457 protein-coding genes, 1 tRNA gene, 6 pseudogenes, 4 riboswitches and 1 other annotated feature (2 of these 469 only partly in view) are annotated in these 461,373 nt (G+C 50.7%); of the genes and pseudogenes, 68 read left to right on the forward strand and 396 right to left on the reverse strand.

Annotated features, from left to right (window positions below):
• From IJ22_RS10305 to IJ22_RS10380, 16 genes are all read right to left on the reverse strand, one after another.
• On the reverse strand, nucleotides 1–62 hold the beginning of the coding sequence (locus IJ22_RS10305) for an alpha/beta hydrolase (protein ID WP_082660765.1). Its footprint begins 664 nt before the window's first position; the window shows 62 of its 726 coding nt (coding positions 1–62); its start codon is at nucleotides 60–62; its stop codon lies off the left edge, out of view.
• Between the two features lie 142 nt (nucleotides 63–204).
• A complete protein-coding gene (locus IJ22_RS10310; RefSeq protein WP_054818206.1) occupies nucleotides 205–903 on the reverse strand; it encodes a peptidylprolyl isomerase in 699 nt (232 codons plus the stop codon).
• Nucleotides 904–1,032: 129 nt separating this feature from the next.
• Nucleotides 1,033–3,693 (reverse strand): PBP1A family penicillin-binding protein, encoded by a 2,661-nt coding sequence (locus IJ22_RS10315; protein WP_082660766.1) that lies wholly within the window; start codon nucleotides 3,691–3,693, stop codon nucleotides 1,033–1,035.
• Between the two features lie 183 nt (nucleotides 3,694–3,876).
• Complete coding sequence (hfq, locus tag IJ22_RS10320) at nucleotides 3,877–4,116, reverse strand: RNA chaperone Hfq (RefSeq protein WP_054818203.1); 240 nt, start codon at nucleotides 4,114–4,116, stop codon at nucleotides 3,877–3,879.
• A 22-nt stretch (nucleotides 4,117–4,138) separates the two neighbouring features.
• The gene (gene miaA / locus IJ22_RS10325) at nucleotides 4,139–5,104 is read right to left on the reverse strand and encodes a tRNA (adenosine(37)-N6)-dimethylallyltransferase MiaA (RefSeq protein ID WP_062408746.1); all 966 of its coding nucleotides are present in this window, start codon (nucleotides 5,102–5,104) and stop codon (nucleotides 4,139–4,141) included.
• On the reverse strand, nucleotides 5,098–5,871 hold the full coding sequence (locus IJ22_RS10330; RefSeq protein ID WP_062408747.1) for a class I SAM-dependent methyltransferase: 774 nt from the start codon (nucleotides 5,869–5,871) through the stop codon (nucleotides 5,098–5,100). Before IJ22_RS10330 ends, miaA begins: the two co-directional genes overlap by 7 nt.
• Nucleotides 5,872–5,956: 85 nt before the next feature.
• On the reverse strand, nucleotides 5,957–7,879 hold the full coding sequence (mutL, locus tag IJ22_RS10335; RefSeq protein ID WP_062408748.1) for a DNA mismatch repair endonuclease MutL: 1,923 nt from the start codon (nucleotides 7,877–7,879) through the stop codon (nucleotides 5,957–5,959).
• A 14-nt stretch (nucleotides 7,880–7,893) separates the two neighbouring features.
• Nucleotides 7,894–9,351, reverse strand: a complete 1,458-nt coding sequence (locus IJ22_RS10340) for a S41 family peptidase (RefSeq protein WP_062408749.1) — start codon at nucleotides 9,349–9,351, stop codon at nucleotides 7,894–7,896.
• A 46-nt stretch (nucleotides 9,352–9,397) separates the two neighbouring features.
• Nucleotides 9,398–12,091: a DNA mismatch repair protein MutS gene (gene mutS, locus IJ22_RS10345; RefSeq protein WP_062408750.1), complete on the reverse strand. Its 2,694-nt coding sequence runs from the start codon at nucleotides 12,089–12,091 to the stop codon at nucleotides 9,398–9,400.
• Between the two features lie 204 nt (nucleotides 12,092–12,295).
• Entirely contained in the window at nucleotides 12,296–13,786 is a 1,491-nt protein-coding gene (locus IJ22_RS10350) for a putative amidoligase domain-containing protein (RefSeq protein WP_062408751.1), read from the reverse strand.
• Nucleotides 13,787–13,988: 202 nt separating this feature from the next.
• A complete protein-coding gene (locus tag IJ22_RS10355) occupies nucleotides 13,989–14,555 on the reverse strand; it encodes an outer spore coat protein CotE (protein WP_062408752.1) in 567 nt (188 codons plus the stop codon).
• 22 nt (nucleotides 14,556–14,577) lie between these two features.
• The gene (locus IJ22_RS10360) at nucleotides 14,578–15,171 is read right to left on the reverse strand and encodes a hypothetical protein (protein WP_062408753.1); all 594 of its coding nucleotides are present in this window, start codon (nucleotides 15,169–15,171) and stop codon (nucleotides 14,578–14,580) included.
• Nucleotides 15,172–15,264: 93 nt separating this feature from the next.
• On the reverse strand, nucleotides 15,265–16,068 hold the full coding sequence (locus IJ22_RS10365) for an ABC transporter permease (protein ID WP_062410942.1): 804 nt from the start codon (nucleotides 16,066–16,068) through the stop codon (nucleotides 15,265–15,267).
• Nucleotides 16,069–16,102: 34 nt separating this feature from the next.
• Entirely contained in the window at nucleotides 16,103–16,900 is a 798-nt protein-coding gene (locus IJ22_RS10370; RefSeq protein WP_062408754.1) for an ABC transporter ATP-binding protein, read from the reverse strand.
• A 100-nt stretch (nucleotides 16,901–17,000) separates the two neighbouring features.
• Nucleotides 17,001–18,020 carry an ABC transporter substrate-binding protein gene (locus IJ22_RS10375; protein WP_082660992.1) on the reverse strand — a complete coding sequence of 340 codons (1,020 nt, stop codon included), beginning with the start codon at nucleotides 18,018–18,020 and terminating at the stop codon, nucleotides 17,001–17,003.
• Between the two features lie 163 nt (nucleotides 18,021–18,183).
• The gene (locus IJ22_RS10380; RefSeq protein WP_062408756.1) at nucleotides 18,184–19,701 is read right to left on the reverse strand and encodes a carboxypeptidase M32; all 1,518 of its coding nucleotides are present in this window, start codon (nucleotides 19,699–19,701) and stop codon (nucleotides 18,184–18,186) included.
• Between the two features lie 110 nt (nucleotides 19,702–19,811).
• Here IJ22_RS10380 and IJ22_RS10385 point away from each other — a divergent pair, with 110 nt between their 5' ends.
• On the forward strand, nucleotides 19,812–20,138 hold the full coding sequence (locus IJ22_RS10385) for an iron-sulfur cluster biosynthesis family protein (RefSeq protein WP_062408757.1): 327 nt from the start codon (nucleotides 19,812–19,814) through the stop codon (nucleotides 20,136–20,138).
• A 55-nt stretch (nucleotides 20,139–20,193) separates the two neighbouring features.
• Nucleotides 20,194–20,763 (forward strand): beta-class carbonic anhydrase, encoded by a 570-nt coding sequence (locus IJ22_RS10390; RefSeq protein WP_054819917.1) that lies wholly within the window; start codon nucleotides 20,194–20,196, stop codon nucleotides 20,761–20,763.
• A 57-nt stretch (nucleotides 20,764–20,820) separates the two neighbouring features.
• On the opposite strand, the gene IJ22_RS10395 is transcribed toward IJ22_RS10390, so the two are convergent.
• Entirely contained in the window at nucleotides 20,821–21,399 is a 579-nt protein-coding gene (locus IJ22_RS10395; RefSeq protein ID WP_062408758.1) for a DUF309 domain-containing protein, read from the reverse strand.
• A gap of 127 nt (nucleotides 21,400–21,526) precedes the next feature.
• On the opposite strand from IJ22_RS10395, the gene IJ22_RS10400 reads away from it, so the two are divergent.
• From IJ22_RS10400 to IJ22_RS10410, 3 genes are all read left to right on the forward strand, one after another.
• Nucleotides 21,527–21,979 (forward strand): hypothetical protein, encoded by a 453-nt coding sequence (locus tag IJ22_RS10400; protein WP_307722558.1) that lies wholly within the window; start codon nucleotides 21,527–21,529, stop codon nucleotides 21,977–21,979.
• A 36-nt stretch (nucleotides 21,980–22,015) separates the two neighbouring features.
• A complete protein-coding gene (locus tag IJ22_RS10405; RefSeq protein ID WP_054819911.1) occupies nucleotides 22,016–22,294 on the forward strand; it encodes a YxcD family protein in 279 nt (92 codons plus the stop codon).
• Nucleotides 22,295–22,454: 160 nt separating this feature from the next.
• The gene (locus tag IJ22_RS10410; RefSeq protein WP_235594302.1) at nucleotides 22,455–24,389 is read left to right on the forward strand and encodes a glycosyl hydrolase family 18 protein; all 1,935 of its coding nucleotides are present in this window, start codon (nucleotides 22,455–22,457) and stop codon (nucleotides 24,387–24,389) included.
• Nucleotides 24,390–24,473: 84 nt separating this feature from the next.
• Here IJ22_RS10410 and IJ22_RS10415 read toward each other — a convergent pair whose 3' ends face one another.
• The 7 genes and pseudogenes from IJ22_RS10415 to IJ22_RS10445 form a co-directional block, all read right to left on the reverse strand.
• Nucleotides 24,474–24,698 carry a phosphatase PAP2 family protein gene (locus IJ22_RS10415; protein ID WP_062408760.1) on the reverse strand — a complete coding sequence of 75 codons (225 nt, stop codon included), beginning with the start codon at nucleotides 24,696–24,698 and terminating at the stop codon, nucleotides 24,474–24,476.
• A 283-nt stretch (nucleotides 24,699–24,981) separates the two neighbouring features.
• Nucleotides 24,982–27,057 (reverse strand): thioredoxin domain-containing protein, encoded by a 2,076-nt coding sequence (locus tag IJ22_RS10420; protein WP_062408761.1) that lies wholly within the window; start codon nucleotides 27,055–27,057, stop codon nucleotides 24,982–24,984.
• A gap of 81 nt (nucleotides 27,058–27,138) precedes the next feature.
• A pseudogene (locus IJ22_RS27185) lies at nucleotides 27,139–27,467 on the reverse strand (spore germination protein).
• The gene (locus tag IJ22_RS27190) at nucleotides 27,463–27,996 is read right to left on the reverse strand and encodes a spore germination protein (RefSeq protein WP_160327374.1); all 534 of its coding nucleotides are present in this window, start codon (nucleotides 27,994–27,996) and stop codon (nucleotides 27,463–27,465) included. The pseudogene IJ22_RS27185 and the gene IJ22_RS27190 overlap by 5 nt, the downstream one beginning before the upstream one ends.
• Nucleotides 27,997–28,122: 126 nt before the next feature.
• Nucleotides 28,123–29,643 (reverse strand): tripartite tricarboxylate transporter permease, encoded by a 1,521-nt coding sequence (locus IJ22_RS10435; protein WP_062408764.1) that lies wholly within the window; start codon nucleotides 29,641–29,643, stop codon nucleotides 28,123–28,125.
• Nucleotides 29,644–29,655: 12 nt separating this feature from the next.
• Nucleotides 29,656–30,108 (reverse strand): tripartite tricarboxylate transporter TctB family protein, encoded by a 453-nt coding sequence (locus tag IJ22_RS10440; protein WP_062408765.1) that lies wholly within the window; start codon nucleotides 30,106–30,108, stop codon nucleotides 29,656–29,658.
• A 422-nt stretch (nucleotides 30,109–30,530) separates the two neighbouring features.
• Nucleotides 30,531–31,337 (reverse strand): (Fe-S)-binding protein, encoded by an 807-nt coding sequence (locus tag IJ22_RS10445; RefSeq protein ID WP_062408766.1) that lies wholly within the window; start codon nucleotides 31,335–31,337, stop codon nucleotides 30,531–30,533.
• 496 nt (nucleotides 31,338–31,833) lie between these two features.
• On the opposite strand from IJ22_RS10445, the gene IJ22_RS10450 reads away from it, so the two are divergent.
• From IJ22_RS10450 to IJ22_RS10465, 4 genes are all read left to right on the forward strand, one after another.
• Entirely contained in the window at nucleotides 31,834–32,256 is a 423-nt protein-coding gene (locus tag IJ22_RS10450; RefSeq protein ID WP_062408767.1) for a MarR family winged helix-turn-helix transcriptional regulator, read from the forward strand.
• 109 nt (nucleotides 32,257–32,365) lie between these two features.
• The gene (locus IJ22_RS10455) at nucleotides 32,366–32,929 is read left to right on the forward strand and encodes an FAD-dependent oxidoreductase (protein WP_062408768.1); all 564 of its coding nucleotides are present in this window, start codon (nucleotides 32,366–32,368) and stop codon (nucleotides 32,927–32,929) included.
• Between the two features lie 26 nt (nucleotides 32,930–32,955).
• Nucleotides 32,956–34,434: an aldehyde dehydrogenase family protein gene (locus tag IJ22_RS10460; protein WP_062408769.1), complete on the forward strand. Its 1,479-nt coding sequence runs from the start codon at nucleotides 32,956–32,958 to the stop codon at nucleotides 34,432–34,434.
• 271 nt (nucleotides 34,435–34,705) lie between these two features.
• A complete protein-coding gene (locus tag IJ22_RS10465) occupies nucleotides 34,706–35,152 on the forward strand; it encodes a GreA/GreB family elongation factor (RefSeq protein ID WP_062408770.1) in 447 nt (148 codons plus the stop codon).
• 100 nt (nucleotides 35,153–35,252) lie between these two features.
• On the opposite strand, the gene IJ22_RS10470 is transcribed toward IJ22_RS10465, so the two are convergent.
• From IJ22_RS10470 to IJ22_RS10520, 11 genes are all read right to left on the reverse strand, one after another.
• Nucleotides 35,253–36,293 carry a FecCD family ABC transporter permease gene (locus IJ22_RS10470; protein ID WP_062408771.1) on the reverse strand — a complete coding sequence of 347 codons (1,041 nt, stop codon included), beginning with the start codon at nucleotides 36,291–36,293 and terminating at the stop codon, nucleotides 35,253–35,255.
• The gene (locus IJ22_RS10475) at nucleotides 36,290–37,315 is read right to left on the reverse strand and encodes a FecCD family ABC transporter permease (RefSeq protein ID WP_062408772.1); all 1,026 of its coding nucleotides are present in this window, start codon (nucleotides 37,313–37,315) and stop codon (nucleotides 36,290–36,292) included. Before IJ22_RS10475 ends, IJ22_RS10470 begins: the two co-directional genes overlap by 4 nt.
• 125 nt (nucleotides 37,316–37,440) lie before the next feature.
• Nucleotides 37,441–38,415: an ABC transporter substrate-binding protein gene (locus IJ22_RS10480; protein WP_062408773.1), complete on the reverse strand. Its 975-nt coding sequence runs from the start codon at nucleotides 38,413–38,415 to the stop codon at nucleotides 37,441–37,443.
• Between the two features lie 99 nt (nucleotides 38,416–38,514).
• On the reverse strand, nucleotides 38,515–40,158 hold the full coding sequence (locus IJ22_RS10485; RefSeq protein WP_235594303.1) for a helix-turn-helix domain-containing protein: 1,644 nt from the start codon (nucleotides 40,156–40,158) through the stop codon (nucleotides 38,515–38,517).
• Between the two features lie 93 nt (nucleotides 40,159–40,251).
• Nucleotides 40,252–40,563 carry an MFS transporter gene (locus tag IJ22_RS10490; RefSeq protein WP_062408774.1) on the reverse strand — a complete coding sequence of 104 codons (312 nt, stop codon included), beginning with the start codon at nucleotides 40,561–40,563 and terminating at the stop codon, nucleotides 40,252–40,254.
• Between the two features lie 138 nt (nucleotides 40,564–40,701).
• Nucleotides 40,702–41,478: an IucA/IucC family C-terminal-domain containing protein gene (locus IJ22_RS10495; protein ID WP_062408775.1), complete on the reverse strand. Its 777-nt coding sequence runs from the start codon at nucleotides 41,476–41,478 to the stop codon at nucleotides 40,702–40,704.
• Between the two features lie 273 nt (nucleotides 41,479–41,751).
• Nucleotides 41,752–42,600 (reverse strand): sugar phosphate isomerase/epimerase family protein, encoded by an 849-nt coding sequence (locus IJ22_RS10500; RefSeq protein WP_054817851.1) that lies wholly within the window; start codon nucleotides 42,598–42,600, stop codon nucleotides 41,752–41,754.
• Nucleotides 42,601–42,662: 62 nt separating this feature from the next.
• Nucleotides 42,663–43,268 (reverse strand): NAD(P)H oxidoreductase, encoded by a 606-nt coding sequence (locus IJ22_RS10505; protein ID WP_062408776.1) that lies wholly within the window; start codon nucleotides 43,266–43,268, stop codon nucleotides 42,663–42,665.
• Nucleotides 43,269–43,339: 71 nt separating this feature from the next.
• Nucleotides 43,340–44,305, reverse strand: a complete 966-nt coding sequence (locus IJ22_RS10510) for an LLM class oxidoreductase (RefSeq protein ID WP_054817850.1) — start codon at nucleotides 44,303–44,305, stop codon at nucleotides 43,340–43,342.
• A gap of 109 nt (nucleotides 44,306–44,414) precedes the next feature.
• Nucleotides 44,415–44,717: an ArsR/SmtB family transcription factor gene (locus IJ22_RS10515; RefSeq protein ID WP_062410945.1), complete on the reverse strand. Its 303-nt coding sequence runs from the start codon at nucleotides 44,715–44,717 to the stop codon at nucleotides 44,415–44,417.
• A gap of 284 nt (nucleotides 44,718–45,001) precedes the next feature.
• Nucleotides 45,002–46,141 (reverse strand): zinc-dependent alcohol dehydrogenase, encoded by a 1,140-nt coding sequence (locus IJ22_RS10520; protein WP_062408777.1) that lies wholly within the window; start codon nucleotides 46,139–46,141, stop codon nucleotides 45,002–45,004.
• Between the two features lie 275 nt (nucleotides 46,142–46,416).
• Between IJ22_RS10520 and IJ22_RS10525 the strand changes: the two genes are divergently transcribed.
• A complete protein-coding gene (locus IJ22_RS10525; RefSeq protein WP_082660769.1) occupies nucleotides 46,417–47,208 on the forward strand; it encodes an IclR family transcriptional regulator in 792 nt (263 codons plus the stop codon).
• Here the strand turns inward: IJ22_RS10525 and IJ22_RS10530 are convergent.
• The 22 genes from IJ22_RS10530 to IJ22_RS10635 form a co-directional block, all read right to left on the reverse strand.
• Nucleotides 47,205–48,440 carry a Zn-dependent hydrolase gene (locus IJ22_RS10530; protein ID WP_062408779.1) on the reverse strand — a complete coding sequence of 412 codons (1,236 nt, stop codon included), beginning with the start codon at nucleotides 48,438–48,440 and terminating at the stop codon, nucleotides 47,205–47,207. The two genes, IJ22_RS10525 and IJ22_RS10530, sit on opposite strands and share 4 nt — an antisense overlap.
• A 6-nt stretch (nucleotides 48,441–48,446) precedes the next feature.
• On the reverse strand, nucleotides 48,447–48,992 hold the full coding sequence (locus IJ22_RS10535) for an L-2-amino-thiazoline-4-carboxylic acid hydrolase (protein WP_054817849.1): 546 nt from the start codon (nucleotides 48,990–48,992) through the stop codon (nucleotides 48,447–48,449).
• A gap of 76 nt (nucleotides 48,993–49,068) precedes the next feature.
• Nucleotides 49,069–49,800: an ABC transporter ATP-binding protein gene (locus IJ22_RS10540; protein WP_373864957.1), complete on the reverse strand. Its 732-nt coding sequence runs from the start codon at nucleotides 49,798–49,800 to the stop codon at nucleotides 49,069–49,071.
• Nucleotides 49,787–50,572, reverse strand: coding sequence for an ABC transporter ATP-binding protein (locus IJ22_RS10545; protein WP_062408780.1), 786 nt, complete (start codon nucleotides 50,570–50,572; stop codon nucleotides 49,787–49,789). Before IJ22_RS10545 ends, IJ22_RS10540 begins: the two co-directional genes overlap by 14 nt.
• Nucleotides 50,535–51,530, reverse strand: coding sequence for a branched-chain amino acid ABC transporter permease (locus tag IJ22_RS10550; RefSeq protein ID WP_062408781.1), 996 nt, complete (start codon nucleotides 51,528–51,530; stop codon nucleotides 50,535–50,537). Before IJ22_RS10550 ends, IJ22_RS10545 begins: the two co-directional genes overlap by 38 nt.
• A gap of 9 nt (nucleotides 51,531–51,539) precedes the next feature.
• Nucleotides 51,540–52,412, reverse strand: coding sequence for a branched-chain amino acid ABC transporter permease (locus tag IJ22_RS10555; protein ID WP_062408782.1), 873 nt, complete (start codon nucleotides 52,410–52,412; stop codon nucleotides 51,540–51,542).
• A gap of 68 nt (nucleotides 52,413–52,480) precedes the next feature.
• Nucleotides 52,481–53,608: an ABC transporter substrate-binding protein gene (locus IJ22_RS10560; RefSeq protein ID WP_062408783.1), complete on the reverse strand. Its 1,128-nt coding sequence runs from the start codon at nucleotides 53,606–53,608 to the stop codon at nucleotides 52,481–52,483.
• Between the two features lie 454 nt (nucleotides 53,609–54,062).
• Nucleotides 54,063–54,368 (reverse strand): hypothetical protein, encoded by a 306-nt coding sequence (locus IJ22_RS10565; protein ID WP_062408784.1) that lies wholly within the window; start codon nucleotides 54,366–54,368, stop codon nucleotides 54,063–54,065.
• 237 nt (nucleotides 54,369–54,605) lie between these two features.
• Nucleotides 54,606–55,526: a fumarylacetoacetate hydrolase family protein gene (locus IJ22_RS10570; RefSeq protein WP_235594304.1), complete on the reverse strand. Its 921-nt coding sequence runs from the start codon at nucleotides 55,524–55,526 to the stop codon at nucleotides 54,606–54,608.
• Nucleotides 55,469–56,299: a creatininase family protein gene (locus IJ22_RS10575; RefSeq protein WP_062408786.1), complete on the reverse strand. Its 831-nt coding sequence runs from the start codon at nucleotides 56,297–56,299 to the stop codon at nucleotides 55,469–55,471. The genes IJ22_RS10570 and IJ22_RS10575 overlap by 58 nt, the downstream gene beginning before the upstream one ends.
• A gap of 29 nt (nucleotides 56,300–56,328) precedes the next feature.
• Entirely contained in the window at nucleotides 56,329–57,528 is a 1,200-nt protein-coding gene (locus IJ22_RS10580) for an amidase (RefSeq protein WP_062408787.1), read from the reverse strand.
• Nucleotides 57,529–57,624: 96 nt separating this feature from the next.
• Nucleotides 57,625–58,662 carry an ABC transporter substrate-binding protein gene (locus IJ22_RS10585; RefSeq protein WP_235594305.1) on the reverse strand — a complete coding sequence of 346 codons (1,038 nt, stop codon included), beginning with the start codon at nucleotides 58,660–58,662 and terminating at the stop codon, nucleotides 57,625–57,627.
• Nucleotides 58,663–58,706: 44 nt separating this feature from the next.
• Nucleotides 58,707–59,135 carry a cupin domain-containing protein gene (locus IJ22_RS10590; protein WP_054817841.1) on the reverse strand — a complete coding sequence of 143 codons (429 nt, stop codon included), beginning with the start codon at nucleotides 59,133–59,135 and terminating at the stop codon, nucleotides 58,707–58,709.
• 77 nt (nucleotides 59,136–59,212) lie between these two features.
• Nucleotides 59,213–59,971, reverse strand: a complete 759-nt coding sequence (locus IJ22_RS10595; protein ID WP_062410946.1) for a cysteine hydrolase family protein — start codon at nucleotides 59,969–59,971, stop codon at nucleotides 59,213–59,215.
• Nucleotides 59,972–59,988: 17 nt separating this feature from the next.
• Nucleotides 59,989–62,151 carry a CocE/NonD family hydrolase gene (locus tag IJ22_RS10600; RefSeq protein ID WP_235594306.1) on the reverse strand — a complete coding sequence of 721 codons (2,163 nt, stop codon included), beginning with the start codon at nucleotides 62,149–62,151 and terminating at the stop codon, nucleotides 59,989–59,991.
• A 133-nt stretch (nucleotides 62,152–62,284) separates the two neighbouring features.
• Nucleotides 62,285–63,061 carry an ABC transporter permease gene (locus tag IJ22_RS10605; RefSeq protein WP_062410948.1) on the reverse strand — a complete coding sequence of 259 codons (777 nt, stop codon included), beginning with the start codon at nucleotides 63,059–63,061 and terminating at the stop codon, nucleotides 62,285–62,287.
• 152 nt (nucleotides 63,062–63,213) lie between these two features.
• Nucleotides 63,214–64,023 carry an ABC transporter ATP-binding protein gene (locus IJ22_RS10610; RefSeq protein ID WP_062408789.1) on the reverse strand — a complete coding sequence of 270 codons (810 nt, stop codon included), beginning with the start codon at nucleotides 64,021–64,023 and terminating at the stop codon, nucleotides 63,214–63,216.
• Between the two features lie 361 nt (nucleotides 64,024–64,384).
• Nucleotides 64,385–65,989, reverse strand: coding sequence for an alkaline phosphatase family protein (locus IJ22_RS10615; protein ID WP_062408790.1), 1,605 nt, complete (start codon nucleotides 65,987–65,989; stop codon nucleotides 64,385–64,387).
• A 228-nt stretch (nucleotides 65,990–66,217) separates the two neighbouring features.
• The gene (locus IJ22_RS10620) at nucleotides 66,218–67,690 is read right to left on the reverse strand and encodes a sodium:solute symporter family protein (protein WP_082660771.1); all 1,473 of its coding nucleotides are present in this window, start codon (nucleotides 67,688–67,690) and stop codon (nucleotides 66,218–66,220) included.
• An 8-nt stretch (nucleotides 67,691–67,698) separates the two neighbouring features.
• Complete coding sequence (locus tag IJ22_RS10625; protein ID WP_062408792.1) at nucleotides 67,699–67,959, reverse strand: hypothetical protein; 261 nt, start codon at nucleotides 67,957–67,959, stop codon at nucleotides 67,699–67,701.
• Nucleotides 67,960–67,997: 38 nt separating this feature from the next.
• Complete coding sequence (locus IJ22_RS10630) at nucleotides 67,998–69,656, reverse strand: HAMP domain-containing sensor histidine kinase (RefSeq protein WP_062408793.1); 1,659 nt, start codon at nucleotides 69,654–69,656, stop codon at nucleotides 67,998–68,000.
• Nucleotides 69,643–70,344 (reverse strand): response regulator transcription factor, encoded by a 702-nt coding sequence (locus tag IJ22_RS10635; RefSeq protein ID WP_054817833.1) that lies wholly within the window; start codon nucleotides 70,342–70,344, stop codon nucleotides 69,643–69,645. Before IJ22_RS10635 ends, IJ22_RS10630 begins: the two co-directional genes overlap by 14 nt.
• Nucleotides 70,345–70,650: 306 nt before the next feature.
• On the opposite strand from IJ22_RS10635, the gene IJ22_RS10640 reads away from it, so the two are divergent.
• Both IJ22_RS10640 and IJ22_RS10645 read left to right on the forward strand, forming a co-directional pair.
• Nucleotides 70,651–71,010: a N,N-dimethylformamidase alpha subunit family protein gene (locus tag IJ22_RS10640; RefSeq protein WP_062408794.1), complete on the forward strand. Its 360-nt coding sequence runs from the start codon at nucleotides 70,651–70,653 to the stop codon at nucleotides 71,008–71,010.
• Between the two features lie 25 nt (nucleotides 71,011–71,035).
• A complete protein-coding gene (locus tag IJ22_RS10645; RefSeq protein ID WP_062408795.1) occupies nucleotides 71,036–73,312 on the forward strand; it encodes a N,N-dimethylformamidase beta subunit family domain-containing protein in 2,277 nt (758 codons plus the stop codon).
• Nucleotides 73,313–73,335: 23 nt separating this feature from the next.
• Here IJ22_RS10645 and IJ22_RS10650 read toward each other — a convergent pair whose 3' ends face one another.
• The 4 genes from IJ22_RS10650 to IJ22_RS10665 all read right to left on the reverse strand — a co-directional run bounded on the left by IJ22_RS10650 (nucleotide 73,336) and on the right by IJ22_RS10665 (nucleotide 77,674).
• On the reverse strand, nucleotides 73,336–74,109 hold the full coding sequence (locus tag IJ22_RS10650; protein ID WP_062408796.1) for a cysteine hydrolase family protein: 774 nt from the start codon (nucleotides 74,107–74,109) through the stop codon (nucleotides 73,336–73,338).
• Nucleotides 74,110–74,211: 102 nt separating this feature from the next.
• The gene (locus IJ22_RS10655; RefSeq protein WP_054817829.1) at nucleotides 74,212–75,078 is read right to left on the reverse strand and encodes an alpha/beta fold hydrolase; all 867 of its coding nucleotides are present in this window, start codon (nucleotides 75,076–75,078) and stop codon (nucleotides 74,212–74,214) included.
• Between the two features lie 34 nt (nucleotides 75,079–75,112).
• Nucleotides 75,113–75,502 carry a hypothetical protein gene (locus IJ22_RS10660; RefSeq protein WP_062408797.1) on the reverse strand — a complete coding sequence of 130 codons (390 nt, stop codon included), beginning with the start codon at nucleotides 75,500–75,502 and terminating at the stop codon, nucleotides 75,113–75,115.
• Nucleotides 75,503–75,769: 267 nt separating this feature from the next.
• Nucleotides 75,770–77,674, reverse strand: a complete 1,905-nt coding sequence (locus IJ22_RS10665) for a sigma-54-dependent Fis family transcriptional regulator (RefSeq protein WP_062408798.1) — start codon at nucleotides 77,672–77,674, stop codon at nucleotides 75,770–75,772.
• A 218-nt stretch (nucleotides 77,675–77,892) separates the two neighbouring features.
• Here IJ22_RS10665 and IJ22_RS10670 point away from each other — a divergent pair, with 218 nt between their 5' ends.
• Nucleotides 77,893–78,705 carry a sensor histidine kinase gene (locus IJ22_RS10670; RefSeq protein ID WP_062408799.1) on the forward strand — a complete coding sequence of 271 codons (813 nt, stop codon included), beginning with the start codon at nucleotides 77,893–77,895 and terminating at the stop codon, nucleotides 78,703–78,705.
• 338 nt (nucleotides 78,706–79,043) lie between these two features.
• Here IJ22_RS10670 and IJ22_RS10680 read toward each other — a convergent pair whose 3' ends face one another.
• The 4 genes from IJ22_RS10680 to IJ22_RS10695 form a co-directional block, all read right to left on the reverse strand.
• On the reverse strand, nucleotides 79,044–80,348 hold the full coding sequence (locus tag IJ22_RS10680; RefSeq protein WP_062408801.1) for a TolC family protein: 1,305 nt from the start codon (nucleotides 80,346–80,348) through the stop codon (nucleotides 79,044–79,046).
• Between the two features lie 24 nt (nucleotides 80,349–80,372).
• Nucleotides 80,373–81,596, reverse strand: coding sequence for an ABC transporter permease (locus IJ22_RS10685; RefSeq protein WP_062408802.1), 1,224 nt, complete (start codon nucleotides 81,594–81,596; stop codon nucleotides 80,373–80,375).
• 7 nt (nucleotides 81,597–81,603) lie between these two features.
• Entirely contained in the window at nucleotides 81,604–82,878 is a 1,275-nt protein-coding gene (locus IJ22_RS10690) for an HlyD family secretion protein (RefSeq protein ID WP_062408803.1), read from the reverse strand.
• A 155-nt stretch (nucleotides 82,879–83,033) separates the two neighbouring features.
• Nucleotides 83,034–83,618, reverse strand: coding sequence for a TetR/AcrR family transcriptional regulator (locus IJ22_RS10695; RefSeq protein ID WP_054817863.1), 585 nt, complete (start codon nucleotides 83,616–83,618; stop codon nucleotides 83,034–83,036).
• A gap of 215 nt (nucleotides 83,619–83,833) precedes the next feature.
• On the opposite strand from IJ22_RS10695, the gene IJ22_RS10700 reads away from it, so the two are divergent.
• Nucleotides 83,834–84,949, forward strand: coding sequence for a hypothetical protein (locus IJ22_RS10700; RefSeq protein WP_062408804.1), 1,116 nt, complete (start codon nucleotides 83,834–83,836; stop codon nucleotides 84,947–84,949).
• 79 nt (nucleotides 84,950–85,028) lie between these two features.
• Here IJ22_RS10700 and IJ22_RS10705 read toward each other — a convergent pair whose 3' ends face one another.
• The 17 genes from IJ22_RS10705 to IJ22_RS10785 form a co-directional block, all read right to left on the reverse strand.
• Complete coding sequence (locus tag IJ22_RS10705; RefSeq protein WP_235594307.1) at nucleotides 85,029–85,649, reverse strand: NUDIX hydrolase; 621 nt, start codon at nucleotides 85,647–85,649, stop codon at nucleotides 85,029–85,031.
• 176 nt (nucleotides 85,650–85,825) lie between these two features.
• Nucleotides 85,826–87,094 (reverse strand): nickel pincer cofactor-dependent isomerase, group 22, encoded by a 1,269-nt coding sequence (locus IJ22_RS10710; protein ID WP_062408806.1) that lies wholly within the window; start codon nucleotides 87,092–87,094, stop codon nucleotides 85,826–85,828.
• A 131-nt stretch (nucleotides 87,095–87,225) separates the two neighbouring features.
• Nucleotides 87,226–88,227, reverse strand: coding sequence for an MBL fold metallo-hydrolase (locus IJ22_RS10715; protein WP_160327375.1), 1,002 nt, complete (start codon nucleotides 88,225–88,227; stop codon nucleotides 87,226–87,228).
• A gap of 188 nt (nucleotides 88,228–88,415) precedes the next feature.
• Complete coding sequence (locus IJ22_RS10720) at nucleotides 88,416–89,285, reverse strand: 3-hydroxyacyl-CoA dehydrogenase family protein (protein WP_062408808.1); 870 nt, start codon at nucleotides 89,283–89,285, stop codon at nucleotides 88,416–88,418.
• Between the two features lie 43 nt (nucleotides 89,286–89,328).
• Entirely contained in the window at nucleotides 89,329–90,771 is a 1,443-nt protein-coding gene (locus IJ22_RS10725) for an NAD-dependent succinate-semialdehyde dehydrogenase (RefSeq protein WP_062410949.1), read from the reverse strand.
• Nucleotides 90,772–90,809: 38 nt separating this feature from the next.
• On the reverse strand, nucleotides 90,810–91,961 hold the full coding sequence (locus tag IJ22_RS10730) for an iron-containing alcohol dehydrogenase (protein WP_062408809.1): 1,152 nt from the start codon (nucleotides 91,959–91,961) through the stop codon (nucleotides 90,810–90,812).
• Nucleotides 91,962–91,981: 20 nt separating this feature from the next.
• Complete coding sequence (locus tag IJ22_RS10735; RefSeq protein ID WP_137669744.1) at nucleotides 91,982–93,577, reverse strand: acyl CoA:acetate/3-ketoacid CoA transferase; 1,596 nt, start codon at nucleotides 93,575–93,577, stop codon at nucleotides 91,982–91,984.
• Nucleotides 93,574–94,041 carry a MaoC/PaaZ C-terminal domain-containing protein gene (locus IJ22_RS10740; RefSeq protein WP_054817808.1) on the reverse strand — a complete coding sequence of 156 codons (468 nt, stop codon included), beginning with the start codon at nucleotides 94,039–94,041 and terminating at the stop codon, nucleotides 93,574–93,576. The genes IJ22_RS10735 and IJ22_RS10740 overlap by 4 nt, the downstream gene beginning before the upstream one ends.
• Nucleotides 94,042–94,065: 24 nt before the next feature.
• Nucleotides 94,066–94,776, reverse strand: a complete 711-nt coding sequence (locus IJ22_RS10745; protein ID WP_054817807.1) for an ABC transporter ATP-binding protein — start codon at nucleotides 94,774–94,776, stop codon at nucleotides 94,066–94,068.
• Nucleotides 94,769–95,503 carry an ABC transporter ATP-binding protein gene (locus tag IJ22_RS10750; RefSeq protein ID WP_062408810.1) on the reverse strand — a complete coding sequence of 245 codons (735 nt, stop codon included), beginning with the start codon at nucleotides 95,501–95,503 and terminating at the stop codon, nucleotides 94,769–94,771. The genes IJ22_RS10745 and IJ22_RS10750 overlap by 8 nt, the downstream gene beginning before the upstream one ends.
• The gene (locus IJ22_RS10755) at nucleotides 95,500–96,603 is read right to left on the reverse strand and encodes a branched-chain amino acid ABC transporter permease (RefSeq protein ID WP_062408811.1); all 1,104 of its coding nucleotides are present in this window, start codon (nucleotides 96,601–96,603) and stop codon (nucleotides 95,500–95,502) included. The genes IJ22_RS10750 and IJ22_RS10755 overlap by 4 nt, the downstream gene beginning before the upstream one ends.
• 1 nt (nucleotide 96,604) lies before the next feature.
• Nucleotides 96,605–97,474, reverse strand: a complete 870-nt coding sequence (locus IJ22_RS10760; protein ID WP_062408812.1) for a branched-chain amino acid ABC transporter permease — start codon at nucleotides 97,472–97,474, stop codon at nucleotides 96,605–96,607.
• A gap of 94 nt (nucleotides 97,475–97,568) precedes the next feature.
• Nucleotides 97,569–98,828 carry an ABC transporter substrate-binding protein gene (locus tag IJ22_RS10765; protein ID WP_062408813.1) on the reverse strand — a complete coding sequence of 420 codons (1,260 nt, stop codon included), beginning with the start codon at nucleotides 98,826–98,828 and terminating at the stop codon, nucleotides 97,569–97,571.
• Nucleotides 98,812–100,452 carry an acyl CoA:acetate/3-ketoacid CoA transferase gene (locus tag IJ22_RS10770; protein ID WP_082660774.1) on the reverse strand — a complete coding sequence of 547 codons (1,641 nt, stop codon included), beginning with the start codon at nucleotides 100,450–100,452 and terminating at the stop codon, nucleotides 98,812–98,814. Before IJ22_RS10770 ends, IJ22_RS10765 begins: the two co-directional genes overlap by 17 nt.
• Nucleotides 100,449–101,189, reverse strand: coding sequence for a 3-oxoacyl-ACP reductase FabG (gene fabG, locus IJ22_RS10775; RefSeq protein ID WP_062408814.1), 741 nt, complete (start codon nucleotides 101,187–101,189; stop codon nucleotides 100,449–100,451). Before fabG ends, IJ22_RS10770 begins: the two co-directional genes overlap by 4 nt.
• 65 nt (nucleotides 101,190–101,254) lie before the next feature.
• The gene (locus IJ22_RS10780) at nucleotides 101,255–102,433 is read right to left on the reverse strand and encodes a thiolase family protein (protein WP_062408815.1); all 1,179 of its coding nucleotides are present in this window, start codon (nucleotides 102,431–102,433) and stop codon (nucleotides 101,255–101,257) included.
• Nucleotides 102,434–102,475: 42 nt separating this feature from the next.
• Nucleotides 102,476–103,480, reverse strand: coding sequence for a LacI family DNA-binding transcriptional regulator (locus tag IJ22_RS10785; protein WP_054817801.1), 1,005 nt, complete (start codon nucleotides 103,478–103,480; stop codon nucleotides 102,476–102,478).
• A gap of 591 nt (nucleotides 103,481–104,071) precedes the next feature.
• Between IJ22_RS10785 and IJ22_RS10795 the strand changes: the two genes are divergently transcribed.
• On the forward strand, nucleotides 104,072–104,290 hold the full coding sequence (locus IJ22_RS10795; protein WP_054817799.1) for a hypothetical protein: 219 nt from the start codon (nucleotides 104,072–104,074) through the stop codon (nucleotides 104,288–104,290).
• A 135-nt stretch (nucleotides 104,291–104,425) separates the two neighbouring features.
• Here the strand turns inward: IJ22_RS10795 and IJ22_RS10800 are convergent, their stop codons facing one another.
• The 6 genes from IJ22_RS10800 to glgB all read right to left on the reverse strand — a co-directional run bounded on the left by IJ22_RS10800 (nucleotide 104,426) and on the right by glgB (nucleotide 111,557).
• Nucleotides 104,426–104,836, reverse strand: a complete 411-nt coding sequence (locus IJ22_RS10800; protein WP_054817798.1) for a DUF2203 domain-containing protein — start codon at nucleotides 104,834–104,836, stop codon at nucleotides 104,426–104,428.
• Between the two features lie 21 nt (nucleotides 104,837–104,857).
• Nucleotides 104,858–105,619 carry an NRDE family protein gene (locus tag IJ22_RS10805; protein ID WP_335338485.1) on the reverse strand — a complete coding sequence of 254 codons (762 nt, stop codon included), beginning with the start codon at nucleotides 105,617–105,619 and terminating at the stop codon, nucleotides 104,858–104,860.
• A 151-nt stretch (nucleotides 105,620–105,770) separates the two neighbouring features.
• Complete coding sequence (gene glgA / locus IJ22_RS10810) at nucleotides 105,771–107,198, reverse strand: glycogen synthase GlgA (RefSeq protein ID WP_062408817.1); 1,428 nt, start codon at nucleotides 107,196–107,198, stop codon at nucleotides 105,771–105,773.
• A 144-nt stretch (nucleotides 107,199–107,342) separates the two neighbouring features.
• The gene (gene glgD / locus IJ22_RS10815; RefSeq protein ID WP_074726826.1) at nucleotides 107,343–108,452 is read right to left on the reverse strand and encodes a glucose-1-phosphate adenylyltransferase subunit GlgD; all 1,110 of its coding nucleotides are present in this window, start codon (nucleotides 108,450–108,452) and stop codon (nucleotides 107,343–107,345) included.
• On the reverse strand, nucleotides 108,449–109,624 hold the full coding sequence (locus tag IJ22_RS10820; protein ID WP_062408818.1) for a glucose-1-phosphate adenylyltransferase: 1,176 nt from the start codon (nucleotides 109,622–109,624) through the stop codon (nucleotides 108,449–108,451). The genes glgD and IJ22_RS10820 overlap by 4 nt, the downstream gene beginning before the upstream one ends.
• Entirely contained in the window at nucleotides 109,617–111,557 is a 1,941-nt protein-coding gene (glgB, locus tag IJ22_RS10825; protein WP_201023630.1) for a 1,4-alpha-glucan branching protein GlgB, read from the reverse strand. The genes IJ22_RS10820 and glgB overlap by 8 nt, the downstream gene beginning before the upstream one ends.
• 425 nt (nucleotides 111,558–111,982) lie before the next feature.
• Between glgB and IJ22_RS10830 the strand changes: the two genes are divergently transcribed.
• Together IJ22_RS10830 and IJ22_RS10835 are read left to right on the forward strand one after the other, a co-directional pair.
• On the forward strand, nucleotides 111,983–112,846 hold the full coding sequence (locus tag IJ22_RS10830) for a class I SAM-dependent methyltransferase (RefSeq protein WP_054817796.1): 864 nt from the start codon (nucleotides 111,983–111,985) through the stop codon (nucleotides 112,844–112,846).
• Between the two features lie 3 nt (nucleotides 112,847–112,849).
• On the forward strand, nucleotides 112,850–113,539 hold the full coding sequence (locus IJ22_RS10835) for an RluA family pseudouridine synthase (protein ID WP_062408820.1): 690 nt from the start codon (nucleotides 112,850–112,852) through the stop codon (nucleotides 113,537–113,539).
• 258 nt (nucleotides 113,540–113,797) lie between these two features.
• Here the strand turns inward: IJ22_RS10835 and IJ22_RS27010 are convergent, their stop codons facing one another.
• On the reverse strand, nucleotides 113,798–113,881 hold the full coding sequence (locus IJ22_RS27010; RefSeq protein ID WP_256380597.1) for a putative holin-like toxin: 84 nt from the start codon (nucleotides 113,879–113,881) through the stop codon (nucleotides 113,798–113,800).
• A 151-nt stretch (nucleotides 113,882–114,032) separates the two neighbouring features.
• Nucleotides 114,033–114,446, reverse strand: coding sequence for a MarR family winged helix-turn-helix transcriptional regulator (locus IJ22_RS10840; RefSeq protein ID WP_054817795.1), 414 nt, complete (start codon nucleotides 114,444–114,446; stop codon nucleotides 114,033–114,035).
• Between the two features lie 200 nt (nucleotides 114,447–114,646).
• Here IJ22_RS10840 and IJ22_RS26545 point away from each other — a divergent pair, with 200 nt between their 5' ends.
• Complete coding sequence (locus tag IJ22_RS26545; RefSeq protein WP_171005809.1) at nucleotides 114,647–114,814, forward strand: hypothetical protein; 168 nt, start codon at nucleotides 114,647–114,649, stop codon at nucleotides 114,812–114,814.
• Here IJ22_RS26545 and gyrA read toward each other — a convergent pair.
• The 16 genes from gyrA to IJ22_RS10920 form a co-directional block, all read right to left on the reverse strand.
• A complete protein-coding gene (gene gyrA / locus IJ22_RS10845) occupies nucleotides 114,811–117,246 on the reverse strand; it encodes a DNA gyrase subunit A (protein WP_062408821.1) in 2,436 nt (811 codons plus the stop codon). The genes IJ22_RS26545 and gyrA overlap by 4 nt on opposite strands.
• 76 nt (nucleotides 117,247–117,322) lie before the next feature.
• Nucleotides 117,323–119,290, reverse strand: coding sequence for a DNA topoisomerase IV subunit B (gene parE / locus IJ22_RS10850; protein ID WP_062408822.1), 1,968 nt, complete (start codon nucleotides 119,288–119,290; stop codon nucleotides 117,323–117,325).
• Nucleotides 119,291–119,352: 62 nt separating this feature from the next.
• Nucleotides 119,353–120,345: an ABC transporter permease gene (locus IJ22_RS10855; protein WP_062408823.1), complete on the reverse strand. Its 993-nt coding sequence runs from the start codon at nucleotides 120,343–120,345 to the stop codon at nucleotides 119,353–119,355.
• Entirely contained in the window at nucleotides 120,338–121,342 is a 1,005-nt protein-coding gene (locus IJ22_RS10860; RefSeq protein WP_062408824.1) for an ABC transporter ATP-binding protein, read from the reverse strand. Before IJ22_RS10860 ends, IJ22_RS10855 begins: the two co-directional genes overlap by 8 nt.
• A 20-nt stretch (nucleotides 121,343–121,362) precedes the next feature.
• Nucleotides 121,363–122,280 (reverse strand): GDSL-type esterase/lipase family protein, encoded by a 918-nt coding sequence (locus IJ22_RS10865; RefSeq protein WP_062408825.1) that lies wholly within the window; start codon nucleotides 122,278–122,280, stop codon nucleotides 121,363–121,365.
• Nucleotides 122,281–122,587: 307 nt separating this feature from the next.
• Complete coding sequence (locus IJ22_RS10870) at nucleotides 122,588–124,003, reverse strand: M23 family metallopeptidase (RefSeq protein ID WP_062408826.1); 1,416 nt, start codon at nucleotides 124,001–124,003, stop codon at nucleotides 122,588–122,590.
• A 315-nt stretch (nucleotides 124,004–124,318) separates the two neighbouring features.
• Nucleotides 124,319–128,020, reverse strand: coding sequence for a dynamin family protein (locus tag IJ22_RS10875; RefSeq protein ID WP_145862528.1), 3,702 nt, complete (start codon nucleotides 128,018–128,020; stop codon nucleotides 124,319–124,321).
• Nucleotides 128,021–128,078: 58 nt separating this feature from the next.
• The gene (locus IJ22_RS10880) at nucleotides 128,079–128,351 is read right to left on the reverse strand and encodes a hypothetical protein (RefSeq protein ID WP_054818310.1); all 273 of its coding nucleotides are present in this window, start codon (nucleotides 128,349–128,351) and stop codon (nucleotides 128,079–128,081) included.
• 21 nt (nucleotides 128,352–128,372) lie between these two features.
• On the reverse strand, nucleotides 128,373–129,065 hold the full coding sequence (nth, locus tag IJ22_RS10885; protein ID WP_062408827.1) for an endonuclease III: 693 nt from the start codon (nucleotides 129,063–129,065) through the stop codon (nucleotides 128,373–128,375).
• Between the two features lie 174 nt (nucleotides 129,066–129,239).
• On the reverse strand, nucleotides 129,240–132,002 hold the full coding sequence (locus tag IJ22_RS10890; protein WP_062408828.1) for an S-layer homology domain-containing protein: 2,763 nt from the start codon (nucleotides 132,000–132,002) through the stop codon (nucleotides 129,240–129,242).
• Nucleotides 132,003–132,048: 46 nt separating this feature from the next.
• The gene (locus IJ22_RS10895; RefSeq protein WP_054818309.1) at nucleotides 132,049–132,633 is read right to left on the reverse strand and encodes a GerMN domain-containing protein; all 585 of its coding nucleotides are present in this window, start codon (nucleotides 132,631–132,633) and stop codon (nucleotides 132,049–132,051) included.
• Between the two features lie 13 nt (nucleotides 132,634–132,646).
• Complete coding sequence (locus IJ22_RS10900) at nucleotides 132,647–134,302, reverse strand: N-acetylmuramoyl-L-alanine amidase family protein (RefSeq protein ID WP_235594308.1); 1,656 nt, start codon at nucleotides 134,300–134,302, stop codon at nucleotides 132,647–132,649.
• Nucleotides 134,303–134,515: 213 nt separating this feature from the next.
• A complete protein-coding gene (locus tag IJ22_RS10905) occupies nucleotides 134,516–136,015 on the reverse strand; it encodes an AAA family ATPase (protein ID WP_062408830.1) in 1,500 nt (499 codons plus the stop codon).
• Entirely contained in the window at nucleotides 136,008–136,541 is a 534-nt protein-coding gene (locus IJ22_RS10910) for a hypothetical protein (protein ID WP_062408831.1), read from the reverse strand. The genes IJ22_RS10905 and IJ22_RS10910 overlap by 8 nt, the downstream gene beginning before the upstream one ends.
• Before the next feature lie 192 nt (nucleotides 136,542–136,733).
• Nucleotides 136,734–137,231, reverse strand: coding sequence for a cell wall elongation regulator TseB-like domain-containing protein (locus IJ22_RS10915; protein ID WP_062408832.1), 498 nt, complete (start codon nucleotides 137,229–137,231; stop codon nucleotides 136,734–136,736).
• Nucleotides 137,232–137,263: 32 nt separating this feature from the next.
• Nucleotides 137,264–138,562, reverse strand: coding sequence for an amidohydrolase (locus IJ22_RS10920; RefSeq protein WP_062408833.1), 1,299 nt, complete (start codon nucleotides 138,560–138,562; stop codon nucleotides 137,264–137,266).
• Nucleotides 138,563–138,835: 273 nt separating this feature from the next.
• Between IJ22_RS10920 and IJ22_RS10925 the strand changes: the two genes are divergently transcribed.
• Nucleotides 138,836–139,456 (forward strand): DUF47 domain-containing protein, encoded by a 621-nt coding sequence (locus tag IJ22_RS10925; protein WP_054818307.1) that lies wholly within the window; start codon nucleotides 138,836–138,838, stop codon nucleotides 139,454–139,456.
• A gap of 51 nt (nucleotides 139,457–139,507) precedes the next feature.
• Complete coding sequence (locus IJ22_RS10930; RefSeq protein ID WP_054818306.1) at nucleotides 139,508–140,509, forward strand: inorganic phosphate transporter; 1,002 nt, start codon at nucleotides 139,508–139,510, stop codon at nucleotides 140,507–140,509.
• A 46-nt stretch (nucleotides 140,510–140,555) separates the two neighbouring features.
• Here IJ22_RS10930 and IJ22_RS10935 read toward each other — a convergent pair whose 3' ends face one another.
• The 14 genes from IJ22_RS10935 to IJ22_RS11000 form a co-directional block, all read right to left on the reverse strand.
• Nucleotides 140,556–141,179, reverse strand: coding sequence for a redox-sensing transcriptional repressor Rex (locus IJ22_RS10935; RefSeq protein WP_062408834.1), 624 nt, complete (start codon nucleotides 141,177–141,179; stop codon nucleotides 140,556–140,558).
• A complete protein-coding gene (gene dinG / locus IJ22_RS10940) occupies nucleotides 141,176–144,028 on the reverse strand; it encodes an ATP-dependent DNA helicase DinG (RefSeq protein ID WP_062408835.1) in 2,853 nt (950 codons plus the stop codon). The genes IJ22_RS10935 and dinG overlap by 4 nt, the downstream gene beginning before the upstream one ends.
• 87 nt (nucleotides 144,029–144,115) lie before the next feature.
• Nucleotides 144,116–144,757: a tetratricopeptide repeat protein gene (locus IJ22_RS10945; RefSeq protein ID WP_054818305.1), complete on the reverse strand. Its 642-nt coding sequence runs from the start codon at nucleotides 144,755–144,757 to the stop codon at nucleotides 144,116–144,118.
• Between the two features lie 119 nt (nucleotides 144,758–144,876).
• Nucleotides 144,877–145,260 carry an aspartate 1-decarboxylase gene (panD, locus tag IJ22_RS10950; RefSeq protein ID WP_054818304.1) on the reverse strand — a complete coding sequence of 128 codons (384 nt, stop codon included), beginning with the start codon at nucleotides 145,258–145,260 and terminating at the stop codon, nucleotides 144,877–144,879.
• Between the two features lie 28 nt (nucleotides 145,261–145,288).
• A complete protein-coding gene (panC, locus tag IJ22_RS10955) occupies nucleotides 145,289–146,158 on the reverse strand; it encodes a pantoate--beta-alanine ligase (protein WP_062408836.1) in 870 nt (289 codons plus the stop codon).
• Between the two features lie 21 nt (nucleotides 146,159–146,179).
• On the reverse strand, nucleotides 146,180–147,046 hold the full coding sequence (gene panB / locus IJ22_RS10960) for a 3-methyl-2-oxobutanoate hydroxymethyltransferase (protein ID WP_062408837.1): 867 nt from the start codon (nucleotides 147,044–147,046) through the stop codon (nucleotides 146,180–146,182).
• 272 nt (nucleotides 147,047–147,318) lie between these two features.
• Entirely contained in the window at nucleotides 147,319–148,290 is a 972-nt protein-coding gene (locus IJ22_RS10965) for a biotin--[acetyl-CoA-carboxylase] ligase (RefSeq protein ID WP_062408838.1), read from the reverse strand.
• A complete protein-coding gene (locus tag IJ22_RS10970) occupies nucleotides 148,287–149,597 on the reverse strand; it encodes a CCA tRNA nucleotidyltransferase (protein ID WP_235594309.1) in 1,311 nt (436 codons plus the stop codon). The genes IJ22_RS10965 and IJ22_RS10970 overlap by 4 nt, the downstream gene beginning before the upstream one ends.
• Before the next feature lie 14 nt (nucleotides 149,598–149,611).
• On the reverse strand, nucleotides 149,612–150,778 hold the full coding sequence (bshA, locus tag IJ22_RS10975; RefSeq protein ID WP_062408839.1) for an N-acetyl-alpha-D-glucosaminyl L-malate synthase BshA: 1,167 nt from the start codon (nucleotides 150,776–150,778) through the stop codon (nucleotides 149,612–149,614).
• Between the two features lie 36 nt (nucleotides 150,779–150,814).
• On the reverse strand, nucleotides 150,815–151,513 hold the full coding sequence (bshB1, locus tag IJ22_RS10980; RefSeq protein ID WP_054818303.1) for a bacillithiol biosynthesis deacetylase BshB1: 699 nt from the start codon (nucleotides 151,511–151,513) through the stop codon (nucleotides 150,815–150,817).
• Nucleotides 151,510–151,929: a methylglyoxal synthase gene (locus IJ22_RS10985; protein WP_171005824.1), complete on the reverse strand. Its 420-nt coding sequence runs from the start codon at nucleotides 151,927–151,929 to the stop codon at nucleotides 151,510–151,512. Before IJ22_RS10985 ends, bshB1 begins: the two co-directional genes overlap by 4 nt.
• A gap of 99 nt (nucleotides 151,930–152,028) precedes the next feature.
• A complete protein-coding gene (dapB, locus tag IJ22_RS10990; protein ID WP_054818302.1) occupies nucleotides 152,029–152,829 on the reverse strand; it encodes a 4-hydroxy-tetrahydrodipicolinate reductase in 801 nt (266 codons plus the stop codon).
• Between the two features lie 37 nt (nucleotides 152,830–152,866).
• On the reverse strand, nucleotides 152,867–153,385 hold the full coding sequence (locus tag IJ22_RS10995) for a tetratricopeptide repeat protein (protein WP_062408841.1): 519 nt from the start codon (nucleotides 153,383–153,385) through the stop codon (nucleotides 152,867–152,869).
• A gap of 97 nt (nucleotides 153,386–153,482) precedes the next feature.
• The gene (locus IJ22_RS11000; RefSeq protein WP_054818300.1) at nucleotides 153,483–153,812 is read right to left on the reverse strand and encodes a nucleotide pyrophosphohydrolase; all 330 of its coding nucleotides are present in this window, start codon (nucleotides 153,810–153,812) and stop codon (nucleotides 153,483–153,485) included.
• Nucleotides 153,813–153,978: 166 nt separating this feature from the next.
• On the opposite strand from IJ22_RS11000, the gene IJ22_RS11005 reads away from it, so the two are divergent.
• The gene (locus IJ22_RS11005) at nucleotides 153,979–154,848 is read left to right on the forward strand and encodes a YitT family protein (protein ID WP_062408842.1); all 870 of its coding nucleotides are present in this window, start codon (nucleotides 153,979–153,981) and stop codon (nucleotides 154,846–154,848) included.
• A 12-nt stretch (nucleotides 154,849–154,860) separates the two neighbouring features.
• Here IJ22_RS11005 and IJ22_RS11010 read toward each other — a convergent pair whose 3' ends face one another.
• The 33 genes from IJ22_RS11010 to mtrB all read right to left on the reverse strand — a co-directional run bounded on the left by IJ22_RS11010 (nucleotide 154,861) and on the right by mtrB (nucleotide 182,546).
• The gene (locus tag IJ22_RS11010) at nucleotides 154,861–155,736 is read right to left on the reverse strand and encodes a sporulation protein YpjB (RefSeq protein ID WP_074726817.1); all 876 of its coding nucleotides are present in this window, start codon (nucleotides 155,734–155,736) and stop codon (nucleotides 154,861–154,863) included.
• 45 nt (nucleotides 155,737–155,781) lie between these two features.
• Nucleotides 155,782–156,465: a DUF1405 domain-containing protein gene (locus IJ22_RS11015; RefSeq protein WP_062408843.1), complete on the reverse strand. Its 684-nt coding sequence runs from the start codon at nucleotides 156,463–156,465 to the stop codon at nucleotides 155,782–155,784.
• A 62-nt stretch (nucleotides 156,466–156,527) separates the two neighbouring features.
• The gene (locus tag IJ22_RS11020) at nucleotides 156,528–157,421 is read right to left on the reverse strand and encodes a c-type cytochrome (protein ID WP_062408844.1); all 894 of its coding nucleotides are present in this window, start codon (nucleotides 157,419–157,421) and stop codon (nucleotides 156,528–156,530) included.
• Between the two features lie 62 nt (nucleotides 157,422–157,483).
• Entirely contained in the window at nucleotides 157,484–158,155 is a 672-nt protein-coding gene (gene qcrB / locus IJ22_RS11025; RefSeq protein ID WP_054818297.1) for a menaquinol-cytochrome c reductase cytochrome b subunit, read from the reverse strand.
• 19 nt (nucleotides 158,156–158,174) lie between these two features.
• A complete protein-coding gene (locus tag IJ22_RS11030; protein WP_054818296.1) occupies nucleotides 158,175–158,720 on the reverse strand; it encodes a Rieske (2Fe-2S) protein in 546 nt (181 codons plus the stop codon).
• 244 nt (nucleotides 158,721–158,964) lie between these two features.
• Nucleotides 158,965–159,429, reverse strand: coding sequence for a DUF2487 family protein (locus tag IJ22_RS11035; RefSeq protein WP_373864958.1), 465 nt, complete (start codon nucleotides 159,427–159,429; stop codon nucleotides 158,965–158,967).
• A 106-nt stretch (nucleotides 159,430–159,535) separates the two neighbouring features.
• Nucleotides 159,536–159,727 (reverse strand): IDEAL domain-containing protein, encoded by a 192-nt coding sequence (locus IJ22_RS11040; RefSeq protein ID WP_054818294.1) that lies wholly within the window; start codon nucleotides 159,725–159,727, stop codon nucleotides 159,536–159,538.
• Between the two features lie 45 nt (nucleotides 159,728–159,772).
• The gene (locus IJ22_RS11045) at nucleotides 159,773–160,291 is read right to left on the reverse strand and encodes a gamma carbonic anhydrase family protein (RefSeq protein WP_054818293.1); all 519 of its coding nucleotides are present in this window, start codon (nucleotides 160,289–160,291) and stop codon (nucleotides 159,773–159,775) included.
• A 111-nt stretch (nucleotides 160,292–160,402) separates the two neighbouring features.
• Nucleotides 160,403–161,521: a hypothetical protein gene (locus IJ22_RS11050; protein WP_062408845.1), complete on the reverse strand. Its 1,119-nt coding sequence runs from the start codon at nucleotides 161,519–161,521 to the stop codon at nucleotides 160,403–160,405.
• A 132-nt stretch (nucleotides 161,522–161,653) separates the two neighbouring features.
• On the reverse strand, nucleotides 161,654–162,256 hold the full coding sequence (locus tag IJ22_RS11055) for a histidine phosphatase family protein (protein ID WP_062408846.1): 603 nt from the start codon (nucleotides 162,254–162,256) through the stop codon (nucleotides 161,654–161,656).
• Nucleotides 162,257–162,337: 81 nt separating this feature from the next.
• On the reverse strand, nucleotides 162,338–162,973 hold the full coding sequence (locus IJ22_RS11060) for a zf-HC2 domain-containing protein (RefSeq protein WP_062408847.1): 636 nt from the start codon (nucleotides 162,971–162,973) through the stop codon (nucleotides 162,338–162,340).
• Nucleotides 162,970–163,563 carry an RNA polymerase sigma factor gene (locus tag IJ22_RS11065; RefSeq protein ID WP_062408848.1) on the reverse strand — a complete coding sequence of 198 codons (594 nt, stop codon included), beginning with the start codon at nucleotides 163,561–163,563 and terminating at the stop codon, nucleotides 162,970–162,972. The genes IJ22_RS11060 and IJ22_RS11065 overlap by 4 nt, the downstream gene beginning before the upstream one ends.
• Before the next feature lie 445 nt (nucleotides 163,564–164,008).
• Nucleotides 164,009–165,097 carry a prephenate dehydrogenase gene (locus tag IJ22_RS11070; protein WP_062408849.1) on the reverse strand — a complete coding sequence of 363 codons (1,089 nt, stop codon included), beginning with the start codon at nucleotides 165,095–165,097 and terminating at the stop codon, nucleotides 164,009–164,011.
• A complete protein-coding gene (hisC, locus tag IJ22_RS11075) occupies nucleotides 165,094–166,194 on the reverse strand; it encodes a histidinol-phosphate transaminase (RefSeq protein ID WP_054818291.1) in 1,101 nt (366 codons plus the stop codon). The genes IJ22_RS11070 and hisC overlap by 4 nt, the downstream gene beginning before the upstream one ends.
• A 45-nt stretch (nucleotides 166,195–166,239) precedes the next feature.
• Complete coding sequence (gene trpA / locus IJ22_RS11080) at nucleotides 166,240–167,052, reverse strand: tryptophan synthase subunit alpha (RefSeq protein ID WP_062408850.1); 813 nt, start codon at nucleotides 167,050–167,052, stop codon at nucleotides 166,240–166,242.
• Entirely contained in the window at nucleotides 167,039–168,244 is a 1,206-nt protein-coding gene (gene trpB, locus IJ22_RS11085; RefSeq protein WP_062408851.1) for a tryptophan synthase subunit beta, read from the reverse strand. Before trpB ends, trpA begins: the two co-directional genes overlap by 14 nt.
• The gene (locus IJ22_RS11090; protein WP_062408852.1) at nucleotides 168,237–168,914 is read right to left on the reverse strand and encodes a phosphoribosylanthranilate isomerase; all 678 of its coding nucleotides are present in this window, start codon (nucleotides 168,912–168,914) and stop codon (nucleotides 168,237–168,239) included. Before IJ22_RS11090 ends, trpB begins: the two co-directional genes overlap by 8 nt.
• 8 nt (nucleotides 168,915–168,922) lie before the next feature.
• Nucleotides 168,923–169,732, reverse strand: a complete 810-nt coding sequence (trpC, locus tag IJ22_RS11095; RefSeq protein WP_054818290.1) for an indole-3-glycerol phosphate synthase TrpC — start codon at nucleotides 169,730–169,732, stop codon at nucleotides 168,923–168,925.
• The gene (trpD, locus tag IJ22_RS11100; RefSeq protein ID WP_418007106.1) at nucleotides 169,722–170,792 is read right to left on the reverse strand and encodes an anthranilate phosphoribosyltransferase; all 1,071 of its coding nucleotides are present in this window, start codon (nucleotides 170,790–170,792) and stop codon (nucleotides 169,722–169,724) included. The genes trpC and trpD overlap by 11 nt, the downstream gene beginning before the upstream one ends.
• Nucleotides 170,793–170,803: 11 nt before the next feature.
• On the reverse strand, nucleotides 170,804–172,345 hold the full coding sequence (gene trpE, locus IJ22_RS11105; protein WP_054818288.1) for an anthranilate synthase component I: 1,542 nt from the start codon (nucleotides 172,343–172,345) through the stop codon (nucleotides 170,804–170,806).
• Nucleotides 172,346–172,648: 303 nt separating this feature from the next.
• Nucleotides 172,649–173,026 (reverse strand): chorismate mutase, encoded by a 378-nt coding sequence (gene aroH, locus IJ22_RS11110; protein ID WP_062408854.1) that lies wholly within the window; start codon nucleotides 173,024–173,026, stop codon nucleotides 172,649–172,651.
• A gap of 3 nt (nucleotides 173,027–173,029) precedes the next feature.
• The gene (aroB, locus tag IJ22_RS11115; protein ID WP_054818287.1) at nucleotides 173,030–174,127 is read right to left on the reverse strand and encodes a 3-dehydroquinate synthase; all 1,098 of its coding nucleotides are present in this window, start codon (nucleotides 174,125–174,127) and stop codon (nucleotides 173,030–173,032) included.
• A 15-nt stretch (nucleotides 174,128–174,142) separates the two neighbouring features.
• Entirely contained in the window at nucleotides 174,143–175,306 is a 1,164-nt protein-coding gene (gene aroC / locus IJ22_RS11120; protein WP_062408855.1) for a chorismate synthase, read from the reverse strand.
• A 200-nt stretch (nucleotides 175,307–175,506) separates the two neighbouring features.
• The gene (locus IJ22_RS26550) at nucleotides 175,507–175,677 is read right to left on the reverse strand and encodes a hypothetical protein (protein WP_171005810.1); all 171 of its coding nucleotides are present in this window, start codon (nucleotides 175,675–175,677) and stop codon (nucleotides 175,507–175,509) included.
• A gap of 88 nt (nucleotides 175,678–175,765) precedes the next feature.
• Nucleotides 175,766–176,545 (reverse strand): CheR family methyltransferase, encoded by a 780-nt coding sequence (locus IJ22_RS11125; protein ID WP_062408856.1) that lies wholly within the window; start codon nucleotides 176,543–176,545, stop codon nucleotides 175,766–175,768.
• A 150-nt stretch (nucleotides 176,546–176,695) separates the two neighbouring features.
• A complete protein-coding gene (hepT, locus tag IJ22_RS11130; protein WP_062408857.1) occupies nucleotides 176,696–177,670 on the reverse strand; it encodes a heptaprenyl diphosphate synthase component II in 975 nt (324 codons plus the stop codon).
• A complete protein-coding gene (locus IJ22_RS11135) occupies nucleotides 177,667–178,530 on the reverse strand; it encodes a menaquinone biosynthesis protein (protein WP_062408858.1) in 864 nt (287 codons plus the stop codon). Before IJ22_RS11135 ends, hepT begins: the two co-directional genes overlap by 4 nt.
• On the reverse strand, nucleotides 178,527–179,123 hold the full coding sequence (locus IJ22_RS11140; RefSeq protein WP_054818284.1) for a UbiX family flavin prenyltransferase: 597 nt from the start codon (nucleotides 179,121–179,123) through the stop codon (nucleotides 178,527–178,529). Before IJ22_RS11140 ends, IJ22_RS11135 begins: the two co-directional genes overlap by 4 nt.
• Entirely contained in the window at nucleotides 179,120–179,992 is an 873-nt protein-coding gene (locus IJ22_RS11145) for a UbiA-like polyprenyltransferase (RefSeq protein WP_062410955.1), read from the reverse strand. The genes IJ22_RS11140 and IJ22_RS11145 overlap by 4 nt, the downstream gene beginning before the upstream one ends.
• Before the next feature lie 7 nt (nucleotides 179,993–179,999).
• Nucleotides 180,000–180,734 (reverse strand): demethylmenaquinone methyltransferase, encoded by a 735-nt coding sequence (locus IJ22_RS11150; protein WP_062408859.1) that lies wholly within the window; start codon nucleotides 180,732–180,734, stop codon nucleotides 180,000–180,002.
• A gap of 13 nt (nucleotides 180,735–180,747) precedes the next feature.
• On the reverse strand, nucleotides 180,748–181,611 hold the full coding sequence (locus IJ22_RS11155; protein ID WP_062408860.1) for a heptaprenyl diphosphate synthase component 1: 864 nt from the start codon (nucleotides 181,609–181,611) through the stop codon (nucleotides 180,748–180,750).
• A 90-nt stretch (nucleotides 181,612–181,701) separates the two neighbouring features.
• Nucleotides 181,702–182,223 carry a hypothetical protein gene (locus IJ22_RS11160; protein WP_062408861.1) on the reverse strand — a complete coding sequence of 174 codons (522 nt, stop codon included), beginning with the start codon at nucleotides 182,221–182,223 and terminating at the stop codon, nucleotides 181,702–181,704.
• Between the two features lie 101 nt (nucleotides 182,224–182,324).
• Nucleotides 182,325–182,546, reverse strand: coding sequence for a trp RNA-binding attenuation protein MtrB (gene mtrB, locus IJ22_RS11165; RefSeq protein ID WP_054818282.1), 222 nt, complete (start codon nucleotides 182,544–182,546; stop codon nucleotides 182,325–182,327).
• A 240-nt stretch (nucleotides 182,547–182,786) separates the two neighbouring features.
• Here mtrB and IJ22_RS26730 point away from each other — a divergent pair, with 240 nt between their 5' ends.
• Entirely contained in the window at nucleotides 182,787–183,005 is a 219-nt protein-coding gene (locus IJ22_RS26730) for an antibiotic biosynthesis monooxygenase family protein (protein ID WP_375162515.1), read from the forward strand.
• Nucleotides 183,006–183,029: 24 nt separating this feature from the next.
• Here the strand turns inward: IJ22_RS26730 and IJ22_RS11175 are convergent, their stop codons facing one another.
• Together IJ22_RS11175 and IJ22_RS11180 are read right to left on the reverse strand one after the other, a co-directional pair.
• Complete coding sequence (locus IJ22_RS11175) at nucleotides 183,030–183,950, reverse strand: phosphatase PAP2 family protein (protein ID WP_074726809.1); 921 nt, start codon at nucleotides 183,948–183,950, stop codon at nucleotides 183,030–183,032.
• 212 nt (nucleotides 183,951–184,162) lie between these two features.
• A tRNA-Pro gene (locus IJ22_RS11180) sits at nucleotides 184,163–184,236 on the reverse strand.
• A 262-nt stretch (nucleotides 184,237–184,498) separates the two neighbouring features.
• Here IJ22_RS11180 and IJ22_RS11185 point away from each other — a divergent pair.
• On the forward strand, nucleotides 184,499–184,942 hold the full coding sequence (locus IJ22_RS11185; protein ID WP_054818278.1) for an aminoacyl-tRNA deacylase: 444 nt from the start codon (nucleotides 184,499–184,501) through the stop codon (nucleotides 184,940–184,942).
• 283 nt (nucleotides 184,943–185,225) lie between these two features.
• On the opposite strand, the gene IJ22_RS11190 is transcribed toward IJ22_RS11185, so the two are convergent.
• From IJ22_RS11190 to IJ22_RS11335, 29 genes and pseudogenes are all read right to left on the reverse strand, one after another.
• Complete coding sequence (locus tag IJ22_RS11190; RefSeq protein ID WP_062408863.1) at nucleotides 185,226–187,088, reverse strand: sigma-54-dependent Fis family transcriptional regulator; 1,863 nt, start codon at nucleotides 187,086–187,088, stop codon at nucleotides 185,226–185,228.
• Nucleotides 187,089–187,596: 508 nt separating this feature from the next.
• Nucleotides 187,597–188,364, reverse strand: coding sequence for an alpha/beta hydrolase (locus tag IJ22_RS11195; RefSeq protein WP_062408864.1), 768 nt, complete (start codon nucleotides 188,362–188,364; stop codon nucleotides 187,597–187,599).
• 228 nt (nucleotides 188,365–188,592) lie between these two features.
• Nucleotides 188,593–189,069, reverse strand: a complete 477-nt coding sequence (locus IJ22_RS11200) for a flavin reductase family protein (protein WP_062408865.1) — start codon at nucleotides 189,067–189,069, stop codon at nucleotides 188,593–188,595.
• Nucleotides 189,070–189,193: 124 nt separating this feature from the next.
• Entirely contained in the window at nucleotides 189,194–190,264 is a 1,071-nt protein-coding gene (locus IJ22_RS11205) for an LLM class flavin-dependent oxidoreductase (RefSeq protein ID WP_062408866.1), read from the reverse strand.
• Nucleotides 190,265–190,621: 357 nt separating this feature from the next.
• Nucleotides 190,622–190,897, reverse strand: a complete 276-nt coding sequence (locus IJ22_RS11215) for an HU family DNA-binding protein (protein ID WP_062408868.1) — start codon at nucleotides 190,895–190,897, stop codon at nucleotides 190,622–190,624.
• A 196-nt stretch (nucleotides 190,898–191,093) separates the two neighbouring features.
• Nucleotides 191,094–192,572 (reverse strand): stage IV sporulation protein A, encoded by a 1,479-nt coding sequence (spoIVA, locus tag IJ22_RS11220; RefSeq protein ID WP_062408869.1) that lies wholly within the window; start codon nucleotides 192,570–192,572, stop codon nucleotides 191,094–191,096.
• A gap of 256 nt (nucleotides 192,573–192,828) precedes the next feature.
• Nucleotides 192,829–193,557, reverse strand: coding sequence for a hypothetical protein (locus IJ22_RS11225; protein WP_062408870.1), 729 nt, complete (start codon nucleotides 193,555–193,557; stop codon nucleotides 192,829–192,831).
• Nucleotides 193,557–193,907 carry a 2Fe-2S iron-sulfur cluster-binding protein gene (locus IJ22_RS11230; protein ID WP_054818273.1) on the reverse strand — a complete coding sequence of 117 codons (351 nt, stop codon included), beginning with the start codon at nucleotides 193,905–193,907 and terminating at the stop codon, nucleotides 193,557–193,559. The genes IJ22_RS11225 and IJ22_RS11230 overlap by 1 nt, the downstream gene beginning before the upstream one ends.
• Nucleotides 193,908–193,952: 45 nt before the next feature.
• Nucleotides 193,953–194,567 (reverse strand): nucleotidyltransferase domain-containing protein, encoded by a 615-nt coding sequence (locus IJ22_RS11235; RefSeq protein WP_062408871.1) that lies wholly within the window; start codon nucleotides 194,565–194,567, stop codon nucleotides 193,953–193,955.
• Nucleotides 194,568–194,583: 16 nt separating this feature from the next.
• Nucleotides 194,584–194,763 (reverse strand): DUF2768 family protein, encoded by a 180-nt coding sequence (locus IJ22_RS11240; RefSeq protein ID WP_062408872.1) that lies wholly within the window; start codon nucleotides 194,761–194,763, stop codon nucleotides 194,584–194,586.
• A gap of 98 nt (nucleotides 194,764–194,861) precedes the next feature.
• Nucleotides 194,862–195,185, reverse strand: a complete 324-nt coding sequence (locus tag IJ22_RS11245; RefSeq protein ID WP_171005811.1) for a stage VI sporulation protein F — start codon at nucleotides 195,183–195,185, stop codon at nucleotides 194,862–194,864.
• A gap of 67 nt (nucleotides 195,186–195,252) precedes the next feature.
• Nucleotides 195,253–196,302 (reverse strand): NAD(P)H-dependent glycerol-3-phosphate dehydrogenase, encoded by a 1,050-nt coding sequence (locus tag IJ22_RS11250; protein ID WP_062408873.1) that lies wholly within the window; start codon nucleotides 196,300–196,302, stop codon nucleotides 195,253–195,255.
• A 25-nt stretch (nucleotides 196,303–196,327) separates the two neighbouring features.
• A complete protein-coding gene (plsY, locus tag IJ22_RS11255; protein WP_201023612.1) occupies nucleotides 196,328–196,924 on the reverse strand; it encodes a glycerol-3-phosphate 1-O-acyltransferase PlsY in 597 nt (198 codons plus the stop codon).
• A 14-nt stretch (nucleotides 196,925–196,938) separates the two neighbouring features.
• Nucleotides 196,939–198,261 carry a ribosome biogenesis GTPase Der gene (gene der / locus IJ22_RS11260; protein WP_062410956.1) on the reverse strand — a complete coding sequence of 441 codons (1,323 nt, stop codon included), beginning with the start codon at nucleotides 198,259–198,261 and terminating at the stop codon, nucleotides 196,939–196,941.
• A gap of 253 nt (nucleotides 198,262–198,514) precedes the next feature.
• Complete coding sequence (locus IJ22_RS27195) at nucleotides 198,515–198,679, reverse strand: capping complex subunit for YIEGIA (RefSeq protein ID WP_373864961.1); 165 nt, start codon at nucleotides 198,677–198,679, stop codon at nucleotides 198,515–198,517.
• Nucleotides 198,668–199,158, reverse strand: a pseudogene (locus tag IJ22_RS26740) (YIEGIA domain-containing protein); the annotation flags it as partial. The pseudogene IJ22_RS26740 and the gene IJ22_RS27195, both read right to left, overlap by 12 nt.
• 73 nt (nucleotides 199,159–199,231) lie before the next feature.
• Complete coding sequence (locus IJ22_RS11275) at nucleotides 199,232–199,858, reverse strand: YphA family membrane protein (protein WP_062408875.1); 627 nt, start codon at nucleotides 199,856–199,858, stop codon at nucleotides 199,232–199,234.
• Nucleotides 199,859–199,924: 66 nt separating this feature from the next.
• Entirely contained in the window at nucleotides 199,925–200,980 is a 1,056-nt protein-coding gene (gene fni / locus IJ22_RS11280; protein ID WP_201023631.1) for a type 2 isopentenyl-diphosphate Delta-isomerase, read from the reverse strand.
• A 48-nt stretch (nucleotides 200,981–201,028) separates the two neighbouring features.
• Nucleotides 201,029–202,231 carry a 30S ribosomal protein S1 gene (rpsA, locus tag IJ22_RS11285; RefSeq protein ID WP_062408877.1) on the reverse strand — a complete coding sequence of 401 codons (1,203 nt, stop codon included), beginning with the start codon at nucleotides 202,229–202,231 and terminating at the stop codon, nucleotides 201,029–201,031.
• An 84-nt stretch (nucleotides 202,232–202,315) separates the two neighbouring features.
• On the reverse strand, nucleotides 202,316–202,897 hold the full coding sequence (locus IJ22_RS11290) for a lysophospholipid acyltransferase family protein (RefSeq protein WP_062408878.1): 582 nt from the start codon (nucleotides 202,895–202,897) through the stop codon (nucleotides 202,316–202,318).
• Nucleotides 202,898–202,899: 2 nt separating this feature from the next.
• Nucleotides 202,900–203,580: a (d)CMP kinase gene (gene cmk / locus IJ22_RS11295; protein WP_054818268.1), complete on the reverse strand. Its 681-nt coding sequence runs from the start codon at nucleotides 203,578–203,580 to the stop codon at nucleotides 202,900–202,902.
• Nucleotides 203,581–203,688: 108 nt separating this feature from the next.
• Nucleotides 203,689–203,928, reverse strand: a complete 240-nt coding sequence (locus IJ22_RS11300; RefSeq protein WP_054818267.1) for a hypothetical protein — start codon at nucleotides 203,926–203,928, stop codon at nucleotides 203,689–203,691.
• A gap of 60 nt (nucleotides 203,929–203,988) precedes the next feature.
• The gene (locus tag IJ22_RS11305; protein WP_062408879.1) at nucleotides 203,989–204,642 is read right to left on the reverse strand and encodes a flagellar brake protein; all 654 of its coding nucleotides are present in this window, start codon (nucleotides 204,640–204,642) and stop codon (nucleotides 203,989–203,991) included.
• 144 nt (nucleotides 204,643–204,786) lie between these two features.
• Nucleotides 204,787–206,142 carry a germination protein YpeB gene (gene ypeB, locus IJ22_RS11310; RefSeq protein WP_062408880.1) on the reverse strand — a complete coding sequence of 452 codons (1,356 nt, stop codon included), beginning with the start codon at nucleotides 206,140–206,142 and terminating at the stop codon, nucleotides 204,787–204,789.
• 330 nt (nucleotides 206,143–206,472) lie between these two features.
• A complete protein-coding gene (gene prsW / locus IJ22_RS11315) occupies nucleotides 206,473–207,165 on the reverse strand; it encodes a glutamic-type intramembrane protease PrsW (RefSeq protein WP_062408881.1) in 693 nt (230 codons plus the stop codon).
• Nucleotides 207,166–207,181: 16 nt separating this feature from the next.
• A pseudogene (locus IJ22_RS11320) lies at nucleotides 207,182–207,427 on the reverse strand (glutamate dehydrogenase); the annotation flags it as partial.
• Between the two features lie 143 nt (nucleotides 207,428–207,570).
• Nucleotides 207,571–209,082, reverse strand: a complete 1,512-nt coding sequence (locus IJ22_RS11325; RefSeq protein WP_062408883.1) for a DnaB-like helicase C-terminal domain-containing protein — start codon at nucleotides 209,080–209,082, stop codon at nucleotides 207,571–207,573.
• Between the two features lie 90 nt (nucleotides 209,083–209,172).
• Nucleotides 209,173–209,772 (reverse strand): genetic competence negative regulator, encoded by a 600-nt coding sequence (locus tag IJ22_RS11330; RefSeq protein WP_062408884.1) that lies wholly within the window; start codon nucleotides 209,770–209,772, stop codon nucleotides 209,173–209,175.
• A 232-nt stretch (nucleotides 209,773–210,004) separates the two neighbouring features.
• Entirely contained in the window at nucleotides 210,005–210,373 is a 369-nt protein-coding gene (locus tag IJ22_RS11335) for a hypothetical protein (protein ID WP_062408885.1), read from the reverse strand.
• Nucleotides 210,374–210,497: 124 nt separating this feature from the next.
• Here IJ22_RS11335 and IJ22_RS11340 point away from each other — a divergent pair, with 124 nt between their 5' ends.
• Together IJ22_RS11340 and IJ22_RS27050 are read left to right on the forward strand one after the other, a co-directional pair.
• Nucleotides 210,498–210,686, forward strand: a complete 189-nt coding sequence (locus IJ22_RS11340) for a hypothetical protein (RefSeq protein ID WP_062408886.1) — start codon at nucleotides 210,498–210,500, stop codon at nucleotides 210,684–210,686.
• Between the two features lie 168 nt (nucleotides 210,687–210,854).
• Complete coding sequence (locus IJ22_RS27050) at nucleotides 210,855–211,019, forward strand: polysaccharide deacetylase family protein (protein ID WP_335338486.1); 165 nt, start codon at nucleotides 210,855–210,857, stop codon at nucleotides 211,017–211,019.
• Nucleotides 211,020–211,061: 42 nt separating this feature from the next.
• Here IJ22_RS27050 and IJ22_RS11350 read toward each other — a convergent pair whose 3' ends face one another.
• Both IJ22_RS11350 and IJ22_RS11355 read right to left on the reverse strand, forming a co-directional pair.
• A complete protein-coding gene (locus IJ22_RS11350) occupies nucleotides 211,062–211,280 on the reverse strand; it encodes a hypothetical protein (protein WP_062408888.1) in 219 nt (72 codons plus the stop codon).
• Nucleotides 211,277–211,870, reverse strand: coding sequence for a type II CAAX endopeptidase family protein (locus tag IJ22_RS11355; protein WP_062410957.1), 594 nt, complete (start codon nucleotides 211,868–211,870; stop codon nucleotides 211,277–211,279). Before IJ22_RS11355 ends, IJ22_RS11350 begins: the two co-directional genes overlap by 4 nt.
• A 68-nt stretch (nucleotides 211,871–211,938) precedes the next feature.
• Between IJ22_RS11355 and IJ22_RS11360 the strand changes: the two genes are divergently transcribed.
• Nucleotides 211,939–212,847 (forward strand): hypothetical protein, encoded by a 909-nt coding sequence (locus tag IJ22_RS11360; protein WP_062408889.1) that lies wholly within the window; start codon nucleotides 211,939–211,941, stop codon nucleotides 212,845–212,847.
• 76 nt (nucleotides 212,848–212,923) lie between these two features.
• On the opposite strand, the gene IJ22_RS11365 is transcribed toward IJ22_RS11360, so the two are convergent.
• Nucleotides 212,924–213,253 (reverse strand): rhodanese-like domain-containing protein, encoded by a 330-nt coding sequence (locus tag IJ22_RS11365; protein WP_054819906.1) that lies wholly within the window; start codon nucleotides 213,251–213,253, stop codon nucleotides 212,924–212,926.
• Between the two features lie 186 nt (nucleotides 213,254–213,439).
• Nucleotides 213,440–213,682: a binding site (T-box leader), on the forward strand.
• A gap of 76 nt (nucleotides 213,683–213,758) precedes the next feature.
• On the opposite strand from IJ22_RS11365, the gene serA reads away from it, so the two are divergent.
• A complete protein-coding gene (gene serA, locus IJ22_RS11370; RefSeq protein WP_062408890.1) occupies nucleotides 213,759–215,342 on the forward strand; it encodes a phosphoglycerate dehydrogenase in 1,584 nt (527 codons plus the stop codon).
• Nucleotides 215,343–215,433: 91 nt separating this feature from the next.
• Here the strand turns inward: serA and IJ22_RS11375 are convergent, their stop codons facing one another.
• The 26 genes from IJ22_RS11375 to IJ22_RS11505 all read right to left on the reverse strand — a co-directional run bounded on the left by IJ22_RS11375 (nucleotide 215,434) and on the right by IJ22_RS11505 (nucleotide 239,236).
• Complete coding sequence (locus tag IJ22_RS11375) at nucleotides 215,434–217,281, reverse strand: HAMP domain-containing sensor histidine kinase (protein ID WP_062408891.1); 1,848 nt, start codon at nucleotides 217,279–217,281, stop codon at nucleotides 215,434–215,436.
• A 1-nt stretch (nucleotide 217,282) separates the two neighbouring features.
• Nucleotides 217,283–217,999 (reverse strand): response regulator transcription factor, encoded by a 717-nt coding sequence (locus tag IJ22_RS11380; protein WP_054819904.1) that lies wholly within the window; start codon nucleotides 217,997–217,999, stop codon nucleotides 217,283–217,285.
• Nucleotides 218,000–218,040: 41 nt separating this feature from the next.
• Nucleotides 218,041–219,288 (reverse strand): cytochrome c biogenesis protein CcsA, encoded by a 1,248-nt coding sequence (gene ccsA / locus IJ22_RS11385; RefSeq protein ID WP_062408892.1) that lies wholly within the window; start codon nucleotides 219,286–219,288, stop codon nucleotides 218,041–218,043.
• Nucleotides 219,285–220,961 carry a cytochrome c biogenesis protein ResB gene (gene resB / locus IJ22_RS11390; protein ID WP_062408893.1) on the reverse strand — a complete coding sequence of 559 codons (1,677 nt, stop codon included), beginning with the start codon at nucleotides 220,959–220,961 and terminating at the stop codon, nucleotides 219,285–219,287. The genes ccsA and resB overlap by 4 nt, the downstream gene beginning before the upstream one ends.
• 34 nt (nucleotides 220,962–220,995) lie before the next feature.
• Nucleotides 220,996–221,514, reverse strand: a complete 519-nt coding sequence (locus tag IJ22_RS11395; protein ID WP_062408894.1) for a redoxin domain-containing protein — start codon at nucleotides 221,512–221,514, stop codon at nucleotides 220,996–220,998.
• Between the two features lie 67 nt (nucleotides 221,515–221,581).
• Nucleotides 221,582–222,343, reverse strand: a complete 762-nt coding sequence (locus IJ22_RS11400) for a pseudouridine synthase (protein ID WP_062408895.1) — start codon at nucleotides 222,341–222,343, stop codon at nucleotides 221,582–221,584.
• Between the two features lie 19 nt (nucleotides 222,344–222,362).
• Entirely contained in the window at nucleotides 222,363–222,704 is a 342-nt protein-coding gene (locus IJ22_RS11405) for an N-acetylmuramoyl-L-alanine amidase (protein WP_062408896.1), read from the reverse strand.
• 75 nt (nucleotides 222,705–222,779) lie between these two features.
• Nucleotides 222,780–223,313, reverse strand: a complete 534-nt coding sequence (locus IJ22_RS11410) for a spore maturation protein (protein WP_062408897.1) — start codon at nucleotides 223,311–223,313, stop codon at nucleotides 222,780–222,782.
• Between the two features lie 6 nt (nucleotides 223,314–223,319).
• Nucleotides 223,320–223,919, reverse strand: coding sequence for a nucleoside recognition domain-containing protein (locus IJ22_RS11415; protein ID WP_054819902.1), 600 nt, complete (start codon nucleotides 223,917–223,919; stop codon nucleotides 223,320–223,322).
• Nucleotides 223,920–223,941: 22 nt separating this feature from the next.
• Nucleotides 223,942–225,114 (reverse strand): D-alanyl-D-alanine carboxypeptidase family protein, encoded by a 1,173-nt coding sequence (locus IJ22_RS11420; RefSeq protein ID WP_062408898.1) that lies wholly within the window; start codon nucleotides 225,112–225,114, stop codon nucleotides 223,942–223,944.
• Nucleotides 225,115–225,320: 206 nt separating this feature from the next.
• Nucleotides 225,321–225,617, reverse strand: a complete 297-nt coding sequence (locus tag IJ22_RS11425) for a DUF6509 family protein (RefSeq protein ID WP_062408899.1) — start codon at nucleotides 225,615–225,617, stop codon at nucleotides 225,321–225,323.
• 111 nt (nucleotides 225,618–225,728) lie between these two features.
• Entirely contained in the window at nucleotides 225,729–226,661 is a 933-nt protein-coding gene (locus IJ22_RS11430; RefSeq protein WP_062408900.1) for a manganese-dependent inorganic pyrophosphatase, read from the reverse strand.
• 164 nt (nucleotides 226,662–226,825) lie between these two features.
• Nucleotides 226,826–227,278 (reverse strand): DUF441 domain-containing protein, encoded by a 453-nt coding sequence (locus IJ22_RS11435; RefSeq protein WP_054819901.1) that lies wholly within the window; start codon nucleotides 227,276–227,278, stop codon nucleotides 226,826–226,828.
• Between the two features lie 185 nt (nucleotides 227,279–227,463).
• Nucleotides 227,464–227,931, reverse strand: a complete 468-nt coding sequence (gene ytfJ, locus IJ22_RS11440; RefSeq protein WP_054819900.1) for a GerW family sporulation protein — start codon at nucleotides 227,929–227,931, stop codon at nucleotides 227,464–227,466.
• Nucleotides 227,932–227,997: 66 nt separating this feature from the next.
• The gene (locus tag IJ22_RS11445) at nucleotides 227,998–228,690 is read right to left on the reverse strand and encodes a DUF2953 domain-containing protein (RefSeq protein ID WP_054819899.1); all 693 of its coding nucleotides are present in this window, start codon (nucleotides 228,688–228,690) and stop codon (nucleotides 227,998–228,000) included.
• 129 nt (nucleotides 228,691–228,819) lie between these two features.
• Nucleotides 228,820–229,434 (reverse strand): SMC-Scp complex subunit ScpB, encoded by a 615-nt coding sequence (scpB, locus tag IJ22_RS11450; RefSeq protein ID WP_054819898.1) that lies wholly within the window; start codon nucleotides 229,432–229,434, stop codon nucleotides 228,820–228,822.
• Complete coding sequence (locus IJ22_RS11455; RefSeq protein WP_062408901.1) at nucleotides 229,403–230,188, reverse strand: segregation and condensation protein A; 786 nt, start codon at nucleotides 230,186–230,188, stop codon at nucleotides 229,403–229,405. The genes scpB and IJ22_RS11455 overlap by 32 nt, the downstream gene beginning before the upstream one ends.
• Nucleotides 230,189–230,225: 37 nt before the next feature.
• Complete coding sequence (gene ribH / locus IJ22_RS11460) at nucleotides 230,226–230,696, reverse strand: 6,7-dimethyl-8-ribityllumazine synthase (protein WP_062408902.1); 471 nt, start codon at nucleotides 230,694–230,696, stop codon at nucleotides 230,226–230,228.
• A gap of 29 nt (nucleotides 230,697–230,725) precedes the next feature.
• Nucleotides 230,726–231,946 (reverse strand): bifunctional 3,4-dihydroxy-2-butanone-4-phosphate synthase/GTP cyclohydrolase II, encoded by a 1,221-nt coding sequence (locus IJ22_RS11465; RefSeq protein WP_062408903.1) that lies wholly within the window; start codon nucleotides 231,944–231,946, stop codon nucleotides 230,726–230,728.
• A 40-nt stretch (nucleotides 231,947–231,986) separates the two neighbouring features.
• The gene (gene ribE, locus IJ22_RS11470; protein WP_054819897.1) at nucleotides 231,987–232,652 is read right to left on the reverse strand and encodes a riboflavin synthase; all 666 of its coding nucleotides are present in this window, start codon (nucleotides 232,650–232,652) and stop codon (nucleotides 231,987–231,989) included.
• A 3-nt stretch (nucleotides 232,653–232,655) separates the two neighbouring features.
• Entirely contained in the window at nucleotides 232,656–233,798 is a 1,143-nt protein-coding gene (ribD, locus tag IJ22_RS11475) for a bifunctional diaminohydroxyphosphoribosylaminopyrimidine deaminase/5-amino-6-(5-phosphoribosylamino)uracil reductase RibD (RefSeq protein WP_137669833.1), read from the reverse strand.
• A gap of 268 nt (nucleotides 233,799–234,066) precedes the next feature.
• Nucleotides 234,067–234,246: riboswitch (FMN riboswitch) on the reverse strand.
• Between the two features lie 66 nt (nucleotides 234,247–234,312).
• Nucleotides 234,313–234,744, reverse strand: coding sequence for a peptidylprolyl isomerase (locus tag IJ22_RS11485; RefSeq protein WP_062408906.1), 432 nt, complete (start codon nucleotides 234,742–234,744; stop codon nucleotides 234,313–234,315).
• A 177-nt stretch (nucleotides 234,745–234,921) separates the two neighbouring features.
• Nucleotides 234,922–236,253 carry a diaminopimelate decarboxylase gene (gene lysA, locus IJ22_RS11490; RefSeq protein WP_062408907.1) on the reverse strand — a complete coding sequence of 444 codons (1,332 nt, stop codon included), beginning with the start codon at nucleotides 236,251–236,253 and terminating at the stop codon, nucleotides 234,922–234,924.
• A 124-nt stretch (nucleotides 236,254–236,377) separates the two neighbouring features.
• A complete protein-coding gene (locus IJ22_RS11495; RefSeq protein WP_082660776.1) occupies nucleotides 236,378–238,138 on the reverse strand; it encodes a spore germination protein in 1,761 nt (586 codons plus the stop codon).
• Between the two features lie 29 nt (nucleotides 238,139–238,167).
• Nucleotides 238,168–238,563, reverse strand: coding sequence for a stage V sporulation protein AB (locus IJ22_RS11500; protein WP_062408908.1), 396 nt, complete (start codon nucleotides 238,561–238,563; stop codon nucleotides 238,168–238,170).
• A 13-nt stretch (nucleotides 238,564–238,576) separates the two neighbouring features.
• Nucleotides 238,577–239,236 (reverse strand): stage V sporulation protein AA, encoded by a 660-nt coding sequence (locus IJ22_RS11505; protein ID WP_062408909.1) that lies wholly within the window; start codon nucleotides 239,234–239,236, stop codon nucleotides 238,577–238,579.
• A 189-nt stretch (nucleotides 239,237–239,425) separates the two neighbouring features.
• Here IJ22_RS11505 and IJ22_RS11510 point away from each other — a divergent pair, with 189 nt between their 5' ends.
• Nucleotides 239,426–239,635 carry a DUF378 domain-containing protein gene (locus tag IJ22_RS11510; RefSeq protein ID WP_054817778.1) on the forward strand — a complete coding sequence of 70 codons (210 nt, stop codon included), beginning with the start codon at nucleotides 239,426–239,428 and terminating at the stop codon, nucleotides 239,633–239,635.
• Nucleotides 239,636–239,688: 53 nt separating this feature from the next.
• Here the strand turns inward: IJ22_RS11510 and sigF are convergent, their stop codons facing one another.
• The 17 genes from sigF to IJ22_RS11595 all read right to left on the reverse strand — a co-directional run bounded on the left by sigF (nucleotide 239,689) and on the right by IJ22_RS11595 (nucleotide 254,688).
• On the reverse strand, nucleotides 239,689–240,444 hold the full coding sequence (gene sigF, locus IJ22_RS11515) for an RNA polymerase sporulation sigma factor SigF (RefSeq protein ID WP_054817777.1): 756 nt from the start codon (nucleotides 240,442–240,444) through the stop codon (nucleotides 239,689–239,691).
• A 12-nt stretch (nucleotides 240,445–240,456) separates the two neighbouring features.
• On the reverse strand, nucleotides 240,457–240,903 hold the full coding sequence (gene spoIIAB, locus IJ22_RS11520; protein ID WP_054817776.1) for an anti-sigma F factor: 447 nt from the start codon (nucleotides 240,901–240,903) through the stop codon (nucleotides 240,457–240,459).
• Nucleotides 240,900–241,253, reverse strand: a complete 354-nt coding sequence (gene spoIIAA / locus IJ22_RS11525; protein ID WP_054817775.1) for an anti-sigma F factor antagonist — start codon at nucleotides 241,251–241,253, stop codon at nucleotides 240,900–240,902. Before spoIIAA ends, spoIIAB begins: the two co-directional genes overlap by 4 nt.
• A 207-nt stretch (nucleotides 241,254–241,460) precedes the next feature.
• The gene (locus tag IJ22_RS11530; RefSeq protein ID WP_062408910.1) at nucleotides 241,461–242,639 is read right to left on the reverse strand and encodes a D-alanyl-D-alanine carboxypeptidase family protein; all 1,179 of its coding nucleotides are present in this window, start codon (nucleotides 242,637–242,639) and stop codon (nucleotides 241,461–241,463) included.
• A 223-nt stretch (nucleotides 242,640–242,862) separates the two neighbouring features.
• Complete coding sequence (locus IJ22_RS11535; protein WP_054817774.1) at nucleotides 242,863–243,363, reverse strand: YhcN/YlaJ family sporulation lipoprotein; 501 nt, start codon at nucleotides 243,361–243,363, stop codon at nucleotides 242,863–242,865.
• Nucleotides 243,364–243,503: 140 nt separating this feature from the next.
• Nucleotides 243,504–244,835: a pyrimidine-nucleoside phosphorylase gene (locus IJ22_RS11540; protein ID WP_062408911.1), complete on the reverse strand. Its 1,332-nt coding sequence runs from the start codon at nucleotides 244,833–244,835 to the stop codon at nucleotides 243,504–243,506.
• 113 nt (nucleotides 244,836–244,948) lie between these two features.
• Nucleotides 244,949–245,326, reverse strand: a complete 378-nt coding sequence (locus tag IJ22_RS11545) for a cupredoxin domain-containing protein (RefSeq protein WP_062408912.1) — start codon at nucleotides 245,324–245,326, stop codon at nucleotides 244,949–244,951.
• Nucleotides 245,327–245,935: 609 nt separating this feature from the next.
• A complete protein-coding gene (locus tag IJ22_RS11550; protein WP_062408913.1) occupies nucleotides 245,936–246,787 on the reverse strand; it encodes a purine-nucleoside phosphorylase in 852 nt (283 codons plus the stop codon).
• Nucleotides 246,788–246,829: 42 nt separating this feature from the next.
• On the reverse strand, nucleotides 246,830–247,657 hold the full coding sequence (locus tag IJ22_RS11555) for a purine-nucleoside phosphorylase (protein WP_054817789.1): 828 nt from the start codon (nucleotides 247,655–247,657) through the stop codon (nucleotides 246,830–246,832).
• Between the two features lie 30 nt (nucleotides 247,658–247,687).
• Entirely contained in the window at nucleotides 247,688–248,863 is a 1,176-nt protein-coding gene (gene deoB / locus IJ22_RS11560) for a phosphopentomutase (protein WP_074726790.1), read from the reverse strand.
• Nucleotides 248,864–248,993: 130 nt separating this feature from the next.
• On the reverse strand, nucleotides 248,994–249,890 hold the full coding sequence (gene xerD, locus IJ22_RS11565; RefSeq protein ID WP_062410960.1) for a site-specific tyrosine recombinase XerD: 897 nt from the start codon (nucleotides 249,888–249,890) through the stop codon (nucleotides 248,994–248,996).
• A gap of 90 nt (nucleotides 249,891–249,980) precedes the next feature.
• On the reverse strand, nucleotides 249,981–250,223 hold the full coding sequence (locus IJ22_RS11570; protein WP_062408914.1) for a DUF4227 family protein: 243 nt from the start codon (nucleotides 250,221–250,223) through the stop codon (nucleotides 249,981–249,983).
• A gap of 73 nt (nucleotides 250,224–250,296) precedes the next feature.
• Entirely contained in the window at nucleotides 250,297–251,421 is a 1,125-nt protein-coding gene (gene ald / locus IJ22_RS11575; protein WP_062408915.1) for an alanine dehydrogenase, read from the reverse strand.
• Between the two features lie 121 nt (nucleotides 251,422–251,542).
• A complete protein-coding gene (fur, locus tag IJ22_RS11580) occupies nucleotides 251,543–251,992 on the reverse strand; it encodes a ferric iron uptake transcriptional regulator (RefSeq protein ID WP_054817769.1) in 450 nt (149 codons plus the stop codon).
• Nucleotides 251,993–252,232: 240 nt separating this feature from the next.
• Nucleotides 252,233–252,880: a stage II sporulation protein M gene (spoIIM, locus tag IJ22_RS11585; RefSeq protein WP_062408916.1), complete on the reverse strand. Its 648-nt coding sequence runs from the start codon at nucleotides 252,878–252,880 to the stop codon at nucleotides 252,233–252,235.
• Between the two features lie 61 nt (nucleotides 252,881–252,941).
• Entirely contained in the window at nucleotides 252,942–254,123 is a 1,182-nt protein-coding gene (locus tag IJ22_RS11590; RefSeq protein WP_062408917.1) for an endonuclease Q family protein, read from the reverse strand.
• A gap of 1 nt (nucleotide 254,124) precedes the next feature.
• On the reverse strand, nucleotides 254,125–254,688 hold the full coding sequence (locus tag IJ22_RS11595) for an NUDIX hydrolase (protein WP_062408918.1): 564 nt from the start codon (nucleotides 254,686–254,688) through the stop codon (nucleotides 254,125–254,127).
• 137 nt (nucleotides 254,689–254,825) lie between these two features.
• Between IJ22_RS11595 and mciZ the strand changes: the two genes are divergently transcribed.
• Nucleotides 254,826–255,095, forward strand: a complete 270-nt coding sequence (gene mciZ, locus IJ22_RS27200; RefSeq protein WP_074726787.1) for a Z-ring formation inhibitor MciZ — start codon at nucleotides 254,826–254,828, stop codon at nucleotides 255,093–255,095.
• Here mciZ and IJ22_RS11600 read toward each other — a convergent pair.
• On the reverse strand, nucleotides 254,980–256,131 hold the full coding sequence (locus IJ22_RS11600; protein ID WP_062408919.1) for a DUF3866 family protein: 1,152 nt from the start codon (nucleotides 256,129–256,131) through the stop codon (nucleotides 254,980–254,982). The genes mciZ and IJ22_RS11600 overlap by 116 nt on opposite strands.
• 94 nt (nucleotides 256,132–256,225) lie before the next feature.
• A complete protein-coding gene (locus IJ22_RS11605; protein WP_062408920.1) occupies nucleotides 256,226–257,365 on the reverse strand; it encodes a M20/M25/M40 family metallo-hydrolase in 1,140 nt (379 codons plus the stop codon).
• 70 nt (nucleotides 257,366–257,435) lie between these two features.
• On the opposite strand from IJ22_RS11605, the gene prli42 reads away from it, so the two are divergent.
• Nucleotides 257,436–257,531: a stressosome-associated protein Prli42 gene (prli42, locus tag IJ22_RS26195; RefSeq protein ID WP_149917076.1), complete on the forward strand. Its 96-nt coding sequence runs from the start codon at nucleotides 257,436–257,438 to the stop codon at nucleotides 257,529–257,531.
• A gap of 21 nt (nucleotides 257,532–257,552) precedes the next feature.
• Here prli42 and IJ22_RS11610 read toward each other — a convergent pair whose 3' ends face one another.
• From IJ22_RS11610 to lpdA, 4 genes are all read right to left on the reverse strand, one after another.
• Entirely contained in the window at nucleotides 257,553–258,917 is a 1,365-nt protein-coding gene (locus IJ22_RS11610) for a dihydrolipoamide acetyltransferase family protein (protein WP_062408921.1), read from the reverse strand.
• 76 nt (nucleotides 258,918–258,993) lie between these two features.
• Nucleotides 258,994–259,974 (reverse strand): alpha-ketoacid dehydrogenase subunit beta, encoded by a 981-nt coding sequence (locus tag IJ22_RS11615; protein WP_062408922.1) that lies wholly within the window; start codon nucleotides 259,972–259,974, stop codon nucleotides 258,994–258,996.
• A 5-nt stretch (nucleotides 259,975–259,979) separates the two neighbouring features.
• Nucleotides 259,980–260,990 (reverse strand): thiamine pyrophosphate-dependent dehydrogenase E1 component subunit alpha, encoded by a 1,011-nt coding sequence (locus tag IJ22_RS11620; protein ID WP_054817765.1) that lies wholly within the window; start codon nucleotides 260,988–260,990, stop codon nucleotides 259,980–259,982.
• Nucleotides 260,991–261,107: 117 nt separating this feature from the next.
• Nucleotides 261,108–262,532, reverse strand: coding sequence for a dihydrolipoyl dehydrogenase (lpdA, locus tag IJ22_RS11625; RefSeq protein ID WP_062408923.1), 1,425 nt, complete (start codon nucleotides 262,530–262,532; stop codon nucleotides 261,108–261,110).
• 149 nt (nucleotides 262,533–262,681) lie between these two features.
• Between lpdA and IJ22_RS11630 the strand changes: the two genes are divergently transcribed.
• A complete protein-coding gene (locus IJ22_RS11630; protein WP_062408924.1) occupies nucleotides 262,682–262,951 on the forward strand; it encodes a DUF2627 domain-containing protein in 270 nt (89 codons plus the stop codon).
• Nucleotides 262,952–262,976: 25 nt separating this feature from the next.
• Here the strand turns inward: IJ22_RS11630 and IJ22_RS11635 are convergent, their stop codons facing one another.
• The 29 genes from IJ22_RS11635 to IJ22_RS11775 all read right to left on the reverse strand — a co-directional run bounded on the left by IJ22_RS11635 (nucleotide 262,977) and on the right by IJ22_RS11775 (nucleotide 287,782).
• A complete protein-coding gene (locus tag IJ22_RS11635) occupies nucleotides 262,977–263,837 on the reverse strand; it encodes a hypothetical protein (RefSeq protein WP_062408925.1) in 861 nt (286 codons plus the stop codon).
• Nucleotides 263,831–264,541, reverse strand: a complete 711-nt coding sequence (locus tag IJ22_RS11640; RefSeq protein WP_062408926.1) for a glycosyltransferase family 2 protein — start codon at nucleotides 264,539–264,541, stop codon at nucleotides 263,831–263,833. Before IJ22_RS11640 ends, IJ22_RS11635 begins: the two co-directional genes overlap by 7 nt.
• Before the next feature lie 20 nt (nucleotides 264,542–264,561).
• Nucleotides 264,562–265,731: a putative cytokinetic ring protein SteA gene (gene steA, locus IJ22_RS11645; protein WP_235594310.1), complete on the reverse strand. Its 1,170-nt coding sequence runs from the start codon at nucleotides 265,729–265,731 to the stop codon at nucleotides 264,562–264,564.
• Between the two features lie 243 nt (nucleotides 265,732–265,974).
• Entirely contained in the window at nucleotides 265,975–266,778 is an 804-nt protein-coding gene (gene spo0A / locus IJ22_RS11650) for a sporulation transcription factor Spo0A (protein WP_054817761.1), read from the reverse strand.
• Nucleotides 266,779–267,019: 241 nt separating this feature from the next.
• The gene (spoIVB, locus tag IJ22_RS11655) at nucleotides 267,020–268,363 is read right to left on the reverse strand and encodes a SpoIVB peptidase (RefSeq protein ID WP_201023633.1); all 1,344 of its coding nucleotides are present in this window, start codon (nucleotides 268,361–268,363) and stop codon (nucleotides 267,020–267,022) included.
• Between the two features lie 137 nt (nucleotides 268,364–268,500).
• A complete protein-coding gene (gene recN / locus IJ22_RS11660) occupies nucleotides 268,501–270,201 on the reverse strand; it encodes a DNA repair protein RecN (RefSeq protein ID WP_062408928.1) in 1,701 nt (566 codons plus the stop codon).
• A 20-nt stretch (nucleotides 270,202–270,221) separates the two neighbouring features.
• Nucleotides 270,222–270,671, reverse strand: a complete 450-nt coding sequence (gene ahrC / locus IJ22_RS11665) for a transcriptional regulator AhrC/ArgR (protein ID WP_054817786.1) — start codon at nucleotides 270,669–270,671, stop codon at nucleotides 270,222–270,224.
• A gap of 29 nt (nucleotides 270,672–270,700) precedes the next feature.
• Nucleotides 270,701–271,168: a hypothetical protein gene (locus IJ22_RS11670; protein WP_062408929.1), complete on the reverse strand. Its 468-nt coding sequence runs from the start codon at nucleotides 271,166–271,168 to the stop codon at nucleotides 270,701–270,703.
• Nucleotides 271,169–271,238: 70 nt separating this feature from the next.
• Nucleotides 271,239–272,081 (reverse strand): TlyA family RNA methyltransferase, encoded by an 843-nt coding sequence (locus IJ22_RS11675; RefSeq protein WP_062408930.1) that lies wholly within the window; start codon nucleotides 272,079–272,081, stop codon nucleotides 271,239–271,241.
• A 17-nt stretch (nucleotides 272,082–272,098) separates the two neighbouring features.
• Nucleotides 272,099–273,985: a 1-deoxy-D-xylulose-5-phosphate synthase gene (gene dxs / locus IJ22_RS11680; protein ID WP_062408931.1), complete on the reverse strand. Its 1,887-nt coding sequence runs from the start codon at nucleotides 273,983–273,985 to the stop codon at nucleotides 272,099–272,101.
• Nucleotides 273,986–274,096: 111 nt separating this feature from the next.
• On the reverse strand, nucleotides 274,097–275,002 hold the full coding sequence (locus IJ22_RS11685; protein ID WP_418007118.1) for a polyprenyl synthetase family protein: 906 nt from the start codon (nucleotides 275,000–275,002) through the stop codon (nucleotides 274,097–274,099).
• A complete protein-coding gene (gene xseB / locus IJ22_RS11690) occupies nucleotides 275,002–275,259 on the reverse strand; it encodes an exodeoxyribonuclease VII small subunit (RefSeq protein WP_054817759.1) in 258 nt (85 codons plus the stop codon). Before xseB ends, IJ22_RS11685 begins: the two co-directional genes overlap by 1 nt.
• Entirely contained in the window at nucleotides 275,234–276,610 is a 1,377-nt protein-coding gene (xseA, locus tag IJ22_RS11695) for an exodeoxyribonuclease VII large subunit (protein WP_062408933.1), read from the reverse strand. The genes xseB and xseA overlap by 26 nt, the downstream gene beginning before the upstream one ends.
• Nucleotides 276,611–276,616: 6 nt before the next feature.
• A complete protein-coding gene (gene folD / locus IJ22_RS11700; RefSeq protein WP_062410961.1) occupies nucleotides 276,617–277,483 on the reverse strand; it encodes a bifunctional methylenetetrahydrofolate dehydrogenase/methenyltetrahydrofolate cyclohydrolase FolD in 867 nt (288 codons plus the stop codon).
• A 24-nt stretch (nucleotides 277,484–277,507) separates the two neighbouring features.
• Nucleotides 277,508–277,966 (reverse strand): transcription antitermination factor NusB, encoded by a 459-nt coding sequence (nusB, locus tag IJ22_RS11705; protein ID WP_054817758.1) that lies wholly within the window; start codon nucleotides 277,964–277,966, stop codon nucleotides 277,508–277,510.
• A gap of 69 nt (nucleotides 277,967–278,035) precedes the next feature.
• Nucleotides 278,036–278,275: a DUF2273 domain-containing protein gene (locus IJ22_RS11710; protein ID WP_062408934.1), complete on the reverse strand. Its 240-nt coding sequence runs from the start codon at nucleotides 278,273–278,275 to the stop codon at nucleotides 278,036–278,038.
• A gap of 15 nt (nucleotides 278,276–278,290) precedes the next feature.
• Entirely contained in the window at nucleotides 278,291–278,851 is a 561-nt protein-coding gene (gene amaP, locus IJ22_RS11715; protein ID WP_054817756.1) for an alkaline shock response membrane anchor protein AmaP, read from the reverse strand.
• A gap of 74 nt (nucleotides 278,852–278,925) precedes the next feature.
• Nucleotides 278,926–279,336 carry an Asp23/Gls24 family envelope stress response protein gene (locus IJ22_RS11720; RefSeq protein WP_054817755.1) on the reverse strand — a complete coding sequence of 137 codons (411 nt, stop codon included), beginning with the start codon at nucleotides 279,334–279,336 and terminating at the stop codon, nucleotides 278,926–278,928.
• 159 nt (nucleotides 279,337–279,495) lie between these two features.
• Complete coding sequence (gene accC, locus IJ22_RS11725) at nucleotides 279,496–280,854, reverse strand: acetyl-CoA carboxylase biotin carboxylase subunit (RefSeq protein WP_062408935.1); 1,359 nt, start codon at nucleotides 280,852–280,854, stop codon at nucleotides 279,496–279,498.
• Nucleotides 280,855–280,871: 17 nt separating this feature from the next.
• Nucleotides 280,872–281,348 (reverse strand): acetyl-CoA carboxylase biotin carboxyl carrier protein, encoded by a 477-nt coding sequence (gene accB / locus IJ22_RS11730; RefSeq protein WP_054817754.1) that lies wholly within the window; start codon nucleotides 281,346–281,348, stop codon nucleotides 280,872–280,874.
• 279 nt (nucleotides 281,349–281,627) lie between these two features.
• Nucleotides 281,628–282,386 carry a SpoIIIAH-like family protein gene (locus IJ22_RS11735; RefSeq protein ID WP_062408936.1) on the reverse strand — a complete coding sequence of 253 codons (759 nt, stop codon included), beginning with the start codon at nucleotides 282,384–282,386 and terminating at the stop codon, nucleotides 281,628–281,630.
• 56 nt (nucleotides 282,387–282,442) lie between these two features.
• Nucleotides 282,443–283,084, reverse strand: coding sequence for a stage III sporulation protein AG (gene spoIIIAG / locus IJ22_RS11740; RefSeq protein ID WP_062408937.1), 642 nt, complete (start codon nucleotides 283,082–283,084; stop codon nucleotides 282,443–282,445).
• 4 nt (nucleotides 283,085–283,088) lie between these two features.
• Nucleotides 283,089–283,838 carry a stage III sporulation protein AF gene (gene spoIIIAF, locus IJ22_RS11745; protein ID WP_062408938.1) on the reverse strand — a complete coding sequence of 250 codons (750 nt, stop codon included), beginning with the start codon at nucleotides 283,836–283,838 and terminating at the stop codon, nucleotides 283,089–283,091.
• Between the two features lie 28 nt (nucleotides 283,839–283,866).
• Nucleotides 283,867–285,147 carry a stage III sporulation protein AE gene (gene spoIIIAE / locus IJ22_RS11750; RefSeq protein WP_062408939.1) on the reverse strand — a complete coding sequence of 427 codons (1,281 nt, stop codon included), beginning with the start codon at nucleotides 285,145–285,147 and terminating at the stop codon, nucleotides 283,867–283,869.
• 47 nt (nucleotides 285,148–285,194) lie between these two features.
• Nucleotides 285,195–285,584 (reverse strand): stage III sporulation protein AD, encoded by a 390-nt coding sequence (spoIIIAD, locus tag IJ22_RS11755; protein ID WP_062410962.1) that lies wholly within the window; start codon nucleotides 285,582–285,584, stop codon nucleotides 285,195–285,197.
• A 15-nt stretch (nucleotides 285,585–285,599) separates the two neighbouring features.
• Nucleotides 285,600–285,803 (reverse strand): stage III sporulation protein AC, encoded by a 204-nt coding sequence (spoIIIAC, locus tag IJ22_RS11760; protein WP_054817751.1) that lies wholly within the window; start codon nucleotides 285,801–285,803, stop codon nucleotides 285,600–285,602.
• A 14-nt stretch (nucleotides 285,804–285,817) separates the two neighbouring features.
• Nucleotides 285,818–286,336: a stage III sporulation protein SpoIIIAB gene (gene spoIIIAB / locus IJ22_RS11765; protein ID WP_062408940.1), complete on the reverse strand. Its 519-nt coding sequence runs from the start codon at nucleotides 286,334–286,336 to the stop codon at nucleotides 285,818–285,820.
• Between the two features lie 25 nt (nucleotides 286,337–286,361).
• Nucleotides 286,362–287,372 (reverse strand): stage III sporulation protein AA, encoded by a 1,011-nt coding sequence (gene spoIIIAA / locus IJ22_RS11770; RefSeq protein ID WP_062408941.1) that lies wholly within the window; start codon nucleotides 287,370–287,372, stop codon nucleotides 286,362–286,364.
• Between the two features lie 143 nt (nucleotides 287,373–287,515).
• Nucleotides 287,516–287,782, reverse strand: coding sequence for a YqhV family protein (locus IJ22_RS11775; RefSeq protein ID WP_062408942.1), 267 nt, complete (start codon nucleotides 287,780–287,782; stop codon nucleotides 287,516–287,518).
• 142 nt (nucleotides 287,783–287,924) lie between these two features.
• On the opposite strand from IJ22_RS11775, the gene comA reads away from it, so the two are divergent.
• The 3 genes from comA to IJ22_RS11790 all read left to right on the forward strand — a co-directional run bounded on the left by comA (nucleotide 287,925) and on the right by IJ22_RS11790 (nucleotide 290,183).
• Nucleotides 287,925–288,764, forward strand: a complete 840-nt coding sequence (gene comA, locus IJ22_RS11780; RefSeq protein ID WP_062408943.1) for a phosphosulfolactate synthase — start codon at nucleotides 287,925–287,927, stop codon at nucleotides 288,762–288,764.
• 20 nt (nucleotides 288,765–288,784) lie between these two features.
• Nucleotides 288,785–289,492 carry a 2-phosphosulfolactate phosphatase gene (locus tag IJ22_RS11785; protein WP_054817749.1) on the forward strand — a complete coding sequence of 236 codons (708 nt, stop codon included), beginning with the start codon at nucleotides 288,785–288,787 and terminating at the stop codon, nucleotides 289,490–289,492.
• A 226-nt stretch (nucleotides 289,493–289,718) separates the two neighbouring features.
• A complete protein-coding gene (locus tag IJ22_RS11790; RefSeq protein WP_054817748.1) occupies nucleotides 289,719–290,183 on the forward strand; it encodes a DUF441 domain-containing protein in 465 nt (154 codons plus the stop codon).
• 1 nt (nucleotide 290,184) lies between these two features.
• Here IJ22_RS11790 and IJ22_RS11795 read toward each other — a convergent pair whose 3' ends face one another.
• The 3 genes from IJ22_RS11795 to IJ22_RS11805 form a co-directional block, all read right to left on the reverse strand.
• Nucleotides 290,185–291,441: an aspartate kinase gene (locus tag IJ22_RS11795; protein ID WP_062408944.1), complete on the reverse strand. Its 1,257-nt coding sequence runs from the start codon at nucleotides 291,439–291,441 to the stop codon at nucleotides 290,185–290,187.
• Between the two features lie 107 nt (nucleotides 291,442–291,548).
• Nucleotides 291,549–291,833, reverse strand: coding sequence for a hypothetical protein (locus tag IJ22_RS11800; protein WP_062408945.1), 285 nt, complete (start codon nucleotides 291,831–291,833; stop codon nucleotides 291,549–291,551).
• A 39-nt stretch (nucleotides 291,834–291,872) separates the two neighbouring features.
• On the reverse strand, nucleotides 291,873–292,229 hold the full coding sequence (locus IJ22_RS11805; RefSeq protein ID WP_335338487.1) for a DUF2164 domain-containing protein: 357 nt from the start codon (nucleotides 292,227–292,229) through the stop codon (nucleotides 291,873–291,875).
• 131 nt (nucleotides 292,230–292,360) lie between these two features.
• On the opposite strand from IJ22_RS11805, the gene IJ22_RS25730 reads away from it, so the two are divergent.
• The gene (locus IJ22_RS25730) at nucleotides 292,361–292,450 is read left to right on the forward strand and encodes a sporulation protein YjcZ (protein WP_074726773.1); all 90 of its coding nucleotides are present in this window, start codon (nucleotides 292,361–292,363) and stop codon (nucleotides 292,448–292,450) included.
• Nucleotides 292,451–292,506: 56 nt separating this feature from the next.
• On the opposite strand, the gene IJ22_RS11810 is transcribed toward IJ22_RS25730, so the two are convergent.
• Complete coding sequence (locus IJ22_RS11810; RefSeq protein ID WP_062408946.1) at nucleotides 292,507–293,712, reverse strand: MFS transporter; 1,206 nt, start codon at nucleotides 293,710–293,712, stop codon at nucleotides 292,507–292,509.
• 201 nt (nucleotides 293,713–293,913) lie between these two features.
• Nucleotides 293,914–294,026, forward strand: a riboswitch (TPP riboswitch).
• A gap of 92 nt (nucleotides 294,027–294,118) precedes the next feature.
• On the opposite strand from IJ22_RS11810, the gene thiC reads away from it, so the two are divergent.
• A complete protein-coding gene (thiC, locus tag IJ22_RS11815; protein WP_062408947.1) occupies nucleotides 294,119–295,900 on the forward strand; it encodes a phosphomethylpyrimidine synthase ThiC in 1,782 nt (593 codons plus the stop codon).
• Nucleotides 295,901–295,987: 87 nt separating this feature from the next.
• Here thiC and IJ22_RS11820 read toward each other — a convergent pair whose 3' ends face one another.
• The 4 genes from IJ22_RS11820 to IJ22_RS11835 all read right to left on the reverse strand — a co-directional run bounded on the left by IJ22_RS11820 (nucleotide 295,988) and on the right by IJ22_RS11835 (nucleotide 299,573).
• Complete coding sequence (locus IJ22_RS11820; RefSeq protein WP_062408948.1) at nucleotides 295,988–297,661, reverse strand: thiamine pyrophosphate-dependent enzyme; 1,674 nt, start codon at nucleotides 297,659–297,661, stop codon at nucleotides 295,988–295,990.
• Nucleotides 297,662–297,665: 4 nt separating this feature from the next.
• Entirely contained in the window at nucleotides 297,666–298,328 is a 663-nt protein-coding gene (locus IJ22_RS11825; RefSeq protein ID WP_062408949.1) for a GntR family transcriptional regulator, read from the reverse strand.
• Between the two features lie 170 nt (nucleotides 298,329–298,498).
• Nucleotides 298,499–298,828, reverse strand: coding sequence for a hypothetical protein (locus IJ22_RS11830; RefSeq protein ID WP_062408950.1), 330 nt, complete (start codon nucleotides 298,826–298,828; stop codon nucleotides 298,499–298,501).
• Between the two features lie 85 nt (nucleotides 298,829–298,913).
• Nucleotides 298,914–299,573, reverse strand: coding sequence for an HAD family hydrolase (locus IJ22_RS11835; RefSeq protein ID WP_062408951.1), 660 nt, complete (start codon nucleotides 299,571–299,573; stop codon nucleotides 298,914–298,916).
• Nucleotides 299,574–299,876: 303 nt separating this feature from the next.
• On the opposite strand from IJ22_RS11835, the gene IJ22_RS11840 reads away from it, so the two are divergent.
• Nucleotides 299,877–300,341 (forward strand): hypothetical protein, encoded by a 465-nt coding sequence (locus tag IJ22_RS11840; RefSeq protein ID WP_062408952.1) that lies wholly within the window; start codon nucleotides 299,877–299,879, stop codon nucleotides 300,339–300,341.
• 201 nt (nucleotides 300,342–300,542) lie between these two features.
• Entirely contained in the window at nucleotides 300,543–301,295 is a 753-nt protein-coding gene (locus tag IJ22_RS11845) for an MBL fold metallo-hydrolase (protein ID WP_062408953.1), read from the forward strand.
• A 53-nt stretch (nucleotides 301,296–301,348) separates the two neighbouring features.
• On the opposite strand, the gene IJ22_RS11850 is transcribed toward IJ22_RS11845, so the two are convergent.
• The 11 genes from IJ22_RS11850 to IJ22_RS26340 form a co-directional block, all read right to left on the reverse strand.
• Nucleotides 301,349–301,984, reverse strand: coding sequence for an RraA family protein (locus IJ22_RS11850; protein ID WP_062408954.1), 636 nt, complete (start codon nucleotides 301,982–301,984; stop codon nucleotides 301,349–301,351).
• Between the two features lie 42 nt (nucleotides 301,985–302,026).
• Nucleotides 302,027–304,024 (reverse strand): IucA/IucC family protein, encoded by a 1,998-nt coding sequence (locus IJ22_RS11855; protein ID WP_062408955.1) that lies wholly within the window; start codon nucleotides 304,022–304,024, stop codon nucleotides 302,027–302,029.
• Entirely contained in the window at nucleotides 304,021–305,868 is a 1,848-nt protein-coding gene (locus tag IJ22_RS11860; protein WP_160327376.1) for an IucA/IucC family protein, read from the reverse strand. The genes IJ22_RS11855 and IJ22_RS11860 overlap by 4 nt, the downstream gene beginning before the upstream one ends.
• A 90-nt stretch (nucleotides 305,869–305,958) precedes the next feature.
• Nucleotides 305,959–307,206: an MFS transporter gene (locus IJ22_RS11865; protein ID WP_235594311.1), complete on the reverse strand. Its 1,248-nt coding sequence runs from the start codon at nucleotides 307,204–307,206 to the stop codon at nucleotides 305,959–305,961.
• Nucleotides 307,207–307,372: 166 nt separating this feature from the next.
• Nucleotides 307,373–309,136, reverse strand: a complete 1,764-nt coding sequence (locus tag IJ22_RS11870; RefSeq protein ID WP_062408958.1) for an IucA/IucC family protein — start codon at nucleotides 309,134–309,136, stop codon at nucleotides 307,373–307,375.
• Nucleotides 309,137–309,213: 77 nt separating this feature from the next.
• Nucleotides 309,214–310,590, reverse strand: coding sequence for an aspartate aminotransferase family protein (locus tag IJ22_RS11875; RefSeq protein ID WP_375256442.1), 1,377 nt, complete (start codon nucleotides 310,588–310,590; stop codon nucleotides 309,214–309,216).
• Between the two features lie 126 nt (nucleotides 310,591–310,716).
• The gene (locus IJ22_RS11880) at nucleotides 310,717–311,169 is read right to left on the reverse strand and encodes a response regulator transcription factor (RefSeq protein ID WP_062408959.1); all 453 of its coding nucleotides are present in this window, start codon (nucleotides 311,167–311,169) and stop codon (nucleotides 310,717–310,719) included.
• Nucleotides 311,170–311,350: 181 nt separating this feature from the next.
• On the reverse strand, nucleotides 311,351–313,330 hold the full coding sequence (locus tag IJ22_RS11885; RefSeq protein WP_062408960.1) for an AraC family transcriptional regulator: 1,980 nt from the start codon (nucleotides 313,328–313,330) through the stop codon (nucleotides 311,351–311,353).
• Nucleotides 313,331–313,540: 210 nt separating this feature from the next.
• On the reverse strand, nucleotides 313,541–314,329 hold the full coding sequence (locus IJ22_RS11890; RefSeq protein WP_062408961.1) for a hypothetical protein: 789 nt from the start codon (nucleotides 314,327–314,329) through the stop codon (nucleotides 313,541–313,543).
• Between the two features lie 69 nt (nucleotides 314,330–314,398).
• Nucleotides 314,399–315,298 (reverse strand): TIGR01777 family oxidoreductase, encoded by a 900-nt coding sequence (locus tag IJ22_RS11895; protein WP_062408962.1) that lies wholly within the window; start codon nucleotides 315,296–315,298, stop codon nucleotides 314,399–314,401.
• Nucleotides 315,299–315,638: 340 nt separating this feature from the next.
• Entirely contained in the window at nucleotides 315,639–315,809 is a 171-nt protein-coding gene (locus tag IJ22_RS26340; protein WP_160327377.1) for a hypothetical protein, read from the reverse strand.
• A gap of 285 nt (nucleotides 315,810–316,094) precedes the next feature.
• On the opposite strand from IJ22_RS26340, the gene IJ22_RS11900 reads away from it, so the two are divergent.
• Together IJ22_RS11900 and IJ22_RS11905 are read left to right on the forward strand one after the other, a co-directional pair.
• A complete protein-coding gene (locus tag IJ22_RS11900; RefSeq protein WP_139170768.1) occupies nucleotides 316,095–317,117 on the forward strand; it encodes a transposase in 1,023 nt (340 codons plus the stop codon).
• A 46-nt stretch (nucleotides 317,118–317,163) separates the two neighbouring features.
• On the forward strand, nucleotides 317,164–317,670 hold the full coding sequence (locus tag IJ22_RS11905) for a hypothetical protein (RefSeq protein ID WP_054820364.1): 507 nt from the start codon (nucleotides 317,164–317,166) through the stop codon (nucleotides 317,668–317,670).
• Here IJ22_RS11905 and IJ22_RS11910 read toward each other — a convergent pair.
• Nucleotides 317,663–317,914, reverse strand: coding sequence for a helix-turn-helix domain-containing protein (locus IJ22_RS11910; RefSeq protein WP_062408963.1), 252 nt, complete (start codon nucleotides 317,912–317,914; stop codon nucleotides 317,663–317,665). The genes IJ22_RS11905 and IJ22_RS11910 overlap by 8 nt on opposite strands.
• A gap of 235 nt (nucleotides 317,915–318,149) precedes the next feature.
• Between IJ22_RS11910 and IJ22_RS11915 the strand changes: the two genes are divergently transcribed.
• The gene (locus IJ22_RS11915) at nucleotides 318,150–318,827 is read left to right on the forward strand and encodes a ferrochelatase (RefSeq protein ID WP_250635742.1); all 678 of its coding nucleotides are present in this window, start codon (nucleotides 318,150–318,152) and stop codon (nucleotides 318,825–318,827) included.
• Nucleotides 318,782–319,078 (forward strand): ferrochelatase, encoded by a 297-nt coding sequence (locus IJ22_RS26935; protein ID WP_250635743.1) that lies wholly within the window; start codon nucleotides 318,782–318,784, stop codon nucleotides 319,076–319,078. The genes IJ22_RS11915 and IJ22_RS26935 overlap by 46 nt, the downstream gene beginning before the upstream one ends.
• Nucleotides 319,079–319,081: 3 nt before the next feature.
• On the opposite strand, the gene IJ22_RS11920 is transcribed toward IJ22_RS26935, so the two are convergent.
• The 15 genes from IJ22_RS11920 to IJ22_RS11990 all read right to left on the reverse strand — a co-directional run bounded on the left by IJ22_RS11920 (nucleotide 319,082) and on the right by IJ22_RS11990 (nucleotide 334,635).
• Nucleotides 319,082–320,239 (reverse strand): acyl-CoA dehydrogenase family protein, encoded by a 1,158-nt coding sequence (locus tag IJ22_RS11920; RefSeq protein ID WP_418007119.1) that lies wholly within the window; start codon nucleotides 320,237–320,239, stop codon nucleotides 319,082–319,084.
• A 75-nt stretch (nucleotides 320,240–320,314) separates the two neighbouring features.
• Nucleotides 320,315–321,391, reverse strand: coding sequence for a dimethylsulfone monooxygenase SfnG (gene sfnG, locus IJ22_RS11925; protein WP_062408965.1), 1,077 nt, complete (start codon nucleotides 321,389–321,391; stop codon nucleotides 320,315–320,317).
• A gap of 258 nt (nucleotides 321,392–321,649) precedes the next feature.
• The gene (locus tag IJ22_RS11930) at nucleotides 321,650–322,024 is read right to left on the reverse strand and encodes a hypothetical protein (RefSeq protein WP_062408966.1); all 375 of its coding nucleotides are present in this window, start codon (nucleotides 322,022–322,024) and stop codon (nucleotides 321,650–321,652) included.
• Nucleotides 322,025–322,189: 165 nt separating this feature from the next.
• A complete protein-coding gene (locus IJ22_RS11935) occupies nucleotides 322,190–322,963 on the reverse strand; it encodes an ATP-binding cassette domain-containing protein (RefSeq protein WP_054817784.1) in 774 nt (257 codons plus the stop codon).
• Between the two features lie 29 nt (nucleotides 322,964–322,992).
• Nucleotides 322,993–323,790 (reverse strand): aliphatic sulfonate ABC transporter permease SsuC, encoded by a 798-nt coding sequence (gene ssuC / locus IJ22_RS11940; protein ID WP_054817722.1) that lies wholly within the window; start codon nucleotides 323,788–323,790, stop codon nucleotides 322,993–322,995.
• Entirely contained in the window at nucleotides 323,744–324,955 is a 1,212-nt protein-coding gene (ssuD, locus tag IJ22_RS11945) for an FMNH2-dependent alkanesulfonate monooxygenase (protein ID WP_062408967.1), read from the reverse strand. The genes ssuC and ssuD overlap by 47 nt, the downstream gene beginning before the upstream one ends.
• Nucleotides 324,956–324,978: 23 nt before the next feature.
• Nucleotides 324,979–325,965, reverse strand: coding sequence for a sulfonate ABC transporter substrate-binding protein (locus tag IJ22_RS11950; protein ID WP_062408968.1), 987 nt, complete (start codon nucleotides 325,963–325,965; stop codon nucleotides 324,979–324,981).
• A 36-nt stretch (nucleotides 325,966–326,001) separates the two neighbouring features.
• Nucleotides 326,002–326,589, reverse strand: coding sequence for an NADPH-dependent FMN reductase (gene ssuE / locus IJ22_RS11955; RefSeq protein ID WP_054817721.1), 588 nt, complete (start codon nucleotides 326,587–326,589; stop codon nucleotides 326,002–326,004).
• A 355-nt stretch (nucleotides 326,590–326,944) separates the two neighbouring features.
• Entirely contained in the window at nucleotides 326,945–328,093 is a 1,149-nt protein-coding gene (locus IJ22_RS11960; protein ID WP_062408969.1) for a Ger(x)C family spore germination protein, read from the reverse strand.
• Nucleotides 328,090–329,667 carry a spore germination protein gene (locus IJ22_RS11965; protein ID WP_335338488.1) on the reverse strand — a complete coding sequence of 526 codons (1,578 nt, stop codon included), beginning with the start codon at nucleotides 329,665–329,667 and terminating at the stop codon, nucleotides 328,090–328,092. The genes IJ22_RS11960 and IJ22_RS11965 overlap by 4 nt, the downstream gene beginning before the upstream one ends.
• A 1-nt stretch (nucleotide 329,668) precedes the next feature.
• Complete coding sequence (locus IJ22_RS11970; protein ID WP_062408970.1) at nucleotides 329,669–330,757, reverse strand: endospore germination permease; 1,089 nt, start codon at nucleotides 330,755–330,757, stop codon at nucleotides 329,669–329,671.
• A 223-nt stretch (nucleotides 330,758–330,980) separates the two neighbouring features.
• Nucleotides 330,981–332,657, reverse strand: a complete 1,677-nt coding sequence (gene ubiB, locus IJ22_RS11975; RefSeq protein ID WP_062408971.1) for a 2-polyprenylphenol 6-hydroxylase — start codon at nucleotides 332,655–332,657, stop codon at nucleotides 330,981–330,983.
• A 47-nt stretch (nucleotides 332,658–332,704) separates the two neighbouring features.
• Nucleotides 332,705–332,995, reverse strand: coding sequence for a phasin family protein (locus tag IJ22_RS11980; protein WP_062410965.1), 291 nt, complete (start codon nucleotides 332,993–332,995; stop codon nucleotides 332,705–332,707).
• 25 nt (nucleotides 332,996–333,020) lie between these two features.
• Nucleotides 333,021–333,794: a patatin-like phospholipase family protein gene (locus IJ22_RS11985; RefSeq protein ID WP_062410966.1), complete on the reverse strand. Its 774-nt coding sequence runs from the start codon at nucleotides 333,792–333,794 to the stop codon at nucleotides 333,021–333,023.
• Nucleotides 333,795–333,957: 163 nt separating this feature from the next.
• Nucleotides 333,958–334,635, reverse strand: a complete 678-nt coding sequence (locus IJ22_RS11990) for a LexA family transcriptional regulator (RefSeq protein WP_054817718.1) — start codon at nucleotides 334,633–334,635, stop codon at nucleotides 333,958–333,960.
• A gap of 261 nt (nucleotides 334,636–334,896) precedes the next feature.
• Here IJ22_RS11990 and IJ22_RS11995 point away from each other — a divergent pair, with 261 nt between their 5' ends.
• From IJ22_RS11995 to IJ22_RS12005, 3 genes are all read left to right on the forward strand, one after another.
• Nucleotides 334,897–335,847, forward strand: a complete 951-nt coding sequence (locus IJ22_RS11995) for a beta-ketoacyl-ACP synthase III (protein ID WP_062408972.1) — start codon at nucleotides 334,897–334,899, stop codon at nucleotides 335,845–335,847.
• 150 nt (nucleotides 335,848–335,997) lie between these two features.
• A complete protein-coding gene (locus IJ22_RS12000) occupies nucleotides 335,998–337,269 on the forward strand; it encodes a copper amine oxidase N-terminal domain-containing protein (protein WP_062408973.1) in 1,272 nt (423 codons plus the stop codon).
• A gap of 236 nt (nucleotides 337,270–337,505) precedes the next feature.
• On the forward strand, nucleotides 337,506–338,372 hold the full coding sequence (locus IJ22_RS12005) for a LysR family transcriptional regulator (RefSeq protein ID WP_062408974.1): 867 nt from the start codon (nucleotides 337,506–337,508) through the stop codon (nucleotides 338,370–338,372).
• A gap of 84 nt (nucleotides 338,373–338,456) precedes the next feature.
• On the opposite strand, the gene prpB is transcribed toward IJ22_RS12005, so the two are convergent.
• From prpB to IJ22_RS12045, 9 genes and pseudogenes are all read right to left on the reverse strand, one after another.
• Complete coding sequence (gene prpB, locus IJ22_RS12010; protein WP_062408975.1) at nucleotides 338,457–339,368, reverse strand: methylisocitrate lyase; 912 nt, start codon at nucleotides 339,366–339,368, stop codon at nucleotides 338,457–338,459.
• 37 nt (nucleotides 339,369–339,405) lie between these two features.
• Nucleotides 339,406–340,854 carry a bifunctional 2-methylcitrate dehydratase/aconitate hydratase gene (locus IJ22_RS12015; RefSeq protein WP_062408976.1) on the reverse strand — a complete coding sequence of 483 codons (1,449 nt, stop codon included), beginning with the start codon at nucleotides 340,852–340,854 and terminating at the stop codon, nucleotides 339,406–339,408.
• Nucleotides 340,855–340,892: 38 nt separating this feature from the next.
• On the reverse strand, nucleotides 340,893–342,008 hold the full coding sequence (gene mmgD, locus IJ22_RS12020; RefSeq protein ID WP_062408977.1) for a citrate synthase: 1,116 nt from the start codon (nucleotides 342,006–342,008) through the stop codon (nucleotides 340,893–340,895).
• 230 nt (nucleotides 342,009–342,238) lie between these two features.
• Complete coding sequence (locus IJ22_RS12025; protein WP_256846810.1) at nucleotides 342,239–342,772, reverse strand: RDD family protein; 534 nt, start codon at nucleotides 342,770–342,772, stop codon at nucleotides 342,239–342,241.
• A gap of 1 nt (nucleotide 342,773) precedes the next feature.
• Nucleotides 342,774–342,944, reverse strand: coding sequence for a sigma factor (locus IJ22_RS27205; protein WP_137669802.1), 171 nt, complete (start codon nucleotides 342,942–342,944; stop codon nucleotides 342,774–342,776).
• A 4-nt stretch (nucleotides 342,945–342,948) separates the two neighbouring features.
• Nucleotides 342,949–343,317, reverse strand: a complete 369-nt coding sequence (locus tag IJ22_RS12030) for a hypothetical protein (RefSeq protein ID WP_062408978.1) — start codon at nucleotides 343,315–343,317, stop codon at nucleotides 342,949–342,951.
• Nucleotides 343,318–343,741: 424 nt separating this feature from the next.
• Nucleotides 343,742–343,876, reverse strand: a pseudogene (locus IJ22_RS25745) (VOC family protein); the annotation flags it as partial.
• 22 nt (nucleotides 343,877–343,898) lie between these two features.
• Nucleotides 343,899–346,034, reverse strand: a complete 2,136-nt coding sequence (locus IJ22_RS12040) for a heavy metal translocating P-type ATPase (RefSeq protein WP_062408980.1) — start codon at nucleotides 346,032–346,034, stop codon at nucleotides 343,899–343,901.
• Nucleotides 346,024–346,395, reverse strand: coding sequence for an ArsR/SmtB family transcription factor (locus IJ22_RS12045; RefSeq protein ID WP_054817715.1), 372 nt, complete (start codon nucleotides 346,393–346,395; stop codon nucleotides 346,024–346,026). The genes IJ22_RS12040 and IJ22_RS12045 overlap by 11 nt, the downstream gene beginning before the upstream one ends.
• Nucleotides 346,396–346,663: 268 nt before the next feature.
• On the opposite strand from IJ22_RS12045, the gene IJ22_RS12050 reads away from it, so the two are divergent.
• Nucleotides 346,664–347,347: a YHYH domain-containing protein gene (locus IJ22_RS12050; protein WP_062408981.1), complete on the forward strand. Its 684-nt coding sequence runs from the start codon at nucleotides 346,664–346,666 to the stop codon at nucleotides 347,345–347,347.
• A gap of 32 nt (nucleotides 347,348–347,379) precedes the next feature.
• Here the strand turns inward: IJ22_RS12050 and IJ22_RS12055 are convergent, their stop codons facing one another.
• Nucleotides 347,380–348,279: an SDR family oxidoreductase gene (locus tag IJ22_RS12055; protein ID WP_139170748.1), complete on the reverse strand. Its 900-nt coding sequence runs from the start codon at nucleotides 348,277–348,279 to the stop codon at nucleotides 347,380–347,382.
• 778 nt (nucleotides 348,280–349,057) lie between these two features.
• On the opposite strand from IJ22_RS12055, the gene IJ22_RS26940 reads away from it, so the two are divergent.
• The gene (locus IJ22_RS26940; RefSeq protein ID WP_250635744.1) at nucleotides 349,058–349,684 is read left to right on the forward strand and encodes a tyrosine-type recombinase/integrase; all 627 of its coding nucleotides are present in this window, start codon (nucleotides 349,058–349,060) and stop codon (nucleotides 349,682–349,684) included.
• Entirely contained in the window at nucleotides 349,662–349,940 is a 279-nt protein-coding gene (locus IJ22_RS26945; RefSeq protein ID WP_250635745.1) for a tyrosine-type recombinase/integrase, read from the forward strand. Before IJ22_RS26940 ends, IJ22_RS26945 begins: the two co-directional genes overlap by 23 nt.
• A 319-nt stretch (nucleotides 349,941–350,259) precedes the next feature.
• Nucleotides 350,260–350,346, reverse strand: a riboswitch (cyclic di-GMP riboswitch).
• 685 nt (nucleotides 350,347–351,031) lie between these two features.
• Here IJ22_RS26945 and cntE read toward each other — a convergent pair.
• The 6 genes from cntE to cntA all read right to left on the reverse strand — a co-directional run bounded on the left by cntE (nucleotide 351,032) and on the right by cntA (nucleotide 357,418).
• Nucleotides 351,032–352,276 carry a staphylopine family metallophore export MFS transporter CntE gene (gene cntE, locus IJ22_RS12070; protein ID WP_062408984.1) on the reverse strand — a complete coding sequence of 415 codons (1,245 nt, stop codon included), beginning with the start codon at nucleotides 352,274–352,276 and terminating at the stop codon, nucleotides 351,032–351,034.
• A gap of 112 nt (nucleotides 352,277–352,388) precedes the next feature.
• On the reverse strand, nucleotides 352,389–353,126 hold the full coding sequence (locus IJ22_RS12075) for an ABC transporter ATP-binding protein (RefSeq protein ID WP_062410967.1): 738 nt from the start codon (nucleotides 353,124–353,126) through the stop codon (nucleotides 352,389–352,391).
• Nucleotides 353,113–353,952 carry a staphylopine uptake ABC transporter ATP-binding protein CntD gene (gene cntD, locus IJ22_RS12080; RefSeq protein WP_201023613.1) on the reverse strand — a complete coding sequence of 280 codons (840 nt, stop codon included), beginning with the start codon at nucleotides 353,950–353,952 and terminating at the stop codon, nucleotides 353,113–353,115. The genes IJ22_RS12075 and cntD overlap by 14 nt, the downstream gene beginning before the upstream one ends.
• A gap of 5 nt (nucleotides 353,953–353,957) precedes the next feature.
• Nucleotides 353,958–354,851 carry a staphylopine uptake ABC transporter permease subunit CntC gene (cntC, locus tag IJ22_RS12085; RefSeq protein ID WP_062408985.1) on the reverse strand — a complete coding sequence of 298 codons (894 nt, stop codon included), beginning with the start codon at nucleotides 354,849–354,851 and terminating at the stop codon, nucleotides 353,958–353,960.
• Nucleotides 354,852–354,853: 2 nt separating this feature from the next.
• Nucleotides 354,854–355,786 (reverse strand): nickel/cobalt ABC transporter permease, encoded by a 933-nt coding sequence (opp1B, locus tag IJ22_RS12090; RefSeq protein WP_054818836.1) that lies wholly within the window; start codon nucleotides 355,784–355,786, stop codon nucleotides 354,854–354,856.
• 24 nt (nucleotides 355,787–355,810) lie between these two features.
• Entirely contained in the window at nucleotides 355,811–357,418 is a 1,608-nt protein-coding gene (gene cntA / locus IJ22_RS12095; RefSeq protein ID WP_062408986.1) for a staphylopine-dependent metal ABC transporter substrate-binding lipoprotein, read from the reverse strand.
• Between the two features lie 238 nt (nucleotides 357,419–357,656).
• Here cntA and IJ22_RS12100 point away from each other — a divergent pair, with 238 nt between their 5' ends.
• Genes IJ22_RS12100 through IJ22_RS12110 form a run of 3 tightly spaced genes read left to right on the forward strand, consistent with a single transcriptional unit; the run spans nucleotide 357,657 to nucleotide 360,647 of the window.
• Nucleotides 357,657–358,520, forward strand: coding sequence for a histidine racemase CntK family protein (locus tag IJ22_RS12100; protein WP_054818834.1), 864 nt, complete (start codon nucleotides 357,657–357,659; stop codon nucleotides 358,518–358,520).
• A 1-nt stretch (nucleotide 358,521) separates the two neighbouring features.
• A complete protein-coding gene (locus IJ22_RS12105; protein WP_054818833.1) occupies nucleotides 358,522–359,340 on the forward strand; it encodes a class I SAM-dependent methyltransferase in 819 nt (272 codons plus the stop codon).
• The gene (locus IJ22_RS12110; RefSeq protein WP_062408987.1) at nucleotides 359,337–360,647 is read left to right on the forward strand and encodes an opine metallophore biosynthesis dehydrogenase; all 1,311 of its coding nucleotides are present in this window, start codon (nucleotides 359,337–359,339) and stop codon (nucleotides 360,645–360,647) included. Before IJ22_RS12105 ends, IJ22_RS12110 begins: the two co-directional genes overlap by 4 nt.
• A gap of 121 nt (nucleotides 360,648–360,768) precedes the next feature.
• On the opposite strand, the pseudogene IJ22_RS12115 reads toward IJ22_RS12110, so the two are convergent.
• The 9 genes and pseudogenes from IJ22_RS12115 to IJ22_RS12155 form a co-directional block, all read right to left on the reverse strand.
• A pseudogene (locus IJ22_RS12115) lies at nucleotides 360,769–361,011 on the reverse strand (CobW C-terminal domain-containing protein); the annotation flags it as partial.
• Nucleotides 361,012–361,459: 448 nt separating this feature from the next.
• The gene (locus IJ22_RS12120; protein WP_062408989.1) at nucleotides 361,460–361,981 is read right to left on the reverse strand and encodes a TetR/AcrR family transcriptional regulator; all 522 of its coding nucleotides are present in this window, start codon (nucleotides 361,979–361,981) and stop codon (nucleotides 361,460–361,462) included.
• A 174-nt stretch (nucleotides 361,982–362,155) separates the two neighbouring features.
• Nucleotides 362,156–363,016: a hypothetical protein gene (locus IJ22_RS12125; protein ID WP_062408990.1), complete on the reverse strand. Its 861-nt coding sequence runs from the start codon at nucleotides 363,014–363,016 to the stop codon at nucleotides 362,156–362,158.
• An 81-nt stretch (nucleotides 363,017–363,097) separates the two neighbouring features.
• Nucleotides 363,098–364,495, reverse strand: coding sequence for a sensor histidine kinase (locus IJ22_RS12130; protein ID WP_062408991.1), 1,398 nt, complete (start codon nucleotides 364,493–364,495; stop codon nucleotides 363,098–363,100).
• The gene (locus tag IJ22_RS12135) at nucleotides 364,492–365,145 is read right to left on the reverse strand and encodes a response regulator transcription factor (RefSeq protein ID WP_054818831.1); all 654 of its coding nucleotides are present in this window, start codon (nucleotides 365,143–365,145) and stop codon (nucleotides 364,492–364,494) included. Before IJ22_RS12135 ends, IJ22_RS12130 begins: the two co-directional genes overlap by 4 nt.
• 407 nt (nucleotides 365,146–365,552) lie before the next feature.
• The gene (gene efp / locus IJ22_RS12140) at nucleotides 365,553–366,110 is read right to left on the reverse strand and encodes an elongation factor P (RefSeq protein ID WP_054818830.1); all 558 of its coding nucleotides are present in this window, start codon (nucleotides 366,108–366,110) and stop codon (nucleotides 365,553–365,555) included.
• 99 nt (nucleotides 366,111–366,209) lie between these two features.
• A complete protein-coding gene (locus tag IJ22_RS12145) occupies nucleotides 366,210–367,283 on the reverse strand; it encodes a M24 family metallopeptidase (protein WP_062408992.1) in 1,074 nt (357 codons plus the stop codon).
• Between the two features lie 3 nt (nucleotides 367,284–367,286).
• Entirely contained in the window at nucleotides 367,287–367,733 is a 447-nt protein-coding gene (aroQ, locus tag IJ22_RS12150; RefSeq protein ID WP_054818829.1) for a type II 3-dehydroquinate dehydratase, read from the reverse strand.
• A gap of 107 nt (nucleotides 367,734–367,840) precedes the next feature.
• On the reverse strand, nucleotides 367,841–368,353 hold the full coding sequence (locus IJ22_RS12155; RefSeq protein ID WP_062408993.1) for a YqhR family membrane protein: 513 nt from the start codon (nucleotides 368,351–368,353) through the stop codon (nucleotides 367,841–367,843).
• A gap of 164 nt (nucleotides 368,354–368,517) precedes the next feature.
• Here IJ22_RS12155 and IJ22_RS12160 point away from each other — a divergent pair, with 164 nt between their 5' ends.
• Both IJ22_RS12160 and IJ22_RS12165 read left to right on the forward strand, forming a co-directional pair.
• Nucleotides 368,518–369,447, forward strand: coding sequence for a DUF1385 domain-containing protein (locus IJ22_RS12160; protein ID WP_062408994.1), 930 nt, complete (start codon nucleotides 368,518–368,520; stop codon nucleotides 369,445–369,447).
• A gap of 38 nt (nucleotides 369,448–369,485) precedes the next feature.
• Entirely contained in the window at nucleotides 369,486–369,767 is a 282-nt protein-coding gene (locus IJ22_RS12165) for a hypothetical protein (protein WP_062408995.1), read from the forward strand.
• A 47-nt stretch (nucleotides 369,768–369,814) separates the two neighbouring features.
• Here IJ22_RS12165 and IJ22_RS12170 read toward each other — a convergent pair whose 3' ends face one another.
• Both IJ22_RS12170 and mntR read right to left on the reverse strand, forming a co-directional pair.
• Nucleotides 369,815–370,822, reverse strand: a complete 1,008-nt coding sequence (locus tag IJ22_RS12170; RefSeq protein WP_062408996.1) for a patatin-like phospholipase family protein — start codon at nucleotides 370,820–370,822, stop codon at nucleotides 369,815–369,817.
• A gap of 110 nt (nucleotides 370,823–370,932) precedes the next feature.
• The gene (gene mntR, locus IJ22_RS12175) at nucleotides 370,933–371,355 is read right to left on the reverse strand and encodes a transcriptional regulator MntR (protein ID WP_054818827.1); all 423 of its coding nucleotides are present in this window, start codon (nucleotides 371,353–371,355) and stop codon (nucleotides 370,933–370,935) included.
• Between the two features lie 216 nt (nucleotides 371,356–371,571).
• On the opposite strand from mntR, the gene splB reads away from it, so the two are divergent.
• A complete protein-coding gene (splB, locus tag IJ22_RS12180) occupies nucleotides 371,572–372,630 on the forward strand; it encodes a spore photoproduct lyase (RefSeq protein WP_062408997.1) in 1,059 nt (352 codons plus the stop codon).
• Between the two features lie 6 nt (nucleotides 372,631–372,636).
• Here splB and IJ22_RS12185 read toward each other — a convergent pair whose 3' ends face one another.
• From IJ22_RS12185 to IJ22_RS12230, 10 genes are all read right to left on the reverse strand, one after another.
• Entirely contained in the window at nucleotides 372,637–373,344 is a 708-nt protein-coding gene (locus IJ22_RS12185) for a cytochrome c biogenesis CcdA family protein (protein WP_062408998.1), read from the reverse strand.
• Between the two features lie 25 nt (nucleotides 373,345–373,369).
• A complete protein-coding gene (locus tag IJ22_RS12190; protein WP_062408999.1) occupies nucleotides 373,370–374,173 on the reverse strand; it encodes a metal ABC transporter permease in 804 nt (267 codons plus the stop codon).
• A gap of 50 nt (nucleotides 374,174–374,223) precedes the next feature.
• Nucleotides 374,224–375,006 carry a metal ABC transporter ATP-binding protein gene (locus IJ22_RS12195; RefSeq protein WP_054818825.1) on the reverse strand — a complete coding sequence of 261 codons (783 nt, stop codon included), beginning with the start codon at nucleotides 375,004–375,006 and terminating at the stop codon, nucleotides 374,224–374,226.
• A 30-nt stretch (nucleotides 375,007–375,036) separates the two neighbouring features.
• The gene (locus tag IJ22_RS12200) at nucleotides 375,037–376,083 is read right to left on the reverse strand and encodes a metal ABC transporter solute-binding protein, Zn/Mn family (protein ID WP_054818840.1); all 1,047 of its coding nucleotides are present in this window, start codon (nucleotides 376,081–376,083) and stop codon (nucleotides 375,037–375,039) included.
• A 277-nt stretch (nucleotides 376,084–376,360) separates the two neighbouring features.
• Nucleotides 376,361–378,340 (reverse strand): methionine--tRNA ligase, encoded by a 1,980-nt coding sequence (gene metG / locus IJ22_RS12205; RefSeq protein WP_062409000.1) that lies wholly within the window; start codon nucleotides 378,338–378,340, stop codon nucleotides 376,361–376,363.
• Between the two features lie 444 nt (nucleotides 378,341–378,784).
• Nucleotides 378,785–378,997, reverse strand: a complete 213-nt coding sequence (yidD, locus tag IJ22_RS12210) for a membrane protein insertion efficiency factor YidD (RefSeq protein WP_082660780.1) — start codon at nucleotides 378,995–378,997, stop codon at nucleotides 378,785–378,787.
• 75 nt (nucleotides 378,998–379,072) lie between these two features.
• A complete protein-coding gene (locus IJ22_RS12215) occupies nucleotides 379,073–379,282 on the reverse strand; it encodes a hypothetical protein (RefSeq protein WP_054818824.1) in 210 nt (69 codons plus the stop codon).
• 67 nt (nucleotides 379,283–379,349) lie between these two features.
• Nucleotides 379,350–380,426, reverse strand: a complete 1,077-nt coding sequence (gene mreB / locus IJ22_RS12220; protein ID WP_062409001.1) for a rod shape-determining protein — start codon at nucleotides 380,424–380,426, stop codon at nucleotides 379,350–379,352.
• Nucleotides 380,420–381,877, reverse strand: coding sequence for a sensor histidine kinase (locus IJ22_RS12225; protein ID WP_217437283.1), 1,458 nt, complete (start codon nucleotides 381,875–381,877; stop codon nucleotides 380,420–380,422). The genes mreB and IJ22_RS12225 overlap by 7 nt, the downstream gene beginning before the upstream one ends.
• Nucleotides 381,874–382,566: a response regulator transcription factor gene (locus tag IJ22_RS12230; RefSeq protein ID WP_062409002.1), complete on the reverse strand. Its 693-nt coding sequence runs from the start codon at nucleotides 382,564–382,566 to the stop codon at nucleotides 381,874–381,876. Before IJ22_RS12230 ends, IJ22_RS12225 begins: the two co-directional genes overlap by 4 nt.
• Before the next feature lie 694 nt (nucleotides 382,567–383,260).
• Here IJ22_RS12230 and IJ22_RS12235 point away from each other — a divergent pair.
• From IJ22_RS12235 to IJ22_RS26755, 3 genes and pseudogenes are all read left to right on the forward strand, one after another.
• Nucleotides 383,261–383,602 carry a hypothetical protein gene (locus IJ22_RS12235; protein ID WP_054818823.1) on the forward strand — a complete coding sequence of 114 codons (342 nt, stop codon included), beginning with the start codon at nucleotides 383,261–383,263 and terminating at the stop codon, nucleotides 383,600–383,602.
• On the forward strand, nucleotides 383,589–384,056 hold the full coding sequence (locus IJ22_RS12240) for a type II toxin-antitoxin system VapC family toxin (RefSeq protein WP_054818822.1): 468 nt from the start codon (nucleotides 383,589–383,591) through the stop codon (nucleotides 384,054–384,056). The genes IJ22_RS12235 and IJ22_RS12240 overlap by 14 nt, the downstream gene beginning before the upstream one ends.
• 232 nt (nucleotides 384,057–384,288) lie before the next feature.
• Nucleotides 384,289–384,912 (forward strand): annotated as a pseudogene (locus IJ22_RS26755) (DUF5050 domain-containing protein).
• A gap of 230 nt (nucleotides 384,913–385,142) precedes the next feature.
• Here the strand turns inward: IJ22_RS26755 and IJ22_RS12250 are convergent.
• From IJ22_RS12250 to IJ22_RS12285, 7 genes are all read right to left on the reverse strand, one after another.
• Nucleotides 385,143–385,937 carry an ABC transporter ATP-binding protein gene (locus IJ22_RS12250; RefSeq protein ID WP_062409004.1) on the reverse strand — a complete coding sequence of 265 codons (795 nt, stop codon included), beginning with the start codon at nucleotides 385,935–385,937 and terminating at the stop codon, nucleotides 385,143–385,145.
• Complete coding sequence (locus tag IJ22_RS12255; protein WP_062409005.1) at nucleotides 385,937–386,851, reverse strand: ABC transporter permease; 915 nt, start codon at nucleotides 386,849–386,851, stop codon at nucleotides 385,937–385,939. The genes IJ22_RS12250 and IJ22_RS12255 overlap by 1 nt, the downstream gene beginning before the upstream one ends.
• Nucleotides 386,852–386,919: 68 nt before the next feature.
• Nucleotides 386,920–387,969, reverse strand: a complete 1,050-nt coding sequence (locus tag IJ22_RS12260; RefSeq protein ID WP_062409006.1) for an ABC transporter substrate-binding protein — start codon at nucleotides 387,967–387,969, stop codon at nucleotides 386,920–386,922.
• A gap of 353 nt (nucleotides 387,970–388,322) precedes the next feature.
• Nucleotides 388,323–389,546, reverse strand: coding sequence for a chromate efflux transporter (chrA, locus tag IJ22_RS12265; RefSeq protein ID WP_062409007.1), 1,224 nt, complete (start codon nucleotides 389,544–389,546; stop codon nucleotides 388,323–388,325).
• A 540-nt stretch (nucleotides 389,547–390,086) separates the two neighbouring features.
• A complete protein-coding gene (locus IJ22_RS12275; protein WP_062409009.1) occupies nucleotides 390,087–390,905 on the reverse strand; it encodes a YihY/virulence factor BrkB family protein in 819 nt (272 codons plus the stop codon).
• Nucleotides 390,906–390,997: 92 nt separating this feature from the next.
• On the reverse strand, nucleotides 390,998–391,792 hold the full coding sequence (locus IJ22_RS12280) for a C39 family peptidase (protein WP_062409010.1): 795 nt from the start codon (nucleotides 391,790–391,792) through the stop codon (nucleotides 390,998–391,000).
• A gap of 158 nt (nucleotides 391,793–391,950) precedes the next feature.
• Nucleotides 391,951–393,453, reverse strand: a complete 1,503-nt coding sequence (locus tag IJ22_RS12285; protein ID WP_062409011.1) for a tagaturonate epimerase family protein — start codon at nucleotides 393,451–393,453, stop codon at nucleotides 391,951–391,953.
• A 264-nt stretch (nucleotides 393,454–393,717) separates the two neighbouring features.
• Between IJ22_RS12285 and IJ22_RS12290 the strand changes: the two genes are divergently transcribed.
• The gene (locus IJ22_RS12290; protein ID WP_054818820.1) at nucleotides 393,718–394,653 is read left to right on the forward strand and encodes an MraY family glycosyltransferase; all 936 of its coding nucleotides are present in this window, start codon (nucleotides 393,718–393,720) and stop codon (nucleotides 394,651–394,653) included.
• A gap of 102 nt (nucleotides 394,654–394,755) precedes the next feature.
• On the opposite strand, the gene IJ22_RS12295 is transcribed toward IJ22_RS12290, so the two are convergent.
• Nucleotides 394,756–395,820, reverse strand: coding sequence for an AbrB family transcriptional regulator (locus IJ22_RS12295; RefSeq protein ID WP_054818819.1), 1,065 nt, complete (start codon nucleotides 395,818–395,820; stop codon nucleotides 394,756–394,758).
• A 338-nt stretch (nucleotides 395,821–396,158) separates the two neighbouring features.
• Between IJ22_RS12295 and IJ22_RS12300 the strand changes: the two genes are divergently transcribed.
• The 3 genes from IJ22_RS12300 to IJ22_RS26060 all read left to right on the forward strand — a co-directional run bounded on the left by IJ22_RS12300 (nucleotide 396,159) and on the right by IJ22_RS26060 (nucleotide 397,736).
• The gene (locus tag IJ22_RS12300) at nucleotides 396,159–397,274 is read left to right on the forward strand and encodes an aminopeptidase (RefSeq protein WP_062409012.1); all 1,116 of its coding nucleotides are present in this window, start codon (nucleotides 396,159–396,161) and stop codon (nucleotides 397,272–397,274) included.
• A 193-nt stretch (nucleotides 397,275–397,467) separates the two neighbouring features.
• Nucleotides 397,468–397,575, forward strand: coding sequence for a sporulation protein YjcZ (locus IJ22_RS25760; protein ID WP_082660782.1), 108 nt, complete (start codon nucleotides 397,468–397,470; stop codon nucleotides 397,573–397,575).
• Between the two features lie 59 nt (nucleotides 397,576–397,634).
• Complete coding sequence (locus IJ22_RS26060) at nucleotides 397,635–397,736, forward strand: sporulation protein YjcZ (RefSeq protein ID WP_137670296.1); 102 nt, start codon at nucleotides 397,635–397,637, stop codon at nucleotides 397,734–397,736.
• A gap of 252 nt (nucleotides 397,737–397,988) precedes the next feature.
• Here IJ22_RS26060 and ndk read toward each other — a convergent pair whose 3' ends face one another.
• From ndk to IJ22_RS12325, 5 genes are all read right to left on the reverse strand, one after another.
• Nucleotides 397,989–398,432: a nucleoside-diphosphate kinase gene (gene ndk, locus IJ22_RS12305; RefSeq protein WP_062409013.1), complete on the reverse strand. Its 444-nt coding sequence runs from the start codon at nucleotides 398,430–398,432 to the stop codon at nucleotides 397,989–397,991.
• A gap of 79 nt (nucleotides 398,433–398,511) precedes the next feature.
• Nucleotides 398,512–401,205 (reverse strand): pyruvate, phosphate dikinase, encoded by a 2,694-nt coding sequence (ppdK, locus tag IJ22_RS12310; protein ID WP_062409014.1) that lies wholly within the window; start codon nucleotides 401,203–401,205, stop codon nucleotides 398,512–398,514.
• 217 nt (nucleotides 401,206–401,422) lie between these two features.
• Nucleotides 401,423–402,718: a UDP-N-acetylglucosamine 1-carboxyvinyltransferase gene (gene murA, locus IJ22_RS12315; protein ID WP_062409015.1), complete on the reverse strand. Its 1,296-nt coding sequence runs from the start codon at nucleotides 402,716–402,718 to the stop codon at nucleotides 401,423–401,425.
• 34 nt (nucleotides 402,719–402,752) lie between these two features.
• A complete protein-coding gene (locus IJ22_RS12320) occupies nucleotides 402,753–403,520 on the reverse strand; it encodes an FHA domain-containing protein (RefSeq protein WP_235594314.1) in 768 nt (255 codons plus the stop codon).
• Between the two features lie 125 nt (nucleotides 403,521–403,645).
• Nucleotides 403,646–404,338 carry a DUF2087 domain-containing protein gene (locus tag IJ22_RS12325; protein WP_082660783.1) on the reverse strand — a complete coding sequence of 231 codons (693 nt, stop codon included), beginning with the start codon at nucleotides 404,336–404,338 and terminating at the stop codon, nucleotides 403,646–403,648.
• Between the two features lie 168 nt (nucleotides 404,339–404,506).
• Between IJ22_RS12325 and IJ22_RS12330 the strand changes: the two genes are divergently transcribed.
• Nucleotides 404,507–406,021: an LTA synthase family protein gene (locus IJ22_RS12330; protein WP_062409017.1), complete on the forward strand. Its 1,515-nt coding sequence runs from the start codon at nucleotides 404,507–404,509 to the stop codon at nucleotides 406,019–406,021.
• A gap of 218 nt (nucleotides 406,022–406,239) precedes the next feature.
• Here IJ22_RS12330 and IJ22_RS12335 read toward each other — a convergent pair whose 3' ends face one another.
• The 6 genes from IJ22_RS12335 to IJ22_RS12360 all read right to left on the reverse strand — a co-directional run bounded on the left by IJ22_RS12335 (nucleotide 406,240) and on the right by IJ22_RS12360 (nucleotide 413,163).
• Nucleotides 406,240–407,997, reverse strand: coding sequence for an ABC transporter ATP-binding protein (locus tag IJ22_RS12335; RefSeq protein ID WP_062409018.1), 1,758 nt, complete (start codon nucleotides 407,995–407,997; stop codon nucleotides 406,240–406,242).
• Nucleotides 407,994–409,754, reverse strand: coding sequence for an ABC transporter ATP-binding protein (locus IJ22_RS12340; protein WP_054817938.1), 1,761 nt, complete (start codon nucleotides 409,752–409,754; stop codon nucleotides 407,994–407,996). Before IJ22_RS12340 ends, IJ22_RS12335 begins: the two co-directional genes overlap by 4 nt.
• A 169-nt stretch (nucleotides 409,755–409,923) precedes the next feature.
• A complete protein-coding gene (locus tag IJ22_RS12345) occupies nucleotides 409,924–410,373 on the reverse strand; it encodes a GNAT family N-acetyltransferase (RefSeq protein WP_054817937.1) in 450 nt (149 codons plus the stop codon).
• A gap of 17 nt (nucleotides 410,374–410,390) precedes the next feature.
• Nucleotides 410,391–411,083 (reverse strand): metal-dependent hydrolase, encoded by a 693-nt coding sequence (locus IJ22_RS12350; protein ID WP_062409019.1) that lies wholly within the window; start codon nucleotides 411,081–411,083, stop codon nucleotides 410,391–410,393.
• Between the two features lie 223 nt (nucleotides 411,084–411,306).
• Nucleotides 411,307–411,669, reverse strand: a complete 363-nt coding sequence (locus tag IJ22_RS12355; RefSeq protein WP_074727549.1) for a response regulator — start codon at nucleotides 411,667–411,669, stop codon at nucleotides 411,307–411,309.
• A 188-nt stretch (nucleotides 411,670–411,857) separates the two neighbouring features.
• Nucleotides 411,858–411,940: riboswitch (cyclic di-GMP riboswitch) on the reverse strand.
• Nucleotides 411,941–412,182: 242 nt separating this feature from the next.
• The gene (locus IJ22_RS12360; protein WP_062409020.1) at nucleotides 412,183–413,163 is read right to left on the reverse strand and encodes an aldo/keto reductase; all 981 of its coding nucleotides are present in this window, start codon (nucleotides 413,161–413,163) and stop codon (nucleotides 412,183–412,185) included.
• A 310-nt stretch (nucleotides 413,164–413,473) separates the two neighbouring features.
• Between IJ22_RS12360 and IJ22_RS12365 the strand changes: the two genes are divergently transcribed.
• Nucleotides 413,474–414,667 carry a polysaccharide deacetylase family protein gene (locus tag IJ22_RS12365; protein WP_062409021.1) on the forward strand — a complete coding sequence of 398 codons (1,194 nt, stop codon included), beginning with the start codon at nucleotides 413,474–413,476 and terminating at the stop codon, nucleotides 414,665–414,667.
• Between the two features lie 12 nt (nucleotides 414,668–414,679).
• On the opposite strand, the gene IJ22_RS12370 is transcribed toward IJ22_RS12365, so the two are convergent.
• The 3 genes from IJ22_RS12370 to IJ22_RS12380 form a co-directional block, all read right to left on the reverse strand.
• The gene (locus tag IJ22_RS12370) at nucleotides 414,680–415,861 is read right to left on the reverse strand and encodes a cation:proton antiporter (RefSeq protein ID WP_145862584.1); all 1,182 of its coding nucleotides are present in this window, start codon (nucleotides 415,859–415,861) and stop codon (nucleotides 414,680–414,682) included.
• Between the two features lie 232 nt (nucleotides 415,862–416,093).
• Nucleotides 416,094–416,567 carry a zinc ribbon domain-containing protein gene (locus IJ22_RS12375; protein ID WP_062409023.1) on the reverse strand — a complete coding sequence of 158 codons (474 nt, stop codon included), beginning with the start codon at nucleotides 416,565–416,567 and terminating at the stop codon, nucleotides 416,094–416,096.
• Nucleotides 416,568–416,762: 195 nt separating this feature from the next.
• Complete coding sequence (locus IJ22_RS12380) at nucleotides 416,763–417,941, reverse strand: hypothetical protein (protein ID WP_062409024.1); 1,179 nt, start codon at nucleotides 417,939–417,941, stop codon at nucleotides 416,763–416,765.
• 126 nt (nucleotides 417,942–418,067) lie between these two features.
• On the opposite strand from IJ22_RS12380, the gene IJ22_RS12385 reads away from it, so the two are divergent.
• Entirely contained in the window at nucleotides 418,068–418,325 is a 258-nt protein-coding gene (locus IJ22_RS12385) for a hypothetical protein (RefSeq protein ID WP_062409025.1), read from the forward strand.
• Nucleotides 418,326–418,343: 18 nt separating this feature from the next.
• On the opposite strand, the gene IJ22_RS12390 is transcribed toward IJ22_RS12385, so the two are convergent.
• The 25 genes from IJ22_RS12390 to IJ22_RS12510 all read right to left on the reverse strand — a co-directional run bounded on the left by IJ22_RS12390 (nucleotide 418,344) and on the right by IJ22_RS12510 (nucleotide 444,865).
• Nucleotides 418,344–419,096, reverse strand: a complete 753-nt coding sequence (locus tag IJ22_RS12390) for a 3'-5' exonuclease (RefSeq protein ID WP_062409026.1) — start codon at nucleotides 419,094–419,096, stop codon at nucleotides 418,344–418,346.
• Nucleotides 419,097–419,355: 259 nt separating this feature from the next.
• Entirely contained in the window at nucleotides 419,356–420,270 is a 915-nt protein-coding gene (locus IJ22_RS12395) for an NAD(P)-dependent oxidoreductase (RefSeq protein ID WP_160327378.1), read from the reverse strand.
• A gap of 300 nt (nucleotides 420,271–420,570) precedes the next feature.
• Nucleotides 420,571–420,903: a hypothetical protein gene (locus tag IJ22_RS12400; protein ID WP_062409028.1), complete on the reverse strand. Its 333-nt coding sequence runs from the start codon at nucleotides 420,901–420,903 to the stop codon at nucleotides 420,571–420,573.
• Between the two features lie 14 nt (nucleotides 420,904–420,917).
• A complete protein-coding gene (locus tag IJ22_RS12405; protein WP_062409029.1) occupies nucleotides 420,918–421,616 on the reverse strand; it encodes a pirin family protein in 699 nt (232 codons plus the stop codon).
• Between the two features lie 133 nt (nucleotides 421,617–421,749).
• The gene (locus IJ22_RS12410) at nucleotides 421,750–423,867 is read right to left on the reverse strand and encodes a (Fe-S)-binding protein (protein ID WP_062409030.1); all 2,118 of its coding nucleotides are present in this window, start codon (nucleotides 423,865–423,867) and stop codon (nucleotides 421,750–421,752) included.
• A gap of 61 nt (nucleotides 423,868–423,928) precedes the next feature.
• A complete protein-coding gene (locus IJ22_RS12415; protein ID WP_062409031.1) occupies nucleotides 423,929–424,591 on the reverse strand; it encodes a GntR family transcriptional regulator in 663 nt (220 codons plus the stop codon).
• A gap of 138 nt (nucleotides 424,592–424,729) precedes the next feature.
• Nucleotides 424,730–425,698, reverse strand: coding sequence for an electron transfer flavoprotein subunit alpha/FixB family protein (locus tag IJ22_RS12420; RefSeq protein ID WP_062409032.1), 969 nt, complete (start codon nucleotides 425,696–425,698; stop codon nucleotides 424,730–424,732).
• A gap of 15 nt (nucleotides 425,699–425,713) precedes the next feature.
• Entirely contained in the window at nucleotides 425,714–426,472 is a 759-nt protein-coding gene (locus IJ22_RS12425) for an electron transfer flavoprotein subunit beta/FixA family protein (RefSeq protein ID WP_062409033.1), read from the reverse strand.
• Nucleotides 426,473–426,501: 29 nt separating this feature from the next.
• Complete coding sequence (locus IJ22_RS12430) at nucleotides 426,502–427,272, reverse strand: enoyl-CoA hydratase/isomerase family protein (protein ID WP_062409034.1); 771 nt, start codon at nucleotides 427,270–427,272, stop codon at nucleotides 426,502–426,504.
• 7 nt (nucleotides 427,273–427,279) lie between these two features.
• Nucleotides 427,280–429,019, reverse strand: a complete 1,740-nt coding sequence (locus IJ22_RS12435; RefSeq protein WP_062409035.1) for an FAD-binding protein — start codon at nucleotides 429,017–429,019, stop codon at nucleotides 427,280–427,282.
• Between the two features lie 12 nt (nucleotides 429,020–429,031).
• Nucleotides 429,032–430,594: an acyl CoA:acetate/3-ketoacid CoA transferase gene (locus tag IJ22_RS12440; RefSeq protein WP_062409036.1), complete on the reverse strand. Its 1,563-nt coding sequence runs from the start codon at nucleotides 430,592–430,594 to the stop codon at nucleotides 429,032–429,034.
• A gap of 23 nt (nucleotides 430,595–430,617) precedes the next feature.
• Nucleotides 430,618–431,253, reverse strand: coding sequence for an RraA family protein (locus tag IJ22_RS12445; RefSeq protein WP_062409037.1), 636 nt, complete (start codon nucleotides 431,251–431,253; stop codon nucleotides 430,618–430,620).
• A gap of 31 nt (nucleotides 431,254–431,284) precedes the next feature.
• On the reverse strand, nucleotides 431,285–432,430 hold the full coding sequence (locus tag IJ22_RS12450) for an acyl-CoA dehydrogenase family protein (RefSeq protein ID WP_062409038.1): 1,146 nt from the start codon (nucleotides 432,428–432,430) through the stop codon (nucleotides 431,285–431,287).
• A 52-nt stretch (nucleotides 432,431–432,482) separates the two neighbouring features.
• Nucleotides 432,483–433,946: an aldehyde dehydrogenase family protein gene (locus IJ22_RS12455; RefSeq protein WP_062409039.1), complete on the reverse strand. Its 1,464-nt coding sequence runs from the start codon at nucleotides 433,944–433,946 to the stop codon at nucleotides 432,483–432,485.
• A 12-nt stretch (nucleotides 433,947–433,958) separates the two neighbouring features.
• The gene (locus IJ22_RS12460) at nucleotides 433,959–435,128 is read right to left on the reverse strand and encodes an iron-containing alcohol dehydrogenase (RefSeq protein WP_062409040.1); all 1,170 of its coding nucleotides are present in this window, start codon (nucleotides 435,126–435,128) and stop codon (nucleotides 433,959–433,961) included.
• A 109-nt stretch (nucleotides 435,129–435,237) separates the two neighbouring features.
• Nucleotides 435,238–435,942, reverse strand: a complete 705-nt coding sequence (locus tag IJ22_RS12465) for an ABC transporter ATP-binding protein (RefSeq protein WP_082660787.1) — start codon at nucleotides 435,940–435,942, stop codon at nucleotides 435,238–435,240.
• Nucleotides 435,929–437,827 carry a branched-chain amino acid ABC transporter ATP-binding protein/permease gene (locus IJ22_RS12470; protein WP_201023614.1) on the reverse strand — a complete coding sequence of 633 codons (1,899 nt, stop codon included), beginning with the start codon at nucleotides 437,825–437,827 and terminating at the stop codon, nucleotides 435,929–435,931. Before IJ22_RS12470 ends, IJ22_RS12465 begins: the two co-directional genes overlap by 14 nt.
• A gap of 35 nt (nucleotides 437,828–437,862) precedes the next feature.
• Nucleotides 437,863–438,753, reverse strand: coding sequence for a branched-chain amino acid ABC transporter permease (locus IJ22_RS12475; protein WP_062409041.1), 891 nt, complete (start codon nucleotides 438,751–438,753; stop codon nucleotides 437,863–437,865).
• Between the two features lie 74 nt (nucleotides 438,754–438,827).
• Complete coding sequence (locus IJ22_RS12480) at nucleotides 438,828–439,970, reverse strand: ABC transporter substrate-binding protein (RefSeq protein WP_062409042.1); 1,143 nt, start codon at nucleotides 439,968–439,970, stop codon at nucleotides 438,828–438,830.
• 549 nt (nucleotides 439,971–440,519) lie between these two features.
• The gene (locus IJ22_RS12485) at nucleotides 440,520–441,272 is read right to left on the reverse strand and encodes an acyl-[acyl-carrier-protein] thioesterase (RefSeq protein WP_062409043.1); all 753 of its coding nucleotides are present in this window, start codon (nucleotides 441,270–441,272) and stop codon (nucleotides 440,520–440,522) included.
• Entirely contained in the window at nucleotides 441,244–441,930 is a 687-nt protein-coding gene (locus IJ22_RS12490; RefSeq protein WP_054817913.1) for a PIG-L deacetylase family protein, read from the reverse strand. The genes IJ22_RS12485 and IJ22_RS12490 overlap by 29 nt, the downstream gene beginning before the upstream one ends.
• Nucleotides 441,931–442,096: 166 nt before the next feature.
• On the reverse strand, nucleotides 442,097–442,420 hold the full coding sequence (locus IJ22_RS12495; RefSeq protein WP_054817912.1) for an NIPSNAP family protein: 324 nt from the start codon (nucleotides 442,418–442,420) through the stop codon (nucleotides 442,097–442,099).
• Between the two features lie 149 nt (nucleotides 442,421–442,569).
• On the reverse strand, nucleotides 442,570–443,418 hold the full coding sequence (locus IJ22_RS12500) for a pirin family protein (RefSeq protein ID WP_054817911.1): 849 nt from the start codon (nucleotides 443,416–443,418) through the stop codon (nucleotides 442,570–442,572).
• Between the two features lie 215 nt (nucleotides 443,419–443,633).
• Nucleotides 443,634–443,858: a cold-inducible protein YdjO-related protein gene (locus IJ22_RS12505; protein WP_062409044.1), complete on the reverse strand. Its 225-nt coding sequence runs from the start codon at nucleotides 443,856–443,858 to the stop codon at nucleotides 443,634–443,636.
• Nucleotides 443,859–443,941: 83 nt separating this feature from the next.
• Nucleotides 443,942–444,865, reverse strand: a complete 924-nt coding sequence (locus IJ22_RS12510) for an AEC family transporter (protein WP_054817909.1) — start codon at nucleotides 444,863–444,865, stop codon at nucleotides 443,942–443,944.
• A gap of 183 nt (nucleotides 444,866–445,048) precedes the next feature.
• Between IJ22_RS12510 and IJ22_RS12515 the strand changes: the two genes are divergently transcribed.
• On the forward strand, nucleotides 445,049–445,234 hold the full coding sequence (locus tag IJ22_RS12515) for a small acid-soluble spore protein H (RefSeq protein WP_054817908.1): 186 nt from the start codon (nucleotides 445,049–445,051) through the stop codon (nucleotides 445,232–445,234).
• A gap of 117 nt (nucleotides 445,235–445,351) precedes the next feature.
• On the opposite strand, the gene IJ22_RS12520 is transcribed toward IJ22_RS12515, so the two are convergent.
• The 3 genes from IJ22_RS12520 to aroC (IJ22_RS12530) form a co-directional block, all read right to left on the reverse strand.
• A complete protein-coding gene (locus IJ22_RS12520) occupies nucleotides 445,352–446,275 on the reverse strand; it encodes a DMT family transporter (protein WP_062409045.1) in 924 nt (307 codons plus the stop codon).
• A 203-nt stretch (nucleotides 446,276–446,478) separates the two neighbouring features.
• Nucleotides 446,479–446,862 (reverse strand): HAAS domain-containing protein, encoded by a 384-nt coding sequence (locus IJ22_RS12525; protein ID WP_145862532.1) that lies wholly within the window; start codon nucleotides 446,860–446,862, stop codon nucleotides 446,479–446,481.
• Between the two features lie 393 nt (nucleotides 446,863–447,255).
• A complete protein-coding gene (gene aroC, locus IJ22_RS12530; RefSeq protein WP_062409047.1) occupies nucleotides 447,256–448,311 on the reverse strand; it encodes a chorismate synthase in 1,056 nt (351 codons plus the stop codon).
• Between the two features lie 75 nt (nucleotides 448,312–448,386).
• Between aroC (IJ22_RS12530) and IJ22_RS12535 the strand changes: the two genes are divergently transcribed.
• Nucleotides 448,387–449,316 carry a LysR family transcriptional regulator gene (locus IJ22_RS12535; RefSeq protein ID WP_054817906.1) on the forward strand — a complete coding sequence of 310 codons (930 nt, stop codon included), beginning with the start codon at nucleotides 448,387–448,389 and terminating at the stop codon, nucleotides 449,314–449,316.
• Between the two features lie 78 nt (nucleotides 449,317–449,394).
• Here IJ22_RS12535 and IJ22_RS12540 read toward each other — a convergent pair whose 3' ends face one another.
• The 8 genes from IJ22_RS12540 to IJ22_RS12575 form a co-directional block, all read right to left on the reverse strand.
• Nucleotides 449,395–451,578 carry a malate synthase G gene (locus IJ22_RS12540; RefSeq protein WP_062409048.1) on the reverse strand — a complete coding sequence of 728 codons (2,184 nt, stop codon included), beginning with the start codon at nucleotides 451,576–451,578 and terminating at the stop codon, nucleotides 449,395–449,397.
• 321 nt (nucleotides 451,579–451,899) lie between these two features.
• Nucleotides 451,900–452,649 (reverse strand): IclR family transcriptional regulator, encoded by a 750-nt coding sequence (locus IJ22_RS12545; protein WP_054817905.1) that lies wholly within the window; start codon nucleotides 452,647–452,649, stop codon nucleotides 451,900–451,902.
• 416 nt (nucleotides 452,650–453,065) lie between these two features.
• Nucleotides 453,066–453,530 carry a DinB family protein gene (locus IJ22_RS12550; protein WP_062409049.1) on the reverse strand — a complete coding sequence of 155 codons (465 nt, stop codon included), beginning with the start codon at nucleotides 453,528–453,530 and terminating at the stop codon, nucleotides 453,066–453,068.
• Nucleotides 453,531–453,622: 92 nt separating this feature from the next.
• The gene (locus IJ22_RS12555) at nucleotides 453,623–453,808 is read right to left on the reverse strand and encodes a hypothetical protein (RefSeq protein WP_054817903.1); all 186 of its coding nucleotides are present in this window, start codon (nucleotides 453,806–453,808) and stop codon (nucleotides 453,623–453,625) included.
• Nucleotides 453,809–453,908: 100 nt separating this feature from the next.
• Nucleotides 453,909–454,364: a Rieske (2Fe-2S) protein gene (locus IJ22_RS12560; protein WP_062409050.1), complete on the reverse strand. Its 456-nt coding sequence runs from the start codon at nucleotides 454,362–454,364 to the stop codon at nucleotides 453,909–453,911.
• Nucleotides 454,354–455,487: an amidohydrolase family protein gene (locus IJ22_RS12565; RefSeq protein ID WP_074727530.1), complete on the reverse strand. Its 1,134-nt coding sequence runs from the start codon at nucleotides 455,485–455,487 to the stop codon at nucleotides 454,354–454,356. The genes IJ22_RS12560 and IJ22_RS12565 overlap by 11 nt, the downstream gene beginning before the upstream one ends.
• Before the next feature lie 38 nt (nucleotides 455,488–455,525).
• Complete coding sequence (locus tag IJ22_RS12570; protein WP_201023615.1) at nucleotides 455,526–456,614, reverse strand: amidohydrolase family protein; 1,089 nt, start codon at nucleotides 456,612–456,614, stop codon at nucleotides 455,526–455,528.
• A 129-nt stretch (nucleotides 456,615–456,743) separates the two neighbouring features.
• Nucleotides 456,744–458,051, reverse strand: coding sequence for an Nramp family divalent metal transporter (locus IJ22_RS12575; protein ID WP_062409051.1), 1,308 nt, complete (start codon nucleotides 458,049–458,051; stop codon nucleotides 456,744–456,746).
• 406 nt (nucleotides 458,052–458,457) lie between these two features.
• On the opposite strand from IJ22_RS12575, the gene IJ22_RS12580 reads away from it, so the two are divergent.
• Complete coding sequence (locus IJ22_RS12580; protein WP_062409052.1) at nucleotides 458,458–459,153, forward strand: GntR family transcriptional regulator; 696 nt, start codon at nucleotides 458,458–458,460, stop codon at nucleotides 459,151–459,153.
• 281 nt (nucleotides 459,154–459,434) lie between these two features.
• The gene (locus IJ22_RS12585; RefSeq protein WP_145862533.1) at nucleotides 459,435–460,766 is read left to right on the forward strand and encodes a hypothetical protein; all 1,332 of its coding nucleotides are present in this window, start codon (nucleotides 459,435–459,437) and stop codon (nucleotides 460,764–460,766) included.
• Nucleotides 460,767–460,865: 99 nt separating this feature from the next.
• Here the strand turns inward: IJ22_RS12585 and IJ22_RS12590 are convergent, their stop codons facing one another.
• Nucleotides 460,866–461,373: the 3' portion of a sigma-70 family RNA polymerase sigma factor gene (locus tag IJ22_RS12590; protein ID WP_054817895.1), read on the reverse strand. Its footprint extends 95 nt past the window's final position; only the last 508 of its 603 coding nucleotides appear in the window; its start codon lies off the right edge, out of view — the gene reads right to left on this strand; it ends in the stop codon at nucleotides 460,866–460,868.

Genomic DNA, 461,373 nt, shown 5'->3' on the forward strand with positions numbered 1-461,373 from the left:
GGCGTGCCGGGAGCGGATGCCGAAGCATCCGGTTCAGGGCAGCCGCTAATATGAAGCGTCATAAGTACTTCTCCCCTTTAATGACGATGGAAGTTGTCGTTTCGTTCCGTTCTCCATAAAAATATTTAACCACAGCCGGATACATACGACTCTTTCTCCCCGGGTTTGATGTCAAAAAAGCAGCGTGGCGAACCACGCTGCTTTCTATTTTTCAGTTATCTCTATCGATTGGATCGTGACTTTCTCCGTCGGTACGCTCGGCGTCGGCTCATTCCCTTGCTTCACCGGTGTAGCGGCGATGTTCAGCACAACATCCATGCCCTCCACGACTTTGCCGAAAATGGTATATTTCTTGGGCAGGCCTTTGCTGTCCTCGCCCGTACAAATGAAAAACTGGCTGCCGTTCGTGTTTTTGCCCGAGTTCGCCATAGCGACAATGCCCGGCTCATATTGATGAGGCGAATTCAGTTCATCCTCGAACTTATAGCCGGGACCTCCCGTTCCATTGCCGAGCGGGTCGCCGGTTTGGATCATAAACGACTGGATGATCCGGTGGAACGTGATGTCGTTATAGAAGCCTTCTCTCGATAGGAAGACAAAATTGTTAACCGTCTTCGGAGCGTCTTTGGCGAACAGCTCGATCGTGAATGTGCCTTTGGAAGTCGTCACCTTCGCATGATACGTTTTGTTCGGATCAATCTTCATCTCTGGAGGAGATGACCAGGATTTCTTCCCGGCCGGCTCTTGGGACGATGCATTTTGCCCGGCAGGCTGGCCGCCGCTTTGAGGAGCGTTCCCCGTATTCGAAGGCGCAGTTTTCGTGCCGCAGCCCGTCATCATCAGGGCCAGGAGCGCTGCAGTGCAGAACCAGATGGCTATTTTTCGTAATCGCAAAGCTTTCATCCTTAGCAATTCACTCCAATGCTGTTATGTCGAAATGCGGATAGTATCCGGTGTTCATTATACTACGGATGTACGCCAAATTAAAAAACCAAACGAAGTGCCTCATTACTGCCTTTGAGCGTTCGAAGCTCAGCGTACCCATCCTGGTATCGGCTCCTCAGGTATGACGGCCCCAGGCTCGGAGGCCGGCGGGAACTGGATACCGGGTCCGCCGGAGCCGTCTGCCGGAGGAGCCGGCCCTGTGCCGCCGGTACCATTATCGAAGTCTGTGCGGGGTTTATCGGTGCCGGTGCCGCTACCGTTTTGGCCGCTGTCCGGTGTACGTTTGCCGCCATTCTGACGGCCTGGCCCCGTCTGCCCTCCCGGACCATACCCGTTCCCCGGTCGATCGGTTCCCGGCAGGCCTGTTCCCGGTCTCTCTCCCGGCCTTGTTCCAGACTCTCCAGTGTCTGGGTATTCCGTTCCAGGATCATTCGGATCCGCTTGCTCTTCATTCGGATCCGTACCCGGCAGCTCCGGATGCAAAGGATTCGAATCGTCGCCTTGCTCCGGAACCGTGACGGATACTACGTTGGAACGCGGGCCTGCCGTATTGTTTTCCCCATTCAGCGGCACAACAACATATTGATAAGTATCCGGCTGTATGGCGGAAATATCGTTTACTTCCGTTGCTGTCGTGGTGATGAGAGGTTCTGCCGGGAAATCCTGCATTTTGCTGTCCTTGCGGAATAATTGATACGATACCCCGGAGCCCACGCCGCTCCAACGGAGATGGACCGATCGTTTATCCTGTTGATATTCCGCCGTCAAGTCACCGATTGCTTTTGGAGGCGCAGCAGGCTCCTCCACGCCGGCCGGCCTCTTAAATGACCTGACCGGACGATTCATCAGCGATTTCTGCATCACTTCTTTGAAGATCGCCGCGGCGCTGCCGCTGCTCATCGATACATAATGCTTCGAATCGGTCTTGTCGAATCCCATCCAGACCGCAGCTGTCCATTCCGGGGTATAGCCGACAAACCACAAGTCCCGCATGTATCGTTCCAACCCTTTGATATCCAGCTGCGTCGAGCCGGTTTTACCTGCAACCGGACGTTCGAATTTTGCCGCCGTACCGGTTCCCCCGGGTTCAACCACCGTTCGCAGCATCTGGGTCATATACCAAGCCGTTTTGGCGCTCATCACAGGCGACTTCCGCTCTTCTTTAAACGAAGCCACCTCACCCTTGTCATTCGTAATTTTGATAATCGCATGAGGTTTGTTCATATACCCATTGTTGGCAAATGCGCTGTAAGCTCCGGCCATCTGAAGCGTGGTTACACCTTTGTGCAATCCCCCCAGCGCAATGGCCAGGTTGTTATCCTCGGGCGTCAGCTCGATTCCCAATTTGCGGACGAAATCCCTGCCGGTCCTGACCCCGATCTCATTCAACAGATCGACGGCAGGCATGTTGATCGATCTTCTGATCGCTTCCTGCATGGTGACCTCGCCGCGATAAACGCCATCGTAGTTTCTGGGCGAATACCCGTTGTACGATCTCTGTTCGTCTCTAAGCCGCGAGTATGGCGTATACCCTTTTTCTTCAATTGCAGGCGCGAAGACCACAAGCGGTTTAAACGCCGAACCCGGCTGTCTAGGTTGAGACACGGCACGGTTCAACCCGCGCGTCACATAGTCCCTTCCTCCGATCATGGCGACGATGCCGCCATCCTCATTATTCAGAATGACCATGCTGCTTTGCATTTTTTGCTGCGGACCGTCTTTTTGGAAAAATTTATTATTCGCATACGTTTGTTCCATGATTCTCTGAGCTACAGGGTCTAAGGTCGTGTAAATCTTATACCCTCCCCGCAGCAAATCATCTTCCTCAAAGCCGTACATATCCTGCGCTTCCTTGAGCACATAGTCGATATACGTTTGGTAATTGCTTTCCGCCACACCCTTCGGAGGCGTATACTCCACGGCGGCCGCTTCCGCCCGCTGCGCTTCGGTAATATAGCCTTGCTCCTGCATCAGTTTAAGCACAACCGCCCGGCGCTCCATAGATTTTTCAGGATCGTTCAACGGATTATATGCATTCGGCGCCTTGGGCATAGCGGCGAGCGTTGCCATTTGCCATAATTTCAGTTGATTTAAATCCGACACGCCGAAGTATACTTTGGACGCCGCTTTCACACCGTAAGCTCGCTTGCCAAAATAAATACGATTTAAATAATAGCTTAAAATTTCATCTTTCGTATATCTTTGCTCGAGCGCTACCGCAATGGACATCTCCGTCGCTTTGCGGAAAAACGTTTTGTCCGAGCTCAAGAACACGTTTTTGGCCAACTGCTGCGTGATCGTACTGCCGCCCTCCACCATGCTGCGGGCGACGATATCCTTGACCAAAGCGCGGCCGATGCCCAAAAAGTCAACGCCTGCGTGTTCCTCGAACCGTTTGTCCTCCGTGGCAACAAAAGCTTTTTTCAGCAGGTCCGGAATTTCGGACGAATCTACATTCTCCCGGTTTTCCACTTTCAACGAACCCGCTTCCTGCCCATGCACATCGTAAATGTGGGACGCTTCGCTAAACTCTAATTTATCCAAATTTTCGGTCAAGATCCGGTTGCCGTTGACGATAATAAAGATATACACTCCCATGGCACAGATCGCTGCCACTGCTCCTGCAACGAAGGTCCACCAAAACACTTTTCCTATCGAAACTTTCTTTGCCTTCTTTTTGACCTTGCCCGACGCCGGTTTTTTCTCCATGGATGCTTTTCTCGGTGTCTTGCTGTTTCTTTCCGTCATGCCCCGACTCCCTTTCTTTATCTGTCTCTTGCGTTTTACAGGATCTGAACCTGCAGCACTGCCTCTTAAAGAAAGAACAACCCAAGGAATCAGGGTTGCTCAGGGAACTGTATTCTAATAGACGTACCGGATGACCAAAATGTTGCTTCCAAAAATTTGTGCTCTTGGCGCAGTCAAACGTGATTACTCGCCGCTTTCCGGCTGCTGCATCAAAGAAACCGCACGCTGCGGGGTAAAGGTCGAGATGGCATGTTTGTATACCATTTGCTGACGGCCTTCACTATCAATGATAATGGTAAAATTATCGAATGCGCGAATCACGCCGCGAATTTGAAACCCATTGGTCAGATAGACGGTGACTGGAATGTTCTCCTTGCGTAGTTGGTTTAAAAACGTGTCTTGAATGTTGATCGTCTTATTCATCCATGGGCCCCCTCCAAAATAATTAACGGTCAAGCTTAAGCTTTTGTGCTATTATAGCATGAATCTGTTCCAGGTGTGTAGGAAATTCTGCCAATTCACTCACATCAACCCATTCGATATCCTTCATGCGGCGAAACCATGACAACTGCCGCTTGGCAAAATGACGGGTGTCCCGCTTAAGCAGCACAACCGCTTCCTCAAGCGAATAATGGCCCAAGAGATAACCTGCAATCTGTTTGTAGCCAAGCCCCTGCATCGCAACCGACGACGGACTGCAGCCTTGTACCAGCAAGCCTCTTACCTCCTCCACCAAGCCTTGCTGCATCATGGAATCGATTCGCTCTTCAATACGTTTATATAGTAAAGCTCTATCCATTGTCAACCCGACGATACACAATTCGTACGGCGACTGTTTTTTTTGACGTTTCAACTGATCCGACAACCGCTCTCCGGAGACATGAAAAATTTCGAGCGCCCGGATAATCCGCCGCTGATCGTTGGGATGCAAACGCTCCGCGCTTTCCGGGTCTACCTGCTTAAGCCGTTCATGAAGAGCTTCCGCGCCTTGCGCTTGGGCAAAAGCCTTCTGTTCTTCGCGGAAAGCGTCGTCCGAGCCGGCATCGCTGAATTGAAAGTTATAGCACACCGACTCGATATACAATCCAGTGCCACCGACGATAAAAGGCAGCTTGCCGCGTCCATGGATCTCCCGGATCAGTTCTGTGCATCTTTCTTGAAATTCCGCTACGGAAAACGGCTCATCCGGATCACGGATATCGATCATATGGTGCCTGATTCTGGCCCGTTCTTCGGGAGTAGCTTTGGCTGTGCCGATGTCCATCCCGCGATATACCTGCATCGAGTCTCCAGAAATGATTTCCGCGTTGTATTGTTCAGCCAGCGTAAGGCTCAGCTTCGTCTTGCCGACGGCAGTAGGGCCGACCAGCACAAGGAGCCTTGGCCGCTGCCGGTCCGTTTCTGTCAGCATCTGATCACTCCATAAGCAATTTTGTTCCCGGAGAGGTGCACTTCGGCAAAACCGAGGCGGGCGAATTGCTCGCTGTCGCGGTGCTCCTTCATGACGACGGCCCTGCGGGAAGCCCGTATCGCTTCCTGCACGCTCTCTTCCGACAGCGGCCGGTCGTCGGCTAATCCGCGAATCGCCCCTATGGAAGCCGACTCTGTGATCGGCTTGCGGAACATCGGATCGAAATAAACGACATCGACGCTGCTGTCCGGCAGGTCGCGCAAGTAGTCCAAATGGTCCATTTGGATCACCTCAATACGGCGCATGGCGTCATTCAAGCCGGCCACATCGGAATGATAGGTCTTCAGACCTTGCTGCAGTAAAAAACAAGGAATGCCCGCATTCTCAATCGCCGTCACCTTGCCGTCCGCCCCTACAGCAAAGGAGAAAACGAGCGCATCGGAGCCGAGTCCGGCCGTACAATCGACAATCCGGTCACCGGGTCTGACGCCTGCGATCTCCAGGAGGGGATCGCTTTCGCCTTTGAGCAGCCGCTTGATGCGAATAACCGCCATACTGGGATGAAAAAACAAGGGTGCCCGCCGGGCATGATGATACTCGAGCCTTTCCTTGGACACCAGAAGGATCTCCTCGTCCCCGTATCGCCGCCTCAACTGCGACAAAGACATCTGCCGGCGTTCAATATAGCGGCCGTTCAGCAGATGCGCGAGCCGCCGGGCTTCTTCCAGCTGCGCGGGACAGGGATCATAGGAGGTAGTAACGAACAACGCTGATCACCCTTTACGGTTATGCTTCAATATTCACTACCATTATAATGCAATTGCGCGGGAACGCAAATTCCGCGTCCCGCTTTTATTGTACCCGTTTGAACATTTTTTCCAGCTCATAGGTGGAGAAGCTGACGACGATCGGCCTTCCGTGCGGGCACGTGTACGGATTGCGGCAGGCCGCAAGCCGGTCGAGCAGCGTTTCGATCTCCAGCGTTCCGATGCTTTGATTCGCTTTGATCGATGCTTTGCAGGAGCACATGATCGCCGCTTTTTCCCGCAGCTTGCCGATATCCACCTGCTTCTTCTCGCTTAACAGCCATTCGATCATTTCTTCTACAATCGCCTGCTCATCGCCTTTCGGCAGCCAATGCGGATAGGCGCGGACAAGAAAGGACGTTCCTCCGAACGGCTCCAAATACACCCCTGCCTGCTCGAGCTGCGGAAGCTTGTCCGCCAGTCTTTCGGCCTCTACTGCCGTAAACTCCAGGGTAATGGGAACGAGCAGCTCCTGGCTTGCCTCTTCAGGCCTGCCGAACATGTCAAAGAAACGCTCGTAATTGATCCTCTCATGCGCCGCGTGCTGGTCGATCAGGAACAAGCCTTCCTCGTTCTGGGCGACGATATAAGTGCCGTGAAGCTGCCCGATGGGCTGAAGCTTCGGGAAACCCGGCAGCGCCGGCGGAGTCTCCGGCTCCGGTGCCAGCGTGCGCAGCAGCGCGCCGGAAGCGGCGGCCGCTTCGCGCGGCTGCAGCCGCTCGCGCGGGGCCTCCGCCCGCACAGGTGCCGGCGGCTCACCGCGCGGCGCCGGCTCCGCCGCGAATGCGGGGCGCTCCGGACGCGGCGCATCGCCTGCAGGCGGCTGTGCCCACGGTGCCCGGGGCGCCTGGCCGACCGTGCCCGTCAGGCGCTCCGCGGCTGCGGGGGCCTGCGGCCGATACAGCTCGAGCTGCTCCTGCACGAGCGGCTCGCGCAGCCGCTTTCCCGCACCTCCCGGCGATCCGGCCGAGGGGATCAACCGCTGCCGGCCGAGCGTTTCGCGCGTTTCACGCTCGATCAGCTGCATCAGCTCGGGCTCCTTGCTGAAGCGCACCTCCAGCTTGGCCGGGTGGACGTTCACGTCGATCAGTGTCGGATCCATCTGCACGTGCAACACCGCCACCGGGAAGCGGCCGATCGGCAGCAGCGTGTGATAACCCTGCAATAGAGCCTGTACCATCGGATAATTGCGGATATAGCGCCCGTTGATCACGGTCGTCATGCCGCCGCGGTTGGCCCGCGTAACCTCCGGCTTCGCGATAAAGCCTTCCAGCCGGTAATCCAGCGTTTCGCCGTAAACCGGAAGCATGCTCTTGGCCACAGCGGTACCATAGATCGACGCAATGGTCTGAAGCAGATCCCCTCCCCCGGGCGTCTGCGCCAGCACATGCCCGTTATGCTTCAGCGTGATGGCAATGTTCGGATGCGCTAGCGCCAGACGGTAAATATAATCCGTCACGTGCCCGAGCTCCGTTTGGATCGTCTTCATATATTTCAGCCTGGCCGGGGTGTTGTAAAACAGCTCCCGTACCGTAATATCCGTTCCTTGGGGTGCCGTGGCATCGGAACGCTCCAGCACGCTGCCGCCTTCCAGCACAAGGCGCGTCCCGAGACCGCTTGAATCCGGGGAAGTCAGCAGCTCCACCTTCGATACCGCCGCAATACTGGGCAAAGCTTCCCCGCGAAAGCCGAGCGTACGGATTTGGAACAAATCGTGAGAGCTTGCGATTTTGCTTGTGGCATGGCGGTAAAATGCCGTTTCGCAATCCTCGCGATCCATCCCCGACCCGTTGTCGGTCACCCGAATGAGCTGCAGACCGCCTTCTTCAATGGTGACATCGATCCGGGAGCTTCCGGCATCGATGGCATTTTCCACAAGCTCCTTCACGACCGAGGAAGGCCGTTCGACCACTTCGCCCGCGGCGATCTGGTTGGCGATATGTTCATCTAAAATGGTGATTTTTCCCATATGCCCGGACTCCTTTACGCGGTTGGTTTCTTCACTTGCTCAAACCCGATCGTGATATTCCTGCCGTCATCGCTCCATTTCAGGGCACTCCATACGGAAGCCGCCTGACGAAGGCTCACAAAGCCTGTACCGTCTTTCAGCAGAAGCTCTCCGCCGGCAGAACCAAATTCGAATTGGCCGTCTGCGGAACCGATCCGTACCGTCCGGTTCGCCTCGTTCCACTCCACGGTACCGCCGATCAGAGCCGCCAGCACACGAGAGGGAACATAGGTTTGACCTTGTTCACGAATAACCCGGAAGGTGTTGTTCACGGCTAAACCGTTCACGGTCAAGTTCAGCCGCATCAGCGACAGGTCGATGCGGTTCGCACCGGCCAACCGGAGAGCCGTCAGCAGCTGCGGAACGTCTCCGCCCTCTACTTTAATGTCCGGCTCGATCCCCACTCCGTTCACTTTTCTGAACTTGGGAGTCAAATACTCTTGGATGGTAAGCTTCAAGGCACCGCCCGATTTCAGCGGAACCACCTGCTGCACACTGCCCTTTCCGTACGTTTTCGTTCCGATGACCTTAATCGCGCCATAATCCTGCAAAGCCCCTGTCAGCACTTCCGACGCGCTTGCGCTGTTTTCGTTGACCAGGAAATAAACCGGAAAAGGCTGCGTTGTCCCGTTCGTTATTTTCACCGGGTCGTCCACGTTATCGCGGTCCTTGGTATGCATCAGCGTACCCTCTTTCACGAAAAGCCTTGCCATTTGCTGAGCCGTCTCCAGAATGCCGCCGGGATTATCACGCAGATCCACGATCAGGCTTTGGATTCCTTGCTCCTTGAGCGCCGCCAGCTCTTGACTCATCTTCTCATCTGCGTCGCTGGAAAATCCGATCACCTTCAAATACCCGATGCCCGGCTGAAAACGCCCGGCCGTTACACTGGGAACCTGCACTTTTTGACGCTCGATCGTCAGGTCCTTCGGTTCGCCGTCTCGCGTGATTTGGAGGTTCACCTTCGTTCCGGGCAAACCGATAATCCTGGAGGTAACTTCCTCCAACGTCTTCCCGATTGCGGATTCTCCCTCCACCCTGACAATCAGGTCGCCTGCCTTCAGTCCCGCTTGGCTGGCCGGAGAACTGCCAAACACTTCGGTGATGTAGAGCCCGTCCTCTTCCATGGTTACCCTGACGCCGATTCCGACGTATTGATTCTCGACCGAGGCTTCAAAAGACTTCAATTCTTCCGGCGTAAAGTATACCGTATACGGATCGTTCAACGCATCGATCATCGCTTGAATGGCCGCATCGGACAATTTGCTTCCGTTCGGGGAGCTCACATGGTTTTGCTCCAGCAGCTCCAGCACTTCCGTCACGCTCCCCGCGCCCGCAGCCCAAGCCGGGGCTGCGGCCGGAAACAGAAGCGACAGCGATAGTACGGCAGGAATCGCCTTGCGTAAGAGCAAGTTTTTCATTGTTCGTTTCATGATTAGTCCCTTCTCCCCACAGCCTCTTCGCCTTGCGAATCTTGATTTAGGAGGACAGTTGTTTTTTTAATTCATATAAAAAGTTCATGGCCGCCATCGGCGTCATATTCACCAAATCGGCCGAACGCAGCTGTTCAAGCACCTTGTCCGCTTTGGCCTCCTTTCGGGAAGGCTTGTCCGCCTTCTCCTCGGGTATAGGGAAGAGGCTCAGCTGCACGACCTCTTGCTGCCCGGACTGAACCGGCTCGGACTCCTTTACCTGCGGAGGCGGCTTAGGTTCATTGCGTTCTCCGCTTTCGCCGGCAGATGCCTGAAGCTGTCCCTGCAGCAGCTCTCCCCGCGCTTCAAACGCATGAAGCAGCTCGTAAGAGCGGTCGATGATCCTGGACGGCAGACCGGCGATTTGCGCGCAATAAATGCCGTAGCTGGTGCTTGCCGCCCCGCGGATCAGCTTCCGCAGGAACGTGACCTGCTGTCCGCTTTCTTTCACCGCCATGCAGTAATTGCGGAGTTCCCGCAGGCTTTCTTCCAGGTGCGCCAACTCGTGAAAATGAGTCGAAACCAGCGTTTTGCACCCGATCTGGTCGTGCAGATATTCGATCACCGCCTGTGCGATCGCCATGCCCTCGCCCGTGGACGTCCCCCGTCCCAGCTCGTCAATGATGACAAGACTTTTGGCGGTCGCCTTCTCGGTCATCACTTGAATATCCATCATCTCGACCATGAAGGTGCTCTGCCCGCCGATCAGATCGTCGGCCGCGCCGATGCGCGTGAAAATACGGTCAACGATCGGTATCCTTGCGCTCTTCGCCGGAACAAAACAGCCGATTTGCGCCATCAGGACAATCATCGCCACCTGGCGCATATAGGTGCTTTTACCCGCCATATTCGGACCGGTAATCAGCAGGATGCTGCCATCCTCTTTAGACAGCCTGGTTTCGTTGGCAATGAACACGCCGTTTTCCAGCACCGCTTCCACGACGGGATGACGCCCTTGCTCAATGAGCAGCTCATATTCGTCACTGATTTCAGGCTTTGTAAAGCGATTCGCGCTGCTCACGTGTGCCAGCGACTGGTACACATCCACCGTCGCAATCAGCTCGGCCAGCTGCTGCAGCCTTGGGATGTGTGCAGCGAGCTTGTCCCTCAGCTGGATAAACAGCTCGTATTCGAGATCGACCATGCCTTCCTGGGCTTCAAGAATGAGGGCTTCCTTTTCTTTTAGCTCGGGCGTAACGAACCGCTCGGCGCCGGCCAGCGTCTGCTTCCGTTCATAACGGCCTTCCTCCAGAGAGGCCAGATTCGACTTCGTCACTTCGATGTAGTAGCCGAACACTTTGTTAAATCCGATTTTGAGCGATTTGATCCCTGTTCTCTCCCGCTCATGCTTCTCCAGCTCGGCGATCCACTGCTTGCCGTTCGTGCTCGCCTCGCGAAGCTGATCCAGGCGGGCGTTCAGCCCCGCCCGGATCATCCCCCCGTCCCGAATGGAGACGGGAGGGTCGTCCACGATGGCCTCTTCGATGGAGGCCATCAGATCCTGGCACGGATCGATCCGTGCCGCAAGCGCCGCCAGCGTGGCGGAGCCGCTGGTTTCACAAAGCTGCCGGAGCTTGGGCACCTGCGCGAGCGATGCCTTGAGCGCGACCAGATCGCGCGCGTTGGCGCTGCCGTAGGCAATGCGGGCCGTCAGCCGCTCCAGATCGTAAACCTCCTTCAGCGACTGCTTGAGCTCGTCGCGGACGATCAGTTGGCGGTACAGAAGATCCACCGCTTCCAGCCTTTCCTCGATATGCGTCCGGTTCATGAGCGGCTTCTCGATCCAACGGCGCAACAGCCGCCCGCCCATCGCCGTCACCGTCTTGTCGAGCAGCCACAAAAGCGTCCCTTTCTTCGACCGGTCGCGCACCGTCTCGACGAGCTCCAGATTACGGCGTGTGAACGGGTCCATCACCATATACTGGCTGGGCTCATAGACCCGGATATGCTTGATGTGCGTCAACGAACGCTTCTGCGTCTCCTGCAGATATTCCATCAAGAGCGCCAGCGTATCGCGGCCGCCCTCCGGAAGCGAGCGAAGCTGCGCCTCCGAGAAATGGCCTTCCGGAGACAAGCCTCCTCCTGCCGACGACCCGTCGCGCTCCCGCGGTGTCATCACCGCCGATTTCATCCAAGCCGCCGCCCCGCTGCGGATTCGCTCCAGCAGCGCGGCACTGCCCAGCACCTCGGACGGGCTGTACACATTCAGCTCGTCAAGCAGCAGCTCAAATGAGCCCTCCAGACGCGTCACGTAAAGCTCTCCGGTAGAAATGTCGCAAGCGGCAAAGCCGTAGCCTTCTCCGGAACGGACGACGGCAACGATATAGTTATTACTCGTCTCGCCGAGCAAACGCGCGTCCATCACCGTGCCCGGCGTCACAATGCGGACGATTTCCCTCCGGACAGGCCCCTTCGCCTCAGCCGGATTCTCCACCTGTTCGCAGATGGCGACCTTATATCCTTTTTCTACCAAGCGGGCAATATAGCTTTCCGCCGAATGATACGGAACGCCGCACATCGGTATGCGCTCTTCCGCGCCGCCGTCCCTGCCGGTCAGCGTGATTTCAAGCTCGCGGGAAGCCAGCACCGCGTCATCAAAAAACATTTCATAGAAATCGCCTAAACGGAAAAACAAAAAAGCGTCCTGCACCTCCGCCTTGATGGCGAGGTACTGTTCGATCATGGGTGTATATTTGGCCATGCTTCATCCTCCAGATGCCTGCTGCGAAATCGCCCGCAAACATGCGTTTAACGATCCGTCGTGTTCTTATGTACAGCCGCGTTCTGCGGGCAGCAAGAGTTTCCGAAAGTCCGCCAAGCTTTGCAAACCTTCGTTACTCTATCTTTTAATTCTATCATGCCAATCATTATATCACGAAAAGATAGAGAACACTCGCGTTCTCTTCTATGCAAAGGGAGAGATTTTCCATTTGGGGCGGATGTCCTCCCGTTCATTCCAGGACCTCATCTGCAGCATCATGCGGCGAAGCGGAAGGAGATAGGATTCATGGCGCGCGTAACCGGGCAGCTTCTCTACATCACGCCAAAGCGCCGAAAGCAGCGGCCGGATGCGTGCTTTGTCACCTTGATAATAGGCTCTCGTCACCTCGGGCTCCGCAAGCGGCCGCTGTTTCAGTTCAAGGTAATGTTCGGCCACCAGCTTCGCGAGGGCCAGCACCCCCTTGGCTACCGTCGGAGAAACCATCCAGCTCGGCAGGACGCGGTATTCGAATCCACCGTGCCTGGCCTTGCGAAAATCGCCCAGAAATCCGTATTGCGGCTTGCGCCAGCCGGTCGTCGTGTCCTCAAGCAGGGTCAGCGGGAGTGCAATATAGTTATCCAGCGCCCGCAGCAGCCTGCCGTCCAGCGGAGTCCCGCTGAAGTGAATATGTCCTCCCAGCGGAAGCCCGCGAACGGGCATTCCGCCCGCCACCCAGAGCAGATCCGAATCCGTGATCCGCTTTGCGGCAAGCTGCATCGTCCTGTGAAGATGAATGAGGAGCTCCCGCACCTCGGTGCTCGGCTTCGGCCGCAGCTCGGCCAGGGGGAATATTTTCCTTCGGCTTCGGAGCACGATGGCATCGCAGCCGAAGGGACCATCCTTATCGACATAACGGGAGGCGAATTTGACTTTCCCCCCCGGGGTAAGCAGCAGAAATTCAGGGTCCGCGCCCAGCATCACTTCTTTGTGCCGGCTGAAAACGCCGGAAGCCAACTGCTCGTCAAAGCGGTTCATCGCTTCGGCGAACAGCTCGGCCAGCCGGGGCGTCAATTGGGGAATCGCCTCCAGGCGAAGCACGGCCATCGTGCCGTCCGGCCTGACACCAACGCGGACAACGCCGTAGTCGAGTCCAAGCGCATAGATCGTTTTCACGGCTTCGCGCATCGCATGCGCGGCGTAATATGTAGGCCGGTCGGTGCCGAGCTCCGTCCATTCGGCCGCCGCCCCATCACGAATCCGCACCCCCGAAGGCGCGCCCGAACTGTAGTATACGCCAAAAGATTGATGAAACAAGGATAGCGCCTGCAGATGAAAAACGGGCACCGCATAGATATGGGTCCAGCGCCTCCCTTTCCCGGGAGCGGCGGCTGCGGCGGTCAGGTTCTTCCGCGCGGCTGACGACGGGTTCCCCTTTGCGGACGGGTTCTCTTCCAAAGCACAGTCTATTCCATGCATTTTCAACAGCTCTGCCACTCTTGCAGGCTGTAAAGAAAGGAGCAGGCTTTTGACCGGTTGAAGCGCCTCGGCATGGCCTCTTTCCGGATGGTAAGCGCCCCAGTGGATGATAAACCATGCTTCTTGTTCAGAAGGCAATCGGCTCCCGTGAGCAATGGTCAGCTTGTCTAACAACAGTTCCAGCGCAGGTTCGTTGGAATGCAGCAAAAATGCGCGCATAAGGAGGTCCTCCTTCTTCAAGTTTGCGGTAATGCCCAGGCGATGGCCAAGCCGGCAGGACTTCTGACAAGCAGTCTTGGCACATACCCGCCCTGCCCAACCAGCCCATTTTTAAGCGGACAACCGCCGGGAACAAAAAAGAGGGCTGACGCCCTCTGCCGAAATGCCTTGTTCCGGCATATGATGTTAAGGAAAGATCGGATCAGTCCAGTTCCTCGTCTAACAGATCGGGATCCAGGTCCTCATAATCGCCGTCCTCGGTGCTGTCGAAATCCACATGCTTGTCGTCGAAATCATCGCAGCCGTTAGGGCATACCACCACGCATACCTTCGTCTCTGCGATCATTTCCACCTTAAATTCCCGTTCCACGCGAATAAGCACAGTATCTCCATGAGAGGAAATGCTTGCTTCCACGCAGTTCGGTTCCTGGGTAGCGATAGCCGACACTTCCGCTGTAGACGGCTTATGCTTTTTATCAAGATAGTGAAGCGACACCAACTCCGAATAAGATACGGTTTCTTTCGCAACATCGGTTTTGGTATTCCGGTCGTAGGAATACCATATGTTGACGTCGTAAGTACCTACCACTTCCACATGTTCACCCGACTTTACCGCATCGTATTGGTTGTTGATGATCCAAGCACCCAAAATACTTGTCGGAGCATGAGGCGGAGTGATCGAGTTGGTTACTTGTGAGAATTTGCGTCCTTTGCCACAGACAGCCTTCGTATAGATCTCTCTGCACTGCAAATCTTTATCTATTGACATCCTTCTAACCTCCTCCATACAATCATTCATTACATTTGTATGCAGGACATTCGTCTAGTGTGCCATTTTCTTTGTCATTTTTAATGAATTTCAAAAGTTTCTCAGAAACGTGCCGTTGATAAGCGTCCTGCCCCACAGGACGTTTTTCCCGTTTGGCTACGCTAAAATAGACCTTCCTCTCTTCCGTGATCTGCAGCAGCTCGGCGCGAATCTCGAACTCTTCTCGCGTTGACGGCAGCGGCATGGATTTGAACTGCTTTTCCAGCTCCGCCAGCCGGTTCTCCGCTCTTCCCGTACAGCGCGGCATCTTCACGTCCTCTGCGAGTTCCTCAAACACGCCGGCCGGCAGTTCTCCGTGCGGCAGCATTTGATAGACCCTGGCGACAAGCTGTACCCTCCGCCGAATCGCTTCCAATTGCCGCTCGCGCATATAGAAATAGGCGGGCCGCGGCGCCCGGATCGCCTGCTCCAGCATATCTTCAGCCTCCAGCAGTCCACCGCCTCCGCTCCAAATATGCTCTGTATCTCTCAAATGGCGCGCTAGCTCGTTAAAAATCTGCGAGAACAGCAGCACCACCCTCACTTTGTATTCGAGCAGATTCAAGCTCGACACCATGTACCCCGCATATTGCCTTTTTCAGATGTTATCCTCAATGAGCCTTGAGCACAAAAAAAGGAACCGCCCGCTGAGCCGATTCCCGTATACTCTTTACCGCCTTCTCCCTACCAGCTTGCCTTCGAGGTAAGCTACGCCTTGATACATCACCGTCGCCGCGATAGCAATGATAAACAAGCTGCCGATCACCAGCGTGAAGTTGAAGACCTGAAAGCCATAGATGATCAAGTAACCCAGCCCTTGTTTGGATACGAGGTATTCGCCCACGATAACCCCGACCCAAGACAATCCAACATTCACCTTAAGCGTAGAAACGATGGTGGGATAGGAGGCGGGTAAAATGACTTTACGGAAAACCGTACGCCGGCTCCCGCCGAAGATCTGCACGACCTTGATCAAATTCGGGTCCACCTCACGGAAGCTGTTATAGATGACCAATATCGTGATAATCACGGTGATGGAAAGCGTGGTGGCGATGATCGACATCATTCCGGGCCCGAGCGCCACGATAAAAAGCGGCCCGAGCGCTACTTTGGGCAAACTGTTCAAGACGACAATGTACGGATCCAGCACCCGTGAAAGAAACGGGGAGAACCAGATGAGTGCTGCAATGGAGGCGCCCATGACCGTGCCCAGCAGGAAGCCGACCACCGTCTCCCATACCGTTACCCAAGTGTGAACCAGCATAGTTCCGTCAGCCGTCTTCTCCAGCAGCAGCCCTGCGACCCGGCTGGGCGAGCTGAACAGCAGCCCGTCAATCCATTGAAGCCGGCTGGCCGCTTCCCATAACCCGATAAACAAAATCAGCATGGTCCACTGTGTCAAACGAACATAGAAGGCAAGCTTTCGCTCCCTGCTGCGATACTGCTCGAAGACTCGCTCGGCCAACGGATCCATGGAGACTCCGGTCTCATTCCGAAGTCCGATTCGTTCACTCCGCTCCACTTTTGTTCCCTCCCCTCTTGTCCATCTGCTCAAAAAGCCCCCACAAATAATGAAACAATTCATGAAATCCGTGCTCCTCCCGTGCTTTGAGCGGCAGCGCCCTGCGGATCGCTTCGGGCACTTCCACCTCCGCCAGCACGCGCCCCGGATTCGGACGCAGCACGATAATACGGTCGCTCATGGCAATCGCTTCAGAAATATCATGCGTCACGAGCACCGCGGTTTTTTTCCGCGCCTTCAGCGTTTGGGCTACCAGGTCCTCAAGCTGCAGCTTGGTTTGGTAATCGAGTGCGGAGAACGGCTCATCCAGCAGTAAAATATCCGGTTCGGGAGCAAGTGTCCGCACAAGCGCCACCCTTTGCCGCATTCCTCCGGAAAGCTGGTGGGGATAACGGTCAACTTGATCGCTCAGGCCCATTTCATCCAGCAGCGCCAGTACGGACGAACGGGTATGCTCATTCAGCCGGCCGAGCAGTTCCAAACCGATCGACGCGTTCTCATCAATGGTGCGCCACGGGAATAAGTAGTCCTGCTGCAGCATATACCCCACCTTGGCCGTCGGCTTCCGAATCTCCTCCCCCAGAATGCGAATGGTCCCGGAAGTCGGGGGTAGCAGTCCGCTGATCAGTGAAAGCAAGGTCGTCTTGCCGCAGCCGCTTGGACCGATCAGGGTCACGAATTCACCCGGACGGATGGTAAGATCAATATCTTTAAGCGCTGTGAAAGTGCCTTTCCTATTGACATACACCTGCGACACGCCGTTCAATTCCACGGCGGATATCATGCTCATCCCTCCCTTGCCTTGTCTTGATGAAGATAGCGAAGAGGCGCCCGGCTTTGATTTCCATGACCGCCCCTATCGCTGCTTGATCCTCCGTCTTTCCTCATTCTTTTACGGTTTGCTTAGCCTGTTCGGCAAAGCGGGTATCGACAAGCGTTTGGTGATCCACCCGCTGCTTCAGCTCTCCGGCTGCCTGCATGATGTCCTGAAGATGGTTCCACTCCTGCTCATCGACAATCCCGTCGGTTGCGAAGGAGCCCTGACTTTTATAGCGCTCTACGACGCTTTTTATAATTTCCTTATCCGTATCCTGGAAAAACGGCGCTATCGCCTCCGTTATTTCGTCGGAACCGTTTTTCTGCACCCAATTCTGGGCCTGCTGCACCGCATTCGCAAACTTTTGAATCGTTTCATGATTTTGGTCGATGTAGCTTTTTTTGGCCATAAAGACCGTGTAAGGCAGCTTCCCGCTTTCTGCCCCGAACGAGGCGATCACATACCCTTTTCCTTCCTTCTCGAACATCGTCGCCTGCGGTTCGAACAGCTGCACATAATCACCTGTTCCGGAGGCGAACGCCGTAGGAATGTTGGCAAAATCGACGTTCTGGAGAAGGTTCAAATCCTTATGCGGATCGATACCGTGTTTTTTCAGCGTATACTCTCCGGCCATCTGCGGCATTCCGCCTTTTCTTTGACCAAGGAAGGTGCTCCCCTTCAGTGTATTCCAATCGAAGTCGCCCGCCGGTTTGCTGCGGGAAACCAGAAACGTACCGTCTGTTTGCGTCAATTGAGCGAAGTTAATCACCGGATCGGCACTGCCCTGCTGATGCACATAAATGGAAGTTTCCGATCCGACCAGCGCGACATCGATGCCTCCTGACAGCAGTGTCGTCATCGTTTTATCGCCTCCGAACGTTGTCGTCAGCTCGATATCCAATCCCTGATCCTTAAAAAATCCCTTGCTGATCGCCACATACTCCGGGGCATAGAAGATCGAGCGCGTGACCTCGCCCACCCGCACCTTCTGAATGTCTCCCGCCTTTTCCGGGCTGCAGCCTGCAAGCACCGCACCCACAGTCAGTATGAGCGCAAGCACAAAAGCATACCCTTTTACCCGCCGCATCGTTTTCATAGGCCAGTCCCTCCCTGTCTGCTTCTACAATTCTTGATGCCATCATATGCACCCGCCCAAGGAAAGGTTCAGGATGGACCGCCGGAAAAAGTCGTCAACATGGAATAAGGCATTCCCCGGATGCCCAAGGAATGCCTTGTTAATGAATGAATGTTTAGAGCCTGTAAATATCCGAATATTTCTCGCGCAAGTAATCCACCAAATAGTCGGGATTCAACTCCTCTCCGGTGACCTGCGTAATGATTTCCGTTGGCGTCAGGCTTTTGCCGTGACGGTAAATTTTGTCCGTTAGCCAGTCCTTGATCGGATGCAGATTTCCTTCCCGAATCAGGGCGTCCAGGTCCAAATCCTGCCGAAGCGTACGCATGATCTGCGCCGCGTACATATTGCCGAGCGCATAAGAAGGGAAATAACCGAAAGCGCCTCCGGACCAGTGCACGTCCTGAAGCACCCCTTCCCCATTGTGGGCCGGTACGACTCCAAGGTAGTCGCGGTATTTTTCGTTCCAGATCTCCGGCAGGTCAGCCACCTTCACGCTGCCGCTGAACAATGCCTTTTCAATTTCATAGCGGACCATAATATGCAGATTATATGTAAGCTCATCGGCCTCGATGCGGATCAGCGAAGGCTTCACTTCATTGGTAGCCCGGTAAAAGTCCTCCATAGCGACATGATCGAACTGTCCGGGGTAATTGTTCTGCAGCTTCCCGTAGTATTGGGTCCAGAAAGGACGGCTCCGGCCGATCATATTTTCCCAGAAGCGGGACTGCGACTCATGTATGCCCATCGATGTGCCGGTGCACAGAGGCGTGCCGATCAGATCCGGCGAAATGTTCTGTTCGTACAGTGCATGCCCGCCCTCATGGATCGTACCGAACAATGCACTGTTCACATCGTCGGGCAAATACCGGGTCGTAATCCGCACATCGCCCGGATTCAGACCGGTAGCAAACGGATGGACGGTTTCGTCCAGTCTTCCGGCCTCAAAATCATAGCCCATTTGCTCAAGGATATACAGGCTGAACCGCTTTTGCTTTTCCTTATCAAACTCCTGTTTTAAAAAGGACGTATCCGGTTTATGCGGCGAAGACTGAATGGCGGTAAGCAGCGGCACAACCTTCTCACGGAGCGCGCCGAATACCTGATCGAGCTTCTCCACCGTCATGCCCGGCTCATACATATCCAGCAGCGTGTTATACTTATGTCCCTTGTAACCCCATAAATCGATAAACTCCAGATTCATATCCACAATTTTTTCCAGATAAGGCTGGAAGCCCGCAAAGTCCGCCTGTTCTTTAGCTGCTTCCCATGCCGCTTCCGACTGGGAAGTGAGCACAACGTATTCCTGATAGCGTTTGGGAGGAATTTTTTTACTGCGGTCGTACTCCTTCCGGCATTCGCTGACGATCTTCCTATATAAGGGATCCAGCCGGTCGTTCACCTCAGGGGAAGCAAAATAGTCCAGAAACGCTCCCATTTCATCCGACACCGACATTTTGAACAGCTCGCCGGAAAGCTCGCCTACCACCTCGGAGCGCGTCGCAATCCCTTTTCTCGGCGCTCCCGTGCGCATATCCCAATAGATGAGTCCTACGGCTTCCTCGTAGCTTTTCATCTTTTTTAAATAGTGCTTGAAGTCGTTCAACTTTGTTTCAAAGCTTGATGTCGTCACTCGGCATGCCCCTTTCCTTTATCGGTATATCTTGATCATACTTCCTCTTGAAAACAGAAGCAAATTTCTCCAAAATGGGGTATGATAGATAGAGGAGGAGAGTGAACACCATGCATATTACTTTTACCGAAGAGGCCGCTAGGGAGATTGATTCAAAGTTGAGCGCCGCTGCCGGCGGCAAGCTGAAGCTGGTCTATGACGCGGAAGGCTGCGGCTGCGCGGTCAGCGGCGTGCCGACGTTATGGATTACGGACAAGCCCGACAGCAACGATTTCACGGTTCAGGACGAGCCTTACCCTCTGCTGATGGATCGCAAGCATGAAGTCTTTTTCGAGGAGCGCATGACCATAGATTACAAAAAGAGCGGTCATTGCTTCGTATTGACAAGCGGCGGCCAAATTTACAATGCCCACATGCGGCTTTTGGACAAAAGATAATATAAAGAGCAAAGAAAACTGGATCATAGATTTGACCTATTGGGGAGGACTAGAGATGTCTATATTATCCGATATTATCGAACACAATCAGGCATTCGTGGAGGCCAAAGCGTACGAGCAGTTTAAAACCACCAAATTTCCCGATAAAAAAATGGTCATCCTGACCTGTATGGATACACGTCTTACCGAGCTGCTGCCCAAAGCGATGAACCTGCGCAACGGAGATGCCAAAATTATCAAGAATGCCGGGGCGATCGTCTCCCATCCGTTCGGAAGTATTATGCGGAGCATCATTGTGGCGGTTTATGAGCTCAATGCCAAGGAGGTCTTTGTTGTCGGCCACTACGAGTGCGGCATGACCGGACTGAATGCGAAAGATGTACTGAACAAAGCCCGCAGCCGCGGCGTAACGAGCGAGCTGATCGATACGCTGCAGAATGCGGGTATCAATCTTGACGGTTTTCTGACCGGCTTCGATTACGTGCACGACGGTGTCGTCAACAGCGTAAAGCTGATCAGAAACCATCCGCTGCTGCCCAAAGATTTGCCCGTGCACGGCTTAATCATCCATCCGGAAACGGGCCGCCTGGACATCATCTCCAACGGATATGAGGCCATCGGCTGAACGTATCCATGGACTAAACGAAATCATCGCGGAGCTGCCGATATGCGTTATCGGCCTTCACTGCGATGATTTTTTTATTTCAGCTTCTCCATCATCCGTCTCCCGCTTCAACCGCTGCTTCCGCTTGAGCTGTTTCTGAAGCTCCCGCTCCGCCACGACCGTGCTGCGGTCACGCAAGGTATGCTTATGAATCAGAAACGCATCGTTCATATCCGTTGGCTGTCCCCATACTTTGCCGGTGCGGGCGCAAGCCTGACCGCATAAGGTTATCAGTGTCTCGTCCTTCAAGGGGATGTCCGGATCCGAGTAGATGAAGCTCTCCGGATCCATGCATTCCTGCAAACGAGCCTGAAGGCGCTCCCTGAACTTCTCTCCATCGATGCCAAGTCGTTCCAGCCGTTCCTTGTCTAGCCGCTGGATGGCGCTGGTTAGCATTTTGACCGCTCCGGACAGATTGCCCCGTCTTTGATGGTAAAGCGAAACAGCCACCTGAATCAGGCCGACATACGCTTCGCTGTTCGGGTCTTCCGGATGCTCCTTCCAATATTCTTCCAGCACTTCGTGACATTCGAAAAAATCCCGCTCGGCATGAAAATGAAACAAATAGTCGATATAAGCTTTCGGGTATAAGTTCATCGGCATTCATCCTTTGGACGTTCATCAGATTTTAATTTTATTTTAACCTTTTCGTTTAAAATGTGAAACCATCGTCAACATTGATCGTAGTACATCTTGAAAATACTATATATACTGGAGGATGCTCATGATGTGGAAGAAAAAATTGTCTATGATTCTGTTGGCTAGCGTGGTCGCTTTATCGTTTACAACGGTCACCCTGCCTGATCAGGCGGACGCCAAAAGATCATACAGCTCTTCGAAGAAAAGCTTCAGCCCAAGCTCGGGATCGACAACTCAAACGCCAAACAATAATATCAATCGAAACCAATCGACGACGTCCAACCAACAGGCTGGTACTGCGGCAACGCAAAAACCCGGATTTTTCGGCGGCGGTTTGATGAAAGGCTTGATGATCGGCGGTCTGGCAGGCATGCTGTTCGGCGGCTTGTTCGGCGGTATGGGCTTCCTTGGCGAAATGCTCGGCATGATGGTCAACCTGCTTGCGATCGCGGCACTGGTTCTCATCGTGTTCCGTCTTATCGCATTCTTTAAGGACCGCAAAAAAGAAAAACTCAACGAAGAACCGAAGCGTTTGTAATGTACAAAACTCTGTTCAAAAGAGGTTAGCGCGCTAATGAGACTTTCGGAACAAGATATCATCAATGCCATTTGCCTGAATATTGCTGAACGCAAGCAAATTCAGCCCACGCAGGTTGAAGTGGAGCTCATGTGGGATGAGGATTTGGGCTTCTCGGCGGAAGTGCATGCGGAAGGACGCAGCCAAATTCTGATTGCCGCCAATATGCTGGAAGCGATCGAACGGTATCTGCTGAAGGAGTACAACATGCGGGTGTTCCGCGATCAAATCCAGCTTAACCTGGAAGACGAAATCGTTGCAGACATCGTACAATAACGGCAGCAGCCCCAGCCCCCTGTCAAGAAAATCTTGGCAGGGGGCTTTCGTTTATTTCACAATCTATTTTATCTATGAAAATACCCTATTCATTTCCAACGCAACTTATCACCCTCTTTTTACGTTTAATAGAGTAGACTTACTAGAAAGAGGTTGATCTATGTTGAAGCGCAAGGCATTGTTGTCCTTGTCGGTCTTGACCCTGTTCTTTTCTTCCACTGGCTCCGTAATGGCCGCAGACAAAACGACCAAGTATCGTGTCTATCAGGATAACCGCATCATACTGGAGACATCGGATTATAAATCTGCTGAAAATTACGCCAAAAACTATCATCGGAGCCATGTCGAGGACATCGCCACACGTCAATGGCTTTGGGATAGTTATCCCCGCTACAAGGTTTACCAGCACGGCTACAGCTCAACCGCCTGGGAATTTGCCACGCGGGATGCGGCGATAAGGGAAGCCGCCAAATGGGGATTCTCCAGTGTGCGCGATTTGCAATCTGGCGGTTGGATTTGGAATAACTATCCGAAGTACCGTGTGTACCAAGGCGAAATCACGCTGGACCATTGGAAGTTTCAAACCTTGGCCGAAGCCATGGCCGAAGCCAAGAAATGGGCCAATTCCTACATCGTCGATTTGGATACAAACCGCTGGGTATGGGATAACGTAACGGAAAGCAGAAAATCGGAGCTTCGCCGTTCCGGAAAGAAGATATATCAGGTCTACCAAGGTACATACACCACAGATAGCTGGAAGTTTGCATACCTTGGCGATGCGGTGAACGAATCGCTGAAATGGTCTAATTCTATCATTCGCAATACGGAAAACGGTAAAGTCGTCTATTCCAACGTGAAACCTTACAAAGTATATCAGTATGATAACTTTCTTCAATCGTTTCTCAGCTTGAATGATGCGATCAATTATGCCAAGCTTTACGATCACACCAAAATCATGAACGACAATGCGCCGGCCGTGGGCGGCAAATCCGGTCCTATTTGGAATAATTATCCTTATTATCAAGTGTACCAAAACGATAAATGGATTGCCGATTTCTCTACGATACCTGCCGCTTTACGGTATGCCAAAGGCTATGCCAATGCTTCGATCCGCACTTACAGCGACGGAATAAGCATTTGGGATAACCTGCGCAAGCTGCAGTTCTGGGGTTGGAACGGCACCTCCAGCGATGCGACGATTCGTGCTCATGTCAACAACACTTCAGGGCTTGATGTCGTTTCGCCGACCTATTTCCAACTCGCGGACCCTACGGGGAACATCACGGATTCCTCGAACAAAGAAACCGTAGCTTGGCTCAAACGGCAGGGATATACCGTATATCCCCTTGTCGCAAACCAGTTCGATTCGGCGCTGACGACTCAGTTTTTGGCTAAGCCGGAGGCCCGCACCAAATTTATCAACGACCTGGTCAGCAAAGCGGTTGCTCTTGGCGCAGACGGGCTTAATATCGACTTTGAGAATCTGGCTGGTTCCGACAGAGACCGCTTCACCGCGTTTATGCAGGAGCTGACGCAAAAAGCACGTGCACAGAAGCTCATCATCTCGGTCGACCTGCCGCGCGGCAGCCTCAGCTGGAATGATAAAACGGCTTTCGATCACGAGAAGCTCGCAGGCATCGTTGATTACATCATTACGATGACCTACGATCATCATTGGAAGGGCAGCACCGAGCCAGGTTCGGTCGCAGGTCTTTCTTGGGTGGAGGAAGGCGTGAAGGAGTTTTTGTCCTACGGAATTCCAAGGGACAAGCTGATTATGGGGATTCCCTTCTACGTTCGGGAATGGCAGGTGGATTCCTCGGGCAAGCTGGTCAGCAACCGGGCCTTGTTCATGAAGGACCTGCCCAAGCTGATTGCCGAGAAGAAGGCGTCGATGACTTGGGACAGCCGGTTTAACCAATACAAGGTGGAGTACAAGCAGGACGGCTTCACCAACGTATTTTGGCTTGAAAATGAAGAATCGGTCAAAGCCCGTCTTGCCATTGCCAAGAAGTATGATCTGGGCGGTGTAGCTGCATGGCGATTAGGCTACGAGCCTCGTGAACTCTGGAATGCCATGATACAAGAAAAATAAAATGATAAAAACGGACAACGTTTCCTCGTAAGGAACGGTTGTCCGTTTTTTCGATGTGCCGAAATCCGGTGACCGCCTGCTCAACTAATTCCGGTAGGAGCTTATGTAACGATAGCCGGAGATTGCGGTGCGCTTATCTCTGATGATCAGAAAAGCCGTCGAGATACAGAAAAGCCCCGCCAAATATCCCGCGGCAATATCGGTTATGTAATGAACGCCAAAATAGACCCGGCTGTATCCGACTCCGAGAATCATCAGTGCTCCGGCACTAAGCCATATCGAAGGCCCGGACGAAGCATCGGCCGCCATATTCGCTTGGCCCCAAGCGTTCCAATCGGTTTACATCGTCTCGTAGTACCGACATCATGATCAAGGCAAATCCCATTGCGCTAACCAATGCAACCGCCACTGCCCATCTTTTTTTCTAATCAAGCCTATGACCTCTCCTTTGGTTTAGATTGCCATTTCTCTTAGAAATCGTACCGGAATCTATCAGGTTCGGTCAACCCCTGGTTACAGGATTTCCCGCATTCAGGGGCCTGAACATAAATAAGGCCGAGGAAATTTGATCCCTCGGCCTTGCAAGAACTCTTTATAAATTTAGCAGCTCCCGCAGCTCTTCAAGATCGCTTACCGGAGACTGGCATGCGTAATTTTCACACACATAGACCGTTGCCCGTCCACCTAGCGGCAGTTTATCCTGCACGAGCGGGATCAAACGTCCGGTCTCTTCAGCAACGGCCGGATCGGACGTTCGAAGAATTGTCAGCGCGTTCGGGAGGAATGACTGCCGCACCTCCCGGATCATCGCTTGGGTATCGTCCTTTACCGGATCTCCGGCGATCACGATTTCCGTCGGCGCTCCATACGCAAAGTCTACTGCCATCAGAAACAACGCATGACCTGAAGGATAGCGCTCCACCGATCCGGCGAAGGCTTTCAACTGCTGCTCTGCTTTTTGCGCCAATGCCGCATTGTAGGTGTAGCGCGACAGCTTCTGCAGGTTTAGCGCGGCAGCCGAATTTCCCGACGGCATAGCGCCGTCGTAGATTTCCTTCGGTCGCGTGAAGAGCTGTTCCCCGTCTTCTCCGTAAAAGAACAAGCCGCCCTTGGCTTCATCCCAGAACAACCGCAGCATCTCGTCATTCAGCTCTACCGCCTGACGGAGATAGTCTGGCTCAAACGTAGCCTCATAAAGCTCAATCAATCCCCATACCAGGAAGGCATAATCGTCGGCATAGCCGAGATAAGCCGATTCTCCGTCACGGTAACGAGCTAAGAGCCTTCCATCCTCCCTGCGCAGCTTCGTCAATATGAAAGCGGCCGCTTTCTTTGCCGCATCGGCATACTCCGGGTTATCCAGCGCCTTGGCCGCTTTGGCCAAAGCCATGATCATCAGACCGTTCCAGGAGGTCAGAATCTTGTCGTCTTTATGCGGATGGATGCGCTGCTCACGGTGGGCAAAAAGCTTTTGACGGGAAGCCTCCAGCCGCTCTTTCAGCTCTGATTCGTCCAATTGCTTCAGGCGGGCCATGGTTTCTACCGTAGCGTGAATCAGGTTCGGGATGCTGTGCCCCTCGAAATTGCCGTCTTCCGTAATATCATAGACTTCGCAGTACAGCTCTCCCTCTTCCTCCCCGAGCACCTGCTTCACTTCTTGAGGAGACCAGACATAAAATTTCCCTTCCTCCCCTTCCGAATCCGCATCCTCCGCCGAGTAGAACCCGCCTTGGGGATCGGTCATATCCCTTAGCACATAAGCAATAATCTGCTCCGCCACGTCAGCGTACCACTGCTTTCCCGTCGCCTGATACGCTTCCACATACGTCATCGTCAGCAAAGCGTTATCGTACAGCATCTTTTCAAAATGCGGCACCAGCCACTTCTCGTCCGTAGAATACCGTGCAAAGCCATATCCGATATGATCGTACATGCCTCCGCGGAACATCGCATCAAGCGATTTCTCCACCATATGCAGCGCTTTCTCATTGCCCGTCCGTTTCCAATATCTCAGCAAAAATGATAAATTATGGCTCGTAGGGAACTTCGGCGCATCCCCAAACCCGCCGTAGCTTGCATCAAACATACGTTCATACATCTCGAACGCGCGATCCAGCAGCTTCTCCGATAAATCCCCCTCCAGATTGGCGATCAGCCGCTTCTGCGTCTCCTCCACAACCTGCTCGCCGATCTCGATCACCTTGTCCTGATTCTCCTTCCACTTCCCGGCGATTTGCGGTAAAATATCCATCAACCCATGACGCCCATATCTGCGGGCCTTGGGGAAATACGTTCCGGCAAAAAACGGCTTCTTCTCCGGAGTCATGATGATCGTCAGCGGCCATCCCCCCTGTCCGGTCATCGCTTGACAAACGGACATGTACAGATGATCAACATCCGGACGCTCTTCCCGGTCCACCTTGATCGAAACATAGTCGCGGTTCAGCAGCTCCGCCACTTCTTCATCCTCGAACGATTCTCTTTCCATAACGTGACACCAATGACAGGTGGAATAGCCGATGCTCAGAAACACCGGCTTGTTTTCTTTTTTCGCCCGGTCGAAAGCTTCTTTTCCCCACGGATACCAGTCTACGGGGTTGTAAGCGTGCTGCAGCAAATAGGGAGATTTTTCGTTGGCCAGTCGGTTGGGTTTATGCTTTGTTGTCAAGAAGCATCGCCTCCTTGTTCCATTGGTTATTTTTGTTATTTGAAGCTTAGCATATTCTGCAGTAAAAAGAAAAACCCATGTTTAAAAAGCAAACAATCGCAGAAAACGGAGCATTGTCGCATAATAAGGACGTGAATAATAGTCTTCTGCCGACTGGAATGATTCCAGCATGAGATGAGGCACAATGAAAACCGTTGTGCTTCCACCAATGAAAATAGCCGCTCTTCCTTCGAGCAAACGTGCGGCAACCACATCAGCCTTTCGGTATTGGAGATTGTCGGGAAAATGGAGAACGGAGCATCCTCAATAAATTCTTCGATATATCCGGTTTCCAATATGCCATCGGTATGAATGCGCTGCAATCGTTGCTTGACTTCCCGTACAAGTCCCGGCGAGGCAATCCCGTCAATATAAGTAAGCGATAGCTACTTCCGTTTGCGACATTTCTCCCAAGGTCATTTGCTGAATGTGCAGCTTGGGGTGATGGATTTTACGACGCAGCATCGACGTATTTGTACGGAGTGTTTCCACAAATCCTTCTCTGGGGCCTCGCACGGTGGTTTCGGTAACCGGTTCATCAATGCTCCGCATTTCCCATGCCCGGGCACCCGGAACATAAACGTAGTCTAAACCGTCAACAAACAAAATAGGATCCCCCTGCATCAGCAAGGCGATACCTTTTTTCATCGATCTCTCTTTTTTTATACTGCTCATGCTAAGGACGTTTTTTTCAACATAAGTCAGCAGTTCTGTTCCTTTGATTTCTTGAAAATCAAGATTCATCAAGGGTTTAAGAACATTTTCGTTTACCGTGGTTTTTTCGTATAAGCCGTCAATAGCGACTAAAATAGCTTGGATCTTCTTGCTTCTTGCCGATCGAAAAAGAACGAAACACGATGTCCGAGCTTTCTTGAAATAATTCTTGCATCTAGGAAACAAGTGAAAATGATTGCTCGGGGAATGAAGCCCAATGAATAGGATACACAAAGGGGGCAGGCGGATTGTTCATCCGCCTCTTTCATCAAAATAGACTTAAAACGTCCATTAAGGCCATTATTCCGAATTTTACCCTTCGTGCTTTGTTATTCTCCTATTCGTTACCGTTAATTTATATATTTTACTGATCACAGGCAAGCAAAGAATAAGAATGGTCAAGAGCATAAAAGTTAAAGATAGCGGTCTTGTAAAGAAAATCGTCATATCGTTTTTGGAGATTAAAAGAGATTGCCTTAAGTTTGTTTCGATCATCTTGCCAAGGACAACAGCCAGAACGAAAGGCGTTAGCGGAAAGTCAAACTTTTTCATGAAATAGCCCAAGAGCCCGAATATCATCATTAAACCTATATCAAAAAAGCTGTTTGACAACGTATAAACACCGATAAAGCAAAGAGCGGCGATCAAAGGAATCAGGTACGGCTGCGCTTTCTTTATAAGAATAGCAAAAGCAGGTACGAAAGCTGTGTTTAAAATGAATAACAATACGTTCGCAAACACTAAACCCGCAATGACTGCCCAAACAAGATCTCCTGATTTTTGAAGCATTAACGGTCCCGGTTGTAAACCGAACATGACCAATGCGCCTAACAAAACAGCGGTTGTACCCGAACCCGGAATTCCCAAGCTGAACAGCGGGATTAGCGCCCCCCCAACGGAAGCATTATTTGCGGATTCCGGAGCACTGACGCCTTGTTCAGCACCTTTTCCAAATTCTTCAGGAGTTTTGGACAATTTCTTTTCTAAATTATAGCTTAAAAACGTCGCAATCGTAGCGCCGGCGCCAGGTAAAATCCCAACCAAAAAACCGATGATAGAGCCTCTCGCGATACTCCATTTGTTCCTTAATATTTGCTTCACGGTCGGAAACAGTTCTCTAAAAGGAATCTTCCCTTTGTATTCTTCCGATTTTTTCGCCTTCTCCTCGATTAAAATCAACACCTCTGAGAGACCAAAAATACCGATCGCCACAACAACAAAGTCGATACCGTCCATAAGCTCGAAAAATCCGAATGTCAAACGGTTAATACCTTGAATGGAATCGGAGCCGATCATGGAAATTAATAATCCTAATCCCATGGCGATCAGACCTTTGATTAATTTTTTGTCGCCCAGACCGCTTGTGGCAATTAATGCAAATAACATGAGCGCGAAATATTCAGGGGAGCCAAAAACATATGCCCATTTGGCCACATACGGCGTTAAAAATATCAATCCGATAAAACCGATCATCCCGCCGATAAATGATCCAATCGCACTTAATGCCAGCGCAATGCCGGGCTTGCCTTTTTTGGTCAATTGGTAACCGTCCAAAGTCGTTACTGCCGACGAGGCATCGCCCGGTACATTAATTAAAATGGAAGTAAGGCTTCCTCCATACATCGATCCCTGGTAAATGCTCATGAGGAGCGTTAGTGCGTTGAGCTCGCCGATGGTGAAGCTTAGAGGCAGAAGCAGGGCTACTCCAGCCGTTGGACCAAGCCCGGGGAGCGCGCCAACCAATGTTCCGATAATTACCCCGAGAACGCACCAAAAAATAACCTGTGGGTCCAATATATTCATAAAACCTTGCAGTAATAGTTGTAATTCCATTCACTTCACCTTCTACCCCAATATCCCTTTCGGCAGATTTAGTCCGAGCCAAACATCAAAAATGAAATAAATACATACCGTAGCTGCCGCACTGAAAATGGCCGCTCTTACCCATGACAGTTTTTCGACCATAACCAAAGTCACAAGCAGAAATAAACCTATGGTTAACTCCATTCCTAAATAATCACCGGCCCACAAAGAGACGGCCATCATTACCATTAAAAAACACTGCTGCCAAACGGTCGATTTTAAGACCGGCTCCTTTTGGGGATATCGTCTTCTTTTCAAAATCAACTTTACTAAATAATAAATAATCAAAGCGATCAAAATGATGATCAGGATTCTCGGAAAAAAACCGGCACCCATTAATCCGTTTTTTATTAAGAACGGGAGTTTCATAGATTGCACAAAAAAAACCAACATAAGTATTAACAGCGAAGCGCCAAATATAATTTCAACTAACATTTGTCCTCCCTTTTTCTTTTACGTCATGATGAATCAAGTGTAAACCCTATTACGCAGGTGTTAAATTCATGCAGAAATACAAAAAACGAAGTCACCCTCCTTCAGGATCACATCTCCGGTTGTCCGGTTGAATTATTTCAGATTATTCACATGTATTTAGTATGGATTAATGTTTGTTATGATAGCATCGCCAAAATCTTCTGTCAATACCGATGTTACCCTTTTCATCGACCTCCGGCGATTCCGCTCCTCACTTTATTACCTCTATTATAACAGGTGTCGTAATTAACATTATTAACATAAAGAAAGCTTTCGAGACTTTCTCGACAGCCTGACCTGTTCCGAAGAACAGGCCGGATTTGTTCATCAAATCCCTTTTTGGAGGATTCGATCTGTTGCAATTTTTCTTTTCCATCACGAACTTATTTGGGCATTCGTTCATATAAAAAGTCAACGATGTGCACGGCTTGTATTTTGTCCGTAAGATCGGCCCTTTCAATGCCAAGTTTCAATTGCAGCAAACAGCCGGGATTGCTGGTAAGCAGATATTGGGCGTCTGTTTTCCTCACATTTTCCATTTTATGGTCGAGAATTTGCGCTGCCATATCCGGATGAACCAGGTTGTATATTCCTGCTGAACCGCAGCATTGGTCAGACTGGGGCAACTCTACGAACTGAACGTTTTTGATGCGTTTCATGAGTTGGCGCGGCGCAGCGGATGACCGCATCACGTTGCGCAAATGGCAGGAATCCTGGTAAGTAATTTTTTCCCCAGGCCATGCCGCAAATTCAGGTACTCGTCCTTTTTCCAGCAAAATCAGGCTGACGTCCTTGACACGGGAGGCAAACCATTCGGATACTTCTGCCCATTGCGGATCGTCGTGCAGCAGGTGATCATATTCGCTCAATAGCGCGCCGCAGCCTCCGGCATTGGAAACGATGTAATCAACATTGGCTTCACGAAATGCGGCAATGTTGTTCACTGCCAGAATTCTGGCCTGATCCATTTCGCCGCTGTGGGCATGCAGCGCGCCGCAGCAATTTTGTCCGGGCGGGATGACGACCTCGAATCCGGCTTCGGATAGCAGCCGGACAGTGTTCAGGTTCGTCTTGGTAAACAAAACGTCCATGACGCACCCTCGAAACATGCCGACGCGGGCAACCTTTTCCCCCTTTGCCGGAATAACGGTAGTGCCCAATTGTTCTATCACGCCTTTATTAGGAAGCATCCGGTATAATCCGCTCCATCTGGCTCAAATTTTTGCCGAATAGCCGGGTGACCCGAAGTTTTTGCGCGAGCCGCCTGAACCCCGACTTTTGATAGATTTGCAAAGCCAAGCCGAGCATGCGCATCTTGTTCTGGCGGGGGAATAGATAATGGAACATCCACGTGTTATGACCAATTTGAATACTTGATTATTACTAAGGGTAAGGACTTTAAAGAAGTTGAAGATTCGTTGGTAATTGCTTATTCATTTCTGATATTTGGATTTATATATCGTTTATAAAGTAATTCGCAAGCGATAAATTCACAGAGCCAAAGAAAAAGAAAAGGCCGCACAAAGTGCAGCCTTTAGTCGTATAATGGTCTCCTTCTGGAAAATCCGTTTTGCAGCATTTCACACGGACCATAGAGAAAAATGTGAAAAAAAATTGACATCAAAAATTTTGCATAATATAATGTATCTGTAACAACTGTTGTTATAGCAACAAGGAGGTGGTTGTTTGAAGTTGTTAGATGAATATATCAGCATTTTTATTCACCAGACCGACTTAACCTTGACCAGTTACATTAAAAAGCAATTGGCTCCATACAACCTGGCGCCTGAACAAAATCTGGTTATGATGCTTCTTTGGGAGAAGGATGGCCTTACCCAAAATGAAATTGCGGAACTGCTGGTTAAGGATAAAACCAATGTTGCACGGATGTTGTTTAATCTTGAACAAAAAGGATTTATCCGAAGAGCATGTCCGAAAAACGACCGTCGATCATTGATCGTTTATTTGACGGAAGAAGGAAAACAACTGGGCAATCACATTATTCCTCTCACTGAGAAATTTAATGAGTTGGTAAAAAATGGGATTACAAATGAAGAATTAAAGGAACTAAAAAGAATCCTTACAAAGATAAGCCATAATGTCACATAAAATCCTGCATATCGCTGCCATCATGCAGCTCTTGTATATTCATATAGAGACTTTGCGAGCACTAAAGTTGCTATAACAACCATATACTCATTAGAGGGAGTGTCGAACGATGTACGATATTGCTGTTATCGGTGCAGGCCCTGCCGGAGCAACCGCTGCGCTCTTTGCCGCTAAAGCCGGAAAAAAAACGTTATTGATTGATAATGACAAAACCATGACGAAAAGAGCTTGGGTTGAAAACCATTATGGCGTACTCGAAATCTCAGGACCCGAGCTTGTAGAAACAGGAAAAAAACAGGCAAGCAAATTGGGGGCGGAACTGGTTACAGCTACAGTGGATAATATTACGGAAACAGAAACAGGTTTTAAAATTCATTTGGACAATCAAACCGTTGAATCGAATCAAGTGATTTTGGCTACGGGCGTCCTAACTGATCTGGCCGAAAAAATTGGCTTGGCCACAAAAGAAGGCACAGAACCGCGCATAAAGAAAGTGATCTCTGTCGACAGCCATGGTAAAACAAACAAAAAAGGCATTTGGGCGGCAGGAACTGCAGCAGGGGTAAGCGTTCATACCATTATCACAGCCGGCGATGGCGCGAAAGTGGCGATTAATGTCATAAGTGAGTTAAATGGCGAACGTTATGTTGACCATGATGTACTTAAGTCTTAATTTAATTTAGAAAGAGGGTTATTTTTATGGTGAATCAACCGGTTGCTGTTCATGCGATCATCAATGGCGAAAAAGTCGAAACAGATAAACAGTATTCCCGCGAGAATCCGACGAACCCCAACGAAATTGTCGGCTACGGCCCTGTGAACACACGCGAGGAGGCCATTGAAGCCATTGAATCTGCGGCAGCGGCTTTCCCCGATTGGAGCAAGACACCCATCGAGGAACGTATTGCACGGATGCAGCGCGCCATTGCAAAGCTAAAAGATGCTAGCCCGGAAATTTCGAAGCTTCTGTCCCGTGAGCATGGCAAACCTCTGTACGATGCAGAAGGTGAGCTTGCGATTTCCCTGATGTGGATGGAATATGCCTGCAACACGGCTAAGGAAGTGCTTAAAGATCAGGTACAGGAGCATGAGAACGGAAAAACCATTATTTCCAAAGATGCGATAGGTGTCGTTTCCGCCATAACACCATGGAATTATCCGCTCTCCCTTTCGACCATTAAAATCGCTCCGGCGCTGTTGGCGGGCAATACCATGGTGCTCAAGCCGAGCCCCCTTGCCCCGTTGGCTGTAAGCAAAGTCATTGAGATGATTGCAGCCGAGTTTCCGGCAGGCGTGCTTAACATGGTCCACGGCGAATCGGATGTGGGAGTGGAACTGACCTCTCATCCCAAGGTTTCCAAAATCGCATTCACCGGCGGAACCAAGACGGCAAAAGCCATCATGAAAGCCGCGGCAGATACTATTAAGGATATGACATTGGAATTAGGCGGAAATGATGCGGCGATTATTCTTTCTGATTTCGACGTGAACGATGAACGTGCGATGCGCCGCCTCGTGATCTCAAACTTCCTTACTGCCGGACAAATTTGTATGATTGCGAAAAGAATCTATGTCCATCGCTCAATTTATGACAAATTCGTGGAGAAATATATTGAGGCGGCGAACAAGTGGATTCGGGTGGGCGATCCCTTTAACCCGGACGTTACCGTTGGCCCGGTGAATAACGCCGGTCAGGTTAAGTTTGTACGGAGCTTAATCGACGATGCACAAAACCGGGGTGCCCAAGTGATCAAGTTGGGACGTATTCTTGATCCGGAACTGTTTGAAAAAGGTTACTTCCTGCAACCGACTGTCGTATTGGGAGCCGGATACCATGACCCTATCGTCGTGGAAGAACAGTTTGGTCCCACCGTCCCGATCCTGCCCTTCGATGATGATGACCAAGCCATCTCCTTAGTCAATGACAGTATTTATGGTCTGACGAGCTCCGTATGGGGCGAGGAAGAGCATGCCCTTAGGGTAGCACGGCGAATCGAAGCAGGTACAACCATGATTAACACCGCTGCCGTACAGGGGCTTGACGTTCGTTTTCCATTCGGCGGGGTTAAGCAGTCCGGCATAGGGCGTGAATATGGTCCGGAAGGCATTCTCTCCTATGTCGAAACTCACGTCATTAACATACCAAAGGTCGGCGAATTGCCTTATATTCCCGAATAACTATTTCCTTTTTATAAGCATGTCGTGGCTTCCTGCCTCGACATGCTTTTCTGTTTATGTTTCTCTCGGAAATGAAGGAATCGTGATTGCTTTCCGGATCGGCTGCCAGGTTTAGCCGGATTTAAAATGATTGGATTTACCAGCAAGATTTGGTACAATAATCTGAAGGTCTCCCTTATGGAGACCTATATTTACATGGGAGGGATTTCGATGGTAAGTGGCTTTAACTTCAGAGTATATGGTTTGCTTCGTAAAGGAGGGGAAATCTACTATGAACCATAGTCTTATGTATCAAGGTTCCCGGCTGCAACTGGTGAATCAGCTGGTTTATTTTGACGATGAAAAGCTGAATTTCCTCAACCAGTATTTCCCTGAGCCTAACCAAAAACGCCGCAATGTGGAGAAGACAATATCAGTATATTGTTCGACGCTTGAAAGGATTATCAAGGATCTAACCGAAGAAAATCTGAATTCCATGGCGCTCATAGGAAGCCAAGTAGATTTGCGATATCTGGACGATGGATCAACGGAATCTCTTACGATTGTATTCCCGCATCGGACGGATCCCAATAAAAACCTGATATCTTTCTTATCTCCTATAGGCTTTCAACTGCTGATGGCACAAACCAATGAAAACTATCAGCTTGTGATACCTTCCGGCGAAACCTTGGTAAGAGTGGAAAATATTAAGTTTGTTAATCACGGCGATGTACATTAACGGTTATGAGATTTAGAAGAGCAGACCTGGCAATTGGGCACGCTGCTTTTCATAAAAAAAGTCAGCTAGTGCAAAAACTGGCTGACTTTTTGTGCATATTTTATTTATTGCGATTTCTATAAAGCAGATAGATAAAGAAGGGTGCACCCACACCCGCAGTAAACACGCCCGCGGGAATATCGAGTGGGAGAAAAGCCGTTCTGCCAAACGTGTCGGCAATCAGAAGCATCAGGCTGCCAATAAGAGCCGCTACCGGAATTAAGCCGCCAAACGAAGCGCCTACGAGCTTTCTGGCGATATGCGGAGCAATTAAGCCGATAAATCCAATCGCTCCGGCTACGGCCACGGCTGAACCCGCTAACGCCACGCTGATGAACAGCAGCATTAATCGGTGATGCTGAACAGGAGCCCCTAAAACCATCGCAATATCGTCCCCCAGCTCTTGAACATTGATGTGTCTGGAATAAATCAGGGCCAGCGGAATAAAAATAATCAACCAAGGCAGCAAAGCATACACATTATCCCACGATGCACCGTAAATACTTCCGGTTAACCAAATATAGGCCTGACCGGCTGCTTTAATAGGGCTGAGAACGATCATTAGCATGGTTAAAGAGCTTGTCGCCGCTGAAATCCCAATCCCAATCAGCACCAGCCTTGTTGGAGTAACTCCTTTATTCCATGCCAGCAAATAAATAACGATCGAGACCAAGCCGGCCCCCAAAAAAGCTGCTACCGGGAGCCACTGGATGCTTACCGTCCCCGCAAAATAGGTAATAAACGCCACTGCCGCAAATGTGGCCCCTCCTGTAATCCCGACAATATCCGGCGAGGCCAGCGGATTGCGGATAATGCCCTGAAGGATCGATCCGGAAACCCCCAGAGCCGCTCCGACCAATACAGCCAGAATAATACGGGGAAGCCTTAACGTCCCAATAATCAGCAAATTCACGGCCGTCCCTTGCCCAAGGATCGTTTTGTACACGTCCGCCAGAGAAGTACCCTTGTTGCCCAGCCCGATACTCATCATCAATACAAATAATAACAATAACGTTAACACGGAGAGCACAATCATCGTTTTCTTCTGTACAAGAAAAGAAAAGTGCCCCGTTTTGCTTCGAAAAACAACCAGCCGCTTCATTGCGAAACCCCTTTCGAGCGAAACCCCTTCCTGGCAATGTAGATAAAAAATGGCACTCCGATTAATGCCGTCATTACTCCGATCGGCAGCTCTCCAGGCATAATCACAAAACGAGCGACGATATCTGCAAGCAGCAACAAGATAGCCCCCAGTACTGCGCTGTAAGGAATAATCCAGCGATAATCAACACCCACCAGAAAGCGGGCAATGTGCGGAATAACGAGACCTACAAAGCCGATGGAACCGGCAACCGCAACAGAGCTGCCCGCCAATAAAATGACCGTAACAGCAATCGATATTTTTACAAGGCCTGTTCTTTGCCCCAATCCTTTGGCAATATCCTCTCCCGAAGAAAGAATGTTGACAGGCTGTGCCAGTACCAACGCGGCGATCCCGGCGAATATCATGTACGGCAAGACCGGAATTAACCCCTCGGCCGATTTGCCTGCGACAGAACCGGCTAACCAAAACAACACATTTTGCAAGCCCGTTTCATTGACGACCAGCATCCCTTGAGTAAAAGAAGTAAACAAGGCTGTCATCGCCGCGCCGGCTAGTACGATTTTAATCGGAGTCATGCCGTCCCGACCCAGAGAACCGAGGTAATAAACGGTCAGAGCGGCAATACCCGCTCCAAAAAAGGCGACCCATACCAATTGATCCAGGGAAGAGACCGGGAGAAAGGCTAACGCCATTACCACAAAAAAAACGGCACCCGAATTAATGCCGAAAATACTTGGAGAAGCCAAAGGATTCCGGGTCAACGCCTGCATCAGAGCGCCCGCAACGGCTAAATTCCCCCCTATCATAGCGGCAAATAAAGCGCGGGGTAACCGTGTCGTTTGGATAATCACATGTTCGTCCGATGACATATCATAATGGATAAACGACTCGATAGCCGTGAGAAAGCTGATTTTCGTTGTTCCCAGCACGATACTCAGTATAAAAGAAATCACAAGGATTAAAATACCAAACACCAAACCCGAAGCTTTTAAAGATGTCTGGTGTAATAATGGACTCACAAAGACCCTCCTCTTTGAGGTTTCATTCTCTCCACAGCCTTCATGAAACGAAGCGGAATGAAGGAAGAAACTTCTTAGAGGCTGTTGATCCCGTCGTTGTTCAACAGCCTCCTCATCAAAATATGCTATTTTAAACCATAGAATTCATAGAGATCATTTACCATCTCCATAGCCGCTAACGGGCCGGAGCCGTTATTCCATACCGCCGTATCCACCTCGAATACTCTGTTGTTTTGAACGGCTTTTAATTTTTTCCACAGCGGATGCTCGCTCCATGCTTTTCTCAAATCCAGTCGGCCGTCATCTCTTGTCGTACTCGTCTGATCAAATATAATGTCTGCATCCATTTGCGGAATACTTTCCTTTGATGTGAGCTGGACTCCCCATTCCGTTCCCCTCTGGCTGGCTGGCCGGGCGATTCCCAACTCGTCCAAAACTAGAGCTGAAAATCCGGTATAAACAATTCGGGCATGATCTACCCGGAAGTCAACGATGCCGGCTTCCAATTTTAATTTATCGCCCATTTTCTCCTTAAAATCGGCTACCTTCCGATTCCACTCTTCCAGAAATTTTTTCTCTTCATCCTTTTTGTTTAAAGCTTCTGATGTCAGAGTCAACGTATCCTTCCACAAATGAACCTCTTCTGTCATGACTGTTGGCGCGATGGCCGATAATTGCTTATAAATCTTCTCATGGCGTGTCTTGGAAGCGATAATCAAGTCCGGCTGAATTGAAGCCAATTTTTCCAAGTCCGGCTGGTTTTCCGAACCCAGGTTAGTTACCCCTTCCATCTGGGCTCTGATGTAATTGTACCAGGGTTGTTCGATCCAGGATTCAACGGCTCCCACAGGCTTAACTTTCAGCGCCAAGGCAGCGTCCGTAGCCCCTTGAAACAGGGTGACCACGTTTTTAGGCGTGCCTTTAATTTCAGTCGTGCCCATGGCATGTTGAACGACTCTGGCGTCCTGATTTTCGGTTTCTGGTACTTGTGGCGGCTGAGAAGCCTCTCCCCCCTGCTGATTCCCTCCGCAGCCGGCGATCACGAGCATCAATACGAACATCGCCGCCAGCATCAATACTAATTTTTGGCGTCTAACCATTTGTGTACCTCTCCTTTTTCTCTTGGTGTACCTATTAATGATATTGATTCTTATTCTCATTATAAGGATGTACCACATAATGAACATGGAGATTTTTGATCACTTTTTGGACAATACAGATCTTTCTGCAGCGGCATCTGCCATCAGCAGCTGGTGCATTTTGTCCAGAAATAAATCATGTGACAGAGGATTATAGCTTGTATAAAGATGCTGGCTGTCATACATAAAATAAACTTTTTTGTTCCTGACCGCTTTTAGCGCATGCCATTGTTTGTTGGCATATAACGCGCATACTTCATTCCGGATGGCCTGATCCATATGTGCAGTACCATCGTGCCTGTAGCTGGTTAACAGGATACGATCCGCTTCAAACTCCAACAAATCCTCCAGCAATATCTCCTTATAGTGAGCAATCCCCGATACACCTTTGGGAGCGGCCAACCCTAAATCGCCATAAAGAACCGACCCCATGTTTCGCAGACCATACACGCACATTTTCCCTTCGCCAATGCCAACAATTAAGAAGGTTTCATCTCCTATTTTGCTTTTGATTTGTTTTCGGATCGTGTCCGCTTTCCAATCGTAACGCTCCAGCCAATCGTTTGCTTCCTTTTCTTTGCCGACGATCTTTGCTATCGTCTGAAAATGAACTCTCCAGTCTTTGGAAAAATGAAGCGTTATCGTCGGTGCGATTTGATTAAATATTCTCTCCTTCGGTGATTTTTCCACTTGGCGGGAACCGCTCGCCACAATTAAGTCCGGCTTGGCGGTCATCAGTCTTTCCAAATCGGGATTGAAGTGGCCGACGGCTATGGTATTGCGCAACCGGGTAGTGATGGGGTAAGCGTTATTGATGATAGCGGCATAAGGCTCGATGTCCAGCGCAATCAAATGACCTGTAGTTTGATGATTAAGCGAAGCAATTTTACCGGAATATTTGATTTTTTTCACATAATTCATCGGCGAGCAGCCTGTTTCTGCCTTAAACTTGCGGCTGAAATAAAATTCATCGCTAAAGCCAACGCTTTGGGCAATCGAACGAAACGATTCGCCGGACTGGACCAGCAATTGCTTGGCTTGATTAATCCGGATTTCAGTCAAAACTTTCATCGGACTTTTTTTAACCTGTTTTTTGAAGGCCCGCGAGAAATAATCCGCACTCAAACCTGTCATTTCAGCAAGCTTTTCCCGGGTTATGTTTAAAGGATAGTACTGTTCCATATAATCTAATGTAAGACGAATCGCTTGCTGCAAATCCGACTTCTCTTCCTGAATGGTATCCTTGAATAGCGTGATGATCATTTCTTGAAACATAATATTCGCTTTCATGGCATCCCAGCTATTGTCACCACGATGTTTTGTCTCCATCTTTTGAACCATGTCGATCAGAAACTGAAAATGCGAAGCAAACAGTTCATCCGGACATTTCAATTCCGCAAGAACGAAATGCCCCCGGCCCGCAGGCCGCAGCGCATAAAACCGTATGTAATAATAATCCGCCTGCTCATTTTGAATGAACAGTTTGACATAGGTGCCGGGAGATACGATAAAAATCTTCTGCCGCTGCAAGGAATAGCTCCGTCCGTCGATGACAATGCTTCCTTCGGCTTCCTTAAAAAGCAGCATGCCGTACAACGAATGATCATGTTGAAATATGGACTCATTCGAGTTTACGTGTTGAATATCTTCCAGTCTAAACTGGCAAGCAGCGAGCTGCATTGAAAGATGTGAGCCGTTGTCCATTTGTACTCGTCCTTTTTCGTGAATAATAATCATTCTCATTATATATGATTTCGACAAATCTTTCCCGATTTCCTTGTTCGGATCCGTTTTTTATTATTCCTTCAGAACGGCTGCATCGGCAACGATTTTTCTTGCAACCGTCTGGTTGATCAGCAAGAAAACGGCGGAAAAAATAAAAATCATCGGCAAACCAAAATAAGACGCGACCACTCCCATCCCCATGGACCCTACCATACCTCCCAGAAACAAGGCACAATGGGAATAGCTGAATGTACAGCTTTCCATGCCATTCGGCGCATAGCGACGAATCAGGACATGGATGGAAGGGGTCATGCCGCCAAGGAACACACCCGTACAGAATCGCAGCACAATGAGCTGCCATAATTCCTGAACGATGCTTGGCACGGATGAGCATTAATTTACGTCCATACCAGTCTCCAAGCTTTCCCCATACCAATGAAAAAATAAAGTGGTCAGCAGGTTTGCCCCGAAAATAAGGCCCGACCATATACGGACTTCTTCAGTGTCAGTGAGTCCTAATTGCTACAAATGCTTCACCTTTGGACAGTTTGAACAGTAGCCTTCGTCAGGAGAAACTTTATAGTAGAAACAGCATGTCTTTCGCATACGAACCGGTTGAACTGCAGAAGAAATCGTACATGCAGGATAGTAATACCTTGCCATTGGATTATCCGTTTCCCCGAATAAGATCCCGGGCGCTGTACTAATCAGATATTTGAAATCCTCCTGTATGCGCTTGTTTTCCTGTAAGTCGGACCCTTCCCCCATTCGTTTCTCATAGAGCGAATATAAACGAACAGCCGTATTTTCCCATAAAATAGCCATTGGAATATCGGCGGCTTCCGAAATGGAACGCCACAGTTTTGCCAAATGCCCCGCGAACAGATTTCTTATCATTTCATCGCGCCATTCATCCCGCTTCCCTGCCGCGGGTTCGTTCACCTGCAAATCTGGCGCGCATAGACGGGCAGACCACGATTTTTTGAACGTTGCGGACGATTCAAGAAGGCTGCTTTCAATAGATAAATCCAATCCTTTATTATACATCGTCATAGCGTATAACCCGGGAGCAAGGGTTAAAAAAGCATACCTCTTGGCGAATTGCGAGGCGGTAATCATTCTTGACGGAGACTGGAGAACCATAGTTAATTCATCCAAGTAGGACGCACATTTTTCACCGTCAAGCAAATCGACGATTCGGATCGAACTCGTGGAATGGGGCGACTGCTCTATGGAAAAATAAAAATTTTTTATTACGTATTCCAATTCCCCCACTTCAAGCCGGGACTGCGTTTTCACCTGATTTCCTCCCTATGTCACGCTGCTTCGCATGGAGCGGATTCACAGCCGTGCCGTTGGTCATGATACTGATTATTATTATTAATGCAAAAAAAATGATTGAACATGGACATTTGCGCCCGATTTTTGGAATAATAGGACATTAGTACCCCGGCAGTTTCTTGATGGTTTCAGTTAAAGCATGCAAAAGCACCGGACGCGCCCTATAAAGGGCCGTCCGGTGCTTCAGTTCCCGGGTATTGAATGGGTGAATACTATGCAAAGCCCGCAAGGTTACGGAAGCAATTTCAGCTCCGCCCAGTGCGGATGTGCTTCAAGACGCCGTTCCATGTCACGGAATGCCTGGAGCGAGCGGCTCAGCTTCAAGTAGGCGTCGCCCCCTTCGCTCCAGCCCTGAAAGCCGATCATCCCATCATAACCAATCCTTTTCAGCTGTCCAAGCAGTGCGAAATTGTCCAGCTCGCCTTCATCCAACGGCTCGATCGTCGCAACGTTGCCAAAACCGTGCGGATTCCGGCGGCTGCCGGACAGGTTCACTTGCTTCAGATACGGCGCCACCTCATCCAGTATGCCCGCCAGGTTGCTCCCGTCGACGGCGTACCAGTGGTAGCCGCAGAACACGATACCCAAACGGGGATGGCTCAACCGTTTGCACAGCCGCACCGCATCTTCGTGGCGTTCGACCCAGAAGGAAAGGTGCGTATACAGCAGGATATCGATGTTTCTCCGCTCGCAAATCTCGAGCGCTTTTTCCAGCCACTTCACCACGGCGTCGTCACCCGCCGGATCCGAAGGGCGCAGATGGCTTCCTGCGGACTGGATCGCCAGCTCGACCGTCGAACATCCTTCAAGCGTCTCCAGCATCTTCAGAATGCCTTCGTTTCTCGGATGGCTCTCGCCTAAAGAGAGATCCAAGACGACGTACACACCGGCCACGTCCAGCCCGTATTTCCCTTTGACGCTGCCGAGCTTCGCCGCATCCCGCCACCGCTCTCCGTGCCAGATGGACAAATGCATCGCATCGTACCCGATCTCTTTGAGCATCTCGCATCGGGTTTCAAAGCTGTAAATTCCCATGGAGTTGTAAAAAGAAAAATCCATTGCATAAACACGGTAAGCCATTCGTTGCCTGCTCCTCCTTTTCGGTAAATCAATCCTGGGGATTGAATACGTCAGCCTTTTTGCTATTGCGTGACCGAATCGCTGTAGGTTTGCCCTAACTCATACGCGCGTTGTAACAAACTCTCGTAATGCTTGTTGATTTCATCCTCGCTTTCCATCTCTTCAGCCAGCGTGTTATAGAAAAACGCCACTTCCGACTGAGAGATGCCCGTATATCCTGCCAGACCGACATTCAAATATTGGGATATCATCGTATCGAAGCTTCGTTTTTTTAAGCTTGCTTCGGTCTCCCCGACAAGCGGAATCCACAATACTTTTTTGTGTGGCAGGCGTGCTCCTCCATAAGCAAAACCATAGTTCCATGTACGGTCTATATAGCCTTTCGTAATCGCCGGCAAGGAATACCACCAAACCGGAAAGATGAACGCGAGTCCTTCGTTTCTTTTCAGCCTTTCCATTTCAGCTTGTACACGAGCGGAATAGCTCTTTCGTGGGTTATCCCAATCAGGTTCATCTTTTTCAAAGACGAGCGGATGAAATTCTTCCCCGTACAGATCCGCCATCTCCACTTCATGTCCGGCATCGGTGAGTCCTTGAACAAAACGTTCGGCAACGGAAAATGTAAGAGATTCCCTTCTGGGATGCGAAACGATCGTCAGCACTTTCATATCAGTCACTCCCCGACAGATTTTGGTGAAACGGACCGGTCGCGCGGCTAACGGGACCGGGGCTTTCCTGTTCACGAATTTTCCTGCTGCTTACCGGTTATTGCGGGAAAATGCGGAAGGACTTCTTCTCCCAATTCTTCAATGACTTCTTCAACCGGCCGGTGCCCATATTTCAAGTTGATAATCACATGATTGACACCGACGCTTTTAAGAAACTGAATAAATTCAATCAGCGGATTGCGTCCGATACGGAATCCTAGATGGATGGGGACCGGTCTATGATTCGGATCCTCCATCAAATCGATATATAAGGACTGGCTGAACGGTTTAAACTGATCGGTGTAGGAACGCCAATTTTTGATCAGTTCCGCTTGGAACTGCACGTTTCGCGGATAATACATCCAGCCGTCGCCATTTTGGGCAATCCATTCGACGGACTGTGAGCTGTGGCCGGTTACCAGCACCGGGATATCCGAAAGACGCGGTTTGGGCAAAAGGTCTCCGAGCGACATTTCGACGCGCTGCGTCCGGATCGCCGGGAAGTTCTCCCCCCACACTTTTCTCATGACGGAAAGGGCTTCTTGAAACAACGGGCCCCGCTCTTCGAAATCAACGGAGAAGGCCGGGAATTCTATAGGACGATCCCCGGTCGCCACCCCGAGAACCAGGCGTTCGCCGGATATGTGATCAACGGAAGCGGCTGCTTTAGCCACATGCAAGGGGTGACGCAAGGTGAGAATAACGCTTGCGGTGCCCAAAGCGATGTTTTGGGTATGGGCGGCGATATACCCTAAATAAACCCAGGGATCATACATTTGGCCCACATCCCCAAAATGAGGGTCATACATCGGAACATCCCTGACGAACAGCGCGGCAAAATTGAGCTCCTCCGCTCTTTTGGCCAGTTTCATTTGCTTTTCTATGTTCATCTCCGGAATACTGCCTGCGTATGATTCCAAAGGAAAGAACAATCCGAGAGTCAAATGGTTTTCTTTAAACATGCGTGAAAATCCTTTATGATTTTCAAACTTGTTCATATCCGTACCTCCTAATCATTAATTATAGATATCTATAAATATCGATATAATAATAAAATAAAAATCCATATCCTGCAACCATAAAGAAAGTGGAAAACAAAAAATTTGATTACAATTCTTTGTTTATCCCTTCCAACACTTTTTTGATATTTTCCTCATCCCTTTTATAATAAGTAAATTGCCCAATACGCTTTGCTTTTATCAATCCGGCGTTCTGCAGCATGGACAAGTAAAGGGACACCGTGGATTGCGACAATCCCACTTTTTTGTGGATGTCGCTCACGCAAACCCCGTCTTCATGAATATCCCCGCTTTGCGGTTTGGGAAAATGAATCTCCGGATCTTTTAACCACTGCAAGATCAGCATTCTCGTTTCATTAGACAAGGCTTTAAATACTTCCAAAAGTTCCATGGCTTCCTCCAGATACATAAAATTTAAACGTATTATTCATATGACTCCAGTTTTCCACTGCATTTAAAGCGAAATCCTGCTGCGTTGTCTGAGTTTTTGAATGCTGAAAAACCGGATGGACTCCGATGGATTGGAGAAATCCCGTTATACTCATTCTAACACTACATCCTGACCGAGTGGAATACCATGATTGAAGATTCTATCTTTAAAAAAACAAAAAACCCTTGATATTTCAAGGATATTTTGTTTTATTTATGAAGTTGCTGAAGGATACGTAATATGATTCAAGGCTTCAAGACGAATTTAATGCTTTCGTCCATATGGTTGTAAAACGTGTTGTACGCGTTGTGCGCTTGATCCAGCGGCACTTTATGCGTGACGATCTCCGACGGATCGAACTCGCCGGCTGTAATTTTTTGAAACAGCATCGGCATGTAATGAATCACGGGGGCCTGTCCCATGGTGAGCTTCACGTTTCGTTCCCAAAGGTTTCCGAACATGAACTGGTTATATTTAGAACCGTATACTCCCGTAATCTGAATCGTGCCGAATTTTCTCACCGCGTTCATTGCGATGTTGAGCGGGCTGAGCGTTCCGCCGACCAGCTTGGCCTTCTGCTCTTCCTCCTCCAATGGCGTCTTCTTGCCGTCCATGCCTACGCAATCGATGACGACATCCGCCCCACCGCTCGTGATTTCTTTGATATGCAGCCCCGTGTCATTGAACTGTTCGAAGTTAAAAATCTCGACGTTGTTTATTTTTTTGGCATAGTTCAGCCGGTATGGGAGATTGTCGACCGCGATGACCCGTTTGGCCCCTTTCATCCAGGCAAATTTTTGCGCCATCAAGCCGACGGGGCCGCAGCCGAGCACTACGACCGTATCCCCCTGCTTCACGCCGCCGTTGTCCACGCTCCAATAGGCTGTCGGCAGCACGTCGGATAGGAACAGCAGCTTCTCATCCTCCAATTCGCATGATTCCGGAATGACGAACGGCATGAAATTGCCATAGGGCACGTAAAGCAATTCGGCTTGTCCGCCCCAATAATTCCCGTAACGTTCGGTGAATCCGAAATAGGCTCCCGTATCCACTTGAGGATTGGGGTTGGAATTGTCGCATTGGCTCTCCATTTCATGCTGGCAGTAAAAACAGCTGCCGCACGAGATATTGAACGGCAGCACGACCCGATCGCCTTTCTTGACCCTTGTCACATCAGGGCCTACTTCTTCGACGACGCCCATCGGTTCATGTCCGACCACGTATCCGGGTTGGGCCTGAATCGCCCCCTGGTAAATATGGAGATCGGAACCGCATATGGCAGTCGAGGTGATCCGGACGATGATCCCGTCTTTTTTCTGAATTGTCGGATCGGCAACCTGTTTCACCTGCATATTCTTTACGCCTTCATAAGTTACAGCCTTCATCGTCGCCCTCCTGTTTATGACATCCTTTGTTTTGCACACTGTTGCACACTGCACATATCTTGCACCCGGAGAAGACGGATTATACGCTGCAGGGTAACGGAACGCAATGACAACAAAGGATAACTGTCGACACGGTATTTGCATTTGATATAATAAAATATAAGTAATGGTGAGATGGTCAGAACATACAATCCGGGATCATTCTCTGTTTATACCGGGAGACCGGCCAGTGCTCCCACTCATTCTTATTATTTAACGGCTAACGTTATGGAGGTATGGACTTGAATGAAAAAAATCCGCGCTTGATCCAATCGGTTAAGCGAGCCCTTGATATTATTAATTGTTTCGATTCTTTAAACGTTCAATTATCCCTGAGCGAAATCAGTGAAAAGCTTCATTTGAATATCAGCACGGTTTATGGCATCATTAACACCCTTTGCGCCTATTCCTACATTGATAAAAATCCCAACAACGGCAAATATAAATTGGGGCTGGAATTTCTGCTCAAGGCGAATCTGGTTTCGGAAAGCCTTGATCTTAAAGAAATCGGATATCCCTACTTGACCGAATTGACCAAAAAATATCATGAAACGACCCACCTGTATGTTTATCAGAATAAGCAAATTTTCTGTGTGGGCAAGGTAGAATCGCCAAGCAATTACTTTATTATCAGCTCAAGAGCCGGCAGCAAGCTTCCGATGCATGCTTCGGCGTCGGGCAAAGTCTTTCTCGCGAACATGTCCAGTGAAGAACTGGAGGAGTTTTTGGATAAATACAAGTTCACCAAGCTGACTGACAATACCATTACGAATAAGAAGCAGCTAATGAAATGCTTGCAGGAAATCAGGAATCAAGGGTACAGTATTGAAAACGAGGAAATTGAGGAAGGCGCATACAGTATAGCCGCCCCCATCAAAAATTCGACGGGACAGGTTGTCGGCACGATCAGTATTGTCGGTTCCTTAACCCGTATGAAGGAGAACGAAAAAAATATCCGAACTGATCTGCTGAAGGCGGCTTGCTCCATCTCCAGCCAGTTCGGATACCATCAGAAACTTGAATCTTAATTATTCTGCTCTACAGCCAGTTGAAGAAGCGTGTGGTACAGCACCTCGGCACCCGCACGGCAGTCCTCGGGGGAGCTCCATTCCTGCGGGGAATGGCTGATGCCGTCCCGGGAACGTACGAATATCATGCCGATGGGACATAATCCGCCGAATTGCATGCCGTCGTGACCGGCTCCGCTGACAAGTGTCAGCACAGGCAGCCCGGCCCGCTTGCACCCCTCTTCAATGATGGCCCTGATACCGGGAGAGCACGGCGAAGGCGCAACCCTTTGCAGCGTGCTGATCCGAAGCTCGATCCCGGACGCCTGGCAGACCTCATGGGCAAAGGTATGGATAGCTTGTTCGAGCCGGTCCCGCACGGCAAGATCGATATCTCTCAAATCCAGCGTAAACTCCACCTGCTGGGGAATGACATTAATGCCGCCGGGAATAACGCGCGCTTTTCCGACCGTAGCTACGGCATTTGTGTATTTCTTTGTTTCCTGATAAATATATCCCATTATTTCGGCGGCCGCCTGCATCGGGTCCCTTCTTGCATTCATTGGCGTTGCCCCGGCATGGCCGGCTTCGCCGGTCAAAGTAAACTGCTGCCACAGCGGCCCGGCAATCCCCGATACGACGCCGACGGGTAAGCCTCTGCTTTCCAGAATCTTACCCTGTTCAATATGAAGCTCAACATAAGCCTTGACCTGCTCGGGGCTCCTCGCAGCTTCGGCAATTCGGGCGGGGTCCAGGCCCGCCTCCTGCATCGCTTGTCGAATGGTAATCTGCCGCTCATCGGCATGCTCTAAATGCTCTGCCTGAAGCGTTCCGGCCAAGGCCCGGCTCCCGATCATGCCAAAGCCGAATCTGGCGCCCTCTTCATCGGTAAAGGCAATGACCTCTATCGGATGGGTGGTCGTGATTCCCCGCTCGTTCATTTGCTGCAAGACTTCAATCGACGCCAGGACGCCAAGCGCTCCGTCAAACTTTCCTCCATCGGGAACCGTATCGATATGCGAACCGGTCAAAACAACGGGAGCCAGCGGATCGCGTCCTTCCTTGCGCCCGATGACATTGCCGGCGGCATCCTCACGTACATCCAGGCCGGCTTCCTTCATATAAGCGATCACCTGATTTTTGGCCTGTCTTTCCGCCTCGGTAAACGAAAACCTTGTCACCCCTCCGCTGTGAGTCTGTCCGCCAATCGCGCTTAGTTCCATCAGCCTTGCCCACAATCGATCGCGAGTCATCCCATGTCATCCTTTCTTCGTATGGTTATGCTCCTCTTCTTTCTGCTTGCCGTCAACCTGATTGTCTTTCATTTGAAAACGGAAATGACAATGCCCTTCCTTTAGAAGATATTTATCGTGTTCCACTTCAAAGTTCGGGTTATACCCTTTGGCTATGGCCGGATCAATCATTTGACAATAAAGGATGCCGTATTCCTCCATGCCGTCCGCCTTCCATTGGTCGCCAAAAGCGCATCTCGTAAAGTTCTGTTCAATCTCCAACGGATGATAGTGTGTCTCATACTCGAATAAATCGCTGCGTCCCATGTCATAATGAGGCAGATAATTATGAATGTCATTCGGCTTTCCGTTCGCAGCCGCCCGGCGGGCGATATCCCGGCCGCGCTCTTCTCCGAAAGCGCGCACCCCTTCACGAACAGCCTCCTTGCCTTCTTCGCCAAAACGGTCGACCACCGCCTTCGAGACATGGGCGAACAGCTTGGCCATTATTGTATATGGGGATACAGGTTCAAGACTTTCATCCTGTTTGCGTTGATCCTTTTCTTTACTCATCGTTGCAGCACCTCATTTAAATTATTATAGAAATTGGGTATAAAAGATAGGGATCAGAGAACGAGATTTGTTCAAATTATCGCTCATTCATTCCTAGATAAACGGATTTAATCATATGATGATCCTTCAATTGATCCGAACTGCCTTCCAAGACGATGTTTCCCGTTTCCATTACATATCCTCTGTCGGCCAGCGCCAGCGCCATTTTGGTATTCTGCTCAACGAGCAGCACCGACACGCCGTTCCGGTTAATCCTACGGATGGCCCGGAATATTTCCCGAACCAGCAAGGGAGCCAGGCCCATGGAAGGCTCGTCAAGCAGCAGCAGCCGCGGTCTGGCCATCAGCGCACGGGCAATCGAAAGCATCTGCTGTTCTCCGCCGCTCATCGTGCCGGCAAGCTGCTTCTTTCGTTCCGCAAGCCGTGGAAACAGCTGAAAAACCTCCGCCATATCCGCTTTAATTTCTTTGCTTCCTCTTCTGATATATGCCCCGATGCTCAAATTTTCCATTACCGTAAGATCGGCAAAAATCCCTCTTCCCTCAGGAACATGAGATATTCCCGCCTTCACGATAAGGTGCGGCTCCAGACGGGTAATGTCGGTGCCTGCAAACAAAATCCGTCCGCTTCCCGCTCGGACGATGCCCGAGATGCAGCGCAGAACGGATGTTTTCCCCGCTCCGTTAGCCCCGATCAGAGCGACAATTTCCCCTTCACGGACTTCCAGATCCAATTGTTTTACAGCTTGAACATGACCGTGGTTGACCGTTAGCTGCTGAATTTTCAATAATGCGTTATTCCCCGTCAAAGTCATCATCCTCCCCGCCCAAATAGGCGCTGATTACCTTGGGATTTTGTTGTATTTCCTCCGGGGGGCCCTCGGCGATTTTATGCCCGTGATCGAGCACGACGATTTTATCCGCAATATTCATAATAAGACCCATATCATGCTCGATCAGCACCATATCCAGGTTGAAATTTCGGGAGAGGTAGCCTATCTTGTCCGCCAGCTGCTTTTTCTCCGGCCCATTCATACCGGCGGCCGGCTCGTCAAGCAGCAGCACCTTGCAGCCTGTAGCCATGGCGCGCGCAATTTCCAATAGTCTCTGCTCCCCGTAGGGCAAATTGCCGGCCCATTCGTCCAGCTTGCGATGAAGCCCCACCACCTCAAGCAGATCGATACACTCCCGGGCTATGGCGTCGCGCCGGCGTCTTCCCTTGCCGAACAGAAACAGGGAGCCCAGAATGCTTTCCGAATTGCAATCCGGATGAGCCACCAGCACATTTTCCAGCACGGTCATGTTTTTGATCAGCCGGGTGTTCTGAAAGGTGCGTGCGATTCCCAATCGAGCCCGGTCAAACGGCTCCAGCTTCGTAATATTTTGACCCATGTAATGTATCGTACCTGACGTAGGCTTATAAACTCCCGTCAGCAGATTGAAAAGTGTCGTTTTCCCCGCCCCGTTCGGACCGATCAGCGCAACAATCTCACCGCTGTTCACACTAAGGTCGATTTCGTTGAGTGCTACCAAACCGCCGAACTTAACGGATACTTTTTCGAGACTTAGCAATTTGGCCATGTGGCTGATCACCTTTCTGCGAACTGTAGAAATTGATTGTACGGTGCTTCTCGCCCCAGAAACCCGAAGGCTTGAAAATCATCATGAGAACAATGGCCAGGCCAAGCAGCATCATCCTGTAGTCATCGACATAACGAAGCAGCTCCGGCGCCAGCACCAGAATGACCGCGCCCAGAATCGATCCGGGAATGCTTGCAGCGCCGCCCAGAATAACCATAGCCAAAATATTCACCGAATCCAGGTAACGGAATGTATCCGGACTGATAAAGGTAATATACGAGGCCCAGAACGCGCCGGCCGCGCCGGCACAAAATCCGCCCAGCGTAAAGGCAAGCAGCTTGTATTTCACGGGTCTGATCCCGATGGATTTCGCCAAAGTCTCATCTTCGCGAATCGTCAGCAGATTGAGTCCGATTCCCGAATGAACCACTCGATGAATCACATAGATTGTGATCATGAGCATGACTAAAATAAGATAATAATAATCGGTTTTATCGGTGAACGAGTAACCGAACAAACGGGGGGCGGGAATTCCTGGAATCCCCATCGGTCCCCTGGTCACTTCGACCCAGTTTACAAATATCAGACGGACAATTTCGCCGAATCCAAGGGTTACTATCGCGAGATAGTCTCCTCTGAGACGGATGACCGGCAATCCGAGCAGAAAGCCGAACAGTCCGGCTATGATCGCTGCGGCAGGAAGCGCCAACCAGAACGAAAGCTGAAAGTGAATCATTAACAGCGCCGCTGAATAAGCGCCGATCCCATAGAATGCGGCATGTCCAAGCGCGAATTGCCCGGCATAACCGATAATCACGTTGAGACTGAGTGAAAGTATGCTAAAAATACCGATCGCGATCGCAATATGAACGAAATAACTGTTTATCTGTTCCAGCAATAAAGGCAGAATAATAAGAAGCGCGGTGACGATGATTTTCCGGTAATTTAATTTGCTCAAGCCATTCACCTACACCTTATTAATTTCTTTCTTTCCAAGGATTCCCGTAGGTCTGATCAGAAGTACAATGATCAGGATGGAAAATGAAATGACGCTCTGGTACGGGGTCGAAATATAAGCGCCGCCCAAATTTTCAATCACCCCAAACAGAATGCCCCCCAGCATCGCCCCGGGAATGCTGCCGATTCCTCCAAGCACCGCAGCGGTGAATGCATTGATTCCTGCCATATATCCCATCGTTGGATAGACCGCATTATAATAAATGCCCACCATGATTCCCGCACATGCAGCAAGCGCGGAACCGATGGCAAAGGCCAGTGTAATCATCCGATTCGTATTGATTCCCATCAGAGAAGCATGGGGAATGCTCATGGACGTGGCCCGCATGGCCGTTCCGGTCTTCGTCTTGGTGACGAACAGGTGCAGGCCTATCATCAAAATCAAAGATAATACAAGAATTAAAATCTGAATTTGAGAAAAGATAATATGGCCTACCGTATACGTTTTGCTGCCGAATGTCGTGGGAAAAGGATGGGTTCCCGTACCCCAGAGCTTCTGCGCCAGACTGATCAGGAAGGTGGAAACCCCGAGTGCGCTGATCAGCGGCACAATGCGATCCGACAAGCGGAGCGGACGATAGGCAACCCGCTCGATGATCATGCCTATTACCGCCGTCGACGCCGCGGAAATCACAAAAGTAGGAAGTAACGGCATGTTCAGCTGATCTATCAAAAAAAGCCCCAAAAAGCTGCCGAACATGTAGATATCGCCATGAGCGAAATTCACGATTTTCAGTATGCCATAAACCATCGTATATCCAAGCGCAATCAGCGCATAAATCATTCCAATCGTCAGCCCGTTTACCAGTTGCTGAAGGAGCATGCTAACATCCCTTCCATGCGTTGGAGCAGGAAATATGTCTCAATTCCTGCTCCAAACGTGTTTATATCTTATTGATAAAGCACGAAATGTCCATTTTTAATCGTCAATTTCTCAGGTATGGTCTGGACATCGCCGTTTTCGTCAAACGTCAGTACTCCCGTCGTACCCGGGAAGTCTTTCAGCGTATCCAGATACGTTTTAATGCTCTCCCTGTCAGGGCCGCCTTGCTTAATGGCTTCAATGACTACGGAAGTGGCGTCAAAGGCATATGCGGCATACGTATCCGGCCGGTTGCCGTAAGCGTCCTGATAAGCTTTGTCGAACTTCGTTGCCTGTTCATTATTGCCGCCCGGATAGAAAAATCCGATGAGCTTGAAATTCTCTACTGCCGCCCCACCCAAGTCGAGCAGCGCCTCGGAGTACAAGCTGTCTACACCGATATAGTCTACGGACAGGTTGAGTTTTTGCGCCTGCGAGGCAATCAGGGCCGCTTCGTTATAAAAACCGCCGATAAAAATCGCGTCCGGCTTTTTCTCCTTGATTTTGGTAAGAATCGTGCTGAACTCTTTGGCCCCCGGAAGATAGGACTCGGCCGCAACGATTTCAATACCGTTCTCCCGCGCCGATTTCTGATAAACATCCAGCAGCCCCAAGCCAAAGTCGGACTGCTCATAGATGAGCGCTACCTTTTGGTATCCCAGTTCCTTCGACCATTTTGCCAAAAAGGATGCCTGGAAAGCGTCAGTCGTGATCACACGGAATGTGTAATCTCCCGCATTCGTTACGCCGGGAGCGCTCGAAGACGGCGAAATTTCCACGATTTTGTTCTGGTTGTAAACCGGCGCTGCAGCTAGCGTCGCCGAACTGTTAAAATGCCCTACGACTGCCAAAATGTCTTTATTTGATGAAAATTTGTTGGCCACGTTTACTGCTTCACTAGGATCGCCCTTGTCATCTTCGATCACAATCTTCACTTGCTTTCCGTCGATTCCGCCGGCCTCGTTAATTTGCTTGGCAGCCAGCTCGGCCCCGTTCTTAAACGCCTCCCCGTACTGCGCTTGCGTGCCGGAAATCGGAGCCGAGAGGCCGATTTGAATCGTTCCGCCCGCATTGGCACCCCCATCCTTGGCTGCGCAGCCCGCCGTAAAAACCATCATTGTTGCTAAAGCAGCGGTAATGAAAAAACGTCTCTTCATCCCAATGTCCTCCCAAACATGAATTATTCCTATAAGGTTAGTAGTATTTTCATTATAATTCGTTTTGCTGAAAAATCAACACATTTTTTAATATTATCAAAATCATTTTGATATTGTCAAAGTCAGTTCAAAAATACGCAAAACATAAGAAGCGCCGGTGATGGTTATTCATCTCCTGACTTCCGCTTGTCTTGTGGAAGCGGCAGTATACGAACGGAACAGTTTCCTTCGTTGGCACCTGCCAGGAGATCTCCGTTTTCCGGGGTTCCGTCTTTAAAGCAAGTACGCGAGGCCCTCTTGATTCCGGTCGGTACCATACAAAAAAACTCAGAGCTGGTTTTACTCAGCTCTGAGTATATTGTCAGGCAAAATAGCTTTGTTCATGCGTGTTCCGCCCGCTGCCGGATGGACTTCCGTTTTTTTTCAAAAGACGATAAGCGCTTGCACACATCCTTTATCTCCACATGTTCGTACATCGGCCGCACTCCACACAGGCATACAAGTCAAGCAACTGATCCTTGGTAAAGTGTTCAATCTTGCCCGCCCCGAATTCCTCTGCGGTTTCATCGGAAAAATCCAGCTTACACGGCCTGCCGGGAGGGCCCGTGCCCGATAATACGATATCGAAGGGCACGAACAGCAAATGGGCGCGCTTCGACTGCGGCACATAGAGCAGAAAAGCAAGCAGAATCAGGAGATGCAGCCACCAGCAAACGTAAACCAGCCAATAGGCCGCTTGCCGGCCTGTCCCCGCCGACAAAAGCGACAGCAGCGAGGAAATCGGACTGAACCCCCGATGGCGGCTTTCCCAGCCATACCTTGTCGAACGCCAGTGTAAACAAAATGCTTGCCATTAAAAGAAAAATAAACCAATACAAAACCGTAGTCTTTGTTCCCCTGCTTCAACCGGGGCAGCTTTTCGCCAAACCGTCTGTACGCCGCATACCCAACCGATAGTATGATCATCTACCGCCTGCATCCTGCGCCGCATAACGCATCAGGCCTCCCGGATTACGGGATTTCTCAACGCTTCAAAGCCGTCGATCCGGCATTCCGCCACATCCCCTTCCCGGATCGCGACCGAGCCGGGAGTGCCGGTCATGATGACATCGCCCGGCAGCAGCGTCATCATCTTGGAGAAATAAGATACGATAAACCATGGAGAATAGATCATATTCGCAATGGTATTGCGGTGCAAGACCTGTCCATTAAGCCCGGTTTCCACCGCCAGCTTCTCCAGCCCGGGCAGCTCATCGGGCGTGATCAGGAAAGGTCCGAAGCTGAAAAACGTATCGAAGTATTTTGACCTGCCGAGAAAACGGGGATTCCGGGCATGAATATCCTGGGCTGTCATATCGAGTGTTGTCGTAAACCCTGCCGTAACGAAAGGCGCTTCGGCCTCCCCGATGTTTTTGCACGTTTTCCCGATGACGATGCCAAGCTCCGCTTCAGCGGTGACCCGCTCCGACTGGCCGGGAAGCACGATCGCTTCGCCGGCTCCGATCAAGCTCGTATCCGGCTTGATAAAGCAAATCGGCTCTTGCTCCGGAGGCGTGGCGTTCAATTCCTCCGCTTTCGCGATATAATTCATTCCGATACCGCAGATTTTACGCGGAAACCGGTAAAGCGGAGCATACTCGTCATACCTGCAGGACCGGGGCTCCCACCGGCTTAACAACTCGCGGCCCTCCCGATCGTACCAGCGCTTCAGATCGCTAAACTGACCGCGCCGCAGCAATTCATGCAATTCCGTACTCCATTCCGTGGACAGCGCGCGATTGATTGTGCGAAGCAGGACCGGTCCGGAATCGGCTACGATTGCCGCTTCTTCGACGGCACCTGTTTTTAACGAAACGAGCTTCACCGCTTCACCGCTTCCTCTGAGCTTTTCTTGACCTCGGATATTTCGAACGCGCATAATTCCGCCAGCGCCTGGGCTAATATATCGGTGATCCTCTCCTGAATGATCCGGCCTTTCTCCGCCGTTGCCTTCGTAGCGTCGCCGCAAATGCCGCTTGCGGAAATATCGGCCATTTTCCAGGCAAATCGAATTTTCCCTTCCAGCGTCAGGAACTCCAGGCAGGACAAATCGGGAAATTCCCTGACAGCAAACTGGTCCTGAACCCAGTTCGGTTTGATCGCCTTCACGATGGATGTTTCGTAATCGCCGCCATGAATGCCGTATTCCAGCTCTTCGGGTGAAATCAAACCCTCCGCGCCTCCCAGACTCCCGGGCGACAAATAAAATACGGTCATGCCGAACTTAATCCTGATTTCCCGGATGGCGACATTCAGCAAATCCACATTTCCGCCGTGCGTATTGAACAAAAGCAGCTTGCGGAACCCGCTGGCATTCAGGCTTTCGGCAATATCCATAATAACGCCCTGAAGCGTTGAGGCCGACAAGGAAATCGTGCCGGGAAGGCCGAAATGTTCGTTGCTTTTCCCGTAGGATACCGGGGGAAGCAGCCAAACCGCCGTTTCCTCGTTCAATTTCTCCAACGCCCGGGTCAATGTCGCTTCCCCGATCAGCGTATCCGTCATGACCGGCAAATGGGGTCCGTGCTGCTCCACAGCCCCGACCGGCAAAATGACCAGCGCCTGCTCTTTCGGCAGCTCCTTCACCTGCTTGCTCGTCAACCGCGGCAAAAACCGTTCTTCCCACGCCGCACCTTCATATCTCGTAAACATAAGGCATTCTTCCTTCATAATGGATTTTGTCAAAGGATCGCAGCCGTTTCCGGAAAAGCCTTCAATAACTTCTCATGAATCCATCTCAGCAGTTTCCGGTCCTGCCGGTACCCGGCAATGACAGACAATCCTATCGGCAAACCTTCAGCTCCTGCAATCGGAATCGTCACCTGAGGCATGCCGGTCAATCCCGCCACACAGGACAGCTGCATGACGCGCGAACGCGTTCGCTCGATTTCTGTTCCTGCCAATCCCCGTTTGGGAGCTGGGCCGGGAGCTGTCGGTATGACCAGCAGCCCGTCGCTGCCCAGCAGCGTATCCATATATTCGCAAATTCGCTGCCGCACCGTCTTTTTGTTTTCAAATTCGGCTTTTCCGAGCGAGCTTGCCCAAGCAAAACGCTCGGCAATGTCCGGGCCAAACACCGGCTTTTCCCTCTGAATCCATTCGCCATGTGCGCGCCAGATTTCGTAGCCTTGAATGGTCCGGAACGTGTTCACCCACTCGTCAAGCCCCTGCGGCGCAATATCGATCCATGCGCTTTTGCCGGTCAACTGCTGAAAATAAGGCAACCATTTCATTAGAATCATCCGGCAATCTTCCTGAACAATATCCCATGCGTCCGTGCCGAAATGAACCTGCCGAAATTCACCCGATTCCGCTTCTGCGCTTTCGATTAACGCGCTTCCGACATCCCATAGCGTTTTGGAATCTCTGGCCATCCAGCCGACCGTATCAAAGCTTTGGGCCAAAGGAATAACCCCTTCGACCGGAACCAGACCGTGTGTGGGCCGGATTCCATAAATGCCGCAGTAAGCGGAAGGAATGCGGACCGAACCGCCCGTATCGGTTCCCAGCGCAAAATCGGCCAGTCCGGCGGATACGGCTACTGCCGAGCCGCTCGACGAGCCGCCGGGAATCCGATCGGGATCTTTGGGATTCACCGGTGTGCCGTAATGGAAATTTTCCCCATTCAGACTGAACATCAGCTCATCCGTCTGGGTCGTTCCCCTCAGCCTGGCCCCTTGTTTCAACAAAAGCTCGATGGCGGCCGCATGTTTCAAAGCCGGCTTATGCGTCCGAAACCAATCCGGATTACCAGCCGTATTCGTGTTTCCTTTCACTTCAAAGACATCTTTCACAGAAAATGTCAAACCCTGCAATCGTCCTTCCCCAACCGGTTCGATCGTCAAATCTTCCCGAACGTAAGCGTTCCATTCGCGGTGCATCGGCTTTCCTCCATTCGTCCACATTTGACCGTACTTCCGACGATCCGCTTCTTTCTTAAAAAGGCTGATAAATGTTTGTCAACGGCTGCTCACCGCTTACGGTTTTTTCAAAAATTCGGTCGTAAATGCTTTCGAAACATCCTGTTTCTCCTTCAGGCCCTTAATCTCCAGCAGTTGATCCTGCACGGCGTTCCAGCGCTCCATCGTCATATAGCCGATGCCGTTCGCCTTCGTTTCCTCGTTCAAAATAAACTCTTTCTGCTGCTCAGCTTCATAATTCATCGCTTCGACCGTCATATCCTTGTTGTAGGTTTGGATAAACGGGTTTACGCTCTTGTAATTTTCCAAATAGTGGATCCAACCCTTTTGGGTGGCTTGAACGACGGCTTTTACAATATCCGGGTGCCGCTTCAAATAATCCTCCGTCGTAAAGAGAACGTCGCAATAGTTGGCATAGCCGGAATCGGCTATTTTCAGGTATTTTACCTTTACCCCCTGCTGGGACAGCGCGTACGGCTCATTGGTGATGTATCCCTGATTCAGGGAGCCTTTGGTTTGGATAAAATTGACCAATTGCCCGGTGTAGGCCATCTCGTTCACGTTCTTCAAATTGTACTTGCTCTTGATGTATTCCCAGTACAGCACGCCGGGCTGCATAAACACCGTCCGGCCTTCCAGGTCCTCAAAGCCGTTCAGGTTGCCGTCTTCATGATAAATCAGCACCTGGGGAGTATGTTGAAAGGAGGCCAACAATCCGACAACAGGGATTCCCTCTTCCCGCGCCCGCAAAATGTCATCGGCGTACGAAATGCCGAAATCGGCTTTTCCCGAAGCGACCAGCTGCATCCCGGATATTTGCGGACCGTCGGGCTGAATCGTCAGATCGACGCCCAACTCTTTGTAATATCCCTGCTGAAGAGCGGAAAAGTACCCTCCGTCCTCCCCTTTGGCATACCAACCCTCGATCAGCCGCGCCTTTTGAAGAACCGGTTCATTGCCTGCATCCGTCTGTTGGTTCGTCCCGTCCGGGGATGGGACGTTACCAGTGCTTGCCGGCGGACCGGAAGAACAACCGGAAATCAAAACGGTCACGGCTATAAGCGCCAGCAGCACCATCTTCGGCCTTATCATCATAAGCATCCTCCTGCTCCTGATCTATCTGCGATCGGCGCTGTTGATTATATTCCGCTTCCCTCGATGACTCGCAGATCCTCTTCATCCAGACTGGCGGCCGGACCGGATTTGATCAAATTGGAAAATTGTTCGTCCGGAATCATCGTCGTTAATACATACAGCCGGCCTTTTCCCGTATTGTGGACTTCGTGATTGTTTCCGGGAGGAACGATGAAAAAAGACCCCGTCCGGACAGGTATTTTCGTATCGCCGACCACCGCTGTCCCTTCCCCGGCAAGCACGTAAAAATATTCGTGCGCCGCAGCATGTTCATTCGGAGGCGTCTTCCCGCCCTCATCGAATATTTCCAGAACCGACACGAACGGCGCCTGCTCCCCGTCGCACAGAAGCACAAATTTATTGGAATCTTTCTCCGAGATTTTGTGAACCGGGCATTCCGTATAGTTTCCGGCAACCCATCCTTTTAATGACATCGTACAAGTCCCTCCCAGACCGAATCATCTTTTTGCAATCAAACGCATACTTCCCTCCAATGCGTTTTGGCACTTCCCTACCGCTGCAAAGCTTCCAAAACCGCAGCCGAGGTTGTCACAAACCCGTAGCACTGCTTGATGTTGTAAAGGGTCGCTTCGACGCAAAACGCAGGTGAATTGGTGGCGCAGCAATCTTCGAGCAGGATGCTGTCATAACCGGAGTTGACCGCATCCTGCAAGGTCGCCATCACGCATTGATCTAGATTTACACCGGCAAACAACACGGTGCGGATTTGCAGGTTGCGCAAAATGCTGTCCAGCGGCGTATCCCAAAACCCGCTCATTCTGTATTTGTCCACGTAAATATCCGACGGTTCCGTCTGCAGCCCGGAAACGATCGCCGCTCCCCAGCTTTCCTTCTCCAGAACGCGGGATTGATTATTCGGCAGCGGCTCCCCGATGCCGATTCCTTCACCGGTCATGTTATACACGTGCAGAATAGACGGGCTTAGATTGGCTTTGTCCGGCCTGTTTCCCCAATTCAGCCAAATGACGGGCACTCCCGCTTGGCGAAGTGCGGGCAGTGCGCGGTTTAAAGGTCCGATGGGCTGCTGCAGCGCCTTGTAATCCGATCCGATATAGTCCAGCCAACCATTTTCCGAACAAAAATCGTTCTGCATATCGACGACAATGATCGCCGTATGCTGCAAATCAAAGGTAATCCGCTGCGGCTGGGCCGGAATGGAAAGCGCAACCGGCTGCCTTTCTTCTCTTCGCAAATCCGCATGAGCGGTTGAAACCGACCAATGATTTCGTTGATTTCCAATGCAGTACATCAAATCACCCGGCTTTTTCATAAATTCGGAAGCGCGATAAATGAAGCCATTCCCGACTGGCTGCCAACAGCAACCGTAGCGATGCGCAGCGATTCCGCGCCTGCACGGTGCAGATCTGCATCAGCATGATTGGGATGTCTTGCAAATAAGGGAAATCCGCTGCCGGTCAGCTCCAGGCGGATCGAGCTGCCCCGGTCCAGGTGCAGCGCGCACGGCCGCAGCGAAATTTCCGCCTTCCCCCAGCCTTCTACCTGTTCGCGGGATAGTTCGGTGCGGCCTACCGCCAGGAAGCGCGCGGTTCCGTCCGGCAAAACGACGGAAAGCGTGGCGACCAGGTCGGTCGGGCCCCCCAATGTCTGGAAATATATTGTTGCTTTCGGCGATCCCAAAATATGCATCGGGCTTTCCAACGGCTCGCTGGTATATACGAGGATTTCATACCGGTCCTGCGCCGGACTGCGATCCAGGGGCAGGTAGGATTCCAGGCTCATCGGCAGGCGGGCGTCGTAAACGAAAACATCGGGAACGGACGGCGCGCCCCCGGGTTCCTCCGGCGACAAGCTGCCGCCGCCAAGAGCGCCGTTAGCCGGTTTCTCCCCTCCCTGCAGATACCAAAGGGAGCTTTCGGCGGCCGGCTGCATCAGCGAAGTCCGATCCGAATGGCGCCAAACGTTGCTTCCCCGTTCAAAATAGCGAATCGCAGGCTCATGAAACAGCTCGGCATCCCGCTTGTCTTTCAGCCAGTAATCAAACCATCTCACCTGCTCCAGGTGAATGTCCCCATCCGCCTGATCCCCATGGTCCACACCACCGGCTTTTCTTCCCCATGGAATATGCGTCCACGGGCCGACGATCAGACGATGAAAGAGCTCCGGGCTTCCCGGTTCCTGCTGCAGCGCTTCGTAGCTTTGCATCGTGCCCATGAGGAAAACGTCGTACCATCCGCCGATTTGCAGAGAGGGAACGGGACGTTCCTTCACCTTCGGCAGCCAGTCGCGTTCAGCCCAGTACGCGTCGTACCCGGAATGCTCGCACCATTCGAAATAAGCGGGGAAATATTTGCGCAACACCGGATGATGTTCCCCGAGGACGGGAAGCTGCCAGATGAGCGCATCCGGGCTGCGCATCATTTGGGTACAATACCGCTCGGCTTCAGAATCGCCCAGTCTCCTGGCGGTATCCCGCGCAAGCTGGTAGGCCCAGGGAAGGTGCTCCCGAATCGCGAACCGCCCATGCGGATAAAACATCCCGTGGTACAAATCGGCAGCGCACATCGCGGGAGCGATCGCCTTCAGATGCGGAGGATGCGCGGACGCCGCCGCCCACTGCGTAGAGCCCTGATAGGAGAAGCCGTACATGCCTACCCGGCCGGTTGAGCCCGGCAGCTTCGCCGCCCACTCCACCGCATCGTAACCGTCCTGTGCTTCATGGATAAAAGGAATGAATTCTCCTTGCGAATCTCCCCTTCCGCGGACATCCTGAATTACAACGATGTATCCGTGCTGCGCGTACCAGAGCGGGTGCGCGTGGCTGACCGTGGAAGCGATCGCCCTTCCGTACGGCTGGCGCATCAGCAGTACGGGATATTCTTTCTCCGGCTCATCCGGCCGGTAAATATCGGCATATAAAACCGTACCGTCCCGCAACGTGCAAGGCTGCTTTCGTTCAACGACGACCCCGCCAAAACAAACTGAAGATCGGCTCATTCTCAACACCCCTGAAATGAAAATTACAATGCTAGATCGTATGGTATCGTCCTGAAGCAAATAAGAAGCCCTTAAGACGGAACCGCCAGCTTCTTCAGGTTTAACAGGCTTAAAGGATCGTTCGAGATCCCACAACCTATCATGCGAATATGACCTTCCTCCTTCTTGCATGTCCCAGATATGCGGATTGGCTACGCCGATTCCGATTTCCTCGCATCTTGCCATCAGCCGGTTTAACCGCTCTTCGTTCTTAAAAAGGATCACCGGGATGCCAAATACCAGCAAGTCGCCGTTGGCCGCTTCTTCCCAGCTTGGAAACGAAACGATCCATTGCGACCAAGGCACTTTCGGTACGAGGGAGATTTGAATGTCCGACACGATGCTGACGGTGCCGTACGTATGCAGATAAAGATGAATGTCCTCTCCGCTTACCGTAAACGTGCGGGGATTGACTTCCATCGTTTTTACCGTCATCGACTGAACCCGGAGAAAAATGGCGATAGTCCTTGGAGTATTTTTCCAGGGAAGGCGCATCCCACAGCAAAATTTGTTCGTTTACCCGCTGTCTCAAACTTTCCTGCCATCCGTTCATCATCGTTTGTCCCCCTTATCTCATTTCCGATTCGTGCCAGGAGCTCAACAGCCATTTGGAAAAAGCATTGATCAGCAAAAAGAACGCGATGCCCAACACGGAAGCGGATAACCCGCAAGCAAATAAATAAGGTGTCTGCAGCCGCGTTGCCGCTACCGTAATCGCATAGCCCAGCCCTCCTTTCCCTCCTCCGATTCCTGCAATATATTCGCCAACGATGGCTCCTACAACCGACAGCGAGCAGGATATTTTCAAACCCGCCATAATGTAAGGAAGAGCCGCCGGAAAACGCAGCCGCCAGATCGTTTGCATCTTCGTCGCGTTATACAGGTAAAACAAATTTTTCATGTTTTGTTCCGTCGAGTTCAATCCGATCAGCGTATTGGACAGAATGGGGAAGAAACTGATCAGGAACGCAATCACTACGATCGCATTCATGCCCGCTCCGAACCAGATGACGATGATCGGCGCCACGGCCACAATCGGAATCGTCTGAAGAATGATCGCATAAGGATATACGCTTCGTTCCACCATCTTGGATAAGGACAGCAGGACGGCAATAGAGATGCCCAGGATCACGCTGACCACAAATCCGGCCACCGCTTCGGCAAGCGTGGTGCTTACCGACTCCGCCAGATTGAGCCCATTTTCTTTGGCCGCCAAAACAATATCGGTCGGTTTTGGCAAAATATAAGGCGGTATGCCGATCAGTCGGACAATCGCTTCCCAACCTCCCACAAACAAAATAAAGACGGCAAGCGGCGGCAAAACCTTCATGAACCGGCTCATCATCGGGCTTTCCTGAATCACGGTCGTCCGTTTGTCGCCCGGGGGACGGGAACCGGCACGTTTCTTAGCAGCCGGCTGTCCGGATTCTTTCAACATGCCTGCAACCATGTCTTTCATCCTATCGTTCTCCTTTCGTAAGTTGCAACGTCATCTGTTTAATGCTTCAGAACGCCGGAAATCTGGCGCACATAGCTTGCGAATTCCGCCATCGTGCGAAAATCCTCATTGCGCGGGAACGAATAAGGAATATCGATCACATCCGCGATTTTCCCCGGCCGCGGTGTCATCACGATCACCCGTGTGGACAAGAACACCGCTTCAAACACGTTGTGCGTAATAAACAAAACGGTCATTTTTTGATCCTGCCGCCAAATGCTCAGCAGCTCGTCCTGAAGCGTCTGGCGGGTGATTTCGTCGAGCGCGCCGAACGGTTCGTCCATCAACAGCAATTTGGGCCTGGAAATCAGCGCCCGCGCGATCGATACCCGCATTTTCATGCCGCCAGACAACTGGCGAGGCAGCACTTTCATGTAATCCTTCAATCCGACCAGTTCCAAAACCCGCTCGCCTTCTTCCTTGCACTGCTTTTTGGGAATTCCCCGAAGGGTTAGCGGCAGCGTGACATTATCAATCAATTTCGCCCATGGCAAAAGCGTATGTTCCTGAAAGACAAAAGCAATTTCATTCTGCTTGCGGGCTTCCTTGGGTGTGGTCTGAAGAACCGACAGCCTCCCGGAAGTAGGATTGGTCAATCCGGCGATCATGTTGAAAATCGTTGACTTGCCGCAGCCCGAAGGTCCGACGAAGCAAAGAAACTCTCCTTCAACTGCCTTAAGATCGGCATTTTGCACAGCGATCGTGCCGTTCGGATAAACTTTGCCGACATCTTCCAGATGAACTAGGAGCTCACTTTTTCCGGCTTCCCCCTTTGACGGAACGATTGATTTTGTTGTGACCAAAGCCATTCTTCCATCCCCTCCTCCATCAACTCGAATTAGATCATGCCGCCTGTCATGCTTCAAACTTTTTATGTTATATTTTATAACACATTCCAAAGAAGCGAACAATGAAAAACGGGATATGTTGTGTAACTTTACAATAAAACGGACTATATTCGTATTTTTTTACGATCTATTCCGATGTTATGTATTGTTTAATTACATGAAGAAACCGGACGGCAGCAGCTTCTGTCGACGAAAATAGCCGCCCTTCCTTCCAGCAGGGGGGCGGCTATGGCCTTTCTTTCGGTATTGGAGACGAGCGGAATGATGGGAAATGAAATAGCCCGATCCATCCGGTTTTCATGTCGCTATCGGCACTCGTTGTTCAAAGCGGTTGTGGAGGTTGAATGAGCAGGTCCAACACAAATGCTTTTAAATCCACGATGCGCAAGTACTGCGGCTTTTGATCCGTTCCACATATGATCAAGGGAATGAGCGATTCCGTTTGATGAAGAGAGCCATGGCCTCCGCCGCCCTTATGCTTCGGCGAGCTTCTGTCCGCCAATTCATAACCGGGTTTTGCGGTAACCACCAAAAATTCGCCGGGATGTGAGTTCAAAGCTCCGGATAATCGCTGCAATGCATCAGGGTATTGGCCATACGCCAATGTACCCTCCGAAGCATTGATCTTTACGTCCAGCACCTCGGCATCCTGCTCGACGGTCCATTTTTGCCGATATGGATCGGTCAACCGCCCGTTCGCTTTAAATGCCAGCTCCTTGAACGAACCGCCCTGAACCGCACGAATCCATTCGTTTTCTTTCCATGCGATAAAATCAATACGCGGATCGGATTTTAATGCGTTGGCCATGTCTCTTAGTGACCGATCTGCTTTAAGCTTATAAACATAAGCCATGGTTTCATTGACAGCAAGGACGATGTCTGTTTCTTGCGATAGGTTTTCTCCAGGACGCAATACATGATCTCCCCGGAAAAAGGCAGGCAGGTCGATAACGGGATCACTTTGGGCAGGCAGGATTTGAGTGGCTCCACTGTCGCCAGCGATGACAAAAATCGCTTTTCGCAAGGCTTCTTCCGGTGTACCGAATGTTTGCAGCAATGTAAGAAGCTGCCCGTCGATTTCCTGAATTCCATCACGTTCCGATGGACCTTTCTTATGAATTTTTTGATCTAAATCCGGCAAGTAAACATATAAAAAATCGGGCAATTGATTGGCTTTAATCAAATATTTGGCTGTATCAATGGAATATGGATTGTTTAATCCCATTCGCCGGGTTATCCCGTCCGGGAGTTTTTTAATGCCTTCCAGTGGATTGGATAAAGAGCCTAAGGCTAAAAAATCCGGCCCTTTCACTTGAATTTCCTTTGGCAAAGAGGCTGGTACTTGAATCCAGAGGGGAACGGACAACGTATGGTCGGTGGTTCCGCGATAAATTAAACCGTTAACGGAACCGGACTTGAGCCCATGTCTAGCCAAGTCCTCATAAAGGGTGGGCTGTTGCCGGTTTAAATGACTGCCATTCAAGTGAATTAGTGCATCGGCCAATACCGGATCTATGCCATGCTTGAATACCTCCATAGGCCCGGTACCGTAATTGATCACTTTCTTTTGATCAGACGAATACCAGGTAAGTCCCGGCACATGATGATCATCAGGATAAGTTCCGGTAAGAAGAGAACTATCGATCGTTACAGACATCGTGGGAAAAGAGCTCACCAGGTTTTGATAATATTGCCCATGCTCAATCAGGAATTGAAACGTAGGGAGTTCCTGTTGTTCAATCCCTTTATTTATCGCTTGTGACATTAAAGAATCGATCATCAAAAAGATGATTTTCTTCGCATGTTCTCCTCTGGCCGATTTGACTTGCATAAGATCCTTTTCTTTTGGAATGGAATTCTGCCGCTGGCATCCGAGCATCAGGCTAATGATCAGCAGCAGGAAACACCAGCTTATCTTTTTATACATGACTAATCTTCACCAGCCTTGATCGTAGAATGCTCAAGCTGCTTCCTTCCAACCATCCTTGCACCTGCTTTCCAAACCCTATAACCAATATTCACTAAAATAACTTTAACCGTTTCATCCGTTTTTTATCCATCATTTAGAAAGATAAGCATAAAATAACCTCTATCCTAAGCAGCTCCTGCCTGCTTGGATAGAGGCTTTGCGCTATAGGCAATGCCGGCGGCTTCCTCAGCTCTTCGATCTTCTCGCGTTCCTTCGCGCAGTCTCTATATCGGACCACAATTGTTCCACATGCGGGGAAATCGGCTTGAGATAACCCGCGATGATCATAATCCCGAAAGCGAGAATAATGCCGTACATCCCGGCAGTCCAGCCCAGCTCGTCAATAAAATAAGGGTTAAAGATGATTAAATAGACGGATGTCGCCGTACCGATGATCATACAGGCAATGGCACCTTCTTTATTTGCCCTTTTCCAATAAAGGCCTAAAAAAACGACCGGAAAAAACATGATGATGCCTTGATAGGTCAGAATGGCTATAAACACCAGTTTACCAAAATCAACGGCGGCCATCGCCAAGGATAACAGGCATATGATGATCACGGAGATCCGGGTCACTTTCAGAGCCTTTTCGTTCGATATTTGAATATCGATCTGTTTGGCAATATCGTTGGAGATTGCGGTGGCCATGGCTTGAATGATCCCCGAAACGGTAGATATGCTGGTCGCCATAATGAGCACACTCATCAATGCCAGTGGAATAGGGCCCGCCATGCTGGCAATCCACATATAGGCTTCCTCCGGATGATTGCGGGGGTATTCCATGGAATGGATCATGATCCCCAAAAAGACCATAGACGTCCAGAAAATAAAGCCTAACATCGAGGCGATGACCGCCGACTGTTTAATGGCTCTCACATTTTTGGCTGCAAACATTTTATTATAGATCCAGGGCCACATGAATGCACCCAGTCCGCTTACAATGATGATCGAAGTCCAATAGGGCGTGGGAGGAGACCATCCGGGCCCGGGGTAGGTTAACACATCGGGATAGTCCCGTGCAAGCATCTCCATCCCGCTGCGGATGCCGCCGAAAAATTTGTAAATCAACCATAAAGACAGCCCTGTTCCCGCCGCAAACATAAAGAGGCCCTGAACGGCATTGGCTCTAATCACAGATCGCATGCCACCCATGGAAACGTAGATCATCACGGTAAGCACACCGATCAGCATCCCCCAAAAAGGGCTTATTTGCCCCCCGGTAGCGTAGCTGAATATATATCCCTGCGTCACCCATTCCAAAAGCAGCCAAGGCCCGGTAAACAGGACCCCCAAAAACGACATCATGATCCGCAGCATCCCGCTCTGATAACGAAAGCCCATCAGCTCGGCTTGTGTGATTAAATTGTACTTTTTTCCCCAGATATACGTTTTCTCTGACACCAAATACATAATAAATATAGATATCGTTCCGTATATTGCGGTATAAATGCCTATAAATCCGAATCCTACGTTAAATTCGGCCCATGCTGTAAATACGGAGCCGACATACCACGATGAAAATACGGACAATCCAATGGCAAAAGGTCCAAAACTCCTGCTGCCTGTTGTATAGTCGCTGTAATCGTTAATCCCCTGATTTCCCCGATTTATCATAATCATGAGCAATAAAAAGATCAAAATAAAGGCTAGTCCCATCATTCCCTCTTTTATCGTTCCTCGTTATTTTCTTTTGGCATACGCTCAATCTCAACATCCAGATCCCCGCTCCACGCATCGGCGATACACCAAATCAATAATAACAAACACATGCCGGAGATCAACATTAATTGCCAAAACATGGAGAATGGAATGTTAAACACCCAAGGCTGAATACGGTTGGACCAGTCGAACAGAACAGGAAAGCAGCTTAACGAGATAAGAACGAAGAAAGAGAAAGCTATTAAGCCCCTGCTGAATGTATCGGACATCGTTACCTCCCCGTTTCTAAAGTATAACTCTCTTCTATCTATCCGGCGGACATGTCGCTTACGCCACTCATCATGGCACCCGTGTCAACAACGGGAAGCATAATATAGACGGTTGTGCCTTGGTTCACTTCACTCTCTATAAAAATATCCCCATGATGCGCTTCAATCATTTTTTTGGAAATGCTTAACCCGAGCCCGCTTCCCTGGATCTCTTTTTCAACCGACCGCGTTTCTCGATAGTAGGGGACGAACACCTTATCGATATTTTCTTTCTGGATTCCCATTCCGTTGTCTTGCATTTTGATGACGATATCTTTGTTGTTTAAATAAACGGTGATCTTGATATGGATTTTCGGTTGATTGGAGGCATATTTGATCGAGTTATTTAAAATATTGATAAAAACCCGGTAGATCTTCTTGGGATCCACAAACACTAAAGGCAAATGGTCTTCATAGTACGTATTCAGGGTAATATTGGCATGCTCCCCGTCAGAAAACACGGTCTTGAGTGCATGATCCATAATAAATTCAATATTTATCCATTCCTTTTGGAATGTCAGTTCTTCTGCGTCCAATGACGAGAGGTCAAACAACCCTTCAATCAATTGAATGATTTGATTCGTTTGGACGAGAAGTTGATCGATCAGTTCTTTTTTCTGCTCCTGGGGCAAAGCGTATTTGTTCAGAATCTCCAGGAACCCTTTCATCGAAGTCAATGGGGTTTTTAAATCATGGGATACCTGAACGATTAACTCGGAACGTGATTTTTCCGATCTTTTTAGCTTTGAATAGGTTTGCTGAAGCAAGTCGTTGGCTTCCTGCAAATCTCTGGTTCGTTTTTGCACGTTTTCTTCCAATTGATTGGATCGGCTGTGCAGTTCCGTTATCAATTTTTGAATGGTGCTGTCCATATAGTTAAAGGTATGAATGAGCTCTCCTATCTCGTCTGATCTTTTCGTATGCAGAGGATCGATTTCAAATCCTTTGGCTCTTTGGATTAAAGCGGATGTTAATTGTCTGATCGGGGTGGTAAAAAACTCGGAAAAAAAATAGGAAAAAAATAAGATTAACAACATTCCGATAAATAAAAAAAAGCTCATACGTTGGACAAGCTTATATACTTGAGTATCGGCATAATCTTCGGCCTGACCGGCGGCGATGCTCATTAAACGGGATTCAGGGATGAGATAAGCGATAAACCACCCCGCTTTGTCCAGGCTCATATACAGCAGGTGAACCTTCTCGCCAGGCGCATTGACCGTAACATGTCCGCTTTTATGATCGAGTATGGTTGAATGATGTGCCTCAAGAAGGTCAATGTGCACCTCCGGCTCCAAGTCGTTGCGGGCCTTGGCGATCACCGCCCCGTTCGTATCCAGGATATATGCCATGGGCTTATATCCGTAAACCGCAATATCCAAAAGCTCTCCGGCCAGAAGTTCACGCGATGCCTTATCCGTCTTCCCGCCCCATTGTTCATTCAAACGCCGCGTTCTTTCTTCCAGGGAAACGGACGCTTGAAGAATATTATTGGATGAGGTTTCATGAATCATCTTTTTTGTAAGCGCTTTAACCTCAATCAAGAAATAGATGCTGAACAGCACATACGGGATTAAGGATAACAGAGCCGTATACATGAGAATTTTGACAAAAAGGGATCTTCTGATCCATCTTTTGATCCAATTAGTAACGAACAAATTTATACCCCGCTCCTCTTACGGTAACGATATACCTTGGATTCAGGGGATCTTCCTCCACTTTTTTTCGCAAACTGGAAATATGAACGACCACCGTTCTGTGATCACTCAGCGTATCGTTTCCCCAGATTTTATTTAAAAGCTCCTCCATCGTAAACACGCGATTACGGTTTCTGTACAGAAACGTCAGCAAATCGAATTCCTTCATGGTCATATGTATTTTTTTCCCGTCCCGATAAACTTCCCTGGCTTGCGTATCAATCAGTAGATTATCGATGTGAATCCGGAAGTCCTGTTCGAGCGCTTGCTGTCTTTCTTTTTGCAAGATCCGGTTTCTGCGCAAATGCGCCCTCAGCCTGGCTAATAGAACATTGATGTTAAACGGCTTTTCGATATAATCATCCGCTCCCATACTGAGACCCAGGATTTTGTCATTGTCCTCACTCTTGCAGCTCATAAACAAGATGGGACTGGTTGTCAGCATGCGAATTTGTTTGCACACCTCGATGCCGTCCATATCCGGGAGCATGATATCCAGAAGAATAAGAGAGGGATTATTGCTCTTTACTTTTTCAATCGTTTCTATGCCTGAAGAGGTCATGGAATATGAAAGTCCTTCATGATCCAAGCAAATCGAAAGAAGCTTTTGTATCTTCACATCGTCTTCCACGATCAGGATTTCTTCCATTCCCCCACCTCAATTTCCCTTATTTTATTATTTGTAATGATAATACAAAATTTAGAATATTTCAATTTTTCCGTTTTTCTGATGGACGCTTCGGAAGCCTGAATTCCTAAAATAAACTTTACCTTCATTTGATCCGGGTATGATGCGGATTTGATTGCCGGTTTATCTTTGGCTTATATAATGGACTTGCACCGGAGTATGAGCTGGATATCCGCAATGAAATGTGACGGAGGTGACGGTACATTTTTGTTCTATTCTTTATTCGCTGACAACGATCTTAAAACAAATGATGGAGGGATCGGCCATATGTCCAAGAAAGCCAGAGATAAAGAGGTCTATTTGGATATCGATTTGAGGAATTTTGAAACGAGAATCAAACCGCTGATTACCAAGGAACTGATAGAGGAGCACCGGTTGAATCCGATCGGAAAGCATAGCGAGCAATTGGATGTGGTATTGAATTTTTTCAGAAGACATCATGAACAATTGGAAGGCAAATATGTCATCGTGTGCACTAAGCCCCATGAAGAATGGTGTATCGGCGAGCATCCCGCCGTCCGCGGGGAACGCCCGCAACTGTTCGAGGATGAAAAGTTTGATTCCAGGGAAGCTGCGGAACATGGGCTTTTTCTGAAAAGACTCCGGCACTTTGGTGTAGTCATTTAAATCTGAAACCAAGGGGAGATGACTAGTGGCGATCAATGGATATACAGATAAGCTCAGCGTAGAACCGGGAAGCACCATTCAATTTATGGTGAACTGTGAAGGGCATGAAACCTACCAGGCCTCCATCGTTCAATTAATTCATGGGGACACGAATCCTCAAGGACCCGGACTGAAGACGAAACCCGTCAACACCGGCATAAATCAGGAATATAAAGGAAGGGAACAGAAAATTTACAGCGGATCCTATATTATGGTTCCGGATCAACCCTTATTCAGAAAACTTCAGAGCTTCTCCCTGCAAGCTATGATTTGGCCGACTACACCGGATAAAGGTGTTCAAGGACTGCTCACGAAATGGTCGGAAGCCGGAAAAGCCGGTTATGGTTTGTTTATTGACGAGAATGGCTGTCTGGCTTTATGGATAGGCGACGGGAAAGGCAAGGTCTACAAGATCAGCACAGAGAAAAAGCTGGAAGAAAAAATCTGGTTTTTTGCAGGCGCTTCTTATGACGCATCGAGCGGGGCGGTTGAAGTATTCCAAAAGCCTCTCATCGGCAAAACCAACGGAAGATATGCTCTTCCTTACTCCTTGGAAAGAATGGCCGCACATGTAAAGACGACCGTAAACGCAAAGCCTGATACGGATCATGATACTCCTTTCCTTATGGCCGGTTATTTACAGCACGCGAGCGCAGGCAAGCACATCGCGGGCGGTTTATATAACGGTAAAATCGACAGGCCTCGCATGGCAGACCGCGCCCTTACCCTGCAGGAGATGGAGCAGTGTATTGAAGAGCCTTTTGAGGATTTGCTGGCCGTATGGGATTTTGCGAAAAATATCGGTCCGAACGGTATTGAAACGCCCAGCAGGATATGGGATGCTTCCAGGAACGAGCTGCACGGAGAGGCCGTTAACCTTCCCGCCCGGGCGATGACCGGTTACAATTGGACATCGCATGAACAAAATTTCATCCATGCGCCCGAGCAGTACGGAGCCATTCATTTTCATGACGACGATCTTTCCGATGCCCGATGGGAAGCGGATTTTGAATGGACCGTCCCGGACGGTCTGAAAAGCGGTGTGTATGCGGCCCATGTCAAAGCAGGAGAGGATGAAGACTACATCACCTTTTTTGTAAGGCCTGCCAAAGGAGCAACCGCCAATAAAATCGCTTTATTGATTCCAACGGCGAGTTATTTGGCTTATGCAAACACAAGATTTCAGGACATTCCTCTCGCTCAATTGATGTTTGGACGCGCCCCTGTGATTCAGCAAGAAGACTTGTACCTGATGGAACATAAAGAATTTGGTCTTTCCACGTACGATGTGCATTCCGACGGCAGCGGAGTATGTTATTCCTCTTCCCTTCGCCCTGTCCTCAATATGAGGCCGAAGTACAGACATAACCTTTCTCCGTCCTTGTGGCAGTTTAATGCGGACCTCCATTTGGTGGACTGGATGACCGAAAAGGGTTACTCCTTTGATGTGATTACCGATCATGACCTTCATGCCGAGGGCGTGGAGCTGTTAAATCCGTACAATGTAGTCCTTACGGGATCCCACCCCGAATATTATTCCGGCAGCATGCTGGATGCGATCGAAGATTACCAGCAGCTTGGCGGAAGACTGATGTATATGGGTGCCAACGGCTTCTATTGGATCATCCAGTTCAACCCGGAGAATCCGAATATGATTGAAGTCCGCAAGCAATTCGGCTCCAACGCCTGGAAGGCACAGCCTGGCGAATTGCATCTCAGCTTCAGCGGCGAACAGGGTGGACTTTGGAGAAACAGAGGAAGGGCTCCGCAAAAAATTGCCGGCACCGGATTCATAGCCGAAGGCTTCGACGTCTCTTCCTATTACCGCCGGAATCCGGACAGCTTCGATCCCAGAGTCTCCTGGATTTTCGAGGGAATCGGGGACGACGAGCTCATCGGCAACTTCGGATTAGTCGGCGGCGGGGCAGCAGGGCTTGAACTCGACATCTACGATCTTGAGCTTGGAACCCCGCCGGAAACGCTGATTCTTGCTTCTTCGGAAGGACATACGGATGTGTACATGCAGGTTGTAGAGGAGCTGTTTTTTAACGTCCCCGGGATGGGCGGCTATGAGAATCCCAGGGTCAGAGCCGATATGGTTTATTACCCCACTCCCAATGGGGGAGCTGTTTTTTCGGTTAGCTCCATTGCTTACTGCGGAAGCCTGTCCCACAACCGGTACGATAATAATATTTCACGGCTCACGGAAAACGTACTCAATAAATTTATGTCGGACGAACCTCTGCCGTGGCAATTGCCATAATTCTGCAGACGTCGTTCCCGTTGTTAATCCAGAATAGCCTTCGATGTTAGGAAGCGCAGACCATACCGGTCTGCAAGTTCATCAAAGGCGGCGCTTGTCGCCTCTTCAAAACCGGCAATCGGGCTCATGCAGTCCGTAAGGATGCTGAACCGGGGCTTGACGGTCTCTTGTTCGAACAAAACCATGACCTGCTTGACCGAAGTCAGCACACAGTGTGATGCCGCTTCGCCGGCGAAAATGACTTCATCATACTTCCTGAATTCATTGATCATCCGATCATCGTAACGGTTCATCGGGTTATACTCCGGATGAACGATGCCGTACATATCGCTAATCGGATCAAGCCCTTTTTCAATTACCAAAGGATTGAGCCCTTTCCTGCGGGAATGCCGGATGATCGCGTGGTAAATATTTGGCTCTACGGCTGCGCCCGGCGTTCCTTGAAGACAGTGATCCGCCCAAATCATGATGGACCTCAGTTGACTCAGGCACTGCAAGCTTTCATCCGGATGAAAGCGCGGACTCCACCGGCCGGCCATAACATCGTCATAAGTAATCGTCGTGTAGGACTTTGGGGATTGCCCGTCTTGATCAGCCCACCATACGGAAAAGAAAATCGATATCGGCTGGTGGGTATCCAGCGAATAGCCTATGCGTGCAATGGCGCGTTCATTCGCAGTAATGAACGCCTCCAGCCGCGCCATATCTTTTTTGGCTCCTGCGACGGGCAGTGCCCCGTCATCCATAAAATCATTCTGCGGGTCAATCACAAACAGCATGATGTTATCCGATTTCATTATGAACCACCCCTATTCATGATTTGGCAGCGCTTGTCCTTTCTCTCCAGTATAACTCAAAAAGAGCCATCCGCGACAGCAGTCGTGAATGGCTCTGAATTTTTACGCTTTGGCTGTGCTGGCCGCGCGGATGAGCTCCAATGCTTGGGCAAGGTACTTTCGGAACACTTCGTGATTTTCACTCATCGGGAAGTGGCCGATGCCGGCCATTTCGATAAATTCGGCATTTTTGATTTGGCTTGCGGTTCGCCTACCGTCTTCAGGCGTAGTGAGATAGTCGTATTCTCCCGTGAGCATGACAACCTTGACTTTGTCCCCCTGAATTTGATCCAGCTTGCCGCGAAGATCATGATCGACGGAGTAGAAATACAAATCCCCCTTAAACGCTTCCGAGCCCTGGGAGTAATAAAACCACGTTGCCCAGCGATCCTGATCCGGCGATTGCGGAGCCATAAGATCCCATACTCCGCTGGCGCATACTTGAGCTGCATTCGCATGCGGATGATGCCACCAGTCCAGATAAAAGCCCGGAGAGTAATCCGCCGCTTCAACCGGAATGACCGCAGCAAAACGGTCCGGATAGCGAAGAGCAAGCTGAAGAGCTACGTTTCCTCCAAACGACGAACCTATGAAAATCGGATTTTCCAGCTCGAGCGCATCGCACAGGGTAACGATAAATTTAGTATAAAAATCGGCAGACAGCTTATACTCTTCCTTCCACCATTCACGATTCAGCGGAGGATCGGATTTTCCATGCCTCGGCAGATCATAAGCGATAATGCGATAATTGTTCGTGAATTCTTCATCCTCGAGAAGCCCCCGCCATTGATGGTTGTGACAACCTGCCGTGTGCTGGCAGACAATGGGCTGTCCCGTTCCGTTCTCCAAATAAAATACTTTATATTCATCCCCATCCACTTCAATCGTGACATAACGGCCCGTTACGGGTGAAAATGTAGCTTTAGGCATCGCTTGTTTCCTCCTTTTTATCGTTTATCCGTTTTTATACCGGTACACCTACAACCCGGAGCAATTCCAACTGGGTGGTAAGGCAGCGAAGATTTTGCATTAATACAAGCAAGTCGCCCTCCAGTTTCATATCGCGCTGGAAGCTTGCCGCCCAAATGCCGTGATACATCGGCGGCGGGGTAGGCTGGGAAAACTTGCGCCACGTATCTGCGCTGGCACGAATGGCAAATTGATAATGCTCGAGAGGGCCCGGGTCCATGGTGACGTTTACAATTTTTCCCGCGTGCGTTTGAATCAGGACCTTCGTCGTCTCCATATCCAATAGATACGAGCAGGTAAAAAACTTCCCGTGGGCGTTCAGCTCTTCATTGCTGTCATTGATCTCTTTAAACTCCGTGGTCCATTGCTTTGCTGCAACTGTCATTTCCAATTGCCTCCTTCAGATCGGTTTGGAGTAGAGACTGGTGAATTTCCCTACTTGCCTTATAAATTAGCAAAAACCACGCCAATAGAGTTTATGCTTTAACATTGTTTTAACCTCAGTAAGCATCTGCCGTTTCACCCCTCATCATTTCATCGCAAGCCCGCCTACCCTGTTTCATGGCACATCCGGTGTCCGGACAACGAACACCGGGACTCCAGAAAAAAAGACAACTCAAGGAGTTGAGTTGTCCGAGAAGGAGGAGTCGATTCAACAGTTTATGCCATGCTTTTCCATTTTCCGATATAAAGCGCTTCGCGAGATATTCAGCGCTCTGGCCGCTTGAACCCGGTTTCCGTTGGCCGTTTTTAAGGCCCATTCAATCTGCTCCCGTTCGCTCATGCGGATGGGGCTCTTGTTTCCCATATCCAAATATTCTAGTACATGACGGGCTTCCAACTGATCCTGTTCATGAAGATACGCTATTCTGTCCATTACATTTCGAAGCTCGCGTAAATTGCCTGGCCAGGTGTAGTGCCGAAAGAGCTCCATCGCTTCCGGCGTACAAATCATCTGATTGCGCTTTGCTTTGTCACAAGCTGCGGAAAGCATCTGATTCAGCAAATGCTCCAAATCTTCCGGCCGTTCCCGTAACGGAGGAATATGAACCGTAAACACATTGAGCCGGTATAACAGGTCTTCACGGAACTCCCCTTTTTCCACCAGCAGCCGTAAATCCTTATGAGTAGCTGCAATAAAACGCACATCCACAGGAATAGGGGTTGTGCTTCCGACTCTTGTAATTTGCTTCTCCTCCAGTGCACGGAGTAATACCGCCTGGAGCTCGAGAGGCATGTCGGCAATCTCATCCAAGAACAAGGTGCCCCCGTTCGCCGCTTCTATTTTTCCAGGGTTTCCCTGCTGCCTGGCTCCGGTAAAGGCGCCTGCCGCATAACCGAAAAGCTCGGAGGCAATCAGCTCCTTCGGCAAAGAGGCGCAGTTTAACGCAATAAAAGGTTTGCCGTTTCTGCTGCTTTCGCGATGTATCGCTCTGGACATGTAATCCTTGCCCGTGCCGCTTTCCCCACGGAGTAGTATCCCCGCATCGCTTTTGGCCGCTTTCGCCGCCATGTGAAGCGTTTTCAAAAACGTCGGATTTTTTGTTTTAAAAGCAGCATGAACTGCAGACGGTTCCTTTCCCTCAGGCTTTGCCGCCGACGGGGCCTTTTTTTTCTGCGCTTCCGTCTTGACCAACACAACCATGGCCAGGTTTTCGTTCTGCTTTGTCAATTTTTTCGATTCAAGCAGGTATCTTTGTCCCTCAAGGAAAATCTCGGCCGTTTCATCCGATTGAATGTTCAATTGGTTGATGATGGGATGCTCGTTGGTCTGTGCAGAAGGATGCAATCTTTGGTTCTCCTGCTGAAGCAGATGGATAAATTCAGATGCCCGTTTATTCTTATGAATGATCTTCCCCCACTTGTCGAAGGAAAAAATACCCGTGGACTGCAAATTGATATCCCAGGAACGCAGGAGAATTTCCGACAGGATTTCTTCTTTTACTCTGTTTCGGTCATAACGCAATCTCTCGGCAACAGACCGTGCTCCGGAGACCGCCAACGTGTACAGCTCGCGGATGTCATTGCCCGGACCTACCCGGCAGATGTCGAACACCCCCATATATTCTCCGTCGACAAATATGGGACAAGCCGAGCAATCCCATACCCGGAAAGCGGTGCAATAGTGTTCATTGGCGGATGTGGCTATAGCCATACGTGTCCTTAGCGCAATGGAAAGTCCAGTAGAACCTACGTTATCCTCCATCCATCTGGCACCGGGTGTAATTCCTCCCCGATCGCACACATGCTGCGCTTTCGCATCGGCCATCATTTCGATCAAATATCCATCTGCATCGGCAAGAAGGAGCAGGTAACCTCCACCCTTTAAATAACTGTACATTTCTTCCATCACCGGGATAGCGGCTGCCAGTAGCTCTTCGTTTTTTTTGCGCTTATCGATAAACTCATCTCTGCCAATATGAGAAGCAACCTGATCCAATTCATAAGAAATACCGATCTGCCTGCACCTATACCATGAATCCAGGACTTCCTTGCGAATATTCGCGTCCGCTTCCCCTTTCAGCACGAATTGCTGCCATGATTGCGTGACATTCAACGGTATTTCCCCCTTGGCTAAAATAGATATGTCGCATTATTCAAACAATGTATAACCATTCTATTAAACCGGGTCGTTTTCCTGCAAGTCCTATTTTCAAAACCTGATGTTCCGAGGTTAGGACAGCCATCCGATCCGAAAATATTGTACGAATCGGTGAATACCCAGAGCATCAATCCAATCAATCGCTGTTCATTCAGGAGAACTGCGCCGATCATATGACAAGAAGCGGAAGCTCGATTATTCTTTTACCCATAGCCGCTAGCTTTTTCGAAGAACTTGGTTACGATACTCAGATGCTCGGTGAGCTGCAAAGAATGGAGCAGGAAGTGTTTGAATCCAGGGTAAAAGAAAAAGAGAGGGAGCTGCTGCAGCTGCAAGCTCAGATTAATCCTCACTTCCTGTTCAATACACTCGAAACGATTGAGTCTTATGCTGTCAAAAACAATGGAGAAGCGGTTGGCGAAATGGTGCAATCCGTGTCCCGGATGATGAGATATAATGTGAGAAACGATGGAGGATGGGCTCCGGTAAAAGAAGAAATGGCCTATATCCGAAATTTCCTTAATATCCATCACTATCGAAACGGCAAGGATGTGATGGCGAAATTCGACGTAGATTCGGCTGCAGCAGATATTCCAATTATGAAGCTGAGCATACAACCCTTTGTAGAAAATGCGATTAAATATGGATGGAGCCCGAGCATGGGCGCTGAGGAATTCCTGTTGACCGTTACAGTGGAGTTGACAGAGGGGACGCTTCATATCGATGTTCGTGATACAGGAACCGGCATACCGGCACATATTCTGGACAAGATTACTCGATTGATTCATTCGAAGGGAGAAATCGTCGATCCTTATTTTCAGAAGCACACAGGCATTTACAACGTATACCGCCGGTTTCTGCTGGCCTACGGAGACTCGGCAGACTTTAGGATCACTTCCCATCCGCATCAGGGAACCAGGGCGGCAATCCGCGTACCCTATCGGAGGTCACAGCACAGCATGTCTGAATCCTCCAAAAAAAAATAAGGTGGAAAAGTCGCCAGCTTCAGGCTATCTAACGGCTTCTCCATGGACGGTTTAATCCGCTCTTTCATCCATCTCCCTTATGATCTGTTTCAGCGGGCTGGAGAACGGGTTACGGAATGTAGCCTCAGCATACCGTTCCCCGGAATTATACGTAATAATTACTAATTGATAGCAGCAGTATCCGCTCCATCCGTCAATAACGAAATCCATTGCACTGTCTAAAATGAAACAACCTTGGTTCAATGGAATACTTGAACCAAGGTTGCCCTCTTCGTTCATACCATGCTCCGCCGCTTTGGCAAGATCCGACCAATCGTCCTGTGCATCGTTATACCGATCTACTGAATGAATCCTTTCTCCATGGCGGTCGCCTTTTCCCTCAGCACATAATATTTCAACTTCGCTGCCTCCAGCGAGGCTTCGCTTTGGCGCACTTTGAGCTCGAACTTCCGGAGATCGTGGCGGGATATGACGCCGACCTCATAACGGAACTTCATCCTGCTCAGGTCCGCCTTCGCTTCCTCGGCATTGCGCTCTTCTGTCAAATAGGACTGATAAGCATTTTTCGCTTCCGTGTAGGTGGCTTGAATTTTTTTGGACAGCTCCAATTGCATCTGCTTGTTTTTCGTTCCCGCAATCGCATAATTCACGGCCAAACCGCCTTCTCCATACACGTTTTGAGTGACGGAATTATCGCTCTGCCACGCTGCTTCATCTATGTTGTTGGCACTCATTTTCATTTGGAACGAATGCCTTAATAACGTCTCCGTATCCACTTCGACAATCGGCGCTGTAGACAGGTCCTCAATCTCTTTCAACTCCAGATTCGGATCATACGCAATTCCGATATCGAAGGAAAGCTGCAGCAAGGCGAGCCGGTAGTTTTGGTTTAATATCGTCAGCTCATCTTTATGCTTTGCCAGCGCTCTTTCCGCTGCCAACACATCCTCGGAAGAAGCGAGGCCCTCCTCCTTAAACAGCGTCGCTTTCCTGAGTTCCTGTTCCAGCAAAGTCTGATATTCCTGCATGAAGGCGATTTGCTTCTTCATCCCGAGCAGCTGCACGTACTGAGCGATCGTCTGAAGACGTATTCCCTCCCGTGCCTCTTCCTGCTGCAGCCGGGTGTTGCGCTGGTCCGTTTGCAGCTGATGGGCTGCCGATTTCATTTGTTCCCTTTGCTGATGAATCATTTGGTTAATCCCCGTGCTCATGGCGCCCATCCCTTGAATCAACTGATTGACGGCTTTATTCGTCACGGTCGTCATCGGACCGATCCACAAGTTCTCCTCCGGCTTCAGCTGCACGCCTTGGGCATTCATAGCCGCGATCATTTCTTCCGGGGTATCGGGAAGATGTGCGCCTGTAACCAGAGAACCGTGCAGCGAATCGCTTTGCTGCTTCAAATCGTTTTCCTTGGCGTTCAACGCCGCATATTTCAACTGCAGCAGCATCAAGTTGTCGGAGTCTTCCAAAGCCCGTTTCAGTACGGCGGGCAAATCGATGGACGATACGAAATCCAAATCGTTCGCAGAAACATAAACCTGCCGATCGAGCTCTTCATTTGCTCCGTCGGCCAATGCCGCTGTTTGCACACCGGACAACATTAACAGAGCTGCGCATAAACCGGCCATCGTCTTTTTCATCTCTCATATCTCCTCTATCTATTTTCAAATCGTCAAGCTTGTTGAATCGGAGGAACGGGGCGCATTCAAGCCTGGCTCTGCCTGCAGCTCCTCCTTCTTCCGGAACACCAGAAACCGGGTCAGCAGCAGTGCAATAAAATATGCGACCATTCCCATCATCGCCATGGCCAAACAATCACGCCATATGACGGAGAATTCGTTGGCCTTTACAAGGACGTTCCGGATGGCATCCAAAAAATACGTCAGCGGCAGCATATGCCCTACCGCCTGCAGCGCTTTGGGCATCGCCTCAAACGGCCAGGTGAAGCCGGAAAGCAGAAACGACGGGACGGCGATCAGCATCGCCGTTTGCGTAGCTCCCAGCTGATTGGCGGAGATTAGACTGATCAGATACCCGATGCCGCTGACGGCGAACGTGAAGCAGAGCACGGTAAGGAAAACCAGGGCAGCGCTGCCTGCGAACGGAGCTTGATAAACATACAATGCAATGCACAACGCAACGGTCGTATTGAACAGATTGATCAGAAAGTAAGGAGCCGTTTTCGCATATGCCAATCGCCATGGCTCCCGCCGCCAATAGGCAAACCGCTGCCAGGTCCCTTGATCCTTTTCCCTCGTTATCGCCAAAGCGATACCCAGGAACAGGACCTGCTGCAGAATCGCTCCGATTAAGCCGTATATCATAAAATCGCTATAATTTACCGTGGGATTATATAAAATACGGTATCTGTAAGGAATCGGAGACAGCGTATGGAGAACCTGCTCGTCCTGCAATCCCTGCTGCAGCTGCAGCTTTTTGGCGGAAAGACCCATGCTGAACGTCGTGATGACTTCATTGGCTCCTTTTGTCGCCGTGTTCGAATAAATCATATTACTCCCGTCCACCCAAGTCAGCAGCGGAAGCGTTTGGCCCTGCTTTAAACTCGCTTCGAAGCGGTCGGGGATGAATAAACCGACCTGCGCTTCTCCCGAAGCCAGCGCTTGTTTCACCTCCTCTTCCGAATGTACCCTTTGGGTAATGCGAAACGTTTCGCTTTCATCGAAGGCCTGGATGATCTGACGGCTAAGCGGACTTTGATCGTCATCCATCACGACGGTGCTCAATTCCGTTACCTTGTGATGCGTATAAATCGCCCCGAACAGCAAGGTATACATCACCGGTACAATAAACAAGATAGCGAATAAACGCCGGTCCTTCACAATGCTTTTCCATTCATCGGCGATGACGACGCCTACCTTCAAGTCCATGACTGGATCACCCTTCCGTTGCCCCGATCCACTGCAGCGTCATTCCGACTGCAGCGCCCTCCGGCATTTGCCGAAGTCCAACTTTAACGGCAAACGATCGAACGTCGGTTTGTCCCGCGGTTTGCGTCGCTTTTTTGACCGCAAAATCAGGTGCCGCGGATATGGATTGAATCGTACCTTCCACCTCTTGTCCTGTGGCGATCAGCTTCATCCGAATGTTGTCCCCGGCTTTGAATCCGGCTACACTGGTTTCCTTCATATAAAACTTGGCCCACGGCGTATCTGTCGTTTGAATCGTAAAAATCGGGAATCCGGAGCCGACAAGCTCGCCCGGCTGCGCGGTTTGCGATATAATGACCCCGTCGCTGGGCGCGGTCAGTTCCGTATAGCCGACATAAACTTGCGCCTCTGCTTTGGCGGCCTTCGCCTGCTTTTCGCCCGAAGCGGCCGACTGCAGCGCACCCTGCGCTTGCTTAATGGCGGCTTCGGCCGCGGCTACGTCCCCTTGCCGAATAGCGACCTGCTCACGGCCCGCCTCAGCAAGCTGAAGCGCCGCTTTTGCCTGTTCCAGCATCGCTTCGGCGGCGCGGATTTCTTCTTCCCGAGGCCCCTGGTTTACCATTTGGAGCTGCTGCTCAGCCAGTTCTACCTTGGTCTTTGCCTCCTGATAGCTGACCTGGACTTTATCCACCTCCGCTTTGGAAACAAGTCCTTCCTCCAGCATCGCATTCATCCGGTTCAAGTTTTGTTCTGCAATCTCGTACACTTCTTTTGCCGCCTCGTATTGAATCTCCGCCTGCTTCTTTTCCTCCGGGCGGGCGCCTTGACGTAATCCGTCCACTTTGGCCTGAGCCGCATCAACCGCCGCTTTCGCTTGCGCGATTTGCTGCTCCACCGTCTCCGACGTCACCGTTACCCCGGCTGCCGCCTGCTGCTTCTTCGCCTGCGCCGCCGCCTTTGCGCCTTGCGCTTCTGCGATCTTGCCCTGAGCCAGCGCAACTGTAGCATCGGCCTGAGCAAGCTTGGCTTCCAGCTCCGAGCTCTGCAGCCTTGCCAGAACCTGGCCTTTTTGGACGGTATCTCCTTCGTGAACAAGGATTTCAGTAATCCTTCCCCCCAACTTGAAGCTCGCGCTGACCGCATTCGTTTCAATGTAAGCCGTAGGAAGGGCCGATGATTCGGCCTGTGCATTACCCGCCGTGGGATGCGTACTGAGCAGATAACCGCCCGTACCGATAGCCAGTGCCATTACAATAAATATCATGGGTCGAATAAAACGCATGAATATCCCTCCAGCTTAATGTTGTTGCCACTGCCACTGCATTTAAGCAGATAAACAGATACTTATACAATCATAAGAATTAAAATATTACGAATTGACCGTATTGTTCATTTGGTCATTATGCTCCAAAAAATAATCCTCCTTTACAGAGGATCCTAATTCGGCTTGGCCAACAAGCCTTCGGACAATAATAACTGCATATATTGCTTGATCTGCTCTTTATTCAGCGGCTCATGGGTCTGACTCCATTCCGTTGTAAGGGCGATATAAAATTTCAGGAGCATAAAGGAGATGACCCGGGAATCACAAGGCTTGATTTCCCCTTTTTCAATCGCCGCCTCGATTTCCTGCCGCATATATTCGAGGACCAGATTCTCCAGCCTTTTGATGCCCTCCAGCGCCTGAACGGTTCCGATATCGCGAACTTCCTGGGCCAGCTTGACGAACAGCTCGTGATCGGCCCTGAACTCCAGCAGCGCATCCAGTACCCGGATCAGGTTCTGATCGAATGTGTCCTCCCGCTTGATCGCCCTCTCGCAAACTTCCTTCATTTCCTGAAGGGCCTTGCGCAGGATTTCGTCAAACAGTTCTTCTTTCGTTCTGAAAAAGGTATAGGTTGTTCCTTTCCCGACATTCGCAATTTTCGCCACCAGCTCCATCGTCGTCGCTTTATAACCGAACTGGGCGAACGATTGCGTAGCGGCAGCCAGTATCATTTTACGACGATCGATCGTTGACATCAGAATAACTTCCTTCCCTTTTCCTGTTTGAAATTGACCGTTATTCATTTTTGGTCATTTGGTCATTATTTACTTTACCATGATCTTCCCTTGATTGCAATAAGTCTGCGGGAGGAACGATGCTGCAAATGATTTTTTAACACATGTGAAACCTTTTCCTCTTTTTGTAAGTCTAATGCATAGAAACTATTCTTCGAAAGGAGCTCGTTTGTCCTGTGAAAAAATATGCGGCCATCGTTCTCTTATCTATGCTGAGTCTAAGTATTTGCGGCGGCGCCGCCGCTGAATCCGGGAAACTCTCCAATACCAACGAAAGGAATATGGATCTTCCTGCAGCCGGAGATTTCGAAGCATTCAAACCGGAGAAGGATCTGCTGGTTACGGAGTACAAGTTTGAGTGGTCCAAAGAGCAGCTGTACAACTTGCATCGCACGCTTCCCCACGCTTATATACCGTCATTCGTGCTTCAAGACAGCGAATTTGACGGCCTTCAGCCCGTAGGGGTGCTGACCAGCTTGCCCGGTGTTAAGGTAGAGAAATTGGACAGTAATGAGGACGGGGTGGACGATCAGCTTCGTCTGTACGTCACCGATCCATCAAGCCTGATTCCGGGAAAACAATATGAAATGACTACCATATGGCGCTATCGGGGAACAGACAATCCGAGTATCCGCATGAGTTCTTTCTTAAGTCACCCGCAGCCGTCGAACGGCATGATAAATAACTTGTGGGGAACAATGGACAGCTTATTCCGCTTCACATGGGATCAAGTGAAAGAACGCCAATGGACGCATCCCATTCAAAAACAACATCAGGCTGCCGATCATACTCCCATGTACTATGCCAAGCTCAACTGGACCAACTACACAGCAAAAGATAGCGGAAGGCTGAATGCCGGCTTTCTGCACATTCATTCGCCTGATCAACTGGAGCAATATAGAGCCGGGCAGAACAAACGATTACATGAGCTTTCCGATGAAGACGGATTTCAGCGATTTGCCGTAACCTACGCCAAGCCGCAATTTCTCACTTACGAACAGCTGTACGATAACTATGATTATCTCGTGACTCAGGTTTATCAAATCGGCAAAAATGAGGACGGGGAGGACGTCACGATCGTTTCGTTTGATCAGGACCATCGTATGCCCATAGAGCTGCTGCGCGAGAAAAAGATATCCAGTTTTGCCGTAACCGAGTGGGAAGGCATCGCTTATTCGTCGAAGATTAAAGAGCTGGCGGGAACCGCCTACTCCGTGGATACGCCATATCAGAACCATCGGCCCACCGGTATGTTCTGGATAAAAAACAAGTTCGGCAAAGCGTCGAAATAATCCGTATGTAAAGCCGCAAGGCAAGCCGCGGCGGCTTGTCAACCAAGCTCTTGGCAGCATCAGGCGGCGAGCAATCTCGTTAATTGCTTTTCGCCGCCTCCGTCACCTCAAGAAAATGGTTCAGGATTCTCGCGGTTAATCCCCAGATCACACGATCTTTATAATAGTAAAAAAACTCGGGAACGGTTCCTTTTCCCCATTTGTAATTCCGGCCGTTAGGGATTCGATCGTATGGAAAATCTTCACGCGGAGCCACGCTCAGATCCACGTAATGAAGCTCTGGAGCATGGCTCCGCAGGTATTCCATCGGTACGCAAAACACGCTAGCCACTTCATCAGGGTTGGGCCGGATCTGATCATAGTTGGATATCCGCGCCGCAAACGGATAAACGATATGAAATGACGTAATCAAATAGTCCAATGGCCCAATCACTTCAACTTCATGTTGAGCCAGCCCCAATTCTTCACAAGTTTCACGTACGGCTGCAGCCCTTTCATCCTTGTCGCCCGCATCGATCTTTCCTCCGGGAAAGCAAATTTCCCCCGGCTGCCTCTTGAGATGATGCGCCCTTTCTTCAAACAAGATGTTCAGTTCGCCGTTTATTTCAACCAGCGGAACCATCACCGCATATTTTAAAAAGTTTTTATGCCCCATCAGTTCTGATTTTCTATTTTGTAAAGCTTGGTAGACTTGTCTCAAGATGTTCCACACTCCCGGTAAAAATCAAGATCTTACCACCTTATTGTTCATATTATATCGTGTTTGCACTACAAATAACGTTATCTTTGTGAACAAATGGTTTACAAAAAAACGCAAGAGCCGTTCGGACAAGACAGGCTCTTGCGATGGATCACTTTGTATTGCGGGCCCCAATGCTATTTACAGCTGAAGCTGTCCCTCATCCCCGAATTGAATGCGGACAGGACCTCCACGAGTTCGATTTTCGGATCGTCCTGAATTTCACGCCATAGGGCTTCGGAAACCCACATCTCGTCAAGATGCAGCGTATTATGAATGATCGCAAGCTTCAAGCTGGAAGGCTCGGCCAGTCTTAAAATGGACAAAGCATTCTTCATCAGTTCTTCATCGGTTTCAAAGGTCATAGGAACCGCCGCGCGCACAACCAGTCCCGAAGTCATGCAGTTCAAATAAGTAGCTTGTCTGTCAATCTTCGAAACCAAGCGCTTCGTCGTATAATCCGCCAGACCGATTCCCGTTGCGTTTCCGTGCGAAGGCTCGGAGAGGTCCAGCACACCCAAATACTGAATGAAAGGCTCCTCTGGCTCGGGGATCCCTTGAATTCGCAGCCGGCCGATAATATTCGTATCCATCCCGGTGCCGCTGTAGTTTTTACCCATTTCTTTCACGATGCAAAGATCCATATGCTTCACCGGAAGCTTCGGCATATAGGATTTGGAGAGAATCAGCAGCTCCTTTTCTCTCTCCCAAAGCTCCGCCTTCGGAATCCCTTCGATCAGCGCCGTTTCCTCGTATTCATTCTCCACAATGGCAATGCCTCCGACGACCGGAACCCGCTCCAGGATCACGCCGGCAATAGCCGGAATAGCGTCAGCGATACGACCGACGCCCAGGCTGTGCACCATCGAAGCTCCCTTGGCCCTGCCCATACCCACAGCCATCATCTTCATCATCCCGCTCTCATACGTCCCGCTAAAGGAAGTATGCGCTTTAATGCGGTTTACCACAATCACTCCGTCTGACGACAGTGCTTCCTCGGCACAATATACAGGCAGTCCCTGAATTCCCTTGGTTGTATGTCCAAGCAGCCGGACTTCACCGGAGCAGGACACAGGAGCTCCTATGTTTTCCGGTGTAATTCCCAAGCTCTCCAGGATTTCTTTCTGTCCTTCAGGCTCTCCGCGGCCATGGCTTCCCATGCAGGCAAAAAGAAACGGCTGCAGTTCCCTGCTTTTGAGCTGAGCAACGATGGAGGTCAGGATCGGCACAATGTTGGTAATTCCCCGGCTGCCTACCGTTATTCCAATGGTTGAACCGGGAGCCGGAGACTGTTGGCCTGGCGGAAACAGCCGGTCTACGGCTTGCTCCACCGCCGCCTCCAAATCGCCAAGCTGCGATCGGGCAAACTTCTGCTTAATCCGATAAACTGAAGGATAATCACTCATAATATGGCAGGGCCCCCTATATAGTCAACTATACAACCATTATATTCCATAGGAGGAAGAAGTAAAATACCCGGATTGCTTCTGTTTTTGATGCCGACCGACCGTACGGACTAATCTGCCTTCTCGCTGGTTCATGCCATAGGACTCAACAGGTTCATCTTGGATTTTTCAAGCGAAAATACAACGACACCGTCACGGCCCAATTCGCAGGTGACCAAGCCTTCTTCTCTTAAATAGATCAAGTGGGCAAGGGTTTCCTGAAGCGCAAAGAGCAGCTGCAAAGGATCCGCATTGCCGGAAAGATGGGCAAACAGCTTGCCGCTTACCTCTTGAGCCGTGCAGGGCCGTTCCAGCATCGGCAATATTTCCCGTAGCCGGTCTTCGTGATGGCGGATCAATTCCTTGGCTCTTTGGTTCCCGTTATTAAAAATATACCGGTGTCCAGGGAGCACCGTATCCATCGGATAGGATTGAATCTTATGCAAGGAGTGGATAAACGCCTTCAATGGATTCGCGTTAAATCCGGGGAAATAGCCCACATTAGGCGTGATTTTAGGCAAAAGCAAATCCCCCGCCAATACCGTTTTGCTCCGGGCGGAATAAAAAATCATATGGCCGTCCGCATGTCCCGGCGTGTGTATCGCTGTATATTCCTCATTGCACCACTGAAACGTGTCCCCTTCTTCAAAGGTCGTAAACTCAGGAAAAGGACTTACATATTTAGTGAATTGTTCTAAATAATCATAAATCTTTTTCCGCTCTTCCGTTCGCATGCCGTGTCTCAGGGCATAGTCAGTAAAGCGTTCCGATTCCTGCTTTTGAATCCATAAATGCTGGACCATCCTTTGGCCTTCCGCCGAGATTTTGACGGGCGCTCCCGTATATTCCTGCAGCCAACCCGCCAATCCCATATGATCCGGATGAAAATGCGTCAGTACAATCTCAACGATATCCCGCGGGGCAATATGGAGTTGACGAAACGCGGTTTTCCAAGCCGATTTGGCTTCTTCCGTATGAAAGCCCGTATCGATCAGATGCCAGCCCAGCGGGGACTCCGCGAGGTAACAATTCACTGTTTTAAGGGGAACAGGAATCGGTATTTCAACCAGATAAAAACCATTGTATAGGTTCATTTCATCACCATGCTCCTTATTTTTAAAAAACCACATGTCGCCGGGAAGCAGAAATTCCGCCCCCTGATCATTGATTTTATTCGATATTTTTTTAATTGTGGGAATTTTTCTATTATAATAAAAATTTCTATAAAATAACAGCCAAAAGAGCCGGCATGAAATGACCGGCTCCTGCACTTGATATATCTTTATTCGATTCGTTCGCCTTTATCGTTGTAGCTGTAGAAGCCCCGACCCGTCTTCCGGCCCAAGGTTCCCGCTTCAACCATCTTGACAAGCAGCGGGCTGGGACGGTATTTCGAGTCGTTAAATCCCTCATAAAGCCCTTGCATTGTTGCCAGAAGCGTATCCAGGCCTACAAAATCAGCTAACGTAATCGGGCCCATCGGATAGTTGGCCCCCAGTTTCATGGCGGTATCAATGTCGTCGGGCTTGACGCCCTCCATCACCAAAAAGATCGCCTCATTCATCATCGGCACCAGTACCCGGTTGACAATAAATCCGGGGTAATCCTTGCATTCTACCGGGGTCTTCCCGATACTTTTGGCAAACGCCATCACCGTCTTCAGCACTTGGCCTGAAGTCAGCAGTCCTGGAGTGACTTCCAGCAGCCCCATGACCGGCGCCGGATAAAAAAAGTGGGCCCCGATCACCTGCTCGGGTCTGCGAGTAGCCGCCCCCAATGCAGAAACCGAGAGACCTGAGGTGTTCGAGGCCAGGATCGCTTCCTGGCGCGTGACTTCTTCCAGCTGCTTGAAAATCTTTTTCTTTAGCTCCAAATGCTCGGGAACGGCTTCAATCACAAGATCGGCATCAGCCAGAGCCCTCATGTCCGTTTCGGTTTTCAGCCTGTTTAGCGCAGCCTCTGCCTTTTCCGGCGTCATCTTTCCTTTTTCCGCCTTCCGATCCAGCATGCGCTTGATATTAGCCAAGCCTTTGTGCAGCTGTTCGCCGGAAATGTCCACCCAGACGACGTCATAGCCCGCCTCTGCAACCACCTGCGCTATGCCCGAGCCCATCAGTCCTGCACCAACCACGCCTACATTGCCTATCTTCACTGCATCTCTCTCCTCTTTCCATGTTTCATCTGAACGCAGCACCTTAAATGCCGATCGACATAAATTTCGTTTCGAGGAAGCTTTCGATGCCTTCTTTACCGCCCTCGCGTCCGAGCCCGCTTTCCTTAAACCCGCCGAACGGCGCCTGCGCCGTGGAAGGGGCCCCGTCGTTAATGCCGACAATGCCGAATTCCAGCTTCTCCCCGACTCTAATGGCACGTGAAAGGGATTCGGTAAATACATAAGCGGCTAATCCGTAAACGGAATCGTTCGCCATGCGAATGCCCTCTTCTTCCGTTTTGAAGGTGACGACCGGTGCCACAGGCCCAAACGTTTCCTCCTGCATGATGCGCATGTCCGCCGTTACTCCGGATAAGACGGTAGGCTGATAGAAATAGCCCGCATCCTCCTCATCCGACTGATGAAAACCTTCTCCGCCGCAGACAAGATGAGCTCCTTTGGCCAAGGCATCCTGCACATGCAAGCTTACCTTTTCATACCCCGCTTTATCGATCAGCGGTCCGATCACCGTTCCTTCCTCTAAGCCGTTGCCCACCTTCAAAGCGCTTGCTTCCTTTTTGAACAATGCGATAAAACGGTCGGCAGCCCCCTCTTGGACGAGGATCCGGTTAGCGCAAATGCAGGTCTGCCCTGCATTGCGGAATTTGGATGCGATCACGCCCTTCACGGCGCTTTCCACATCGGCATCGTCAAATACAAGGAACGGCGCATGTCCGCCAAGCTCCAAAGAAATATTTTTCATCGTATCCGCAGCCTGCTTCATAAGCAGCTTGCCGACTTCCGTCGAACCCGTAAACGTGATTTTTCTTACGCGCGAATCCTCCATAAAGGCTTTGCCGATCAGAACCGCATCCCCTGTAACCAGATTGGCCACACCTTTGGGAAGCCCGGCCTGTTCAAGCAGCTGATATAATTTAATGGACGTTAAAGGCGTTTGTTCGGCAGGCTTTAAAATAACGGTACAGCCTGCGGCCAGCGCAGGGGCTATTTTTCTGGTCACCATCGCGGCCGGGAAGTTCCAGGGAGTAATCGCCGCTACGACGCCCACCGGCTGCCGCAAAACGACGACCCGCTTGTTTCTGGCAGAAGCCGGAATCGTACTGCCGTAGACCCTTTTCGCTTCTTCGGCATACCACTCGATAAACTTGGCTCCGTAACCGATCTCTCCTTTGGCTTCGGCAAGCGGCTTGCCTTGCTCCATGGTCAACGTAGCCGCCAGATCATCCAAATTTTGCATGATCAAGCGGTGCCATGTCATCAAATATTCCGCCCGTTCCTCCGCGGTATGTGCGGACCAATCGGCAAATGCCAGGTGCGCCGCGTCAATGGCGCGAACGGCTTCGGCATAGCCCCCGTTCGGCACGCTTCCCGCGAGTTCTCCCGTCGCGGGATTCAGAACCGGGAAGTATTCCCCGCTGTCCGGTTCCACCCAAGCCCCATCAATAAACATCAATGAATTTTCCATGAATTCCTCACCTTTCATCCCGTTCTGGCCGAACCTGTTCAATAAATTTGACGGTACAAAGCGGTGACATCCTCCAGCCTGGTCAAGCGGGGATTAACCTTGATGTTCCCGCTCTTCATCGCGTCTTGAGCCATCTCGGGAATGGCTTTTTCATACGCTTCCTTATCGATTCCCAGCTCTGAGATCGATGAGGGGATGCCGATGTCTTTTGCCAGCTGACGAACGATCTCGATAGATTTGTAAGATTTTTCCAGTACATTTCCCGATACGGAGGAATCCATGGCTTCCGCAATCCGGGCAAATTTTTCAGGGCAGGCAAGGATATTGAATTCCATAATGACGGGAAGCAAAATCCCGTTGGCTACTCCGTGAGCGATCCCGAAAAAGGCGCTCAGCGGATGACTGATGGCATGCGCGTTGCCCAGCCGGGTATTATTAAACGCAAGCCCCGCATGCAGGCTGGCCAGCAGCATGTTCTCTCTGGCCCGCAGATTCTCCCCATGATATACCGCTTGGCGCAGGTTCGCGCTAATCAGCTGCATCGCATCCAAAGCGAGAACCTCCGAATAATGGAAGGATGCCAAAGACGTATACGACTCGATCGCATGAACCAGCGCATCAATGCCTGTCGCTGCCGTAATTTTTGCAGGAACCGTGACCGTCAGCTGCGGATCGACCACCGCCCATTTTGCTGCTACAAGCACGCCGCCGACCGTCAGCTTATAGTTTCGCTCCGTATCCGTAATCACGGTGAAGGAGGTCACCTCGCTTCCCGTGCCGGAAGTCGTTGGAATGGCCAACAGCGGAGTAATCGGTTTAGAAAAAGTATCGATCCCTTCATACTGGACGATGGATCCGCCATTGGCATGAAGGACGCCGACCGCCTTGGCCACATCGATCGGGCTGCCTCCGCCTACGCCAATCAGCATATCCGCATTCAACCGGCGGCATATCTCTACGGCTTTATCCACCGTCCGTACAGACGGATTAGGCTCTACTTCATCAAACACCTCATAGGTCACCTGAGACAATTGATGGGTTACCGCACGAATCACCCCGGAATTGACGATGCCTTTATCCGTAATAACCAGGACATTCCTGGCCTTGTTTTTGGCTACAAGCTCGGAAACCTTCTCGACGGCTCCGATTCCCCAAACAATTTCGGTTACATTCTTAATGACAGATAGCATTGCAAGCCAACTCCCTCCGCTTATTTGCGTACCGTCAAAGCAGATGTTTGAAAAAATTCATCGGCAATACCCATCGGCTCATCCTTGAAAATCCGTGAATCCATCGTCTTCAGTGTGCCGGAAATGATCGGTTTAAAGTCCATCAGGCCTAAAATATCCCGGTCCATATCTACCCCCGGTGCAATTTCCGTCAGGACCAGACCTTCCTTTTTCAACTCAAAGACGGCTCTTTCGGTCACAAAGATGACAGGCTGGCCCCGATCCCGGGCATAACGACCACTGAATGTAATCTGGTTTACCCGCTGAAGAAACTTTTTGGCCTTCCCCTCCTTCACAATGCTCAGCTTGCCCTGTTCAATCGCCACTTCAAGCCCTCCGGCCGTGAAGGTTGCGCAGTACACCACTTTTTTGGCCGGTTGAGTAATATCGATGAACCCTCCGCAGCCTACGGTTTTGGTACCGAACCTGCTCACATTGACATTGCCTTCGCGATCGGCTTCGGCAAGCCCCATAAAGGTCACATCGACTCCGCTGCCGTTATAGAAATCAAACTGGTAGCCATGCTCAATGATCGCCTCTGCATTTTTGGTAATTCCGAAATCTATACCTCCCTCGGGGATGCCTCCGATGACCCCGGATTCAATCGTCAGGGTAATCGCCTGATGGATTCCTTCTTCATTGGTAATAGGCCCCACCACATCACCCGGAATCCCCGTGCCCAAATTCACAACGGCATTCGGGAACAGCTCCATGACGGCCCGGCGGCCGATAACCTTTCGAACGTTTAACGGCAAGGACCTGCCAGCCGATTCCGGCACCCGCACATCCCCTGAGTACACAGGATCGAAGAAAAACGATGAGGACTGCCGATGCTCTTCCATCGGATTCTCCGCAATGATGATCCCGTCCACATAGATACCCGGAATGACAATTTGCTTCGGGTGCAGATTGCCGCTTTTGGCCAAATATTTTACCTGCACGAACACTTTACCGCCATTAGCCTTGGCAGCTTGAGCTACGGATATCGCCTCCAGCTTGATGGCTTCCTCCTCCATCGTCACATTCCCTTTTTCATCGGCTGTCGTTCCCCGGATGACCGCCACATCAATCGGGTGACTTTTATAATATAGATATTCCTCGTTATGGAGCTGAATGACTTCTACAATATCCTCGCTTTGTTTGGAGCGGTCGTTAATCTTTCCACCCTCCACCCGCGGATCTATAAAAGTGCCCAGCCCCACTTTCGAGAAATTGCCGGGTTTGCCGGATGCCATGGCGCGAAACAGATGTACCAGCTGCCCTTGCGGCAGACAATACGCTTCGACCTCGTTGTTGTGAATCAGCTCCCCCCATTTGGGAGCAAGCCCCCAGTGAGATCCGATGATCCGCTTGACGAGTCCCGGATGAGCCAGACGCTGTATCCCGTTGACCCTGTCGCTTTGACCCGCACCGTGCAGCAAGGTCAAATGTTTCGGATGTCCCGTCTCCAGAAAGCTGCGCTCGATCTCGTTCAGAATGGTCCCGCAGGCCCCCATTAACGTGAATCCGACCGTGGCGAGCGTCGAACCGTCTTTCAAATAAGTCAGTACGTCGTTGGCTTTTACCACTTTATTCATGCGATCACCCCTTCGCTTGCGTTTCTTCTTACCATCACCGTTTGGATGCCTTCCTGTGTGACCGTACCGTCCTGATTGACCAGCTTCACAAAAAAATGAATAATCCCCCGGTCCGGTTTGCTCTTGCTTTCGATTTTCTCCTGCACCGTAACGATTCCGTGAATCGTATCCCCGAAAAAAATAGGCGCTGTAAATTTCCACTGATCAATGTTAAGCAGGGCAATGCCGGTGCCGTCGAATAAGCCCAGACGAAACATCAGACCATGGGAGATCGACAATCCCAGCAGGCCTTGAGCCAACCGCTTGCCGAACGGGCTCCCTTTGGCAAATTCTTCACTCGTATGCAGCTCGTTCATATCCCCCGACATGGCGGAAAAATAAACGACATCCGTTTCCGTGATGGTGCGTGTGGGCGTACGAAAGGTTTGCCCTATTTGATATTCCTCGAAATAGATGCCAGGCATGATGCGACACTCCTTCCATACCTGTCAATGAAAGCCAAGATAGGCGGCCTTCACTTCGGGATCGACCATCAGCTCATTGCTGGTCCCCGACAGGTTGATCGATCCGTTCTCCAGTACATATCCCCGGTCCGCAATGGATAACGCGATCGGCACATTTTGTTCGACAACAAGCATGGCCATGTCGGAAGAACGGTGGATTTCACCCAGTTTCTCGTACATTTGTTCCACGATGATAGGCGCCAGGCCCGACGATGGCTCATCCAATATAAGCAGCTTTGGCCTTAGCATTAACCCCCGGGCTACGGCGAGCATTTGCTGCTCCCCTCCGGACATCGTTCCCGCCAACTGATCCTTCCTTTCCGCCAGGCGGGGAAAAAGACTGAAAACATAATCCAGGCTTTCCTTACGGCGGGCTTTCGCTTCCTTCACATAGGAACCCAGAATCAGATTATCCAATACCGACATCTCGGCAAACACTCTGCGGCCTTCCGGGACGTGGGCAACCGCCATATTCGCAATATCGTAGGCGTGTTTGCCGATCAGATTGACTCCTTCCAGCTCAACACGTCCCTGAAGCGGAGCCAAGAGACCGCAAATCGTTTTGAGGAGCGTCGTTTTACCCGCACCATTGCTTCCAACAATCGCCACGCACTCCCCTCGCTGTACATTCAAGGATATGCCTTGGAGAGCTTTAATCGCACCGTAGGATACATGCAGATTTTCCACATTAAGCATGCTGTGCAAACCCCTTCCCCAAATAGGCCTCGATGACGGCCGAATTGTTCATGACCTCTTTCGGAACGCCTTCCGCCAGCTTGGCGCCGAAGTTTAAGACGACAACCCGATTCGAGATGGTATTAATGACTTTCATCACATGTTCTATCACCACAAGCGTAACGCCGGCGTCTTTGACCTTCCAGATCAATTCAATCGCTTCCTCCACTTCCATGGCGTTTAATCCGGCCAAAGCTTCATCCAAAAGCAATAATGCAGGTTCGGTAGCTAAGCTTCTGGCAAATTCCAGTCTGCGTTGATCAATGATCGAAAGCGTGCGGGCTACAGCGTGTTTTTTATCGCCCAGTCCTACAAATTCGACCATCTCCAGAGCCTGCTGCTCGGCACGCCGGGGATTCGGCGTGTTCAGGAAAGCGCCCACCATCACATTCTGCAGCACAGTCATATCCCCGAAAGGGCGGGTCACTTGAAACGTACGGCTGAGCCCTTTTTTGCAGATTTCATTGGGAGATAACCCGGTAATGTTCTGGCCGTTCAGCTTCACCTCTCCTGTATCCGGGGAATATACTCCTGTGATGAGGTTAAAGGTTGTGGATTTCCCTGCACCGTTAGGCCCGATCACCCCCAGGATTTCGCCTTTATTGACATGAAAGCTCAAATCATTAACAGCCAGCAGCCCCCGAAACCGTTTCGACAAGTGGTTTACCTCCAGAATCGGTTGACTCATCTTTGACTGCCTCCCTTCGCTGCTTTTCCGCCCGGAAGAATATCAAGAAGCTTCGTGTACAATTTGGCCAGGGGTCTGATTAAACCGTTGGGCAGTACGATAACCACGATAACCAAGATAATACCGTACAAAAAGTAATTGAGTCCTTGAACCGAGCTGAAGCCCAGCCAGTCGGTGATCGTAATCGCAATCTCAATGAAAGGCTTCATGACGATAGCGCCGATGACCGGCCCCATGACCGTACCTAAGCCGCCAATAATCGATACCATGGCAAACTCAACGGACAAAGGAATGTCAAACACCGATTTGGGTTCGATGAAATACATATACTGCGCGTACAATGTGCCGACCATGGACATCGTAAACGCACTGATCGCCAATGCGATATGCTTCACACGCGGAATATTCACGCCTACCGCTTTCGCCGCCTGATCGTCCTGCCCCATGGCCACCATATAATAGCCCAGACGGGAGCGTTCGATTTTTTTCACAAGGAAGAGCATCCCCACAAGAAACACGAGAAAAATATAGAAATAAGGCAATTTGGTGGAAAACTGGAGCATCAGAAAGGATTCCATGTAAGGAACGGACAGACCCTCCGCTCCCCCGGTAAAGCCACGGAATTTGGTTACCAGCAGCAAAGCGACCTGGGAGAACACGATTGTTGCAATCGCAAAGTAATGGCCTCTTAGCTTCATTAGGCTCATTCCCATCACAAAACCGACAATAACCGAAAAGATTCCGCCGACCAGCATCCCGATCCATGGACTCACATTCAGCTTGACCAGCAATAACGTGGACGTATAAGCGCCAATCCCGAAGAAAAGCGCATGTCCGATCGAAACCTGCCTGGCATATCCGCCGAATATATTCCAGGAAACACCCGCTATGGAGAAAATCAAAATCATATTCAGTATATTTTGATAGTATTCGTTCACCGCCAAGGGGACCAAAGCGAACAGAATAAGTGCGATAACGGGTACGTACACCCTGGGCTCCGTAAGAGAAAACCGTTTCAAACCGGCCGTATCGGCCAGGTTGATTGACGCGTTTGATTTCATCGCCACGGCATCATTGAATTGCTCTTTTTGAAGGCTCATCTTATGTCGCTCCCTTTGAAGAGAATAGTCCATTGGGTTTGATCATCAATACAACAAGGAAAAGGATAAAGGCTGCAAGAAGACCGGAGTTTGCGCTAATATACTGAATGCCCATCGATTCGGCGATCCCCAGAATGAGTCCGCCTACAAAGGCTCCTTTTAAATTCCCCAGCGCGCCAAGAATGACAACAATGTAGGCCATGAGCCCAAAATGCGCTCCGGCAAGCGGCTGTACATACTGAAAAGTACCGATGGCCGTGCCGGCCGCACCTGTGAGAGCGGCCGATATGCCTGCTGCGATTAAGAAAATACGGTTCGTATTGATCCCCATCAGCATGGCGGTTTCACGATCCAATCTTGCCGCCTTCATCGCCTTGCCCAAATCGGTTTTGGAGAGGAAGAGGAACAGCAGCGCAGCCATGACGATCGAAAGCACGAAAGCGACCAGCATATTGACGGGCACAACGAACTCGCCGAACCGGATTACGCTCTCTCTCCAGCCGAAATTAATGGCGCGGGTCGTTGACCCGAACATCATCAGGGCACCATTCTGTAAAGCCAGCTGCAGTCCTACGGTCAAAAAGATTTGCGTTAGCGGGGGCGCCTTCATGATGTGCGTAAACAAATATTTCTGAATGACGACCCCGACGATAAACATGGCCGGAACCGAAATAAATAAGGTGACCAGCGGATCCATTCCGCTAAAGACCCAAACCCAGTAAGACGTGTACATCCCTAGCATAACGAATTCGCCATGAGCGAAGTTTACAATATCTACGACTCCAAACAGCAGCGTTAATCCGATACTGATCAGGGCATAGATTCCGCCGATTAATAGTCCATTGATCAGCACCTGCACGAATAATTCCATGATCTCACCGCCTGTACAGTTTCAGTTTCGTTTCATCTGGCTGGTCATCTTCCTTGCCTGACGGGGAGAGGAAAGTCCCCCTCCCCCGGTTTCCTTACTTAAATTGGGCCTTTGCATCGGATTCAGGATAAATCGTTTTGGGAATTCCTTCCTGCCATTGAATCAACACCGGATACACATTCTTATTCCATCCGGTCTGGTCAAATTCGATATTGCCGCCCGGCATGATGTTCCCTTTGTCATCTTCTTTTAATTGCAGAGAAGCTAAGGCTTCACGGATTTTTTGCGGGTCTGTGGACGCCGCTTTTTCAATCGCATGTGCGATGACCCACGTAGCCGAATAAGCTTCACCGGAGTGTTCTGTGATAAACTCGCCGTTCTTTTCGGTGTAGCGCTTGTTGATATCCTCAATACCCGGTTTGTTCAGGTCCAGGTTCCAGGAGGCTACGGAAACAACGCCTTCTGCATCTTTGCCTAATTCCTTGTAGAATTCAGGCATCAGATAGCCGGCCCCTCCGCCAACGGTCGTAATGTTCAGGCCCAATTGTTTAACCGTTTTTTGGATCAGAATCGCATCCTGCAGATAAGAGACCGGGAACAATATTTCCGCTCCGGAAGCTTTGATTTTGTTTACCAGAGGAGCAGCGTCGGCGAAATTGGCATGATACGGCTCGGAAAGCACGACCTCAAGCCCTAATTCCTTGGCGGTTTTGCTTAGTCCCTCTGCAGTCGATGTGCCATAGCTGGTTTCTTCGAATACAATGGCAACTTTGGGTTGCTTGCCAAGCTTTTCTACGAGATACTCCTTCGCAAACTTCACCTGGGTGTTTCCGAACATGGAGCCTTTCGGTGAAATCTGGAACAAGTATTTCATTCCGCGGGATGTTAAATTATCCGATACGGAAGCGGTTACAAAAGGGATTTTTGCTCTCTCCGCCACTTCGGATGTGACCAGGGATAACGAACTGGAGTAATCTCCTGTCAGCGCCGATACCTTTTTGTTTTGAATCAGACGCTCCGTTGCCGATTTTGCCGTTTCCGGTTTGTCACCCGGATCTACGATTTCCAATTTAATTTTGGCGCCGCCAAGCGATTTAATTCCTCCGGCCGCATTAATATCTTCGGCAGCCAGTTCAACCGCCTTCAAGGCTGCGCCGCCTAAACGGGCCAAGCTTCCCGATGTGGGATAAAGCACCCCAATCAACACTTCATCCGCTTTCGCGCCTTCATTCGACGCCCCTCCGGCAGCATTCGGAGCGGAAGAACCCGAGCTCCCGGCACCGCATGCCGCCAAGCTTGCTGCCAACAGACCGGCAAGCGATACTGCCGTTGCTTTCTTAAACCACATTTTCATTCAGAACCCTCCCCAATTTTTGGTCTGCTTGATCTTTATCTTTATTACATTGGGCTGCGAGATGCATAAGACCCAAAGAATAAATTCGTTCATCCATTAATCTAAGATTGGGAGAAACCTGAGGAGCGAATTCCATTTGATCCAATACATTTTTTTTCAAATCGATCCCCGGAGCAATCTCGATGAGCTCCATTCCCTGATCCGTCAGCTGAAACACCGCTCTTTCCGTTACAAAGAGAACCGGTTGTCGATGAGCCGTTGCAAACTTCCCGTTGAAGGTAATCTGCCGGACCATGTGAACGAACTTTTTCACTCTTCCTTCGCGCTTGATCCGGACCAGGCCGTTCTCCACTTCTATGACAAGCCCGCCTGTGGTAAAGGTGGAACAAAATACGACCTTTTTAGCGGTTTGGGTGATATCGATAAACCCCCCGCACCCCGGAGAACGATGTCCAAACTTGCTTACATTCACATTCCCCTCACGGTCGATTTCACCCGCCCCCATAAAGGTGATATCTACGCCACACCCGTTGTAATAATCGAATTGGTATGAATTGTCAATGATCGCTTCGGCATTTTTAGCTACGCCGAAATCGCCTCCGCCAATGCTTATCCCGCCAATGCTTCCCACTTCAATGGACAAAGAGAGCTGGCTGTCCAGCTTCTCCTCTCCAATGATGGCGCCAATCGAATCTCCGGGAATACCCACGCCCAGGTTCACGGTATCCCCGGCGTTCATCTCCAGCACGGCTCTTCGACCGATCAGCTTTTTCATATCGAGGTCCGTTACAGGATGAGAACTGCTGTAAGGCTCTTGTATTGTTCCTAACAAGTACGGATTATAATAGTCGGATGAAGTCATCCGGTGATTATCCAACGGATTTTGGCAAACGACGACTTCATCAACCAGAATACCAGGGATAACCACTTCCTTCGGTGGCAGCGAGTGGCCTTTAACGAGCCGCTTTACTTGAAAAATGACCCTGCCGCCGGATGCTTTTACGGCTTGAACAGCCGGCATCACTTCCAGTTTGACGCATTCGTCTTCCATTGTGATATTGCCGAACTCATCTGCCGTGGTCCCCCTGCCAATGTACAAGTCAAAGGTCAGGCTTGGATAAAAGAGATACTCTTTTCCATGCAGCGTATAATTCTGAACGACTTCAAAACCGCTATCCCGGGCCTTCCGGTTCATCTTCCCTCCCTCAAACCGGGGATCGACGAAGGTTGCAAGTCCAATCCTGGACAGTACCCCCGGCTTTCCTGAAGCTGCCGCCTTGTACATGGAGAGGATCTGGCCCATAGGAAGGCAGAAGGCCTCCACCTGGTTTTGATGGATGAGATGTTCTAATTTTGGGGATAGCCCCCAATGAGAACCGATAATTCTCTTGAGCAGCGGGACGTGCGCCAAATGCTCCATGCCTCGCTTTGTATCGCTTTGGCCGGCCGAATGAACGAAGGTCAAATCCCTTGGAGAGCCTGTGTCCAGAAAGCGCTCCTCGATTTTTTGATAAATTTCCTCCGCCACTCCGATTAAACTGAAACCGGTGCTAAGGATCGTGCTGTTGTCTTTCAAGCTCGCCGCCACTTCCGCAGCGGTTGAAACTTTCACCTTCCGGGTCAAAGCACCATGCCACCTCCGATATTGATCACTTCACCGGTAATATAGGAAGCCGTGTCCGATGCCAAGAAGGCAATAAGGTTGGCTACATCTTCAGGAGCGCCCGCACGGCCCATTGGAATTTTGGAGATCATCAAGTCCCAAACCTTATCCGGTACGCCCCGGGTCATATCGGTATCGATGAATCCGGGGCAGATGGCATTCACGGTTACGTTATATTTGGCCAGTTCCCGGGATGCCGTCTTCGTCAAACCGATTACCCCTGCTTTGGAGGCGGCATAGTTCGCCTGCCCGATATTGCCCATCCAGCTGGACGAGGAAATATTGATGATGCGACCGCTTTTTTGTTCTCTCATCTGAATGCTCGCAGGCTGCATCGTGTTGTAGGTTCCTGTCAGATTTACGGCAATCACCTCATCCCACTGCTTGCGCTCCATTTTGTGAAGCATGGCATCCCGGTTAATGCCGGCATTATTGACGAGAATATCCAGCTTTCCGCGCTTTTCTGCGGTTTTCTCAATCAAGGCGCGTGCCGCATCCGCATCCGCGACGTCTAGCACGAAATAGTCGGCTTCCAATCCTCTTTGGCGAAGCTCGGACACCGTCGCGGACGCGATCTCTTCGCTAATATCGCAAATGGTTACCGCTGCACCCAGCTCGGCAAGCTTCACCGCGATCGCTCTTCCGATGCCTCTGCCCGAACCGGTTACAATTGCTGATTTTCCTGTTAAATCAATCATGCCTATCTCTCCTCTATCGATTTTTTATTTAGTATTGTAAACGGTTGAGGCCGGCCTTCTTGAAATCAGGCCCTCTCGAATAGCGTAGCTACCGCCTGGCCTCCGCCGATACACATAGTTACCACTCCGTATTTGGAGGCGCGCCGTTCCATTTCGGCCAGTATTTTCACTGTCAGGATACAACCGGTTGCTCCAATCGGATGTCCAAGAGCAATGGCTCCGCCGTTCACATTCACTTTGAGCGGATCGATCTCCAAATCCTTGATCACGGCCACCGCTTGTGATGCAAAGGCCTCATTCAGCTCCAGCAAGTCGATATCCTGCAAGCTTAATCCCGATTTTTGAAGCAGCTTCTTCACAGCGGGAGCCGGTGCAAAGCCCATGATTTCGGGCTCAACGCCAGCCATTGCCTGCTCGCGTATGTAGGCCAGCGGTCGCAGCCCTAACTCTTTTGCCTTATCGGCGCTCATCACGACGACGGCTGCTGCGGCATCATTGATGCCGGACGAATTGCCTGCGGTGACGGTTCCGCCCTCCTGGAAGGCCGGTCTTAACGCAGCCAGCTTTTCCAGCGTCGTCCCTCTTCTCGGATGCTCGTCGGTATCAAAGACAATCGCTTCGCCTTTGCGCTGCGGAATTTGAACCGGTACGATTTCCCCCTTGAATTTCCCCCGGTCGATGGCTGCTGCGGCCTTCATCTGGCTTTCAAACGCAAACTGATCCTGCTCCTCACGGGAAATATTAAAGCGCTTGCTGACAATCTCTGCCGTCATGCCCATGGGGTAATTCCCGAAAGGATCGGTTAAAGCGGTTAATAATCCGTCCTCCAATTGAGAGTGGCCGAAGGTGTAGCCATATCTCGCTTTTCTTACATAATATGGCAATTGGTCCATGTTCTCCGTACCGGCGGCGACAATAATTTCCGCTTCTCCCGCACGGATCGCTTGAGCGGCACTGTTGATCGCCTGCAGGCCCGACCCGCATAAGCGGTTTACGGTATAGGCATTGCTATGGGTCGGCAGCCCGGCCCGAAGTGCGGCCATCCTTGCTATAAAAGCGCTTTCAGCAACCTGACCGACACATCCGACGATCACATCTTCAACCCATTCAGGCGACACCTGGGCACGCTTTAATGCTTCCTTGATTACGATAGCTCCCAGGTCCGCGGCGTGAACATCTTTCAGCGAGCCCCCAAAGGTTCCTATCGCCGTACGCGCTGCACCTACGATAACAACATCCTTCATTTTTTTCCCTCCAGAAAGTTTATTATGAAGCGACAGCCAGCTTTAAGCTGAGCTGCCGCAGCTTTCGCGTACAATCAATGACGGAGTTAATATAATTTGCCGGTGATGAATTTCATTCTGATTCTCGATCATCTGAAGCAGGAACTCCATCGCATTTTTCCCCATCTCATAGGTAGGGTGAGCAATGGTGGACAAGGGAACAATAAAGTTTTCAGAGAACGGGTTATTGTCGTTTCCCATCACCGCTATATCATCGGGAACCCGGATACCGGCCTCCCTCAAAGCCTTTACCGCACCGAAGGCCACGAGATCGCTTGCGGCACAGATGGCGTCCGGAAGCTCTTTCACTTCGCCAAGCATTTTCTTTACATTGGCATAGCCGGATTCCTGGGTATAATCCCCATGAAAAATAAGGGTATCGTCGATCGGGAGCCCGTTCTGGTTCATTCCGCTGACAAAACCTTCCCATCGTTCCCTTGCTGTTGAAACCTGTAAATCACCGGATAAATAAGCGATCCTTTTATGCCCCTGCTTAGCTAAATGTTTTACGGAAAGCTCGGTGGCCAGCGGATTATTGATTCCCACATAATTTTTATCATAAGCAGGCGGCTTCCGGTTAAGCAGCACATATTTTAACCCCGTGCTCTCCACTTTTTGCAAGTCCTCTTGACTCGAGATATTGGCCAGAAGCAAACCGTCCACCCGCTTTTCCACCATCAGGTCCAGATAGGTGAGGAACCTTCCTTGCTCGTTGGAGGTGTTGCAAAGAATCAGACTATAGTTATTTTGGATGGCGGCATCATCCATCCCTTTGATGATTGTCGGATAGTAAGGGTTTAAAATATCCGACATGATCACGCCTACCGTGTTGGTGCTTTTCAATTTCAAGCTTCGCGCCACTGCATTCGGCCTGTAATTTAATTCCTCGATTGCTTTATTGACTCTATCCGTAAGCTCGGGGCTGACATATGCGGATTTATTGATTACTGCCGATACGGTCGCAATGGAAACCCCGGCCATTTTTGAGATATCTTTCATCGTCGCCATCGCCTAACCCTCCGATCAACCAGCTAAACGTTTAGTTAAACGTTTAGCTAACAAATTAAAAAATCAAACAAAATAGCGTTTTTTCACCCTATAACTTTCCATGCCCTATGGCAAATTAAGCGTAATCAATCCCATATTTATCGATCGTATAAAACCTGAATATAAACCTGTAAAAAACCTAATAAAATTGTTAACCAGCCCGGAAACGCTGCCCGAATAAAAGCGCTGATAGATTTGAGCTCTTCTCAGCGAAACGTTTAGCTGATTTCTACTGCCATTATAATCAATCCCTTTATAAAATACAACATGTTTTTTCCATATTTTTTTGCAATTGAACGTTTCAACCGAACGCAAAAAGAAGGATTCCTTCGAACCCCCGGATTGACTGGTTTTCGTTTAGCTTCATGCCTGCAGGTTTCCTCCGTTATTCGCTCCACTCCTTGCTGCAAGGATTATACTATCGCTCCCTCTTCCCATGCAAAGTAAATACCGATGCGCTGTCATCATCTCCGCAGCGCATGCATATATTTATTCGTGTTCAACAGACAGGGTTACCGTAGAATGCAAAAGGAAAGGGATGGGTGATATTTCATGTGGGAAAGCGTGCTGAAGAAGGATCAGCTGGAATTACAAATGAACTCGAATGACAAATCGATCCGGTTTCGAGTATCCGAACAGAAAGAGACGGCAGAACGCATCGAGCTGGAGCTCAACCAATCGGAAATGTTTGAACTTCTTCATGCCTTTTTAACCATTAACCGCTCCTTCAACAAGGAGACGATGTATTATGACGAGGCCGTTCAGGCCTGATTTCCTATGCCGCCGCAAAGGCAGTCCGGGACGGGAGAGCCATTCCGGGCTGCCCGTTTTTTAGATTTACACCGTTCAGGAAGCCGGCCCGCAATGGGGATATCATTATCAGCTTATCCGGCTTTCAAATGCCCGTCAGGCTTCAGGATGCTTTTTCCGGCCGATAAACCCCTCATGCCAGCCGTGGTAATGTGTAATGCGCTCTTCCCCCTGCTTCCAGCAGATCAGCACTTCCTTCCCGTCCACTACCGCTGGAAAGTCAAGCAAACCGGGATTGATCATCTTCAGAAGAACGCCTTGCCGGGTGAAGTTCTCTATGAAAAGATCCACTTCGATCCGCATAAATTCAAGCTGACTTTCATCCTCGAAAAACGGGTCCTTCTCATCCTCCGTATGTATGAAATGTTTGTGCAGCGCCTTTTTCTTCTGCAGCTCCTGAAACTTGTCCTCAAACTGTCTTGTTAATGCCTGCAGCCGCAGCAGATCCTCGATCAATCGCGGCAGCATCGCGTTCGCCTCGCTCAAGGTAAATCGTTTATTGATCATAGCATCTTCACTCCCCGTCCCTTATCGTGTAATCGTGTATTGCCGGTCGTTCGTTCCTTCCGTCGAATAGACCCGCTCCTTGACATAAATTTCTTTATCCGTCATCAATAAAACGGTGGAGCTCCTGGTTCCATAATGTTCACTTTGAATAAAAACAGGAGAAAGTAGGCGTTCCCATTCCAGGGAAATTCCTGTATCGGGAAGCAGGTCATCCGAAACGGGATCATCCTGCCGGAGCAAAGCCAAGATCCGTTCTGCCATATCCCCCCGGCCTCCGTTTATGATTTCAGCCAACCCTTCTTTCCCGCGCCGAACCTTGGGCCAATCGGTATTTAACAAGTGATTGCTGAGACCATAAATACCCGGACCCACCTTTTTTACCTTATTCTCGATATTGGAATAGTAATACAGCTCATCCGCATCCCCAGCCAGCAAATTGTAGCCCAGATAACGATCGCGCTTTTTCGCCGCTTCAAGCATGTAAGACTCAGGGTCCTGACGATCCTTCAAAAAACCGGCAACCAGCTCCCCACGCGAGCGTTTCCCCTCCAGCACTTCCTTCGGGTCGCGATAATTCGTTAAAGCCGCAAAACGTCCGGCGGTGGTCACCCCCATCCACGTCCCCATTTTGGACAAATCCCGGCCGGCAAGGATATGAGGATGGTCCTCCCAATAATGAACGGGACTTGTCGGCCGATCGTAAAATTCATCACGATTGGCGGCAACGATCAGCTTGTAGGTTTCGTGTGCATGATAAGCAAACAAAATTAAACACAATGTCAAATCCCAGCTTTCATCTTTGTTGTTTCTTCTGTATCTTCAGTTTAATAAAGATAGGGTTATTTTACAATGAACCTTCCCTATTCCATCCTCCTGCCCTGCATATGCAAAAAAGAGACCTTTGAAGGTCCCCTTTTCCCGCAGCCGGTAACGCTTAATTCACCAGGCTTTGGTATAAGTCGGCGTACTGCTGAGCCGATTTGCGCCAGCTGAAATCTTTCTTCTTGATATTGCTAATCAAATTCGCCCAAACGTTAGGGTCGCGGTACAGCTTGACTGCACGCTCCACCGTATACAGCATGTCATGCGCATTATAATGGGTGAAGCTGAAGCCTGTACCCTCTCCCGTCTTATCGTTGTAAGGGATAACCGTGTCGCGCAGTCCGCCGGTTTCACGAACGATCGGAACGCTGCGGTAGCGCATGGCGATCAGTTGGCCGATGCCGCAAGGCTCGAACAGCGACGGCATCAGGAAGAGATCCGAACCCGCATAAATTTGCCTCGCAAGTCCTTCATCGAATAAGATTTGCGCGGACAGCTTGTCTTCAAAAGCATTGGCGGCCCAGCGGAACAATTGTTCAAAACGAGGCTCTCCCGTACCCAGAATAACCCACTGGGCATCCAGCGACATCAGCTCGCCGATGACCCGGTCGATCAAGGCAATCCCCTTTTGATCCACCAGCCTCGTCACAAGCGCAATCAGAGGAATCTCTTTGTTTACAGGAAGTCCGAGCCGTTCCTGCAGCTTTACTTTATTTTGCTGTTTCTTCGCTAACGAATCGCGGTAGTTGATCTCCACATGAGGGTCCGTCATCGGATCGAATTCCTCATAATCGAGCCCGTTCAAAATCCCCGTCAGCCGGTGCGACTGGCTGCGCAGCAGACTGTCCAGATGTTCGCCGTAATACGGCGTTTGGATTTCTTCGGCGTAAGTCGGGCTGACCGTGGTAATGAAGTCGGAGTACAGCAATCCGCCTTTGAGAAAGCTTGCCCCTCCGTGCTGCTCCAGCGCATATCCATGGAAATGCTCGTCCCCCAAAGAAAAGTAATCCTTACATTGTTCTTTGCCGAACACGCCTTGATATTTCAAATTGTGAACCGTTGCAACGGTCTTCAGATGAGCATACGGCGGCTGGTAGCTGAAGTGGGCCCGGTACAGCACGGGGATCATCCCGGCTTGCCAATCGTGGCAGTGGATAATGTCCGGCATAAAATCGATGTGCTGCAAGGCATCCATCACCGCCCGGCAATAAAAGGCAAAACGCTCGGCATCGTCACCGTAGCCATAACAGCCATTGCGCTTGAAATAATATTCGTTATCGACAAAGTAAAAAATAATGCCCTCGTGCTCCAGCTTCAAGATACCGCAAAACAACGATCTCCAGCCCATCTGCAGATCAAAGACGGCGACGGACTCCATCTTTTGCACGAAATGCTGCGGGATACCCTCATATTTGGGCAGGATGACACGAACATCAAGACCTTGCTTTGCAAGTGCCTTGGGCAGCGAGCCGATGACATCGGCCAGTCCTCCCGTCTTGATAAAAGGTACGGCTTCAGATGCGGCAAATAACACTTTCATGGCTTCCTCCCACTCCTTTAATTTTAGGCGGTCCGGAAAATAGGGCGAATCGGAGGTGACGCCTTATCCGGCAGCAGCCGCTGTAAAGTACGCTCCTGTCGAGCAACCGGCATCACGCCCATCAACCGGACACGCCGCAATATCCTATATCACCTTGGTTTTGGAAGCAATAAACGGTGCTTGTTTGTCACCCGTTAGCACACGGCCTCTGCTGATAAACACATCTTTATCGAGAATGGCATTCTCAATGATGACATTCTCTTCAATCTCGCAGTTTTGCAGAATGATGCTGTTCTTGACGTATGCGCCCTTGCGGATTTTGACTCCGCGGAACAAAATGCTGTTCTCCACTTTGCCCTCGATCACGCAGCCGTTGGCAATAAGCGAATTCCGGGCATGAGCGTTCTCTGCGTATCGGGCAGGCGGTTCGTCTTTGACCTTCGTGTAGATCAGATTTTTCTGGAAAAACAGCTCCCGCCAAACCTTCGGATTCAGCAGCATCATGCTGTGTTTATAATAGCTTTGAATGGTGTTTACGATGCCGGTATACCCCTCGTGCAAGTAGCCGTAAACCCGCAGCTTGCCGATATTTTTCATAATGCCGTCCCGCACAAGATGGTCATACCCCTGGGCAAGGCAGGATTCGACCATGTCGAGCAGCAGCTCTTTGCTCATCACATACGTTTCCATCGAGATGTTGTCGGTCCGAAGACGTCCCGAATAATCCTCGATCACCGTCACCTGCCCGTCATCCTTGACGGCCAAACGGCGGTGTTTGGCATACTCATCGCTCGCCGTTTTTGTATAGATAACCGTGACGTCAGCATCCTTCTCCAGGTGAAAATCCAACACGGTATTATAATCGATATTGCATACAATATGGCTGCGGGAAATCACCACATATTCCTCACGGCCGCGGTAAAAGTAATCGCGATGACTGTAAAACTGGAACAAATCCCCCCGGGACATTCCAGTGGTCTCATGAAGTATGGCCGGTAAAATAAACAAACCGCCGCGCTTCCGATCCAGGTCCCATTCTTTGCCCGAACCCAGATGGTCCATCAAAGAACGGTATTTGTGCTGTGTGAATACAGCTGCATTCTCAATCCCCGAGTTCACCATGTTCGATAAGGTAAAATCAATCAACCGGTATCTCGAACCGAACGGCACCGAGGCAACGCAGCGGGAATAGGTCAGTTCCTCCAAATCATCCGGTTCGTTGACCAGATTAATCACGCCCATCATTCGCTTCATGCAAAATCACCTCTCACCGAAGAAGTAGTCATCCTGATGCGTTCGTTACTGCCGATCAGAATGATGTCCTGATCGCCTTCCTCCTGAGGTTGCCCGATGACGCAGCCGTCCTCCACCAGCGTTCCTTCACCAATAATGGATTTATAAATCTTTACGTTATTCCCGATCTTGACGTTCGGCATAATGACCGAATCCTTAATCAAACTGCCTTCTCCTATCTCCACTCCATAGAAAAGCACAGAATGATCCACTTCACCGAATACACAGCAGCCTTCGTTCACCAGCGACCGTCTGATCTGCGCCGTCGGCGCTACATACTGCCCGGGCTGAAGCGGATTGACCGAGTAGATGCGCCACTCCCTGTCGTTGAGATTGAATTCGGGTTCATTCTCAAGCAGATCCATATTGGCTTCCCACAAACTTTGAACGGTACCGACATCTTTCCAATACCCCGCAAAAGGGTAAGCCATCATCCTCAAATTGTCGCGCAGCATAGCGGGGATGACATCCTTGCCGAAATCTTTGCTGGATCCGGTATCCGCCTCGTCCTTGATTAAGTATTCCTTTAACACCTGCCAATTGAATATGTAAATGCCCATAGAAGCGAGATTGCTCTTCGGCTCCTCCGGCTTTTCAACGAATTCGATAATGCATTGATCCTCATCCGCGCTCATAATGCCGAAGCGGCTGGCCTCCTCCCATTTGACTTCAATCACGGCAATGGTCACGTCCGCGCCCCTGCGCTTATGGAAATCCAGCATCACATCGTAATCCATCTTGTAGATGTGGTCTCCTGAAATGACCAGGACATACTCGGGATCGTACTGCTCGACAAACGAAATGTTGCGGTAAATCGCGTTCGCGGTACCTTTGTACCAATCTCCTCCGCTTTGCTCCATATAGGGAGGGAGCACGGTAACCCCGCCGTTCTTGCGGTCGAGATCCCACGGCGTTCCGATACCGATATAGGTATTCAGCACAAGCGGCTGGTACTGCGTCAGCACGCCGACGGTATCGATGCCCGAATTCGTGCAGTTGCTCAATGTGAAGTCGATAATCCGGTATTTCCCCCCGAAATGCACCGCCGGCTTGGCCAGCTTGTTCGTCAACAATCCTAGACGCCTTCCTTCGCCGCCTGCCAGCAGCATGGCTACACACTCTTTTTTACGCATCGGCTCTGCTCCTTCCTCGATTGGCTTTCGAACGCTTCCGCTTGATTTTGATCGGTTTGAAAATCACCGTAGCCAGCGGCGGCAAACCTATATGCAGACTGTCCGGGCGGTCATGCCAAGCGATTTCCTCGGTTTTCAGCTTGCCGGAGTTGAGCTTGCCGGAGCCTCCGTATTCGCCCGCATCGCTGTTGAACAATTCCACATATTCACCGGCATAAGGAACGCCGATTCGATAGTGTTCATGGTAAACCGGGGTAAAATTGCTCACGATGACAAGCACATCCTCAGGATCACTGGACTTCCGCATAAACGTGGCGACACTTTGCTTCTGATCGTGCGGATCGATCCAGGCGAATCCTTCAGGCTGATGATCTAGCTCCCATAAGGCCGCTTCCCGCAAATACAGGTGATTGAGGTCACGAACATAGCGGTGCATGCTGAGATGGCTGTCATAGCCGAGCATCTCCCAATCAAGATCTTCTAAATCCTTCCATTCGTCAAATTGACCGAACTCACCTCCCATGAAAAGTAATTTTTTGCCCGGATGAGACATCATATAGCCGTATAACACCCGCAAGTTGGCAAACTTCTGCCAGTAATCGCCCGGCATTTTGTTAAGCAGCGATTTTTTGCCGTGCACCACTTCGTCATGAGACAGCGGCAGCACATAATTTTCTGAGAAAGCGTACATAAAGCTGAATGTCAGCAATGAATGGCTGCCGCCCCGGAAGTACGGATCCATTTCCATGTACTTCAGCATATCGTTCATCCAGCCCATGTTCCATTTATAGTTAAAACCCAGGCCGCCGTCATGAACGGGAGCTGTAACGAGCGGCCAGGCGGTGGAATCCTCAGCCATCATCAGCGCATGCGGATCATAACCAAACACGGTACGATTCAATTTTTTTATAAATTCGATCGCTTCGGGGTTCTCGTCCCCTCCGTGGGTATTCTTCACCCACATTTCGCGCGGTTTACCGAAATTGAGGTACAGGAGGCTGGCCACGGCATCCACCCGCAAGCCGTCTATATGATAGATATCCATCCAGAACAAGGCGTTCGAGATCAGAAAGCTGACCACTTCCGGCTTGGAGAAATCGAAGGAGAGCGTTCCCCACTCCGGTTTGTCGGCGCGTGCAGGGTCATTGTATTCGAAAAGCGGTTCTCCATCGAAGCGGCGAAGGCCATGGTCATCCTTCACGAAGTGCCCCGGCACCCAATCCATAATTACCCCGAGCCCCGCTTGGTGGCAGCGGTCTATAAAATACATGAAATCCTTCGGTGTTCCGAACCGGCTCGTCACCGAGTAGTAGCCTGTCGCCTGGTAGCCCCAGGAACGATCATAGGGATGCTCGGCCAGAGGCAGCAGCTCGATGTGGGTATATCCCATATCTTTTACGTATTCGACCAGATCCTCGGCCAGTTCGCGATAGGTATAGTAGCCTCCGTCCGGCTTTTTCTTCCATGTGCCCAGGTGAACCTCATAGATGTTCATAGGGCCATGAAAGGCCGATGTGGTCTTTCTTTTCTCCCTCCACGCCTGATCCGCCCATTCGTAACCTTCGAGAGATGCGATGCGTGATGCGGTTCCCGGCTTCACTTCAGACCAGAAGGCGTAAGGGTCTGCTTTGTGCAGCGTCGCGCCTCCCGAAGTCGCAATTTCGTACTTGTAATAATTCCCCTCTTTGATATTGGGCACAAACAAGGACCAGACGCCCCAGAGGCTGATTTTTTGCATAACGTGTTTGGAGCCGTCCCAACGATTAAAATCGCCAATCACCCTCACTTCCCGGGCATGCGGCGCCCAAACGGAGAAGCGTACCCCCGAAACGCCTGCCTCTATCGTCAAATGGGCGCCGAGCATGCGGTAGCTCTGGAATAAATTGCCCTCATGAAATAAATACAAATCCTCCGGACCGGGGATCAAGCTCATTACCATTCATTCATCCCCTTTTCGTTTCATTTCTGTGTTCGATAACACCCCTACTGCATCTTTGAAAAAATCACTTTCCTGATTTCGATTATTCTGCATAAAGATTGATAAAATGTAAGGAAATGTTTACGTAAGGAGCTGCACCTGCTGATGAATCCGCGGCATGGGCTTGCCGATTCAAACGATAAGTGAGAGGAACTCAGATTGAAGTATATTGCAACAAGCTCAAAGATATGTTTGAAGATGCGCTGAACGAAACCATGATAAAAAAGGAGAGGGATTCATGAGATACAGATATCTTCCCGGAAACGCTTCTTTTTTTACGCTCCGATGGATTCGGCCGTCCGAATCGTGTAGAATGTGAAAATGGATAACGGCTCAGGCCGGTTAAGCATAAGAACATAAACAAAGGATGGTCGCAATTTATGTATGCAGCACAAGATTGGAAAGATTACGAGCTTATCGATACCGGCGGAGGCGAGAAGCTGGAACGGTGGGGCAGCATTATTCTGAGACGTCCCGACCCGCAAATCATATGGCCTTTGGCCAAGGAAACCGGCGTTTGGCGCAATGCCGACGCACACTATCACCGCAGCTCCAGCGGCGGCGGCCGTTGGGAATACAAAAACGACATTCCGGAACGCTGGACCATATCTTATCACGGACTTTCCTTTCACATTAAACCTACAAGCTTCAAGCATACCGGTCTGTTTCCTGAGCAGGCGGTGAACTGGACCTGGATGATGGATAAGATACGCAGCGCCGGAAGACCGATCCGCGTGTTGAATTTATTCGCCTATACCGGAGGGGCATCGGTAGCGTGCGCTTCAGCGGGGGCTGAGGTATGTCATGTGGATGCATCCAAAGGCGTCGTGCAATGGGCCAAAGAAAATTTGCAGCTTTCAGGCCTCGGCCATCGTCCGGTTCGCTTCATCACCGATGACGTGTTCAAATTCGTGCAGCGGGAGCAGCGGCGCGGAAGCAAGTACGATGCCATCATCATGGATCCTCCTTCCTACGGCCGCGGCCCGAACGGCGAGACGTGGAAGCTCGAAACGAACCTGTACCCGTTTGTTGAATCGTGCATGAACATATTGACGGACAAGCCGCTTTTTTTCCTGATCAACTCTTATACGACAGGCCTCTCGGCTACCGTGCTCCATAACATTTTGTCGTTGTCGCTCGGACGTTCTTACGGGGGAACGATATCGTGCGGCGAAATCGGTCTGCCGATTACCGCCACCAAGCTTACGCTCCCCTGCGGAATTCTTGGCCGATGGGAGGCGTAACGAATGTCCGGCGCTTCTCATCCCTTACAGGTGCTGTATGAGGATAATCATGTGATTGTCGTCATCAAGCCGCCAAACGTGCCTACGCAGGAGGATGACTCCGGGGATCCCGATATGCTGACGCTGATCAAAGCCGATCTGAAGCAGCGTTATCAAAAGCCGGGCAATGTTTACCTCGGGCTGGTCCACCGGCTTGACCGCCCGGTCGGAGGCGTCATGGTATTCGCCAAAACCTCCAAGGCGGCATCGCGCCTCTCCGATGCCGTTCGCACCCGCTCGATTCGCAAGGTGTATACGGCGGTGGTTCACGGGCGTCCGCTGCCGCCGCAAGGTACGCTGAGACACCATCTGTTGAAGGACACGAAGACGAATACGGTATCCGTCGTTCCGCAGACCAAACCCGGTGCCAAAGATGCGATTCTTGACTATCGGGTTCTGGATCATCAGGACGGTCTTTCGCTTGTACAGGTTGAGCTGCAAACCGGCCGTCCGCACCAAATTCGCGTACAGTTTGCGGAGATCGGCTGCCCCTTGGCGGGAGATCAGCGGTACGGGGGACGCTTCGCGCGACCGGGACAGCAGATCGCGCTGTGGTCCACGATGCTCAGCTTCGAGCATCCGGTGACCAAAGAATCCCTGAGTTTTTCCTCCCGCCCTCCCGGTACGTATCCCTGGAGCTTATGGGATTATTGAGGCCAAGGTTATACGTTCGTCCTTCTCAACGCCTGCTTCATAGTACAATAGGTCGAACAAAATAGCCGAACGTCTTTTCAAAGCAGTCCAAAATGTGTTAATATAATCTTACATAACACCCTAACTGATAAATCTAAGAAGGACCGAAGATGTTCGCAGCATCCACGGTCCGGGGTACAATAGATTGCCCCAAGGGCGATCGGCACAAGGTCAAACCAAGAATGCTGGACCTCCTGGCTACCAAGGCTCAAGGGAGGTCTACTTCTTTTTCAAGTAGGAAAGCAAGGCGAGGATGAACATGCCGAACATGAACATCATGGTTACCGCATCCTTTACTTCCATGGCATCACCTCCTTCCAAGCCCGCTTTACGCGAGCCGGTAAGCTGCGAGGATCTGCCAACCGCCCTTGAGTGCCTATTCTATTGTCACCACATTATACCATATGGCGCTATAAATGAGAACATATTTTCGTATTTTACGAATGTAAACACTTTATGCATTTGCAACTTTTCCGAGCAAATAGACGAGAAGCTGCTGGTTATGCGACGAAATGCGGCTGAGATAAGCCTGAAGAAAGCGCTCCCGAATCTGTATGCCGCGTTCGCATTCCTCCCGCCCTTTATCCGTCACCAGAACCCATACGATTCGTCGGTCTTTCTCATCTCTTTCCCTGGAAATCAACCCGGATTTTTCCATGCGGTCAAGAAGCGTCGTCACCGCGGCCGGCGTTGTCGCCAAAACGTCGGTAAAATCCGATGGCTTCATTCGCTGCTGTCCGGAGAACATCAAAAGCTCCAGAACCGTAAGCTGCCCTTCCGTCAAGGTGGGGGCCAACTCCGTTTCCATATGCGTTCTCAGATCTTTTGACAATTTCCACCAGAGCTTTGCAAACTCTTGGGTTACCACATTCATCACTCCCGCAGAGCCATTTCTTACCTAAAATTATAACACTTCCGCTTGTGATTTTAAAGGTTAATATCATAAATATTTTAGGACATAAAACGATAAAAACAGGTACCATTTGACCTAGTTCAACATATAATGCACTAGGGACGTTCACCTATCGGCGGAGCTTGTCAAACCGTGTAAAAAAGGAGTGAGCTTCATTGGAAGATTGGAAGAAGAAAATCGGGGAAACCGCCTTGCAGAAGGGCATAATCAACGACCCACAATGGCTCGAAAAGCTGGACGATTCAATACCGGTGTGGGCCGTATTACAAATGATGCTGGAGCTGCTCGAAAAAGTAGAGCCGAACTACACCAGCTATGATTAAGTAAATTTGAGCAAAACGTTGACCGTATCGTTCTTGCCTAATGGAATGATCTGCTTCCCTGTGGACTTGCGCTCCTCAATCGGAGCTTGTTCTGTCGAGAATTCGGCTCTATCGCCGCTGCTTAAAACCGCGGTAATGTCGAACGGTTCTTTTACTACAAAAGCGCCGCGGATTCCTGTGCCGTTCGGCTTCACCCGCTTGCCTTCCTTGAATTCAAATGTAAAGACGCCTTTCCCCCCGCGGCCCTGCACGGGATAGTCGACAACGAGCGAGCGCTTGGCGTATCCCAAATCGGATACAACCAATACTTCTCCTTCGTCTCCATCCAGCCACTCGGCGGAGACCACTTCATCGTCTTCCTTCAATTGAATGCCGCGAACGCCTGCCGCGGCGCGCCCCATCGGGTTAACCTCGTCTTCATTGAAGCGGATCGCCATTCCGAGCCTGGTGACAAGCAGCAGCTCCTTGGAGCCGGTGCTCAGCTTGACATCCAACAGTGCATCCTGCTCCCCAATCTTGCAGGCAACAATTCCGGTGGAACGGTTCGTTGCATACTCTTTGAGCTCCGTCCGCTTGACTTGTCCTCTTCGCGTAATGAACAGGAGCGATTTGCCCGCTTCTTCAAAATCCTTCACGGGAAGCACATGAACAATCCGGTCATCCTTGGGAATCGGGATGATATTGACAATCGCCGTACCGTTCTCTTTCCACTTGAACTCCGGAATTTGATGTACCGGAAGCAGGAAGTATTGGCCCTTTTGCGTAAAAATCAGAAGGTTTTCCAGCGTATTGACATCCAGCAGGCTGCGGAGGTAATCGCCCTCTTTCAGTCCCGTTTTGTCAATTTCCCCGCCCGAACGAATAAAAGAGAGCTTACCGGTGCGCTTGATGTATCCCTCGTTCGAAAGCGTAACGAATACGTCCTCGGCGGTCACCATGACTTCCAGGTTGACCTTCAGTTCTTCTACTTCATCCTGAATTTTGGAACGCCTGTCGATTCCGTATTTATCCCGGATTTGCGAGATCTCCTTTTTAATCACGCCAAGCAGCTTTTTCTCGCTCCCGAGAATGCCCTGCAGATATTCAATCGTTTTTTGCACATCCGCGAGCTCTTTCTCCAGCGAATGAATTTCCAAATTGGTCAAACGGTACAATTGAAGCGTCAGAATAGCGTCGGCCTGGCGTTCTGTGAAGCCGAACTTCTCCACCAGATTGTTTTGCGCGTCTTGACGGTTCTTCGACGCCTTGATCGCAGCGATGACCTCGTCGAGAATATTCAGCGCCTTAACCAATCCTTCGAGTACATGCGCGCGGTCCGACGCTTTCTCCAACTCAAATTGAGACCGGTGTGTCACGACTTCTTTCTGGTGCTCGATGTAAGCCTCCAGCATTTCCTTCAAGCCGAGCTGCTTTGGCGTCTTGTTTACAATCGCGACCATGTTGAAGTTATAAGTGACCTGCAAATCCGTTTTTTTCAGCAAATAAGCCAAAATCCCCTGCGCATCCGCATCCTTCTTCAGATCGACAACAATCCTCAGACCCTCACGGCCGCTCTCGTCACGCACCTCGGCAATGCCTTCGATTTTTTTCTCCAGACGGATGTTTTCCATCGCTGTGACAAGCCGGGATTTGACCACTTGATAAGGAATTTCCGTAATGACGATTTGCTGGCGCCCGCCGCGCACTTCTTCGATTGATGTAAGCGCCCTGACATAAATGCGGCCCTTGCCGGTCCGATACGCTTCACGGATGCCCTCCGAGCCCATGATGATGCCTCCGGTAGGAAAATCGGGCCCTTTGACGATACCCATCAGCTCGTCCAGCGTAAGGTCCGGCCGGTCGATCAGCGCAATGCAGGCATCGATCACTTCGCGCAGATTGTGCGTCGGAATCTCGGTTGCAAAACCGGATGAGATCCCGCTTACCCCGTTTACCAGCAGGTTGGGATATCGGGAAGGCAGCACTACCGGTTCCTTTGTCGTATTATCGAAGTTATCCTTGAATTGCACCGTACGCTTCTCAATATCTCGCAGCAGTTCCATCGCAATTTCGGACAAGCGGGCTTCCGTATAACGCATCGCCGCAGCCGGATCGTCATCCAGCGAGCCCCAGTTGCCGTGGCCGTCGACCAGCACATGACCCATTTTCCAGGGCTGCGCCATACGCACCATGCCCTCGTAAATCGACGAATCCCCGTGCGGATGGTAGTTGCCCATGACGTCGCCAACGGTCTTGGCCGACTTGCGGTATGGTTTATCCGGCGTATTGCCTGCATCGTACATCGCATAAAGTATGCGCCGCTGCACCGGCTTCAGCCCGTCGCGCACATCCGGAATCGCCCGGTCTTGAATAATATATTTAGAATACCTGCCGAACCGATCACCTACAACCTCTTCCAAAAAGGCCGGCAAAAAGTTTTCGAGTATGCTCACTTAAGGCCCCCCGTATACGCTTATATTATTTTCTCAGGATGGCCGTCAGCCGCGTTTCATAAACGGGATGGCATCCTTATTCTTCAAATTCCGTAAAATCCACATTCTCGATAATCCAGCGCTTACGCGGATCCACCTTATCCCCCATCAGCGTGGATACACGGCGTTCGGCTTTGGCCGCATCCTCAATCCGAACCTGCAGGAGCGTCCGCGTAGCCGGATCCATTGTTGTCTCCCACAGCTGATCGGGATTCATTTCTCCCAGACCTTTGTAACGCTGTAGCTCAATGTTCTTGCCAAGCTCCTTGGTCAACGCCTGAAGCTGCTCATCGGTCCAGGCGTATTTTATCGTGCTCGACTTGCCCGATTTCTTGGTCACCTTATACAGCGGAGGCTGGGCTATGTAAACTCTGCCGGCGTCGATTAACGGCTTCATGTAGCGATAAAAGAAGGTCAGCAGCAGGACCTGGATATGCGCGCCGTCGGTATCCGCATCGGTCATAATGATGATTTTGGCGTAATTGCTTTCCGATACATCGAATTCTGGTCCGACGCCTGCCCCGATCGCGGCGATAATCGCCTTGTATTCCTCATTTTTCATAATGTCGAGAAGCTTGGCTTTTTCCGGATTCATCGGCTTGCCCTTGAGCGGCAGGATGGCCTGGTGGCGCGAATCGCGTCCCTGTTTGGCCGAACCGCCCGCCGAATCCCCCTCGACGATGAACAGCTCGTTGCGGGTAAAATCCTTCGACTGCGCCGGTGTCAGCTTGCCTCCAAGATTGGAGCTCTCGCTTTTCCCCTTCTTGCCGCTGCGGATTTCTTCACGGGCTTTACGCGCCGCTTCGCGGGCTTTCGCCGATTGAATCGCCTTTTTCATGATCAATTGCGCAACATGCGGATTTTCCTCCAGGAAAACGGCCATTTTCTCGGATACGACCGAATCGACCGCACTGCGCGCCGAAGCGCTCCCGAGCTGGTCTTTCGTTTGGCCTACGAATTCGACCTCGCCCATCTTGATGTTGATGACCGCCATCATGCCTTCGCGCAGATCTTGTCCGTCAAGATTTTTTTCTTTTTCCTTCAGCATCCCGTTTTTGCGGGCATAGTCGTTCATCACCCGTGTGTATGCGGTCTTGAAGCCGGTCTCGTGCGTTCCGCCGCCGCGCGTCGGGATGGAATTGACGAACGAAACCAGGGTCTCGGTATAGCCGTCGTTGTACTGAAGGGCAACCTCGACCTCAATCTCGTCTTTCTCCTGATAAAAATGAATCACGTCGTGCAGCACCGCTTTGTCCTCATTCAAAAATTGGACGAACTGGCTGGCGCCGCCTTCGTATTGAAACGTCTCCTGCTTGCCCGCACGCTCGTCGGTCAATGTGACCTTGAGACCCGAGTTCAGGAACGCGATTTCCTGTAAGCGTTCATATAGCGTATCGTAATTGATCGCAGTGCCGCCATGAAAAACGCGTTTGTCCGGCTTAAACGTCACCTTCGTCCCGCTTTTGCGGGTCGTGCCGATGACTTCAAGTCCTGTAACCGGCTCTCCGACGTGCTCTTTGCCCTGTTCGTCAACCCAGTATTCAAACCGCTGACGGTGAATTTTGCCTTCGCGGTAAATTTCCACTTCGAGCCATTCGGACAGCGCATTGGTGACGGAAGCGCCGACGCCGTGCAAGCCGCCGGATTTTTTGTACCCTCCGCCTCCGAACTTGCCGCCCGCATGAAGAATCGTAAACACCACCTGCGGTGTGGGAATGCCTGTCTTGTGCATACCGGTAGGTATACCGCGGCCGTTATCCTGTACCGTCACCGATTGGTCCTTATGAATGATGACGTCGATCTCTGAGCAATACTTGGCCAGATGCTCGTCCACCGCATTGTCCACGATCTCCCAGATCAAATGATGCAATCCCGATGAACTGGTACTGCCGATATACATCCCCGGCCGTTTGCGGACCGCTACAAGTCCCTCCAGCACCTGAATATCGTCAGCACCGTAATCCGTCGGCGCTGCATTTCCAAACAAATCCAGTTGTTCCGCCATTAAAGCCTCCTACACACCTTTTGTCTCCATTCAGCTAACATGCATTATAACATTTGAAAGGATTAGTTCAATACATCTTTTTTCGTAAACACTACAAAAGACACAAGTACGGATACCAGCCCCCATACCGTCAAAACGGCTAAGGAAAACGGCAAATCCATGCCTTTAATGGGCGGAAGCGAGCCCGCCAAATAATCGGTAAGCTCCAGATTGACCATGAAAAAATATTTTGCCGTTTCCCATGAGGACACCATATTGCTCAAAATCGTACCTGAGATCAGCACCGCCAGCATGATCCCCATCCCCGCCGCCGTGCTGCGAAATAATACGGATACCATCAGCGTCATCAAGGCCACAATCAGCGCGGAATACCATACCAGCCCGAACTGCATGAACAGATAAAGCCACTGCTCGACCGGACGGACCAGGGAGAAATCGATCTCCGTTCCCGAGAGCTGAAAACCGAAAAAGACGGGCATGTCCCAGCCCCCGTAACCGAAGACAGCGCCGGAAATCAGATAGGCGAGCAAGCCTGTGGCAATGACGATGATGGAAGTAAACAGAATCAGCGCAATCAGCTTGCTCAGCAGGATTTTCCACCGCTGAACGGGCCTGGTCAACAGCAGCTTGATCGTTCCGGACGTGTGCTCTCCAGACACCAGATCCGCCGCAATCACCATCACCATGAGCGGGATGAACAGGCCGACCGCATTTTTCACAAACTCTCTTGTAAAGGTTACCCCGTTCGGGGAGGCCGGATTCACATCTTTATCCAAATAATATTGCGCGAGGCTGACCTCGACCCTGCGCCACTGCTTCCACTCCTCGGGCATCCGGTTGCTGCCGAGGCTGCGGGTATAATCAACGATTTTCTGACGCTGCTCCGCCCGCCAGTCATTGGTCCCGAACTGCTTGAGGTGGTTTTGGGTCACTTTCAACTGGGCATAGGTAAACATAGGAATAATCGCAGCAAGGATGAGCAGCACGACCAGAAGTCTCTTTTTCTTGACAATCTTGATGCACTCATTTTTGACAAGCGGATACAAACTAACCAATGCGCTCTCCCTCCGTCAGCTTCAAGAATAGATCCTCCAGCGTCGGATTTTTGATCTCAATACCGTACAGCCGCACCCCGGCTTCCACCATGCGCCGCGATACATCCGGTATGGCGTCCAGATTCATTTGTGTAACGATCTGCGGCTGAATGGCTCCAGTCCCGGTTTCGCCTGCAGACGAAGCCTGGTTACCGCCGGGGAAAATCACGACCTCCGGCTCGGCCTTCAAGATGTATAGCGCCCGGTCTATCGGTTGAACGCTCCAAACGACGGTACTGGCCGACTCATCCACCAGCGCGGACACCTCGCCGACCTTGATGACCTCTCCCTGACTGATAATGGCGACACGATCGCACATCTGCTGGATTTCGCTAAGCAAATGGCTCGATATGAAAAGGCTGAGACCCGAATCCGCCAGCTTGCGGATAAATTCGCGCAGCTCCTTGATGCCCTGCGGATCGAGACCATTGGTAGGCTCGTCGAGAATCAGCAGCTTCGGGTCGTTCAACAGCGCCTGAGCAATGCCAAGCCGCTGCCTCATCCCCAATGAATAGGTCTTCACTTTGTCGTGAATACGCTGGTCCATCCCGACAATGTCAACGACCTCCCGAATACGTTGGTCGGTAATGCCGGGCAGCATCCGGGCAAAATGCTCCAGATTCTCCCAGCCGCTCAAATACCCGTAAAGCTCAGGGTTTTCCACGATACAGCCGACATACTGAAGCGCCTCGTTATGCTCCTTTTGCACGTCATAGCCGCAGATTCGGATCGATCCTTCCGTAGGGCGGATCAAATCGACCAGCATGCGGATCGTCGTCGTCTTCCCTGAACCGTTCGGACCGAGAAACCCGAAGATTTCACCGGCATACACGTCAAACGAAATGCCTTTGATGATCAAACGATTGCCGATTTTCTTCTTCACGTCGTTTACGGACAAAACCAGCTGCGCCTCTCTCCCCTTGGCGTGCGCTTTATCCTGGGCATTCACCGTTATCATATCTGCAGCCCCTCCTGCTCCTAATTCAAAATATCGACGATCCGCTGCGCAATCCGCTCATAGCCTTGCTGATTCGGATGGAAATGATCGATATATAAGTACTTGTTCACATTCAACTGAAACAAATCGTAGGTCGGTACGACCGTAATGTTCGGATAACGGCTGGCCAAGTCGAAAGCGCCCGTGTTCCAGCTTTGAATAACCGGGGCTCCCGCACGGTTCGAATCCAGATCCAGAAACGGGTGATACAAGCCTACGTACATGATTCTTGCGCTGGGGTTCGCCTTGCTCACCCGGTCGAACACCTGCTCCAGACGCTTCAGCGCCTCCGGAATCCGCTGTGCCGCTGCCGCCGGATTGAACCCTTCCTCCGAATCCGAAGTTCCTTGCGACGTCTGCGGGCTTGTCCCTTGCGACCCCCGGGAGGGATCCGCGGCGCCTTGTGTGTCCTGTCCGCCCTGCGGGTCGAAAATATCCGCCCCGCCCTCAAATAAATCGTTGCCCCCGATCGTCAAAAGCACAAGATCCGCATCTCCGAGCGCTTTCTCCACATCGACTTTTTTGGCGTCCCAATCCTTCAACAGATCATATGTTCGAAAACCGGGAATAGCAAAATTATTATAAACGAATACCGGTTTGCCCAGCTGCTCCTCCAGCTTGTCCCGGACTTGTCCGACGTACCCCTTGCCGGTCAGATCTCCGGTTCCAGCCGTCAGCGAATCCCCCAGGGCCACGATGCGTATCTGCTCTTTAGCTTCCCAGGCATCCTGCCGGGGCTTAGTCTCTACAGAAGGAGCAACCTCCCCCGGACTCTCCGGTACGGAGGGTTTTGGAAACATAATCTGATTTACGGCATACGCAAAGCCGCCAACGCACAGGATCGTGGACAATAGCGCCGACAGCCCGACAGTGCGCCATAACCACCGTGATGATTTCACTGCTCTCCCCCATTTCTTTCGTTGAATCAAGCTGCATCTTTTTTTAGAGTAGCGGTTTGAGCAGCGATTTGCAAACTTGAAGCCCGGTTCCAATCGGCTGTACGGCATAGCAAATGGGTTTGCACGCAAAGGTTTAAGCAGCATCACTCCTTGAACGGCTGTAAAATTCATGTGTATCGTATCATGCTTGTATATGGTTTAGTCGGAGGGTTGCAGAGGAAAATGGAGGAATAGCAGGGGATAACCAATACCGTCGAAGGTCCGTCAAGCCGGGTCAAAAATAACGGACCGGTTGCGGGGCGAACCATTATAGACTGAAATATTTCATCGGATTTTGCTGGCGGCCGTTTTTGATGATTTCAAAATGCAGATGAACGCCTGTAGAGTTGCCCGTGCTGCCCATGACGCCGATTTTTTCTCCCTTTTTTACGGTCTCGTCCTGGCGGACCCCCAGCTTGCTCAAGTGTCCGTACAGCGTTTCATACCCGTTGCCGTGATCAATAATAATGCAGTTGCCGTAGCCGGATTTCCAGCCGGCAAAAATGACCTTGCCGTTATCCGATGCCAGAATCCCGCGCTCATCGGACACGAAATCCGTGCCTTTATGATTTTTACCCCATCGAAGGCCAAATTCGCTGGTCACTTTGGCACGCAGCACCGGCAGGGTGAACTTCCCTGTTCCCGTTCCGGGAATCACCTTTGTTCCTTGACGGACGATGCTTTGCACAGGGGCCTCCACGAGCTGCTCGCCAATCTTCTTCTCTTCCTTCAGCTCGCCGTTGACGCGAACGATTTGATAAGACACCTGCTTTAAGCCGGGCTTGCCATTAGATACAATCTGGATCACGCCGGATTTCAATCCGCTGTCCTTTTCATATTTTACTCCGCTCGGCACCTTCACTTGCTCCGTTCGCGTTTCTCTCGTCACTACAGAGAGCCATGGCTGCTGTACGCTCAAATTCAGCTTTTGTCCGATACGGATCAAATCATTTTTAATACCGGGATTATTCGCCCGAATCAGATCAGAAGGGATACGATATCTTTGTGCGATGAGGGAGATGCAATCTCCGGGCTGCACCGTATATTCCATAGGCTGAACGTCTCCGGTCACAATCCGGTTCAGCACCGTCTCATAAGCCTCCACTTTGCCGGGAGTCACGGCCGTCTCCAGCAGTTCCACCCTTTGTACAAATTCGGCGGTTGTCCTTCCTTCGGGCGTATTCCCTTCTTGTCCGGCAGACAACACCGAAGCCTCCTTATGCTTTTGGGAAGCCATATAAGGAGCCTTCACCTGTTCCAATATTGCGGCGGCCGTCTCGGGATCCTTGACAATCCCCGCCGTTCTCCCCTCAATCCGGATCTCTACGGCATAGTAAGTAAACATGATTTTCTCCTTCAAAGCGGCCAGGACCGCATCAAGGTCGATCACGTCGCGGCGCGTAGTGCTCTCTTCAAAGCGAAGCCGATCCAAATTGGACGTGAACCGGTAAAAGGAGTGCCGCTGCCCTGCTTCTTCATAACGATCCGCCTTCCACCGCCGGATCTTGTCGGTATCGGATACGGTGCCAACCCATTGGTCGTCCAGGAACACATCGTACAAGACGATGCTATGGGCCTTCACAAACCATCTGCCCGAAATGACGACAGCTATAATCACAGCAAAGGCTGTAAACCATTGAATGAAAGCCAGCGTTTTTCCCATTGCGCTCGTGCGGTTCTTCAATGTCTTTTACCCCCTTCAGACGGTGATACGAGAAAATGTAAATAAATGCCATATCGTTTGGCACCCTCACCATATATATGTCGTTCATGCCGAGATAAGACAAGAAAACAAAAAACCTCCCTAAATTCCGCTTTTGAAAGGGAATTCGGGAGGTTTGGCCGGACTTTCTGAAGTTTACTTTCACTATCTGCCGCTTGCTTCGGCGCATCGTATTTTGCTCTCCAAAGCCTGGAACCCTTTTTCGTTGTATGCCTTGACCCTGGCGCAAAAAAGAAGAAAGCTGTCCACGCATGGACAGCCCGCAATAATTCACGCTCATGACCCGATGCGGTTCAGCAACCGCTCATGCTTGGCCTGCAGCTCGTGCAGATCCAGCTTCATCTCAAGCGCTTCGATCAAGCCGGAGACATGCTCCTCCAGCGCTTGACGCAGACGGTCCGCAAGCTCAACCGTCGCGCTGCGCAGCTGGGCCTCATATGCTGCTGCCAGCAAAGCGGTCTGTGCTTCTACAAACCGGTCCATCGGGCCGTTTAATCTCGATTCCAGCTCCCGGCGGAGCTGGGCTTTCCCGTCACCCTCGAAAAAATGCTTGGGATTCTTATAGTAGCCCGCCAGCCATTTGATTTGAATATCCTCCGCCTCCAGTGAAAGCGACAGCTCCGGAGTCCGCAGCTTCATCGGTTCAAAGTCCGGGGCGTCAAAGGAGGGGATCCCCCTTTCCTGAATGGCGGCCACCCACGTTACCGCCGATTGCCGGACGAGCTTGTTGATTTTGTTCTCAATCCGCAGCGTGGTGGCGAGCACCTCCTGCGTCAAGTCAAACGAAATCATACGGCGCAAATCTTCCCAGGCCGATTGGAGCACCGTTTTTATATCTCTCCCGTCCTCGCGGAACACAGATGGATTGAACGCAAGGTTGAACAACTCGCCGAAGCGGTACTGCGTCCGCTGCTTGACGTAATAGAGCAGCTCCTGAATTTCCTTTGCCAGCTCCCGTGCGTCCGCATCTCCGTCCTGCCTCTCCAGAAGAGAAGCCCCGGCAGCCCATGAGGCACGAAGCGCTTCCGCCTGCCGGCTTCGTTCCGCCGCATCCTCCCTTGCGCTGTCCATCCACCGCTGCAGCGTCTCTGCCGCGCGGCGAATATCTGCATCCCCTGCCTGAATCGCCATTTCCGTCAGCTCTTCGAATGTGAAACGGACAAACTCCTGCTCGAAGCGGAGGATGCCGGATTGGCTGACCGTTTCCTCATCCTTACGCAGCTTGCCTTCCAGTGCATAGTAGCTGGACAGCGGGTAAATCCGCGGCTGCCGAATCCCGTGCTGCAGGAGGTTGTTTTCCACATGGTTCACGACCCCCTCCAGTTCTTCGGCCGAAGACGCCAGATCGGCGGCATTGACGATGAAGAACATTTTGTCCATCTCAAAGCTGTCCTTCACCCGTCCGAGCTGAAGCAGAAATTCTTTGTCCGCATGGGAAAACGCATGATTATAATAAGTCACGAAAAGAATCGCATCGGCATTTTTGATATATTCAAAAGCTACCCCGGTATGGCGGGCGTTGATGGAATCCGCTCCAGGGGTATCCACCAGTACGACGCCCTGCTCCGTCAGCGGATTCGCATAATAAAGCTCGATCAGCTCGACGAAGCACGACCGCGCTTCGTCAGCGGCATAATCGCCGAACTGGTCGGCGGTTACGCGAAGATCCTGCCCAAGGCTCGGGCTCATCTCGTCCCAGCCTTTCTCCACCGCCTTCAGGAAAGCGTAGTGCGGCTTTCCTTTGCCCGGCACCTGATCGGCCTTCAGACGGCGGATGATCTCCAGCGCGTCAGCCAGCGAACCAGCCGGAACTCCAAGTACTTCAAGCGAGTAAAGCAAGTCCGACGTCAGCCTGTCGCGGCTTTTCATCCGGACCCTGGCCGTTCCGTGCGGCCAGCCGGCCTCCGGATCGGGCGGCATGATCTTGTTGATCGCCGCTGTCGTCGGGTTCGGCGATACGGGCAGCACCCGCTCGCCGATCAAGGCGTTGGCGAAGCTCGATTTGCCTGCACTGAAGGCGCCGAACAGCGCGACAGTGAAGCGGTTGTTCGCCAGCCGCTCCGCCTTCTCCTGCAAGGAGCGGCGTATGCTCTGCAGCGCCGCCAAGCCGTCGAGCTCCTGCGCGGCGGCGTTCAGCCGCGCGGCCGCTTCGCGCAGCCGGCCGCGATGGCCGCCCGCGGCGAGCGCAGCGCCGCCGGCGGCCGGGCCGCGGCCCGCCTGCTGCGCGAGCCAGGCGAGGGACTCGCTTGGCTCGCGCACGGCGGGCGCAGCGGCCTGCGGCGCAGCCGCTGCCGCAGGCGCGGGCAGCGCAGGCGCCGCCGCGGCGGGGAGCTGCGCCAGCAGCGCCTCGCCGTAGGCGGCCTCCGCCTGCGCGAGCCGCTCGAGCTCGCGCGAGGCGGCAAGCCGCGCGTCGAGCTCGGCGACCTGCCCGCGCAGCGCCGTGAAGCGCGGCTGAAGCGCCGCCGCGAGGGCGTCGGCCAGCTCGTCGGCCACAGCGAACGCCTGCTTGCGGTAGAGCGCCTTGGCCTCCGCCGCAATCTGCTTCGAATACGTCATCGTGTATTCTCCGCCAAAGACAGCCGCCTCGTTCACTTGAGCGGCCAGCCATTCGGGCGTGATCTCCGCATGAATCCGATCCGCCGCCTCGGCCGCTAAACCGGCCGGCAGACCGTGGCCTTCAAAGGCCGCTTTGACCGACTGCTGAACATGCCGCTCCACCTGCGTCTCCACCTGCGATACAAAATCGCGATGCAGCGCGGCCAGACGCTGCTGCCGCTCCGCCGCCGTCTTCGCCGCCGAGCCCAGCCAGCCTACCTTAAAGCCCGGCCGCCGGCTGTCCAAATAGACATGCGCAAGGTCCCGCGTCACAGCAGGAATGACGTTCGCGGCTTCGAGCACCGCCGTTACGTCTTTACGCAGCGCCGCCACCAGCTCCTGCGGCAGAGCGGTCAGCCGCGCAAGCTCGGCGCTCGCTTCGCGCATTTGCTCCTGCGCGGCCTCATACCCTTCGTCCGCGGCGATCTTGGCGCGCAGCGCCTCCTTGGCCGGCTCGTTCGCCTCGGCCATCTTCGCGGCATGCGCCGCCGCCAAAGCGCGCGCCGACTTCTCAAGGCTGAGCCGCACCAGCGGCTCCCGAAGCTCGATCAGCCGGCCGAGCAGGCTCTCCAGCTCGCTCCACTCGCTGGCCGGATGATCCGGCATCTTCACCGAAGTATAGACGATCCCGGCAGGGGTCACCCCCCAGTTCGCGAACGCCTCGCGCACTCCGGCCTGATAAACATCCAGAGGCACTTCATGCTCACGGTGTTTATCCATCATGTTGACAATCAGATAGAGCGGCTTGCCCCACTCCGTCAACTTTTTCGTAAACGCCAGATTGATTTCCGACTGAACATGGTTGTAATCCATCACATAAAAGACCACATCGGCCAAGTGCAGCGCCGATTCCGTAGCCAACTGATGCGCATCGTCCGTAGAGTCGATCCCCGGCGTATCCAAAAGCGCCACATGCCCCTTCAGAAACGGAATCGGATAACGGATTTCCACCGTTTCGATCGCTTCACCGTTGCGGCAGTGCTCCGCCAGATCATCCAATGGCACCTGCTCCACTTTCGCGGCGCCGTCCCCGTCAAGGGATTCATGCCGATAAATGACCTGGGCGCCGGCTTCCCCATCCACGATACTGACGATATTGGCGCTTGTCGGAATCGGACTGGAAGGCAGCAGCGTATGCCCGCACAGCTTGTTAATCAAACTTGACTTCCCCGCCGAAAAATGTCCGCAGAATGCCAGATGAAGCCGGCCGCTCTCCGCTTTAGCCAGCAGCTGCTTGAATTTTCGGCCGTTCTCCTGATCGCCAGCCTGTTCGACTTGTGTCAGAAGATGACGGACGGCCTCCTCCATCGTTGCGTCCGGATTCATATTCCCCGCTTGCTCTTGAACCGATATGGCTTCCCCTGAAGTCATTACGCTTTTCATCCGTTTCTCTACCCCTAATCCTCTGTTTGAAAGAAAAAAAAACCGAATTGCTTCGGTTTTAGTGTACCATATTTTCGGTCTCAGGGATAAAAATTTCGAACACATCGCGGTGCTGCAAAATGGTAATGTCTTTATCCTTCACCTTCATGACCACAACCTCAGGACGCTGCTTCATTCGGTTCAGATAATTTTCCGGCACGCTGCCGGACTCCGAAACGGTAACGCCGTCCACCTGCTTTTCTTCATTTTCCTGAAGCGGAGTTTGGAGCACCTTCTCATAAATATCTGAAAACACTTCAAAATTACTGGTATATACCGATATGCATTTCACTATTATCCGATCCTTTCTCATTCACACTTTTACAGTTTTTCCCTTTGACATGGATTTCCTGCTCGGGTTCGTTTTCGTTTTCAACCGTTTTTTTCCTTCTCGGCAATATTCCAGCAATGGGCACAGCTCACATTTCGGGTTTTGCGCCTTACAGTGGTAACGCCCGAAAAAAATGAGCCGATGGTGCGTCTGCGTCCATTCCTCACGCGGCACCTTTTTCATTAATTTCTTTTCCACTTCCAGCACGGAATCCTTTTCTCCAGCCAGCCCTAACCTTTTGGATACCCGCTCCACATGAGTATCGACGGCGATCGCGGGCACACCAAATGCATTGGAGACTACGACATTCGCCGTTTTTCTCCCGACACCGGGAAGCTCGACAAGCTTCTCATGCTCACGGGGAACTTCTCCATCATACTTGTCCAACAGGAGCGCGCAAAGCGCTTGAATGTTCTTCGCTTTGTTCCGGTAAAGCCCGATGCGCCGGATATCCTGCTCTAATTCCTCCAGCGGCACGGCCAAATAATCCTCAGGTCTCTTATACTTCTGAAACAACGTGGCGGTCACTTTGTTCACGGTTTCGTCCGTACATTGAGCGGACAATAGAACAGCGATCGTCAGCTCGAATGGATTCGAATGGTGAAGCTCGCAATGGGCATCGGGATACATTTTGGCGATTTGATCAAGAATGATTCTGGTCTTCGTTGGTTTCATCGTCTCGCCCCTCTTTCCGCCCATTTCTTACAGTTTACCGAATTGAGCAGGACGAATCAATGACCCGGGCCGACAAAATGCGAACTTTTTACGAAAAAACCGCCTGTGAGTAAGGTTTCCTTACCACACAGACGGCAGATAAGCGAAAAAAGTTTCATCATGGCTTAAAAAAGATTAGGGCTTTTCGATCTCGATAATTTTATCGTCCAGCACATAAATGGTCACTTCTTCATTCTCCATGAAAGCATTCGCGGCCACGGTTTGATTGCCTTTATGCAAATAAGCTTTGGCAAAGAAGCTGTATGACGTTTTGTCATTGTTGCCTGTTGGCTTCAGAATCAACTGGTTTACCGTATACATGTACGATGAAACGACGCGCTTGGAGGCAGTGGCAACATGAATCGTTATTTTATCGTTCACGTCGCGGATCACCTCCACCCGGTCATCCGGCTTCAAAGAGGTAATCGCCGCCGATGTGGTCCCATTCAGCTTGATTGTAAATTGAGACCCGAGCGGCTGCACCTGAACGTTTCCTTGGAAGTCCTGCACCGTTATGGTTCCCAGCGCGGCGTCTACAGCCGTCACCTTGCCGCGCAGTGTATTCAGAATAGTGACATTCGCCAAAGTCACACCGTTAAAGCTGGCTTTTACATACTCGTCCACCTGGATATCTTCGAAAGCGTTCGTCGATTTACCCGGATTGCTGATCTTATCGTTGCTGTCCACCACAAACGTCAGAAGCGTTCCGTTCTCGTCCTTCACACTCACCTGACGGGTAGACGGCGTGGTGTAAAGCACCTTATACACTCCAACCTTTTTCATCACGATATCTGAAATCATCGTCTGATCCCCAAGGTTGATATTAGCGCGGATCGAGTCTCCTACCTTCAGATCAGCCAGCGTGCCGTTCGTTTTGTTCTGCAGCTCCACCTTGGTGCTCGCATACGCTTTGAACGTCAGATTTTGGCCGCCTACCGTCCGGATCGTCATCTCATTGGTTGTACTGTTGATCTGTGCGACGGTACCCTCGATATACTGCGTCATTTCGACCTGAACGATTTTATCCTTGGATACCTTCAGGTCGATTTTTCTCTTATTGTTTCCATTCGAGATGAACATCGATTGGAAGTTGGACACCGGAAGCGTGGCATCTCCAATGCGAACGGCCGTGGAGTCGGTCAGCCGGAACACGCCGAATTCGCCGTTGTCGGCTTCAATCGTTAGCAGTTTCCTATCGGGGTCATAACCGACAATAGAAGCAAAAACATACTGTTTTACCGAACGGCTCGTCACAGTGACCTTGACCACTTTATCGTTGACAAGGTCCAGCTTCAGCGTATCGCCGGTTTCAATATCGTACAGGCTGGCGTTCGTCAATCCGTCGATCGATATGAGTGCATTGTCGGCAATAAAGTAAGCTCCGAGCGCGCTGCCGCCGGCTTTTTTGATCGTCATAATTTTCTTGTCGTTGCTGAGGCTTTCCAGCGTGCCTTCTACCGATTGGGTAACGTCCGCCTGCTTGCGGATCGTGATGGACACCGCCTCGTTAGACTTGATGGTGTAAGCCACCGTATCGCCGACGCGCAGCTTCGACAGGTCGGAAATCGTTCCGTCAGGCAGCGTTACCGTAGCGAGAACCGGGAAGGAATAGGTTTCCTTTTGTCCCGAGGTTTGTTCAAGGAACGTCACCTGCTTTTGTTCCAGATTAATGCTTAGTACCGTACCTTCCGCCGTTTTGTTCAGCGGAACCTGCTTCACGATGATATGGGAGATTTCATTTTCTTTCAGCAGCATGTTCCGCTTTAACTGCAGGATGCTTCCCGGTTCAATAGAGCTCAGGCTGAGCCCCCGGCCCGATGCATCCGTTATCGTTACATTGGAAGCAAGCTTATACAAAGTGCTTTGCGTCCCTTGTTGAATCGATACCATCATTTGATCCAGGAAGGTTTGGCCAAGCGTACCTTCGTACGTTTCCATCTGCTCCTGATCGTCTGTCAGCTCGACATACAAAGCTTCGCCTTGATTATGTACAACATAAACTTCATTGGTAAGCTTAATGGACGATAAAGGAATCCGGGTGTCGTCCTTCGCGTTATAGATGACCGTATTCGTTGAGATGGTGTAGCTGTCCGTCGTTCCCTGACTATTCAGCACGCTGATTTTGCGGTCGGTCAGCTCCATCACGTAACCGATGGACACCCGGTCGGAACGGGTGGTCAATTCTTTGTCCGCACGGCTGAGGAACGTGGCCATTTGAGCCCTCGTCACTTTGCCTTGCGGATGGAATCCGTTGTCTTCAAAGCCTTGAACAATCTTGAGCACAGCAGCGGCATTAATGTACCCGTTGGCCCAGTCGGACATGTCCTCGGCATCCGCGAACATAGACGACGAAGCCGCCTCCTGCCTTGCAAGATCTTCTTTTCCGATCGCCCGAATAATCAGCTTCGCCACCCATTCGCGAGTAGCGTCGCGGGATCCCCAGGCTGTCTTGGAGGACGTATCGCCGGCCTCCTCCTGCGTCAGGATCAATCCTCTGTCAAAGGCATAGGCAACATAAGGCTTGGCATAATCGCTTACCTGAACAGGCAACACCGTCTCTGCTTTATTTTCGAGCGCCTGCTTTTCCAGCCCCATCATCCGGATCGCCATCACAATGACATCCTGCTGGGACACGGAGTTTTCGGGACGGTATTCCGCTCTTTCGTAGCCTTGAATAATGCCGATGGCTGCAAGCTTCGTAATATGCTTGATCGCCCAATGCTGCGGACTCACGTCAGAGAACCGTTGAACGTTCCCTGCCGTCGAGGCCGCCGATGTTCCCGTCGTGCCGGAGCCCGTCCCCGTTTGCTCGGCAAAAGCCGAGCCGCTTACCGTAAGAGAGAGCGCCAGTACGGCAGCGGCCAGCCTGCGTGCTTGCTTTTGTTTCTTGCTCTTCATGTATCCAATAGCTCCCCTCAGTTATCTGGTAATCCACATTTCAGCATTAATTACGTTTGATCGGGTGCGGCAGATCCATATGGCCCATCAAGCTTTCCACTTGTTTGCCGTCCACCAGCACTTGAATCGATTGAACCTCCGTGAACTGAAACAGCGTGTTTTGCAGCGCAGTCAGGAGCATTTCCTCTCCTCCTGAACCCAAATGAGACTCAGGAGACATGGACAAATCGATCGTCAGCTGACCGTTTGACAATTCCACTTTATGGAACGTAAAGCCTTTAAACAATGGAAGCGTTTGGTTGTCCGGACTCGTTTCCAGCTTTTCCAGCGCCGCTTTGTACTTGTCCTGATCCTGTTTAAAGCTGATCGTCACTTCTTTTTCGACCAACTTCTCAAAATTGGCATCCGTATAATAGGCCTTTACCTTCAATTCCTTATTCTGTTCCTGATTCGGTTGAGGCGTCGCGGTCTGGGGAGGCTCATTCGTCCCCTGCTGAGAGCCCTGCTCCGTAGTTGCAGGGGGTGCTGCTGCCCCCGGGTTCTGCGCGGGCGGTTTACTCTGTCCACAGCCCGAAAGCAGCAAAGTGAAGACGGCTGCGGCTGCCAATCCTTTATGCCATTTTTGATTCATGGTCACCAACTCCTTAGTCAAGATTCAACTGCTTCTTAATGGCAGCAACGATGGATTCGGCAACCCGATTTTGGAATGCATCCTGATACATCAGAGCTTCTTCCGCAGGATTGGACAAAAAGCCGATTTCCAGGAGTACTGACGGCATCGTGGTGTTACGAATCACATAGAACCGCTCCTGTTTGACCTTCCGGTCGGTAAAACCCGTTGCTTCAACAATAGATTTGTGCATCAGATTCGCAAAATCCATGCTTTGCGGCGTCCAGTAGAACGTTTCCGTTCCTCCGACGGATTCCTTGTTAATCGTATTGGCGTGAATCGATATAAATAAATCGGCCTCGGACTCTTCCGCTTTGGCTACCCGATCCGCCAGTTCAATGAACGTATCGTCGGACCTTGTCATCACTGCTTCGATGCCAGGCTCCTTCTGAAGAAGATCGGCTACCTTATGGCCAAGAGATAGCACCAAATCTTTTTCAAATCGGTTCGTCACCGAAACCGCACCGGAATCCTTCCCGCCGTGTCCCGGATCAATGACCACCCGGTAGCGGTCTTTACCTTTGGCGAGCTTGGCGGAGATCAGACCGCCAGGCAGCACATCCGATAAGATCAATTCGGATTTTTTTTGCAAATCAATTACTATTCTAACGGTAGACGGTTCTTTTGAAAATAGAGAATAGCGAATTTTTGCCACGATATCATGCGGTTCAGTTAAAGGAACCGTACCTTCCTTGGCTTCATTGACAACCGTCGCCAAGGTCGCATCAAGCTCCGCTCCCGGGATATCCAGTACGATCCGGTCCGGTTCGGCCAGTTTGAACATCGTAGGCTTCACTTCACCGCCGGTCGTCTGAATGCACAGCATCTCGCCATCAAATGTGATCGATTGCACCTTAACCGGCGCTTTTCCATCTTTAACAGCGGGAGCGTTGGCATCGGCCGCCCCAGGCGCCAATGACCTGGTGGCGCTTTGCGGTACGGCGCATCCGGGCGAGGGAGCGTTCGCACCCGGATTAACAGGCTGCTCGCCGGCTTTTACCGGATTGCCCGAGCCGCCTGAAGAAGCTTCCTTATCCCCTGTTTTATCTTTGCTTTCTTGCGGATTTTTGCCGCCGGCAGAGTTATTATTGCCCGCAGAATTATTGCCGGCCGCTGCCGCATCATTTCCCGGCTTGCCTTGTTCTTCCTTGACTTTTCCGTCTTCTGAACCGGTCTGATCAGGTTCAGGGCTTTCTTTTTGTTTATGATACAGGAATACAGAGCGGGTTGGCTCGTCCCATGTGACTTCCACACCCAGATTCTCGCTTACAAAACGAATCGGAAGCATGGTGTTCCCTTCAATAATGGTCGGAGCTGTTTCAAGAGTATAGGATTTGCCGTCGACCGTCGCCTGCTTTTTGTCAATAAACAATTGGATGCTGGTGCCTTCTTTGGCCACCGACACCTTGCGCAATTTAGGGTCCCATGACACCTTGGAGCCGAGCGATTCCGCGATAATCCGGATCGGCACGATCGTATTATCGTTGACGATACGGGGGGCAACCTCGGGGACCAGCTGCTTGCCGTTCATGAACAATTGGATCGGCTGAGCCGCGGCCAAACCTATAACGGGCAGCAACAGGAATGACAGGAGCAACATCGTGAACCAGGCAGTGAAAACCTTCATCATGCACCTCAATTTATATTATTGGTTCTATGTAGAATGCCGAAAGATTGTGTTGCTTTCGGACGGCAATAGGAAGACGGTGGTGAAATCTACCATTATATTAGACTATGAAAAAACAAAAAAGTTGCACTTTTGGCGAAACAAGCAGAAAAACATAAAAAAACGCAAAAAACCGGAGGCCAAACGCCTCCGGTCCATCGATTGCTTCTATATTCTCTATGCAATTTGCTGGTTTATCGACCTCTGCAGCAGTTCCCTGAACTGATTGCCGGACAGCACTTCCTCCGCAATCAAGATGTCGAGCGATTCTTCAAACACTTTGCGGTGCTGCTCCAGCATGTTGCGTGTAGCTGTCATCAACTGATTCAGGATCGCCGCATTTTCCTTCATCAGCTCTTCCTTGGTTACCATGTCTCTGTCAATAATGCCAAGCCTTGTGAGTCCTGAATCCATCATGGTCCGAACCATGTTCAACGCCTGCTCGAAATCGTTGCGCGACCCCGTGCTGCGGCCGCCGTAGAACATCTCTTCTGCGACCGCACCTCCCAGCGCAATCATGATTTGATGCTCGATTTGTTCTTTGGTATACAAATACTGATCCTGCTGAGGGTTATGCCTTACAAACCCGAGCGCCTTGCCCCGCGGACTTAGCGATACTTGCGATACCGATCCCGGACGTACCAGTTCTGCTGCAATAGCATGCCCAAGCTCGTGCATGGCTACCCGCTCCCGCTCCTCTTTTGTCGACTCGCGGTCCGTTTTCTCGCCGAGCATCACTTTGTCGACCGCCAGAGACAGATGCTCCTGGCTGATCTTATCCGCGTTATCGCGCATCGCATAAATGGCCGCTTCGTTCATGACGCTCTCCAACTGGGCTCCGGAGAAGTGAAAGGTCTCTCTCGCGATCAGCTCCATATCAATATTGTCCGACAGCGGTTTATTTTTGGCATGGATGTTTAAGATATGGAGACGGCCCTTTTTATCCGGCAGATCGACTTCAATGTGCCGGTCGAAGCGTCCGGGACGAAGCAGAGCCGGATCCAGCATTTCTTTGCGGTTGGTTGCGGCCATGATGAGCACGCGCGGCGTTTCATCGGTATGAATCCCGTCCATCTCGGTCAACAGCTGGTTTAACGTCTGGTCATATTCCCGATGCTGACCGCCGTCCCGCTTGCCTCCGATCACATCGATTTCATCGATAAAGACAATGGCGCTGTTTTTGTTTTCTTTTACCGCCCGGGTTCTGGCTTCTTTAAACAGGTCCCGAATCCGGCTTGCGCCGACGCCCACATACATCTCTACAAATTCACTGCCCGACGCCGCCATAAATACCGAATTCGTATAATGCGCCGAGGCCTTGGCCATTAACGTTTTGCCCGTTCCCGGAGGTCCCGTCAACAATATGCCTTTAAGCGGACGGATGCCGAGCCGCTGAATATCCTCCGCGCGAATCAGAAAGTCGAGCGCTTCCTTCAGCTCCTCCTTTGCCCGTTCTTGACCTCCGATATCATCAAAGGTCATGTAAGCAGGCGTTCTGCTCCTTGCTTTTCGCTCGGAACCGACATTCATGCCGTTGCGCACTCGGGTCATATACACAAAGGCTCCCAGAAAGGCCGCCATAAATACGATCGGAATGATATTCACACCAAGAAATAACAAAAATGCTATAAGAACAGGTACAACGCCAATCACGATTTCTTTACCGTACTTACTCATTAGGCCACACTCCCAATTTGGCAGGCGTCCGTGGAAGCATCACATACTTGCTGTCCTTACCGTCCGTAATCGTAATGTATACGAATTTATCGTCCATTTCTGTCGTTGCTTGAATCCCTTCGCTTTTCGCCGTACGATCTTCAAGCGTTTTTGGAATTTGCGCATACTGCTTTGTTTCCATCGCCTGAGCGATCTCGAACAACGCCGACGACCACCACTGCTCCAGCCGTTCGGACGGTGGATTGACCACTTTGAGTTTCAACTCTTTGCTGCCGAGCGTCGAACGCCCTTCGTTCTGAACCCGGTGGTACACTTCCCGGAGACTTGTCCCCGGTGCGACCGAAAGCTCCAATTGTGCTTCGTTACCCGATAATTTTATAGATTCAAGTTCAACGCCGGGAATAGCCGACACGACTTTTTCAAGAGGGCTTTCCATAGCGTAACTTTGATATGCAAAATATCCGCCGAATAATAAGGAGGCTGAAACCAGAACACTCAATACAACAGGCAAAAGACGAAGTTTCATGAATCAACGTCCTCCTTTCGTAAATAGTATATCATAATAGCCATACTCGAAGTATATCATATGATATATACTGATGGCGATGCAATGTGTGGAAAATACGTAAATGCTCTGTAAGAAAGCCAAAACACAAGGCCGCGAAAGGCATTGCTTCTTCAGCTTGCTCTCCCGCGGCCTGTATAACATCGCCTGCCGTTACTGTATGGATAACCTCCATGTATCCCGATGCAGTCCGTCTTTAAATGTATAAAAATCGTAAAAATATTGATCCCGCGAAGCGTTTTCCGGTTTCAGCTTGTAGAAAACTTCCCATACCGGCTGCCCGTCTTGAACGCCGAGCATCACTCTGAGCACATCCGCCTGAGGATGCTTGGTCTTCACCAACGCTTCGGCCTGTTCCGCACTCAAACCGGCCGATCCCATTTCGGTTCGAATTTCATCTTCAGCCACCCACACATAAACCGGCTGTCCGATTTTATCTTCCCCATAGATGACGGTGTATGTTTTGTCGCCGACAAATCGTTCCACTTTGTTTGCCTTTGCCAATATGGTCTTCTCATATGCTGTTTGAACCGCCATTCGCTGAATGCCCCATTCACGTTCCGTCACCGCGCGAAAGGCTATGATCATTCCGATGCATAGGACTGCCGCCGCAAACACCGCAATTGCGGCGATCTTCCAGCTTTTGCTCACCGACGACTCTCCTCCTCTTTATTCCGTCCCCGTCAACCGGCCGTTAGCCGCTCAAAACATTGCTGCGCTTCAAATTTTATTTTTTCTTCATCCAATGTCAAGCACTCATTATTTCTGATAATCCATCGGCCGTCGATGCACACGTCGGTAACATCCCGGGAACTCGCCGCATAAACGACATGAGAAATCACATTCGTCCGAGGATAATAGTGAGGCTGCTGCATATCCAGCGCAATGAAATCCGCCTTCATTCCGGCCTTAAGCGCCCCTACATCCCCAAGCCATATCGATTGGGCGCCGTACAGCGTCCCGAGCTTTAATGCGTCCCAAGCCGGAACAGCTACGGGATCCCCTGACACACCCTTATGAATCAAGGCGGCTAAGCGAATTTCCTCCAGCATATCCAGGTTGTTATTGCTTGCCGCTCCGTCCGTCCCCAGCGAAACAATAACACCGGCCTTCAGCAGCTCAGGCACACGGGCTACTCCGCTCGCCAGCTTCAAATTGCTCCCCGGATTATGAGATACGCGCACGTCATGGTTTTTCAGGACGGCGATTTCCTCGTCTGTCAGGTGTACCGCATGCGCGACAAGCGTCGGCCTGGAGAATACCCCCAGCTTCTCCAAATGAGCCACGGGTCTTGCCCCGTACTGATTTATATTTTCTTCCACTTCTCTTGCCGTTTCCGACATATGGATATGGATCGGAAGATTCAAGTCGTGCGCGGCCTGTACAATTCTTTCAATATAATCTGGAGGGCATGTATAAGGAGCATGCGGCGACATCATGGTCGTAATCCGACCGCCGGCTTGTCCGTGCCACGATTTGGCGAATTGGATCGCTTCCTCCAGCTTGGCATCCTGCTCCTCACGGGAGCACAAACCGATTACGCCGCGGGTCAGACAAGCACGTATACCGCTTTCCTCCGCAACCTCCGCCACTTCGTTCATGTGGTCGTACATGTCAACGAATGTTGTCGTTCCGCCCTTCAGCATTTCCAAAACCGAAAGCTTGGTCCCTGTCCGTACATCGTGCGCGGTAAATTTTCCTTCCATAGGCCACATTTTCTCCTGCAGCCATACCTGCAAGGCCAAATCGTCCCCATAGCCGCGCAAGAGCGACATGGCGGCGTGACCATGCGTATTGACCAATCCGGGCATATACAGCTTCCCGTTTCCATCGATCCGCTCATCGAATGTCGCCTCTGGCGAGGGAGCCTGCTCTCCTATATATGTAATCCGATTACCTTCCATTGTCATATATCCGTTAATGACAGGTGTTTTCTCATTCATCGTAATAAAAGTGCCGTTCTCAATGATTGTTTTTTTCATTAGACCCTTCCTTTCCCCTGCAAATTACAAGTCCGTTTCCAATGTACAACTTCAGCGCGGCAAAATCAAGGAGTCTAGTACTTATAACCACTTTTACCATTACATATCAGAAACAAATTTTTCATATCCTAACTCAAGAAATCTTCATTGCTTTCCATCAGCCGATTGTGTTATTTTTAATTTTGTGAAAAAATTGACGGCACGTTTCTACATATTTTTTATCTTCGCGATGTGATCTTCATTAATTTTTAACAATTTCGGGAGGCCAAAGCTATGCTTTTCACTAAAAAAAATGATACGGATTTTCTTCTCCTGCTGATTAACGCATCGGAGAACACGCTGCAAGCGGCACAAATGTTTCGCAATGCCGTCATGGGAGATCAGCCTCCGGCTGCCTTCTACCCGCAGTTGAAAGAACTGGAGAACAAAGGCGACCAAATCACGCATCAAATTTTCAAAGGGCTTAACAAAGTGTTTATCACACCTATAGATCGCGAAGATATCATGGAACTGGCCGCCAAGGTTGATGACGTCCTGGACGGGATCGAAGCTACCATTGCACGATTCGATTATTTGAACATCACCGTCTCCGACAAATATATGAGAGAATTCTCGGCGGTCATCGTCGCCAGCTGCCAGCACATCCTGGATGCGTTCAAGCTGCTTTCCAAAAAGAAATATATGCAGCTCACGGAGCATACGGTTCAAATCAACAGCCTGGAAAATGAAGCCGACCGTCTGATGCGCGAAGGCATCCGTGAAATTTTCACCAATCCAACGGACCCGTACCACGATTTCAAGCTAAAAGAGCTGTACGAGCGTTTGGAACAAACGACCGACGCATGCGAAGACGTAGCCAACATTCTGGAAAGCGTTGTGCTGAGATATTCCTGAACAGCCGTTGTGCCGGCCGCTAAGGAACCCCAGCATGCTTAGGAGGACATTATGTTAACTATACTTATCATCATCGTCGCCTTGGCGTTGATCTTTGACTTTATTAACGGCTTTCACGATACGGCCAACGCTATCGCAACCTCCATATCTACAAGGGCATTATCGCCGCGTTTTGCCGTATTTTACGCAGCGGTGCTGAACTTTATAGGTGCATTGTTTTCTTCAGAAGTTGCCAAAACCGTGGGCGGAAGCGTAGCGAATCCTGCTGCGATCGAGAACGGCATGTATGTTGTTATCGCCGCCTTACTATCAGCCATTATCTGGAACCTGCTTACGTGGTATTACGGGATTCCCTCATCGTCATCTCATACGCTTATCGGATCGCTGGCCGGAGCGGTCATCGCCGGAGGCGGGCTTAGCAGCGTCAACTGGTCGGGATTCCAACAAATCGTACTGATTCTCATTTTATCGCCTATCGTTGCATTTGGCACCGGCTTTATCATTATGTGGATTATCCGTCAACTGATATTGGCGAGCGGCAATCAATCACGCTCCAAGCTTAACCGTACTTTCCGCGGCTTTCAGATTTTATCGGCCGGGCTGCTGTCCTTTTCTCACGGGGGGAACGACGCTCAAAAGGCCATGGGGATTATCGTATTCGGATTGGTTGCTCTCGGCTACCAATCGGATTTGGAAGTTCCGCTTTGGGTGAAACTTTCCGCGGCCACCGCTATGGGGCTCGGAACTTCGATCGGCGGCTGGAAAATCATTAAAACCGTGAGCAAAAAGCTGCTGAAGATTGAACCGATCAACGGCTTTGCCTCCGACCTGAACTCATCCATCGTGATTCAAACGTCCACCCATCTCGGGATGCCGCTTTCGACGACCCATGTCATTTCGTCATCGATTATCGGTACCGGTTCAGTCCTGAGATTTCATGATGTCAAATGGGGCACAGTCACCCGGATGGTCATGACCTGGGTCATCACGATCCCGATCAGCATGGTGCTGGCCTTTCTGATTTACAAAATTATTTTCCCCTTTATATCGTAAAAAAAGACAAGCCCGGTGCAACTGGATCATTGCACCGGGCTTCCTTTTATTCCTCCAAATAATAGGCCAGACTTTGCAGATCCGTCGTGAAATCCGCATGGTGTACGCGAACCCCGCTGGGCACCTTGATAATCATCGGAGCAAAGTTGAGAATGGCTTCCACCCCTGCCTCGACAAACTGGTTGGCCACATGCTGCGCCTCCATGGCAGGAACAGTTATGATCCCGATCCGCACCTTTAGCGCTTGAATCGTATCGCAAAGCTCCTCCATCGGTTTTACCTTCAAATTGTTGATCGATTCTCCGATTTTTGTTTTTTGGGAGTCGAACACGGCCACAATTTTCATGTTATCCTTAAGATAAGCGTTATAATTGCATAACGCCCGGCCCAGATTCCCTGCACCGACCAATGCAACCGGGATCACCTTGTCGATCTTTAATATTTGCCGGATTTTTTCAATCAGATAGTTCACATCGTATCCAATGCCCTTTTTCCCGAATTCTCCGAAATAGGCCAAATCCTTGCGGATTTGAGCAGGGTTTAAATCCAGCTTTTGCCCCAGGTCCTGAGAGGATACCGTTTGTACGTTTTTCTTGCTGAGTTCATTCAGAAATCGGAGATAGATCGGAAGCCGACGAACAACCGCTTCGGATATTTTCGGAGTTTTCATTCTGCATTTTCACCCATCCACTGCTTTATTCTTGGTACCAACTGATTCGAATTCATGTGCTCGATCTTCGGGCCTGGCAGCGAATATAAGAAATACTTGCCATAGTTCGTATCGATAACGCGAGTGTCGTATATAATCACAATTCCTTTATCCGAAGCCGTTCGCACCAGACGTCCGAAGCCTTGCTTGAAGCGAATGACCGCCTGGGGTACGGACAGCTTCATAAAAGGATTCTGGTTCTTTTGCTTCAGCTTTTCCGTCTTCGCTTCAACAAGCGGATGATTCGGAGGCTGAAACGGAAGCCTCACAATCGCCAGACAGCTGAGCGCATCGCCGGGAATGTCCACACCTTCCCAAAAGCTGCTCGTCCCAAGCAGCACACTGGCTGGGTTGCTTTGAAATAACCGGGTCAGCTTGCTTCGGTTGCTGCTGTCTACGCCTTGACCAAGTACGGTCACTCCGAATGAAGAGAGCATGTCCTTCAATCCCGCATGAGCGGCCTTGAGCATCCGGTTGGATGTAAACAATACCAGCATCCGGCCGCGCGTTTCGAGCGCCACTTCCGCCAGCGACGGCACCAGCTTGTCCAGAAATTCCTTCTCGCCGCTGGCTCCCCGCAGCGTCGGAAAATCCCGGGGTATGGCGACCAGCGCCTGCTTGCGGTAATTGAAGGGCGATGGCAGCTGAACGGTTTTGAGCTTACCGTCCGGATCCCCGTAAGCCAGCCCCAGCTGCTCGCAGGTGTAATCAAACGATTTGCCGACCGAAAGCGTAGCTGAAGTCATAATCACGCTGTCCTTCACTCCGAAAAAGGTTTGACGCAGCATTTCGCTGACATCTACCGGCACACAGAAGAGCTGAAGCGAACGGTTCTTATTGTACATGCCGCCTTCGAGCCAGTAGACATAATTGTCATCGGGCATCGTCATAAAAAAATGCAGCGCATCCCGATGCCTGTACAGTTCCTTCACGGTTCCGGTCAAATCGGTGATCGAGCTTTGCACATCGTATTCGTCCTGAACCTCTTTGATTTCCATGATCATCCGGTCAAGCCGGTGCAATGCTTCATTGAAATGAAGCTGCATGTTCTCCTCTAAGATCAGCAGCTTGTCCCAGCCGGCGGGCAGCTTGTCCTTCTTCACCCGGTACACGAACGAGCTGCCCTCCGTTTGGCTGCCATCCCCCCCGGAAACAAGCAGTTGATAGAGCAGTTCGGTCAGCTGATCCCATTCCTCTTTTAGTTGCACAAGCTTCTCCACGGCCTGATCGATCATTGCGCACCAGCCTTGCGACCGTTCTTCCTCAAATTTCTGCAGCCGCAAGCGCAAGGAGGACAACTGGCCGGACCGGGAATCTTTATATAACCAATGCAGCGTATTCATCAAGCCATGGTAGTGCAGGTCAATGCCCAAATGCTTGCCGGCCACTTCTTCAAAATGATGCGCCTCATCGATCACCAAATGTTTATATGCGGGCAGCAGCCGGTTTTCCGCTTTCGTATCCGTGAACAGCATCGAATGGTTTGTAATGATGACATCCGCCGTATTGGCGTCATGCCGGGCACGATGGTAAAAGCATTTTTTAAACCAGGGACATGCACGGTTCAAGCATGAATCCGCATCGCTTGCCACCGTATGCCAGAACTGTTGGCCTTTGTTTCCAAAATGAAGCTCCTCTTCATCTCCGCGCGCTGTCTCCCCAAGCCAAACCAGCATTTGACCTGCGGTGATCCGGTCGTCCCATCCGTGTTCAAAATCAAGCGAGTTCAGTTTTTGTTCGAATTTGCGCAAGCACAAATAATGGCTTCGGCCTTTGAAAACGGCAGCTTTGAAATGAACCGGAAATAAGCTTTCGAGCAACGGCAGATCCCGTTCCCGCAGCTGCTCTTGAAGGTTGATCGTGTGGGTGCTTATCAGTATTTTTTTGTCCTGCTTTAAACCGTAATATAGCGAAGGAATCAAATAGCCGAGCGATTTTCCGGTTCCCGTTCCCGCTTCAATAATAAGATGCTTGCCCTGCTCGAAAGCCGATTCCACTTCTCTCAGCATCGTAACTTGAGCTTCCCGGTCCTCATAGGCGTCAAAACGCTGCTTTAGGACCTGCTTCAGCTGATGGTAGAACGAATCAAAGTCTTCCGGCAGTTCGCCCGCCATTTTCTCATCATTTTCTGGCTCCTCCGCCCCCCAATCATTCACATTCAAGGCAAACTGGCGGAAATAGCGGTCCGAGTCCGTATCCAGCGGATTATGCAGTTCCTTATGCTGTCTCATTTCCCGAATAAACCAGCCAAAATCGTTAGCGGAGTCCTCGTAGAGCAATTCTAATCTCTGAAGTGTAAGCAGAGGAAGCGATTGAAAGCGTTCCATGCACTGAAGCCAGATGAGCGCCGTAGCTTCGGCATCGCTGTCGGCTTGATGCGGCCTGTCGTGCTTGATCCCGAAGGCATGACTGACCATGGATAGCTGCAGACTGGACAGGCCGGGATAAAGAATTCGAAGAGCATCTATCGTATCCAGCACTCTGCCGTCAAATGCAAAATATCCGCTTTCATCCAAAGCCCGCTGCAGAAACGCCAGGTCAAAAGGCGTATTGTGTCCCACCAGCACAGCATCCTGCAGCAACGGCACCATCTCCGCGATCACACTTTCAATGTCCGGTGAATTCTTCACCATCTCGTCATCAATACCCGTTAGCGAGGTAATAGAAGAAGGTATACTCATGCCCGGGTTGACGAGTGAAGTATACCTGTCCGTAATTTCATAATCGTTTATAATAAAGAGCCCGACTTGGATAATTCGATCCGAAGCCGTGCTCCCGGTCGTTTCAAAATCCAAAACCGCAAATTTCATTGGTAGCTAGTCAATCCCTTCGTTCCCACTATTTCTATAGGATAACAAGATTACGGGCAAAAGGGAATAGCAAACTTAACCTGCCGTTTAAGAAGGTACCCGCGAGTTGGAAAAAGCAAATTCCAGCCCGCCCTTTTTCTCGCAACACACGCCCGAATCCAGCAGCGGTTGAACGCTGGCGGGATAAGTACGATAAGCCATATTGAAAAATTCGCAGGCCTTCTCCATATTGCGCTGCTCGGCTTGGATGCACCCCAATACATTATAAGAGATGGCCTTTATCTGTATATTTTCCGTGAGCTGTGTCAAAAAATGAAAGTGCGCATAGCTTTCATTCGTTTCTCCTTTGCGAAGATAAGACATCGCAAGATAGATGCGCGCCAGGGTAAAGTCCGGTTGGTGTTTGACCAGCTTATCGAATTCTTGAATCGCATCATCAAACATGTGGAGCTTATAATAGCCCTGGCCGCGAATAAACCAATCCGTTCGTTTACCGGAAAGTTCCGGATCAAGCGGGTCAGCCGTTCCAAAAGAAACCCCCGGAACACTCATGAGCTTGCCCAGCTTTTCTTCGAAAAGCATCCATTCCTCAATGCAATTGTCGCTCATCGCCTTTAGCGCCCGCAGCTTTTCCTGCAATTGTTTACGTTTGTTGCCTGTAGAGGACGGGTATTCCGATATCACGTCATCGAGCATTTCGTTCATGGAAGCAAAAAGATGTTTAAACATTTCTCTAAGCACCCACCTTTACGCTTCTCGCTGACCATAGTCAGGGCTTATTGATCCCTGCCTCGGCCCTCGACTTATTGTATCTTCATTGTTTGTCTCCCCGCCCTGTTTCATTCTCTCTACAGCACTGTGGAATGAATTTCTTCTTTCAGCACACTGATGACTTTATTCTGATCGCCCATGATCGCAATACGGGGAGTATGCGATCTCGCTTCCTCGTCGGACAGCATTACGTAAGATAAAATGATGACCGTATCTCCCGGATGGACCAGTCTGGCCGCCGCTCCGTTCAAACAGATGACGCCGGAGCCGCGGGGTCCCGGAATGATATACGTTTCGAAGCGCGCACCGTTATTGTTGTTGACGATTTGCACTTTTTCGTTCGGCAGCATATCGACGATATCGAGCAAATCCTGATCGATCGTAATGCTGCCGACATAGTTCAGGTTTGCTTCCGTTACGGTTGCACGGTGAATTTTGGATTTCAGCATGGTGCGAAACACGGCTTCCGCCTCCTGTACATATATGTTCTTACGCCCTCAGGTGAAACAAACGGTTATCGATCAGACGGGTGCTCCCGAATTTTACGGCCAAGGCCACAATGATTCGATCGGCCTCCGACAAAGCGCGGATCGGTTCCAATGCCGGATAGCTCAACACTTCCGCATAATCTATCTCGGCGAGCGGAGCCGTGCGAATGGTTGCGGTCACGGCTTCACGCAGCTCGTCAGCCGAGAGTCCGTCGCGCTTGTCCCGGATCATCCGCTCCGCGGTATCGAGCGCCTGAGACAAGACGACAGCCTGACGCCGCTGCTCCGCAGTTAAGTATACGTTGCGCGAGCTCATGGCCAGTCCATCGCTTTCCCGAACCGTAGGACAGGGTACGATCGTGACAGGGATATTCAGGTCATAAACCATCTGTTCAATGACAGCCACCTGCTGTGCGTCCTTCATTCCGAAATAAGCGTAATCCGGCTGCACGATATTCAACAGCTTGGTCACGACCGTCGCAACCCCGTCAAAGTGCCCGGGACGTGAAGCTCCGCACAGCCGCTGCGTTATTCCGGAGACAGAAACGATCGTTTTGGTGGGAGCAGGATACATCTCCTCTACTTGCGGGAAAAAGACAATATCGGTTCCGGCGGCACGCGCGATAGCCATATCCCGTTCTTCATCCCTCGGATAGCGGCTGAAATCCTCATTCGGTCCGAACTGAATGGGATTAACGAAAATGCTGAGCACAACGACATCGCATTCCCGCCGCGCGGTGTCAAGCAGCGATTGATGGCCTTGATGAAGATATCCCATCGTGGGTACAAATCCGATTCGAGCCTCCGGCCGATTCCATCGGGTCTGACGGATGAATTGCCTAAGCTCCTGTATATGCTTTACGGTATGCATAAGTCCCTTTTCTCCGATCTTTTAACTTCTGGGGGAAGCAGCGCTTCCGTACAAGCTTGCCGCAAATTCTTCTTCCATACGGAACGTATGCTCTTGAGCCGGGAAGCGGCGTCCTTTCACTTCATCGACATATTGGCGGATGCCGCTGCGGATCAATTCGCCTATCGACGCGTACTGCTTGACAAAACGTTTCGGATGCAGCTCTCCTCCATACCCGAGCAAATCGTGAAATACTAGGACTTGGCCATCACAGGAAGCGCCTGCCCCAATGCCTATCGTAGGGATGGAAAGCTGTTCGGTGACATGTGCCGCAAGCTGATCGGTGACCAGCTCCAGCACAATCGCAAAGACTCCGGCCTCCTCCAATGCCTTCGCATCATCCATTAACTTTTGTGCAGCCGCGGGGGTTTTCCCCTGGATCTTATAGCCTCCGATTTGATGGATGGATTGGGGAGTCAGACCGATGTGTCCCATAACGGGAATCCCCGCTTGCACCAAGGCTTTCACGGCTGGCACGATTTCCGTGCCGCCTTCCATTTTTACCGCTTTGCTGTGCCCCTCCTGCATTAGCCTGGCCGCGTTCTTCAACGTTTCATCGATACTTCCGTGATAGGTCATAAAAGGCAAATCCGTTACGACAAAGGTCGTCTTCACCGCTCGCGTCACCGCTTTGGAATGATAAATCATGTCATTCAGCGTAACCGGAATGGTCGAATCATAACCAAGCACCACATTGCCCAGCGAATCTCCCACCAGTATCATATCGATGCCTGCCTGCTCCGCCAGCATGGCGGATGGATAATCGTAGGCCGTCATCATGCTGATCGGAACCCGGTCCTGCTTCATTTTTTGCAGTTTCGCCGTCGTTATCGGTTTACGTGTTTCCATAAAGCACCTCCGTCCACCTTTTTGTTCATAGTATTTCAAAGAACGGCCGGATTGTTGCAAAAGCAAAAAACCTTTTAGCCGGGAAAGCAGAGGCTAAAAGGTCACATGTTCTGTGTCATATGATCCTTCTGTCTCGGTCCGGTTAGGCTCAGAGCAGAATCCGACATATAGCATAAAGCAGCTTTTCAGTTGGGAAAACACAAAACGCAGGAGTGCAATTCCGGCCGGATACTGCCTCCGTGTGTTGATTATACCAATCATTACATGAAAAGTCACCTGAATTCGACATCGCCTGAATACATTTTCCTGATCGTCCCGTCCTGCAGTCTGATCGCAAGTGCCCCCAGCTCGTCAATCCCCTCAGCGTACCCGTCGACAAGGCCTTGTGCGGTTTGGCAGCGAATCGGCTTATGAAGCGATACTGACAGTGCCTCCCAAAGAAGCTTTATAGGGGCAAATCCCTGCTCATGGTACAGGGCATACAACTGCTCCCATTCCAGCAAAAAGCGGCAAAGCAGCTCCACTCTGTCAATCCGGTATCCGGCCTCGATAAAGAGCGATGTAGCCACATTACGCAGCTCGGGGGGATAATCGTCCGGTTCCAGGTTGACCCCGATGCCTACACCGGCAATAATATGCTGAAGCGTCTCATTCTCCGCGCTGGATTCGAGCAAAATCCCGGCCGCTTTTCGTCCGCCGATCAGCAAGTCATTGGGCCATTTGATGCCGGCCTCCACAGGGACTATAGCGCGGATGGCACGGCATAAGGCAACGGAAACCAGAAGCGTGAGCTGAGGAGTGAACGATAAGGGGATATGCTTCGGCCTCAGGATCATGCTCATCCAAAGACCTTTGCCCTTCGGAGAGTGCCACTGTCTGCCCATCCGGCCCCGGCCCGCCGTTTGGCGCTCAGCCAGAACAAGCGTTCCTTCAGGGGCCCCTTCCGCTACCAGCGATAAAGCAACCGTTTGGGTGGAATCCACTTCATCGTAATATTTGACATGCTTTCCGAAGCGCTCCGTTTGCAGCTTGCCGATAAAAGCAGGCAGATCGAATATGTCGGGCTTCGCAAGCAAACGGTACCCCTTGCGCGGTGCAGCCTCAAAGCGATACCCCTGCTGCCTCAGTCTTTCGATTTGTTTCCATACGGCGGTCCGGCTGATTTGCAATCGTTCGCTAAGCTCTTCCCCCGACAGAAAAGCTCCATTCGACTGCTCGAACAGCTCCAGTAGTCGATCGGTCATAGGGTCCCCTTCTTCTGCATCGTGACATATTCCCGCTCCGCCGTCTGAAGCAGCGCCTCCGTTTCATTCGGAAGCTCTCCAAGGGCGACTAGCTCCAGCAAACGGTTCAGCAGCTTGCCGGTCCATGGTCCGGATTTCGCCTTCAGGCGCTCAAGTACAGCTTGTCCCGTAACGGATAATTCCGATAACTCTCCTGCAGGCATCGTCTGAAGCCAACCGTGTCCGTGATCGCACCACCGCGTAACCGCCCCGGCGGCCAGCGGACTGCTGCACCTCGCTGCAAACCATAATGCATCAGCAGCCATCAATTCCCGGATGCCTCGAAGCGTTTCACGGCCATACTGTAAAGCGGTACGCAGCCACAGCCGTCTGTACTCTTCCTCTTCAGCAGAAGAGCGGTCCAGCCGCTCAAGCCCGTGTGCCAGCATATCCGCAGCCGCCGCGGTCCGCTTGATCTCCTCCATCATTTGCTTGGAAAAGGTCAAGGTTTTCATATCTTCTGCAGCTTCAGCAGGAGAGACGCCTGCACGGAGATAAAGGTAGGCCCACCGGAGCTCATCACGGGCAATCCGTTTTAAATCGGTGATGCTGTCGGGCCCTATGGCTGCCGCAAGCTTTAGCTCCCGTTTTACATGCTCCAGGGCCCGTGACCGAGAGAGCAGCTCGAGCGCCCGATTCGGATCGTTTCCTGCCAGCATCCGCTCCAGCTCCAAACGCACGCGCTCCATGGCAATGTGCCGCAGAAGAGGCATGCAGGCGATCAGCGCCTCCCAGGTCGGTCCGTCCACCTGCAGGTTATACTCCGCGGCAAAACGAATGCACCGCAGCATGCGAAGCGCATCCTCCCGAAATCTTTCTTCCGCTTCTCCGACACAGCGAAGCACGCCTCGCTGCAAATCGGCTCTGCCGCCAAAAGGATCGATCAGCCGGCCTTCGCGGTCGATAGCCATGGCATTCATGGTGAAATCCCGTCTTTTTAAATCCTCCAGCAAGCTGTCGATGTATTCCACTTCGCTGGGGCGACGGAACGCTTCATAGTCTGCCTCCTTGCGGAAGGTCGTGACTTCAAAAGGCCTTTTGCCGATGATCACGGTGACGGTCCCGTGCTGCAATCCTGTCGGTACGGTCCGCTCGAACAGCGCTATAACCTGCTCGGGTCTGGCCGATGTAGCAATATCATAATCTTTGACAGGACGGCCAAGCTGTTCGTCTCTGACACAGCCGCCTACCAGGCAGGCTTCAAATCCCTTGTCCGTCAGCCGGTGAACAATGGTCATCGCTTTTTCTCTTAACGATTCGGTCATCATTTCCGTTTTCCTTTTCAACATTGCAGAGGTTTTGCGCTCAAGGCCTCAGGTACAGGGCGTTCGAGCACCCGATAATAAAGTTCTTCGTACTGGCGTGTAATCAAGTCGTTACAGAAGGTATATCTCGCACGATACAAACAAGCCTCTCTCATGCGCTGATACATTTCGTTGTTCGTCAACAGCATACGTGCATAAGAAGCCATCTGCTCCACATCGCCAATGTCCGCCAAATATCCGGTTTCCTCGTGTGTGATGAGCTCGGGGATGCCGCCGGCATTCGATGCGATGGTCGGCACTCCACAGGCCATGGCCTCCAGCGCCACCAGGCCGAAGCTTTCCTTTTCCGAGGGAAGCAGCATAAGATCGGCAAGCGACAGAAGCTGCGCCACATCATCCTGTTTGCCGCAAAATGTGACGCGCTCCTGGAGACCGAACTCCTTCACCTTGCACAGTACTTTGGAAAGCTCAGGCCCTTCGCCGACAAACAGCAATCTGGCCGGTATGTCCCGGTGAACCCGTTCGAATATGTCCACCACATCCATCACCCGTTTTACCGGTCGGAAGTTGGAGATATGGATCAATATTTTTTCATCCGGGTGGGCGAATTCCTTGCGAAGCGCCGTAACCTCCCGCGGATAATACACCCGTTTGTCTACGAAGTTGTAGGCCAGATCAATCGGCTTCTCAATCCCGAGCAGCTGGCGCGTTTCCCGGATTAAATCCTGGGAAACCGCCGTCACCGCATCGCTTTGGTTGATCGCATACCGGATCAAATCACTGAGAGACTCGTCCTCGGCGAGCACGGTAATATCGGTCCCATGCAGCGTCGTGACCACCTTGAGGTGAGAACCCACCATCTGCTTTGCGAGCAGCGCACAGACGGCATGAGGGATCGCATAATGCACATGGAGCAAATCCAGTTCCTCCTGCTTTGCCACCTGCGCCAATTTGCTCGCGAGCGAAAGATCGTAAGGCGGATATTTGAATACATAATAGTCGTTGACTTCCACTTCATGATAAAAAATATTTTTATGGAATTTTCCCAGCCTGAACGGCATGCTGTGGGTTATAAAATGAACCTGGTGCCCTTTCTCCGCAAGCAGCTTTCCGAGTTCTGTGGCTACGACTCCTGAACCGCCCAACGTAGGATAGCACGTAATTCCGATTTTCAACCGTTCCATCCTGCGCGCCTCCCTCGATCACAATCGATATACGTCTTAAAACAAATTCGTCAAGTAAGGCAGTTTGCTGATGAAGCCTTCGGCATAAGGCACCGAACGCTGCTGGCCAAGCAGCTGATCCCTGGCCTCTACCCGCTCCAGGTAGCCCTGATTTAGCGGGGTATGGACGTAATCATTCCCGGCGCCTGCCGCCTCGAATTGCGAGCGGTAGGCTTTCAGTGAAGAGCGCTTCTTCTCATAGACAGCGGTTACGTCTACCATGACATCCGGCGGAATGACATCGTTAATAAAATAAAAGTAGCTCTCCTGAACCGTATGCGCCGGAACATGCGGTATATACCTCCTAAGCTTCGCATTGAACAAAGCTTCCTGCACCAGCTTGCTGCACGCGATGTGATCGGGATGCCGATCCTCCCAATAAGGAGCGAATACGACGCGAGGCTTCCATTTGCGAATTTCCAGCACAATGCGCTCCACATATTCCGGCAGCAGATAAAGACCGCGGTCCGGGAGCTCCAGATTGCTCCTCATCGCAAGCCCAAGCCGCTCCGCCGCTTCCGCCGCTTCTTTACGTCGGGTTTCCACGTTTCCGTTGGAAGACATTTCAGCTGAAGTTAAATCACAAACACCGACACGGAGCCCTTGCTCCGTATGCTTAGCGATGGTGCCGCCCATTCCGATTTCAGCATCGTCCGGATGAGCGCCGAATATGAGCAAGTCCAACGATTCTTTCATCCGTCTACACCCGGCTTATATTTATGTACGAGCTCTCTCCAGGCAAAATCTCCCCGATCCAGTGCCTTGACCAGTATTTCAGCAGTTGCAATATTCGTCGCACACGGGATTCCCTGCACGTCGCAAAGCCGGAGCAGCGCGATAATATCCGGCTCATGAGGCTGAGCCATCAACGGATCGCGCAGAAAAATAATCAGATCCATCTCATTGGTGGCTACCATGGCTCCGATCTGTTGGTCGCCTCCAAGCGGCCCCGACATAAAACGGTGCACGTTCAGCTTGGTTTTCTCCATAATGCGTGTTCCCGTCGTTCCCGTGGCATAAAGACGATGTTGCTCAAAGACAGATTCATAAGCCGTTACAAAATTAACGATTTCATCCTTCTTGCGATCATGTGCAATCAGTGCAATATTCATAGGCATGTCATCCAGCTCCTCTTCTGCTCTGCCGCTTCCCTACAAACAAGGACACTCGAACGGACCTTGCGGCCTGATCCATGTCCTCCTCATTATTCATTAATCGATAAAATGCTCAAATCCGTACACCATGCCCGCATACTCCATCACTTTTTTGACGGCAACGTTCACCCCGGGCATGTAGCCCGCGCGGTCGTATGAGTCATGGCGGATTTTCAGCGTTTGACCGAAGGCGCCAAAAATGACTTCCTGCTGGGCAAAAATGCCCGGAAGCCGAACGCTGTGAATTCGGAAGCCTTGGTAATAACCGCCGCGCGCGCCTTCAATCGTCTCTTCCTCTTTCGGATTCCCTTGGCGGAGCTCCTCGCGCACTTCGGAGATCAATTCAGCGGTTTTTACCGAGGTACCCGACGGAGCATCCAGCTTCTGATCCCCATGGTACTCGATAATTTCTACATGAGGCATATATTTCGCTGCTTGAGCGGCAAATTTCATCATCAAAATGGCACCGATCGAGAAATTAGGCGCGATGAGCCCGCCAATGCCTTCCGCTTTGCACTGCTTGTCCAGCTCCTCTATATCTTCAGGAGTAAAGCCCGTCGTTCCCATTACAGGGCGAACTTTGTGCTTGATGGCCAGCCTTGTGTTCACAACAGCCGATTGGGGAGTCGTGAAATCGACCAGCACATCCGGCTTTGATTCGACGAGCGCCAGCTCCAAATCATTCGTAACCTGAACGCCGCATGGCTCCAGACCAACAAGTCTTCCTGCATCCATATTTGTCGTAGAGCGTGCAACCGCCGCCACTAATTCCAGTTCGGGATCGCCAAGCACCATCTTTACGACTTCACGTCCCATACGGCCGCTTGCACCGGCCACAGCCACTTTAATTCGAGTCATTTCGTTGTTTCGTTCCTTTCTTCCTGCGATTTGGAGTTCATCCTTTGTTCATATATTGTTTCCATTTTAAATCATAATCTTTAAGCAGTCTTTTGCCTATAGCGTGCTGAGGGTCCAGCTTCAAAAGTTCTTTGACCGCTTTCACCGCCGAACTGTATTCCTCAAGGCGATAATACGCAATACCCAGCAGAAGGAATGCCTCAATGGCCAGGGGATCAAGCTCCACAGCCTGTTGAAGCAGCGCGACGGCCAACCACAAGCGTTCATCCTGCTCCTCGAACAGCCTTTCAGCATGCAATATCAATTTCCTGGCCTGAAGATGCTGCAGGTGAAACGAATAATGCTCATCCTCCGGCTCAAGCCGAACGGCCTGCGCCGCATGACCAATCGCTTTATCGAGCTTATTGCTGCGGGCAAATGTGATGGACAGCTTATAATGATACGCCGCACAATGCGGGTCCAGGGCAATCGCGCGTTCAAACCATGCAATCGCCCTTTCGAAGTCGTGCTGTAATATCGATTCATATGCTTTTTTTATGGCGTTCTCCCCGTCCATAATGACCATCTCCTCTCCAAACCGTCCGAAGCATGTTCCCTCCTGGACGAGGTCTGCAGCATATAAGGTGATGGTACACTATATGACAAAGATGAAGTTAAGTGTCCACTCGAGTCCACCGATCGGCGTCACGCGTGCGAAACTTATGCATGATTTTGTCATGTGCCTCGGCAAGGTCAATCCCCAGGGAGTTGGCAAAGCAAATCGTGATAAACAAAATGTCGCCCAGTTCGAGCTCGATGGAGTTCTCTTCTTCCGTAGCTTTTTTCGGCTTCTCCCCGAATCGGTGATTCACTTCCCGGGCCAGCTCCCCAACCTCTTCCGACATTCGGGCCATCATGGCCAAGGGACTGAAATACCCTTCTTTAAATTGGGATATGTATTCATGCACCTCCTGCTGGAGGTCCTTTAACGATTTATCGGACATGATCCTAACGTTCACCTGCCTTCATTAAATCATTCTCTATCCATAAGAGCGCATTATCATCATGTTAACGCAAAACACGCCGTCATGACAAATTTTTTTTGAAAAAGAAGGGAACCGTTATATTATACCGAATTTCATGTTCATCTGAAACGAATGGAGTTGAATCATGCGGTTTTCTGAAGCTTCCACCCATGCCAAAAACATCATCCCGATTTGGATCGGGACGGCCGTATATGCTTTCGGGCTTCATTATTTTGTCATTCCGAATGAACTGATGGAGGGAGGGCTGACCGGCTTTGCGCTGCTCTTGAACTACATTTTCAGTTTTCCGCCATCCCTGACCACGCTCTGCATGAATGTTCCGCTGTTTTATTTGGGCTGGCGTATATTAGGAAAATCCTCCATGGCATACACCATCATAGGTACACTTTCTTTGTCGTTTTTTCTCTGGATCATGGAACGGCTGATCGGCAGCGGTTGGCTTGTGCCCTTTCGGACGGAGCACGATTACTTTCTGGTCACCGCTTATGCCGGATTTACACTGGGATTGGGCCTGGGCATCGTCTTCCGTTTTGGAGGAACAACCGGGGGGACCGATATTTTGGCCCGGGTCATCCATAAACTGAAAGGTTGGCGTATAGGGCAGATTATCCTGACGATGGACGTTATCGTGATTGGTTCCTCTCTCTTTTTCCTGCCGAAAGAGAAAATCCTGTATACGATTGTTGTTGTTTTCATCGCTTCCAAGATGATCGACATTCTGATTGAAGGAGCATATGCCGCCAGGGCTTTCACCATTATTACCCACCAGTCGGAAGCTGTCGCCGCCGCCATTACGGAATCACTCGATCGGGGAGCCACATTATTACCGGCTGTGGGCGCTTATTCCAAACAGCAGAAGCATATTGTTTACTGTGTAGTGGCCCGCAGTGAAATGAAAAGGCTTAAAGACCTTGTCCGTTCCATCGATCCTCTCGCATTCATTATCATAACGGAGGTACACGATGTCGTTGGAGAAGGCTTCAAGCCTAAATAAGTCCATATTGAACTAACGCGTATCGTCATTGCTGCGGCGAACCGGCACAAGACCGTCGTTCTTTTTGGAGAGCCGCCACCCGGCAAAAGCAAGTGAACTCAAAATGATCAACCCGAACGTCAGCGTCCACAGAATCGGATTCTGCGGCTCCGGATAAGGCAGATAGGCTGTTGTTGCCTGTCTCATAAACAGTTTGTCCAGCATTTGCCGCATGGCAGGGACGGCATTGAGCACGTCATCGAACGGTTCGCCCTGAAGCAGGGACTGTGACCGGACGAACGCGACAAGCGAATCCATTTTCTCCACATCGGAGGGCATCCGTCCAATAACCAGGCTGGGCTGCACAATGCTGTAATTATGCTCTAACCGGGAGGAAGCCGATTGTAAATCCGACTGTCTTTGGCTTTTAGCCGCTTGTTCCACACCGGTAACGTCATCCTGAAGACGGTCGTAATATTGAAGCCATAACGGCTGGGTGGGGTGTGTTAGCGCATCGGCCGCCAGCCGAACCTTTGCCGCGGCGATTTGCCGATCTTCAGGCTGAACCTTGGCCAAACCAAAAATGCGCTGTGCATCGGTAACGGTTTGGGTCAGAGCGGTCATTCCTTCAGCCGAAGTCAATCCCTCATAACGAATTTGAGATATTTGGTCTGTCAGCTGCTGCAATACGATTCGGCTATCCTCTACCTCTCCCTGCAGCAGTTTTTGATACATATCATCGGCAGTACGGTTCAACAGATCGGCCTTCTGAAGCTGCTCCTGGGAAGGCTTTGGCGCCTCCGCCTCATTTTTGTCCTTGTCATTCCCGCTGCAGCCGCCGAGCAAAGCAGCAACGAGCAGCGCCGTTATGATCAGACCGAGCCGCTTCACGTTGTAAGCTCCGAACATTGGTACATCCCCTCCTAAAAACATCGTATGGGAGGATGTCCACATTTAGACCGATTTTGTACCGGTCTCCTTCCGTTCCTTCCGTACCCTCCATCTCCAGAGAAGCAAAGCCACGGCAATGCTGGCCCAGCTTAACAACATCGTAAAAGAGGCGATCGGAGTCAGATCATCCTCCAGCACCTCCGGGAGCCATGGATAAATGCCGACGGCGTAATCCATGATGTCGTTCAGAAGCACCCAGCAGGCTGCGAAAAGAACCGCCATCCATCGGAAACGGTAAAAACGGTAGTACAGCAATGCTTCCATCGCCATCCCCAGATGTGAAAACGTCAGCATCCAATCCTGCCAAACCAGCCGGTCCCCTTGGTACGCTCCTGCCATGATCATGGCTACTGCCCATATCCCGTATTTAAATGAAGTAATAACGGCAAAAGCCTCTACAAAACTTCGTAATCCGCCAGACGGCTTCCGTCCGGTATCTTTATCGTTCGCTCTTCTCAGCAGCAAAATCAGCAGAAACCAAGTGAAAAACAAACTGGCCGTAGGGCTGTCCGGGACAAAGGGAAGATAAAGCGGAGACATGTTTTCTGCGGTGAACTTTAATTGATTGCCATACCATATGTATCCGTAAATCGTACCAAGGAAGTTCACCCAAAACAAGGTCCACAGCATCTGCCGGCTGCCCAGAAACTCGCGTGAGAAAAAGTAAGTCCAGCCCCTGATTGACAACAATGACTCCTCCTCTTCTTTCTAAAAAAACCTGACCGCATTAGCGGTCAGGTTTTATCTTGTTATTGTTTTTTCTGTCTGGAGAGCCAATCCGCAAGCTGTTCGATTTCGGCCGGTGTCAGACCTTTGCCAATGTTGGCATCATATTGTCCAGGCATCTGACCAATACCGTTATGGATAATTCCCAAAATCTCATCCTTGGAGTGAAGGTCTCCCACTCCGCGAAGCGCCGGGATTTTGGCCGAAGGCATTCCCTTCAAGTCCCCGCCATGACAGGAAAGGCAAGTCGACTTCGCATAAATTTGCGCTGCCGGATCATCAGGAGCTACAATTGCAGCGGCTTGCTGTGCGGGCGGCTTCGCTCCGCCCCCGCCTGCGCCGCCTGATGTGCCTTTGTTGGCGTGCATTTCTTCTTCACGTTTGATATGCTCCGGAATAATATTTTTCTCCTTGAGCTCTGCCTGATAGTGGCTCCAGGACACGACCGTCAAATAGGTGCAAGCGATCAAGCTCAAAAACATTAAAGCGGATGCGATCGGCCGCTTGTAAAAGCGTCTTTCCTTGCCCGTATCCAGAAACGGAGCCAACAGCAAAGCACCGAACGCGATACCCGGAACACCAACGGTACCCAGCACCACGAAATTTTCCGAAGTATACGGGTATTTGAGAAGCTGATACATGAACAGGAAGTACCAGTCCGGCATCGGAATGAACTGTGTATTCGTCGGATCAGCAGGATAGCCGAGCGGAGCCGCATGAGACACGGTCAGAGCCAAAATACCAACCAGCACGACAACGCCGACCATCCATTCTTTCAAAAGGAAGTTCGGAACAAATACTTCCGATTTTCCAGGGTAAGCAGAAAAATCTTGCGGAGTCAATTTCGTCGATTTTACTCGAACGCGTGAATCCCCAACGTAAACGATTTTCTCGTCCGATTTATGACCATGAGCCACGGAACGCTCCTCCTTCTCGTTTTCTTGGTAGAAAACCGTAAGCTGCAAATTTTACGGAAATCTTATAGCGGCCCGGAAATACCTTGCTTGCGAATCATGAAGAAGTGTCCTGCAAGCAGAGCCAATAATGCGCCCGGAAGGAAGAACACGTGCAATGCAAAGAATCTCGTTAACGTTTGCGCCCCTACGATTTCCCCGCCTTGCAGGAGGGTTTTTAAATATGGACCGATATACGGTGCGGATTCAACAATTTTAAGCGTAACGCTTGTTGCGAAGTAAGCTTTATTGTCCCAAGGCAGCAAATATCCCGTCAAACCAAGACCCAGCATGACAAAGAATATCAGCATCCCGACAACCCAGTTCATTTCCCGGGGAGCCTTATAGGATCCAGTAAAGAACACGCGAAGCGTATGTAGGAACATCATGACAATAACGAGACTGGCGCCCCAATGGTGCATCCCGCGTACTATCACGCCAAAAGCCACCTTATGCTGCAGATAGTCTACGCTTGCATAAGCGTTGATGATATCCGGCACATAATACATGGTCAGGAACATGCCCGACAGAATTTGTATAACTGTGATAAAGAACGTCAAGCCGCCGAAACAATATACAAAAGCGGAGAAGTGATGAGCCGGGTTAACGTGCTCCGGCACCTCGTGGTCCGCTACGTCTCTCCACATCGGCGTGATATCCAGGCGTTCATCGATCCAGTTATAAACCGCTTTAAACATCTGATGCTACGCCTCCTTATTACACCCGTTTATTAGGTCCGAGCTGACCAACATACACAAAACCGTTCTCGATCTTCACTTCATATTCGTCGAGCGGCAGTGGCGCTACGGCTAATGCTTTTCCGTCAATTGTGTAATGCGCACCGTGACAAGGACAATAATACTGGTTCTGGAATTGCGGACTGCCATTCCAGTTTACCGTACAGCCCAAGTGCTTGCATGTCGGGTTCAGGGCAAAGATTTTGCCGTCCGGACCTTTTGCAATCCATGCTTCGAGTTCAGGACTGCTTTCGTACCAGCCGTCCACTTGATGCACTTGGAACTTGAAGGATTTCGGCTCGTTCGTAACTTTGGACTCTTCCACAACCTTTACCCATTCAGCTTGCGACTTAGGCTGAAGAACCGGATCCACTGCAAAGCGAACCATCGGAACCAGCATCCCTGCGCCCATGAATGCTCCTGCTCCACCGAGGGTGTAAGAAAGAAACTGGCGTCTGGACATTTCACGACGTTTGACTGGTTTATCGCCGTGATGCTGCGTCTCTTGATTCGTGTGATCGTTCATTCTCGTTCTACCCCCTTTTTGCAACATATATCAGTCGTTCGACATAACTTTACACCATACACTAGGACATTACTAATAATAGCCTACACCTCAATGGGCGTCAAGAATGGAGTCTGCTTATTCCTAGGTGTAATCTGAAGTGTCGAAGCTACATGTAACGAAATTGTCACAACTGGCGATGTTGGGTAATGTGCCAGGCTGTTACATAGAATTCTCAACATTTCCATGAATCATACATGCGTCATTAGGTCAGACTTCCATTCCACAGGTTTGCCATCAATTCCGCCGCTTGGCGCTTCAATTCGCTGCCGGAAACTCTGAGTTCCTCCGGCGTAAAACGCAGAACCAAATCGGCATGTTTCGTTTCAAGGAACCCTTCCCCAAACTCGGGTTCAGACTTGGCCGTTACGATAACAACGAACCGAAAGCCGGTTTTCTTGAGGCCTTCACAGACCTGGTCCAGCAGCAAGCTGCCAGACTCCTGCCTTGTGGCGCTTGCAAAATGCATGGCGGGATACGTTACGATACGGCCTTTGAACGGAATCTCAATCAAGTCGAGCGCATCGCGTAAATATTCCAGTTCCCTGGTGGCCTCCCAAGGCGTCTCCCCTCCGTTTAATCCCGTAACCGGCAGTACCGCCGTATCCAGATACGGACGGAGCTCGTCCCATGTCTGCTCCTCAATGTCGCTAAATTTCAATGATTTCACCTTCTTTCCCTGTATCACTTTAGCACAGAAAAAAAGACATATGAACTATCTTCATATGTCTTTCAAAGAAATGTCATCATTGGCGCTAGCTCTATTTATTCCGGATTCATTCACCCAAGTCTCTCAGTGTATTCAGTTCGGTCGTTAGGGCAATAAAGGATTGTTCGTCACCATTAGCCAATGCCTGATCTATTTCTTCGTATAATATTTCCTCTTTGTATTTACGCAGCGCTTCGTCAAGCAACATTTCTGCAAACAAACTCAGCATCATGTCGTTTGTCACGTTCATTTTGCCCATAAGAACCTACCTCCAAACCGGGTCATAATCATCCATTTACACCACTTACTGCTTAAGGCTGCCCCTCAGATACTCAGAACCTCTGACGCAATAGCTCTCCATCGTCCGCTTCATCCGCTCCAGATCCTTCTCTTGCAGCTCCCGAACCACTTTTGACGGCGATCCGAGAGAAAGCGTGTACGAGGGGATTATTTTGTTCTCGGTCACAAGCGTTCCTGCCCCTATTAAAGCATATTCACCGACGGAAGCGCCGTTAAGTACAATCGCCCCCATCCCGATTAATGTGCCTTTGCCTACATGGCATCCGTGAATGATGGCACCGTGTCCTACGGACACTTCATCTTCGATGATCAAGGGCTGATTGGTATTCACATGGCCGATGCAGCCGTCTTGAATGTTGCTTCGCTTTCCGATCCGAATGGGGGCCAAATCTCCCCGAAGCACGGTGTTGTACCAGATGCTCGCCCCTTCTTCGATAATAACATCACCGATAATTTGTACACCGGGCGCCAGAAACACCGTTGGATGAATCTGGGGCAGAATACCGTTATAACTGTGCAGCATGAACCGTTACACTCCTTGGATAGGGTGCTGTGAAGGCCGGATGCTCCGCCGCGATACAGCAGCCTCGATTTTTGGAGTGATTGTAGCAAGACCTTCAAAGATTGTCAATTGTCAAACATCAATGGTAATCTTTTCTTCGTCGGGCACATACGTTCCTTCAATAATGTGACTGCCCAGCTTAGTGACCTGAACGACGCGTCCCCACCTTTCGTCCTCGCCTATCCTCAAAAGTCCAAGATGCATCATCATCTGGATAATCCGCTGGTCCAGGATCGAATCGGCCGTATCGTAGTAGTAAGGCCGAATCAATGGAGTCAACACCTCTCTTAGCGAATGATAGGTAACCCATGATTTGCCTAAACGGCTTAACCAATGGACCAACGATTGAAGGTTGGGAATAGGGCCTTTATACAGCCTTAACCAGAAACGGTAAACTTGGAACGGGTCGTCTTTTTGGCCTTCGTCCACCTTCGCTTCGCCTTTGCTTGTGAGTGCCAGCACCTGGTTGTGTTCCGTAATCAAATCGTTGTAGTAGCAGTAATCGTAAATAAAAGAAAACCGATTGGGATACTCACGGAACATTCTGCCGTAGCCGAATCTCCATGCGGTTTTGCCCACAGGGTCTTCCCTGACCGCCAAGCGTTCCAGAATCTGCTGGAGATTGCGTTTGTACATGACATTCTCAGCAGTAAGAATGACTTCCTGACTCCGGAGAAAATGAAGAAAGCTCCAGATGTCCTCCGCCAGAAATCTTTGCTCGTCCCGGTAGACGGGCGGCTCTTCGGTCGTTTGAAGCTTTTGCTGAAATTGCCTGGCCAGTACGAGAATGAATCTGCTTTTTAAATCGGCGGGCAATTGAAACAAGTATCGCGTTTGATGGGAATATCCGCTGAACAACCATCCCCTTTGCTTGAAGCGTGAAATCATTTCGCGCGGATTCCAAGCCGTGTTCTCGTCATCCTTCGTAAATCGGCTTTGCTGCACCCGGGCAATCAGCTCCTCCAAGCTGAATGACCCGCGCTGGTCAAACAAGAGCGAGTTGAGAAAACGGATGTCTTCGATCGATAAGGCTTCAACCTGAGTATCGAAAACCTCCCGCCGTCCTACCGCACACAAGATCGACTGGATGAGCTCATTTTTCGAATGGCCGTTGCACTCGCAATGATACGTAACGGCGATGCGGCTCAGCTCATGGATATCCGCATAGCTTAACATGTCGGCTAGATTCATGCGTCTGTCCCTCCAGAACTTCTTAATACCCATTATAGGAAAATGTTCCGGTTTTAAACGCGATATGAAAAAAATTGCAAAAAAAAGCGGATTCCCATGCAGCATCTTGCTTTGCATAAGAACCCGTTGGTTTCAAATACTTTGACCTTGCTCCTGCTCCAGCTTCACCAAGTGAGAGGTACAGTTTAAGAGCCGGCAATGCCAGCTTTCTTCTACACGTTCGATGACGGTCAGAGACGTATTTTTTAAATGCTCCTCTATGGGCTGACCCAAGAAAGAAGCAAGAACAGGTGCGATATATCCCCCGTGGCTGACGATCAGAATCCGTTTCCCCCGATGATCCCGCTCCATATCCAAAAGAAATGACCGCCAACGCGCCAGAAGCGCTTCATCACTTTCAAGGCCCAAATCCAGCTCGCGCCAATTCTCCCCCCATCTTAAAAGGCGATCCTCCGTCGTCGTCCCTTCCAGTTGGCCGAAAGCTCTCTCGCGCAATCTCGAATCTACCCCTATAAAAGGCGATCCTGTAATGTCCGCTATCAGCTGCGCCGTCTCCCGTGCCCTGATCAAATCGCTCGAGATAATCGCGTCCCAGTCTTCTCCCTGCAGCCTTTCGGCCAACAAGCGCGCCTGTATCCGACCGACCTCGGCCAAAGGCGTATCCATTTGACCCTGCATACGACCCGCCAAATTCCACTCTGTCGTTCCATGCCTTACGAATCCAAGTACAGTCATCCTGTCTTCAACATCCCTTCTAAAAGCTCAGTCAAAAAAAGAAACGGCCCTCGGGGGACGGTAGTGCCAGTCCGAAGTCCGCTAGATTTTGGTGCGTGTCAACCAGTTCATAATCAGTAAAGTACAGGTCAAACCGAACAACGAGACGAACAACATATAATCATTCACCGTCTGAATCGGTCCGACACGATACATGAACGGCTCGTTAAATCCTTTCAGACTGGCTACCGCCGTTGGCATGGCGTGGACATTCAACGATTCCCCCCCGCCGCTAGCCGCCACCACAACCGGGTCCCCCAACCGGCCGAATACGCTGGACTCTTGAGCAAGAGGAGGAGCAGCATCTATGCTCATCTCATGAGATAGAGAAAAGACAAAAGTGAAGACGAACAGCGCAATACAAAAGGAGATGACCGCCGTAAGGTTGCGGCGGAATTTGTATGAGAATGGATGCAGCCGGTCGTGGGCCGGAATTCGCCAAGACTCATCCTCGTATATCCGCTTCATCACACTGGAGGAAACCGACTTTTCCAATGACACGACAGGCTCATCATTGGCGGTAGAACGAATCAGTTGCGTGCTTTCCTGCCAGATCTCGAACTCTTCCTCACAAGCCTTGCAATGCTTGATATGTTCATCCACCGCCTGCCTTATTAAATCGTGCTCCGGCAAATCCCAATAGACGCCGAACCATTCATGTATGTCTTCGCATTTCATCTTCGATTCATCCCCTCATACTCCTCAAATATCGGTTCAAGAAAGTATGGTTCCAACTGAAGCTTTACGCTAGCCCTTGCCCTGAATAACAAAGATTTGACCGAGCTTACCGTCTGCCCGAGAATATTGGCAATCTCCTGGTAGTCAAGCTGGTCGTATTCACGCAATATTAGTGCGGATCGCTGCTTCTCAGGCAGATTATTTATGGCATCCCTTACCATAGAAACTCTCTCGTTCCGCAGAACGGTTTGTTCCGGGAGCGTGTCCAAAGAAGTTTGAGGCGTATATCCGCTTTGCTCCAAGGAAACCTTTATATTTTTATGTTTGCGCAGCTCGCTTAACACCGTATTGCGCGCGATGGTATACAGCCAAGTGGAGAAGGTCGCCTCGACCTCACGAAACGAATGAAGGCTTTTATAAGCCTTATAGAACGTTTCGTTGCAAAGGTCTTCCGCCAGAGATTCCATCTGCGAGCTTTTCAGCATGTGAAAGATGAATGCCAAAATCTTACGTTCGTAGCGGCGCATTAATTCATCATATAGCTGGACGTTGCCGTCCTTGATTTCTCTGATCAACTGGGAATCGGTCATGCAATTCGACCCTCCTTGTGATTCCTGCTTACTCCCAGCGATACTACTTGTTTGTACTGTAGGGGGAGTATAAAAGTTGCGGTAGTTTCGAAAAAAAAAATGAGAATGATACTTTGTTGCTCTTAGATGCTATACTATTCGTGGTATAAGGCCAAAATTCCTTCTTTATCGACAACTTCATAGGGTCTCCCCGATAAAGATGTACAATATATACTACGATTAGTTTATCAAAATAAGATATGCTGGAGAAGCTTACAACATGAACATGTCCGCCAACTCGTGAAAATTACAAAAAAAAGACCGCCTGAATCATCAGGCGGTTGCACATTGTGCCATTATTCGGATAGGAGTGGAGAGAAACCATACTGTACTTTTATTATATGTATCCGTTTACAAAAAGTCAACGTTTTTTTGAAAACGTTTCCTGCCAGTTTTAAAAAAAAGATTACACGTGAACCGTGTAATCTTTTTTCAGCAGCTCCAGCGCTTTATCCATATCGTATTCCTCCCGGAACGATAATCTCAAAACGCCTGGAACGTCTTCCCTGCTTTCGATAATCTGAATGTTGCTCAAGTTCACACGATGGCTGCCGAGCAGCATGGTAATTTGACCGATGACGCCCGGGTGATCCGGAACATCGACATAAATATCGTAAAAGGAGTGGATGACTCCCTTGCGGCGTTCCGGCAAACCTCCGCGGAATTGGTTTGCCTTATGAAACTCCTGCTCGATCCCTTCGCCGTTGCCGGTCTCCAGCAGCTTGATGAATCTTCCGACTTCTTCATTCCAATCCTTGAGCAAATTCAGCATCACGGTTTTGTTGCTGATCAGAATATCCCGCCATATGATCGGATCACTGGAAGCAATCCGGGTAATGTCGCGGAAACCGCCCGCGGCCAAATTCTGATAAAGCTCGTTCGATTCATTGTAGCGCGCCACCTGATTCACGAGAGCAACGGCAATAATATGCGGCAGATGACTGATAGCGCCTACGATTTCATCGTGAAGCCTGGCATCCACCTTCACAATGTGCGCCCGGGTCCATTGGAGCAGGTCGGTCAAGCGGGTGTATGCCTCTTCGGGGGTATCCTTGTCCGGTGTCAAAACGTAGAACGCATTCTCGAACAACCGAGAGGTTGCCGCTTCGACCCCGGACTTTTCCTTGCCGGCCATAGGGTGGCCTCCGATAAAGGATACGCCTTGCAGGTTCAGCCTTGACGCATATTCCGCCACAGACGCTTTCGTGCTGCCCACATCGGTGATGACACAGCCCGGCTTTAGAGGAAGCTTGGACAGCCTGGTCAAGTACTCTTCCAAATTCCCTACAGGAACGCACAGAAAAATAAAATCCGCGCCTTCTGCGGCTTCCTCGAAGGAAGTGGTAGCATAATCGACCACTTCACGTTTCAAATACTTTTCTACGGAACTCGGATTGCCGGAATGACCGACGACCGTCAACCCCGGTTTTCCTTTGAAGCACAGGGCGAGCGATCCACCGATCAGCCCTACGCCGTATATTGCAATTTTGGTCATGAAACCGCCACTTCGCTCAATACTTGCTCCAGCGCCTCAAGGAATTTACGGTTTTGCTCCTCGCTGCCTACCGTTACGCGGATCTTGGTCGGATAGCCCCAGCCCGGGTCATGACGAACAATGATGCCTCTCTGAAGCAAGCCCTGAAATACCGCTTGACCCGGACGCTTCACATCGATCATGATAAAATTCCCATGAGCCTCAAAATACGGCAGGCCCAGCTTATCCAATTCCGCTGTCACTTGCCGGATACCGGCGGCGTTTGCCTCACGGCACGTGCGGATAAACTCGTGATCCTGCAATGCGGCAAGCCCCGCCTTCTGTGCAAAGCTCGTGGTATTGAAAGGCTCACGCACCTGGTTAATCGAACGAACCACATCCGGATGTCCAATGCCAAAGCCGATGCGCAGGGAGGCCAATCCGTATATTTTGGAGAACGTGCGCAGCACCACAATATTTTTGTATTTATTCAGCAGCGAAATGCTGTCCGGATACTCTTCGTTGACGGTGTACTCGGCATAGGCTTCGTCGAGAACGACCATGACATGATTTGGAACGGATTCAATGAAGGATACGATTTCCCGTTCGCTTAACATGGTGCCCGTCGGATTGTTCGGGTTGCAGATCCAAACGATCTTGGTACGTTCGTTTACTTTGGCGAGCATGGCCTTCAGATCGTGCTTTCCGTTTTCATCCACGGGAACTTCGATAAAGGTAGCCCCTTCGATTTCCGCGTTATGCTTGTACTGGGGGAACGTCGGAAACGCGGATATCGTTTCATCATTCGGCGTTAAAAAAGCGCGCGCGATCATCAGAATCACCTCGTCCGAGCCGGCGCCGAATATGATTTGATTCGGCTTTACGCCGTAGTGCTCAGCTACTGCATGCGTCAGGTCTACGGCTCCGCCGTCCGGATAAATGCTGACTTGATCGAGCAATGAAACAATGGCTTCTTTCGCTTTCGGAGAGCATCCGAACGGGTTCTCGTTGGAGGCCAGCTTGATGACATCAGTAAGCCCCAGCTCCCGCTTGACTTCGCTGATCGGTTTTCCCGGTTGATACACCGGAAGATGTAAAATATTTTGTTTAGGCTGCACTTCGGTAGTCACCTCGTTATAAGATTGATGAGCAGAAATATGAAATCAGTTACCCATCAATTTTCGCACAAATTCATTAATTTGCAAGAGGCCTTGTGATTTTGTTACATCTTGTGTCAGCAGCGGCAGCGCTTCTTCCACTTTTTTCACCAAGGCGCTGCCCACGACAATGCCGTCACAGGTCTTGGCAAATCGGGCATACTGCTCTGGGGTGGAAATACCGAAGCCGATCGCAATGGGAAGATTCGTCGAGGCTTTTACCGTTTGCAGGAACTCATCCACGCCGCTGTGAAACTCCGTCCGCGTCCCCGTCACGCCAAGCGAAGATACACAGTACACAAAACCGCTTGCCCGCGAGGCGATTTTCTGCACCCGCTCCCTGGAGGTCGGAGCTACTAGCGGAATCAAATGAATCCCGTGCTTCTTGGCTAACGCCCGGACCTCTTCATCCTCCTCCATAGGCAAATCCGGAATGATCAGACCGCTGATGTCGCTTTCCTGAAGAAGTGAAAAAATCCGGTCAAGCCCCGTTTGAAGTACAGGATTGAAATAAGTGAACAATATAAACGGCAATTCGCACCCCTCGCTGCGCGCTTGTTTGGCAGCGGAGATGCAATCCAGGATGGTGATGCGGTTCGCTTTCAAGGCCCTCATGGAAGAACGTTGAATGACGGGACCGTCGGCAAGAGGATCCGAGTAAGGTACGCCTAATTCCACCATAGCCGCTCCCGCTTTTTCAAGCTCCTTGATCACATCAATCGAGGTCCGCACGTCCGGATCCCCGATCGTCAGGAAAGGAATAAAGGCCGGTTTTTGTTGCTCCCGCAGTTCGGCAAACTTCCGGTCAATGCGATTCATCGGCATTTCCTCCTAAATAACTCATGATGGCTTCGACGTCTTTATCTCCGCGCCCGGAGAGACTGACAACAATAATTTGATCTTTGCCCATGGCCGGAGCCCGCTTAATCGTCTCGGCTATCGCATGGGCGCTCTCCAGCGCCGGTATGATGCCTTCCTTGCGGCTGAGCAGCTGCAGCGCATCGAGCGCTTCCCGGTCGGTAATCGGGATATATTCGGCACGCCCGGTATCCTTCAGATACGAATGCTCCGGTCCGATCCCCGGATAATCAAGGCCGGCGGAGATGGAATGAGCCTCCTGCACTTGTCCGTACTCATCCTGCAGAAGATAGCTGTAGGAGCCCTGGAATACGCCCTTGCTTCCTTTGGTCATCGTGGCGGCGTGTTTATCGGTCTCCACACCGCGCCCTGCCGCTTCAACGCCGATTAACCGAACGCTCTCGTCATTCAGGAAAGGATAAAACATGCCGATCGCATTGCTCCCGCCGCCTACGGCAGCAATGACCGTATCCGGCAGCCGGCCTTCCCGCTCAAGAATCTGCTTGCGCGTTTCATCGCCGATAATGCGCTGGAAGTCGCGGACCATCATCGGGTATGGGTGCGGTCCTGTTGCCGAACCAAGGATATAGAAGGTATCGTCTACATGGCTGACCCAATAGCGAAGGGTCTCATTGCACGCATCCTTCAATGTTCTCGTGCCCGAGGTGACTGGCACGACTTCCGTGCCAAGCAGATTCATCCTGAATACGTTCAGCTGCTGGCGCTTCATATCTTCTTCACCCATAAACACCTTGCACTCAAATCCCATCAGGGCGGCAACCGTAGCTGTCGCCACGCCATGCTGGCCAGCGCCGGTTTCGGCGATAATTTTGGTTTTGCCCATCCATTTGGCCAAAAGCCCCTGACCGAGCGCATTATTGATTTTGTGCGCCCCGGTGTGGTTTAAATCCTCCCGCTTCAGGTAGATCTTCGCGCCGCCCAAATGCTCCGTCAGACGCCCGGCATAATAAAGCGAGGTCGGCCGTCCGGAATAACGATGAAGCCAATAATTCAGCTCTTCCTGAAATTTCTCGTCTTTGGCATACTTCTTAAAAGCTTCCTCCAGCTCGATCAATGCGTTCATCAGCGTTTCCGGCACATACCGCCCGCCGAATTTGCCGAATCGGCCATACTCATCCGGTCCGTTAAACAATCGATTTCACCCTTTCGACAAAAGTCGTAATTTTTCCGATATCTTTTACTCCGTCGACCTCTACGCCGCTGGACACATCCACACCGTCAGGAGCGTAGCGATCGATCAGCCCCCGTACATTGTCAGGCTGAAGTCCGCCGGCCACCAGAAGAGGAATACCCGCTTCACGGCACCATTGCTGATAGGGAGGAATCGTTTCCCAGGCAAAGGTCTTGCCGGATCCGCCGCCGTACATCGGGTCGAATGTATCCAGCAGCATGCCGTCTACCAAACCGCGATAAGGCTCCAGGCTGCCGCGGACGGACGCTGTTGCATTCTCCGATGACATGGCCGCGGAAATCGCCATCACTTTAAACACTTTGACGCCCGGAAACCATTTTTTCACGGATCGGCAAAACTCCGGGCTCTCCTGGCCGTGAAGCTGAACAACGTCAAGCGCCGCCTCGCGGAGCACGGCTTCCAGCTCATCCAGGCCCGGATTGACAAAGACACCCACGGCCTGCGGCCGGTGCTCCGCCGTCCGGATCGCGCGGAGCATCGCTGCGGCTTGGCCCGGAGTGACCTGACGTTTGCTTCTTGCGAATACAAAGCCGATATAATCAACGGGCAGACCGGCAACCTGCTTTGCCATTTCCTCTGTTTGCAGCCCGCATATTTTAACGCTGACCATCGGATACTTCACTCCTTGACCGCTTCTGCATCGGCGTAAGCTCCCAGCAATCCGTGAACCGCAGCAGATACATCCGGCTGGCGCATAAAATGCTCGCCCACCAGCACCGCATGGGCACCGGCCGAAAGCAGCCAATCGATTTCCTCCGGCTTGGATATACCGCTCTCGCTAACGACGGTAACCCCTTTAGGAATATGCTTTACCAGCTCCTCCGTCGTTGCCAGATCGGTGACGAAGGTTTTGAGATTGCGGTTGTTGATCCCGATCATCGTCGGGTTGAGCTCCAACACACGCTCCAGCTCTTCCCGGTCATGAACCTCGATCAGAACATCCATCCCGAGATCTTTGGCAATCGTATGGAATTCTTTCATTTGCTTCGTCGTCAGTATAGCGGCGATCAGCAGAATCGCATCGGCGCCGATGCAGCGCGCTTCATAGATTTGATGAGGGTCGATCGTAAAATCTTTACGCAATAAAGGCACCTGCACGGCTTCACGTACCCTGGTTAAGTAATCGTTAGCGCCCTGAAAGTACTGAACGTCGGTCAAAACCGAGATGCAATCCGTCCCGGCCTGCTCGTAAGCCTTCGCCAGCCGGACAGGCTCGAAATCATCGCGAATCAATCCTTTGGACGGGGATGCTTTTTTTACCTCCGCAATCAGCCCCATGGAACGTTTGCGTCCGGAGCTCAGCGCCCGCTCAAATCCGAGGCAATCGGGAAGCCCGGCAATGCGCTTCTCCATTGCGGCTATGTTGATGCTCTCTTTCAGCTGTTCAACTTCCCGTTTTTTGGTCATGACAATACGATCAAGAAACATGGCTCACTTCTCCCGTATATTGGACTAACTGCTCCAGCTTTTCCTTCGCTTTGCCGGAATCGATGACTTGAGCCGCCAGCTTCACGCCTTCCGGCAGCGTTTCGCTGAAGCCGGTCACATAGAAGCATGCGCCGGCGTTGGCCAGCACAACATCCCTGCAGGCACCCGGCGCGCCGGAAAAGATGCCGCGGATGATCTCCGCATTCACCGCTGCGTCCCCGCCCACGACGTCCTTGAGGCTGTATACCTTCAGCCCCAGCTCTTCCGGAGTGATTTCAAACGTACGGATGCCGCCGTCCTTCAGCTCCGTCACCTGGGTCGCATCCGAAATGCTGATCTCGTCAAGCCCGTCCAGGCTGGCGACCACCAAGGAGCGTTTCACGCCCAGGGCCAGCATCACATGAGCGATCGTTTCTGTCTTGCCGCGATCAAACACACCCAGTACCTGCCGGTCAGCACCCGCCGGATTCGTGAGCGGTCCAAGCAGGTTGAACACCGTGCGGAAGCCAAGCTCTCTTCTGGATGCAGCCACATGCTTCATCGATTGATGATACAGCTGCGCGAACATGAAGCAAATGCCGACCTCCTCAAGGCAGCGAGCCGCCTGGGTCTCGTTTAACTGGATGTTGACTCCGAGTGCTTCGAGCACATCCGCACTGCCGCTTTTGCTCGACATCGCCCGGTTTCCATGCTTCGCCACCCGGACGCCCCCCGCCGCGGCTACAATCGCCGCCGTCGTAGAGATATTAAAGGTGTCGGCTCCGTCTCCTCCGGTTCCGCACGTATCCAATAAATTCTCCCGTCTCGTTTGTACACGATTGGCTTTGGCGCGCATGGTCTCGGCGAACCCGGTGATTTCCTCAATCGTCTCGCCTTTCATGCGAAGTCCGGTAAGCATGGCTCCGATCTGCGTCGGCGTGGCCCCTCCTTCCATGATGTGAGACATGACATCCCGCGCCTCCGCCCGTGTCAAGTTCGATTGTCCGACAATTTTATGAATCGCTTGCTGTACAGTCAATTGCTGTTGGTCCAACGTACTCGCCTCCCCATGATGGGTCATCCCCATTATGCTTATTGATAATAATCGTGGTTGATCGGCACATATTCGCTCGACTTGGTTGCGAATGCCGCCTCGGCTGTCCGAATCGACTTCAGCAGCGGTTTGGCTTTATTCACCGTTTCCTCGTACTCGTTCTCCGGAATCGAATCCCATACGATGCCCGCTCCCGCTTGTGCATATGCTTTGCCGTTTTTGAAGATGATCGTCCGAATCGTGATGCACGTATCAAGATTGCCGGAGAAGCCAAGATATCCGATCGCTCCCGCATATGCACCGCGCGCTTCGTTTTCCAGTTCCGCGATGATCTCCATCGCTCTCAGTTTCGGAGCCCCCGACACGGTGCCCGCCGGCAGGCAGGAAATGAACGCATCGTAGAAATCCTTGTCGGCGGCCAACTGGCCGGAAACGTTGGAAACGATGTGCATGACATGAGAATACCGTTCGATTTCCATGAACGTGTCGCATTTGACTGTCCCGAATTCCGCTACGCGGCCGATATCGTTGCGTCCCAGGTCGACGAGCATCAAATGCTCCGCCCGCTCCTTTTCATCGGCCAGCAACTCCTTCTCCAGCAGTAGATCCTCTTCCGGCGTCCGCCCGCGGGGACGGGTTCCCGCAATAGGACGGGTCTCCACTCTCTCATCCTCGACCCGGACAAGAAGCTCCGGAGAAGTGCCGACAATGACTTCGTCGTCCATTTTGAGACAATACATATACGGAGACGGATTCATTGTCCGCAGGATGCGGTAAACATGAAGCGGAGATACGTCCGTTTCAATCTCAAAGCGTTGGGAAAGCACCACTTGAAAAATATCTCCGGCACGAATATATTCCTTCGCCCGATTCACATTTGAAATAAACTGCTCCTTCGTCAGGTTGGACTTCACTTCGCCCAAATCGACTTCGTCCGGTATCGCCCGATTCGTCATGGACATGGCGGGCAAAGGACGCTTCAAACGTTCGATCGTGGCATCAATTTTGGCGCAAGCCGCTTCGTAAGCTTGAATAATCTCGCTATCCGTGCCGTGCGGGGGGACATGAACATTGGCGATGATTTTAAGCTGCTGTTTAAAATGATCAAAGACGATGACCTGGTCGCAGAACATAAACTGGATGTCGTTCATTTGCAGGTCGTCCTCCCGGTGCTTCGGCAGCTTCTCATAATACTGCAGCAGGTCGTATCCGAAAAATCCGACCGCTCCTCCCGTGAAGCGCGGCAGATCCGGCAGCGACGGACTCTTGTAATCACGGAGATAAGCCTTCAATACGTCCACCGGCTTCTCCATCGACGTGCTCAGGCCCTCCGGGCCCTCAATCTGTGTCACGCCGTTCTTGGCCCGGATCATCATAAAAGGGTCCGTGCCGATGAAGGAGTATCGCGCCCATTTGACGCCACCCTCAACACTCTCTAGCAAAAACGCCCGATTCTCCTCATAAAAATGCTGAAACACGCGAATCGGCGTATCCGTGTCCGCAATCAAATGGCGAACGACCGGTATCAGGTTATAATCCTTCGCCAGCCGGATGACTTCCTTCACTTCCGGTGTGTACATATCCATCTCTCCTCTTCTCACCTGAGACTTGCATCTGCTCTAAAAAACAAAAAAGCCTCTACATGGAGTAGAGGCGGTCATTCAGCCGATGATCGGTCAAGCCCAAAGTAAACAGCTTTTCAGCAGCACTAAAAAACACGAAGAAACCATGGCTCCCCCTTTAAAACCGTGCCGCAAAAACGCATATTCTCTCTTCGAGCGAAACGCTCACTCATCTCATCTCAACTGAACTCAACTGATCTCTACTCTGCTCTCAAACCAATACTTACACCTTTTACGTTAATACCAACTATACTACCTCTGTTATGCGTTTGTCAATTTGGACAAATCGGGACGGAGCCTTTTGGCCTCCCTCTGAAATACATGCTTGATCTCCGCCTGGCTCTTCTCCGTATTGACCGTCACCATCAGCCGGACGCATTTGGGTAGGCTGCCTTCCACCGGAATTTCCAGCGAGCACATGAGCGGGACTAACTCCCAGCCTTCCATCTGCCTGATGGCCTTTGCCGGAAACGTCGCCGTTAAATCTTGAGTTACCGTGACAAACACGTGAGCAATCTCTTCAGGAATGATTCCGTTTTCCGCAATAATCTCGTTCAAAAGCTCCGTTGTAGCCGATAAAATTTCGTTCTCATCATTATTTTCTACTGTTGTTGCCCCGCGTATTCCCCGTACAAACATAAGTCAGTCCTCCTGTTTCAACTGATCCACGATGTCTCTGACCCATTCCGCGGATACATTTTTATTGATCTCCACCTTGCCGATGTCCGTAGGAACGATGAAGACCATCTTGCCTTCCTTGAACTTCTTGTCATACATCATGGCCTTCATGATTTCATCCGTATCCATATGCGCAGGCACGGCAACCGGCAGACCGAATTTCTTGAAAATCCGCTTCGTCGTCGTATAAATATGCTCCGGGTTGCCCAATCGGACGGACAGCTTCGCCGCGCCCACCATGCCAATCGAGATCGCCTCGCCGTGCAGAAGCTCGTTATAACCTGCAACCGCCTCCAACGCGTGTCCGATCGTGTGTCCCAGATTGAGGATCGCTCTCAGATCATTCTCGCGCTCATCCTGCGATACGACGGCCGCCTTCACGCTGCAGCCCTTGTACAAACCATATTGCAGCGCCTCCGGGTCCAAACCGATCAGCTTTTCCGCATTGTCCTCGCACCAGGACGTAAACTCCGCATCCCAGATTAGACCGTGCTTGATCATTTCGGATAAGCCCGCACGCACATCCCTATCCGGCAGTGTACGCAGTGTAGCTGTATCGTACAAAACCATTTCCGGCTGATGGAATGCGCCGATGATGTTTTTCGCCAAAGGATGATTGACCGCCACTTTTCCGCCTACGCTGCTGTCATGCGCCAAAATCGTCGTCGGAATTTGGATGAAGCGGATTCCCCGCATATAGCTCGCCGCCGCAAAACCGGCCAAATCGCCGACCACGCCGCCGCCCAGCGCAATCACCGATGAATTCCGGTCAAGCCCTGCTTTGAGACAGGAGGTAATCACCTCCTCCAGTACCGCTAGCGACTTCGATTTCTCCCCGGAAGCTACAATGTGCGAAGCCGTCTTGAACCCGGCCCGTTCCAGCTTCCGGATGACGGGCTCCAGATGCTTCTTCGCCACATGCTCATCCGTTACGATCAGCAGCGCGGAGCGTTTGCTTATTCCATGCTTTTCGAAATACGAGTCAATATTCTCCAAAATCCCTTCACCGATATAGATCGGGTAGGATCGTGCTCCCAAATCAACCGTAAGCTCTTTTATCATATCCGGTTCTCCCGATTAATAGCTTTTCGTTTGTTCCAAATAGCTTTCATAGTTCCTGCGGATTTCTTCGATGGAATCGCCGCCGAACTTCTCCAAAAACGCTCTGGCGACTTCCCAAGCGATCACATTCTCCATGATGACGCTCGCCGCAGGCACGGCGCAGGTGTCGGAGCGTTCTACCTGTGCGGTAAACGATTCTTTCGTATCGATATCGACGCTTTGCAGCGCCTTGTACAGCGTCGAGATCGGTTTCATCACTCCGCGCACGACAATCGGCTCCCCTGTCGTCATCCCGCCTTCAAAACCGCCGGCACGGTTACTGGCCCGGCAGAAGCCGCGCGCTTCGCTGTACATGATTTCATCATGAACCAGGGAGCCTCTGCGCTTCGCCGCTTCGAAGCCGATCCCGAATTCGACGCCTTTGAACGCTTGAATCGACAGCACCGCCTGCGCGATCCGTCCGTCCAGCTTGCGGTCCCATTGGACATGGCTGCCGAGACCGACCGGAACGCCTTCGATAATGCATTCTACAATGCCGCCAAGCGTATCCCCGTCTTCTTTTGCCGCATCGATGGCCGCAATCATCCGGGCTTCCGCTTCTTTATCCGTCACACGCACCGGAGATTCCTCGGTGATCCGGATCAGGTCGTCAATCGGCATGTCTTGGCGCTGCACCTCGACATCGCCGATACGGATCACTTGACCGGCCACTTTGATGCCGAATTCCTTCAACAGCTCTCTGGCTATGCCGCCGATAGCCACGCGCATCGTCGTCTCTCTGGCGCTGGAGCGCTCCAAAATATTGCGCAGATCGCGCTGATTGTATTTCAAACCGCCATTCAGATCGGCATGTCCGGGACGCGGACGGTTGACCCGCCGTTTGGTTTCATCCGAGCCTTCGATCGGCTCGATGTTCATGACAGATGTCCAGTGCTTCCAATCGTTGTTCTCTACGACCAGCGCAATCGGAGCTCCGGTCGTTTTGCCATGGCGAACGCCCCCGACAATAGATGCGGTGTCTTTTTCGATTTGCATTCTGCGCCCGCGGCCGTAGCCTTTTTGCCGTCGGGCAAGCTGATGATTGACCGCCTCGAAATCAATGGACACATTGCTTGGGAAACCTTCGATAATCGCCGTCAGCTGCGGCCCGTGCGTCTCTCCTGCTGTTAAATATCTCACTTATTAGTCCCCTTTCATCCTATCCCATGAAAGCATAAGCCTCAGCGCGCTTAGTCGCTTTAGCGCTTTTATGTACTCCATTCCTGTGCTAATTATAGTATAGGTGTCTGCCTTTGACAAGAAACGCCCCCACAAAAAAAGAAACGCCGTCCTTTGGCATGATGCCAGTCAGACAGCGCCTCTTTCTTGATTCGGCTGGTTTAGCGCCAGCCGTTTGCGGGTTGTTTATTAAGTACGGAAGAGCCGTCCTTATGCTCGGGCTCGCCGACCAATCCCAGAATTTGAACCGAATCGATTCCCAGGATTTGCGCGCATTCCTGCATCGTAATAAATCCACGGCGGTACGCGGTAATGACCTTTCGTTTATCCATGTGTGTCCTCCAGCATGCTTTGCAAGCAAGCACAGCTTTCAAAAGCAATTTATTCTTAGTATGGAACAACATGGAAGCGATTATTCACTTACGCCATCTTCCGGTAAAAAAACGTATCCGCCGTTTCCAATCCATACTGGCCCGGACTGAAAATTTGCTCGGTGCTGCCTACAAACAGAAGACCGCCAGGCTTCAAAGCATGGGCAAACTTCTGATAAAGCATATGTTTCGCCTCTTCCGTAAAATAAATCATCACGTTGCGGCAAACAATCAAATCAAACTGTGTATCGAACGTATCGACAAGCAAATTTTGCTTTTGAAAACGGACCGCCTTTTTCAGCGATTCGTCAATATGATAAGTCATTTGGTCCTGACGATAATATTTGCGCAAATATTTTTTCGGCACATCCTTCACCGAGCGGTCGGAGTAGATCCCCTTCTTCGCCTTATCCAGCGCGCCTTCGTCGATATCGGTGGCCAACAACTGACTGTTCGAAAGCGCCCCCAGCTCCGAGAGAATCATCGCCAGCGTGTAAGGCTCCTCGCCGGTGGAACAAGCGGCGCTCCAGCATTTAAGCCTATCGGTTTTGCGAAGCATCTCCGGCAAAAAGCGCTGTTCGAGCACCTCCCACCGGTTCGCGTTGCGCCAAAACTCGGATACATTGATCGTCATCCGGTCCAAAAATTCATGGAATAAAGCCTTGTCTTTGCTCATTGCATCAAAGAATGCCGCGAAGGTGGAATACCCTTTTTTCATCCGCAGCGTGGTAAGACGCCGCTTCATCTGAGCTTCTTTATACTGCGCCAGGTCTATGGACGTATAGTCCTTCACCTTCTTGATAAACAGCAGAAAATCCGTATCCTCCATGACGCCATCCCGTCCTGTCAAATCTTCTTTTGTATTGATTGATTATAGCTAAGCAATGCTTCCGCCCTGTAAAAATGGGCAACCTCCCGCTCGCCGCTCTCCGGCTTAACCATGGCAAACGATTTTTCCATTTTCCTGTCCCCTCATGCTCTAATAAGAACGGTTCCCCACAAAATGCGCAATGTTGACCAAGTCTCTTTTGGCTTGTATATCGGGCAACCCTTCCAGGGAGCGAATGGCCTTGTTAATGTAGTGAGATACCATCGCCTCTGCACGGGTTACGCCTTCACTGGCGCGGATCATGTTCAGAAAATCGGTGACGTCGGTTTGCCCGTCGGAGGCTTCAATTCTTTCCAATTCACGAAGCAGAACCGGACGAAGCGCGGGATTTTGCAGAGCAAAGATAACCGGAATCGTAATATTCCCCTGCTTGATATCGCTTCCGGGAGGCTTGCCGATTTCCTTTTCGGTACCGCAAATATCAAGCAAATCGTCGCGTACCTGGAAAGCCATGCCGACATTGTAGCCAAAATTAAAAAGCTGCTTGGCCGTTTTCTCTGATGCTTGTGCCGCGATCGCCCCCAATTGGCAGCTGATGGCCAGAAGCAGCGCAGTTTTTCGTTTGATCCGGAGCAAATAATCCCTTACCGTTTGTTCCGTATGAAAGAACATACGGATTTGCTCCATTTCGCCGATACTCATTTCCACGAGAGCTTTGGACATGATCTGATGAATGGACGGTTCGGAAAGCCGGGTCACAATCGTCAAGGCTTTGGCAAAAATGTAATCCCCAGTATACATTGCAATACGATTATCCCACTTCGAGCGCACCGTCAGTTGACCCCGTCTCGTTTGGGCATCATCAATCACATCATCGTGCACAAGCGATGCCATATGAATCAGCTCCAGCGGTACCGCCACATGTTTGACCCGCTCCAGATCGTAATTTCCGAACTTGGCTCCCAGCAGGACAAATACCGGACGAATCCGCTTTCCCCCTGCCTTAAGCAGATGTAAGGAAGCCTCGCGAAGGATCGGATGCTCCACGTCGATGCTTCGCTCCAGCTCCTTCTCGATAAAGCTGATATCTTTTTGAAATTTTGCATAGATATCCAAAAGTCTCATTCCGTCACCCGTACTACAGAATTGTCATTCCAAATGTTCAGCGACACCTCCCGATCCAAAAAACCGAGCTCCGCCGCATAGCGATAATATAATTTAAGTCCCTCCTGCTGCTTAGGGCCGAACTCATAGCTGAGCGTAGAAAAATAATGCCGCCAATAAGCTTCCGTACCCCCGATTAACGCCTGCGCGTCCTGCACAAGTCTTGTCAAATCGGCCAGCGATTTGCGTTTGCTTTCCATAAAAGCATCAAAGATGCGCCGGATCTGCTCAGGCTGCTGCTCTACCGTCTGTCTCCGAATCGTGCAAACGGCAAAAGACATCCATTGGCCGGTTAATCTCGTCCATTCCGCCCCCAGATCGGTAACGAGACACCCGCTGTCTTCCCAACTGGCGCGGATCGCATGATCTCCGATAAGCAGCGCGGCATCGGCCGTTCTCATCATCGGCCTCAATTCGGGTAACGCATAAACGTAATTCGGTTCGAGCCCGTAAAATTTGGTCAAAATGATTTTGAGCAGGTTCACCGATGTAGCCGAGGTCGTAGGAAGCGCGATCGTCGCTTTCCCGAGCTCTTCCAAAGGCTTGCGGTGAAACAGCAAAATGGAATTTACATGACTGAATGCGCTGACGGACATATGGGGAAACAGCATATAATTCTCGAAATTTTCCCCGTAAGCAAACGAGGAGATCGGACCGATATCGATTTCCCCTTTTGCCATGGCACGGTTCAGCTGAGTCGGAACTTGCTGAATAACCTCCAGCTCGCTGCCGAAAGAGGAGAACGGGAAATAATAAAAGAGCGGCCATACATTGGTAAAGTCAATGCGGCCGATACGGATCGCCCGATGTTTCTTTGTCATGTCTGCATACCCCATCTTTTATACAATTGATGTTCGATTTCCATCGTGTCCAATATTTTTCCTACAACAAAATCAATCATGTCGTCAACCGTTTGCGGACCTTGATAGAACGCCGGCATCGCCGGAATCATTCGTACGCCCAGCCGGGACAGCTTCAGCATATTTTCCAGGTGAATCGCATGCAAGGGGGTTTCCCTGGGCACCAAAATCAACTTGCGGCCTTCCTTCAGCATCACATCGGCCGTCCGCTCCAGCAGATTGTCCGATGCGCCGTTGGCAATACCGGATAGCGTCCCCATCGAACAGGGGACAATCACCATGCCTTTGGTCAGGAACGATCCGCTCGCCGTCTTGGCGCCGATATCCTGGTTAGGAACGTATTCATAGGAACCGGCAGACCCGCCCAAATGTTTCTTCAGGCTTTCCTGCCTGCGCCCCGCATCCCAACCCAACTCCTCTTTCAATACCCGCCATCCGGCATCCGTAATCACGAGATGCAAATGCTCGCCTCGTGACAGCAGAAAACGGCATAACCGGACGCCGTATGCTGCACCGCTTGCGCCCGTAATGCCGATTACCCAAGGTCTGCTCATCCCGTATTCACCACCAAATCGATTAGCGTAAATACAAATAAAACGATGCTCAAGGTGCTGTTCATTGTAAAGAACGCCGTATTCAGCCTTGTCATATCCTTCGGATTAACGATCAGATGCTCGTACATCAAAAGGGCATAGGAAATCAATACCCCGACCAAATACACCCACGTCAATTCGGTCAAAAAAAACAGGCCGATGAAACCTGCCGCAGTGATGATATGAAACCAGCGTGCAATTTTGAGCGCTTTCGGTATGCCGAACCGGCTCGGAATAGAATGAAGCCCTTCCTCCCGGTCGAACTCGGCATCCTGGCAAGCATAAATCACATCGAAACCGGCCAGCCAAAATACGATCGCCACATAAAATACCAAAGACGTCAGCGTAATTTCACCGGTTACCGCCACCCATCCGCCCAAAGGAGCAAGCGCAACGGTCATGCCCAATATAATGTGGCATGCCCAAGTGAACCGTTTCGTATAAGAATAAATGACAAGAAAAAAAACAGCGACCGGAAGCAGCTTAAAAGCCAAAGGACTCAATTGCGAAGCCGCCCAAAACAGCAAAATAAATGAAACGAGAACAAACAAAACCGCTTCCTTCGAGGAAATAAGCCCGGCCGGAATCGCCCTCATCGCTGTACGCGGGTTTTTGCCGTCAAACACTTTGTCGATCACCCGGTTGAGTCCCATCGCTGCGCTTCTGGCTCCGATCATCGCAAGCAGAATCCAACCGATCTGCCCCCATGTCGGAAGCTTGCCCAGCATGACCACAGAACCAAGCAGCGCCCCCATGAAAGCGAAAGGAAGCGCGAAAAGCGTATGCTCGATCTTGATCATTTCCATATAAATTTTGGTCTTTCTCCACAGCATGTCGTTATTCTCCCCCAGCTCCGATTGCCGCTTGCGGCTTCTTGCCCATATGAAGGGCCGCAATGCCCCCGGTAAGAGGATAAACCTCAACGTCCGTTAGACCGGTTGTCCGGAATATCTCTGCGAGCTGCTTATGATCCGGAAAGTGAACCAGGGACTCCGGCAGCCATTTATACTGCTCATAGCGTTTTACAATCAATTTTCCGAGCAGCGGCAAAATCTTTTGAAAATAAAAATAATAAATCGATTTGAACGGCTGCCAAGTCGGTTTGGAAAGCTCCAGCGAAACGACCAGCCCTCCGGGCTTGACCACCCGCTGCATCTCTTCAATGACCTTAACCAGATCCGGCACGTTCCGAAGCGCAAAGCCGATGGTCGCATAGTCGAATGTGTTGTCCTCAAACGGAAGTTCCATCGCGTTGCCGCGAACAAGACGGATCTGCTTGTCCAGACCCAGCCGTTGGATTTTCTCCCGGCCCACATCAAGCATATTTTGGCTGAAATCGAGTCCGACCATTGCCCCCGTCCCGCTTGCTTCCGCCAAACTGATCGTCCAGTCACAGGTGCCGCAGCATAAGTCAATCGCCGTGCTTCCCGGCCGCACATTCATCTTTTTCATGGTAAAGCTTCTCCATGCTTTATGCCGGCGAAAGCTTAATATGTCGTTCATCAAGTCGTATTTGGGCGCGATGCTCTCAAATACGGAGTGAACGAATTGTTCTTTGGATTTGCTTTGCATTCCGCTTGTCACCTCAAATTTCCTGCGTCGCCCGCGGTCCTGATAAGTAGCTGCGAAAAGATTCACCAATCGAGCTGAGTTCCTTCCCGAGATTCTCCGGCTGAATCCCCTGCAGCTTTTCCTGCAATTCCTTAAAACAGGCGTCAAGCAATTGGTACAGCTGGGAGGTCACTCTGTATTTCAACCAAATCGAACGAAGCTTCGCCTGATCTGCTTCCTCATGCTCAAGCAGCTTTTTCTCTTCCTTCGTCCCCCATTGCAGCACATGCCAAAAGCCCCAGCTCTCTCTGTAATGCTGGGACGTTTCGGAGCGGATGATCTCTTGCAGCAGCACTTCGCAGCGGGTAAACAATCTCAGAATCTCCGGCCAAATACCGTAAAACCGCTCTTCAAGCAGAGAAGAAAAGGATAAGAACAATTGTGTTTTTACTTCAACCATTTGGCGGATGTATTCATCAGCCGTCAGCTTGAGCTGCTTTTTCATCAAGTACAAATTCATTTTTAACCGGTTCACTTCACAAATCCCCCTGGAAAGCATACCGACCAAATCGATTTGTCCTGCATGCGACAGCAAGTAATAAAACCGGCTGCTGAAATAATCACCGGCCAGCACTTTAAGCTGTCTGGAACGGCTCTCCGCCTGTTCCTTCACATCATTGTTGACGCTGACCATGTCGTGTGTATCCATTCCGATTTGAACAAGTGAGGTCACCAGCGTAAACAGTTCGCTTTGTTGGGCCAACGCACTGTGTTTATCAAGAAAAGCATACAGCAGCCGACTGCGAAATTCGGGAAAACGAGGCAGATCCGTATGCTTTTGAATCATGTCGTACTCCAAATATTTTGCAGCGATCTCCGGAATCCGATAAGAGTTCATATGTAAGCCTCCGAACGAACGAAAAATAACTCAATCTTTCTCCATCTGAATTAGTATAGCATAAAGTGGTTTTTTTCGCATGTTCCAGGATCAGCTTTTTTCTAAAAACCGTGCCTTCCATTTCGGAGCATAGGTCATTCTATAATGCGCATCGAGAAACTGCTGCAATTCATTCGCGTTTTGCGGACGAAGCCCCGATTCGTTCGCAAGCCATTTCTCACGTCTTGCATCGGCGGCAACGAGCAGACCGGGACTTCCGCTTCCCTCCTGCGAGCCGTCCAATACCCGAATCAACACCTGATATATATTGGTTGACGAACCGAACATCACCTTGGGAATTTCATACAAATCTTCGAAAATATCTGCTTTCTCCGTCGATTTAACGGAAAGCAGATCAATGGAAACGATCGCATGGTTAAGTTCCACACGCCGGATTCTCTGATGCAGCTGCATTTTGGATACGACATCCACAATGTTGGCCTCGGAGACCGGCTGTGCCTGTACAGAACGAAACACGCTGACGGTGGCATCCAGCTTGGACAAGTAAGACAACCCGGCGGCAACTGCGACCGATACCGCTGTCATGAGCAACAGACGAGGAATCCATTTCACTATGCCTTCTTCCTCCTTTAGACGGCAGCCCCGTCCAAATCCATGTCTGTTATCATTGTACAACGAAAAAAAGCAGGCTATGCCTCCGCCTGCCCGAAAAATTATTCCTCCGTATCAATTACGCCGTACTTTGTCATAATCTTAGCCTTGCCGCGGATTTTGACCGCCGACGTATGGTCTGTAAACTGGGCAATCATGACCTCGCCTTTGTCCAGCTTCTCCGTATGATGAAACCGCGTATCCTGCCCTCTCGTAAGTCCAATCACCTGCACTCCGTTATCCATTGCTTTCACGATAAAATAATCATTGTGGTTCGTTTCCATCCGTCATGTCCTCCCGCACTTATGCTTAGATAACCCTAATCATGCAGAAAAAACTTGCCAATGTCAACTTTTAAGAGAAAGGCTGTGTTAAATTACATGGTTGATATTCGGCAGGCACAACATTTGTCCTATTGACCGGCCGTTTTAATGAGGCTGCAACGAAGGAGTTGCAGAGCATTATTGGGGTTGGTTCTGTTATTTTGACAGCAAGGAATAGAGAATACAACGTCGAATAAGGCTCTGCAAATTTCTGAACGAACAGAAGGGGATCATGGTTATGCTGAAATGGCAGACGAAATGTTAAAGCTTGCATCAATCCAGCCCGGATTTCTGGGAGTGGAAAGTGTCCGGGAAGGTTTAGGCATCACGATGTCTTATTGGGATTCTCTCGAAGCTATACAGCAATGGAAACAAAACGAGAGACATCTAATTGCACAAAGTAAAGCAAGCACGAATTGAGTCTTGCAGTTGGGCTGCCTTTATTCAGGCAGCCATCGTTTTGTTTTGAAAGGGGTCTTTATTCGTGTAAAATCCTTTGAGACGGCCCGGAACCAGCCTGACCGCCAAGTGAATCAACAGATCCGCCAGCTTCACCACCCCATATGCAAAGGCCATTCCGGCAATGACGTCGAGCACCCAATGTATCTGAAGGTACATGGTAGAGAAGATGATCGCCGAACAATAAGCAACCATCGTATATTTGAACAGGCGGTCCTTCTCGCGGAGGGCCAGAAGCAACATTGCAAACGAAATCGAAGTATGCATGCTCGGAAAACAGTTCATGACGTTCATAAGCAGGTCATTTTGCGTTGCAAACTGCCGGCTGAGCAAATCGGGCTGGCCTTTGACCCACCATACTTCCCGAAGCAGAATCAAATTGTAGAACGGCAGGATCAGCGGGAACTGCAATAAATGGCCGGAAAGTGCATACGACAGCATTTTTTTAACACTTCTCGTCCAGAAGCTGCGGACAATGCAAATCCATAGGGAAAGCACAAATCCGTAATTATAGATCCACACCATAATCCGATCTGCAGCCGGGTGGTGAAAGTGTCTGGCCCATGCGGCGTCGTTCAGCGGAATACTTCGCATAAAGGCATCCCAATTCCATGGATGACGATTGTTTTCAAACATCCAGTTGGCAATTTTCCACCACAATCCATTCCCGGATCCATAGAAATAATAGAAAATGCCAAGCAAAGGAATCCCCACAACAAAAAAACGCTTCCAATCCATGTCCACTTGATCTTTGCGTACACCCATCAAGCAAATGAGAAGAAGTACCCAACAGCCGAAGCTCCAATTGCCTATCACCCCGATTCTCCATACCAAAAAAATCGAGGCCAGAATACCGTACATTTCCCAATCTTGTGATGCCATCCATCGCTTCCACTTTACTGACATATTGTGGTCTTCCCCTCTTGCATGTGCTATGAAATTGTTTGTGTTTAGTCCTGAACTAAGACGAGATTAGTATACCAAAAAGAACAAACAGTGTCTTCATGAAATTTTAATAAATGACCGTTGTTATTACGCTATTTCTCCTGCAGCTGAAAACTTTTTTGGGAAGAAAAAAAGATCGCTCCAACATCATTGGAAACGATCTTTGCTAATAATCGGAGTAGCGGGATTCGAACCCACGACCTCACCCACCCCAAGGGTGCGCGCTACCAGACTGCGCCATACCCCGGCATCATCGCGCTGCCTTACGTTCAAAAACGCTTGTCGGACAAGGTATTCTGCATTTTCATATTCACCCGCCCTTTATTCGGCGAGATTCATTATAGCACGTAGCCGCACACCCATGCAATACTAAAACGCGCACTCATGCGAAATAAATATTATTCTGCGAAACATGGCGCAATCCACACTAGTGACCCTCATGAATGTGGCGCGGCGGGTAAGTTATGGTAAAATATGACTCGAAGAGATTCTAAAGGGGGAGCCTTCTTATGGACAATTTAAGAACCTTTTTGCAAGAAAGCGGAGTTCAATTTGAAATCATTCATCACGAAAAACAGATTCGTACTGCACAGGAAGGCGCGGATTTTTTTGGAATTGAAACAGGTCAGACAGCACCTGCATTAGTTCTCAAGTCGGAAAAAGGCTACTTTGCGATGATTGTTTCCGGAAGTCGTGGGCGTGTAGATTTAGAAGAAGTGTCGGGAATTCTAGGATGCCATCAATTGAAAATGGCTAGCCCAAAAGAAGTCCGAGAGATAACTGGATACACTGTTGGCAGTGTCTCTATCGTGCTTTCTTTGCCTTGTATCGTTGATAGAGGACTTTTCCGTTATCCATTTATTTATGGTGGTACGGGAGAGCCGACGTCGACACTGAAAATAATCCCAAGTGCTTTGGAAAAACTAAATCAAGTTGTTGCTTATTTGGATTAAGGTGGTGGCAATTCCATGAAAATTTCACTTCTATTTTAGTACCGCGGTGCTGTATAACGGACAAAGATTTCGTAATAAATCGTACTGGTCTGTTTCTCATTTGAACAATCCGTTTTTGATGACTGGAAGCCGTTTTTCCTTCTTGTTCACCGTCTGCTCTGAAGCCGCTATTGCCGATTTCAAGCATAGCGATGCCCTCCATTCATTCTCAATACATCAGAGATGGAACATCACACTTAAGGAATAAGGATGATGTTCTTATTCACCGATTCAAACCGCAAATCTATAGCTGGTCAAGTTTAAACGTACGTAATCTGCGGTAAAACGTACTCCGCGGCAGGGCCAACAGCTTCGCGGATTTGGATACATTTCCTCCCGTCTGTTCCAGCGCCCATATTATCTGGTCTTTTTGAACACGCTTCTGGTAGTTTAAAGCCGCCGGGTCACGATTCGGCGATTCCGCAAAATCCGGGTTTTCTCCGCAGTCGGATGCATTTCCGAACAAAGAACGGATATCCAGGCCGGAAAGATTCTCTCCCCTGGACAAAACGGATAACCGCTCCAAAACATTGACTAGCTCTCTGATGTTGCCCGGCCAATGGTATCGCATCATCGTTTGCATCTGGTCCACAGTCAACTGAATGGACCAACGGTTATTTTTACAAATATAGCTAACCAGATGAGGGATATCCTCCCGCCGGTCGCGCAGCGGAGGTATAGTGATGGAATACACAAACAATCTGAAATACAAATCTTCTCGAAATGCTTTTTTTCTGACCAGTTCCCGAAGATCCTGATGCGTTGCTGTGATCAATCTGAAATTTAACGGGATCACTTTATCACCGCCTACCGGTGTAATCTCCCGCTCCTGCAAAACACGTAAAAGCGCGACCTGCACTGCGGGCGAAATCTCCCCGATTTCATCAAGAAACAGCGTTCCGCCATTGGCCTGCTCGAATTTTCCTTTGTGTCCATTGCGTTTTGCCCCGGTGAACGCTCCTTCCACGTAACCGAAAAGTTCGGCCTCCATCAACTGCGGCGCAATGGCGCCGCAGTTTACAGCAATGAACGGAGCATCCTTGCGCAAGCTGTTCTCGTGTATAGCGCGGGCGATGACTTCCTTCCCTGTTCCGGTTTCGCCGTTCAGAAAAACCGTGGTATCGGTGGGTGCAACTAATTCCATTTCCCGCAGCGTACGCGAAAACGCTTTGCTCGAGCCGGATTCCCCCCGGAAAATAAAGCCTGTTCTCCGTTGTTTCTCGACCGTGAACTGCTGATGACCAACCGCAAAATAGACGGAATATCCAATGATTCTGCCGTGGTTCGCAGAGGATATGGGAGTCCTGTATAACTCCTTGTAGCCTTCCTGAAGGATATCGTCCACCTTCAACCTGCTGTGAGGAGGAACGGAAAATTGAAGTTCATTACTGGTTAAAACGACTTCCTGCTTATTCGTGCACACGGCGACCAACCCGCCGCTTTGAATGCGGCCAATAGAATGTTGAAGCAGCTCGATCTCATCGTTTTGTTCTGCTATTTTACATTGCTGTTCAATGTTATAGGCTATCGATACGACCAGCCCAAAAGTGTAGTGGTGGAAACGATGCACGGGGCTTGTAACGTTCAGGATGCCGATTAGCGTACCCCCTCCATCATATATCGGGGCAGCGGCACAGCAGCAATGGTGGTAAGCACTCGAGTAATGCTCGGTACCGTTTACCAATAAAGCCTCCCCCGTGCACAGTGCGGTAGCAACGGCATTCGTGCCAACATCCTCCGTCCATCTTACGCCTCTAACGATGTTGGACTTCTTTGCCATTTGCAGGGTTTCCGGGTCTCCCTCAAGCTCAAGAACGCAGCCGCTAGAATCGCTTAATAATACGATGGAGCCCGAACCTTCTATGATCCCGCATATTTTCTGCATATACGGTATCGCAATGTCGATCAAGGCCGCATTCTTTTCCTGCTGTTGGATGAGTAAATCACCGGCAAGGATCGTCTTGCATTCGGCTGCGGACGGATTCACTCCTGCTTGTTGACAGCGGAACCACGATTCCGAGATGCGCTTGCTTATTCTGGACCTATCCATTACTCCTTCTCTGACAAAGCGATCCCATATATGGGTTGTGACTTTATCGTTAATCATTGACCATCCCCCTACCTGGTATAATTAGACTCCCGTCAGAAGCCGGAATAAATTCTGCTTTCTTTGAGCTTTCATAATGTATTCATTTATCAAAGAAACTGCGAAAAACCCACAATTCCTCCAGATTTGCTATCATATCCGGTTGGTTTTGCCGGAATTCGGAGAGCATCCCCGTGGCCCGATTCCATTCTTGGGGAAACCGGTTTTGCCGCCATCAAGTAATAATAGCGCTGTCATTTTGCATTGAATCATCTCTTCAATAAACATACTTATGGCGTTATGCAATTATTAGTATTTTGGATACTATGGGATGAATCGTGTTTTAGTTGATTCAACGTTGTTAGGGCAGCCTAGCCCGAATAATTCTCTTCAGGAAAACGCAAAAACTCCTAATGTCGGAAGGTAGGGGTTCCCATGGACATAAGGAGCTGCTTTTCATGTAATGCGGATATTGATATTTGTATTCCCGGATCAAACTGCTGAGGAGTAACCCCGGCCTTTCGGGTTGTCAAAGGTTGTGCAGCCAATTCAGAATCACGGTTTGCAGCTGTTGGATGCGGCCTGTAAACACATGGTCGGCGTCCGGCAGCACATGAAGTTCAATCCCGCTGCCGGATACGCGCTGCAGCGTCTGTGAACCTGCGACAGGAACAGCAATATCCGCTGCACCATGCACGATTAAACATCGTCCCTGCAGACCAGGCTCTGTTGTCAGATCAGGCTGCTTGAGCAAGTCCCGTACAAAGCCTCCGTCCAAGGTGAAGCCTTTTCCGTAAAAATTAGCGATGGTCTCTCCACGTAACGCTTGTTCCCACAGTTGAGGTCCAAGGATGATCTGCTGAAAATTTTCGACCGGCCGGACAACAGGCGCCAACGCAATTTTTCCGGCCGCCGGGCCCTCTGAATCGTCATAGGAACACGCTAAATAACCTCCCAGACTATGGCCCAGCAAACAGACCTTCAATCCGGCCAGCGTCGGCTGCTGTCCGGCCCATGCGATAACGCTGCGCAAATCCTCCTTCCACCCTGATACCGTGGTATCAGAAGCAAACTCGCCCTCGCTTTCTCCGGAGCCGGCAAAATCAAAGCGCACCACATGGATTCCGGCGGATTCCATGGCAAGTGCAAGGCGAAGGAGAAGCTGATTCGCGCCAATTTTGTCTCCTGTAAACCCATGGCACACCACAACCAGCAGGTCACCTGCGGGATGCTCGGGTGTATGAACTATCGCTGACAATCGCCTGTTACGGCTTGGGATCCAATAGTGTTCTTTCATCGTCTTACTCCCCTCCTTTCACATCTTCGGTCATCCGGTTCATTGAGCGTGTACATCGAGCACCCGGCTCTGACAAAAACCAATTTTATATCGGGATGGCTTGCCCTTGACGGGACGCGGTTCTTTCAGTTTCTATGATATCACTTATGTTTAAAACCGGGAATCCCGCGGAAGCAATGGAGCAAGCATCGCCGTAATTCGACGGTTCAGCGTTCCGCAAAAACATATCTATATTATTTTTTTGTAGGCCCCCTTATAAAACAACAATGGATCCCCGTCATCCATTTGTATGGCCTTGACCTCCCCGACAAACAGGGTATGGTCGCCGCCGTCGTATGTTCTCCATAACGTGCAGGCTAAGGAGGCCAGGCATTCTCTGATGATAGGAATATCTTCATGATAGTCATATTGGATCTGCTCTTCTACGGAGTCTTTACATTTCCCGGCAAAATGACCGGACAGCTCCTGCTGGCTTTCTCTCAGGATGTTGATGCCGAATGTTTTATTCTTTTCGAGATAAGCATGCGTTTGCGCTTTTTTACCGACACACACCAATACTAACGGAGGCTCCAACGAGACAGACGTAAACGCATTGGCCGTCATTCCTTTAACGGCATATCCGTCCGATGTAGTTATAACCGTCACCCCTGTGGAGAACATCCCTAACGCCCCCCGAAAATCTTTGCTGTCAAAATGGGTATTCATCGTATGCCTCCTTGTTTTATCTTGGTACGGGCACTTCACAAAGGCGGTGTCTAAAAAACGTACCGGATACGGCTATCGGTCTTCTAGACACCCATGAGCATAAGGCTTATTCACAAAGGTTGTTTCACTTTTGGATGCGCGGCAGCACTTCTTCCATCAACAGCTGCATGGACTGCTTCCACTGTTCCGGCGCATCCAGGTAATCATAGGTAGTAACCAGGAGCGTCCCAAAGCCTCCCACGGTGTCGTAAAGCGCTTGCAATTTTCTGGCTACCGTATCCGGAGAACCTACAAGCCAGCTGGTTCGCGCCATGTATTCAGGCGTTACCTCATCATCTGTGACCGAGGAATCCTGCTTAAGAATATCTAAGGCGCCCAACTCCTTGAACGTAGGCAGCCAATATTCTTTATGCTGACGTCCCATCATTCCGCCAAGCGACCATTCCAACGCTTCTTCATCCGTCCGGGCAACAAATACTTCCCTGGTAATCCGCCATTCCTCGCGGTTCGGCGTACGCCCTGTGCGTGCGGCCCCTTCGACTACCGAGTCCCAATGGCTGGCAATATACTCGTTTTTAAAGCCGAGACTCATCGGAATGTACCCTCGCTCGCCGCAAAGCTTCAGTGTCGGAGAGCCCGGGCTAAGCCCTGTAATGCCGATCGGCATATGCGGCTTCTGATAAGGGTACATGTGAAATTTCAGCAAATTTCCGCCGATGTGCGTGTTCACGTTCCAGTATTGACCCTCAAATTTAAACGGCTCTTGTTCGGTCCAAAGCTTCAGCATGATGTCAAAAGCTTCATTCATCATTTTCCGGTTTTCTCCAGCCGGTATGTCTACATCGAACAGCGTACCGTCACCGAGCAGTCCGCCTGCGCCTACTCCTAACATAAGTCTTCCTTGCGCCAAATGGTCAAGGTAGGCAAGACGGTGGGCCAGTTCGATTGGATGATGGTATGGCAGCAAATGAGCCCCCGGAGCCAGTTTGATCCGTTCTGTACGCTGCAATGCCTGAGCTATAATAAGATCGGGAGAAGGCACGGGTTCCCAGGGCGAGGAGAAATGTTCCCCTATCCATACTTCTGAAAATCCTAATTGATCCGCCCACTGAATGACATCTAAATCCCATTGGGCTGCATCGTACCGGTTTCTTTCCGGGGGATGGGAAGGCATTAGAAACAATCCGAAATTCATACAAATTCCTCCTTAAGGGCTTGGGATGTTTGCTCTACGGGAAGGAAGATCTGTAGATGGACTCCCGCTTGCTTAATTTTAGTGAGCAATATTCGTGCCAAAGCATTCAGCCCGTCATCCGCCGGATAAATCAACTGCCTGATGCAGCTGCCATTGTCATGTTGATACAAAAAATGGCTTAGCCGTCCCATTGTGTCCCATAATGTTCATGTATGGAAAATCACCTTAAGGGATCAACCATGGTAAAAAACAAAAAGAGCAACAAGGCATCAGCCTGTCGCTCTTTTTCTAAAGAAGAATTTTACTGCAATTCTACACTCTTTACAGTATGTACATTCACTTGATATGACTAAATTATTAATTGTTTGCTAAGTCTTTCAAAGCTTTACCTGGCTTGAAAGCCGGAATTTTGCTGGAAGGGATTTCGATTTCTTCACCAGTTTGCGGGTTGCGACCTTTGCGGGCGGAACGCTCACGAACTTCGAAGTTACCAAATCCGACCAATTGTACCTTCTCCCCGTTTTGCAACGCTTCGGAGATGGCCTCAAATACAGCTTCAACAGCTTTGGTTGCGTCTTTCTTGGACAACTCGCTTGTTTCAGCTACCTTGTTGATCAAATCGGATTTATTCATGCGATTCACCTCCTCCCGAAATCATCGATTATGCCGTTACTCTCTTTGTTAACCGTTTCATTAAAAAATATACGTAGATTACGTTTACAACAAGGAAATCAAGATTTATATTAATACAGCACTAAGGTATTTTCAAGTAAAAAGACAAAAAATGCACCCTTTGGAGTGCATTTTTTAGCGAAAATAGTCAAATTCGTTACAGAATGATGGCAATCAGACCGCCCGAGCCTTCGTTGATAATACGTCCAAGCGTTTCTTGAAGCTTGTAACGGGCATTGTCCGGCATCATCGCCAGCTTGCCTTGGATGCCTTCCCGTACGATGGAATGAAGAGAACGGCCAAAGATGTCGGACTCCCAAATTTTGAGCGGGTTGTCTTCAAAATCCTGCATCAAATAACGGACCAGCTCCTCACTCTGCTTTTCTGTCCCGATGATCGGCGAGAATTCCGACTCCACATCCACACGAATCATATGAATCGACGGCGCGGTGGCCTTAAGCCTTACCCCGAACCGGGAGCCTTGGCGAATCAGCTCCGGCTCGTCAAGCGCCATCTCCTGAAGCGTCGGCGGAGCAATACCATAGCCGGTCGTTTTGACCATCTCCAGCGCCTCGGCAAAATGATCGTACTCCCGTTTGGCATGAGTGAATTCCTGCATCAGCTGGAGCAAATGGTCCTTGCCGCGGATTTCCACACCGACGACTTCCATCAGGATACGGTCGTACAGCTCATCCGGAGCGTACAAATCAATCTCTGCCACGCCCTGCCCCATATTCATTCCAGCCAAAGCGGCTTTATCAATAAATTCATATTCCTCGAAGCCCGCAACGACACGATCCACGTCACGCAGCCTGCGAATGTCCTGTACCGTTTCACGAACGGAGCTTTCAAAGCTTGTGCGAAGCCAGTGATTATCACCCAGAACCATAACCCAGCCCGGCAGATTGACATTCACTTCATGTACCGGGAACTCATACAGCACTTCACGGAGTACGGACATCATATCATCTTCATTCATATTGGCTACGCTCATGGCTACGACAGGCACGTCATGCCTCGCCTGCAGCTCGCTGCGCAGCTCCAGCACCGCTTCGCTCTGCGGTTTGGTGGAGTTGACAATGACAATGAACGGCTTTCCGACTTCCTTCAGTTCATTGATGATACGCTCTTCCGCTTCTATATACGAAGCCCGGGGAATTTCGGCGATGGAGCCGTCTGTCGTAATCACAACGCCAAGCGTCGCATGCTCTTGGATCACTTTGCGCGTCCCGATTTCCGCGGCTTCCTGAAACGGGATGGCCTCGTCGAACCAAGGCGTGTTGATCATACGAGGTCCATTCTCATCCTCATAGCCTTTTGCCCCCTCGACTACATACCCGACACAATCAACCAGACGAACGTTAACATTCAGCCCTTCCGCAACATGCAGCTGCACCGCATTGTTTGGTACGAATTTCGGCTCCGTCGTCATGATGGTACGGCCCGCTGCGCTTTGCGGCAGCTCGTCGGTTGCCCGGGCACGATCGGCTTCGCTTTGAATGTTCGGCAGCACGATCGACTCCATAAAGCGCTTGATGAACGTTGATTTTCCCGTACGGACCGCTCCAACGACCCCCAGGTAAATATCCCCGCCAGTACGCTCTGCAATGTCCTTAAAGATATCCACTTTTTCCAATGAGAATCCCTCCTACAGGTTGTTTAAGACGAAACTCGTACATGCTACGGTCTAGTACAAATATATGTATGACAGAGCAAAATATGATGGCAAGAGCATAAAATATTTTCGTCACTCTTTGGCCTGCCTTGTTTTCCGCAAGACGCCACAGCTTTCATTCCTGAAAAATATATGTTTGCAGGAGAGTCTTTATTCTATCTTTTTGGAAAAAGAAAAACCTCTATGACCTTTTATAAAAGGTTCATAGAGGTGATAGTCAAAAATGCGCGGCTGTGGGAACAGGACGACCGTTTTTCCATTGATAAGCAACAGAGCGGGCGGGGACGAAATAAGAATCCTGTACCAACAGCACTCGAAGATCCTGCATACCGTCCAGTTGATTCTGCAGCTGTTTGCTGTCAATCAGCCGCATAATTTCAATCGCGTAGTCAATCCAGACTTGTCCGGAATCCTGGATGATAAAAGGCAGCTTAATCGCGGGTGAATACATGCTTGCCGTTTCTTCCGCCTTGCGGTTTAATATTTTGTAATCAATGGTATAAAAGCCCGGAGAAATTTCTTCCCCCAGCGGAAGCTTGCCTCCTGATTTGATCTTGTATTCGTCAACGGCCTTCTGAAGATCCAATGTTTTTTGAAATGAAGGAATATCCATCATTTTTACCGCAGGCTTTGTTTCCACATCGACAAGAACATAGGCAGCGGTGCCGCCGTTCTCAAAGGCATTAACCGGGATAGAGCTGAGATAGGGACCCTGAAGCTTTCTAAAATCAACCGGATATTTCTCATAGATCGGTGTATTTTCGGTGCTGTTTTTGATAGGCAGTACCCCTGTCTTCGCTTTGTATTGATCAATCGCGTTCTGTACAACCATGACGTATTCACCGCTCGCCATCTGGTTTTCCTTACGCAGTTCCTTAGGGTACAAGCAGCCGCTAAGCAAGACGGCCGACAGCAGCAGCGTCCCAAAAAGACGCCATAATCTCATTACCATTCCTCCTCCTGCTGTTTTTCCAACTGACGGCGTATCGCACTTTTCAGCGGATCCTCCGGGACAAAGACGGTTACGGGTTCCTGGCCGCTTAATTTGGCCTGACAGGCTAACCGATATCCTTCTTCATAAAGGCTTCCCAGCTTCAAACGTTCATTTACGTTCATCGCCTTCAAACCCGTTTCGCCGCCTGCAATGACTCTTACCTTGCACATCAGGCAAGCGGCTTTGCCGCTGCATCGAGTTCGAATGTGCACACGAGCCTTCCGGGCCGCATCGAGAACCGTGGTGCCGGGCCTCGCTTGAATCGACTTGTCATCCGGCATAAAAGTGATTTCCGATGCCATATCACGGCCTCCTTCATTGAGTTAGAACACGGCCTAAGAACTTTCTTATTCCCCAGTATATTCTAATAGCTGCTTTAAACGCGCAATCAGCTCGGCACTGAACTGATTGCGTTCCGCCAGCTTTTCCAAAACAGTCCTGTGAATGTCCAATCCACTTTTACGGCAAATGTCTGCAATCGCATGATAGCGGTCCGGACGGTTTCTCAGCATATTAAAAATCATTTCGTGCATGAGCGGCATAAGATGGATGACGGTCCCGTCGTGTAATGAACCCCTCACCGCATGCTCCGCCGCCAAGTAACCGGCTTCTACCCGATATACGCTGTCCATGGCCCGCACTTCGAATGCGCCTACCAATTCCACCTTGACTCCCGCGACCTCATAATGACTCAGAATCGAGCTGTAGATCGCCGTCTCGCTTTCGATCTGCTCATCGGTGGAAAAATGCACCAACGCCTTGTGCATGACAGGCGCCTGCTCGCGATCAATATACAAATCCAAATCCCGCGGAGCGGCTGACAGGGCAGCACCTTGCAGCATCAGCCCCGTACTTCCTCCGACCAGCCATGTCAGGTTCATATGACGGGTGGATGCAACAAGCTCTTTAAGAGCACTATGAAGCGGCTCCGGTGCGGTTATGACGTTCTGATATTTTATCACGGCTTCCGTCTCTCCCCTACATTATGGATACAAACATGTAGAGCAGGATCGGGATAAACATTAAAAAAGCAATAAGCGATAAAATAAACCGGACCACGCCGGTCGTTTTGTTTCTTGCATACGTGATCAGCAGTGAAGCAACTACCATCAAGCCGATGGCAACAAAAGATGCCCACATCTTGTCCAATGGCGACATATCAATTCCTCAACCCCCAAAAATGCTGCATAGATAATTACATCATAACACAAAAAAAGCACAAGCGCCCTTGTACGGCAGCTTATGCCATAAAACTGTTACTTTTTCATGATGTTTTTCATGAGCTGTTCCATATTATTCGGGTCCATCTTACTGCTTTTGATCGCTTGAATGAGTTCTTTCGTGGTTTGTTCCGATACAGGGATGTTCACCAAGCCCGCTACCTGTTTGATCAGCTTTCTCAGTTGAGCTTCACTTTGCATGGTTGACGGTTTAACGCCGCTGGCCAGCTTATATATATCCTTTTCCGAAACACTTTTACCGGTCTTCTTTTTCACGACATTGAGCACTTCTTTGGGCGTGTTCTTGCCAGTCAATAATTTCGACCTCCTCAGACAGAAAATGACCACAATAGTCCGCATGGCCGGACTAAAGTTTCAGTCTGAGGTATTATATGTATCTTTTGCTAGACCCGTGTAGGCGGAAGCCTCAACACAGCCAATCCGTTTGCAACTGCTTGGCCACTTCCTCGATTTCATGTGTAGGACCGCGGCCCATCAGATCCTCTACCGCCGTCTTGGGGTCTTTACCGTCAAATAAAACCTGATGCAGCTCATCTGTAATCGGCATGGTAATTCCGTGTTTGCGAGCCAACAGATAGGCAGCTTGCGTCGTCTTTACTCCTTCTACCACCATCCCCATCTGCGCAAGAACCTCCTCAAGGGAAAGCCCCTTGGCCAGCATCGAACCGGCCCGCCAGTTGCGGCTGTGCCGGCTGGTACAAGTCACTACCAAATCCCCGATCCCGGCTAAACCTGCAAACGTCAGCGGGCTTCCGCCCATAGCCGTACCAAGTCTTGCGATTTCGGCCAGTCCGCGGGTAAGAAGCGCCGCCTTCGCATTATCCCCGAAGCCAAGGCCGTCGGAGAGACCGGCTCCCAATGCAATAATATTTTTGAGTGCGCCTCCTACTTCAACCCCTACCACATCCGGATTCGTATAGACGCGGAAATACGAGTTAATCAGCAGGTCTTGAGCTTTTTCAGCCGCTGCTTTATCATGCGCAGCCACGACAACCGTAGTCGGACAACGCTCTATCACTTCTTCCGCATGGCTCGGCCCGGACAATACAACGATCCGATTTGGGTCATACATTGGCAGCTCATCCTTCAGAACCTCGCTCATCCGTTTCAAGGTACCTGACTCAAACCCTTTGGTTGCGTGGATTAACAACGTATCTTCATTTACGTAGGACTTCAAAGCGGAGGCAATTTCCCTCATCGCCGATGATGGAGAAACAATGAACACGGCCTCCGCGCCGTTTACCGCTTCCTCCATGGAGTTCGTTGCCCGAATGAGAGGGGATAGCTCCACGTCATGTAAAAAACGGCGGTTGCGATGCTCCGTGTTAATCTCCTCCACCTGGTTCTCGTTTCGGGACCACAGGCAGACCTGACGGCCGTTCTCCGCAAGCACCGAGGCAATCGCGGTTCCCCAGCTTCCTGCGACCAACACCGCAACTTTGCCGGAATCAGGCATGTACGAACACCTCTTTAGCATAGGATTAAAGTTGCTTTTTGGCACCAAGCTTATTTTCATTTCCTTTTAGCAGCTTCACGATATTGCTCCGGTGTTTAAACCACGCAAAAACAAAAAGAAGCAAACTGAGCACTAATATTTCATTAGGCAGGCCCATAAACCAGATAAAAATCGGTAAGAGAGCAGTAAACAAAAGCGAGCCTAATGAAACGTATCTGGTCAATACGATGGATAATATGGCAATGATTCCGGCATAGAGCGCTGGAAAAAAGGCAAGCGTCGCCATCACTCCGATGGTTGTCGCTATTCCCTTGCCGCCGCGGAAGCCAAAAAAGATCGGCCAGTTATGTCCGACGATGACGCTGATTCCTGCCAGTACTTCGAATAGGGAACTGCCGCCGCTTAAATAGCTGCCGATCCATACGGCGCTCATCCCTTTGATCACATCCAGCAGCAGCACGGTAATTCCCGGACCTTTGCCAAGAACACGCATCGTATTGGTGGCCCCGGCATTCCCGCTCCCGTGCTGACGGATGTCAATTCCCTTCAGCAATCTGCCGGCTAAACAGCTGAAGCTTACCGAGCCAAGCAAATACCCGATCACAAGTGACAATAAGCTCATCAAGACACGTTCTCCTACCCTTCTTCAGACTTGCGCCGAGTAAACATCCGAACGGGTGTTCCTTCAAAACCGAAAGCACTGCGGATTTTATTTTCCAAATACCGTTGATAAGAAAAATGCATAAGCTCGGGATCATTGACAAAAAAGACGATCGTCGGAGGCTTAACCGCCACCTGGGTAGCGTAATTAATTTTCAGGCGCTTTCCTTTATCCGTCGGAGGCGGATTAATGGCAACGGCATCCGATACCACATCGTTGAGGACATGGGTTTGAATCCGAAGCGTATGCTGCTCCGCAACATGATTCACCATGGGAAACAGCTTATGCAATCTTTGTTTGGTTTTGGCCGAAAGGAACACGACGGGCGCATAAGTCATGAATAAAAAGTGATCGCGGATTTTCTGGGTAAACTGGTGCATCGTTTTGTCATCCTTCTCGACGATATCCCATTTATTCACTACGAAAATCGCCGCTTTCCCCGCCTCATGCGCATATCCTGCGATATGTTTGTCCTGCTCGATAATTCCTTCCTGCCCATCGATCACGATCAGAACAACATCGGCCCGTTCAATGGCTTTCATGGCCCGCATCACGCTGTACTTCTCCGTCGTCTCGTATACCTTGCCTCGTTTGCGCATACCCGCCGTGTCAATAATGACGTACTTCTGCCCATCCTTCTCGAATGGCGTATCGATCGCATCCCGTGTCGTGCCGGCCACATCACTGACAATAACCCGCTCTTCCCCAAGAATCGCATTGACCAAAGAAGACTTGCCGACATTCGGACGGCCGATCAGCGCCACCCGGATGACGTCCTCTCCATACTCCTCATCCGAGGTATCCGGAAAATGTTTAGTCACCTCTTCCAGCAAATCGCCGATGCCTGTGCCGTGAGAACCGGAAATGCCCACGACTTCTCCGAATCCGAGACTGTAAAACTCATAGATATCGTCCATGCGCTGTAAATTATCTACTTTATTCACGGCGACGACGACAGGCTTTTTCGCCCGGAACAACAGTTCTGCAACCTCGCTGTCAGCCGGGGTGATCCCTGCTTTCGCATCGACCATAAAGATAATGACGTCCGCTTCCTCAATAGCGAGCTCCGCTTGCGCGCGAACGGAGCGCAGAATATGATCTTCGCCATCAATTTCAATCCCGCCGGTATCGATGACGCTAAATTCCCTGTTCAGCCATTCCCCTGTACCGTACAGGCGATCGCGGGTTACCCCTGGCTTATCTTCAACGATCGCCAGCTTATCGCCGATGATACGATTGAATATCGTCGATTTTCCTACATTAGGCCGCCCGACGATGGCTACGATTGGTCTTGCCATGCACTTCATTCCCTTATATATAATGTGGATAATCCAATCAAACGCGTATAGCGGCAGTTTTTGGCGCAATATCATAGCTTGCGAGCCATTCTGCAAACTTGGGTCATTAAGCCAAAAACCATCGATGCAATTCGAAGATGAGCGACCGCGTATAGCGGTAGTTTTTGGCGCAATATCATAGCTTCCGAGCCATGCTCGCAAGCTATGATATTATAACAAAATATAGCAAGCAAGTAAATGAAATGAGACATCGCTAATCATGATAAGCTTTATGATCGACGATGATGAATGTCCCATTCTGCAAATCATAAGCGGAGGCATCCAACTTTTTCTCCAGCTTGAACGCCACCTCCTGTTGTTCATCCGGATTATCTACAATAAAGATCGGAGCTCCTCCGCCTACCTTATTTTTGTACATCGTCACCACGCGCACGGCAAGCCGGCCGTCATTCATATCCAGCCTCGCAAGAGGGACCAGAGAAGGCTCTCCTTCGTCCCGGTAAACGCCCATAATCGTTGATATATCATGGAGAAGCGCCTGCCTTTGTCACGGATTGGCGAACGTAACCCGTGCATTTTTGTCCTTGGGCACCAGTACCAGTCCGAGTGCTTTTTCGCGGAGAATGTTTTGTGATTCACTTAATCCCGCATTCTTACGTCCCTGAACTGCTGAGCGGCCATGGCCAAAAACGTAATGGCGGTATAGTTTTTCTCAAGCAGAGACGGTACGGCTACGGCACCCAGCCCCGCCGCAATCACCCCCAACGAGAGGTGAATGATTTTCCCATGAGGATAGGTCGGGTATTGCCGGTAATCCGTCCTTAGCATCGTAAACCGGGCGGCTACCCCAAACAATACGCCCAAGACAATCCCTACGGTATACTTTTGCTCAACGATCCAAGCCTACATTTCAATCCACTTCCTTCCGGATTTTTTGACCGGCCCAGATTCACCAATGTGTTGAAGTCCCTTACTCCTTGCGCTCCCGTATAGCATTCCAAACATAATAATACGCTTTTTTGCATCCTGCAGCCGCTGACTCCAACACAAGCGAGCTTCCTCTTGCCGCATAGAGGGTCAACCACCATACATCCTGAAACCCCGCATGACCTATCACCATATCCGTTTGTTCCCGATGGGAATAGGCGTACATTCCCTCTCCAATAAGCAGCCCCAGAGACAAAGCGGCTACCTGGAAAGCAGGCCAGCGCACCAGTGCAGAAACGAGCAAACCATTGATTATCGCCATCGTCCACTCTGGATTAAGAATGATCATCGCCGGCATCAGATGGATGGTTTCCTTCAAAAAGAAAAAAACCGACCCGAGCAATAGTCCTACGGAGAATAGATGAAAACGCAGCAGCATTCCCCGGGTTCGCAAAATAACCAGAAACGACACCGACAAAAGTAAAGGAACGCAGCCGAATATCCGCCATTGATCCAGCGTAAAGCTCCAGCCCAGTAAAAGCAGCCAAGCAATAAAAAAAAGAAGTAGACTCAGATGAGTAATACCTCTTAATATAATCTCTTTCCAGCCACTGGCGAACAAAATCAGCGATACAACAATCAATAATAAGGACAGATAGCCCGCGTTCATTCGCACCACCCCAAATGTAAACACCCAGCTCTTTACCTTAGTATGGCTTTCCATATTTGGTTTTAATCAAACTTTTCGGTATCCCGTACGCAAAGCGTAAGAGCTTATATCCACCCCGCGAGCGGCGCACCACTCCGCCGTTTCTCCCGTTATCACTACCGGCATCTCATGCAAACGTTCTATGGAGTTTGCACCCATCGCCGTCATCAGGAGACGAAGTTCTTCATGGAGCGTCACGATTTGGGTCACAAGCGCCTCCGTTCCTTGTTCGCGCAGCACTTTCAAGAGAGATCCTGCCATGCCTACAGCGGATGCGCCAAGGGTTAAAGCTTTGCAAACCTCCAGCGTCCGGGAGATCCCTCCCGCGGCAATAATAGAGGCGTCAATTTGATTCCGATGCTTAGCTTCCAACACTTCAAGAAGTGCGATCGTTGTCTTGCAGCCCCAATCATTCAGCCAATCCATAGGAACACGGCGTCGTGCATTCTCTATGGCAGCGAAATTGGTACCGCCTGCACCCCCTACATCGATTATTCGTACACCGCATTGAAACAAAGCCTCCGCGCTTTCCTTGACCATGCCGAAGCCGACTTCTTTTACCATGACAGGCACGCCGACTTGATCGACAATCGTTCGGATCCTTTCCAGCACCCCGCAGAATTCCCGGTCACCTTCCGGCATAATCAGCTCCTGCATCACGTTCAAATGAATCTGCAGAGCGTCTGCCCGAAGCATGTCCACAGCGCGTAAAGCTTGCTCCAGCGTCGCTTCGCTCCCTAAATTCCCGAAAACGATTCCTCCCGGATTTACCTTGCGGACAACACGGTAACTGGATTCCACTTCCGGATTCTTGATCGCCGACATTTGAGAGCCGACGGCCATAGCGAGTCCCGTCTCTCTCGCCGCCGCTGCCAGTTCCCTGTTAATTTCTTCCGTCTCATGAGCTCCTCCGGTCATCGCATTAATGACAATCGGCGAGCTCAAATTGAGTTCGCCGATTGAGGTTTGTAACGATATCTGGTCCGAAGAAATGCCCGGGAGACAATTATGGATCAGCTTGATATCGCGAAAGCCATGCTCATCGCTATGACCAAGCTGCAGAGCATGATGTACATGCTCCATCTTCCTTGATATGCGCACCCGTATTCCTCATTTCTTGAGATAAATGGCTTATTTGAATTTGCTTAATTTATCACCAAAACGCTCACCCAGCGTTAAGTTCAAGCTTTGAAGCTCTTCATGGGAAACCGATTCTCTTTTGGATCCTCTTTCTCTATCCGCTTTCGGTTCACGAGCTGGCGCTTCTTCCGTTTCTTTAATGCTCAAGGAAATGCGTTTTTCATCAGGATTCATATCAAGCACTTTCGCCTGAACCTCTTGACCCTCCTTCAGCACTTCAAACGGAGTAGCGATGTGACGATGAGCAATTTGGGAAATATGAACCAGTCCTTCAACACCTGGAGCCACTTCGATGAATGCGCCGAATTGAACAAGACGCTTGACGGTCCCCGTTACGATATCGCCAATTTTAATTTTGTCCTGCACCTGCTGCCAAGGTCCCGGCTGAGTAGCTTTGATGCTCAGGGAAATACGCTCATTCTCGGGATCAACCTTCAGCACCTGAACTTTAACCTGATCGCCTTCCTTTACAACTTCAGAAGGGGTTTCAACATGGTGCCAAGCCATTTCAGAAATATGAACCAGACCGTCTACTCCGCCGATATCGATAAATGCACCGAATTGCGTCAGACGCTGAACCGTACCGGTCAACTCTTGACCGACGGAAATTTTGGAAAGAACTTCCTTCTTCCGGGCTTCGAATTCTTCATCCAACACATCTTTTTGAGAAAGAATCACTTTGTTTTTTTCGCGATCCATTTCTTTCACGCGCAAACGCAGCGTGCGGCCCTTGTAATCGCTGAAATCCTCAACAAAATTGCGCTCCACCATGGAAGCCGGCACAAAACCGCGAAGACCTACGTCAACGACCAAGCCGCCTTTCACCACTTCAGCAACTTTTGCCTCCAGGATCGTTTTATTTTCCATATCGGCCGCCAGCTTATCCCACGCTCTTTCATTATCGATAGCGCGCTTGGAAAGCACCAGCTTTTCCTTGTTGTCGTCAATGGTCAATACCTTTAATTCCACTTCCTGACCTACTTCAACACCTTCAGCGGCATTTTCCAATTGAAGGGAAGATAATTCACGCACAGGAATGACGCCGTCATATTTGTAACCTACATCGACGATGGCTTGGTCGGAATCGACTTTAATCACTTTACCTTTAACGATATCGCCTTTCTTAAGAACGACGACATTCGCCATGGATTCTTCTTGAGATGCCTCTTGCTGTACATTTGTTTCTTCTGTCATATCAATTACCTCCTTAACAACCTAACCACAGTAATGTATTTTAGAAAAAATTTCATCATCGTTTTTTAAGTATGCCACAATTTCTCATTTCGATTCGTGCTGCTTCACCATAGCGCGAATGACGGTCATAATTTTGTCAGTAGCCTGCTCCAATCCTTCCGGACCTCCGTCGGCAAATTCACTGATGTCAACCGGCGGGCCGTAGACTACCTTCATCCGTCTAAAAGGCTTGTAGCTGCCGATGATGGCTGCAGGAATAACGGTCGCTCCCGATTTCATCGCCAAGCTGGCCGCACCTTTCTTCCCTATGCCTCCGGCGTTGCTTCGCGTGCCTTCCGGGAATATGCCCAGCATATGGCCGTCTTTCAGAAGCTGCAGTGAAAGTCGAATCGATTCTTTGCTGACGCCGCCGCGCTTGACCGGAAAAGCTCCGATTCTCGGAAGAATATAACCCAGGACCGGGACTTGAAACAGCTCGGCTTTGGCCATGTAATGAACCTTGCGGTCAAGCGGCGTGCCCAAAACCGGCGGATCCCAGTTGCTTCTGTGATTGGCGCAGAGCACCACGGCGCCTTCCTTGGGAATGTTTTCTCTCCCTTCGGCCTGCAATCGGAATAAAATACGGAACAAAAGACGGAAAATACCGCGAAAAAAAGTGTACAGCAATCTTAGTTCACCCCACTTACACGGGTCTTGCAGAGCTCCAATATGCGATCCACCACTTCGGGTATCGTCATTTCGGTGGTATCCATCCATACGGCATCCGGCGCTTTCACAAGCGGCGAGGCCTCGCGCTGTTCATCCATCCGGTCCCTCTCCGCAATTTCGCGTTCCAATTGCTCAAGCGTAATATCCGGTCTGTCGCCGCTGATTTCCTTGAGTCGTCGTTCGGCACGGACTCTGACGCTTGCGGTCAGAAAGATTTTCAATTCGGCATCCGGCAATACATGACTGCCGATGTCTCTGCCGTCCATAACAACACCTTTCTTGCTGGCCAGTTCCTTTTGCTTAGCGGTTAGAATACTGCGGATTTCGGCGATGGATGCAATCCTGGACACATTCCCTGTCACCTCTGCCGAACGAATCATGCCCGTAACGTCTTTGCCGTCCACAAAAACCAATTGTCCGTGCTCGCCGGGTTCCAAACGGATATCCAATCTTTCCGTCAACGCAATCAAATCCGCCGTTTGCTCCAGTGGAAGGCCCTGCTGCAAAATACTCCAAGTAACGGCCCTGTACATCGCGCCTGTATCAACATATACAAAACCAAGCGCATTTGCTACGAGACGAGCTATGGTGCTTTTGCCTGCCCCTGCCGGACCGTCGATGGCGATGTTAAACTTCTCCAAGATGAGGCCTCCTTAATACAATGAAGCGGACGAGCATTTTGAAAAAAAAACAGGCCGAAGCCTTAAGCAATCAAAATTATACCATAGTTTTCCCTATGAAGCAAAACTCTAGTGCCTAATCCGGTTTATAGCCGGAGAGGAGGCTGACGGATAGGGATTGCCTTCGAGCTGTTCCACTTTTACTAAGAGATGCCGAATCTGCGGATGCTGCAGCAGCAGCTGCGATACGGCCAATGCCATCATAAGTATAACGAGCATGACGATCAGCGCTTTTTCCACCCTTTGAGCAAACAGCAAAAACAAGTCTTCGTATCTGCCCGTCGTTTCGTTATGATTCTTAGGCTTCATGAGCATGCCACCCTGTTATTTTGGATGGTAGTATACCCTATGACAGGAAAAATATGCCCTTTAATTTTTACGGATTTCGAGCTGCCTTTCGAAGCAGAAGCGGATAATCTTTTGCCGGTCGCGGTCGCTGATTTCGGCGTAACGCAGGATGACCTGCTGCTTTCCCGTTTCCACGGGCTTTACGCGCACGATTTCGCTTTTGAACGGCACATGCTCGATTTGCCCGTTCTTATAGTGAATCAGCAGCCAGCAGCTTGCTGTTTGCCCGGTATGAGCGGGAATGTAACCGTCGCAATAAAAGGAAATGCCGCCGCCGCTGACATCCTCCGTCAACGTAACGAACTGCAGCTGCTCAGATAATTTCACGGCAATCTCAAGTTCGGCAGGCACACGCAAAAAATTTCTTCTCTGTGCCTTTGTTATGGATTCGGGCTGCGGTTTTTTGATGTGCACCAATCTGATGACATCATCTGAAAAACCGGTAACGGAAGTGTTAAAATAATTTTTCACTCCGTCTTCGGTAATGAAATAAACGGAAAGCTCGTCCCCTTGGTATAATCGCTTGAAACGTCCTGTTTTATCCGACATCGGAATCTCCATGCTGATATGGGATTCCGTGATATCGGCTATCCTGGATTTATACTCTTGTTTCGCTTCTTCCTCATCGATGGAGTTGATTTGTATGTACAAAATTTGGTTTATTTTTGGTAGCAAAGCCCGACCCCTCCCTGTGTGCTTACCGCCAAGTCTTTTTGTGCTGTGCAGCCTACTTGATTATTATAGCATTCCAGGTGCATATGGAAAGGGGACAACGAAAAAAAGCCCTTACTGTTGAAGTACGGGCTTTTTTCACACGAATTATTGACTTACAGCGGCGGCTTCATCCGCTCCCAAATGGTCGATTTTTTCTTCGGCACCGGAGTCCGCATTAATGTAAACACGGTACACGCCTCCATTCACGCGTCCGACATACTGATAGCACAAGACCTCTTCATCAATATCGTTGCGAATCAGCGCTTTATCCACACTCGTAACCTTGAAGTTCGGACTTAATGTTTTGAGCGCTTCTTCGTTCGTCAGCTTGGGTGCCGGAAGCTGGCGGTCTTTCTTATCGAACACATAATCGCTTGCCTCAAGTCCGGTCACTTCCCCATTATCCAGCGCCACTCTAACGGCTACCTTCTCCAAATAATTGATCACATCATTCGTCCGGGCGGCGAAGGTCAAGTTGGCTGTATTGTAGTATTCGTCATAACTTACGGCTGTCATATCCTTATAGTCATGTTCGTCCAGAAATTGTGCCGCAATATCTCTGGCTTGGCGCAAATCCAGCTTCTTTTCAGGAACATCGCGCGGGGCCGAAAACCATAGCAGCTGTCCGCCTTTGCTGGAGAAATCCATCTGAATTCCGTCCGGCGAACCGTCTCTCGGCGCGCTTACGCTAAACGAATGGTTCTCGGTACCCGCCCCGTTCTCGACCACCTTCAGCGCGGATGCATCAATCCCCAGGAATTTTGCCGCCTTTTGCTTTACGTCCTCCGCCGTTACCTCCGGTCCCGAGAGCATGCTGATATCCCGTCTTTGATACATGCTCATCACGGCGGGACTCCAACTGATCTCCGGATATTCACCTACCTTTTTGTCCATGGTGGAGAAGCCGTCAATAATGGCGTTGTCTTGGTTTTCTTTGTTGGAAGCCAGAGCGAGCTCTACATCCATCCAACGTAAATTGTTCTGAAGGACTTTCGTCTGGACGTCGCGCAAATCTTTCGCAATTTCGGTGGAATGCTGGTAAAGTGCGTTCATCGTCTTGATCTCCTGCTCATCCAGCGGATGCTTGCTCAGGTCGCGGACGGCAGCGCGATAAGCGAAATTGGAGATTTTGGACAAAAAGTCTTCAGTCTTGCTGAACGGAAGCATGGTCAACGGCAGCTGGCTGATCTCATTCTGCGCCTGGCTGGTAATGCGCCAAACGTTGATCAACCCTTTTTTGTATGCATCCTGTGAGGTGGAATTCACTGCGAGCGTATTGCCGAGCTCGGTGTGCAGCTTGTCCAGATGAAACGATAAGTCATGGAAAGCACGTTGATATTGATTTTCCGCCTTCATCAAGATCGTGTTTTTTTCCTGATGCTCGAGGTACCCCCACACCCCGGTCCCGATGAGCGCCAGCAAAAGAAACGGAAACATGACGATGCTCAATCTTTTGTACATTTTCGACAGATCTCCCTTCATCAGAAAAACTTGGGCTTAGTTTGCGCTTGAAGGTAGATCCTTTATGCAATCAACAAAATAAAAAAGTCGGCTTCCGCCGACCCTGACACTTCAGAAATCATGTGTTTCGATGTCAAAATCCATTTCATTATTGCAGATGCACTGCTTAAAGCCGGTATCAATCTTTCCTTTTTCCTTCCGGCCCCTCAAAATAAATTTCTCTCCGCATCTTTTACAGCGGATCGTTACTTTCACGCGCGGGCTTGCTGCGGTCATGGCTTCCCTCCGGTATGCGCAATCGTTATTGTACTCCCATTATGGGCAAACCGGCTATATTTTAATCCGTTCTTCCCGTGTTATCCTCCCGAGAGGCGACTTGGCGTTGGCCCGGTTCACTTTCCACAGGCTCCGCAGCCACAAGAAGCACATCAGCGGCGCCATAAACCAAACCCAATACGATTTGGTGGCAAGCAAAATATAGTCAAAAATGCCGTGCCAGAAAAACGGCAGCGCGAAAGCATAGAACAAATGCCGATTGGTCCGTTCCGGAGTAAATCTCGCTTTGCCGAAATGAAAACCCATCATGACACCGAACATGGCGTGACCCGAAACGGGCAGGAATGCCCGCATCATCAAATCCGCAAAATGAAGATTGCTCAAAAAAGCGTAAATGACATTCTCCAGCGTGGCGAACCCGAGAGAAACGGCCACGGCATATACAATGCCGTCGTAGGGTTCGTCAAAGGAGGTATGCTTGAATATAACAAAATAAATGATGAACCATTTAAAAAACTCTTCTGGAAATGAAGAGGCGACAAATGAAAAGACAAACGGATCTTCACCGAGCCCCTGCAGCAGCGCATGTTGAAGCACCATGACAGGAAACACAAGGATCATCCCGAACAAAAAAAGCTTCAACACCTGAGAGATCGGCTCGGGATCGTAACGGTCTTTTAAATAAAAATACGACAGCAGAGCGACACCAGGCGCAATAGCCATCGTAAGGATAGATAAGACGCTCAAAGCGGCCCTCCCATCTTTACGCCCAGCCGCGGAAACGCGCAGCCTCCGCCATTTTGCGGACGCCGGCCATATAAGCAGCCAAACGCATATCGACATTTCTCGTCACATGAATATTATAGACATTTTCAAACCCTTTTTCCATCATTTCTTGCAGCCTGGCATGCACTTGCTGCACCGTCCAGTAATATCCCTGATTATTTTGCACCCATTCGAAGTAGGACACCACCACGCCTCCTGCACTAGCCAGCCCATCAGGTTCCAGCAGGTCATCGCCCTTGAATACCCCAGCTTTGTAAGGGTCTGTTCAATGCTGTGCTGTGTCGCGTGAAGAACGTTTAAGTTGTCGGTCACAAGCAACCCACCCTCTGTTCAAACCTTGGAAGGAGATCAAGCCTTCCTCGGCATTTATGGGTTCGCCGCTACTACAAACACTGCCTTTTGGTCATGAAAACGCAATTGGATTGTCTTTAAAGAACCGTTTCGGTGTTTCAGCAGATGGAGAGCTACGCCACGCCCTTGGTTCGGCTCCCCGACGGGCTGCGGCTTTAACAGCATAATAACATCCGCAGAGGCCTCCACGCCTTGCGGAAGAGCTTCTTCCCCGATATCCGAAGGAATCGCTGCCAGAACGGGACCGCCCCGCTCTCTGGACCACTGCTTGAGGACATAAGCCAGCATCGTCTGATGCTCGCTTGCCGATTTGGGAGTCTGCTGCAAGCCGGTCACAGGAATCCGGTTAAGATGATCAATGAAAACGACCGGCGTTTTTCCTGCCATCGCCCCGATTCGCTCGATGGAAGCCATCACCCGGTCCATGGGCGTGTCAATGGAGCATTCGATCGTCCACAACATTTTGCTGATTTGGGTATACTGCTTGTTCGCATCACTTACTTCTTCAGGGGGAATTTTACCGCTCAGCACTTTTTGCGGCTCCGTGCCGATGATGCGGGCAATGCTTCGAGCCCATAGCTCAAAAGCCGTCATATCCCACGAAACATAGACGACTGGCGTTTGCTCGGAAGCGATATGATCGGCTATTTGTTTCATCAGCATCGTTTTGCCGGATGAGGCGCCTCCAGCAATCAAATAAAGCCCGCTGCGCAGCCCGCCGAACAACGTTTCATCGAGTTCCGCAATTCCCGTAGGAATGCCGGACGACTGGCCGCGGTGTCTTTTCATATATTCTTCCGTATATATCGTAATATTTTTTACATCGGGGGCGATGGGTAGCATCATCGTTTCTTCCATCGTTTCATTTAACAATTTCATGAAGGTATCCAACGGATGTTGTACGCGCACGAAGAAATCGTTGACATCTCTTATGGATTCCGGCATTTGAACGATGAGCGCCTGCTTGGCTATCGGTTGCAGCATGGTCAGTATTCTTACACTTTCACTCCTGCCAAGCTCATCATTACCGAGACAAATAAACACTCTCTTCTCCCTAAGTTTCTCCGCATGACTATCCTTGAAGGTCATCCAGACAGGTACGCATACCGCCGGGAGCCGGGCCTGAGCCAAGCTAAGAACATCGAAGACACCGCTTGCGAGAATGACATCCTCCGTTTCTTCCAGGATCTGTTCATTAAACATTATATCATCGACACCGAGCAGCGATTTGTATTTCGGTTCGCGATGATCGATCGAACGACCGATTAAATCAACGGCAGCGCCTTCCGCATCCGCTATCGGAATGATCACCCGGTTTTCAAAATAATCCCCCAGTTTGTTTGAATTCACATAAAAACCGATTTTACCAGGCTCGAAGCCGATCCGGTAACGTTCAACCGTTTCCTGAGCGATGCCCCGCCGCTGCAGATACAAGAATGCCTCCTCGCGCAGCTGTTTCTGATAATGAACGACCAGCTCCTCTAAATCAAAGGTAGCTACGGCCGCGCTTCTATTGGTTCCCGACATCGCCTTACTTCCCCCCGCAAAAAAAGCATTCCAACAAAAACGAACGTTTTTGTGAATGCTTCATGTCTTAGTCTGTGTAGACAGGATTAGTTAGAATTTAGCGCAAAGCACCTTCACGGCATCGGATTCAATGACCGTTTTGCCATATTCCTCAAGCATGGCTTGCGTAACCGAAGTCGCCTCCCCATACTCCGATAAAACGGCTACAATCAATTGCAGCTGTTTATCTTCCATATCGGCTGCGTCAAGGAGCAAGATCCACTTGTTTTTGTATGAATACAGAGTTCCGCCATTCGTCAATAACGGGTTAATGACTTTGGCCATGCGAAGCAGGTCTTCGAAATCATGAAAAGCATAGGTGACCTGGTCCGTTTCATCCATAGTCACTTCAAGCTCGTATACCTCTTCCAAGTCTTCGTCAATCGCATCTTCACCGTGGCTAAAATTCATCTTGCCCCGTGTTACGATCACCATCATTCCTTGTGCCGGCATGGCCAGCACCTCGACGGCAAGCGGACCTGTTGCATCAAAGCCAAGCTCCATATAAGCCTGATCCATCATTTCACTAAACAGCTCGTGCACCTTAGGTATTTCTCTCCACATGTCATCCTTATGAATGCCGCGCTCCGTTAAGTCATCGAATGTGAGGAAAATCCGTATCTTGTCCTGACTTAAACGCTCCATTTTCATACTGGATTCCTCCCTTGCCGACTGTAATAATATCTTATGAAGTTTGGGTTACAAAGGTGAGCCATGGCCCTGCGATTCATGAAATGAAGAGCTTGTATTTTCATGATATGACTATTATATCACAAACCTGAAAGAAAAGAACGGTTATACCCCTAAAAATAACACAATAAAGAAAAAGACACAACCGCCGTCTTTGAAAGACAACGCTGTGCCCGATATCTAATTCTGAAAATTAATGTGCGCCATATTGTTCTTTTCCCGCATTGCTGTCCAAAATTTTTTCTACAGCGGCCTTTAGTCCGGGATCTTGATTTACAATATCGCTAACCTTGTTCAACCCGTCTTCTTTAAATAAATCTTCATTCAAGCCCTTTTTCGGCTTATTCGCCTTCTCTTTGGATCCTGATTGAAAGGATTGAGATTCCGACGCGCCCGACTTGGTTTGACCTATTGTGCCCGACGATGACGCCATGCCCATCGACGGGTTTACCGAATCGCTGCTGCTGAACGCGGCACCGAACAACGATTTGTTTCTATTGGACAAATAGACGACAGCCGCCGCTCCTACAAGTCCTCCGAGCAAAAATGCTCCTACTCTCATAGTCCATCCCTCCGCTTAGATTCGTCTTCCTCATTTATTCTCCTCTATGTAACATGGAGACATGCATGATAAAATAAGGAAAGCTGTAAGCCAACAAACATGACGTTAGAACAGGAGCTTCCTTATGAAGAATAACTGGCTTCTCTTGTCCGCGGCGGCGCTGATCCTGACCTCTTGCGCCAATCCGAACGCCAACACGCCGGCAGCCGCACCGGTCCCTGCAAGTCCGGCGGCCACGCCCGCTTCCCCTCATGCGGCACCGCCCGCGGCCGATCCGGGAACCCCCTCCTTTGGAACAAAAGAAGCCGCCTGAACCTTCAGCCCCGCAGGAAAAGCTCAAGCTATATATGATGAATCCGAAAACGGCGCCCAAAAGGCTGTGCAGGAGCTGACAGGCAAAGCCCCGGCCTTTTACCGGCCTCCCTTCGGTTCGGCCAGCGAGGCAGTCCGTGCCAAGGTAAAAGAGGAGCATATGATTTACATGACATGGTCAAACGGTTCCAAGAACTGGGAGATGATGGTCAAAAAAAATAATCCGGGCCGGATCATCTCAAATGTATTGGAACAGCTTCGTCCCGGAAGCAACATCTTGATGCACGAACTGCCTTGGACAGCAAAAGCGCTGGACACGCTCCTGACCGATTGAAGAAAAAGGGCTGCGCCTTCGTAGATCCCGAAACGATCGAAATCAGGAATTAAACAGCGTCCAGCCCCAAATCAAAAGACCTGCAACAAGGAGTACAAAAATCCACAACAGCGACCGATAAAAGATAAATACCCACTTTTCTTTCTCGGTCGGGTGAACCGTTTGTCGCGGCGGCAGGTAATGATCATCCAACTCCGCCACCGCTGCGTGCTCCGGTTCTTTGCGTTCTTGTTGTAACAAGGTTTGTCGTTTCCTGCTCATGTTTCCTCACTCCTGAATCGAAGGATGCAGCCCATGGTGAAGTCGATGAGAAAGTGAGCTGCGATCGGAGTCCACAGCGAGCCCGTTTGGATATAAATCCAGCCCAGGCCGTAGCTGATGCCAAATACAAGCCCGGTCATCAGCCAGTGCTGCAAATAACGGATATGAATGGCGGCAAACAATATGCTTGTCCAATAAGGCCCCCAGGAAGCCTGGATCGCACCGCGGAACAACAGTTCCTCGCAGAACGCCACGACCAGAGAAAGCAAAGCGATATGCCACAACGGCCTGTTTTTGAAAATCTTTTCATTAATGCCGCCGTCATCTGTCACTTCAGGAGGGACCTTGCTTGAAATCAATAAATCGACTATGACCACCGCTGCCGCGAAACCAATGCTCCATATAAGAATGCGGGTACCCGCGGCGATGGAAAAGATGGCGCTGAACTGCGGTTTTTGAAACAACAGGATCACCACAGCCGCGATCAGCACGACCAATTGGGTTACATACAGATTGATCAGCAAAAAACGATCGTCTACTTCATCCAGATTGACTTTTTGAAATTTAAAATGCTTTATGAATTTTTTCATCATGATTCCCTTTTTCGACATTTTCACCTATACTATCAGCATACAACAGAATCAGAGGTGTTCACCACATGGACAAACGGTTGACCCGAACGGATTACCTATTCGCCGTCACTTTTATCTTTATGCTTGTCGTGGCACTTGGAGCATTTTTCTTCGGCTTGAAGATGGGACAAGAGCGGACCGCGGTAAAATATGAAAAAATGCTCGCCGAGAAAAACGAAGCGGAAAAGGGTTTTGCCGCTTACCACCAACAGTATCTGGTGTCTTTCTATCATACCATTTATCAGCCATACAGGGAATTTCATAAAAGATGGTTCGACAAAATGGAAGAGCTGCAAACCAACAGTCCGGCGGACGCTTCCCTGATCCTGAAGGAACTCGCCAAGCTGGCGAAAGAAACTTACGACGGACTGGGCGCTAAATCGATGCCCGATTCCTCGCCTCTTCTCAAAGAGGCGCATATGAACTATATGAGAAGCTTAAAACTGTTCAATGAAGCGCTCGGCGGATACCAATCCAAGGCCAATGCGGTACCCGGTACCGAGCTTGTCTCCCAGCTGGATAAAGACGCTTACCTTGAGGAAGCGAAAAATTATGCGCTGCGGGCCGAAAAAGAATACTACGAATCGATCGTCAAATGGAATCAAACGGTGAATGAACAGTTCAAACCGATTGACGTAACCAAACCGGTATCCATCAACGATTGGAGCCGTCTTGGCCTGAATATGAAAAACGAATACATAGCTCAAATGATGATGACTTCCAAGTTATTCAAAGCGTTCACACCGCAGGATTTAACCGCCCGGATCGATGAAATGCTTGCTTCCGGACAAGCCAAGAATTTGAATTTGCAGGAAATTGAGGGCATCGTTGATGTTCTGATCGCAACAAACGCAGTCAGACCGGGCGATTTCCTCCGGGGCAAAAACAGATATGCGAATGAGACGCTGCCCCAGCTTCCTTTCTTCACCAATTAACCCTATGCCTTATCGGTCGTACCGCAAAAATAAGTACCCTGTCGGGTACTTATTTTTGCTTATACAAGGAAAAGGTTTAATCGTACTGAAACCCGCGCAGCGCAGCCAACGCAGCCATTCCTCCATCCACATTGACCACTTGATCAAACCCCTGCTGCTTCAAATAATAGCTGACATTGGCACTTCGTACGCCATGGGCGCACACGACATAGATGGGTTTATCCTTGGGAAGCTCCCCCAGTCTCTCCGGAATGGAATTCATCGGCATAAGAACCAGCTCATCCCAGCGATAATACTCCCATTCGTACGGCTCTCTTACGTCAATAATAAGGGAATCTGATAATTCCCCGTTCTCCAGCTTTCGCTTGAAGTCTTCCGGCCCCACTCGATCAAAAGGATATTCCATGAGTTCCTCCTTGCATCACTGCTCATTTCAACCTCTATCTTAGCATGTTTGACCGCTCCGTCCAAACGAACGGGAATAGAAATCCAGGAAAAAAATATTCACAAAGATTTCGTATTTTAATTTCAGTTCGACACCTATTGACAAGGCCGAAACGGTCGTGTTAATCTAATGAAAAATTTCACTTGCAATAAAGCCATGACGGAGCCAAGCATATGACGAAACGTTCAGAGAGCCGGTGGTTGGTGCGAACCGGACGAATTTCAATATGCGGAGCACTCCTGAGTTGCTGCATCGAACTTGAAGTAGCTGCAGCCGGCCGGAAGCCGTTACCCTTCCGGGTCTGTGAATTCGGCAGACCACAAGAGGCTGTTCGCGCGAGCGCACAGTGAATTAGGGTGGTACCACGAGAGCCAGCTCCTCGTCCCTTGTATACGCTAGTCGTGTCGGGGTGGGGGGCTTTTTTTGATGCTCCAATGTTATTTTTATACTAATGGAGGGTTATGAAATGTTTAAAGTATTAGTCATGGACGGAATCAGCGACATGGGGATTCAAATGCTGTACGAGGCACCGGATGTAGAGGTAGAGAAAAAGAACGGCTTGTCCGAGGACGAACTCGCAGCCATCATCGGCGAGTATGACGCCCTGTTGGTGCGCAGTGCAACCAAGGTGACCGAGCGCATCATGTCTGCCGGTACCAAGCTGAAGGTCGTCGGACGCGCCGGTGTGGGCGTGGATAACATCGATCTGGAAGCCGCGACCAAGCGCGGGATCGTGGTCATCAATGCCCCGGACGGCAACACCATTGCCACATGTGAATTGACGTTCGCTATGATGATGGCTATTGCGCGTTCCATCCCGCAGGCATACAAGAAAACGGTTGGCGGAGAATGGGACCGCAAAACGTTCGTTGGCGTCGAACTGCGCAATAAGGTGCTCGGAGTTCTCGGCATGGGCCGAATCGGCAGCGAGGTAGCCAAACGCGCGAAAGCTTTCGGTATGCAGGTGATCGGTTACGATCCGTTCCTGACAGAAGAACGTGCCGAGAAAATCGGGGTGAAACTGGGAACGGTAAACGACATTTGCGCCAAAGCGGATTTCATTACGGTGCATACTCCGCTTACCAATGAAACCCGCCATATGATCAGCCGTCCTCAGTTTGAAACGATGAAAAAAGGGGTTCGCATTATCAACTGCGCCCGCGGCGGGATCATCGATGAGCAGGCTCTTGTCGAGGCGATTGATTCCGGTATCGTGGCCGGCGCTGCCTTCGACGTATTCGAACAGGAGCCGCCTGCCCCGGATCATCCATTCCTGAACCATCCGAAAATTATTGTTACTCCGCATCTTGGCGCTTCCACCGTTGAAGCCCAGGAGAACGTCGCCATCGACGTATCCGAAGAAGTGCTGCATATTTTGCGCGAGCAGCCGTTCAAAAATGCGGTCAACATGCCTACGGTACCGGCTAACGTTCTGAACGCACTGCAGCCTTACTTCAACTTGGGCGAGAAGCTCGGCTTGTTCCTCGGCCAAACCGTCGACGGGCCGGTCAGCGAAATCGTCGTGAACTACGCCGGCGATTTGGTCGACGTCGATACGTCCCCGCTCACCCGGCATATCGTCAAAGGCATATTGTCGAACCAGCTTGAAGGAGTCAATATCGTTAACGCCATGCATTTGGCCAAAACGAGGGACGTCAAAGTGATCGTACAGCAGTCCTCGGCTTCGCCGACGTTTACCAACCTGGTCTCCGTTACGCTCAAGACCAAGCAGCAGCAGCACTTGCTCGCCGGTACTTTGCTTGCGGGTTATGGTGAACGCATCGTGCAGATCGATCAATACCCGGTCGACATCGCTCCATCCGGTAACCTTCTGCTGATCTCCCACAATGACCGTCCGGGGATTATCGGTAAAGTAGGTACCCTTTTGGGCAGCAATGATGTGAATATTGCAACCATGCAGGTAGGCCGCAAGGTCATTGGCGGCCAGGCGATCATGGTGCTGACAACCGACAAACCGACGCCTAAGGACGTTATTGTGCAGTTGTCTCAGCTTCCTGAACTTACTGACGTTATCGAACTGACCCTGTAATCCGGTTGTTTCACGAACAACAAGAAAAAGTTGGACGATTCAACAAATAAAATAAAGCCTCCGATGACGAATCGGAGGCTTTTGTTTGGTTTTACACACCTTTGCAGGGAAGCGTGATAGAAAATGTCGTTCCCTGTCCGGTTTGACTTTTCACCTGAATGGTTCCATGATGAGCTTCGATGATATTTTTGACAATTGCAAGACCAAGGCCGGTTCCTCCGTTGGTTCCCCTGGTACGGGCTTTATCCGCCTTATAGAAACGTTCGAAAATATAAGGAATATCCTCCGCCGGTATGCCATAGCCTTGATCCGAGACTTCGATCAGAATGGCATGTTCACCTTTGTAACGCTCTTCCGACGCTCTGATTTCGATTTGAGCCCCTGCAGGTGTATGCCTAAGCGCATTATCCAGCAGATTCGTCATAACCTGCTCAAGGCGATCCTCGTCCGCTTGACAAAGCAGCAGCGGTTTATCCGGCAGCGTACAGCTTATCGCGATGCCCCGTTCTTTAGACAGCCCCGCAAATTTCCGGTGTATCCGCCTGAGGAAAGCCAACACGTCCAGTTCCCGGAAATGAAGCTCCATATTCCCCGTCTCCATCTTGGCCAGATCGAGCAAATCCCTGACCAGTCTGCCCATCCGAAGGGATTCGTCATGAATGACCTGCGCCAATTCTTTCCGTTCCTCCGGCGTGGCCGCGATATCATCGATGAGCGCCTCACTGTATCCCTGCATCATAGACAGCGGCGTCCGCAGCTCATGGGACACGTTGGCCACGAAATCCGTTCGCAGCTTCTCCAGACGAAACTCCTCCGTGACGTTGCGCATCACGGCAACGACACCGCGTACGATATCTTGGGAGTACAAGGGCGCCATGACGACGGACCATACATCACTTCTGACATGAACCTTGGAGGTCAGTTCTTTCGCTTCTGAAATCACAGATTCAAAGAGCGGCCTGAGCGGCTCGGGAATGGTGCTCATCGAACCACTGCCCGCTTGCCCGCCGGTCAGGGCAGGCTTTTCATCCGACCACTGGATCTGATTCCATTCCTGAATAATTTTCTCCCCTTGGGGATTCGTCAGTATGACACGCCCGGCCGCATCAAAAGTGATGACGGCATCGGTCATGCTTCGCAGGACGCTGGACAAATGCTCCTTCTCATGGTTGAGCGCTTTAATCGTATCGGAAAGCTGCCCGCCCATGTGGTTGAACGTTTGAGCCAGCTCTCCGATCTCGTCCGTAGATGTAATCGGCACACGAGTGCCGTATTCTCCCTTAGAGATCAGATCCGCCGCCTTCTTAAGCTGCTGTATCGGTTGGGTAATACGGGTAAGAAGGAAAAAGGCGAAAAAGGTGGTCATTAAAAAGCCGGCAACCCCAACCACCACAAAAAGCTTTTTCACATAAGCCTGCGTCTCTTCCGAGGACTGGGTAATCTGATACAGAATCAGCGCTCCGGCCACCTGCGATTGTTCCTTATTCATGAACGGCACGGCAACGGCCGTATATTGATTCTCCAGCTGTGTATTCGGCATGCCGCTATTTCTAAGGCGGTTGTCCTTAATCTCACCCGCAAATACTTTCTGCAGATCCGAATTCAGAAAAAAATCATCATAGCGTATTTCCCGATGATCGGGTTGACCGACCGGCGCCTGAATCTGTCTAAAATCCGTAGTAACGATGATGACGCTGGTATCCTGAGCGCTTAACAGCTCATTAACGACCTGCAAGTAACGCCGCTCTTCCTGGTGCAAAGAAATCTCACTGGCCACCTTCACCGCCAATTTGCTCAGCGTTTCCGCCTGGTCCTTCGATTTAGGGAATGAGGTTTCTATAAAACGGAATAAAAAAAGGCTGAGCGTAAGCAGTACGACAACGACCAGCCCGATAATCGTGATCCACAGTTTGCCTACGACGCTTTTGAAGATAAACACGTTACTTCGGCACCTCAAGCTTATAGCCCACGCCCCACACGGTTGTAATCATGGAGGCCGCTTCCGGCGATACTTTATTCAGCTTTTCGCGCAAACGTTTTACATGCGTATCAACGGTCCGCAGATCACCGAAAAACTCGTAATTCCAAACATCCTTCAGAAGCTCTTCCCTGGAGAATACCTTATCCGGCGATACGGCCAAATAATGAAGCAGCTCATATTCTTTCGGAGTCAAGGCAACCTCCTGTCCGCCGGCCGTCACCCGATGCGCGTCATGCTCGATCACCAGGTTAGGAAATACGATATTGTTGCTGGAATTGACTTCCTTGGACAAATAAGCGGTAACCGAGGAACGCCTTAATATGGCCTTCACGCGATAGATCACCTCGCGCGGACTGAACGGCTTAACGACATAATCGTCCGCCCCGGATTCGAAGCCTTGTACGCGATTGGTTTCTTCCCCTTTCGCCGTCAGCATGATGATGGGCGTCGATTTAACTTGACGCAGCCGTGCGCACACTTCATTACCGTCAATGCCCGGAAGCATGATGTCGAGCAATATCAAGTCGTAGTCCGTTTCGAGAGCTTTCCGAAGCGCCGTCTCCCCGTCCTCCGCTTCATCGATATGGTAATTCTCTTTCTCCAGATACATCCGCAAGAGCCGGCGGATCCGTTCTTCATCATCCACAACCAAAATACGCGTATTTGTGTCTGTCATGGATATCCCTCTTTTCTTCAGATGTAAAAGATATGGCGCCGCTACGTACCAGAGTAGGAGTGCAGCCCGGCAATAACCAGATTGACGCCAATAAGCGTAAACATCACGACGAGAAAGCCGATAACCGAAAGCCATGCCGATTTCTTGCCCTGCCAGCCGCGGGACAGCCGAAAATGCAGGTACGCGGCATAAAAGAGCCACACGATGAGCGCCCACACTTCTTTGGGATCCCAGCCCCAGAAGCGCCCCCAGGCTTTTTCCGCCCAAATCATGGCAAAAATTAATGCGCCCAGCGTAAAAATAGGATAGCCTATGGCAATCGAACGGTAACTGATTTCATCGACATCGTCCGGGTCAATCCCTTTCATCAACGGCTGCAGAGCCCGGCCAAGCGGCTTTCTTGCAATCCGCCGGAGCAGAGAATAGAGTACGATCCCAAGCAAAATCGACCAGATCACCGTATTCAGCTTCCTGCCGGCGTTCGCTCCCTCCATCCAAGAAGGCGCCTCGAACAGCGGCTGCGTCATGCCCAGAAACGGCTTCATTTCCACCAGCTCGCTCTGGTAAGGCTTGACGATCGGCGGAAGCACATATTCGACCCGATTCGTGACCACCTGTTCCACTTTATTCTGGTCCAATATCTTCTCTTGATGCGTAAAGACCGCTTCGTATCCCGCCGCTTTAAAGCTGAATACGGATACGACGAAAGCCACAATCATAATCAGGGTGAACAGGGTGAATTCGACGCCGCGTTGCTCCCACCGCTCGCTGCGGCTCGTTCCTTCAAAGTTGACGCTTTGCAGCAGGTACATGATACCGGCCGCGAAGCCAACGGCAAAGAAGGCCTCGCCCAAAGCGGCGGTGGTCACGTGAATTTTGAGCCAGTAGCTCTGAAGTGCAGGAATCAAAGGCTGAATTTCCTGCGGAAATACCGACGCATAGCCAATCATAATGATGGCTACAGGCAGGGCGAAGACGCCGAGCGCTTGAGCCCGATAAATCAAATATAACACAATAAACGCAAGAACAATCATCATGCCGAGGAACGTCATAAATTCAAACATATTGCTGGTCGGGATATGTCCCGCCTCTATCCAACGGGTGAAGAAGAAGGTCACATGGAACAAGAAACCGAAAATCGTCAAGCCAATGCCAATCTTGCCCCAACGCCGGCCATAGTTTTCCGGATCCGTCACCCGCACCGATTTTTGCCCCGTGATGCCGATGACAAAACCGATCATGGCTATACAATATATGATAAAAGCAACGAGCAAGAAAGTACTGCTCACGTTTGGACCTCCTTTCTTTCCAATATTTTGGGATCGATGTCGATTCCCGATTTTTGCAGGACCTGCGCCACCTCTTTACGAATCCCGTACCAATTTTTGTTCGTGTGCGCCCCGAGCGCCAGCCGCCCGTTATCAATGCGCAGCCACACCCGGCGGTGGTGCCAATAAAATCCCATCACCAGACCGATCATGGAGATCGCCGCTCCGACCCATATGAACGGCATGGCACGATCCACTCTAATATTCAAGAAACTGATATACTCCGATATTTGGACATCGTCCATAGACCCTACGGATAGCTCCAGCTTGTCCGCTAAAGCGCCGTTAATTTCATCCTGACGGAAATTCACCTTATCTACCTGCCGAGGGAAGTACATATAAGGCTCGCCTTCCGGCTTCAATCCCGGTCCCTTGATCTCAAAAACGAATGCCGGCTTGACCGGATCGTTGGATTTCGTCAGCGGCATCCCCTTGTTGTCCATTCCAAAATCCGGAAAATAAGCTTTTAATTTCAGCTCGTAAGGGCCGGCCTTATAGCTTTCTGCAGGCTTCTTCATCGAGATGTCGAAGCTGCCGTAGTTTTCGCCGGTTTGCTTGTTTTTTAGCGATGGCTTGACGGATAGCAGCATCGGTGACATTTTGAAGTCGAATTGAAAGGCCATGAGCCCTTCATACATCAGAGGCTCATTGACCTGGATGTCATGACGATGCACCTCCGTAAGAACCGGTTCCTTCACCGGATCATCGCAATCCGCCGTACATTTGTACAATACAGCCTCCGTTTTGTAAACCTTGGGTACGATCTGACCTTTTTCACGGAAATCCTCTGACATTTCTTCTTCTGTGTATAATTCCAGCGTAAATTTTTCGTTTTTCAGATAATAAGGCGTATCCGGTATTTTGACCAGCTGTCCTTCAGGAAAAGCCAGATGCTGGTCCATATGCCATCCGGGAATACTCCGCATCAGTACAGCCGCCAGAAAAATAATGAGACCGATATGATTAATATAAGGCCCCCAGCGGCTGAACCGGTTTTTCTCGGCCAGCAAGGCCGTACCGTCGGTATATACACGGTATCGCCGCTTGCGCAGCAGCCCGGCGGCCTTCTCCGTCCATTCCAGCGACGCCTTCTCTCCGAGCTCCGCTCCCGGAATCTCTCCGACGTAGGATACCTTCTGTCTCGTGATGAAACTGGTGTGCTTTCGGATCTGCTGCTTGCTGAGTGCACGATACAGCGGCAGAACCCTGTCCAGACTGCACACGACAAGGGAGGTGCCGATCATAAACAAAAGCGTGATAAACCACCATGATTCAAAGGTGTGCGTCAGCCCCAGCAAATAATAAATGTGGCCGATGGTTCCGTACGTCTCCTTGTAATATACCGACGGATCGATATTCAAGAACGTGTTCTCTTGCGGGTAAATGGTGCCGAGCGAGGCGCCGATCAATGTGATGATAATCAGCCAGATGGCAACTTTGACCGAGGAAAAAAAACTCCACACCCGGTCAAGCACACCGGGATTGGTCCGCTGGGAACGTCTTGCCACCCCGTCATACCGCATCTCAAGCGGCTCGTCGCCGCCATCATCCGTCAGAGGCTTGCCGCAGGATTCGCACAGAACCGTGCCGACATGATTCTGATGCCCGCATTCGCATTTTGTATTGTGAATCATGTGACCTCCTTGGTTACATCTGATTTTCTCTAAGTTACTTCAGCATGGCTGAAACCGTTTGTTCGATAAAGGGTTCATCCATTTCACCGATGCGGATGTGTTTGACAATGCCGTCAGGTCCGACAAAAAAGGTCGTCGGATACTGCGACACCCCGTAACGTTTACGAATTTCTTCGTTTTTGTCCATCAGGATAGGGAACGTCACCTTGTATTGCTGAATGAAATTTTCTACGGCTACTTTCGGTTCATCCAAATTCAGCCCGAGCACGACCAGCTGATCTCCCCATTTGGCATGCTGCCGTTCCAAAGCAGGCATCTCGTTGCGGCACGGCTCGCAGAATGTCCCCCAAAAATTAACGACAACCGCCTTCCCCTTAAAATCGGACAGCTCATAGGTATTCCCATCAAGTCCAAGCAGCTTGAAATTGGGAGCCGGAGCCCCTTGGGTCGGCTTTTTGTCGCCGGAGTACAGCTGGCTTGCGAGGGTCAACGCGCCGATTACCACGATCACGGCAAAAATAGTGATTTGGATCCATTGTCTATGCTTTCCCATGATCACTCACCTTCAAACCATTGGATGTAAATCCTTTTTTCATTATAGCGAAAAATGTCATAAACGATTATTCGCCTTTTTGAATTTTATGTGTCTTGCCGCCGCCTGCCGAGAGCGCTTCATTCCTCAATTCTTCCACTTCCTGAGGGGTCAAATGACGGAATTTGCCCCTGGGCAGGCCGGAAAGCTGAAGGGGGCCGAACTGAACCCGCTTCAGCTTAATGATCGGATGATGAATGGCATCGAACATGCGCCGCACCTGCCGGTTGCGTCCTTCATATATGGTAATTTTGATGACCGCTTCCTTCTTGTCCATATCCACGTCCTGATATTCTACCTCAGCCGGCGAGGTCATGCCGTCGTCCAGCTCGATGCCGTTTCTCAGCTTGTCCAATTGTGTTCCATGCGGGATCCCTTTGACCGTTGCCAGATAGGTGCGCGGCACATGATGCTTCGGATGCGTAAGCAGATGGGCAAAATCGCCATCGTTGGTCAGCAAAAGCAGTCCCTCGGTATCATAATCGAGCCGACCGATCGGATAAATGCGCTCTTTCATGTTTTTGAAAAATTCGGTAACCGTTTTGCGGCCCTCCGGGTCCTTGGCGCTGGTAATGACGCCCTTGGGCTTGTTAAAGATCACATATACCTTCGCTTGTCGCCGGATCGGACGCCCGTCCACTTTAATAAAATCCTGGGACGGATCAACCTTGACGCCCAGGGTAGTGACTACCTGATCATTGACTTCCACGCGTCCGGCGGTAATCAACTCCTCGCATTTTCGACGGGAGGCCACACCCGCTTCGGCCAATACTTTTTGCAAACGTTCCATTTTGTCGATTCACCTCAAGCTAATGATACCTATCCTCAGGCGAAATCACAAGTTGAGACCACGGAAAAAAGCGGCCCGGACACGAATTCGTATGCGGAAATATGTCGGCCGGGTGAAACTTGTATGAATCGGAGAGCTTTTGAATCAATTTGTTCAGCAAAAACAACTGTTCCTTCTCTTCTGTGTTGTACTCTATAGGAAGCACGGAGAAATCACCTTCGAGGCAAATGTGGATGTACAGAGGGTCGGTTTGTTCGGAAGAAGGGATGATGGCGCCGCTTTTGGCAATAAAGAAATCATACCCTTTTCCGTTTATAGCGGGACAGACGGAATGATGAACGATAATTCCGTAAAACTGCACGCAGCTCACCTCTTCCGGGTTGACTGCTTACAGTATATGTGCGGATAGCGGAGGGGTTCCATGCGGGACTTGCCATCAAACGAATACGAGGTAGCAGATAACGACGGAAGCGATAAACCCGACGGCGTCGGAGATCAGACCCACCTTCAAGGCGTAGCTGGCCTTGCGGATGCCGATCGCCCCGAAATACACGGTAATCACATAAAGTGTTGTATCGGTGCTGCCCTGAATGGTCGATGCGATGCGTCCTACCAAGGAGTCGGGGCCAAACTGCGAGATCAGGTCCGTAGTGAAGGCAAGTGAACCGGCGCCGGTAATCGGTCTCAGAAAAGCGAGGGGAACGACCTCGGTAGGCAGACCGATCGCTTCGCAGATCGGCTTCAGCCATCCGGTAAACAGATCCATAGCCCCGGAGGCGCGAAACACGCTGATGGCAACCATCATCCCGACCAGATGAGGGATAATGCGGATAGCCGTATCAAACCCGTCCTTGGCTCCGTCTACGAACGATTCGTAGACGGGCACTTTACGATAAGCCGCATAAAGCGGAATGAAGACGATAATGACGGGGATGGCCCATGAGGAAATTAAATTGACCAAATCATACACGTGCCATCATCCTTTCCCCGATCCGAGCGGCGAGCTCTTGCTCCGATACCAGCGGTCAACCATAATGGCGGCCGCGGTGGAGATGAAGGTAGCCAAAAGTGTGGTTCCGACGATTTCCGCCGGATTGGCCGAATTGTAGCTCATGCGGATGGCGATCAGCGTCGTAGGAATCAACGTAATACTGGCGGTATTCAGCGCAAGCAGCGTGCACATCGCCGGACTCGCAATATCCTTGTTCGGATTCAGCTTCTGCAGCTCCTGCATCGCCTTAATTCCCATCGGTGTGGCGGCATTGCCCAAACCAAAGATGTTGGCGCTCATATTCGACATGATATATCCGAGCGCCGGATGATTCCGGGGGACCCCCGGGAATAAAGAACGGACTACGGGGCTCAGCAGCCTGGACATTTTCTGCAGCAGTCCGGCGTCCTCGGCGATCCGCATCATGCCTAGCCAGAACACCATAATGCTGATCAATCCGAAGCATACGGTTACGCCGCTCTTGGCACCGTCGAAAACCGCTTCCGTCACCAGATCGATTCTTCCTTGAAAAGCCGCTACAATAAAGCCGGCTACCATAAAAAACAACCAGATGTAATTGACCATGAACGTTCGCTCTCCTTCCCGTTTACTTGACTTGACCGGTAAAGAGCACACGGGATAATGCCTGAAGAATATACAGCCATTCTCTGGCGCGCGCTTCATTCAACATTTCCATTTCCGTGAGGGAAAAGGAAGAACGGTCATTCAAATGAAGACGGGGACTGTCCTTTGCGTACAAAGGAACGGAACCGATCGGTTTGCCGTCCAGCAGGAACTGCAGATGCCCCGCTTCACCAAGCCTGTATGCCGTTGATCCGGCGTCATTCATCACCAATTGCCGCGTAAACCGGCTCCGTTCTGCTTCTTCCGCCGGGTAGCTGAACGATCCGCCGGCTGCGAGGTCTGTGCCTAACACGGGTTCTCCTGAACGGATGAAGGGGACAAGGGGGTAATGCTTGAAGCCGTAATCCAGGAGTCTGGCGTGATCGATCCAATCGTTCGGATCGTTCAACGTCACCGCAGCGAGCTGCTGCCCTCCTCTGGTTGCTGAGGAGACAAGACATCGTTTGGCAAGCTTGGTATATCCGGTTTTGACCCCGTCAGCGCCTTCATACAGCGATAGCATCTTATTTTTATTGACCCAGGAATAGTCCCAGGATTCATTCGGATTAGGCACTTTTTTCACTTTCGTTTTGACGATTTCCTGGAAGACCGGATTTTTGAGCGCGTAGGCCGTCAGCCTGGCCATATCGTTCGCCGTGGAATAATGCCCTTCCGCATCGAGCCCGGAAGGATTTTTGAAGCTGGAATTCGTCATCCCGATCATCCGCGCCTTCTCATTCATTAAAAAGGCGAAGCCCTCTACGCTGCCGCCGACATGCTCGGCGATCGTCATCGCTGCGTCATTGCCGGATCGAAGCATCAGTCCATACAAAAGGTCCTTCAAGCTCATTTCTTCATCCAGCCTTAAATAAATAGAAGATCCTTCGGTTCCGAACGCATTCTTTCCGACCTTCGCCATATCGCTCAGTTTCCCGTGTTCAATCGCCACTATTGCAGTCATGATCTTGGTCAGACTGGCGATTCTCATCGGCTTATCCCCTTGGACGCTGAACAGAAGCCGCCCTGAGGTGACATCGATCAGCGCCGCGCTTTCTGCGCTGGTGGATACGCCGGGCGCCGCCTGGACCTCTGCAGGCAGCAAGCCTCCCGTACAAACGAGTAGTAAAGCAAGTAGCAGCAGACATCCTTTTCTCATCCTAAATCCTCCCGCAAGCCATCCTTTGGAAACGAAGCCGCCGCCACCTAAGGGCAGGCCCATTCCTTCTCATCTTGTACATATATATGCATTCAGGACAAGGTTATGTATGGCTTGACCGAATCAGGCCGACCGGGCGAATCAGATACTTTCATTAAAAAAAGATGAATACATCCGGAACGGATATACTCATCTTTTTTATAGATTTATTTCACGGCCTTGGGCAGGTGCTCTTTACAATAAGCGTCTACCGTTTGTTCTTCATCTTCTTCCAGATCGAACTCCAGATACCGTTCTGCCGTTTTTTCGAAAATTTCGTATTTCACGAGATTGGTTTTATTTTCGTCCACACGATAAATGACCCTAATATATAAACCGTTCTCTGAGTATAGCTCATCATCCTCAGAAACCTCGACATCAAGCAAAAACTCATACCGCTCTCCGGACAAGATGCCGAAGGGGTCTTTGATCCATTCGACTTTATGGCCGGTAATGGTCAACATGCTGTCATTCCCTTCTCAACATTGGCGATTGCCGCTTTATCATCGGACAAAGGCTGCCGGACCCAACGGCCGGCAGCCTTTCTTACTTGGAATCTATCCAACGCGGATGATTCAGTTTTTGTTAAAAATGTCGGTCAGCACAGGTACGATTTGCGATTTACGTGATACTACGCCTTTAAGAACGGCTTTATTATCAACCAGCTTTACATTGTACGCTTGCTCTACGGCATTCGCCTTATTGCCGAGGGCCAAAGCAATGGAATCGTTATTTAAAATATCCGTTACAACGAAAAGGAACAAATCCAAGCCTTTTTCCGAAATGATTTGCGAAAGAGCCGCTTCCAGCTCCGCTTGGCGAGAAAGAACATCGTTCGTATCAACAGCGTTAACTTGAGCGATTTCAACCTTGGAGCCTCCCATTTGGAATTCCTTAGAATCCAGGGAGATCAGTTGGCTGATCGTTTTGTCGCTCAAATCAGCACCGGCTTTGAGCATTTCCAAACCGTAGCTCTCGGCATTCACGCCGGCGATTTCGGCCAGCTCACGTGCCGCAGCCACATCTTCCTCCGTGCAAGTCGGCGATTTGAATAGAAGCGAATCGGAAATAATAGCGGATAACATCAAGCCTGCAATAGGTTTATCAATGGAGATCCCGTTTTCTTTATACAATTTTTTGAGAATCGTCGCTGTGCAGCCGACCGGTTCGGCACGGTAATACAAAGGACCGCTGGTTTCAAAATTCGCGATACGGTGGTGGTCGATCACCTCTGCCACGCGAACCTGATCGATGTCCGTCGCACTTTGCTGGCGTTCATTGTGATCGACCAAAATGACGCTTTTTACTTCATTGGCTACGGTCTCAACCAGACGAGGCGCCTCAACATTGAATTGTTTCAATGCATGCTGCGTTTCCCCATTGATCTCGCCCAAACGGACGGGTTCCACATTTTGACCCAATTTGGTTTTCAAATCAGCATACGCAATGGCAGAACAAATGGAATCCGTATCCGGATTTTTATGCCCGAAGATAAGTACTTTTTCCATGATCTTACTCCCTTATTCTTTTTTTATTAGCGAGAAAAGTATACCTTAGAACGATATTCACAATCAAGATTATATCATAATATCCTTCTAACTCCTATTATTTTAGTAGGAATACTTAAACCTTTCAATAGCCATGGAATATGTATGCACGAACTGCAGCCGGATTACATTCTCCCGATCATAAGGGATAAAATGCCGGCGGCAATCAGCGGGCCCACAGGAACCCCCTTGAATAGCGCTACACCCAGAATGGTACCAGTTAATAATCCTGTTGTGATCGCAGGCTGATTCAGCATCAGGGAAGCCCCACGACCGCCCAGATAAGCGACGAGGATCCCGACGGCAACGGCAAGCAGCGACTTCCAATGCAGAAAATTCTGCGCTAGCGCTTGAAGCGTCAGTTTCCCGCTGGCGACCGGCGTCATGATGCCGATCGTCAAGATAATAATCCCCAAAGTAAGTCCGTGCTTTTCCAGAAACGGAAATGCCTGATGAAGGTTGAGCGCTCTCAAGAGAAGCAGGACAACCATGGCGACGGTAATGGAGGTATTGCTGGATAGAATGCCGAGTGCTGCAAAAAGCAGCAGAATTAACGAAGGCATATCGAGTTGATGCATTTTGGCATCTCCCTTCTTCTATAAATCGCATGAAAATGACTCCTAAGTAAATATAAAGAAATCCTCGGCAAAGAGCAACCGAATCAAGAAAACAGTAAAGCTGCCCCGGTCGCGGGAGCAGCTTCTTATGGGTTAAAGCCATCGTGTTCCAAGAAAGGGATGAAGTAATATTCATCTGAAGAATGTTACACGATGTAATTCTCATTCTCGACAGAGGTTACCGTAGATGTTTCTCCTGCATCCTTTTTGGAATTCGCCTTGATCATCGATTGAAGCCGGTCGACCACGTGCGGAGCCGAGTCGATCAGCCGTTCCACCAGATGCGTCTGGTTATCCAGCGGCAAAATTTTCACGCCGTTCTTGCCTACGACCAAGAAAGCGATTGGCGTAATGGATACCCCGCCGCCGCTGCCGCCGCCGAAGGGCAATGCGACGGATGCGTTATGCGCATCGTTGCGGCTAACACTGCTGCCATCTTCAACATTGTAATCACTGCCGCCTGCAGCAAAGCCAAATGCCACTCGGGATATAGGCATAATTACGCTGCCGTCAGGGGTCTCCACAGGGTCGCCGACAATCGTATTCACATCGACCATAGCCTTAATATTTTCCATTGATGTTTTCATTAAACCTTGAATCGGATGTTCGCTCATGAAAATATACCTCCTTGAAAGATGACTTGACCTAAACACTTATATCGTGTCCTTTAAGAGGTATGATTATGTAGATCCCGAGCTTCCGGCAGGAAGCAGAACGTTCCGCCATACCTTAAGGCCACCTTTGACTTTAAGGATGCGCAACAGAAGCCGTAAGCCGGCACTAACCAGATATACCAGTCGAATTTGCAGGATGCACGCTCCTTCGATCACAAACAGCTTTTGGTTGAAAGCCGGCATAACCTGAAGTTGGGGCTGGGTATCCAATTGGATAAAACGGAACAGAAATCTGAGGATCATGGATTTGATCCCCCAGATGCTCCCCACCAGTAATGCCGTCTCGGGGGCATCCCCGATGCCGACAGAGGTCCTCCAATTGAACTGCGTACAATGGATTCGGCGCATCGTTCCGGATAACCATTCTTGAAAATGAAAGCAATGCTGAAGCAGGACCTGTACTTTTTCATAGGCTTCCTTCATTTTCTCCAGATTAATCTGCTTCTTCTGGTCCTTCATAAGCCTGTCGGCCGTCACATTCACTTGAGCCGTGTGCAGTTCAAATCCCTCCGCCCAGTTTTTGAAGCGAATCGTCGGAACATAGTAATTCACCTGCACAAGGCCGAAGAGAGCGCGGAGATTCAATAAAATTTCATCATTTTTATCTTGATGGGTAAACGTTATCCGGATCCGAACCTGGCTTAGTGCCAAGAGAACGATCAGCGCGCCGATCATCCCGGCGGCCCAAGCCCAAAACATATCAAGCAACCCCTTCCTGCAGGTAAGCCATCGTCCCGAAAACATTAAGAAAACCCCTGAATGACAAGAAGCTTGCCGCTTCTTTTTCCTCAGGAGTTAGTATAGCCCTGCTTAGGCGAAACATACATGTCAGATTTGATCCGCCGGATCAATCTCGTCGATCGTCATTTGCTTTCCATCCAGCTTCTCAAACAGAAGCCGCGTTTCTTCTTCCAGATTATCCTCGTTCTCGAACATCGTTGTTTCCGGCAAATCGGCAAGCGAGGCCAATCCAAAATAATCCAGAAACGATTTGGTGGTTCCATATAATATCGGCCGTCCGGGTGCGTCAGCGCGGTCTACTTCCTGGATCAGATCCTTGGCAACCAGCGTTTGCAGCGCACGGTCCGATTTCACCCCGCGAATTTCCTCAATATCAATACGGGTAATCGGCTGTCTGTAGGCAACTATGGCGAGCGTTTCCAGTGCGGCTTGCGATAAAGATGATCGGGATGGCGAATAAGCCAGACGTTCAAAATAAGGTGCGTGTTCGGGCAGCGTCGCCAGCTGGTAGGTCCCGGCAAGCTCGACGATCTGAAGGCCTCTGCCCTGCCTCTTCATGTCCGACTGCAAATCCAATATCATCTCGCGGATAAAATTGGCGTCCTGCTCCAGCACCTCAGACAACTGCTTGGCATCAAGCCCTTCATCTCCCGCCACAAACAGCAAGCCTTCAATAACTGATTTCATCTGTCCAAAGTCCATTCGCCGTTCCATCCTCTCTTGCCTGTATCACAATGTCGTCAAAAAGCCGGTGCTGAAAGCAAATAATCCGTTTGATCTTCATCAGCTCCAGCATTGCCAAAAACGTCACCACTACCGCTTCCCTTGTCGTATCCTCTTGCAAAAGTCTGGAGAAAAGCACTTTGCCTCCCTGGCTCTCCAGCGCTTCGAGCACCTCAAGCATCCGGTCCTTGACGGAAATTTCGTCTTTACGGATTTTGGCGATGGCTTGCCGGCTGTGCATGCGGCGCAGCGCTTTGCGAAACGCATGAACCAGATCGGCAACATGAAGTCCCTTCACCGGATTTTCAATGACTGTAGAGACGTATGGAGTTAAGTCCTCGGGCTCCCGCGTAAAAATCAGACTGCGTTCCACTTCTTTATCCCGTAAATGATCGGCTATCGCTTTATATTTGCGGTATTCAATCAGCTTTGCAACAAGTTCCGCCCTTGGATCGTAATCCTCATCCATCATATAGTCGTCAAATTCCAGGTCCACAACAGGCGGCTTGGGCAGCAGCATTTTGCTTTTAATCGACAACAAGGTGGCCGCCATGACGAGAAACTCGCTCGTCACTTCAAGCTCAAGCTCCTGCATGGCGTCCAAATATTCCATGTATTGATCCGTAATGTCTTTGATTGGAATGTCGTAAATGTCGACTTCCGCCTTATCAATCAAATGGAGCAGCAAATCAAGGGGGCCCTCAAAGGTTTCAAGTTTTACCGTGACTTTCACTTTCCGTTCGTTCCCCCTTAAGTCATGCCTTCAACGTTTATTTTGAGAATTGCTTGGCCAAGTTGGCCATTTCTATCGCGCTAGCGGCCGCTTCCCAGCCTTTGTTGCCGGCTTTGGTTCCCGCACGCTCCACGGCCTGCTCAATCGAGTCGGTCGTCAGAACGCCGAAGATGGTAGGTACGCCGGTTTTGAGCGCGATCGCTGCGACGCCTTTAGCCGCCTCGTTGCACACATAATCAAAATGAGGAGTTGAACCGCGGATGACGGCACCTAACGTGATCACGGCGTCGTACCGGCCGCTTTCAGCCATTTTTTGTGCGATCAAAGGAATTTCAAAAGCTCCCGGAACCCAGGCGATTTCGATTTCATCTTCTTGTACGCCATGGCGCTTCAATGCGTCCAGAGCGCCGCCCAGCAGCTTGTTGGTAATAAATTCATTGAAACGTCCAACCACAATACCGTACTTTAATCCCTGTGATACCAAATGTCCTTCGTATATTTTCGCCATAACGCTCTAACATCCCTTCATGTTCAAAATTATTTTTTCACGCCAAAATCGAGCAGATGGCCAAGCTTGGCCTGTTTCGTGTGCAAATAAACCGTGTTGTCTTCGTTTTCTTCCATTTGGATAGGTATCCGTTCGATGACTTCGAGACCGTAGCCTTCCAGCCCGCGAATTTTGCGGGGGTTGTTCGTCAGCAGCCGGATTTTTCTCACGCCAAGATCCTTCAAAATTTGCGCCCCGATGCCGTAATCCCGCAAATCGGGCGCAAAACCCAGCTTCAGGTTCGCGTCTACTGTATCGAATCCCTGCTCCTGCAGCTTGTAAGCCTTCAGCTTGTTGATCAGCCCGATGCCCCGTCCCTCCTGACGCATATAGAGGAGCACCCCGGCGCCCGCCTCGTCGATTTGCTTCAAGGCTGCGGCAAGCTGCGGTCCGCAATCGCAGCGGTGGGAATGAAATACATCGCCGGTCAGGCATTCGGAATGAACACGCACCAAGGTAGGGCGGTCGCTGTCAATCTTGCCCTTGACCAAGGCCACATGCTCCTTTTGATCCACGACATTCGTATAAGCGATCGCTTGGAAGACGCCGAAATCGGTTGGCATCCTGACTTCGACTTCACGCTGAACAAGCTTTTCCTTATGATTACGGTATTTGATCAAATCTTGAATCGTGATGATTTTGATGCCGTGCTTCCGGCTGATTTCCATCAGATCAGGCACCCTCGCCATCTCTCCGTCTTCCTTGATCACCTCACAAATGACCCCGGCCGGGTAGGCTCCGCATAAGTTGGCCAGATCTACCGCCGCTTCGGTATGGCCGGCACGGCGCAGCACTCCGCCTTTCTTGGCGATCAGCGGGAAAATATGCCCCGGCCGGCGGAAGCTTTGCGGCTTGGTACGCTTGTCGATCAGCGCCATGACTGTCCGCGAACGCTCCGAGGCCGAAATCCCTGTCGTCGTTTCGATGTGGTCTACAGACACCGTAAACGCGGTGCCGTGGTAGTCCGTATTCCGCGAAACCATCGGCGGCAGGTCAAGCTCCCTGGCCCGTTCCCCGGTAATCGGTACGCATACCAGACCGCGGCCTTCTTTGATCATGAAGTTGATGACCTCGGGCGTCGCCTTTTCGGCCAAAGCGACGAAGTCGCCTTCATTCTCGCGGTCTTCGTCATCCACAACGATAATGACTTTGCCGAGTATCAGATCGTAAATCGCTTCTTCGATCGAATGAAAACGGATTGGCTCTTCCATTGCTCTCACTCCTTTTTTTCTATCCCCGATGATCTTTGCCTTAGATAAAGCCATTCTCCGCAAGAAAAGCTTCGGTCAGCTTTGCCTTCGGTGAAATCGCCGAGCCGCTTCCGCCGCGGTAAGTCATGAGCCTCTCCATGTACTTGCCCAGCACATCGCCTTCCAGATTGACCTCGTCCCCTTGTTTCTTGTACTGAAGGACCGTCTCGCTAAGCGTGTGCGGTATGATCGATACGGTAAACGAGTTCTCCGTCGCTTCGACAACCGTGAGGCTGATGCCGTCGATCGTGATGGAGCCGTGAGGAATAATATATTTTAGAATACCCGTGTCACGCGGCTCTACACGAAAAACGACCGCGTTCTCTTCCGGGGTTCTACCTGTAATGACTCCGGTTGTATCTACATGTCCTTGGACGATATGCCCGCCAAAGCGTCCGTTGGCCGGCATCGCGCGTTCCAGGTTGACCGGAGCGCCGGTTGACAGCCGGGACAGGTTGGTCCGACGGTACGTTTCGGGCATCACATCCACGGTAAAGGCAGACTCGTCGAACGAAACGACGGTAAGACATACCCCGTTCACCGAAATGCTGTCTCCGAGCTTAACGTCGTCGAGAATCCGTTTGGCCCCGATTGTCAGTACCATGGCCTGCCCCTGCTTGGCCATGTGACGCAGCGTACCGATTTCTTCTATGATGCCTGTAAACATCCGTTACCCCCCGCTTTCATTTTCGGTATCACTCTCTGCTTCATACCGGGGATACCCGGAGATGCAGATGTCGTTATCGAAGCGTTCAACCTCCAGACGCTCCAATGCTATAGCTTCCCGCATCCTCCCGAATCCGGGAAAATCGAAATTGCCCGGGGCTGCCGCTCCCCCGCCGATGATCTTTGGTGCGTAGAAGAGCACCAATTTGTCCACAAGGCGTGCTTCCAGCAGCGCGCCGCTCAGCTTGCCGCCGCCTTCGACAAGCAGCGAGCCGATCTCGCGCTCGCCCAGCCGCTCCATGGCGGCGCGTAGATCGACTGCCGGCCCCGGGCCGCAGTCGATGACCTCGACGCCGAGCGTTTCGAGCTCGCGGCGGCGCGCTTGGGGCGCCCGTTCGGTCGTCAGCACGACCGTGGGCGCCTCGCCGTCCCGCACGAGCCGTGCGTCGCGCGGGATGCGCAGCGTCGAGTCGACGACGACGCGGATGGGATTCAGACCCGGCACCGGGAGCCGGGTCGTCAAGGCCGGATCATCGGCCAGTACCGTGCCGATGCCGACCATAATCGCCTGATGACGATGGCGCAGCGTGTGAACGTATGAGCGGGAACCGTCGCCCGTAATCCACTTGCTGTCGCCTGTTCTGGCGGCGATTTTGCCGTCCAGCGTGCTGGCGCTCTTGACGGTGACGAACGGCTGGCGGGTGACGATGAACTTGTTGAACGCTTCATTCAGCTTCACAGCCTCCCGCTCCAGCACGCCCGTCGTCACCTCAATGCCGCTCGCGCGAAGCTTCGCGATGCCGCTCCCCGCCACCAGCGGGTTCGGGTCCGTCGCCGCGATCACGACCCGTTTTACGCCTTCACGGATGAGCCGGTCACTGCACGGCGGCGTCTTGCCGTGATGACTGCAGGGCTCGAGCGTGACATAAACCGTGCTGCCCTGCGCTTGCCTTCCGGCCATTTGCAGCGCATGAATTTCGGCATGCGCCTCACCGCGTTTCAAATGCGCGCCCATACCGACAACTCGGCCTTCCTTGACAAGCACGCAGCCGACGACGGGATTAATGCCCGTTTGTCCCGAGGCGGAAGCGGCCAGCTGCAGGGCAAGCCGCATATAAAATTCATCGTTAATACCGCCCGTAGGCATCGTCATGATCCGCCCCCCATTCTCTTGATGATGCAGCTGGCCGAAACTTTGCGGCCAACGCAAAAAAGCCGCCTTTCGCAATACAAAAGGGGCATGGGATTGTTAACGTATGGGAATGCCGTGGAATTGCACAGGAACAGGACGCCGATACCGCCGTTACCTCCGGTAAACCATTTCGGCTTGTCAGACATCGACAAGCCGGCGGACGCGGCAGCTTCCTTGTGAAATTACGCACATATGCAAATGACAAGATTTGCTCTTGCTTGGCCTTCCCCTTCTCCCATCCAGACTATACTGTCGGTCTCGGAATTTCACCGAGTCCACCGGCAACGGATGCCTGCCTAATACAAGGCGCATGGCCGCCGCACGGGTCACGGACTGAGTCAAGCAGCTAACGCCGCTTGTCATCACCGCCGGTTGGGAATTTCACCCTGCCCCGAAGGTTCCAGCTATGTTATTTTTAAAACCCAGTATAACGCTTGGAGTAAACTTTGTCTATACCGATTCCAATAATTTATACTTCAGTGACCTGAACGGACTCCATTTTGTCGCGGCCTTTGAAGGCATCGACGTGCTCCATGCCTTTTACGACTTTGCCAAACACCGTGTGCTGGCCGTCCAGATGAGGCTGCGGCTGGTAGCAAATATAGAATTGGCTTCCGCCGGTGTTGCGGCCTGCATGCGCCATAGCCAGCGTACCGCGCTCGTGCTTGTTCGGGTTGATTTCGCAGTTGATCGTGTATCCGGGGCCGCCGGTTCCCGTTCCATGAGGGCATCCTCCTTGAGCTACAAATCCAGGAATGACGCGGTGGAATACAAGGCCGTTATAGAAACCGGAGTTTGCCAGCTTTTCGAAATTAGCTACGGTATTCGGAGCATCCTTGTCGAACAGTTCCAGTACGATTTCGTTTCCGTCAGCCATTTTGATGGTTGCTTGCTTTGCCATAGGTATATACATCTCCTTATTTTCGTCATATATGTAACCGGAAATGATGCTTCAGCAAATATCCCAGGTTGTCCTCAACTATTTTACTATGAAAATCAGCTCCACACAAATGGTAGATCCGTGTGCCGTTTCAATATGACAACAAAACGCCCAGCCGTCAGCTGAGCGTCTCTTCCATTATGTTGTTTTCGTTACCTGCTTCATCCGCTCAGGCACGACGTCATTCCCCACAAGATACTCAAACGTCTCGCGTTTAACGACCACGTCGGCTTGCCCGTCTTTCACAAAAACGACCGCCGGACGGCGAATGCGGTTATAATTGCTGGCCATCGCGTAATTGTATGCGCCGGTGCAGGCTACGGCAAGCAAATCACCTGTCCGCACCTTCGGCAGATTCACATCCCAGATCAGCATATCTCCGCTTTCGCAGCATTTGCCTGCAATGGAGACGACTTCCTCATTCGGGTCATGCGCGCGGTTGGCAAGCATGGCTTCATACTGCGCTTCGTACAAAGCAGGACGCGGATTATCCGTCATGCCGCCGTCCACCGCTACATATTTGCGGACGCCCGGAATGTCCTTATACGTGCCGACGGTATACAAAGTCGTTCCCGCATCGCCTACAATGCTGCGCCCCGGCTCGATCCAAATTTCCGGAAGCGGATATGCGTGGTTCCCGAAATTGCCGCGGACCGCATCCGTGATCGCTTTGACATATTCCGCCACAGGCAAGGGCGTATCCCCCTCGACATAGCGAATGCCAAAACCGCCGCCCAGATTGATGACGCTAAACGTCACATCAAGCTCCTGACGCACCTTCAAGGCAAAGTCAGTCACTTTGTCCACCGCCAAACGGAATCCGCCCACCTCGAAAATTTGCGAACCGATATGGGAATGCACGCCGAGCAGAATCAAATGAGACAGATCCGATGCTTCTTTGACCGCTTGCATAGCGGAGCCGTTCTCCAAATCGAATCCGAATTTGGAATCCGTTTGACCCGTTGAGATATATTCATGCGTATGCGCATCGACTCCCGGAGTAATGCGAAGCAGGATGTTCACCTTTTGTTTCTTCTCGGCTGCAATCGCATTAAGCATATGCAGCTCCACGAAGTTGTCGACGACAAAGCAGCCGATCTTCGCATCGACGGCCATCTCCAATTCGTATGGCGTCTTATTGTTGCCGTGGAAATGAATCCGCTCCGCCGGAAATCCTGCCTGCAGCGCAGTGTACAGCTCGCCGTCGGACACGACGTCCAGCGACATGCCTTCTTCCTCCACGATGCGGCACATCGCCATGACGCTGAACGCTTTACTGGCGTAAGCTACCTGGAAGCGGAGGCCTGAATGGCGAAAAGCCTCTACAAATTCGCGGCACCGCCGGCGAATCAGCGCTTCATCCATGACATAAAGCGGAGTGCCGAATTTCTTTGCCAATTCTACTGTATCGCAGCCACCGATTTCAAGGTGCCCATTGTCATTGATTTTACTTGTGCCGTGTAAATACATCGTGTGTTATTCCCTCTTCCCTAACTAGACATTTCTTCTAAAGTAACACAGATGGACTCGGACTGACAATAAGCAAAACCTTTCCTTAAGCGCAAAGCCGTAAGGTTTGATAAAGGCAGGTCTGTCAGGGCTGCGGCTGCCTCGTCCTGTCGGTCGGTTTGGTGATGCTTAACCGGGTTTTCATCGACATAAACGGGCGTCTGATGATAATGTCGGCCAACGCTTTGCCGTTAAACGGTATAACCGGCCATAAGTACGGCGTGTTATAAGATCTTTGGAGCGCCAGCATAAGGACAAGCAAGGTAGAGCCAATCACAAGACCGGGCACCTTGAAGACGGCCGTCGCCAACAGCAGACCCAACCGGGCCAACCGGTTCGCGAGGCTGAGCTCATAGCTCGGTGTGGCAAAGGTACCGACAGCCGCCACGGCAAGATACAAAATCACCTCATTGACGAATAATCCGCTTTTCACCGCCACGTCTCCGATCAAAATCGCCGCGACCAAGCCCATCGCCGTCGCCAGCGGAGTAGGCGTATGAATCGCTGCCATCCGCATTAAATCCAGTCCGAACTCGGCAATCAGGAACTGGCCAAGCAGCGGAATTTTCCCCTCCTTCTGCGGTCCGATGAAATCCAGTCCCGCTGGCTTGAGTTCCGGCGCGATCACCATCAGCATCCAGAGCGGCAGCAGGAAAAGCGAAGCGGCAATGCCGAAAAAACGGACCCAGCGCAGGTAGGTTCCGGTCAGCGGGGTTTGCCGGTACTCTTCCGCATGCTGGACATGATGAAAAAATGTCGTCGGCAGGATCATGACGGAAGGCGACGTATCGACGAACACAATCAAATGTCCCTCCAGCAAATGCGCCGAGACGACATCCGGACGCTCGGAGAACCGTACCATAGGATAAGGATTCCACCCTTTGCCAATGATGGCCTCTTCCAGCTGCTTCTCTGCTAACGGCATCCCGTCCACATCGACCTGTTGAATTTTGTCGCGAACCGCTTCCACCAAATTTTTATCGCAAATATCCTGAATATACCCAATGCAGATATCGGTCTGCGTCCGTTTACCGGCTTGGGTGATTTCCAGCTTCAAACGGGGGTCGCGAATTCTGCGGCGCACCAGGGTTACGTTCGTCAGCAGCGTTTCCACAAAACCGTCCCGCGACCCGCGCACTACCCGCTCCAGATCCGGTTCCTCCGTGGAGCGGACAGGGAAGCTTTTGGCATCCACCAGCACCGCTTCCTCGTAGCCTTCGAAGAAAAAAGCCGTTCCGCCTATCGCCGCATGATCAATGGCTTCTTTCAGCTTCTTTGTCTTCGTCACTTGAATATGGGGAATCAGCGCTTGCTCGAAAAGCGCGATCACATCCGACTGTTCCTTGCCCCGATCGCCTTGGCCTGCTGTGTGCCCGTCGTCCTGATGCCTTTGATCCGCATAGGATAGACGCACCAGAATATCGGTCAGCACCGTATCCTTAGCAAATCCGTTGTAATAAAATATGCCGGTATTTTGACCTCCAAACACCATTTCCCGGAACACCACATCGAAGCTTTTATTCAACCCCACCTGCTCTTCCAGCTGCCTTTTTAAACGCCCGAAATCCTTTGAAATGGATGTATCCTTCATCAGCTCGCGTTCTTCTTCAGTCAATGTCCATTCTTGATGAAAAGAGCCGGATTCTCCCTTAGGACTGCCGCCGGATGAAGCTTCTGATTCGATGTGAGGCTGCGGCATCTCCGATTCGGTTTCGGAGTTGTCAATAATGTTTCCCTCGCTGTCTATAGCCAGCTTCTCCTCCGATTTTCCGTTTTGCCTATCTTCCTTCTCAGGGTCCGAACCCGTTCGGACCCTCAAAAGCTTCGCTCTTTTGTACGGCTTCATCCCTTTATCCTCCTTGATACGAATAAGAATCACTTCAGCACACCCAGCCAATCGATTAGCGACCCGATGACTTTACCGAAAATCATCGCCATCAGCAGCCAAATCATAAATGGCTCCATACGGATCCGCTTGGCCAAAATCGGCAGCACATTAATCACTTCTGTCAGCGCGGCCGCGAGCATTCCGACAAAGATACCGGCAAACAGACCGAACCCTGCCGCAGCCATCGGAAAAAGAAAATACGTCCATTCAAAAAAATCGGTCAGCGTAAAAAACAGCGAGCCGAAAATAACGGCTATTTCATAAGACCGGATGTTTTTATACGATCTGGTAATTTGAGCCAATCGGGGGATGACATCCAGCACGACCAGAAACGCTACCATACCGCTGCCAACCACCAGTCCGCCGCCGATCCCGATAAACATCTGAAGCAGGACATCAAGAATCCCGATGAGAAGTCGCCTCCTCCTCCCGAGAATGCTTTGCTTGCATTTTTCCATATTCATCTGTAATGATGTAATGATTCAGGTTTTCCTGATACATGAACATTTCCACTTCAAGCGGGCTCGGTTCTTCATTGAATTTTTTCTTGAACAAATGGTTGAAGAACGTCATCATCCCGATGCCGATCCCGATCGAATAAGGAATTTGCAGCAGCAGCGGATGCTCTGTCTCCTTGCCGGTAAGAAGTTTATAAATATGCCGGTGCACTTCGGCCATGCTGACATCCGCGTGAAAGTTCATGATGGCTAACCCCGATCCTACAAACAGCAGCAGCCAGACGAGCACGATCAACACCAGGCTGGGGGGCTTCGAGCGCCCTTGGATTTCAATCAGCGCATGAGGTTCCCCAAAAAGCTCGATTTGCATGGAAGGATACAGCTCCTTCACCTTGCGGACAATCAGCATCATATCGATCAGCACCAGGCTTCCGTCCTGTTCGTCGGGACGGTACAGCTCCAGCATCTGCAGCTTTTGCTCATACTCCGGCTCCGCCAGCAATTGTGCAATTTGTCCCAGATATACCGGTTCACCGCGGCGCACTTGCATTTTTTTGCGCAAACGTATATACAGGGATGGAACAGAAGCAGACGGCATGTTGCAGTTCCTCCCTTTTGACGCAGTTTGTCTTGTTTGCCTTAGTATGAATAAAAATCCACTGTCATAAACACGCCTTTTTTTGGCATAATTTAACTTGCCGCAGGCAGCATAATGAGAGATTTTTTAACAAAAACTAAGCTTATTAACAATGAACTCACTCTCAACACAAGAAAGGTGTCATAGGACATGACAAAAACAGCTTTAACGCTCGTGGTTATCGGGGCACTGAACTGGCTGCTTGTGGGATTATTTGAATGGGATTTGGTTACGGCGCTGCTGGGAGGAGATGTTCACCGCGAATCTTCCGGCTTAAGCCGTATTGTCTATACCCTGGTCGGACTTGCCGGCCTTTACTGCATCGGGCTGTTGTTTCGCGACGACGTAAAAGCCGGATAACTTTTCCCGGATAAACAAAAAGAGGATGAGCTACGGCTCGTCCTCTTTAAACCTCACTGTGCAATTTGGTTTTTTATGGATTGCAGTATTTTTTTCTCCAGCCGGGATACCTGCACTTGAGAAATCCCAAGACGGGTTGCGACCTCCGACTGCGTCTGATCCCGAAAATACCGCAGATACACGATCAAACGCTCCCGCTCGCTTAATGATCCGATCGCCTCGTTCAACGCAAGCTTATCAAACCACTTGTCCTGCGCTTCGTCGGCAATCTGATCCATCAGCGTAATCGGGTCGCCATCGTTCTCAAAGACGGTTTCGTGAATGGAGGAAAGCGGCTTGTTCGCCTCCTGGGCAAAGACCACGTCTTCAGGAGAAATCTGGAGTTCTTCGGCTACTTCCTTCACCGTGGGAAGGCGGCCGTTTCGTTTGGAAAGCTCATCCTTGGTTTTGCGGATTTTGTTGGCCAGCTCCTTAAGTGAACGGCTGACTTTAAGTGTTCCGTCATCCCTGAGGAAACGCTGAATCTCCCCAATAATCATCGGTACGGCGTAAGTTGAAAACTTTACATCATACGACAGGTCAAACTTGTCAACCGACTTCAACAGGCCGATGCAGCCGATCTGAAACAAATCCTCGGCTTCATAACCGCGGTTTAAAAACCGCTGTACCACCGACCAAACGAGACGGATATTGCAGTTCACCAGCGTCTCCCTGGCAAGCGCATCCCCTGATTGGCTTAACGCGATCAAGCGCTTGACTTCGGCATCGTCCAAATAACTGTGAGAGGCGTTCTTCAAATCCACATCCATAAGATCAGACCCCTAATTGAATAAAGCTTTTTTCGATTCGATTCGCTTCTTCATCCTGACTGTGGTGCCTGTGCCAAGTGCGGTAGTGACTTCGATTTCATCCATGAAATTTTCCATGATCGTAAAGCCCATGCCTGAACGCTCCAATTCCGGTTTGGAAGTATACAGAGGCTGCTTAGCCAGATCCAGATCCTCGATCCCCGCTCCCTGATCTTCCACTGTGATAAAAACGGTATCCCCTTCGATTTGTGCGGTAATCGTCACTACGCCATCCGGACGATTATCGTAACCGTGGATAATGGAGTTGGTCACAGCCTCTGAAACCACGGTTTTGATATCCGTCAATTCATTCAAGGTCGGGTCGAGTTGAGATACAAAAGCGGCAACGGCCACACGTGCAAATGATTCGTTCTCAGAGCGGCTTGCAAACTGAAGCGTCATAAAGTTGCGTTCACTCATGATACGACCTCCAAACTTTGGATCGCTTTTCTTTCGTTATCCTGGATCGATAAAATTTTGAACAGGCCCGACATTTCAAGAAGACGGTACACGGACGGATTCACGTCGCAAACAACCATTTTCCCGCCTCTGGCCGTAATCAGTTTATAGCGTCCAAGTATGACTCCCAGGCCGGAGCTATCCATGAAGGTCAGATCCTTTAAGCTCAAAATGATATGGCTGCTGTTGCCCCTCAGAATCGCTTCTTCCATCTTCGTCTTTACGGTATCCGCCGTATGATGGTCAAGCTCGCCTTTAAGCCTTACAATCAGCATTTTACGATAATGTTCAAGTTCAATTTGCAAACTCAAACTGCTCACTCCTTCCCGTCTATGCCCACTCTTTTCTACACAGAGGAAACCATCTCCTGCACCTCCGACAAAACTAGAAGAAAAGCGCCAGAACTAGAAAAATTGCGACACCTTGCGCAAAGCGGATAAAACCAAATCCCCGCTAGCGGCGTTCATCTGCTGCGGGGACTCATGATGTCGATTCGTGTGAGCAGCGTATCTCTAACTTCAATCCAGGAAAAGCAGGCGTTTAGCCGTCCGTTTCGTCAGCGTCCACCAACCGGCTTTTTTTACATCTACCGGCGATTCCAGCGCAAACTCGGTGAGTACCTGATCATCTTTGTATACGACAAGCTTGCCAATCGGCTGTCCCGCAGCGATCGGCGCCTTCAAATTAGGCAGCAACTGCAGTTCATGGCGAATGCCGTTTACGCCATCGCCCTTCTTGAGCAGGACGCTGTAGGGATGCTTGGCCGTCAAAGGAACGATAGGGGTTTCACCCTTGCCTACCCTCATTTCACCCATTGTATCTCCGGTTTTGTAAATCGGAAGGCTCGTAAACTGGGAGAAGGCATAATCAAACAGCTTCGTTACCTCCGCATTGCGGGTCTTGGTGTCGGGTTCACCCATGACGACGGAAATCACACGGAGATTGTCCCTTTTGGCCGTGGCCGACAGACAAAATTTCGCTTCACTGGTATAACCGGTTTTTAGTCCGTCCGCACCGGTATAGAAACGAACCAATTTGTTCGTATTCACCAGCCAGAAAGGTCTGGGCGATTCTTTCCTCAAGTAGTCCTGATACAGGCCTGTGTATTTAGTAATTTCTTCGTGCTTCAGCAGTTCTTTGGACATCAGCGCAATATCGTAAGCCGAAGAATAGTGATTCTCCGCAGGAAGCCCGTTCGGGTTAACGAAACGGGTATTTTTCATGCCAAGCTGCTCGGCCCGCTCATTCATCATACGCACGAACGCTTCCTCCGAACCTGCTATTTTCTCAGCTACCGCCACAGAAGCATCATTACCCGAAGCCAATGCTATGCCCTTGAGCATATCTTCAACGGTCATTTCCTCTCCTGGCTCCAGGAAAATTTGCGATCCGCCCATCGAGGCTGCGTATTCGCTGGTACGCACCTTTTCGTCCATCTTGATTTTCCCTTGATCCAGTGCTTCCATAACCAGCAGCATCGTCATGATCTTCGTGATACTGGCCGGAGGCAGCTTGGCATCTTTATTTTTTTCAAAAATAATGGTTCCTGTATCTGCATCCATGACAACGGCAGACGTTGAATTCGGCGCCAGGTCAATCGGCTGGGCCGCCTTGCCTTCCTCTGCCATAGCGGTTGGAAGCATAAGAAGAAGCAAAAGCTGAACGGATAACCCTAGTTTCAATACTTTGCTGATCATAGCCTGTTCTACCCCTCCTGACTGAAGCTCAAGTTTAAATTGCTGGTAATCAGTGTTGACCATTACCCAACAAAATATTCCAATGGTGAAAAGAAATGGAGCAGGCTGCAAGCGCCTCGCTTAATATCCAGGGAGGACACCCCTGCAGCCGTACAAAAGCCAGAGCGATCCGACGGGCGGATTCTCTGGCTTCACTAGAAAAGCACCCTGATGGGTTTGCTGATTACCTTGCGTTCGGGAACACTCTTTGTACGATCTCGGAAAATTCCTGCACGAAGCCCGATATCGGTCTGCCTGCCTGCACATCGTCAACATATCGGTTTACCCGGCTCACAAAATCAGGGTTGACCGAAACGTAAACGTTCCGGATATTTGCGTCGGTGGCACGAACCTTCTCCGCAATCTGAGACTCGACGTCCTGGGACACTTGAGTTTGACCGCCCTTGAGTACAGCGGCGACATAAGCGTTGCGGCGGGTCACCAGAACGTTTGCCGATTGGACGCCCGGCACCTCGGAAACGATTTTTTCAGCGGCTTTATCGGCAACCTCAACTCTTTCTTCCGTTTCACTCAAGGGACGCGTTTCCTGGCTTGGCGCAGCTTGCTGCTGAACCTGCTGCCGGTCGTTTTGCGCCTGCGGCCGGTTCGCGCAGCCGGCGGCTAACATCGCCAGGCAGCAAAGAGCGATTCCGGATGTGCTTAACAGCCTATTACGAATTTTCATTCACATAACCCCTCCTTGTATTTGATTCGCTATGTAGTATGCTTTATCCAGCACAAAGAAATGCATAAAAAAGGCGATTCCATCATGAGCAATTTTGGCATGAAAAAACTCGAGCTTCGTTTCGCTCGAGTCATTGTTTTTTATAGATACCGCACTCCGTTTCGGGTCACAACGGCATAAATCAGCTTCGATCTTGGCGCCGGAGCCTCCGTAATCGTAAACGCGGCAGCAGTCCGCTCGCACATCCGGGCCGTATCAGCCGGTTCATTCCGGTTCATGTACAGCTCGGCCAGAGGCTCCCCTGCCTTTACGGCATCCCCGACGCGTTTGAACAGCTTGATACCGACGGCCAAATCGATAGGGTCCTCCTTCGTGGCGCGGCCTGCGCCGAGCAGCATGGCAGTAACTCCTAACGCCTCCGCATCGATCGCGGCAATACAGCCGTCGGCAGGGGAGGGCACAGGCACCCGGTATGCGGCCTCGGGCAGCCGATCGGGTTCATCGGCTACACGCGCATCTCCCCCTTGGGCCTTGATCAACTGCTTCAGCTTTTCCAGCGCCTCTCCGCTCTTTAGCAGCTGGGCGACCAGTTGCTTCGCTTCCGTTTCATCCTGCGCTTTGCCGCCCAGAAGGACCATATGCTTAGCAAGCTCCCGGCAAAGCTCCGTCAGTTCAGCCGGTCCTTGCCCCTTCAGCGTCTCTATGGCTTCGCGCACCTCCAGAGCGTTGCCGATGGACGGTCCGAGCGGTTCATCCATATTCGTAATCACCGCAACCGTCTCACGGCCAATCTCCGTGCCAATCTCCACCATCGCCTTCGCCAACCGGACGGAATCCTCCAGAGATTTCATGAACGCTCCCCGGCCGGTTTTGACGTCCAGCACGATGGCATCCGCGCCGGATGCAATTTTCTTGCTCATAATGGAGCTTGCAATCAGAGGTATGGATTCGACGGTTGCCGTTACATCGCGCAGCGCATACAGCTTTTTGTCCGCCGGAGTCAAATTGCCGGATTGGCCCACGACGGCCAGACCGATTTCCTTCACTTGATTCAGAAACTGCTCTTTGGTGCGTTCCACCTCAAAGCCTGGAATCGCCTCCAGCTTATCAATGGTTCCTCCCGTGTGTCCGAGCCCTCTTCCCGACATTTTGGCTACCGGGATTCCTGCAGCCGCCACCAATGGAGCCAGAATTAAGGTCGTCGTATCGCCGACGCCGCCGGTACTGTGCTTGTCGACTTTGACGCCGGGAATGGAGCTCAAATCCACTTGCTCGCCCGAACGGACCATCGCCATCGTAAGCTCAGCCGTTTCCCGTGCCGTCATTCCATTGAAAAACACCGCCATGGCCCACGCAGACAATTGGTAATCCGGAATGTCTCCGCGAGTGTAGCCTTCAATCAAGAAATCCAGTTCTTCCTTTGTCAGCTCGCCGCCATCCCTTTTCTTATGTATGATATCGACCGTCCTCACGTAATCCGCACCTCGCATTTTACCATATTACAAGTATTATATGCGCCGCAGGACCAAAAGAAAAGGAAGCCGAGGCCAAAACCCTCAAGCTTCCTTGTGCAGTCGTTATTGAATTATTGAACGATCAGCTTCGTTTTCATATCCGCATGGCCTGGACCGCATGGCAGCGAGCAATGCACTTCATACTCGCCCGGTTTGTCGAAAGTCACTTCCATGGACTTGGTATTGTTGTCAAGCTTTACGTTCGTGCCTACGATTTCAATCGCATGCAGACCTTCCTTGTTTTGCAAAGAAACGGTCACTTTTTCGCCGGCTTTCACGGTGTACTCCGCTTGATCGAACTTATAGTTCGTAGCAACGAACTTCAATGTCGGACCCGCAGCTTCTTCCTGCGCCATCTCCGCTTGACGCGCCGAGATATTCTGGAACAGCACTCCCGTACCAAGGAGACAAGCGATGATGAATAGTGAAAACATAGCCCATTTTTGCATAGGTAATTCCCCCCTTACTGTTAGCCGTTAAGACGTATAGTCTTATTGTACAAAATACGCATCAATTTACACATGCCCTTTGAGGTCGAACAGGTGAAAAATTTGTGACAAATTTAGCTAATCAGCATCTTCAGCTATTATGCCCCAAGCTATTTTAGCATAAAACTATTACGCAACAAAACATCGATACTAAAACTCCGCCGCATGGACAGAGTGCTCGGTTCGAATATTAAGAAGCGCTTCACGGATCTGGAATCCGCTGCCCCGTTCAAGACGCCTGGCCTCCTGTTCCTTTATCACTGGAGGCGTACTTGCGAATCGCATAAACGTGATCAGGAAAGCCATAATATGAAAGCTGAAGAATGCTTCTTGCAGGGGAGGTGTCCCGGATGTGCGCTAAACAACAAGGACATGCCAATCAAAATACAACGACAAGAACAAGCGATAAGGGCGCAAAAAAATCGAAGTAACCTTAAAAAAGGCGTCCCCATTGGCAGCTCTCGGAGAGCGCCTTTACTTGATTTTAGGCAAAATAACCTGGCCGGTGGCCAGGTTATTGCTTTACAGCAGTCTTCGATGGGAATGCATGCCTCCGCAGCGGCTCCCCAATTACACACTGACCTCCCGCACAAACCGGCAGACCAGTTCGATGAATACCGGCTTCGTCCGGTTCGCTACGGCGACCACCTGCTCGTGCGTAAGCGGCTCGAGCTCCTCTCCAATCGCCATGTCGGTGATGCAGGAGATGCCGAGCACCTTCAGGCCGGCATGACTGGCCGCGATGACCTCGCCGACGGTAGACATGCCAATGGCGTCTCCTCCGAGCCGGGCCAGCATTGTCAGCTCGGCGGGATGCAAATAATTCGGGCCGCTGATTCCGGCATAGACGCCTTCCTGCAACCGTACAGGTTCATTGCGCTCATGCCCTATTTGTTCTGAAATTTGTTTAGCCAATGCACGGTATTCCCTGTTGTAAGCTTCAGACATATCCGGAAACCGAGGCCCCAGTTCAGGATGATTGATGCCGATAAGCGGATTGTCACCGGTCATATTCAGATGATCGGTGATCAGCATTAAATCACCAGCTTGGAATGTTCGATTCATTCCCCCGGCCGCATTGGTGATAACCAAAGATCGGACCCCCAGCTGCTTCATGACATAGATCGGAAATACAACCTTTTTCATTGAATAACCTTCATAATAGTGAAAGCGCCCTTGCATGACGATGACGGATTTGCCCTCGAGCCTGCCGATGACGAACTGGCCTGCATGTCCTTCTACCGTAGAAACCGGAAAATGCGGTATGCGTTCATAAGGAATCGTGACAGCATCCTCTACCTGGGCGGCCATGTCGCCAAGACCGGAGCCGAGAACAAGACCGATATCGAGCGAACGGCGGTCAATCCGATCGCTGATCCATTGAGCAGACTCCTGGATGTGTTCTGCATAATAAGGTTCCATTGCTTTCACCTCTCCTTTCAATGTCAGACGCAGACCGGAACGCTAAATGCGCGGAATAATACCTACAATAAGCTTCAAGAACGTTTGCTTCACCCGCTCCGTCGTCTCCATCACTTCCTGGTGGGACAGCGGCTGATCCAGGATGCCTGCAGCCATATTGCTGATGCAGGAGAAACCCAGTACCTCAATGCCTGCATGGCGGGCGACCAGCACTTCAGCTACCGTCGACATGCCCACGGCGTCTGCGCCGAGCGTACGCATCATCCGGATTTCAGCCGGTGTTTCATACGATGGCCCCAACAGACCGATATAGACGCCTTCTTGAAGCTTCTGCCCTTGCTCGGAGGCTACCGTCTTGGCTATATCGCGCAACCGGCGGCTGTATGCCTCGGACATATCCGGAAAACGGACACCAAGCTCGCTGTGATTGGGGCCGATCAGCGGGTTGCGGAACGTAAAGTTGATATGGTCCTTAATCAGCATCAAATCGCCCACATTATAAGAAGTATTAATGCCCCCGGCCGCATTGGTGACAAGCAGTATTTTAACGCCTAGCGCCTTCATGACCCGGATGGGGAAGGAAACCGTCTCGACACTGTAACCTTCATACATGTGAAAGCGCCCTTTCATCAACAAGACATGGCGCCCGCTAACCGTGCCCAGCAGCAGCTCGCCTGCATGTCCTTCCACGGTAGACACCGGAAAATGAGGAATATCCTCATAAGGAATCACCACGCCATCCTGCACCATATCCGCGATCACGCCCAGTCCGGAGCCGAGCACCAGACCGATTTCAGGTTCAATCGGATATTTGCTGCGGATATATTCAGCGGCCTCTTTAATATTTTGCAGCAACGCGTTTTGTTCCATGAACAAACACGCTCCCTTCATCTTCGTCGTTTATTGTAAATCGTTTAAAAAGCTTGTTCCATTCTTCACGGCGGTCAGGTTAAAATTATCGGCAATCGTAGCTGCAATATCGGCGAACGTATGACGAACGCCCAGCGATCCCGCCGATTGAAAAGCCGGGTTGTATACCAGCAGCGGAACATATTCCCGGGTATGATCGGTTCCGTGATGAACCGGATCGTTCCCGTGGTCCGCGGTCAAAATCAGCAAATCCTCTTCGCCAATCCGCTCCATCAGCTTCGGCAGCCAATCATCGAATTCGTTCAAGGCCTTCGCATATCCTTCGGGATCTCTCCGATGCCCGTACAAGGAATCGAAATCGACCAGGTTCGTAAACAGCAGCCCTTCGAAAGCCTGCGAAAGCTTGTCTATCGTCTTGTGGATACCGTCCAGATTGCTCTTGGTGGGATTCGATTCCGTGACCCCTTCCCCGGAAAAAATATCGTTAATTTTACCTACGGAGATCACGTCGTATCCCGCATCCTTAAGCAGATTCATAACGTTAGGCGCAGGAGGCTTAACGGCATAATCATGCCTGTTCGGCGTCCGCGTGAAAGCTCCGGGCTTTCCTATGTACGGACGAGCGATAACGCGGCCGACGGCATAGGGTTCATCCAGCGTCAAGCGCCGGGCAATTTCACAGCCGCGGTACAGTTCTTCCAGCGGTATAATTTCTTCATGGGCCGCCAGCTGCAGTACGCTATCGGCGGAAGTATAGAGGATCCATGCCCCCGTCTCCATCTGTTCGGCACCGAGTTCATTCAGAATCTCCGTGCCGGAAGCCGCTTTGTTGCCGATGACCTTGCGACCGGTTTCTTTCTCAAAACGTTCGATCAGCTCTGCCGGAAATCCGTCAGGAAATACGTTGAAGGGGGTCTCTACCTTCAGCCCCATGATTTCCCAATGCCCGGTCATTGTATCTTTGCCGACCGATACCTCAGCCATTTTTCCGTAGTATCCCTGCGGCTTCTCTGCCGGTGGAATTCCTTGCAAGGGAGCAATATTCCCCAGCCCGAGCCGCTGCATGTGGGGCAATCTCAGCGAGGACACCCGCTCCGCAATATGCCCCAGGGTATGAGCTCCGGTATCTCCAAAACGCGCTGCATCAGGAAGCTCGCCGATGCCTACGCTGTCCAATACAATCACTGCCATGCGTTTATATTTCAAACCTGCCCCACCTCTCTTTTTAGATGACTAACTCATGAGCTTATTATCGCAAACCATAGTGGCTTTTGCAAAAGCCGCCGAATGGAAACAACCCGTCTTCCGTTCACACGAAAGGCGGGCGAATCAGCCGTTATTTAATTCCGGCTCTAGGGTGGGTGCGGTTGTAAACGTCTTTCATTTTGCCCCGTCCCACCTGGGTATAAATTTGCGTGGTGGAAATATCGGCATGGCCGAGCATTTCTTGAACAGAACGCAAGTCAGCCCCGTTCTCCAGCAGATGAGCGGCGAACGAATGACGAAGGGTATGCGGCGTGATTTCCATCTGGATATCCGATTCCACAGCATATCGTTTAATGATTTTCCAAAACCCCTGTCTTGTCATGCGCGTTCCCAAATGATTGATAAACAGCGCTTCCTCGTCCTTGGATTTTTTCAGCAATTTCGGACGCATCTTTTCGATATATTCCGCTACATATTGGGAAGCGATGCTTCCCAGCGGAACGATTCTTTCCTTGGCTTTACCTACGCAGCGAATAAACCCGACCGTCAGGTCCACGCTGTCCACATCAAGCGAGACCAGTTCCGATACCCGGATCCCGGTGGCGTAAAGCACCTCCAGCATCGCTTTATCTCGCATCCCGTTGGGCGTTGACGTCGGCGGCGATTCGAGCAGCCTCTCCATCTCGGAAACGGAAAGCACTTTGGGTACCCGCTTCTCCAGCTTCGGAGTCTCCATATGCATGGAAGGATCATTTTCCAGCATCCGTTCTTTCACCATGTACTGATAAAACGAACGGATGGATACCATATTACGGGAAAGCGTTGCCGTAGCCCGCCCCATCTGTTTTAACTTAAGCAGGTAAGACGAAATGCTCACCTTCCCGCTGTCCTTCAGCGAATGAACGCCTGATTGCTCCAAAAAATGGATGTATTGCTGCAAGTCGCGTTCATAAGAGTCCAGCGTATTTTGGGCTAAGCCTCGTTCTTCAGATAAAAATCGGATAAACGATTTCAAATCGTTTTTCATGAGAGCCTGATCCCCTTCTGTGTTGTCAAGCTGCAGTATTACATAAAAATTCAACAAAAAGGGGGGATTTCCTGCCTCGTCACAGCATTTTTATTCACCGATCCAATAAAAAAGTTTCAGCCGCTCTCCCATACTGACAGACGGGAATATTGCAGCATGCTCATTATGAAACACCTTCACCGCTCCGCCAGCCGGCGCTTTGTATTTGGGCATGGGCTCAATAAAACGGGTGACCATTAGCAGTATATGATACATCGCAAAGGTGAACGCCAGAAACAACAGCATGAATCGCATACGGCCCATCCACTTACGGATACGAATATGAAAGATCATAGCCTGTACTCTCCCCTTTCCTCTAAAAGACTATGATCTTTCGGACGCGATTATGTGCGGGTCGCCGCTTTCTTCAGCTAATAGGCAAAAGCGTATCAAGACCTGTGTACGGCAAGCCTGCGGCCTCCGCTACGGCGCTGTGAGTCACATGACCGCGATACGTGTTCACGCCGTGCTTTAATGGCCCGTTACCGTATAACGCCCGGGTGACTCCCTTACCGGCAAGCTCCAAAGCGTAAGCGATCGTCACATTGGTTAAAGCGAGGGTAGACGTCCGCGGCACGGCCCCGGGCATATTCGCAACGGCATAATGGATCACGCCGTGCTTCACGTATGTCGGCTGGCTGTGCGTAGTCACCCGGTCTACGGTGGCAATCGAGCCTCCCTGATCGACGGCCACATCGACAATGACAGCCCCCGGCTTCATCTGTTTTACCATTTCTTCTGTGACCAGCTTCGGCGCTTTCGCACCGGGGATAAGAACGGCGCCGATCAAAAGATCCGCCTTCTGCACCGCATTGGCAATATTGTACGGATTGGACATGAGTGTTCGAATCCGTCCGTGAAACACGTCGTCCAGATAGCGAATCCGGTCGGCGTTTTTCTCAATCACAACGACATTGGCTCCAAGACCCAGCGCCATTTTGGCGGCGTTGGTGCCAACGATCCCGCCGCCCAGAATAATCACGTCCGCAGGAGGCACACCCGGTACGCCGCCAAGAAGGATGCCCCGTCCTCCGTAAAATTGCTCCAGGAATTGAGCCCCCACCTGAACCGACATCCGGCCGGCCACTTCGCTCATAGGCGTCAAAAGAGGTAGGCTGCCGTTGGGCATTTGAATCGTTTCGTAGGCGATGGCCGTCATCTTGGTGCGGACCAGGGCCTCGGTCAGCAGCTGTTCGTTCGCCAAGTGCAAATAGGCAAAGAGTGTCAAATCTTCACGAAAATAGATGAATTCCTGAGGCAGCGGCTCCTTCACCTTCATGATCATTTCCGACTTCGCCCATACCTCGGCCGCCTCCGGGATCAGCACGGCGCCTTCTTTGGCATAATCCTCATCAGAAAAGCCGCTGCCGGCACCCGCTCCCGTTTCAATGAGAACGGTATGACCTGCCGCCTTCAGCATTGCTGCCCCTCCGGGTGTCAAGGCCACCCGATTCTCATTACTCTTGATTTCCTTCGGTATTCCTATGATCATGAGTCAATCTCCTCCCTCATCGACAAAACGTACTATATAGGATTTGTCATAATGGTGTGAATATGTAAAGTATGCAAAAAACCTTCAGCCTGAATCGATACTCAAGCCGAAGGTTTCGGGTTCATGTTTTGTTCTTATCCCGGCAGCGGTGACAAATGCCCTGGAAATCCAGCCGGTGATCGAGTACTTGAAACCGGAACTCCCGCTCCAGCCGTTCCTCGAGCATGCCAAGCCAATCTTCCATAATTTCGTCCACGGCTCCGCACTGCACACATATCAGATGGTGATGATGATGATGAGTACTGTCGTTTCGCAAATCGTACCGTGCCACGCCGTCGCCAAAATTCATCTTCTCGAGCACATGCAGCTCGCTTAGCAGTTCCAGTGTCCGGTATACGGTAGCAAGGCCAATCTCCGGCGCTTTATCCTTTACGAGCATGAAGACATCTTCCGCACTCAGATGGTCTTCCTCGTTCTCAAGCAGCACCCGGACGGTCGCTTCACGCTGCGGTGTCAGCTTATAGCCTTGAGACTGAAGCTGCTGCTTTATTTTTTCGATGCGAGATTCCATGCTTTTCCCCCTACGGGTTTTGTGAAAGCAAAACCTTACTCGTAAGCCCACGCTTCGGGTTTCGCACAGCAAAGCCTTACTTGTAAGCCGTGATTTTGGGTTTTGCACAACAAAACCTTACTCGTAAGCAATGCTTTCGGTTTTGCGCAGCAAAACCTTTCATAAGCATTAACTACAGGATTCTTATGCTTACATTATAGGAGGTGAAACGCAAGAAAGTCAAACCTTTTAGCCCTATCCTCAAGAGGGCGGCATTGTGATTAGCATCGGTGCAACCCATTTCATCATGACAGGTGAAACATGGGCTTCAAATACAGCGACTCCGATCAGCATGAAACCGGAAGCGAGAATGGTCCCGGAAAGCCGCATAAAAGGCTCGTAAAGAGTGCCTTTTCGGCTGATAAACCGGTTTTTCACCAGAAGAATGGAAAACGAAATCGCGGACACACTGCAAATAATCAGCAGCGGAATGACAATCAAATTTTGCGGAACGACCGAAACCAGCGCGAACAAAAGCCCTTTCCAGGAAAGCGTGCCCACCATATAACCGACCGAAAATCCAATCAGCACGCCTTTCAGAAAGTCAAGAATAAGAATAAGCGGCAGTCCGATAACGGATAGTCCGAGCAGCCAGATGATCAGGACCCATTTGATGTGCATGGTGAAAGACTCCTTGATGGAGGAAGCCGTCCCGCTTTCCAGACCGCCTTGAGTTACAATGGAAAAAAAATTGCCGAGATACCTTGTAATCTCCTGCTTTTGCTCCAGCGAGAGGGCGTTTACCATGACGGCGCCAAAGACGACTCCTGTTACGAAAATTACACCGACAAAAATATACAGCGACAAATGCTCCTTCATATATTGCTCTAGCGTTCGGTTGCGCAACATGCTGCCATGCCCCCCTTGTCCGATTACTAGAGCATATGAAAAAGCGCCTCCCATTATGACTTCAGGCTTCCACCTTCCCGTATTTGCCGCCTCCGCCCGTTGCGAGCCGCAGTTTTCCGGAGCGTGCATCCGTCAAATAGCGGGCGATGGTCTCGCCTGCGGCTTCCGCAAGCTCCTCATACGCAGCCCGGTGCAGCATATTCATTTCGGTGCCGAAACGGGCGAGCAGCCGATGAAGCGTCTTGGGACCGAGGCCGGGGATATACTCAAGCGGAACCTGGTAATGATATGGCGGACGGTCAGCGGGAATGACGGGTTCGTCCCGATCGGCGATATCCAGAATCCGGTCCATGACCCCGTTGACGAGCTTCGTACTGCCGCAGTATAGACAGCGCTCCGTCGCGATGGCATGCTGTTCGTCCAATATATGATTGCAGCTGCTGCAGTAAGTCCGATGGTATTTGCCCAGCCGCGGGTTCAAACCGTAGTTCGCCAGCACCCGACGTCCCTCTTCCCTATTCAGCGCTTTGCGCAGTTCATCGAAGGTCGGGCGCTCCAGCGCAAGCTTGTTATATTCACGCCCGATCTTTGGCAGAGAGTGCGCATCGGAGTTGGTCAGGAACGTATATCGGTCCAACTCGCTGATATACCCCGCCATCACCGAATCCGCGCTCAGGCCCAGCTCTACCGCCGCGATACCGTCCAGATCAAGCAGGTGCTCCATCCGGGTGGAGCAGCTGCCGTACACACTCTTGTGCGGTGTAAAAATGTGGGCGGGCACCATCAGCCCTCCACGATCGATGACCTCCCGCTGCAGTTCACGGGCCGTAGTATAGATGCGCTGAGAACTCAGATTCACGTTCTTCATATAGTTACCGAGCCAATCCGTAAACTGCAGCATGTCGGAAAGCTTGGGCAAATATGCGATCAGGTGAGCCGTGCCCAACCCCGGATCCCGCACCTCGATTTCACAGCCTAAGATGATGGTTGTATGGTGATACCGGATGCCTCCGCCATCGAGCTCCTCCATATCGCCCCGTTCCAAATAATGCACCATCTCCCGCTGCACTCCGGGCGAATGACAATCAATGATGCCAACGATATCGATACCTTTGCGCTCCGAGGCTTCCTGAGCAATGTTATAAAACGTCAGATTTTTCGCCGCGCTGATTTTGACCGCTTCTCCTTCTTCCGTCCGTCCGATATGGATATGAAGGTCGGCATAATAATCTTGCAGTGACATATCAGAACTTCCCTGTCAGTTTATACATTTGCCAGGCATATATCGCCATGATCGTCTTCGCGTCGCTGATCCGCCCTTCAGCCATATACTGCTGCGCTTGCTCGAGCGTAATGGCTTCGATCTCAAGGAACTCGTCCTCATCCGGTTGGGCCTCCCCTTTGGTCAGGCCCTGGGCTACATACAGATGAATGATCTCATCGGCAAAGCCGGGAGATGTATAGAATGAACTTAGAAGCTGAAGCGAAGCGCTGGTGTAGCCGGTTTCTTCCTCCAGTTCCCGACGGGCGCAGTTTTCCGGCTTCTCGCCAGGTTCTAATTTACCTGCGGGGATTTCAATCTGGCTTTTTTCGAGCGGCTTGCGGTACTGCTCTACGACAAGCATCCGATCATCGGGGGTGATGGCGAGTACGGCCACGGCTCCCGGATGCTTCACAATTTCGCGGGTCGCCTCCGACCCGTTCGGCAGCTTGACGGTATCCACCTGGAGAGAAATGATCCTTCCCTGGAATACAGATCGGGTAGAGATAGTGACCTCTTCAAATTTTTTATGGGAAATTGAAGTCATGACCGGATTCCTTTCTTACCATTTGGTTATTTTATTATAAGACATCGATTTATTATACCATGAATTCAAGTCATACTCGCTTTTTCTCTCGCATAAGGTGAACTATATCAACCTATCAAAGCTTGGGGGAAAACACTATGAAAACCTATGTTGGCAACGGTCAGCTGCGTCTTGTAGGCAAGGCATGGGAAGTAAGACAATATTTGAAAATGATGCTGGGAACCTTGTCGGCCGACCAGCCTTTAACCGCATTTTTGAACGCAAGAAGCGCCGCTGAGCTGAAGAACCGGCTTATTCGTCCTGTCTGTCCTGTCCATACAAGCATTGCCGATAGGCAACGGAAGCGGCACCGCAAACTCCTGCAAAAAACGAAGGGTCTTCATGTAATCCCCTTCCCATCGAAGTGACCGGCCTGCCGTAAAGCTCCAGCGCAGCATCCAATTCATCCACGGAGGGAGCTTCCGTCCAGCGAACGCGGTGCAGCCGGTCGAGCTCATACTGCTGCATCTGCCGTTTCAGCAGCATGATTTTCCCGGGATCCCGGAGCAGCGGCAGCGGCAGGCTGCATGGTGCCAGGGCAGCGACGGCTAGTGCCGTCAGCGTATGCCGGCTGATCCCCCGGTGCTGCTCCCTGGGATCGGCAAAGCTGATCCGCGGAATGGCGACGGGCGTTCCTCCGAGGGCATGGACAGCGTTGATCAGCTCTCCGACCTCCATCCCGCTGTACCCGTAAACGGTATCTGTCCCAACGATCCCCGGACCCATAATAACTATGGCGATATCTGCCTGCAGAATATGTCTTGCTGCAAGCAGCGCCGTATATTTATTGACGGCTTCGAGATCCCCGCCATAGGCGTGACCGTAGGTAATCGTACCGGCAAGCCAGCCCAGGCCGCATAATCTGGCGGCATGCAGGCTGATAGAAAGCGGCAAAGCACCGCCGTCCGTCATGATGTACGCAATCCTGAGTTCTTTGGTCCCGGGCTGCGCTTGATTGGCCAGATGACGCAGCCAGCATACCGCCACAGGCAGCATACTGTGCAGTTCCCCGAGAAGCACCGGCATCCCCTCCAGCGTCCTGCGGCCGGCCAGCGTCTCATGATGCGGACTATCAGGCTCTTCTGCCGCAAGCACCGCGCGCTGCAGCGACGTGTAGCGCAATTTCATAATATGGCCCGGTCCCGGTTCCGCTGCTTCCATAGATGGCTCAAGTACCGCATGAATAAAATGGTAGCCGCCCGTGCCTAATTGAAGCTCTTCTGCCGTCGTATTCATCAGCACGGTATCCCCTACGGCCAGCCTGGGAAAGACGGACAAATCGTGAATAGCCCGGGCCGTCACCCCATCGGGCTGCCTTACTTCAACGATTTGAATTTTAGCGTCCGGCAATGCCTCATGACCATCCGCATCCGTAACAACCCCCTTCTTCATCATCAAACCCATTGGAACACCTCCTACAATACAACTTACGTCGGAGAATCCATAAAAAAACCACCCGGCACGTTTCTTCATGCGAGTGGTTCTTCCCAAGACGGCTTTATGGTCCCTTAGCAACTTCCTGAATAATGTTTACTACCACTTCGGAAGTTTTTACCAGGTCTTTTATTGCGATGCGTTCTTTCGTGGTGTGAATGTCCAGATACCCGATCGCCAGATTAACGGTCGGAACTCCCATGCCGTTAAACATGTTGGCATCGCTGCCGCCGCCGGAATGGAAGGTACGCGGAGTGCAGCCGGAGTTGGTGAGTGCCTTCATTGCCAGCTTGACGACCGGAGCCGATTCGTCATACATGTAGGCGGGGTAAATCACCTCGCTTTGGAAGTTGAGCTTCGCCCCCATCTCCGCAGCCGCATCTTCGCACGCTTTGCGCATTCTTTCCACCTGTGCAAGCATTTTCTCCTGTGTAATGCTGCGAGCTTCGGCTTCCAGTCGAACCCTCTCGACTACGATGTTGGTTGCTCCCTCCACACCGCCTTCAAAGCGGCCGATGTTGGCCGTTGTTTCTTTATCGATTCGGCCAAGCGGCATGCGGGAGATCGCTTTGCTGGCCACCGTAATCGCACTGACCCCGTCCTCCGGATTCACCCCCGCGTGTGCGGAACGTCCCCAGAAGGTGATGTTCACCTTGGCCTGGGTCGGAGCGGCAACGGCAATGGCCCCGATCTCACCGTTGGAGTCCAGCGCATAGCCGAAGTCCGCATCCACCCATTTGGCGTCCATGGCGCGGGAGCCAAGCAAGCCTGATTCTTCTCCGGCCGTAATGATAAATTGGATTTGACCGTGTTCGATCTGGTTATCCTTCAGCACACGGATCGCTTCCAGCATTGCAGCCAATCCCGCTTTATCATCGCTTCCGAGAATGGTCGTCCCGTCGCTGCGTATGTACCCGTCCTCGCCGATCTGGGGCTTAATGCCTTTGCCCGGAGTGACCGTATCCATATGCGAGGTGAAGAAAAGCTTGGCCGCCGCGGACTTGCCCGGCGATGCCGGCAGTGTACAAATCAGGTTGCCCGATCCGTGACCCGTTTGGGCCGCCGTATCGTCCTCTTCCACCTTAAGGCCGAGCGCTGCGAACTTCTCTTTCAGCACCCGGCTGATTTCCTGTTCATGACGCGTTTCGCTATCTACCTGGACAAGCTCGATAAATTCAGCCACTAATCGCTCTTGATTAATCATTCGCTTTCCTCCAATCTACGCATGAGTTACAATATCATTATAGTATTCCCATGAACAGGAGTTGAATCTTATGCAAAACAAACTTATTTTCAAGATTATCGTATATGTGATGATCATATCCATGCTGTTGTCCACGCTGCTCTTCACCGTGGGGATGCTGCTATAGAATGTTGTTGCCAAGCAAGTTCTAGTATAGCTTCGTATCCTGGTTATAAGCTTCCAGATTTTCCTTGACACGCTGCAGGAACCGGCCGCAGATCACCCCATCCAGAATACGGTGGTCAAGGGACAGGCATAGATTGACCATGGAACGAACGGCGATCATGTCCTGAATAACGACCGGCTTCTTTACGATCGACTCGAAGGTTAGAATCGCAGCTTGCGGATAGTTGATAATCGGATAGGAAAGAATCGATCCGAACGAACCGGTGTTGTTGACCGTGAACGTGCCGCCTTCCAAATCGTTAAGCGTCAGCTTGCCGGTTCTTCCCTTCCGGGTCAGCTCGTCGATTTCCCGGGCAAGGCCGGCAATATTTTTTTGATCAGCCTTCTTGATGACAGGCGTAACCACGAAATCCTCAGTGCCTACGGCAAGGGAAATATTGATATCCCGTTTGACGATGATTTTATCGACGGCCCAAACCGAGTTTATGATCGGATAATCCTTAATGGCGCTCACAACCGCTTTAAGCAGGAACGCGAGATAAGTCAAGTTGATGCCTTCCTGCTTCATGAATTCATCCTTGACCTTGTTGCGCAGCAGCACCAGGTTCGTGACATCCGCTTCGATCATCGTCCATGCATGAGGAATTTCCGTCACGCTTTGACGCATTCGGCTCGCGATGGTGTTGCGGATCGGCGTCACGTCGATCAAATATTCTCCGCGGCCTTCCAGAGAATGTCCTTCCACCTCGATCTTTGGTAATGGCGGATTCTCCGACAAATGAATGCCAGTCGAGCGGACAGGCACCTTCGGAGGCTCGGGAATAAATACCCCCTCGACTGCGGCTGCGGCAGCTGCGGCCTTATTCGCTTCGGCTGCCGGCATGACAGATCCCGGGACGGCTGCACGCCCGGAAGCAATGAATGCTTCAACGTCCTTGCGGGTAATACGGCCGCCCAACCCCGTTCCCTGCACATCGCCAAGAGAGATACCGTGCTCGACCGCCAGCTTCAGCACCGCCGGAGAGAAACGGCCGCCCAACCCCGGATTTTGGGCTTCCGCCGCCGGACGTGATAAAGTGCCCGGCTGTTCCGTTTGTGCCGCTCCGTTTGCTGCGGCGCCGTCAGCCGCCTGCTGTGGCTCCTCAATGATACAGATCGCTTCTCCCACCGCCGCCGTGGCCCCGTCTTCCACCAAAAGCCGAACGAGCCTGCCTTCAATGGGCGAAGGCATCTCTACCGTTACCTTGTCCGTAATCAGCTCGCAAAGCACATCATATTGCGCTATGTAATCCCCGGGCTGCCTAAGCCATTTACCGATCGTCGCCGACACCAGACTCTCTGCCAAATGGGGAACGGTAACTTCAGTCCCCTTCATGTTCTCCTTCATGCTGCATAACCTCCTATGAAAACGCCGGCCTGGAGGACGGCTAAATACGTCAGCTTCAAAGGGCTCGCTGCCTGCCTTAGAACAATGCCAGCTTCCGCATGGCTTCCATGATTTTATCCGTATTCAAGAGGAAAAATTTCTCCATCGGAGGATTCATCCCTACAGCCGGCACATCGGGCGCGCACAGCCGCATGATCGGCGCATCGAGCTCGAACAGAAGCTCTTCCGCGATGATCGCGGAAACCTCCGCGCCGACTCCGCCGGTTTTGTTGTCTTCATGAATAATTAATACCTTGCCGGTTTTGCTTGCTGCTTTCAGAATCGCTTCTTTATCAAGCGGTTGAAGGGTGCGCAAATCCAGAATATGCGCACTGATGCCTTCCTTGTCCAGCTCTTCCGCCGCTCTCATCGCATATTGCACGGTCAGTCCGTAGGAAATCACCGTAATATCGGTGCCTTCCCGTTTCACGTCGGCCTTGCCGATCGGTACGATATAATCGTCTTCCGGCACCTCGCCCGTGATTCCCAGGTAGCATTTTTTATGCTCGAAATAGAGAACCGGATCAGTATCACGAATCGCCGCTTTGAGCAATCCTTTGGCATCATAAGGGGTAGACGGGGCAACGATCTTCAATCCGGGAATGCCGAAAAATACGGACTCCGGACACTGCGAATGGTAAAGGGCCCCACCCCCTGTCGCTCCGTAAGGCGCGCGTATGACGATCGGACAGTTCCAATCGTTGTTGGAGCGGTAGCGGATCAAAGCCGCCTCGCTGATGATCTGGTTCGTAGCAGGAAAAATAAAGTCCGCATACTGCATCTCGGCTACAGGCTTCATGCCGTACATCGCCGCGCCAATCGCCACTCCTGCAATGGCCGATTCCGCCAGCGGCGTGTCCATTACGCGTTCTTCCCCGAACTGGTCGCGCAGCCCTTTGGTCGCATTCATGACGCCGCCCTTGCCAACATCCTCGCCGAGAACGAACACATCTTCATCCCGTTCCATTTCTTCTTTCATTGCCGTACGAATGGCTTCCAAATAGGTTATGACGGCCACGATGATTATACCTCCCCTGAATCGGCATACACATGCCGCAGCGTATCTTCCGGTTTCGGAAACGGCGCTTGCTCGGCGTAATTCGTCGCCTCGGTCAGTTCCGCTTTGATTTGTTCCATCAGTTCGGCATCCCGTTCTTCGCTCCATACACCGCATTCGATCATATACCGCCTGAATCCAATGAGACCGTCTTTGGCACGATTCTCCTCGACTTCTTCCTTGGTCCGGTAAAGCAGATCGTTATCGGAAGTAGAATGCGGCGGGATGCGGTACATGACCGCTTCAATCAATGTCGGCCCTTCACCGCGAATGGCCCGCTCGCGTGCTTCCCTGACCACGCGGTACACCTCCAGCGGATCCCGGCCGTCTACCTTGATACCCGGAAATCCGTAGCCGACAGCCCGTTCCGCAATGCTTCCGGCCGTCTGTTTGTGAAGCGGGGTCGAAATCGCATATTGATTGTTTTCGCACATGAAAATAACCGGCAGCTTATGTACGCCTGCAAAATTGCAGCCTTCATGAAAATCGCCCTGGTTGCTGGAACCGTCTCCGAATGTCACGAACGATACGAAGTTTTGACGCTTCATCTTTGAAGCCAGCGCAAAGCCTACGGCATGCGGCACCTGCGTCGTTACCGGACTTGACCCCGTGACGATGTTCAGCTTCTTATGGCTGAAATGCCCCGGCATTTGCCGGCCGCCGCTGTTCGGATCTTCAGCCTTGGCGAAGACCGAAAGCATAAGCTCCCTGAGCGTCATTCCGATGGTTAGAACGAATCCGTAATCGCGATAGTAAGGGAGGAAATAATCTTTTCCCTTTTGCAGCGCGAATGCGGCAGCCACCTGCGCCGTTTCCTGTCCGATGCCGGATACGTGAAACGCAATTTTCCCGGAACGCTGCAAAACAAACCCTCTCTCGTCGAACATTCGGGCCTTCAGCATATATGTGTACATCTCAATGATTTGATCGTCGCTCAAACCAAGCTGCCGATGTTTGGTTATTTGTCCGATGGACATGGGGCAGACGCCTCCTTATCATCATCACCTAATATTATTACCAGGTGCTAGTACTTGACACTATATATATTATAAACCGTTTGGTTTATGAACACAATTTCAATATTTCAAGTACGATTAAACGACAATAGCCTTCCCGTCAACGGCCAGCATGGCGTCGCCCAATATTTCGGACAAGGTCGGATGCGGATGAATCGTTTGTCCGACTTCCCAAGGCGTCGCCTCAAGCAGTTGCGCCAGCGCCGCTTCCGAAATCAGATCGGTTACATGAGGACCGATCATGTGCACACCCAGTATATCATTTGTTGCAGAGTCGGCAATCACCTTCACAAAACCGTCGCTTTCTCCGTAAACGAGCGCCTTGCCAAGGGCCTTAAAGTGCACCTTGGAGGTCTTGATTTGATGACCGCGTTCTATCGCCTGCCGCTCGGTAAGTCCGACGCTCGCCGTTTCCGGACGCGAGTACACGCAGCGTGCAATCTGGTGGGAAGCGTAATGATGGACTGTATGCCCGCATATATGCTCAGCCGCGGCGATGCCTTCGTGGCCCGCCGCATGAGCCAGCTGCAAGCCGCCGACGCAGTCCCCCACCGCATAAATGTGCAGCTCCGCCGTCTGCATCACGTCGTTGACACGAATATAGCCGCCTTCAACTTTGACGTCGGTATTCTCCAGGCCGATCCCTTCGACGTTGGCCTGACGTCCCACGCACACGAGTGCGATCTCCGCTTCCAGCATATGCCGCGCTTCCTTGTGCTCAACGGCGAGCTGTACTCCGGAATCGCTCTTCTGCAGCGTATCGGCCAGTACCTTGGCACCGGTCCTTACGGTTACTCCCCGTTTCTTAAGCAGACGTTCAAGCTCGCGCGATACCTCCTCGTCTTCTCCCGGAAGGAGCCTCGGCGCATATTCCACAACCGTAACCTGAACGCCGAAATCGCTGAGCATGGATGCCCATTCCACTCCGATCACGCCTCCGCCGATAATCACAGCCGACGCCGGAAGCTTCTCCAGACGAAGGGCATCGTCACTGTTCAGCACGCGAACCCCGTCCGTATCCAAACCCGGAAGACTCCGCGGGCGCGAACCTGTGGCAATAATCAGCTTCTCCGGCACCAGCGTCAGGATTTCCCCGTCCTCCTGCTCCACCGATACACTGCCGCTGCGCGGCGAGAAAATAGAAGGGCCGATGATTCTGCCTATTCCTGAATATACGGTAATTTTATTTTTTTTCATTAAATATTGAAGTCCGTTATGCAGCTGTTCAACGATCCCGTTTTTGCGGGAGATCACTTTTCCGAAATCGACCCGGACTCCGTCGGCCTCAATCCCGAATCGCTCACTTTCCTTCATCGCTGCATACACTTCCGCGCTCCTTAAAAGCGCCTTGCTCGGAATACAGCCGCGGTGAAGACAGGTTCCGCCCAGCTTGTCCCGTTCGACGATGGCCACATTCTTTCCAAGCTGAGCAGCGCGAATCGCTGCCGAATAACCACCGATGCCTCCGCCAAGGACTACGATATCAAAAGCATGCGTCGTCATTATATTCCCTCCGAAACTATGATTCTTCTATTTTAACCATATTCGTCTCAAGAAATATAGTCCAATTTGTGAAAAGGCATGAAATGTTCTTGAAGTTATGGTAACGTTAATGACATAGAACGTTTTATCGGAAAAAGAAGGAGCCGCACATGAAAGTCACCTTATACCGATTTATCGCCATGCTGCTGTTGGTCATTCCGGGCCTGATGGCGACCTACGGATTTCTGGCCATGAAGGATGCCTGGTTCGCCCAATTCGATCAAACGGCTGCCGATCCGGGAATTCTCTGGGGCAAGATGATTCTCGGGTTGATTTTATTCGGAGTGGGGGTCGCCTTTATCGGAGGATGGATTTTTTTTCGCGACCGCAAGCACAATTATGTCGCCCCCAGATTTCGGGAAAAACGTAAAAAGGGATAGCCGTACAAGGCTGTCCCTTCATTCGTTATACCCGTTCCCGTCCGGCACCGTCCAGCCAGCGCAAAAACCGGTTTGTCTCAATCAAGCTGCTTAAAGAGCGGCGCCACGTTAACATATGCAAGGCGACGAACACAGCAAGGGCAGCCCCTTGAAAGAGCTCCGGCGTCAGTCTTACGATGCCGATGCCAAGCGCAAAGCCGAGCAGATTGGCGCCGGTATCGCCAAGCATGATCCGCCCCTTCAAGTCAAGCGGAGCAAGCAGCAGCGCGCCGACAAGGACCGGCGCCAGATTATGCCACAGCTGCGCCCCTCCCGGGGCTGCATCTGTTGCCATAAGAAAGCTGCTCCAGCCGATCATCCCCATGAAAAAGAAAAACATTTTCAACGCCCTGCCGGGACGGACATCAAACAAGTTAACGCCGTTCGTTGCGAGGAGCACGAGCAGGAGCTGGCGCGGCAGGTCCCACAAGCTGTCTTGGTCCGGCAGCAGAACAAGAAGACCGGCCAGGCCGGCCGCCGCGGCTTTCAGGATTCCGGTCGTGATGCTGCGTTCTCTCTTCCACGCCAGCCAGTGGCCGCGTATGCCTTTGGTTCGCTTATCGCCCTTCACATCGTCTAAAAAACCCGCAAAGCAAATGATGCTCAGGGAGAGCACCCATACCGCATCCGGATTCCAAATGCCGGTGAAATTGTCTATGACAAAACTGGCCAGAAGAAGAAGCCAGATGAGCAGCCCCCCGGCTGTAGGAATGGAGTCCCCGGTATAGTTGCGTTCGGTAATCCCGTGCTCCTGCAAAAACCGCAAGCTGCCGGGCATAAGCAGGCGGCCGATAGCTAACAGCGCCGTTACGGGCAAAATCCACTCCAGGACAAAACCAGTCAACATACCGGTTTCCTCCAGCATTCCCATAACGCGAGACCGACGGCAACGAACTGTTTGCCGCGGTGCACAAAGCCGCCCCAATCCCTTCCTGTTTCCCTATGGCCAAAAGGCACAGCGAGCTCCATCACACGATAACCGAGCTTGACGGTATCGATCAGCATGCCTACTTCTACCCCAAATCCGGTGTAAACACGTCCACAGCGCTTCCATACTTCCGCCCTTACCGCGCGCTGACCCGATAACGGGGCTAACGATGAATAACCGCTTAAAGCTTTCACTCCGCGCGATGCGAGACCTTTTACCAGTCCGAAGCCTGCGGGCTTGTTGACCTGCGGAAGACGTGCAACCGTCAAGTCGGCCTGATTTTGGACTAACGGTTCCAACAATACGGGAAAGCAGGATGCGGTTTCTCCCAAATCCGCATCCAGAAATACAAAAATTTCTCCCCCGGCAGCCCGGCAGCCCGCTGACATCGCAGCCGCCTTCCCTCTGTTAACCGGAAAACCGATAACCAGATCCGCCCACGGATAAGCAGCCGCTCTAGTGTCATCATCACTTCCGTCATCGACGACAATAAGCTGAAACTTAAGCGCGCGGGGCTTCGCCCCTTCTATTGTTGATATGACCCGGTCCACCGCCTTCAGCGTTGCGGGAAGACGTTCCGCTCCATTCCAAACGGGAATAATGACGGATACAAGTGTCGTCACATTCGCCCCTCCTTGTAAATCTAGAACCAGGATCGAACAAAAGATTGCCAAGCCCTGCCGATTCTGAGCGGTTTCATTGTCTCGCCGTTCGGGTACAGCCGGCTGATTCCCCTGGCGTCAATCAGCTTGCTGCCTACCTTCATGCGTACAAGCCAAGTGCTTCCCATGCCTTTACGGCCTTTCTCAAGAAAATCCTGCATATGGCTGTGCAGGCCGACGGCAACGATTTGTTCGCATCCCCCGTCATAAGCCAGCAACAGCGCAGCGTCCTCACTGGTCCCGCCGCTTGGCAAAAGCACTCCCGACAAATGCAGCCTGTGCAGCCGTTCCAAGCCTGGAGCTGTTCCGTCGATGTAGCTATGTACGATAAGCTCGGCACCGGAGCATAAAGCCCGATCCGTCACGCTATCCATATCCCCGATAATCAGCCGCGGAGCGTACCCGAGCTCAAGCAGCGCGTCAGCTCCGCCATCGACACCGATGAGCACCGGATCCTCTCGCTGTATGTAAGCATGTAAAGCCGCCAGGTCTTCCTTATATCCGTTTCCCCTAACGACGATAAGGGCGTGCTTCCCTTTCAGCTTCGTTCGGAGAGACAGGCAGGTGAGCGGGTCAATCAGCCAATCTTTCTCTTGATTGGCATACCGAAGCGTGTTGTCGATAAATTCCCGGAGCCGAACGGGCTCCGCTTTTCGTGCGGCACGATAAGCCTCCAGCCACATTTGTCTGGTGAATCTTTTGCAGGGAAGGAAGGCATGGCCCAGATCGATGCCGTTCTCGGTTATGACGAGTTCGGGGGTTCCGCTTAAAAGCTCGAAGAATTCCGGAGCCGTTTCCAGCAGCGGCAGCCCTGCATCAAGAAGCAATAAGCCCGCCCGGCTTGCGAAGGTGCCGGTAGTGGTTTTGCCTGTATTAATCACCGCCTTAACCTTGGCAGCGATTAATCCCCGTACCGCCAACTCGTCCAAATCGTCGTGCGCGATAACGGCTATGCTGCCTGGACGAATTCTCTGCAACAGCTGCTTCGTGCTGCGGTCCGCTTCCACTTTTCCTTTCATGGGCCAACGTTCCGGTGTGCCATTCCATTTCATGATCACAATCACCCGTTTTCCGACGAAATAAATTGACGGGTAGGCTTCCCCATAGTCGGCAGATTCTTCGCATGTGACCAGCACCTGTCTTCTAAGCATCCGCCTTGCCGAGGATGTCTGTTTGCTGCATAAGGGTGAAGCCTCCTTCAATATTTCTTTTAACGTTCCCAATGCATCTTTCAAGTATGCAGCAAAAAAACGGCATCCTCTTTCGATACCGTTAGATTTCCATCAACCAATCACCCGACAAATCATTTCGATTTATCGGGTGATGGATTGGATGTGAAGAATATAAACTTTTTAAATGGCAGTAACCAACTATTCCAGTTAATCCTTACCCTTTCAAGAAACCTTATGCTCGATCCGCAGCTTATCCGCCACCATCGCGATGAATTCGCTGTTGGTCGGCTTTGCTTTGGAGATATTGATCGTGTAGCCAAACAAATGGCTAATGCTCTCGATATTGCCGCGCGTCCATGCGACCTCAATCGCGTGGCGAATCGCGCGTTCGACGCGGCTCGGCGTGGTTTTGTATTTCTCGGCAATCGCAGGATACAGCGTTTTGGTGATGGCCCCGAGAATTTCAATATTGTTGTACACCATTGTAATGGCTTCACGCAAATATTGGTATCCTTTGATGTGGGCAGGAACACCGATTTCGTGAATAATCGAGGTAATGTTGGCATCCAGATTTTTCGCTTTTGGCAAATGAACGATATTGGCTTTCGCTTGCATTGAAGATGACATCATCGACATCGTTTGGTTAGGGCCCACCAATTGACGAATGCGGTTCGTCAGAATCTCCATGTCGAAAGGCTTCAAAATGTAATAAGAGGCGCCAAGCTGAACCGCTTTCTGCGTAATATTCTCTTGGCCAAAAGCAGTGAGCATAATAATTTTAGGCTGTGGATTTAAATCCCTTTCACGGAGTTTCTCAAGCACACCCAGACCATCCAAATGCGGCATGATAATATCCAGAATCAGCACATCCGGAACTTTGGGGCTTTGCTCGATTAAACGAATAACATCGTTTCCGTTATAGGCTACACCCGTTACCCTCATATCCTCCTGATCATCGATAAATTCAGATAATAAATTGGTGAATTCACGGTTATCATCCGCTAAAAGAACTTCAATAGTTTGCAACAGAAAGCTCTCCCTTCATTTGCGACAATTACGTTAGCATTATTTACCTAATAATATGATTTCGACACACACTTTAAAATTCCTTCTGTCGAATATTATTTTTGTGGATTTTTTATCAGTTTTATTTTATAATAAATAATTTAATTCATTATTATACATTTTTCGACAAACACTTTATTTTCTATATCTGAATTCGCACCAACTATCCTTTCTTCGTTCAGGTAAAAAAAATGAAGGCGATTTAGCTCGCCTTCATTGCTTTTGTTCCTTCCTGATTTCCCGTTGACCGGAGCATAATGCCTGCATCCTGCAGCATCCATTCGATAAAACAACCATAGCCGCTTGTCGGATCATTAACAAATACATGGGTGACCGCACCAATGACCTTGCCGTTTTGAACGATCGGACTGCCGCTCATGCCTTGAACAATTCCCCCCGTTTTTTCCAGAAGACGGCTGTCGGTAATTTTGATGACCATTCCTTTGGTTGCAGGGTACTCTTGTTTGGCCACATGGATGACTTCAATATCGAATTTCTCGACTTTTTGGCCTCCGATCACGGTATAAATTTGTGCAGGACCTTCTTTGACTTCCTCCGCAAAGGCTACCGGAAGCACCTTATCGCTCAGACTGTGGGAAGGAGCTTCGTACATCTTGCCGAAAATGCCGAATTGCGTGTTTTTCTCAATATTGCCAATTGCCTTGCTTTCTCTGGAAAACTGGGCTCTTTTTTCACCGGGTTCGCCATTTTGGCTTTTGGAGATGGAGGTCACATTGGAATGAACGATCTCTCCATTACCTACCACAATCGGCGTTTGTGTATCCATGTCAGTAATGATATGCCCCAGGGCGCCATACACGCCTTGATCCGGGGCATAGAATGTCAGCGTACCGACGCCCGCTGCGGAATCACGAATATACAGTCCCAGCCGGTATGCATTATCCAGCAGATCGTAGGCAGGAGTAATTGGAATTTCCAACGTCTGATCACCGCGTAAAATCGTTAAAGAAATGGGTTTTTTACTTTCACCCGCCGCCTTGACAAGCTCAGCTACCTTGCTCACATCGTTTACGGGTTTACCGTCCATTTTGACGATCAAATCTCCAAGCTGGACTTTCGCTTCTTCGCCCGGCGACGTCTTTTTATCCTCCGCAACGGCTACGAGGTGATGACCCACCACCATAATGCCCGCCGACTTCAGTTTTACGCCGATGGTTTGCCCGCCTGGTATGACTTTGAGATCGGGTACGACATTGACCTTTACCGTTTTGAGCGGGATTTTGCCAAACAATTTCAGCTTCATTTCCGCTTGTCCGGCTTTGTAGGATTGTAAAGAAATAGGATAATGAAGATCCACTTGAAATGAGTGCTCGGCGGTTCCGTTCACTTTTAATATTTCCGGATGATTAATGGTCAACTGTGCATTCACCGGCATGGATAGCTGTAAATGGGCTTGTTGTCCGGTAAAAAGTCGAAGCTCCTCGGGGAATGAGGCAAAGCTGCGGAAAGGGGTGGTTAAGCTCCCCCAACAAACGAAGAGGACGAGCAGTAATCCAATCAATCTTTTTCTCTGGTTGGAACTCAATTCGCTCACGCTCCCTTGCTTCCTCTGCATAGCGGCATCTTATCCTGTACACCAACATGATTCAAATACCGCTGATGTGTACCTTTAAGGTAACCCCCGCCCATTTCTTTTATAACACCAAAATGGTGCCACCCCCGTTAGACCATCCTTGCCTTTTTATCATTTGCCAAGGCAAGCATTTCCTGTGCGTGCTGGAGCGTCTTCTCCGTGACCTCTACTCCGCCCAGCATCCGCGCCAGTTCATGAATCCTCTCGTCAGTACCCAGGTCGTCTACATTCGTATATGTCCGGTCGCCATCCGTTGTTTTGTGTATACGGTAATGCGCGTCCGCCATACAGGCCACCTGCGGCAAATGGGTGATCGAGAACACTTGACAGCTCTGCGACAGCTTGGACATTTTCTCAGCAATCGCCTGAGCCGCTCGTCCGCTTACCCCGGTATCCACCTCATCAAAGACGAGAACCGGTATCCGGTCCACCCGGGCAAATATCGATTTCAACGCCAGCATAACCCTCGATATTTCACCGCCGGAAGCGATTTTGCTTAAAGAGCGAAGCGGCTCTCCGGGATTCGCCGAAATCAGAAATTCGACTTGATCGGCACCGTCTCTTGTCAGCTTTCTCCCTTCCACCGGTGCGAAATGCACTTGAAACTGCGTCCTCTCCATATGAAGCTCACGCAGCTCCGCTACAATCTCCGCCGAAAGGCGATCAGCTACGCTTTTTCTTAGGCCGGTCAAATCGTCCGCCAACCGCTGAAGGGCCGCAAATGCCGCTTGTTCCTGCTTTTCCAGCTGCATTAGCTTCTCATCTTTATTCTCGATGAGATCCAGCTCATGCGCAATTTTGTCCCCATAAGCCAAAATGTCGGATACGGTATCTCCATATTTTCTCCTAAGAGACGATATTGTATCCAGTCTTTGTTCGATAAAATCAAGACGAGACGGGTTGAATTCCACCTCGTCCCGGTAATCCCTGATTTGATAGGCCGCATCCTCAAGCTGATAATAGGAACTCTGTACCTGTTCGGCAATAGATTGAAGCTTAGCCGGGTCCAGCCCGGCAATATCCTGAAGCTTCTGCATGGCGCGGCGCACCGAGTCAAGCCCTTTGCCTCCGCCATAGAGAAGATCATAAGCGTCGGCCGCGTTCGAATACAGTTTCTCCGCGTTTCCCAGCTTTTGTTTTTCCTCTGCCAATGCCTCATCCTCACCCGGTTTTAATTGGGCGGCTCGGATTTCCTCAACCTGAAAACGGTACAAGTCCATCATCTGCAAATTTTGCTTGCTCGTATCCTGCAGCTCTCTCACTTGCTTGCGTATGGTTTGATAAGCATCATAAGCTTCTTGATAGGCCTGTCTGGCAGGGGCAATCTCCGCTTCTCCGAACAGATCGAGCCAGCGGAGATGCTCCTCCACCTTAAACAAGGACTGATGCTCATGCTGCCCGTGAATGTTCACGAGCCATTCGCCGACTTCCTTCAGCATGGCCAGATTGACGAGCTGTCCGTTAATGCGGCTAGTGCTTTTGCCTTGCGCCGTAATTTCTCTGCGTATGATAAGATGCTCTTCCGGGTCCGCTTCTATTCCCAACCGCTCCAGAACGGCCCACACCGGATGGCCGGGCTCTATTCCGAACATCGCCTCAATAGTAGCTTTGTCGCTCCCGTAGCGCACCAGATCGGAAGAGGTTCTGCCGCCTGCAATCAGGCTCAGCGCATCGATAATAATCGACTTCCCCGCTCCCGTCTCCCCTGTCAAAACATGAAAACCGTTTTTGCAGTGCAATTCAACATGTTCTATCACCGCCAGATGGCGGATGGACATTTCCAGCAGCATGGTTCACACCTCTTTTGGCTTCATCCGAGCATTCCAAGAATTTGATTGACCACATGCGCGCTTTGGTCTTTCGTACGGCATATAATCAGAATGGTATCGTCGCCGCAGATCGTTCCCATAATCTCGTTCCATTCCAGGCTGTCAATGAGAGCTCCAATGGCATTGGCTGTGCCCGGCAAGCTCTTTAGCACCACCAGATTTTCGGTATGATCGATATGTACAAAATGATCGTTGAGCGCCCTGCGAAGCCGCTGCATCGGATTATAACGCTGATCGGCAGGCACCGAATACTTGTATCTCCCGTCATCGAGAGGAACTTTCATTAAATGCAATTCCTTAATGTCCCGGGAAATCGTTGCTTGCGTTACGTGAAACCCGGCGGTTCGAAGCTGCTCCACCAGCTCATCCTGGGTTTCAATCTCGTTATTTGTAACGATTTCACGAATCTTGATATGTCGTTGGGCTTTCATGGTATCCTCCCTGCTGCGTATATTATATATTATTCATCGTACAGCTGCACAGCGAACACAAAGCAATGAACCTTCCGCTGCTGCAAGTCCACATATAATACACCGGCCGTGTTCGGATACACAAGCTGGTACACCAGCAGCCGTTCACGTATCGAGCTTCCCGTCCACTCCACCGGCTTCCGGTCCTTAGCCAGCTTGACCGTATAGTACAGGCCATTCTTCGAAGCCATATAATCTATAAACAATCGGCTGTGCAGCATTTCCCCATCGTTTACTGAGATTTCAATGGGAATGCGCTTTTTGCCGCTTATGACTTCATAACCGTTCTCTTCCAGCAAACGCGTCGCATCGTCATCAGGCAATTCCTCATCAATCAGAAAATCGAAAGGCGAAGCATTATCCACAGTCTCCCGCATTTTTCCCCGTATATAATAGAAAGCCCATATGGCGAGCACTGCTATGATCAGCACAACGACCGTTCCGTCACCCTTTTGCATGGAATCACCTCGAAATTACTATTCGAGAATCCGCCTTCATAATCCTCTAAAAAGGCAAAAAACTCATCCATTAAGATGAGCTCTGCATGCTTTGCGACTCTTCAACAACCTCGCGGATGCGCTGTTCCAATTCGGAACCGGACCATCCGGGCTCGTCCGTATGGGTTTGGGTCAAATACGCTAAAAACTCGATATTTCCTTCTCCTCCCTTAATCGGGGAGAAAGTAATACCCTTCACGGCAAATCCAATTTCCTGTGCAAACTGAAGAACCGTTTGCAGCACTTCCCGGTGTGTTTCCGGCTCCCTTACCACTCCGGATTTGCCTACCTTCTCTCTGCCTGCCTCAAACTGCGGCTTCACCAATGCAACCACCTGACCCGAAGGGGCAAGCAGTTTTTTTAGCGGTGGCAAAATAAGCTTTAGGGAAATGAACGACACATCGATGCTGGCAAAGGCGGGCACCGGTCCCTTTAAATCCTCCGGCTGTATGTAACGGAAATTCGTCCGTTCCATTACGCTGACGCGCGGGTCTTTGCGAAGCGACCAATCCAATTGATTGTAGCCCACATCGACGGCATATACGTGAGCTGCGCCATGCTGAAGCGCACAGTCCGTAAAGCCGCCGGTAGACGCGCCAATATCCAGCACAGTGATACCCTGAAGATTAATATTGAAAGTCCGAAGCGCTTTTTCCAGCTTCAATCCGCCGCGGCTTACGTAAGGATGCACCGCCCCTTTGACGACAATTCTGGATGAGCGCGGGATTTTCGTGCCGGCTTTATCCACCGGCTCATCCTCCACAAGCACCAGGCCGGCCATAATCGCCGCTTTCGCTTTTTCTCTTGTTTCAAACAAACCGCGCTCGACCAGCAGGAGGTCGAGCCGTTCTTTATCCGCTTTGTCTGCTGCCATGAATAGCTCCTTACATCTTACGCCCGCTGTTTTTTGCGCGGGACGAGCGATTGCAGCTCGGTTATCAGCCGTTCTGCCGTCAATCCCACTTCTTGACGCTGTTCCTTCACAGAGCCATGCTCCACGAAATAATCGGGAACGCCGATCAGCTTTATCCGCATGCCGTATATATTATTCAGAGAATAATACTCAAGCACGCCGCTTCCGAAACCGCCCATTTGGGCGCCTTCCTCGAGCGTGACGACCGGGATATCTTCCTTCGCGAGCTGCATCAGCACAGCTTCGTCCATCGGCTTGATAAACCGGGCATTGACGACCCGAACCTGAATACCTTCCTTGGCAAGCTGCTCTGCCGCTTCAAGCGCAAGCGGAATCATCGGTCCGACGGCCAAAATCGCTGCATCCTTTCCCTGCCGCAAAACTTCCCACGTGCCGATCGGAATCGGACTCACAGGCTCATCCGTGGATACGCCCAAGCCGTTAACCCGCGGGTAGCGTACGGCAATCGGCCCGTCATCATAATCAATCGCCGTTTTCATCATGTGCCGCAGCTCGTTCTCGTCCTTCGGCATCATCAGGACCATATTCGGAATGCTGCGCAGGTAGGCGATATCATAAACCCCCTGATGGGTTTCTCCATCCGGCCCAACGAAACCCGCGCGGTCAATCGCAAAGACGACATTCAGGTTTGCCCGGCAAATGTCGTGCACAACCTGGTCATAGGCCCGCTGCAGGAAGGTGGAGTAAACCGCAAATACCGGCTTCAAGCCAAGGCTGGCCAAGCCTGCCGAGAAGGTGGCCGCATGCTGCTCCGCAATGCCGACATCGTACATGCGGTCCGGAAATAATTTGGCAAACTCAAGCAAACCCGAGCCTCCCGGCATGGCCGGCGTAATCGCTACGATTCGCTTGTCTTGACGCGCAAGCTCGATCAAGGTTTCGCCGAACACTTCTGTATACATAGGCGGCCCGACGGATTTGAGCACTTGACCGGATTCAATCTTGTACGGAGTAATCCCGTGCCATTTGTGCGAATCCGCTTCGGCAGGAGAGTATCCCTTCCCCTTGAGCGTAATGACGTGAACGAGTACGGGGCCGTTTACTTTGTCCGCTTGCTTCAAGGCTTCCAAGAGCAGCGGCAGATTATGGCCGTCCACTGGTCCAAGGTACGTAAAGCCGAGCTCCTCAAACCATACCCCCGGAACGACTAAATATTTGAAGGAATCCTTTAAACGTTCCGCCGTTTTGGCCAGAGTCCCGCCAATCGCCGGAATTTTTTTGATCAGATGCTCGAATTCTTCCTTGGCTTTAACATAATGACGGTCTGAACGGATGCGCCCCAAATAGTTATGCAGCGCGCCGACATTCGGGGCGATGGACATTTCATTATCGTTCAGAATGACCATCAGCTTTCTTTTCTCGTGCCCGATATGGTTCAGCGCTTCTAACGCCATCCCTCCGGTAAGAGCCCCGTCGCCGATGATCGTAATGACGCGATTCGATTCTCCGTTAAGATCGCGGGCTACCGCCATCCCCATCGCAGCGGATAAGGACGTACTGCTGTGACCGGCTTCCCATACGTCATGCTCACTCTCGGAACGCTTCACAAAACCGCAAAGGCCCTTGTATTTACGCAGCGTATCGAACTTATCCTTGCGTCCAGTCAATATTTTGTGAACGTAGGATTGATGCCCCACATCGAATATGAATTTATCTTTCGGACTATCAAACAAATAGTGCAGAGCAATCGTTAACTCGACAACACCAAGGTTGGGCGCGAGGTGACCGCCGGTAGCCGAAAGCTTTTCGATCAGAAACTTTCTTGTTTCCGCTGCCACTTGCTCCAGCTGTTCTACTGTAAGACCCTTCAGGTCCTCAGGCTGATGAATTTGATTGAGCAGCACGCTTGTTCCCCGCTTTCCATGGTAAAATAGTCAATCCAATGCCGAGACGTTGCCTTGATATCATGAAGTATAGCACAGGAGAAGTCCCGTGCTCAAATCAATCATGTTCAATTAATGATCCCGCTTCATCAAGAAATCGGCAAGCTGCAAAAGCCTCTCAGGCTTTGGAAACCCCGCTTGTACAATCGATTGCTTGGCTTTTCGGGTCAGTTCCTCCACCTTGGCTTTGGAGGCTTCGATCCCGATAAAATAAGGGTAGGTTACTTTCTGCTGTTTCACATCGCTCTGTACCGGTTTACCCAGCTTCTGTTCGTCCCCGATCAAATCCAGAATATCGTCCTGAATTTGAAAAGCGAGGCCGATGCAGGTGCCGAAATGCTCGAGCGCAGCCAGCTGTTTATCGCTTGCGCCGGCGATTCGACCGCCTGCTTTTAAGGAAAATACGATCAAATCGCTTGTTTTATGCAAATGGATATATTCCAGCTCTTCCAGCCGAGTGACCCCCTGCTCTCCCAGCATGTCCGCAGCTTGACCGCCCACCATGCCCGGAGCGCCAGCCAGACGTGAAAGATCTTCTACGATATCCGCAATCGTTTCTCCCGAAATTCCATGCTTTCTTGCCGATTGAACAATCATGTGAAAGGCATGGGTCAGCAGGGCGTCACCGGCAAGAATGGCCATCGCTTCGCCAAACACTTTATGATTCGTCAGTTTGCCGCGGCGGTAATCGTCGTCATCCATTGCCGGCAAATCGTCGTGAATCAGAGAATACGTGTGAATCATCTCAACGGCCAAAGCCGCCGGCATGGCGGCAGTCGAATCGGCGTCAAGCGCTTCCGCTGCCGCGAGCACAAGAATCGGACGAAGCCGCTTGCCCCCGGCCATCAAGGAATACATCATCGCTTCGCGCAAAGGAGCAGGGATGCTCCACTGGGAAGGAATCGATGTCTTCAGCTCTTGCTCGATAAGCAGTACTTTTTCTTTAATATACGTGTCTATCCCGTTTAGCGGTTCAATCATCGGGTATCCCCTTTATCGCCTTCGTCCGCTTGAAACGGCTTTTTGACCATGCCGCCATCTTGCTCAAGCAGGACCTCGATTTTCCTTTCCACCTGTTCCAGCTTGCTGCTGCACAATTGCGACAGCTTCATCCCTTCCTGGAACAGCTCGATCGCTTGCTCCAGCGGAACGTCTCCGCTCTCCAGCTGTGCCACAATGCGCTCAAGCTGATCCATGGCTTGCTCAAAGCTAGGCATCGCTTCCTGATTTGTCATCGACTTTCTCCTCCATTGACCAAACATGACAATCGATACGGCCGTCCTTCAGCCTAAGCTTCAAAATATCACCGATTTGGACCTGGTCTATCGATTTAATCAAATGCTTTTCCTTCTCATCATACACTAAACTGTAGCCGCGCTGCATGATTTTCAAAGGGCTGAGCGCGTCGAGCTGACGAATGCCGGCCATCAGTTCCTGCTGCTTTCCCTTCAGCACACCCTGCATGGCCTGCCGCAGCTGCCGGGTTGAGGAATCCAGGCGCTTGCGCGTATAAACGATTTGCTCCTTCGGATTGAAAGATGCCAGCCGGCGTTCGGAACGCATCAGACGTTCCCCCGATTTCGTCACCCGGCTGCGGATCTTGTAGCCGAGCTGCTCCCGAACCCGGTCGAGCCTCTCTGCCGGCTGCTGCAGCAGCTGCCGTCTGGGGTTCGTCAAATAGGGCGAACGCTGCAGCCGCTTAAGCTTTTCTTTGCTGCGTTCGAGCTGTTTGGCCAGCCCCCCGTAAAGCTGCTGCTTATAAAAGCCGATCTGCTGCATGAGTTCCAAATGATGCGGCACGGCAAGCTCGGCAGCGGCCGTGGGTGTCGCCGCCCGCAGGTCGGCTGCAAAGTCGGCGATCGTGAAGTCGGTCTCATGCCCTACGGCAGAGATGACCGGCAGCACCGAGGCATGGATGGCCCGCGCAACGATTTCCTCATTAAATGCCCATAGCTCCTCCAGGGACCCCCCACCGCGGCCGACAATCAAAACATCCACTTCGTTCATTTCATTCATGTCCCGGATGGCTTTCACGATCGATGGGGCCGCCTGCTTTCCCTGGACCAATACAGGATATAAGAGAACAGGCACGGACGGATGGCGGCGCTGCAGCGTGGTGATAATGTCGCGAACCGCTGCTCCGGTTGGAGACGTGATGACACCGATCGCCTTCGGAAATCGGGGGATAGGCTTCTTTGCGGCCGGAGCGAACAACCCTTCGGCTTCCAGCTTTTTCTTCAGCTGCTCGAAAGCCATAAACAGGCTGCCGATCCCGTCCGGCTGCATTTGCGTAACGTAAAACTGATACTGCCCGTCCCGTTCGTAAACCGAGATGTTTCCGCAGGCAAGCACTTTGGCGCCTTCCCTCGGAATAAAAGCAAGCTTCTGATTATACGAAGCGAACATAATACATTTTAACCGGCTGTCTGCATCCTTTAGCGAAAAATACATATGCCCGCTGGTATGATGCGTAAAGTTGGAGATTTCTCCCCTGACCCATACGTTCTGCAGACGGTCATTCCCCTCAAGCAACATTTTGACAAGCCGGTTCAAATCCTTGATGGAATAAACTTGTTTATCCTTCATAACGGATCACAAAGCGGCATGCGCGCCTGCCGCCCGCTGTGCCGCTTCAAGCGTATTGCGAAGAAGAATGGTAATCGTCATCGGCCCGACGCATCCCGGAACAGGCGTCACGTAGCTTGCCGTATCCAGCACATCGTCAAAATCAACGTCTCCCGCCAGCTTTCCGTTGTCGAGCCGGTTAATGCCCACGTCGATCACGACAGCGCCCGGTTTGATATGGCTGCGGTTGATCATTTTGGCTTTGCCGACCGCCGCCACAAGGATATCCGCCTGACGTGTAATCTCCTCCAAATTCTTTGTGCGCGAATGGCAAAGGGTGACGGTTGCGTTCTCCCTGAGCAGAAGGATCGCCATCGGCTTGCCGACGATATTGCTCCGGCCTACAACGACAGCATGCTTGCCGGCGATATCTACGCCGATCTTCTTCAAAATCTCGATGACGCCTGCAGGCGTACAAGGAGCCGGTCCTTCTTTACCGATCATCAGGTTGCCGACATTGACCGGATGAAAGCAGTCGACGTCCTTCTCCACTGCGATCGCTTCCACTACACGTTCTTCCGAAATGTGCTTCGGCAAAGGCGATTGTACAAGGATACCGTGAATAGCGGAATCCTCGTTCAGTCTGGCAATCAAAGCGAGCACTTCCGCCTCAGGCGTTTGTTCGGCAAGCTTGTACACCTCGGAGTGCATTCCCGCTTCTTCGCAGGCTTTCGCTTTATTGCGGACGTACACGTGCGATGCCGGATCGTCTCCAACGATGACCACGGCCAGCCCCGGGCGAACGCCCTGCTGTACAAGCCGTTCAACCTGCTCTTTGATTTGCGCGCGATAAGCGCTCACGATCTCTTTACCATTAATTACTTGTGCGGACATGTAAGCCGTTCCCCTTTCCATTTTTCAGACCTTCGGCGTCTGTTCCCGAAGCTTCTCCAAATCCTTGATCATCTTACCGAGCACGCCATTGACGAATTTCCCCGATTCCTCCGTCCCGAAATTCTTGGCCATCTCGATTGCCTCGTTCACGACTACCTTCGGCGGCACGTCTTCCTTGTAAATCATTTCGTACGCGGCGAGCCTCAATATTTCACGATCAACCCTGGACAGCCTGTCCATTTGCCAGCCTTTTAAATAATCCGACAGCAAGCTGTCGATTTGCTGCTTATGCTGTGTGGTGCCTTCCACAAGCTCCTGCACTTCCGCCGGCGATATTTGATCGCGCTCCCGTGTCAGCTGCGCTTCATCTTCTCCTCTTGCCTCTTCAACGACATGAGCGATGGCGTCACCGGATGTGACTTCGTTCATCTCGATTTGATACAGACTTTGCAGCGCAAGCTCCCTTGCCAATCTTCGTCTCATTAACCAATAAAACCTCCTGTTGGTCACTTAAAGGATCATTAAAAAAATCCTCAGGCTATCCCAAGGATTTTAGCGGAACAATCTCCATTTGTCCATTAGCCAGCGCCAAGTGTCTTCTATGGGAAATACCGGCTCGTTCCGGTCCAGCTTTTTCCCTATATAATAACCAGTATATACGATCAAGACAAAGATTAACATACGCCACAAGCCAAAGAACAAATATATTATCCCCAAGACGCCTCCGGCAAGGACGCCAAAGGTTTTGCCCCTGTGCTTTTCCCGCAGCTGTTCCCATATTTGCATCCACATCCGGGAAGCTCACCTCTATTCCACTCGACTTTTGAAGGTGGGGGACGATTGCTGGATATTCGCTACAAACACAGTCACATGTGCAACCGGAATACCCGTAATGTCTTCAATGTGATTCTTGACATTGCCCTGAATCTCTTCCGTCAGCGCCGGAATGGAGCTTTCGCCGTCAACAATGACGCGGATCACAAACTCAAGCCCCGCTTGATTGACTTTGACACGCGAACGCAAATCCTTCACGCCCCGGGTGCGGCCCGCCGCTTTAAGCGCCAGATTCTCCACCGTATCGAGCGATATGCGGATATCCCCGAAATCGGTTCTCTGATCTATCGAAGGTACATCCGACTTCCCCCGCCGAACCGCCAGATAAAGAAAACGGATACTGATCAGAAAAACCGCTATGGTAACCGGGATGAATATGACCGCCGTGTCCATATCATAATATATGTCGTGGACAAAATTTTCCGCAGCGGTTAAAGGAATGAGTCCGAAGGCTAAGAACAATAGGACGACGGAGGCAATAAATATAATGCCGCTGAAAAGCAGCAGCAGCAGTCTGTCGAGCACTTTTACCACGTATTCCGACTCCTTCCGAAAATATGGCGGAAACCCCCAGACGATAGGTTTGGGGGTTCAACCGGGCTTCATGTTTATTTCACGCGTTGCGGAGATGTTTCGACCTCTTCGGCTTTGTCTGCGCCCTTGAAGATAACGTCATGAATATGAACGTTGACCTGCACTACGCTAAGTCCTGTCATCGACTCGATTGCCTGCTTCACATTCGCCTGCACGCCGCTTGCCACCTCGGGAATTTTCGATCCGAATTCGATGACAATGGACACGTCAATGGCCGCTTCACGCTGTCCCACTTCGACCTTTACGCCTTTGGATACGTTCTTCCGTCCGAGAAGCTCGGCGATCCCGCCGGCGAATCCCCCGCTCATTCCCGCAACACCGGGAACTTCTACAGCAGCCATACCGGCAATGATTTCAATCACCTCGGGAGCGATTTGAATCGTGCCCATCTCGGTCTTCTCATAATCCGCAGCCAGTGTACTCATTGGATAGGTCCTCCTCCAAGTTTTTGCTAAGCAAAAACGGCTTCAAAAAACATTCATGTTCATTCTGTTTTCCGGTAAAGCGACTATCTTATAGCCGCTCTAACCTTGTCTTATTGTATACTATACCATCCCGGCAAAAATATGACAATGAATTGTAAATCAGGAATTCGGGTCATTTACATCATGTTCTTCCAAAAATTTAATATCGAAGTCGCCGGCCAGAAACTTCTTATGCTCCAGCAGCTTCAAATGGAAAGGTATCGTCGAGTGGATTCCTTCGATCGCAAATTCCGATAACGCCCGTTTCATTCGCTGCACAGCCTCGTTCCGATCCGCTCCCCAGACGATCAGCTTGGCGATCATGGAATCGTAATGCGGGGAGATCGTATACCCCGGATAAGCGGCGCTGTCCACCCGAACCCCAAAGCCGCCCGGAGGCAAATAAAATTGAATTTGGCCTGCCGAAGGCATGAAATTCCGCTCGGGATCCTCCGCATTAATCCGGCATTCGATGGCCCAGCCGTTGATCTTCACGTCTTCCTGGGTGAAGGACAGCGGCACCCCTTCCGCTACACGGATCATTTCTTTAATAATATCGATGCCGGTAATCAGCTCCGTGACCGGATGCTCTACCTGAATGCGCGTATTCATTTCCATAAAATAAAACTGTCCGTCGGCGCCCAGCAAAAATTCAAGCGTACCTGCACCGGAGTAGTTCACGGCCTTAGCCGCGCGTACGGCCGCTTCTCCCATCCGTTCGCGGATTTCCGGCGTAAGAATCGGGCATGGCGCTTCCTCGACCAGCTTCTGGCGGCGGCGCTGCACGGAGCAGTCCCGCTCGCCCAGATGCACAACATTGCCGTGCTTGTCCGCCAGTATCTGTATCTCGACATGCTTCATGCCTGTCAAGTATTTCTCCAGATAGACGCCGGCATTGCCAAAAGCATTCTGAGCTTCCTGCTGTGCGGTGGTAATCTGTTGAATCAGCATTTCCTCGTTCTCTGCCAGACGAATCCCCTTGCCTCCGCCGCCTGCCGTTGCTTTAATGATGACAGGATAGCCGATTTCCCGGCAGATCCGGATTGCCTCGTCCATATCTTCCACAAGCCCGTCGGAGCCGGGAATAACCGGAACGCCCGCATCCTTCATCGTCTGCTTCGCCACAGACTTGTCGCCCATTCTGCTAATCGCATCGGGAGACGGTCCGATAAACGTGATGTTGCAGCTTTCGCAGATTTCCGCGAAGTCCGCATTCTCCGCCAAGAAGCCGTAGCCCGGGTGAATGGCATCCGTTTCCGTAAGCGTAGCCACGCTCATCAGATTCGTATAGTTCAGATAACTGTCTTTGGAAAGCGTCGGTCCGATGCAATAGGCTTCATCCGCCAAACGGACATGAAGCGATTCCCGGTCGGCTTCGGAATATACCGCGACCGTGGAAATGCCGAGCTCACGGCAGGCGCGAATAATCCGAACGGCGATTTCACCACGGTTGGCAATCAAGATTTTTTGAAACTTCAATGGTGTTCTCCTCCTACTTACTCCGGTTTCACCAGGAATAAAGGCTGACCGTATTCGACCAACTGGCCGTTTTCTACCAGCACTTCGACAATTTCACCTTTAACCTCGGCTTCAATCTCGTTCATCAGCTTCATCGCTTCGAGGATGCAGACAACCGTCTTCTCCTTCACTTTGCTGCCTTTCGAAACAAACGGCGCCGCTCCCGGAGAAGGAGCTTCATAGAATGTGCCTACCATCGGGGAAACGATTGTATGTAAGCCGGCATCGGCTGCGGCAGGCTTCTCGGCTGCCGGTGCAGCGGGCGCAGGAGCGGTCTGCTGAACGGCTGCTGGCGCATAAGCTTGCACAGCAGGCGCGGCAGCAACGACGACCTGCTCGGTTTTATTCGGTTTCCGAATCAAAAGGCGGGAGCCTTCGTTTTCAATTTCCAGCTCTTGTAAAGAGGTTTGATCCACTAGCTTAATCAGTTCTTTGATTTCGCTTAACTTAAACAAATAGGTTCACTCCTTTGGCGTCTTGTTCCAACCGGCGTCAATATACTGCGGCAGCGGTCGGAACGAAAGGTGAAACAAACGACGTTGTTATTATATCACAATCTTCCGGCAAGGAAAGAGTTTCTTGGGACTTGCCCATGAAGCTGGGAACAACGCCGCCTGATTCACTTGTACCGCATGGATAACACGGTCGGGAAGAGCAGCCGGGCTTCGAAGGGTATAGATGAAACAAGAGTCCCTTCGCGGGGACTCTTGTTTCATCTGCTTGGCACATTTGGATTAAGGCTTGTATTGTATGGCGATGTGATCCGGGATGATGCCAAGCTCCTTCATTACCTGATCGGCAATACTGACGGCTTGGCTTCTTTCCAGCTTGTTCGCTTGCACCGTTACCTTCCATCTCTCGCCTTCCTGGGTAATCACCGCTTGCGGATACTCCTTCATAAGGTTCTCTTCCAAGGATGTGATCTTCGTTTCAATGTCCTGGAGCTTTTGCAGTTCCGTCTGCGCTTTTGCGGCGGCTTCCTGCGTCTGCTTGGTGTCGGCCAGAATGGTCATCAGCGACTCCACCTGTTTGGACAGCGCTTCGTCGCGCTTCATTTGCAGATTCACAAAATAATCGGAACCCGAGGTCGCTTGAGCCTGGATTTGTTCCAGCACTCTGGCGTTTTGGTCGCCGGCTGCCGCTTCATTCTTGGATACGGGCTGAGCAGTCGTCGGGTCAGCGCCGGATTCCGGCTTTTCTGTGGATGGCGTTTCGGTGCTCGTGCTGCTCGATTTCGGATCGGTCTCGGTCTTCGTCCCTTCTTCGGCTCCGGGCTGCTGATCGCTCTGCTTCGGCGCCGTTTGTCCATTGGCTGCGCCCTGCGGCAGGCCATCCAATTGGCCCGCGTTGATAATCACTTCTTTGGATTGCGTTGAGCTGGCCGTATTCAACTCCAGTTGGCTAACGTCTTCCGTGAACAAATAGTAGGCTGACAGGACTACCATCAAGCTGAGCATGGATACGAGCCAAATCGTTTGTCTTTTAGAGTTCATCAGTATTCCTCCTTAAGTGAGTTTATCGTTTTATCACTGCTTCCTGCGAACGCGAATTATTGTTTCCGCGGAAGAATGGATATCCGGTGCGGAGGGACGCCAAGGCCGCGTTCCACAGCCTCGGATATCATCTTTTTCACTGTTAAATTTTCCGCCCCTTTGGCCACGACCAGCACGCCGCGGATTTTAGGTTTGATCGTTTTGGTTACGAGGGGCTTTTTGCCGCCCGACACCTCGTAAAGAACGACTTCCCCTTTGCGTGAAATATCGGTAATATGCCTTTTGGCTCCCTGTTGATCCTGTTCATTGGTGATCTGCTGCGTTTCCTGGGTATTGCGTTCAACCGTGACCTCCTCGGTCGATTCAATCGTGACAAGAACCTCCACCTCGCCTACCCCGACGATTTTGGTTAAAATCTCCCTGAGCTGGGACTGATAGGCTTCCTCAAATTCGCGGAAGGGACTGGACTCCTTGCCGCTTGATCCGAAGACAGGCTGCGTTTGATCCGCTGGAGAAGCGCGACCCTCACCGATGGGATCCACCTCTTTTACCGTAATGAATGAGTTCAGTATCATGAAGGCGGCTCCGACCAGCCCCATCAGCAGCAGCCAGCGGAGGGTCTGGATTCGTTTGGGTCCGCCCGGTCCGCCGCTAAAAAGGCTGAACGGCCATCTGGGTTTCCCGTCGTTGTCTCCCATCGATTCACCTCCTTGAGGATAGTCCCATCCGGATCTGGATTTGCTCTCCGGACAGCTGCCAGTCCTGCTCCAGCATCAGCAAAATTTGCGTTTGTTTCTGCAGCGCCTCCGGCGGGAGACGATCCTCTTGCACTTCATCCGAGGCCCACGCCGGATTTGAATCCTTCCTGTCTTCCCCGATTTCAATCGGGGCGATGTCAACCGGTTCCACCGGCCTGACAGGCCCGCTGCTGCCGACCGCCTGGTATCGGCCTTGCTGTGATGTGTTCTCGGTTGAAGGTACAAAGTCCAGGGACAACGCCACGCTCCGAATGACCGCTTGACCATTCTCATCCTGCCTGGTATCGACCTGCACGCTTTGTACCTGTACTCCCGCCGTTTGTTCAATTTTGCGCTTGATCAAATCGGCAACCTGGTTTTGCACAATCCGTTGGGATTGCTCCTCCCGCCTTAACCGCAGCGTCTCCGCTCTCTGCTGTATGGCGGGGAGCGACTCCATACGGTCCGTACCGTTACCGCTCTGCCACTTCCAGGCGGCATCCTGTTTGAACAGGGCCGATCCAAGCTTTTGATCTATCTGGCTGCTGTTATCTATTAAGGATAAAATGGGATGAAGCAGCGTCATCAGAAGAAACAGGGAAATCACCGTTTTGACATACCTCTGCATCGATTGATTCGGCAGCAGCAAGTCGACGAAAGTCGCGAGCAGAATCACGAGTATGACCGATTTAAGCCAATCGCTCAGGAAGTCCATAGCGGGATCCCCCTTCCCGTTCGGAGGATTATCGCATCATCACGGATACGTTCCCCGCCGCAATCAGGATTGTAATCGCCAAGAAAAACATGAGCCCTACCGCTGCCAGAGCAGCAAATACGTAAATCAAACTTTTCCCGATGGTTGCCAGACATGCGGTCATCGGATGATCGCCTAACGGCTGCATGACCGCCGCGGAAAGATTATATATGAAGGCAAGCGCAATAATTTTCAGTGCAGGAAACGCACAAAGTACCAGAATAATCACGACCCCCGACAAGCCTACCGCATTTTTGACCAGGAGCGACGCGCCGATAACCGTTTCCGAAGCATCGGAGAACAGCCTGCCTACTACCGGCACAAAATTGCCCGCAATATATTTGGCCGTACGGATCGTCACTCCATCCACAATCGCTCCCGCGCCCCCTTGAACCGATACCACCCCGAGAAAAACGGTTACGAATATCCCCAAACAGCCCAAACTGATATTTCGTAATAAATTCGCAAGCTGCGTTACTTTATATTTGTCCGACAGCGCGCTTACGATATGAAGCACTGCCGAAAAAAACAACAGGGGAAAAACGAAAAAATAAATCACCGTCCCTATGGCATAAACCATGAATACAATCAGCGGATGCAGCACGGATACCGATACGACATTCCCCATGGAGGCCAGCAGCGTCAGAAGCAGCGGAACTACGGCAATCATAAAGTGGGTCATTTCCGAAATGGCGGATTTGGCGTAACCAATCGCCAGGTTAAAGCTGTTCACCGCCATAATCATCAAAACCAGAAATGATATGGCGTACGCGATTTTGCTTACGTTGTTTTTCTCAAAGGAGCTCTGGAGCGTTTCCAACAGCATGCTGAAAACCGATAGGATCACGATGGATGCAAGCAGTTTGCCGCCATAAATCAGCTCGTGAAAAAAGTACCGCAAAAGCCCGGAGAAAATCGAACCGGGGCTGATCTCTTTGGCCCCGAGCAGCAAATCCATAAACGAAGGCGCCGCGGCATCGGGAAAATACCCGCCGTACTGCCGCATCAAGCGGCCCCAGAACTGCTCCACCTGATCGAGCGGCAGCCGCTCCGCTTGCTCGCGAATCAACTCCTCTACCGGCGTCGCTGCGTATGCGGTCATTCCGCAGCCCCCCGGCTTCCAGCAGCTTAAAGCATTCCCTCCGTCAAGCAGCAGCGCCGTGATCACAGCGATCCAGAGGAGCAGGAGCTCCGGGCGCCGATCCCTGCTTTTTCCACCGCCGGGATAGCGGCCTGTCTCAAGCGACATACGTTTTTTTAGATGCAGCATAGCTTCATCTCCTGGTTCGCTTCGCCTCTCCAGTGTGCCGCAATGGTTTAAGCGGGAAGCAGCTTGACCACGGTTTCGATGATGACCGACACGATCGGGATGGCCATCACCATAATGAGGATTTTGCCGGAGAGTTCAATCTTGGAGGCAATCGCCTCCTGCCCCGCGTCTCTGACGACCTGCGCCCCGAACTCCGCGATATAGGCGATGCCGATGATTTTCAGAATGGTCTTGAGGAATATCAGGTTGATTTCGGCTTTGTTCGCCAGTTCCTCCAGCACCCCGATGACTGTCGATATTTTACCGATTAAAAATAAGAAGATCGTAATCCCCGTGAAGGCGGTGAGCAAAAAGGCAAACATTGGCTTCTGCTCTTTGATGACCAGCACAAGAACCGTCGTGATCAACCCGAGTCCCACCACTTGTATGATCTCCACAGGCATCCCCCCCTCTTATTGAAAGAGGAAAATTGTCTTGATTTCATTAAACAGGCTGTCTAACAACCGGACGACCATAAACAGCACCACGACAAAGCCGATAACGGTTACCCAATGGGCCATATCTTCTTTGCCCATTTGCTTGAGCACGGTATGAATCATGGCGATAATGATGCCGATGCCGGCAATCTGGAATATCGCGTTTACATCTACGTTCATTGGCGGCACCTCACCTAATACATCAAGATGACGACGAGCAGCCCCATCAGCAGTCCCAGGCTTTTCCACATCCGTTCATACCGCTGCTGTTCCTCGCGGGCGCAGTCCGCTTCACCTTGAAGTTGATTGACGGCCAATTTGAGATGCTTAACCTGGTCTTCTCTGTCGGTCAGCCCCAGGGTAGAGCCGAGCTGCAGCAGCACTTCCTTCTCATTTGGCTTCATGGAGGTATTTCTCCAGCCGGCAGTCAACGTCTGTTCCCAAATGGTTTGGACGGAACGCCCGTCCGGTTTCACCAGCTCAGCCGCCGTGTCCAGAAACAAGGATCCCACCGGATGGGTCCCCGCTCGCCCGGTTTGTCTGAGCGCTTCCGGCAGCGGAGTGAAGCCGTACACGATTTCCGTCTCCAGCCGCTGCAAAAGCCGGATCAGCTCGGAGATTTGCTTAGGCCTGCGCGATAATTGGGATGCCTGATAAAAACCCAGGAGAGTGCCTGCCAGCAGAATCAACATGGCGCCCAAGAGCTTCAGCATCCTGGACTCCTTCTTTCGCTCGCGCTCATAAGGTCATCCCCCCTCTCAAGGCAAGCCTGTCATCCATCCGTTTACCAATTTGATCAAACACCGACGTATTCGGTCCCGGAGGAGCGGCAGCCCCCGTCCTGCGGTGCAAAACGACGAACCGGTCAAAGACTTCGGCTTCAAGCAGCTCCCGCAGGATCGGACGTCGCTTCGCATCTTCGATATCCCGTCCATGCGCAGTCGCTACAATGCTGATTCCCGCATGAAGCGCTTCATGAATGGCGGCTGCATCTTCAGCCCGTCCGATTTCATCGGCGATCAGCACTTCCGGAGACATGGAACGGATCATCATCATCATGCCCTCGGCCTTCGGACAGCCGTCGAGTACATCGGTTCGGGGACCGACGTCGAAGGTCGGCACGCCTTTCACGCAGGCTGCGATCTCGGAGCGTTCGTCCACGATGCCGACCTTGAAGCTCCTGTAAGACCTTCCCGATTCGTTGACCTTGCCGCCTGAGCTGAGAAGCCGGGCCAAATCGCGGATGAATGTGGTCTTTCCTTGCTGCGGCGGAGAAATGACCAGTGTTCGATAAACACTCCCGTCTCTTGGCTCCAGCAGGAACGGCAACGCCCCTGCCGCCGCCTTTTTCCATTCCCGGGCAAGCCGAATGTTAAACCCGCTGATGTCCTTTATATATTTCACTTTGCCCTGCTCGACCACCGTCCGGCCGGAGAGACCTATCCGATGCCCGCCGGCTACGGTAATGAATCCCCGCTTCAGCTCTTCCTCAAACGTATACATAGAATGCTGGGTCAAGAGCTCCAGCAGCGTTGCACAATCTTTGTGGGTCGCCCGGTATGCTTGCTCGGGATTCGGGCTCAAGCCGCCTTTTTCGGCAACAAAACCATGTCCCGTGCTCCATATGACTTCAAGCGGACGCGACTCGCGAATGCGGATTTCTTGCAATTCGGCTTGAATTCGCGTTGGTAGAGTTAATAGAATCTGCCGCACAGGGGCAGAAAAAAACGGTAGAACCGATCCGATCAAAGTACATTCCTCCCACATTCGACGGTTACGGCGGCGCTCTATTGCCCGTCATCAGCATTGCGACGGTTACCGCGCTTCTACCGGCGTCAGTCTGTCCAACTTCTACAATCATGTGTATGCCTTACCTAGTGAAATATGACAGATTACTTTTTTAAGATTCCGATAAAAATGCAGCTGACCCCCGCCATCACCCATAGCATTTTGCCTGCCGAAAGCTTATCCGCCAGCCCGACCAGCCCAATCGTCGTTGTTGTCAGAAGTACGAATGGCCCTACGAGCGCCAGCCCCGAGTTCACGAGCAGCGCTTTCTCAATCTGGTTAAATCGAAGCATGAGCAGGGCCGCAGCAATTTCGATACCTCCTGAAACGATTCGGATCATGGCCATACTGAACACAATCTTGTTCAACATCGACGTTTCACCTCATCCCTTGGTCTCTATACCCATCCTATGCAGGCTCGTCTTATTTTAGGAATACTGGGCACACCCCCAACTGAAAATGCATATGATGACACAGTAATCCAAGACTAACCTACAGCGAGGCGATAACAAGATGGAGGTATCAATACCGCTGCAGTGGAATGCACTGCTCAGTGATCCGACCGGACGCCGGACGCCTAAACCGCGGCAATCGGGAAAAACCATGGTGATCGACAAAGGACTGGGGCTTTATGCCTTAGAAGATCTGTTGCAAACGGCAGGCGACTATATCGACATGCTGAAAATCGGCTTCGGCACCTCGCCGCTTTATATGGCGGATTTTCTCAAGAAAAAAATAGAGATGGCCAAAGCACATGACATTACCATATATCCAGGCGGTACGTTCCTGGAAGTTGCAATACGACAGGACGAGACAGACCATTTTTTTCAGATGGCAAAATATTTGGGGTTTAACGGGTTGGAAATATCGGACGGAACGATCGAAATGTCGCGCAGCCTGCGCAGCGAACTGATTTGCCGCGGCCTGAACGAGGGCTTTATGGTCATTACCGAATACGGCAAAAAAGGCTGGGGTTCATCTATTGAGATCGAAGAGCTGATCCAAACGGTAACGATCGATTCGCAGCTGGGCGCCAGTCTGATTACGATTGAAGGAAGAGAATCGGGCAAAGGCGTAGGCATTTATGACGCAAACGGAGCATGTATAGATGAAGAAATAGAGCGGGTGTTAAACCGGGTTCCCAGCACCGACCTGCTGCTATGGGAAGCACCGCAAAAGGAGCAGCAGGTACATCTGCTGCAAATGCTGGGCACGGATATCCACCTCGGCAACATTGTTCCCGGAGATATCATTTCGTTAGAGGCTCTGCGGCGGGGGCTTAGGTCGGATACGCTGCTTTTGGCTGATGTTTCCAGACAGGAGTCCTATCAAAGCTTCAATTGGCAAATCTAGAGGGGAGGCTGGGCAAAGGAATGAATGTGCAGGTCATCGCCAGCGTGGGCGAAGCGCGAACGGATGAGCTTCAGAACAAAACAGTGATCGTCATCGATGTACTGCGGGCCACGTCCACGATGCTGACGGCGCTCACGAACGGCAGCAGGTCCGTCGTACCCACCGAAACGGTAGCGCAGGCCAAAAGCCTGCAGCGTCCGGGGGACTTGCTGGGAGGCGAACGCAGCTGCAAGAAAATACCCGGCTTTGACTTCGGCAATTCTCCGTTCGAATATGCTCCCGAAGCCGTCAAAGGGAAGAACATCATCATGACGACGACAAACGGAACCAGGGCAGTGCAAAAATCACATAAAGCGGCGCATATTTTGGCAGGCTCCTTACTGAATGCGTCCAGCTGCGCGGTCAAGGCGCTGCAGCTGCAGAAGGAGATTGCCCTGCTGTGCGCGGGGACTCACGACGTATTCAGTCTGGAGGACGGACTGTGCGCAGGATTGCTGGCCGACGAACTGGTCCGGCTCACCGGCGGAGGCTGCGAGGTGAACGACCTGGGTCTGGCCATGATGCATGCATACCGCCAAACGCACGACCGGCTCCCGGAGACGATTCTGTCATGCTCGAACGGCAAACGTCTGATCCGGCTCGGATATAAAGAAGATGTTCTTTACTGCAGTCAGGTCAACCGGATTCAAGCCGTCCCGCAATTCCATGACGGAGCTATGGTGATTTGAAAGCTGCAGGAGAGTTCTGCGCAATGGCAGTGAGAAAATGGGGAGAAGCAGTGAGCAATCATGTCCTAAGCGGCAGCGGGAAGCCGCCGTTCTGCATATCGGCGGCCTCACCGTATGGAATCCCGCGACCGGTTTTGTATGGTTAATAAACAGAAAAATGCTTCGTTCTAATTCGGTTGACCCCTCATACATATAAAGTGATACCAAATGGACAAGGGGCTTAACCATGAACGGAGAGATACTGCTTGTTGCACTGATTATCATCGGGCTGATTGGCCGTTCCCATATTATTACGACTGCCGCCTGTGTGCTCTTGATCGTGAAGCTGATCAGCCTTGAACGGTATTTGCCCACCATCGAACGAAGAGGGCTCGAACTGGGGCTGCTCTTTTTGACGATGGGAGTTCTGGTCCCCTTTGCCAGTGAGAAAATTTCCATCAAGGACGTCTCTTCCATGTTTACCACTTGGCCCGGAATACTGGCCTTACTGGGTGGAGCCATCGCCACGTATATGAATGGCAAGGGGCTTGAGCTATTAAAATTAGACCCACAAATGATTGTGGGTCTGGTCATTGGTTCGATATTTGGAATTATTTTCCTCAGGGGCATACCCGTCGGTCCATTGATGGCCGCCGGCATTACCGCTTTTTTGCTTAGAGCGTTTACTTTCTTATTTGATAAAATCCGCTAGCTTATCTTCTTTCCGACGGTCCGCCGACAAATACGGTTTGATCCGTATCCAGGCCATATGCCGTGTGCAGAGCTTGAACCACTTCGTTCAAACGGCCATTCTCGATAACGCAGGATGTCTTGATTTCGGACGTGCTGACCAGCAGGATGCTGATACCGAGCTCCGAGATTACTTCGAACATCTTGGCGGCGACGCCCGGCGTACTGACCATGCCTGCCCCCACGATGGACACTTTCACCAAATTCGTCTCGGAGGTCACTTCACGGAAGCCCACGGAAGAGCGAATGCCTGCAATAACCTGCAGCGCTTTTTCCAAGTCGGACGAGGATACGGTAAAGGAGAAATCCGCAAGTCCGTTAATCACACCGCTTTGCACGATAATGTCCACATCGATCTGTTCCTTGGCCAAAGCCGTGAACACCTGGGCCAACTGTCCTGGTTTTTCTTCCACACCCAGAATGCTGATTCTCGCTACATTTTTATCGTATGCAATGCCGCGTACCACGATGCCTTGTTCCATCGCCGCTTCCTCCTTCACTTGCGTACCTTCGTTATGATTGAAGCTGGATCTGACAACCAGCTTTACATTATAGTTCTTTGCGTATTCAACCGCTCTGGGATGCAGTACCGCCGCTCCGAGATTGGCGAGCTCCAGCATCTCATCGTACGAAATTTCGTTTAACTTGCGCGCACATTTGACGATGCGCGGGTCCGTCGAATAAACGCCGTCCACGTCGGTGAAAATTTCACACACATCCGCCTGAATCGCTGCGGCAAGCGCAACGGCCGTCGTATCCGACCCGCCTCGCCCAAGCGTCGTGATCTCCCCTTCTGCGCTCATACCCTGGAAGCCCGCAACAATGACGATCTTGCCTTCTTCCAGCGCTTTAAGCACACGCTGCGGCTGAATATCGGTAATCCGGGCTTTGCCGTGGAGCGCATCCGTGTACATCCCCGCCTGCCATCCGGTGAAGGAAACAGCCGATGCTCCCAGACTATGTATCGCCATGGACAATAAAGCAATCGAAACCTGCTCCCCGGTCGTCAGCAGCATATCCATCTCACGCGCAGGAGGGGTTCCTGTGTAAATTTGTTTGGACAAGTCAATTAAATCATCGGTGGTATCTCCCATCGCCGAAACGACAACCACGCACTGATGACCCTCGCGCTGTCTCTCTACTACGCGGTTGGCCACACGTTTCATTCTTTCCGCATCGCCAACGGAGCTGCCGCCGAACTTCATAACTATCAGAGACAAAACTGCTCACTCCCTACACAAACATTTGCATAACTAATGAGACATTATATCACAAGCCCTGTGTCTCTTGAAACAGAAAAATGAGGAAGCTTCAGACGGACCATCGTTTATTGTCTGATTCTTCGTTGCTTCCAGTGGTGGAGTGCCGGCTTGATGAGAAAGGCATAGAGCAGTACACAACCGATAAAGGTAATCATATAAGCCCACCCCGGAACCTTCACGGCTGTACCGAACGATACGGTCCGATGATGCACCTCTACGGATTCATAGGTACTGATGATATCGGGAACATAGAGCATCGTCATCACATAACCGGAAATGATCTGAACGGTAAATAACAAAAGATGAACCACCGCGGCAAATATCAATCCGTTTCTTATCGTTTTTACCATCTCGCTCCTCCATTCTACAGGCGACTCATCGCCTCCCGTCTACCGGCTTCTTCCCACCGGTTTCTCCAGGGAGTACAACTCGTCTTCCAGCGCCGACATCCTCTCCAGCAACGTTCGTCTGGCATCCCCAATGGCATGGTTGTATACCGGGGGTCCTACCAGTCCGATCATAAAATCAATCAACTGCTCGGCCTCCAGATTTCCGATCGATTCGGTTCTTTCTTTTTCAAAATATTGCTGAACGCGCCACACCATTTGTTCTTTTTGCTCTTTGGAAATCTTTAGAGGGATCATTCGGCCCGCCCCTTTCCTTTGGCATCTCCCGGCAAAATGACACAAAAAAAAGAATGCCAGAATGCGGTCGCAGCTCTTTTTCTTCTCTTTTCCGAGTTCCAAACCAGCTTGCCTCCGAAATAAATGACCGGATTTCACTTGTTATATATATACATTTTTAGAAAAGACCCAATCCCCCGATCAATGTAATTCATAAGATGACAATATGTTATAGCGAAAGGAGGCTGTCATCAATGAGCTTCGCAAGAGGTTTTACTTCTATTGGCGTGATTCTCGTCCTTTTCATTCTTCTCGTTATCGTTTCGACTGCATGGTTCATCTAATATGATCCATCGACCTGCGCTCGGGCTTACAGCTCGGGCGTTTGGTTTGCGAATGATCAGGCCTGATCATTCGCAGAACGGGTATCCCCTAACGGAAGACCGCGCTGCATTAACAACGCATGGGACAGCAGAGCCGTTGCACATCCTAAAGCGCCGATCATAATAAAACCCTGCCGCAAGGTCAATAAATCTCCGGCTACCCCCATGACTAGCGGACCTGCAAACATCCCCAAGCCATAGATGGCCTGATAAAACCCCATCGCTGTAGCCCTTCTTCCCGCATCCATATGCTTTATGCTGAGAGCCATCAATACGGGCGCTGTGAGTCCACGGCCAATCCCCGCAAGACATTGGGTAACCATCAGCATCCACAAGGTTGAAGAAAACGGTATAAGAATTGTAAAGATTCCGGAAAAGATGAAGCCGATGATGATGATATGGTTTTCACCCAGTTTCCGGGCTACATATCTGCCCCCTACCAGGGACGCTATCGCCATAGGAAACGTGGAAAAGAACGTCAGCAGTCCCATATCGAGCTTCGTCGCTCCGATCGACTGGGCATATACGGGAGTAAATCCAAAAACCGTAGCGAATGTCAGCAATTGAAAAAGGACAGCCAGAAAAGAGACGGTCAACATCCTCCTGTCGCTGCCTACCTCCAGCATGCCTTTGAAGGTCATGGGCTGTGTGCTTTTCTTAGGGGTTTCTACAAGAAAGAAAGCACCCGCAAGCCCCAGAGCGCCTGCGGCGGCACCGATAAGAAAAGAAGATTCCCAGCCATACCTATCCGCGAACCACCCGCCGCAGAGAATGCCGAACATTTGACCGAGCGAGTTGTAAAATGAAATCGTTCCGATCGCTTGCGTCGTCTCTTCCTGACGGTAGTAGCTGGCAAACAAAACCGTAAAGTCTACCCACGTCGCCGCAGCCGCGCCTGCCGCGGCCCTGAGCAGGAGAATCCACGACAGTTCCTGCGTAACCAGAATCCCGACACCGGATAAAACCGAAAAAAACAAGCCAAATACAATAAACCATTTGTGCTTGTGATAACGGTCCGAGACCACGCCCACCGGTATCCGCAGAAGCATTTGACTCAATCCGTACATGCCGACAATCAGTCCGGCCATTTTATAAGAGGCGCCCAGATATTCAACGTATGCGGTCAAGATCGGCACACAAGTATACATCGAAAACCAGAACATCAACGTGACCGTACAAAACAGCGGTATCCTATAGTTTCGCACTTCAGGCGTATCATTCATCCCCGGTCTCTCCCCGTTTTCACTTCATTCATCCACCCCGCTTTAATGCACACGTTCACTGTTTATCATAACCGATTTCAGGAAGATTCTGAAGCACTAAATTCTGCAATGCTCCGCACCGGAATCATCATTCCAACAGGGTGCCGTGATATAAAAACAGGTTGATTTTTCAAGATCTTATGGTTATTATTGGTATGACAGTTGAATAACAACGGGAGCTTGGGAGTTGCCAGGCTGAGAGGACAGCCGATTGCTGTCGACCGTAAAACCTGATCTGGGTAATGCCAGCGGAGGAAAAGTCCTAGCCTTTGTGTATTCAAAGACCGCTTCTTTCCCGTTGCGGTCTTTTTGGTTTGCATCGAAGGGTTTCTCCGCTTGATCACATTCATTCTGAGGAGGAATTGAAATGGCAAGCGAAATCAAAGAAAAAGAAGCAGCCCCTCATCTTTCGTCTTTTCCGGGGAGCAAGAAGGTGTATGTGCAGGGTTCGCGGGAGGATATTAAAGTACCTATGCGGGAAATTAGCCTAACCCCGACAACCAGCGGCGGCAATGTACAAGAGAACCCGCCTGTCAGGGTATATGATTGCAGCGGTCCATACACAGACGGCAGCATCCAAACCGATATTCGCTCGGGACTTCCGCTTAACCGCCGGAATTGGATATTGGAGCGCGGCGATGTTGAAGAATATGCGGGAAGAGCGGTCAAGCCGGAGGACAACGGATATTCAAAAGAAGAATCCGTCAAGCGGGAAGAACGATTTCCGGGATTGCAGCGCAAACCGTTACGAGCCAAAAGCGGAGCGAATGTAACGCAGATGCATTATGCCAGAAAAGGAATCATTACGCCCGAAATGGAATATATCGCCATACGCGAGAACGTCTCCCCGGAATTTGTCCGCAGCGAAGTCGCACGAGGCCGGGCGATAATTCCGTGCAACATCAATCACCCGGAAAGCGAGCCGATGATTATCGGCAGTAAATTTTTAGTCAAAATCAATGCCAATATCGGCAATTCGGCTGTCGCTTCGTCGATTGAAGAAGAAGTCGAAAAAATGAGATGGGCGACCCGCTGGGGCGCAGATACCATCATGGACCTGTCCACAGGCAAACATATTCATACCACTCGTGAATGGATCATTCGCAACTCCCCCGTGCCCATCGGTACCGTCCCTCTTTATCAGGCCTTGGAAAAAGTCGGCGGTAAAGCGGAGGATCTGACTTGGGAAATTTATCGGGATACCCTGATCGAACAAGCCGAACAAGGCGTCGACTACTTTACCATTCATGCCGGTGTGCTGTTACGCTATGTTCCTTTGACGGCGAAGCGGGTTACGGGAATCGTATCCCGCGGCGGTTCCATCATGGCGGCGTGGTGTTTGGCGCATCATCAGGAAAATTTCCTTTATACTCATTTTGAAGAAATTTGTGAAATCATGAAAACCTATGACGTCGCTTTCTCCCTTGGTGATGGATTGCGCCCGGGATGCATTGCGGATGCCAATGATGAAGCTCAATTTGCCGAATTGGAGACGCTTGGCGAGCTGACCCGAATCGCATGGAAGCATGATGTTCAGGTCATGATTGAAGGACCCGGCCACGTTCCTATGCACATGATTAAAGAAAATGTGGATCGTCAGGTTGAAGTATGCCAGGAAGCCCCGTTCTATACCTTAGGCCCTCTTACGACAGACATAGCCCCGGGGTACGACCATATCACTTCAGCTATCGGCGCAGCCATGATCGGCTGGTTCGGTACCGCCATGCTTTGTTATGTAACTCCGAAAGAGCATCTGGGTCTTCCGAACAAGAATGATGTTCGCGAAGGCGTCATCGCGTACAAAATCGCAGCCCACGCGGCGGATTTGGCCAAAGGCCATCCCGGAGCCCAGGAAAGGGATAACGCCTTATCCAAGGCGCGTTTTGAGTTCCGTTGGAGAGATCAATTTCATTTGTCGCTGGACCCCGAAAGAGCTATGGAATACCATGACGAGACGCTTCCAGCGGAAGGCGCCAAGACGGCTCATTTCTGCTCGATGTGCGGCCCCAAGTTCTGCAGCATGAGAATTACACAGGACATTCGCGAGTATGCCAAACAGCAGGGGCTCGAGGAACAGCGGGCCATCGAAAAAGGCATGGAGGAAAAATCCAGAGAGTTTAAAGAAGCCGGCAGCGTCATTTATAAATAATAAAGCCATGGGGAACGGCAGCTTTACAGCTCCTTCTTTTTCCAATGAAAAGACCAACGAAATCAACGTTGGTCTTTTCATCATGATTTACATTTGCTTTGCAGGCTGTGCCGCTCTCAGCTCTTCGATCGTTCTGGCTGCCGACACTTGCTGCGGATCGATGCGAACCTCGATCAGCGCAGGCTTTGAAGAAGCCAGCGCCCGCTGCAGCGCAGGTACAAAATCTTCATTCTTTTCTACAAGCTCTCCGTGTCCGCCCATATTCGTCATGATTTGCGCAAAGTTCGGATTCGATAATTCCGTTGCAATCACACGCTTTGGAAAATGCTTCTCTTGATGCATACGGATCGTACCGTACATGTTATTATTAGCGACGATCGCCAGGACAGGGATTTTGCAGCGTACAGCCGTCTCCAGCTCCTGCACCGTCATCATAAACCCGCCATCTCCGGCATAAGCCACAACGGTTTTCTCCGGTTGGGCCACCTTGGCTCCAATGGCTGCCGGAAGGGCATACCCCATCGCACCGGAAGTCGGCCCCACAAAAGTCCCTTCCTCCTGAAACCGGTAATGTTTGGCCATCCATCCGTAGAAATTACCTGCATCTGAAGTGAATATGGTGTCGGAGGGAAGGTGATTCATCAGATCGCCCATGATCCCTTCCAAATTCACATAATGCTGACCAGAAGTGACGCGAACCTCGGAATATTGTTCATATTTCTCCCGCTGTTCCTGTATATAAGCCTCACGCTCTTTGCTTTGCCCTGATTCGCCCAGCTCCGCAAGCAAGTCAAGCATAAAATTTTTCGTATCAGCTACAATCCCGAGTGCCGGCCGGTATACTTTGTTCAATTCATCCGGTGAAATATCGACATGTATCAGCTTGGTCCCGGAGGTCAACAGCGTATAGTTCTGTGTCGTTATTTGGGAGAAACGGGTCCCCAGGGCAAGAACGACATCCGCTTCCCTTATGCACTCCACCAGATACGGCGCGGCACCCACTCCCAATTGCCCGATGTAGTACGGATGCTGATTTGGAAACGCGTCAAAGCGGCGAAATGCCGTTGCCACCGGAACTTGCAATTTTTCGGCCAGTTCCACTAATTCTTTCGCAGATTTGGTGCTCGTTACTCCGCCCCCGGCGATAATCACCGGACGCTTGGCATGCCGCAGGATTTCTTTGGCTTTGGCCACGGCTTGGCGATCCGGACGCGGATGGGATAACATCTCGGATTCTTGAAAAACCATTTCAGCCGTTTCATCCAGGACGTCCTGAGGTAAGGAGATCAGAACCGGGCCCGGTCTGCCGGATCTGGCCATATGAAAAGCCCTGTGGACCAATTCCGGGACCCGGCGGGCATCGTTGAGCTCCACTGTCCATTTGACCAAATGCCTGAAATAATCCGCCAGATCGATCTCCTGGAATCCTTCCCGTCCTCTAAACGAGCTTTCCACCTGTCCGATGAACGCGACCATGGGCGTGGAGTCTTGATGAGCGGTGTGCAAGCCGATGGATAAATTAGTTGCACCCGGCCCGCGTGTAGCGAAGCATACCCCTACCTTGCCGCTGGCCTTCGCATAGCCCTCAGCCATGAATGAAACCCCGCCTTCATGACGGCCGGAAATCAATTCAATCCGAGGTGTTTCGTACAAAACGTTTAATACGCTCAAATAGCTCTCGCCGGGTATGCAAAACGCCTTCTCGACGCCCTCCCTCAATAGAACCTCTACGATAGCTTTGGCAGCGGTCATGTGTGTCATAACTTTACTCCTCTCTTGTTTGATGTTGCTTGATCAAGTACTCAATGGCATTTTTTCTGGATGAAACAATATGTTCTTTCATTCTCATTTCGACCTTATCCGGATCTCTTTCCAGAAAAGCCTCAATAATGGCTACATGCTCAGGGATCGAGACATTATGCTTCTCATTAACGGATGAGGTGATAGCAAATATTCTATGATTATGGTCGTAAATGTTGCCCATGATATTATGGATAAAGGTGTTAGGGTACGAATAGATGATTTGATTGTGCAGCTCTTTATCCAAATCAATATAATAGGCTTTGCGTTCTTCGGGTGTCATCCCTTCGGGCGGTTCAACCAAGCGTTGCTTCATGTTTAACAGCCAATCCTCCGGAAGCTTGCGGCACACGCTTTTAGCTACGAAGGGTTCGATCAATTCCCGCATTTCATATACTTCATTGAGTAATTCTACGGTAACGCCGGAAACGATGATCCCTTTGCGGGGATAAATATATACCAGCTTCTCTTGCTCCAATTTTTGCAGCGCTTCTCTGATCGGAGTGCGGCTGATGTTAAGCTCTTCCTGCAGCCGATCCTCGGAAATGTCGGATAGCGCTTTCAATTCGCCGCTTAAAATTTTGCCCTTGATGATCCGGTAGGCCAAATCGGTTTTTCCTTGTTTCATTCCATCACCCTTTTTATACTCTATAGATGTATTTATAATATTTAATTGATATATCAGAATTATATTTATCATAATCCCAATAACTTACAGTGTCAATAGGAAATCAGACAAAAAAAACCACGCATACACGTGGGCCGATTTATGATTCATCGTTAAGACTGAAACTGCCTTTATCTATTAAAAATGAACATGCTCACTATGACTACTATTAATATGATTGCCAGCACAATAAAAAATGATTTGAAAAATCCCGCTATAAATTCCATGATTTCAGAGCCCGATTTCCATTCCAGTTTAACCCATAGCGCAATTAATGTAATGAACATGACCGTGACAGCAAAACGCAGTACTGTGAAAATATACTCTCTTAAAGGGATAACCCGATACTCAAAAAATCCCTTGCCATTATTTATCGTTTCCGTATCAGGGTAGATCAGTATGCCTAGTAACAGGCCTATAATCAGACTATATACTGCTCCTTTGACCAGTGTTCTCTCCATCGTTATCCTCCATTTGCGGTTTGCGGCAGCGGACCGGCTAGCTTGGGCCGCGGTTCTATTGAAATATCGATCTGAAATAACGCTCCTAAGATGACCTGATAAAGCTCAGGATTTCGATGATGTTGTTCACCTGGCCTATGGGCTTTACTCCCCTTTTGATCATCTCTTCCATCGTTGTGCCGTAGCTGATAAAAGCAATCCCCGCATCATTCGACGCTTTACCGTCAATCCATGAATCTCCAACCGCAACCCATTCATCGGACGAGATATGCTCAAATTGTTTTTTGGCATAATGAAATCCGGATGGGGAAGGCTTAAGCGAAGTCATGTGCTCTCTTCCTATGATCAGATCAAAATACGCTATGATTTGGGTGATTTCCAGAGCCTTTCGAGCCGCTGTTACTGAATTATTCGTTACGATGACTAGAACATAGTTCTTGTACAAAGCTTCCAGCAATTCCCTGACCCCTGGTTCAAGCCCTGCGCCTTCCATCCCTTTTAATTCATGTTTTTCCGTTATCTTGATTATGGTTTCATACATCTCATCGGTCATGCCTGTATTTTTGGCGTGTTCGATCAAGGTGGATGTCGTGTGCTCCTGTACGGGAAATTCGGCAGGAATCACTTTATGGCGGACCAGAAAACGATACACATCGTGCTTCATGGCCGGGAAATCAATGTTGGATTGCAATAATGTGTTGTCCATATCGAATAGAATTCCCTTGATTGTACCGGTTCGCAGCATAAACTCCCTCCGAAGCTTTCCGTTTAAGACCGCAATGTCGCTGCTTTCTTTTAACGTTCCAGCGTTTCTACTGTGTCACAACCTCTTTATTTTACATGGAATTCACGAACAAATATAGCTGTTCCGGAAAAATGTTTCGCGGGTAACCGGCTCCGCTTGCCGCGCTGTTCCGGACCGGTGGTCAAAATCTCGAATTCACTGTCATTTTCTATCCAGGACAGTCCTGCCGTCGCAATCCTCTTGCAGGCTTCGAATCCTTTTAAATAGCGGGCTTAGGGACCAAACCATCCAAGGAGTATAGTCATGAAAAAAATATGTACAACCCGATTCGACTGGAATAAAATTACAGAAAAATTGGACGATTTTTGGGAAGAAAAGAGTTTCACATGGAAAAAATGCTTAAATCCAATAACGAACAGAATCGGCTTCGGTATTTACTTTTATAAAAATATAACCATAAACCTGAATCGGATCAATAAAGAGATACTCCGATTCGCCGAGGACAGTGCCGCACTTTCCCAATTTAACAAAACGGCGTTTCCCCGTTTTATATCGGTTGCCGATGGAATTCATGCCAAGATGTTCACCCAATTGCCTAACCATGTCATTGAACAGATCACTTCTTTGATTCAAGCGCTCCCGGGTTATCAACTGCTGCAATCCGCCACGCGTCCATACGGGTATCAATGCGAGCTTTATTACAATCAAGGAAAAGTATTTTTCGGCTCACTGCAGATTCATTTCAAAAAAATCAACCATCAAGAATAGCCTGAACATACGCTCACTGACGATCAAGGGATCGGTGAGCGATTTTTTTACTTCGATTTCATCCTATTCCCACAAAATATATATTGACTTTTTATTATTCTTGTGGTATAATAAATATTTTTATTATTTACTATCTCGATATGATTTGATACGATAGGCTATACAAGCAAGAGATCGCATATCCATTGGGGAGGGATCATCATGTTCATTACCAACGGTGTACAAGGATTGGAAGTTTCATCCAATGTCATGGGGCGAATGGATACTATTTATCCTACCCTGGTCTGGGACACAGACCATACGATTTTGGTGGATACCGGATATCCCGGCCAATGGCCGCTCATTCGCCAAGAAGCAGAGAAGTCCGGGATCGCATGGGATACGCTGAATAAAGTCATTATAACACACCAAGACCTGGACCATATCGGCAGTTTACCGACAATTCTCAATGTATTGCCTCAACCTATCGAGGTATTGGCCAATGACGTTGAAAAACCATATATTCAAGGAGAAAAAAGACTGCTTAAAATAAATCCGGAGTCCGTAGCCCAAGCTATGGACTCTTTGCCGGAAAATGTGCCGGAGGAGTGGCGCAAAGCCTTCAGACAAGTGCTTGAAAACCCGCCCAAATCAAAAGTGGATAAAACCGTAGCCGACGGAGAAGAATTGCCCTATTGCGGAGGGATCGTAGTGATTCATACGCCGGGACATACTCCCGGGCATATCAGCCTGTATCATATACAAAGCAAAACACTTATCGCCGGGGACTCTATGATCGTGGCAAACGGAGAGCTGCTTGGGCCCGATCCGCAGTACTGTATCGATGCGGACTTGGCCGTAAACTCTCTGAAAAAATTTGTACAGTACGACATTGAAACTATTATCTGCTATCACGGCGGCCTGTATAAGGATAACGTCAACCGGCGCATAGCGGAATTAGCAAACGGACAGTGACTGGAAACAACAAATCGAGCTCTTCTATCTTGTCTGAAGAGCTCTTGGATTAATTACGATGTTATAGGCGGGGATTCCAATTGCCGGCCATGTTCGTACTCTTGTCTTCGCAGTGCCTCCTTGCGCTGTTTCTCCAAGGCCGCATAACCAATCTCTTCGGCGTCTTCCGGGTTCACGGCGAACAGGCCGTCATCATCGCCTACAATTAAATCGCCGGGACGTATGCTTACCCCGCCTATGCTTATGGTGGTGTTCACCTCGCCCTGAAGTTTAAGGGAACGTGTGGTCAGCGCGCTGATTCCTTTCGAATAGACGGGAAAACCAAGTCCGGTTATCGCGCGAACATCGGTGACGCACCCGGATACAATGACGCCGGAAACTTTTTTGTCCAGCGCAGCGTAAGTCCTGAATTCTCCCCAGCATGCTCTTTGGCCATCGCCGGACATATCCACGACAAGAACATCGCCAGGCTGAACAAGCTCCATGGCATGGGAAATGGCGGCAGAGTCAAGATGCGGAATGCGAACCGTAACCGCGTTTCCTATCAGTTGGATCGGCCGAAAAAGGGGCTGCAGCCCGTTAAGAAAACCAAAATCCGTAAGATGGCCAATGGTGGAAGTACTGATACTCCGGTACAGCTCCAAAAGCTCTGGCGTAACCCCCTGTACTCTGGCCTGAATGCGAAACACGCGTCCCTCTCTCCTTTCCTGAATTCGTTAACCTGCCCTGCCTCATACCGAAGTTTCTATCGCCCCGGCACATACTTTAAAGGGATTCGGCGCTTCTCCGAGCCCAAAGGGCATGCTTCCCGGGACCCTGGAATTGGGCTTCAGAAGCGGCCGGATGATTTGCTTCCAGGGCCATCGTTCCCTGGCGAATAAACATTCCTCGAGTACGCACCTCACCTCATCCGGTACATTAGCCTCAATCATTGCCAGATTCAAACATTCCTGCAGTTCGATCCATAATCGTTCTTCTTTGATGCCGTAATACCGTGACAGGCTGTCAAGGATTGCGTAACTGTTGACCTGGATGCCAAGCATTTGGAAAAAGGAGAACAGCTGATGCGGCGTGTCATGATACAGAGAATTCGGATGACCCGGCCGCAATCGATACTCGGGATCTTCCAGCCCGTTGGCATTTAACCAGGGCACATGCAAACGCAGCGCATCATGATCGCGAAGCAGCAGACCTTCTATTTTCCCCCGGTTCAAGATTAGAATGGAGTTTTGTCCATGAACTTCAGGCATCATCCCCAGTCGGAACAAACGGAAACATATTTCAAAATAAGGCAGCAAAGCCTCTTTGAATAAACGCAAAACGGAGGATTCATTGACTTCCAGTCCTGTCATGCGCAGCCATTCGTCAAACAAATGCCCCTTCCTGTCCCTATCGAAAACTGTCAGAGACGACATGGGCACTAAACGTACATGTTCATGATCTGTGATTTCCGGAGGGTATTGTCTTATCATGGCGGACAAATGTCTGGGAGGATCGGCAAACAAGTCTCTGTTTTCAGGCAGATAAGCCCACCAAACGGTTTCATCGCATAGAAGCAGCCGTTTTTTCAAGACGGGGTCCCGTTCCAGCGCTTGTCTCATCAGTCGTTCCGCGCGCTGTCCATTCATAAGCTTAATGGCCGAAAGATAGCGAAGTCCGCCCAGGGAATGCATGCCCAGCGGAAGCTTGACGTGTAACTGGCCTCCATTGGCGGGCATCAATGACCGTAAGGAAGAAGTGGCGTAAAAGGTGCCCGCTTCAACGTTTAACGGTATGCAAATCCCTTTGCCGATTTCCTCTTGCAGTTGTCCAGGCAATACGGTAGACATTTGCCACGGGTGGACGGGAACAGGTACAAACTCCTCCGTACTCAGCCCTCGCCTGTCCATTTCCTCACGGATCCCGGCTTTCTGGTCTTCGGCAAGCAGCAGATCCGCCGGAGCTAACCCCCCTGTTTCTGCCTGCTTATATTGGTCTTCAATGGAATGTTCATCCAAGCCGCTAACGAGATGCCGGCGTTTCACCGCCATCCAGTTCAGTTGAATCGGCCGGGCAAATTCGGCTGTATAGTTGCGGTAATCTTCCTGCGTCCAACCCAGCTTGACTTTGGAGACAGGGTGGAAAGGCCGGTCGCGAAAAGCCGCCTTTCTCTCCAGCTCCAATAATGAAGCTGCCGAAGGCAAACCCAGTATTCCTGCCGACGGTTGTTTGTTTTCAAGAGACCAGGACATTTGCAGCAATGTTTGATCGAGCATATTCATAAAGCGGTTCGCTCCGCCGGCATCTATGGCGGCCGGATCTTTCCCGTAAAGATGAACGATATGCCGCATCAGCTCCAACGGATCGAGCTTTTTCAGATAGACCGTATGGTTCTCCTCTATACGCACTTCGTACATGCCTGCGGATGCCTCAAAGCGGTATGGCTGCAAGATTGCAGGATGTACAGGAAAAACAATCATGGCCTCATGATAATCATCCAGCCGCCAGCAATAGACGCTTGCCTTAGGATGTAAAGAACCGAATTGCCGATCTGCTGCGGCCAGTCCCATGTGACCGCGAACCATGAACTCCCATTCGGTTTGGGATAGAAGGTTCACCTCGTCGTGTTCGTCAAAAAATGTTTCCGCAAGCAATGCATTGACCAAGTCTTCCATGACCCGGCAATCGGCTTCATCAGCCGCTTCCTTCGAATGTGCGCGGGAATCGGGACCCTTATGTTCCGTCGTCATACTCTCCCTCCTCTGATTGTCCGGTATGGATATAGGGGATTCGGTACGGACTTTGGATCGACCTCCGCGTCTTTCCACAGCCGCCTTCTTGCCAATTGTTCGATTTGAATCGTTTCCGAGAACAGATCATAGTGCTCGAAATTTTGGCTGTATTGCGGATGCTCATCCTGATAGAGATAAATCACCCGGGCAACCATTTCCCAAAAATCCGTTTCCTGAAGCCCGTACTGTTCGTTTAAAAACATGCACAGCTCGCTTATGCACACAAAGAAAAACGCGCTGTGCACAAAGTCTTTGACCGCCGAGAGATCATCGGTTTGTATGAAGGAATGACGATTTAAAGCGCGATGATGAGCGGGCTCCGGATGAAGATCGGGACAAACTTCCGGTTGTCCCAGATGCTGTTTGGAAAACCGAACTCCATCGTGAAAATCTTTCAACGCCAGACGGCAAGGACGTCCCTCTTTATGAATGAGAATTATATTTTGAGCGTGGGACTCCATAGCTATTCCGTGTGCGTACAACATATGAATGATGGGGGTTATCGCAACCTCCAGCAGCCAGCGCGTCCAGTTTTCCAACCCGTACCTGCGAACCCACGGTTCAATCCATGGCTGCTCTCCGGCCATGTGGCAGAGCGCACTGAACGGAACCGCTTCTTCATCGTCTCTTAAATAGCAGTATAGACTCTTCCTCCAAATCACACCCAAGTTCCCATAGGTTTGCAGTTGTACAGTGGACGGAAGCTTCTCGTAATCAAAGGAAATTCCCGCAAATTCAGCTAAAAAAACAAAATCGAGTCTTCGAGCGGTTTCGTCATCCCTGGTTAGAGACAGCAGCCAATCCGAAACGAGGGGCGCGTTCATCACGGTATGCTTCGCCAATATTCGTTTCGTTGATGTATTGGTGATATTCAGCGCCAGCTTCATGTACGCTTTCTCTTTGTGGGAATGATTGGCCCAACTGCGTATAGACTGCTGCGGACGGTACTCGTCGGAACCGTTGCCAAGCCGGACGATTTTCTTTTCGGATAGCTGACGATGAAAGTACGGTAGAATCATGTGCTCCCACTGCCAGGGATGAACGGGCATAAACCAGTAATCGCCGGCATCCAGCCCCTTTTCATTAAGCAAAGAAACAAAGGCTTCATACGCAGGTTTCCCGAGTTCATGCTGTATAAATGAGTTGTAGTCTGTTCCTTCCGATAAAGAAATCAGGCTCTGCGATTTGGAGACCGCCAACCATACCGGCTTTAGTTTTGTTTTAAATTCCGGTCCGTATAAGGCATTGTCCCCCAAGCTATAGCCGATCCGCGATTTGTAGCACGGATGATACGGATGGCCGTCCAAATCGCTTTCCAGATCATCGTAATCCCATGGCGTTTCCGGCATTGGAGCGACGGACTTATGGTATTGGGCCTGCAAATCTTTTACCAGCGTATGTTCCAGTTCTTGCAGCAGCATCGCCAAACGTTCATTTTTTTGAACCTGACCGAGCACTTCTTCCACAAATCCGGACAACGTTGCCGCAGTCGGGTCTTCCTTTGCTTCCTTGCGTCTTACCGTTCCTTTCTTTATGCGAAAACGGCCGAAACTGAATTGGCGTTTGCCCTCAAACATATATTCAACGGGTTCCCCTTCGTTTGTTTTTCCCGGGAGAACAAGGCGATCCTCGAAATCTCCGGACACGGGAAGCCCATGAAGGGGAACGGCAATTTCTTCATAAAGCACCGCCTCGATCAGCTGACAAAGGACTCGTTGTTCCACTTTAGCATAAATTTCGGACGAATAAGCACGAATCCAATCCTTCTCTTCTCCGCGCTGTAATGGTTCTAACACACTCATCAGTTCACGGCTCCCATCGTTCGAAAGTAATATGGCATCATCCATTTCATCTCCATGAAGCGTTTCGCTTTGATTCCATTCGTTCCCGGATTATTTCACCTCCCCGCTGCGGTTATTATCCTGCACACCGGCCATGCCGACCGGCTTGCTGTAACGGTTGGCGTCAGGGAGAGTGAATTTCATCAAGCCATTGTTGAGCAGCAAAAGAAAAGCGGAGCAAATAAAGATCGACGGTAATCCGAACCGGGAAGCGACGGCTCCCATGCCGAGCGCCCCTGCCATCCCGCCAAGAAATATGGCACAATTGACATAGCTGTAGGTCCGGCTTTCCATCCCTTTCGGCGCAAAATGACGAACGAGAACATGGATTGAAGGCATCATCCCGCCAAGGCACGCCCCCGTACAGAAACGCAGCACGATGAGCTGCCACAGTTCCTGGACAAATGCCTGCGGAACAGAGAACAGGATCGCTCCGAATGCGGCGCAGATTAACACTTTATGCGAGCCGTACTTGTCCCCTAATTTCCCCAGCTGCGGGGCGGTAATCATGTTAGCCATCCCCATCGACGCCGCCGTAATCCCGGCCAAAAAGAACAGATTATCCTGACTCGGCGCCAAGGACTGGACATACAGCGGGATGAAAGGCAAGGTGCCCACCATGGCCGATCGAATGATGGATGCGGAGACAAACAGGGATGCAATTGGTTTTCGGGATACGATTTTCCTGAAATCTTGCACAAAGTTTGTCTTTTCTTTCCGGTCTTGTTTCTCAAAGTTTTCTTTGACCAAAAAGATGACGATCAATGCCGCTATGAAAATACTTACACCGGTATAGAAAAAGACGGCGGCGAACCCGAACCAGTCGGCCATCAATCCGCCCAATAAAGGGCCGCACATGGTTCCGGCCACAGATCCGGAATGCAAAATCCCCAATGCATACCCGCTCCGCTCCTTGGGCGTGTTCGTGGCTGTCAAGGCGATGGCGGCCGGACCGAATCCGGCCATCATCCCGTTTAATAAACGCAGGATCAGCAAGTGAATATGGCTGGTGGCCAACCCCATCAGCGTAATGGTGACGGCCATGCCAATTCCGGAACGGACAAGCATGAGCTTGCGTCCGTAGCGGTCTGCAATCTTTCCCCAAATCGGTGAAAAAATAAAGGCCGTCAGCAGGTTGGCGGCATAAATTATGCCCGTCCACCAGCGAACTTCTTCCGGATCGGTAAGCCCTAATTCCTGCAAATAAAGCGGTAAAAACGGGGTGACGCAGCTCATTGAAGCCATCGCCAGAAATTGCCCTACGTACAAAATGAACAAATTTCGTTTCCACTTTTCCACGGTGACGACACATTCCTTTCTCATTTTAAAAGGCCGTTAAACCTTATGGGAAAGCGGGCATTGGATGTCTGTCCCATAAAATAGGAATGTTAACGACTTTGGAAACGGAACGCCCTATTTTTACAAGCTTCCCGATTTTTGGGTTCGGCCGGGACCGCGTATTCATTTAGGCTTGTCCCTTGATGGGATTGGGAATATTGACAAACAATGGCATCTCTCCTTTGGACAGAAAGCAGCTTGTAAAATTCGCTTTGGCCGGCAAAACATCGCTGTACAATAAATCGTCGATGTAGGCAAGCAGCCGTTCGTCAGCTCCCGATTTTTCCTGTTCGAGCAAATGGTTGACGATGCCCCAGTAGCGTTCCTCGTCCTCCCTGCAGTAAGCCGCAATCGTATGGATCAGCGAACCCAGGTGATTCACAAAGAAATAATACTTGGTCCTCATCCAAGCTTTGGCTTCTTCATAGAGGACAGGGCTGTGATCTTCAATCAGCGTAGGGATCCAGCCTGCTTCGGCTGCTTTATGACGGTCGATGCTGACCCCTTCGAGATCCCGCACATAATAGCAATCGGGAAGTCCGTTCTTCAGGGTCAGCAGGGAATTTTGCAAATGCGCTTCAAAGCTGATCCCTTTCCCGGCTAAAATGCGAAGAAGCGGCAGCATGGAGATGTGCAAATAGCATTCCAGCCAATAAGTTAAATCAGGCAGCCGTCCTTGATCGTTTTGCCTGATCGCTTGAATCAGCTTGGGCTCCTCTTCTCCCGGAAAGCTTTCCAATAAGGAGGCCATGACAAATGTAGCGGCATGCGGCACGGCCAAGGGCCGGTAGATGACCGTAAAGCTCGATGACCAATCTTCTGAAACCGAATCGAATCCGACTCTGCTGTAGCCCGTTTCCGAAATAATTTTGAAATGCTCCGTGTTCAGCTCGTTTTGTAACCGGTGAATCACGTTGGCCGCATCCATGGTCCGTTTCGTTTGTTCCCGCGTATTTTCGCGTATCAAGTTGGTGATCCGAACATTCAGCGGCAGTTTAAATCCGTATCCCCCCTCCGGATCCCACACTGTTCTTACCGAAGAAGTCGGATATACCACGGGACCGGATGGACCCAGACGAATAATGGCGGACAGATTCATCAATTCCTGAACCTCCGGCAGCCGCACAACATAGTTTGCCTGCCAGGGATGCATGGGCACCAGCACATACTCGCTTACTTTATCGCCCAATTGTTGCTGGGCATGTGCCATCACAGCCGGCGGCAGCGCTTGAGCTTCTCCATCAAGCCATTCTTCATAAACCAATTCCTTTCGGACGGCAAAGTAACTCAATTGAAAAGAAGCGCCCATTTCAGGACTGTACTGCGCAAGCTCCTCATCGGCGAACCCTTCCGAGCATTTCGGATAGGGATGAAAGGGATGACCGAAATAAAGCGATTGCTCGGAACGGACGCAATCCGGCTTCTTGTCCGCTATAGAATGCCGTTGGTTCCATTCGTACTCGATATACATGCTCATCTTGCGGAGACTGTTTTCGATGCGCGCCTTCATGTGATTCAGGTGAGCCCCGCGTTTGTCAAAAGCTTCGAGATGGCTCAGCTCTTCAAGCAGCAGCGAAATCAACCGATGAATATCCAGCTTCCGAAGCGTTCCGTCTGAACTCACTTCGTTAAATGCGGATCCGTAAGCATGCTGTCCGATCACAGAGTAATAAGTCAAAGTCCCCGTGATGGTCTTCCCGGTCGAGGGAAGCTTGATGACGACCGCTTCTCCTGGCTCAGGAAGGGGATTCCTTTGACCAAGCTTTATGGCCCGTGGATCGATTACTCCGATCTCCCTGAGATAACTATTCAGCAAGGCGCGCATGGTCGCCTTTGCCGCCAGCTCCACACTTCTCACGGAGGTGGTTGCATCCGTTTGCTGCTGCAGCATTCGTATTCGTTCTCTCCTTTCTCATCCAACCGTCATCCGAATTACTCTCTTTAGGTTTCGCCAGTTTCGCTTCCGGATCAAACATACTCTCCCGCATGCAGGGCAGCGCAAGACGCATGGCAGGCTTCACTGAAAATCCGTGCAATTTCATCGATTTGCTGTTCCGTTACGATTAATGGCGGCAAAAAACGCATAACGGCGGAATGCCTGCCTCCAATCTCCAGGATCAATCCCCTGTGGAGACATTCCTGCTGAATGCGGCTTGCCAGCTTGGGATAAGCCGGAAAATGCCCCAGCTTGTCAGGCTCCTCATTGGCATTCACGATCTCTACGCCGATCATTAAACCGCGACCGCGGACATCTCCGATAAATTCCACTTTCGATTTCAGCTCGTTTAAACGATCCCTCAACCGATTTCCCAATTGCTCCGCTTTGGTTGCGATATCGTTTTCTTTTATATATTTCAATGTTGCCAGTCCGGCCGCCATAGCCATTTGATTGCCCCGAAACGTCCCGATATGCGCTCCCGGTTTCCAGGCATCCAGCTTTTTATGATAAATCACAACCGATAGCGGCAGGCTTCCGCCGATGGCCTTCGAAAGGACCAGCACATCAGGGAGAATGCCGGCATGTTCGAAAGCGAACATTTTTCCGGTTCTCCCAAGTCCCGTCTGCACTTCGTCAATAATCAGAGGGATGTTTTTTTCCTGCGTAATCCGGCGCATCTCCCGGATCCATTCGACCGGCGCGGGAATAGAACCGCCTTCCCCCTGCACCGCTTCAAATATCATTCCGCAAGGAGAGACAACGCCGCTTTCAGGATCGTTTAGCAAATTCTCGATATAACGGCTGCTGATCCGATGAGTCTGCTCCCCGCCGACACCAAACGGGCAGCGATAGGCGTAAGGATACGGCAGGAAGTGTACATCCGGGATTAATCCGTGGACCCTTTCTTTTTGTCCAAGCGTCCCGCTTAGACTCATCGTTCCGTGCGTCGAGCCATGGTATCCTCCTTGAAACGAGAGAATGCTGCGATGGCCTGTTGCCGTTTTTACCAGCTTAATCGCCGCTTCAATCGCATCGCCTCCTGTCGGCCCGCAAAACTGGATGCGCGCATCCTTGGCAAATGCCTCAGGCAAGCTTGAAAATAATTCATCCACAAATTGCTCCTTCAGCGGGGTTGTCAAATCAAGGGTGTGCAGCGGCCGTTTGCTGTCCAGCATCGTTTTAATCGCGTCGATGACGACAGGATGATTATGGCCTAATGCAAGCGTTCCGGCTCCGGCAAGACAATCGTAATAAACTTTGCCGTCCATATCTTTTACATAAATGCCTTCCGCCTCAAGAATCGCGATCGGGATTCGCCTGGGGTAAGATCTAGCATTGGATTCCCGAGCTGCCTGACTCTGAAGATAGGGGTCATTTTTTGATTTTTCAGCAACATAAGCGTTCACGATATCCGTCCTCCTCCGGAAAAGTACAGAACCGATAATAATGATAATCATTATCATCGATGTCTGTTTTTAGAATAGCAGCAAGTCCAGATAGAGTAAATTCTCCAATCGGATAATCTAGATGATCTAAATGAAGTATGTTTTTCCTCCGTCCTTGCTCTCCCTATGCATCATCTGCTTCAATGTGTAAAGAAAATCCGCACCCGCCGAATCGATATCCAACGCTTTCTTCATGTTCTGAATATGTTTTTTTACCGTATTGACGCTGATATAAAGTTCATCGGCAATTCTCTTAATCGAGTAATGATTGCACAGCATTTCCGCGATTTGCTGTTGTCTCTGGCTCAACGCGGTCATATCCAACGATTCGACGCTTTCCTCATCGTTGGGTCTCCCCGCCGATTGCATGATACGCCCGGCGCCGGCGCCTACATATTCCAATGTTACTTTCACGTATTCTTTCATTTCCAATCGTATCACCTGATCAACAACGATTTGATGCAGCTCGCTGAGCTTGGCGCGATCCTGGTCATCTTTTGAACTGGAATCGATCGTCAGTCTTATTGTGCTTTTGGACATGCTCTCCCCTCACCATTCAGCAATAAAAATTCGCAAGGATAAAAAAAAGGAAGCGACTCAGGTTGCTCCCCTTCCCATTATGTCTTACTTAGTTTAAAGCTTTACATTGGCGGGCTGTGATACCTCCATAGACAATCAGCGGCCTATCGTTCACCAATAGATGGCAATATCTCTGTATTATCTACAACAGCGCTTCTGCAATTTCATCCACGACCAGATTGATGGCAATAGGACCGTAATAGCCGATCCACATCGTCGTGTTGACCGTATAGACCTGATTGGCTTGTACCGCATTCAGGCCTTTCCAGACGGATGTCTTTTGAAATTCATCCGTTAACTCCGTATTGGAATCATCTTTTAAGACAAAGAGGTGATCCGCGTTCAATTCCGGCATGACCTCTAACGAAATGGGCAAGCTGGTCTGCTCGTTATTCACTGCCATTTTCGGCGCTGAAAGACCGAGATCACGATACAGAATCTCTGCAGTACGATGTCCCGTCGTATGCAGCCGGATCATGTTATCGCGCGGACGGATCAAAGCAACGGTCTGCCCGTTCAGCTTGTCTGCTAACGCTGCCTTTAGATCGGCAATTTTTTGATCGTATCCTTCGAGCACCTTCTGCGCTTCCTGTTCCTTGGCGACAATTTGACCGAACTTGAGGAGCATCGTGCGCCAGTCTTCATTTCTGTCAAACATCAGTGTCGGCGCGATCTTGATTAATTTCTCGTAAACTTTCTCCTGAAACTCCGTACAAATAATGAGATCCGGAGCCACCTCGATAATCGCCTCCAAATTAGGCTCCTCTTTCGTTCCTAACACCTTAACATCATCCAGCTTATCCGTCAGATATTCCGGGAATACCGAGCTGTCGCTCGTAGCGATGACACTTCCGATCGGCTGCTCTCCCAACGCGAGCAGTTGATCGATATACTGGTAGTCCAGCACCACAATTTTTTCAGGCTTTTGTTCGAGAACCAGTTCGCCTTTAAGGTGCTGAATGCTGCGCTGCGTGCTTTCCGCCGTTTTCCCCGCTGTATTGGCATTATCCGCTTCGCCGCGAGTGACGGCCGGCTGCACATTAACGCTGTTGGTCGGGGAGGCCCCTCCTCCACCAGATGTGCCCGAGCATGCGCCTAGCAGCAAAACAAGACTGAGCATCAAACTGATGGCCAATGACGCTTTTGAACTTCTATACATGTGTAAAGCCCCTTCGTTTTTGTATTGATAATGATTTTCATCATCACCAATATCACTATATCTTCGCAATCTTCTGGCAACAATAGGGAATTGCGACAGACGAGATGGATTATGGCGACGATCGTTCCGCTGCCATGCCAGTTCCTTGAATAGACTGGGAGAAACCCCCATGTATTTTTTAAACATCCGGCTAAAATAGTAACTGTCCGTATAACCGACGGCCTCGGCAATTTGTTTTAACGGGACATTCGTCTGCTGCAGCAATGCCTTGGCTTTGTCCAGACGCACCTGAATCAAATACTCGATCGGACCCACATGCAGCCTCGCTTTGAATAACCGCTGCAATTGTCGCGCGTTGCAATCCAGCACAGCTGCCAATGAATTCAGCGTAATCGGCTCGGCGTAACGTCCCTCAATATATCGCATCGCTTGGGCAACCAGGTTCGGTTGAGTCGTCTCGCCTCCCTGCTCCTGCAGCTGATGCAGCAATTCATAAACAAATTGATGGAACAAGGCTTTGACATGGAACTGCTCCAGCGTGCCGATTTGCTGCCATTGTCGGTTCATTTGCTCTATTCCCAAAAAGAGCGGTGTCGGAAACTGGGGCGCAAAACCATATTGTACCTGAAAAGGATTGCTTGTTTGATGCCGATGCACCAATTTTTGGCAGTATGGCGTGGTCAAGACCGCTGTATAAAATACCAGGTAATATTCGAATGCCTCCACTACCTGTGCAATATCCAGAAAAGCACCTTTGCCGGCATGACAAACATAGCACCGATCCACGGCATACTCATTCTCATCAATCAACACATGTGCCTTACCGCGAACAGTATACAGAAATGCGCTGGCTGGAAGCTGATATGCGCGCAGGCTTTCGCCCGGCTGCAGGATGGCATGACGTACGTCCTGCACCCTGAGAGCCGCATGATTCCAAAGTAAGGTATGATACTGAAATAGCAACTCTCCCACCACCTGTTATTTTTTTGAATTCATTACCTTTTTCGGATAAGTTTATTATATTAATAACGATTCTCATTATCAATTATATTTTGCCTGCGGCATCGGTCGTTGAAGGAATGGAAACAACAAAAGACCCTGGCAATAGGCCAGAGCCGATGCGGAAAAGCCATTTAGCATCCTCCTCGTTTGTATACGAGAAAGCCGCTCTCCTCAACGAGCGGATCCGAAACGCATTCGTAATTTTTGGAGCAAATAGAGATACGCGGCACAAATGGCATAAATCAAAATATAACCCGCATGAAGTCCATAGATGGGAACAACGAACAAATAAGCGATATAGAATATAAATAACGCTGTTATACTATACGAATATCCATAAATGACGTATGGAAAAAGCCGATGATCGTCTTCGTAATGCAGTACGACAATGAGCGGAAAAAGGGTAGAGGGAAATGAACTTAAAATATTGGCCCATTTGCTGCCGACCATAGAGGCCGTTCCGGTGATCAGGATTAAAATCACTCCAACCGTTATACCTCTGATGAAATACTGCATTCCCGTGCTTTTGGTTCCCGAACTCTTCCCCTGCTGGCGGACCAGCTTCTTCATCAGGATCAGATTTAACATGAATACCGCAAAAAATATAAAAGAAGCCGATGCCACGTTTACTTCCAATGAATAAATAAAATAACCTGACAATAAAAAGGCAAAAATACCACCCGTGGATGATAAGAAAATAACGGTTCCTTTCCAATTCAATGCAAGACTTCCGGATATGACAAGATAAACGAAACAAAACACAAGAGCGGCAGCTAACCCGGCAATCCCCCAAGGTATCCCGCGAATCGTAAAATCAATCCCCTGCTCCAAAGAAATAAAATATATGGAGAGTCCCGTACCCAATGGAATCCCAGAGATCATCCCGGCCAGATGAGGATTTGCTCTTTTGGAAATCTCCGCCAATCCAAATACGATGAGAACGGAAATCACGATTTTCATGATCGTTAAGCTGAACAGTTCGTTCACCTACTTTATATAATGCAGCAGCGGGTTGGACAGGCAGGCCTTTTACGAATGCGACCTATGTAAAATATCTTCAAGCGCCTTATCCAATGTATCGAATTTGAACGTAAATCCTTCTCTCTCCAGCCTCTCGGGAATAACCCAACGGCTTTTCAAAACCAATTCGGTTTCCGTTTTTATGACATAGGCACCTATTTCAAGCAGCCATTGGGGGGATGGCAGTCCTATTCTCATATTCATCGCTTTACGGAATTGATGCATGAGCTCACGATTGGTGACAGGGTGAGGCGATGAACAATTGAACACCCCGCTCAGTTCTTCTTTATCTCTAAGAAAGAGAATAATACGATATAAATCCTCGATATGAATCCAACTAAACATTTGATTTCCCGAACCCTGGGCACCTCCAAGTCCGAATCGGACCAGGTTTCGGATCGGATGGATAACTCCCCCGCTCTCCCCTAATACAATGGCTATTCTTAAGGCCGCTTGTCTGGTTTGGGGTAATTGAAAAGAAAAGAATGCGTTCTCCCATGCTTTGGCTACATCAACGGAAAACCCTGATCCGATTTCACCATGATCCTCGGTCATCGGCCGGTCTTCCGCATGTCGATAAATCGTAGCCGTACTGGAATTGATCCATAACGAAGGAGGGTTTTTGCATTCCAAGATGGCATTTCCAAGTATGCGGGTAGTCTCTGTTCTCGATTGCAGGATCTCTTCCTTATTTCTAGAGTTGTAGCGGCAGTTGACGGACTTCCCCGCAAGATTAATCAGCATCCCGGAAGCTTCCAAAGCATCTGCTATTCCTGCATGATCGTTCCATGAGATATGACGGTCTTGTCTGGAAATGATCTTCACTTCATATCCCAGTTCCAAAAATTTTCTCTCCAAATATTTTCCGATAAACCCCGTCCCGCCAGCTAACACCACTTTTTGGTTCATGTGATCCACTCATTTCTATTGTTCGACTAGATTATTCAAAACTGAACGATTTCCTGCTCTTCCTTTTTTATCGTCTATCTTCACAATAAAATTAAAATGCTATATTGTAAAGCAAATTCTGACCATACCGGATGGACGCAAGATTCAACAAAAGAAAAAGAACCGAGTGTAAAAGCTCTCGATTCTCTTACGGATCACGGGGTTATGAGATTTACTGTTCCTTCTTTTGCAAGTGATAAGCACATAAACTTTTTTAATAACGTAATGAAACAAGTGTGCGCTTCCCCCCAGGTGCGGAAAATGATCTTTTGAAGTTGATGATCTATCGCTGTAATAACGGTTATAACCGGTTTGTTCGCGGGCAGGAGCGCGATAATATAAAATCTGGAGCTTTTATCATCCAGCCATCCATCAGGTTGGTTAAAGCCTTCACCATATCGATCAAATAGCCATCCGTCACGATAACGGATTTATTCTCTTCATTAGAGAAGTTCAACTCCTTCGGCTCCAATGGTCCTGCTCCTTTCTGTGCACAAATATCGGCACTTTGCTCCTCCATCCGCCATGCATTCCGTGCGTTCTACATGAGCGTCAAGCAAAGCCGAAAACAGGGATAGCTCACATTGGCATACCTGACGGTAGCGGATAGCGACCTGCGAAATAGGACAGTTTGCTTCCTCAAACGAATACGTTCCGTCACTGTTTTTTTTCTACGGCGGCATGAATAACTAACAGGATCTTCCTAACGGTTTGTCGAAGTAATTACGGTCAAAATTTCCAAAGGAGTTGACCCGCATTGCTTTCCAAAAACCGTCTGCGTCCACAACGGAGAATATACTTTAGACCTGAACATAAGAATTGTCCTCACTGCCAACAGAAATTACGTCGTTCACATACAGCATGGAATAAGAAAATCGCCACATTGAAAGAAGTCGTTCACGTTTGGAGCATGGCCTACCATTGCGAAAATCCAGATTGCCCGAAGCCAGGTGTATACTACAAATCGGCGGAAGCAGAAGCAATAAGCATGAAGCATTCTCCTTACGGCTTCGACGTTGTTTGCCTAGTTGGTGAACTTCGCTTCAAACGGCATATGACCCGCAAGGAGATTGCGGATGAATTGAACGCGAGAGGTGTTCAGACATCCGAACGGAGCGCACAAAATCTGTATGAACGGTATCAAACATTGCTTGCTGCTAGTCTTACTGAACATACGAAGAAAGTGCTGGCTGAAGTCACAGAACAAAACGGCGGTATTATCTTGTCTATGGATGGCGTCCAGCCAGAGAAAGGCAATGAGACACTTTATGTAATTCGTGAAGTATTCAGCGGTACTGTCTTAATAGCAAAAAACATGAAAAGTGGTTCATCTGCCGAGTTACAAACGCTCATCCAACCGATCATCGAGCAAGGCTATCCGATCGTCGGTATTGTTAGTGATGGACAGCAATCCATTCGTCTAGCGATGGAGACGCTTTTGCCCGATGTGCCTTATCAATATTGCCAGTACCATTATTTAAAAGACATCGCGAAACCGGTTGTTGATGTCGATCGAAAGTTAAAGACCGAGCTCAAGAAAAGCATGCGCGGCATTCGTGAAGTCGAGCGGAAAATCGAACAGTCGGATTCACAAGAAGCAAGCATCGCGAAGGGTTACGTTGCTGCCGTACGTGCATTGCTCTTGGAAGACGGAAATCCTCCATTAGATTTACCCGGTATGCGTATCTATGAACAGGCCCAAGCCATTCAAGCGTCCCTTCAAAAATGCTTGGATAAAAAAGGGGGCCACCCTACTTCAAAACGTTTTCAGAATATTTAGTAAAGTCGATTCCCTTCAGCAACAATACGAGAAAGTCGCTCGCTGGATGAAGCCAATCCGTCACATTGCAGAAATCCTTGAACCCAGCATGGATAAGACAAGCAAGACAGTTGAATGGGAAATGACAAAGCTGTTGGATTGGGTTCGGCTTTCCTATACCGAAGAGAATGATCTGGAAATGGTTAACAATCTCCTTAGTTACAGCAAGGGATTCTGGAAGGGACTCTTCACTTGCTACGATCATTATCATGTGCCAAGAACGAACAACGATCTGGAACGCTTCTTCCGAGCTACGAAGACACGACACCGTCGGATGACCGGGCTACGCAACTGGAACGAATACATCTTACGGAATGGTGAGATGGTTGTGCTCGTTGATGATGGACTTAAACAGGAAAACCTAATCGCCCGTTTAAGGATGGTCGACTACACAAGCTACAAGAAACAGAAAGAAAAATGGAATAACCGGTTGAGCGATAGTGTTATGCGCAAACGGTTTAAACGCGATCCACAAAATTATCTTAAAAATTTAGAAAACCAATGGCTCAAATAACATGTATGTTATTCATGCCGCCGTAGTTTTTTTCCAGCCTGACCATATACCCGTCGTCATCCTGGATTTGGGCCAACGTCTCCAACCGCTTTTCAAAACCTTGTCCCGACACCGCCATCTGATACTTTTGCTCAAGTTTTTTCATTCTCCGCTCAAATAGTTTGCCGACAAACGAATCATCGAACATGTCATGGAGCTCATCCATCAATTCCGTGGCAAGTACATCGTATTGATTCGGAAACAACGGTTCGGCAAAACCGAAAGACCATATACGAACGACGGTCTTCCGGTACGATGACGCACGTTGGAGGTCCGGATATACTTCTCCTTTTGCAAAGCATTGAGATGCCGGCCAAGAAGCTGCTAAACCCCAATCGCTACAATGTCGACCACTTGGAAGAAATCGCCGGGTGGCTGCATCCTGACAGATTTTAATCGATGTCAAAGCTGCAAACATAAAGGAGGGTTATGCCAGCCATATGAAAGCCATTTTAATGATGACTTACGCCGCTTTACCATCTATCGATAATTTACTGCCCTTTTATACCCATATATTCCAAGGGCATGTTCCTTCACCGGATGTCCTGGAGGGAGCGAAAAGATGTTTTCGTTCGATCGGGGTTGCCGACCCGCTCGGTGCTGTCACTGCCCGGCAGGCCGCAGCATTAGAACGGCGACTAAAACATGATTCGGGCGAAGAGATCAGGGTGTATCAGACAATGAAACATACACCGCCGTTTGTTGACGAAACCATTCGTCAAATCGTCGCGGATGGGGTTACCCGTCTGTACTCGCTTCCGATGTCACCGCTTTACTCAAGAAGCGGAACCGCAGCCTACCATCTCCGCGTCAGAATAGCGCTTGCTGCCATCGGAGCGAATATTCCGGTTATCGAAATCAATGATTGGCACCTGTTTCCAAATCTGGTGGAAGCGATCAGCCTTCGCCTTCGAACGGCCCATCAATGGCTATCATCGACGAACCATTCAAAGGCAACCGTTTTGTTTACTGCGCACAGTCAGCCTGGTTCACCGCAAGCAAATATCGAATTTATTCAAGCATTCTCTGAACTGGCTAAGGCCGTAGCAGATCAAGCATCTGCCAACATTGGATGCTTGCCTATCGAAGCGCAGGTCCTGCACCCCAGACATGGCTGAAACCGGATGTGTTTGACAGGATGGAGGAAGTGGCACAGGAAGGCGGCAAAGCTGTTTTCGTCTGCGACTTGTTATCTTTAACGGAAAATGTCGAGGCGATATTCGATTGCAGAATCAATAGCCGGCTTAAAGCGGAAGCTTGCGGATTGGAGTTTGTTTCCACCGAATTTCTGAACGATTCCGCTGATTATATTGATGCGCTTGCAGCAATGATACATGAAAGAATGATTCAATCGAGCACGGTTTATTGAACGTTAATCCCCTCCCTCGTACCACAATTCGAGAGGCAATCCTACCAAAGCTTTTCCAATCCATTCGCGAGCAATATTATTCGATGGTCCCATGGCAATCCCCGCCCTGGCATCGCGGTAAAGTCTTTCAAATATGCCTCGTTTGTAACCATAGCCGCCGGTTACGTCCAACGCCGCTTTCGCCGCTTTGTTCGCAACCTCGGCCGCATGAATTTTAAATTCGACCAGCGGCAGAAGCAGTTCAACCTGCTGCCGCCCTTGTGCTTGAAGTGCGTCTAATTGTTTAGCCAGGGAAAGCTGCCACGGCTTCAAACTTTCAATTAATACCTTGACCTCGGCAAGTTGCTGGCGAATGACTTGGTAATCCGCCAGTCTTTTATTAAAATCGCGATGCACCATTGCTTTCACATAGTCAACAGCCGATTCCAACGCAGCCTCAGCTACCCCCAACCACGTCGAACCGAGGCCGATGAGGTAAACGGGTGAAACGCCGCTTTCCAAAATTTCGCGACCTTGTCCCTCCAAGCCCAGTTTATCTTCCGGGCGAATCCGGACGCCGTCGTACTTTATCGGACCGCTGTGGTTTCCTCTAACCCCCAATGCGTCCCAAACGCCGGCGTTGATTCCCGGAAGCTTGCCGTCCACGATAAAAAAGCTGACGTCCGTCGGCGTTTGCGCGCCGGGGGATTTGGTTTGGAAGATGTAGAAATCGGCTTGACCCGCGCTTGTTGTGAACGATTTTTCAGCGTTTATAATGTAGTCCTCTCCATCACGGGCGGCTTCGCTGAAATTATACCACCAGTGGCCCCCGGAAGCTTTTTCGCTTGTCGAATACGTTCCGATCCTTCCCTGGCGAACGGGCTTCAACCATCTTTCCTTTTGGTCGTCGTTCCCGTATAAAACGATCGTCTGCACCGCGCCTACATGCATTACATATACAAGTGACGTTGACGCACACCCTTTTGCGATTTCTTCCGTAGCAATGGCGAAGGCCACGTGATCAAGTCCCTGACCACCCCATTGCTCAGGGATTAACACACTGTTCCAACCCGCTTCCGCAAGCGCCAGAAGGTTCTCTCTGGGAAAAGCCCCTTCCCGATCGATCGTTTCCGCTCTCGGTTTGATGTCCGTCTCGACGAATTCACGGATTTGTCTACGAATCGTATCATAATTGAATCTCTGATCCAAGGTATTGGCTTGAATACTCAACTCCATTCACTCCTCTCCATGATTGTATTATTGAGCAGCAGCGCTCAGAAGTGCGGCTTCCTTTGCTCTGACAAGCGGAATGACCTTCTCTCCAAAAATACGAATATCTTCATCGTAATGCAAGAACCCGGTAAGGATGAGGTTGACACCGATTTTTTTCAGCTCAATGATGCGGTCTGCGACCTGTTCGGCCGTTCCGATCAAGCCTGTCTTAAAACCGTCGTTATATTGTACCAAATCGTCAAAATTAGAGTTTGCCCACATTCCCTCCCTTTCAGGAGAAGCCTTGCCGGCGAATTGGACCTGACTCCGAAATCCTTCTACCGCTTCTTCATCCGCGTAACGGATAATATCCCGCAGCACTCGCTTCGCTTCTTCCTCCGTATCCCTTACAATGACAAAGGCATTGACTCCGAATTTCAGCCTCCGCTGATGTTCGGCGGCCAGCTGATTCACTTCAGCGATTTGTTTCCGGAAGCCGTCTGCCGTATTGCCGTTCATGAAATACCAGTCCGAAACACGGGCTGCCATTTGGCGCGCGGCGAACGAATTACCGCCCTGGAACACCGGCGGGAGGACCTCGGGCTTCGGTTTGAGCGGAGCCCCGTTGATTCTGTAAAAATCGCCCCGGAAGCTCGTTTCCTCTTCCGTCCATAATTGCTTCAGCACCCTGATAAACTCCTCGGATCGGCGGTAACGCTCGTCATGATCCAGCCATGGTTCCCCGTAGCCGTAAAATTCTCCCTTAAACCACCCGCTGACGACATTAACCGCCGCACGACCTTTACTGATCTCATCTAGCGTGGAGATGGCCTTAGCGATCGGACCTGGATGCCACAGCCCCGGAAGAACGGCGGCAATCAGCTTCAGTTTCGTGGTGACGGCTGCCAAAGCCGATGCGAGAGTAATGGCTTCCAATTGATTTTCGGCTCCATAACTGGCGATAAACCGGGTCTGAAGCAATGCGTATTCGAAGCCCGCTTCTTCCGCCTGTTTGGCATATCTCGCATTATCCTCAAACGTCCAGCCCGTTTTTTGAGGAATCTTGGAAATGACCAATCCTCCGCTTACATTGGGTACCCAATAGGCGAATTTTAATGACATGCTAATCCCTCTTTCCGCAAATGTTTTATAAAGACAGGGGACCTGCCCGTGGCTGATTGATGATCAGGCTTCATCACGAAAACGGCATATTTGTTGTGTCCCCGACCTTTCGTCAAATCATAATGCTTCCCAAATTCTGCAAATGGAACAATCTCTATTGTCGGCTAAATAAAAGGGAGGCTCTCCACTTTCTGTGGTTCGCCTCCGGTTTTCCGGTCGTATTCGGGTTGTATACAGCAGCATTAAGCTTTTACTTCCTTATGATGGCCCTACTTTGTTCGATACGCTTTGCATAAACGCCTCCAGGCATTCCGTCAACCCTCCGCTGCCAAATCGGATAAACTTCTTATTACTATCCTTCTGAACGCGGCTGACGGCAAAGGTAAAGAAACGAAGCAGTATGGTTCTTCTTGCCCGAATATCCGTAAAGCCTCTGCGGTACAACCAGATCTCCGCCGTATTATAGATCCCCCGATTGATTTGGAAAGACTCGCAGCAGTACCCCATAAACATCAGATCCGGCCAGTTAACCGGGGATTCCTCCTTTACCTGCATGGTTAACTTTTCATTCGAGATACGTACTACGGTTTGCTGCGGGTACTCATCCACTTCCCCTTCTTTCAAAAGGACCATTTGCAATCATTTTCTCCTTTTCCAGTTATCCCAACATCTCTCACACCGGCTTCGTGCTTTTCACCTTATTGGTTTCCAATTAGAGAAATGCCGCAGCCCGAATCGGATCTCCCCGATGCTGCCGTTGAGCTAAATCCTCTCACATCTCCTCGAATTTATCTTTATTTAAATAGAATACGAAACCTTCAACTGCGCTTCTTGCTCCAAACTCGTATCACGCTCCATAACGCGGTCCAAAATCAGCTTTTCAAAATAGGCGAAGCCGCTATCCCGCTCCCTCGGCCGAGGAAGCGTAATGGCGACATCGAGCGCGATGGCTCCGTCTTTCATCAATACAACACGATCGGCAAGCGCCACCGCCTCGCTCACGTCGTGGGTTACAAGAATGGCAGAGAACCGCTGTTTTTGCCACAGCTTCTCAATCAAATCCTGCATGTCGATGCGTGTCAACGCGTCCAATGCTCCTAACGGTTCGTCAAGAAGGAGCAGCCGCGGGTTTCCCGCCAACGCTCTCGCAAGCGCTACTCTCTGGCGCTGCCCGCCTGACAGCACACCCGGCCATTCGTTCGCTTTATCCTCCAGCCCTACCATCCGGAGGGCCTCCAAAGCGCGCTCCTTATTTCCGTCTCGTACACCGATCCGAACGTTCTCCAGCACTTTCTTCCAAGGCAGCAGCCTTGCGTCCTGAAACAGAACCCTCGTATCCGGATCAATACCCGTGATTTCCTTCTTATCCAGCAGCAGCGTTCCTTCCGTCGGCTCATCCAAACCTGCCACCAGACGAAGCAGAGTACTCTTGCCGCAGCCGCTCCGTCCCACAATCGCGATAAATTCGCCGGACTTGATGTTGAGGTTCAGCTTCTCCAGCACCCTCACGTCGCCAAACCGCTTGCTCACGTCATTGATGGCCAAGTGAGAGCCCAGCACTCCAGTTTTCATGATCATTCTCCTTCCTTTCCAATCCTTGCTTATCCCTTCCGATAGTTCGGATGCCACTGAAGGAATAATCCTTCGAAATACTTCGCGATCGAATCGGACAGCTTGCCAAGCAGTGCGTACAGGATAATGCTAAGCACGACGATATCCATTTGCATAAATTCGCGGGCGTTCATCGCCATATAGCCGATTCCCGAATCGGCGGAAATCGTCTCCGCCACAATGAGAGAGATCCACATGATGCCCAACGAGAAACGAACACCGACAAGAATCGAAGGAAGCGCCCCCGGGAGAATGACTTTCCAGAAGAGCGGCAGCCCCCGTAAACCATACACCCTCCCCATCTCAATCAGCCCCGGATCCACCGTACGGATCCCGTGGAACGTATTCAAGTAGATCGGGAATGCAACGCCAAGTGCAACCAGAAACAGCTTCGCCGCTTCACCGATGCCGAACCAGAGGATGACGAGCGGAATAAGCGCCAGATGCGGAATGTTGCGGATCATCTGGACCGATGTGTCAATCAGCTTCTCGGCCAGAGGAACAATGCCGTTCAACAGGCCGAGTATTAACCCTATACCGCCGCCGATGGCGAAACCGATCAACGCACGGGTTGTGCTTGTTCCAATATAATCAAAGAGCATTCCGTTACCGATCAAAGTAAACAACGATTTCACCACAGCAACCGGAGTCGGCAGTATGCGTGTAGAAATGATTCCTAATTGCCCTAGAATTTGCCATAAAATGACAAGCGCAGCCGGAACGATCCAGACAAACCACGATTTATTTTGCCACTTTCGCAGGAGGCTGACTGTTCTTTTTCCCTGCATATTCCGCCACCTCTTTCGCACGGTTTCCCGCTACCTCACCCGGAAGCTCGTTATTGGCGATCAATTCGCCGAACGGACTGACATATCCTTGCCTTTCCGACGTGCCCTGAGGCCGGTCAAGAGGCAGCAGCGGGAACAACAGCTCCGCCGTCCTGTAAGCCTCCTCAAGATGCGGATATCCGGACAGGATGAACGTTTCGATGCCTAGCTCCGCGTATTCTTTCATCCGTTCGGCAACCGTTTCAGGGTCGCCGACGAGGGCCGTCCCGGCGCCTCCCCTGACAAGACCGATTCCTGCCCACAGGTTCGGGCTGATTTCCAGAGATGCACGGCTGCCGCGATGAAGCTGCGCCATGCGCTTCTGCCCTTCGGAATCAAAGCGCTCGAATATTTTTTGCGCCGCTTCAATCGTCGCGTCATCGACATATTGGATAAGCTCGTTCGCCGCTTTCCAGGCTTCCTCGTTCGTTTCGCGTACAATCACGTGCAGCCGGATGCCGAAGCGGATCGTTCTGCCCTGTTTGGCGGCAAGCTCCCGAACGTGTTCAATCTTCTCCTTTACCTGCTGCGGAGGCTCGCCCCAGCTCAAATATACATCGACATGCTCGGCCGCCACCTTTTGGCCGGCTGGCGAGGAGCCGCCAAAGTAGAGCGGAGGATACGGCTTCTGGATCGTCGGGTAAACCACCTTGGCTCCGTTGACACGCAGGTGGGTACCCTCAAAGTCGACTTCCTCGCCCAAAAGCTCCTTCCGCCAAATATGCAGAAATTCATCGGTCAAGTCGTAACGGCCATCATGATCGAGGAACAATCCATCTCCGGCAAGCTCTACCGGGTCTCCTCCCGCCACTATATTAATAAGAAGCCTGCCGCCGGAGATGCGGTCGAAGGTGGACGCCATGCGCGCCGCCAAAGTCGGAGACATCAGCCCCGGACGGACCGCTACAAGAAACTTCAGCTTCTCGGTCGAAGAGATCAGGGAAGATGCCGTTACCCAAGCATCCTCGCAAGACTTGCCTGTCGGCAGAAGAACACCTCCGAAACCAAGACGGTCCGCCGCTTCCGCAATCTGCTTCATATACTGAAAATCGACTGCACGTGCGCCCTTGGTCGTCCCCAGATACCGGCTGTCCCCATGCGTCGGAATAAACCAAAACACTTCCATTGAAATCCCTCCATACCGCTTTTTTATTTATTGTTTAAAACCGCATCTTTGACTTGAATGGGCTTCGGAATAAGTCCGAGCTTCTCGAACGTATCCGCAATCCGCTGCTGCTCGGCGATGACCTTCTCACTGATTTGCTGCACGCCATATTCGCGTCGTCCGGAAGCCAGCTCCAGCGACGGAACGTCGATGCCAAGCTGAGCGGACAACAGCTCCGTAAGCTCCTTCAAGTTCGTCTTCGCCCATTCATCTACCTTGTCCAGTTCTTCAAGCAGTATAGCAGTAAGATCAGGGTTTTTCTCGACAAAGCTACGGGAGGCCAAATAAAATTCATGATTGCTTACAACACCCGTACCGTCAGCCAAAATGGTTCCTTTCGTAGCCGTTTGAGCCGCTGCCAGGAACGGATCCCAGATGACCCATGCATCCACGCTTCCTCTCTCGAACGCTACTCTGGCATCCGCCGGCGGAAGGAATACCGTCTCCACATCTTTATATTGAAGGCCGGCCTTCTCCAGCAGCACCACCAGCAAATAGTGGACATTAGAGCCTTTATTGAGCGCTACCTTTTTCCCTTTGAGATCGGCAACCGATTTGATCGGAGACCCTTGCGGCACCAGAATCGCTTCGCCTTGCGGACTCGGCGGCTCATGCGCCAAATAGACGAGAGGCGCGCCGGCTGCCTGGGCGAAAATCGGCGGGGCTTCGCCGGTATGTCCGATATCGATGCTGCCGACATTCAGCGCCTCAAGAAGCTGCGGGCCTCCGGGAAACTCGGTCCATTCGACCTTCACGCCTTCTTTTCCAAGCCTCTCTTCCAGAACCCCTTGCGCCCTCAAAAAATTCATCGTGCCGTATTTCTGATAGCCAATCCTGATAACCTTCGCCTGGTCGCCGCTATTACCACCATTATCGTTTGTAGAAACCGCAGGTTTCTCCACGCTGCCGCAAGCGGGAAGCGCTAATGCAAACGCGATTAAAGCCACAGCTATTACGATTTTCCGTATCATGATATGATTTTCACACTCCCAATGCAGTGGCGATATTTAGGCCTTAACCGCGTTCTCAGACTCCCGTTTTCTCTCAATTCTCCATGCAGTCTCCCGAATCAGCTCTGCAACCGAGTTTTCAAGACGAGACTTTAATTCCTCTTCCAATTCGTAACCGCCTTGCTCGGTTTTCGCGACCCAGCTGTCGACTGCAAATACGCCGCCAAGTACATGTCTTGCGCCCAAAGCGGCCAAAACCGGCTTCAACGCATAATCGATCGATAGCAGATGGGAAATTGTACCGCCGATAAACAAAGGGAGCACAATCTTGCCCTCAAGCGCACCCTGCGGCAGCAAGTCCAGGTACGTCTTTAAAACTCCCGTGTACGAAGCTTTATATACCGGGCTCGCTACAATCACCGCATCGGCTTCTTGAACCTTCCCGTTCGCGAGACGCACATCCTGGCTGTCGAATCTTGCGTAAATCAAGTCATCGGGGGGCAGCTCGGTCACCTGAACCCAGTTCAATTGAACGTTCCCTGAGGCCTGCAACTTTTCCTCAACAAACCGGGTAAGTCCATTCAACCTCGATACCTTGTTCGGGCTCCCGACAATGATTGCGATCTTCAAATTCTGTTTAGCCATCCAATACCCCTCCATAATGTTTTTTCAGCGAACGCAAAAAAGGAGACGCACCCCTCCATACGTTCAAGGAATGTCATCTCCGGCTGTCCGGTGGATAAATCCTATATGAATACTTGGATTTCTTAATAAGGATAATTGTACCACTGGAACACTTCATCTGTCAATGATTTTTTCTGTTCTGCATTTTTTCCGAATGAATATGCGCTTTTTTTGCTTGTTCAGTTCAATCGCACCCGCTTCCGGGAAGCCAAAACTCCCCGTTTGCCCAAAACTCTTCCCGTCAACCAAAAGGCATGGCCGGCAACGGAGCCGGGAAGGGCATTGGGGCAAGCTGGATTCATATCGGTTTGGACCCTTACATGCCGGGGTTGAATTTATACCGTCCCGTATTGGTCAATTCGACAATAACTCGGACGCTGCGCAAAGAATCTTCGCGCAACAAAAATTGATCCTCGTCCGCAAGCCGGTGCCATTCCGATGGATTGCGCCGAAACAACGGCTCGCTCAGATTGTATACATCCACCTTCCGCTCAAACCCTTGCCGGTAGGTATGACGGATTTGTTCCTCGGTCTTCTGTTCTGCCAAGCTGATCAGTTCCCGCTTGGTCATTTCCTGATGCATTTCATTGACCCCTGCCTGCAGTATTACCGTAACGTCAAAATAGCCGCCGGGTTGAACTGAAGGCGTGATCTGCACCTCCGGTTTCTCCATGACCAACACAGCGGCCAATGAGTTCCCGCGAAAGAGATAAAGCGGCGCCCGAACCGTTTTTTCGTTCATCCAGGGCAATCCCTGCAAATCATTCAAATCCATAAGTCCCCGGTACCGATCTTTCTGAAAGACGTGCATGCCTTCATACTCTAACAGCGGATGTGCTTTCCTGCTTTCTTTCCATTGGTCCTCCACAATCCGAAGAGAAGCCAGGTAGCTAATTCGCGCATCCTCTTTCAGAGACGTGATAAATTGATACAGCCTGACCGGCTTAATGATCGAGCTTTGCCGGTAGTGATCTTCCGGACTGTGCAAAATGGACATTTTCGGGGACTCTTTAAAAAATGGAGTATTGTTAAAAATGTCTTCAATCGATTCCCTGGTGCTGAACGCCCATACCAAATAACGGATTTCCCTATATCGGTCGAGCAATTCCAATACATCCCGGTATTTGTTTTGCTTCAAAATTCGTTCGCTGAATACAATCGCTGAAACATGGCCCCAAAGCAATTTTTTTTGCGACGTTGAATATAAACTGTTAGCTGCTTCCGTAAACGATTTCCCTGTTCCTTTCCCGACCCATACAGGCGCTTCCGACAGTTTTTGCTGACCTTCCAACTTGGCTACACTGGAAAAATCCAGCATCTGCACATACATGATGCATTTTCCGTCGCTGTAATCGACCCCAATGGCCGTTGCATAGTTGATGTCCTGGACTTCCCGGATGTTCCAACAGCCGGTGGTGATGGTCAACAGTACCATCACCACAGTAAATAGCTTCAATCCCTTCACTTCTTATCTTCTCCTTGACTACTCGTATCATCGAGAATATTGAGCATCTTTGGACGCCGCTTCTTCCACACCCAAGGCAATCGGAACAGCGCATTCGGCAGGTCCTTGAAAAAGGGAGGAGACATTGGAGCCAAATAAGGAACACCGAAAGAGTGAAGTGTCGACAAGTGAACCAGCAAGATAAAAATACCGAGAAAAAAACCATATAACCCGAACAATGCGGCAAAACAGAAAAACATGAATCTTAATATGCTTACCGTCCCGCTCAATGCCTGATTGGTCAACGTTGCGCCGAATACATGAGTCAGCGCGCCGATCACAACAATCCCCGGAGACAAAATGCCGGCTCGAATGGCGGCATCTCCGAGGATAAGCCCTCCGACGACGGTAAGCGTCGAACCGACAGCGAACGGAAGACGAACACCCGCCTCACGCAATATTTCAAGAAAGAGCAGAGCAAGGAACATTTCTATGGTTACCGATAGCGGAATACCGAGCCGGTTGGTCGTAAGAGTGGCCAGCAGGTAGAACGGAATATGATCGTGATGATAAGCGAGCAATGAAACCCAGAACCCCGGCAGCATAAGAGACACAACCAATCCCAATAACCGGAGCGATTGTCCGAATGTCGAGGATAATGCTGTATAATGGATGTCCTCCGGCGTCTTGACCAGAAGCGTTAAATTAGCAGGAGCAACCAAAGCCGCCGGAGTTCCGTCCACCAGCAGGACAAATCGTCCATTCAGCAAACAATTGACTGCAAAATCCGGCCTGCCGGTATACGCCATTAAGGGAAACCATGCCTTGGCCGGCGATATGAGCTCCTCCAATTGCGTCGCGCTGAAAATGCCGTCGATGGTAATTTTTTGAATCCGTTGTTTCACGTCCTGTATGATTTTCGGATCGGCTATATCATACACGTACATCAATCCGACTCTCGTCTGCGTACGTTCACCGACGACTAACGAATCATAGGCCAACGAAGGAGATTTAATCCGCTTGCGGATCAGCGCGACATTGGTGGCCAACTCTTCCACAAAACCGTCCCTCGGTCCCCTGACGGAAACCTCCAAATTCGATTCTTCCGGCTTTCTCGTCGGCAAGTCGGCAATATTAACCGTACCAGTGACCCCAAGTGCGGGGATATGCATGAGCAGATTGCCTTCAAACACATTTTGGGCCGCTTTCCGCTGCCAATCATGATCCGGTAAAAGCTCCAGATGAAGTTGACTCGCCGATATCAGCCACTCGACTTCCGTAAAGCCGTATATTTCATAAAAACGCTGCAAACGAGGCAGCACCAACTCATGAATCATTTGCTGGCTATCGCTCAAACCTTCACAGTAGACGAATAAAACGGATGAACGGTCATCATTTGCATTCAAAGTGTATATATGATGCTTGACATCGGCGCAACGTTGGAAAAAAGCTAAAATCGTATCGGTATCGGCGGGTTCAAACGTTAGGTTTGAGGATGGTTTGGAAGCTGGATTGTGTTCTTGGTTCGGGGACTGCGTCGAACCGTGCGATCCTCTTAGAAGCCGTTTCATCAACCACTCTTTAAACACCGTCATTTCACCTTCTTATTCTGTTGGATATCCAAATTTTTGTTACAAACAACGCCGTTAATCCCAAAACGACATAGACCGACAACGGGAAATACACTTTACCAAGAAAATCCAAAAACTCAGCATCACTGAAAGGCAGAACGACAGCCCCGGTCATCAGTATGGCGGTGAGTATCAGCCATGGCAATGGCTTATTCGGTTTCCATATGTCGACCAGAACAAAAAGGGCCAGTGTGACACGAATAAATGTTCCGGAGAGCCACTGGTAGATGGAGAAAAAATCAAGATGCGCAATATACTGTCCCAATTGGACCATACGCCACTGTTCAAAAGCGGGATAACGCTGTTCTGCCGCCTCATTGGGTCCAAAAATGGCGATGGAACCCGTCAACGGACCCAGAATCAGACCTGTTAGCAATACGAGGACCAGCATGAGATTGCCGAATCGTGGGCGCTTGGTTAAGTGCTCCTGAAAAAAAAGAATGCCCATCATTTCTAAAAGCCCCCCCGCAGCATAAAAGAGGCCTTTCCATATGGGTGCCGTCCCAAACTCCATAACCGGAAACAGCAGGCTGTAATCCTTGTACTTGAAATTGGCTGACATGACAAAATCACCGAATATGATCACAAAAGGGAGCAAAATGCCGGTTACGATCGCAATCGAGCGCAATCCGGCTTTCGCAGCAAATAAATTGCAGATCACTCCCGCTAATACTAATGCCAAAACCGGTGTTTGCGGCAAATAAGAGGCAATGGTCCATGTTATGGTGTCTTTGAGGCAAAGTGTGCCCATGGCGAACACATAGACACTGATCAAAATTAACAAGAAGCATGATAATAGCCTTCCAAAGTGCCGGTACAGCCAAGATTTGAGCGGTACCCCGTTCATGTCCTTGATAATGTAGGACAAACACGCGACCCAAACCGGGGATATAGCCAAGACAACCAAAACACTAACCCATGAATCTCTATGGGAGACCGTTAGCAATAGTGGGATAATGATCACGTGATTCAGAATACCGATGGCTATCAGGATCAGCATATATCCTTGAAGCAGCGATATCTTGTTGTTAGCCGATGCGATAGTGATCACCACTTTTCTATATTTTCCTTATTATTGTTTCCCATTTCACCCTGAATAAACAAAAAATTCCTGAGGGCGAATCTCGCGGCGCCAAAAAATAAAAAAATGCCAGACCCCAAAACCGGTCTGACAATTTTCTTCATCATATGGACCTATGACCTGAATGGCGCAAGGCGTTGTGCCAGGAACTGTGCTCCCTTTTTTGCTCCAACCATCAGCCCCGAGGCCCGAAGCCTTAAAATCTCCCTGACTTAAAAATCGAATATAACAGCCACAAAAACATGATCATCGCCAATCCCAAACCCATTTCAATCGCCGGAAATTGCCAGAGCAAGGTGGATTGTCTGCCCAGAGAAGAACCGATAATCACACCTACCATAATAATACTGAAGGATAACAAAACAATACTAAAAGACAACCGGTTGCTGATCCGATCCAATTTCTTTAAGAAAAGATCCAGTTCAGGGACAGCGATCTCAAGCCGAAGTCTGCCCTGTTTGATCAAAGAGGTTACTTCTTTCATGTGTTTGGGAAGATCCAGCAGCAGTTCCCCGTAATCGGAAACACGATTCCATACCGTTTCCGCTACACTTTTGGGATGCAATCGTTCCTTTAACAATTGACGCCCAATGGGCTCCGCAATGTCGAAGATGCGAAACGCAGGATCCAGTTTTTCAACAACGCCTTCAACCGTCAGCAATGTCTTCCCCAATAACGTCAAGTCTGGGGGGATCCGGATGGAGTGCCGAAACGCTGTGCGAAACAGGTCGTTGACGGCCTCTCCGAGACTGATTTGACTTAACGGGACACCGTAATACTTCTCCCTCAATTGTTCTACATCGCCGCGCAGCTGCGCCATATTCACATCATCCGGCACCAATCCCATGCGAAAGATGGCTTTTATGACCCCGTCTGTACTTTGACGCATCAAAGCAATGACCAAAGAAGAAAAATGGTATTTCATCTCGGGACTAAGCCGTCCTACCATGCCAAAATCGATAAACGCGATCACTTCACCCGGTAGTACGAGCACATTTCCGGGATGAGGATCCCCATGGAAAAAACCGTTATTAAAAATTTGGTGAAAAATCGCCTTCGCAAGACGTTCCGCCAGATTTTTAGGGTTGTAGCCGTACTGTTTCAGTTTATCCGGCTCATTGAGCTTTACTCCGTCAACGTATTCCATGGTCAATACTTTCTTGGCGGAATATTCTAAAAATACTTTGGGAACATAAATGGCAGGGTCATTGCCGAATTGTTTTGCGATTTTCTCCGCATTGCGGCTTTCCATCGTATAATCGAGTTCTGCCCGAAGGGACTTGGAGAATTCATCCACCATATTCCGAATTTGATATCTGGCCGCCCATTCCAGACGATGTTCAGCAAGAGCCGCCAAATCCTGAAGAATTTCCAAATCCGTTTCAATCACACTGGCGATATTCGGACGCTGGACTTTGACCGCTACTTTTTCGCCGGATCGCAAAACAGCCTGGTGGACTTGTCCTATAGACGCAGCAGCCAACGGAGTATCTTCAAAATGTTGAAAAATGTTATCCGGTTCGTCCGCCAATTCCTCCTGAATAATGCCGCGCACTTCCTGAAATGAAAAAGGAGGGACCCGGTCCTGTAATTTTTCCAATTCACGGATGATCTCTTCAGGAAGCAAGTCGGGACGCGTACTTGCGATTTGCCCCAATTTCACGAAAGTGGGTCCCAATTCCTGCAGAACGAGCCTGATCCGTTCGCCAACGGATTTTGGATCCTTTTTCTTCGGTTCGAAGAACATTCTCTGGGGAAGAGAGAGAAACTGAGCAAAACCGATTTCCTCTACCACGATTCCAAATCCATGACGAATCAAAGCAATGGCAATATCCCGATATCGACTGATATGGCGCATCCTTTTTCCAATCATCCATACGTCCCCTTTAACAGCCGGGGGGCCTTGAATGGGCCCCTTATTTACTCGCCTCGTTTTTCCAGGTTCTGAATTCGCTGTTCCAGCCGCTGGATATCATCCTTTGTGGCTAAATTCAATTCGTCCGTCATTTGTTTAAGCTGCTCACGCACCAAACGTTTTAATCCGTCTTTTTCTTCTTCGCCTCGTTGAATCAGTTGATGGATCATATCCTTCGACTCTTCCTTGGATAATTCCCCTTTTTTCACCATTTCATTAACCAGCTTTTCCACCTGTTCTTTGCTTATAACGGCCAAACCCAGTCCAAACGCTAATCCTTTTTTGACAAAATCCATCATCACCGCGACCTCCGTTTCTGATTTATTTCAGCAGGGATATCACTTCATGAATCTTGTTTTGGGCTTCTCGTTCCCCAGCTAGAATACACTCCCGGATTCTGCCGATGTCGAAGGCGAAAATATGCCCGACTTCCGGCCGAAACACCACATCCGCAAATTTTAGATTGCCCCGGCGCTGTACCGTGGTCATAATCGTAAAAGAACGGTAAACCACTTCCAATAGATTGCGCGGCTCCTGTTCTTCATGCTCTCTTTCGACATCCACCGCAAGGATTGCATCCATTCCCGCCGTACGCAGAAGATCAGCGGGGAGGTTATTCAACACTCCCCCGTCCACCAACACTTTGCCCTGATAATGAACGGGAGAAAAGATACCGGGAACCGATGTGGTGGCCCGGATGGCCAAAACGAGACTTCCTTCTTCAAAAACAAAAACGTCTCCTTTTATCAGATCGACCGACACCGTCCGGAACGGAATCTTCAGATCCTCGATTCGGATGTCGCCAAGCCCTTTATGTTCCAGAAATTGAATCAGCATGGCGTATATTTTATTTCCGGCCAAAATCCCGCGCTTGAGAATTCCGATATCCACGAACCGGTAGGAGGGGGTATTCAGAATAAACTCTTCAATCTCCTCGATGTCAATACCGGCGGCAACCAACCCCCCGATGGCACCGCCCATGCTGGTACCCGCAATAAAATCAATCGGGATTTGATGCTTTTTAAAAACTTTGATCACGCCAATATGCGCTAACCCGCGTATTGCCCCTCCTCCCAAAACCAATCCCACTTTCATGCTCATTCTGTCCTTCTCACCCCTTGAGGTTTGCCGAGAAATATATCGTATGGTTCCACGTCCGTCGGATTGATTCAAAACAGCTTCTCCATTACAGTTTATCCATGCCGGATACCAATTCATTCCTCCTTTCATTTTTTCTTGTTATGTGCGACCTGACCCGTCAGGCCAGAGATTCATAAAGAAAATCGGAAAGCATTCCCCTTTCACGGTCGGAAAGGTCTGTAATTGACTTTAGATACCGTCCGATCAAATCGGTTACCTCGATGCCCATCTCGTGATTCATCGTTTGAATGATCGTGCCAAGGACGGTCCCTACAAACATCGTCATCCGCATTTCGTTTGTCGGCGCGTGTTGAACAAGACTTTTGATCAAAGACTCGGTTCGCCCGCCCAGCTTGCGAAGGTAAACAAGAAGAAGCCCGATGATGTACGCGCAGAAGGCAACCCGAACCTGTACCTTCGGAATCTCCTCCATCACCTTTTGAACGGCGTCGCTGAGGCTGCTGCTTTTTAAGCTGTTTAGAAGCGCAAGCACCTTCGTTTTTATTTGATGCCACTCTTCCGGATCGATGACTTCAGAACGAGGTTGTTCGAACAAACTCGAGGCTTTGGCTGTCGGCTGAAAAACAATTTGGGAACGTCCTGTTTCGCCGGGATTTACTGCGTAATCACGGGTGAGACAGCCAAGCTTTTCAAGTTCCTTCAGCATGTCGTAGGCCGTCCATTTGCTGACGCCAATCGCTCTTGCTAATGTTTCATAATGAACAGGCATGTTGGTTTTATTGTACAAGTCGATCAATTTCTGAAGAAATTGCTTTCGGCGTCCGGTCAAAATCACGCCACGGCCACCCCCCAAAAAACCAAAAATATATGCTGTCTAAAATATAAATCCAATTCAAAACGGTTGTCAATAAACAATCCCCAAAAAAGCAAAAAAACAGGTGCGACTCCCTATATTTATCCGGCTTTTCTAATCGTGACGCTTAAAGCAAGGGAATCGGATTTTGCATATTTGCTTCTCTGGCATTATATGATATATTTTAGTTTGTCTTTTGTGTCTTTTTTGTTTTTTGTGTATTTATGTTGTGGAGGGAATTTTATGCGTTCCAATCGTGATCATAATGGGGTCGGCATTACAGGTACAGGATTTTACGTTCCGCCATTCGTTTTAACCAATTTTGACTTGCCGGAAGCTCTGGAAACTTCCGATGAATGGATTCGACAAAGAACAGGCATCCGTCAACGGTATATAGCCGATGAGTCGACGAACACATCCGAACTGGCTGCCATCGCCGCAACTAAAGCTTTAAAGCAAGCCCGGTTATCCCCGAAAGAGGTTGATCTTATCATTGTGGCGACCTCAACTCCGGATAACGCTTTTCCGTCAACTGCCGCACTTGTTCAGCAAAAGCTCGCTTGCCATGCGGCCGCATTCGATCTGTCGGCGGCATGCTCGGGTTTTGTCTATGCCTTGTCCGTTGGCAGCCAATTGATTCGGTCCGGTGCCTACAAGACCGTTCTGGTTATAGGAGCCGACGTGTTTTCAAAAATTTTGAATTGGAACGACCGAAACACGGCAGTGCTGTTTGGAGATGGGGCAGGCGCAGTTGTTCTTCAATCCCTCCCCGGCTCCTTCCCGTGTTACTCTCTATTGGGTGCGGACGGTTCAGGATCAGAGCTGCTCAAGTCCCCGGTTACGGGACCGGTGACGATGAACGGACGAGAAGTATTCAAGTTTGGAGTCCGAATTTTTGAGGCCTTGCTTCGGAAAGTCCTGGACGATTTGAGTCTGAGCATAGATGACATCGCCTTGATCATTCCGCATCAAGCTAACATCCGAATGATCGAGAAAGCCGCAGAGTCAGCCAACATCTCTCTCGATAAAGTATTTGTAAACGTTGAGAAATACGGGAATACGTCAGCAGCTTCCATTCCCATCGCTCTTGCAGAAGCCATTGAACAAAACCGTGCACGTTCCGGTGACATTGTTGTATTGATCGGTTTTGGCGCCGGACTAACCTGGGGCGTTCAGGTCATTCAAGTGGCTTGAAAAAATAAAATATTACTGTATAAGGTCGGGACTATCGATTCATTTTGCATATCAAGGAAGGAATTTAATTCCATTCACCGAAAATTTATGTAATCATTTTTCTTTTTATTGAAATAGTAATGAATCATACAGAACGCTAGGAGGACCTCAATGAAGAAATTCATCCGTGTAATCGTCAAGGTACTGCTTGCCGGATCTTTGGTCGTGTCAGTCAGCCCGACGATCAACGTATCCCAGGTTTACGCAGCAAGTTATGACAACTCGTTCGTTCAGGCTGTCGAATCCCGGTACAACCAGCTGGAGGCGAAATACAGCGACCTGTATGCATCGGACAAGAAGAAAGCGACGGCAACATACGACGCCTTTTATGAGCAGATTCACAACGAGCAGCGCATCTTGAACGACCTTGTCGAAAAGGATCTCGACGAGCTGGCCAAGCTGTTGGACAGGGACTACACTGAACTGTCGGATAAATATGGCGGCAGCGGTTATCGAGATGCATTGAATGCCTACCAACGGGAGATCAACCCGAATTACACCTCCGGAGCGTTATGGAAATATGCGACGGCGATCAACGAGAACTATTTGTCGAGCACGCATTGGCATTTCGCAAATCAGATCAACGAGAACTACAGGTCTTCCCTGATGTGGAATTACCACAACGAGAACAACCCCAACTACTCCGGCAGCACAATGTGGGACTACAGCAACGAAATGAATCCGAACTACACCAGCAGCACAATGCGGAAACTGCGAAACGAATCCAATATCAATTATTCGGGCGGGACGATGCGGGAATACCGGGTCGGGCAGATCTCGCGGGCAGAGGCGGAAAAACGGATCGACAAGGTGCTGACGGATGGGGAGAAGGAGCTGCAGGAGATCCGCGATGCCGCCGTAGCCTCCCTGGACAAGACACAGAAGGATACCGTCCTAAAGCTGACGGCGCTGCGCGATACGACGGTAGAGAAGCTGCTGCTTCAGCGAACGAGCTCGTTGGAAGAAATCATGAGCTTGCGGAAGCGGCATTTTGGCGGAGAGCTGGAAGTGAAGCCGCTCATCATCAGCTTCGATAAAATCAAAGTGATTATCGACGGCGAGCTGCAGAAGTTCGAGCAGCCCCCGGTCAACAAAGACGGGAGCGTTCTGGTTCCGATGCGCGCGATTTTCGAGAGGTTGGGGGCCGTGATCTCCTGGAACGATACGGAGCGTTCGGTGACGGCAACCAAGGGCAGCGTGACGGTCTATCTCCGGATCGGCAGCACCCAGCCTACCGTCAACGGGATTGCCAAACCGCTTGAGGTGCCGGCCCAACTGGTAAACTCATACACGATGGTGCCGGTACGCTTCATCAGCGAATCGCTGGGCGCCGAGGTGAGCTGGGATCAGGCATCCCAGACCGTCTACATCAAAACGCAATAAGCCGTTAGAAAACGGATTGGTCATTCAAGCCGGGGTTCTTCTACCCCGGTTTTTTGCTATACGCATCCTGGGTCCGGTAAACAAACGGACCTTGCAGCGGATGACATTGAGGATCGGATGAGCTAAACCATCCCATAATGACAGGCTCAGCCGAAAGCGATTCCATGACCAATGGACCGAAGTATTACAATTCACCTTCCAGTGATGTAAAATGTAATTAAAAGGAGGGTTTCTCGATGGAGTTAAGGCATTTGCGCTACTTTGTTACTGTTGCTGAAGAACTTCATTTCGGACGGGCTGCTTCACGTTTAAATATTGCACAACCTCCACTCAGTCAACAAATAAGGCAGTTGGAAGATGAACTAGGGTTTCCCCTGTTATTCCGTACCAAACAACGAGTAGAACTTACAGAGGCGGGAAAAGTATTTCTCGAAGAATGCCGCTTATGCCTGGCACATATAGACAGGGCTATAGATGCCGCCGGGCGGGCAAATAAAGGCGAGATTGGCCGGCTTGACATCGGGTTTGTCGGGTCGGCAACTTATAGTATTGTGCCTTTTCTGCAAAGATACCGCTTACAATATCCTTCAGTGAGCCTAATGCTCCATCAAATGAAGACAACGAATCAAATACAAGCCTTACATGACGGACGCATTCATCTTGCTATCGTTCGCACGCCAATTCAAAGTCCATTTTTGACATCGAAGATCATTCTTAAAGAGCGGTTCATTGCCGCACTTCCACAGAAGCATCCCTTAACAAGAAAAAGAAAACTGCATATGCAGGATCTTGCCGGCGAACACTTTATTATCTCATCACGCAATAACGGATCCATTTACCATGACGCCGTGATTCAACTCTGTTATAAGTCGGGATATCGTCCGAACGTTTCTTTGGAGGCGCCGGAAATATTGACCATTGTTGCTTTTGTATCGGAAGGCATGGGCGTTGCATTGGTCCCGGACTCCTTTCGAAATCAAAAAAATAAAGGCGTCATCTATCGGGATTTAGAGGATGTTGAACCGTGTCTGGAGATGTCCCTCGTCTGGAGAAATGACGAAAAATCGCAAGTTCTGAATGAATTCCTGAAATGCATCAAATAAACCGTAGCGGAAATCAAAAAAAACAATCCCTCGAAGCGTTCGATAACATCATTCGAGGGATTTAGCAGAATACTCCGGCTTCCATTATTTATCAGGCTCAGGCAATACCGTCTTCGCAATTTTCGCATCCAGCTCTTCGTAATCGTAATACCGGATCGTCTCGTACAGTTCTTTGCGGGTTTGCATGCGATCCAGGGAGTCGACCTGTGTTCCCTTATTTTGAATCTCGGCAAAAACGCGTTCGTACGCCTTGGCGGCAACCCGAAGAGACGTGACCGGGAAGATGACCATGTTATATCCCCACGCTTCATATTGTTCCGCCGTATAATAAGGGGTTCTCCCGAATTCGGTCATATTGGCCAGCAAAGGACATTCCAGCTTGCTTCTGAAGTGCTTGAATTCTTCCTCGCTCTCCAACGCCTCCGGGAAGATGCCGTCCGCTCCGGCGGCTGCATATTGTCTCGCTCTATCGATCGCGGCATCGATTCCTTCCACGCTTTTCGCATCCGTACGCGCAAGAACAAACAGTGTAGGACAAATCTCTTTAATCGTGCGGATTTTTTGTACCATTTCCTCGACGGTAACAAGCTTCTTCCCGTTCAGATGACCGCATTTTTTCGGCAGCTCCTGGTCTTCGATCTGAACGGCGGCGACTTTAGATTCCGCCATTTCCTTGGCGGTCCGGGCCACATTGAGCACCCCTCCAAAACCGGTATCGATATCGACCAGCAGCGGTAGACCGGACGCGCGAATAAGATCGCGCGCCCTCTCAGCCACCTCGTTGGAATAGACAATACCCAGATCCGGCAATCCCCGGCTGGCCGTATAAGCGGCTCCCGAAAGATAGATCGCTTTAAAGTCATGCTGCTGCGCTATTCTTGCCGACATTCCATCATGTGTGCCAGGAATTTTGAGAATCGGTCCGCCGCTTACAAGCCTTCGGAATTCGTCGGCCAGCCTGCTTTGTTCCGGTTCCTTTTCAATTAACCACGCCATAATAACCTCCACGTTAACATGTCTTGAACGTTATCTGTCAAATCACATACAGACTCAAATATTCTTGTACCGGCAACTCGGTCAATCGGTTATAATCCGAGGAAAGCTGCAAAATATCGGCAGCCTTTTTCCGGGGAAAACGAGTTAACAGATTGGCTTCAAACTTTTCGAGAACTTTGGGCAATCCTTCCGCGCGGCGTTTGCGATGACCGATCGGATATTCGCAAATAACCTTCTCCGAATGCGTGCCGTCCTTGAAATGAATTTGTACCGCGTTGGCAATCGACCGTTTCTCCGGATCAAGGTAGTCTTTGCTGTACTGCTCATCCTCAATGACAACCATTTTTTTTCGAAGCTCGTCGATTCTGGGATCGGATGCCGTTTCGTCCTCATAATGTTCGGCGGTCAACGTACCGTACAACAACCCGATGGCCACCATATACTGCAAGCAATGATCACGGTCAGCCGGATTATGAAGCGGGCCCTTCTTGTCAATAATCCGAATGGCGGATTGATGCGTCGTTAAAGTAATTTGATCGATTTCGTCGAAGCGGTCCTTCACCGATTCGTGCAATTGGAACGCGCATTCGACCGCTGTCTGCGCATGAAATTCTGCCGGGAACGAGATTTTAAACAACACGTTTTCCATCACGTACGATCCCAAGGGCCGTCCCAACACCAATGCCTTGCCATTGAACAGTACATCCTGAAATCCCCAATGTTTGGCCGACAACGCAGTAGAGTATCCCATTTCTCCGTTTAACGCCATAAGAGCCAAGCGTACGGCCCTGCTCGTAGCATCGCCGGCAGCCCAGGATTTGCGCGAGCCGGTATTGGGGGCGTGGCGATATGTTCTCAAGCTGCCTCCATCAAGCCATGCATTGGAGAGCGCATTGACGACCTGTTCCCTGCTGCCGCCCAGCATGGCCGTAACCACTGCCGTTGAAGCCACTTTGACGAACAGCACATGATCCAGTCCGACCCGGTTCAAGCTGTTTTCAAGCGCCAATATCCCCTGGATTTCATGCGCTTTAATCGCAGCCGTCAGCACATCCTTGATCGTGAATGGCGATTTCCCCTCTACTACCCGACCGCGGCTCAGATAGTCCGCGACGGCGAGTATGGCGCCCAGATTATCCGACGGGTGCCCCCATTCGGCGGCGAGCCATGTATCGTTATAATCCAGCCAGCGGATCATGCAGCCGATATTAAATGCCGCATGAACGGGCTCAAGCTCGTATCTCGTTCCCGGAACCCGGGCCCCGCCCGGCAAATTGGCACCCGGTACAACAGGACCCAGATGCTTGGCGCATTCCGGGAAACGGAGCGATAATATAGCTGTTCCGAGTGAATCAAGCAGTACATGCTGGGCGATGCGATACGCTTCCTCACTCTCTACAGTATAATCCAATACGTAGTCGGCAAGATCATTCAATAATTGATCCACTTGTGAGTCATTCTTTTGAATATAGTCTGTTGTACTCATTTGCAATTCACTCTCCGTCTCCATTTATCGTGATCATCTCAATTTTGTGGATGTAATCCGCGCGGACCGTTATAAAACACGCGAGGCCGGAACAACCGGTTGTTTTCATGCTGCTCCATCACGTGCGCACATATGCCGATCGTGCGTGCCGCAAGAAAAACCGGCGTGAACAAATCGATCGGAATACCCAGCAAATAATACACGGGAGCTGCATAATAATCGAGATTCGGATAAAGCCCTTTTTCACGTTTCATCACATTTTCTCCGATGACACAAATATTGAAAAGTTCATGCTTATCTTTCTCCTGCACCAATTCAGCCAGCGCTTCTTTCATCAGCATGGCGCGCGGATCAACTTTTTTCATGTACACGCGATGACCGAAGCCCATGATGCGTTCCTTGCGGGACAACTGGTTCAGCAAGAGCGGTTCGATTTGGCTTTCCGTTCCCGCCTCAAGCAGCATCTTCATCACCGCTTCGTTCGCACCGCCATGAAGCGTACCTTTCAGCGATGCGACGGCGCCGGTCAAAGCTCCGTATATATCGGATTGCGTAGAGGCAATCACGCGCGCGGCAAACGTGGAATTCGGCATCTCATGCTCGCTGTACACGATCAAGGATTGGTCAAAGACCCTCTCCTCCAACTTCGTGGGAACGGTTCCTGTGATCATGTACAAGAAATTGGCTGAATAGGAAAGATCCTTGCGCGGTTCCAACAAGGGTTGCTTTGTAACGGCCCTGTATCCGTTTGCAACGATTTGCGGTACTTTGGCCAGCAGGCGAATCGATTTGCGGTAATTCGCATCCCGCGAACGATCCTCCAGTTCCTCATCATAGCCGGAAATAGCGGAGATCCCCGTTCTCAATACATCCATTAAATTCGTCTTTTGCGGAAGCAGCTTCAATATCGAAAGGACGTCTTCGGGGAAGGAATACTCGGATTTCAATTTTTCCTCCAACGCATTTCGTTGAACCGGGGTAGGGAGCTGGCGGTTCAACAATAACCCGACGACATCCAGATAGGTTACTTTGCGGGCAAGTTCAATCAAATCATAGCCACGCAATACAATTTCTTCATTCTCAACATCCAGATAAGAAATGGAAGTTTCGCTAGCAATCACGTTTTCAAGACCGGGCTGATATTGGACAGTCATTCTTTCTTCACTCCTTTATAAGGATGGATTGCTTTAACAAGTGTATTAAACAAGCGCCCAACCGTCTAATATACATATCATCTTTGGTAATATATCAAACATATCAACTCATTTAATTGTATGCGCTTTCAAAATATCTATTCCAGCGACCATTCCCCATAAAAACGGGCGTTTGCCTTGACCCGGCTGCAAACCGTCATCAGATTTACGGCGAACAAATGGTTAAGCTTCTATCTTTCATCCCGAATTCTCATCACCATGGTTTTAGCGGCCATGTCATGCACCCCTTTTTCTCCTTTGCCTGCAAATAGTATGAGAATGTACAGAAGCAGCATCAGATTAGGGATGTAAATGAGATGCATATGGGCCGGCGGCCCTTCCATACCCCACCATGGTTCGGGAACCAGGATAATGATATGCGTTAATTCCCAGGGCAAGAGCCTGATAAAGGTTCTTAGGAACGCTTGCCTGAAGGTTATTTTTGATCGTTCACGATTCGTTACTTTTAATTTTAGCATCCGTTTCCCAAGGGTTTGCTGTTGATTAAGCTCAAACCAAATAAAATATAACCAAACCGGCAGCGACATGGATAGAAGCACCCAAATTTCAATATGATAGCCTTCCTTCAAGAAATGAAAGGGAAATCCGGATGTTGTGATATAAACCAGCCCTTGCAAATCGACTAAAATGATTGCCAGCAATACGAAATCCAGCCAATAGGCCAGCAGTCTTCTCAGAGCTAATGTCATTTGATCACCTTTCATTTCACGGTATTCGCTTCCCGCGATAAAACCATATTGCACAAATAGGCTTTGAATCGCGCACTTGCTGCGGCGGTTTTTCTTCCCACGAAAGGAACACGTCATGGACAATGTCTTCCGCTTCGATGATGCTCCCCAAAGTATGATATGCTAACGACAAAAGCAGTGGTTTCATCTCATTATATACCTTTTCCCGCTCCAATGCGCAGTTCTCCCCCTTTCGAAACGCGATAGTCGGTCAACCACCGATCACCAAGCCACGCAGTTTCAATCTGAATAGCATACAGACCGGATGGCGACACGAATTCAGCTTTTGCATGTACTGTTTGAGGAGATAATATGGCTCCGTTCGCGGCTTCACGATACGGGTGGTCGTACAGGGGGGTGGCTACTTTTAAGTTGAGGTCGGCGTTCATTGGACGGATTACGCCAATTTTTGTGTTTTCTACTTTGATCCACATATTACCAAGCCAAGTTGTATGTATTTGAATCCATGTATTGTCGTTTGGATATGCATAACCATTATTATCGAACTGAGTTGAAACCACATTTACCTCTTGTGGACTGAGCGAAGCCCAAGGTTGGCTGGAATGACATTTCGCTGCTATTCGTCTGTCGCTGATTGAAATAATGGAAGGGAACACCCAGCCTGGGTGGGGTGGGCATAGGAGATATCGCTTGATGGAAGGATATGGGGGTGCATTTACTGAATGCGCTGCTTTAAGGGGAAGTCGATTTAGGGGTTTAGGAGCCCCGCTTAGAAGGGAAGCAAATGTCGTTATTGTCGCATACGGTGCGGAAGGTGGACAGCGGAGGCGCTTCGCCGCTTTAGGGAATACGGATGTCCCACGATCCGGCTCCGGCAGAAGAAGAGAGCGGAACAGTATAGCTTTCATTCGTCTTCTCTGCTCGGATTCGCCTGCCCCCGCCCTATCCCCTATCGACTAAACGAAAATATCCTTTTGCCGCCGGTTACGGCAGATTGATTTGCCACGAAACCCCGAACTTGTCCACAAGCCAGCCAAACTTCTTGCTGAAGGAATAATCGCTCAATGGCATCAGAACTTGTCCGCCTTCGGATAAATGCGCAAAAAGCCGGTTGCTTTCTCGGGTGAGGAGCATCCGGCCTTCAGTCTTTGACTTGCAGCAATCGCAAACTGTTGAGGGTAACCATTAAGGTTGCCCCCATGTCGGCGAAAATCGCCAACCACAGCGTAAGCCATCCGGGAACAATGAACAGCAGCGCCAAGACTTTAATTCCAAGCGAGAACGCGATGTTCTGCTTAATGATCGCCAGTGTTTTTCGGCTTAGGCTTATGGTGTACGGCAGCTTGCTTAAATCATCGCCCATCAAGGCAATATTCGCTGTTTCCAGAGCTGTATCCGTACCGGCGCCTCCCATTGCAATTCCGACAGTGGAAGCAGCAAGGGCAGGAGCATCGTTTACCCCGTCGCCAATCATGGCGACATTGCCGTACTGGCTGCGAAGCGTTTTAATATACTCCAATTTATCCTGCGGCAGCAGTTCCGCTTTGACTTCTGCTATACCTAATCGCTTGCCGATCGCATCGGCAGTCGCTTGGTTGTCGCCGGTAAGCATGACGGTTTTCTTCATGCCAAGCTCATGCAGCTTATGAATGACATGCTGGCTGGAATCCCTCACTTCATCGGCAACCGCGATCAGAGCCAAGATGTTTTCTTCCGTCCCCAGCAACATGACCGTTTTCCCTTGGTTTTGCAGCTCACCGATTTGTGTCAGAATTTCTTTATCGATGGATGTCTGCAGCTCAGAGAAAAGTTTGGGGCTGCCCATGTAATAAAGCTGTCCGTCAACCTTCCCTTTTACCCCTTTACCGGTGAGGGAGCTGAATTCTTCCGCATCGGCTTTAAAATCGACTTGCACCGCTTCTGCTTTTCTTACAATCGCAGACGCGATAGGATGCTGCGAGCCTTTTTCCAGAATGGCTGCAATTCTTAAGATTTCATTATTTTTCCCAAAAAGATTCTTACCAATCGTGATAAAATCAGTGACTTGAGGCACGCCCTTTGTCAGCGTTCCTGTTTTATCAAAAGCAACCGCCGAGATTCGCCCCGCTTCCTCCAAGTGAATGCCGCCTTTAATGAGCACGCCGCGTTTCGCCGCGTTGCCGATCGCCGTCACGATCGATACCGGAGTGGAGATCACAAGAGCACAAGGGCAGCCTACAACAAGAAGCGCTAAACCTCTATAAATCCATTCTCCCCAGCTGCTGCCAACGAATAATGGCGGAATGACAGCAACAAGTACGGCCGCGATCATAATCGCCGGCGTATAATATTTCGCGAACTGGTCAACGAACGCCTGAGAAGGAGCCCGCTCGGCTTGCGCTTCTTCCACCAGATGAATGATTTTTGCAATCGTCGTATCCTCGACCGTCTTGGTTACTTGTACTTCCAGCAACCCTTCTTCATTAAGCGTACCTGCATAGACTTCATCATCGACGGTTTTTGCGACAGGAATCGATTCGCCGGTAATGGCTGCTTGATTGACGTTAGACTCTCCTTTAATGACGACTCCATCCATCGCCAGCTTTTGACCGGGCTTTACGATCATAATGTCCCCGACCCGGATATCATCTACGTTTACGGTGAGCTCGGTGCTGCCGCGGCGAATCAACGCTTCTTTCGGTGCAATGTCCATCAGCGAGTGAATCGATTGGCGAGCTTTTTCCATGGAGTACCGCTCTAATCCTTCGCTGATTGCAAACAAAATCACAACCGTGGCCCCTTCGCCCCATTCGCCAATGGCAGCAGCCCCTATAATGGCTACGGTCATTAGCGTATTCATATCAAACTGAAGGCGAAAAAGGTTCTTCAAGCCTTTTTTAAATAATTCATAGCCGCCGATCAGCATAGATGCGCCATAGGTTAGAGAGGAAAGCAAACCTTCCCCGTACTGCTCTCCCAAAAAGTAACCGGCGATCAGAAGCAAGGCAGAAACAATGACATTCCAGTTTTCTTTCCAAAGTGGTTCTTTCTTTTCCACGGCACGCTCTTTGTCAGGCGTCACTTTCAGGTTTTCAAATGCTCCCGCCTTTTCTAATTCCTCTATCGATGTATTCCCAAAAACCGTTATTTTGGATGCTCCGAAGTTTACTTGCGCATCCTGAACGCCTGGGAGATTTTTTACGTTCTTCTCAAAGATGGCTGCACAATGGGTACAGGTAAAACCTTGAACCCGGTACACATTTTTCTCTTCTTTAGGATTTTGCGTTTTAATGTTCAACGGTCAACATCTCCTGACGATGCGCGGAAGCGAGTTTAATGAGTTGGCGCACATGGTCATCATCCATAGAATAAAATACCAGCTTTCCTTCTTTTCGGTACTTGACAAGATTCATTTTTTTTAACGTTCGCAGATGATGTGAAGCCGTTGCAAGCGTGGAGCCGATAATGTTGGCCACATCGCAGACACAAAGTTCATCTTCTTGGCATAGAGCAAAGGCCACTTTCATCCTCGTTTCATCGGCGAGCGCTTTAAACATATTCGCCATGCCTGAAATATCCTGCCGCATTAGCGAGTTTTGAACGCGCTGCACTTTTACTTCGTCAAAACAATACAGTTCACATGTATCTTTTGGCGTCATTCAAACACCCCATCAATCAACTAATCGTTTGAGTATAGGATCATCATACTCCCTATTTTCTATTCAGTCAAATATTCGTTTGAATGTTCTCATCAGAAAAACAAAAACAGCATGCAAATTAGACGATCCAATTCACATGCCGCTATCCTCACTAATGAACTTATTAAGGCTAACTCAGCCTCCGTTTCATTTTTTTGTATTATTGTCGTATTTTTCATTTCATGGTAATTTATTAGGTGATTAGATCTATGATAGGAGGATAATACCAATGAAACTCAAGAAAACCATTATGATTATTGTCCTGCTCTGCTTTCCTTTTGCTTCAATCGCTAACGCTCATCCCGGTAGAACAGATCAGAACGGCGGTCATACTTGTCGAACCAATTGTGAGAAATGGGGTTTGAAATATGGGGAGTATCACTATCATAACGGCGGTAACAACAGCAGCCGTTCGTCAAGCAGTTCCGGTTCTTCAGCAAACGCTGCCTCTTCAAGCATATCGCCAAAAGAAAACGTTCCTGAGGGGGCAGTTAAAGTAAGTCTGCCTGGCTTCAACATTTTTGTGAATGGTCAACAGATTTCAAACTCAACATCTAAGTATCCTGTTGTTGTTTATAAAGACATTACTTACTTTCCAATGACATGGAATTATACTCAGGCACTCGCCTTGGAGACAAAGTGGGATGCTGAGGTTGGCTTCGTGATCAGAAAGACAAATAATAAACCGGCAAATCTTAATACTGATCCCGGCGTCCCGGCTTCAAAGCTTTACGCCACAATGCCTGAATTTAACGTGTACGTTAATGATGTTTGGATTGATAACTCCTCAGAAGAGTATCCCTTACTGGTTCTAAATGACATAACCTACTTTCCTATGACTTGGAAATTCGCTGTTGAAGAACTTGGTTTGACAACAAAGTTTGAAAATAATTCATTTTATATTTCTAAATAAACTAGTGAGAGCCGACTTTTCTGTGCTGAAAATCAAGTTACGACGGATCCGCCGTTTACGAACAACACTTGGCCTGATATGTAGGTCGAATCATCGGAAGCCAGCAGCACGTAAGTCGGCGCCAATTCAAATGGCTGCCCCGGCCGTTTCAAAGGCACTTCTGTACCAAAAGTTCTAACCTCTGCCGCGGCAAATGCAGACGGAATTAGGGGCGTCCAAGTAGGTCCGGGCGCTACCGCGTTTACCCGAATCCCGTGTTTGGCCAACGACAGAGACAATGAACGGGTAAAGGATACAATGGCCCCTTTCGTGGCCGTATAATCGATCATATTCCCCATCCCGGAAAAAGCGGTATCCGAGGTCGTGTTGATGATGGAGCCCCCGGCGGGCAAATGAGGCAGCGCAGCTTTGGTCATATCAAAAAAAGAAATAATATTGGTTTGAAACGTGTTCATCAGCTGTTCTTTTGTAATATCCAAAATACTGTCCTGATGAAACTGTACGCCGTGATTATTCACCAAGACGTCGAGCCGTCCAAAGGTTTTGATCGTTGTCTCCACAATATAGCGGCAGGCGTCTTCCTCCCTCAAATTTGCAGCTATAGGCAGACAATTTCGGCCAAGCTTGCCGATGATTTGCTTCGTTTCAATCGCATCCTGGTGTTCGTCGAGATAAGGGATCACCAGATCGGCTCCTTCCTTGGCAAAAGCTATGGCCACGGCCCGCCCGATTCCACTATCCCCGCCCGTCACAATCGCTACTTTATTTTTCAACTTTCCGCTTCCCGTATAACCCGGATTATCGAAAATCGGCCGGGGATTCATCACATATTCAAATCCCGGATGCCTGTTCTGATGCTGCGCAGGAAAAACGACCGGAACATTCGTGCATTGCTGCTCCCAACCTATATAAGGATATATAGGATACGCCATTGTCATTCTCCTCTCGAACTGTATTTCATAACCTATTGTATTTTCGGCCGAAATCAAACATGCCGATATCCCGGCGCGGCCGGCATGAGATGGACAAGGCGCGTTGAGGCAACTGTAGAAAATCCGCAATCAGCGACAAGCAATTTCAACGTTAAGAATCCTTATAGGACACGGGCTTAAGGCCTTCGATAAGCATAACTACAAATCGTCGCATTTGGATATGATTAATTTCAAATTCAATTTATTGTTTCCTTCATCGGTATGATCGGTAAAAGTACTCGTGATTAAATGCTCGGGCAAAACTTCATGCTTGCATTCAGGACAAATATCATTTACTAACTGCACCTGATTATTACACCATGGACATTCAATCATACTTCTCTCCCTTTCTATATAGTCCTATTTCAGATAACGTTCTTGTGAACCCTCATTGGCTTAAAGCGCGTAGCGCCGGGTCCGACGGACTTAGCCAGTGCATGGTTGTCTGCCTGATCCCACATCACTGCAATGCCTCGGGCAGACAAGGAACTTCAACTCTGCAGCGTGAATATGGTGTTAAACGAGCCGAAAGGAGGTGAGTCCTGTCCTCCAAAATGCCGAATAATCCTTATGTATCAACGGATTTCGGGGTTTGTAAAACTCTTCCACGCGATTGTAAATAACCCGAAATTTCATTGAAGTTATGCGAAATCGTATATCCAAATGTTTTACGAACCTCCCCTTGCCCACTTCGTATATCTGCTTTGCTTCGCATATCCAATAAGGGAGGAAATGCGAAGTGCCTCAACCAAATATGACCGATTGGTCAAGCCTTGTTCATTTGTTTCTCATGGACTGCAAGTCCAGAAACCTAGCCAAGTCAACTATTCGTCGTTACGGGAACGGATTGAAAAAGATCGAACAACACTTAAAAACCCAAAATCTCGAATGGTCTGATTTAACTCCCGATCTGTTAAAACATCGTATCATCCCCAGTATGCTTGATGAGACATCGGCCTTGAGAACCGTTAATTGCAATCTGGCAATTCTCAAAGCGTTTTTCGCGTTTCTCGTCGCCGAGAAACAAGCTGATTTCAATATTACGGATGAACTAAAGCCGTTTAAAGTCCAAGCCTCTTTGATGCATACTTTCACGGATGCTCATTTGATGTGGCTGTTTACTGAACCCGATCGTTTAACATTTACAGGCTTACGTAATTACATGATGATGCTGATTTTGCTTGAAACCGGAATACGCCTGAACGAACTAACTCAACTACAAATCACAGATATTCTATTAGATGAAGGAATGGTCCGTGTTCGGCAAGGGAAAGGCAGAAAGGCCAGAATGGTACCGATCCAGCGAATCGTATCTAATGAGTTGCAACTCTATTTGCTGGAGCGTGGAACGCTCGCGGATTTGTAAAACCGCAAACATTCAGGATGTGCAATGTTCCTGCCACACGTTTCGCCATACCTTCGCAAAAAAGTATTTATTAAATGGTGGCGATATTTTCTCGTTAAAAAACATTCTCGGGCACTCACGGATTGAAACAACTGAAATGTATGTTGAACTTTTTTCACGCGATTTGCAGACTCAACATGAAAAGTTTAGCCCGCTGGAACAAATCATTCATGAATTCCCCGCACTCTTCACTGAAAGCGGGGTGCAAGGGGAATGACGACCGGACGCCGACAAAATAAGTTAACAAAAGTCGATAAGGCGAGTGACGCCAAGCAACAATTAAGCTATAACGATCTGCTTCACTCTTTTATTCTGAGTCTGTAAAATAAAATGTGTAAACTCTCAAACCTGATAAAATGAAAGTAATAGAAAGGTTGGGGAGCACACATGGGATTATGGAGTAAAGAGCAGCTTAGGGCCTTCATTAAGGAGAACAAGCTGGTGACCGCACAGGACGCGCAGAATGCTTTGAAAGACTTATTTTCCCAAATAAACAAATAATAAAAACACGACCCATTTAGGCCGTGTTCGGCAAATTGGGTAACCCGGCTGTCATCACTTGAATAGTGAGAAGACCCGTGGCTTTGCGTCACTGCCTTTCGACAGCTTAGCCGTTTTCCATATACTTCACGATGCACTCTTTTCCAATTCCTTGATACGAAATCTCCAAATTTCTTGACGAATGATGGTAGCAGCTTCAACATGAATAGATGCCTTATCTTGGATAACCTCGTGAATGATCATTCAACATCCTTATAACTTTCTTTAAATATCACATTTAATACTCCCAAACAAAAGCATCAACTAGGTTTCTCTTTATTTAAATAAGCAAAACACTTGCTTGGCAAACCCCGAGTAGACATGTCACCTACTTGGGTGATTCGCCTCATAGAGAAGGTATCCAATAATAGGTACAAATTCATATTTACCAATTGAATTTGCCAACTTATCAGCCCTCTATTATAGATTGCACCCGTCAGTTAAACGCTACTAACACAAATAGGCCAGCCAATTCTGGCTGAACCTGTACGTGATAATCATCAATCGCTTACTGGCTGTCCTAGCCGAAGCATCTGAAAATTCCAATAATAAAATATCGCTGCAAAACTGGTAGACCATAAGGAGTAGAATCATCTCAAAGAAGCCAACATCCGTACGCCCATGATCCTCCACTCCGTGGTTTAGAACGCTCACTTTCTTCCGGTTCCGCATTGAGACGAGCCATTTGCTCTCGGCAAAGCCTTGGGAACAGCAGAGCAGCCCTGTTCTGCCGTTTCCGATGTTTCCACTTTGTCCCCGCTCCGTGTCTCAAGACGCCGAGCTTGCTTGCCTTACTCTTCTTTGTAAGGCAAGCAAGGCAGCAGCCGCGGCAAGCGCTGCACAGATCAAATACATGGAAGAGTACGAGGTCAGATCGGAAACAGGTCCCATGATGATGCCTCCCAGAGACACTCCCAGATCGGCCGTCGCAATGAACAAACCGATTAACACGCCTCGCTCCGCTTTGGGCAAAACAAAACTCAAATATGTCGTCAGAGTCGGATACAGCAGCGCTTGCGCGATGCCGAGTAGCACTGCCCCTATGTAGAATAACGCCGCGCCCGCGCTCGGCGATAAACCGACGGCAAGCGAAGCCGTCACGAGGAGCATCATCAACCCACCAACGAAGGAGGAACGCCACTTGCCGTCGGACGGAATCCAGGATCGGAGCAGGAATCTCGCGGCCACAACGACTGCCGCCTGAATCATGAGGTAGACGGCCGCATTGCCTCCCTGAATCTGCGGCGCGTAAAGCGGCACAAACGCGGTAACCGCTCCGAATACAACCGAGGCGCTCAGCATGAGCACGCCGCAACGGAACAAGTGGGGATTGCTCCCAAGCTGGATCGTAGCTCTCAACATAGCCGCTGCCGGACTACGCCGCTCGCCTTCTCTCCCACTGGCCCCTGCCGGACCTCGTCCCTCTTCACCGCTTGCCGTATCATCCGGCTGCCCGCCAATGCGTGCCGTGAAGCCAACGATGCCGGTCAATATTGCGATGGCGATCATCGACACGGCGAACAGGCCCATTCCGCCCGTCTCTCCCGATTGCCACATGCCGATCGCCAGCAGCGGCCCGAATATGCCCGGCAGATAGGAGCACAGGGAATACATGGAGATACCCTGCGCCCGATCCTTGTCGGGGAGCGCTTCGATTACGCCGAGCTGCAGCGCCATGGAGAAGAAGGCGGTACATACGCCTTGCAGCACGCGGGCGAAGAAGTATCCCTCCAGTCCGGTGAACGTATACAGCAGCAGCGCAAGCCCATTGACGGTCAGCAGGACGCGCAGCACACGAATCGCTCCGTAACGCTGAATCAGGCCGCCTGCCCATGGCCTGAAAAACATTGTCGTCAGCAGATAAGCACCCATAATAAGGCCAATCGTCGAATTGGACGCTCCCAGTGACTCTCCCTTCAAAGGAATGATGACATTCAGAATGGAATTCCCGCTGAAATAGAGTAGCGTAAGCAAATACAGCCGAAGAAACGGCCAGGACAACGCACCTTTCACTTCAAACTCTCCTTTCCTTGTTTCCTCGGTCGCTACTCTCCCCGAGACATTTCGATAATCCCTTGCGTAGCAATCCCCTTGGCATCATTACAACAGCCCGGGTAAAGCGTCATTACGACAACACCTTGCGAAGCAGTTCCTTTGCATACGGAGACTGAACGTGCCCAAGCTCCTCGGTATCGACAAGCTCCACGATCTCCCCTCCGCGAATAATCATGATCCGGTCGCAAAGATAAGCCGCCGCCTGGATATCGTGGGTAATAAAAATATAACCCATCCCATATGCCGTTCTCAGCTTCCCGAGCAAGTCCAACACCTGCATTTGAACCGAGCCGTCAAGCGAGCTTACGGCTTCGTCTAGCAGGATGCACTGAGGTTCCGAGCACACCGCCCTCGCGATGCATACCCGCTGCGCCTCGCCGCCGGACAGTTCGTGCGGGTATCTCGGAAGATAGGATTCGTTCAACCCAACCTGCCTCAGCAGCTTGCCGATGTCAAACGATCCATCCCCCTTCCCCGCAAGTCTGAGGGGTTCAAGAATCGCCTGCCGAACCGTAAAGAATGGATTGATGGACGAGGTGTAATCCTGAAAGACGGCGCTGATAGCCCCCCGCCGCACGCTTCGATCCGAGACGGGTTTCCCGTCGAAAGTGATAGAGCCGCTATCCGGCTTCTCGATGCCGAGCAACAGCCGTCCCAATGTCGATTTGCCGCTGCCGCTTTCTCCAATGATGCCAAGACATTCGCCCTTCCTCCACTCGAACCCGATATCGTGCAGCACTTGATGGCGGGTTTTGCGGAGCCAGTCTTGCTGCCGATACGATTTGTGAACACCTTCAACTTTCAGCAACATCCGCGCCTCCCATCAATTGATTGTAGCGGCGGCTTAACGCTTCCTTGGAGGAAACCAGGTAACGAGTATACGGATGCCGCGCGCCGGCGAAAATATCCCTGGTCGTCCCGCGCTCGACGATCTCTCCGTCCTTCATGACGAGCACGTTGTCCGCAATACGTCTCACCACGCCCAAGTCATGTGACACAAAAATCATGGCGCTGCCCAGCCGTTCACGCAAACGCAAGAATTGTTCCACCACCTCGTACGCCGTGACGGCATCCAGCGCCGTCGTCGGTTCGTCGGCAATAATGACATCCGGCTCCATCACGATGGCAAGCGCGATCATGACCCGCTGCAGCATGCCGCCCGACAACTCGTGCGGATAGCGGCGCATCGCTTCAGACGGCTCCCTCAGGCCAACCGCGGCCATCGCCGCACTCAGTCTGGCTTCCGTCTCGCTCCGGCTCCAGTCGTAGTGGACGCTCAGCACCTCTTGCAGATAAACGCCAATCGGCCGCGACGGATCAAACGCGCTCATGCCGTTCTGCATAATCATGCAGAGCCGCCGCCCTCTGAACCGCCGCATCTCCTTGTCGGACAGCTTCGTCAAATCCTCTCCGTTCAACGTCACCGTCCCCGACTGCCGAAGACCTGTCCGATTCAATCGCATAATCGCTCTGCATGTCAGCGACTTGCCGCTGCCGCTCTCTCCAACGATGGCCAGACATTCCCCTTGCGCGAGCCGAAAGGAGCTGTCATGCACCAGTGCACGGCCGGAGCGCTCGTCCCGAATGCTCAAGTGTTCAACATCGAGTACATGTATTCCATTTTTGCCGTTCATCCCGCTCAAGCCACCTCCTTCCCGCGCAATCTAGGCGCAGTTCCGCCTGCGCTCGCCTCCGCACGTCTGGCCGCGATCATCAGCTTGGGATCGAGCGCCTTCTGCAGCGCATCCGACAGGAAGTTCACCGCCGACACGACAATAATAATGGCAAGCCCGGGAGCCAGCATCAGTTCTGGACGGGTGAACATAACCGCTCTGGCTTCGTTCATCATCATTCCCCATTCGGCATGAGGAGCCTGAATACCGAGACCGAGGAACGACAACCCCGATATTTGCAAAATCATGGATCCAAAGGCGCCGCTGGCGATAACCGCCATCTCCGGCAGCGCCACCGGCGCGATATGCCGCGTCATAATGCCGAAGTGGCCGATGCCCAGCACCTTCGCAAACTTCACGTAGTCGGCATCCGCATATTGCATGACCGCCGTTCGAATGACGCGGGCGAACCAGGCCCACTTCATCATCACGAACGCAATCAAAATGTTGGTCAATCCCGCCCCCATCATGCCGACAATCGCCAGCGTCATGACGTAACCCGGGAACGAAAGCATGATGTCGCAGATTCGCATCAATATCGCATCCGTCTTCCCTAGGAAATAACCGGCGGCAAAGCCGAGCGCGGCTCCGATGCCAGCGGACGCCCCAAGGGCGGCAAGCACCCAGAGTACGCTTGGACGGATGCCGTAGATCAATCGCGACAAAATGCAGCGCCCCAGATGATCGTTGCCAAGCCAGTAGCTCCAGGAAGCTCCGGCGAACCGCAGCTCCATGTTGGCTTCGTTCGGAGAATGCGGGGCAATAAGGGGAGCGCATAAGCCGATTAACAGCGTTGCCGCGACGACGGCAAGAGATGCCGCCGCCAATCTGTCCTTCAGCAGTCGTTCCATCAGCTTCATTATTAGAACTCCTTCCTCAGCTTCGGATTCACCGCCGCGTTCAACAGGTCGGATGCCGTGTTAAACAGGACGAACGCAACGGCCAGCACCAGAACGTAAGCTTGTATGATAGGGAAATCTCGCCCCAGAATCGAATTAACAGTGAGCGTTCCGAGACCCGGCCAAGCGAAAATATTTTCCACGACGACCGTGCTTCCCAGGATGACCGGAATGGCAAGGCCGAACACCGATACCGCGACTTGCAGCGAGTTGCGCAGCACCTGCAAGGTCAAGCTTCTCTCCGATAACCCGCACGCTCTGCCGTAAAGCACGTAGTCCTCGTTCAGGTTGCTCAACATGGAGCTGCGTATGATTCGAAAATAAATGCCAGCATATCCGATGACGATGACCGCCACCGGCAGCACGTAGCTGCCGTACCCGTCCATGCCGCTTGTCGGCAGCAGATCAAGCTTGACCGAGAAGTACCAGACCATCAGCGCAGCCAGCCAGTAGGACGGCATCGATGTCAACAGGAAGGAGAAACTTCTGACCGAGAGGTCCAGCCACTTGCCTTCCCTCAAGGCGCAGCCGACTCCCAGCGCAATCGACAGCAAGATGATGAGCAGCGAGGAGACGAGCGTCAGCTTCAACGTGTTCAGCAAAGCCGGGCCGAGCAGCGACCATACCGGTTTGCCCGTTATGTAGGAGTCTCCGAAATCAAGCCGGAGGCACGAGACCAGCCAATCCCAATAACGGATGAGCAGCGGACGGTTCATGCCAAGCGCTTCCCTCGTCTCCGCGATCAACTCATCCGTGATGGCCGGCACGCCTTGGGCGTGCAGAACGACCTCGGCCGGATCCATAGGCGACAGCCCGTTCAAAATAAAGGTCATAAACGAAATGACAACAAGCAGCGGAACCACGACGAATAATCGTTTCAATGCGTAACCGGCCATTGCTCTTTTCCTCCATGCTTCGCTTTACTTGAAGCTCATTCGTTCGAACGGCAGCTCGAATTGCGTCTGCTTGAACGAGATTCCTTGCAAATCCTTGGGGGCGACTACCGTAACGCTGCCGTTCGTAAGCGGAATAAACACGGCTTCGTCATGCACGATCGTCAAAATATCCTTGTAAAGCGCCTTTCTGGCATCCTCGTCCGTCGACAACATCACTTCATTGATCTTGCGGTACAGCTCCTCCGCCTGGGGAATGCCGCTTGTCGTGTGCAGATAAGCCGACTCGGAAGCAAACGCGGCGATGGTGCTTTGCGGATCGTAGGCAAGACCCCACGTCTGGTTGAACAACAGGTCGTAGTCGCCCGTCGAACGGCGGTTTGCGATCGCCTGCGATTCTTCTCCGACGAGCTCCAGCTTCATGCCGATTTTACCGGCTTCGCTTTGAAGCAGCTCCGCCTGCGTCTTCTGCGAGGAGGAATTGACATCGTAATACAGCTTCATTGCAAGCTCGCGACCATCCTTCGTGCGGACCGCCGCTCCTCCGCCATTCGTCCACCCGGCTTCCTCCAGCAGCTTGGCGGCACCTTCCGGATTATAGTCCCGCTTCGGTAGCCCGACATCGGCGTAATTGACGTTGGAGGAAAACAGCGTCTCCGCAGGCGCCTCCGTGCCGCTGAAGATCGTGCGGCTGATCGTTTCGCGGTCAATGGACAACCAGATCGCTTCCCGCACCGCTTTCTCGCTGACGGGACTGGCGGCATTGCTGCTGTTCGCCACAATCATTTTCGTATTCATCGGCTCGCTCCGAACGATCTGGTAATCGCCCGAATCCGCCAGCCGCTGCATGGCCTCCACGTCGATGCTGTCGGCGCCGCGGTCATCGGTGAAAACGAAATTGACTTCTCCCTTCTGCAAGGCAAGCAGCGTCGTCTCGCCGGCCGGCAGCACCTTCGCCGTAATCGTCTTGATGGCAGGCATGCCTCCCCAATAGTCCTCGTTCGCCGAGAACTTTGCGAATTGCTCCGTCACATGTTCGTCGAGCTTGTAAGGTCCCGTGCCGTTATAACCGGCAACCCCGTCCTTCGTCTCCCCGTTCAGGAAGTCCTTCGGCGAGAGGAAGACGTACGGACGCGTCATCGACAATTCAAGCAGCGTCGGATAATAAGTATCTTTCAGCGTCAATTGGACGGTGTGCTCGTCAATGACGTCGACCTGATCCAGCATGGTCGACAGCTTGATCCAGGCATGTTTGGCCGCATTGCTTTGAACGGCTTCGATGTTCAGCTTGACCGCTTCGGCGTTAAACGGCTCGCCGTCGTGGAATTTTACGTTTTTCCTTAAGTGAAAGGTATAGACTTTGCCATCCTCCGAGATGTCCCATGATTCCGCGAGCAGCGGCTTAATGCCTTCCGGCGTATTCTCCACCAGCGATTCGTACACGATGGCTTGAGCGGCCATCGATCCCGGATACAGGTGCGGATTCATGTCGTTGATGTCTTTCGCCGCGGCGTATACCAGCTCCCGCGTTTGTTCGGCCGCCCCCGGCTTATTGTTGTTGCCGCCGCTGCATCCGGCCAGCAATACGATGACCAGAAGGGATGCCAGTAGTACGGCTGCTTTGATTCTTTTCATGTTTTGACGCTCCTTTTTCTTAAATAGTAACAATTACGATTATATGACCATTTGATTGTAATAATAACTATTATCATTTGTCAATTCATTTTTTTCCCATCCCAAGCCGCAAAAAAAAAACGTTGACGTACTGCCAATATTTTACTATGATGATGTCGAGTTTATTCGTAATTATTACTAATTTTCAAATTCTGGACGAAGTCGTCCACATTCTGCACCATATCGGAGGGTTGTTCCAATGAATCAGGAGATTGATTTCGTCAAATGCAGTCCCGCAAGCAACATGACGATTCTTATCATGGGCGAGTTGCCCGCCGATCAGCATGCCCACATCGCCTCCCAGATCATGGACTATAGCCATCTCTGCGCGGAGCAAGTCGGTTTTGTCGAAAAGCCGACCCTTCCCGGCTGTGCCGCCAAACTTCGGATGGCAGGGGGCGAATTTTGCGGCAATGCCTGCCTTGCACTCGCGGCGTGTCTAGCGTCGGAGCGAACGCTGCGGCCAGGCGAAACTCTGGAAATGCCGCTGGAGGTGTCGGGCGCGGAGTTTCCCGTGTTTTGCCGCGTGGAGAAATTGGACAGGGACTATATGTGCGAAGCCGGCATGCCGATTCCAACCGCGGTAGAGAACGCCGTCATCCCTTTCGAAGGTTTGCTGCTGGAGCTGGGTATCGTCCGTTACGGCGGCTTCTTCCATCTGGTCATCGACAACGAGCGCTTCGCGCTTGAGCCGGCTGCAGCCGAACGACTGGCGAAATTGCTTGGCGTCGTGTCGGGGGATAACTTGGTCGGCGTCATGCTGTACCGTCCCTCCTCGCGCGAGCTTGCTCCGCTGATCTACATCCCCGCGCTCGGCAGCTTGATCTGGGAGCGAGGCTGCGGCTCGGGAACGGCTTCGGTGGGTTGTTACCTGGCCTGGAACGGCCGCGACTCTGTAGACGTGCCCGTGCATCAGCCAGGAGGCATCATTCATGTACACGTTAGCTGGAACGGAGGGGAGATCACCGGCGTGACCATCGAATCCGCCGTCGGCATCGTCGCCAGAGGCAAAACTTATGTCGACGATTGCATCCAATATTCATTACAAGGAGGAAACGGATAACATGGAACTTCTATATCGATCATTGCTGCAATTTCGCGACAAATTCGTACAGGCAGCCGCGCAATATGACGGCATCTCCCGCAACAATCATGAGCTGCAGCAAACAATAGACGACTATTCCGCCTTCATCACCGATGCGAACAATCAACGGTTATGGGCGGAGCTTAACCCCGGAGACGTTCAGGAGCTCCATCCGCTTGTGATGCAACTGCGGGACATATCGGCGCGTTGCGTCGCCATTATGGAAAAATATCGCGCGCTCAAGCTGCTGCATGGCGGTGATGACAGGCATGAGTACTTTCATCACATTGAGGCTTCCATCGAAAAGGAATTCGGGAGCTTCACGGTAACCGCCGATTCCAAGATGTTGTTGATTGGCTCGGGTGCGTTCCCGATGACGCCGTTGCTGATCGCCAAACGAACAGGCGCCGAGGTGATTGGTATCGACATTGACCGGGAAGCCGTGGATTTGGGCAGGAAGGTCGTCGAACGACTCGGCCCGTATCTGCCCATCCGGCTGGAGAACGTTCCGCTGGAGCGGCTGCATGATATCGGCACGGTTACGCACATCATTATCAGTTCCACGGTGTCCGTCAAATACGAGCTCCTCGACCTGCTGCATGAGGCGACTCAGCCGGAAGTCGTCGTAGCTATGCGATACGGGAACGGCTTGAAGGCGCTCTTCAACTATCCCATGGAGGAAGTGGATGACGGCAAATGGCAGCTCAATGAAACGACGGTACGGCCGGGACATGTATTCGATGTGGCGTTGTACCGCAAAGCACCGGCTCCGGCCCCGGCAAGGGAGGTCTTGAGATGAACCTTCTTCGCAGCGTTCTCATCGCAGGAACAGGCCCCGCAGCCGTACAACTTGCCGTGCTTCTCAAGCGATTGCGGAACAGCCACGTGGGCATCGCCGGACGAAAGTCCGTTCTCTCCGCTCCATTCTTCGATGCGCTTCGCCGGAACGGCGGGACGGTTGCCGTCGAAACAAGCGGTCCGCAACATAAAGCGCTTCAAGGCGAGTGCCGCGTGGACGCCATGTTCCAGGATTTGGGAACCATTGAGGAACAGTGGGATACGCTCATATTGGCGGTAACGGCGGATGCTTATGTGTCCGTGCTCGCGCAGCTACCGCCACGGCTGCTGCACAGCTTGCGCTGCGTTGCGCTTCTCTCCCCGACTTTCGGCTCGGGCGCGCTCATCCGCCATTATCTGAAGGAACAAGGCTGCGACGCCGAGGTGCTCAGCTTCTCCACCTACCTGGGGGACACGCGACGGACGGGCGATAAGCCGCCAACCCATGTTCTGACGACGGCAGTCAAACGCAAGGTGTATGCGGGAGCGGCGGGATGGCCCTCCGAGTCCGTGGAGACGTTCCGGCGATTGTACGAAGATGCGGGCATCGCGCTGGAACCGCTGGATTCGGCGCTTGCGGCCGAGACGCGCAACATCTCGTTGTACGTGCATCCGCCTTTGTTTATGAACGACTTCTCGCTCGGCGTCATTTTCAGCGGCCAAGCCATTCCGAAGTTTGTGTACAAGCTGTTCCCGGAGGGCCCCATTACGCCCACTCTCATACGGGAAATGCTGGAGCAATGGAAGGAGATATCCGCTCTCGCCCGGATGCTTCGCTTGGAGCCGCTCAACCTGCTGCAATTCATGGTCGACGATAATTACCCGGTCAGGCCGGAAAGCTTGTCCCGCCAGTACATTGACGGTTTCCCCGAGCTAGATCCCATCCATCAGCAATATTCGTTATACGTTCGTTACGCGTCCCTGCTGATCGATCCCTACTCGGAGCCGGATCGGGACGGCCGGTACTTCGACTTCTCCGCCGTTCCGCTCCGCCCCGTGTTCGTCAATCAGGAAGGAGCCTGGGATATTCCGAGAATGCCGAAGGAAGATTATTACCGGATCAAAATGATACAAGGCCTCTCTCGCGCAGCCGGCTTGCCTTGCCCGACCATCGACGGGTTCGTCGACCGATATGAGCGGCACTTGCTAAGCGCAGCGGAGTTGCTTACGGGCCGTCCATTGTCGGAAGCCTTTACGCCCCAAAGCTTCGAGGGCGATGTCCGGCGCATCTGTGCGGAGCTGCTTCAGATCGACGCTGCCAAGACCTGAGCCGGAGCGGAGCAACCACACAGAACGAAAGCATGGCCGCCCAGATGGATGAGCGGCCATGCTTTTTGACGTTTTGAGCGTTTCTAGCAGGCTAATGACGACGGTTATCATATCACTTCCATCATGACAGCTCCAAAGCGCGTAAAGCGTTTGCCATATCCTGCTTGGAGAAATGATCGCCGATAAATATGGAAACGTTCGATGTCTCTACATCCGAACGTATCGAAAATATGTCCAGATCGCCATGGGTATATTGGAATAAGCTCGGAAAAGCTCGTCCCGCAAACCGGATCAGCCCCTTGGCCCGGTACACATTCGGCGGCAGCAAGGCAAGGAAGCCTTCAAACGCTTCCCGTTCCACTTCCTTCTCGAAATAATGAGTATATGGTGTTAAACGAAATTAGCGCCCTCACTGATATACTCACACAATAAGTTTTATGGCCTTTACAGGTTTTCATTATCGAGGTTCGGACATCTAAGGTTGCATATGACGAATTCCTTCGAAGCCGCATTACATAACTATCCCTTTATCCAGATAGTGATTGATCAATTACTATTGATCGCTAAAAGAGAACCGTTTCTTCTTTGCAGCGCGCGAACCGTGGCCGAGATTCCCTCTTCAAAAGACGTCGCCCGCACTGGTCCAATCAGCCGCTCATATTTGTCCCCGCTCAGCGAGCCTAGTCTTGCCCTTCCTTGTATGAGGCTGTTTCGGATGCTCCTTTGTAATTGATCAATCACTTACTATATTGCAATGTATCATATAGTGATTGATTGGTCAATCACTAATTTGCATTCAATGTTCCCGCCCCTCACCTTTCCTTCAATTCGGGCATGTCCAGCGCCAGCGCAATGTTGCAGATCATCCCCCGGGCCAGAAACAGCATCGTCCGTTCCTTGGCATTCGGAATGCCGGCTTTGGTGAAAGCGTCCAGCACCATGCGGCGGACTTCCCCGAGTCCATTGCGCATCGCTTCTTGGATCGAGTCTTCCCGGATCGTCTGTGCCTGCATCTGAAGCAGAACCTCATTCTGGTAGGAATCCAGAATATCCTCATAGGCCTGAATAAGGCCGGTCTCTAGTTGTTCCGGCGAAGCGGATTCCACAACCTTGCGGAAGGATTCGATCACCCGTGACCAGGACACCTCCAGCGCCGCAAGTAACAATGTTTCTTTGGTTGAGAAAAACCGGAATATATAGGGCTGCGAAATCTTGGCCCGTTTCGCGACTTGTGCCGTCGTGGCCCGGAAAAATCCGATCTCCGCAAACACTTCGATCGCTGCGGATATGATTTCCGATTTGCGGTTTACCGAGATCGTCTCGGACTTTGACATCGGATTGACGCCTCCTTCGCAAGTTAGTGATTCAGCAATTATGTTATTATACAAGAAAAATACCTTGGTATCAATTCAGCATCATTCCCGACGTTTCAGGAATAGAAAAACGGAACAGGTCCCCAGCGTTCGCCGGGGACCATGCCAATACTTTTCCTTTATTTATTCAAAACATTACTTCAAAACCCTCAGAGTGGGTGCTTCGTTTTCAGGAAGAGCTGACTTTCCAAGCTCTTCGATCTTGTCCTGCACCTGCTTGATGAGCTCTTGATTGAATTCCAGTGCGGACTTATATTCCGTATTATAACTGATGCCGAGCAGCGCTTTATCATACCGGGAAAAAGTTATTAAAGCCATTTCCCCATTTTCGCCCGTGATATCCATTGAAATCGTCGGATCATTGTTGCTGTAGCCCTGGCCGTTGTATTCAACCGACTTCACAGCGCTATGAACAACGTTATATTTTTCCGCCAGTTTTTTTGCCAGCTCAACATATTCCTGCGGATTTTTAGCAAGGGCCGAATCAAAGGCTACTGAAACCTTTTCATCCAGCGTTCTGCTGCGGCCTATGGTAAATAATTCTCCTGTTACAGAGTCTACGGAGAAATAATAATTGCGCTCGCCGTTGATCAGCACATCCGCATACCATCTCGAACGGGGAAGGCCTTCGTTTGCCTGTTGATAGCCCATTTCAATGGCTTGGCCCTCTAAGTTCAGGTCAAATACCTCCCAAAGGGCCTGGGCGCCAATCTCCGCTGCTTCTTCTTTTGTTAAATCCTTGCTGGTTGGCGTTTGGTTGCGGTAGTTTTCAAGGTCAATGGCTCCCACCGTATAATTGGCTTTTTTGTAGCCATCCGGCAAGCTGTTTGGTGCCGCTTGGAACGGACCGGCTGCAGCATTCGCATATTTTGTAGGGATCACATGGGTTTGTTTGAACTCCGATACCGTTACTGCCTGTGTAAATCCCTGGAACAATAAGGTGTTGGCCCCAATGATCACTGCGGATGCGAATATGGTTTTTTTCAAGCTTTTCATTTGAATCACTCCTTCATCGTTATGTTTGTGATCACATTAAGCAGTGTAAAATGGCCGGATTATCGAATCATCATCAAGTTATTATGAAGTTGTAAAAATGATTTTTGCTGTCGTTCCTTCGCCAAGTTGGCTCGTAAACTCCAGTTCCGCGCCATGACGCAGAACAATCTGTTTACAGATAGCAAGGCCTAATCCGGTGCCGCCGTCCCTGCGGTTTCGTGAATTCTCCGCGCGGTAAAAGGGCTCGGTAATATGCCGTAGTACTTCGGAGGTCATCCCTTTACCGTTATCCTGGATGTAAACCGTTTTCTTTCCGGCTTCCACGACGGCACGCACGATAATATGTCCGCCCGTACCGCACGCCTTTATCGCATTGTCGATTAGATTGATAAACAGACTTTCCAGCAAGCAGGCATCTCCCCAAAGAACATCCATTTCACAAAGAAATTCCATTTGTATTTCTTTTTCCGTAAGCTTATTATGCAGTGTCTGCTTGACCGATTGAAAAAGAGCGGATACGTTTTGCGCTTCCCAGGCGATCTGATCATTCTTAAGATTTGCCAGTTCGAGTAATTGATTGGCCATGATCTGCAATCGCCGGCTTTCCGACATAATATAGCTGATCGCGGATAGCCTGTCATCCTCCGTCAGGGCCGCCTTTTGCATATATTCCGCATATCCGTAGATTGCGGTCAAGGGTGTACGGAGCTCATGGGCAAAATTATCAATAAACTGTTGCTTTTTTTCTGCGGCGGTGATCAGCTCCGTCATTTGACGCTGGATTTCCTCCGCCATATGATTGAAGCTTTGAGCCATTTCGGAAAGCTCATCATGACCGGATACCGGAAGCCTGGTTTCGTATGCGCCGGCCGCGATCTTGCGGGAGGTTTGAGAAATCTGCAACAAGGGCTTGAATATTCGATTCAGAATGAAAAGAAGACCTGAAGCATGCAAACCGGAAAGAATCAACCCCGCGAAAAACAGCATGTTTTTCATTTGTTCCCATGCGGTGATGGCATCCGACGCATCGTAAAGATAAACCATAGTATAGACCTCATACGGCGCAGGAAGCTTTCCCGAAACAATGACATAGGTGCTGTCATCTGATTTTTGTATAGAAGCCAGTCGGTTTCCGTCCTCCGGCGGCTCCATGAAACGGCTCTGCAATACGATTTCCTGCCGATTGGAATAGACAAGCTGATGGCCCTTGTAAAGCGCCAGATAAACCTTTTTATCCCCGGACAGATAACGGTATGGCTGGAGCAGAGAATCTAAAGAGCTCTTAATATCAATTCCGCGGCTTTCCACAGCATGAAAATCCTTTGTAAGCGCTGAGGTGATAAAATAGTGTTCGCGCAAACTTCTTTCTTCCGCACGATGAACCGTATCTTTGAATGTAGTGACACAAATGATGAATATTCCAAGATTGAAAGATAACAGAAAAAGGACAAGTGTTGTCAAAAAGGTCCGGTGTTTCATTGGTTTACCTCCAGGCGGTAGCCCAGCTTGTAGACCGTTTTGATCATATTCTCCCAGCCCAATTTTTTACGCAGCTTTTGGATGTGAACATCAATCGTACGGGTATCGCCTTCATAATCATAGCCCCACACTAGCTCCAGAAGTCTTTCTCTGGACAATGCAATATTGCGGTTTTTTACCAGCACCTCTAACAATTCAAATTCTTTAGGGGTGCATTCCACAAGCTGTCCCATATAGAATACCTGGCGGCTGTCAAAATCAATCCTCACAGCCCCCGCTTCAAAGCAACTTTTATTTTTTTGGGTTCGCCGCAGCACTGCTTCTACGCGAGCCAATAGTTCCAACATTTCAAAGGGCTTGGTCAAATAATCGTCAGCCCCCATAGAAAAACCCTTAATGCGATCGGATAAACTGCTGCGTACCGTTAAGAAAATCGTGGGCGTTTCGTGTACTTTTTTAAACACTTCAAACCCGTCAATTTCAGGAAGCATGATATCTAAAATGATCAGATCATAGGTATGGCGTTCTATTTCAGAAATGGCCGTTTTTCCATCAAAAACAGAAGTGCAGTGATGCCCTACAAGCTGCAAATTCCTTTTGACCAGTTCATTGATCGATATTTCATCCTCAACAATTAAAATGGCCGCCAATACGGCTCGCCTCCTTTTTCTGCAATCATATTATTATTGTTTTGTTATAGAGTTGTAAAAGCGGGTCATGGCGATTGGCACCACAACAATATTACCGTTGGATAGGTTTGCGTCCATTCACTCTATTATGACGATCGAAAAGGAAGGATTTCTCCAGCATTCTGAACTTAAACCAATCAAGGAGTGAATCCATTGAAGCAGGAGGAACGCAGACAGCAAGCCATACAATTGCTTCTTGATTCAACGAAAGCGTTAATACGAGAAAAAGGGTCAATGCCCGAGATACACTTTACGTGTTGTTGGCTGTGACCCCTCAGCCCCCCAACAAAATAAAAAAAGATCCTTATCTCTAGTCATCTATGGACCAATGAGATAAGGACCTTATGCTTTAAGCTCCTAAATGAATCTTACGCGCGGGAAATGTATTTGCCTTCACGCGTGTCGATCAGGAGGACGTCGCCCTCGTTGATGAAGAGCGGCACCTGTACGTTCAGGCCGGTTTCGACCTTGGCGTTCTTGGTCGCGCCGGTTGCGGTGTTTCCTTTGATGCCCGGTTCGGTTTCAACCACTTTCAGCTCAACGCTGTTCGGCAGGTTAATACCGAGGATTTCGCCTTGGAAGCTCATGATATTGATCATCATGTTCTCGCGGAGGAAGTTCAGCTCCCACTCGATTTGCTTCTCGTCCAGGGTGATTTGATCGAACGTTTCCGTATCCATGAATGTATGCTCTTTGCCGCTGGCATATAGGTATTGCATTTGACGGTTCTCGATGTGGGCGCGGCTGACGTTCTCGCCGGCACGGAAAGTGCGCTCAACGATGTTGCCGTTACGCAGGTTTTTCAGCTTGGAACGGACGAACGCAGCGCCTTTGCCCGGTTTTACGTGCTGGAAGTCAATAACGGTGAACAAATCTCCGTCTACTTCGATGGTCAAGCCTGTTTTAAAATCGTTAACTGAAATCACTACAAATACCTCCCTGAAAATGTGAGCAGACGGCAGTCCCGAAGAAAACGCGGAAAACCCCGCGGCACAAACAGCTTGCCGCTACCTAGATGAATAAAGTTATGGAATCACGATCAAGTCTTTGCTTGATTGTGTTAACCTACGATTGCCTGTGTCTGTAATGACGATATCATCTTCAATGCGGACGCCTCCAAAGCCAGGTATATAGATACCGGGTTCCACGGTAACGGTCATTCCCGGTGCAAGAACCGTATCTCCTGTTATGGAGAGCCGCGGCGCCTCATGAATTTCCATACCCAAGCCGTGTCCGGTGCCGTGACCGAATAAATCGCCATAGCCGTAGCGCTTGATCACGTCACGTGCGATAGCATCCGCCTCACGTCCGGTCATGCCGGGGCGAATCCGGTCCAGCGCCTCCAGCTGAGCTTCCAGCACGATGTTGTAGATCTCCCTGTGCTTGTCCGTAGGCTTGCCGAGTACGACCGTACGAGTAATATCGGAGCAGTAGCCTTTATAGTAGGCTCCAAAATCCAGCTTGACGAATTCATTCGTACCAATGACTTTTTTGCTGGCCTTGCCATGAGGCAGGGCGGAGCGTTCGCCAGAGGCCACGATCGTTTCAAAGGATGTCGAGGCAGCGCCATGGGCACGAACATACATCTCGATTTCAAGCGCAATATCGAGCTCCTTCATGCCTGGCTTCAGTATACCGAGGATGTACTCAAACGTCCGATCGGCCAATTCTGCCGCTTCCTGCATGACCGCAAGCTCGCCTTCGTCCTTCACCATCCGAAGAGTTTCAACGACGGAGTCCGTCGGAATGAGCTCTACGCCGCCAAGAATCCCGGCACAAGCCTGATACACACCGTAGGTCATGTCGTTTTGCTCGAAGCCGAGCTTGGTCAGGCCCGCATGAGCCAGAAGCTCTTTGACCGTCTCCATAGCTTTAGGCGCATGCTCAATAACCTCGTAGCCGACCGCCTGCTGGGGCGCCTGAGTCATGTAGCGGAAATCCGTAAGCAGAATAGCCCGGTCTTCCGTGATCAACACGTAGCCTGACGATCCGGTAAACCCTGTCATGTACATGCGATTGGTTGCATTCGTAATGAGCAGCGCCTGAAGCCCTTGCTCCTGCATCAGACTGCGAAGCCGCAGAATCCGTTCCTCCTGCATCCGCTATCCCTCCGAACGTTCAATATATTGGACCAATGCGTTGAGACCCAATTCATAACCGTACGCGCCGAACCCTGCAATTTGACCGATCGCTACCGGAGCGATCACGGAAACATGACGGAACGATTCCCTTTTATGAATGTTGGAAATATGTACTTCAACCACCGGTATATTGACAGCACTTACGGCATCGCGGATGGCATAGCTGTAATGCGTAAAGGCACCCGGGTTGAACAGGATACCGTCCTTTGTCCCGTAAGCCGCGTGAATACGATCAATCAGTTCGCCTTCATGATTGGACTGGAACGCTTCAAGCCCTACTCCAAGCTCTTCCGCCAGCTTGGACAGCCGGTCCGTTATCGATTGAAGCGACAGCGCACCGTAAACACCCGGTTCCCGAATACCGAGCATATTCAAATTGGGCCCGTTCAATAACAGTATTTGTTTCATCCGATTTCCCCCCAACCGATCAAACAGCACATACCTATCTATTTTACCATACTTTTCTCCGGTTTGAGAACTTTCATCAATCCCCGCGTTAATGTGATAAATAACCGTTAATGGGGTGTCGGCTGATTACGTTTATTGTCGAACGGTTCACGTATCCGCTCATCTGTAAATTCAAAGCTGATGGAATACCCAATGAACAAGCCCCACAGTAAAAACAAGCTGCAATCGGTCAAAATCGTATTCCAACCCAGTAAGGTGATCCGGTCCATCATACTGGTGAGTGGTCCAATGAACAAATACAGGACAGCCCACCATACGAGGCCGTAGCCCAGACCATACCAGGGACCCTTCGCTTTGGCAAGCAGCAGCGTATACAGTATGGCCGCGGCTATAGAGAAAAGGATATAAGCCCCCCACCCCAGAAGAGTGCCCTGCCATGTCATAAGGTAGGAATGCCTGTAGAAGGGCTCGATCAAAAAAGCCGGAGACAGCGAGGTAAAGTGAAAATAGTGCTGGACGATTTTCAAGCCGCCCCAGAACAATCCTGCAAAAAAACCGATGTACAGCGAAAAAAACCACTTATTGGTTACGGGTTTCGTTTCATTATCGTTCGCATGCATTCCGCTGAGCCTCCCGTTGTACATTCCGAATAATCCTTAGTATGTTCAAAAGTCCCATGGATAAACAAGTAGCATTATCCGATCCGATTCGTTACAATAAAGCTGAAGGATTCCTGTTCCTACACCATTCCTAACTTATTCAAATCAGAAGAAGGTGCATCGTTTTGTCGGAAAAGCAGCAGAATGCGGTTTACGGCGGCCAAGCCGTCATTGAAGGCGTCATGTTTGCAGGTCAAAAGGTTCATGTAACGGCAGTACGCCGTAAAGATAACACCATTCATTTTCTAGAAGTTCCCAAAAAAGAAATCGGCTGGGTCCAGACGCTCAAGAAAATCCCTTTCATCCGGGGCATTGTAGGAATCATCGAGGCAAGCGCAAAAGGCTCTCAGCATTTGAATTTCTCTGCTGAAATGTTTGCGGAAGAAGACAGCGGCACAAAGGAAGAAAAGAAGGAAACGTTCGCCAGCAAAATGACAATGATTCTTGGCGTCGCGTTCATAGGCATTCTTTCCTTTTTATTCGGCAAATTTGTTTTCACGCTTGTTCCAACGGCGATCGAACAGCTTTTGTTCGGTAAGATGTTCGAGAATCAAATCGGTCACAATCTGATTGAAGGCCTGATCAAAATCATTTTATTGATAGCTTATATTTATTTCATTTCCCTGACTCCCATGATCAAACGCCTGTTCCAATACCACGGGGCCGAGCATAAAGTAATCAGCGCTTACGAAGCCGGTGTAGAATTAACGGTAAGAAACGTACAAAAGTTCAGCACGCTGCATTACCGCTGCGGCAGCAGCTTTATCGTTTTTACAGTGATTGTCGGCGTGGTGATTTACTCGTTCTTTCAATATGATTCGTTCGTTGAGCGGATCATTCAGCGGATCGTTCTGATTCCCGTGGTTATTGGCGTCTCCTATGAGGTTCTGCGTTTCACTAACAGCTTGCGCGATGTTCCCGTACTGAGGTACCTCGGTTATCCCGGACTTTGGCTGCAGCTTCTTACGACCAAAGAACCCGATGATTCGCAAGTGGAGGTATCGATCGCTTCATTCAACCGCATGAGGGAACTCGATAAGCAAATGCAGGGTTAAACGCTTTTACAGTTCCATCAACAAAAGGAGGGTTTGGAATGAGACACCGCAACAGCACGATAGCCTATGTCATCTTCGCGTTGGTCGCCATCGGCATTTTGTTCACCGTTCTAACCAGACCGGGTACCCTGATCATCCCGCTTCTGGTCTTCGGGAGCATCTTCTTGCTGTACAAATACCCGCCTAGCCGCTGGCGCAGCAGATCGAAATCGTTCAGTCCGCCCCGGTTCAGCAGCAGTAAAACCAAGCGCAGAAACGCCACCTTCCGGGTGATCAACGGCAGCAAGGACAGTTCCGACGAACCGCCCAAATACCACTAAAATACAGAGTCGTTACCCTGCAGCAGGTCATTTGAACCTGCTGTTTTTTATGCGCGGGCTCTCGGATCAGCATCTTTATTTTGCCGCATCATCCGGCATACGTGGGTCACATAGTTCTGCTTGTAGTCCGTAAGCTTCCACTTGCCGAAGAAAGCGCGCGTTGCTTGCAGGCCGGATTCGAACAGCTCCAAGCTTTGCTCGGGAGTAATATCGAAGTCGGTATTGCTTACACCCAGCGTCGGGATTTTAACCGTACGGAAACGGTTATGCTTTTGAATATACCGTTCGTCACGGGCATCCAGCATCGTCGAGAAAAGCGCGCGCATCATACTAAGCGGACCGTAAATTTCATTCGGCTTACCCGAACCGCGGCCTACAAGCTGAAATCCGAGGGTAGGGATCATCTGATCCAAAGACGGCTCCTCCTCTGAATCAAACAGCCAAAGCGGAAAGTTGCTAAGCAGCCCTCCATCCACTATGTAAACGAATTGATCCGCAAAGTTTTTATCGAAGCGCATCTTTCGGTTGGCCGCTTTACGTATGATGACAGGATCGAAAAAATAAGGGATGCTCGTGCTCATCCGGACGGCTTTAGCCACCAGAAAACGTTTCGGATCCACCCCGTATTGGGCAATATCATCCGGCAGAACAAGCAGCCTGCGGCTGGAAATGTCAGAAGCAATAATCCGCAGTTGATTGTGTTTCAAATCCCCGAACGTTCGAATGCCTTTAGCCAGCAGCAGCCCGTAGATCCAATGCTCAAGCGATTCACCGGAAAACAGCCCTTTTTTTATAAACAATCTGGACAAGGGACCAATGAATTTGGTATCGAAAATGGCCGACCGCTTCAAAAAAAAGCGGAATGGTGTAGCCTCGATCACTTCCCGCAACTCCTCAGCCTTATATCCGGCCGCTACCAAAGAAGCGACGATGGCACCTGACGACGTTCCCGCCACCTGATAAAATTGGTGACCCAGCTCCTCCACACCGGCTACCGCACCGGCCAGAGCAATACCTTTTACTCCCCCGCCTTCGAATACGGCATTGATTCTCACCCCGCATCCCCTCTTCCCGCAAACAGTCTCACAGAGTATGTATGAGAGTACAGATTGTACATATGCGGGCGTCCAATAAAATAAGCCCCGACATTATGTCGGAGCTTTTCTTACGCCTCTTCCAATTCTCTTTTGAGCCGCATTAAATCCTCGGCCCGGGAGGCATCCCGTTTAAAATATTCCAGCAGCGTCTCGATGCAGGTGATGGATTCCCAGCTGAGATGATGCTCAATACCTTCTACATCTTTATAAATATGCTCATCGGAAACGCCGATCAGCGTCAAAAACTCTTCCAAAAGATGATGTCTGTCTACCAGCCGCTTGCCGACTCTCTGTCCTTTGGATGTCAGTACCAGACCGCGGTATTTCTCATAAATCAGATAATTATCTTTATCCAGCTTCTGAATCATCTTGGTTACTGAAGAAGGGTGAACCTCCAGCCCCTCGGCAATGTCGGATACGCGAGCATAGCCTTTCTCATCAATTAATTTATATATTTTTTCCAAATAATCTTCCATGCTCGGTGTGGCCATTGACGTTCCTCCTGTACTCCAAGACAATCTCGTTTATTTTAATGATACACTGTTTCTTTTTCACAAGGCAAGTCCCTTAGAATGTCCGACTCACTCGTCATTTCCCATGTGTGAGAACTGGCGGGAAGGGTACCCTAAGGTCATTATAAGCGTTCTTTACTATATCACAGCAGCCATAGTGAAGCAAGCCCAAGATCATTTTGAAGGAGGTAAACCATGGCAACCGTGCTGTCTCCGCCCGTTCGGGGAACGCAATTGTTTATTCCCGAGCTCGTTTACTTTGAGCCGGATGCATTGGAATATCCCAAAGGGCAAAAAATCCTTGAATGGGCCAAGAAAGAAGGCTTGCCTATTCATATGACTACTTCGCACAACCGGATTACGAACCTGCCAGGCGAAGGCGAACTGGAGAAATACCGGATCGCCAAAAGAACGCTGGTCGTCGGGATCCGCAAAACATTGACATTCGATACGTCAAAGCCGTCCGCGGAATATGCCATCCCCATTGCGACCGGCTGTATGGCGCATTGTCATTACTGCTATTTACAAACCACCCTGGGAGCCAAGCCTTATATTCGCGTTTATGTCAATATGGATGATATTTTAAATCAAGCCAAGCGGTATATCGATGAACGGGCGCCGGAGATTACCCGGTTTGAAGCCGCATGTACTTCAGATCCTGTAGGTCTGGAGCATATCAGCGGATCCTTGAAGGAAGTCATCGAATTTATGGCGAAGGAACCGCTCGGCCGGCTTCGTTTCGTCACCAAGTTTCATCATGTCGAGCCGCTGCTTGACGCCAGGCATAACGGTCACACCCGTTTTCGGTTCAGTGTAAACGCTGATTATGTCATCAAGCATTTTGAACCGGGTACCTCGAGCTTCCAGGATCGGATCACAGCTGCGGGCAAGGTGGCTAAAGCAGGGTATCCGCTTGGCTTTATCATCGCCCCGATCATTTGGCACGACGGGTGGGAGGAAGGCTACGGCGAGCTTTTACGCAAATTAAAAGAAACCCTTCCGCCGGAAGCGACCTCTGATTTGACCTTTGAATTGATCCAGCACCGGTTTACCAAAACCGCCAAAAAAGTCATCCAGCGCCGTTATCCCAGGACCAAGCTGGAGATGGACGAAGAGAAGCGAAAATATAAATGGGGGCGCTGGGGACAAGGAAAATACGTATATCCTGACGAAAAAGCGGATGCGCTCAGAGCATACATTACCGAGCAAATCTTCACCCATTTTCCGCAGGCGAATATCGATTACTTTACCTAAAAGAACTCAGCCCATCCAGGCGGGGGTAATTTGCTGCAGCCAAATCGTAATCCTTGTCATTTGGTCGGTATAAAGCAGAATCCCGATGAAAATCATCAGCCCCCCGCCCACTTTCATCAAGGTGGAGGAATAGCGCAAAATCCAACGGGTCGAGCCGATAAAAAATGCCAGGATAAAAAACGGAATGGCAAACCCCAGCGAATAGGCGGTAATAAGCGGAAGCCAGGAATCAGGCTCTGTTGCCGCCAGCATGAGGATCGAGGACAGAATCGGACCAATGCACGGGGACCAGCCTGCGGCAAAGCCGATACCGATCAAAAGCGACCCGATATAGCTTGCCGGCTTGGTTCTTACCTTCATCTTATGCTCCCTCAGCAGCCACTGCGGCTGAAAGATACCCAGCATAAACAAACCCATGGCAAAAATAAAAATAGCGGACAGCTGCCGCATCAAATCGCGGTAATCGATAAACAAATTGGCAATGGCGCTCGCGCCGAGTCCCAAGCTGTAAAACACGATCGAAAAGCCGACGATAAAGCTTAACGTATGGGTAACCATTTTAAACCGAATTTCACGCGTCGTTTGATCGCTTTTTAACTGATTGACCGAGACACCTGTAATGTAGGACAAATAAGAAGGATACAAAGGCAGACTGCATGGTGAAATAAAGGATAAAAAACCTGCCCAAAGCGCAATCCAGATATTCAATTCCACAGGTCATTCTCACCCCTTTACGGTACTAAGACCTTAATCCTCTTTTGACAAACAAAATGCAGATCAGCATGAAAATCAATACAAGCACGACCGTAGCCCCGGGAGCCAAATCCCAGATGCCCGCCGATGCCAAGCCGATCAGAACCGCCGTCTCCGCGAATAAAATCGACCAGAAGATCGAGTGCTTGAAGCTTCGTGCGACAAACAGGCTGCATGCGACCGGAATGGTCAGCAAAGAGGATACCAGCAGCGCGCCGACAATCTTGATCGAGACGCTGATCACCAGCGCCGTCAGCATCGTGATCATGATGTTATAGAAGCGCAGCGGCAGACCGCTGACTCCCGCCGCATCCTCGTCGAAGAACAGCAGAAACATTTCTTTATAGTTGATCAGCACAAACGCCGCGACAAGAACAGCTACGCAGCCGACCACCCACAAATCGGTGCTGTCCAACGTATAGATGCTGCCGAAAAAGTAGCTCATGACGTTAATGTTAAAGCCTTTGCCTATCGTAAAAAGAAACGTAGCGAGAGCTATACCTCCCGACATGATAATGGCAATCGACAGCTCCGCGTACGTTTTGTAGGCCTTGCGCAGCCATTCGATAGCAAAAGAAGCAAGCAGCGCAAATAACAGCCCTACTCCAATCGGGTACACGTTGATCAAGAACCCGAGGGCCACTCCGGCAATGGACACGTGAGCGAGCGTATCCCCGATCATAGACAGACGGCGAAGCACCAGAAATACCCCCATAAGCGGAGCCGTCAATCCGATCAGCAGGCCGCCAAGCAGCGCCCGCTGAAAAAAATATTCCGTAAATATATCCAACCCTTTTCTCTCCTATCTTCTGAACCAAACCTGCCGCCGCGCCGCAATGCTTATGTCAGTACTTCCATCGTTTCTCTGAGCTGCTGCATAGAGTGGGTCAGATCCGTTTCCCTGCAATTCTCCGGCTCATGCGTGTGCTTGACATAGAAAGACAATCCGCCGTTCTTCTGGGCCGGCTCGCTCCCGAGATACGATTTCATCATATCCATATCATGTGAAACCATAATAAATGTAATATGATGATGCTGGTGCATATGACGGATCATACGGAAAAACCCGGCTTGCGTCTCCGCGTCGATTCCCACAGTAGGCTCGTCCAAAATGAGCAGCTCCGGATTATTCACGAGCGCCCTGGCGAGAAATACCCGCTGCTGCTGGCCTCCGGACAATTGACCGATCCGACGGTCAGCCAGATCCTCGATCCGCATCGCATACAGCGCATCGTCGCATTTATTCCGCTGCTGCTTCGTCAGCCTCCGGAACATGTTTTTCTTTCCGAACAGGCCGGAGGTGACCACCTCCCGGACGGTTGCCGGAAACAGCGGGTTAAGCGCATTCTTCTGCGGTACATACCCGATCCGTTCCCAATCCCGGAAATCCTTGATCGACTGGCCGAACAAGCGAATCTCGCCGGAGGTGGGCTTCAGCAGGCCGACGATCATTTTGAGCAGCGTCGTTTTGCCGGCTCCGTTAGCGCCGATCAGGCCGACAAAATCACGCTCGAGAATCGAATAACTCAGGTTTTGAATCACCGTTTTATTTTCATAAGAAAAAAAGACGTCATCGATCGTAACGATCTCCTGATGACATCCGGATTGAGCATTGTTCAGCATAGCAAAGCTCCTTAGTCGAAGGTCTCCCTTCTATTGTAATGCTTTTAATAAATTATTCAAATTGTTTTGCATAATTGACACATAATCCTCACCTTGCTTGACCTGTTCCTCCGTCAGTCCTTCGATCGGATTGAGGACAAGCGTTTCCACTCCCGCATCGTTGGCCAGCGTCCGGGCCATCTTGTCGGAGACCAGTTCCTCAAAGAATATATATTTGAGCTGGTTGTCTTTTATGAATTTAAGAATGGCCTGCATATCCTTTGAGGTAGGCTCGGCGTCCGCCGTCAGGCCCATGATTGATTTTTGTACCAGGCCGTACTCCTTGGCCAAGTAGCCAAACGATTGGTGCGTCACGACGATTTCTTTCTTGGAGGTGCCTGCCAGCTTCTCTTTGTATTGGTTATGCAGCTCATCCAGCTGATCCGCGAGCTTTTTGAAGTTGGCTTCATAGTCCGCCTGATTCGCCGCATCCACTTTGATAAGAGCGTCTTTCACATTTTGCGCGATGATCTTGGCATTAACCGGGCTTAACCAAACGTGAGGATCCATTCCCGACTCATTATGTTCGTCTTGATGCTCATCCTCGTGCTCGTCTTGGTGCTCATCCTTATGGGCATCCTGCGCAGCGTCGTCATCATGTCCATCGCCTTTTTCCTCATGGCCATGATCATGTCCGTCCTCCGTACCCGGGATGAGCGTAATCCCTTTGCTTGCTTCCACGGCAGTCATACCGGACTTCTGATCCAGGCTGCTTAGCGTCTGATTGACCCAGCCCTCGAAACCCGCTCCCAAATAGATAAACAGATCCGCCTTGGACAAATTGGACATATCCTGACCCTTAGGCGACCAGTCATGAGGTTCAACTCCTGTAGGAACCAGATTGATGACATTCACATGCGCTCCGCCGATTTTGGAAGCAAAATCATACAGCGGATAGAAGCTTGCAACCACATTGATTTTCCCGTCCTCCATGGCTTGCTTCGGCTGGCTGCCGGTGCAGCCCGATAATGCGATGGATAGCATGAGAACAAGAATAAATGGTACAACCGTGCGTTTGTATATCTTTTGAAAAGACATCGGCAAGTCACTTCCCCCTTATGTAAATCGTAATTATTTTTATTATGAATCGACAACGATGATTATACCCCCCTCCCTGCCGGGTTGTCAACGGTAAATGTAGAAATTACGATTGAGCGGTCATATAAAAAAAGACCCTACGGCCGGCTGATCTAACCGGTCCGTAGCGTCAATTGATCGGAGAATGATTTATTCAATTTCAACCGTTCGCCGCTGAACCTTCAAGCAAAGTCCGGGCGCTTTGATACACGTTCCCGGATTCCGGTGATGAACAACCTTATTTGACCACGGACCCGTTCGGAATCGAATCGGAAACTGTCGCTAAAGTTAATTGATCCCCTTGAGAGGCTGCCAAAATCATCCCTTGGGACAGCTCCCCGCGCAGCTTGACCGGCTTCAGGTTGGTTACACAGATGACTTTGCGTCCGATCATCTGCTCCGGCGTGTAATATTGGGCAATGCCGGAGACGACCTGCCGCTGCTCGAAACCGAGGTCCAACTGCAGCTTCAGCAGCTTGTCGGCTTTCTTTACCGGCTCCGCAGCGATGACCTGCGCCACCCGCAGCTCCACCTTGAAGAAATCGTCGATGGAGATTTCCGGAGCCTTTTCCTCTTCCGCTTCACCCGTTGACGAGGTTGAGGGCGTTTCCGGTTCAGCCGCCTTCGTCCCTCCGCCCATCGAATTGGCGATATAAGCGATCTCTTTCTCCGCTTCAAGGCGCGGGAACATGACCTCGCCTTTGACCACTTGCGTGCCGGAAGGCAATGTTCCGAACTTGTAGATGGTCTCCCAACCGGTGAGGGACTCTCCTTCGATACCCAGCTGCCGCCACATTTTGCGCGGCGTTTCGGTCATGAACGGCTGCAGCAGTACGGAAACGATGCGCAGGGACTCCGCCAGACAGTACAGCACCGAACCAAGCACAGGCCGCTTGGCCTCGTCCTTCACCAGCAGCCACGGCTGCGTTTCGTCGATATATTTGTTCGTACGGCTGATCAGCTGCCAAATCAGGGTCAATGCCACGGAGAATTCAAGCTTCTCCATCGCTTCCTCCACTTTGGCGACCGAAGTGCGGACGGTCTCAATCAGGTTTTTATCGTATTCCGTAGCTCCCTCAATGTAAGGCTGCACGATGCCGTTAAAATATTTGTCGATCATCACGACGGTTCTGCTGAGCAGGTTGCCGAGGTCGTTCGCCAGATCAAAATTGACTCTTTCCACGAAGCTTTCCGGCGTGAATGTCCCGTCGGCTCCAAACGGCACTTCCCTCATCAGGTAATAGCGCAGCGCATCCAGGCCGTAGCGGTCAATAAGGGTGACCGGATCGACGACATTCCCTTTGGACTTGGACATTTTACCGTCCTTCATTAGGAGCCAGCCGTGGCTGAATACCTTTTTGGGGAGGGGCAGGTCCAGCGCCATCAGCATGATCGGCCAAATAATCGTGTGGAAACGTACAATTTCCTTGCTCATCAGATGCACGTCCGCAGGCCAGTACGTTTGAAAACGGCTTTCGTCCCCGCTGCCGTACCCAAGCGCCGAAATGTAGTTGGACAGCGCATCGATCCACACATAAATCACGTGCTTCGGATTACCCGGTACACGGATCCCCCAATCGAAGGTGGTGCGGGACACCGCCAAATCCTCAAGTCCCGGCTTGATAAAGTTATTGATCATCTCATTACGGCGAGATTCCGGTTGAATAAAATCCGGATTTTCCTCATAAAATTGGACCAGCCGGTCGGCATATTTGCTCAGCCGGAAGAAATAGCTTTCCTCCTTTACCCATTCCACCGGACGTCCGCAGTCGGGACATTTGCCGTCCACCAGCTTATTTTCCAGGAAGAACGATTCGCACGGCGTACAGTACCAGCCCTCGTAATGGCCCAGGTAAATGTCGTCCTGCTCCATCAGCCTGGCGAATATTTTCTCTACGGCTTCCTTGTGCCGCGGTTCGGTCGTGCGAATGAAGTCATCATAGGAGATGTCCAGCTTTTTCCACAAATCCTTGATTCCCGCGACGATATCGTCTACGAATTGCTGTGGCGTTTTGCCCGCTTCTTGAGCTTTGCGCTCAATTTTCTGCCCGTGCTCGTCCGTCCCCGTCAAGTACATGACGTCGTAGCCGCGTAGCCGTTTGTACCGTGCGACGACATCACCGGCCACCGTGGAATAGGCATGTCCAATGTGCAGCTTGTCACTCGGGTAATAAATCGGCGTTGTGATGTAAAAACTTTTTTTCTTCGTTTCGGACATGAAGGTTACCTCCCAAAATAGTAAATTGCAATCTTATTCTCTGCGGCAGCTTTATTTGTACAAAAAAAGCCCTCATCCCTTTGGGACGAGAGCTTCTGCTCACGCGGTACCACCCAACTTTCCCCGAACATGTTCGTTAGCAGACGGATGACCATCCGCTGCACGCCGTTCGAGGCTCAGCGGTCGTTGACGACCTTCCGTTAACGCCGGAATTACGATGAAAGCTAGCCAGAGGCATCTTGTCATGACCTGCGCACTTGTACGTGCCAAGTGGCGGTACAGGCGATACGATCCATCGGCTCACCTTCATATCCTCCAGGACCATTTTCCTCTGCATCGGCCCACCGGTTCTCAGCTCCTCCGGCTCTCTGTGCGGCTTCACGCAAAAGTACTTATCCGTTCATGGGATGTTAAGCCAAATATATCGAAAATCCCCTGCCCGTGTCAAGGCACATGATCTACGCCCCCTGGATGAAACGGGTGGCATTTGCATATCCGTTTGACAGCAAGCCATGACCCGCGTGCCGCCCCATGGCGCTCCAGCGCTTCCAGCGCGTAGGCGGAACAGGTGGGATAGAATCGGCAGGTCGGCGGCTTCAATGGAGAGATGAACTTCCTGTAGAACAGCACCCCGCCCCGCAAAACTTGCTTCACCATCGGCGCAGCTCCTTTGCTTTAGGACCGGCAATCGGCCAACGTATAATTTCATGATGCCGCATGATGGGTGCCATGTCAAATCGATCGTTTAAGGATCCGGCGGCATCTTTTCTTCTGCATCACTAAGCTGAAAATCAGCTTAACAGGCTGCGATGCCGCCATTTTTCCCGCTGTTAGATTGATTTTCAGCTTCACAGAGCCCGATCCCGGAATAATTAAGCACCGGATATTTACAGTTCCTTCCACATCCAGGCTGACGCCAAGCCCCAAGCCGCTCCAAGACAAGCCGTCCTCTCATCCGAGTGCAGCCCTCTGCTCCGCCTCTGCCAGCTGCTATTATGCATGGCCGTTTCTAGGCCTCGCTCCTTACCGTTTCCTCTACCGCTTTGCCTGCCGCAATCTCACGCAACGCGACCCGGCTGCTCTTGCCCAGGCGCCCGTTTTGGTAATCCAGCATCCGGCCGGCGCCTAATGCCGTGCAGTCCATCGGCTGGTCCGCAATATGCACCGGCACTCCGGTTTCCTTCTGTATCCGCTCGTCCAGTCCGTGAAGCAGCGCACCGCCGCCGCAGAGCAATATGCCCCGATCCATCACATCGCCGGCCAGCTCCGGCGGGCATTTCTCCAATGTCACCCGGATCGCTTCGAGAATGGTCATCAAGAAATCGTCCATCAATGAAGAGATTTCACTAGAGGTCAAGTGAAGCGAACGCGGAAGCCCGTCGATCAGGTCGCGTCCTCTGATATCCATACCTTTCTTCTCGCCATCCGGGTCCAGCACCGATCCGATCCGTATCTTGATTTCTTCAGCCGTCCGCTCTCCGATAGCCATATTATAGGTGCGCTTAACATAATCGATGATATCCTTGTCGATGGACATGCCTGCCCGCCGCACGGTATGACTCACTACAATCCCGCCTAGCGAAAGAACCGCCACCTGGCTTGTTCCGCCTCCGATGTCAAGCACCAGGCTGCCGATAGGCTCGTCCACCGGCAACCCGGCGCCCAGCGCCGCGGCAAGCGGCTCCTCCACCGCTACCGCCTTCTTTGCCCCTTTATGTATGACCGTTTCCTCTACGGCACGCTTTTGCACATTCGTAATCCCGCACGGCACCGAAATATACACCTGCGAGCTTCGAAACCAGGGAGCGCGCCCCTGAACCTTTTTCACAAAATGCTGCAGCATCGCGCTGGTCACATCAAAATTGGCGATCACACCGTCCATAAGAGGGTAAATAATATCGAGGTTGCCCGGCGTACGCCCGATCATCGCCTGCGCTTCTGTTCCAACCGCAACAATCTCTCCCGTATCCTGACGAATCGCCACCACGGACGGCTCACGCAGAACAATCCCTTTCCCCTGCTGATAAATGACCGTGTTGGATGTACCCAGGTCTATTCCATAAAGCATATCAAATCGTTTTAACATGACGAATTTCCTCCTTCAAGGGCTGTATGAATGGTGGGCAACCGGAGCTCGAATACGGTGCCTTTGCCGATTTCGCTTCGTACGGAGATGGTTCCCCCGTGTAAATCCACGAGCTCACGAACAATCGCAAGCCCCAGGCCGGTACCCCGGTTCTTTTTGCTGCGTCCCCGGTCTACCTTGAAAAACCTCTCCCAAATCATCTCCTGATCATCCGGCGAAATGCCGATGCCCGTATCCGAAACGCAAAGCTGAATAAACCCCGGTTCACTCCGGGCCTTTAACGAGATGCGGCCGTCTTCCGTAAATTTGACCGCATTTTTCACCAGATTTTTCAAAATTTGCTCCAGCCGGTCAGGGTCCGCATAGGCTTTGGGCAGCTCCTCTTCCGCGGACACCTCAATGACCGTGTTTTTTTCGGCGGCCTCCGGCTCAAAAGTCGATGCCACATGCGACATCACCCGATAAACATCGACCGGGCTTCGGGCCAATGTAATTTCGTTATTTTCCAGCTTGATCAGATCCATGATATCGTCCACCAGCCGGTTCATATGCAGCGTTTCTTTATAAATGATATCGTAATATCTGGGCTTGGCCGCATGATCGATCAGATCGTCCTGCAGCGCCTCCAGAAATCCCTGCATCGCCGTCAGCGGCGTCCGCAGCTCATGGGATACATTAGCGAGAAAATCCTGCCGGATCTGCTCCAGCTTTCTTTTTTCATAATCGATCTTCTCCAGTTTTTCTGCCATTTGATTTATCGTCGCCGCCAAATCGCCGATTTCATCCTTCGACGGAATATTGATCCGCTCGCCGTAGTCGCCGAGTCCGATTTTGGACGCAACCTTATCAATTTCACGCAAAGGACGGGAAATCGACCAGGACAAATAGGAAGCGATCGCTGCGGACAGCATCATTCCAAGCAGCGTAACCCACAGAATCGTCTCCCTCATGCTTGTAATGGTCTGGTTCATGCCGACAACCGGCGCATGCAGAACGATCCCCCCATAGACGACATCGTCCTTTCCCCAAGGGACGGCAACCGACAGCATGGTTTCTTTCAGGCCTTCAAATTGCAGATTTAACGTGGCATCCTCGCCTTGGAGCACTTTCCGAACAATGGAAGGCTCCACGGATTTCCCGATATATACTTCATCTTTACTGGATGTAGCTACAATGCGGCCGCTGCGGTCAAAGGTCCAGATTCGCGTATCGAACGACTGGTCAAAAAAGATCAGCAAATCCTTCATGCGCTCATCGGATTGCTGAAAATTTTGAATGGTCAGATTCACGCGCTTGGCCTTGCGAAGCAGTTCCTCCCGCTGAGTGTCGACAATATAATCCTTGGTCCAAAAAGATAAAAGCAATCCGACCGCACACAGTCCAAGCAGTACCGTAAGCATGTAACTGAACAACAGCCGCCGAAAAATGCTCTTATGTACGCCGAAAATCATCGTTCCGCCTCAAATTTATACCCGACGCCCCATATCGTCTGGATACAATCCTTTTTATACGGATTAAGCTTCTCCCGCAGTTTCTTGACATGCACGTCTACCGTGCGGATGTCACCGATAAAGTCATAGCCCCACACCTGTTCCAGAAGCTGCTCCCGGGTGTACACCGTTCCCGGAGATTTGGCCATGTGCGTAAGCAAATCGAACTCCTTCGGACGCAGCATAATTTTTTCTTCCCCTACCAGCACCTCGCGACGATCCGGATGAATCGACAAACCGTCAAACGTATAGGTTTGTTCCTGTTCCTCCGAACTTTTTCTAGGCTGCATGCGCCGAAAAATCGCCTTAATGCGCGCGACAAGCTCCCTCGGGCTGAACGGCTTCGTAACATAATCGTCTGCGCCAAGCTCAAGTCCGAGCACCCTGTCGATCTCCTCGCCTTTAGCCGTCAGCATGATGATCGGAATATCATAGCGTTTCAGTATTTCGCGGCACGCCTCGTACCCGTCCATCTTGGGCATCATGACGTCCAATATAATAATGTCCGGAGATTCTTTTTCTACCATCTCCAGCGCGGCTTCTCCGTCCTGGGCTTCCACCATCTCGATATGCTGCTTTTCGAAATAGAGCCGGATGATCTCCCGTACATTTGGATCGTCATCGGCTACAAGCACCTTCCAGGGATTCATCAATTCAGCTCCTTTTATATATATTGAAGTCCCTATCCTATAGGATTCTCTTGAGCCTTTGAATTTGCGGGGGGAAACAAGAAAAAGGAAGCTATTTCCTCATGTCGGAACATGATGGAAACAGCCTCCAGGGGATCTTACTTGGCTTGTGGAGATTCCGTCGTACCAGCGTCACCGGCACCATCATTCACTTCCGGTGCCGTGGACGGAGAGTCTGTGCTTAAGTCACCTTTGTTGGAGTCCGGTGCAGGTGCGGGGGTCATTGTTCCTGTATCGCCAGACGGCGTTGAGTTCGAAGGAACGTCGCTACTTGTTCCCCCTTCGCCTGAGCAGCCGGAGAGCAGCCCTAATATCAACATTCCGCCCAGCACACATACAAACCATCGTCTCATGCTCTAGCTCCTTTCCAGAATCGGTGATCGCCTTACAAGCTTTAATATAAGATAAAAACATGTTCAAACTGTGTTGAAACCTTGACCGGAAGTTTAAATAAGTATGATCAAACGGTGAACATTTCGTCCAGACGACAGAATTTGAGCATTTCTAACGAATTCTATAAAAGTGACGATCGAGCGATTTGCTCCAGGACTAACGGCTGCGCAGTATGATATGGGGACTTAGAGGAGCTGAATGCTCTCAATACATATTTCCGAATCACAACATCATAACCACATTGTCATGGAGGGTGAAGACCGTGAACAATTCCAAAGATTTCGTAAAAAATCAATTGAATAAATGGAAGAACGCCGCAGCAGGGCTCCTTTCATCGGGAGGGGAAGCCATGGATACGCATGCCGTTGAACTGGAGCCCGAATATTACGAGAAATGCCGGCAAATGGCCGAAGTACAGAACACAACCGTATCCGCTGTAGTCCATTATATGATTGAGCAATATTTTGCCGGCCGTTCACAAGATACCTTGTTCCAAACAACGGCAGATCAGAAAGACAAAAATCCGCTGCTCCAGCTCGACGCGCTAACCAGGCGTAAAGCACCTTATACCCCAGAGGAGGCACAGGAATATGATCTTACATAACGATGCGAATCTTAAGCAGGACATCTTCTTGGAGCAATCCGCCCTGATGGCATTTATGAATCCGGAAGATCCTTATTATTTGAAGGCACGCACGATTTTCTTCGATATACACGATTTGGATCGGCGTCTGGCGACGACCAACTATGTTATCTTTGAAACGCACCAATGGCTGCGAAACCATTTTGATTTTGCCGATGCGCAATTTTTCCTGAACACCATTGACAAAGCCGTGCAGCAGGGCGTGCTGACCGTCATTCCGGGAAGCCCGGAGCTCGAGCAGGAATCCAAGCGGCTCATCCTTGACTTTCCGAAATCCCAGTTCTCGCTGAATGAAGCCATGACGGCTGTCGTGATGCTGTCTTACCAGTTGAAACGGATTTTCACATTTAATCCAAACTACGCCTTTCTGACCACACTGGACCGGGAGATCAGGCTGCTCCCCAGCATGTGGTAACGTAAATAAGCGCCGCCCCCCGATTCACAGTCTTGCACTGTGACCGGGGGCGCTTTTTATTTACAGCCGCAGTCCCGCCGCAGATCTTTACAAAATAAATATCATAAAATACAGGAACATTATGGCATATTTTGCGTCTAAATGAACGTCACAGCTTTAACGGAAGGAGTTTCGTATGTTCAAGAGAAAGCCGTTCCCGGTGCTCTTTTTTCGAGATATCATTTATTTCCCCATGACTTGGAGATTTACTAACGATGCCTTTGGCTGGAATACGGCATGGGATCAGGTCAACGGATATCGTATCAGCGCTTGTGGTTCGCTATCGGAAACCGCTGAGCAGAGAAATAAGGAGCAGTTGGTTCAAAACAACTTAATCAACGGAGGGCTTCTTGCGGTAAGTGGGGATTGGATCTATACGAATCCCTCCAGCTCGACTCCTTCCCTTGCCCGCTGGTCCATAGATGGAAGCAGCCGGATGAAGCTGTCGGATGATAATGCAAGGTCTATCAACGTTGTAGACGACTGGATATATTATACCGTATAAGACAAGGCCATTATCGACGGTCAATACGAGTACACGGGGATTTATCGAATACGTCAGGACGGCAAGGAAAGAACAAGGATCTCTTCCGTTCAGGCCTCTCACATCGTAGTGAATCAAAATTGGATTTACTACCTGAATGCCAACGATACGGGAATTAGCCGAATGACAATCGACGGAACCGGGCATACCCGAGTGGATCATGCATTGAAAGCAACGCAGCTCTATGACGCCGATCCCTTCTTCTATGTAAGAACACATGTATTAAACAGCACGGATGAGGTCATCACACGTACGGGTGAAGCAGGAAGCTAAGAGTATGGCAGCAGGTATGCTTTATTCGGTGTACATTTGATATGCCGTATGCTATCCTTTATGACAAGTTTATCAATGACCATGAATTGAGGCGAAGTGGAGAACGCCATCGGCGGCTTGCGGAAGTATTCACGGCTGCTGCGCTGAATTCAGCTTAGCAGCTCGCCCTGCCACCGCTGCCGTCGTTCAAACGGCAAAAAGACCGCGTCCCCCAAAGGAGACGCGGTCTTTTATCCCAGTACGACGCGGTCGTCGGCGAATTTCGCGCCGCGGATGCGCTCGAATTCGTGCAGCAGCCCTTCTACGGTGAGGCCCTGCTTCTCCTGCTCCGGCACATCCAAAATGATGCGGCCCTTGTCCATCATGATCAGCCGGTTGCCGAGCCGGATGGCCTGTTCCATGTTGTGCGTGACCATCAACGTCGTCAGCTTCAGCTCGGAGACGATCTGCTCGGTCAGCGTGGTGATGAGCTCCGCCCGCGAAGGATCCAACGCGGCGGTATGCTCGTCAAGCAGCAAAATGCGGGGCTCCGTGAAGGTCGCCATGAGCAGGCTGAGCGCCTGACGCTCACCGCCGGACAGCAGACCGACCTTCGCGCTCAACCGATCCTCCAAGCCAATGCCGAGCCGGCTAAGCTGCTCCTTGAACATCTTCCTCTTCTTCACGTTCACGCCGATCGAAAGTCCTCTGGGCTTGCTGCGCGCGTAAGCCATGGCCAGGTTCTCTTCTATCGTCATCGTTGGAGCGGTGCCTGCCATCGGGTCCTGAAACACGCGGCCGATCCATGCCGTACGGCGATGTTCCGGCAGGGCTTCGACTTGCTTCCCGTCAATCCATACTTTCCCCAGATCCGGTGTCATGACTCCGGATATGATGTTCATCAACGTAGATTTGCCGGCGCCGTTGCTGCCAATGACAGTAACGAAGTCTCCGTCCTTCAAGTTCAGGTTAATCCGTGACAAAGCCACCTTCTCATCCGGAGTTCCCGGATTAAACAGCTTCGATACGCCTTCGATCTTCAGCATCAGATGCCACCTCCCCGCGCAACATCGGCAGAGCTGGCCTGGTCCAATTCAGCCGCTCTTTTGCGGACAAGCGCTTTTTGGCGCATCGATGCGCGTATCATCGGCAGCGTCAGAGCAATAATGACGATCAAAGCGGTCATCAGCTTCATGTCCGTTGCCTCCACCCCGACGCGCAGCGCCAGCGCTACGATGAGGCGGTAAACGACAGCTCCTAACGCGACCGCAAGCGTCGCGCGAACCACGGTCCGTGCGCCGAACAGCGCTTCACCGATGATGACCGAGGCCAGACCGATAACGATCATCCCCACACCCATCGTAATTTCGGTAAAAGCCGAGTACTGCGCGATCAATGCGCCGGACAAAGCTACAAGTCCGTTGGACAAGCTGACTCCGATGATGATGGTGTTATCCGTATTAACTCCGAAGCTGCGGATCATCCGCGGATTGTCACCGGTTGCCCGAAGAGCAAGACCAATATCCGTACGCAAAAACCAATCGAGTGCCAGCTTGATGACCAATACGGCAATCGGCAGGACGATCAACAGCTTCACGTTCGTAAGCAGCGTATCCATACCGAGCATAGGGATATTGGATTTATCCATAATCCGGAGATTAATGGAATACAGCGCAATCATCATCAAAATCCCGGCAAGCAGTGCGTTAATTTTCCCTTTCGTATGCAGCAGACCTGTACAAACTCCTGCGATCAGCCCACCGAAAAATGCCGCTATCGTAGCAATGACAGGCGAACCGCCGCCAGTAATCATGACTGCGGCAATGGCCCCGCCGGTAGTAAAGCTCCCGTCAACCGTCAGGTCGGGAAAATTCAAAATCCGAAACGTAATGTAAACCCCCAGAGCCATAATGGCGTAGATCATACCTGACTCCAGAGAGCCTGTTAATGCAAGAAGCATTGATCCATCCCCCTGTAAAGAATGAAGAGTGACCCCCAAATGAATAAAAGGTCACCCGGTGCTTTGAATTATTTTGCAGAACCGCTAATCAAATTTTCCTTGTTCTGCATTTTGCTTTTCATCGAATCCGTAATTTCGACTCCCTGCGCCTTGGCTGCATCTTCATTTATAATCAGATCCAGCTTATCCGGATAGCTCACTTTCATATCCTGCGGCTTGGCTCCGTTTTTGAGGATCTCGACGGCCATTTGTCCAGCTTGGTAACCATGGTCGTAGTACTTAAATCCGTAGGTAGCCAAAGCACCTTTCTCTACCGTATCCCGGTCGCTGGAGAAGAACGGAATCTTCCTGTCGTTGGCAATCTTGATGATCGTTTCTACCCCGCTGACCACCGTGTTATCCAGTGTGATGTAGAACGCGTCGACGCGGCCCACAAGCGATTCGGCCGCTTGCTTTACTTCCGAGCTGTTGGCAACAGCTGCTTTGACGAGCTTGATGTTATGCTTGGCAAGCGCCTTTTCGGCCGTATTCACCATGAATTCGGAGTTGGGTTCTCCTTCATTGACGACGACCCCGACCGTTTTCACTTTAGGGAATTCCGCTGCAATAAAATCCATCAGCCTCGGTACGGCATCCGGATGCGTATCGGCCGCACCGGTCACATTCGCACCGGGCTTATCCAAGCTGGCCACCAGCTTTGCGCTGACCGGATCAGTAACCGCCGCGAACAGCACCGGCGTATCCTTCACGTTCTGCACCACCGCTTGTGCGGTCGGAGTAGCGATGGCGACAACGAGATCTTTCTTATCCGCTGCAAATTTTTGAGCAATGGTCAAATTCGCTGCAGCATCGCCTTGCGCATTCTGATAATCCACCTGCAGATTTTCTTTGTCAACGAAGCCGGCGTCCTTCAGCGCAGCCAGGAAGCCCTCGCGCGTAGCGTTAAGAGACGGATGCTCGACAATTTGGGCTATCCCGATTTTATACACCTTTTTATCTTGTGGATTGGAGGCGCTTCCCGCCGGATCAGATTCTGCGGGCTTTGAGCCGCATCCTGCTGCAGTCAAAACCAAAGGCACGGTTAGAAGCAACGATAAGAGCTTAGTGGATGTTTTCAATGATTATTAAACCCCCTAATATACCGCTATTATGCTTAAATCAATATTGTTTAATTTTATTATGGCTGTTCCAATTCGTCAATGAACAATTATACCTTGGTTCAATATCCCGAGTAACCATTAACAGTATAATGGATAAAATTCCAGATAACTATAGTATTTTTTTCCAAGCCATCCGACGATTAATCCCTAGACCAAAATCGTCATTTTCGTGCTGCTCCCGATTTATCCATACCTTTCTGAAATAGATAGCGCGCGCTTTCACATCAGCGATCTGCAGGCCACCCCGCTCATCGCACCTTACAGTCCTGCATCGCTTGCAACGGCTTCCAAGATCACCCAGCAGGATACGTTCAACCTGTGAAAAGCTGAAGGATCGCGCCCATGACAGCACCGACGGCTACAACGTACAAGGCGGGCAGCTTCCAAAAGACCAGCATGCCGAACAGCACCGCCACGACGGCAAAATCTTCATGACTCAGCACCGCAGTCGTCCAGATGGGATCGTACAGTGCAGCCAGCAATATGCCGACAACGGCAGCATTCATGCCGGCAAGCGCACCCTGCATTCGGGGATGCGTCCGCAAAACGTTCCAGAACGGCAGAGCGCCGACGATAAGCAGGAATGCGGGCAAAAAAATGGCGATCGTCGCGGCCACTCCACCCGTCAATCCTCCGGCTATGGTTCCCGCATAGGAAGCAAACGTAAACATAGGTCCCGGTATCGCTTGTGCGGCCCCGTATCCGGCAAGAAATTCCTCCTTGCTGATCCAGCCCAGCGGTACCATTTCACGCTCCAGCAGCGGCAGGACGACATGACCGCCGCCGAAAACAAGAGAGCCGGCCCTGTAAAAGCTGTCGAATATCGCCACTCCCAGATTGTCCGAAAGCTGCCGCAGGATCGGTAAACCCAACAGCAGAACGGCAAAGAGCATCAAACAAAACATTCCTGCAGTTCGGCTAACCGGGATCTGAAGGCGGTACGGTTCTGCCGTGTTACCGTCGCGGTACCGCCAGGCGCCGAGCAGAGCTGCGGCGGCAATCAGCAGCACTTGCGTCATCACCGTCTGCCAGAGCAGGCAGACGGCGGCAGTCACAATGGCCAAAGTGGCTCGTGGCCGATCAGGCGCCAGCTGACGGCCCATGCCCAGAACAGCGTGTGCCACGACCGCTACGGCCACCAGCTTCAGCCCGTGAATCCATCCGGCTTCGCCAAGCCCGAAGCCCTGCATGGCGTAAGCAAACACAACGAGGGCTATCACGGACGGAAGCGTAAACCCGAGCCAAGCGATCAAGCCTCCGAGCAGCCCGCCGCGAATCACGCCGATGCCGATGCCGACCTGACTGCTGGCTGGCCCGGGAAGAAATTGACCGAGCGCCACCAAATCGGCATACGCCCGTTCATCCAACCATTTTCGGCGAACGACATATTCTTCCCGAAAATAACCCAGATGCGCGATCGGCCCTCCGAAGGAAGTGATCCCCAGCTTGGCGGATATTCCCAGAATTTCAATGAGGGCAGCAGCCTTGGACTTGGGAAGGTCCGTTTTTACTTTCGTGTTGGCAGATGAAGACATACAATTAAGTTCTCCTTTGGACTTGATGGATGATCATCGTTTTTTTCATCGAAACAAAATTTGATAGGGGTGTTGCCAAGCCAAGTATAGCGCTTTACTCTACTCCCTCTGCCGTTTCAATCCGGGATCGCGGCAGTTTCGGCCCCGATTTCCCGCAAGCGGCAATAAGCATAGGCGATTTTTCAGAGATTCGCATCAGGCTTGCTGGCTCATACGGCAAATGAATCCCTCGCTTGATAAGCTGCACCGGCGCCGACACACTACAAGTATATTCCAGAAACAGAGCGTTGCAAATCGGAAAATTGGCAGACCTGCATACGTTCAGGTAAATGTCCAATGAAGCAAATCTAATTTTCACATGACGTCCCTGGTCGTTTCTTACAAAGAACAGCACCGCCGCCTGCAGCCTAAAAAAAGACCGTCCCTCTTTGCACGGGACAGTCTCATGGGTTTCGCTGAGCCATTGATCCTTTCGCCTTCACCGATGATGAAGAAACCGACCGGACAATCCTTGAGCCAGACCGTTCCCCCATCTATCTCTTAAGTCCGTTCCTTAACCAGATAAGCCAGCGCATTCAGTTCCCCGCCTGCGACAATCAACAGCGCGGAAATATAGAACCAGGAAAGCAGTACAATGACTCCCCCCAAGCTCCCGTACGTAGCGCTATAATGGCCGAAATGGTTCACATAATAAGAGAAGCCCCAGGACGTAAGCTGCCAGCCGACAGCAGCCATGATGGCTCCCGGAAGCACATCCTTGCAAGTAAGACACGTATTGGGAGCTATATAATAAACGGCGGTCAGCACCAGAAATAAAATGACAAAATGAATGACCCAGCGCAGCACATTCCACAGTTGGATCTGGCTCCAGGGCAGATGCAGGCGGGTATTCATCCATTCGCCGATGAGCTGGCCAAACACGCTGAGCAGAAGCGCCGAGGCTACAACCATCAGCATGCCCGCCGTCAGAGCGATGGCCAACATGCGCGAATGAATGAAGCTTTTGCGCGGAGGAAGGCCATAGGCTTTATTGACAGCGAGAACAATGGCGTGCATCGCCGCGCTTGCCGTGACAAGAGAGAAAATGAGACCGAAGGACAACACGCCTCCCCTCTTGAACTCCAGCACATCCTTTAGCTGTTCTTCGATCCCCGCCGCCGCCCCCGACGGAATATACTCTTTGATCAAAAGCAGCACGTCATGCGCGGTGATCGGCAAATATCCCAGAAGACTCATGATAAAAATGAGAAAAGGAAACAGGGAAAAAAGAAAATAATAGGCGCATTGGGCGGCCAGGCTCAGAACGTCATCCTGCACCAATTGATTCCAAAACTCCACGAGAAAATCCCGGACCTTCATGTGCTTTGCCCTCCTGTCTGACACCGCAAGCCGTTCCGTTCACACCTGTCAACCGGGCAGCAAAAAGACTGCGGCATATCACCGCCAAGAGTTTATCGGTAAGTTAACGCCTGTTTGCCCATCGTGACCCAGGTGTCGATAAACGTCTGTTTGTTTACTTTTTGGGCTTTCCGGCCGGTTAACGGATCGTTCACAAAGACATGACCGGGATTAAATCCGACGACGACGACGGCATGCAAATCAAGCGGAGTCCTGATTTCTTCCTGTCCATGCTTCCACGATTCCCATCGGTCGGGCAATTTATAGTCGCCGGTCGTCCATACAACCACCGGTTTGCCTTCCCTAAGCTTGGCGATCACATCGTCGAAAGAGCCGCCGGTTAAATTTACAGTACGATCGGGCAAATACTTCATCATCAGCGCTTCAAGCGGCTTTACATAAACGGCATATCCCTTTGTCCGGCCCGTTATATCTCCCACAAAACCATGCTCCGGATTGCCCCAATGGGTAATATCCCCGGATTTTGATTTCACTACCGGATCGTTATCTTTCGGCAATTCAGCCGCCAGCTTCATCTTGTCGGCTTGGATGCCCGCATGCCGCAGCAGCATGGTTAAGCTGGTCACTTCACAGCCGAATTTCAATTCCGGGTTTTGAGCAATGATCGGAACATCCAGCATCACTTCATCGGCGGAAGATTCCTGCCCCTGCTGTTTCGTTTCCGGATCGGAAGTTTGGTTGTTCTGTTGACTTTGAATGAGCGCTCCTCCATCGGGGGAAGGATTCGCATGGTTTGTACCGCCCGGATCTGAAGCCTGCTCTTTCGGCTGCTGCGCAGTACAAGCAGCGATCAATATCAAAAGGAGCAAACCTAAAATCTGCTTCATCAGGAAACCCTTCCTCCATCTTCATTTTTTTATAGGATAAGCAAAAAGGACCGGATTCATCCGATCCCTGATCCTGATATGAGGGTGGCAACAGTTCGCAATCGCTCTTTGGTTTGAGCCGCAAACCCAACCCAGAGCCCTCCTGCAGGCGTTGTCGTTTACTTGCCCAGCCATTCGATATGTTTGCCGATATGGGAGATGAGCGATTGCTCGTAAGCTTCTTCCTGCTCGCTGAGCGTCCGGTACAATTCGTCCTTAAACAAGGTGCCGCCCCGCTCATCCTTTGCCTGCAGCAAAATACCGTACGTAATATGGATCAATTGACGGGCATTGTCTTCATTCATATACGTATCGGCCAGATCAGCGTCAGACACTTGATCCAGCGGAACGATTTTGCTGATATCGGTCGTCACATGATAGTAGGCTGCCGCTTCTTCAAAATGCTCCAGCGCATACCGGTGCATACGGCGATAGAGGGAAGGCTTCACTTTGGCTGCGGTACGGACCGCTTCTAGCCAGTTGGTGCCCGCCGTCTTGACATGAAAACGGCCGCCGGTGTATTTTCCGATCATCGGGAACACGCTGAATTTGTCGCTGCCGGAGTGAATGCTCAGCTTGTAGCCGAAATCGTCCGCAATGCCGGCATGGATGGGCATTTCTTTTTCGAACTGTTCGATATCGCCGATGTAGTCGATCCCTTTTTGGAACTCGCCGCAAAAACGCGGCGCCAGACTGTAAATCGTCACTCCTCTGCCGTAAAGCTCCTTCGTAACGAAAAAATGAGATTCAGGCCCCGTCGGGGCGGCCGTCTCATCAATCGAAATTTCGAAGTCAACCTCGCTGTCAGCGTTTTTGATGTACGTGTTGTACACATGCTCCATAAAATCGATGGCCGCCCCATAAACCAGCACATTCTTGATCAGCGTTTCGCGGTCGAACGTGATGGAAATCCCCGCAACCCTGAACGTTTGTCCAAGATAAAGCGTTTCGTAATGACTGCGGACATCCGGCCGGAGCCCGGCATACTTGGCTTCCCGCCCGGCAGCGGACAAGTTTTCAATCGAATGATCGATCTTGTCGGAGCAGTCGAGTGTCAGCATGGTAAACCCGAGATCCAACGCCATCCGAATGTCTTCTTCTTTCTTCAAGTGGTCGCCGTCCGCTCCGAATCCGTCCTTGTACCCTTCCTGGAACACGGCATAACAGGCGGCATCCAGCACCTGCTTATAATCGCGTCCCGTCAGAGTCACCTCACGGATGCTTTGCTGCGCCAAAATCGGACGCACATCCTTTCCTTTGACGGCCTTGATGTGACCCGGAGAAGCGATCCCAAGCCGGTCGCCCAGTCCGAGGGTGGAGAATTGCGTGCCGAAAGCGCGCGGTTTCGTATAATCAAAGTAACGGTTCAAGACCAAACGGTTATCATGTGTGAGCGGACACAGCTTGGCTCCGTCCTCTATGATCCCCTGTAATTCGTCGAACAGCCGGCCTTTACCCACAGCAAGCAAATATTTCGTATGATCCGCCAGGTCTTTTACCATCACCAGCTTGGTAGAATCCGAGGCTTCCAATGATTGCGTATACACTTTGATATCGCCGCTCTTCGCCGGAACCGCATGACCTGCCGCCAGCGCTTCAGCGATCCGTACAAATTTACCCATATCAGAGCTCCTCCTTATTCCCCTTCTTCTTTTAGAGCATATCGCAAAAATAGTATATAATCTCATCTTTTTTTGCTTATTTTATTGATAACTATGCATATTTTGCTGTGAACAACCAGAGATGAGAAGGCTGACGAATCCCTGATAAAACGGTGACTAAACTTGTAACTCTATCTTCTGATAAGATATAATTGGTAATCATTGAGACTCGAATTTTGACGGATTTCGGGGGCGATTGTTATTCTTTATTTTGCCGCATTTCTCATGTCCTTTCTCTTGGTCTTTCTGCTTATTCCTCCGCTGCGAAAATTGGCTCTCCGCATCGATTTTGTGGACAAGCCCAAAGAAAATAGCGAACGAAAAATTCATAGAGAACCGATTCCTTTAACCGCGGGCTTGGCCATATTCGCCGGGATTCTCTCAACCTATCTGCTGTTCGTTCAGGATGACTGGAAACGCTCCTTAGCGCTTTTCGTCGGCTCGACGCTCATCCTTGCCATCGGCATGGTGGACGACTGGTACAAAACGCACGGCAAGGAGCTGGCCGCCTGGCCAAAGCTGATCGTCCAGCTCTCGGCGGCAGTCATCGTATATGCCTCGGGCGTCGTGTTCTATGGCTTCAACAATCCGTTCACTGGTCAAGATATTCTTCTTCCGGTATGGCTTCAGTTCTTCCTGACGGTCACATGGATATTTGGAGTGACAACCGTCATTAATTTTACCGACGGCATGGACGGTCTGGCGGGCGGATTATCGGCGATTGCCGCCGTGACGCTGTTTATCGTCGCCTTAACCAAAGGCCAGCAGGATTCCGCCGTCATGGCGATTATTCTCGTGGGCGCGGCCCTAGCCTATTTGCGGTATAACAAGCCTCCGGCCAAAGTGTTTATGGGCGATGCGGGCGCCACCCTGTTTGGTTTTCTTCTCGGAGTTATCGCGCTGGACGGAGCCTTCAAGCAGGCTACCGTACTGTCGCTCTTGATCCCGATACTGGCGCTCGGCGTGCCGATCTTCGACAACCTGTTCGTGGTCTTCAAGCGGCTCATGAACGGCAAGCCGATCTATCAGGCCGACGCCACCCAAGCGCACTACCGGCTGCTGCGCAGCGGGTTGAATCCGAAGCAGGTCGTGCTGTTCCTTTGCCTGATCAACGTATGCTTTGGATTAACCTCGATCATATTGCTGCTGTTGACCGTATAAGCCAATAACCCAAAAAAGACCCGAGCCCTATCCCGGATAGGAGCACGGGTCTTTTTGATGGATTTACTGCTGACCTGAAGGCGTTCGTCCCGTTTCACGGCATTAATCATGCTGTCTTACATGGCGGCGGAAGCCCCAACGAAGCAAGTACGGGACGATAAAAAGGATGAATAAGATACGGAACATCTGGTAGGCGACAACGATGGAAACATCGCCTTTTACCGCTGCCGCCGTTACGCCCATTTCGGTCATCCCGCCAGGCGAGGTGCTGAGAAAGGCGGTGACGAAGCTGATCGGCAGCACTTGACTATAGCCAAAGGAAAGCGCCAAGGACAGCAGGACGACGGCGAGTCCGCCTGCGAACGAATAAGGCAGCAGCAGCCGCCAGCCTGCCAGAGCGCTCAACCGGATTCCGAGGCCGAGATAGATGCCGAGACTCCACTGCGCCGCGAGAACCAGCGGTGTCGGCAGATGCGGAGGTGCCATGCCTGCCGCGGTCAGCGCCGCTGCGACAATGATCGGGCCGAGAAACCACGGTGTCGGCATCCTCAAGCGCACAGCGACCAGCGCCGCTGCGATAATGACAGCCACAATGACCGGCACCGACCAAAACGGAAAACCTGCCGCCAATACCTCCGCAGGCGGAGGAAGAACTCCCGCTCCGGGAGCTGTCGATTCGGCCAGACCATGCACGGCAAGGAACGGCACAACGAAGATCACCGTCAGCAGACGGATGGTCTGCATAAAGGAGACCACCGTATGATCCGCCCCTTCAATTTCTTCGCTGAGCACGACCATCTGCGACAAGCCCCCGGGAATACTGCCGATCATGCTGCTTTGGAGCGTAATGCCCGTTTGTCGGGCGGTAAACCAGGCACAAGCCAGGCTAAAACCGACAGTGATTACCGTGGCCAGCAGCATGGATGGCAGCTGACCGGCAATTTGACGTGCGCTTTCAGCGGTAAACGAAAGCCCCATGCTGTAGCCCAGCAGAAGCAATCCCGCGTTCCGTAACCCGACCGGCCACTTCAACTCCCTCTTCAGCAGTCCTTGCCACAGCATCACGGCCGTGAGCGGGCCCAGCATCCAGCTGAGCGGAACGTGGAGCAGCGTGAACAGCAGTCCTCCCACAAAGGTGACCGCCAGCGTTTCCGTCAGTTTCAACATGATGAAAACCTTCTTTCACTTAATGGAACATAAAGAAAACCCGTTCAATATCCTCTATATAAGAATAAACTGGATACGGGTTTTGTCAACGGCCGATTACCTCGAACCTCACAAGCTTCGATACCTATATCCTTTGCCCCCTTACGATTCGGCGACCGCCAATGCAGCGAATCATGGCAGAAACCTCGTGTCCGTACCTTCCATTTCTTGGTTACCCCGGACCGTCCGTCTCCGATGCTGAACGATGAATTGACAGAGTTGAGAATAAAGTAGGATTATTGGAAAAAAAGAATATAATATAGATAGGTCAAAAATCCAAATGAAGGGTGAATCCAATCATGTTAGATCCAAGAATAGAACGATTAGCGGATGTTTTGGTTAACTACTCGACCAAGGTTCAACCCGGAGAGAATGTTCTCGTTGAAGCCTTCGGCATCGAAAATCCGCTGGTTAAATCCATTGTCCAAAAGATACATAAAGCCGGAGGCCGGCCTTTTGTCAACCTGCGGGATCATCAAGTGACCAGGGAACTGCTGATGAACGCAACGGAAGAACAAATCAAAACATGGGCGGACTTCGACGCGTATCAAATGACCCGGATGCAGGCCTATATCGGTGTGCGCGGCGGAAACAACATTTATGAGCTATCGGATGTTCCCGACGAGAATATGAAGCTTTACAACAAATTCTACAACCATAACGTCCACTCCACGATTCGTGTGAAAAAAACGAAGTGGGTCGTGCTGCGCTACCCGACGCCGTCCATGTCCCAGCTGGCCTCCATGAGCACGGAAGCTTTCGAAAAGCTTTACTTTGACGTATGTACGATGGACTACTCCAAAATGAGCAAAGCAATGGATGCGCTGGTCGATTTGATGAATAAGACGGATAAAGTCCGGTTAATAGCTGATGGGACGGATCTGACCTTCTCGATTAAAGACATTCCCGCGATCAAGTGCGCAGGAGAGATGAACATCCCGGACGGCGAAGTCTTTACTGCTCCGGTCAGGGATTCCGTTAACGGAGTGATTTCTTATAATACCCCAAGCCCTTACAACGGCTTTGTATTTGAGAATGTAAAGCTGCGTTTTGAGAACGGCAAAATTATTGAAGCGACAGCGAATGATACAAAGCGGATTAATCAAATTTTCGATACGGATGACGGGGCGAGGTTTGTCGGAGAGTTCGCTATCGGCATCAATCCATTCATATTAAATCCGATGAAGGACATTCTGTTTGATGAAAAAATAGCCGGAAGCATTCACTTTACCCCTGGCCAAGCCTATGATGAAGCCGATAACGGCAACCGATCCTCGATCCACTGGGATTTGGTACTGATCCAAAGACCGGAGTATGGCGGAGGAGAGATTTACTTTGATGACCGGCTCATTCGCAAAGACGGGCTTTTTGTTATCCCGGAGCTGATCCCTTTAAATCCCGAAAATCTGAAATAAGCGGCTCAACCTTAATGCATGCGCAATGCGTCTTGAAGATTTCCCGGCGGAACATGGAATAATCTGGAAGCCCTGTCCGCCCCTCAAGGGTTATTCAACCCATAAGGGCATCTGACTATTTTCGTAGCGTCCAATCCCTGAATCTTTAACCCGCATATGATACAGAAGATCAAGCGGAAGGAGGATGTCATCGATGAGCTGCGTAAAAGGATTTGGATTTGGCGGCGGCTTCACTTCTACTGGTGTTATTCTTGTACTCTTTATTCTTCTTGTCATTGTTTCTACTGCATGGTTCATCTAAAATAACCGGACCATCGGCGCTTTGACATTTTTGCCCGATTCTTGATTCGGGAGGTGAATATGGTGAGCCACGCACTTGGTTTTGGCTGGCGTACGTCGACAGGTGTTATTCTGGTTCTCTTTATTCTTCTGGTTATCGTACTTCGTGCTTACTGGATCTAATGATTCTACGGAATCGTTAGAAAAGGAGTTCATAGAACTCCTTTCTTCTCACAACTTCAGAACACATCGTTAGAGGAAGGGCAGCCATACCTTTGAAATCTATAAATTCCAATTCAAACCCGGCTGCCCATGGCCTCGCCCCGCTCCCGGAAAGGGATACATACACTCATTGGATCGCTTCCCGAAACGGTTAGTATAAGGAAACGCAAATCGGCCCTGCTCGCAATAAAAGCGAGTCAGGGCCGATTTTTTTTAAATCCAGCTTTGAATCGAACGCTCATAGGAAAGCAGTTCTTCCGGTTTGAAAAAATGAGCGATTTCCCGTGCCGCACTCTCCGGAGAGTCGGAACCGTGAATGATATTATTTCCCGTTTGTACTGCAAAATCGCCTCGGATCGTTCCCGGGGCCGCATCCAACGGATTGGTCTTGCCCATCATCGTACGGGACAATTGAATGACATTGTGACCCTGCCATACCATCGCAAATACCGGACCGGACGTAATGAACTGCACGAGCTCGCCGAAGAACGGTCTTTCCTTGTGTTCAGCGTAATGGTACTCCGCCTGCTCCTTTGTGATTTGAATCAGCTTCGCTCCGATGAGCTGAAACCCTTTGTCCTCAAAGCGCTGCACGATCTTGCCGATTAATTGGCGCTGCACTCCGTCCGGCTTGATCATTAAGAACGTTTTTTCCATGCTGTTATACACTCCATCTCATTATGTTGTCATCAATTAAGTATATCATCTATTACATCAAGTTTCCATTGTTTACCGGTTATGCGCTTCGTTCCGGTATAAGACCCGTCTCCTCGTTTTTTTGAGCTTTACCCAAAGCCAACTGCGCCTGCGCTGCAGCGATACGGGCGAGAGGTACCCGGTAAGGGGAACAGCTGACATAGTCCAGTCCTACCGCATGACAGAAGAAGATCGATTGCTTGTCGCCGCCATGTTCGCCACAGATACTCGTTTTGAGCTGCGGCTTCACGGATTTGCCCTGTTCGACCGCCCACTCAATCAATCTTCCCACGCCATCCCGATCCAGCACCTGGAACGGATTGTCCGGCAGCAGATTCGATTCCACATAATGGGTAAGAAACTTGCCTTCCGCATCGTCGCGGCTGTAACCGAACGTCATTTGAGTCAAATCGTTCGTGCCAAAAGAGAAGAAATCCGCATGAGCCGCAATTTGTGCCGCCGTCACGGCAGCACGGGGCACCTCGATCATCGTGCCGATCCGGTAACGGAAGGTGCGCGCGGCATCGCCCAGTACCTCCTCGGCTTTGCGCTCGACCAGCTCGCGCATCCGCTTCAGTTCATTGGCATGGCCTACGAGCGGAATCATGATGTCGGGCCTGGCCTCCACCTGTTCATTCAGGCAGCTGAGCGCAGCGCGGAAAACAGCCTCCACCTGCATCTCGTAAATCTCAGGCAGCACCAGCCCTAGGCGGCAGCCCCGGGTTCCCAGCATCGGGTTCATCTCGTGAAGCGCTCTCACCTTGCGCAGCAGCTTGTCGAGCTGTTCTAGCTCCGCCGGATCCGCATCCGGCTGGTAGCGCAATCTCTCCTGCTGGACGATCAACTGCTCCAGGTTTGGCAAAAACTCATGAAGCGGCGGATCCAGCAGCCGGATCGTCACAGGAAGACCGCTCATCGCTTTAAAAATGCCCGCAAAATCCTCCTGCTGCATAGGCAGCAGCTGCGCCAACGCCTTACTCCGTTCCTCTTCCGTTTCAGCCAGAATCATCTCCTGTACGACGGGAACCCGCTCGGCGGACATAAACATATGCTCCGTCCGGCACAGGCCAATGCCTTCGGCACCGAAGCTTCGTGCTTTGGCCGCATCGTCCGGCGTATCCGCATTCGTGTAGATCTGCAGCTTCCGGATGGAGTCCGCCCAACCAAGCAGCTGCTGCAGCTCCGCAGTGATTACCGGCTCCCTCAGGCTGACGCCCCCCAGAATGACGCGTCCCGACGCACCGTCAATCGAGATGTCGTCGCCTTCCCGGACAATCCTCAGTTTACCGTCGACCTCAACGCTAAAGATACGATCCTCGATACGAATCGACTCGCAGCCGCAGACGCATGGCTTGCCCATTCCGCGCGCGACAACGGCTGCATGGCTCGTCATACCGCCTCGGCTTGTCAGCACGCCTTCGGCGGCCAGCACACCGTGAATATCTTCCGGCGTAGTTTCCGTACGGATCAGGATCACTTTACGGCCTTCCCGCGCCCAAGACTCCGCCGTATCGGCATCGAAGACAGCAGCGCCCGTTGCCGCACCCGGGGAAGCCGGTAATCCGACAGCAAGCACATCAAGCGGTTTGTCGGTATCAATCGCCCTGTGCAGCAGCTGATCCAGATGAAACGGCTCGATCCGCTCAATCGCTTCCCCCCGCTCCAGAATCCTTTCGTGCACGAGATCCACCGCAATCTTGACAGCTGCCTGCGCAGTCCGTTTACCATCCCGCGTTTGCAGCAGATACAGCTTTCCTCGCTCGACGGTAAATTCAATGTCCTGCATATCCTTGTAGTGCAGCTCCAGCGCTTCCGCGGTACTCAGCAGTTGGTCAAACACTTCCGGCATGTCATTCTTCAGTTCGGCTATCGGTACCGGAGTCCGAACACCGGCGACAACATCTTCCCCCTGCGCGTTCATCAAGTATTCGCCGTACAGCGACTTCTCCCCGGTGGACGGATTGCGGGTGAACACTACGCCCGTACCGCAATCGCTTCCCATATTGCCGAAAACCATCGACTGAATATTTACAGCCGTGCCCTGCTCATCCGGGATATGGTGCACCTTGCGGTACACCTTCGCACGAGCATTGTTCCACGAACGGAAAACAGCTTCCACCGCCAGCTCCAGCTGTTCCTCCACCTTCTGCGGGAACGGGCGTCCCGTTTCTTTGAGTACGACCGCTTTGTATTCTTCAATTAACCGCATCCAGCCCTCAGCACTCACCTGGCTGTCATATTCAGCGCCGGTTTGCTGCTTCAGACGATGAAGCAGGCCTTCAAAATGATAGGACTCCAGATCAAATACGACGTTGCCGAACATTTGAATCAACCGCCGGTAGCAATCATAAGCGAAACGCGGGTTACCGGTTAAAGCCGCAAGCCCCCGGACGGTTTCGTCATTCATGCCCAGGTTTAGGATCGTATCCATCATGCCGGGCATCGAGGTGACCGAACCGGACCGTACGGATACCAGCAGCGGATTCTGCGGGTCGCCGAATCGCTGGCCTTTCGCCGACTCTAACTGTTTCAACGCTTGCGCTACCTCGTCCATAAGCCCCTTGGGAAGCTGTCCGCCTGCGGCATAATACGCTCGGCACACTTCGGTAGTAATTGTAAATCCGGGGGGCACCGGCAATCCGACCTTGGTCATTTCCGCCAGATTGGCTCCTTTGCCGCCGAGCCATTGCTTCATACCGGCATGACCCGCTTCGAACGGAACTACACTTCGCATAATAAATACCCTCCTATGGTGGAATAATCGGGAATATGATTATTAAATAAAACATAACATACGTCTTAAATTTTGTAAATAGTATGTAATATTAAAAAATTAATACGTATTTAATGTGAAAAAAGCTTCAACATTTCATTAAACAAAGAAGGCATCGACGCTCCCCATCGAGCGTGATGCCTTCTTTGTTTATCCTGTTCCTATCCTGTTCCATAGATCAATTCCGTCCCGCCGCTTCCTCCGCCGTCTCCGCGTGTTGAGTATCCCGCAGCGATATTCGGGCACCCAACGATCTGAAGCTGCCGATGACATCTTCGTAGCCGCGCTCCACATGCTCCACCCCGGTAATGCGCGTACAGCCCTCGGCGGTTAGTCCGGCCAAAATCAGGGACGTTCCCGCCCGTACGTCCGTAGCATGCACCCAATTGCCGGCAAGCGGACGGCCTCCGCGGATAAAAGCACTTTCTCCACGCACCTCAATCTCCGCCCCCATCCTCCGCAGCTGCGGTACATGGTTAAACCTGTTGGGATATACTTTTTCCGTGATGATGCTTTTGCCCCTGGCCTGTGTCAGCAGCGCGGTCATCGGCTGCTGCAGGTCCGTCGCAAAGCCCGGATACATGGAAGTCCGGATACGCGTTGCCTTAATGGCATCGGTTCCGTACGCCGTAATGCCCGATTCGGTGCATTCCACCGTCAATCCCGCTTCAATGAGCTTGGAGATGCAGGAACCCAGATGCTCGGGAATGACATCGGTCACCGTAACGCGCCCTCTTGTTATGCCCGCCGCCATCAAAAAAGCGCCGGCCACAAGCCGATCCGGAATCACGGTATGGTATCCTCCGTTTAAATACGGAACCCCTTCAATCCGTATCCGGTCCGTTCCGGCACCGTAAATTTTGGCCCCGAGCCCGTTCAGGAATGCGGCCGTATCGACAACCTCCGGATCGACGGCCGCATGGTACAAGTTCGTTCTGCCGTGGGCCCGAACGGCTGCCAGCATGCTGTTGATTGTCGCACCGGATGTTACCGTATCAAAGTAAATGTCGGCGCCTTGGAGCCTTCCTGCTTCCACCACATAATAATCCTCATGAAATATAACCTTGGCGCCCAGCGCCTGAAATGCTTTGATATGCTGGTCAATCGGCCTGGAGGAGAAATCGTCCCCTCCGGGAAAACCAACGGTGACCCTCCCGAACTTAGCGAGCAGCGCACCGGCAAAATAATACGAGGCACGGAACGAAGACGCTTTGCCCGGGTCAATGATCGCGCTGTGAATATAGCGGGGATCGATAACCATGCTGCCGTCCGGCATGCGCTGCAGCCTCAGCCCGATATCATCCCCGATACGGGCGATTACTTTAACGTCGTAAATATCAGGAATTCCCTCCAGTATTACTTGACCATCCGCTAAACAGGCGGCGGCAAGCAGGGCAAGAGAGCTGTTCTTGGAGCCGGGTATCGATATGGAGCCTTGAAGCGGCCCTGCAGGTTCAACTTGAATAAATCTCATTCACGTAACCCTACTTTCCACATGTGCACGCACGCTATTTCGAATCCCACTCCAATACGTAACCGCTGCCGCGTACAGCACTAATCAGAAACGTGTCTTTGCCGTACTTTTTGCGAATCCGGTACACGAGCGCATTCAGTTCATCCATGCTGACATCGGGTACACCGTCCGTTCCCGACAGACGTTCAGGCCACACGCTTCGCTTGATCTGCTCTATCGGCACCAGCCGATTAGCCTCCTCATAAAGAAGCTTCAGGAACAAATACTCTTTCTCAGACATCGACAGCCGTTTGCCGTCCACCACACATTCCCTTTTTTCCCAATGGATCACCGGTTCGCCATCCGGTTCGTCCCCATGCTGGGTTAAGCTGAGCGGCTCGAATTCCAACGTCTGATCGGCGAATATATATGAAAAATGAAGTACCGTCATTCCTCTAGCAAGCTTGATGATGTCCGTCGATTGCAGCGGATAAGGCTGATGCGGCTCCACCTTGACTCCATTAATTTCAGTGCCGTGCCGGCTGCCCAAATCATATAGTACGGCCTTGCCGCCTTCCTGCCGAATCAACAGGTGCTTGCGCGAAATAAAGGCGTTCGTGAACGCAAAATCCGGCGAATACGTTTTGGACGCTCTGCCCAGCACCGTATCGGCAGCCGACAGATTGAGGCACGTTCCGGATCGATAAGGTTCCCCGCGAATCACATAAAGACAGGCGAAAGTTTCCAGTTTCTTTCCCTCCGTATGCTGTTTTGCGGCCCTTTGTCTCTTGTGGACAAGCGAGTATGAATTCCATACCATCATAACGTATTCCGAAACGAATGAAAATATCTGTTCGGTGACGAGTCAGTTATTTTTCAGTAACAATTCAAGATCGGCTGCGCAAAACAACCCATTAAGTTCTTTATCGTCAAAACACATCGGCCCCATTAGTCCCGATTTTTGGCCGGCCTCGGCGCGTCGTGGTACCCCCGCTCTCCGTAGGGCTGCAGCTGTTCCATCCATTTGGCTTCCAAAACGGCAAGCTCATGGCGAACATCTTGATAACCGTCCTTGCGCTGCTTCAACCGTTCGAGCACCTCGAATTGAAATTCCGCTTTCCCGACTTCATTGTAGTCATGCTGCATGGCTTTGCTGCGGAACATGCCCATGTTCAGCTCGAATTGATGGCGCTTTGCGATCGCGTCCAGGTCCGGACTGCTGCCGATCCACATCTTTCCATTCCTGCGGTTCGTGATACGGTACACTCCCATCGGGCGCTCTGTCTCCATATAGGCTGCAACCAGTTCTTTGCGTTTTTCCCTGTTCATGCTTTTCTTCCCCTTTTCTTGCGATTCATCGTCTTTGACCGGTTCAACCCAATAGGAGCTGCCGTCATCCAACCGCTCCATGAATCCATAATCCACCATATACCGCCGCAGTGACGCATAATCCGGGTAGGCCTGCTCCAGAATGCGGTTCACCTCCGGCTCGGTATACCGTTTGCCCGGTTGAAACCTGCGCTGCAGCAACCTTGCTATGTCCACGCGCCGGCTCTCTTTTTTCGGCCAGCTCCGCAGCGGGCCTTCGAGCCCATCGGGAAAATAGCGCAGCAGTTCCGCATCGTCCTCATCGCTGTTGATCTGATATTTAGTTTATTTATAGTCAAACAAACATCAATTTCGTTTGGCCATTCTCATTTTGTGAAATCTAATCTGCGTATCGTGTCGCTATCTGTATCCGGCAGCGCATGATATAATAAACCTATTTCTAGCATTCAACGAAAACGCAGCCGTTCGGGAGTGTTTATTATGCGCCTGTCCATCCGCCTGTTCACAGCTTTGATGGGGTTGCTGCTCATTTTGCCGATTCCATCTTCGGAGTTCACTCGTCCAGACCCTTCCTCTTCCGTTGCGCCTGTAAGTGTGGAGCCGCCGCAATTGGAATGGACGGAGGAGGATCAGCTCAAGCCCCCGAATATTATTTTTGTTCTGAGCGAAACCTTCTGGGATGCAACCCGGATGACGAATCTGACGTTCAGCCGGGATCCGATTCCTTTTTTTCGCGCGCTGCAGAAGCGGTTCACCCACGGCACCATGCTGTCACCCATGTTCGGCGGCGGGACGGCAAATGTGGAGCTTGAGGTGTTAACCGGGCATTCCATGCGCTTTTTTCCGGAGAACTCCATCCCATACGAATCCGTTATTAAGCATCCGACCGCTTCACTGGCCAGCATCCTGTCGGAACAAGGCTATACGGCTACGGCCATCAGTCCTTTTTACGGATGGTTCTTCAACAGCATCGAAGTGTATAAGCAGCTTGGTTTTTCCCAATTGATCAGCCTGGAATATTTTAACCCCAATGAGTATGTCGGACCATATATCGGCGATTATGCGGTAACAAGGCGCATTATTGAGGAAACCGCCGAAAGTCCGGGCCCCGATTTCATCTTTGCCAGTACGATGGAAAACCATTACCAATACTATCCCGGAAAATTCAAAAAGAATACGATCGATATTAAAGGAAACGGGGTATCGCCGGAAGCGATCGGTATTGCGGAGACCTACGCTCAAGGCTTGACGGCCGCGGATAAAATGCTTCAGGAGCTGGTCAGTCACTTTGGACAGGTCAAAGAACCGACGATTCTCGTGTTCTTCGGAGACCATTTGCCGTCTTTGGAGAAATATTTTGTCTATAAGGAAGCCGGGTATATCAGCGGCGAGGACGATCCGGACTTTCTGGAGAAAATGTACCATGTCCCCGTTCTCATCTGGAACAATTATTTGCCGGAGGAGCAGAAGGATTCCTTGCATATGAGCCCTTCATTCCTCGGTCCTTATGTGCTTCAATTAGCCAAAAGGCCGGGCAGTAGCTATACCGATTATTTAGGCGAGCTGTCCCGGCGTATGCCGATTCTCCCTCCGCCCAGCCATTATGAAGCGATGAATATCGATACCGGACTGGTAAAGGAGTACGAGGCGCGGCAGCATGCCATTCTGGAAGCGGAGAAGCAGGCGGGAGGGGAGCGCAGCGGATTCGTGCTTGGATACGGGGAACCGGCAATTGAGGAGGTAACACCGGGGAAAATAAAGCTTGGGGATAAGACGCGGATGACCGTCCGGGGCGGAAGATTCGGCATCGGCAGCACCGTTTTTGTAAATGGGGAGAAGCTGCAGACCTATTGGCTCAGCGAATCGTCGCTCAGTGTCAAGCTCACGAAAGAGCTGGTTAAAAAACCGGGTCTGCTGGAGATACAGGTTAAGGTCATAGACTCGAAAAACAATATCCTGAATGAATCCAAACCGGTTTATGTCACGGTGGATTAACAGAAAACCAAATGATTCATGCAGCAGCAGTATAAAAACCCCATCCTCGTTCCGGTGCGGACGAGGATGGGGTTTGTTGAAGCTTGTCGATCCCTGCGCTTGCCCGGGAAATGAGGTTTGCTTCAAAGGCTTATGCCCGAACGGAAGCAGAAATAAACAGGCTGCCGATCCTCTCCTGAGCATCCATCGGCTGCCGACGCCGGGCTCCCATCAGCAGCTTATTCCTCCCGGTGCCACAGCTTCTGAAGCTCCTCATTGGTCTCCAGCAACTCTTCCAGGCGGCCGGCGGCGTCTACCCTGCCCTGCTTCAGCACGATGATCCGGTCCGCACGCATGAGAGCGGCCTTGCGGTGAGAGATCACCAGGCACGCCGCCCCCTGGCGCTGCTCCTCCAAGCGCTCCCACAGCTTCCATTCCGTATCGACGTCCAGCGCGCTGGACAAATCGTCGAAGACGAGAAGCTCCGCATCGCGCACAAACATGCGGGCCGCCGCCGTTCGCTGCGCCTGGCCGCCGGACAGCTTCACGCCGCGCGGACCGATAACGGTAGAAAGTCCCTGGGGCAATCTCTCCAGATCCTCCTCCAGCACCGCGGACCGGATCGCCCGGCGAAGCCGCTCCCCTTCCGGACGTATGCCGAGCAAAATGTTGTTCTCCAGCGTGTCACTGTACAGACGGGGAATTTGCGGCGTATAGGCGCTGCGCGGAGGAACGAAGAATTCACTTGGTTCCGTCACAGGCTCGCCGTTCCAGAGAATTTCTCCCGCCTGCTTGGGCAGCAGCCCTAACAGCGTCCGGACCAGCGTCGTTTTGCCCGAGCCCACGCGACCGGTAATGACAGTAAAGGACCCGCGCTCCAGACGGAGGCCGATGCCTTCAATCCCCCGCCCTGTCTCCGGATACCTGTACGTCAGACCGTGAACTTCCAGCACATCGAGACGGTCTTTCTTGGTCCGAACCGGCTCCTCCGGCTCCGGCAGCTCTCCGCGGAGATACAGCGGATGATGCTCCGTCAACCGCTGCGGGTCGGCTCCCTGCAGCAGCGCCAGCAGCCTGTCTTTGGCTACCTCGCTGACTTTAAAATACGTCATGAATTTACCGAAATTCTGGATGAATTGCGTCACGAAAGTCAGGTAATAGACGAATAAAGCAAAATCACCGACGGTAAAGCCGCCGCCCCGCATTTTTTCCGCAGCCAGCAAAAGAATCAGCCCCGTACCCAAATTCACGGCGTTGGAGAAGACCGAATCCAGGGAGGCGGTAAACAGCTGGTCTTTCAGCATGGCTTCCCGCCGCTGGGCATTGAGCCGTTTAAAGCGTCCGATCACACGATCTTCCGCACCCGCAACCTGAACGGATTGCACCGTGCTGAACATCTCGCTGATCGCCCCGGTAACCCGGCTGGTCGCTTCCCGGCTGGCGGCGCGATACTTCTGCAGCATGGCCGTAGACAGCTGCGCCACCGTTACGACGATAATCAGCGGCAGAAATACCCACAATGTCATTTGTGCATCGATCCGGATGAGAATAAAACAGGAAACGGCGGCAAATAACATCATCCCCAGCGCATCCGCCGACCAGCTGACGGTTTCCTCCACTTGCTCGACGTCATCCCGAAACGTGCTGATCGCTTCTCCCGACGATCCCGGAATAGCTCGCGCTCCAGGCTCTTTGAGCACATGCTTCAGCAAGTTTCGGCGCAACAGACCGCCGAGCCGAAAACGGAAGTGAACGTCGGTCATGAAGCCGAAAAGAATAAACCCGACCCTGGCCAGCGCGGATAAAAGAAGAAATGCGATCAGCGCCCCAATCCCGAAGCTGTACAGCGCATGTCCAGTCAGCATATCAAAAAACTGCTTCATAATCAGACCCGGTACGATCGGCGCCAAATAAATCAACGACCACGCCAAGGCATTCCATAAAAACAAGCCTTTGCGGTACCGGGTAAGCTTCCACAAGAAGGAGAGCGTCGTCATGCCAGCATCTCCTCCATTCCCAACTGCAGCATTCGGCTGTAACGGGAATGAGGGTCAGCAGCCAGCCTTACCCGTTCCCCTTGCTCTGCAACACGCCCATTATCCAGTATCAGAATCCGGTCGGCTCTTTGAACCGTCGTTAGCCGATGCGCAATGATAATGCAGGTGCGGCCGAGAAGCAGACGGTTCATCGCTTGTTCGATCCGCTGTTCGGTTGCCGGATCCAGCCTTGACGAAGCTTCGTCAAGAATAACAAGACCCGGATCGCGTAAAAACACCCTGGCGAACGACAGCAGTTGAGCCTCTCCGGCCGACAAGCCTCCTCCCCCGGACTCCAGCATGGTATCCAGGCCGTGAGGCAGCGAGCGAAGCCATGATGCCAAGCCCAGCTCCCGGAGCACCTGTTCGATTCTCCCGTCGTTCACCGATTCATCATAGAACGTCAAATTATCGCGTACCGTCCCTTGAAAAATCTCGATATTTTGCGTCACCATCCCGACACGGTCCCGCAGCTCATGAAGCTTGGTCTCCCGAATATCAATCCCCCCGATCGCAATCCGTCCTTGCCCCGGATCGTAAAAGCGCAGCAGCAGCCGGGCCAGCGTGGTTTTGCCGCTGCCTGTTCTGCCCAGAAGCCCTAACACCTGACCCTGCTCGAGGCGGAAGCTCACATCCTCCAGCGTTGCGGTCTCCGCATCGTATCCGAATCCGACACGGTCGAATTCAACGGATAGCGGCCCTTCCGGCAGAGCGGCGCCCCTGCCGTCTTGAATCAGTGATTGCGTCTGCAGCAGTTCGCGTATGCGTACAATGCTGGCATCGGCTTTTTGCAGGTCCTCCATTTGCGTCCGAATCTGCTCAATCGGTTTGGCCATCAGCTCGGTATAGTAAAAAATCATATACACCGTTCCGATCGTAATCGAGCCCTGGCGCCACAAATAATAGCTGATGCCCAACGCTACCGCGTTTCCGATCGTAAACACAAGCAGCGTCGTAATCCACATAGAAGCCCAGCCGAGATACGCCCGAATACGGATCGGCAGCCATTCGCGCAGCAGAAGATGAAAACGATGCATCACATACCCTGTCGCTCCGCTGGCGCGCGTGTCCTCCGTACCTTCCAGATGCTCACTAAGGAAACCGTAAAATGAGGCGCTCATCTGCCTGAGCTTCCCCCAGTGGGGCACTGCAAATTTACGGATATACTGGATAGCGGCAATGGCAAAAACCACAAAAAAAAGCATCCCCGTGCCGATCAGCCAGCCTTCCCGGAACAGCAGCACCAGCATGCCTGCAACCAGCACGACATTGCTTACCAGCATGATCACGAAATTGGAGAAAAAATTGGACAAATTGTTGATATCCCCATCTACCCGCTCAATGATGGCTCCGGAGGTTTGCGACTTGTGAAACGACATATCCAGCTTCAAACAGTGCGCCGCCACGGCCTCGCGCAATTGGTTCGTTGCAATCCAACCAACGTTGGCCCCCACATAGGACGCCCCAACCGCCACGGCTTGCTGCACCAAGGTAACGCCAATAAATAACACGGCGGCAAAGACCAGCGGCCTGCTGCTCTCCTGCCATTGCGCCGTATCGATAAAGTAGCGGATGATTTGCGGATTGACGAGCTGCATCACGATGCCGCTTAACAGCAGCACCGCAAGAACGGCCATGCTTTTCATCTGCGGTTTCAGATACTGGCGCAGCAAGCCGGCATATTCTCTGGCCGGAATTTTAGGAATCACCTTTTTCATACTCTCCCGCAGCCCCCTTTGCGTAAAAACATTGCAGCCTGCCGACGAGCCTAATCCACGACAGATCGTAAGGAAAAAATAAAAAGCCGCCGCGTCAATGGAGCGGAAGCTTACAGAATACAGAGTACACGATATAGTAAATGATATCCACTTTTGGGACTTCTCAGCCTTAACCGGTCAACTGCTTGCGCATGCGCACGTGCCATATGCCCGCGTCAAGAAAAGGTTCGGGAGAGATCGTTTCATAGCCCAGCTTGCGGTAAAATGGCTCTGCCTGTGTCTGTGCATCCAGGATGACCGCAGGCACACCTTGCGACCGGATATCCTCCTCCATCGCCTGGATGAGCAGGCGGCCGATCCCCCGACCGCGATAAGGAGCAAGCACCGCGATCCGCTGGAGCTTCGCCGTCCGGGAGTCATACATCCGCCAGCGTGCAGTCCCGACCGGCTTCTCGCCGTCCGCCGCGAGAAAATGCCGGCACGCCGACCATGAGACGTCGAACTCATCCATTTCAAGGTCAGGCGGAACCTGCTGCTCTTGTACAAAAACGTTCATGCGAACGGAAAAGCAGTCATTCAGCTGCTCCTCCGTATGTACGGGTATAATGTTCAGATTCAAGCCGAAACCTCCCGGGTCTATGAAAGCGTCCAAACTTCACCCGGACGCAAAGCTTTGCCGGTAATCCCTTTTGACGTGAGGCTGTCGGCGAACGCTTGCGCATTCTGCCTGATCGGCGGGAACGTATTGAAATGCAGCGGCACGACGGTCTTGGCCTTCAGCCATTCTGCAGCAAGAGCCGCATCCTGAGGTCCCATCGTAAACACGTCGCCGATCGGCAGAAACGCCACATCAATTTGGTTGCGCTCGCCAATGAGCTTCATGTCGGAGAACAGTGAGGTATCCCCGCTGTGAAGAAGCGTCAAACCGTTCCACCGGATGATAAAGCCGCCCGGCATGCCTCCATAGATGATCTTCTTCTCTTCTTCGAGCACGATGCCGGAGCTGTGAAAAGCCTGGATCATCTCGATCTCCGCATAGCCCAGAGAGGTACGGCCGCCAATGTTCATAGCAAACGTCTTCGCTCCCTGCCAGCTCATATACGTTGCCAGCTCGAAGGTGGCAACGACGGTGGCATCATTGTTTTTTGCGATCGGCACGGTATCCAGAATATGGTCCGGATGTGCGTGGGTAAGCAGGATGTGCTCCACTTTGATATCCTCCGGCTTGGTAGCTGCCAAAGGATTGCCGGAAATAAACGGATCAATGATCAGAGAGTGTCCTTCGTGACTGAGCTGCACGCAAGAATGCCCATGATAGCGAATTTCCATAATGGTTACTCCTCCTTGGTATGGGAATCGGGTTCCTTTAGGACAAGCATCGTATGTACATTGTAACAAAGAACCCGCCATAAACTCAAAAAAAGAAAAACGTCCGCAAGATCATCGGACGGTTCATGGGTGCGCTAGCCCCACCCCTCATCTTTCACGATTTCAAAGGCGGACCGTAAACTTTCCATCCCATACCCAACGCCTATTTGAAAAACCGGCCGGTTCATCCGGCAAAAGCCTTCAATAATGCCTCCCTTACACGGTCTTTGCTGAAGGGCTTGACGATAAAATCGATGGCCCCCATAGAAACCGCACGAATCAAAAGCGCCTGCTGCCCCATCGCCGACACCATGATGACTTTGGCATCCGGGTCCATCGTCTTGATTTCCTTCAGCGCCGTAAGGCCGTCCATCTCCGGCATGGTTATGTCCAGCGTAACCAGATCCGGTTTAAGCTCGGAATAAAGCGTCAGGGCCTCCAGCCCGTTGCTTGCCTCCGCCACGATTTCATACCCAAATTCGATCAGGGAATTTTTGAGAATCATACGCATAAATAAAGAATCGTCTACGATAATAATTTTTTTCACGCCGGATTACCCCCACTTGTATGATGTATGTACGCAAGGATAAGTGGCAGCACGGTCCTATAATGGCAAGTGATCAGTCAAGCTGATTTGTAACACTCGAAAAAACTTGAGATGAGATGCCGGGTCACTAAAAAAAGACCTCCCGTTTGCCGTAAAGGAGGCCCGTATCAGACGATTTCCTCCGGTCCTTCGGCAACTGGCTGACGTAGTTTGCACATTAGTCCCTTTAGCATTGCGTCCTTGACTTTTACCAGGGTTGCCTTAGTCGAGTGAACCGATAATCAAATGTATTATAGCATCCTATGGTGAAAATACAAGAGCGAACTCTCGGCCTGAATAAGGTTAAACGGCTCTTCTTTTCTTATCTATAATTATACCTGTTCGCTCCAGGCATTGCCACAATTTTGTCAATTTTTATCAGTAAGCTGTAGAGCGCCATGTTTAATATGAGAATCCCGGATGTCCGCTGCTTATGCCGCCTCTGACGTGCCCGTCCCTCTTCAGCATCCGGTTTCATCTTGAATGGGCAGCTTCCTCGGATCGGTCTGTCGCCAATGGGGGTTCAGGAGATAGTGCGGAAATCTCCTTTCTCCACTCCGGAGTCATGTCTATGTTCAGCGCTCCAAGCGAGGGCTCCAACTGTTCAACACTGCGGGCGCCAATGATCGGGGCCGTGATCCCGGGATGAGACATGACCCATGCCACCGCTAATGAAACCGGATGAACGCCATGCTCATCCGCGTACCGGGTGAAGCGGTCCGCCGTCTCGTAATAGCCTGCATCGGCATAACGAAGCTTGTAATTCGCCTGCTCAACGAGCCGCCCCAGTTCAGGCTTTCGGCCGACACCGTATTTCCCTGTCAACAGTCCGCCTCCCAGAGGGCTGTAGGAGATGACGCCCATCCGCTCGGATTGAGCCATCGGCAAAATTTCGACCTCCGCCTGACGTTTCACCAGGTTGTACATCGGTTGAATGCATTCAAACCGGGCAAGGCTTTCCCTGGCTGAAATCCCAAGCGCCTTCGCGATCTGCCAAGCCGCCCAGTTGCTGACTGCCGGATGCAGTATTTTTCCCTGCCGCTGAAGATCGTCCATAGCCCGCAAAATCTCTTCCATATCCGCTTCCGAATCGAAAGCGTGAACGAAATACAATTCGATCCGGTCCGTTCCGAGCCGCTTCAAGCTTTCCTCTACCGCAAGCATGATGTACCTGCGTGACAAGCCCCGGTCATTGATGCCCTCTCCGGTCTTCCCGTGAACTTTGCTGGTAAGAATGACATCATTGCGGATTCCGGCAATGCACTTGCCCAATATTTCTTCTGCAAGCCCTTTATTATACACATCGGCGCAATCGAAGAAATTTATGCCTACCTCCCGGCATCTTCGGAACATGGCCATAGAGGCTGCCTCGTCGGCTGCACCTCCGAAGGACATTGTGCCGAAGCAAAGACTGGATACTTTCATTCCTGTTTTACCTAATGTACGGTATTGCATCTAACCTTCCCTCCTCTTCATGAGCCAAAGGCATCGGCCGACAGAATCCGCCTTCTATGCATTCAGCGCACATTGGTTTACGTTCAACGTGTTCATCCGCAAAACTGCACAATTCCAATTCAAAAGCGCTCCCGGGTTATGTATTCGTCATTGAGGGCTCCATCTCCGGCTTGCGCCTGTTTACATCATACCATAAAAGACCGGAATACCTTCACCGCTTTTTGCCTTCCAACGGGTGAACCAAGGGTGAACCAAGATCGTCTAATATTCAAAATCATCACGCATCCGCCTTGGAAGGAGGTGAAAGAAGATGAAAACGGGAACGGCAATTGCCATCGCGATCGCGGGCGCAGCACTGTTGTCCATATCCGTATGGCTCGGGTCCGGAGTGTTCACAAGGTCAGACGCGGAGCAACCGCCGACGCCGCCAAGCCAACAAGCCGGCTCCGCTCCAAACAGCCCCTCCGGCAATGAAGTCCAACCGGTTCCGCCTCCTGCTACACAGCCCGTTCCCGAGGTAAAGGCGCCCCAACGCGTACCCTATCATGGTCCGGTGGAGCATATCTTTTTCCATCCTTTGATTGCTTACCCCGAGCTGGCGTTCGATGGAGATTCGATGTCCCGGGGCTACGATGACTGGTTCGTTACCGTCAAAGAATTTAAAGCGATTCTCGAACAGTTATACCAAAGAGGATATGTGCTGATTGACATCCGGTCACTTTATGAAACCCGAGACGATCAAGGGATCCGAAGCGTATCCCGGAAGGAGCTGCTGGTGCCGGAGGGTAAAAAACCTCTGATCTTATCGGTGGATGATCTAAATTATTATGAATATATGATTCGGAACGGTAATGTAAGCAGGCTTGTCGTCGACGGTCAGGGACGGATTGCTGCGGAATCAACGAGAAGCGGCCAAACGCATATAGACTATGATAATGAAATTGTTCCCATCGTGGACGAATTTGTCAAAGCTCACCCCGATTTTTCCCTGGACGGAGCTAAGGGGGTTATAGCATTAACGGGTTACGAAGGCATCCTCGGCTATCGTACGCAAAATAGAAACACCCCCGGCTTCGAAATGGAAGCGCAGAAGGCGCTGACGGTAGTTGAAGCGCTGAAAGCCAACGGCTGGTCGTTTGCCTCACACGGCTGGGGCCATTTGGATGCAAGGAAAACCAGTCTGGACCGCTTTGTTGAGGACACTCAACGGTGGAAGGATGAGGTGGAATCACTCATCGGCCCCACCCCCGTTTATATTTATCCATATGGAAGCAGTGTGCTTCCCGGTGATCCAAAGTACCAGGCGCTGCTGGACTCCGGCTTTACCATGCTGTGCTCCGTTGGCCCGGAGCCTTATATCCGCTTTCAGTCCGACAGTATCATGATGGATCGCCGTCATATCGACGGCATCGCCCTGAAGGGTCAGGCCAAACGGTTATCCGGACTTTTCAATGCCTCGGAGGTGATGGATTCCGTGAGACCAAAGACGGAAACTTCAAAATAGCCTCCGACGCACTTACACACTCATCGTCTCTCCTTTATTGCTTGCCAATTCCTTCCTTTCGCCGAACAGCTTCTTGAGAAGCGGAGGCGTAATTAAGGTAGTCAGAATAACGACGATCACAACCGATGTAAAGAAATCCTGTGGAAGAAGATTCATTTCGAGTCCGATGGCGGCAATAATCAAGGCCACTTCTCCACGGGATATCATTCCGGCGCCGATCCGTATGGAAGAATTCCATGAGAAACCGGTCACACGCGCGCCCAAGCCGCATCCTATGATCTTGGTCAACACTGCCATGATAGTAAGTCCTGCAATGAGAGGCAGCTGCTCCATGATCCCGTTGAATGTGACGGAAACGCCGATACTGACAAAGAATACAGGGACAAACACCGCATAAGCAATCGGCTCCAGCTTGTGCTCGACTTCTTTCTTAAAATTCGTTTGGGCGATGGCAATACCCGCCGCAAACGCTCCGATAATGCCGGCAATTTGCAGCGATTCGGCAAGGTAAGAAAAGCCGAAGCAAATAATCAACGCTGCGCTTGTGACCGTTTCCGACACACGCAATGGCGCAAACCGCTTCATGATCCATGGAACGACCTTCCAGCCCAGAACAAGGATCAGGGCAAAAAACAATACTTTCTTGCCGATCAGCAGCCCTAAGCTGACATCTCCGCCGCCTACGAAAAAGCTCATCAGGAACGCGAGCAGAATGACAACCAGAATATCGTCCACGATAGCTGCGCCAAGGATGGTAACGCTTTCCCGGCTCTTCAATTGACCCAGGTCTTTAAGCGTTTGCACCGATATACTGACGGAAGTTGCCGAGAACAGCAGGCCCAGGAACAACGATTCGGCTTGTCCAAGCCCCATGAGCTGTCCTCCCGCATATCCCCCAATCAGAGGAAAAATAATGCCTCCGACAGCTACCGAAACCGATGAATTCCGGTTACGGTTTAACTCCTGAACATCCGTTTCCAGACCGGCTATAAACATCAATAGTAAAACCCCGATTTGACTGAACGCCTGCAGCATATCTGAATTTTGAACCCATCCCAGTACAGCGGGCCCAATCACGATACCCACGATGAGCTTCCCCAGCACCGCCGGCTGACCCAGCATGACACAAAGATCCCCTGCAATCTTTGTGGAAAGCAAAATGATTAACAACTGAAAGAAAAACAACAAGCCTATCACTCCCGTTAAAAATGGATTTGCAGCACAAAAGGAGCCTGTACAGACATACTGATATCGTCTGTGACAGGCTCCACCTAAGTACTGCTTATATTCTTTTCACCTCTATATTCTAGCATGGATAATATAAATAATTCAAGAGTTTTTTTTGTTTTAAGTACATATCGTTTCACTTTTACACAAGAAGAAGCCCTGGATTAGGGCTCCTTTTTCATTCATATTCAACTTCACATCATTTCGGAGGTTCCTTACGTGGCGTAACATCCTGCCGGATCGATTCGCTTTTGTTCTCGGGACGGTCCGGAACATAAGGCAGCGGTGTCCGCTTGATCTGCGGCAGATAATGCTCCGACGCTTCCAGGCGTGCGCCGCAGTTCGGGCAAAATCGGGTTTCCTCCTTAACGGATTGACCGCAAGCACACTGCTTCTCGTGCTTCAACAGCCGGATCTGGTCTTCCAATTGACGGATCTGCAACTCCAGGGATTGATTTTCCTTAGAATACATGCGCACTGTTTTTTCCGCTTTGCTGAGATCCGCCGCCTTATAAGCTTCATATACCTCTAAACCGATTTGATACAGATTTTGGTCAAGCTGTTTTCGCTTCGAATGAATTTGCGCTGTAATTTTGGTAACTTCAATCGCCTGTTGGGCTTTATCCGCCGCGCGGCTCGCCCCCTTCTTCAATTTCGACAAGAAATGGTTCATGCGCAAGCCCCCTACTCCTAATCAGTTCCCCTACTGTATCATACCGAATTTCCCGCCAGCATATAACCACAATCAATCAGATTCAATCGACGGTTTAGAAAAAAACTCTGAACAAAGCTTTTGCTGAAGATACGTGTTATCTTTTTCGTTAAAAAAAACGAAGCCGCCTTTCCGCAGCTTCGTTTAGCGTTACCGTTATCCGGCTTGACCTGCCCTCAGTCTTCCAGCCGCTTTAATGCTGTCATAATAATCAGGGCTGCCGCTGAGCAGCCAGTTCCGGTGGCCTACAGCCGTTTCGTCCCGCTCCGGCTCGCCGTATGGCCATTCCTCGCCGATGCCTTCGACGTAGTCTTTCATCAGCATCAGAAAAGCTGCGCTCCACTGCCGCGTTCCTTTAATGGTCGGAACCAACGGGTAATATTTGTCATATGCCGCCCGAATCAGCGTATGGACGACTTCCTGCAGCACACCCGGAATATCCGCTTCCTCTACCTTTGCGGCAAGCTCGGCCGGGAGCTCCTTCTCATCTGTGGAGGCGTGCCGTTCATATTGCTCGGGCGTTACAAACCCTTTTTTCATAGCTATCCACAGCTTCATCCGGTCAAGCGCAGGCTTGTACGCCTCAGGTACCGACACCGTCAGCTCCGGCTTCGGATCGTCCAAATTAATCACAAACGATTCTTCGAATTTATTCAACTTTACGTTTCCGCGTACACCCAGCCATCTTAAAGCAAGCAGTGCGTGCGTTCTGGCTTTCGGATCGATTTCCTCATTGCGGCAAACTCTGCGAAGCAGCTTTTCGCTTCGAGGATCGGGTACCATGCACAGCAGACGGACCGCCGTGAGCACCGACTCCGCATCTTGTTCGAGCCATACCTTGACCTGCTCAAAAACATTGTCAAGCGGTTCCGACATTAGCCAGTCGAGCTCAATCCTCCGGTCCGCATATTCGGAGAGGCTCAGGATCCCCTGCCGCTTAAGCAGCTCTTCACCGTAGCGTTCGACCAAATCGCGATACGATTGCTCCAATTCCTCAGCCATTTGTGCCAGCGCCTGCTTTTCTTCTGCGCTCAAGCCGCCGCGGGTAAGCATCCTGCGCAGCCATTCCGCCATGGCTCCGGGATTTTGCCGCCACATCATCAAAGCAAAGGATATCATGTCCTTGTCGTAGGCAACGCCTTGCTGCATAGCAAAACGGGCAAGTATCGTTTGTACATCATACTCTTTGCGCATCAGGCTCAAGGCCAGCACAAGGCCGTTCCAGGCGTTCCCGTTCTCCTGATTCTCTACAATCGCACGATAAAAACAAAAGGCAGCCGCCCCGTATGACTCCGCCTGCAAGTATTGTCGGCCCAAATCCCCGAATTGACTCATCCAAATGTTCGCCCCCATGTGAAGTTGGAATATATGACAAGTATACATGACAACCTAGCCTTAAGAAAGCTTAGTTCAGGATTTGAGCATGCTAAATGCGTAACAGCATGATCGGAGGCGAAGACGTTGTCTTATTACTGCGCAGTATGCAACGGTATGGAATCGCTTGAATGCGCTTGTCCCGTTTGCGGGCATCCGGCTCAGGATGAAGGTAAGCTTAGCGATTTTTACGGCCCTTATTCCCCTTACCGGAATATAGATGATTTAAAATTAACGAACGGTTTTATCGACCTGGAACAGCATATCTGCGTCCATTCCATCTACTGCCCGGAGTGCGGCCGGTCATCACCACAACCGGTGCGGGAAACCAATCAACTCCATTAAAAAAAGCTGCAGCTTCCATTAGGCAAGCTGCAGCTTTTTTGCTTTACGTCCGTACTTCATCTTTAACATTTTCTCGAACAGCTGCTTGACCATCCGAATTTCGGAAGCATCCAGCTTCATAATCGAGAAATAAGATTGTACTTTTTCATCCTCTATGAACTTGTCCCATGTCAGCACCACATTTTGGGCCATCGCTTCGTCCAGGCTCGACAAAATCTGTTTTTTAATGCCTCCGGTACATATTTTAAATGGATCCTTGCCATAATATTTTTCAGAAGCGGCCGCCTCCGGCTTCATTCGAAGCAGCTGCACCGCATTGAACGCATCATCGAGCGCGGAATGGTGCTGGCCGATGGGCTGCAGCTCATAATCCGCCAACGCTTTGTGCAGCCCGCCTTCGAAAAACGAGGTCATGTCGATCAGATTGGCAAGCCACTTGTCAGCGACTCCGTTGATTTTACAATCCACGAACAAATGAAAATAATCGTTGCCTCCCCAAGCCAGCATCTTATATTCATCTCCGCAAAAATCAATAAACTTGTCAATCACGGTTCGAAACCCGTCACTTTGAAGCAAGGTTTCCTTAGAAATTCCGGTAAATTGCAAAGCGAATTTATTTAAGCGGAAGTTGGGCCGGATGTAGCTTTGGAATGTATCCACAATCTCCAGGCGTTCGTTCAGCTTTACAGCCCCGATCTCAATAATTTCCATGGGATGTATGTCATAATGCTTTCTGCCGTTAAACTCCAAATCGATCACGATATAATGCATGCTGTGTCTATCACCTCGTCTCTAAGCATACCACGATCAGCCCGTGTTTCCTACCTTCATTCATTGCCATTTCCGAGCAGCTTCCATGATTTTTGCCCTTCATCTCTTTTTGCTCATCCTGTCTCTATGGGGGGCGATTGCAACCATTCACGCTATGGAGCGTTTAAAACCGTCTTAAATAATGAGAAAAATAGAAATAAAAAAGAAGCGCCATGATTGCAACTGGCGCTTCTAACTCCCTTGAATAGATGCTGCTTCCTTAGTTGTCTGTTTTTTGACCAACGACCGTTCCTGTCCATTCTTCGTAGCATTTGATTACGGCGCTCATATCTTCGCCGCCCCAGCCGCTGTTGCAGGCGGTTTGGAACACCTGCTTGACCGAAGACAGCACAGGCACGGGAACCTGAAGCGACTCCGCCAGCCGGTTGGCCAGTTTCAGGTCCTTATGCATCAGCTGTGTCATGAATTGGGCCGAGAAATCGCGGCTTAGCATTTTGGGACCCTTCATCTCCGCCATTCCGCTGCGTCCTCCGCCGCCGGCAAGCACCTCCAGAAAACGCTCGGGGTCTCCGCCGGCTTTTTGAATCATCACCAGGCTCTCGGCCAGTGCCAACAAGTTGGCCGCAACCAGCATGTTATTCGCAAGCTTGGTGTTCGACCCGGCTCCGCTGCCTCCCATGTAGACCGCTTTTTTGCCCATAATGTCAAAGAAAGGGGCACATTGGTCGAAGATTTCGCTCTTCCCTCCAACGATGAACGTCAGATTGCCTTCAATAGCTTGCGGCTCGCTTCCCGTCACCGGAGCATCCAGCATTTCTACTCCGTAAGCGGCCAAGGCTTGTGCCAGCTTCTGGCTCGTTTCCGTATAAATGGTGCTGCAATCCACCACAATCCGAGGCTTGCTGCCAGCAGACGAGGCGCATGCGGAAACGATCCCCTGTTCTCCCAGATAGACCTCCTCAACGGCCCGATCATCCGTAAGCATGGTAAAAACAATATCCGCCTGCTGCGCCGCTTCAGCCGGTGATGCCGCGATCCGGACGGACGGGAGACCTTCAAAATCTTTGGTTTTGTCACGATTGCGGTTATAGACCGTGAGAGGATAGCCTGCTTTATGCAAATTCAGCGCCATCGGCTTACCCATTGTACCCAATCCAATAAATGCTAGTTTCAACTGTGATTCCTCCATTTCCCCGAGATTCAGATCAGATATAACGGCAGTCCATAATAAAGCCTGTCCAAGCGGATTTCCAATATTTCCAAAACGAACAATCATTTTTATCATATCATATTGTTGAATGACCAGACAATTTAACAGCTTGGCAGTTGCACCGCTTCTATATCCTTCCTGTATACGGTTTCAATTTGCATGGATCGGTTCGTTGGCGGGCTTATTGTATGTGGTTTTCATTTGGCAGGCAAGGGAGGGGGCTTACCCAATGCCGGGCAGGCCCCTTTGACTTCTGGCATATGATCAAACGGAAGCATGGAACAGGTCGGGCACATACTCGATTTTGGACTGCGCCACGATCGTTAATTGCTTATTCTGGGGATCGTAGGCCACAGGACCGTCCTTGACGTAAAACCATACTTTCTTCGTCGGCTGATCGTCGGATTCATAAAAGACAAACACGTTCAGCTCGCTTTTCCATCTCAGGATTTCCTCTACGTTCGAATCCGGAGGCACACTCAGGGTGAATTTGTAGTTGTCTCCCGATTGCTCCAGTTTATATTCGACGGACTGCTTACCCGTATCGATAAACGTTCTGCCGCCCACCGCATGTTTGACCAAAAGGGTTTCCTTCATGACATATCTCCTCCTTAAGGCAGATCGATCAGCATGAAGAACGCTTCTTCATCCGCCGCGATGGTCATCTTGGACAACGCTTCAATTCTGGCCGTATCTCTGGGTTCCAGTGGGGTGCCGTCTACTGTCAACCGTCCCTCGATGACAAAGAGAAACACACGCCGTCCTTCTTCTTGTTGGAAAATGATTTGTCTGTCCTTCTCCAATCTGCTCAAGTATATGGTCATGTCTTGATGAATGGCCGCCGCTCGATCCGATCCCTGACGGGAAACGACAGGCAGCAGCGTATTGTTCATCCGCTTCGGATCGTAGCTGCTCGTTTCATAGGAAGGAGCAAGTCCCCGCTCGCTCGGCATAAACCACAGCTGCAAGAGCTCCAGCTCCTCGGTCTCCGAAGCGTTATACTCCGCGTGAATCATCCCGCTCCCCGCAGTCATTCGCTGAATTTGGCCGGCAGAAGTCACGGCCACATTGCCCAAATTATCCTCATGCTTGATGGCGCCGCTCAGCACAATCGTGACGATCTCCATATCGCTGTGCGGATGGGGGCCAAACCCGCGGCCTGCCGCTACTACATCGTCATTGCACACACGCATAACCCCAAAGCTTGTATTGTCCGGGTCGTAATACGCGCCAAAGGAAAAACTGGGACGGCTGCGCAGCCATCCGAGATCCATAGCATAGCGGGATTCCGCAGGATATACCTGTATCATTGAGGATCTTCCTCTCCATAGGGGTTGTTGATCAGCTTAACCTCATTGTAAGCGGTAGGACCATTTTCTTCAATCTATAACAACCGGCCGGCTGTCCCTCGACAACCGGCCGGTTTCGCGTTTTGGTATGATATTATAAAACGGCTGCGGCCAATATTTCCGCGATATCCTTTGTTTTGACCTGCTCATCCACATTCTTGAGCTTTGCGCCGTCACTCATCATCGTGAGACAGTAAGGACAGGCGCTGCTGATCAGGGTGGGACTTACCGCCATGGCTTGTTCCACTCTGGCTACGTTCACGCGTTTGCCGGCGGTTTCTTCCATCCACATCATCCCGCCGCCCGCTCCGCAGCACATGCCGTTCTCCCTGGTTCTTTCCATTTCTACCAACTCCACTCCGGGTATGGCTCTCAGAATGTTTCGCGGTTGTTCATATACTTGATTATAGCGGCCCAAGTAACACGAATCATGGTACGTAATCCGTTCTTGGACTTCCCTTACAGGAACCAGCTTCTCTTCTTTGACCAGCTGCTCCAGCAATTCCGTGTGGTGATAAACATCCGCTTCCAGTCCGAATTCCGGATATTCATTTTTCAATGTATTATAGGTATGAGGACAAGCCGTTACTATTTTTTTGACGTTGTATTTTTTAAATATCTCTATATTCTCTTTACATAGCTCCTGGAATAAAAATTCATTGCCGAGCCGACGCGCGGTATCCCCCGAGTTTTTTTCCTCTTCGCCAAGAACAGCAAAATTGACATTCGCTTTGTTTAACAGCTGAACCAAGGAACGAGTCACTTTATTGTTTCTATTATCATAAGAACCCATCGAGCCGACAAAATAAAGCACCTCGAAACCGGGATTTTCTTTCACGGTCGGCACGTGTACATCCTCTGCTTCCTCTTTCCACTGAAAACGATCCTTTTTACTAAACCCCCACGGATTTCCCTGTCTCTCAATATTCTGAAGCGCACGCTGTCCTCCCGAAGGTATGCTTCCCTGCATCAGAACAAGCTGGCGGCGCAGATCGATAATTTTATCCACGTGTTCGTTGCCGACCGGGCATTGATCCTCGCAATTTCTGCAGGTGGTGCATTCCCAAACTTCTTCTTCACTCATGACATCCCCGATCAATTGGACGTCTTCGATTTTTTTGTCCGTCATCGTCCAGCCCAGCTTCTGCCTCTGCATCGTCGGGGCAATATCGGTAACGGCATGCTCCGGAAACGATTCCGAGTGATCCGGAGGCTGGAACGAATGCGAACCCTCGGTACCGAATACAAAGCTTGGAACCCAAGGCGACTTGGAGGTCAAAAGCCGGCCCTTCTCCGTCAAATGATCACGCAGCTTCACGATCATATGCATAGGAGATAAAGACTTTCCGGTATTGGAAGCCGGACAAACATTGGTGCATCTTCCGCATTCCACGCAAGCATAAAAATCCAGCATTTGCTTTTGCGTAAACTCTTCGATGCTCGAAACACCGAACGATTCGGCATTCTCGTCTTCCAAATCAAGCGTTTTCAACTTTCCTGCCGGCTCGCTTTTCTTTAACCATATATTGAGCGGTGCCGTAATAATATGAAAGTGCTTGGATTGCGGGACATAAATCGCAAAGGACAGCAGGATCACAAGATGAATCCACCAAAAGGTGTAGTACAGAACATAAGCCGTCTGCGGGGATCCCCCTTCAAATAGAAGAGAAATGGAAGAAGAGACCGGTGCATACCAGGAAAATCCATGCTGCAGTACGGCTCGCTCTAACGCCAGCGTGAACAGAATGGAAAGCATCAGCGAAAAAATGAACAGGAGCACAATGCTGGGCTTCCATCCTTTTTTGAGCCGCTTCACCTTCTCGATATACCTTCGGTAACCCGCATAGCCTGCAGCCAATAATACCAGCAGCACGGTGATTTCCTGCATCAGGGAGAACGTGTCGTATCCCGGAATGGGCAGCGGTTTCCCGGATAGTCCTTTGTAGATTAAATCGACAGCGCCGAATTGTAATATAATAAAGCCGTAAAAGACAATGACATGCATCCATCCACTTTTTCGATCTTTTAACAGCTTCTTTTGCCCGAAAACCTCGGCGGAAAACGCCTTCAGGCGTTCTTTAGTATTCCGTGGAATGGATGCAGGCTTGCCCAAACGAATATAAGTGTACCGTACATGAACGGCCTTAAATGCCAGATAGAGCGCAATTCCGGTGACCACTAAAAACGAAAAAAAATGAATGGGAGCCCACATAGCAATCTCTCCTAATTTTCCGGTATCGCCAAAATTGGTTTTTTACTTGTTCTCGACCATCTTATGATGGATTTGCCGGACTCAAGATCTGATGTCTGACGTAATTCAGATGCTTCATGAAGGCCTCACAGGCCTCTTCTTTATTTTTCTTTTTGAATGCATCCAGGATGGGCTTGTGCATTTCGGCAAGCTCCTGTAAATCGCGGAAATAAAACTGGCCGGTAAAATACCAGATGCGGCTCATCTTATTCGTGATATCCTCCCACACTTGATACATGAAGGAATGTTCGGCGATTTTATATATTATGCTGTGAAAAGCCACGTCATTCAATCTCATTTTGTCAATATCGTCTGTTTTGCCCGCCTCAACCATATTGTTATAAATGTCCTCCAAGGCGGCGACATCCTCATCCGTAATCCGCTCAATGGCCCGGCGAATGGCAAATACTTCGATCACTTCCCGAAAGGTGTAGATTTCCTCTATATCTTTCTTGGAAAAATTCGAAACATAGGTTCCTTTATTCCCATGGGTGACAACGAGTTCATCCCTGCGAAGAAGTCCTAAAGCTTCGCGCACCGTGCTTTGGCTGACGCCGTAGGTTCTGGCAATCTCCAGTTCGATGATCCGGTCTCCGGATTTCAGCTCGGATCGGATAATGGATTCCTTGATCGACTCATACACCTGTTCGGCAAGTGATTTGTAAACGACTTTCTTTTTGATCATAGACACATCCTTTACGCGGGATACCGGTCATGGTTGAGCTGTCCCATTCCCAAGCAGCTTATCCAATCGACTATATTTTACCGTATTCCCGCATGATTTCAAATTCTGCGGCCTGATCGGTATCCAACACCGGGTCGGTCAGTTCGCCAATCTTCTCCGGAACTCTTCGGTCAGGAGAGGAACGATTTCAAACAAATCGCCGACGATCCCGTAATCCGCAATCTGAAATATCGGAGCCTCCGGGTCTTTATTGATCGCAATGATGACCTTGGAGTTCGACATCCCGGCCACATGCTGTATCGCTCCAGAGATCCCGCATGCGATATAAAGGTCGGGTGTAATCACCTTTCCCGTTTGACCGATCTGCATCCCATAGTCGCAGTAGCCTTCGTCACAAGCGCCTCTGGAAGCTCCCGTCGCTCCGCCGAGAACGGAAGCCAGCTCATTCAAAGGCCCGAAGCCTTCTTTGCTTTTCACGCCCCGCCCCCCTGAAATGACGATTTTCGCTTCGGCTAAATCGATCGCGCCCGTAGACTTCAGCACAATGTCGCGGATCACGGTTTGTACATCCACATTGTCCGCTTCACAAAAGACGACTTCCTGCACCTTGGGCGACGGTTCCGCCTTGAAGTTGTTCGGACGTATCGTGACGAACATGTTCTCTGTCGTAAACCGTTTTTTCTCGAAAGCTTTACCCGCATAGATCGGGCGTATAAAGCTCAGATCATGGCCATTCAACTCCACATTCGTACAATCTGAGATCAAACCGTATCCGAAACGGGAAGCGATTCTCGGAGCTACGTCCTTCATATTCACGGTATGTCCTGCGAGGATGACATCCGGGTTCGTTGCCTGAATCACTTTCCGGTAGGCATGATAGTAGATGTCGGCCTGATATCTGTCGAATTGGGGATCGGCGAACACCATCACCTGATCCGCACCATGCTGCCCTAATACCTCGGCATACCGGGATGCCTGGCTTCCGAACACCGCCGCAACCAAGCTCCCGTCTCCGGCAATTTTTTGGCCGAGGGACAGCGCCTCTAAAGATACCTGACGGAGTACGGAGCCTTTCATTTCCGTAAAAACCAGCACGTTTCTGTTCATCGCTCTTCTTCCTCTCTAAAAGATGGATGTTTTTTCAAACAGGATGTTCACCAAAGCATGAGCTGCGCCATTTGAATCCTGATGATCGATGAACCGGCATGCCTGCCTTTTGGGAGGCAGGTAACGGCTCACTGTTTCCGTCTTTGGGGTGCTGTCCAATACGCCAAGCTCCTCGAAGCGGATCGTCTCGATCGGCTTTTTCTTCGCCTTCATAATATTGGGCAGTGACGGGTATCGCGGTTCGTTAAGACCCTGCTGACAGGTGATCAGTATGGGAAGCTTGCTTTCGATTTTATATACGTCGCCCTCTACATCTCTCTCGATGTGAACCCGGTCCGATTCCACCGCCAATTGAATCACGGATGTGACATGAGGGAGCATGAGTTCTTCCGCCAGGCGAACCCCTACTTGTCCCGCCCCGTTATCGATCGATTGATTTCCGGTCAGAATGATATCGATGTCCTTATCCTTTAAGTAATGGGCCAGCGTCTTGGAGATGACATATTCGTCGCCTTCCGCTCCGCTGATCCTCACGGCCTTGTCGGCTCCCATGGCCAAAGCATACCGAAGGGCGGTTTCCACACGCTCCGGACCGATCGTGACCACGGTTACCTCTCCTCCGAATTGTTCGCGCAGCCTTACCGCTTCCTCCACCGCATATTCATCATATGGATTAATAATCCAATTCGCCTGATCTTCCACGATATTCCCGTTTTCCAGCCTGATTTTCTCTTCCGTATCGAAGGTTTGTTTCAAACATACCCATATATTCAAGCCGATCCCTCCCCGTGCTTGCTTTCTTATTAACGATGCTTAAATACAGGCTTGCGTTTTTCAAAAAAGGCGTTGACGCCTTCTCTCACATCATCGGTTTCATGAACTTGCTGAAAAAGCCCGCGTCCGAACGCATCGAAATCATGCTTTGAGCCGAGGTACCGATTTACCGCCCGTTTGGCCGCCTGTACCGCGGCGGCAGGAAGGGAAGCAAGCCGTTGGGCAAGCTCTTCAACCGCTTCGGCCAGACGCTCCGCAGGCACGATTTCCGTAGCCATTCCCATGCTTTTGGCTTCCGCAGCCTGAATCACGCTGCCGGTAACCATCAGCTTCATGGCATGGCCGGAACCCGCAATGTCGATCATTCGTTCCAGCCCGCCATTTCCCGGAAATACGCCTCTGGTGACTTCGGGAAATCCGAATTGGGCGTTTTCCGCAAAAATCCTGAAATCGAAGGCCACGGCAAGCTCAGCGCCTCCCCCCAGGGCATTTCCTTGAATGCAAGCGATGGTCGGCTGCGGGGCGTTTAGAATCGAACGCAGCATCAGATGGCCCTCATCCCACGCTTTACCGGACGCCTTGTTTTCAATCCGCTCCGGAAATTCCTTCATGTCGGCTCCACAGCAAAAATGCGGGCCTTCCGCTGCAAACACGATCACACGAACGTTGGAATCCTGGGACACTCGCGAAAACACATCTTTAAGCTCTCTCTTCACCTGATTGGACAATACATTCATTTTGGGATTGGAAAGTGAAATGCGGGCAATCCCGTCAGCCACCGATTTGATTTGGACGTACATGGGATCATCACCCCTGCAATATTCTCCGGGTCGGCCATACATAATAATCCGTTGTCATCTTTCCCTCGCTGCATTGAACCCGGATGCTTTTCTTCCAATCGCGATCGTTTTTCTCGGGAAAATCTTCTCTGTAATGACAGCTTCGGCTTTCCTTTCGTTCTCTGGCGGAAAGGACGATGATTTTTGCCGTGATGATCATATGATGCAATTCCTTCGCCTTGGCGAACAGACTGTCATCGATATGATACTTACCGCTCATCAGGTCCGTCTCCAGGCCGCATAAAAAATCCCAGGCTTCCGAAAGCCTCTGCTCGCTTCGGATCACCAGACAATTTCGGTGCATCATGTCTCTCACCGAATCGGCGGCTTTCTCTATGCTTTTCGTTCCATGAACGCTCTTCCGAAGCCATGCCCGATAGCTGTCCATCCGATCTGCCGCTTGAAGCTGCGGATCCGGCTTCGTGGTTTGGCGCTTTGCATATTGCGCAGAAGCCGTACCCGTCCGGTGGCCGAATACCTGCCCTTCCGCCAGGGAGTTGCCTCCCGGCCGGTCCGGTCCACGCAGTCCGCCCGCCGTCTCGCCGGCAACGTACAGTCCCGCAATAGCCGTCTCGCCGTTCATATTCAAAATCTGGACTCCCCCGTTGTTGCACTGGGAAATCAGTCCGATCTCGAATGCATCCTTGTCCAGATCCGTCCCCTTGCTTTTCAGCACGCGTTTGGTTTTGGGCATTTTCGACTCGATCAAATCATCGGTCCCCGGTCTTTTTTTATACCACACCCCGCCTCGGGGGGTCGGATGGTTTTCTGACTCCCGCTGAATCGAGGTATCCAGATAGAATGAAACGTTGGATACGGAGAACGGAAACACTTTTTCCTTATATACCTCTTCAACCGTTACGCCTTCCGGAAGGATATCCTTAAAAATCGATTCCCCCTTCCCGTTCGTAAGCTCGGGATTCGTTTTCCAGACCGGGCCGGAGAGAAGCGTAATGGACGGAAACAAGGAAGCCGGTCCGATCTGCACAAACTCCATATTGATCAAGGGAAGCCCCAACTGATAGGCCATGGCATAACCGTCGCCTGTCATATCCGGGGTACCTACGCCATATTTATAAATACCATGGGAACCCCCGCAAGCAAAGATGACGGCCGGTGTCCGGTAAAGCACGATTTCCTGCGTCTGCCGATGCCAGCCCAAGGCCCCGGTCACCTTTTTATCGGCGTCAGTCAATATGTCAAAGATCATCATATCTTCATCCACGGGCACATCGAGCGCTTTTAGCCTTTTTGCCAAAATGGCAAGAATGTGTCTTGCGGTGACTCCGTTTACCCGGCAGGTTCTGGGATACGTTGCATAGTCGCTCATGCCTTGAACCAATTTCCCGTTCGGCTGTTTATCAAACTCCAGTCCCAGATCGATCAGGTCATAAATCCGGTCCGGCACTTCATGCGCTAATCCCCACACCAGTTCGGGATCAATGAAGCCTTCCCCGGATTCCATCGTATCGGAATAATGAATTTCCGGATGGTCCCGCTCATCCCCGTGACCGATCGCCGCTGCGATGGAAAGCAATTCAGAGAAAGCCGTAGCCGTTGATCCGCTTTTTAACCATTGGGATTTGACCGCCATCCTGACATCGGCCCCAGCCTGTTTGGCCGAAAGCGCCGCACGGGCTGCCGCCCCGCCGCCTCCGACCACAAGGACATCCGCATCAATTTCTTTAGCAATCCTTTGTTTGGACATGATTTGGTCTCCTTACTCAAAAATATGGGAAGACATCGGCCTGACTGCCGGATCAATGGTCACCGGGAAATCGATATAAGGCAAAATTTCCTTCTCTATATCGATTCCCGGAGCGTATTCGGCGAGAACCAGGCCTTCTTCACCCAACCGGAATACGGCTCTCTCTGTAATGTATAAAGGTGCCTGCCCTTTTTGTCTGGCGGCATCGGTATTGAATGTCAAATGCTCTACCTGCGGGATAAACTTCTTATGCCGTCCTTCCTTCACAACAGCCAGCTTCCCGTCGCGAATTCGGACTTCGAGTCCTCCGCTCGTCAGCGTGCCGCAAAACAAGATTTTCTTTGTACGGTGAACGATATCGATAAAGCCGCCCGAACCGCGAAAAATGCCGTTAAACTTGCTGACGTTGACATTGCCGGCTCCGTCAATTTGCGCAAAGCCAAGCAGACTGGCCGACAAGCTTCCGCTATGGTAATAGTCAAAGGCTTGCGGAGAAGTGAGAATGGCCGTCGGATTGATATGTGCTCCGAACACTTCCTCCCCCATCGGAATCCCGCCGACGGCGCCGTGCTCCAGAGAAAACGTAACCTGATCGAAAAAATGCTCTTCGATTAATAACTGCGGCAAGGAAACCGGAATACCGACCCCCAGATTGACGACGGAGCCCGGGGCCAATTCTTCCGCAGCCCTGCGCAGTATAATCTTTCTGGTGTCCAGGGGAAGCGGCTCGGCTATGTCATCGATCGGGGCCTTGATCTCTCCCGTCCAGCTCGGATGATGATATTCGAGCAGACTTTGCTTTTGCTCAGGATCAATCACGACGGCATCGACTAAAATACCCGGAACGGCGATGGAACGCGGATGCATCGAACCTTTGGCGGCAAGCCTCTTGGCTTGAACAATAACGTATCCCCCGTTAGCCTTGGCAGCCATCGCCATCTCTAAGCCGGCCAGCGTCACCGGTTCATGCTCCAGGGAGACGTTGCCGTCCTCATCGGCCGTCGTTCCGCGGATGATTGCAGCATGGACAGGCAGCGGACGGTAATAAAGATATTCTTCTCCAGCCACCTCGATAACCTCATTCAGACTCTCCGTCGTTCTTTCGTTCAGCCTTCCCCCTTCAATCCGGGGATCCACATACGTTTGCAGTCCGACCTGCGTGAACATGCCTTTATTGCCGCCGGCCATGCTCCGGATGAGATGGAATAACGTTCCCATGGAAAAGCTGTACGCTTCAATTTGATTGCTGCGGATCATTTCCGTAATCCTGGGGCTTTCCTTGACATTAAAGCTTCCGCTGATCAGCCTTTTCAGCATGCCGGGCTTTGCCAGATGATCCAGTCCCGTCGTTCGTTCTTTATCCCATCCGACACGAACCGGGGTAATGACCGTCAGGTTGGAAGGACTGCCGCAGCTATCGAACCGATGACCCAGGGCCGAGATGACTTTTTCCGGGCATAGAATCGAAATCAGGCCCCCGATAGTAATCGTCGAATCATCGGGAATGTTCGCTACGGCTTCTTCCGCCGTCATGACCTTGGAGCGAGTCGTTACGCTTCTCTGGTATGCAGACATTGTCTCTTCCCCCTCCTTTCTTGCTAGATTTCATACTTGCGCAGGTCAAATAAGTCAGCCGTGAGCTTTCCCTGCTTCAATTGTTCGATGACCGTTTTTTCAAACTCGACCTTCTCTTGAGCCGCCCGCACGATCTCTTCCAGCCGGTTGGAAGGAACCACGGCTACGCCGCTGGCATCGGCAAGAATAATATCTCCCGGATGGACAATCGTACCTCCCGCAACGATCGGAGCATTTAGCCTGCCGGTATTTTTTTTCTCCGCTTTTTTGATCGATACCGAGTGCGTGAATACCGGGAATCCAAGATCGATGATTTGTTCAATGTCCCGGACGCTGCCGTCGATCACGAGCCCCTTAATATTGCGTTCCATAGCTGCAATGGTGAGAATTTCTCCCCAATAGCCCGCTTCATAGTGCTGATTCGTTGTCGCGACCAGCACATCCCCCGGTTTGGCGCTGGCCACGGCCAGGTGCAGCATCAGGTTATCTCCGGGGTGGCACTTGACCGTCAGTGCAGGCCCGCAAAGCTTGAAGCGGCGGTCCAGCGGCTTGATATTCGCCGTCATGGCGTGTTCATTGCCTGTCAGGCAATCGGAAACAATCGCCGCATCGAACTGTGCCAATTGTTCGGTTAACGCAGCCGCGCTTTGATCAATCATCCTTCTTCTCATCTCCCTGTGAGATTGTCTTTTACTTCCGCTGATCGAATTTTCTTTGGAGTACGGCTGCGGCCAGCATCGTCTTGTGAACCTGCACCGTACCGCCCGCAATCGAGGCCGCACGGACACAGCGGTAGTACCACTCCAGCGGGTATTCTCGTGAAAAGCCGTATCCTCCATGAAGCTGCAGGCAATCGTCCGTAATTTTTTTCGCGGCTTCCGCAACATAAACCTTGGCTATACTCACGGACGTCTTATCGATTGCGCTGTCGAGCACCTCGGCGGCCGCCTTATAAAGCAGAGTCCGGGCAGCTTCCAGCTGCAGATACATGTCGGCAATCATCCACTGCACACCCTGAAACTCACAGATCTCCTTTCCAAACTGCCTGCGCTCTTTCACGTACTGGCAGGTACGATCGAAGGCCGCTTGCGCAATGCCCAGCGTTTGGGCCGCATAGCCGAGACGCACTCCGTTATACACGCCCATTAAGGCTTTAAATGCATTTTTGGTCACCAGTACATTTTCTTTCGGAACAAGCGCTTCATCAAAATAAAGCGCGGTCTGGTATTCGCCGCTCATATTTTCCTCGGCTACTCCGACCGAAAAGCCCGGCGTTCCGCGTTCCACCAGGATGGCCCCGATATCGGACGGTTTGCCCGAATTGCCGAATCGGGCGTACACGACAAACGCATCCGCAAGATGCCCTTCGCTGACAAAGATTTTCGAGCCGTTCAGCTTGTAATAATCGCCGCTTTCCACAGCCGTCGTTTTCAGATCGGTAGCCGCACTCCCCGCATCCGGCTCACTCATGCCCAAAGCGACGTAATATTTACCCGCCGCAATTTTGGGCAAATATTTACTCTTCTGCTCCGGAGTCCCCAGATGATTTATAAAATTGGCGATGCCCGGACCCGTATGATACACCATCCGTCCGCTGGTCGGACATACTTTGCACAGCTCCTCGATAATCAGCATCGCACTGAATAAATCCAGATTCATCCCGCCGTATTCTTCAGGCAGCGTAATGCCGAGAAATCCATGCTCGGAGAGCATCTCCGCGTTTTTCCAGAAATCCTCGCCCTCCAGCCAATGCTTGGCCGGCGTCAGCTTGCGCGAGGCGAATTCCCGCGCAACCGCCTGCCATTCCAACTGCTCTGCTGTCAATTCGTAGCCCATTGGTCAACTCTCCCAAAATATCATAGTAAATTGGCACACGGCGTCATCCGCTTTATTTCGAGCTTGAATATACGACTTTAAGTGCGGTCAAGAAATCCTTGCCTGTCGAACCGATGGAATACGGGCCGACGGCGGAATGCTTCAGCCCCCCGAAGGGAACGTGAGATTCGCTGATCGTTCCATTGTTGATATGGATCATGCCGGTCTCGATTTCTTCCACGGCCTGTTCCGCATACGGCATATGATGCGTAAAGCAGGACACAGCCAGACCGTATTCACTGTTATTGGCCACTTGAACGGCTTCATCAAAGCTGTCCACCGGTATCACGACAAGGACAGGACCAAAGATTTCTTCCCGGGCAATTCTCATGTCCGGCGCTGCATTCGTAAATACCGTCGGCTCATAATAATAGCCTCCGTTCACCCCCGACGGCCTTTTCCCCCCGGCCGCCAAAACGGCGCCCTCCTCTAGCCCGATGCGCACATATTGCTCCACCGTATCCAATTGGTCTTGACTGACCAGCGGGCCCATGTTCACTTTGTCCGACATCCCGTCACCTATGACGTATTGGGCCAGCTTTTCCGTCAAAGCCCGGGTGACCTCTTCGACTCTCGATCTTTGTACGACAATCCGGCTGATCGAGGTGCATCGCTGTCCGCTCGCCGCGAAGGCTGCGGCCAAGATCTGATCGACGGCTCCGTTCACATCCGGATAGTCATAAATAATGCCGGCATTTTTACCGCCCATCTCCAGCTGCACTTCGATCAGACGTTCCGCCGCCAGTTTGTATATACCGGACCCGACGGCCGTTGAGCCGGTGAAGGTTACGCCTTTGACCAGCGGATGCGAGACGAGCGTATTTCCCACGCTTCGGCCCGAACCGACAATCAGGTTCAGCACGCCTGCCGGAAGCCCCGCTTCTTCGAACAATTCAATGATTTTCGCGCCCATCGCCGCCGTCACCGTTGCTGGCTTAAATACAACGGTGTTCCCGGCGGCCAGCGCCGGAACGATTTTACGAAGCGGAGTCACCAGCGGGAAATTCCAGGGAGAAATGGCGGCAATCACCCCTTTGGGGACACGGATCGTCCTGACATGAATCCCCGCACGCTCGCTTGGAAGCGTTTCTCCCGTCAATCGAAGCGCTTCTCCGGCGGAGTAGCGCGCCTCGTTGATCGCTTTCGTAATTTCACCGTGGGCTTCCTTGATCGGCTTCCCCATTTCTCGGGTGAGCAGTTCAGCCACTTCCTGCCTTCTTCTCTCCAGGACATCAATAACGTTGTAGATCTTCTCGGCACGTTTGACGGCAGGCACTTTAGACCAGGTTTGAAAGGCCTCGTGAGCAGACTCCACAGCCTGAATCGTTTCTTCTTTCGTAGCATTGGTTACAACAGCTACGATCTCACTGGTATTTGCCGGGTTTTCTCTCTGGATGATTTCTCCGGATTCGGATGCAACCCAACGTCCACCGATATAATTGTTCACCTGGATAGCGGTTTGCTGTGCGTTTCCCATTGTGGATTCCCCTTATCTGATTTTTTCGATCATTCTCCGTAAGTCCGCCGTTGTGCAATCCTTCGGATTGGCACTCGTCATCCCGGATTCAAAGGCTTCTTTCGCGATCACATCCAGCTCGTCATCGGATGGATGCAGACCCAAAGCGGTTAACGTCGTAGGGATTTCCAAATCGTGAATCAACTGTTCCACCGCAGTAATGGAACGTTCGGCAGCCTCGCGCAAGCTTAAGCCTTCCACATTCTCGCCAAGCGCGACCGCAATATCTCTGAACTTCTCATAGTTGGTGCTTACGTTGTATCTCATGACGACGGGGAGCAGCAGTGAATTGGCAAGGCCGTGCGCAACGCCCAAACGTCCTCCGAGCGGATGCGAGATGGCATGAACCGCTGCGATTCGTCCCCAAATGAACGCCGCACCGGCGATCGTAGATGCGAGCATCATATGCGATGCGGCGTTCAGGTCCGCCCTGCGTGCCACGAATGGGCGCAGATGCCGTCCGATTAACCGGATCGCATACAATCCGAACGCTTCGGTAATCGGCTGCGCCTGATTGGAAGTATACGATTCGATCGCATGGCTTAACGCGTCCATGCCTGTGATCGCCGCCACCCCTCGTGGCACGGTGGTCAGTAATTGAGGGTCGAGAATAGCCGCTTTGGCATGCAGGTGTTGACTTAGAATCCCCATTTTATAATGGCGTTTGTTATCTTTTAGTACGGTAGCATGGGTCACCTCCGATCCGGTGCCTGCCGTCGTCGGTATGGTGATGATCTCAGGGCCCTTGTTCGGAATTTTGTCTTTTCCTTCATATTGAGTCAGGTCTCCGGCATTCACGACGGCAATGGATACCCCTTTGGCCGTGTCGATAGAACTGCCTCCACCCATACCGATGAGTGCATCGCATCCGTTCTCGATATACAGGTTTTTCACATGCTGCACAATCTCGATGGTAGGGTCCGGTTCTACCTCCGTGAAAGTGAAGAATTCAATTCCCGCACTGCTGAGCAGGCTTTCCACACGCTTCAAATTACCGGATTGCACGATCCCTTTATCCGTACAAATCAATACTTTTTTGTAGTTGTACTTACGGATAATCGTCGGCAGTTCGTTAATTTTGTTTACTCCGTAGTAAATTTGCGTATGCAGACCAAATTCAAAGGAATCCAAGACGAGGTTCATCGGTTCACGACCTTTTGTTTATTTTTATCGATTATCGATAATCTATAATGAATTAATCATATCAAAATTGCCGTCATTCGTAAAGATGATTTTTGGCCCTTGCTTTTCATTAATGCGCTCCTAAATAGGCATTTTTAATCTCGTCGAGCAGTTTGGACGCATCGTCGTTGGCCACGATCCTGCCGGCCTCCAATACATATCCGCGATGGGAGATGGCCAGGCTTTGTCTCGCGTTTTGTTCGACCAGCAGCACCGTAGTGCCGCTTTGATTGATTTGCTTAATCGCTTGAAACATATTTTGAACAATGACCGGAGCCAGCCCAAGGGAAGGCTCATCGAGCAGCAGCAGTTTAGGCTTTGCCATCAGTCCTCTTCCGATCGCACACATCTGCTGCTGCCCTCCGGAAAGCGACCACCCCAGCCGATCCATCAACGGGATAAGATCGGGAAAGATCTGGGTAATCTCCTCGATATCCTGATTCACGATATGCATGGGAACCTTCCTGCCGGTTGCTCCTAGGATTAAATTTTCCCTGACCGTGAGCCCGGGGAAAATTTTTCTTCCCTCAGGCACATGAACCAGTCCCCGGCGGACGATTTCTTCCGGTGCGATGTGATCAATCGGTTGTCCCATAAACTCGATCGTTCCGGTTTTCGGGCGAATCAGCCCGGAGATCGTTTTGAGCGTTGTGGACTTGCCGGCTCCGTTCATACCGAGCAGAGCCACGATTTCCCCTTCCCTGATCTCAAGTGAAACATTGCGAAGCGCAACAATCTCGCCATATCTTGTTTCGATCCCGTTAAGTCTCAGCACGCACAAATTCCTCCCCGAGATAAGCTTTAATCACTTCCGGATCATTCAATACTTGTTCCACGGATCCTTCACTGATTTTTTTACCGAAGTCCAGTACCGTAATGTAATCGGCCACTTGCGAAACCAGCTGCATGTCGTGTTCAATCAGCAGCATCGTAATGCCGAGCTCGTTCATCCGTTTGATCAGCTTGATCAGCTCCTGCGTTTCTTCCGGATTCATCCCTGCAGCCGGTTCATCCAGGAAAAGCAAATCGGGTTCCGCTGCCAGCGCTCTGGCGATCTCCACCAGCCTTTGTTGTCCATAGGAGAGATTCTTCACTTTCTCAAAATAGTTATCGAACCCTACAAAAGCGAGCGCTTCTTCCGCCCTGGCCCTGATCTTTCTTTCTTCCTCCCGGGCGGATCTGGAATTCAGCATCACATGGAACAGATTCGCTTTGGTCCGGGTATGCTGGCCGATCATGACGTTATCGATAACCGAAAGCTCGGGAAACAAACGAATATTTTGAAACGTTCTTGCGGCTCCCATTTGTACGATCAGGTGAGGCTTATGATTGGTGATCTCTTTTTCGCGATATTTGACAATCCCTTCGGTCGCCGTGTAGATCCCGCTTAATACGTTAATCACGGTCGTCTTGCCGGATCCGTTCGGTCCGATAAGCACGTGAATATCGCCCTTTTTCACATTAAAATTAACGCCGTCAACCGCTTTGACGCCCCCAAAATGCTTCTTTAAGCCTTTTACCTCAAAAATCACTTGATCCTCTCTTATTGGAGTTGCAGCATTGGCTTGCTCCAGATAAGACAGGCTCTTTCCTTCAACAAACTTGATCGCGCCGGCCTTTTCCGGACTGCCGCCCCTGCTTTTCTTTTTGATGAGCCGGCCATAAAGACCGCTGACCACTCCCCAAATCCCGTTCGGCAAAAAAATCAGGAACACGATAATCAAACCGCCATAAATCGCCAAATAGTATTCTTTAAAAGACCTCAGCCATTCCGGCAGCCAGGTTAACAATATGGTACCTACAAGCGCACCGATAATGGAATCCGCTCCTCCGGTAATCAGCATCGCAAAAAACGTGACCGATTGTTCAAAGATAAAGACATCCGGGCTGATATAGCCGTAGCCCGATGCGTACAAAGCTCCGCCGATCCCGCCCAATGTGGAGCATATGGCAAACGCCAGCATTTTCGTTTTGAACAGGTCCACGCCTGCGACCGATGCGGCAAGTTCATCTTCGCGCAGCGCGAATAATGCCCGCCCCAGTCTTGAATGTTTCAAACGGTAAACAAAGAGGATGCACAGGAATAAAACGGCCAGGCAGAACCAGTAGAACCATTTTGCATCCTCTATGCCGAACGGACGGGGAATGCTGCTTAATCCGTCGGCACCGCCGGTAACCCCCTTCCAGTTATGAAGCACAAGCTGGATAATGATTTGAAATCCTATCGTAACTAACGCCAGATAGTGGGTGACCAGCCGAAGAGAGATCGCGCCCAGGAATAATCCCGTTACGACCGGAATGACTAAGGCCAATACGACTCCGGCCCAATACGGCAAGCCGAACAGCACCGTCGTTGATGCAAGAGAATAAGCTCCCAATCCGAAGAAAGCCGCTTGGGCCAGCGAGATTTGTCCGGCATACCCCATCCCTACCGTCAATCCCAGCGTAGCAAAGCAAAATACCGTTGTCCGCAATAATTCCGTCATATAGTAGTTGCCCAGGCGTCCCCCCGGCAGTAAAAAAGGGAGACAAAAGGCAAAAACGACAAGCACCAGACCCACTACAATGAAAATGGGCTGCGCCGGCTTTAAGCTTTTCAGTTCTTTTTCCATACCGCCACTGCTTTGTATCGATTGGGTTTGCATGGTTTTGGTTTGCATAGACACACTCCCTACTCATGTATTGCATCAGGGCATCAGGCTTTCATTCCGACTTTTTCTCCAAAAATCCCGTAAGGTCTAAAGATCAGGAAAAGGATCAGGAACAAAAACGCAAAGCCGTCTTTATAAGGTCCGGAAATATAGGCGGCGGCAAAGGTTTCCGCGATGCCAATCATCAGGCCTCCGATAATGGCGCCTTTGACATCGCCCAACCCGCCGACGATTGCGGCGGCAAAAGCTTTCAAGCCGATGATCGCGCCCATCGTATGGCTAATCATAAACACCGGAGCAACGAGAATGCCGGCCGCTCCTCCCAAGGCCGCGCTATAGATGAATGTCAGCGCTTGCATATGGGAAACCTTAATGCCCATCAGTTTGGCGGTCTCCGGGTCCTGTGCAGTAGCCTGCATCATTTTGCCCAATCGTGTTTTTTCAAATAACAAGTACTGCAGAATCAGCAGAACAATCGCGCAGCAAAGGATCGCAAGATACTGGACGGATACGACGATGTCTCCGATGTTGATCGTGTCCGTTGCAAATAAAGGCGGCAGCTTCAAAGGCACTGCGCCATAACCGAGCAGGAAAATATTTTGAATGATCATGGAAGCGCCGAGCGTACTGATCATTACCGCCAAGAACGCTTTGTTCCGTTTGGCAAAAGGACGGTAAACGGTCAGCTGAAACAAGTACCCGATTCCGCCGACAATGAGCGTCCCGAGAATAAGGCCAACCCATATTGGCAGATTAAGCGAAACCACAAGGGTAAAAGCGACGAATGCACCCATCATCGTAAACTCGCCCTGGGCGAAGTTCACCACATTCACGGATACATAGATCAACACAAATCCCAGCGCCACAAGCGCATAAATGCTTCCTATCGCCATCCCGCTGACCAGAAGCTGCAGGGGCATATTGAACAGTTCCATAAACTTCCCCTTCCTCGAGTATCGGCCAAATCCGGCGGCATGGGCCGCCTGCCGAATTCAGCCTTTGGTTCGCTTTATTTTACGGTTACAATTTCACCGTTTACGACCTGAACGACAGTGTAGGAGTGCAGGCCGTCGCCGTTTGGATCAAAGTTATATTCCCCTTCAACCCCTTTATGTCCCTTCACGGCTAAAATTCCCTCGCGGATCTGATCGGGAGAAGTCCCTTTTTCCGCCATGACTTTGGCCAGCACATGCAGGGCATCATACACCCAGCCTGAAAATAAATCCGGCACATCCGTATATTTCTGTTTGAAGTTTTCAACGAACCTTTTGGTCTCCTCGCTTTGATCCAGCGCAAAATCATTCACACCATATATCCCGTTTAATTTGTCACCCGCCAATTTGAGCGTCGTCGTCTGGGCACCCGCCGCTGAAGAAACAAATTCCGCCTGAATGCCAAGCTGTCTCATCTGAACGACCAATTGGGCCACATCCGCGGAAGCCGTCATAAAGCCGTTGATGACGTCAGCACCGGACTTGCGGATGTTTTCCAGCACCGGAGTAAAATCTTTGGTATTCGCGGTATAGCCTTCAATAAGGACCGGCGTAATTCCCTTATTCTTATATTCAGCGACCAGCATGTCTTTGCCCGCCGTGCCGAATGCATCGGTATCATACACAATAGCGACCTTCTTTTTCCCTAATTTGTCCGTCGAGAAATCGACAATCGTCTTGGCGGAATAAGCGTCGCTCGGTCTGAAACGGAAAAACCATTGGTTTTTCAATTCGGTGGTTAAATTGACATTTGTGCCGCCGATCATGACGGGAATGCCTGTTTTCTTGGTGATTTCATTGATGGAGAGCGCATTGGTGCTCGTGATCGGACCGATGATCGCCACGATATCCGGGTCGGAGATTAATTTTTGAAATGCGGATACCGTACCGTCGTTCGTACCGCGATCGTCCTCGACCACCAGTTCTATCTTCTTACCATCTACACCGCCGGCCCCGTTAATCTCGTCTAACGCAATCTGAGCGCCGCGTTTTTTAAACTCGCCGGTGAGTGCGGATTTGCCCGTCAGGTCGGCAACCATACCGATTTTAATCACTTCGCCTTGATCACCTGCGCCTCCGCTACTGCTTCCGCATGCGGATACAATGATCATGCTTGCCGCCAAACACATACCCAGTATTGCGCGAATCCGTTTTTTCAATGGTTACACCCCTTCTGACATCACTTATTTTTTAATCGCCTGCTCCGACTTTTTTTCACAACTGTAGAATATGATAAGTTATACCTCACCACCCTTTGTTAAGCGCTTTCAAATTGGATTTTATAGATTATCGATTAACGATATTATTTAATATATTCCGACTTCAATTTTTTGTCAATTGTTTTTTTACAGCACAATGAAGGCTCTGTTTTTATTCAAATATTCCCTTTTAAGCTAAAATATGCTTTAATTTAATAAAGTAAGGATAAGGAATGCGGTTTGAAGCGGCCAAATATTGGGCGGAAATGGTTCCGCCCTTTTTGCTGTTGGCTATTCGCATCCCGCTTGCGGGAATATTCCTGATTCCATTTGTGCGGAGAAAATATGTTTGGTACCGCCCGAGTCCCAAACAATGACTGCTTCTGATCCTTATTGGAACCACATCCATTTTCTTTCACCAAATCTTAGGGCACAACAAAAAGGGGATGTCCCATAAGTCACCTCGGTGACTTATGGGACATCCCCCTGAGCAGTCTATAACTTTGAACGTTATAGACTGCTCTTCTCTTGCAATCCGACAACTAGACAAGCCTCAAAAAAAGGCTTGCCTTCCGTGGATTCCCCTCTGAAATAAATGCTTCCTTCGCTTAGATCCGACCTTAGCACCAGGATGTCGTCTCCCATTCGCGCTTCATTGTGGTATGTAATCCGAAAGTTGTGCAGCGATAGTTTTAACTCCTCTTCGTCAAGAGCATCCAGGCAAATATCTGCGTAACGGGAATTGTTCAAATGTCCGTTAGCATCAATTCCGCTGTAGCGCACCTGCATCCGATAAGCTTCGGAAAGCGGCACATCCGGCGGAACCTGCACTTTATCGGGCACATCGCCAATGGATTCTTCGGCGTGAACATCCAGCCGATACGGAAACGCGGAGGGACGAAGTATTTTTCTCTTTCCCACATCGACAAGGGCCCATACCGATCTGGATTGGATCATCAGGTTCCCGTCCGCATCCCGCACGCGGTAATCCCGTAACCATAATACCCCCTTCGTTCCCTTATTCCAGGTTTGGATAGAAACCGTCTCCAATATCCGGGGCATTCGCTTGAACTCGATGTCCAAAGTGATCAGCATCCAGCCCATTCCGCTGTCCTTCATCTCCTGCCAAAGAACTCCCATATCGTCCACATGAGCATCCGCTGCTCTTTGCATTAAAGCCAATAAAGAGGACAGGCGGCATTGGGCCCTGAAATCGGTATAATCCGAGCTGATCTTATAGTCGTCCTTCCACGAGCCCCGCATGGTTCATCCTCCCTTTTTCCCAAGCCAGTACAAACAATTCGTACCGACGGTTTTCCGGAAACGAATCCAGCTTCCCAAAGTAACGTTCAATCGCAAACATTTGAGACTTGTGCGCTTTTAGCGCCTCCGCCTTCATGGGCCACTGTTGTTCGGTATCTATGACGATGGAGGGCTTGTAACCGTTCTCCATTAACGTACTGGACATGGCATAATAAAGCCGGCCTACCGACGGGCATCTTCCGCTTAATACGGCGGCCGTTGTCATTTTGGATATGGTCATATGATCAGGATGGAAGTTTCCGCCGTCTGCCGGAAAGGTGAACAGCATCGACGGTTCATATTTATTTACGAAGTTGACGATGCCGTCAATAAATATGTTTTCATCCACGGTATTCGATTTGCCGTCGGGAAACCCTAGATGCTCGACTGCAGACAGTCCCAGGATTTCGGCAGCCTTCTCCATTTCTTTGACCCTGACCTCAGCCAATTCCCCGTTGCTTAAATGGCTGGCGTAACCGTTCTTTTGACCGGCATCCCCTTTCGTGGCCAGGAGAAGAACCGTACGATGACCTTGATCCGCAAGCTGCCTGATCAGGCATGCACTCAGAAAAGTTTCATCGTCGGGATGAGCATAGATAAACCCTACGGTTTGACTCATTTCATCAGCCTCCTTACATTATTATATTCCATGAAGGCGTTGAAGTCATGCTACGAAAAAATCCGCCCCTTTCCAAGATAAGCCGGAGCCTCTCTTTAAAGCAGGGCGGATCGTATATTTTATACCTCAAGAAGATAACGGGCTGCCGGTAAAGTCGTTTGAGGCGCTACCCGCGGGTGAAATAGGGCACCCGTTTAAGGAAAATGCTTTCCAGCTTCTCTACGATCGGGCCGTCTTTCTCGGAATCGCTTTTGACCTTCTGCCATTCGGGATCGCTTTGGAAAGCGCTAAATGCCGCTTCGCGTGCTTCCTTATCCGCAAATTCAAGGACATAATAAAGCCGGTTATGCTCAGGGTTGATATCCTCCCAAAAATCGATAACCTTGATACCGTGCTTTGCAAAAATACGCAAGGTGTGATTGGAGAACCGGTCGTTGATTGCCTGCATTTTTCCTGGATGAATATGGTAAATACGGAGTTCATAAAGCATATCACATTTCTCCTCTCAATAATAGGTCCGGCCAAATCACGTTGTTTGCGCATTCCAGGTCAGGTCATCAGGATTTGTCCTTACTTGTTTTATTATAGACGACTTTCTCCGCCGGGCAAATAACCAAAATTCATAGAAGCTGCAGCGCCTTACACAAATTTTCCGTTACGGTAATCCTCGTAGGCTTGACGAATTTGCTCCATCGTGTTCATGACGAACGGGCCGTGGGCGACGACGGGCTCGTGCAGCGGTTGTCCCGCGTACAACAAAGCACGGAGCCTGGTAACGGCCGTGATCTCAACCTCGCTCTCGCGGCTGCTCCCTGCAGAACCCAGCCACAGGACCTGGCCCTCACTGGCTTTTGTACGTTCCTTCCCGAACAACCCTTCCCCTTCCAGAATATATATAAAACCATTATAGGAGCCGGGCAGATCCTGCTTTACGGAGGCATCCGGTTCTACATTCAATTCCACCATCGTAATGGGAACAACGTTTTTCGTCGGGGACGCTACACCGCCCGATGAGCCCGAGAATACGCGGATCGTCGCTCCTTCCTCCACCCGCAAGGGCATATCCGCGCTTCGAAGGTTCTGATATCGCGGCTCCATCATTTTATCCCCGCTGGGCAGATTAACCCAAAGCTGAAGGGAATGAACGGTTTCACCCTCGGCAGGATCTTCATTATGAATCACTCCGCGCCCGGCCGTCATCCACTGTGCGTCGCCGGGGAGCAGCTCGTCCTTTCCTGCGGTTTGGCTATCGTAATGCTCAAGCCTTCCCTGTATCACATACGTAACGGTTTCGATGCCGCGGTGTGGATGGTTATTGAATGAGCCTCTTTGAAACCAGTCCTCGGCAAGCATCAGGAATGGATCATATTCCTGCCAATGCCCCGGCTCCAGGATGAAGCTGTTCTGATGAGTCGGACTAATCCGGTTTTTCTTCGCAGTCCAGACACGGTGAATATCCCGCTGGAATACATGAGCTTGATCGTTCATGAACGGATGCCTCCCTTGTTTGTTCGCATTAGTGGTTGATCGAAAGCAAGGTGTTAGGATCATTATAAAAATATTACTTACTTTTATCAAGTGACTATATAATATTCTGCTAATTGGATGGCGTTCTTAGGAGAAGATGCTCTCTCCGCCCGGAAAAGGAAGAAGCCGAACGGGCAGCATGCCGTCGGCTTCTTCGTTATGTATTAAGATAAGTGCTAGAATCTTCTTTTTCCCATAATAAACGTTTTTCTCACTTTTTTAACGGCCAGCGGAACCTGTTTTTTACTTTGTTCCATCATGCTGCTGCATAGCGGACAGCTGGGAGCGGCCTCCGTTACAAATTCATCCCGGATCCAGGCGTTGCATTCGCTGTCTTTGCATTTCCAAATCTGGATTTCCTTCATTTCTTGTGTCTGTGCCTCAGAAGTCGATGTTGACATACTTGTGATTAACCCACCTTCCCAAAAATGTTGACTATTTATTATGGTACACATGAGGGCCAAAATGCAAGTCCCTTACCCATTTATTTCACAAGTGCGATCATAACAGGCAATACGATAAAGGAAGCAAGCGTGGTCCATAGAATGCACTTCGAAACGACCCTGGGCGAGGCGTTAAATCTCTCCGCTAAAATCACCGCATTGACGGCCACGGGCATCGAAGCCAAAAGCAGCATAACCGAAAACAAGATGCCTTCGATGTTCAGTACATATAACACGAAGCAGGCCACAACCGGGGCCACGAGCAATCGTACCGTCATCCCCATCCAGAACGGGGTCTGCAGCTTTGCATCCATCTCGGCGCTCTTTACGCTGACCATTTGCGCCCCTAATATGACCAATACCACCGGGGAATAAGCCGCAGCAACCAGCGAGACCCCTTTTTCAATTCCCGCCGGCAAATCCACGTCTAAAGTCCGCAGTGCGACTGCCAACATCGCCGCATAAATCGCCGGAAGTGAAAATACGGATTGAATGGCATTTTTCACAGAAAACTGGGAACGGGCGGCAAAATAGATCCCTATCGTATTCACGATAATCATTTGGATAATGACGTAAATCGATGCTTTTTCCAATCCGAGCGTTCCAAAAGCGAGCAAAACGAGCGGAAGCCCGTAATTCACAGCATTCGTGAATGTAGAGATCAAAGTCAGGCCTGCGATTTCAGAGGAGGACCATTTCAGAATTCTGCCTAATCCATTGGCAACGGCCCACATCAATATCAGATTGAGAATACAGAAGGCAAGCGTCTTGTAGATGTCGTCAAAAGAAAGATTCGCACGATTCAACGTATCCAAAATCAGAGCCGGACTTAAAAAATATAAATACAGGGTCATGAGGGGCTTCGTTTCCAGATTTCTGTACCGTCCCAGGAGGGCTCCCGCAATAACGGGAACGGACAGCGGCACAATAACTTGAAACAGAGTTGAAACAACCGTCTGAAACATGCCGGGCATCCTTTCTATTAAGTTCAATTCCTACTCAATATAATACCACTAACAAGCGTTCGTCTAAGATGAATTTTCAATAAGCCCGATAGCTGCGTCCTATAAGAAAGAGCTTCAAGAATAATAATTTCATTTAAAGAACACATTAATATCCGTTAATTAAAATAAATGGAGGTTAGGACGATGAACAAATCGCGAGCCAGTGAGATTGCTTCTTCTCCTGTTATGGCCAATGTCACTTATCAGGGGGTTCCCATTTATATTCAACAAGTAGATGAGCAGACAGAAACAGCCAGGATCTACCCCCTCAACGAGCCTGAAAATGAACAAAGTGTTCCATTAGACCTTTTGGAAGAGCATGAGGAATAAAACCTTGATTTGAATGGGCAAGGAAGAAGCCGAATAAAACAGCAAAATAAGCATAGCCACGCCGGAATCACGGCTTACTGGCTATGCTTGCTTTTTATCCTGGGGGTTCAGAATGGATTATGGACTTTTGGGGACAGATGCCGGTTTAGGCGCAGATATCGGATGCTTCATAGCATTCGCTTTATCTCTTTTGCGGGATGTGGCCAGCACAACGCCCCCGACTATAAATATAGATCCGAAGATTTGAATGGCGGTCACCGGTGTGCCCAGGAGAACAAAACCGGCGATCATGGCTACAAAGGGTTGCAGATTCAAAAATATGGATGCTTTGCCCGCACCTACACGCTTGAGCTGCATGTTCCAGATTAAACCGCACAAGCCCTGCATCACAATAGCCGTTGCGATAAGCATCACCCAAGCCCAAAGATGGGGACTGACATGGTTTAAGGGCTCCTTGATGACCGCTACCGGGATCACCATACCGGAACCGATCACAGTCGAATATACCGTAGCAACAAATGGATCGATCCGCTCTGTCAATTTACGCATCATGATGATGGATACGGCAAAAGTAAGCATAGCAAATAGGATGTATACAGTGCCTATAGAAACATTCAACCCGTCGGATTTCCCTACTACAAAGAATATGCCCAGAATCGCCACGATGGACCCTGCGATCATGCGCCCTGTAATGGCTTCCTTTAAAAACACCGACGCCAACAAAGCGATCGTAATCGGTGCAAGGGACAGGATCAGTGAGGCTGTTGTAGCGTTAACCGTTTCAAGCCCAGTAAAAAAAGCTGCCTGATTGAGCAGCGTTCCGATAAAGCCCAGCGGAATGAGCAGCAAGTAATCCCGCGGATTCAGGTACTTCAGCTTTTTGGTGCTCCATGCATAAGCGACAAGAAATAAGGACGTCATGGTCAATCGAAGTGCCGCTAGAAGCAGGGGCGGAAATTCATTCACCAATATCGAACCGAATACAAAATTGCTCCCCCAGCAAGTAACGCAAAAAAGCAGGAGTAGATATGAACGAATCATGAACCGTTTCGTCTCCTCATCTAACAAGAAATAAACCGACACTCCGAATCATACTCCCGTTTCCAGGTCCTGTCGAACAAGGAAAATGACTCGGAAAACGGATTTAGCCTTGGATTGGTTCATAAATCTTCATTATCTCCCCTAATCGGCTTATTGCTAGCTTGTATGCGTTAAAATATATGCAGCCCGTTTCCCCTGCCATTTCAGCTTTGTTTTGGTCTTCGGTACAGCTTCTTAAAGCTGGTCCAAAAAAGAGAGGCGAGGAGGATCACCAAACCTGCGGCAGCCAATACATCATAGGCGGAAGTTCCATGCATTTCAATGTGCGGACCCTCCGGCCAAACATGTCTTCCGGCAAGCTCTAACCCGATAAAAATCATAATCGACCAGAGAGCAAGGCCGAAAATCATCCAGACCGCCGCCTTGTTCGGCTTGAATGCCGTTTTGCGAAGTACAATCCACATGACACCGATGACGGCCAAGGATGCGATAACGTATCCGACGAGGTCGTAGAGCGATAGCAGAAGCGTACCGCCGAAGCCTTCAATCAGCTTCCATTGGAGCAGCAGGAGCGGAATCAGAAACATAAGCTTGACCCGCTCCCGCATCGTGCGTTTGGGAATTTCCTTCATTAACTCGTCGCAATAGGATTTGGGATTTGTTCCAAACACATCTTCAGAGGATTTTATAATAGAACACAGTTGATGCCGGAGGTGCCTTACTTGAACTCGTCGGCTTTTTCCGAGTCCTCCTAACGTTATTCCACCGTGTTTACGTTTGCGATCGCCGTATCGAACGTATCTTTTTTGGGAATTGCCGCTCCGGTGTGGTCTCTGGTGTTCGGCGTGTTTTCGGCGAAAATATTGGGTGAGGGTATATATTTTAGAGAAGCGAAAAAACGTTAGAAAGACCGCTGGAAGGAAAATAGGGATTACCCCAAGCTGCAAAGGCTGAGGGGCATCCCCTTTTTTGCTGCGATATTAGTGATGCAGAGCCGCATGACGCTTAAAGTGGTCTTCGATGACAAGGCAGGCCATGGCTTCGACTACAGGGACAATTCGCGGGCAAATGCACGGGTCATGTCTCCCCTTCGTCACAATGACTTGTTCTTCTCCGCTGGTACGGATCGTTTGCTGTGGGACAGATATCGAGGAAGTCGGCTTAACGGCAACCCTGAAGATGATTTCTTCCCCGGTGCTGATTCCTCCGAGAATGCCCCCCGAGTGGTTGCTTAAGAAACCGGACGCGTTCATCTGGTCGTTATGCTCGCTGCCCAGCATTCCGGCTGCCTCAAATCCGGCTCCGAATTCGATTCCTTTTACAGCGCCGATCGATAGCATCCCTTTGGCAAGATCCGCATCAAGCTTGTCAAACACCGGCTCTCCCAAGCCGGGGATCATCCCCCGAATCCTGCATTCCACAATGCCGCCGCAGCTGTCCCCGATCGCCGCCAAAGCTTCAATTATCTCTATCATCCGAACCGCCGCTTCCGGGTCGCAGGCTCTGACCGCATTGCGTTCGATTTGATCCTCAATAAAGGCGGCGCATTCGATTCCGCCAATGGCCTTCGTATAGGCTACGACGCTGACGCCTCTGCGCTCAAGCAGCTTGCGCGCCACGGCACCCGCAGCCACTCTCGCGGCCGTCTCTCTGCCCGATGCTCTGCCGCTTCCCCGATGATCCCGGATGCCGTATTTTTTCAAATACGTAAAGTCGGCATGCCCCGGCCGGAAGGAATGCTGAATATCGCGATAAGCCTCGGGTCTCATATCTTTATTGTATAACGTGATAAAAAGCGGCGTTCCTGTCGTTTTGCCCTCGTAGACCCCGGATTGAATATATACCTGGTCATATTCCTTGCGGGGAGACGTTACGGAGGACTGCCCCGGTTTTCTCCGGTCCATTTGAATCTGAATGTACTGCTCGTCTATTTCCACTCCGGGCGTAACCCCGTCAATAATCACTCCGATCGACTCTCCGTGAGATTCCCCAAACGTCGTGATTTTCAGAAAATCACCGAACGAACTTCCTGCCATCGCCTTTCCCCCTTGGTATTTTGAATCCTTTTGACACCTTCGACTGGTTCCATTATAATTTCACTCATGAAATAAATGAAATCACAATATTTTAATCATGTCATAGAGGTGTTCTATATCAAAACAGTAGCGATGGAGTGGTATCGCATATTTCTGTATACCGCCAAGCTCGGTAATTTGACCAAAGCCGCACAAGCGCTTCACATTACCCAGCCTTCGGTTAGTTATGCGATCAAACAATTAGAAGAGACTCTGGGAGTAAAGCTGTTCGATCGTCTTTCCAAAGGGGTGAATTTAACATCGGAAGGCCGCGCTCTGTTCGAATATGTGGAACAGTCCTTTGCCCTGCTGGATGCCGGAGAGAAACGAATTCAGTCTCTCAGGCGCCTGACAGCCGGCGAGCTGCGGATCGGCGCAAGCGGACCGTTCATTAGGCATCTGCTGCTGCCCGCACTCGATCAGTTCCATGCCGATTATCCCGGAGTACGTATCCGTCTTTCCCAAGGCAAAACCGCCGATATCGGAAAAAGATTAAAGGACGGGCAAATTGAATTGGGTCTCGTCCATCTTCCCGTGGATGATCCCGGCCTGGAGGTGAAGCCGCTGCTGGACATCCAGGATTGTTTTGTCGTAGGGAATGCCTATCGTGCGCTATCCGGACAGCCGATTACAACCGGACAATTAGCGGAAATCCCGCTTCTCCTGCTGTCTTCGGAAAGCAGCACCAGACTATTCGTGGAGCAGTGGCTGTACGCACAGGGCTATAAGGTTGAGGCGGACATAGAATTGAACAGTATGGAGATGCTGCTTGAGCTGGCCCGGCGCGGCTACGGCACCGCCTTCGTGACCCGGTCCTTTGTCCAGCAAGAACTGGATGCCGGACAGCTGTTCGAGCTGCAAACGGTCGAGCCGATCCCGCCCCGTGCCGTTGGAATAGCCATGCTGCGCGAACATTCCCCGTCTCTCATTGCCGCACGGTTTATGGAGCTGCTTACGGCTTCTTGATTCGCTCGCGCCGCTATACACAACAAATCCCGACCATTCAACAAATGAATGATCGGGATCACGTTAACGATTTATAAATCAAGCGTTCTGTACAGCGATCTTCGCCTTAAATTCTTTGCGGCGGCGGTGCAGGATCGGCTCCGTATAACCGCTTGGCTGGTCGTATCCTTTAAACACCAGCTCGCAGGCAGCCTGAAATGCCACGGAGTGTTCAAAGTCGGCAGCCATCGGACGGTATGCGGGATCACCGGCATTCTGCTCATCCACCACCTTGGCCATACGTTGCATGGTCTCTACGATCTGCTCCTTCGTACAAATCCCGTGGTGCAGCCAGTTAGCCATGTGTTGACTGGAAATGCGCAGAGTGGCACGATCCTCCATCAGCCCCACGTTATTAATATCCGGTACCTTGGAGCAGCCAATCCCCTGCTCTACCCAGCGAACTACATAGCCCAGAATCCCTTGTGCATTGTTGTCCAGCTCCTGCTGAATTTCTTCTGGGCTCCATTCGGGGTTTTCGGCTACGGGAATGTCCAAAATATCATCCCGGAAATCTTTAATCGCTTGCTTCAATTGATTTTGAACTTCCGTTACATTCACTTGATGGTAATGGAGGGCATGCAGGGTAGCCGCTGTAGGGGAAGGCACCCACGCCGTATTGCAGCCGGCCTGCAGCTGGCCGATTTTTTGCTGCAGCATATCCTTCATCAGGTCCGGCATGGCCCACATCCCTTTGCCAATCTGGGCACGGCCCTGTAATCCGGTTGCCAGTCCGATGCTCACATTCGATTTCTCGTAGCTTTGCAGCCACCGGGATGATTTCATCGCGTTTTTCCGAATCATAGGTCCCGCTTCCAGCGAAGTATGAATTTCGTCTCCCGTACGGTCCAAAAACCCGGTATTGATAAACACAACGCGATCCTTTACTTCGCGAATACACGCCTTCAGGTTTAGAGACGTGCGACGCTCCTCGTCCATCACCCCGATTTTCAGCGTATTGCGTTCCAAATCGAGCAGATCTTCCACACGGTCAAAAAGCTCATTGGCAAATGCCACTTCCTCGGACCCGTGCATTTTCGGTTTGACAATATAGATGGAGCCCTGGAGCGAATTCCGGTACAGGCTGTTTCTTAAAAGATCATGCTTGCCGATGAGACCCGTTACAACCGCGTCCAAAATCCCTTCGGGAATCTCCTCGCCATTGCGGTCCAGGATCGCATCAATCGTCATCAAGTGTCCCACGTTACGGACAAACAACAGGGAACGGCCGGGCAAGGTGAATTCCTCTCCTGCAGGAGACGTGTATGACCGGTCGGGATTGAGCGTCCGTGTGACGGTTTTATTTCCTTTCGGGAAGGTAGCGGACAAGTTCCCCTTCATCAGCCCCAGCCAATTGCCGTATACCAATACCTTGTCCTCGGCGTCGACAGCGGCAACCGAGTCTTCACAATCCATGATCGTCGTTAACGCAGCTTCCAGGAGAATGTCTTTCACGCCAGCCTGATCGGTTCGGCCGATTGGATGGTTACGGTCGATTTGAATCTCAAAATGCAGCCCGTTATTTTGAAGCAATACGGCCGAAGGGTCCTCGGGACTTCCCTGATACCCCGCAAGCTTGGAAGCATCCTGGAGTCCGGTAGTCTCTCCGCTGCGAAGCGAAACGGCCAATTGCCCCTCAACGATCGAATACCGGACGGCTTCCCGATGTGAAGACTTTGCTAACGGAGCCGCTTGATCGAGAAAATCTCTGGCGTAGGCGATGACCTTCTCGCCACGAACCGGGTTGTAATCCGCTGTACGCTGAGCTCCTCCTTCGTCATCAATCGCATCCGTTCCGTACAGAGCGTCGTACAGGCTTCCCCAGCGCGCGTTCGCAGCGTTAAGCGCATATCTGGCATTATTGACCGGCACAACCAGCTGCGGACCCGCCTGCCGCGCAATTTCATCGTCGACCTTTTGGGTGGTAATCTGAAAATCCTCTGCTTCCGGCTCCAGATAACCGATTTCCTGCAAAAACGCCTTGTATTTTTCGAATTCAAACTCTGCTTTATGTTCCTTATGCCATTCATTTATCAATCGCTGGATTTCATCACGTTTTTTCAATAACGCCTTGTTTTTGGGTGCCAAATCATGGATCAAGGATTCAAAACCGGACCAGAACCGCTCCTGATCCACCCCGCTGCCGGGTAAAGCTTCGGAATTAATAAAGTGATAAAGGGCCGGAGCAACTTGAAGATTTCCTGTTTTCACATATTGTACCATCATTCATTCTCCTTTACTTATCAAATGATTGATTAGCTCTCACTTGAATCCTCGGCCTTCCAACGGCTCGTGAAGATCTCTCCCGTCGATTCACGAACGAAATCGTTTGCAGCTGTGCCTTGTCAAATCCCGGCATCATCACTATCCGCCCTCCTTGTTCATTATTTTGAACAACGTTCTTTATTTAGCCTTGACATCATCTTCCCACAGTTTTTAGTTTGTGTCAATGAGTTTTCAGCAAAAAAAAAACAATCATCCCTTTCCCTCTCTGGCTTGGGATCGGAATGATTGTCAGACTGTGGCTTGATCTGATCATTCATCTTACATACTTGTTGACAACCGCTGCCCTAATGCGCGAATTTCACGGATCGCCTCTTCTCTCTTTCCTTCCCAGTGATGGATGGGCATGGAGCAGCTGACCGCCGCGATAATCTCGCCGCTGCGGCGGCGAACGGGTGCAGCCACACAGCAAAATCCCATTACCCCCTCCTGAATGTCCAAGGAATATCCGTTGCGGCGGACCGTTTCCAGCTCCTGCAGGAACGCCTCCCGGGAGCCGATGGTATGCACGGTAACTTTATGCAGCGTTTCCTGCGGAAATATGCGGCGGACCTGTTCGGCATCCATGTCGGACATCAGAATTTTTCCCAAGCCCGTCGCATGTGCCGGGAACCGGACCCCGGGCCCGGATACCATTTGTACCGGAGACGGCGCTTCTAATTTGGCCAGATACAGTACATCGCTCCCATCTAAGCGAGCCAGCTGAACCGATTCCTGAAGCTTGCGCATCACCGGCTCGGCGGTTCGCCGGAATTCTTCAACAAGGTCGTACTGGCGGAAATAAGCACTCCCGAAATCGCCCAAGGCGCTTCCAAGGGCATAAGTCTCGTTGCGGTCCCGGTGGATCCAATGCAAACGTTCCATGGTCAGAAGAAGAGAGTACAGCGTGCTCTTGCTGATGCCCAAATGCTTGGACAGGTCGGACAGCTTCCATTTGTAGGGCTCCTCGGTTAGCAGCGTCAGTACCGCATGCGCCCGATCCAGAGCCGGAACGGCATATTTTTGCTCCATGAGTTCACTTCCTTCGATATAATAAACGTTATTCGGTATTTTAACTTGTATGATGTTAAGCCTATCACGGCTTCGGGCAACAGTCAATGTACTGATCTTTATAACGAATGCCCGGGGCGTGATGGGTGCGGCCGCCGCAGAAGACAGTTTGTGCAACAGGGTAATGCTGTCCCGAAAGAGTCGAATGGGTATGGAACTGCAGAGGGGAAACGTATGGGGAGATCCGGAGGAATGGTACCTTTTCTTGGCTGGCATGAACAAGCTTATACACAACAGACATAAAGAAATGAGAAAACTAATCCATTTCAATAAAGGATATGAAGCCGTCTTGGCGGCAGGCCGGCCAATCGTCCGACTCTCTGCACAAAGCCACAAAGCCCGACAGAGGATGCCGCTCCACCGGGCTTTGGTCTCCGTTATCTTTGAGCGACGGCCGCCGCTCGTTTAAGGGCCATGATATAGCCTGCATGCATCGCCTCATGACAGGTGCCAAACAACAGCGCTTCGTCATGCCGCTTGAAGTCTTTAAACGGAACCGTGATTTGCTGCTCCAGCCTTCCTTGCAGACGCTGCCGGATTTGGCCTGGCTGTTCCTGCAAGAGCTTGATGAGAGACGGCAATTCCGGAGGGGCGGTTTGCCAGTCAGCCGGTTTCGTACCGTTGAGGAACATGTTCATCAACTCCTCCGGTAACCCGAGCGGTTCTCCGATTAAACGGTATGCAAACCTCTCCTGAGTGGTCAATATGTGCCCCAAATGCCAGCGGATGTTGTTGTTGAAGCCTTCCGGTATGATATCCGCCTGACTCTCGGACAACCCGGTAACGAGCTCTAATGTACGGCTTCGATGTAGTTCGATCTGGTTGAAAACGATGTGCTCCATTCGATTCTCCCCCTGAACCGCCAAATTGGATGATGCTTCTTTACCATAGTAACCTGCCGCAGACTGAAGGGCAAGCTGTTTTCTTCCGCCGCTTACGGTTTTATTCCAATCCGGCCGAACGCCGGCGCGAAATCTTCATGCCGGTCAATTTGTTCTCCGTAACCGCCGAATAATTGGGCCAATTCCGCGAAGTTCGGATTCGTCAGCAGCGTTCCGGCAATTCGCCTGGGATACTCCCGTTCCTGATGATCCGGATGGTACCGTACATACTTTTTCATTTCGATCCCACTCCTTTTTCATTCGAAGTATGATCCGTAAGCTTCTTTTCATAAACGAAGGAAACAACCGGTTATATCCCCCCGTTGTTTCCTTTATCATTTAAGACTCGATTTCAATAACGATATAATCTTTTTCCAAAGAAACCGGGAACGTCTCCGCTATATATGGCCCTTCCCGCATTTCCGTTCCGGCATGCTCCGCCAGCGAACATCCCGCCTCTACCTTGGCCTCGTACGTGCGAACCCGGGTTTTTACCGGATCGAACCAGGATTGGCCGGTTTTGACGTCGAACTCCCATTGGTGCCAGGGGCAGCGGAGTATTTCTCCTTTTCGGGAATAGCTGTAGTTACCCCGGTCCCGTGATTGAACAAATCCGCTCAAAACCCCTTCACAAAGCGGTGCGCCCCCATGCGGACAGCGGTTGCGCAGAGCGAAAAATTCGCCGTTCACATTGAAAACACCGATCGAGCGCCCTCCTGCATTCACGATTTTTCGTTTTCCGGGAGGAATTTCATCTACCGTTGCAACTACATATTTTTGTACTTTAGTTTGCATCGTCACGGTCCTCCTTATCGGAAAGTCGGTAGAACGAGCGGGCGTTATCATAAAAAATCTTTTGCTTTAACGCCTCCGGGAATTTGGGCGGGAACGTCAGATCCGGCGCATCATAATCCCAGTGGGGATAGTCTGTCGCAAACATCAGCATCTCGTCCGAGCCCAAATGCCTGATGACCTGAAGCAGATATTCGGACACCGGCGGCTCCTCCATCGGCTGCGTCGTAAAACGCATATGTCCGCGGATATATTCAGACGGCTTACGCGTTAGGAAAGGCACTTCCTCGCGCAGACGCTTCCAATGCTTATCCAGCCTCCACATCAGCGAAGGCACCCAGGCGAATCCCCCTTCCAGCATCACCGTCCGCAGGTTCGGGAAGCGTTCAAAAACCCCTTCGCATACCATGCTGATCACCTGGCATTGAAATGCCTGCGCCATATTGGTATGGTCCTCGATGTAGTACGAAGGAAACCCGGAGGAGGTCGTTGCGTTACCGCCTAATCCGCCAAAATGAACGGCGATCGGCAGACCGTGGCTTTCCGCGACTTCATAAATTTTCCAATATTTCCGCCGGCCCATCGGCTCCCGGGTACGCGGCATAATCAGAACCTGGACAAAACCGGGATGGCCGGCGACCCGGTTGATTTCTTCCACCGATAGTTCGGCATTCTCGTACGGGATGACAATGGAAGCGCGCAGCCGCGGCTCCTTATCGAGCCATTCGGCAATCTGCCAGTCGTTGACCGCACGGGCCAGCGCAGCGCCGTATTCATCGTTAAGCTGCTCCCCGACCCGGTACAGGCAGTTGAGAATGCCGCACTCCAAATTCAAGGGATCAAGCAGCTGCTCCCGCATGAAGTTGAGGTCGGAGCCGGGGATCTGACCGTTAGGAGGCCAGGAGTCCGTCCGCGTTCCGCCCGGATTGCCCTTGGGATAAGGGATATTGTTGGTGAACCCGTGGTAGCTCCGCAGGCCGACCATGTCCATATAATTTCTCCAACGCAGAGGAAGATATTGCTTCAGCACTTCATTGGAGGGAACCTCATTATGAATATCGCAGTCGATGAAACGGGCCCCGGTTTTGCGTTTGGGCTCTTTCACCAAGGAATTGAACATCGTCATGTTTCTTCCTCCTTACGGTTCATACTCACTTGACAGGATCAGAAACGGTACACCGCACGGGCGTTTTCCGTCAAAATCTTCTTCGCCAGTCCCGGCGGAAGCTTGGCCGGAAGCGCCTCTTCCTTCGTATCGAAGTGCCAGTGCGGATAATCGGTGGAAAACAGCAGCATGTCATCGGATCGCAGTTGGGCCATGGTTTGCAGCAGGTGCTCGGGCACCGGCGCTTCATCAAGCGGCTGGATCGTCAGACGGAAATGTTCCCGGATCATCTCCGAAGGGAGGCGGTCCACCCACGGCACCTCCCGGCGCAGGCCCTTCCAGTTCTTGTCGAGCCGCCACATCAACGCCGGCAGCCATGTGAAACCGCTTTCTAACAGCACGACCCGAAGTGCGGGGAACCGTTGAAACACGCCTTCGGTGATCAGACTGACGATCTGCGACTGGAAGGCTTGCGCATGGCTGACATAATCCTCAAGGTAATACGAAGGCCAACCGACCGGCATCGTCGGGTAACCGGTCATCCCGCCGGCATGAATCCCAACCGGCAGCCCATACTGCTGGGCCGCCTCGTAAATCGGCCAAAAATGCTTTTTGCCGTAAAGCATCTCGGAGCGGACGAGCAAAAGCACCTGGACAAAACCGGGGTGCCGGCCCAACCGGTGAATTTCCTCCGCCGCCTGTTCCGGATTTTGGCTGGCGACGACCATCGAGGCGCGCAGCCGCGGCTCTTTATCGAGCCATTCGACAAGCTGCCAATCGTTAACCGCCGACGCCATGGCTTGCGCCCAATCCTCATTGTGGATCATCTGAACCCCGTAAAGACAATTAAGAATGGCATACTGTACATTCCACGGATCCAGCACCTGGCGGCGCAAGGTATCCAGATCCGAGCCCGGCGGGTGGCCGGAGGACAGCTCTGAGCCCGGTCTGGCCGAAAGGGCTGCCCCCTTCGGATAATAATTGGGCTCCAAGCCTTTGATTCCATGCTCCACGATATAATCGCGCCAGCGGTCCGTTAAGTACGGGAAAAGGGCTTGTATCGAAGGGACCGCATGGTGAACGTCGCAATCAATGACCCCCGTTTGGATGAAATGGGTAGGATGTTCCCGCATCATAAGTTCATCCATCGTATACGCTCCTTTGCTTTTGAGAATCATCATCGTACTACATTCAGTATATATGATTTATTGTATACTTGTATACAATCAAATGCGGTTTTTCTTTCTGTTTTGTATGCGGATCAAACGGTTTCTGCATTAACCCAACTTATCGATTAACACGATCAACAAACTGTAAGTTGCCCATAAGCCGATACATCCAACAATACCAAGAATGAGATTTTCCCACCATTTATTCACATAATCCGGTAACATCATGCTGTTACGGGAGGTCATAAAAATAATTCCCAAAATAATGATCGGCGCGGTAATGACAGCCAAGCTGTTGCCTACGATCGTTAGAGTGACTAAATTGGGAGCAAAAGGCATGGAGAAAATAAGCGGCACAAGAAGAAGTCCCCCAATCGAAAACCATTTAAACCGGGGATCCTGTTCGGGTTTTTCATATTTCTCTCCCCGTTTGGTCGAGAGATGTACGCCATGCATTAACAGCTTAGTGAATCCGACAGAAAACGTGGGATAAGAGGTGAAGCAGACGAGAAACACGGTGATCCACAACAGAACCGGTCCAATGGGCCCCACCGCTTGTGCCATCATTGCAGCCAGGTCGACTTCGTTATGAATGACTTGCCCTTGACCGTACATGGTTTCGGCAGCTACAATCCAGATAGCCAAATTAATCACGATGATTGCAACGATACCGGTAAGGAGATCCATGATTTGCAGTTTACGCTGCCGAGGTCCTTTCCACCCTTTGTCGTTCATCAAATAGGGATACAGCAGGTTTGCAGCGGAGCCTCCGACAGCCCCGATAATCGAAACGGCGATAAGCAATGCGCCAAACGCATCATTATTGGCCGGTATCCCGAAGCTCAGACCTTCGATAAAGGCTTCCGCATTAATGCCGGTGTTCCATATGGCGTAAATAAAAGAAAGAATAATAACAATGCAAGCAGTGCGCGCTATAAATTCAAGCGCTTTCAATTGACGCTTCCGGGTTGTCACATAAATGGCCAGACCCACTCCGACAAGAGACCAAAGAAAACTGTTACCCGCCTGGCCGAACAAGTGATGTAAAGCTACACCCGCTCCACGAATCATATAAGATACGTAAACGAAACCCATGATATAAGCCGAGACGCCCAATACAATCGGAAACCCTTTCCACACGCGGTAAAAACCGTGAAAGATCGTTTCGTCTCCATGACGATTACACAATTGATACTTAGCGAGTGCATTAACAAAGAAATAGCGGCAGAATAACGCAAGGCAAAGCACCCACATCAAGTCATATCCGTAGTTGGCGCCGGATACGGACGAGTCAACCAAATCCCCTGTTCCAAGCCAAGCGAATGCAACGACTAATCCGGGCCCCATGCTTCTCAACGTTTCCAAAAAGCCTCCGCCCTTCGGCTGAAGCTCCAATTTTTCCACAGGTTTTGCCATACGCTATGCCCCTTTAACCAGTATTGGTATTTCCCATGATACTGTGCCATACAAATTATTGGCAGTAAGCGTTTACATTTTTTGTTACCTGTTGGATCAGCCTTAAAATTCAAGTTCATTAGACCCAATTCCGTAACCGCTTTCACTTCAAAACTCAGGTTTTCTCCTTTCTCTAGTCTTTTCAAAACGCAAACAATCCTGCTGAAAATTTAAAGCTCCCAAATGAATGCTTATATGGTTTGATCTATATATATGCACCTCCCAACACAATAGTATACTTGTATACATGAATATAACTTTCCCTTTCTGTGCTGTCAACAATGATTGTGAGATCATAGGCAAGTTGTGCAATAGTATTTCATGGTGTAAAATATTAACACAATTTGATTAGGAAGAGGTAATGACTATGGATAGCCATTTAACTCTCATCACATCCGATTTTACTCTCGAGCCTTTGGATTATTCCTCATCTTACATCCCTCTTCGTGAGGCGGTATATCAAAAACTCAAAACGGCCATCCTGGACGGTACGTTAAAACCGGGACAGCTGTTGAGCGAAAACCAGATCGCCGATAAACTTTCCGTCAGCCGCACGCCTGTCCGTGAAGCGATCCGGATTCTGGAGACGGAAAACCTGGTCACGTTTTTGCCTGGAAGAAAAGTTGTTGTCACGATGCCTACGCTCCAGGATATCCATGAAGTGTATGAGATTCGCTCCATCGTCGAAGCGGAAGCTCTACGAAGAATTACATCCAGTCATCCCGTGATCCGGCAAATGGAAGAAGCGATCGAGCGTGGGGAAGAATACCGCATGCAAGGGAATCTGCAAAAGCGGGGAGAAATGAACACCTATTTTCATCTCTCGATCATCTCTGCCCTTGAAAACCAACGGGTTCAGCAGTTCATTGATTCCCTTCACGATACGATTTCCCGTTTTCGCGTGTATTATCTGACTTTAGAGTGGGCTGTCGAGCGTGAAGACGAGCACAAAGAAATCGTTTCGCTCATCAAACAAGGGAATACGGAACAAGCCGTAACGGTCTTAAAAAAGCATTTAGCCATCTCCAAGGAAAATTTGGTTAGCGTATTTACCCAAAAATAAACATGGATCTCTGTCGAACCGGCTGATGAAAAACGATAACGGAAAACAATTTGTATTTTATTGTATACAAGTATACACATCTTTGTGTATACTGAGAATTAATTATTTTACATCCTATCAAGCGAGCAATTCGTTCTATCGGCTTCTGACAAGTAATTTCATTATCGGTAGAGGTGGGAACCATATCACGCTATAGTCAGATCGCTCGTTCTATCGTCTTCACCTTGGCTGTTATCATCTTTTTGGTATATAAGATCGGGGACTTTCATCAGCTGGCCCCGATGATTTCCATTTTGTCCATCATTGCGATTCTGTTATCGATCCCTGCTTCCAGTTTAACCACCAAAATTTTTGCACTATTGTTTTTGGTGACGGGGACTTGGCTTGTGATGCAAAAAGGGATCGATCCTTATAATTACCTATACATTTATGGCGATATGCTCTACTTGCTTTCTTTGTTCGCCATGCTCCCGTTTCTCGCCATTACGTTGAAATTAGGCCGTTACGACCAGTCCATTGAAGAGATCTTATCCAAAAAAACGCGAAGCGTCACTTCATTACACCGTACCATTAGTTCCATTTCGTTTTTGCTCAGCAGCATTTTGAATTTGGCCACGATTCCGATCATGTATTACAGTATTAAAGGCGCAGTAGAAAAGATCGGATTGAAACATACCGACAAATTCATGTGCTTGGCCATCCTTAACGGTTATGCGGTATCCGTCGCCTGGTCCCCATTCTCCGGCGGGGTTGCCATCGCTTTGGAAACGACGAAGGTTCCCTGGTCCAGTGTCTTCTACAAGCTGTTTATCATTGGCCTTTTGGGGTTATTCCTTAACTGGTTGATTTTTTGGTTAATTGAAAGGCGTTCAGGAAGCCGTCGGCCGGAAATTCCATCGGACGAACACCATCAGACCCTATCCGAAATGGCTTCGGCTCAAGAGTCTGAAAAAGCTGTACATCAACCGTTCATTCAAAAGCCCATCGCCAAAATATGGCAGATCGTGCTTGTCATTCTTCTGCTCATTTCCGTTAACGTGGGACTAACCGGCCTATGGTCTCTGGGGCTCGTAGTGACCACATCGATTTTGGCCTTTCCCTGTGCTTTCCTTTGGGCGTTGGCTCTAAAGCAGGGAACCGCTTTTTTGGGGGAAGCCCGTTCTTACGTCATCAATAAAATGCCCGGTATGGCGGATCAGTTTGCGATTTTCCTCAGCACCGGTTTTTTTGTTCAAGCGCTCCAATATTCCGGATACAATCATTACGTTATCGAATCTATGCTGCAATTCAATCACGCAGTTGGTTCCAGCCTCTTTTTGCTCATCGTCCCTTTGATCACACTCGGGTTCGGCTTCATGGGAATGCATCCCATCACAGCGATCACCCTTTTGGCGGAAGCGATGAATCCCCTGGCGTTGGGAATTTCGGCCGAGCACTTGGCCATTGCTTTGGTAGGGGGCGCCGTTATGACGTTTTCCATCGGCCCTTTTAGCGGAACGCTGAATATGTTTTCCGTTATTATCCGACAAGGCACATTTCGAATCGCAGCATGGAACCTTCTATACACCTTAGTTTTTTTTCTCTTTTTGGCACTGGTTCTGCTGGTTATTTAAACGCCCGACCTCCAACGGTAAATGCCCAAAGGAGTTCCTGCTCCCTTGGGCTTGTCTTATGTCCTGTGCCCTGTCCGCCAAAGCACTGCTCCTGCAAAACTATGCATTGTTATAAAGAGCGCTTCTCAATTTCCCTTTAGCCCTTTTCAACGCATTATCGATAGATTTATTACCCACGCCATGCAAGTCAGCTATTTCTTTATAGACCAAACCATCCAGCAAACCCAAAACCGCTGCCCTCTCCAAATGCGTTAAATGCGTTTTTATCAAGTCGAACAACTCATTATTCCTTGCCTTATTCATAAATATTTCTTCCGCCGATGGCGTGAAATGGGGGATGAGTTCATAACGGCTGGTCCTTTCTTGATCGCAGAAAGGAGTTTCATCCAACGACACGCTTTGATTTAAAATCTGCTGTTTTTTTCTTAAGGCTGCTTTTACGGCGTTGATGATATAATGCTTGATATGCATCTTCGCGAAACCCGAAAACGCCATTCCTTTGGCGGGGTTATACCTTTTACAAGCGATAAATAACCCGATACATCCGGCTTGATTCATATCTCCCCGCATGAGACCTGGAGCATAATACTTCTTGCTGCAATAATAA

Source organism: Paenibacillus naphthalenovorans, assembly GCF_001465255.1.
Classification (GTDB): domain Bacteria; phylum Bacillota; class Bacilli; order Paenibacillales; family NBRC-103111; genus Paenibacillus_G; species Paenibacillus_G naphthalenovorans.

Coding starts and splice junctions, on each gene's coding strand:
- IJ22_RS12125 (WP_062408990.1), bottom strand. CDS start 363,016: ATGAAAAGCTTGAAAAAAACCATATTCGCATCCGCAGTGATCATTGGG.
- cntC (WP_062408985.1), bottom strand. CDS start 354,851: ATGAAGCTGATGGAACGACTGCTGAAGGACAGATTGGCGGCGGCATCT.
- panB (WP_062408837.1), bottom strand. CDS start 147,046: ATGGAAACACGTAAACCGATAACGACGGCGAAACTGCAAAAAATGAAG.
- IJ22_RS11230 (WP_054818273.1), bottom strand. CDS start 193,907: ATGGCATCGGAAATCACTTTTATGCCGGATGACAAGTCGATTCAAGCG.
- prli42 (WP_149917076.1), top strand. CDS start 257,436: ATGCAAAACAAACTTATTTTCAAGATTATCGTATATGTGATGATCATA.
- IJ22_RS11710 (WP_062408934.1), bottom strand. CDS start 278,275: ATGTGGATGCAAATATGGGAACAGCTGCGGGAAAAGCACAGGGGCAAA.
- IJ22_RS26550 (WP_171005810.1), bottom strand. CDS start 175,677: ATGGATAAACGAAAGGTCATTACCGCGTACCGCCGTGGATTTATTACG.
- ssuD (WP_062408967.1), bottom strand. CDS start 324,955: ATGGAAGTGTTTTGGTTTATTCCGACGCATGGGGACAGCCGGTATCTG.
- cntA (WP_062408986.1), bottom strand. CDS start 357,418: ATGAAAAGAATCAAAGCAGCCGTACTACTGGCATCCCTTCTGGTCATC.
- yidD (WP_082660780.1), bottom strand. CDS start 378,997: ATGGTGAAGCAAGTTTTGCGGGGCGGGGTGCTGTTCTACAGGAAGTTC.
- IJ22_RS10765 (WP_062408813.1), bottom strand. CDS start 98,828: ATGAAAATGTGGTTTAAGAAAGCAACGGCAGTATCGCTTGCCGGTCTG.
- IJ22_RS10570 (WP_235594304.1), bottom strand. CDS start 55,526: ATGCGCGTTCGAAATATCCGAGGTCAAGAAAAGCTCAGAGGAAGCGGT.
- IJ22_RS11630 (WP_062408924.1), top strand. CDS start 262,682: ATGAAAGTCACCTTATACCGATTTATCGCCATGCTGCTGTTGGTCATT.
- IJ22_RS10890 (WP_062408828.1), bottom strand. CDS start 132,002: ATGAAGAGCAAGAAACAAAAGCAAGCACGCAGGCTGGCCGCTGCCGTA.
- ypeB (WP_062408880.1), bottom strand. CDS start 206,142: ATGTACAAAAGATTGAGCATCGTCATGTTTCCGTTTCTTTTGCTGGCG.
- IJ22_RS12015 (WP_062408976.1), bottom strand. CDS start 340,854: ATGAGTACAACAGACTATATTCAAAAGAATGACTCACAAGTGGATCAA.
- IJ22_RS11430 (WP_062408900.1), bottom strand. CDS start 226,661: ATGGAAAAAGTACTTATCTTCGGGCATAAAAATCCGGATACGGATTCC.
- cntD (WP_201023613.1), bottom strand. CDS start 353,952: ATGAACGGCAAAAATGGAATACATGTACTCGATGTTGAACACTTGAGC.
- IJ22_RS12415 (WP_062409031.1), bottom strand. CDS start 424,591: ATGATCAAAAAGAAAGTCGTTTACAAATCACTTGCCGAACAGGTGTAT.
- IJ22_RS27010 (WP_256380597.1), bottom strand. CDS start 113,881: ATGGAAGTAAAGGATGCGGTAACCATGATGTTCATGTTCGGCATGTTC.
- xseB (WP_054817759.1), bottom strand. CDS start 275,259: ATGACAAATCAGGAAGCGATGCCTAGCTTTGAGCAAGCCATGGATCAG.
- IJ22_RS12405 (WP_062409029.1), bottom strand. CDS start 421,616: ATGATACAGGTATATCCTGCGGAATCCCGCTATGCTATGGATCTCGGA.
- IJ22_RS10910 (WP_062408831.1), bottom strand. CDS start 136,541: ATGAAACTTCGTCTTTTGCCTGTTGTATTGAGTGTTCTGGTTTCAGCC.
- metG (WP_062409000.1), bottom strand. CDS start 378,340: ATGTCCGAAACGAAGAAAAAAAGTTTTTACATCACAACGCCGATTTAT.
- ubiB (WP_062408971.1), bottom strand. CDS start 332,657: ATGATTGGAAAAAGGATGCGCCATATCAGTCGATATCGGGATATTGCC.
- IJ22_RS10405 (WP_054819911.1), top strand. CDS start 22,016: ATGAGACTTTCGGAACAAGATATCATCAATGCCATTTGCCTGAATATT.
- IJ22_RS10755 (WP_062408811.1), bottom strand. CDS start 96,603: ATGAGCCTTCAAAAAGAGCAATTCAATGATGCCGTGGCGATGAAATCA.
- IJ22_RS10520 (WP_062408777.1), bottom strand. CDS start 46,141: ATGAAGGCTGTAACTTATGAAGGCGTAAAGAATATGCAGGTGAAACAG.
- xseA (WP_062408933.1), bottom strand. CDS start 276,610: ATGAAGGATAAACAAGTTTATTCCATCAAGGATTTGAACCGGCTTGTC.
- IJ22_RS12105 (WP_054818833.1), top strand. CDS start 358,522: ATGGAACTTCTATATCGATCATTGCTGCAATTTCGCGACAAATTCGTA.
- IJ22_RS11055 (WP_062408846.1), bottom strand. CDS start 162,256: ATGACTGTACTTGGATTCGTAAGGCATGGAACGACAGAGTGGAATTTG.
- IJ22_RS10835 (WP_062408820.1), top strand. CDS start 112,850: ATGTCCGGCGCTTCTCATCCCTTACAGGTGCTGTATGAGGATAATCAT.
- IJ22_RS10875 (WP_145862528.1), bottom strand. CDS start 128,020: ATGAAAAGCGTAATGACTTCAGGGGAAGCCATATCGGTTCAAGAGCAA.
- IJ22_RS12490 (WP_054817913.1), bottom strand. CDS start 441,930: ATGAGTCAAACCGTAGGGTTTATCTATGCTCATCCCGACGATGAAACT.
- ssuE (WP_054817721.1), bottom strand. CDS start 326,589: ATGGCTAAACAGAATTTGAAGATCGCAATCATTGTCGGGAGCCCGAAC.
- IJ22_RS11855 (WP_062408955.1), bottom strand. CDS start 304,024: ATGACGACGGAACATAAGGGTCCCGATTCCCGCGCACATTCGAAGGAA.
- IJ22_RS12440 (WP_062409036.1), bottom strand. CDS start 430,594: ATGTCTGCATACCAGAGAAGCGTAACGACTCGCTCCAAGGTCATGACG.
- dapB (WP_054818302.1), bottom strand. CDS start 152,829: ATGACTCGAATTAAAGTGGCTGTGGCCGGTGCAAGCGGCCGTATGGGA.
- IJ22_RS10830 (WP_054817796.1), top strand. CDS start 111,983: ATGTATGCAGCACAAGATTGGAAAGATTACGAGCTTATCGATACCGGC.
- IJ22_RS12350 (WP_062409019.1), bottom strand. CDS start 411,083: ATGGAAATTCGCTATCATGGGCATTCTTGCGTGCAGCTCAGTCACGAA.
- IJ22_RS12560 (WP_062409050.1), bottom strand. CDS start 454,364: ATGCAAACTAAAGTACAAAAATATGTAGTTGCAACGGTAGATGAAATT.
- IJ22_RS12500 (WP_054817911.1), bottom strand. CDS start 443,418: ATGAACGATCAAGCTCATGTATTCCAGCGGGATATTCACCGTGTCTGG.
- IJ22_RS10390 (WP_054819917.1), top strand. CDS start 20,194: ATGTCTATATTATCCGATATTATCGAACACAATCAGGCATTCGTGGAG.
- IJ22_RS10415 (WP_062408760.1), bottom strand. CDS start 24,698: ATGGCGGCCGATGCTTCGTCCGGGCCTTCGATATGGCTTAGTGCCGGA.
- parE (WP_062408822.1), bottom strand. CDS start 119,290: ATGGCGGAACAACTGGATTTGTTTGGAAATGCAGCGCCGACGGATTAC.
- IJ22_RS12565 (WP_074727530.1), bottom strand. CDS start 455,487: ATGACGATGTTCAATTCCTTGGTGAAAGAGCCCAAACGCAAAACCGGG.
- IJ22_RS10515 (WP_062410945.1), bottom strand. CDS start 44,717: ATGGAACTTTTGGAAGTATTTAAAGCCTTGTCTAATGAAACGAGAATG.
- IJ22_RS10340 (WP_062408749.1), bottom strand. CDS start 9,351: ATGAAACGAACAATGAAAAACTTGCTCTTACGCAAGGCGATTCCTGCC.
- IJ22_RS10715 (WP_160327375.1), bottom strand. CDS start 88,227: ATGAACCTATACAATGGTTTTTATCTGGTTGAAATACCGATTCCTGTT.
- IJ22_RS12455 (WP_062409039.1), bottom strand. CDS start 433,946: ATGGGAAACGCACAGCAAACCGCTATCCAGGTGAACAATTATATCGGT.
- IJ22_RS12255 (WP_062409005.1), bottom strand. CDS start 386,851: ATGCTTCTTGCATTAACAGGCTCTCTGGAGTCAGGTATGATCTACGCC.
- IJ22_RS12200 (WP_054818840.1), bottom strand. CDS start 376,083: ATGTCTTTTCAAAAGATATACAAACGCACGGTTGTACCATTTATTCTT.
- IJ22_RS10545 (WP_062408780.1), bottom strand. CDS start 50,572: ATGGCCAAATTGCTAAGTCTCGAAAAAGTATCCGTTAAGTTCGGCGGT.
- IJ22_RS11065 (WP_062408848.1), bottom strand. CDS start 163,563: ATGACCGATTCCCAGTTGATCAGAGAAATCAAGGACGGCAACGTCCAG.
- IJ22_RS11040 (WP_054818294.1), bottom strand. CDS start 159,727: ATGGGCAAAATGAACGTGACAAACGACATGATGCTGAGTTTGTTTGCA.
- IJ22_RS12330 (WP_062409017.1), top strand. CDS start 404,507: ATGCGCCTGTCCATCCGCCTGTTCACAGCTTTGATGGGGTTGCTGCTC.
- hfq (WP_054818203.1), bottom strand. CDS start 4,116: ATGAATAAGACGATCAACATTCAAGACACGTTTTTAAACCAACTACGC.
- IJ22_RS11195 (WP_062408864.1), bottom strand. CDS start 188,364: ATGAAAGAACACTATTGGATCCCAAGCCGTAACAGGCGATTGTCAGCG.
- IJ22_RS10600 (WP_235594306.1), bottom strand. CDS start 62,151: ATGACGGTAAAAACGATGGAAGTCAATCCCCGCACGTTTACGGTAAGC.
- IJ22_RS11500 (WP_062408908.1), bottom strand. CDS start 238,563: ATGTTTATCGGGATCGGCGGCGGACTGGTGGTTGGCAGCGGTATGGTA.
- IJ22_RS12320 (WP_235594314.1), bottom strand. CDS start 403,520: ATGATGGTATGGAATTCATACTCGCTTGTCCACAAGAGACAAAGGGCC.
- nusB (WP_054817758.1), bottom strand. CDS start 277,966: ATGAGACGAAGATTGGCAAGGGAGCTTGCGCTGCAAAGTCTGTATCAA.
- IJ22_RS11860 (WP_160327376.1), bottom strand. CDS start 305,868: ATGAGTGTGTTAGAACCATTACAGCGCGGAGAAGAGAAGGATTGGATT.
- nth (WP_062408827.1), bottom strand. CDS start 129,065: ATGAAACCAACGAAGACCAGAATCATTCTTGATCAAATCGCCAAAATG.
- IJ22_RS12515 (WP_054817908.1), top strand. CDS start 445,049: ATGAACAAATCGCGAGCCAGTGAGATTGCTTCTTCTCCTGTTATGGCC.
- IJ22_RS11135 (WP_062408858.1), bottom strand. CDS start 178,530: ATGACAAAGAAACATCGGGCGATCCGTATCGGCCGCATTGACTTTACC.
- IJ22_RS11840 (WP_062408952.1), top strand. CDS start 299,877: ATGAAAAAAATATGTACAACCCGATTCGACTGGAATAAAATTACAGAA.
- IJ22_RS11150 (WP_062408859.1), bottom strand. CDS start 180,734: ATGCAAAGCAAATCCAAAGAACAATTCGTTCACTCCGTATTTGAGAGC.
- IJ22_RS10480 (WP_062408773.1), bottom strand. CDS start 38,415: ATGGTTAGACGCCAAAAATTAGTATTGATGCTGGCGGCGATGTTCGTA.
- IJ22_RS10730 (WP_062408809.1), bottom strand. CDS start 91,961: ATGCTATCTGTCATTAAGAATGTAACCGAAATTGTTTGGGGAATCGGA.
- IJ22_RS11200 (WP_062408865.1), bottom strand. CDS start 189,069: ATGAATACCCATTTTGACAGCAAAGATTTTCGGGGGGCGTTAGGGATG.
- IJ22_RS10315 (WP_082660766.1), bottom strand. CDS start 3,693: ATGACGGAAAGAAACAGCAAGACACCGAGAAAAGCATCCATGGAGAAA.
- IJ22_RS12295 (WP_054818819.1), bottom strand. CDS start 395,820: ATGTTGAAACTGACGGAAACGCTGGCGGTCACCTTTGTGGGAGGACTG.
- IJ22_RS11355 (WP_062410957.1), bottom strand. CDS start 211,870: ATGAAAAAATTCATAAAGCATTTTAAATTTCAAAAAGTCAATCTGGAT.
- IJ22_RS10365 (WP_062410942.1), bottom strand. CDS start 16,068: ATGGATCCGTTGGCCGAGCGAGTCTTCGAGCAGTATCGCAGCAGGGAG.
- IJ22_RS10410 (WP_235594302.1), top strand. CDS start 22,455: ATGTTGAAGCGCAAGGCATTGTTGTCCTTGTCGGTCTTGACCCTGTTC.
- IJ22_RS11605 (WP_062408920.1), bottom strand. CDS start 257,365: ATGATTAATCAAGAGCGATTAGTGGCTGAATTTATCGAGCTTGTCCAG.
- IJ22_RS11330 (WP_062408884.1), bottom strand. CDS start 209,772: ATGAAAATGGAGCGTTTAAGTCAGGACAAGATACGGATTTTCCTCACA.
- IJ22_RS10860 (WP_062408824.1), bottom strand. CDS start 121,342: ATGATAACGGTGAATGCCCAGGATAAAGCGCACGCCAAGGGGAGAGAG.
- IJ22_RS11775 (WP_062408942.1), bottom strand. CDS start 287,782: ATGTTGAACAAGATTGTGTTCAGTATGGCCATGATCCGAATCGTTTCA.
- IJ22_RS12450 (WP_062409038.1), bottom strand. CDS start 432,430: ATGGGCTACGAATTGACAGCAGAGCAGTTGGAATGGCAGGCGGTTGCG.
- qcrB (WP_054818297.1), bottom strand. CDS start 158,155: ATGTTTAAAGCGGTTTATAACTGGATCGATGAACGCCTGGATATCACG.
- IJ22_RS26935 (WP_250635743.1), top strand. CDS start 318,782: ATGCTTGCCTATCGAAGCGCAGGTCCTGCACCCCAGACATGGCTGAAA.
- IJ22_RS10945 (WP_054818305.1), bottom strand. CDS start 144,757: ATGTTTAAACATCTTTTTGCTTCCATGAACGAAATGCTCGATGACGTG.
- IJ22_RS11720 (WP_054817755.1), bottom strand. CDS start 279,336: ATGAGTACACTGGCTGCGGATTATGAGAAGACCGAGATGGGCACGATT.
- IJ22_RS12130 (WP_062408991.1), bottom strand. CDS start 364,495: ATGAAACACCGGACCTTTTTGACAACACTTGTCCTTTTTCTGTTATCT.
- IJ22_RS11785 (WP_054817749.1), top strand. CDS start 288,785: ATGAATGTGCAGGTCATCGCCAGCGTGGGCGAAGCGCGAACGGATGAG.
- fni (WP_201023631.1), bottom strand. CDS start 200,980: ATGGAGCATGTACATCATGCTCTGCAGCTTGGTCATAGCGATGAGCAT.
- IJ22_RS12025 (WP_256846810.1), bottom strand. CDS start 342,772: ATGAAAGGTGATCAAATGACATTAGCTCTGAGAAGACTGCTGGCCTAT.
- IJ22_RS12555 (WP_054817903.1), bottom strand. CDS start 453,808: ATGAAAAAGTATGTACGGTACCATCCGGATCATCAGGAACGGGAGTAT.
- fur (WP_054817769.1), bottom strand. CDS start 251,992: ATGGAATCTCGCATCGAAAAAATAAAGCAGCAGCTTCAGTCTCAAGGC.
- IJ22_RS11890 (WP_062408961.1), bottom strand. CDS start 314,329: ATGAAAATCGTGATTTCCGTTCTCATCGTATTTGGATTGGCGGAGATT.
- IJ22_RS10935 (WP_062408834.1), bottom strand. CDS start 141,179: ATGAAAACTCCGAAAATATCCGAAGCGGTTGTTCGTCGGCTTCCGATC.
- IJ22_RS11415 (WP_054819902.1), bottom strand. CDS start 223,919: ATGGTCAATTACATCTGGTTGTTTTTTATGGTAGCCGGCTTTATTGTA.
- IJ22_RS11155 (WP_062408860.1), bottom strand. CDS start 181,611: ATGAACTCTTATCGGATTCCGGAGATCGCTGCAAAATATTTGGAGTAC.
- IJ22_RS11905 (WP_054820364.1), top strand. CDS start 317,164: ATGAAGCCAATCCGTCACATTGCAGAAATCCTTGAACCCAGCATGGAT.
- IJ22_RS10465 (WP_062408770.1), top strand. CDS start 34,706: ATGAACCATAGTCTTATGTATCAAGGTTCCCGGCTGCAACTGGTGAAT.
- IJ22_RS12495 (WP_054817912.1), bottom strand. CDS start 442,420: ATGCTTTATGAACTCCGTATTTACCATATTCATCCAGGAAAAATGCAG.
- IJ22_RS25730 (WP_074726773.1), top strand. CDS start 292,361: ATGAGCTTCGCAAGAGGTTTTACTTCTATTGGCGTGATTCTCGTCCTT.
- ytfJ (WP_054819900.1), bottom strand. CDS start 227,931: ATGAGCGAACATCCGATTCAAGGTTTAATGAAAACATCAATGGAAAAT.
- IJ22_RS12475 (WP_062409041.1), bottom strand. CDS start 438,753: ATGGAACTGTTCAATATGCCCCTGCAGCTTCTGGTCAGCGGGATGGCG.
- IJ22_RS11090 (WP_062408852.1), bottom strand. CDS start 168,914: ATGGTCAGCGTTAAAATATGCGGGCTGCAAACAGAGGAAATGGCAAAG.
- IJ22_RS12300 (WP_062409012.1), top strand. CDS start 396,159: ATGTTAGATCCAAGAATAGAACGATTAGCGGATGTTTTGGTTAACTAC.
- IJ22_RS12380 (WP_062409024.1), bottom strand. CDS start 417,941: ATGAGTCAATTCGGGGATTTGGGCCGACAATACTTGCAGGCGGAGTCA.
- IJ22_RS11935 (WP_054817784.1), bottom strand. CDS start 322,963: ATGAAAACTGGAGTGCTGGGCTCTCACTTGGCCATCAATGACGTGAGC.
- IJ22_RS11550 (WP_062408913.1), bottom strand. CDS start 246,787: ATGGAACCTTATTATGCAGAACACATCCAGGAGTCTGCTCAATGGATC.
- IJ22_RS10710 (WP_062408806.1), bottom strand. CDS start 87,094: ATGAGTGATTATCCTTCAGTTTATCGGATTAAGCAGAAGTTTGCCCGA.
- glgD (WP_074726826.1), bottom strand. CDS start 108,452: ATGAAGCGAATGATGGGCGTGATTAATCTGGTCAACGAACCGGATGAT.
- IJ22_RS10385 (WP_062408757.1), top strand. CDS start 19,812: ATGCATATTACTTTTACCGAAGAGGCCGCTAGGGAGATTGATTCAAAG.
- mtrB (WP_054818282.1), bottom strand. CDS start 182,546: ATGGAAACGAACCACAATGATTATTTTATCGTGAAAGCAATGGATAAC.
- recN (WP_062408928.1), bottom strand. CDS start 270,201: ATGCTGCTGGAAATGTCCATCCGCCATCTGGCGGTGATAGAACATGTT.
- IJ22_RS11965 (WP_335338488.1), bottom strand. CDS start 329,667: ATGACGGTGTTTAAAGAGTGGTTGATGAAACGGCTTCTAAGAGGATCG.
- IJ22_RS12510 (WP_054817909.1), bottom strand. CDS start 444,865: ATGTTTCAGACGGTTGTTTCAACTCTGTTTCAAGTTATTGTGCCGCTG.
- aroQ (WP_054818829.1), bottom strand. CDS start 367,733: ATGAAACAAATACTGTTATTGAACGGGCCCAATTTGAATATGCTCGGT.
- IJ22_RS11830 (WP_062408950.1), bottom strand. CDS start 298,828: ATGGAGAGAACACTGGTCAAAGGAGCAGTATATAGTCTGATTATAGGC.
- IJ22_RS10460 (WP_062408769.1), top strand. CDS start 32,956: ATGGTGAATCAACCGGTTGCTGTTCATGCGATCATCAATGGCGAAAAA.
- xerD (WP_062410960.1), bottom strand. CDS start 249,890: ATGAAAAACGATTTGAAATCGTTTATCCGATTTTTATCTGAAGAACGA.
- IJ22_RS10905 (WP_062408830.1), bottom strand. CDS start 136,015: ATGAGTAAGTACGGTAAAGAAATCGTGATTGGCGTTGTACCTGTTCTT.
- ribD (WP_137669833.1), bottom strand. CDS start 233,798: ATGCCTACGGGCGGTATTAACGATGAATTTTATATGCGGCTTGCCCTG.
- IJ22_RS11895 (WP_062408962.1), bottom strand. CDS start 315,298: ATGAACCAAAAAGTGGTGTTAGCTGGCGGGACGGGGTTTATCGGAAAA.
- IJ22_RS11620 (WP_054817765.1), bottom strand. CDS start 260,990: ATGTCCATCGGACAAATAACCAAACATCGGCAGCTTGGTTTGAGCGAC.
- IJ22_RS10930 (WP_054818306.1), top strand. CDS start 139,508: ATGTTAACTATACTTATCATCATCGTCGCCTTGGCGTTGATCTTTGAC.
- IJ22_RS11360 (WP_062408889.1), top strand. CDS start 211,939: ATGGACAAACGGTTGACCCGAACGGATTACCTATTCGCCGTCACTTTT.
- IJ22_RS12505 (WP_062409044.1), bottom strand. CDS start 443,858: ATGTCAACATCGACTTCTGAGGCACAGACACAAGAAATGAAGGAAATC.
- spoIIIAG (WP_062408937.1), bottom strand. CDS start 283,084: ATGGGAGACAACGACGGGAAACCCAGATGGCCGTTCAGCCTTTTTAGC.
- IJ22_RS11980 (WP_062410965.1), bottom strand. CDS start 332,995: ATGGATTTTGTCAAAAAAGGATTAGCGTTTGGACTGGGTTTGGCCGTT.
- IJ22_RS12580 (WP_062409052.1), top strand. CDS start 458,458: ATGGATAGCCATTTAACTCTCATCACATCCGATTTTACTCTCGAGCCT.
- lpdA (WP_062408923.1), bottom strand. CDS start 262,532: ATGACGACGCATGCTTTTGATATCGTAGTCCTTGGCGGAGGCATCGGT.
- hepT (WP_062408857.1), bottom strand. CDS start 177,670: ATGAGACTTTTGGATATCTATGCAAAATTTCAAAAAGATATCAGCTTT.
- mntR (WP_054818827.1), bottom strand. CDS start 371,355: ATGGCCACACCGAGCATGGAAGATTATTTGGAAAAAATATATAAATTA.
- IJ22_RS10725 (WP_062410949.1), bottom strand. CDS start 90,771: ATGGAAAATTCATTGATGTTTATTGATGGGGCTTGGGTGGAACCGGAC.
- IJ22_RS11835 (WP_062408951.1), bottom strand. CDS start 299,573: ATGCTGCGAACCGGTACAATCAAGGGAATTCTATTCGATATGGACAAC.
- IJ22_RS12165 (WP_062408995.1), top strand. CDS start 369,486: ATGAGACACCGCAACAGCACGATAGCCTATGTCATCTTCGCGTTGGTC.
- IJ22_RS10560 (WP_062408783.1), bottom strand. CDS start 53,608: ATGAAGAGACGTTTTTTCATTACCGCTGCTTTAGCAACAATGATGGTT.
- IJ22_RS11205 (WP_062408866.1), bottom strand. CDS start 190,264: ATGAATTTCGGATTGTTTCTAATGCCTTCCCATCCCCCGGAAAGAAAC.
- IJ22_RS12045 (WP_054817715.1), bottom strand. CDS start 346,395: ATGACGCCAAAAGATACATGTGAACTGTATTGTTTTGACGAAGTAAAA.
- IJ22_RS10575 (WP_062408786.1), bottom strand. CDS start 56,299: ATGTTTACGAGATATGAAGGTGCGGCGTGGGAAGAACGGTTTTTGCCG.
- IJ22_RS11800 (WP_062408945.1), bottom strand. CDS start 291,833: ATGGTAAAAACGATAAGAAACGGATTGATATTTGCCGCGGTGGTTCAT.
- IJ22_RS11505 (WP_062408909.1), bottom strand. CDS start 239,236: ATGCCGTCTGCTTCTGTTCCATCCCTGTATATACGTTTGCGCAAAAAA.
- IJ22_RS10355 (WP_062408752.1), bottom strand. CDS start 14,555: ATGTCAATAGATAAAGATTTGCAGTGCAGAGAGATCTATACGAAGGCT.
- IJ22_RS12400 (WP_062409028.1), bottom strand. CDS start 420,903: ATGAAGGAAACCCTTTTGGTCAAACATGCGGTGGGCGGCAGAACGTTT.
- opp1B (WP_054818836.1), bottom strand. CDS start 355,786: ATGGCCGGTTACGCATTGAAACGATTATTCGTCGTGGTTCCGCTGCTT.
- IJ22_RS12445 (WP_062409037.1), bottom strand. CDS start 431,253: ATGATTGATCAAAGCGCGGCTGCGTTAACCGAACAATTGGCACAGTTC.
- IJ22_RS11420 (WP_062408898.1), bottom strand. CDS start 225,114: ATGAGAAAAGGATGTCTGCTGCTACTTGCTTTACTACTCGTTTGTACG.
- IJ22_RS11425 (WP_062408899.1), bottom strand. CDS start 225,617: ATGTTGACCATTACCGGCCATAAAGTCGAATGGATCAAAGACCCCTTC.
- IJ22_RS11880 (WP_062408959.1), bottom strand. CDS start 311,169: ATGTCCAAAAGCACAATAAGACTGACGATCGATTCCAGTTCAAAAGAT.
- bshB1 (WP_054818303.1), bottom strand. CDS start 151,513: ATGAAAGAATCGTTGGACTTGCTCATATTCGGCGCTCATCCGGACGAT.
- IJ22_RS11245 (WP_171005811.1), bottom strand. CDS start 195,185: ATGCGGACTATTGTGGTCATTTTCTGTCTGAGGAGGTCGAAATTATTG.
- IJ22_RS11125 (WP_062408856.1), bottom strand. CDS start 176,545: ATGGAGGATACGGATTTTCTGCTGTTTATCAAGAAGGTGAAGGACTAT.
- IJ22_RS10655 (WP_054817829.1), bottom strand. CDS start 75,078: ATGCCTAAAGCTACATTTTCACCCGTAACGGGCCGTTATGTCACGATT.
- IJ22_RS12335 (WP_062409018.1), bottom strand. CDS start 407,997: ATGACGACGCTCTCCTTCTTGTGGAAGCTTACCCGGTACCGCAAAGGC.
- IJ22_RS10435 (WP_062408764.1), bottom strand. CDS start 29,643: ATGGAATTACAACTATTACTGCAAGGTTTTATGAATATATTGGACCCA.
- IJ22_RS11675 (WP_062408930.1), bottom strand. CDS start 272,081: ATGGCAGCAGACAAAGCGGATAAAGAACGGCTCGACCTCCTGCTGGTC.
- aroH (WP_062408854.1), bottom strand. CDS start 173,026: ATGTTTGTACGGGGAATACGCGGGGCAACAACAGTAGAAAATAATGAT.
- IJ22_RS10745 (WP_054817807.1), bottom strand. CDS start 94,776: ATGCTTAATGTGGAAAATCTGCATGTATCCTACGGTGCGATTAAAGCT.
- IJ22_RS11010 (WP_074726817.1), bottom strand. CDS start 155,736: ATGTTCGGAGCTTACAACGTGAAGCGGCTCGGTCTGATCATAACGGCG.
- glgB (WP_201023630.1), bottom strand. CDS start 111,557: ATGAGCTTGATCCCCGGTCCGGAGGATTTGTATTTATTTCATGAGGGC.
- IJ22_RS27050 (WP_335338486.1), top strand. CDS start 210,855: ATGACATGGTCAAACGGTTCCAAGAACTGGGAGATGATGGTCAAAAAA.
- IJ22_RS10360 (WP_062408753.1), bottom strand. CDS start 15,171: ATGGTGTCGAGCTTGAATCTGCTCGAATACAAAGTGAGGGTGGTGCTG.
- IJ22_RS11050 (WP_062408845.1), bottom strand. CDS start 161,521: ATGAATCTAGCCGACATGTTAAGCTATGCGGATATCCATGAGCTGAGC.
- IJ22_RS10440 (WP_062408765.1), bottom strand. CDS start 30,108: ATGTTAGTTGAAATTATATTTGGCGCTTCGCTGTTAATACTTATGTTG.
- IJ22_RS11915 (WP_250635742.1), top strand. CDS start 318,150: ATGAAAGCCATTTTAATGATGACTTACGCCGCTTTACCATCTATCGAT.
- mutS (WP_062408750.1), bottom strand. CDS start 12,091: ATGGCCAAATATACACCCATGATCGAACAGTACCTCGCCATCAAGGCG.
- IJ22_RS11635 (WP_062408925.1), bottom strand. CDS start 263,837: ATGTTGACTGGTTTTGTCCTGGAGTGGATTTTGCCCGTAACGGCGCTG.
- IJ22_RS12390 (WP_062409026.1), bottom strand. CDS start 419,096: ATGCATTATATCGTGATCGATTTGGAGTTTAACGGCAGAAAGCATTAT.
- IJ22_RS11845 (WP_062408953.1), top strand. CDS start 300,543: ATGTTCATTACCAACGGTGTACAAGGATTGGAAGTTTCATCCAATGTC.
- IJ22_RS10625 (WP_062408792.1), bottom strand. CDS start 67,959: ATGTCCGATACATTCAGCAGGGGCTTAATAGCTTTCTCTTTCTTCGTT.
- rpsA (WP_062408877.1), bottom strand. CDS start 202,231: ATGACAGAAGAAACAAATGTACAGCAAGAGGCATCTCAAGAAGAATCC.
- IJ22_RS10370 (WP_062408754.1), bottom strand. CDS start 16,900: ATGATATCCGCCGTGGAATTGAACGGCGTGTCGCAGGTGTATGTCAAT.
- sfnG (WP_062408965.1), bottom strand. CDS start 321,391: ATGTCATTAAAATTCGCCTATTGGGTACCCAATGTAAGCGGAGGATTG.
- IJ22_RS11535 (WP_054817774.1), bottom strand. CDS start 243,363: ATGAAAATTCGTAATAGGCTGTTAAGCACATCCGGAATCGCTCTTTGC.
- IJ22_RS10650 (WP_062408796.1), bottom strand. CDS start 74,109: ATGAAATCGGATAACATCATGCTGTTTGTGATTGACCCGCAGAATGAT.
- IJ22_RS11175 (WP_074726809.1), bottom strand. CDS start 183,950: ATGTCAGTAAAGTGGAAGCGATGGATGGCATCACAAGATTGGGAAATG.
- trpE (WP_054818288.1), bottom strand. CDS start 172,345: ATGTACACACCGGAAGTGAAGGAAGTCATCCGGCTGGCGAAGGATTAT.
- IJ22_RS10900 (WP_235594308.1), bottom strand. CDS start 134,302: ATGATGAAGGTTTTCACTGCCTGGTTCACGATGTTGCTCCTGTCATTC.
- IJ22_RS11350 (WP_062408888.1), bottom strand. CDS start 211,280: ATGAGCAGGAAACGACAAACCTTGTTACAACAAGAACGCAAAGAACCG.
- IJ22_RS10350 (WP_062408751.1), bottom strand. CDS start 13,786: ATGCGCGCATTTTTGCTGCATTCCAACGAACCTGCGCTGGAACTGTTG.
- dinG (WP_062408835.1), bottom strand. CDS start 144,028: ATGAAATTTGCGGTTTTGGATTTTGAAACGACCGGGAGCACGGCTTCG.
- IJ22_RS11995 (WP_062408972.1), top strand. CDS start 334,897: ATGCGTTCCAATCGTGATCATAATGGGGTCGGCATTACAGGTACAGGA.
- IJ22_RS11590 (WP_062408917.1), bottom strand. CDS start 254,123: ATGTCACTGCAAGATTATTATGCCGACCTTCATATCCATATCGGACGG.
- IJ22_RS10660 (WP_062408797.1), bottom strand. CDS start 75,502: ATGACAGTTGCAGCAAAGCAATGGACCACGGAGTTTAAAGAGATCAAT.
- IJ22_RS11395 (WP_062408894.1), bottom strand. CDS start 221,514: ATGGGAAAGCATAGACAATGGATCCAAATCACTATTTTTGCCGTGATC.
- spoIIAB (WP_054817776.1), bottom strand. CDS start 240,903: ATGAGTGAACGCAACTTTATGACGCTTCAGTTTGCAAGCCGCTCTGAG.
- IJ22_RS27205 (WP_137669802.1), bottom strand. CDS start 342,944: ATGAAACCACTGCTTTTGTCGTTAGCATATCATACTTTGGGGAGCATC.
- trpA (WP_062408850.1), bottom strand. CDS start 167,052: ATGAATCGCATTGACCGGAAGTTTGCCGAACTGCGGGAGCAACAAAAA.
- IJ22_RS10530 (WP_062408779.1), bottom strand. CDS start 48,440: ATGACTCGCGATCGATTGTGGGCAAGGCTGATGGAACTAAGCGCGATT.
- IJ22_RS12120 (WP_062408989.1), bottom strand. CDS start 361,981: ATGTCAAAGTCCGAGACGATCTCGGTAAACCGCAAATCGGAAATCATA.
- IJ22_RS12275 (WP_062409009.1), bottom strand. CDS start 390,905: ATGAAGGTCCGGGATTTTCTCGTGGAGTTTTGGAATCAATTGGTGCAG.
- IJ22_RS10395 (WP_062408758.1), bottom strand. CDS start 21,399: ATGAACTTATACCCGAAAGCTTATATCGACTATTTGTTTCATTTTCAT.
- IJ22_RS26060 (WP_137670296.1), top strand. CDS start 397,635: ATGGTGAGCCACGCACTTGGTTTTGGCTGGCGTACGTCGACAGGTGTT.
- IJ22_RS10505 (WP_062408776.1), bottom strand. CDS start 43,268: ATGAAAGTGCTGACGATCGTTTCGCATCCCAGAAGGGAATCTCTTACA.
- der (WP_062410956.1), bottom strand. CDS start 198,261: ATGGCAAGACCAATCGTAGCCATCGTCGGGCGGCCTAATGTAGGAAAA.
- IJ22_RS10965 (WP_062408838.1), bottom strand. CDS start 148,290: ATGACCGATCGACTACTGGAGCTGTTCGAGCAGTCGAATGGAGCTTTT.
- chrA (WP_062409007.1), bottom strand. CDS start 389,546: ATGTCTTCATCTGCCAACACGAAAGTAAAAACGGACCTTCCCAAGTCC.
- IJ22_RS10740 (WP_054817808.1), bottom strand. CDS start 94,041: ATGCCTGGCATCTATTTCGAGGAATATCAAATAGGGCAAACCTTTCGT.
- IJ22_RS12375 (WP_062409023.1), bottom strand. CDS start 416,567: ATGAACCATTTCTTGTCGAAATTGAAGAAGGGGGCGAGCCGCGCGGCG.
- IJ22_RS12110 (WP_062408987.1), top strand. CDS start 359,337: ATGAACCTTCTTCGCAGCGTTCTCATCGCAGGAACAGGCCCCGCAGCC.
- aroB (WP_054818287.1), bottom strand. CDS start 174,127: ATGATAAAAGAGCTTACGGTTGATTTGGGAGCACGATCCTACCCGATC.
- IJ22_RS12155 (WP_062408993.1), bottom strand. CDS start 368,353: ATGCATGCGAACGATAATGAAACGAAACCCGTAACCAATAAGTGGTTT.
- IJ22_RS10615 (WP_062408790.1), bottom strand. CDS start 65,989: ATGTATAAAAAGATAAGCTGGTGTTTCCTGCTGCTGATCATTAGCCTG.
- spoIIIAB (WP_062408940.1), bottom strand. CDS start 286,336: ATGCTGAAGCTCTTGGGCGCCATGTTGATTCTGCTGGCAGGCACTCTC.
- IJ22_RS10620 (WP_082660771.1), bottom strand. CDS start 67,690: ATGATGGGACTAGCCTTTATTTTGATCTTTTTATTGCTCATGATTATG.
- ald (WP_062408915.1), bottom strand. CDS start 251,421: ATGATCATAGGAATACCGAAGGAAATCAAGAGTAATGAGAATCGGGTG.
- IJ22_RS10485 (WP_235594303.1), bottom strand. CDS start 40,158: ATGGACAACGGCTCACATCTTTCAATGCAGCTCGCTGCTTGCCAGTTT.
- IJ22_RS10820 (WP_062408818.1), bottom strand. CDS start 109,624: ATGCGTAAAAAAGAGTGTGTAGCCATGCTGCTGGCAGGCGGCGAAGGA.
- IJ22_RS10590 (WP_054817841.1), bottom strand. CDS start 59,135: ATGTCATTAAAAGGATGGGTTGCCGGAAACTATACGGAATGCCCGGTT.
- IJ22_RS11030 (WP_054818296.1), bottom strand. CDS start 158,720: ATGAACGATCACACGAATCAAGAGACGCAGCATCACGGCGATAAACCA.
- IJ22_RS10510 (WP_054817850.1), bottom strand. CDS start 44,305: ATGAACAAGTTTGAAAATCATAAAGGATTTTCACGCATGTTTAAAGAA.
- IJ22_RS10925 (WP_054818307.1), top strand. CDS start 138,836: ATGCTTTTCACTAAAAAAAATGATACGGATTTTCTTCTCCTGCTGATT.
- IJ22_RS11240 (WP_062408872.1), bottom strand. CDS start 194,763: ATGTCGCCATTGGACAAGATGTGGGCATCTTTTGTTGCCATCGGCTTG.
- mutL (WP_062408748.1), bottom strand. CDS start 7,879: ATGGGAAAAATCACCATTTTAGATGAACATATCGCCAACCAGATCGCC.
- IJ22_RS11275 (WP_062408875.1), bottom strand. CDS start 199,858: ATGAACGCGGGCTATCTGTCCTTATTATTGATTGTTGTATCGCTGATT.
- IJ22_RS11300 (WP_054818267.1), bottom strand. CDS start 203,928: ATGAAGCCTAAGAATCATAACGAAACGACGGGCAGATACGAAGACTTG.
- IJ22_RS12145 (WP_062408992.1), bottom strand. CDS start 367,283: ATGCAGGAGGAACGGATTCTGCGGCTTCGCAGTCTGATGCAGGAGCAA.
- IJ22_RS12420 (WP_062409032.1), bottom strand. CDS start 425,698: ATGAACAGAAACGTGCTGGTTTTTACGGAAATGAAAGGCTCCGTACTC.
- prpB (WP_062408975.1), bottom strand. CDS start 339,368: ATGGCGTGGTTAATTGAAAAGGAACCGGAACAAAGCAGGCTGGCCGAC.
- mmgD (WP_062408977.1), bottom strand. CDS start 342,008: ATGACTGTCCAATATCAGCCCGGTCTTGAAAACGTGATTGCTAGCGAA.
- IJ22_RS12290 (WP_054818820.1), top strand. CDS start 393,718: ATGTCCTTTCTCTTGGTCTTTCTGCTTATTCCTCCGCTGCGAAAATTG.
- spoIIIAC (WP_054817751.1), bottom strand. CDS start 285,803: ATGAACGTAGATGTAAACGCGATATTCCAGATTGCCGGCATCGGCATC.
- ssuC (WP_054817722.1), bottom strand. CDS start 323,790: ATGCAGGGAAAAAGAACAGTCAGCCTCCTGCGAAAGTGGCAAAATAAA.
- IJ22_RS11250 (WP_062408873.1), bottom strand. CDS start 196,302: ATGCCTGATTCCGGCAAAGTTGCGGTGTTGGTCGCAGGAAGCTGGGGA.
- IJ22_RS12435 (WP_062409035.1), bottom strand. CDS start 429,019: ATGTCCAAACAAAGGATTGCTAAAGAAATTGATGCGGATGTCCTTGTG.
- IJ22_RS10895 (WP_054818309.1), bottom strand. CDS start 132,633: ATGAATCAAAAATGGCATAAAGGATTGGCAGCCGCAGCCGTCTTCACT.
- IJ22_RS12540 (WP_062409048.1), bottom strand. CDS start 451,578: ATGGTACAATATGTGAAAACAGGAAATCTTCAAGTTGCTCCGGCCCTT.
- IJ22_RS10445 (WP_062408766.1), bottom strand. CDS start 31,337: ATGCTTCCTAATAAAGGCGTGATAGAACAATTGGGCACTACCGTTATT.
- ahrC (WP_054817786.1), bottom strand. CDS start 270,671: ATGAAAGCCCAACGACATATCAAGATTCGTGAAATCGTTACAAATAAC.
- IJ22_RS12195 (WP_054818825.1), bottom strand. CDS start 375,006: ATGCTGAACAATGCTCAATCCGGATGTCATCAGGAGATCGTTACGATC.
- IJ22_RS10310 (WP_054818206.1), bottom strand. CDS start 903: ATGAAAGCTTTGCGATTACGAAAAATAGCCATCTGGTTCTGCACTGCA.
- ndk (WP_062409013.1), bottom strand. CDS start 398,432: ATGGAAAAAACGTTCTTAATGATCAAGCCGGACGGAGTGCAGCGCCAA.
- IJ22_RS12365 (WP_062409021.1), top strand. CDS start 413,474: ATGAAAACGGGAACGGCAATTGCCATCGCGATCGCGGGCGCAGCACTG.
- serA (WP_062408890.1), top strand. CDS start 213,759: ATGTTTAAAGTATTAGTCATGGACGGAATCAGCGACATGGGGATTCAA.
- IJ22_RS11000 (WP_054818300.1), bottom strand. CDS start 153,812: ATGTCCGATAAATCGTTAAAGGACCTCCAGCAGGAGGTGCATGAATAC.
- IJ22_RS12280 (WP_062409010.1), bottom strand. CDS start 391,792: ATGAAGCAGATTTTAGGTTTGCTCCTTTTGATATTGATCGCTGCTTGT.
- IJ22_RS12000 (WP_062408973.1), top strand. CDS start 335,998: ATGAAGAAATTCATCCGTGTAATCGTCAAGGTACTGCTTGCCGGATCT.
- IJ22_RS12430 (WP_062409034.1), bottom strand. CDS start 427,272: ATGTACGTCCAAATCAAATCGGTGGCTGACGGGATTGCCCGCATTTCA.
- IJ22_RS11810 (WP_062408946.1), bottom strand. CDS start 293,712: ATGAATGATACGCCTGAAGTGCGAAACTATAGGATACCGCTGTTTTGT.
- IJ22_RS10695 (WP_054817863.1), bottom strand. CDS start 83,618: ATGTCAACGATCGATCGTCGTAAAATGATACTGGCTGCCGCTACGCAA.
- IJ22_RS10685 (WP_062408802.1), bottom strand. CDS start 81,596: ATGGACTTGAAGGTAGGCGTCGTCATCGCCGATGAATGGAAAAGCATT.
- IJ22_RS10680 (WP_062408801.1), bottom strand. CDS start 80,348: ATGAAAAAGACGATGGCCGGTTTATGCGCAGCTCTGTTAATGTTGTCC.
- trpC (WP_054818290.1), bottom strand. CDS start 169,732: ATGTTTCTTGATCGTATTGTCATGACCAAAAAACGGGAAGTTGAACAG.
- plsY (WP_201023612.1), bottom strand. CDS start 196,924: ATGAGCTTATTGTCACTTGTGATCGGGTATTTGCTTGGCTCGGTAAGC.
- trpD (WP_418007106.1), bottom strand. CDS start 170,792: ATGACCCATCATGGGGAGGCGAGTACGTTGGACCAACAGCAATTGACT.
- IJ22_RS10985 (WP_171005824.1), bottom strand. CDS start 151,929: ATGAATATTGCACTGATTGCACATGATCGCAAGAAGGATGAAATCGTT.
- IJ22_RS11435 (WP_054819901.1), bottom strand. CDS start 227,278: ATGCATCAACTCGATATGCCTTCGTTAATTCTGCTGCTTTTTGCAGCA.
- IJ22_RS12520 (WP_062409045.1), bottom strand. CDS start 446,275: ATGATTCGTTCATATCTACTCCTGCTTTTTTGCGTTACTTGCTGGGGG.
- IJ22_RS12360 (WP_062409020.1), bottom strand. CDS start 413,163: ATGCAATACCGTACATTAGGTAAAACAGGAATGAAAGTATCCAGTCTT.
- IJ22_RS12100 (WP_054818834.1), top strand. CDS start 357,657: ATGAATCAGGAGATTGATTTCGTCAAATGCAGTCCCGCAAGCAACATG.
- IJ22_RS10995 (WP_062408841.1), bottom strand. CDS start 153,385: ATGGACGGGGAGAACGCCATAAAAAAAGCATATGAATCGATATTACAG.
- IJ22_RS12550 (WP_062409049.1), bottom strand. CDS start 453,530: ATGGAGCACATCGTTTTCAACCAGATCGAACTACATCGAAGCCGTACA.
- IJ22_RS10780 (WP_062408815.1), bottom strand. CDS start 102,433: ATGAAGGATGTTGTTATCGTAGGTGCAGCGCGTACGGCGATAGGAACC.
- mciZ (WP_074726787.1), top strand. CDS start 254,826: ATGAAAACCTATGTTGGCAACGGTCAGCTGCGTCTTGTAGGCAAGGCA.
- IJ22_RS11600 (WP_062408919.1), bottom strand. CDS start 256,131: ATGGGTTTGATGATGAAGAAGGGGGTTGTTACGGATGCGGATGGTCAT.
- IJ22_RS11595 (WP_062408918.1), bottom strand. CDS start 254,688: ATGACTTCAATTTCCCATAAAAAATTTGAAGAGGTCACTATCTCTACC.
- IJ22_RS11215 (WP_062408868.1), bottom strand. CDS start 190,897: ATGAATAAATCCGATTTGATCAACAAGGTAGCTGAAACAAGCGAGTTG.
- aroC (WP_062409047.1), bottom strand. CDS start 448,311: ATGGCAGGAAGTTCGTTCGGTGATTTTCTGAAAATCACGACGTTTGGG.
- IJ22_RS10610 (WP_062408789.1), bottom strand. CDS start 64,023: ATGGCTTTGGTCACAACAAAATCAATCGTTCCGTCAAAGGGGGAAGCC.
- IJ22_RS11735 (WP_062408936.1), bottom strand. CDS start 282,386: ATGAACTCTAAAAGACAAACGATTTGGCTCGTATCCATGCTCAGCTTG.
- IJ22_RS12240 (WP_054818822.1), top strand. CDS start 383,589: ATGATCTTACATAACGATGCGAATCTTAAGCAGGACATCTTCTTGGAG.
- IJ22_RS11485 (WP_062408906.1), bottom strand. CDS start 234,744: ATGGCAAAGCAAGCAACCATCAAAATGGCTGACGGAAACGAAATCGTA.
- spoIIIAE (WP_062408939.1), bottom strand. CDS start 285,147: ATGCTGCATCTAAAAAAACGTATGTCGCTTGAGACAGGCCGCTATCCC.
- glgA (WP_062408817.1), bottom strand. CDS start 107,198: ATGAAAGTGTTATTTGCCGCATCTGAAGCCGTACCTTTTATCAAGACG.
- lysA (WP_062408907.1), bottom strand. CDS start 236,253: ATGTATTTACACGGCACAAGTAAAATCAATGACAATGGGCACCTTGAA.
- IJ22_RS11325 (WP_062408883.1), bottom strand. CDS start 209,082: ATGTCGGGAACCAATAGAAGCGCGGCCGTAGCTACCTTTGATTTAGAG.
- IJ22_RS12470 (WP_201023614.1), bottom strand. CDS start 437,827: ATGCAAACCAAAACCATGCAAACCCAATCGATACAAAGCAGTGGCGGT.
- ppdK (WP_062409014.1), bottom strand. CDS start 401,205: ATGCGAAGTGTAGTTCCGTTCGAAGCGGGTCATGCCGGTATGAAGCAA.
- IJ22_RS11335 (WP_062408885.1), bottom strand. CDS start 210,373: ATGAGAGTAGGAGCATTTTTGCTCGGAGGACTTGTAGGAGCGGCGGCT.
- IJ22_RS11140 (WP_054818284.1), bottom strand. CDS start 179,123: ATGAGCAGACCTTGGGTAATCGGCATTACGGGCGCAAGCGGTGCAGCA.
- murA (WP_062409015.1), bottom strand. CDS start 402,718: ATGAGATTTATTCAAGTTGAACCTGCAGGGCCGCTTCAAGGCTCCATA.
- IJ22_RS11950 (WP_062408968.1), bottom strand. CDS start 325,965: ATGATACGGAAAATCGTAATAGCTGTGGCTTTAATCGCGTTTGCATTA.
- IJ22_RS10970 (WP_235594309.1), bottom strand. CDS start 149,597: ATGATGACCGAATCGTTAAGAGAAAAAGCGATGACCATTGTTCACCGG.
- IJ22_RS10800 (WP_054817798.1), bottom strand. CDS start 104,836: ATGATCAATAAACGATTTACCTTGAGCGAGGCGAACGCGATGCTGCCG.
- spoIIM (WP_062408916.1), bottom strand. CDS start 252,880: ATGTTGCGCAACCGAACGCTAGAGCAATATATGAAGGAGCATTTGTCG.
- IJ22_RS10455 (WP_062408768.1), top strand. CDS start 32,366: ATGTACGATATTGCTGTTATCGGTGCAGGCCCTGCCGGAGCAACCGCT.
- IJ22_RS10470 (WP_062408771.1), bottom strand. CDS start 36,293: ATGAAGCGGCTGGTTGTTTTTCGAAGCAAAACGGGGCACTTTTCTTTT.
- IJ22_RS11790 (WP_054817748.1), top strand. CDS start 289,719: ATGAACGGAGAGATACTGCTTGTTGCACTGATTATCATCGGGCTGATT.
- IJ22_RS12545 (WP_054817905.1), bottom strand. CDS start 452,649: ATGGAGCAAAAATATGCCGTTCCGGCTCTGGATCGGGCGCATGCGGTA.
- IJ22_RS11190 (WP_062408863.1), bottom strand. CDS start 187,088: ATGATTAACGATAAAGTCACAACCCATATATGGGATCGCTTTGTCAGA.
- IJ22_RS11060 (WP_062408847.1), bottom strand. CDS start 162,973: ATGAAATGCGAAGACATACATGAATGGTTCGGCGTCTATTGGGATTTG.
- ribH (WP_062408902.1), bottom strand. CDS start 230,696: ATGGCGAAAATATACGAAGGACATTTGGTATCACAGGGATTAAAGTAC.
- IJ22_RS11870 (WP_062408958.1), bottom strand. CDS start 309,136: ATGCTGCAGCAGCAAACGGATGCAACCACCTCCGTGAGAAGTGTGGAG.
- comA (WP_062408943.1), top strand. CDS start 287,925: ATGGAGGTATCAATACCGCTGCAGTGGAATGCACTGCTCAGTGATCCG.
- sigF (WP_054817777.1), bottom strand. CDS start 240,444: ATGGATGTGGATTTGAAGAACGCCTCTCACAGTTATTTGGACGATGCC.
- IJ22_RS11825 (WP_062408949.1), bottom strand. CDS start 298,328: ATGAAACAAGGAAAAACCGATTTGGCCTACCGGATCATCAAGGGCAAA.
- spoIIIAF (WP_062408938.1), bottom strand. CDS start 283,838: ATGGACTTCCTGAGCGATTGGCTTAAATCGGTCATACTCGTGATTCTG.
- IJ22_RS11465 (WP_062408903.1), bottom strand. CDS start 231,946: ATGGAAGAGCCAATCCGTTTTCATTCGATCGAAGAAGCGATTTACGAT.
- resB (WP_062408893.1), bottom strand. CDS start 220,961: ATGATTCACAATACAAAATGCGAATGCGGGCATCAGAATCATGTCGGC.
- IJ22_RS10760 (WP_062408812.1), bottom strand. CDS start 97,474: ATGGAATTATTCGTGCAGGTGCTGATCAATGGACTATTAATCGGCGGA.
- IJ22_RS12230 (WP_062409002.1), bottom strand. CDS start 382,566: ATGAATCCCTGGAAGGTGCTTGTAGCCGATGACGATCCAAATGTACGG.
- IJ22_RS12570 (WP_201023615.1), bottom strand. CDS start 456,614: ATGGATGAACTTATGATGCGGGAACATCCTACCCATTTCATCCAAACG.
- IJ22_RS10670 (WP_062408799.1), top strand. CDS start 77,893: ATGACAAGAAGCGGAAGCTCGATTATTCTTTTACCCATAGCCGCTAGC.
- IJ22_RS11610 (WP_062408921.1), bottom strand. CDS start 258,917: ATGAAGGAGAACATGAAGGGGACTGAAGTTACCGTTCCCCATTTGGCA.
- IJ22_RS12485 (WP_062409043.1), bottom strand. CDS start 441,272: ATGCGGGGCTCGTGGAAGGACGACTATAAGATCAGCTCGGATTATACC.
- IJ22_RS12285 (WP_062409011.1), bottom strand. CDS start 393,453: ATGGGTAAATTTGTACGGATCGCTGAAGCGCTGGCGGCAGGTCATGCG.
- IJ22_RS10635 (WP_054817833.1), bottom strand. CDS start 70,344: ATGGAAGAAATCCTGATCGTGGAAGACGATGTGAAGATACAAAAGCTT.
- IJ22_RS12050 (WP_062408981.1), top strand. CDS start 346,664: ATGAAACTCAAGAAAACCATTATGATTATTGTCCTGCTCTGCTTTCCT.
- bshA (WP_062408839.1), bottom strand. CDS start 150,778: ATGGAACGGTTGAAAATCGGAATTACGTGCTATCCTACGTTGGGCGGT.
- IJ22_RS10580 (WP_062408787.1), bottom strand. CDS start 57,528: ATGCACCGCGAATGGAACGCTTACGTTCGGGAAGATTTGACGATCGAA.
- IJ22_RS10525 (WP_082660769.1), top strand. CDS start 46,417: ATGGACTTGAATGAAAAAAATCCGCGCTTGATCCAATCGGTTAAGCGA.
- IJ22_RS10785 (WP_054817801.1), bottom strand. CDS start 103,480: ATGGCGACGATGAAAGATATCTCAAAAATGGCCGGGGTTTCCATTGCG.
- IJ22_RS10640 (WP_062408794.1), top strand. CDS start 70,651: ATGTCCAAGAAAGCCAGAGATAAAGAGGTCTATTTGGATATCGATTTG.
- IJ22_RS12535 (WP_054817906.1), top strand. CDS start 448,387: ATGAAATCACAATATTTTAATCATGTCATAGAGGTGTTCTATATCAAA.
- IJ22_RS12585 (WP_145862533.1), top strand. CDS start 459,435: ATGATTTCCATTTTGTCCATCATTGCGATTCTGTTATCGATCCCTGCT.
- IJ22_RS12460 (WP_062409040.1), bottom strand. CDS start 435,128: ATGAACCTCGTCTTGGATTCCTTTGAATTTGGTCTGCATACGCAAATT.
- IJ22_RS11985 (WP_062410966.1), bottom strand. CDS start 333,794: ATGAAAGTGGGATTGGTTTTGGGAGGAGGGGCAATACGCGGGTTAGCG.
- steA (WP_235594310.1), bottom strand. CDS start 265,731: ATGCTTAGAAGACAGGTGCTGGTCACATGCGAAGAATCTGCCGACTAT.
- ribE (WP_054819897.1), bottom strand. CDS start 232,652: ATGTTTACAGGCATCATAGAAGAAATCGGTACGCTGCGTCACATGGCC.
- IJ22_RS10535 (WP_054817849.1), bottom strand. CDS start 48,992: ATGAGTAAAGAAAAGGATCAACGCAAACAGGATGAAAGTCTTGAACCT.
- IJ22_RS11930 (WP_062408966.1), bottom strand. CDS start 322,024: ATGGTCCTTTTGAAAGAAGGGGAAGTGGATGAGTACCCGCAGCAAACC.
- IJ22_RS27195 (WP_373864961.1), bottom strand. CDS start 198,679: ATGTACAAAAATAAGGTAGGCGGAGGAGCTCCGATCTTTATTGTAGAT.
- IJ22_RS11070 (WP_062408849.1), bottom strand. CDS start 165,097: ATGACCAAAATTGCAATATACGGCGTAGGGCTGATCGGTGGATCGCTC.
- IJ22_RS10375 (WP_082660992.1), bottom strand. CDS start 18,020: ATGCGGCGGGTAAAAGGGTATGCTTTTGTGCTTGCGCTCATACTGACT.
- IJ22_RS12410 (WP_062409030.1), bottom strand. CDS start 423,867: ATGTGGGCTCCCATTCATTTTTTTTCGTTTTTAGTGGTCACCGGAATT.
- IJ22_RS11545 (WP_062408912.1), bottom strand. CDS start 245,326: ATGCAAAAATGGGCTATGTTTTCACTATTCATCATCGCTTGTCTCCTT.
- panC (WP_062408836.1), bottom strand. CDS start 146,158: ATGCATACCGTAAAGCATATACAGGAGCTTAGGCAATTCATCCGTCAG.
- IJ22_RS12055 (WP_139170748.1), bottom strand. CDS start 348,279: ATGGCGTATCCTATATATCCTTATATAGGTTGGGAGCAGCAATGCACG.
- IJ22_RS11555 (WP_054817789.1), bottom strand. CDS start 247,657: ATGGAACAAAACGCGTTGCTGCAAAATATTAAAGAGGCCGCTGAATAT.
- scpB (WP_054819898.1), bottom strand. CDS start 229,434: ATGGACTTTGGACAGATGAAATCAGTTATTGAAGGCTTGCTGTTTGTG.
- IJ22_RS11820 (WP_062408948.1), bottom strand. CDS start 297,661: ATGACACACATGACCGCTGCCAAAGCTATCGTAGAGGTTCTATTGAGG.
- IJ22_RS10795 (WP_054817799.1), top strand. CDS start 104,072: ATGTGGGAAAGCGTGCTGAAGAAGGATCAGCTGGAATTACAAATGAAC.
- IJ22_RS10735 (WP_137669744.1), bottom strand. CDS start 93,577: ATGAATAAAGTGGTAAAAGCCAACGACGTACTGACTTATTTGAAAGAC.
- IJ22_RS25760 (WP_082660782.1), top strand. CDS start 397,468: ATGAGCTGCGTAAAAGGATTTGGATTTGGCGGCGGCTTCACTTCTACT.
- IJ22_RS12340 (WP_054817938.1), bottom strand. CDS start 409,754: ATGAAAAAGGTGATTCCTAAAATTCCGGCCAGAGAATATGCCGGCTTG.
- IJ22_RS10690 (WP_062408803.1), bottom strand. CDS start 82,878: ATGCGTTTTATTCGACCCATGATATTTATTGTAATGGCACTGGCTATC.
- folD (WP_062410961.1), bottom strand. CDS start 277,483: ATGTCCGCACAAGTAATTAATGGTAAAGAGATCGTGAGCGCTTATCGC.
- IJ22_RS10585 (WP_235594305.1), bottom strand. CDS start 58,662: ATGATGATAAGGCCGAAGATGGTGCTGCTGGCGCTTATAGCCGTGACC.
- IJ22_RS11670 (WP_062408929.1), bottom strand. CDS start 271,168: ATGCAAAAGGGTGACGGAACGGTCGTTGTGCTGATCATAGCAGTGCTC.
- IJ22_RS10750 (WP_062408810.1), bottom strand. CDS start 95,503: ATGAGTCAACCGATTCTGGAGGTAAACCACTTGTCGAAACGGTTTCGG.
- IJ22_RS10595 (WP_062410946.1), bottom strand. CDS start 59,971: ATGTACTGCATTGGAAATCAACGAAATCATTGGTCGGTTTCAACCGCT.
- IJ22_RS12575 (WP_062409051.1), bottom strand. CDS start 458,051: ATGGCAAAACCTGTGGAAAAATTGGAGCTTCAGCCGAAGGGCGGAGGC.
- IJ22_RS10400 (WP_307722558.1), top strand. CDS start 21,527: ATGATGTGGAAGAAAAAATTGTCTATGATTCTGTTGGCTAGCGTGGTC.
- thiC (WP_062408947.1), top strand. CDS start 294,119: ATGGCAAGCGAAATCAAAGAAAAAGAAGCAGCCCCTCATCTTTCGTCT.
- IJ22_RS11380 (WP_054819904.1), bottom strand. CDS start 217,999: ATGACAGACACAAATACGCGTATTTTGGTTGTGGATGATGAAGAACGG.
- IJ22_RS10500 (WP_054817851.1), bottom strand. CDS start 42,600: ATGGCTTACCGTGTTTATGCAATGGATTTTTCTTTTTACAACTCCATG.
- IJ22_RS11005 (WP_062408842.1), top strand. CDS start 153,979: ATGCGGTTTTCTGAAGCTTCCACCCATGCCAAAAACATCATCCCGATT.
- IJ22_RS11570 (WP_062408914.1), bottom strand. CDS start 250,223: ATGATCTTTCATATTCGTATCCGTAAGTGGATGGGCCGTATGCGATTC.
- mreB (WP_062409001.1), bottom strand. CDS start 380,426: ATGTTAAAACGATTTGATATGCTTTATGGAATAGACCTGGGTACATCC.
- IJ22_RS12225 (WP_217437283.1), bottom strand. CDS start 381,877: ATGATTTTCGGCGTACATAAGAGCATTTTTCGGCGGCTGTTGTTCAGT.
- IJ22_RS11445 (WP_054819899.1), bottom strand. CDS start 228,690: ATGTTTTGGGCTTGGGCCGCCGGGATGATCGGCGCGCTGATCGTTCTC.
- splB (WP_062408997.1), top strand. CDS start 371,572: ATGGCAACCGTGCTGTCTCCGCCCGTTCGGGGAACGCAATTGTTTATT.
- IJ22_RS11340 (WP_062408886.1), top strand. CDS start 210,498: ATGAAGAATAACTGGCTTCTCTTGTCCGCGGCGGCGCTGATCCTGACC.
- IJ22_RS12250 (WP_062409004.1), bottom strand. CDS start 385,937: ATGCTGAAGATCGAAGGCGTATCGAAGCTGTTTAATCCGGGAACTCCG.
- IJ22_RS10555 (WP_062408782.1), bottom strand. CDS start 52,412: ATGCTCCTTCAGCAACTGGTAAACGGGCTGACGATTGGAATGATTTAT.
- IJ22_RS11225 (WP_062408870.1), bottom strand. CDS start 193,557: ATGAGATTATGGCGTCTTTTTGGGACGCTGCTGCTGTCGGCCGTCTTG.
- IJ22_RS11530 (WP_062408910.1), bottom strand. CDS start 242,639: ATGATCAGCAAAGTATTGAAACTAGGGTTATCCGTTCAGCTTTTGCTT.
- IJ22_RS12005 (WP_062408974.1), top strand. CDS start 337,506: ATGGAGTTAAGGCATTTGCGCTACTTTGTTACTGTTGCTGAAGAACTT.
- IJ22_RS12525 (WP_145862532.1), bottom strand. CDS start 446,862: ATGTTTCTGATTCCGCTCCTGCTGCTCCAATGGAAGCTGATTGAAGGC.
- fabG (WP_062408814.1), bottom strand. CDS start 101,189: ATGATTGATTTAACAGGAAAATCAGCAATTGTAACCGGTTCGGGCAGA.
- miaA (WP_062408746.1), bottom strand. CDS start 5,104: ATGCTGACAGAAACGGACCGGCAGCGGCCAAGGCTCCTTGTGCTGGTC.
- IJ22_RS11365 (WP_054819906.1), bottom strand. CDS start 213,253: ATGGAATATCCTTTTGATCGAGTGGGGCCGGAAGACTTCAAGCGAAAG.
- IJ22_RS10605 (WP_062410948.1), bottom strand. CDS start 63,061: ATGATGAGCCGGTTCATGAAGGTTTTGCCGCCGCTTGCCGTCTTTATT.
- IJ22_RS11400 (WP_062408895.1), bottom strand. CDS start 222,343: ATGGAACGTTTGCAAAAAGTATTGGCCGAAGCGGGTGTGGCCTCCCGT.
- IJ22_RS10920 (WP_062408833.1), bottom strand. CDS start 138,562: ATGAAAAAAACAATCATTGAGAACGGCACTTTTATTACGATGAATGAG.
- IJ22_RS11045 (WP_054818293.1), bottom strand. CDS start 160,291: ATGCTGCACAGTTATAACGGTATTCTGCCCCAGATTCATCCAACGGTG.
- IJ22_RS11510 (WP_054817778.1), top strand. CDS start 239,426: ATGACAAAAACAGCTTTAACGCTCGTGGTTATCGGGGCACTGAACTGG.
- IJ22_RS11185 (WP_054818278.1), top strand. CDS start 184,499: ATGGACAATTTAAGAACCTTTTTGCAAGAAAGCGGAGTTCAATTTGAA.
- IJ22_RS11495 (WP_082660776.1), bottom strand. CDS start 238,138: ATGAAGCCGTACAAAAGAGCGAAGCTTTTGAGGGTCCGAACGGGTTCG.